The sequence below is a fragment of the Acinetobacter sp. 797_lipA genome (genome assembly GCF_058243025.1).
Genome location: NZ_JBZAYQ010000001.1, coordinates 3,053,822 through 3,515,194, shown reverse-complemented (window position 1 = coordinate 3,515,194; position 461,373 = coordinate 3,053,822). Strand labels below are relative to the sequence as shown.

Below are 461,373 nucleotides of genomic sequence, written 5' to 3'. Positions count from 1 at the left end.
CGAAGTGCTGAGTTGTTAAGTATATTGAGTCCAGCTTCTAGCACTGACGAGGTGTTAGAAAGATCATTAAGAGATTATGAAGAACAACTTGTGTGGATTTTTACTGATTGATCGATCGAAAATATTTCATTGATTGAATGGTAAAAATTACTCGAAGTTTATTTGAGAAATATTTGTCAGAAAATTGATGAGCCAAGATTTGTAGCCATAAGCTACTAATGATTTTTAACTGAAGAGTTTGATCATGGCTCAGATTGAACGCTGGCGGCAGGCTTAACACATGCAAGTCGAGCGGGGTGATGTAGCTTGCTACATTACCTAGCGGCGGACGGGTGAGTAATGCTTAGGAATCTGCCTATTAGTGGGGGACAACATTCCGAAAGGAATGCTAATACCGCATACGCCCTACGGGGGAAAGCAGGGGATCTTCGGACCTTGCGCTAATAGATGAGCCTAAGTCAGATTAGCTAGTTGGTGGGGTAAAGGCCTACCAAGGCGACGATCTGTAGCGGGTCTGAGAGGATGATCCGCCACACTGGGACTGAGACACGGCCCAGACTCCTACGGGAGGCAGCAGTGGGGAATATTGGACAATGGGCGCAAGCCTGATCCAGCCATGCCGCGTGTGTGAAGAAGGCCTTTTGGTTGTAAAGCACTTTAAGCGAGGAGGAGGCTACTTGGATTAATACTCTAGGATAGTGGACGTTACTCGCAGAATAAGCACCGGCTAACTCTGTGCCAGCAGCCGCGGTAATACAGAGGGTGCGAGCGTTAATCGGATTTACTGGGCGTAAAGCGTGCGTAGGCGGCTTTTTAAGTCGGATGTGAAATCCCTGAGCTTAACTTAGGAATTGCATTCGATACTGGGAAGCTAGAGTATGGGAGAGGATGGTAGAATTCCAGGTGTAGCGGTGAAATGCGTAGAGATCTGGAGGAATACCGATGGCGAAGGCAGCCATCTGGCCTAATACTGACGCTGAGGTACGAAAGCATGGGGAGCAAACAGGATTAGATACCCTGGTAGTCCATGCCGTAAACGATGTCTACTAGCCGTTGGGGCCTTTGAGGCTTTAGTGGCGCAGCTAACGCGATAAGTAGACCGCCTGGGGAGTACGGTCGCAAGACTAAAACTCAAATGAATTGACGGGGGCCCGCACAAGCGGTGGAGCATGTGGTTTAATTCGATGCAACGCGAAGAACCTTACCTGGTCTTGACATAGTAAGAACTTTCCAGAGATGGATTGGTGCCTTCGGGAACTTACATACAGGTGCTGCATGGCTGTCGTCAGCTCGTGTCGTGAGATGTTGGGTTAAGTCCCGCAACGAGCGCAACCCTTTTCCTTATTTGCCAGCGGGTTAAGCCGGGAACTTTAAGGATACTGCCAGTGACAAACTGGAGGAAGGCGGGGACGACGTCAAGTCATCATGGCCCTTACGACCAGGGCTACACACGTGCTACAATGGTCGGTACAAAGGGTTGCTACCTAGCGATAGGATGCTAATCTCAAAAAGCCGATCGTAGTCCGGATTGGAGTCTGCAACTCGACTCCATGAAGTCGGAATCGCTAGTAATCGCGGATCAGAATGCCGCGGTGAATACGTTCCCGGGCCTTGTACACACCGCCCGTCACACCATGGGAATTTGTTGCACCAGAAGTAGGTAGTCTAACCGCAAGGAGGACGCTTACCACGGTGTGGCCGATGACTGGGGTGAAGTCGTAACAAGGTAGCCGTAGGGGAACCTGCGGCTGGATCACCTCCTTAACGAAAGATTGACGATTGGTAAGAATCCACAACAAGTTGTTCTTCATGACGATGTATCTGAGGGTCTGTAGCTCAGTTGGTTAGAGCACACGCTTGATAAGCGTGGGGTCACAAGTTCAAGTCTTGTCAGACCCACCAAATCTGACTAACAAGCATTGTTAAATGCTGAATACAGAAAAACAGAGACATTGACTTATTGATAAGCTGGGGACTTAGCTTAGTTGGTAGAGCGCCTGCTTTGCACGCAGGAGGTCAGGAGTTCGACTCTCCTAGTCTCCACCAAATTTCAAGACCATAAAAGCGAAGCTTTTCCTTGAAATTTAAGCAAGAAGCTATGCTTCGCGCAGATAGGTTGGATTACAGAAATTAGTAAGTAGATAACTTATTAACTTCTGTGATTTATCACAGTTTCCTGACCTGACGAAGGCTGGAAAAATCATTAACAGAATATATTTGAGTTGAAATAATTTGTTCATACTCGTTTTTAAGATCGACATTAACAGTGATTTATTACTGATTGATGAAGATTGAAGAAATGAGTTACTAGCGAAATTAACTGAATCAAGCGTTTTGGTATGTGAATTGAATTGAAGCTGTACAGTGTTTAAGTACACAGAACAACAAACTGTAAGGAAGTGATGAGAAATCATCATAGACTGTCTTAATCCTACTTGTAGGGATTAACGACTGTTTGGGGTTGTATAGTCAAGTAATTAAGTGCATGTGGTGGATGCCTTGGCAGTCAGAGGCGATGAAAGACGTAATAGCCTGCGATAAGCTCCGGGGAGGCGGCAAATATCCTGTGATCCGGAGATTTCTGAATGGGGAAACCCACCTGTCATAAGGCAGGTATCGTATGATGAATACATAGTCATACGAGGCGAACGAGGGGAAGTGAAACATCTCAGTACCCTTAGGAAAAGAAATCAATTGAGATTCCCTCAGTAGCGGCGAGCGAACGGGGAAAAGCCCATTAAGTCATATAAGTTCTAGTGGAATGCTCTGGGAAGTGCAACCATAGTGGGTGATAGTCCTGTACACGAAAGGGCTTATATGATGATGTCGAGTAGGGCGGGGCACGTGAAACCTTGTCTGAATATGGGGGGACCATCCTCCAAGGCTAAATACTCCTGACTGACCGATAGTGAACCAGTACCGTGAGGGAAAGGCGAAAAGAACCCCTGTGAGGGGAGTGAAATAGATCCTGAAACCGCATGCATACAAGCAGTGGGAGCCGACTTGTTCGGTGACTGCGTACCTTTTGTATAATGGGTCAGCGACTTACATTCAGTAGCAAGGTTAACCGCATAGGGGAGCCGTAGAGAAATCGAGTCTTAATAGGGCGTTTAGTTGCTGGGTGTAGACCCGAAACCGGGTGATCTATCCATGAGCAGGTTGAAGGTTGGGTAACACTAACTGGAGGACCGAACCCACTGTCGTTGAAAAGCCAGGGGATGACTTGTGGATAGGGGTGAAAGGCTAATCAAACTCGGTGATAGCTGGTTCTCCCCGAAAGCTATTTAGGTAGCGCCTCGGACGAATACCATTGGGGGTAGAGCACTGTTTCGGCTAGGGGGTCATCCCGACTTACCAAACCGATGCAAACTCCGAATACCAATGAGTACTATCCGGGAGACAGACTGCGGGTGCTAACGTCCGTAGTCAAGAGGAAAACAATCCAGACCGCCAGCTAAGGCCCCAAAATTATAGTTAAGTGGGAAACGATGTGGGAAGGCATAGACAGCTAGGAGGTTGGCTTAGAAGCAGCCACCCTTTAAAGAAAGCGTAATAGCTCACTAGTCGAGTCGGCCTGCGCGGAAGATGTAACGGGGCTAAAACTATATGCCGAAGCTGCGGATTTGCAATTTATTGCAAGTGGTAGGGGAGCGTTCTGTAAGCCGATGAAGGTGTATTGAGAAGTATGCTGGAGGTATCAGAAGTGCGAATGCTGACGTGAGTAACGACAATGCGAGTGAAAAACTCGCACGCTGAAAGACCAAGGGTTCCAGTCCAACGTTAATCGGGGCTGGGTGAGTCGACCCCTAAGGCGAGGCCGAGAGGCGTAGTCGATGGGAAATTGGTTAATATTCCAATACTTCTATGTAATGCGATGAGAGGACGGAGAAGGTTAAGTCAGCCTGGCGTTGGTTGTCCAGGTGGAAGGTTGTAGGCATGTATCTTAGGCAAATCCGGGGTACTCTATGCTGAGAACTGATAGCAAGCTGTACTTGTACAGTGAAGTGGCTGATACCATGCTTCCAGGAAAAGTCTCTAAGCTTCAGTTACATAGGAATCGTACCCGAAACCGACACAGGTGGTCAGGTCGAGTAGACCAAAGCGCTTGAGAGAACTCTGCTGAAGGAACTAGGCAAAATGGTACCGTAACTTCGGGAGAAGGTACGCTGCCGACGGTGATAGGATTTACTCCTTGAGCTATTGGCAGCCACAGAAACCAGGCCCCTGCAACTGTTTATTAAAAACATAGCACTCTGCAAACACGAAAGTGGACGTATAGGGTGTGATGCCTGCCCGGTGCTGGAAGGTTAATTGATGGGGTTAGCGTAAGCGAAGCTCTTGATCGAAGCCCCAGTAAACGGCGGCCGTAACTATAACGGTCCTAAGGTAGCGAAATTCCTTGTCGGGTAAGTTCCGACCTGCACGAATGGCATAATGATGGGGGCGCTGTCTCCAGCAGAGACTCAGTGAAATCGAATTCGCCGTGAAGATGCGGTGTACCCGCGGCTAGACGGAAAGACCCCGTGAACCTTTACTGCAGCTTGACATTGAACTTTGATCTTACTTGTGTAGGATAGGTGGGAGGCTTTGAAACCGAGACGCTAGTTTCGGTGGAGCCAATCTTGAAATACCACCCTGGTAATATTGAGGTTCTAACTCTGTCCCGTTATCCGGGACGAGGACCATGTCTGGTGGGTAGTTTGACTGGGGCGGTCTCCTCCTAAAGAGTAACGGAGGAGTACGAAGGTGCGCTCAGCGTGGTCGGAAATCACGCGTAGAGTATAAAGGCAAAAGCGCGCTTAACTGCGAGACCCACAAGTCGAGCAGGTACGAAAGTAGGTCTTAGTGATCCGGTGGTTCTGTATGGAAGGGCCATCGCTCAACGGATAAAAGGTACTCTGGGGATAACAGGCTGATACCGCCCAAGAGTTCATATCGACGGCGGTGTTTGGCACCTCGATGTCGGCTCATCTCATCCTGGGGCTGAAGCAGGTCCCAAGGGTATGGCTGTTCGCCATTTAAAGAGGTACGCGAGCTGGGTTTAGAACGTCGTGAGACAGTTCGGTCCCTATCTACCGTGGGCGTTGGAAATTTGAGAGGATCTGCTCCTAGTACGAGAGGACCAGAGTGGACGAACCTCTGGTGTACCGGTTGTGACGCCAGTCGCATCGCCGGGTAGCTATGTTCGGAAGGGATAACCGCTGAAAGCATCTAAGCGGGAAGCCTACCTCAAGATAAGATTTCCCTAGGACTTTATGTCCTCTAAAGAGCCGTTGAAGACTACGACGTTGATAGGTTGGATGTGGAAGCATAGTGATATGTGAAGCTGACCAATACTAATTGCTCGTGAGGCTTGACTATACAACACCCAAACAGTTGGTGTTGTGGTTCAAATCACTGCAAACAACTTGATTTAGTTATAAAGCTAGATAAAATATCCAACTCAAATATACCTGTTAATAACTCATTTGATGAAAGTTAGGCACGAAGAGCACTGCTCTGAGGTTAGACCCAACGAATAGTCATAAACAGTTGTGCTGGCGACAATAGCAAGAGTGAACCACCTGATCCCTTCCCGAACTCAGAAGTGAAACCTCTTAGCGCTGATGGTAGTGTGGAGTTATCCATGTGAGAGTAAGTCATCGCCAGCTCATTAATTCAAAATCCCCCTAACTCAAATGAGGTAGGGGGATTTTTTTATGCTGAAAACTAAAAATTAGGGAAATAAGAAGATTGGCTAAAACATAGCCTTTAAAATTTAATAGGTTAAGTTTCTCACTTGAATTTGATGATTTTTTCTTCACTAAAAGAAATTTTAACCAAGTATTTGTATATATTTTGAGTAATTGAACAGCTATTTCATTTCTTTTCGTTGGAAAAGAATGGCTATAGTTAACTCGTGATCATGCAAAATATGCCAAAACAGGTTTTTATTTAGATTTTAATGTGCTCAATAAAAAGAAACCCCGACATCCTGTCGAGGTTTCTTTGTATTTCAGTGCTTAGATACAACTCCTGTCATATCTCACATCCTGATGCTCAAACTGATTATTGTTGTTTTAAGTTTGGGAAACGTCCTGTCTCCTGATGTATTTAATATATGCTGTAAGCTGGGCAGAGTAAAACTTGAAGTGCGACATAAACCACCTAATTAATTTAAAGGGTTTATGGAGTATATAAAATTGTCATACCATCATCTTAACTTTGAAGATCGTACTGCATTAATGCTTGAGTCAAGAAAAGAAGGCTTTTCAGCCAGAAAATTTGCTGAACTTATTAAAAGACATCCTAGTACGATCTATCGTGAGCTTAAAAGAAATAGCATCAATGACGTTTATCAAGCTCGATATGCTTCTGATAACACTTTTGCTAGACGTAGACGTGGTCACAGAAAACTCAAAATCGATTCAATCCTCTGGAAATTTATTGTTGAAGCGATCCGTTGTTTATGGTCTCCTCAGCAAATAGCAAAGCGTTTAAAGACATTTCCTGATTTGGATCAAACAATGAATGTAAGCCATACAACGATTTATTCAACGATACGCGCATTACCCAAGGGTGAGTTGAAAAAAGACTTATTATCCTGTCTGCGTCATGAAAATAAAAAGCGAAAAGCTAACGGTGAACCTAAAAAAGATTCTATATTACAGGATATTAAAACTATTCATGAGCGCCCAGCCGAAGTTCAAGAAAGAAAAATACCGGGTCATTGGGAAGCTGATTTAATTAAAGGTAAAGACAATAAAAGTTCGATAGCAACACTTATTGAACGAAATACACGGCTCTGTATCTTGGCAACATTACCTGATGCAAAGGCAGAATCAGTGCGCAAGGCTTTAACTGAAGCTCTGAAATATTTACCTGCAGAACTGCGTAAAACGTTGACCTATGACCGTGGACGCGAGATGGCAGAACATAAAATACTTGAAGAAGATTTAGGCATAGATGTATATTTCTGTGACCCACATTCACCCTGGCAAAAAGGCACATGCGAAAATATGAATGGTTTAATTAGGCAATATTTACCTAAAGGGATTGATTTAAATCAGGCAGATCAGCATTATTTAAATCAAGTTGCCATGTCACTGAATACTCGTCCTAGAAAAGCGTTAGATTGGCTTACACCATTAGAGAAATTTGCTCAGCTTGTTGATTATCATAAGACTTTTCAAACTGTCGCACCTCATGTTTGAATTCGCCCTGTTTTAAGGCTAGTGGTCACTTTCCTCAGTTTTTGTAAGCTTTGGCTTACATAGATTCATCTTGTTACCAAAGCGGATAACCTTGTACTTATGATTTCTCTACAATGAATGGTGATCGTGCATTTAATGGGGAAGGCAATGCTGAGAAAAAAAGCTTTTTGTTTGTTGATGACAGTGAGTGCATTTTTTGGATTAATGGCATGTCATGGACAAAGACCAGCGGAGTCAGCAGCACAGGAACAACAGGCCAGTTCTGCTTCTTTAGGCACATCTATGCACCTCAAACGTATTGCTGAATTTAATGAGCCATGGGCATTAGCGGTATTGCCTGATGGGCGATTATTAATTACTGAAAGATCAGGACAGTTGATTTTATTTAATCCTACAGATCAGACAAAGACTCTCATTAGGAATATACCTAAAGTGGCTTATGGTGGCCAGGGTGGATTGGGCGATATTGTTTTACATCCTGAGTTTGCACAAAACCATCAAATTTATCTTAGCTATGCAGAAGCAGGGCAAGGAGGTTATGGTGCGGTTGTGATTCGTGCTAATTTGAATTTAGATCAGGCACAGCCACAATTAGACAACCTTAAAACGATATGGAAGCAAGTACCTAAGGTGCGTGGACAAGGACATTATGCACATCGGATATTATTGGATGGCGCAGGAAAATTATGGATTAGTTCAGGAGAACGGCAAAAGTTTGATCCTGCACAAGATTTGACATCGAACCTTGGAAAAATGATTCGTTTGAATGATGATGGTTCTGTTGCTTCAGATAATCCATTTCAGACGCAGGGGGATATCGCAAAACAAATATGGAGTTTGGGGCATCATAATCCTTTGGGAATGGCTTTGGATGCCAAAAAACAACTTTGGGTGGTGGAGATGGGCCCCAAAGGTGGGGATGAGCTTAATTTAATTCAAAAGGCTAAAAACTATGGTTATCCAATTGTTTCGAATGGTGATCATTATAGTGGTTTGAATATCCCTGACCACGCCACGCGGCCTGAGTTTGAAGCGCCAAAATTAGACTGGACACCCGTAATTTCTCCATCGAGTTTGATTTTTTATACGGGACAGATGTTTCCAGAGTGGCAGGATAAAACCATCATTGGTGGGCTTTCATCTAAAGCATTAATTATTGTAGACACCACAGCACAGCCAGTAAAAGAAATCCAACGGATAGATATGAAAGAACGTATCCGTGGTTTACAACAAGCGAAAGATGGCAGTATTTGGGTGATTGAGGATGGGAAACATGCTGATTTAATTCAGTTGCTTTCACATTAATCACTCAAACAGAGTGTTGCTAAGAAAGACAGTCTTAAAGCGCAGCATGTCGATCAGCATTGAAGACATTGGCTTGGATCTGCATCAGTTTTCGTTGTCCTTGTTTACCATTCATCCGCCAATGGGCAATTTTAATATTATCGATCAAGGCGACATCCCCTTTTTGCCACTGGAGCAAGAGTGCATCGTGATATAAGGCTTCAAAGAAGTGTTGTTTTTCCTGATCGGTCCATTCAATTTTTTCACCTTCATGGGTGAAAAGTTCCCATGACAGTTGCATGCAATTAGCCGTGGGGTCTAGTTGAAGCTTTCCTCGCTGCTTAAAGCTTTTTTGTGCAGCTTGGTGGGCAAAAGAATTGGTATTGTTTGCAAAAGCCCACGGCTGGATCATCAACTTTTGAGTGTTCGGGTGTATGACAACGAAAGGTGAGCGTTTTAAAGTAAGTTTGGTTTCTTTATTTGGTTGTTTGTTGAAACGAAAAGGTCTTTTGTTTAATAGCAAGCGATCAAATAGATTGAGTTTACGTGTTGAAATATAAGAAAAATGATTCCATGCGCCTAAGTATTTTTGTTGTACGCTGACTGGAAAATGGGACCAAATTTTTTCGAGGTTATTAAACCCGGTTTCGAGCACATGGTTCGCAGGTTCTTGGCAAAACAAGGCAATATAACGTGAGCGAGTCGAATGTAGGCCACCTTCGACATGTGGACCTTGAATTGAGTTTTCAACAGAGCCTAATTGTACCGTATTGCAGTTGAGGTAAGGTCTATCATCACCTGCACGATTCTCGCTATATTTACGAATGAGAGAGGCGAACCAACCTAATTTTTTTGGCGTAAATGTATGCCAAGGTTCAAGCTGAAAATGCTGTTCGATGAGCTCATGAAATTCATAGTGACGTTGTAATTTAAAGCCGCGAAATAATAAGATGCCGTACTGATGCAACTCTTGCATAAGTTCTGTGCGATGGACTCTAACGTAAGCGGTTAGAGCATCTACATCTGTATATTCGGGATCAGCGACATAAATTTTGCAATAATCATTTAAAAGTGTGGTGTTTAGTTGCATGTGAATGGTCTCTATTGTTGTTTTTTTAATTTATTGTATTGGACTGAAGTCTTTTGGCTGAAGCAGCAGATGTTCAGTAGGCGAGAGTATAAAGTGTAGTTCGAGCAGCAGATGTAATATTTCGTTGTGCAGAAAAACATACTGACAAATGGTGAAAGTCTTAATATTTGATGGATCTATTTTATGGATTAGCGCTTAAATATGTACGATGGATGGAAGTGATGTTTTTTAAATTTCCTATTTTTTATATATTTGTTTTATATCATTATTTTATAAAATTTAAGTTGGGATAGTCATCCTGACAGACCAATTTGATTTGTATTCACGAGTTTCTTCTAAAGTATTGAAGCATATAAGAGGTTCGTTAATATCTGATCGTGATTTGGGCTTTTAGAGAAATATTGAGCTAAAAATCAATACAATTAAAAAGCCCCCGACATCCTGTCGAGGGCTTTTTAAATTCTTTCAAGCGGTATAACTCCTGTCCTACCGATCAGCATCCTGCTGTGTATGTTGTTATTTTTGTTTTTCATCTGAGACATCCTGTCTCTGTATGGTTTAACTATAGCGTCGATGTTTATTATTGAAAAGCCGACAAATACTCAAGTTACTGTAAGCAATGGCGTACAGAAGAATTTCATGCTTATGCGCTGACATATTTAATGAGTTTATCAATTGCTGCTTTTAGATTCTTCTCATCAAAAGGATTTGGTTCAAAATCTTCGGTTTTATTGCGTGAAAAAATATCTCGAATTTCAATCACCGCATTGGTATCGACCAGACCGAGCTGAGTACCGACTTGGCGAATTTGGTCGATGGAACGTGAGCCATTGGTACCACCATAACTGATATAGGCAGCAGGTTTCCCTTGCCATTCTTTGCCTAAGTAATCCAAGGCATTTTTAAGCGCAGGGCTATAACCATGATTGTATTCGGGGCTAATGAAAATAAAGGCATCGCCTTGGGCAATGTGGTCGGCCCATGCTTGTTGTTTGGGTTGATCATAAATCCCTGTCATTGGGGGATTTGCACCTGAAAAAATCGGTAAATCCCACTCTTTTAAGTCGACCAATTCGAGTTGGACCGTACTGAGTCCAAGTTGTTCAAAGCCTTTTTGCACCCATCGCGCAACTTTAATGGCTGTCCGACCTTCGCGCACACTGCCTATAATGACCTGAATTTTCATGAAAAATCCTTGGGAAAATAAATGTGATTACGCTACGGTAGTATGAAAATTAGGCTTTGCATAGATTGAATATGTATCTGATAGACAAATGTTTAAGGCATTAAAAAAGCCCCCGAAGGGGCTTTGGCTGACACACAGATGGTCGATCTGTGGCTTTACATAATTTTGATGCCTTGCTGGCCGGCAGGCGTTACTTTGAAGATTTCAACTTCAAAGGTAATATCTTTACCTGCCAATGGGTGGTTAAAGTCGACTTCGGTGATGTCATCACCCACAGTTTTAACCACACCATAAAGACTTTGTTTAGCTTTGTCCTCAAATTCAATCATGTGCCCTTCAATAGGACGCTGTTCAAATTTGACTGTATCAAACTGTTGTACGTTTTCAGGATTCCACGGGCCAAAAGCATCTTCTGGTGGTAGGCTTACAGTACGACGGTCGCCAGCACGTAAACCGAACAGTGCTTTTTCAAAACCAGGGAGTAAGCTACCATCACCCATTACAAGGCTCACAGGTTCTTCACGGCTACGTGTGTTATCAATTTCTACGCCATTTTCAATGCAAACAGAAAAATGTAACTCTACTTTTGAACCTTCGCTTACGCGAGTTTCTTCATTGGGATTAATAAAATCAGTCATTATTTACTTCGGCACGTTGGATACGGTTTTTTTCGAGAAAAAAGGTATCGATCAACAAAAGGATCGTTCCTAGCGTAATCGCACTATCTGCAATATTAAACGCAGGGAAGTGGCTGTTTTGATAGTACACATGAATAAAATCAACCACGTAGCCTAATGTTACACGGTCAATTAAATTCCCTATAGCACCACCTAAAATTAGAGCAATCGCGATGGGCAGCACTTTCACGGTTTTGGGCATACGCATCAGCCAAAACAGAAAAATGACAGACACAATACCTGCAAGAGAGGTAAAGAAATAGCGTTGCCAGCCGCCCGCATCGGACAAGAAACTAAAGGCTGCGCCATAGTTATGCAATAAAGTCCAATTTAAAAAGGGCAGGACTGGTACTGGATCTGCATAATTCAGATGGGTACTGGCAATCCATTTGGTCCATTGATCTAAGACAATCGCTAGAATCGCCAAACCTACCCACACTAAATTGTGCGGATAGAATTGGAATAAGCCCTTTTTATGTTGTGGGTTAGGCATACTTTCTCTCTTCGCCTTGGCCTGTAGGAAGGTTGATAATACAACGACCACATAGACCTGGATGTGTAACATGTGTATTCACATCTGGCAGAACATGCCAGCAGCGTACACATTTTTCACCATCAGCCGCCGAGACTTGAACATTCAGACCTGCCAGATCAGAGGCTTCACCTTGAGTTGCATCGAATGCATTGACCAAGACTTGTGAAGTGATCATAACAAAACGAAGTTCATCATCTAAACGATCCAGTACGTCTTTGAGTTCTGCATCTGCCCACAGTTCAACTTTGGCAGAGAGATTTGAACCCACAATTTTCGCAGTACGCGCAGTTTCGATGAACTTGTTCACTGCAGACTTCACTGCAATCAGGGTTTGCCAATCGGCTTCAGACAACAAGTTTGCTTTTGAAGCCACAGGAATGTCATACCATTCCGCAGTGAACACATATTTCTCAGTTTGTTCTGGAATGAGTGGCCATGCTTCTTGAGCGGTAAAGCTTAAGATTGGTGACATCCAACGTACAAAGGCTTGCACCAAATGATACAGCGCAGTTTGAGCTGAATGGCGCGCTTGTGAATCGGCTTTGGTGGTGTATTGACGGTCTTTGATGATGTCGAGGTAGAAACCACCCAAGTCGTTGATACAGAAGTTGGTCAGCGCATTGGTCACGATATGGAAGTTCATATCTTCATAGGCTTGCTGAATAGTTTTCTGTACGTCCGCTGCACGTTGCAAGATGTATTGATCCAATGCGATCAATTGATCTACAGGCAGTGCATCCGTCGATGGTTTGAAACCATTTAAGTTTGCCAATAAGAAACGCAAGGTATTACGAATACGGCGGTAGCCATCTGATGCACGGTTAAAGATTTCTTTACCAGCAGTCATTTCATAGCGGTAATCGGCTGATGCAATCCAGAAACGTAAGCCATCTGCACCCATATCTTTAATGATGTCTTGTGGGGTGATGATGTTGCCCAAAGATTTTGACATCTTACGGCCTTTTTCATCCACCACGAAGCCATGGGTCAGTAAACCTTTGTACGGCGCACGTTCATTGATCGCAATCGAGGTGAGCAATGAAGACTGGAACCAACCACGGTGTTGGTCTGAACCTTCAAGGTATAAATCAGCAGGATCGGTGAGTTCTTCGCGTTCACGCAACACGGCATAGTGCGTTGTGCCTGAGTCGAACCACACGTCTAAAGTGTCACGCACACAGTTGTACTGTTCCGCTTCATCCCCGATAAAGTCTTTCGCTTCACGGTTATACCAAGCGTCAATCCCTTCTTGTTCGATCAATTTCGCGACTTCTTCGATCAACTCGGCTGTGCGCGGATGGAGTTCGTTGGTGTCTTTATGCACGAAGAATGGGATTGGCACACCCCACGTACGTTGACGTGAGATACACCAGTCTGGACGACCTTCGATCATGGCTTGAATACGGTTTTTACCCCAATCCGGCACAAAGCTAATCTCGTTTTCGATCGCATTTAAAGCGTTTTGACGCAGACCTTGTGCATCCATGCTGATAAACCACTGTGGGGTCGCACGGAAGATAATCGGTGTTTTATGGCGCCAGCAGTGTGGGTAGCTATGTTTGATCGGTTGATGCGCCCATAAGCGACCAACTGCATCCAAAGCTTCAATGATTTTTGGATTGGCTTTGTAGATGTGCTCGCCTGCAAAAATCGGTGAAGTTGGTAAATACACACCATTACCACCCACTGGGTTTTCAACTTTTAAGTTGTACTGTAAGCCAACTTTATAGTCGTCTACACCATGGCCAGGTGCCGTATGTACAGCCCCTGTACCGCTGGTTGCAATGACATGTTCACCTAAAATCACAGGCACTTGGCGATCGGTCAGTAACGGGTGTTGTAATAATAGGTTTTCGATTACTGAGCCGTTAAAATCAGCGAGAACTACAGGTTTTTCAAGCTTATAACGCTCAATTGCTGATTCAACCAAGTCTTTAGCTAAAATAAAGTTTTGCACGCCACGGTCGGTGCTGACTTGAACAAGTTGATATTCAATTTCAGCATGGACGGCAACCGCTTGGTTTGCAGGCAAAGTCCAAGGCGTGGTGGTCCAAATTACGATATCTGTTGCAGCGTCTACGTTGAGATTTAAACGTGCGCTTAAGTCTTTTAAGTCGACAACCGTAAAGCCAACGTCAATCGCGTCAGATTTTTTATCTTCATATTCCACTTCGGCTTCAGCCAAAGCTGAACCACAGTCTAAACACCAATTCACAGGTTTAAGACCTGGTTCGATATGGCCTGCTTTTGCAATCGCGCCAACAGAACGCACAATGTCCGCTTCCTGCTTAAAGTTCATGGTCAGGTAAGGGTTGTCCCAGTCACCAAACACACCCATACGCACAAAGTCTTTCTTTTGTAGTTCAACTTGGGTGTAAGCATATTCACGGCAGGCTTTACGGAAAGTAGAAGCATCCACCTTCACGCCCACTTTACCGACTTTCTCTTCTACTTTCAGTTCAATCGGAAGGCCGTGACAGTCCCAACCTGGTACATAAGGGGCATCGAAACCATCAAGAATACGACTTTTAATAATGATATCTTTTAAAACTTTATTGACCGCATGACCCAAGTGAATTTGGCCATTTGCATAAGGAGGGCCGTCATGCAGGACATATTTTTTCTTGCCAATACGCGACGCACGAATCTGCTGATAAATGTTGTCGGCATACCACTCTTCTAACCATTTTGCTTCACGCACCGCGAGGTTTGCTTTCATGGCAAATTCGGTACCTGGGAGGTTGAGTGTGGCTTTATAATCCACTGCATTTTCAGTAGTTTGCTTATCGCTCATGCAAGATGTCTTCCAATTTAATCAGCGGCTCGGCTGACGCGTTTTACATAAAATTGATTGGTATTTAAAAGGGAAATGTGGGGGTGTTTTGGCGGAACTCAAGCAGTTTCACCACATCATCATCAATTCCCGCTTTTAGTGCTTCCAGCGAAGGGTAGTTCTTTTCACCATGTAAATAGTTTAAGAAAGTGACCCGCATTAACAAGCCATACAGATTAGCAGAAACATCAGGGAAATGTACTTCTAATCGCCATTCTGGCTGTGCTTGTTGAATGGCTGGACGTGTTCCGACATGACCTGCACCAAAAAGCGCTGAATGGTCATATCCTGCAACCCCTAATCGATTAGGGTGGTCTGCTTTCACTTTGTCGCGTAAAGACGTGGTTTCACACATCACATCTACGCCATAAATGCCGTTTAAACAGGGTTTATGTCGGTTTAAACGTACATTAATGGTTGGAAAATCAAGGGTTCGGCCAATTTGGTCGCCATATTGTACGCGACCCGTAATGCTATAAGGGCGCCCTAATAACTGAGCAGCCAGCGCCAAGTCCCCTGCGGCCAGTGTTTGGCGAATCCGAGTTGAACTGACGCGTTCACCTTCTGAGAGGATGGTTTCTAGATTGTGGACTTGAAAACCATACTTTTCGAGAAATTCGCTGTTGCCTTGGCGGTTTTTACCAAAGTGAAAGTCATCGCCTAAAACCAAACTTTGGGCATTGAGTTTTTCTTTTAAAATATCGGCAAATTGTTCTGCACTTAAACTACGGAAGCTGTTGTCAAATTTCGCGACCGCAATATAGTCCACACCCAGCTCAGTTAAATATTCGACTTTCTCACGCAATGATGAAATACGTGGTGGAGCATCATAACCTTTAAAGAATTCAAGTGGTTGAGGCTCAAAAATCATTACTACTGTTTTTAGATTTTGTTGTTTTGCAACGGCTTTGAGCTGATGAATCATGGCTTGATGACCCAAATGTACCCCGTCAAAATTACCGATGGTGACAGCGGTTTTTTCTAATTGGGTATTTGAAGGCAAAGCATTTAGACGGAGCAGCTTCATGGGCAAATCAAGTGCTTGGAATTAAGAACGGCTTATATATTGCCATATTCTTGGGCATTCGTCTTGTGGTTGTTTTTTGACAACGCAAAATTTAGTGCAAAGTATATTTATATCAATTTTATTGATTTTTTTAATATAAATTAATCAATTTTTCTTATTTATAAATTTGATTAGTATAAATGTAGATTTTAAATGAGGCCGAACTCATGCAAAAACCATTTACACAACTTGGACAGCGCCACAATATCATTCGTCAGTTCACCCCCAACTGGTTCACTGTCAGTATGGGAACAGGTGTTGTGGCGTTAATTATATCAGAGTTTCCGATGATAAAGGCACTCACATGGCAACTCGGCACGGGGCTGTGGTATTTCAATATTTTATTGTTCGTACTTTTTAGTGTGCTATATGGCTTACGTTGGGCATTTTATCCGCACGAAGCCAAACAGATTTTTCAACATCCAAGCATGAGCCTATTTTTAGGTACGATTCCGATGGCGCTGGCCACCATCCTCAATGGCTTTTTAAAGTATGGTCAGCCTATTTATGGCGATACAGCTGTACAGATTGCACAAACGCTCTGGTATGCCGATGTGGTCTTGGCGCTCTTGGTGGCGTGGGCAGTTCCTTTTGCCATGTATCGACATCAGGAGCATGCTTTACAGCAGATGACCGCGGTGTGGTTATTGCCGATCGTGGCCTGTGAAGTTGCAGCCAGCAGTGGTGGTCTATTACTGGGGCATTTGGCAGCTGATACTCACGCCGTTGCGATTTTATTGGGTAGTTATGTGTTGTGGGGTGTTTCAGTATTACCCGCCTTTGCAATTTTAACGATTTTAATGTTGCGTTTAGTTTTACATAAATTGCCTGAAAAAGAGTTGGCGGTCAGCAGTTGGTTGGCTTTGGGGCCGATAGGCACTGCTGCTTTGGCATTATTGGTTTTGGGGCATCAGGCACCGATGCTGATGGCGAGTTTGGGCTTAGCACAACTGGGTCAGTTATTTCAGCAGGCGGGAATTTTGGCCAGTTTAATTCTGCTGGGTTTTGGGCTGTGGTGGTTGGGGATTGCGGTACTGACGACTTTGCACCATGCCAAACAGGATTTGCCGTTTAATTTGGGCTGGTGGGGACTGACTTTCCCATTGGGCGTATATACACTGGCAATCTTAACCTTAGCCCAGCAACTCAATTTGGTCTTCCTGTATGCCGTTGGCTATGCTTTTGCAGCCATACTGATGTTGTTATGGAGTTTGGTTGCAACCAAGACGGCACACGGTTTTTATCAAGGGGATTTGTTCTTTTCGCCGTGCTTAAAAACCTATTTAGAACAGCAGTATAAATGAGGTCTACAATCCTTTCAGTTTTAAGCGCCATCTGATCTTATGTCGGTTGTTTGAGTAGAGACCAGAGGCGCTTTTCTTTCGGATGGATTTGTTTTCTAATGGCACGCATGAAGTCTGTTAATTGAGTATTTTATGTCAGATGTTGCACTAATCATGGCTTTGCCGAATGAGTCTAAAGGATTATTTGAGCAAGCAGGGATTGAAGTTCACTACAGTGGTATTGGTAAAGTCAACGCGGCCTATAAAGCATTTGAAGTGATTCAAAAAACAGGCTGTAAAACCCTGATTAATTTAGGTACAGCAGGCAGTACGTATTTTGATAAGCATGAATTGGTTGAAGTCTCTCAATTTGTACAACGCGACATGGATGTCTCGCCACTCGGTTTTGCTGTCGGTTTTACCCCATTTGACACCATGCATCCTGCGGAAATTCATTTAGAACCTTTTTTCCAACACCTCCGCACCGGCATCTGTGGAACAGGGGATAGCTTTGAAACGGGTGAACCCAAAGTACCGTGTCATTTGGTTGATATGGAAGGATATGCGCTGGCAAAGGTCTGTAAAAAACAGGGTGTCCGTCTGATTTCGGTCAAATATATTTCAGATGGTGCCAACGACACCGCGCATTTGGACTGGGAAGACAATTTGTTATTGGGAGCTCAGAAATTATTAGCATTATTTGAAAGTATCTGAGGCTTTGATTCTGTCTTTTTCAATTCGGCGACCATAGAGTGCTATGGTCGTATGCCAAAATTACTCAGCTTTGAATAATGCAGACGGTGTTCGCGGGATCACGCCATACAGCATCATATGCACGGTATGTTGAATGACTCGTTGTTGCATACTGCGGTTACGTAGGGTTTTACCTGTCACCATTTCCATTTGCGTGGCAAAGTCAGCATAGTTTTGTGTTAAGGCCCAAATGTTGAGGATTAACAGCTCAGGGTCTATTTCAGTTGAAATTTTACCTTGCTCTTGCCAATTGCTAATGACTTTGGCTTTACGTTTGACCAACTTCTTTAAAGGCCCTTTGAGGATTTCCAAAATATGCGGAGCCCCTTGGATCACTTCTAACGCAAACAAGCGAGATGCTTTCGGTTGAGTCCGAGAAACCTCAATCTTTTGCAATAAGTAGTTGGTGATCGCTTCTTCCGGCTCTAAGTCAGCTTCTAACATCTGTAGTGGGGCTAACCATTTTTGTAGAACCGTCGTTAAAACTTCAACGTACAAAGCTTCTTTATTTTCATAGTAATAGAAAATATTCGATTTGTGCATTTCAGCAATCTGTGCGATTTCATCTAAGCTTGCTCCATTAAATCCATAGAGCGAGAAGACATCTAGTGCAGCATTCAGCAGCTGGTGGCGTTTTTGAGTACTCTTTTTCTGTTCCATTCTGTAATTTAAAAAACAATAAAAAGGGGGAAGGACAAATTGTACGGCAAATCATCAGATTTGTGCATAAAGTGGAAATTTAATTTTTTGAATAATGATCATTTATTCTGTAGATTGGCTCTTAAATTGCGATAAATTCTAAAAGTTGTCCAATAAAATATAATTATATAAAAACTATTTTGTCTAAACTATATGAAATGATTCAATGTGAAGTGGTATGTTTTGATAAAAATAACGTGAAATTTATTACATTATTAAAATAAAGTCTGCTTAAGTTATATGATGGTCTTGTTTTTTTTACTGAAATTCAGCATAAAAAATCCTTAGCACCTCAAGCTAAGGATTTTTTAGTCTACTTATGTGGCTAAAACGGCATTTAACACCTGCTGTTCAAGGGTATTGAACTGCATATCTTTGACGCGAGGGCGGGGTAGATCGACTTGAAACTCTTTGGCAATATGGCCACGGTCTAGCAAAATAATCCGATCTGCCAGTTGAACAGCCTCACTAACATCATGGGTGACTAAAATGGCGGTAAAGCCCTGTTCCGTCCATAATTTTTCAATCAAATTCTGCATATCTAAGCGGGTTAAGGCATCGAGTGCTCCCAAAGGTTCATCGAGCAATAAAATCCGTGGTTTATGCGATAAAGCCCGTGCTAAAGCGGTCCGTTGACGCTGTCCCCCAGAGAGCTGCGAAGGCCAAAGTCCCGCTTTTTCTTTGAGTCCGACTTTTTCAAGCAGACCCGAGGCAGTGGCATGTTGTTGTTTCGGCAAACCTAGTTGTACGTTTTGTTCAATGGAGCGCCATGGTAACAGTCGTGGATCTTGGAACATGACCCGTATATCGTCTGCTGTAATCCCTTCGCGGAGGTGTCGTGCGGACTTAAACTTAATTTCGCCGTAGCTTTGTTGTTCTAAGTTGGCAATCAGGCGCAGGAGGGTACTTTTACCACAACCACTGCGTCCGACAATGGCTAAAAACTCACCCGGCTGAATATGCAGATCTAAGTCTGCAAGGACTTTAACTGAACCATAAAACTTATGCAGTTGTTCGATAATAATTTCGGCCCCAAGCACCGCTTGAGGGTTAATGTCTTGATTGTGATTTGGCGGCGACGGAATATTGGCATGGCGACCAAGGCTTAAATCAGTCATCTCAGACTCCTTATTTTTGGTATCCTGCATGCCAGCGCAGCAGGTATTTTTCTAATGTGACGGCCAGTACATCAGCCAATTTTCCAAGTAGGGCATACAGTAAAATCCCTACCAAAACGATGTCAGTCTGTAAAAATTCACGTGCATTCATAGTCATATAACCGATGCCGGCTTGGGCTGAAATGGTTTCGGCAACGATCAGCAGGACCCATACCAAACCCAGTGAAAAGCGTAGTCCGACTAAAATAGAAGGCATCGCACCCGGTAAAATAATTTCTTTATACAGTTGCCAACGGGTCAAACCATAGCTTTTCCCCATTTCAATCAGTTGTGGATCTACCGAACGTATGCCGTGATAGGTGTTGATGTAAATAGGGAAAAAGACCCCAACTGCAACCAAGAACAGCTTGGCGGTTTCATCAATCCCGAACCATAAGATCACCAACGGAATAAGCGCCAGTGCGGGAATATTTCGGATCATCTGTAGGGTGGTGTCAAGTAGGGTTGACGCCGTTTTCGATGAACCATTTAACAAACCCAGGAAGAGCCCTAACCCTCCACCCACCAATAGGCCGAGTAAGGCACGGCCTGCACTGACTTGCACATGCTTCCAAAGCTCTCCACTCAGCAGCAAGTTCCAGAAGGCAGTAACCACCGCCGTTGGTGCAGGTAAAATCCGACTTTCTAAAAGTCCTGTGCTGGAGGCAATTTGCCAAAGCACAATCAAGCCGATAGGAAAGAGCCAAGGCAGCAATAGCTGCCCCAACTGAGTTCCACGTGAAACCTTTTCCTGCTGGAGGGTTTGCACTGAAACGATTTTGGACATTAGGCAGGCTCCTGAATCAATTTGGTTTTTTTGTTTTCATCGGGTGTGTAGTTGTTTGCCACAATCTCACCAAAGGGGCCTGTTAAATTTGGCTGTGCTAACTTTGCTTGAGTTTCAAGCGGTAGGAGTGGGAACACCAACTCGGCAAAACGAATCGACTCTTCAAGATGTGGATAGCCTGAGAAAATAAAGGTGTTGATGCCCAAGTCGGCATATTCTTGAATACGGGCTGCAACCGTTTCAGGGTCACCGACCAATGCCGTACCTGCACCCCCACGAACCAGACCTACGCCTGCCCAAAGGTTTGGGGACACTTCAAGTTTGCTGCGGTCACCATTGTGTAGTTCAGCCATGCGACGTTGACCGACCGAGTCCATGCTCTTAAATTTAGCCTGTGCTGCAGCAATGGTGGCATCATCGACATATTGGATGAGCTCTTCCGCCGCTTGCCATGCTTGTTCATTGGTTTCACGCACAATCACATGCAGACGAATACCATAGTTGAGCGTACGACCTTTGGCTTCAGCTTTGGCACGGACAGTGTCAATTTTGTCTTTAACTGCAACAGGGGGTTCGCCCCATGTTAGATACGTGTCAACCTGATCAGTGGCTAACTCGATGGCATCATCCGATGAGCCGCCAAACCAAAGTGGAGGGTAGGGTTGTTGCACAGGCGGATACAGCAGTTTGGCATCATCTACGTTTAGACGTTCGCCATGAAAGCTAAAGCTTTCACCTGTATGGGAGCGGGTTAAAATCTCACGCCAAATTTTGACGTATTCATTGGCAGTTTTATAGCGAGTCGAGTGGTCTTCATAAACGCCATCGCCTTGCAGTTCTTTTTCATCGCCACCTGTCACCAAGTTCAATAAAACCCGACCATTGGAGAGACGGTCAAAGGTGGCTGCCATCCGTGCAGCCAGTGCCGGAGTGGTCACGCCTGGACGCAGTGCAACTAGGAATTTTAATTTTTTTGTGGCATCAATCAGACTGGCTGCGGTCAACCATGGATCTTCACATGAACGACCCGTTGGAATCAGTACGCCTTCATAACCCAAATGATCCACAGCAACCGCAATTTGCTTCATATAAGCATGGTCCACTTGACGAGCACCTTTGCTGGTACCTAAGTAGCGACTGTCACCGTGAGTTGGGATAAACCAGAAAATTTTCATTTTAAAAAATCCTTAGATAGAGTCGTTTAAGGTTTGCTCGGTGCAACCCAAACGGTACTTTGAACTTGAATGTGTTTCGGAATGAGCTGCACCTTTTGGAACAAGTCCGCAATTTGTTGTTGTGCTTGTACCACTTCAGGCGTCAGGGTTTGAATTGGTGAAGGTTTCAGACGTTTGTCGATGACCCGTTGGGCAATAGAGGGCTGTAAACCCGTACTTTGGGTATAGACCGAAAGTGCTTGCGATTGGTTTTTTAGCACCCATTGATCGGCCTGATTCAGCCCGTGAATGAACTGAGCGGTGGCCTCAGGATAGGTCTGAATGAACTTGGGGTTGCCAATATAAAAAGAATAGGTTTGCGGAAATGCTGTGCCATCAATCAAGACTTTGGCATGTGCATCTTGCTCTGCTGCACTGAGGTAGGGTTCCCAAATGGCCCATGCATCGATGGATTGTTTATCAAACGCGGCACGTGCATCCGCAGGGGGCAGCCAAATCGGTTGAATGTCCTGCCAACTGAGTCCTGCTTTTTGTAAGACTTTCGCCAGTAACTCATGTGCGCTTGAACCGCGTTGAACCGCAATCCGCTTGCCTTTTAGGTCTTGAATTGAATCAATGGTACTATTTTTAGCAATCAACAGCGCTTGAGCATTGGCTGGAACTTGCTCATAGCCGACATAGCTTAGCTCTTTGTCAGCAGCTTGAGCAAAGATCGGTGGGGTATTGCCCACAGAGCCAAAATCAACTGCACCGACGGCCAAGGCTTCTAACATTTGTGGGCCAGCGGGGAACTCTTTCCATTCAATTTTTGCTTGAGGAAATTGCTGCTCAAATAATTTTTGCTCACGTGCGACCAACAGGTTCAAAGACGACTTTTGATAGCCAATCGACAGGGTTTTAACTGGATCTGCTGCCTGCTTTTCAGAAGTATTTGTTGCTGCCGTGTCTTGCTTTTGGCATGCCCCGAGTCCAAGACTCAAGGTGACGATGCCAATACTGGAAACTGTTTTAAGTGTTTTCATGATGATCTCTATATTTTTATTTAATAATGGCAGCGTCAATATTCAGCTTGTTCGGAATGAGTTTTTGTTGATAGAAAGCATCTGCAACGTACTGCTGTTTTTTTGCGACTTCGGCTGAAATGGGTTGAACGCCAAAGCCCATACGGCCAATCGAGCTTTGTAAAATGTCTAAAGACAAGCCTGTCGGTTTTTCTAACAATTGGGCTGCCTGTTGTTGATTTTGTTCGACCCACTGTGTGGTGGTGTTGAGTTCATTGACGACCGTTTTTAAAACTTCTGGATGGGTTTCGGCAAACTTACGATCGGCCAAATAGAACTGATGATTACTGACTAAGTTTTCTCCGGTAGCAATCACACGTGCTGAGATTTGGTGTTCAGCGGCAGCAAAGAAGGGATCCCAAATGACCCAAGCATCAACTGCACCACGTTCAAATGCGGCACGTGCATCCGATGGCGGAAGATACACCGCTTCAATATCAGAAAGTTTCAGGTTATTTGCTTCTAACAGTTTGAGTAGCAGGTAATGCACATTTGAACCTTTGTTGAGTGCAATCCGTTTGCCTTTTAAATCTTGGATGCTTTGAATCTTTGAGTCTTTTTGTACGATCAGTGCTTCTGCTTTAGGTGCAGCAGGTTGGTTGGCAATGTAAACCAAGTTCGAATTTGCAGCTTGTGCGAAAATTGGAGGTGCTTCCCCCGCTTCCCCAAAGACTACACTGCCGACATTTAAACCTTCGAGGAGCTGTGGACCTGCAGGAAACTCGACCCATTTGACTTGGACATTTTGTGCTTTAAGCGCCGTTTCTAAAGTGCCACGCTCTTTGACGATGGGCAAAATGCCATATTTTTGAAAGCCAATATTGAGTGTGACGGTCTCAGCTTCTTTTTTCCCACATCCAGATAACATCATGGCACTCACGACTGCTGCAGAAAGAACGCTTGTTTTGATCCAGAACTGTGCTCGAGAAGTGCTCATGTGTTTCATAACTCCAAATAAATAAGGTGAGTGAGTTGGTGAACACATACGCTAATGGGCATTTCTTTTCAGAAAAAATAAGAAATCGGGCTTTAGACATGAAAAAAAAAGATAAAAACAAAAGTGCAAAACTTATGCAAAAAACAGCAATATAAAAAACATAAAATATAAAATTTATTGAGGTTAACTTATTGATATTTATTGTTTAAAAGGTATTTTTATTATTTGGAATAAGCTTAGTGTTTCACGCAATATAGCTTTGAGCGATTTTTGCGGTGTTTTCTAGATAAAGATATGAGAAATAAAGATATCCATAATCCTGCAAAAGCCACTTAAAGTGGCTTTTTAAAGACGAGCGAGTTGCGCTGATAGTTGTATAAGGCTTGGCGTGCATTGGGAAGTTCATCGACATTGGCCGTTTCAAAGCCATGTTCTAAGAACCAATGTGCAGTACGTGTGGTCAGTACAAACAACTGTTGAATGCCCATACTGCGGGCTTTACCTTCGAGATAATGCAAAATTTGGCTGCCGCGATTTGATTTGCGATAGCTAGGATCGACTGCGACACAGGCAATTTCGGCACTGCGGATTTCACCCTCTGCCGCTGGCAGTGGGTAGAGCGCAGCACAGGCCAAGATCATGCCATCACGTTCAATTACCGCAAATTGCCCAATTTCGTTTTCGAGACGTTCACGTGAGCGATAAACCAAAATGCCTTCTTCTTCAAGTGGGCGTAATAGGTTAATCAGCCCGCCGACATCTTGAATGTTGGCCATACGGACTTCTTCATAATGGGCATCGGTAATCATGGTACCCGAACCATCACGCGTGAAGAGCTCCTCAACCAAGGCACCATCATAAGCATAGGAAATCAGATGGACGCGATGTACGCCGTGCGTCGAGGCTTTTTTGGCACCGCGTAAATGTACCGCAATGTCTGGATTCGAATCTTGGTATTTCTCAATTTGTGCATCGAGCTTGTGTGGCGAAATTTCGCGTTGCAACTGACCATGTTCATTGAGCAGACCATGCTGTCTGCCCAAGAAAATCAGTTTGTCCGCTTTAAGATGAATCGCCGTGCGGGTCGCTACTTCTTCTGCCAGTAGGTTGAACACTTCGCCTGTGGTGGAATAGCCAGTTGGCCCGAGCAGCACAATATTGTGATTATCCAAATGGCGTTGAATGGCGTCGGTATCGACCGTACGGACTTCGCCGGTTAACTGAAAATCAACCCCATCGCGAATACCATAGGGCTTGGCTGTGACAAAATTCCCTGAAACTACATCAATGCGTGCGCCGTACATCGGTGAGTTGGCCAGTCCCATCGACAGTAAGGCTTCAATTTGCAAACGAATTGAGCCTACCGCATTCATCACGCAACTTAGTGATTCTCGCGTGGTCACGCGGCGATGTTGATGAAATGGCGTTTGTATCTGGCTTTGTTTTAAGTTGTGGTTGATTTGCGGTCGTGCTCCATGCACCAAGATCAGACGAATACCGAGTGAATGCAGTAAGGCAATATCGTGAATAATATGTTGAAAGTTATCATGCTGAACGGCTTCACCATCGAACATAATCACAAAGGTTTTATTACGGTGAGCATTGATATAAGGCGCAGAATGTCGAAACCAATGCACATACTGCAAAGTTGTACTGTGATGTGTTTCGATCGAATTCGTTTGCATGCCTGTCTCAAAATGAACTACTTAGCATGATTTTAATCAAAAAATGCAGAAGAGGAAGTGTTAAATAGAAAAACACCTGAAGCAATGTTCAGGTGTTCGATCGGTTTTGCGACACCAGCCAGAATTAACCGATAATACGTAGGATACGGTTATTGCGTTCATTGACTAAAACATAGTCACCATTGACCTTATACCATTGTTGGTAGCGTCCAGTGTTGGGTAGGCGACGTGCTTCGCGGTCACTGACATGGTAACGCGATGAGTCATAGCCTCGTGGCAAGGTTTGACCTGAGCGCCAGTCACGGCTTGGGTTAACACGTTTGTTTTGGTAGCGATTGTCATTGTCCCAACGACGGTCATCGCGATGATCCCAGCGCGAGTCATGAGCATGCGCGCGGTCATAGTATTGTGGTGCTGCCATTGCAGATGTGGCCATGAGCGCGCCTAAAGAGAGTGTGATTGCAGTCAGAATTTTTTTCATTGCTTTCGTCCAGTATGAGTCTTGTTTCGATCATTCAAAATTAGCGAATAACTCTAGAGAAAGCGTGAGGGCTATTTAGGTGAATTGTGAAATGTATGAAGAGACTGAGGAGATGGTTGTTTTTCTGCAATGCTTGCAAACAAAAGCTTTGGCACATAAAAAACCTGAAACAACGCCTTCCATGCTGTGCCTGACTGTGGTCTCTTAAGAGGAGTATGCAGTCGTACTAAAGCGGGTGAAAGGGTGTTGATTCAGGTCTCAAGAATAATGTCGAGTAGTTATACAAAATGAAGCGCAGATTAAAGCCCCATAATGCGCAGAATATTGTTGCTGTCTGCGTCGACTAAGATGTAGTCATTGTTGATTTTGTACCACTGCTGGTTTCTGTTTGGCTTTGGAAGATTATGGTCTTTATATTCGACTTTATAGCCGTTACCACGGTAATGCTGTGGCATGACATAACCTTGTTGCCATTTATGCTGTTGTAAACGTTTGACACCGCGCTCTTCGCGCATACGTCGACGATCTTGCTGATCGTCATTACCTGAATCGCGAAAGTCACGTCCGCGTGGCTCATTGCCATAGCGTGGATGATCGTGGTCAAACTGAGGGGCAGCAGTACTGAGACTGCTTGCCATCAAAGCACTGAAAGAGATTGCCAATACTGTCAAAATCTTTTTCATGTTGAATCCTCATTAAGGTAATTTCATTCTTTCCTATAATGTACGAAAAAAATGCAGAGAAACTGTGAAGATGAATTGGGTATTTATTAACAAATGCAGAGATATTAAGAAGATTATGCCCAATTCTAAGCCTGAATTAAATCATCAATTGCGCCAAAGGCCAAAGCAAACAGTCGGTATCTTCTGATTTTTGACTCATTTTGAGGGCTCAGATCTCCCTTTGTCAAAGAACGCATATAGTCAAACTACTTTATTGTCCATACAAGATTATAAAAAAACTATAAATAATTCATAGGCTTATTTGTAGTAATTTTATAGTGATTTAACTATAGTGCATTATTTAATTCCACTGCTGCGTTAGATGTTGTAATGAACGGATTGAATGAACCACTGCTTCAGCTTGTTTGGCATCCTCCAAAGCACAAATCAGGCTTTCGGGTAGTTGTAAATTATGGATATGACGAATGGTGTCATGTTTACGTTGCAAATCAGCCATGCTGCATCCTTATTTTCAATTCTTGATCAATCAGAATGATAAATAGGAAACATTGATCTTAAAAACCGAATATTTTTATTAAAATAATTTAAAAATACGATTTAAAATATCCAACTAGCCAAGCTGAGTTTTCAACTTGGCTGATTCGGCTTAACTAACTGTGCGAAATTCTCCATCTATAATCTGTGATTTAGATTGTGATGGATAGCACGACTTTTCGTTATTCAGGTCTTTCTTGATTTTTTATATATTCCCGAATTACATCAATTGTAGCCCCGCCTGTTGTAAGTAGACAGTATGCTCTCGTCCAAAGTACAGGCTTCCAATAATACGGTTTTAGTTCTTCCTCAAATTCTTTGCGTATCAGTCGGCTTGACACTGTTTTTAGATTGTTAATGAATTTGCTTGGCATGATATTCGGGTGCATTTCTAGTAGTAAATGAATGTGGTCAGCTTCACCATTAAACTCAAGCAAGTCAATTTCCCAATCGGCACAGTTCTTTTTTACGATTTCTTCAAGCCGATTGAGCATTTCATTTGAAAGGCATTTCTTGCGATATTTTGTCACTAACACTAAATGATATGTGAGCTTATAAACACAGTGATAATGTGATTTCATTATATTTACACTAAGTAATTAATTTGTTAAATTATAACCATGAAACAACCTTTTTTGAAAGCGTATAAATATCGCATCTATCCAAATTCTCAACAGAAAGTGCAGTTTGAAAAGCACTTCGGATGCACTCGCTTTATTTTCAATTGGGCTTTAGCTCTTCAAACCAAAGTTCATTCAGAAACTCAAAAATTATTATCAAAAAAGGATATTCAAGACCAATTGGTTGCAATGAAGAAGCAACCTGAATTTGAATGGTTGAATGAAGTAAACAGTCAATCACTTCTTAGTGGATTACTTCACCTGCATACTGCTTATAACAATTTTTTTCAGCGATTGAAGAAAGGCAAGATTGAATTCAGGAAAATTAAAGGCTACAAGCCAAAACCTGATGAAAAACGCCCATTGAGTCATATTGTTGGCTATCCACGGTTCAAATCCAAGAAAGTACCTCAACGGTCTTATCAATGCCCTCAGCACGCAACGGTGAGCTTTGAGCATGGTTTACTACATGTACCTAAAATTAAAGGGATAAAAACTGTATTTAGTCGGACATTTGATGGGAAAATTAAAACTGTCACCATTAGCAAAACAGCAACAGGTAAGTATTATGCTTCTATCTTAGTTGAGTCTGAGTTAGAGCTTGTTGCACCAACAACAGTTCAACCCGATCAAACTATTGGAATTGATATGGGTTTGAATCACATGCTCATTCAATCTAATGGTGATAAAGTTGAAAATCCAAGACACTTACGGCAGGCTCAAAAACGCTTAGCCATACAACAAAAGATATTTGCCCGAAAACAGAAAGAATCTAAGAATTATCAGCGTCAAAAGTTAAGTGTTGCATTCATCCATGAAAAAGTGCGTTTGCAACGCTTAGACCTACATCATAAACTAACGCATCACTTGATCTGTGAAAACCAAGCGACCACGTATGCAGTAGAAGATTTAGGAATTAAAAACATGGTAAGGAATCGAAAATTAGCGAAGTCTATTTCAGATGTAGCTTGGGGTCAATTTCTTACGATATTGCAATACAAGGCAAAATGGTTTGGCAAGAATATTCTACAAATTGGAAGATTTGTTCCAAGTTCAAAAACTTGTTCTTGCTGTGGCTATAAGATGGAAAAGTTACCGCTAAGAGTCAGATTGTTTGAATGTCCAAATTGCAATTTGGTTGAAGATCGTGATGTGAATGCGAGTATAAATATCCGTAATTTCGCTTTAGCTGATGCACTAGGGCTTCGTGCTGTGTAAAGAGTTCCTATGCCACAATACTAGTCAGCGCAAGTGTGGCATCGAAAGGTGTAATCAATTTGATTGCATAGGTCGCACAAATTCCCCCACCATAACTCTTAGTTTGGTGGTGGGAGTATGTCAATAGGCGTAGTTGAGGTCGGTATAATCAGTCAATGATTTCTGTACATGCGCTTGGATAAATTCACGTACATCGGCTGCAGTCATCGGTTCACCATTTTTGCTGATGGCATGCTCAATGTCGGGCTGACCGTCAATTTTGATGCGATAAACAAAGCTTTTCTTTGCTTTATATTGTTCATCATTCTTAGCAATGACCGTGACGTAGTGATAGCTATGTTCAAAGTTCAAGTCGGTATGGGCAAAAACAAACTGGTCGAAAAGTTTAAGTGTGGCGCCATTTTCCAGGGCTTGAAGTTCCTCCACAATACTGGCTTCAAACTTCATTCCATATTTTTCTGAAATCGGCTGTTGGTCAATCAACAGGCTAACCATACCATCTTCAGTGGGTTGTACAGTGATGTTGCTCAAGTCCGTCATGGCATATGCTTCAAAAATGGAGTTGGACATCAGTATCCGCAAAAATTGAAAAAAGACAACCTTTTCTGAACTTGAGATCATGTTGCAGATGACTAAGCTTCAGTTTGACGCATAAAAAAAGGAAGCCGAAGCTTCCTCTTAAGTGACACATTTTAGTCTTGTGCATCAATACTTTGACCATTCATATGCAAACTGTCATCGCCCATCAAGTAAAGATAGGCAGGCATGATATTTTCAGGCGTTGGCAATGTTTTTGGATCTTCATTGGGATAGGCTTTTGCACGCATTGCAGTGCGGGTCGCCCCTGGATTGATACAGTTAAAGCGGATATTCGGTGAGGTATTTTCTTTGGCAAACAGTTGGCTGACCGCTTCAATCGCGATCTTAGACACCGAATATGCGCCCCAACGTTCACGCGTTTCACGTCCGACACCTGAGCTGGCAAAAACTACGGAGGCATGCTCAGATTTTTTCAGAAGTGGCATTAGCTCTTGAGTCATAACGAATGGCGCACGCAAGTTGACGGCCATGACATCATCCCAGACATCGACAGGATAATTTTCCAGTTCGGTGCGCTCACCCAAAATGCCCGCATTATGCAAAATGCCATCTAAGCGCCCAAATTGGCGCTCTAAAGTGTCAACCAATAATTCATAATCACGAGGAGAGGCGCTCGACAGCTGCAAGGGTAAAATTGCAGGTTGCGGCGCACCTAAGCCTTCAATTTCATCATAAATGACTTCGAGCTTATTTAAGGTACGCCCATGCAACACCACAGTTGCGCCGTGTAGGGCATAACTTAATGCAGCAGCACGACCAATACCATCGCCCGCACCTGTAATTAAGATGATGCGATCTTTGAGCAGATCGGGGCGAGGTTGATATTCTGAATATTTCATCATTACCTCCTCGTTATTTTGATTTTTTAATTGTGATCAAGTCAGTGAATTGGACGGTGTAGTTTGACTCACGAGAGACTGAATAACATCGTCCAATTCAGCCACAGTCTTCACTATACAATCTGCTTGCCACGCTGTTAAGTCATCTTTGTGCGCGAATGGTAAATAACCATAAGCCGCCAAAATGGTATACATCTGCGCATTACGACCCGCATCGATGTCACGTGGATGATCGCCAACATAGATACAGTCTTCAGGCGCAATCGCGATGTGCTTGGCTGCCAAATACATTGGTTCAGGATCAGGCTTGGTTTTGCTGACATCCTCTGGGCAGACCAAAACAGCGCAGCGTTTTGTCAAATCCAGCGCGTCTAATAATGCTTCACTGAGCCAACGTGGTTTATTGGTGACAATGCCCCATGGAATTTCTTGGTTTTCAAGTTTTTCAAGTAGCGGATACATGCCAGTAAATAGGTCGGTATCTACCGCAATATCCGCCCCATAGGTGTCTAAAAAACGCTGACGATGTGCCAGAAAAATTGGGTCTTCGACTTCCAGTTCTGGATAAACCAATTTCACCATAGCCCGTGCGCCTTCAGAGACTTGGCTACGGATCAGGTCTGCATCGACCACAGCGACGCCTTTTTCACGGCACATGTCTTGAATAATGCGAATAAAGTCGGCGGCAGTGTCGATCAGTGTGCCGTCAAGGTCGAATAAGACGGCTTTCATGCAGCACCTTCTTTTACGGTATAGACCATGTAATTGACATCGACATTTGGCGCTAACCAATAGCGTTTGGTCAATGGATTGTAATGTAAACCCGTCATGTCTTTCAGTTTGAGCCCTGCGCCGCGAATATCATGTGCCAGTTCTGAGGGCTTAATGAATTTTTGATAATCGTGGGTGCCTTTGGCTAACATGCGCAGTACATATTCAGCGCCAATAATAGCAAACAGGTAGGCTTTGGGATTACGGTTAATGGTGGAGAAGAATACATGACCACCTGGTTTCACCAGTTTATGGCAGGCTTCAATGATTGAGGCTGGATTGGGTACGTGTTCCAACATTTCCATGCAGGTCACGACATCGTATTGTCCTGCTTGTTCTTCTGCGAGCTGCTCCACTGGAATTTGGCGATATTCAATATGCTCAACACCTTCTTGTTCTGCATGTAAACGTGCCACATTCAGCGGAGCTTCGCCCATATCAATGCCGAGCACATCTGCACCACGACGTGCCATACTTTCAGCTAAAATTCCGCCACCACAGCCGACATCAAGAACTTTTTTCCCATTGAGTCCACCTGCATGTTCATCAATCCAGTTTAAGCGTAGTGGGTTGATCATATGTAAAGGGCGGAACTCCGAGTGCTGATCCCACCATATGGCAGCAAATGCTTCAAATTTGGCAATTTCTTGTGGATCAACATTCAGTTGCGACATCGTCGGCACCTCAATTTAAGTCATGATATTTAAAACGTTCAATAGGGCTTAGTGTAGCGTTTATTCTAGAAAAAGCGATAAAAGCCTGAAAAAAGTTCACAGAATGAAAACGAATTTGGCATATTTGATTTATAGTATTTGCATAAACTTATCATAATGATTTTGAGGACAATAAGTTCAATGAAAAAACTCCTTTTGAGTGGCTTAGCAACCGCTGTTTTCGCTATTTCCGGTAGCGCATTGGCTGCAAATTTTGTGGCAGGTCAGGACTATATCGTCGTACCAACACCTGTACAGGTGGAAGTGCCAGGAAAAATTGAAGTCCGCGAATTCTTTTGGTATGGCTGTGGTCACTGTTTTAAACTTGAACCGCATATGCAGACTTGGTTGAAAAAACTACCGAAAGATGTGCGTTTCGTGCGTACGCCAGCAGCCATGAATCCAGTGTGGGAGCAAGCGGCGCGAGCTTATTATGTGTCTGAGGCCTTGGGTGTACGTAAAAAGACCCACTTGACTTTATTCCATGCCATTCATGATCAAAATCAACCGATTCTAGAGCAACCTGCTTTAGCCAAGTTCTATACTCAGTTTGGTATTCCAGAAGCGAAATTTAACAGTACTTATAAATCATTTGCCATTACTTCAAAAATTGCCCAAGCACAAGATTTGGCCAAGCGTTATCAACTCAGTGGCGTACCCGCTGTGACGGTGAATGGTAAATATATTGTGCAAGGTGAAGATGCTAAAGTGACTCAAGTCGTGGATTACTTGATTGAAAAAGAACGTGCTGCAAAATAAGCTGAATCTGTTTTAAGTCCTTATTCAGTTAAAAAAGCCTGCTGATGCAGGCTTTCTTATGGGTTAACGATGTTTATTGCGCGGCTGATGCAGGCTGCAATAAATCCTCATAAAGCAGCTCAATTTTTCTTAAGGTTTTTAAGCGCCATAGTTGATGACGAGCTTCGGCTTCATGTCCATTAAAGGCCAAGAGTTTGGCAAATTTGATCAAATCATAGGGAATCGGGTAGTTCAGCACCATTTCCTCATAGTCACGAATTTGCTCAGGGCTGACTTTGCTGTATGGATTTAACTGAATCCATTCAATGCGGCGTTTAAACTCCGACAGCAGTAAAATGTGATCTTGATTGGTGAACTTTTCAGGGGTGTGTTCATAACGAGAAGCTTGATTCAGCTTTGGTACCATCAACTCATAGTCACGAATAATCAGTGCGACCAAGACCACACAGACAGTAAATGTGATCGGCATGGCAAAGCTCGGTAAAGTCCACGTTTTCACTTTTTGCTGAGATTGAATAATGCCTAGAATTAACCCGAGTGGTAGCAAGAAATAGGCATAGAACAATGGAAATTCGAGCATACCGTGAATCAGTAAAGCACCGACCATCAGAAGGCCAATCACAGATTCGAGCGATGTCGCATGCTTTTGCAGTTGATAGCCCCAATAGCTGAGATAGGCAAAAAATGGAATCGCAATCACTAATCCATTCCACAACATAAAGTCGAGAATGAAGTTGTGCGCACTTTTCACCCAAACGGGGCCTTGGAACTGATCACTGATTAGGGTGTAAGCCACACTGGTTTGATGCCAACCATAGCCAAACCAAGGTCGCTCAGCAATGGCATGGAGCATCTGTTGCCAAATGGCAAGACGCGACATATCGCCCGTTGCTCGCGCAACCGCATCACGGGTTTGGGTCACTTCGACATTAGACAGCTGAGCCAACAGGTGATTGAGCTGTGGAATAAACGCAGTAAATGCAATGAACAACGCAAACCATGCGAGGGCACTATACCACTTCAGTTGAACCGCACCCTTGTACTGTTGATAGAGTAAATAGAGTAGTACACAAATGCTTGCGACCCATGATGTACGGGACTGGCTCAGTGCCACTGCAAATAACATCAATGCGGCACTGACGCATAGCAGAATCGAGTTGAGTTTTTTCTTTTCAAATAGGTAAAGTGTGCCGAGTAAGGACAGAATCAGAAAGCTCGCCATATTGTTCGGCTGAGCAAAGTTGGCATAAGGACGATCGCCTTTTAAAGCGGTCATGCCAAGAATGTACTGTTCAATATTGAGCCATTGGCAAGTGGCGATGAGCGCTGTTACCAGACCGACCGACCAAAATACACTACACAGACCACTAAATAATTGCTCACGTTCCAAGGGTTTTTGGCTCAGGTTAAAACCTAAAACCATACTCAGCCAGAATGCAAAGATATATAAGCCACACATCAGCGCTTTGCTGAAAAAGAACAGCTCGCCAAAACCGTACTGAATGAAGGGCACGAGGCTCAACAGCAATAGCGGCAGACTCACTTTCGGGAGCAAGAGTTTTTCTTTTAAAAATACGGCAGAGAGTGCAAATAAAGATAAAAATGCAAACAATTCACCTGTATAGGTGACCCAAGGGCGATAATGAATGGGCAATAGCCATGCCAAGGCAATACAGACACTCGCCGCTAAAAAAAGAAAAAAACGCATAGGAGCTACAGATGAAAAAACTGGCTCTATGATAGTGAAAAAGCATCCAAGTTTGAGTAAAGCGCATTAAAAATTTTGTAATACACCAAAATTGCGTCTGCGAACGGCTTAATGCAAAGTCGGATTGGCGTGTTTGGTTTGAGCAGATGGTCGTTGCCAATTGGAGATTCCACGGAACATGAGTTGAATCTGCACGATGGTTTGTAGTTTAAATGCAGCCTGCTGCTGTTGGAGTTTCTCGAGAGCTACATCTCGACTCAAACCAATCCAGCGCATGGCCCAGTTAAAGGAGGCATCCATTAAAATATTGGCCAATACTTTGAGGTCTTCGCTGTCATGAATATGTTGCATGCTTTCAATACGGGTTAATTCATGGGCGAAGTCATCGATTAAAAAGGCAATTTCTCGCTCAACGGCAGCACGGATCAAGGTTGAACCACCCCAACGTTCTCCAATCAAGAAAATCCACTGTTCAGGATGTTGCTCTACAGCATGAAAAAATAGATCTAAACTGTGCTCAATCGTAGCATGTGGACCATAAACATAGCTTTGCCCCAATTGGGTTAACATGCTTTTGATGTGGAGCGCTGCTTGATCGACCAGTTCAAGTCCTAACTCATCCAAATCATTAAAGTGGCGATAAAAAGCGGTCGGTACTAAACCCACTTGGCGAGTGACTTCACGGAGACTAATGCGAGCAAAGGAACGTCCGGAGGTGCTGAGTTGTAATGCAGCATTCAGCAAAGCTTGGCGGCTTTGTTGTTTACGTTCTTCCCGAATCGACATAGATGATTGCCTCAGCCTCTTTTAAGCTTCAGTTTAACAAAGAATATGGATGGGTAGGGAAACAGGCGATCAATTACAAATGCAATGCAGTCAGACAAATGCTTTGGATCTGCTTCTGCTATACTATGCGCCAACCTATTTAGTCAGATGAAGGGCGTATTATGCGTATCGACCAACGAACATTAGATCAATTACGTGATGTCACCATTACTCGTAACTACACACGTTATGCGGAAGGTTCGGTATTGGTTGAGTTTGGTCATACCAAAGTTCTTTGTACGGCAAGTATTGATAACTCCGTACCACGCTTTTTAAAAGGCAAGGGTCAGGGCTGGGTAACCGCTGAATATGGCATGTTGCCACGTTCGACGCATACCCGTAGTGACCGTGAGGCTGCGCGTGGTAAGCAAAGTGGTCGTACGCAAGAAATCCAACGTTTGATTGGCCGTAGTCTACGTGCCATGGTGGATTTAAAAAAACTCGGTGAAAACACCATCACCATCGACTGTGATGTGATTCAGGCAGATGGCGGTACACGTACTGCTGCGATCACTGGTGCTGCCGTGGCCCTGATTGATGCGATGAACACATTGCTTGAGAAAAAGAAAATTAAGCAAGATCCATTAAAAGGCTTAGTGGCTGCAATTTCAGTCGGTATTTTCCAAGATGAAGTACTTTTAGACTTGTGCTATGAAGAAGACTCAAACTGCCAAACGGATTTAAACGTGGTGATGACCCAAGCTGGTGAATTTATTGAAATTCAAGGCACGGCAGAAGATAAACCATTTACCCGTGTACAGTGCAATGCCATGTTAGAAATGGCAGAAAAGGGCATTCAAGAATTGGTGAAAAAACAACAGCAAGCACTGGGCTGGTAAGTTTTAACCCAATAAAAAACGCACTTGAGAGTGCGTTTTTTATTGTGTGTCGTTTGAATGCGAAATATTGGAATTAAGCATTAAAACGCATAGAAAGGTCAACTGCTTTGACATCTTTGGTCAATACACCCATCGAAATATAATCCACGCCTGTGCTTGCGACTTCGCGCAAGTTGGCAATGGTGATATTCCCTGACGCTTCCAATTTACACCGTCCTGCAACATGCTTGACCGCATCAATCATTTGTTGCTGGCTAAAGTTGTCTAACATCACGATTTCCGCTTGGGCTTCCAATGCTTGGTCTAATTCCGCCCAGGTTTCAACTTCGACTTCGACAGGTTTGCCTGGGGCAATTTGATGCGCTTTGGCAATAGCTTGAGCAATGCCGCCTGCCGCCATGATGTGATTTTCTTTAATTAAAAAAGCATCGAATAAACCTAAACGATGGTTTTGACCGCCGCCGACCGCGACAGCATATTTTTGGGCAATACGCAGACCCGGCAGGGTTTTACGGGTATCCAGCAACTTGGTGTTTAAGCCATCCAGTTGTTTGACATATTCCGCCGTTTTGGTTGCTACAGCAGATAGTGTTTGTACAAAGTTGAGTGCAGGGCGTTCAATCGTAAGTAAGCTGCGTGCTGAACCCGCCAGTTTGAAAATGGTGTCATTGGCAAGAACCAGATCGCCATCGTTTTTTAGCCAGGTGATTTGTACACTTGGATCAAAAGCTGCAATTAATGCATTGACCCAAGGTTGACCTGCAAGAATCATGTCTTCACGGCTAATAATGGTCGCAGTCGCTTGTTCATCTTCAGGTGTCAAAAGTGCCGTAATGTCACCATCACCGATGTCTTCTTGTAATGCCTGTTGAATATTCAGTTGAATAGATTGTTCAAGCAGTTGCTGCGATATGCTCATCCGATTGTCCGTATCTTTATAGAAGCCATGAAAATTGTGCAATATATTAGCATTTTTCCTGAAAAAGGCGTGAAAATTTCAGAATCAAACGCTGATCAATTTGAGAAATGACGGGGAAAGATTTAGCATGAGAGACATTAAAAAGATTGCCCAAAGGGCGCAATGGGTTTGAGGAATAAAAATATGCAGGTCATTCCGTCGTTTCAAGTGCACGCAGGGCAACTGCTAGGAGCGAGACAAATTCCATCGCCTAATTTTAATGCACGTCCTGCTGATACTGAGATTCAACTGATTGTCATCCATAATATCAGTTTGCCTCCCTCACAGATTGGTGGCGGTTATATTGAACAATTTTTTCAAAATCAATTGGATTGGTCAGTACATCCGTATTTTCAAACCATTCAAGGCATGCAAGTTTCAGCGCATTTACTGATTTTAAGAAGTGGTGAAGTCTTACAATTTGTCAATTTTAACGACCGTGCATGGCATGCAGGGCGTTCAAGCTATTTGGCCAAGAAAGAGTGTAATGATTATTCGATTGGCATTGAGCTTGAGGGCAGTGATGACTTGCCTTTTGAAGATGCCCAATATGAAACATTGGTACACGTGACGGCTTGTTTACAACAGGCCTATCCTCAAATTCAACAGCATTTGGCAGGACATTCCGATATTGCGCCAGGACGTAAGACCGACCCAGGCACATTTTTTGATTGGTTAGACTATCGAAATCGTTTGCAGCAGTTAAAAAGTCAATGAATTGAGAGTCAACAACAACATTAAACAATCAAATATTCGCTGAAGTTTCATTACAATAGCGGCAAATGAAAAACTAGGTGGATACGATGGCGCTGTGGCGGTCAACCGTAATTGTAAGTGCAATGACCATGCTTTCTCGGGTCTTGGGTTTGGTACGAGACATTGTCTTACTGAATGTCTTTGGTGCGGGGAAAGATTTCGATACCTTTGTGGTGGCCTTTCGTATCCCGAACTTCTTCCGTCGGCTATTTGCTGAAGGAGCATTCTCACAGGCGTTTATTCCAGTCCTGACCGAATATAAAACTGGGCGTACCCATGCGGAAGTTCAAATTCTGATTAGCCGAGTCTTTGGTTGTTTGATGACCGTTATGACGGCTTTAACCTTCCTCGCTATGGTCGCCGCTCCAGCGGTGCTTTACATCTATGCACCAGGCTTCCATGCCGATCCAGAGAAGTTCGACCTCGCGGTTTCAATGTTCCGCCTCACCATTCCTTATTTATTGTTTATGTCGTTGACGGCATTTGCCAGCAGTATTTTAAATAGTTATGGTTCCTTTGCTTCGCCCGCCTTTTCACCAGTATTGCTGAATGTTGCGATGATTGCGGGGGCATGGTGGCTGACGCCGTATATGGCAGAACCGATTATGGCACTCGGTTGGGCGGTGATTGCTGCGGGTGTATTGCAACTGGCGATCCAAATTCCTGAACTTTGGCATAAAAAGTTACTGATTCCGCCGAAAGTTGATTTTAAACATGAAGGGGTGGATCGCATCATGAAATTGATGCTGCCTGCGCTATTTGGTGTTTCTGTCACGCAAATCAACTTACTCCTGAACACCATTTGGGCTTCGTTTATGCAAGACGGTTCAGTGTCATGGTTGTACAGTGCGGAACGTATGACTGAATTACCTTTGGGCTTGATTGGGGTAGCGATTGGTACGGTGATTTTACCCGCATTGTCGACCCGTCATGCAGAGCAGGATATGTCGAAGTTTCGTGGCATGATGGATTGGGCTGCGAAGGTCATTGTTTTGGTGGGGGTGCCAGCGAGTATCGCGTTGTTTATGTTATCGACCCCCATTATTCAGGCCCTGTTCCAACGCGGTCAATTCACCATTGAAGATACGCAAATGACGGCTTTGGCGCTGCAATGTATGAGTGCTGGGGTGATTTCATTTATGTTGATTAAAGTCTTTGCACCTGGATTTTATGCGCAGCAAGACACCAAAACACCAGTTCGTGTCGGTTTAATGGCCGTTGCCGCAAATGCGATTTTAAACGTGGTGTTTATTGGCTTCTTTAAATTGATTGACTGGCAGGCAGAGCATATGGCTTTGGCTTTAGCTTCTTCGGGCTCTGCTCTGGTGAATGCGGGGATGTTGTATTTCTATCTACACAAGCGCGATATTTTCCGTTTTGGTGCACACTGGAAAAAACTGTTTATCCAGTTTGGTATTTCTAACGCCGTGATGATTGCGGCATTGTGGTATGCATTGACTTGGTATAATGGTGATGTTTCACAATGGATCCGTGTTGCAGAAGTGCTCGGATTGTGTGTGGTGGGTGTCGTGGCTTATGCGGTTGGTTTGCTCTTTACTGGGTTTAGACCACGCCATCTCAAACATGAAGCATAAAACAAAGCAGTACTTTATTTGGTGGTGTATCAAAAAGTATGCTAAAAAAAAGCAGGTTGAATTTTGATAAAATAGAGAAATGCAAATAACTCTAGAAATCAAATGTCCAACCTGCCTCAGTGACAGTATAAAGAAAAATGGCATCAAAGTAGATGGGAAACAAAACTACCAATGCAAAGACTGCAAACGTCAGTTTATTGGTGACCATGCTCTGAGCTATCTAGGATGTAATTCTGGCATTACTCGTAAAATATTACAGTTAATGGTCAGAGGCAGCGGTATACGAGATATCGCTGAAGTTGAGCGCATTAGTATCGGTAAAGTCTTACGGACTTTAACTGAATCGGCCTATCAAATTCAGCCTAAACAAAGTCATTATGAATCTCTCGAAGTAGATGAATTCTGGACTTTTGTTGGAAATAAAAATAATAAACAATGGCTTATTTACGCCTACCATCGAGAAACAGGTGAGATTGTTGCTTATGTTTGGGGTAAGAGAGATTTAGCCACAGTCCAAAGGTTGAAGACAAAGCTTAAACAATTAGGTATTCACTACACCCGAATTGCAAGTGATCATTGGGACAGTTTCATCACTGCTTTTAAAAACTGCAAGCAAAGTATTGGTAAGTTGTTTACTGTAGGAATTGAAGGTAATAATTGCAAAATAAGGCATCGAATAAGGCGTGGTTTTAGAAGAAGTTGCAATTTCTCCAAAAAGCTTGAAAACCATTTTAAAGCCTTCGACTTAACCTTCTTTTACATCAATAATGGCTTCATTTAATGTCAGCATACTTTTTAAAACACCACCCTTTATTTTATACTGCAAGCGAAGCGCGTAGCTTAAAAAAGCATGGCTTGATTTAAGAATAGATTGAAATTAATAAAAAGCCTGATCACGAAGATCAGGCTTTTTATTTTGTATATAGTGTCCCGTCCTGAAATAAGTTTACACCTTAAGAGACTTATTTTATGGAACATGCACGAGAACAACGAGTTAAACGTACACAAGGTGATTATAGCTTTGCCTTTAAAATGATGGTGGTACATGAAGTAGAAAAAGGGCAAATTACTTATAAACAAGCTCAGGCAAAATATGGTATTCAAGGAAGATCAACTGTGCTTGTATGGTTACGCAAGCACGGACAACAGGACTGGACTTCGAATATGCCGACTTCTTCTAAACGCCAATTAACACCCCAACAACGAATCCGCCAATTAGAAAAGCAGTTAGCCGCAGAAAAGCTCAAAACTGAATTTATACAGGATGTGATTTATCACATTGATAAAGAATGTGGGACTGATCTTGGAAAAAAGTATACCGAGCACGTTTCAAAGATTGGCAAAGCCAAAGAGGACTAAGCGTTTCACGTTATTGTCAGTGGTTGGGAATCACCCGACAAGCTTATTATCAAGCAGAAAAACGTGCTCAAATGACTGCACAAGCAACTGAACAAATACTTGAGTTGGTTATGGAATATCGTTGTCTCATGCCAAGTATCGGAACACGTAAGTTGTATTGGCTTATTAAAGGCAAATTGTTGCAGCGTGGTTTAAAGTGTGGACGGGATCAGTTATTTAAAATATTGAAAGAGCATAATTTATTGATTCGCCCCAAGCGTCGCTATACAAAAACTACGGATAGCAAGCATTGGATGAAGAAGCATCCAAATTTATTAAAGGATTATTCAGCAGTGCAAGCCAACGAAGTCTTTGTCAGTGATATTACCTATGTTGAGAGTGCTGAAGGCGTACATTATTTATCCTTAGTGACAGATGCTTATACCCGCCAGATTAAAGGTTATAAGTTATCGAATGATATGCGTGCGGAGAATGTTGTGCAGGCTCTACATATGGCGATGCAGCATGTGACGGATCGAGCGACAAGGATGATTCATCATTCGGACAGAGGCTCACAGTATTGCTCTGAGCTATATCAATCGGCATTACGCCATTATGGGATATGTCCTTCCATGACAGATGGATACCTTGCGAAACAGTGTTTCTCATATCAAAATGCATTAGCAGAGCGGATTAATGGAATATTAAAGCAGGAGTTTTTAACTACACGATGTCAAACCATGAAGGAGTTAGATCACTTAATTGCGGAATCTATCATGATTTATAATTGCTATAGACCACATTTAAGTTTAAATATGAACACCCCGAATCAGACGTATGAGCAAACTAAAACCGAGCTAATTGCTTAACTCGGTTTGAAGTGGAATACTGTCAATCTATTTCAGGACAAGACATAGCATTACCTTTGCATTGCTACCTTATTTTGGCAACACTTCAATCAGTTCCACATCAAAAATCAAGGTGCTATTCGGTTCAATCACATCACCTGAACCAATTTGGCCATAGCCCAGTTTAGCGGGAATAAAGAAGCGATATTTTGCGCCTTCTTTCATTAGCTGTAAGCCTTCAGTCCAACCTTGAATCACTTGGCTGACTTGAAACTCCGCAGGCTGTTGACGTGCAATCGAGCTGTCAAAAACAGTTTGATCAATCAGACGCCCTTCATAGTGAACTTTGACTTTGCTGTTGGCCTTAGGTGACTTGCCTTGGCCTTGTTGTAAAACCATATACTGCAAGCCTGAAGCCGTAGTTTTTACATCTGCTTTTTTCGCATTTTCAGCTAAAAAGGCTGCACCAATTTTGGCATTTTTATCTGCCAGTTGTTTCACTTCTAATAACTGTTTTGCCTCGGCTTGGCGTTTATATTGGGTCAATACACGCGCCATGTCTTCATCACTTAATGACGCAGCTTGGCCTTTAGATGCTTCACGTAACCCTTGCACAAAAGCATCGAGATCGAGATCTTGAATTGATTCGGCATTGCTACGACCCATGAGATAGCCAAAGCTATAACCGACTTGTTGGTTGATGCTGCTTTTATTGTTAATCGGCGCTGCAAAAACAGGTGTAGAAAGTAACAAGCCGCAGAGTAATGTTGTTTGAATTTTCATATCGTATTCTCAATAAAAAGAGGAGAGCAAAAGCTCTCCTTTGATTGACTGGTCTTATTTTACTTTGATCAGTTCAACATCAAAAATAAGCGTGCTGTTGGCTGGGATCATGCCAGGTACACCTTGTGGGCCGTAACCTAAGTTCGAAGGAATGTAGAGTGTCGCTTTCCCACCTTCTTTCATGAGTTGTAGACCTTCCGTCCACCCTGGAATCACTTGGTTTAAAGGGAACTCAATCGGTTCGCCACGTTCAAGTGAACTATCAAAGACTTTACCATCGACCAGTTGGCCTTTGTAATGCACGGTCACGACAGAGCTGGCAGTGGGTTGCTTGCCTGTGCCTTCTTGCGTAATTTTGTACTGTAAGCCTGACGCTGTGGTTTTCACCCCAGGTTTTTTCGCATTTTCAGTTAAGAAGCTGTCACTGGTTGTTTGTGCTTGCTTCGCATCATTGGCCTGTTTTTGCTGCATTTCTTGTTGGAACTGCTCATAGGCTTGTTTTAATTCTTCTTCGCTATAGGCGGGTTGGCTACGGGCATGACCTGCACGGACACCGGTTACAAAACTGTTAATATCGAGTTCTGGTGGAGTTTGATGAGCAACCTCATAACCCAGTGCATAGCTAATTTTTTCTACGGCAGATGCATTTTTTGAAACTTGGGCTTCGGCTGAAGCTGGGTGTTGAGATGCATAATAAACGGGAACAAGTGCAGCACCGCCTAGAATAACAGCTACAGCAATGGGTAAGGCTTTACTCATGTGAAATTTTTCCTAATTCTATTACATTCAAAAAGTTTTTTAGCATCTTAGCAGACTTCATGAATGACGTGTTTTGTACCACCAGTACATTTTCAAATTAATATATGCCGAAGCCCTTAAAAAAACTATAAGGATTTGAATATATAAACGTTTGTCATACAAAATAAAAAGCCAGAAATCAAGTTCTGGCTTTTTATCGGTTAGAGGATGTATTTAGTCTGATTCTTTATTGGCTTTATAGGCATAAGCATAGTTATAGCCATAGCCATAGCCTGCACTTGAACGTTGAATGTCGTTTAGAATGAATCCATTCACTTTCACACCGGCTTGTTCGAAGCGATTCAGGGTCAATTCCAACTCTTTCATTTGTGTTTTCGCATAACGGGCAATTACTAAGTTAACACCTGTGTATTGAGAAATAATGATGCCATCCGTCACGGCTAAGACAGGCGGAGTATCAATAATCACATGATCAAACTTATCCGACAGCTGTTCTAATAACGTTTTAAATTGCGCAGAGCTTAAAAGTTCAGAGGGGTTCGCTGGACTCTTACCACGAGAAATAATGCTCAAGCCTGGCACTTCGGTCGTACGAATCACGGCATCGAGTGTTTGTTCACTGTTCAAGAACTCTGTTAAGCCTGGTTGTACGTCATAGTTAAAGTATTTATGTAAATAACCACGACGTAAATCAGCATCGATGATTAATACGCGTTTATCGCTTTGCGCCAAAATTGTGGCTAAATTTGTTGAAATAAAGGATTTCCCAACTTCTGGCGCAGGCCCTGAAATCGTAATCAGATTATTTCGAGCAGAGCTTAGAGCGAAATGAATGGCTGTACGCATACTTCTTAAGCTTTCGATGGCAATATCATCACTATTCTTCACAGCCAAAATAGGAATATTCTTTTTCTTTTTCAGAATCTTGATACGGCTTTCCTGTACGGGAGAGCGAGGAACCGTTGCATACACTGGCAGATCCAATTCATTTTCAATTTGAGTGGAATCTTTAATACCAGAGCGCAACATATTACGCAGTAAGGCCAACAATGTACCCAGAAAACCACCCAAGAAAACGGACAAAATCAGAATTAGTAATTTCTTTGGTTTAATTGGCTCAACCGGTTCTACCGCAGTATCGACAATACGCACATTGCCAATTTCACCTGCTTTGGCAATCCGCAGTTGTTGGTAAGAGTTAAGCAAGCCTGTATACAGCTGTTGTTTGACTTCTACTTCACGGAACAGTTGTAAATATTGGCGTTGTAATTCTGGCAAGCGTTTGAGCGTGCCATCTAACTCTGCAATGCGTTTGTTAATCGCACCCAATTGAGCATTCATTTGCTGCATCACAGGGTGTTCGTTGGTGTACTTGGCCGCAGCTTCAGCCACTTGTTGCTCTAACTGCGATTTTTGGGTTTCCAAAGTAATACTTTGGGTTAAATATAACTCAGATTCTTTGGTCACATCGACTGTATTAAATTGTTGGCGGAATTTGTTAAATTCGCGTTCCGCAACATCCAGTTGTTGTTTTAGTTCAGGTAGTTGCTCATCCAAGAACTTTAAGGTCTGTGCACTTTCAGCCGAACGGCGTTCAATATTTTGTTGGCTATAGGCTGCTAAAATTGAATTGAGTACTTGGGTAATATGTTCTTTATCTTGACCCTGATAATTTAATCCAAGGACACCGGTCATTTTCCCTTTTTCAGCAACCGAAAAATTCTCTAAAATATTATCAACTGCAGCAGGTAAAGATTGCTTTTGAATTAGGTAGTAATCTTTTAACTTGTCGCGGGTAAAAATCGAAATATCCCACGATCCATCAGTGGTGCGTAATGAATTCGCTTGATTGAGCTTCGCAGTCAGAATTTTTTCTTCAGTTTCGGTATCTATCAGTGTAATGAGATTATCTTCAAAGCTTAAACTGAGGTCTTTATCACGATATACGTTAGGCACATTAAATTGACGGACTTCAAAACTTTTTTCATTGTCTTTAAAAGTTACTGATTTATTTTTATATTCAGTCACATAGTCATGTGGAGAAAATAGGCGATCAATAAATGAATTCTCTGTACCCGAAACTTTAAGATCAAGATGCAAATTTTGAATCACAGTACCTAGAACTAAGCGTGATTTTAAAATTTCAATTTCTGCTTGAGCCGGTTGCTTTTGATCAATCATGCTTGATAGATCACCCAAGAGTGCTGCTGAAGTTCCTTTACTTTCCTCAACCTGTACCAGTGCATTTACTGCGTAGGTATCAGCTGTAGTTCTTAAATAAAGTAGGGCGCAGACGAGACTTAAAATTACACATAAAGCAATTAACTTCCATTGTGCAATCAGAGAGAAAAATAATTCTTTTAAATCAATTGTATCTTCTGTATTGGTATTTTGGCTCATAATCGTACATCAAAAGTTAAATATGTTTAGTCCAATCCGCAACGCAAGACTGGATCAATTGTGAAGTTTGGTCAAAAAAGGCCTGATCATGCTGGTATGGATCGGGAACATTTTTACCCTGCCAATGCCCAAGGCGAAATGTTTTTCCTTTGGCAAAGGGCCAAGTCTGTTCAATATGCTTTTGTTGATTTGAACTCATGACCAAAATTAAATCTGATTTTTTGATCAGTTCAGCATTTAATTTTTGGGCAATATGTCCACTCATATCGATGCCAATTTTTTGCATACAGTATTGAGCTTTTTCATCTGCTGCATGCCCAATCATACCTGAGATTCCAGCTGAATAAATATTCAGGTCGGGATGATCTTTTTTTAGGAGATACTCCGCCATAGGGCTTCGGCAAATATTACCTACACAGACCACCAAAATATTTTTAAATAACATTATTGGCCCAATCTGTCCAAGTTATAGATGATATTTGAGAAAGGAATAACTTGATTGATTACACGCTGCCAGCGTGCTAAACCGGATGCATCTACATAGACAATATCATTGCTGCGCATTTTAAATTGATTGGCTAAGCCAAAATCGCCAATACTAGTTAAATCTAAATGATAGATTTCGGTCATCGGGCTGTTCATATCACTACGAACAACATAAATTTTACCACGGCTGGCTGAAAGCGAGTTGATCCCTAAACTTTCACCAAGTACATCACTTAAGCTCATCCCTTGTTCACGCATTGGTAAAGACTGGTTCTTGCCAGATTCTCCCATGACATAAATTTTTTGATTTTCGCGTGAATTGACATAAATCGTATCATTCGGTTGAATGAGTAGATTATGTAAAGAATAGCCAGCCTTTTCTAGTTCAATACTATTCAGTACATAACTTTGACCATTTCTGACCAAGGTTAAAGAGGCATTGTCACCAAATTGGCTATTTACTCCGCCCGCCATACCTAAAGCGGTATACACACTGGTAGGTTGGTCAGTAAGATTGAATTGGCCGCCTTTCATCACGTTACCTTGCACAGAATAACGTTGACCTTGGTAGGAAAGTACACGAACGATCACATCGGGTGTTTTTAAGTAACGCGAGAGTTGACTGCGCAATTCCTGATTGACTTGAGTGAGTGATTTACCTGCTGCTTTATAGCGACCAATAATCGGAAATTGAATATAACCGCTTTGATCAATTTGATAGCCATTCGACTTGATGGCTTCTTCATTATTAATCGTATTGGTCGGTGGGGTGATTTCAGGATAAGCCCATAAGTAAATGGATAAAATATCACCAGAACTTAAACGATAATTTTTTTGCTGCTGATTAAAAAGGTGAGCATAATTTTGTTGATTAATTTGAGCGGGTTGAACAGCTAATAAATTTTCTTGAGTTAGTTTAATGACATTGACTGTCGAGCCTAAATCAGTCTGAAATGTACCTTCTTTAGGAAGGTCATAGGTTTGTAAGCCTGAAGTAATGGCACAACCCGTCATACTTAGACTCAAAGCTAACATACAGCTATAACGATAGTAACTCACTCGAATACAAATCCTATTTATAAAATTTTTGAATCATTAAAATGCGGGTTTAAATACCCAAATTACTCATTTTAGGATGTTAAGTTTATACTATTCACCTTGTAGAATATAGCTTTACATTTGTTTTAAATCGTAAGTTTAATCAAGACTCGCATGTATGAATATCTTTTTAAAGATCTTGTTATTAGTTGAATTTTTTTAAATGAGTAATGTTGGTTTTATAGGTGGGATTGTTTAATCCTATAAATATTTTTGATTAAAATTACAGTCCTTATAGGACATCATTACACAATCGAAATTTGATTTTCTGATATAATTTAACACTATTTACAACATAACGATGATTGATAATTCATCGATGACATGGGCTTCAGTATGTTACAACTCTCCGAATTAAAAATTGCCATAATCGGATTAGGTTATGTCGGTTTACCGCTAGCTGTTGAGTTTGGAAAAAAAGTTCCCGTTGTGGGTTTTGATATTCATCAAAAGCGTATTGATGAGCTACAGAGCGGACAAGATCATACTTTAGAAGTTTCACCAGAAGAATTAAAGCAAGCAACGCATTTAAGCTACACCACGAACTTAGAGCAGTTAGCAGACTGTAATTTCTTTATTGTGACAGTGCCAACCCCGATCGATGAATTTAAGCAACCCGACCTGACTCCTTTGATTAAAGCATCCGAAAGTATCGCTAAAGTATTGAAAAAAGGCGATGTGGTTGTCTATGAATCAACGGTTTATCCTGGTGCAACTGAAGAAGTATGTATTCCAGTTTTAGAAAAAAATTCAGGATTAAAATTCAATCAGGATTTTTATGCAGGTTATAGCCCAGAGCGTATTAACCCGGGCGATAAACTGCACCGCGTTACCAATATTTTAAAAATCACTTCGGGTTCAACACCTGAAGTCGCTGATTATGTGGATCAAGTCTATAACCTAATTATTGAAGCAGGCACGCATAAAGCCGCGAGTATTAAAGTGGCAGAAGCCGCGAAAGTGATTGAAAACACACAGCGCGATGTGAATATTGCCTTAATTAATGAATTGGCGCTTATTTTTAATAAAATGGGCATCGATACAGAAGCAGTCTTGCAAGCTGCAGGTACGAAGTGGAATTTTTTGCCGTTCCGTCCGGGTTTAGTCGGTGGTCACTGTATTGGTGTCGATCCGTACTATTTAACGCATAAAGCCCAAGCAATTGGCTACAACCCAGAAATTATTTTGGCAGGCCGTCGTTTAAATGATGGTATGGGCGCTTATGTAGTGACTCAACTGGTTAAAGCCATGTTGAAAAAACGCATTCAAGTTGAAGATGCCAAAGTACTGATTTTAGGCTTAAGCTTCAAAGAAAACTGCCCAGATATTCGTAATACCCGCATTATTGATATCGTCAATGAACTCAAGGAATATCATACTCAAATTGATGTTTATGACCCTTGGGTCGATGCATCTGAGGCTGAGCATGAATATGGTATTCGCCCAATTTCAAACTTAGAAAATGGCAAATATGATGCCGTTATTTTGGCCGTTGCACATCATCAATTTAAAGATATGGGTGTACAAGCTATTCGTGCTTTAGGTAAATCTGAGCATGTGTTATATGACTTGAAATATGTGTTATCTCAAGCCGAATCTGACCTTCGTCTATAAGAGGACATACCATTATGAATCAATATCAACAGGTATGTGACAACCTCAAAACTGCACCCAAAACTTGGTTGGTGACAGGTGTGGCGGGTTTTATCGGCTCAAACCTTTTAGAAACCTTACTCAATCTCAATCAAGCTGTGGTGGGTTTAGATAACTTTGCCACAGGGCATCAGCATAATTTGGATGAAGTGCAAAGCTTAGTCTCTGCTGAGCAGTGGGCGAATTTCCGTTTTATTGAAGGCGATATTCGCCAGTTTGCAGACTGCCAAAAAGCCTGTGTAGGCGTAGATTATGTCTTACATGAAGCAGCGCTCGGTTCTGTACCGCGTTCAATTGCTGACCCCATCACCACCAATGAAACCAATATCAGTGGTTTCTTAAATATGCTCACTGCGGCACGTGATGCAGGTGTTGCTAGTTTTACTTATGCGGCCAGCAGTTCAACCTATGGTGACCATCCTGCATTGCCAAAAGTGGAAGAAAATATTGGTAATCCGCTTTCACCTTATGCAGTAACCAAGTATGTCAATGAACTCTATGCTGATGTATTTGCGCGTAGCTATGGATTTAAAGCAATTGGTCTACGTTATTTTAACGTGTTTGGTCAACGCCAAGATCCAAACGGTGCTTATGCGGCAGTGATTCCGAAATGGACAGCATCGATGATCAATGGTGAAGATGTCTTCATCAATGGTGACGGTGAAACCAGTCGCGATTTCTGTTTTATCGACAATACCGTTCAAGCCAATATCTTGGCAGCGACCGCATCAGATGAAGCAAAAAATCAGGTCTATAATGTTGCATTAGGTGACCGTACTACGCTGAATGAGTTATATCGTGCCATTCAAGTGGCGCTTGCGACCAATAACGTTCAATTTGACCGTGATCCTGTCTATCGTGAGTTTCGTGCAGGTGATGTACGTCATTCACAAGCCAGCATTGCTAAAATTGAGCAACATTTGGGTTATGCGCCCGAGTTTAAAATTGCCGAAGGCATTCAATTGGCCATGCGTTGGTACGTCAATAACTTAAAATGATCTTGAACCGATGATTGCGAAACTCTTCGCAAAATATCAGTCCATTGGACTGATTACCTTAAGTTTACTGGCAGGTGCGATAATGACATTTATCGCACTTCCTGTTTTAACACGCCTGTATTCTGTTGCAGACTTTGGTGCGTATGGGATTGCTTTAGCCATCGTTAGTGTTTTATCGACGGTTGCCAATTTACGTCTTGATCAAGCCTTATTGGTCGCGGACGAACAAGATAAAAAAAGTCTGATGTTTGAAGGGGCGGTGTTCTCAACAGCAATCGCTGTGATGAGTGGCATCGTCATCAGCTTGATTTTAAATGTTAAAATGGCATGTGCTGTAGCAACCGGCGTGCTTGCCAATACCTTGCTTCAGAGTGTTTATAACTATCAATTTGCTGCGCATAAGGAATATTTTTGTGCGGGCTTAAATATTTTTAGAAGTGCGATCGTCGTTGCGGTGCAATTGAGTTTGCCACTGTTCATGCAGATCAGTTTGGTCAATAGCTACAATGTCAGCTCGATTCTGATGATTGTGGCGATGTTGCTCTACCTACTGAAGTATCAGCTCTATCAAGTCAGTTGGCAGGCATTTAAAAATTATCAAGATTTTATCTATGCCAATACGCCACATGCCTTGCTGAATAGTTTTTCGCATAATTTGCCTTACTATGTGGTGTCGCATTTTGTGGGTGTGCAGGCGATGGGTTTTTATGCCATTGTCGAGCGGACTTTACGTGTTCCGATCAATTTGATTTCACAAACCTTACGTCAGTTTTTTATCCGTAAGTTTAAAACCACAGATTCAAGCAAAAATGCATTAAAGGCAAGCGTGCTTTTAAGCTTGGTGTCGCTGCCTCTTTTTGCAATTTTCTTTATCTTGCCTGAGTCGGTATATCTTTGGATTTTCGGTTCTGAATGGGTTGGGATATCAACTTATTTCCAAATTTTAGCGTTGGGCTATTGGGCGGTTTTCTGTAATCCGCCAAGTTCGGCCTATTTAATTGCCAAGCGCAATAGCCAAGTCTTATTTAAACTGCAAATCGTTGAACTCATGATTAAGTTCGCATTATTTGCAGGCTTCTATGCAGTCTTTGCTGATAAAGTGTATATGTTACTTGCGGTACCTGTAGCATTAATTTTCTATAACTTTGCCATTTTGTATGTGGTGTGGAGAAACAAAAACTGATGTTTTTTAAAATCTTAAAATACATGAATTGGTTTGCTTCACAGTGCCGTAAAGTGATGTACAACATGGCATTTGGCACACAATTTCGTTACTTCGGCAAAGCGTGTACCCTAGAGATTAATGGCCAAGTTAAGATCGGCAAGAATGTCTATATTGGCGATCATGTCAGTTTAATTGTCGAGCAAGGTGCGTTTTTAGAAATTGCAGATAACAGTTTTATTGGTGAAAGCTGTTATATCAAATGCTTTGGTGGCAAGGTGTCGATTGGTCAAGATGTCAGCATTAATTCTAAGTCTTTTATTAATGGTTGTGGTGGTGTAAGTATTGGTGACAATACCCGTATTGGTACGCAAAGTATTTTGATTGCCAGTAATCATAAATTTGGTGAGCCTGATCTGTTAGTGAAAGATGCAATTACCAAGCAGGGCGTGAGTTTAGGGCAAAATATTTGGCTTGGTGCACGAGTTACGGTACTTGATGGTGTAACTATTGCCGATGATAGTGTGATTGGCGCCTGTAGTTTAGTGTCTAAACCTTTGCCAGAATCAGGGGTATATGTCGGTATTCCAGCCAAAAAAATCAAATCGGTGTAAAGCGCTATTCGTATCGTAAAGCACGTTTTCAGCGTAAAATATTCAGCTTAATTTTCTCCCTTTTGATTTCTGATCCTGACATAGGTTATGCGTATGGCATTTATGGTTTCTGCTTTTCGACAGCTGTTTGATCTTGCTTATTTTATGGCAAAGGGCAGTGTGGCTTATGCACGTAAAAAAGGTGTGAAAGTCGGTGAAAACTGCCGAATCTATATTAAAAGTTGGGGCTCAGAACCGTTTTTAGTCTCAATTGGTGATCATGTCACGGTGACTTCAGGGGTGAAATTTATTACTCATGATGGCAGTACCTGTTTAGTCAAAGATGAGCAAGGGAAACGCTATCAACGCTTTGCGCCAATTCAGGTTGGTTCGCGTGTGTTTATTGGGGTCAATAGCATTATTATGCCGGGCGTGAGCATTGGCTCCAATGTGGTGATTGGTGCAGGTTCGGTGGTGACCAAAGATATTCCTGATCATAGTGTGGCGATTGGTGTGCCTGCCAAAGTGGTATCCAGTTTTGCTGATTATCAAGCCAAAATTCAAAGTAGCTGTGCCAGTGATACTGACTTAGCTGGTATTACGGATTATCGCGAGCGCGTGGAACGTGCTATGTCGATTCAAGCCTCAAAAAGCTCGCATTAATATTCTCCCATTTCATAAAGTTTAGGTCTGCATATGTTGAATAAAGTCATGTTCTTTTTGCCAAGCTTGGGCGGTGGCGGTGCAGAACGTACAGTCATTCAACTGGCGAATAGTTTGGCCGAACAAGGGCTTAAGATTCATTTGGGTGTATGTGACCTAAATGATGATAAAGCCAAGCTGTTACCCGAAGTAGGTTCTAAAATTGAATTGGTCAATTTTAATTGTGGTCGGGTAATAAATAGCATCACGCCCTTAAAAATAAAAATGAAAGCTGAGCAATATGATTGCTTAGTGTCAACACAAACTCATACCAATATTGTGGCGGGTATTGCGAAAAAACTCGCAGGTGTTGCAACACGTTTGATCTTCCGTGAAGTATCGACACCGTCAAAAAATATGAAGTTGCAAGGCATTGCTAAATTTGTGCTGAAAACTTTGGTGAATTGGACCTACCCCATGGCACAGCAAGTGGTCTGTGTTTCTAAAGGGGTAGAAGCTGATTTTCGTGAATATTATGGCTATAAAAATAATAATTTGAGTACCATTTATAACCCTGTATTGGACGGTGCCTATTTTGAAAAACTCAAAGCGCCAGTCACACATCGCTTTTTTAATAATGACCATAAAGTGATTTTGGCAGTGGGGCGTCTCACTGAAGCAAAGAACTTTGGTTTTCTGATTCGTTCCTTTAAAGCCTTGCATAATCAGCATCCTGAAACCCGATTATTGATTTTAGGTGAGGGTGAACTGCGTACTGAGTTTGAGGCTCTAGTAGCCGAGTTGGGTTTAAACGATGTGGTGGATTTACCGGGCTTTGATGCTAATCCATACGCTTATTTTAAATATGCATCGCTGTTTGTTTTAAGTTCCAATTGGGAGGGTTTGCCTGGAGTACTCATTCAGGCGTTGGCTTCAAAAGTAAAAGTGGTCAGTACCAACTGCCCAAGCGGCCCGGTGGAAATTCTAGAAAACTCCAAGTTCGGTTTATTGGTCGAATGCAATGATCAGGCAGGGTTAACTCAAGCAATGCGGCAGGCGATTTTTGCAGATTATGTGCAATATCAAGAAGCTGATTTTGAAGCGCATATTCAGCAGTTTCATAAGCAAACCGTACTTAAGCAGTATTTGCGTATGATGGAGTCTGCAGCATGAGCAAACCGTTGATGGTGCATGTGATTACCAACTTTGCAGGCGTGGGCGGTGCAGAGATGATGCTGGCACGTTTGATTCAATACACTGAACACCAATACGAACATGTGATCATTGCTTTAATGAAAACATCAGAGGTGTATCAAAGTACTTTAGATCGTTGTCAGGCGCATTATGGACTGGATTGGAATGGCATAAACACATTGGGTACGGTAAGCAAGCTGCGTACATTGCTTAAAAAACTACAGCCTGCAACGGTGCAATGCTGGATGTACCATGCCAATGCGTTGACCAGTCTTAGTATCATTGGTTTAGCCCAAAAACCGAATGTGGTATGGGGCATTCATCATTCGCTTGCTTCTCCCAAAGATGAATCGATCAGTACCAAGATTGCCTTGGGCTTAAGCAAAATACTGTCCCAACAAGCCAGTGCCATTATTTATTGTGCGCATTCGTCTATGCAGCAGCATCAGGCCTTTAGCTTTAAAAATGGCAATAGTCAAGTGATTGCCAATGGCGTGTTTTTAGATAAATTTCAGCCCAATCCTCAATTGCATGAACCAACCGTGATTGGTTTTGCAGGGCGCTATCACATAGCCAAAGGCTATCCCTATTTGTTTGAAACTATGGGCTTGCTGAAAGATAAAAACATCATCTTTAAAATTGCTGGTAACGGTGCGAGTATAGACAATCCTGAAGTCAAAGCCTTATTTCATCAGTATCAACTAGATGCTCAAAAGGTACATTTGCTTGACCAAATCTCGGACATGCCTGCCTTTTATCAATCCATTGATGCATTCCTCATGACTTCGATTACCGAAGGTTTTCCGAATGTATTGGTCGAAGCAATGGCATCAGGTTTGCCATGTATCAGTACCGATGTTGGCGATGCCAAATATATTGTGCAGGATTTAGGAAGCATTGTGCCACCACGCAATGCGAAAGCTTTGGCAGATGCGATTTTGGCATATGTACAAAAGACAAAAGCAGAAAAACAAAGCTTAAAACTAGCGACGCGTGAACGGGTAGAGCAGAATTTCAGTATTGAAACTGTCAGCCGTCAATATAAGCGGGTGTGGAGCCAACAGGCATGAAGTTTTTAATGATCAGCAGTTTTTTGCCATCTGTACTCAATTTTCGTGGCAAGTTATTAGAAGCGATTTCTGCGCAAGGCTATGAAATTCACATCATGGCGCCTGAATTTGCATCATTTCCCGAAGAACAGCAAAAACTGCAAGCCCTGGGCTATCATCTGCATGAGATTCCCATGCAGCGTACCGGCACCAATCCACTGGCTGATTTAAAACTGTTAAAACATATCTATCGGCAAATTCGTCAAATTCAGCCTGACTACGTGCTGTCCTATACCATTAAACCGGTCATTTACGGTACCTTAGCGGCTTGGCTTGCGAAAGTACCGCATCGTTTTGCCTTAATTACAGGTTTGGGCTATGCCTTTCAAAATGTGGAATCTGGCAAGCGTAGTTTTTTTCAAAAGCTGGTGCATGGCTTATATGCGCAAGCGCTCAAACGTAGCGACAAAGTCTTTTTCCAAAACCCTGATGATTTAAAGCTTTTCCAAGACATGCATTTGCTTGATGCCAATAAACCAACTGTGGTGGTGAATGGCTCAGGGGTGAATGTGCAAGACTTTGATGTCATGCCTTTACCGAAAGATGATTCAGGTGTGGTCAAAGCCTCATTCTTGCTCATTGCACGGCTTTTGGGGGATAAAGGTGTGCGTGAATATGCTGAATCGGCACGTATTATCAAAGCACAGTTTCCTAAGGCGGAATTTCATTTGGTCGGTTGGATTGATGATAATCCTTCGGCCATTTCACAAGCTGAACTTGACAGGTGGATTGCCGATGGTCGCCTCAAATATTGGGGCAAGCTCAGTGATGTGCGTCCTGCAATTGCGGAAAGTTCCGTGTATGTGTTGCCATCTTATCGTGAAGGCACGCCACGTACCATATTAGAAGCTATGGCGATGGGGCGTGCTGTGATTACCACCGATGCGCCGGGCTGTCGTGAAACCGTTACCAATGGTGTAAATGGCTATTTGGTTGCGGTGAAATCAGTCAATGATTTGGTGCAAAGCATGCAGTATTTTATTGAAGATCCAAAACTGACTGAGTATATGGGAAAGCGTTCGCGGGAAATTGCGCTGAATAAATATGATGTGCATCAAGTGAATAAGCACATGATGGCTGAAATGGATATCCATTAAAGGCGATTTACCCAATTTTAGAGACGATCCAGATGACCTTAAAATATATAAAAAGTGATTTATACCGTTATACCGGCAATGTCAGTTTTAAAACTTTTTTGAAAACTTATTTTTTCAATCGCGGTTTTAATTTTTCATTTTGGTTACGTTTAGCCAGCGCTCAAAGCAAGTGGGCAAAACTGGCCTATCCTATTTATTATTATAAAAAAAAGCAGTACGGCATTGATATTAATACCACGACTCAAATTGGCTACGGCTTGTTTATTGGGCATGGCGGGCCGTTGGTCGTTAATCCGACAACCGTGATTGGCAATAATGTGAATTTATCGCAATTTACCACCATTGGTGCAAATGGCGGCCGTCAAGCCGCAGAAATTGGTGACAATGTTTATATTGGGCCCAATGTCTGCATCATTGAGCATGTCAAAATTGGTAATAATGCCACTATAGGTGCAGGAAGCGTTGTGACAAAAGATATTCCTGAAAATGCAACTGCGGTAGGAAACTACGCGAAAGTGATCAGCATGAATAATCCGGGTCATGCAGTTAATCGTCGTTGGACAGATTTCTAAAAGGCTATATGGTTTGACAGCTTTTAGAATGGGGAATACTTGAGTCCCTTTGACCGTTGAAATATTTTACAAATTTGATGGTAGCGAACAGGGTATAATCATTGCTAGAAATGAATATTGACTCCGCCATTTTTATCTAACCTCAAGAGTGAACCATGTTAAAGCGCTTATTGGATATTGTGATTGCATCATCTGCACTGGTGCTGCTGTCTCCTGTATATGCTTTTGTGGCATATAAGGTGCGAAAAAATTTGGGTTCACCCGTGTTGTTCCGTCAGGTGCGTCCGGGGCTCAATGGCAAACCTTTTGAAATGATCAAATTCCGCAGTATGAAAGATGCGGTCGATGCACAAGGTCATTCATTGCCAGACAGTGAGCGTTTAACGCCCTTTGGTCAAATGCTGCGCTCCAGCAGTTTGGATGAAATGCCAGAACTGTGGAACGTGATTAAAGGTGAGATGAGCATTGTCGGGCCACGTCCTCTGCTAATGGAATATTTGCCGTTATATAATAGTGAACAAGCCAAACGTCATAACGTGCGTCCAGGCATCACAGGGTATGCGCAAGTGAATGGTCGTAATGCCATTTCATGGGAAAAGAAATTTGAGCTAGACACATGGTATGTCGAAAACCGTTCATTATGGCTAGATTTTAAAATCATGCTGAAAACGGTACAAAAAGTATTGTCTAAAGATGATATTAGTGCCGAAGGTGAAGCTACCATGAGTAAATTTACGGGTACTTTGGAGCCTAAAGATGACTAAGCTCTATGCCATTTATGGCGCTTCAGGCTGCGGGCGCAGTTTAATGCCTGTTGCACGCCAGCAATTAGCACGTGAAAGCGATGCTTCAGAAATCGTATTTATTGATGATGCCTTGGAATCGGTTGCAGAAGTAAACGGTCATCGTGCCATGAATTACCTCGCATTTTTAAATGAAACGGCTTCTGAAAAATACGTACAAATTGCCATTGCCAATAGTCATGTACGACAAAAGATCGCTCAGCGTTTAGAGATGGATGGCATTCACCTTTGGTCGATCATCGCGGACAATGTCGTTCTAATGGATCAGCTTGAGCTCGATGAAGGCTCTGCTTTAAGTCCATTTGTCACCATTGGCTCAAATGTCAGAATCGGTAAGTGTTTTCAAGCCAATTTATACAGTTATGTTGAACATGATTGTGTGATTGGGGATTTCGTTACTTTCGCGCCAGGCGTAAAATGCAACGGCAATATTCATATACACGCGCATGCCTATATTGGCGCGGGTGCGATGATTAAGCAGGGCACACCTGATCAGCCTTTAGTAATTGGTGCAGGTGCTATTGTTGGTATGGGTGCTGTCGTGACTAAAAGTGTGCCTGCAGGCGCAACAGTGGTGGGAAATCCTGCCCGTATTGTGACGAAAAAATAGATGTTTAAACTCGATTTTGAGACTAGGAAAAACTCATGTTAAACAGTGCATTTGAACCTTGGCCAAGCTTTACTCAAGCAGAAGCCGATGCGGTATCAAAAGTCCTTTTATCCAATAAGGTGAATTATTGGACCGGTCAAGAATGCCGTGAATTTGAAAAGGAATTTGCACAGTTTGCAGGAACCAAGCATGCAGTTGCTGTTGCCAATGGTACAGTCGCACTGGATGTAGCATTAAAAGCCTTAGGTATTGGCGTAGGTGATGATGTAATTGTCACTTCACGCACGTTTTTAGCCTCAGCAAGCTCGATTGTCACTGCCGGAGCTAATCCAGTTTTTGCCGATGTAGAGCTAGATTCACAGAATATCTCACGCCGTACCATTGAAGCAGTGATTACGCCGAATACCAAAGCGATTATTTGTGTGCATTTGGCAGGTTGGATGTGTGATATGGATCCGATCATGCAATTGGCTGAGGAAAAAGGCATTTTTGTGATTGAAGATTGTGCTCAAGCACATGGTGCAATGTACAAAGGCAAATCAGCTGGTTCAATCGGTCATATAGGCGCATGGTCTTTCTGCCAAGACAAAATCATGACCACGGGCGGTGAAGGCGGCATGGTCACTACCAATGACGAAAGTTTGTGGAAAAAAATGTGGTCGTATAAAGATCACGGCAAAAACTTTGATAGCGTGTATAACAAGCAACATCCGCCGGGATTCCGCTGGCTGCATGACTCATTTGGCACCAACTGGCGCATGATGGAAATGCAGGCGGTGATTGGCCGTTTACAGCTCAAACAAATGCCAGAATGGACTGCAAAACGTAATGCCAATATGGCGCGTATCCAAGTGGCGTTTGAAAATAGTCCGTATTTTACTGTAGCAAAACCATCTGTTGAATATGTGCATGCAGCCTATAAATGCTATGTGCAAGTGAATACTTCAGCCTTGCCTGAAGATTGGTCGCGTGATCGAATCATGGCAGAAATCAATGCATTGAATGTGCCTTGTTTTAGCGGCTCGTGTTCAGAAGTGTATTTAGAAAAAGCATTTGATGGTACACCTTGGCGCCCTGCGCAGTCTTTACCGCACGCTAAACAGCTCGGTGCAACAAGCTTAATGTTCCTTGTACACCCAACATTGTCTGAGCACAGCTTGCAGAAAACCGTGGATGCGATCCAAGCGGTGATCGCAAAAATCTAAATCTGAAAAGCGCGTATAATATGCGCTCTCATTCGCTTTATTGACCCCATTTGAGCATCTTGTGAAAGACATTATCCGTTCTATAGCATCATTACCGCGTCGCCAAAAACAAATCGTTTTGGTGCTGATGGATATCTGTGTTTTACCGTTAATGATGTGGCTGGCATATGCCATACGTTTGGCACGTCCTAATGTTCAGGTCATGCAAGGACTGGATGCTTGGTATATTTATGTCGGTATGTTTGGCATTGCTATTTTTGCATTGCTCGGTATTTACCGTGCAATTGTGCGTTCATTTAATGAAGACTATTTACTGCGGATTTTAATCGGAACATTTATTCAAATCGTGGCCTTATACACGATTAAAAAACTGAATGTCGCTTTTATTCCCATGAGTATTCCGCTCATGTATGGCTTTATGCTGTTTTCATACATGTGGTGGAGCCGTGCTGTCATTCGCTACGCTACCCTTAAAACTTTTGCCAAAAAGCAAAGCCGTAAACGTGTGGCAATTTATGGCGCAGGGCTGGCAGGACAACAAATTGCAGCAGCTTTAAACCGCTCAGATGATTATTTGCCCGTGTGTTTTATTGACGATAAGCGCTCCTTACAAGGTCAGTCACTGAGTGGTTTAAAAATTTATTCACCCAAAAAAGCGCAAGCAAAATTTGGAAAATTTGGCATTGAAGAAGTATTACTTGCCATGCCTTCCGTTGGTCGTGCACGGAAAAAAGAGATTATTGAGTCTTTTGATACGGCAGATGTCAAAATTATGGAACTGCCAGGGGTAACCCAACTGGTGGATGGTCAAGTCCAAGTTTCAGATATTCGTGAAGTGGATATTATCGACCTATTGGGCCGTGATCCTGTACCGCCAAAACCTGAACTGTTAGAAAAAAATATTAAAAATAAAGTGGTCATGGTGACAGGGGCGGGCGGTTCGATTGGTTCTGAGTTATGCCGTCAGATTGTGAAGCATCAGCCGAAAATGCTCGTGTTGTTTGAAATGTCTGAATTTGCTTTGTATTCAATCGACCGTAAATTGCAGGCTTCTGATATACAAATTATTCCAGTGCTGGGTTCTGTCACCAATCAGCAAAAATTAGAACGTATTATTCAAGAGTACAAAGTGCAAACGGTTTATCACGCCGCAGCCTATAAACATGTGCCACTTGTTGAAGCAAACCCATTTGAAGGTATTTATAATACGTCCATTGGCACACAGCGTAGTGTAGATGCAGCGGTGAATCAAAATGTTGAAACTTTTGTTTTAATTTCAACAGATAAAGCGGTGCGTCCAACCAATGTCATGGGTGCGTCTAAACGTATGGCAGAATTGTATTGTCAGGGTCTAGCGTCGACGAATCCAAAAACTCAAATTAGTATTGTGCGTTTTGGCAATGTACTTGGTTCGTCAGGTTCTGTCGTCCCTTTGTTTAAAAAGCAGATTGCTAAAGGCGGGCCTGTTACAGTAACGCACCCAGAAGTTACGCGTTATTTTATGACCATTCCTGAAGCTGCGCAGTTGGTGATTCAGGCTGGTGCGATGGGGACAGGGGGCGATATATTTTTATTAGATATGGGCGAGCCAGTTAAAATAGTAGATTTAGCTAAACAAATGATTCGTTTGAGTGGTTTTCGAGCTATAGATGAAAATGGTATAGGTGATATTGAGGTACAATTTACAGGTTTACGTCCGGGCGAAAAACTCTATGAAGAATTGTTGATTGATGCGGATAATGTGGAAAAAACGGAGCATGAGCGGATATTAAAGTCTTATGAGAAATTCTATTCCTCATCTGAAATAAAAAATGTATTTAATTGGTTAATTATTAGTTGCAATTCAAATGCTTTAGATGATTTGTATACTATTATTGTCCACTATGTTGACGGTTATAGAAAAAAGTAAAGTTTAATTTCTGCTTTAGGTGGTGTTTCAAAAAGTATGCTGATTATATTTTAACCACAATTGAAATCTCATAAAGCATTAAAAATATAGTGAATTTAATTTACTTATTTTCAATTTCTCTATTGACAGAATTAACTAGCATATTTTTTGAAACACCACCCTGCTTTATATAAAAGTTAGGTCTTCGAATTTCACAATTTGGGTAAATTGTACAAGATTAGGATTAAGATTTATGATTAATATGTTAAGTTTAATTGGCCGTACAACTGAACTTTTTATCAGTGATATTAATGCTTGTGATGAAAAGTTGTTTGATATTGTGTCTAACTCTAAATTTTTAGTTCTTGGTGGCGCAGGATCTATTGGGCAAGCTGTAGTAAAAGAAATTTTTAAAAGAAATCCATTAAAATTACATGTTGTTGATATTTCTGAAAATAATTTAACTGAGGTTGTGCGAGATATTCGTAGCTCATTTGGTTACATTGATGGTGACTTTCAAACTTTTGCATTAGACATTGGCTCTGATGAGTATGACGCATTTATTCAAAATGACGGAAAATTTGACTACGTATTAAATTTATCTGCGTTAAAGCATGTTCGTAGTGAAAAAGATCCTTATACTTTAATGCGAATGATTCATGTCAATATTTTAAATACTGAAAAAACAATTCAACAGTCTATAGAAAAAGGCGTAAAAAAATACTTCTGTGTCTCTACTGATAAGGCCGCGAATCCCGTCAATATGATGGGTGGCTCAAAACGGATTATGGAAATGTTTTTAATGCGTCAAAGTCAATATATTGATATTTCGACAGCACGATTTGCGAACGTGGCATTTTCGGATGGTTCATTACTGCATGGCTTTAATCAACGTATTCAAAAACAACAACCAATTGCTGCTCCAAACGATATTCGCCGTTATTTTGTGACTCCTAAAGAATCGGGTGAACTTTGTTTAATGTCATGTTTATTGGGTGAAAACAGAGATATTTTCTTCCCAAAATTAAGTGAACATTTACATCTCATTACTTTTGCTGATATCGCGGTGAAATATTTAAAGCATTTGGGTTATGAACCACATCTTTGTAATTCTGAAGATGAAGCGCGAGAATTAGTTAAGACTTTGCCAAAACAAGGTAAATGGCCATGTTTATTTGCTGGCAGCACGACAACTGGCGAAAAAGATTTTGAAGAATTTTTCACAGACCATGAAGTTCTGGATATGCAATGCTTTAACAATTTAGGCGTAATTAAAAATGCACTAAATATTGAAGAAGATAAATTACAGACTTTCGAAAACAAAATCAGTGCAATGCTAGAAGCCAAACAATGGAACAAAGAAGAAATAGTCGATTTATTTAACTATATGATGCCTAACTTTGGTCATAAAGAAACTGGTCTATATTTAGATGGGAAAATGTAGTGGAAATTGCAAAATTTAATCAATTTGTACGTGATATTTATAAAACGGATCAATTCATTCCACTGCATGAGCCCCGTTTTATTGGAAATGAAAAACAGTACGTATTAGACACGATAGAAAGTACATTTGTATCCAGTGTGGGAGCATTTGTTACTGAGTTTGAAGAAAAAATGCAAAATTTCACAGGAGCTAAGCGTGCTGTAGCTACGGTGAATGGCACTGCGGCGCTTCATGTTGCATTGCTGATGGCAGGCGTTAAGCGAGATGATCTTGTGGTAACACAAGCATTAACCTTTGTCGCAACATGCAATGCACTTTCTTACATTGGTGCAGAACCTTTATTTGTTGATGTTTCCTTAAAAACGATGGGCTTATGTCCGACTGCATTAGTACAATATTTAGAAGAACATGCCTATATTAATGATTTAGGTGAGTGCCGTCATAAATCAACAAATCAGAGAATTTCAGCAGTTGTACCAATGCATACATTTGGTCATCCTGTAGAGTTGGATGAGTTAATGGTTGTATGTCAAAAATGGCATTTAACATTGGTGGAAGATGCTGCGGAGAGTTTAGGGTCATATTATAAAGGTCAGCATACAGGGACTTTAGGCCCAATTTCAGCATTAAGTTTTAATGGTAATAAAATTATCACTACGGGTGGTGGTGGAATGGTTTTATGTCAAGATGAAAAACTTGGTATCAAAACAAAACATATTACGACAACTGCAAAAATTCCTCATCCCTATGAGTTTTACCATGATGAGAACGGATTTAACTATCGTATGCCAAATTTAAATGCTGCGTTAGGTTGTGCTCAAATGGAAAACTTAAATGATTTTCTTGATAAAAAAAGAAGCCTTGCTCAGCACTATTTAGAGTTTTTTAAAGACTCAGATACTCAATTTTTTGTAGAACCTCAAGACTGTCATTCAAACTATTGGTTAAATGCGATTATTTGTGAAAATAAAGCGCATCGAGATCAGGTATTGCACGGTACTAATGAAAGTAAAGTAATGACTCGTCCAATTTGGACATTAATGACCAAATTACCTATGTACAAGAATGCGTTACAAGATCATTTAACACATTCAAATTGGTTAGAAGAGCGCGTTGTCAATATTCCAAGCTCTGTTCCTTTGGAGTTTTGAGATGAAAAAAATAGCCGTATTTACAGGAACCCGAGCAGAATATGGGTTGCTGTATTGGTTAATGAAAGATATACAAAGTGATCCAGATCTCGAGCTACAGATTTTAGCCACGGCAATGCATTATTCTCCTGAGCATGGAGAAACGTGGAAAACCATTGTTAATGATGGTTTTGAAATTACAGAATCGGTGGAAATGTTACTATCTTCTGACACCCCAAGTGCTGTTGTGAAGTCTATGGGAGTAGGATTACTCGGTTTTGCGGATGCATTGCGCCGTATGCAACCCGATTTGCTGGTGGTTTTGGGGGATCGTTTTGAGGCATTAGCCGTGACGCAAGCTGCCTTGATTATGCAAATTCCTGTTGCACATTTGCATGGTGGTGAAATCACAGAAGGCGCTTATGACGAATCAATCCGTCACGCAATTACAAAAATGGCAACAATTCATTTTGCCGCTGCTGAGCCATATCAAAAACGAATTATTCAACTCGGTGAGCAGCCTGCAAAGGTATTTAATGTTGGTGCAGTTGGGCTTGATCATATTCAGCGCACGCAATTTAGAACCTTAGATGAATTAAATCAAATCTATGATTTTGATTTTACCCAACCTTATATTTTGATCACCTACCATCCTGAAACTAATTTAAATGATGAAGATGTAACACCATTGTTTAATGCTTTAAGGGCTCAAGAGAATCTCAACTTTGTTTTTAGTTACCCAAATGCGGATAACGGAAATACAGAAATTGTAAAAGCGATGTTGGCATTAAAAGTAGAAATGCCCGACCGTGTGCTTTTAGTTAAAAGTTTTGGTATTCAGAACTATTTGAGTGTATTGAAATATTCACTTGCAATGGTTGGAAATTCTTCTAGCGGTTTATCTGAAGCACCTGCATTACAAGTAGTTACGATTAATATTGGCGACCGTCAAAAAGGGCGGTTACGTTGTAAATCAATTATTGATGTAAAACTTGATCAAATTGAGATTCAGAATGCGTTAAAGCAGGCGCAGGAATTTCCAAAATCTGAACTGGAGCAAGTTCAACCTCCATTGGGTTACGGAAATACTTCTCAAAAAATTTTAGAAGTAATTAAGACAATAGATTTTAAGAAAAAGGCGCCATTTTATGATCTTTGATGAAAATGAAATTTATGTGATTGCTGAAATTGGTGTGAATCACAATGGTTCTGTAGAACTAGCAAAAGAACTCATTTTAAAAGCAAAAGAATGTGGAGCTAATGCGGTTAAGTTTCAGACTTTCAAAGCAGATAGTTTACTCTCAGATCAAACGGAAATGGCTGCTTACCAAAAAGAAAATACGGGTTCGGCACAAAGTCAGCTTGAACTTGTGAAAAGCCTTGAGTTGACGTATGAGCAAACAAAAGAGATTCAGGACTTTTGTTATGCAGAAAAGATTACGTTTATTTCAACCCCTTTTGATTCTGAAAGCTTAAGATTTCTGGTTGATGACCTTGATGTGCCATTTTTAAAAGTTTCATCAGCAGATATTTCTAACTTACCATTTTTATATGAATTGGCATGTACTGGAAAACATGTAATTCTATCGACAGGTACAGCAAGTTTAGGAGATATTGAACAAGCCTTGTCTGTTTTTGCATTTGTGATTGATAAAGGTACTCAGGTTAGACCATTACAACAATTATTTAGAGAGTCATATTCAAAATTTGCTGTTCGTAAAAAGTTAAAAGAACAGGTATCAATTTTGCACTGTGTGACGCAGTATCCAGCCCTATTTGAGCAAACCAATTTACGTTCTATTGAAACAATTAAAAATGTTTTTGGATTAACGACGGGCTATTCTGATCATACTTTAGATGAATATGCAGCAGTCATTGGCTTGAGTTTAGGTGCTCGAATTTTTGAAAAGCATATAACGCTTGATAAAAATATGGCTGGGCCAGATCATGCAGCGTCTATGGAAGCAGATGAATTTAAGAGCTATGTTGAGATCTTGCATAAAACCCATGCAGCTCTTGGTGATGGCATAAAATTTATGCTAGAGCAAGAAAGTGATAATTATTATTTAGTGCGACGTAGTATTGTGGCGAGTAAAGAGATTGCCGAAGGTGAACTGCTTACAGAAGAAAATATTACAACCAAACGTGCTGGTAAGGTTGTCTTAGAACCAAATAAATATTGGGATGTTTTGGGGACTTATGCAACCAAAGCATTTAAAAAGAATGATTTTATTGAACTATAAATGAAAAAACTGGCGATTTTTGGAACTAGCGGCTTTGCAAAGGAGCTATTAGATTTAGCTCTTGATCAAGGTTATACCGATATTTGCTTTTTAGAAAAGGAGGTAGAGGAAAACCAAACTTTGTTAGGTTTTCCTGTGTTTTTGGAATCTAAAATTGTTGGTGTGGCCAATATTGACTTTGCTATAGGTATTGCAGCTCCGAAAATCCGTCAAAAAATTTATGAACTTTATCCTCAGTTGAATTTTCCAAATTTAATTCATTCTCAGGCCACATTGGGTTTTGGAATTCGTGAACAACTACATCATTCTAAAGGCGTGATCATTGCTGCAGGTGCAAGGGTTACCAATTCTTGTGGTTTTGGAGATTTTGTAGTGGTGAGTTTTAATTGCACTATTGGGCATGACTGTAAATTAGATAGCTTCGTGTCAATTATGCCGGGCGTAAATTTGTCTGGTTGTATCCATGTGGGTACTGGCGTATACATTGGCACAAATGCTGCAATTTTGCCAGGTAAGGGGCCTCTAGAATTAAAGAAGTTGGGTGAGTACTCAATAATTGGTGCTAGTGCTGTAGTGTTAAACAATACTTTAGTGCATACAACATATATAGGTGCACCAGCGAAGGAATTAAAACGTAATGATTGATGTAAAAAAAATAGTTCTGAACAAGAAAGACACAATATTAAAGGCATTAGAGTTGTTAGACCTATATGCATTAAGAATCGTGTTAGTGGTAGATGAAGATAATCATTTACTTGGCAGTATAACGGATGGTGACATCCGTCGTGGCTTGCTTAAAGGGCAAGACGTACATGCTTCTGTTGAAACGATTATGCATATAACCCCTTATTCAATTGAGGAGGGTGAGTTAACCAATCGGCAGATTTTTGAAATAATGCGAGAAAATCGCTATTTGGCTTTACCTGTTTTAAAAGCAGGTCAATTAGTTAATATTATTACTTTAGAAGACCTAATTAGTCGTAAAAGAAAAGAAAACCCTGTATTTATTATGGCAGGCGGTTTTGGTACCAGATTACGACCATTGACTGATAAATGCCCGAAACCTATGTTACCCGTTGGTGGAAAGCCGCTGTTAGAAACCATCGTATTAAGTTTAAAAGAACAAGGATTTTATAAGTTTTATATTTCAACCCATTATTTGCCTGAAATTATTCGCGAGCATTTCGGCAGTGGCGAAAAATTTGATGTTCAAATTCAATATGTACATGAAAATGACCCATTGGGTACGGGTGGAGCATTAAGCTTATTACCGAAAGAAGAAATTAAGCTACCTTTTGTGGTCATTAATGGTGATGTACTTACCAATATGAACTTTGGCAAACTTTTAGATTTTCATGAGAAAAATCAATCTATAGCAACAATGTGTGTGCGTGAGTTTCAGTACCAAATACCCTACGGCGTGGTTAATTCAGAAGATAATGTCATACAAAGCATGACAGAAAAACCAAGTTATTTCTTTGATATAAATACTGGCATATATGTGATTTCTCCTGAGTTACTTGCACAAGTGAATGCTGAATTTATAGGAATGCCGACAATATTAGAACAGCAAATTGCTTTACAGCAAAAAGTCACGAGTTATCCATTACATGAATATTGGTTGGATATCGGGCATATGGAAGATTATAATCGTGCGCAACGCGATATTATAAATTTAGATTTTGGTAAATTCTGATGTTAGGGCAATACCACGTAACGGTTCTTATTCCTGCACGAGGGGGCAGTAAGCGATTACCCCGTAAAAATGCAAAATTACTATGTGGGAAACCTTTAATTTCTTGGTCAATTGATGTTGCTCGTACTTCAAAATATGTAGATCATGTTGTGGTATCGACAGATGATTTAGAAATTAAGCACATTGCTGAGCAATATGGTGCCGATGTTCCATTTCTAAGACCTGATGATTTGTCGAATGATTACGCATCTAGTTTTGACGTCATAAAGCATGCGATAAAACAACTGAACATTGAAGAAAAGAACCATCTTATTGTATTACTCCAACCAACTTCTCCGCTACGTTTGGTAGATGAGTTAGATCATGCATTAGAGTTTTTTGTGGCAAAGAGTGCAAAAGGGGTCGTTTCTATTTCTGAGGCAGAGCATAGTCCAATGTGGTCAAATACCTTGCCAGAAAACGCTAGTCTATCGGAATTTATTCGACCTGAAGTACAAGGTAAAAGAAGTCAGGACCTACCTACATGTTATCGTTTAAATGGATCAATTTATATTTATGAAGTTTTATCCTTATTAGACAAGAATAAAATCTTTTATGATTCAGATGTATATGGCTTTCAAACAGATAAAGAAACAGCCGTAGATATAGATACAGCTCTCGATTTCTTAATTGCAGAAACAATCATGCTGCATAGGTCAAATGAATGAAGGTTTTAAAAGACAGTTTCATTTATTTGATTGGGGAGCTTTTTGCGAAAAGCCTCCCTTTTCTCATGTTGCCTTATTTAACCCGAAAATTGGGACCTGAAGGCTTTGGTGAGTTATCTTATTATCTTACTTGGTTGGCTTTATTTGGAATTTTTATTGGGCTCAGTCAGGAAGGAGCTGTCACTCGCTATTTTTACTTTTATGGAAAAAAAGCGTTAAATACAGTTGTAACGGCGGGTTATTTATATAATGTTGTTATTTCAACGATATTACTTCTAGGTTGTTGGTTTTTCCAAGCTGAGATAATGGCATATATTGTTTTGGCAACAATGTTTCAGTCCTTTGTAAGTGTGCAATTGGCATTAAGACAATGCCAGAAGCAACCATTCAAATATATTACGATTCAAATTATTCTTTCTCTAACGAATGTTGTATTTACAGTAGCTGCGTTAGAATATTTTACTCAAGATTTAGTCGCATATCGAATTTTAGCGATTATTGTATCAAATTTAACCACATTTGTAATAGCGAGTTTGGTTCTGGGTGATTTGTTTAGAGATAATTATCGCTTTACATGGCCAAGGCTTCGTTTAGGTCTACTTTATATCTTTTCGTTTGGATTGCCACTCATTCTTCATCAGTCTAGTTTTTTTATTAAAGGTCAACTAGATAGAATCTTTATTTATCAGCAATATTCAAAAGTAGAGTTAGGTATCTATTCAGCAGGGGTACAGATTGCGGCTATTTTGCCTATACTATTTCTAGCACTTAATAAGGCTCTTGTACCTTATTACTATCAGTGGCTTAAAAATAATTCATTAACCATAGAAAAGATAAAAAAATATACATTGTATAGTTTGCCTTTAAGTATACTACCCTCAGTAGTAGGTTGGCTGTTGCCTGAGCAAGTGTATCTTTGGTTTTTAGGGCAAAGTTATGTTGGTTCAAAATACTATATTGTAATATATCTGTTTGGTTTTGGTATGAGCTTACCTTATCTAATATTAGTAAATTACTTTTTCTACCATGGTAAAAATTTGATGATTTCGAAAATTACAATGTCTTCATCAATAATATATTTAATTTTTTTATATTACTTTTCCTCTATATCAATGGATTTAATTCCTTACGCACTAGTTCTTAGTAATATTGTTTTAGTTTTTGTATTTTGGAAGAGTCTGAAAGTATATGAGTAAAAAGAACCTTTTCGTATGTTTAACGCCTTTTCAAATTTATTTTTCAATGAAGATTATCGAAAATAAGAATATTGAAAATGCTCTAATTCTTTTAATAGATTTATCGAATAGCCCAAAGAATTATTATTATTTAGAGCGTGCAAGATTGGAATGTAAGTGTGAAGTTTTAATTTATAAAGAAGTTAATACTAAAAAGATTTTAAAATTATTTTGTTTTTTAAAGTTTATACTATTAAATTTTTTGTTCAAAAAATTTAATAGTATTTATATGGCAAGTTTACATGATAAATATATCCATATTTTGATGAAATTTATTTCATTCGATCGAATAATTGGTTTCGATGATGGAGTCGCTAATCTTAATAAAAATGGAGCATATTTTAATGATGAATATATAAAGACAAGAATTGTTAATAATATGGATAAACATTACACTGTTTTTTCAGGTATAGATAATATTGTTGGGAAAGAAAAATTAGAAGTTTTAAGTCTTTTTGATGGAAATTCGGATGTAACTTACATTAAAAAGAGTGTAAAAATTTTTGTTGGACAGCCAATTGATGAATTATTTAAAGAGAAAGATAAGGACTATCTTTTTAATGTTCTCAAGTCATTGGGGATCGATTTTTATTTTAAACATCCTAGGGAGAAATATGTTATTAATGGAGTTGATTATATAGACTCTAATGAGATATTCGAATCATACTTAGAAAAATTTATAATAGATAATCCAAATACAGAAGTTTTAATTTATACTTTTATAAGTACAGTAGTATTTAATGTGTCCAATTTTTCGAATGTTAAGTTGTTTTCTTTATATGACGACGAATTATATGGAAAATATAAGAGTTTGTATGAGATAGTTGAAAGTTTTAATATAGAAATGAAGAGTTTAAATGGAATTTTCTAGTGTGAGGATTGTTGATATTGAAACCTGCTTGTTGGAGTATAAGTATGAGTAGAGAGATATTCCTAAAAATAGGGTTATTTTGTGCTTATATTGCTGTGATATTTTATTATGTCAATGGCTCAGCAATAAGTCAGGCTTTATTTTTCTTAAGTAATTTTATAATTATACTTTCATCTCTTAATGCTGGCTTTAAAAAAGAGGAAATTTTCCTTGCTGTACTAGTTATTTTGTTATTTATTTTCTCAAGTTTTTTTTCTAGATCTTATCCATATTATTATTCTAGTGCTGTACTTTTATATGGTGTATGCTCATTTATAATAGCATCTGGTTTTTTTAGGTTAAAAAATAAATCAGAGTTCAGCCTCCTATTTTATTGTGTTTATTTGTTTTTTTTATGGGTTAATTTTTATAAACTTGGCTTTTTTAATCCAGAAGGGTACGATACGATATTTAATAACTCAAGTAGAAATATTGTAAGTGCATTTTTGCTATTGGTAACAATGTTTGTTGGTGCTAGTTACTATATAGAAGAAAAGAAACAACCAATTCTTATTTATATTCTTACATTAGTATCTAGTGTTATTCTCTTTGGTAGATCAGGTATTGCAATTTCATTCCTTCTCTTCTGTTATGCTTTTTATGATAACTATGGGAAAAAGATATATTGGCTTTTGATTTTTCTTCCTTTATTTATTTTTTTATATTTCAAATATTCTGGAGTAGTTGAATATTATTTAATGGAAGAGACAAGTTTTAAGTATGGCCTAGAAAGTCCAAGAAAAAGTATGTTAAATGAATATATGAGTGGAATTTTGTATTCACCTCAAGATCTTTTTTTGGGGCGCAGATATGCAGATTGTTGTGCAACTGTTGTACAATATGGAGATAATCCACATAATTCATTTATAGTTGGGCATGCTAGATATGGTATTATTCATACTATATTTTTTATATTATTATTTTTATCTACATTATTTTATATAAAAAAGAAGCCTGTCTTAATATTTTTTATAGCACTGATATTTGGGCGATATTTTTTTGATCAGTTAGGTTTGTTTTCACCATTGGATTTTGTATTAGTATATATATTTCTATTGATTTTTAAGGAAAAGAGAATAGTTTAAAATGAATAAGATAGCTTTTCTCATATTGATACATAAGCCAATTGATCATCTTTACTCATATGCAAAATATTATAAGGATGTGAATTTTTATATTCATGTCGATGCGAAAGCCAATCTTGATGAGATTAAGAAAGGTTTGGTTGGTGCCAATAATATATACTTTGTAGAAAATAGAATATCTGTAAATTGGGGCGGATTTAGTATGGTGCAAGCTACACTAAATTTAATGAATTACGCATTGCAACATGATGTTGATAATGATTTTTTTCATTTAATTAGTGGTGATGATGTTATATTGAGTGATAAATTGTATTGGGAGGATAATACAATTTATATGGACTTTCGTTCCGCCGAAGAAAATAGATATAGAGTGAGATTTAATAGTGTTTTTGCTGATACCTTATATCAACGAAGAGCATTTAGTAAGTTGCTAACACAAGCAATTAAATTTTTTGATAAACTTATTGGTACACAAAAAAAATATTATATAGGTAGCCAATGGTTTTCAATTAGAAGAGAGCAATTATGTGTAATGTTAAATTCAATTACACAAAGTGATATTAAATTTTTTACAAGAAAACTATGTCCGGATGAACATTTTTTTCAATATTTAATTAAAAAAAATAATCTTATTAAAAATTTATCAAAAGATAATAGACGATTTCTAATTTTTGATAAAAGTTTTCAAAATGGGTCTAGTCCAATATTCTTGTCTTTAGAACAGCTTTTAAAATCACAAAAAGAAGGGTTATGGTTTGCTAGAAAAGTTGATCAAGAAACTATGAAAAATTTTTATAATTTTCGGAGTTCTGTCGAAATATGAAAAAAATTATATTTGTTGTTCATAGTTTTGATGAAAGCTATCGTGGTGGTGTTCTGAAAGCAACATCTGATGTCGCGAATAGTTTAGTAAAGTATGGTTATAATGTGGGGATTTTGAGTCTTGGGGCGATATCTATACCAGCTTTCAATTTAGATGAAAAATTAACTTTAGAGTCTTTGAATGTAAATAAATATAGTACACAATTTTATTCTGGCATAAAAAAGTCTTTATGGTTTTTTAAATTATATAATATTTTGGCTAATTATATTAGGAGAAATAAAAACACTATTTTTGTTCTTACCTCTCCTCCATTAAATATGCTTTTTTCTTTATTAAAAATTAATTTTAAAAAGACTGTAATGGTAGGCTGTGATCATACTAGCTCGGGTTATAAGTCAAGTGGTTTTTTGGGTCGAGTAAAATGGGGTTTATATAAGCAAATAGATTGCTTTATTGCACTGACAGAAAGCGACAATTTATTTTATAAAAATAATGGTATTAAATCAGTGTATATACCAAATTTTATTAGTTTTAATAGTATTAATCAATCTCAAGGTAATAAAAAATCTTTTTTAATATTCGTTGGTCGGTTTTCTTGTGAAAAGAGACCATTATTAGCATTAGAAATATTTAAGAATTCTGGGTTAATAGAAAAAGGTATAAAGCTCAGAATGTTTGGGGATGGTGATTTATATTTACCAATTCAGTATTATATTGCTAAGAATGGATTAAGTGAAAGTGTTGAAGTTATTAGAAACTGCTCTGATGCTGATTTAATATATAAGGATGCATATGCTCTTATTATGACTTCTTTACTTGAAGGGTTCGGAATGGTTTTGATAGAGGCAATCTCTCGAAATATACCTTGTATTTCCTTTGATGTTCCAAGTGGACCAAGTACTATCATAAAGCATGGAGTGAATGGATTTTTGGTTCAAGAAGGTAATATTGAGGGAATGATTCAGAGTATTATTGAAATTGAAAATAGTGATTTTGATAATATTAAACATACAATCAGTAGTTTTGATGAGAATATAGTTATATCAAAGTGGCTAAAATTGTTGAATTCATTAGGGTGTAAGGATATTAATTTATGAATTTTTCAGCCCTTTTATCCTTATATAATAAGGAGCAACTTGACTTTTTGAACCAATGCTTTGAAAGTATTTGGGACTCACAGACGACTAAACCAACTGAAATTGTATTAGTTTTAGATGGTCCCATCGGTGAGGAACTGACTGCTTGTGTACAAAAGTGGCAGTCAAAAATTGGTAGTCCACTGAAGGTGGTACCTTTACCTCAAAATGTGGGTCTTGGAAAAGCCTTAAATGAAGGTTTAAAACAATGTAGTTATAATTGGGTTTTTCGTATGGATACAGATGATATTTGTACATCTGATCGATTTGAAAAGCAGATTAAATTTATAGAACAGAATCCAAATGTAGTCTTGTTCGGTGGTCAGATTTTAGAGTTTGATCAAAATATTTCAGATGCAGATGTACTTAAAGCTGTACCTACAACTTATGAACAAATAAAGAAATTTGCACAAAATCGCTGTCCATTCAATCATATGACAGTTGCGTATAAACGTGATGTGATTTTAAGCTTGGGAGGGTATCAACATCATTTGTTTATGGAAGACTACAACTTATGGCTACGTGTAATTGGCAACAATTATCAAGTTGCTAACTTATCCGATGTAATTCTTTATGCGCGGGTTGGTAATGGTATGCATGCACGCCGCAAAGGTTTCAAATATATTAAAAGTGAAAAACAGTTACTAGATTTAAAAAAACAACTAAAAATACAGTCACCGTTTTATGCTACTATCTACTTCATTGTACGGTCTACATTTAGACTTATGCCAGCGAATCTGCTAGGTAAAATTTATAATACGTTTCTACGTAAGAAAGTTGAAAAAACAGAGTAAGATAGCAATGAAAAGACTGGTTGATATCGTTATATCATTAATTGCACTAACATTATTGTCTCCAATTTTCCTCATTGTTAGTTATAAAGTACGAAAAAATTTGGGGTCACCAATCTTTTTTTGCCAAGAACGTCCTGGTAAAAATGGCAAACTTTTTAAAATGATTAAGTTCCGGTCGATGAAAGATGCAGTGGATAAAGAAGGCAATCCATTACCAGATGAACAGCGTATTACCCCCTTTGGACAGAAGCTAAGATCGACTAGTTTAGATGAAATGCCACAACTCATAAACGTCTTAAAAGGGGATATGAGTATTGTTGGACCACGTCCTATGCTTAAAGACTTTGTAGCATTATATTCACCAGAACAAGCTCGTCGTCTGGAAGTTAAACCCGGTATGACTGGCTTAGCTCAGGTAAGTGGCCGAAATGAACTTGATTATGAAGAACGTTTTAAATGCGATGTATGGTATGTAGATAACCATAATACTTTGGTTGACTTTAAAATCATGTTGAAAACAGTCGCTGTGATGACCAAACGAGAAGGTATTAATGCACCGGGTCATGTTGGCCCTTCATTGTTTGAAGGTAACGAACCTAAGAAAGTTAAAGATAAAGTAAATTCATAAAATTTAGATAGTGAATAATGTGTGATGATTAAAAAAGCCATTCTCCCAGTTGCAGGTTTAGGTACACGGTTTCTACCTGCGAGCAAGTCTATTCCCAAAGAAATGGTCACAGTGGTTGACCGACCAGCGATTGAATATGTTGTAAAAGAAGCAGTTGCTGCTGGCATTGAACAGATTATTCTTGTTACCCATTCTTCAAAAGCTTCGATTGAAAACTACTTTGATCGTAACTTTGAGCTAGAAACCACTCTAGAACATAAAAAGAAATTTGATTTACTCAAAGAAATCACTGAAATTTTACCGCCACATGTGAGTGTAATCAGTGTGCGTCAACCACAGCCACTTGGTTTAGGTCATGCTGTACTGTGTGCAAAAGCTGTAGTAGGTGATGATGATTTTGCTGTGCTATTACCAGATGTTCTTGTAAAAGATTCATCAGAAACCAATGATTTGAGTTTAATGATCCAACGTTTTGATGCAAGTCATGCATCCCAGATTATGGTGGAAGCTGTACCAGATCACATGGTAGATCAATACGGTATTGTCGATGTTGCCTCTATACCTGCCGAAGGACATAGCATTCAAATGCAAGGTATTGTCGAGAAACCTGCCGTCGGCACTGCGCCATCAAATTTATCGGTAGTGGGTCGCTATATTTTACCTGCCAAAATTATGCAATTACTTGAGAACACGCCTAAAGGGGCAGGTAATGAGATTCAGTTGACCGATGCAATTGCAGCTTTGCAAGCGACCGATACGGTGGAAGCCTATCGGATGAAAGGTCAAACTTTTGATTGCGGCAGTAAATTGGGCTATCTCAAAGCAGTTTTACATTATGGCGTAGACCATCCAAAATTAGGTGAGGAATTTAAAGCGCTGATCAAAGAACTAAAACTATAAAAAGAGATTGATATGAAGGTTGCAGTATTTGGACAAACACTTTTTTCAGGTGTATTTGCTGCTTTACTGGCAGAATGCGGTCATCACGTTTTTTGGTATGAACCACTGAAAACGTATGAAAGCGAACAAATATATATGCAAGATGAAGCTGTAAAAAATCTACTCAACAAACAACAAAGTAGTTTTTTAAAATACTGCGACTTTAATGATATTCCATTAGATGCAGATGCCTATTTCTTCAGTTTTAACCCAGCTGAAGAAAGGCAATGTATTGAAATTCTTGAAAACATCAAACAACGTGCCATTATTCACCCTAAACTGATGATCAATGCGTCTACTTTAGGACTGCATGGGACAGAAAAGTTTGTAAAAATTTTGCATGAAGATGAGTGGGTCTACTTACCCGACATGATTCAGGAAGGAAACGCTTTACAAAGTTTTGCCCAAGCCAAACAGCTGATTGTTGGGTCTGCATCAGATGCTGCTCAAATTAAAATTAAGGAACTCTTACGTCCTTTATTTCCACGTCAGCAGCAATATTTATTTATGCCCATTTTAGATGCTGAATTTACCAAATTGAGTATCTCCGGCATGTTGGCGACACGAATTAGTTATATCAATGACTTGGCAGTGGTTGCTGAGAAATTAGGCATTGATATTGAATCAGTTCGTCAGGGGATGGCTGCAGATAACCGTATTGGAGGATCTTATCTCTATCCGGGGGCAGGTTTTGGTGGAGAAAACTTTTCACATGATATTCAGACTTTAACGCATACGGTGTCAGGTGTGGGTGCAAATAGCCAACTCCTTGCACAAGTTTGGGAAATTAATGAGCAACAAAAAGAAGTTTTATTCCGTAAATTATGGAATTATTATCATGGTGATTTAAAAGGGAAAACTGTTGCGATATGGGGCGCTGCGTTTAAAGAAAAAACGTCCAGTACGCGACAATCTCCTATTCATGCCATGTTGGCAGCACTATGGGCTCAAGGTGTAAAAGTTAGATTACACGACCCTCAAGCCTTGGATGAAATTAAAAAAATATATGGTGAGCGACCTGATCTTATATATTGCACAGAGCAATATGAGGCAGTGAAAGATGCGCATGCTTTGTGTTTATTGACTGCATGGAAACAATATTGGAGCCCTAGTTATACCGAATTGCTTAAAACCATGCAGCACCCACTTATCTTGGATGGGCGCAATATTTATGATCCAGCGTATGTGAAGTCTCAAGGTTTTGCATATATGGGGGTAGGACGCTAATGGCTATTAAAACTCAACCCTATACGGTCGAACATGTAGATTCAGTTGTAGGCGGACTTCATGGTTTAAAAGCTGAATTTGAAAATAGGCATTTAACAGAACTCTTTGCTGAGGACCCTCAGCGATTCGAAAAATTCTCTGTGACTTTAGAGCCGGTGGTTTTTGATTTTAGTAAACATAGAGTCAATCAGCCCGTTGTCAAAAATCTAGTCCAGTGGGCACAGACACAAGATTTAACATCGTGGATAAAGCGTTTATTTTCTACTGAAGAAATTAACTATACCGAACAGCGTGCAGCCATGCATTGGGCACTACGGTTACCTAAAGATGATCAGTCTCATCCTGAATTAGCAAAACAAGTGCATATACAACTTGAGCGTATGTATGCTTTGGTAGAAAAAATTCATGCGGGTCAGTGCCGCGGTGCAACTGGCGAAGTCATTCAAGATGTGGTGAATATTGGTGTTGGAGGGTCAGATTTAGGACCACTGATGGTGAGTCATGCCTTATCTGATTTCAAAAAATCCACATATAAGCCACTCAATGTACATTTTGTTTCGACCATTGATGGTAGTCAGCTTTCAGATTTATTGCATCAACTTCGCCCCGAAACCACGCTGTTTATTATTTCTTCAAAATCGTTCGGGACCATTGATACATTATCTAATGCGCAAACAGTGCGTTTATGGCTTGAAAAAGCACTTGGGCAAGAATCACAAATTTTAAAGCATCATTTTATTGGTGTATCTACCAAAGCAGATAAAATGACCGAATGGGGTATTGCAGCCGAAAACCAATTTTTACTCTGGGATTGGGTCGGCGGTCGCTATTCACTTTGGTCATGTATTGGTTTCCCGATTGCACTGACGATCGGAGTTGATGGCTTTAAACAACTGTTAGCTGGCGCATATGCAGTAGACCAGCATTTTCAGACGGCACCTTTTGAAAAAAATATTCCTGTATTAATGGGCTTATTGGGTGCGTGGAATAATAATTTCCTTGATATTCAGACCCATGCGGTACTGCCTTATGATGGCCGTTTGAAATATTTCGCCTCTTATTTGCAGCAGTTGGAAATGGAATCCAATGGTAAGTCGATTCAGCGTAATGGTCGAAAAGTGGACTGGGATACTTGCCCGATTATATGGGGGGAAGTGGGACCAAATGCACAGCATGCTTTTTACCAATTGCTGCATCAAGGCAGTCAAGCAGTGAGTTGTGATTTCATTGCGCCAGTGCAGCGCTATCAGGCCCAACAATTTACCTATGTCGATAATGCAGAGGCGCTGGTGGAACAGCATCATTTGGCCCTATCAAATTGTTTGGCTCAATCGCGCTTACTGGCATTTGGTAATCAAGCTTTAAATCAACAAGAAGTACAAGATTTGCCGGAATATAAACAATATGAAGGTAATCAACCAAGTTCAACCATTTTATTGCAAGAGTTAAATCCATATAGTTTGGGCATGTTGATCGCAATGTATGAACATAAAGTTTTTGTACAGTCGGTGCTTTGGAATATTAACCCGTTTGATCAATGGGGTGTAGAAAAAGGCAAAGAAATTGCCAATCAGCTACTTCCAATATTAAATGGTGATCGAAAGGATATTTCGGATTTAGATGGATCAACGCAAGGCTTACTACACATATTATTAGGAAAAAACAATGGCTAAAATTTTAGTAACAGGTGGTGCTGGTTATATTGGTTCACATACTTGTATTCAACTTTTGAGCGCAGGGCATGAGGTTGTTGTACTGGATAATTTGTCCAACAGTTCTGTCGAATCTTTAGCACGTGTTCAAGCGTTGGCAGCTAAAAAATTAGATTTTGTTGAAGGTGATATTCTCGATCAGCAAATTTTAGATCAAATTTTTCAGCATCATTCTATTGATGCAGTGATTCACTTTGCAGGCTTAAAAGCTGTGGGTGAAAGCCAAAAAGAGCCACTAAAATATTTTGAAAATAATATCTCGGGTTCTATTAGCTTAGTTAAAGCGATGGAGCGTGCTCAAGTCTTTAAGTTGGTCTTTAGTTCATCGGCAACAGTTTATGATGAAGCCAATATTTCACCCTTGAATGAAACCATGCCTACAGGTATGCCAAGTAATAACTATGGCTATACCAAACTGATTGTCGAGCAATTGCTTGAGAAATTGGCATTAGCAGATGAGCGTTGGTCAATCGCATTGCTGCGTTATTTTAACCCGGTAGGCGCACATCAAAGTGGTCAAATGGGTGAAGACCCACAAGGGATACCCAATAATTTGATGCCTTATGTCACACAGGTGGCAGTCGGCCGTCGTGATAAGTTGTCAATTTTTGGCAATGATTATGACACGGTAGATGGTACAGGTGTGCGTGATTATATTCATGTGGTTGATTTGGCCAATGCACATTTATGCGCATTGAATCATCGTTTAAAAACGCAAGGATGCCGCGCTTGGAATATTGGAACAGGTCAGGGTTCATCTGTTTTGCAAGTGGTGAAGACTTTTGAACGGGTGAATCAGATGCCCGTTGCCTATAACATTGAACCCCGTCGTGCAGGGGATGTTGCAATTTCGTTTGCAGATAATGCGCGCGCAATTGCTGAGTTGGGTTGGCAACCCAAATACAGTTTAGAAGATATGTTGGCAGATAGTTGGAACTGGCAAAAGCATAATCCAAATGGATACAACTAAGATTTAAATTTAGTGTGTAAATTCATTAAAGACAGTATGGCAAATTTTGTATTCGCCATACTTCTAACTATTTTACTTAAGTATTGAATCATGTATTGATTGTGCAAAAATAATAATAGATCTTATCTTTTATTTGAAAAAAATCGTTATCATATGTGAAAGATAAATTGATTGAAATAATATATGAAATATCAAACCCTTAGATTTCTATCACTTGCGATTTTTTCTTCTCTAACTCTGCCGGTTTACGCTCAAGGGATCATTTTGAATAATAATGATCTACGTACAGATCTAAATTGGCTAAACCAACAAGGTGTGATCCAAATTAGCACTTCGACTTGGCCATTGAGTGGTGAAGAAATTCAGCGTGCATTATCTACTGCCAAAATTGAAAATAATGCTCAGCAGAAAGTTATCAATTCGGTTATGGCAAATTTAGAAGCAGAAAATACCTCTACTAAGTTGGCTTTATTTGCTGAAACAGATCCACAAAATATCCCGCAAAAATTTGCAGATGAGCAAAAATCGCAATATCAAGCGGCGCTTGAATTGAATGCAGGTGGAGCTCAATGGGATGCACGACTTAGTGTAAATGCCGAAAAAGATCCAATTATTGATAACGGTCATGATGTCAATGTAGAAGGTTCGTATATTGCGGGTAAATTATGGAATCAATGGTTGATTGCTGGTCAAATCCCTACCTATTGGGGTCCTGGACATGAGGGTAGCTTAATCCGTGGTGATGCAAGCCGTCCAGTGTATGGATTGACCATGCAGCGTGCTGAACAACAAGCATTTGAAACAAAGTGGCTGTCATGGATTGGTCCTTGGCAATATCAAGCCTTTGCAGGTCAATTAGATGATTACCATGCAATTCCAGATGCCAAATTATTAGGATTTCGTTTAACTGCACAGCCATTGCCGTACTTGGAGCTTGGTGCTTCTCGAATTCTTCAATGGGGAGGTGAAGGGCGCTCAGAAAGTTTTGACACATTATGGAATGCAATTAAAGGTAATGACAACTTTGATGATGGCGATCTGGATAAGTCTAATCAAATTGCGGGTTTTGATGCACGCCTTAATTTAAACCACTGGGGTGGTGTGCCGATTAGCCTTTATGGGCAATATGTCGGTGAAGATGAAGCTGGGCTTCTTCCTTCAAAAAAAATGTATTTAGCAGGTATCGATTATTCTTCACAATTGAATAATTTACCTTTGCAGGTATATGCGGAATGGGCTGATACTCGAACCAATGGCGACGTACAAGGTATTTCCTATAATCACTATATTTATCAAGATGGTTATTACCAACACGGCTTCCCTTTGGGGCATGCCATGGGCGGGGATGGTCAAATGCTAAGTCTGGGTGGAGACATTCGCTTTGATATTATGAATCGCTTAAATGGGCGAGTAATGGTGGCAAAAGTTAATCAATCAAACTCGATAAATAATCATGCATTTACTCAAAAAGATGAAATTAAAGCTTTAGATCTTACTTGGACACATTACTTAAAACCAAATGCGCCATTGAAACTGAATGGATGGGTGAGTGATTCTGATGTCTATGGTCAAGATGCGGGAGTGTCTATCGGAGTCGAAATTCCATTGGATCGCTCACTATTTTAATCAGTCGTCAGCTTAGATAGAATTTCTTTCTAGTTGAGCTAAAAAACAAACCATTCAACTTATTAAATAAGTTGAATGGTTTTTTTATAGTAAGCGTCCGCTGAACCCCACTTTTTCTAACTCATTAATACCGCGATAGTGTCCACTAAATTTAAGTGGACACCTATTTATGGATTTAAAGACAGTTATAGACAGTACAGCAACGCTAAAAAAGCCCCGTCGAACCTTCACGGCTGAATTTAAACATCAACTTATTCAGCAATGCCAGCAGCCAGATACATCGGTGGCTAAGGTAGCAATGCAACATCAGGTCAATGCGAATCTGTTGCATAAATGGATTCGTCAGTCCAGATCAATGCCCTCTGCATTAACACCCCCCTCCATTCCACAGACTGACTTTCTTCCGGTCATTCTTCACCCGACTCCAGTCAAACAAGAAGCGCCTCCGCCATCTGTGCCGGAGAAGAAAGCTGTCGCTCATATCAGAATTCCACTGCATCAGAAACAATGTTCCGCAAGAGATCAGGTGATCGAAATCGAATGGCCAGTGGAGTCTGCAACTGAATTACTGTTACTCATCCAAGGTTTGACTCAATGATCCATATAAATGAAATCTGGCTCTCTACCCAGCCGATGGATATGCGTGCGGGTATGGATACTGCCATGGCTCAGGTGGTGAGAGCCTTTGGTTACATCAAACCGCATTGCGCTTACCTGTTCTGTAATAAACGTGGCCATCGCATGAAAGTGCTGGTGCATGATGGATTGGGCATCTGGCTGTGTGCCCGGCGGCTGGAACAGGGGAAATTTCACTGGGCGCAGGTTCATCAGGGTGAAACCGTAGCCCTCAGTCCGGAACAGTTACAGGCATTGATCCAGGGTTTGCCCTGGCAGCGCATTGGACGACAGCAGGTGGTGACTATGCTCTAAACCAAGCTCGTGCATTCTGCTATTCTCCAAACGTTCTATTTCCTCTGCATCATGACCTCAGGCATACTGCGGTCATGAATACGCTGCCTGATTTAAGCCAACTGACCTATGAGCAACTGCTGGAATTTACCAGACAGTTGGCGATTCAGCATCAGTCTCTAGCGCAATCAAATCAACAATTAGATACCAAGATTCAACATCTAGAAGTATCAAATCAACAATTAGATGCCAAAGTTCAACATCTTGAAGTAACCAACCAACATCTTTCCATTCTCACGCAAAAATACGAGCATGAGCTCGCACTATTTAAACAGCACAAATTCGGCAGTAAAAACGAACATCTAACAGCAAAACAAATCCATCTGTGGGATGAAGCGGTTGAAGAAGATATCGCAGCAGTCGATTTGGAACTGGAACGGCTGAATGCAGATAAAATCGATGCAGCGACACAGAAAGCTCTCGTCAACAAACCTAAACGTCGACCGCTCCCAGATCATCTACTCACTCTCCGTATTGAGCATGAACCTGCATCAACCCAATGTGCTTGTGGATGCCAACTGCGTCGTATCGGTGAAGATGTCAGTGAAAAACTGAATTTTAGACCGGCACAGTTCTATAAGGAACAGCATGTACGTGGTAAATGGGTCTGTGATCAGTGCGACACCCTGACTCAGCAAGCGATGCCTGCTTATGTGATTGATAAAGGCATTGCCAGTCCTGAACTGCTTAGCCATGTGCTGGTGTCCAAGTATGCCGATCATTTACCGCTGTACCGTCAACGTCAAATCTTTCTACGCGCAGGTATTGATCTGTCCAGATCCACATTATCTGACTGGATTGGTCGCTGCGGGGTGGAACTTGAACCCTTGACGGATGTCTTAAAACAGGTGGTGCTGCAGCAGCGGGTGATCCATGCAGATGAAACGCCGGTCACCACCATGCAGCTTGGTGATGATGAAAAAAAACCGAAAAAAGGTTATGTCTGGGCCTATGCCACGACACAGTACAATCCGGTTCAGGCGGTGATCTATGACTTTCAGCCGAGCCGTTCAGGTCAGCATGCTGAAGCCTTCCTGAAAGGCTGGCAGGGTCATTTGGTCTGTGATGATTATAGTGGTTATAAAGCCCGCTTTAGATCAGGCGATGTCATTGAGGTGGGCTGCATGGCACATGCACGTCGTAAATTCCATGAACTGCATGTGACCGGGAAAAGTCAGATCGCTGAACAGGCATTAGTGCTGATTCAGAAACTGTATGCCATAGAAGCAGAACTCAGGAAAAAGACGGATGGTACAACGCAACAACGCTGCGAATACCGGCAACAGCATAGTCAACCGGTGATGCAACAACTGTATGAATGGTTAAACCAACATTATCTGACGGTGCCATCGAGTTCTCCAACCGCCAAGGCAATCAATTACAGTCTGAAGCGTTGGCAAGCCTTAAGCCGCTATCTGGATGATGGCAATCTGCCCATTGACAATAATTGGGCTGAGAACTCAATGCGCCCCTGGGCCTTGGGACGAAAGAACTGGCTGTTTGCTGGCTCGCTGCGCAGCGGCCAACGAGCTGCCAATATCATGACTTTAATCCAGTCAGCAAAACTGAATGGCTTGGATCCGTATGCCTATTTAAGTAATGTGCTGAAAAGGTTGCCGACACATAAAGTGAGCCAAATAGAAGAATTGCTGCCGCACCGCTGGAAACCCGACCAAAATTAAAAAATAGCTATGGGGTTCAGCGCACGCTTACTTTTTATATTAAAAAAATAATTAAGCTTGAATCAGCCGTGTTAATTCATCCACATAGTCTTGCATTGGTTTTGGATTTTCATCTTTTCGACTCTCAATATTTAAGCGCAATAATGGCTCTGTATTCGATGCTCGAACATTAAAGCGCCAAGCACCAAAATCTAAACTTACGCCATCTGTGTGGTCAATACTTGGATTTTGATTTGAGAAGTGATCAAAAATCTTTTGAATCGTGGCTTGAGTATCTGCAACTTTAAAATTGATCTCACCCGAGCAAGGGAACTTTTCAATCATGCCTTCAACCAGTGAAGACAGGGTTTGTTGGGTTTCTGAGAGCACAGAAATTGCCAATAACCATGGAATCATACCGCTATCACAGTAAGCAAAATCACGGAAATAATGATGTGCACTCATCTCGCCTCCATACACGGCATTATGCTCACGCATTTTTTCTTTGATGTATGAATGTCCTGATTTTGATTGAATAGCTTCACCTTGGTACTGTTCAATGACATCAAAGGTGTTCCAAACAAGACGAGGGTCATGCACAATTTTCTCACCAGATTGTTTCAGTAAGAATGCTTGCGCCAATAGACCGACAATGTAATAACCTTCAATAAATTGGCCTTTTTCATCAAATAAGAAGCAGCGGTCAAAGTCACCATCCCAAGCGATACCCATATCTGCATGATGTTCAATCACCGCATTACGGGTACTGTCACGGTTTTCAACTAAAATCGGGTTGGGAATACCATTAGGGAAAGTACCATCAGCATCATTATGAATTTTAATCAATTCTACTGGAAGGTTAAGTTGTTTGAACTTTGCTTCAATGGCATCAACCACATGACCAGCAGCGCCATTGCCCGCATTCATGACTAATTTGAGTGGGCGAATTTTTGCAGGATCAATATACGACATTAAATGATCAATATATTCAGGCAGAATATTGTATTTTTCAGTTTTGCTTTTAGTGATAACTTCATTAAAGTTGCCTGATTCAGCCAATAAACGAATTTCTTTTAGCCCTGAATCAGCTCCAATCGGACGTGCATTTTCGCGGACCAATTTCATGCCGTTATAGTCCATCGGGTTGTGGCTTGCCGTGATTTCGATCCCACCTTGAACATCTAGATGAAAGGCACCGAAATAGACTTCTTCAGTCCCCGTCATACCTAAATCTAAAACATCAACACCCGCATCATTCAGACCTTTGATGGTGGCTTGTTTTAAATCTTCACTGCTGAGACGGATGTCGCAGCCCACCACAATTTTTTTTGGTTGATAAATTTGCCCATAGGCACGACCGATTTTATAAGCAATCTCTTCATTGAGTTCTGTACCGAGTTTGCCGCGGATGTCATAGGCTTTAAAACAAGTAAGTTGTGTCATTTAAATTCTCGAAATAATTCCTGCGAAGTAAGGAAAGTATGATTATAGAAGGAAAATAGTTCCTATATGCCAAGTTACTGGTTAACTTTTATATCTTCTTTAAAAATAGATGTTTAACTGTATATAGTGCTCTTTCATCTAATTTTTAAAGTTTGGTACTTCAGCATGCTATTTTATATATTAGCTCTTCATGAAATTTATATCGATTTTACCTTTGCCAAGATCCGCTCCGCCCAGTCAGTGTAATAATTTACATCTTCTATTTCTTCCTTTTTGGAAGGATGATTAATTGTAGTTATTGCAGTAATACCTCTCACTTCAGATAGAAACTTTTTAGGCCAACTGAGTGATTGAGACAGTATTGAATTATTTAATATTTCCAAATCTATCTCAATTAATCGTTGAGTTTCTTTTTCATATGGGAGTAATAAGGTAGAGATATTTTTTTTACCATCTGAAGTATCAATTTCACACAAATAAAATTGATGGTTATTTTCTATATTAAAAATTTTATAGACATAAAAGTAGCGTAATTGATTGTTTGCAAACTTATGGCCTCTGAAACGTTTATATATTTTAAAAGGTGAGTTCTTGATTTCTTTGGTTTTATATCCCTTTTCTTCAATTTGCTCCAATAGTTTAATCAAGTCTTTATAAGTGACTCGCTCTAGTTGAATTTCTGATTCTGTTGTAAATCCAGACACTGTACCCTCTATATCTCCTTCTCCACCAGCAAATCCTTCTTCTTGATTTTGATCTTTATCCATTTGCTTTCGTCTTTTACGTACTACAGTTTTAGCAGGAGGTTTCTCTAAAGAAATTTTTAATTCTTCAATTGTATAAATTTCTCCAGGTAGGTTTCTTAGCTTGGCCAGTAGTTTATCGATATCTGCCTCAGCATTTTTATTCAATTTCTCTTTAGGTTGACTCGCTGGTTTTGGTTTGTTTGAACCTTGCCCTTGAGCATTTTTGACCTGTTGTATGATTCTTTTTGAAGTGAAATGAAATTGAATAGGGCGGTTGATAGCTGTATCAAGATTTTTGAAAGATGTAATGCGCTCAATTCTGTAAATACCTGTTTCTTTATCATAAATTCCATCTACTGTTAGATCAATATTTTTAAGATCAGGCACTTCCATGTCAAAATTAAAACTTTTAGCGCCTTTTTGATCAATAATTGTTTTCTGATAAATACTAAGGAAGGCTTTATTTAAATCAGGCTGTAATAAAATTAAAGCGAGCTTCTTCAAAAAATGAGGATCAGAGACATCTGCGTTCATAATTTTTTTGTTTTTTGCTATATTAATATGAATAGCCTTTTCATCATTTCTATCCACTAAAACATCGGTTGAATAATTTTCTGCAAAAAGTGCCGCCCGAATTAAATAAGGATGAGAGAAAAATAAATCGCGGGCCAAGATAAGCTTAGGTATTTGAATAGTAATATTTTTCTTTAAAACTGTTGAGTAGTAATTAAATTCAAAACATATCCGGCCTTCATGTATTTTTTGATCCTCACCCTCCGGTAAAATAATAGTTCTAAATGTTGTGAAATTTACATGTTCAAGTGTGTGAGTGAATAATTTTGTAGGAGAGGCATCAATTTGGGTTCTATAGCGGTATAGAAGAACACTCTCAATCGGTAATTTAAGTTGAATAGGACGGTTAATAATAGGGTTAAACAAATGAGTATCAATATCAAACCGAGTTTGACCGCGTCGACTAATTTTTGTCGCAGTATAGTAAATCATCTCTTTTGGTAAAAAGTCGGTTGAACAATCACTCATTTTTTATTTCTTCCCAAATATTATTAAAAAATCGACGTGCTTCTGGCGTTAATCGCTGCTCACTTAATCCTGATACACGTAAAAAAACACTCGGTGGATAGTATTTATTCTCAGTTTGTTGACGAATATATGTTCGTGTCAGACGACGTATTTGATAACAATCCACCGACTCAGCGTAGCGCTCCAAAAATGCTTTGGTCAACGGCAGAAAATGCCAGTTTTTTTCAATTAGGCTGACATGCCCAAGTTGTTTAATTAAAAACTTTTTGGTCCATTGTGGGGAGTCTAAGTCTTCTAATAATTCATCACGTATTTTAATCAATTGTTTCATAAACTGACGATCCCGAATACTCCAATCGACACGTGGTTTGGGTAGAGAGAGTGGTGTCATGATAGCGGTTTGATTGATTTGTAACAGCCAATCTTTATGATTGCGATATAAACGTGCGTACAGTGCACCATCATGTTTACGAGCTAGTTTGACTGACATATCCTGAATCAATTGTATCCATTTCAGTTGATCATCTGACAGGACTTGGTAAGTCTTGTGTTTTACAGTGACAGGAATGGCTTGTTCCTCTATACCTACTGTCGCTAGATCCAAATACTGTTGGTATGTATAAATAGGACTTTGTTCGGGAACAAGTGCCTTTAATACGATGAGATGCTCAAGATAAGAAAATGCTTTACGATGTTTTCTACAGATATTCTTGAGCCAGCAGTTCTCAGAGCTCAGATCACCTAATTGATAATATTGAAGAAAACTTTCGCCCCAATAATCGACAACAAGCTGACGGACTTTTTCGTAATTGATATTTTTTCGATTTAATAGTAAATCTCTATCTTTTAAGAGAAGGAAATAAGTATCTGATAAAGTAGAAAAATCTTGTACACTAATGGATGTTGAATGAGCGAGTAGCTCTTCGATCAGTCCTGCAAGCTCGATATGATGATTTACGTCTTGAAGATTAAACACAAGCTGTGAAGAGTCTTTCAGTGCATTCAAATGAGCAAAATAGAATTTTCGGTCTATCCCATTACAAGACATAGAACTCACAGAAAGAGATTGCTGATGCCTTGTACAATATTCGTATCCAGTAATCTGCCAGCTGCATTTCCAATAAACTTCACCATATTGCTGCATCTGTTCTTGCCAGCAATGAGGGCAGAACCGGAAAAAACTCACAGCTTTGATCCGCGATGCATTTTTTCCTAATTTGGTATGCAGGGATTGATACTGCTCACCTCGCAATGCCTGCACAGCATAACGCATTACTGTATCAGGTTGAAATGGTTGGTAAATTGGTAACAGGGTGTGTTGGTTGATTAAAATAAGCGCATCATAGTGATCTGGTAAGTAACTGGCCACCCTGTCTAGATGAGAAGGTAAATCGTAAGTTGGTGTCAAGTTCCTATTATTGAATAATTCTTCAGTGAGATATTTTGGACTCAGAATCTCATTGTGAACAGCATAACGAGCAATCACACTGTAAATCAATTCATTTGGATATGGTGCTGGAAAATTTGAAATCATGATACCTTACCCTCCATTTTTCTGCTTAATGCAAAATGGGACGGGTAGGATCAAACAAATAGTGAGATGATTTTAATAGCTCATAAACATCTACTTCCTTTTCTTGTGCTTGACTGAAAAAGTTTCGTAAGTCATTGGCTTCAGTGCTCTTCCATTCTTCTGCTTTCATGACTTTGCGTGATGTTCTTGGTTTTCTTACCGAAGTTGTGGTCTGAGGCTGGTCCAATTTATCTTTTGCTACAGAGCTGTCTAATACTTCCAGAATATGTTGGAGTAGTACCTGTAAGTTCTCGTTTGGATATTTTTTTAATGCAGAAGTGACATGCAGATCAATTGTAGCAGCGGGGTGACCTAAGGCCGTTAGCATACCTATCAGTGTGGAATAATGTGGTCCTAGATCTTTACGCTGTATTTCCGTTTTTAATGCAGCTTTGAAACGGTGTTGTTCAACATATTCCTCAATTTGAACTTGAGGGATCGTTAAGTCAGAATATCGTGCAATACGTGTGGGGTTGCCTGAGCGGAGTGCATCCAAAATATCGTGGACTGGCTGTAATTGTTCTTCGTAGACTTTTTTAAAAAGTTCAGATGTAATTTTTTCCAGACCAATGGTGATCGCATGAATCTGCACCAAGCAGAACAGTTTAACCACTAAATCTGGAATGCCCTGCGTATAATAATACCAAGTGTTTCTTAATTCATCGGTCAGTTCAGCTGGTTGTTGAACCCATTGATATTGCCACAGCTTGTTGGTGAAAGCATACCATTCAGAAATGATCATTTGATCAGGGGTGCTAGGATCGGGAGTGGGTGCTTCATTGCGCATAGGTTCCCAGATTAAAGAGCCTAATCCTGCACTGCGTCTAGCTGATCTTAAATCTTCTTGCAGAATTTCATTGGCTTTGGGTGTCCCAATCATCACAATTGGAATGGATGCCACATTCACAAGGGTGACAAAGAAATTAAGAATGATTTCAGCCCCGCCAGATTTTTTTGTATTCAAATGCTGGATTTCATCAATGATTAAAAGTCCAATAGAATAATTATTTGCGATAATTTTCATCTGCTGCAGCATAGCATTCACATTTAAGCGACTTCTGGTGAAACGATGCTCGAAGTTTGTATCTCCTAATGCTAAATCTACTGCTCTAAAAAAGTTTGAGCATAAGTTTTTTAAAGAGCTGTCATGCGGACAATCAATTTTAAGGTAAACAATTTGTTTTAATCCCAGCTCTCTATGTTCAATCACTTGCGGGTAATAACGCAAAATTTTGTTCATTGTCGTTGTTTTACCGCTTCCCGAACATCCTATAATTGACATGCTAGTTGCAGTCGACTCTGGAGGTGCATAGCGGTAAGAGCTTTCATTTGATGGTTCTAGTTGCTGAAAAGCAGCGTGTAAATGTCGATGTCTATCCCCATTAGTGATGTTTCTGCTCACGTAACCTTGCCGGATCATGATAGAAATTTTTTGTTCAAGGGATAGATGTTTAGTCAGTGGTTGAAAAAAATCATGAGGCAACTGAGCAATCAGATGGATTCTTTCTGGTTGGGGTAAGAAACGCTGTTCTGGAATAAATTTCAGTTTCCCTCGTAGGTGTTTAATGACCGATTTTGTGTCAAGGATAGGCGGTAATTGAGTAATGAGAGGATTATCCCCATAGATATCTTCTATCGATGTGTTGACCGCGAGTTCATTATTATTCATTCTTCATCGTCCTCTTCAAATAATTGTCTCATTAAGTCTGGTTGACTGGTCAAATCCAGATTGCTGCTGTGAGATGGGGGTGTTGGAGTATTGTCTTGGTTGGAATGGATAGTCCGGATAGAATTGACGGACCTATTTTGGAGATGTTCCTCACGTTCCACCTGAATTGCTTCTTGTTTGTTCTGACGAATATCCCGAGTACGTTGTGCTTTAGAAAGTTGGTGAACTCCTGCTTGAGCCTGCCGGCTCTGTGCTGTGTGGATGATTTTGTCAGTAAAATCCTGTAATTCACTGATGGCTACAGACTTTAGTTGTGAATGCTGTTTTTCAACAGTTTTGATTGCTTTTTGAATTTGTTCAGCTTCCCACCAGGTCAGATGCTGATATTGACGTGAGGCATCACTTAAGTACGCTTCCCAGTATTCCAACTTATTTTCATCAAAGAAAACATAAATGGTATTTACTGAGTATGGGTCAAAACCAATCCGCAACTTTTTCGGGCGGGATTTGGTCGTGTTACGAATAAACCAGCCTTGTTGATGCATTTCCAGACATTGATAGAGTAAGCCTTTGACTTTAAGTCCCTTGTCACTTAAGGAGGCGTCGGTCCTAGGTAACAAGCCAACATATAGTGATTTGTTATCCACTTGTCTTAACATCCCAGTACGGTGCTGTAGACCCCACTGCCAGAGCTTAAGGGGGATAGAAGGCAGGTTAGTCGGCATATCGGCACTACGATCATATTTCGTCAAAATATCAAAATTATTGCGTAACAAGACGCAGCTTAATATGATTTTTCTGAACTCTTCTAAAGTTAGACAAGCTTCTAGTCGATAATCATGTCCGCCTTTCTTTTTTTCCTTGAATCCAGAAACAACACCAATATTCTCGTAGGATTTAAAGCGTGACTGAATGATTCCAAAAGCCCTCTCCACAATACCTTTGGCATCGCTTCGATACGGTGGCGCATTTTCAATACGAACAGAAAAGTTTTTTTCAAGAAGTTCAATTTGATAGCCAATTAGTTCACCACGGTCTGCAAGTATGGCACTAGGTAAACCATAAATCGGCCAGTCCTCTGGTTGTATTTGTAAGCCGTAACTCTGACAGAATGTCACTTTATCTTGGATTGCGACACTGAGGCATTGTATGGCTGTGTTAAATGAGCTGTTTTCCATACCAACATAAAGCCCAGTAATCATCCGGCTAAATACATCGATAGCAAGATAGACGGTAGGTCTGCCAATAATCTGTGATGGATCTCGTGATGATACAAGGTAAATATCAGCAACCGTTGAATCTATCTCATAACGTGCGCCAGGGCCATTTGCTTGCTTGGTTGCTGTTGAAGTTAGAGGTTTGTGATCTTTCAGGGTTTTCTGATTCGTCAGAATTTCCTTGGAATTGTTCTTATTTCTATATCGCGTATTATAAAAATAATAGAATTGAGCATAGGTTGGAATATCTGAGGTTTGCACTTGATGAAAGTGCTTAGAAAATACACTTTTAAACCGAAGATAAGTTTCGTTAATGGATTGTTTTTTGACAGGAACTAAATACTCTTCGATGGCTTTCTTAAAATATAATTCAACCTGTTCAGTGACATTCTTACCTCCATTCGATTCATAGATGCGTGGTCTGCCAATTTTTTTATCACCTATAGCTCTTTTTTGACCTTTTCCACCTGAGTTTTCATAGTCCGGTACCAAAGCATTTATAGTTTGACCACGCTGCCAGTAGCGTCTTAGGAGTCGTAGAATTTTATTAATTGATACTTCTTTCTCTAGATGTAGAGTTTTAATTTTTGCAGTCCTGATTTTTGTATTGATAAGAACTTGTTCATCATTAATTAAATCTTGAATAATTAAAAAGTTTTCACCTCTTTTTTTGAGTTGAATAGAATCTTCACTCAAGTTTAATCGTTTTAAGTATTCATAAGGATCTTGCGCTGGTATCAGGCTTTGATCATCTGAGAGAGTTTGAAGTTCCTTAGACAAAATGAGTTCAGGAAAAGCATTTTTATTATCAATCGCAATCCATACCGTATACTGCGGTAAGAATTTGAGTATTCGGTATTGTGTTGAATTCAAGATGTAAACTGAATTAATTAGTTGCATGGACTGTATTCTCATTCTGGAGCAAATTACTTGCATGAATATCAGAGAGTTTAAGCTCCAAGTACGAAATTTCTAGATTAAATTGAAGTATTCGCAGTGCAAATAATTTTCTAAACAATGCGAGCGTCGCTCCGATACCCATTTTTTGAGTTTGGTCAGAATGCTTACAAAATTGGATTAATGAGCTTTGAGGGTACTGGCTAATTTCTTCCATAAAATAAACTGCTTGATCAATCATGTGATTTGTTATTTCAAGGTCATTTTTTTCTACATACAGCCATTTAATGTTCTCTAGTACCGTAGCAGGAATGTCTTTTTCAGTGATCAGTTTGAACGGCGTATTGTGCTCTTCTTCCCAGTAACGACGTTTAATTTCTAATGACTCAATAACATGAGCTTTATTCAGATCCTTGCTGTAAAGAGTGTCAAGGGCTATAGAAAACTTACCAAAATCAACTAAAAAATCTGAAGATAGGGTAAAAGGTATATAGTCAACCGATACTTTTTTCATTCGGAAACGAGAACAGATGGAGTTAAGATCATAGATATCCAAAGGATAATGTTCGCGAATATCTGTAACGTTCTGATTCCAGTCAAGCAGTAAAAAGGTAGATAGCTCTAGATCAGAAAATAAGTGATGAAGACGTTTACTGACACGGCCTTGTACTCTGTGAGAGCGACCAATTGAACTGAAGTTTTGAACAGTTTTACAAGGTTTATAATCGCGTCCATGGCCCTGGCCATACCCTTCTGTTACTAGTTCTTCATAGTTTTTTATAATTTTTGCCATACAGAAGACCTGTGGATTTTGGTGGATAATTAATCATATCTGAATGGGGGTAATTTTGTATTTGGCAAAAACATACAAACTTAAATATATTTATATACAAACAAAATTTTATAATTTTTTATTTAATTATTCTTTTAATTCATTAACTTAATAATTAATCTGGTATTTTAGTACTCAATTAATGAGTTTAAAAAACGTTAATGATAGGCAAAAGTATTCAAATTACATCTTAGTAAACATCGTTGCATATTCTTATGTAAACCAACTGCATATTCATACTCAAACCCGACCATTCATTCTGGTTCATAGTAAAATGTTTATTTTCTATTCCAAATATTTTAGAACAAAATATGTAAATTTGGATCTTAAAGTACTATCTTAATCCGCTAAAATTTGTACATCATTATGATGTACAAATTGGTGGAAAATATGGCTAACTTAGCAACAGAACGAATCAATGTTCGTTCAACCGTAGATGCAAAGATTGTAATTGAGCAAGCTGCGAATTTATTGGGTCTTAGTGTGAGTTCCTTTATGATCCAATCCTCATTTGAACGAGCAAAAGAATTACTTAAATCTAATCACGAGTTAAAAGTAAATAATGCTGATCGTGATATGTTAATGAATTTGCTTGAAAATCCGCGCCCTGCAAATGATGAGATGAAAAATTTAATGAGTTTATTGGATGAAAATTGAGGTTTTACAAGCCCATCATCAGAAAAAATCATTTAATTGTGGGCAAGATGATTTAAATAAGTTCATAAAACAATACGCATCCCAACATCAGAAATCAGGAACAAGTAAAACCTATGTTGCTATTGATGATGATGCACAGGTGAGGGGGTTTTATTGTCTATCAAGTACCTCTATAGGATTTGATGGGGTTGATGCTGTTCTCACTAAACGATTACCTCGTTATCCCTTACCTTGTGTGGTTGTGGAGCGCTTTGCCGTTGATCAAGCTGCACAGGGGCAAGGAGTTGGAAAAGTACTTTTAGCACATGCTCTTAAACAAGTTTCAAAAGTTGCTCAAATTATTGGTGTTAATTTTGTTGTAATACATGCTAAGGATCAAAAAGCTATGAAGTTTTTATCAGCGGTTTGGCTTTATCTCATTAACATCAAATCCATTAACATTAATATATCCAGTGAATGAAATACCTCATTTTAAATAAGGTGGGCTGCTAGCTAGTAACAAGAATAGCTAATAGACTTATTCAGAGTTTGCACATAGTTCCTTATCCCTTATTTTGCTTTATGACCAAATACTGCGTCTAATTATGGTTATTTAATTAAGTTTGTTTTATTTTTTATCTTAAGTTGTTGATATATATTATTCGTTGTTTTTTTTGTTTTAAAATTAAGTTTGTATTAATATTTACTATCTTTAATTTTAGATGAAATTAAGTTTGTATAAGATTCTTCCGCTTTAAAATGCGAATTCTTGCGCAGAAAGGCGAAGCATACTTTAAATAAAATGAAATGTTTTCAAGGTGAGGTCAAAAAGGAATGCTTTTTGAATCTAGGGTGGGATTTTTACATATTTATATTATTGAATATATTGGTAATAATTTTATATTTCTGGTGTGATGCTAATTTGAGTTTAATTATATTAAAAACCCTGTAGACTTGGTGAAGAATCACTGGGTCTACAGGGTAGGGTTTTGTTTGTTCATTTCATTAATGTACAAACTAAAATAATTAAATCTAAACTTAATTATTTGATACAAACTTAATTATACGAGCACAAAATTCCCAGCCTTTATTTAAATAATTATTCTACAGTAACCGATTTAGCGAGGTTTCGAGGTTGGTCGACATCCGTACCACGAAGAACCGCAACATGATAAGACAACAGTTGTACAGGCACGCTATAAACAATTGGAGCCAATATTGGGCTAATGCTTGGTACATAAACTACATGCTGACGATCTTTGGCTTTAATGCCGCTATTTTCATCGGCAAAGACAAAGAGTTCACCACCACGGGCTTGAACCTCTTCCATATTCGATTTGAGTTTATCGAGCATGTCATCTTTCGGTGCGAGAATGACCACAGGCATGTCATTGTCGACTAAAGCGAGCGGACCATGTTTAAGTTCACCTGCGGCATAGCCTTCAGCATGGATATATGAAATCTCTTTGAGTTTCAATGCCCCTTCGAGTGCGATCGGGAAATTCGTGCCACGACCTAAGAATAAGCAGTGCTGCTTCTCTACGAAAAGTTCAGATAAACGTAAAATTTCAGGGTCATTACGTAAGGTATCTAAAATCACTTTAGGGGTATGCCAAAGTTCAGCCGTAATCTCAGCCACATGCTGTACAGAAATGCTCTTCTTAACTGTACCGATTTTGAGGACCAATAACATGAGTGCTGCAAGCTGCGTGGTAAACGCCTTGGTTGATGCTACACCAATCTCAGGACCCGCCAGTGTAAGCAAACTATGATTGGTCTCACGTACCATAGACGATGTTGCGACATTACAAATAGTCATGGTGGTGATGTCAGCACCTTTTGCTGCAGCACGCTTTTGGGTATCACGCAGTGCGGCTAAAGTATCAGCGGTTTCACCAGACTGTGAAATGCAAACATAAAGCGTGTGATTGACAATGACAGGGCTGCGATAGCGGAATTCGCTCGCAATTTCTACTTGGCACGGTAGATCAATCAGTTGTTCAAACCAATATTTGGCAATCATCCCCGCATGGTAGCTGGTCCCACAGGCAATGATTTGGATTTGCTGAATTTTTTGGAAATCAGCAACTGCATTGGCAAGAAAGTCTTCACGCAGTGCATTGCCATCTAGGGCTTGAGAAATGGTTTGTTGAATTGCTTCAGGTTGCTCATAAATTTCTTTGAGCATGTAGTGCTTATATTCACCTTTAGATGCATTGCTGACGGCAGCATCTAATTCTTTGATTGGGCGCTCGACCCGTTGACCAGCGACAAAAACTTCAATGCTATTGCGGGTTAAACGAGCAATATCACCTTCTTCAAGGTAAATAAAACGATTGGTAATAGGCAGTAAAGCCAATTGATCTGAACTTATAAAGTTTTCGCCAATACCGACTCCAATGACCAAAGGTGAACCTTCACGCACGGTAATCAGTTCATTGGGATGGTCGGTATGTACGATACCTAGTGCATAAGCCCCCTTAAGTTGAGGCACGACTTGTTGCACAGCTTCCAGCAAGCTTGGAGTTGACTTTAAAGCATCCTTCACTAAGTGAGCGACCACTTCGGTATCGGTCTGTGAGGTAAATACATAGCCTAAAGCTTCAAGATCATCTTTAAGTTCTTGATAGTTTTCAATAATACCGTTATGGACTACAGCAACATCGCCTGAAATGTGCGGATGGGCATTATCTTCAGTGGGTTTGCCATGGGTTGCCCAACGTGTATGTGCAATACCTAGAGAACCGAGAATACCCGATTGATTAACGGCTTCTTCTAGATTGGATACTTTACCGACACGTCTTTCGCGTAAAACTTGGCCTTGATTGACCAGCGCTAAACCCGCAGAGTCATAGCCACGATATTCAAGACGCTTTAAACCTTCAATTAAAATATTGGTAATACTACGTTCTGCAACGCCACCGACAATACCGCACATAATTTAATCCTCTTATTTCTTCATCTTTTGTGGACGTTGATAGTTTTCTTTTTCAACTTGCTTAGAGCGTTCTACCGCTAAGCTATTCTCTGCAACATCACGGGTAATGGTTGAACCTGCGCCGATGGTTGCCCCATTGCCAATCGTGACAGGTGCAACCAATGAGCTGTTGGAACCAATAAATGCAGCATCACCAATGATGGTTTTAAATTTATTTGCACCATCATAATTACAGGTAATAGTCCCAGCACCAATGTTCGAGCCTGCACCAATTTCAGCATCACCTAAATAGGTAAAGTGGTTGGCTTTTGAACCGAAGCCAACGCTGGTGTTTTTGACTTCAACGAAGTTACCAATATGCACTTCAGCAGCCAGTTTTGCACCTGGTCGTAAACGAGCAAAAGGACCAATCTGCGCATCTTCGCCGACCATAGCATTATCAAAGATGCTATACGGCTGAACTTTTGTACCTGCTGCGATCTTGGTGTTTTTGATGATACAGCCTGCACCAATTTCTACATGGTCGCCGAATTCACATTCGCCTTCAATAATCACATTGATGTCGATGCGTACGTCTTGCCCAACGGTTAAATTTCCACGAAGGTCAAAGCGACTAGGATCAATTAAATGCACACCTTGCTGCATGAGCTTTTTGGCTTGATCGGTTTGGAATTGGCGTTCTAATGCGGCGAGCTGAATACGATCATTCACTCCTTCAACTTCGAAGGCTTGTTCAGGCTCCACCGATGCGACTTGCATCCCATCAGCTAAGGCCATTGCTACAATATCAGTCAGGTAATATTCACCTTGCGCATTGTTATTGCTGAGTTTAGGTAACCATTCGTGCAATTTGGCATTACTGACACAGTAAATACCGGTATTAATTTCTTTAATCTGATGCTGCTCTGTGGTTGCATCTTTATGTTCAACAATCGCCTGAATCTGACCATTCTCACGCACTATACGCCCATAACCTGTTGCATCGGCTAAAGTTAAAGTCACTAGACCAATGCCTGTCTCGGCAGTTGCATTGAGTAATTTTTGTAGCGTGTTTTGAGAGATGCAAGGTACATCGCCTGATAAAATCAGTGAGCTGCCTTCCTGTGGAAGGACAGGGAGTGTCATTTGCACCGCATGGCCAGTTCCGAGTTGCTCTGCTTGTTCCACCCATTCAATCTTTTCATGAGTAAACGTTTCTTGAACTCGTGCTCCGCCGTGCCCATAAATTGTAATAATATTGGCTGCATTTAATTTTTTTGCAGTGTCGATGACATGACCAAGTAAAGGACGTCCTGCAAGTGGTTGTAGTACTTTGGGTAAAGAAGAACGCATACGTGTTCCTTTACCTGCAGCAAGAATAATAACAGTCGTTGACATGTTGTAATCCTAAAAATGGCCTAAGCCACAGTGAAATAAAAATAAATCCAAATACAAAGTGCAGCCCATAGTCCTGCAATTAGGTCGTCGAGCATAATGCCAAAACCACCTTCGACTTTTTGGTCAATGACACGAATCGGCCACGGTTTCCACACATCAAAAATACGAAATAAAATAAAACCTAGCAGCAGCCAGAGCCAATTCATTTGCCCTAAATACAGGACAGGCAAAAAGGTGATGGACTGACCAGCAAACTCATCCCATACAATACGCCCATCATCATGTACGCCCATCACTTTGGCAGTATGCCCACAGATATAAATGCCAATCAGAGACATGAGGATGATGGCAATAATGGTGTTCGATAAGCCAATTGCAAGCCAAATCGGGACGAACAGCAGTGCGAATGCAGAACCAAACGTTCCTGGTGCTTTGGGTGCTAGCCCTGAGCCAAACCCTACACCACAGAATACGATGAAACGGTCATACAAAGACATCTGACGAAAGAGGATAGGGGGCTTATGCAAAGTGTTGATATCCATTAAATTGCAAGGAATGGTCTAAGCCATTTTGTTGAAAACGCAGACCACTTTCGGCATCAATTTTTCCAATGACACTGATGCTGCTATGGTTTTGTTGTTGCAAAAGTTTTTCATAATTCTGCGGACTTATTGTAAAGCATAATTCATAGTCATCGCCACCCGCCAAAGCATATTGCCATTGTTGTTCTCGTGTTAAATCTTGTAGCGTGGTATTGATGGGCAATTGATCAAGCTGTAGGGTCGCGCCCACATGGGATGCTTTTAAAATATGACCGAGATCTTGTGCTAAGCCATCCGACACATCAATCATACTGTGCGCTAAGCCTTTGAGTGCTTGCCCCAGTTCGCAGCGTGGGGTAGGGTAGTCCAAACGGTGTTGGAGAGGGTGGCCTAAGTGCTGCAGGGCAAAAGCAGCATCGCCGACAGTACCACTGACACAAATCAAATCACCCACTTGAGCGGCAGAACGGGTGACGGCTTGACCGATATCGACCCAGCCCAGTGCAGTCACGGAAATGGTGAGATGTGGGCTTTGGGTGGTGTCTCCACCAATTAAACTCACTCCAAATTGATCACAGCAATCATATAAACCCTGACTAAAGCCTTTGAGCCAGTCATGATCAATTTGGGGTAAGCTCAAGGCCAATAAAATACTCTGAGGTTTCGCGCCCATTGCGGCGATATCAGATAAATTGACTGCGACAGATTTCCAGCCAATCGCATGTGGGCTGGTATCAAGCGGGAAGTGACGTCCAGCAACCAAGGTATCGGCACAAATGACCAATTGTTGCTGCGGTGGTGGGGTGAGCAAGGCTGAGTCGTCACCGACGCCTAAATCGACAGAATGAGGACTCTGACGATTAAAATAGCTATCAATGATCGAAAACTCAGCCATACAACAAATCTACTACTGTGAGTTCGCTTGTTGCTTTTCTGCTGCACGTAAAGTTGTTGCTAAACGATCTAATACACCATTGATGTATTTATGGCTGTCGGCACCGCCAAAATGTTTAGCAAGCTCGATCGCTTCGTCTAAAACCACGCGATATGGGACTTCAAGGTGTTCCTTGAGTTCATATGCGCCTAAACGAAGGGTTGCTAGTTCCACGCCGTCAAGCGCAGAAACTTCGCGATCAAGCACAGGGATTAAGAGCGCATCCAATGCTTCATGATTGGCAACCACTTGGGTTAACAATTCATGATAATAGCTCAGATCCACTTTGTGCATGGCATTTTCCACACGCGTACGTGCTTCGATCTCATGGACTGGATTGTGGCTCATTTGCCATTCGTAAATTCCTTGTACAGCAAAGCGACGTGCTTTACGTTTTGCTGCATAAGTTGCTTGCAATGTTTGCGACATAGCGTTAAATAGCCTTTAACAAGTTAACCATTTCAATTGCAGTAAGAGCAGCTTCGCCGCCTTTATTACCTGCTTTTGTACCCGAGCGTTCAATCGCTTGTTCAATACTATCCGTAGTCAATACACCATTAATCACTGGAAGACCAGATTCTAGGCCAACCACGCCTAAACCTTTGGCACATTCACCTGCAACAAAGTCGAAGTGCGGTGTGCTACCACGAATCACAGCACCCAGTGCAATGATGGCATCGAAGCGTTCAGACGCCACTAATTTTTTAGCCACGACAGGAAGTTCCCACGCGCCTGGTGCATGAACAACAGTGATATTATCCTCTGATACACCATGACGTTTCAATGTATCAATTGCACCTTCTAATAGATGTTCGACAACAAAACTATTAAAACGACCCACTAAAATCGCATAACGGCCTTCGCTAGCGAGATGTAACATACCTTCAATACGGCGAATTGCCATAGCAACCTCGATGATTTTTTAAGTTGTTTGATGTGCGGTGATATATTCCACCACTTCTAAATTAAACCCAGAGAGTGCATTAAAGCGTAAAGGTGAGCTCAAAAGCTTCATCTTTTCTACGCCTAAATCACGTAAAATTTGGGCGCCAACCCCAATGGTTTGGTACTGCTGAGATAAAGCAGCATTGGATTTGGTTGGTTTTGGTGCTGTAAGGCTGTCTAGGGCTGGGCCTAAGTCTTGTAAATGACGCTGCCCAATCCAGACTAAAACACCACGATCGCTGCTTGCGATTTCTTGCAGGGCTTTGTCGAGATTCCATGCTGGCTCACCGTCTTTTTTGTTGAGCTTGAGCAGGTCGCGAACAGGGTTGAAACCATGGACACGAACGGTGGTTACCCCTTCTTTCGGTTCACCTTTCACCAAAGCCAAGTGAATATCTGGATTACCTAATTCGCGGTAACGATATAAGTCAAACGTGCCATATTCGGTATCAATGCTTTGCTGATCAATCCGTTCAACTGTTTGCTCGTTGGTCATACGATAGTGAATCAGATCCGCGATAGTGCCAATTTTTAAACCATGCTTTTCAGCAAAAATTTCAAGATCGGCACGGCGCGCCATCGTGCCATCTTCATTGATGATTTCACAGATGACCGATGCAGGCTCTAGACCCGCTAGGCGAGATAAATCACAACCTGCTTCGGTATGACCTGCGCGGTGTAGAACTCCACCAGGCTGCGCCATCAATGGGAAAATATGTCCTGGTTGAACGATATCTGATGGTTTTGCATGTGCCGCTACTGCCGTTTGAATAGTATGCGCACGTTCTGCAGGTGAAATCCCTGTAGAAATACCTTCTGCCGCTTCAATGGAGAGCGTGAAGTTGGTGCCATGTTGTGCGCCATTGGCATCGACCATCAATGGAAGATTCAATTGTTTACAGCGATCACGGCTGAGCGTTAAGCACACCAAACCACGTGCGTGGGTGATCATAAAGTTGATGTCTTCTGCGCGAACATGGGTCGCTGCGATAACTAAATCACCTTCATTTTCACGATCTTCGTCATCCATCAGGATGACCATTTTACCTGCACGGATATCTGCAACTAGCTCTTCAACGGTATTGAGCGGCATCAACCTTCACCTTCATCGTTGTCGCCATGGACGACATATCATTTGTTTTCATTGGCACATAGTTTAAGCTTTTTTCAGGCTTTTGCCTATGTGCGAATCATTTCCTTGAGTCGTCCATTGTTATACACAGTCAGTCCCAGCTTGAAAAGATGCCTTTATTTTAAAAAGCTGAAATGTGCCTAGTCTTTAAGCAATTGAAAAGCATAAAAAAGAATAATTTTATCGAAAATAGATCAATCGGCTTAGTGAATAGGTAGTCGAGAAAAATGTTGCGCTATTGGCGGCGTGTGGTTGAGCGTTAGAGTACCTTCTTTTTTTGAAATTGACCATCAGGTTCATTTTGAGCAGGGTGCTGCAACTGATGAATCAGATCGGGGTGGATATTTGTGCTCACTCATCAGGTAGAGGACGAGTCAAAAAAATATTGAATATGTCATAACGAATAACCTGATGACTCATCATCTATTTTTGATTTGTACTATAATTCTTCTTTTTTAATCCTCTGGATTATTTCTCCTGTGATGTCCTTACTTGCTCAATATTTTGCACAGCAACAATTTTGCGTATTGGTTGAATACTTAAGCGCACACCAAGCCCAGTGGTCTGTCAAAACTGAATTTGTAGGCTTTCCTGCGGCTATGACTCTGGCTGATCGAGTGCATGCGGATGACGATGAAGCGCCTTTGCAAGTCGCCAAACAGTATCCGCAAGAGATTGAGAAAGTCATTCACTTTTCGGGGAAGGCACGTGATATACAAGACTTTGAGCAGTTTTTGCAAGATGCAAAAACACAGGGTCAAAAGAACTTGTTGCTCTTAACGGGTGATAAATTAAAACAGCACCGCCATAGCCACGACCTAGAACCGCGGACACGTTATTTGGAGTCTGTGAATGCTGTCATGGAAGCCAAACGCCAAGGCAGTTTTCATATTGGTGTCGCGTTTAATCCGTTTAAATATGCTGAAGCGGAAAAAGAGGCGCAATATTTAAAACTGCATAAAAAAATGAAAGCAGGGGCCGATTATGTGATTACCCAATTGGGCTATGACATGACTGCTTTACAAGATGCACATGCATTTTTAGCGCGGCATCAGTATGCGCTGAAAATTTTAGCTTGCGTCATGCCACTGACCTTGGCACGGGCCAAGTTTATGCTGAAACATAAAGTGGCTGGCATTGTGATCACCCCGCATATGTTGCAGGTGTTGCAACAGGAAAAAGAACAGGGTTTAAGTGATCGCGTTTATGTGCGCTGCGCATTACAGATTCTAATGTGTCGACATTTGGGTTTTGCGGGGGTGCATTTATCGGCTTGCCATCAGCCTGAAGAACAAAGCTTACTGGAAAGCTATATTGAAGAATATCGGCACTTGAGTTTTGCTGAGTGTGAACGACTTTGGAATTCGCTTTGGCAGGTGCAAACCGGTACAGAGTTTCATCCGAAGCTGACTTATTATTCACGGCGTGCGACCTCAAGTCAGATTATTAAATACCAACATCTGCATCTGATGCATGATGCTTTATTTGAATCTAAATTGGCCAAAGGAATGGGGCGGTTTATTTTTAATTTTAATGTTTGGGATCGCTCGCGTGCCAAACAAGCGTTACTGAAAACAGAACATTTGAGTAAGCATGCGGTGGTGGGCTGTGAAAGTTGCGGTCAATGCCGTTTAGGCGAGACTCTGTATATTTGCCCAGAAACTTGCCCCAAAGGCTTGGCCAATGGGCCCTGTGGTGGAACCAGCTTAGACCGTTGTGAATTTGGTGATCGTGAATGCATTCATTCAGTCAAAGCACGCTTAGCCAAAGCCGTTGGACAAACCAAGATATTAAAAGAAAAGCTGATTCCGACCGTGTCGATTGCGGTGCGTGGAACCAGCTCTTGGAAAAATTGGTATGTGGAGGCTGCGGGCTAAAATCAGCTGTCCTGATCCATGGCATTGGAATAGAACTTTTGTCCGAGTTTGATCCGTTCGCGGCCTTGGCTCATGCGCCAGCGGTTGCTATCCCGCAGTGAATACACGCAGCCACAGTACTCTTGTTGATAAAATTCTTCACGTTTGCTGATGTCCAGCATGCGTACCGCACCGCCATGCTTGCGCCAGTTATAGTCCCAGTAGTGAATGCCTGCATAATGTGAAGCAGAACGGTGGCCGCACTCATTGATCTGTTGCATATTCTTCCAACGGGAAATACCGAGAGAGCTGCTGATTAGGCTAAAGCCATGTTCTGCTGCATATAATGCTGTACGTTCAAAACGCATATCAAAACACATGGTGCAACGAATGCCTTTCTCTGGTTCATTTTCCATACCTTTGGCACGTGCAAACCAGTTGTCTGTGTCGTAATCACAGTCAATAAATGGAATATGATGTTTTTCTGCAAAGCGAATATTTTCTTCTTTGCGAATCAGATATTCCTTTACAGGGTGAATGTTGGGGTTATAGAAAAAGATGGAAAAATCGATACCTGATTCAATCAGGGTTTCCATGACTTCACCTGAGCAAGGTGCACAGCAGGAATGCAAGAGCAGTTTGTCATGACCTGTGGGGAGGCTAAGTTTCTGACGTTCGAGCTTCGACATATTGAATGATTTTTATCTATTTAAACCTGACAGTTTAAAACGTCTAACGAGCGGATTAGCGGCGATTGGATGAAGAATTCTCAGGATGAGCTGATGAATTTTCATGATTAAAATCGACTTTGGCCGATGATTAAGACCTGTATTGAGCGCTGAAGATGAGTAGAGAGAGAACATTTGAGAGGCCCAAACTTGCATAATGGAGCGAGATTCGTCATCATTTACACAAAGGGTGTTTAACAGTTGTGTTAGATAGGTATTCGTTGAAGGCGGGCCACTTCAACAGCAAGAAAGAGAGTATCTAGCTGTGCTTCATTTTTTTACTACGCCTTCCAATAAGGAATTGGAGTGTCGTCATAACTTTCAGTATGAGACCGATATGCGTTTGATCCAACGCTGTAAATTCCTTGAAGATCAAGATGAGAAAAAAGCCATTCAACATCTTTTAAAAGAACGGGGTTATACCAAAGCTGAAATTTTAAAGCTCACCATTGATAGTTAAATCTAAGATTTAAAAAAAGCTTCCTAGTCGGAAGCTTTTTTGTTTTTACATGTTCTATTTGGCATCGCACCAGTTTGAGAGACAAGTGACTTTGACTCGATGTTTACAAAATGCTTCACGTGGAACATAAAAAAGCCCGAAGACTAGGATTATGAGAAGTTTACTCGCCAGTGCTTTATGTTTTTTAAGCGCTTTAACCTGCTCAATTTGGATAGAAGATCAGAATCATCAGTTCTCAATATTTGAGCTGAATTTAACTCAGGTACAAGAGCATGCTGCTTACTGTTAAATGATTTCACTATATCAAAGTCGATAGATCACGAGCGTTCGATGCATAGCCACGAGTTAAATAGGACGGTTGGTGGGCTGGATTCGGTCTTTGTATCTCTTAAAAACTGAAGGAATCACGCTTTAACCTAGGCATGACCAAGAGATAGCTTTGAAAGGCACCTACAGTTATAAAACAAAGCCTTACTTCCATTGGTACTGATGCATGGATCATGAAGATTATGAATTTGAATGTTTAAATTTTTCACTCTCTGTAAATGGGGCAAGTATTTTCGTTGCAGGTCATAGATATTAAAATGAAATAAACTAATTAAGTCTAAATTAAAGTGAGAAAAAATAATTCAATGTGGCTTTTATCGGTTAAGCTATACCGTATTCATCCAGATTAAAAATTGGGCCGCGCCAGATGTTAGAACTCCGCCATTTAAAAACCTTAACCGCTTTAAGAGAGCATGGCTCATTGGTGGCTGCTGCAGGAGACCTATGCTTAACGCCTTCAGCTTTGTCGCACCAGTTGCGTGAGTTAGACCAGTGGTTTGGGGTTGAAGTGGTGAACCGTCGTAGCCGTCCCGTTAGCTTTTCTAATGTGGGACAGCGTTTATTAAAACTGGCTGATGAAGTATTGCCGCAGGTACAAATTGCACAAAGCGACATCACCCGTATTGTGCATGGTCAAACTGGACGTATTACTTTTTCCTCAGAGTGTCATAGCTGTTTCGATTGGTTAATGCCGTTGTTAAATCAATATCGCCAACAGTATCCCGATGTTGATCTGGACTTCGCTTCAGGTTTTGAGGCCAATCCGCATGAGTTATTGCAGACAGGTGAATTTGATTTATTGATTACGGCCGACCCGATTGCATTAAAAGGGGTAGAGTATTTCCCGATTTTTGAGTATGAATCGCGTTTGGTTTTATCCAATACCCATCCTTTGGTTCGTGCCAAAGATATTACCGTGCAAGAACTTGCAGAAGAAACCTTGGTGACCTATCCAGTGGATAAGCACCGTTTAGATATTATGTCGCGTCTCTTTATTCCGGCCAATATCCTGCCGAAACAGATCCGCACCACCGACCTCACCCAAATGCTGATTCAGCTGGTAGCCAGTGGGCGTGGCATAGGGGCATTACCCGATTGGGTGGTGAACGAATATGAACAGAAGGGTTGGGTGACTTCGCGGCGTTTGGACTGCGTAGCGCCTGAAGGTTTACGTCGGACTCTCTATGCAGGCTATCGTACTGAGGAAAAAGAGAAGGATTATTTCGAAGGCTTTTTAAAACAACTGGATAAATTTGCCAAGAAAAGAACGCAATATTATATCTAGTTGCTCTTGTTTTAAGGAGGGGGGCAGTGTTGCTGCATCCTCCTTTTTTGAACCTATCAGCGCTTGTTATTTTTTGTGAAAAATGTGGCTCAGTGCTATAATTGCGCGCCTGATAATTTATCAACTTTTAAACACTGATCATGATGATGCAACTCCACGTATCCCGCTTGAATATGAGCTTGGTTGATCAAGAATTATCAGCTATAGAGCGCATTCCTGCGATGCAACGCCGACGCTTATCGCGTTTGGCAAAGCTGGCTTTGAATAGCGCAATGCAGACTTTAGCCACCCAGCATGCCGATTATATTGTTTGGGTGTCGCAATATGGCGATGAAGCAAAAACCCTGAATATTTTGGCAGATGTGTTAAGCGAGCAAACCCCTTCACCGACTCAATTTTCAACGTCGGTGCATAATGCTATTTCAGGTTTATATTCTATTTTATGTCAGGATGCGACACCTGCGACCAGTTTGGCGGGTTCGTGGAATGATGGACTGATTGAAGCCTATGCGTGGCTAAAAACAAGGCCAGAAGCTCGTCAGGTTTTGCTGGTGTATTATGATGAAGCCTTGCCAGACATTTATGCCGAGCATCAGCCATTTGCTGCTTTTGCGATGGCAGCGATGATTTCATTAGCGCCTGCCAACTTGATGTTGACGCCAAAGCATACGGATGCAACGCCAGCCTATCAGCAGGCTTTAGCATTTAATACGTTTTGGACTAATCCTGAGCAAACTGAATCAGAAGCGTGGACGAAATGCTGAAATTAAATCGGATCAAGCAACAAGCCAACTATGTTTGGCGCGTTGGGGCGACAGGATTTAGCTTTGCCAGCTTTGGCTTGGGCGGTGTGGCGATTGGTGGTTTGGTTGCGCCGCTGGTCAAGCTGAGCTCAGCAGACCTTGAGCTTCGCAAGCAGCGCACTCAAAAGGTGATTAAGCACAGTTTTAAAGGTTTCACCGAAATGATGGTGAAACTGGGCATTATGACCTATACGGTTGAAGGTTTAGAGAAATTACAAAACAGTCAACAAGAGTTGGTCATTGCCAATCATCCGACACTGATTGACGTGGTGGTTTTAATTGGTTTAATGGAACAAGCAAACTGCGTGGTCAAGCAGGCGCTGTGGTCAAATCCATTTACCAAAGGCCCTGTACAAAGCGCAGGCTATATTTTAAATGCAGGTTCCGAACAATTTATTCAGGACTGCGTACACAAATTACAGCAGGATCATGCGGCGTCCTTGTTGATCTTTCCTGAAGGGACGCGGACAGCAAAAGGTGAGCAACTGAATGATTTTCAGCGTGGTGCGGCCAATATTGCTTTGCGTGCTGGTGTGCCGATTCGCCCTGTGCTGATTAGCTGCACGCCATCGACCCTGACTAAAAATGAAAAGTGGTATCACATTCCAGAACAGCCTTTTCATATCCATGTGAAAGTGTTGGATGCGATCCGAGTGGAAGACGTATTGGATGATGTAGCGGTCAATCCCAAAAATGTGCGTCAATTAAATCAACAATTACAGTGGTTTTTTAACCAAGAGTTATCCCTAAATGAGCAATCTTGCTGATGAATTAAAGCAAATGATTATTGATGTCCTCGCCCTTGAAGACATCCATATTGAAGATATTGATACAGACGCGCCTTTGTTTGGTGAAGGTCTGGGTTTGGACTCGATTGATGCTTTAGAACTGGGTTTGGCATTGAAAAAGCGCTATGGCATTCATCTAAATGCAGAGTCCGCAGAAACCAAAGAACATTTTAAATCAATTCAAAGCTTAGTGGCTTTGGTTGAAGCACAGAAAACAGCATAAGAGGTTGCTATGCTTGCACAAGAAACCGTGTTAGAAAAATTACGTGAGTGGATGGAAGAGCTGTTTGAAATTGCACCTGAAGATGTGCAGTTAGAATCAAACCTAGCTTCAGACCTCGATGTCGACAGTATTGATGCCATTGATTTGGTCGTAAAAATTAAAGAGCTGACAGGTAAACAAGTTAATCCTGAAACCCCAACCTTGGCAAGGTCACCGAGATTTATGCCATTAAATGATGTTAACTATAAGTATATGATTTAATTGATTGTGTGTGGTTTTTAGTGGGGTGAAATTTTTAGCAATTTAGATCATTTAAGGGTATTTTGGTCACTTCATATTGGAAATTTTAGTCTATAAAAGTCACCTGTATTTTGGTGCGAATTTTCATGAGAAACAACAACTTTATATAATTTAATATAATGATTGTTGATCCTCATGAAAATTTTTTATATTCAATTCAATAAATGAATATTATGCTCAATCCTATTTTGGATCATCTGGAGAGTCTCTGTTTGAATTTGTCCAGGTAATAGATTATGAGCGATATTGCTGAATCGGATTGCAACCTTACAAATCGAGCCAATAATTTCATCGACTTCTTGGACACAAAGTTCCGCTTCCTGAGTACCAAGTTTTACAAGAGCTTGTCGAGGAATATCCAGTGCCTCACCCATGATATCCATTTGATGATATCCACCTGGCCCTTCACAGAAAGTAACATCATAGGCAGGGGAGAGTTTCCATTGCCCATTTTGGGACATCAGAAATGAAAAGTTTTTGCAATGATCATCTCGATTATTGAAGACTACATTGAAAACAGCTCGCTTGAATGCAATTGCTTTTTCGCGAACATCATTGGTGCAAAAGTGTGCAGCGCGAAGAAAATTACTGTAGTCTAAACTCCCCGGTGATTTAAAATCAGCTCCGGTGAAGGCAGCTAAACTTTGCATAGGGACACGCATACCATCATGGCGGTCAAATCTTTTTGATGCAAATGCGGTTAATCCATTCGGAAGAGTAAAATATTGAGTGTCAGGGGTGTCAATATCACAATGACGTAAACATTCTGCATAAACAGCTTCAATTGCACAAACTTCAGGATGCTCTTGCTGAGCTGGAAATTTGATCAGCCAGGCTTCATGTTGATATGAGCTAACTGTTGAGAATTCGTTGGTGACAGGATCACGATAGACGAGCGCTTTTGGCCTTGCACCTTGTGGAGATCCACCCATAATTAATAAGTGCTGTAAAAATTCTGCACCTTCTCCTTTGAGAACTTCCTGAACTTCTTGAGCGAGTTTAATCAGTGGAATATTTTCAGTTAATGCTAACTCAGGTGCTGAAGGTTCAAAGGATAATGCCCCCATTGCATGTGTATTAATATACGTGAGTCTTTCTAATGGCCCAATCCGTGCTGGATTGAGTCCATTTTTTTTAAATAAGCGATCCATAAGAAGCATGCCCCAACCATCGGGCAAGGCATCATATATAGGACCTGGCAATCCCATTTGATGTGTAGGAAAGTTCGTTCTTAATGAGTCACCTTTTAATGGAAGTAGGTAAGAGGAAAGTTCTAAACCTTTACTGATCGCTTCTGCACTGTATTCAAAGGCAATTAATGGCCGACCTGTGATTGCGGTTGAGGAGACCAGTGTACCCCAAAGCCAATATTCACCCCATCCATTGTAGTAAACATTAAGTTTTTTGAGCATGGACTTATTTCCTTTTGATACGTTGGCGAGCCGTATTGCTCTCATAGCGGAGAATGTCATTTACACTGTTTAAATGAGGTTTGAAGAGTTCCTCTAATTCTTTTAATCGGCCCAATACCATGGCAACGCGTACTAAATTTTCAAATGAAACATTTCGACCAGCTTCCAGATTAGATACTGTATTCACGCTAATACCAGCACGTGTAGCGACGTCTGCCTGAGTCATTTCCAGATAAAGTCGTTCTTTGCGAAGCCTTTCACATAATAAAGTAACAATCTCTTCAGGTTTTTTGAAGTTTAAATCCATAATATTGGGTCTTATATGTATATATGTATATTAAACCACAAAATAATGGATTTATATAAATAAACCATTTGATGTAAGGAAGGTGCTTAATTGGCCTGATTAGATTTAATTAGACTAAAGAAGTCTAATTAGACATTTACGAGTCTAACAACTTGCTTTAAGTTCAATTAGTTTCGCGTGATGTAGCGAGAAACCTGGATTTGCTATCAGTTCAATGTGGAATATCTGACACAAGTGGTCTGGAGCAATGAGGTCGATGGGCAGCGCTTTGCCTTGCCTGTTACCTTAATTCAGTACCGATTCACAATTTATTCATCATATTCTGAAAATATTTCTTCAATTTCATCCTACTGCGGCAATTTATACTTTTTTATTCACTTCGAATTGTAAACCAATACTGCAAATTCTTGTTTAAATGATCATTAAATTTTGTGCTAACTTGGACAGACATTATTTGGCTAGTGGGACAAACAGTTATTACTCTTTAAGATGATTAATTTTACCACTCATGGTTGGAAGTCTATATTAAATCATTACAGGAATGACTGGTAAACCACGAATAAGAATGCGTGGTAAACTTATCCAATAATTTGCATTAAAGATGAGAAACGATCATTAGATACATCAGTAGTTTGAATACCCCAAGTGCTTTTGCATCTTTATACTTGAAAGAGAACTTGATTCGCTCTTCCTCCTCATTCAGGCTAAAATTTTCTGCCCGTAATGTTAAATCCTGTAATGTCTTTTTGAGCTCTATCTTGCTCTGCTGAGAGAGTTCTAGATGAAGATATTTCTTGGGAAATAAGCTATGAATAAAAGAAAGAAGTTTCTTCAGTTGCCGTTTTTCATTCAGTTCAAAAATTAACTGGGCTGAATTGGGCTGAACTTTTTCAAGATAAATTGAGTAGATCGTATGAAGCTGTTTTTTGTATTTACTTTGTACATTTGCATAACGCTCCTGAACATGTTGAATGACCTTTTTTTCCTCCTGATTGGTTGGCAACATGGTGACCAATGCATTCGGAGTTTTCCTTAAAAAATCTGTGGTAAATAACCTCGATGATTTTTTTTGGTTTACACAGGAGGTTTTCAAATGCTGGGCTCTAGCACGTAATTTTTGCGCGATTTGCAAAGGAATGGCTTTAGGTAACATAAGGTCTTGTTCTTTTTCTACTGCAAGAATGTGATGCAATAATTCAAAAGTCATCTCTGAGTCATGAGCTCCTAGCATCAGTGAATCAGGCGATTTCTGTTGTTCTGGTTGATATTGATGATCATGTTGCCTGTAACGGTCTTTAGTGAGTTGATCAAATAAAAACTGTTTGATCGCCCGTTGCTGAACAGGATATTTAATAGCATCATCATGTTTCAGAATATTAAAATAGGCTTCTTTAGGAAGCGGGCTGTGCATTTGATTCAGCTGGTAGCTAATTGCTAGATGCATTAAATGCAGATAGCTTGAACAAGTGGTTTCAGGCGTTAGGTGCCCGGCAAAATGAGAAAGTGCATACCAGGTTTGCTGAGTATTTCTGTTTCGCAACAATGCATAACGGATACGTAATTGCTCATGTGGGCTATAGTCAGTAAATGCATCTGCAAGTGTTGAGTTTTTTAAAATCAGGTAAAGATGATTAAATGCAGAATGGCGCAGACTATGGTAAGTAAAATTGTGTTCTCCAAAAACTGGCTGGATCAATTGTTTCAATAGGGAATTCACTTCATTTTCATGAGTTTCTTCTAAGGACTGTTTTAAAAATAGCGGTTGTGCAACTGATTTTCCTTGTTCTTTTAGCAGACGTTTTCTATTCTGACTATATGTTTTAAATGCATGTAATTCGTCGGCTTTAAGTAGATGATGCAGGGGAATCTTGCGGTAAGCTGAGTAGCTTTTTTGATTTTTATTGCGATTGTTGCGAATGGTGAGTATCACAGCATCTTCACTAATAAATAGATCACGTACGAAGATATTCAATGTTTCATTGATCCGTAGTCCGACTCTGAACCCCAGAATAAAAATCAGTTTAAATATATTTTTATCCTGAATCGAAATATCTTGAGTATTTTCGAGCTGCTCTAGCATGTGGTAAAAAATATGGGGCGAGATCAATGCGGTTCTGCAGATTTTTACTTGGATTAAACTATCCAGATCCACAGTGGGCGCGTTAAAAAATAATGTCTGTTTGTGATGAAACTCCTGTAGACGTTTTTGTAAAGTCTCTCTAGTTGTTTCTTTCTTTAATAAAAGCATTTCTCCATACATATCTTCAAAATCGGCATTTGAAAATGATGAAATGTCTTTGTCTTGCGTTGCCATCAGCCAATCGATGGCAAACTGTGAAAACATGGTATTTAGAGAGCTTTGCTTAATAGGTTGAAAATCTGCACGTATAAGCTTGCGCTCAAATCGTTTCTGTTGTTGGATAATTTGATTTAAGCAGTTTAATTGAGTCTCTGTTAATTTGGAACGTAGGATGGTCCACAGCAACAAACGCTCTAAGGCAGGAGACAGTTCTCTGGAATATAACCCTATGAGTTGATCTTTATAGTTTTTTGCACGAATGGCTTGACGTATTTCTACAAGAGTTTCTGCTATATCTGATGCGATATTGACTCTAGAGTGGTTCTGATGGTTTTCACAAGTATTCTCAACTTTAATGTTATTGGTGTGCTTTTGTTCAAACTGAACAAAATAAGCTTCTAATTGTTTTTCGAGAGGACTGGAACTGTAAATTTCATTTTTTAGGATACAAATGGACATTTGATCCAGTCCGCTGTTTTTCAGGAACTGTGTATAGTAAAAACCGTATTTTAACAGGTCTTTACAACGTACCTTTTCCTCAGGGAAGCATTCAATAATACAAGCGTTAATCAGATGTTCTGCATCTTCAATATCCGAAAATAAATCAAACTTTTGATGTTTAAGTCTGTAGATCCAGCATTTCACAATGTCGTGTAGCACAAACGTTTTTGTATAGCTGACTGAAAAATCAGGGTCATTTATACGCTGATTACCGAAATTCCGGTTCGGGATTTCGAGTGTTACCATATGATTTAGGTTTAAAAAACTTCGAAATTTCTTTGTTTTTAAAATGATTTTTAAAAAAAATTGCAATTCGGCATGGTTATAAATGCCATTAAATAATATTGAACTGATCAAACAAAAGCCAAGAGATTGGGTGGGACTGAAGTCATTTCGTTTTGTCCAGTAAGCAATCATATTTTGGGCAAATTGAGTAACTTTTTTACCATGTTTTAAGGTTTCAATATTTTGTAGTGGCAGAGACCTTTCGTACCTTACGGGAGCGGCAGGCACTGGATAGTACTGATTCGATGAAAGATTAAAGCGCTTGATATATTTAGCAAATTCTATACGGGCCATCTGATAGCTACGGATGTTTGACTTACAGTGTTCTAAAAGCTGATTATCAACTTGACGACAAATTTCCGAATAGTTCTCAGGCGTCAGCTCTATACATTTCTCACTAAACAAGTTCAGAAGAAATGCTTTGTTTTTTCTATGCTTTTTTATTCTTTTGAGGGAGTGTGGGTGTTTACTCATTCAATCAGGAACCCGTTAAATGTAGACATACTTTTAAGCTTTAAGAGTCCGACCAGCTTGTCTTGCGCTGCTCGAATGTGATCGTAATCGGTTGCCTGAAAACCCGAATAGCGGTCAAAAAGTTCCTGCATGGGCCCATCGTGACCAAAGATGCCATTCAGCATATCTTCATCGCAGTGCTGTGCAAAAAAATAGCGAGCGAAATGGCGAGTCCAATTGCGCTGCAAAACTATATTTGGACTGTTCTTTTCAATATCAGCAAGCTCTAAATTTCGGATATATCCTTCAGTCTTGGGATATACAAGAAAGGGGCATTGACCATCAAAGATTTCTTGAATTAATGCTGTTTTTACTTGGTTAGCACAAGCCTTCATAAGGTGCTGAAATTGTTTTAAATAATTCAGATAAGACTGTATTTCATCACGAAGAAAATTATTAAATGGTAGGTAGCGTCCAATGGTACCCGAATAACGTTGTTCTTTATCTGCAACAGCCACCAAACAGTTGTCGAGATCAAGATAATCGAGATTCGGGGGAAAGGCTTCATTTGGTCGGGCAGATGTCATAATCATGCAAACGTACCATAGCCAAATTGAATAATATTTCAGTGTTTTGAAAGGGTTAGGGTTTCCCCGAACTTGCTTGTCAAGCTGTTTAAAAAAGGATTTAACCAGAGGCAGGTCTGGCGTTTGCTGACTACCGAAAGTAACAGGGGATTCAAAGTCTTCGATATAACTAGTGTCGAGCTGCTTGCAAACCAGATAAAGTGTTTGGCTATAAATATCGAGGATATCAACAATTTTCATTGAATAGTAATGGCTTGGGGTGTAGCTATTAACGTTTTCTCCACTAAGTAATTTACTTTCCAATTCATATCCGAGTTCATTCAACGTGATATCGCTGATTAAACGAGGAAGGTTTCGAGCTGTTAAATGAAAAGTAAGGCCGTCACTGATTCTACGTAAGTATTCTTGTACATCTGAAGTAATATCAGCTTTATCCCACTTTTTTAGTTGAAAAATCTGATCAAAATAAACTTTGGGTAAGGGGATGGTAAAAGAATTTCCTTTATTCAGCATATATTTTTTTAATAAAGCATCTTTAAATTTAGAGTTATCAAAACTTTGCCGAAAATAGAAGTTTTCAGGGCTAAAAGTAATTTCTTTTCTTTTTGAACTCAGACGGAAATTTTTCCGAAATACTAATAGCTCTTTATAATGTGTCAAACTGAGTACTGAAAATAAAAGTAAGGCATGAATTGGAGAGGTTTTTGCCTGTTCAAACAAAATTCGCATAATATGCTGTGCGGTAGGCAAATCCAAGACACGAGGATTTGACTTGCTCATTAACTGATTCTTGTTTTGATGCAGAACTTTGTTCTTAAGATTATTGACCTGAGCTGTAATAGAGTATTGCTCAAGAGGATTAAATTCAAAATTATGATCTTCAACTTTTTCTATAGTTTTATCTTCGCGTGGTTGTTTAGCTGTACCTTGTTCAAAATGAGTCTGATACGTTTGTTCATCATCGAGAGATATTCTTGATATCTTTTGAACATCAGTTTGAGGAGCTTCTTTGGCACCTGAACTGCTTTGGCGATTTCGTTTTAAACGTTCAGACTGAGTAAAGACATATTGATAGATGACACGTAGATTTGCCAGCTGGCCAATTTGTTTTTCATCTAAATTTGGTGTGGAGCGGTTAAGTAACTCTCTATTCTTAGTTTCTTCTTGGTTTAGAAATTCAAGCAGATCCTTTAATTCTATAGGAAGAGGAGCTAAGAAATTGTAAAGCCAATAGTATTCTTGCTTTGTACTAGCTAAACGAAAACGTCTACAGAGGTTAGCTACAGTGGCTGCATGTTCTTTGCTATCAAGCAATTCAATACATTGAGTATTAAAAATGGCCCATTTCAGGGCATTAGCTTGATATGCTGAAGGCGTATTAATGACTGCAATAAGATAATGAACGAGAGGATATTCACTGATTGATTGTTCTACAAGTTTTTGATTTATAATATTGTTAAGTTCAATAATTTTAGTAGGTTTAATGAACTCATTGAGTTTGATTGAATTTTGAAAACTTTCTAGCTTTGCTTCTGCTAGTGTTTGATAGAATTCTCGAAACGGCTCAAGCTTTAATTCTTGAGTATCTTCTAAGTAACTATATCCGTTCATGATGATATTCCAGCCAGAATTTTTTCTAATGAAAGTGGACCAGCATAATTTGAAATAGGACTTACTGGACTTTTGGATTTAGACAGCCCTGATAATTCTCGTAGATGATTGATAGTTAGAACTTCCTGACCGAAAACTTCCTGAAGATGTGCGGCTAAGTATTGTTCATTTAGCCAATGTGCGATGATATCTAAGCCATGAATTGAGTGATGTAATCCGGAACATAGTAATGCCTTTACTTCGCTTAAAGCCATGATGGTGAATTCGTAGGAATTATTTTTTTCATAAGCTCTAAACGTAAATTCAGTTTTATACTTATTGTAAAAATAAGCATAGATCCAGCTGAAATGACTACTAAAAAAATAGTGATCAGCTTTGTCTGTTGTCAGAAGAGGAATTTCGATATTCTGTTTAAAAGTTAAATTCAAGTGATAGTTTTGCTGTTTCTCATTAAGCTGAAAAAATAGAGCAATCCAGATTTGGTAGGCATGCATACATTTTGGATAACACATTAATTGTAAGTTTTTTGAAGATACACGATGACTTTTAATAGCTTTTTTTTTATAGACATATGCTGATGTCTCCCCATATTTATGCCAAGTGGCTGAAAAATAAGCTATAATATTCACGTATTTTTTATAGGAGAGTCAATGGTCGCGCACCCTATATTGTGTTGTTAAATTGTAAATTTCACTATATATAGTGTTTTTAATCTTTTTAGCGGTAATTAAAACCCTATTGAATTATGTTTTTAGTAAATATTTAGAATATTTAAGTTGGATTTACAAGGAATTGCATATAGAGATCAAAGAACTGAAACAGGTAGAAGTCATTACTGAACCGTACCGGGTTTGTCGGAGACTTTTTTATTTAAGTTAGGCCACCTGACCTAACGGGTTAATCTTATCATAGTACATTGCTTCAAACTCAAAAGGCGATACATAACCCAGTGCACTGTGTACACGCTTTTTATTGAACCAATCTACCCAGTTTAGTGTCGCAAGTTGTACATCTGCTAAACCTTGCCAATCTGCTTTTAGATATTCAATCACCTCTGTTTTGTATAAGCCATTCACCGTTTCAGCCAAAGCATTATCGTATGAATCACCAGTCGTACCGACTGATGCTCGTAAATTTGCTGCTTCTAAACGATTGGTATAGCGAATGGAAAGATATTGCACACCTCTGTCGGAATGATGAATCACATTCTTTGGCATGCCTCGATCGTGCAATGCTTGCTCAAGTGCATCGAGTACCATATCTGTATTCATCCGTGTAGATACTTTCCATCCAACAATTGCTCGTGAGAACACATCAATAATAAAGGCGGTATAGACCCAGCCTGAATTTGTTTGAATATAGGTAAAGTCACTGACCTGAGATACCGTCTTGGTAGTCAATCAGGTTTTGAGATTATTCGACCACTAAATAATCTCTTTGATAGGCAGTCTGATGTTTTAAAACGCCATAACACAGATGTATAAGCTTGCGCATTGCAGCACCTAAAGCACACATTTTATTTTTACCCTGGCTTAATAATCGTTGATATAAAGCTTCAATGTGTGGATTATATTTAATCGCTGTTAATGCCGACATATACAATACTGAGCGTATTTTACTGTCACCTGCTTTTGATAAGTGACTTTGCTTGTTGACTGAACTGCCAGACAACTGATGTACTGGAACCAAACCTACATATGCAGCAGCTTGACTTGCTTTTTCAAACTTGTGCGAATGAAATAACCCCAACAGTAATAAGCCTGATCGTTCACCGATTGAAGGAATAGTTTGCAGTAATTTCAAATCCTGTTTCAATGTTGGATCTTGATCTATGTGATTATTTATTAACTTATCAATATGTTCAAGTTGCTGATTTAAATACTCAATATTCTCTTCAAGTAATTTAATCACAACAACGGAGGTATGAGTGGACTGCGCCTTTTCAAGTCGATTCTTTTCCTGCAATAGACTACCTAGATAGACATCTCGTCTACCTAGTAAAGCTTTTAATAATCTGACATTTTCAGGTTCAGGCTGCCATATGATTAACTTTGCGGTGTAACCATAACGTGAAAGAGCTTCACTATCAGCTTTATCCGTTTTATTTAGCATGGACATGCCTTTGGCAAAGGCTCTTACTCGTGAAGGATTAGCCACACAAACCTTTACACCTGCATCATATAGATAATATCCCAAATTCTCGTGATAAACCGAAGTCGCTTCCATGATTGCTGTCACTTGATCAGGTTCAATTTTAAGAGTGATGAGCCATTTGAGCAGACTGCCAAAGCCACTTTCTGTATTAGTAAATATTTTATTTTTTCTTTTTCCAGTCAAACCTTGAGGGAAAATGCAACAATCTATTTTGGTTTTACTGACATCAATACCTAGCATAATCATGGTGATATTCCTTGAGTTTAAGCTATGATTTTTATCCCATTAACCATCATCTTACCTTGTGAATACAGCATCAAAGTGCTTAGTTGCCGTTCAGAGTTGTATGAGGGATAAGGGCAAATTGTAGGTTTTATCTCAGGTTCAAATTTAAGATTTTAGCAGCACTCCAAACTCTACAATTTGCGTATAGTGGTAGCTAATCACTATATCAATCAAGATACAAGAAGCATTGCTTCGCAAGGGTCAGGATGATCAGCACTAAAATTGCGTTTCACCAAGTCATCTGCTCGTTTTTGATCCTCTCGGCTACGGGTAGTTTGTTTATTCTTACCACGCCAAACACCTTGTATACCTAGTTTTTGCATCAATCGAGCAACTGTACAGCGAGCAATAACATAGCCTTCACGTTTCAATTTTTGCCAGACTTTACGTACACCATACCGACCTGAACTTTCTTTCCAAATTCGTTGAATTTGTTCAGCATGATGCTCATCATGTAGATCTCGTTTCGCTCGATGTTCTGGATTGTCAGCGAGATCTAAAGTTCGGTAATAGGTTGAAGCTGCGATCGGTAAAATCCTACAAATCGCATCAACACCATATAAGTCTTTATTGTTATGGATGAAATCCACCATTATTTGTGTGGGCGGTCGAGCTCCGCCTGGGCGAAAAAAGCGGCTGCTTTACGTAGAATTTCATTGGCACGCTTTAATTCTTTAATTTCACGTTCCATTTGCTTCATTTTTTCTTGATCAGATATCTGTTGTACTTTAATAGGATTTTGCTGATCTAAATGCTTTTGATGCCAGGCACGAAGTGTTTCAGGAGTACAACCAATCTTAGGCGCAATTGCTGTGATTGCAGCCCAAGTAGAAGGATAATCTTTTTCAGATTCAATCAATAATTGAACCGCTCTTTCTCTGATTTCAGGGGTATATTTTAATTTTGTCATCGGGATAGTCTCTCAGAATATTGACTCTCCGACAAACCCGGTACGGTTCAGCCTGGTCAATATCACGATTTAGTAGAAACCAAACCTTTAATTGAAGATGTTGATTTTCAAGCATTACTGGCTGATAAAGCATTTGATGCAGATTGGCTCATCAAAGAACTCAATGAACGTAAAGTGAAAGTGGTGATCCCACCCAAATCTAATCGAAAAGTAATGAGAGCCTTTGATACGACTATGTATAAATGGCGTCATCTCATTGAAAACTATTTCTGTAAGTTAAAAGAATTTAAACGTATAGCGATGTGTAGTTGTAAAACAGATATGAGTTTTGAAGCCATGATTCAATTTTGCGCGAGTTTAATTAACTCTCTGTAATTCTCAACAGACCCTAATAGAGAGCCTGTAAATAAATTTCAGTAGTTTTATCATTTATTAGGGATGATGGAATTCAACTTTATTTTTTGTCAGGCTTCTTTAGCGAATTCATTTAAAGGCTATTTATTCACTTTTCATAATAAAAGTGCTCAGATAGATATCCTATCGCTCGTATTGTGAAGAAATTATCTTATAAGATTTGACTTCAAAAATTACATATCGCGCTCTAAAGTCAAGTCTTTAAAATGAGCACTGTGCAATATAAAAATCATTCAAATGCACTAAAAAACAGTTTGTGAGAGAGGAATAGTAGATGAATACACGATCTACCATTATGGATACCAATAGCTTCCGTGCCGAGCATGCGAGTGCACTAGATTCTGAAACCCGAAAACTGACCGATCGACGTAGCCAAAATTTAGGTGAATCTTACCGCTTGTTTTATCGAAACCCAGTGCATCTTGTAAAAGGGCAAGGACAATACCTTTGGGATGCTGCAGGCAATCAATACTTGGATGCTTATAACAATGTCGCTAGTATAGGACATTGCCATCCTGCGGTCATCAATGCTGTCAATGAACAAATGCAAATGTTGAATACACATACTCGTTATTTACATGAGCGCATTTTAGATTATACCGACGAGCTTTTAGCGACCACACCGACTGAAATTAACAAAGCCATGTATATGTGTACGGGTTCTGAGGCGAATGATTTGGCTATTCGTATTGCCCGTGAATACAGTGGTGGTACGGGCATTATTGTGTCTCAAGAAGCCTATCATGGTACTAGTGATCTTACTTCGGGCTGTTCGCCTGCGCTTGGTACAGGACAGACCTTAGCTGCTACAACTCGTTTGGTGTCAGCACCTGATCAATATCGTTTTGAGGGTGAAGATTTAGGTGACTGGTTCGCCGCGCAAATTCAAGCACAAATTGATGATATGAATGCCAATGGCATCAAGTTTGCGGGCTTCTTAGCCGATTCCATTTTTTCATCAGATGGGGTAATGCCAAATCCTATTGGTTTCCTGAAAAAAGCAGTGGATGTGGTGCATGCCAATGGTGGTATTTTCATTGCTGATGAAGTACAGCCGGGTTTTGCTCGTACAGGCGATTCTTTCTGGGGTTTTGGGCGTCATGGTGTGGTGCCCGACATCATTACCACAGGCAAGCCGATGGGCAATGGTATTCCAGTATCAGGTTTACTCGCGAAAGATCATGTGTTGTCTGCCTTTAGTCAAAAAATCCCTTATTTCAATACCTTTGGGGGGAATCCTGTGGCGATGGCAGCGGCGCAGGCCGTGCTGAAAACTATTCAAGAAGAAGAGTTACAAGCCCATAGTCAGCGCCTTGGTGGTCTGCTTTTGACAGAATTGCGTAAGCTGATGGAAAAGTATGACTGTGTTGGTGATGTGCGTGGTGCTGGTTTATTTATTGGTTTCGAATTGGTACAAGATCGTTTCACCAAAATGCCTGATAAAGCTCTGGCATTGGATTTGATTGAAGAATTGCGTAATACGCATCGTGTACTGACCTCTGTTGCGGGACCATATGGCAATGTCTTGAAGTTACGTCCACCATTGGTGTTCCAAGAAAAGGATATTGATTGGTTGGTTGGGGCGTTGGATCAAGCCTTAAGTAAACTGCAAAAATAAACTTAAATGTCATACATATTTAACCCCGCTCATTGAGCGGGGTTTCTTTTTTATTGATGTCTTACCGCTTAATGTCGTAATTGGCGCGGCGTACAGCCAAACCAACGCTTGAATGCACGGGAAAAGGCACTGACTTCGGAATAGCCTAATAAAAATGCTACTTCAGAAATCGGTAAATTCTTCTGTTGAATATAGTGTTTGGCCAGTTCATAACGAACTTGATCAATTAGTTGAGTAAAGGTGATGTCGTGTGATTTTAAGCGCCGTGATAAGGTACATGGACTCATATGTAAATCTAGTGCAACTTTTTCCAAATTAGGTTCACCATGAATCAAATCTTGCTGAATGTGCGCACGGACTTGATTGGTTAAACTTTGTGACTGCGATTGCGTATTCAGAATTTTTAAAGTGTCGAGCATCATGGTGAGCAGCAACGGGTCTGACTGTGGCATTGCGGTTTTAAGGTCTGATTTGGCAATCAAAATTGAATTGAATGGCTGATCAAAAAACACTGATGCATTAAACAGTTTACTGTGTTCTTGCCAAAACTCGGGACGTGGGTGTTCAAAATGAATTTCGCGTGGTGAATAGTGTGTGCCCAAGACTTCACGAATTACATTCATAAACATGCCCACTGTGAGTTCGGCATCTTGTCGTCGCGATAAAATTGCACCATGCTGGACTTGGTAGTCGAAACGGTAGGCATCATTGACTTCAACCATACGGCATAAAGTATCTTTTTGATGCAGATTAAAATGCGAGGTCATGTTCTTTAATGCATCTTCCAGCGATGCTGAACATAAACCAATATAGCCAATCAGTCCTAAGGCTTTGGGATGAAATTGCTGCCCATAATGCAGTCCGAAATTATCGCAATGTGATAGTTTTGCGGATTGTTCCAAGACTTCGCAATAATTGGTGAGTTGCAAACTGAGGGTCGGGCTGAGCAATAATTCAGGATTAATACCACTGATCCCAAAAATGCGATCGACATCGGCACCTTTATGCAGAATAAAGTCACTCAGGCCTGTCGCGGCAGCTGATAAAATGCCTTGATTGCTGATGTCTTGAGCGTTGATGGATAGAGGATTAAATTGAATCATGCATAGCCTCTTTTAATACAGAACCGATATTGTTCTAAATTAAGCAAGAGCTATGCCATTCAATGTTTTTACGGTTTGATACTGCCTACAGGTATTTTTTTATATACCTGCTGGAATCTGGTTGTTAAGATATTTTTTGCAAAGTCGCACAGTTTCATCCGACCATTGCGCTCCCAAACTTTTGGCCATGTCGGTATAGGCATGTGAACCGAACCAAGCCATCAATTGGATTCTACGTTGCATAATAAAGGTGGGAATCAACGCATACTCTTCTCCACTCACATGCCCAATTTTTTCATAACCATTCAACCATTGTTCGACCCACTTGGGTGCAGCAGTATAGTGTTCATTAAAACTAATTGCTGCCGCTAAGTCATGCATAAACCAGCCCATGCCGCAGTCGTCAAAGTCAATCACACCAACCTTTTTTTCATTCAACAACAGATTGGTCAGTCTGAGATCAGCATGGATCAGCCCATAGCGATCTTTGGACTTCCCAAATTGATTTAGCTCGGTGGCAACACGGCAAATTGCCTCATCAATCACGGCATGATCTACCGATTTTAACTGTGGGGCATGACGCCAGTCACCCCAATGTCCATCGGCAAAAACCATACTTTCATGATCCCAAACAATACGTTGGAAGTCGGCGGGCATCTCCCATGTTTTACTGTGCAGGTGCAGTTGTGCTGTGATTTCACCCAACTGCTTAAAATCACATGGATCGACATTATCTGCTGTAGGCATCACACCTTTTACCCAATGAAACAGCACTGCATGCCTTGAAATATCTGGGCTGAGTGCCAATGTTTGGACTTTATCTCCATGACAGTCGGCAATGGCAATCGGCACCGCGATGCCATGCGCATTTAACGCATCTAACCATGCTAGTTCACTTTCGATTTGTTGTTTGGAATGATAATTGGGACGATGAATGCGTAGTGCATATTGTTGTTGAGCGGTTTTCACAACAAAGGTGGCATTTTCAGATTGGCAGAGTAATTTGATCTCGCCTTGATAGCATGCTGGATAGGTTTGCATGGCTTTTTTTGCCAATTCGTAGAGTTGTTGAATGCTTAAATATTCATTTTGTTGGACGCTCATGTTGTACTCCTTTTCATGCTGATCTTGGGTGCGGAGTCCCAGACTTTGAGCTGATCTTATAAAAGAAAAAAAAGAGCAACTTGACTTCAAGCGACTATGCTCATGATTTATTGTCAAGTTTAAAGCCGATATTTCACCGATATTAAAGTGGTCGAATTTGGTAAAAAGGTGATCGAGCATCATGAAAAATGAAATGACAATGACGGAGAGTGTCGCGGATAACACCGAATATTTTGCCCAGCGCCAACTGAAAAAGGGTGCCGTCGGTTGGTTGCTGTTGGTGGGGTTAGGGGTGTCTTATGTGATTTCGGGTGACTTCGCAGGTTGGAATTTTGGTATTGCGCAAGGTGGTTGGGGCGGATTATTTGTTGCTACGATTGTAGTGGCATTTATGTATCTATGCATGAGCTTGTCGATGTCAGAAATGTCGACCATGCTGCCAACAGCAGGCGGGGGCTATAGTTTTGCGCGAGTGGCGTTTGGGCAATTTGGTGGTTATCTTACAGGGACTGCAATTCTGATTGAATATGCAGTCGCACCTGCCGCAATTGCTGTTTTTATTGGCAATTATTGTGAAGCTTTATTTGGCATAGGTGGCTGGCCGATTTATCTGTTTTGCTATGTGTTTTTCATGGCAATTCATTTAAAAGGTGCAGGTGAGGCTCTGAAAATAATGTTTGGCATTACCGCAATTGCTTGTGTGGCGCTGTTGGTGTTTATAATGGCAATGGTTCCACACTTTAATGCTGCCAATTTATTTAATATTGCAGTAATGTCAAATACTGCGGGGGCGAGTTCATTTTTGCCTCTCGGTTACATGGGCATTTGGGCTGCTGTCCCGTTTGCAATCTGGTTTTTCCTTGCAGTTGAAGGCGTGCCTTTGGCTGCTGAAGAAGCCAAAGATCCAGTCAAATCTTTACCACGTGGTTTAATTGGTTCAATGTTGATTCTGGCTGCATTTGCCCTGCTGATTTTGTTTTTAAGTGCTGGTGCGATGGGTGCAGAGCAAGTGAAAAACTCAGGAGCACCATTGGTTGATGCATTAATTGCAGTCTATGGACAGCATTCATGGATTGCCAGTTTTGTGAATTTTGTGGGATTAGCAGGTTTAGTAGCAAGCTTCTTCTCGATTATTTATGCTTATTCGCGTCAAGTGTTTGCCCTATCGCGTGCGGGTTATTTACCGAAAATATTATCGCTCACCAATAATAAACAAGCGCCGAAATGGGCGATTGTGATTCCTGGGGTAATTGGCTTTGTATTGTCATTAACGGGTGAAGGAGATTTGCTGATTTTGATTGCGGTGTTTGGTGCCACCATTTCTTATGTGTTGATGATGATGTCGCATATTAAATTGCGTTTTTCCCGTCCAGATTTAGCACGACCATATAAAACACCCGGCGGCATCGTTACTTCAAGTATAGCATTGGTTTTGGCCTGTGCTGCAGTGGTGGCTGGTTTAATGGTTAATCCAAAAGTATGGTGTTTGGCAGCGCTAATTTATGGTTTATTCATTCTGTATTATCTGCTGTATAGCAGACATCATCTGGTGGAAGGCACGCCTGAACAAGAGTTTGCATCTATTGAAATCAGAGATGAATAGTTGAGTGAAATTTACCTAATTTTTAAGAATATCAATCCCATTTTTAATGGGCTTGATATTCTTAAATGCTCATTAAATTATTTAGTGGTGTTTTAAAAAGTATGCTGACTGAACCGTACCGGGTTTGTCGGAGCCCAAACTTTCTGAGATGAGACGCATTGCTTCTCAAGACGTAGCGAAGCGTAGTGATCCGATGAAAAAAGTAAAATATACCCCCTGAAATCAGATAGAGCGGTTCAATTAGAACTAAACCCAACTATCGCAACACTGAGCTCTGGAGAATCTCGTCGTTTCTTAATTGCGTCGTAATGATGATTATCAAGATAAAATCAAAATATACAGATTTTTGTGTAAATCCTGAGTAGAATTCGACTTTTATTTTTTCTCCAGTAAAAAAGGCATGGCTTCTCACTATGCTGCTTTGCAAGGACGTTTTATGCTCGCGCTAGATATACAACATGTTCGAATGAAACAACACGCCACTGATAAGGCACAAGCGTTGCAATGTCTAGTCGATATCTTAGTCGAAGACCAATTGGTTACCCCTGATTATATTTATGGCTTGACCGCGCGCGAACAACAAAGTGCAACATATTTAGGGCAAGGAATTGCCATTCCGCATGGGACGCCTCAGTCTCGCCAATGTATTTTAAAAACTGGTATTCGTCTGGCGCACTTTCCTGAAGGAGTTGTTTGGGACGGTGAAAATAAAATTTATTTAGCAGTAGTGATTGCTGCGAAATCAGATGAGCATTTGCAAGTCTTACAAATTTTGACGCGGGCTTTAATTAATGATGTCGCTGATCAAGTGAAACAGGCTCAATCCGCAGAGCAAATTATTGCATTATTACAAGCCCAACCCGCATCTTTGGCATTGCATGAAAATTTAATCGCCACCCAAGTTCCCGCACTTGATGTAGAAGATTTAATTTGGCAGGCAACACAGCTGCTGAAAAAGCAAAAAATGGTGGAGTGTGGTTTTCTGTCGGGTTTAAACCTAAACAGCATGATTCATTTAGGGGAGGGGGTCTGGTCGATCACTTCTAACCAGCATGTTTTGAGCCCAGCTGTAAGTTTGGTAAAAGCGGAACAGGTTTTAAGCCATCAGCAGGAAATGCTCAAGACTTTGGTGTGTATTGCCAGTAATGAGCAACTGGATATGCAACGGTTTCAACGGTTAATGGATATTTTGTTTGATACTGAACAAGTTCTTACCCTCAACCAAGAGCAAGATAGTCACCAGTTGGCGCAGTTAATTGGTGCTGAACTGATTCCTGATTGGCCATCTCGTCGTATTGTCTTAGCTAATGCTCATGGTCTACATGCGCGTCCTGCGACATACTTGGTCAATATGACCAAGAAATTTGCAGGGGATATTCTCATTGCTGTAGATGATGGGGCATACGTTTCGGCAAAAAGTTTAACCAAATTATTAGCCATGGGATGCCGTCGTGGTCAAACTCTGACTTTTATTGCACAACCTGATACCGATGCTGTAGCAGGCTTAGAACAGATTATTGATGCAGTTCAACAGGGCTTAGGAGAAGATGTTGAACCTGTTGATCTTGTATCTCATCAGCACAGCAGTAGTGACCCAGTCGTAAATACTTTGGAATTAATGCCTTTTGAATCACATGGCGATACGGGTAGCTGCGGTATTGCGGCATCAACTGGCCTTGCTTTTGGTCCTGCTCATGTGGTGAAGCCACGTGAATTTAGTTATGAACGTCGCGGACAGAGTTTTAAAGCTGAGAATGAAAAGCTTGAAATTGCGCTTCATCAGGTGAAAAATAGCTTACGTCAATTCATTGCACATACTGAATCTACTGCCATTAAGCAGATATTCATGGCACATTTGGAAATGCTGGATGATCCAGACCTCCTCCAAAGTGTACAACGCGGTTTAAAGCAAGGGTTGTCTGCTGCTGCAGCTTGGCATGATCATATTGAAGTGTCTGCTACCGCACAGGCTGCACTTAGCGATCGTTTACTGGCAGAGCGTGCGGCTGATTTAAGGGATATTGGTGAGCGTGTTTTGGCTGCTTTGTGTGGTGTGGCCGATGTCACAGAACCCGAGCAACCTTATATCTTAATTATGCATGATGTTGGTCCGAGTGATGTAGCGCGTCTGAATAAAGATCGTGTTGCAGGCATTTTGACCGCGGTTGGTGGAGCGAGTGCCCATAGTGCTATTGTGGCACGTGCTCTGGCTATTCCAGCAGTCGTAGGTGCGGGTGTAGCTGTTTTAAATATTGAGAACCATGCCACAGTGCTAATTAATGGGGATAGTGGTGAGTATGTGGTCTCACCCGAGCAAAATCAGATTGATCATGCCATTGCAGAGCGCCAATGCCAGCGTGAGTTGCGAGAACAAGCGGAACAGCATTGTTTAGAACCTGCCATCACACTGGATCAACATCAAGTTGAAATCGCAGCCAATATTGGCAAAGTGGGCGCTACGATACAGGCTGTGGCCGATGGGGCAGAAGCAATTGGTTTGCTACGCACAGAATTGGTCTTTATGTCACACAGCAGTGCGCCTGATGAGGCTACACAGGAAGCCGATTATCGGGTGGTGTTAGATGCTTTGGCGGGTCGTCCATTAGTGGTACGTACACTTGATGTGGGCGGGGACAAACCTTTGCCGTATTTGCCTATTGAAAAGGAAGAAAATCCATTCTTGGGCTTACGTGGTATTCGTCTGACTTTACGTAAGCCAGAGTTGTTACGTCAGCAATTGGTTGCTTTACTTAAAGCAGCGGATAATCGCCCATTAAGAATTATGTTTCCTATGATTGGGCGGGTTGAAGAATGGCGAGCAGCAAAAGCAATTTTGGATGAGGTTCGCATACAGCATCCATGTGAAAACTTACAAGTCGGTATTATGATTGAGGTTCCTGCGGCAGCATTGTTGGCTCCAATTCTTGCTCAAGAAGTTGATTTTTTTAGTATTGGAACCAATGACTTGACTCAATATACTCTGGCGATTGACCGTGGTCATCCACTGTTGTCTGCCGAAGCTGATGGCTTACATCCGAGTATTTTGTTATTGATTGATCAAACTGTTCGGGCAGCACATCAGCATGGTAAATGGGTGGGCATTTGTGGTGAATTGGCTGCTGATCCAAAAGCTGTGCCTGTATTGATGGGCTTGGGTGTGGATGAGTTGAGTATGTCGAGTACCAGTATTCCATTGGTGAAGGCGCAAATTCGTGGTTTGAACTATATAAATTGCCAACAGGTCGCACAGCAAGCCTTAAGTTGTGACAGTGCGACTGCCGTACGTGCATTGGTGGAGTAATTACCGAATGGCTAAGATATTAAGCATTACTCTGAATCCTGCAATTGACCTCACCGTGCAATTGGATCAACTAAAAGTTGGCGAGGTAAATCGTCAGTTAACGGCCCAAAGCCATGCAGCAGGTAAAGGCTTAAACGTGGCTCAGGTCCTTAAGGATTTGGGTCATGAACTGATTGTGAGTGGCTTTTTGGGGCAAGAAAACCGTCAAATTTTTGACCATCATATCCAGCAAGAGCAATTTGATAACCAATTTATTTTTGTTGCAGGTGAAACACGACAAAACATTAAAGTTGCAGAAGCTTCTGGTCAGATGACTGACATCAATGGCAAGGGCTTTTTTGTAGATACCTCAGCAAAACAACAACTATGTGAACGTCTATCTCAACTGATTTTAGAGGTTGATGTGATTGTGATTGCTGGCAGTTTGCCACAAGGTTTTTCTGCAGAAGAGCTTTCGACACTGATTCTATGGTTACAGTCTGCGGGTAAAAAAGTCGCAGTAGATACCAGTGGTGTTGCCTTGAAAGCAGCAATTGCTGCCCATCCTTGGTTGATTAAGCCTAATACAGATGAGTTGACAGAAACCTACCATTTGCCAGCAGAAACGTTTGCAGAACAGCAGCATCTTTTTGCCAGTTTAAATAGTCAGATCGAACATATTGTGGTCTCGATGGGTGAAAACGGGGTGAACTGGCTTCACCGCACGCAAACCCTGCATGCTACTGCACCGAAGGTCACCGTCCAAAGTACGGTGGGTGCGGGAGATTCCTTGCTGGCAGGTATGATTCATGGCTTGTTGAGTTCAACTTCCCCAGAAGAAACATTGAAAACAGCAACCGCAATTGCGAGCAATGCTGTGACCCAAATTGGGTTTGCCCTTCCAGACTTTGCTGTTATTGAAGATTTGAAATCGCAAATCTCAGTTCAATCATTGAGTTAATACGATGCAAGAGATTAAACATATTTTATTTGTGCCACATAGTCCCGAGCAGCCGATTAATGCAGTGATTTTGGCCAAAAAACTGTCTAAAGCAGCAACAGCACTTGGTATTTCCAATCATGTGGCGACATCAGTCGAGCATCTCGATTTATCAAATGTTATTGATACTGTTGTTTTTGTTGGACAGAAGTCGGCAGATGCGGATCAACTGCGTGACAAGGTTGTGAAAGTCATTGGTTTGAATAACGCACAACACGATGCGATCATGCTTTTGCAACAAGTTCTTGAGCATTCAGATGCTTTAGATGAAACTATTGCAGCCAATGTAGGGGTTACACGGTTTGTCGCCATTACAGCATGTCCAACTGGCGTTGCGCATACGTTTATGGCGGCCGAAGCCTTACAACAAGGTGCAGTAAAGCACGGTTATCAGATTGATGTTGAAACCCAAGGATCGGTTGGGGCTAAAAATATTTTATCGGCAGAAAGTATTGCCAAAGCAGATGTGGTGATCTTAGCAACGGATATTGAGGTCAATACAGATCGCTTTGTAGGCAAACGTGTATATCGCTGCAGTACAGGATTTGCCCTTAAGCAAACGGATAAGACTTTTGCAAATGCAATTGCTGAGGCTAAAGTGCTTGAAACGGGTAAGCAAACAGCCACTAAGACAGAAAATGAAAACAAAGAAAAAACTGGAATTTATAAACACCTTTTAACAGGGGTGTCTTTCATGCTGCCGATGGTGGTGGCGGGCGGTTTGATTATTGCCATCTCGTTTATGTTTGGCCTCAATCCTGTTGAAGGAAGCTTTGCCGCATCCTTAAAGCAAATAGGTGCTGCAGCATTTACTCTTATGGTACCTATGCTGGCAGGTTATATTGCTTATTCTATTGCGGATCGTCCGGGTTTAACTCCAGGTTTGATTGGCGGTTTACTTGCAACACAATTAGAGGCAGGCTTTCTCGGTGGATTAGTTGCAGGTTTTATTGCAGGTTATATTGCGTTATTTTTATCGAAACAGCTTAAACTCCCAAGTAGCCTAGAAGCATTAAAACCAATTTTGATTATTCCACTATTGGCCAGTTTAGCTGTTGGTTTAATCATGATTTATGTGGTTGGACAGCCTGTTGCACAATTGTTTGAATTACTCACACACTTCCTTGCCAATATGGGGACGACCAATGCCATGATCATGGGGGTTATCCTTGGGAGTATGATGTGTATTGATGTTGGGGGACCAATAAATAAAGCGGCTTATGCCTTTACGGTGGGCTTACTTACGTCACAAACATACGGACCGATGGCGATTACCATGGCTGCGGGTATGGTACCACCGTTGGGTATGGCAATTGCAACTTTTCTGGCAAAGCATAAATTTGCCAAACCTGAGCAAGATGCAGGGAAGGCTGCTGTAGTTCTGGGCCTATGTTTCATTTCGGAAGGGGCTATTCCGTTTGCTGCTAAAGACCCGATTCGAGTGCTTCCATGCGCGATCGCAGGTGGTGCTGTAACTGGGGCTTTGGTTGCATTATTTAAATGTGAACTAGTCACTCCTCATGGCGGTGTAATGGTACTGATCATTCCGAATGCGATGAATTATCCATTAAAATATTTATTGGCGATTGCGATTGGAAGTGTGGTGACTGGTGTAGCTTATGCCGTGATAAAACAACGGTTAGAATAAGCCCTTCATAGGAGCTTTGTGAAAGCTATTTAGTGCAATAAATGAATATTATGCTCAATCCTATTTTGGATCAGTTGGAGTCTCTGCTTGAATTTGTCCAGGTAATAGGTCATGAGCGATATTGCTGAATCGGATTGCAACCTTACAAATCGAGCCAATAATTTCATCGACTTCTTGGACGCAAAGTTCCGCTTCCTGAGTACCAAGTTTCACAAGAGCTTGTCGAGGAATATCCAATGCCTCACCCATGATATCCATTTGATGTGCAGGAAAGTTCTAAACCTTTACTGATCGCTTCTGCACTGTATTCAAAGGCGATTAATGGCCGACCTGTGATTGCGGTTGAGGAGACCAATGTACCCCAAAGCCAATATTCACCCCATCCATTGTAGTAAACATTAAGTTTTTGAGCATGGATTTATTTCCTTTTAATACATTGGCGAGCAATACTGTTCTGAAATGACAGCTTTGTCCGTTATAATTGTATAAACATTTTGGTGTCTGGTAATTATGTCCTCATTGATCAATTTTCTATCTCGCTTTAGTACTGCAACTCTTCAGCGCAGTCTGAGCTATGCTAAACACATTGATAGGGAAACAATTGAGTTCTTTGAGGAAAATGAAGATGTCACGATGTATGCTCAAATTGAAGGGACAGATTATTACGATACCGCGATTACCTATAATCTTAAAAAAGACCGTTTAATTGATGACGACTGCACTTGTCCGGTTGGATATAACTGTAAACATGCTGCTGCTTTAGCGCGGTTATTCTTTCAGGAATATCGCCAGGAATTTCAGCAGCGTTATGCTGACTCTCAATCCCCGCAGGGAATCGCAAAACGCCTACGGGGGGATGATCAGGCACAGCGCTGGTTGAATGATTTTAAACGGTATTTACAACAGACTGAACCAGAGCAATCTGTCAAAACAAACAATTATTTAATTTACCTGCTAGATCAGTCTGTCAGCTTAAAGAAATTGACAGTTGATGTTCAGAAGGCCAGACGCAATAAAAACGGCTCAATTGCGGGGGAAAGTTATTATACCCAATATGAAAATATCACCAGAAAGCATCTGACTTTACCTGAACAAAAACGACAATTATTTAACCAGATTTATTATTATGCCAAAATAAACAGTGACGAACGATTTTATCAAAGCAATCTTGATATCTCCGGAATTTTATTGGAGCATTTCAAATCTTTTATTCAAAGTGGCGATGTGTACTGGCAAAAAAAGAGCCATACTGCACTTCAATGGTCAGAACAAGGCTATCACATCGAACTGATCTGGCAACAAGGTGTAAACAAACAGACAGAGCATTTAAACATTGAATTGGTCAATGGTGATATTCGACTCGATTTGAAATCAAATCCACATATTCAGATTCTCGCGAGTCATCCACCATGTTATGTGGATATTCAACAGAACACGGTGGGCCAGTTATATGGTGAATATACGGCAAATCTTCTGTACCATTTTTTACAGATGCCTGATCTTCCATCTATGCTCTTGCCAGAGTTTGAGAAACTGACTCATCAATATTCAGACGTGAAAAATCTGCCTCAGCCCGAGTCTATTCAGCATATTGATGTCCTTGAGGGTAGTCCCCAGCCAATTTTACGCTTCGGTGTTTTAGATAAATTTGATTGGAAATGGGAAGAGTCTGTTTGTGCTGAAATTGAATTCTCCTATGCAGGCGGAAGAATAAAAGCAGGTACATCAGGCGACAGTTTTATTGGTGAGCAGCATGACAAAATGGTACGACAGCTTCGGGACTTAGTTCAGGAACAACAGTCAATCCAACGTTTACAGCTATTGGTCGAATCACTGAAGTGGGTGAAAGATCTTAGTTATGACCATCAATTAAAACTGAATAAACAACGTCTTGATTCTATGGTTTTTGCTTTCTATGGAGATTGGATCAAACAGCTGATGCCCATCAATCAAATTGAGTTGATGGGCTGGCAGATAGAGCATCTGAATAACAGCCCCTTTAATCTGCAATATGTTGAAAATTTAAATATTTCTATCACTGAATCTGAAGGTCAGCAGGACTGGTTCAATATCGGGGCGACGGTTCAAGACAGTGCAGGCAATTCTTATAATTTGCTTGATGCGCTCGTAGCTTTGGTGCGAGTAAATCCTGATTTACTTGATCCGCGGACTTTTATTCATCTGCATGACAGTCAAATTTTCACCGTGAAAACTGCAGTTGATCAACCTGATTTGGCTCTATCCGCTAGGGATATTAAGCCGGTATTGTTGCATCTGCAGAGCATTTTACAGCAAGAAGAGCGCAGTATTGATCGCTATGATGCGAGTCAATTATTAGAATTGCAGCATAATCTTGGGATGACATGGCAGGTCAGTGATCGCCTGCAGCAATTTGTACAGAAATTCAAACAAGGCTACCAGCAACAACTGCCGACACCACAAGGTTTTCAGGGGGAGTTGCGTCCATACCAGCAGCAGGGCTTAGGCTGGTTACAGTTTTTAAGGGAAACCCAGCATGGCGGGATTCTGGCAGATGATATGGGCTTGGGGAAAACAGCACAAACTTTAGCCCATTTACTCATGGAAAAGCAGGCTGGATATTTGCAGGACAGTCCCGCCTTAATTGTTGCACCCACATCGCTGATGCATAACTGGTTCAAAGAAGCGGAGAAATTTACCCCTGAGCTCAAGGTATTGCTGCTACAGGGGCCCGACCGCCATCAGAATTTTGAGCAGATTCCGCACTATGATATTGTGTTAACCACCTATCCGCTTCTAGCGAGAGATGAAGAACAATTAAAGCAATATGAATATCATCAACTCATTTTGGATGAGGCGCAGAATATCAAAAATCCGCGTGCCAAAGCTGCACAGGTAGTACGGCAATTAAAAGCGCGACATCGTCTATGTCTAACCGGTACACCTATGGAAAATCATTTGGGTGAGCTGTGGGCACTATTTTATTTCCTGATGCCAGGATTTTTATATTCACAAGAAATTTTTAATAAAAAGTACCGTCATCCGATTGAAAAACGCGGTGATCAGCAGTTAAGGCAAAAGTTGGTCAACCGGATTAAGCCCTTCATTTTACGTCGCTTGAAAACTGACGTAGCCAAAGAGTTGCCAGAAAAAACCACGATTGAAGTCAATATTGATATGAATGACCAGCAATCCAAGTTATATGAGGCTGTTCGTGCCACGATGCAGGCAAGCATTCAGAAAATTGTGGCAGAAAAAGGCTTTAAACGTAGTCAAATTCAAATTTTAGATGCCTTACTGAAGCTACGTCAGGTGTGCTGCCATCCTAGCTTACTAAAGCTGGATTCAGTGAAAATTGGGCAGGCAAACTCTGCCAAACTTGAACAGTTGATGGATATGGTTGTTCCAATGGTGGAAGAGGGACGAAAAATTCTTATTTTCTCTCAGTTTACCTCAATGTTGGAACTGATTGAACAACAGCTCCATCACGCAGAAATTGGCTATGTGAAGCTGACTGGAAAGACCAAAAAGCGAGATGAGGTCATTACAGCATTTCAGTCTGGACAAGTGCCGGTATTTTTAATCAGTCTGAAAGCAGGAGGGGTCGGTCTGAATCTAACTGCCGCAGATACGGTCATTCACTATGATCCATGGTGGAACCCTGCTGCTGAAGATCAAGCTTCAGATCGTGCATGGCGGATTGGACAGGACAAGCCGGTATTTGTCTATAAGCTGATTACCAATAAAAGCATAGAAGAAAAAATTCTTGCCTTACAGCAAAATAAAGCAGAACTGGCACACTCTATTCTAAGTACAGATCATGAAGGCGAAGCGAAACTGACGGAAAATGACGTGATGAACTTGTTTGAGAAATTTTAGTTTGGTTTCAGATTACCCTAATCATCTGTAAGTATCTGAAAGTCTGGATGCAATTTTTTCCAATGTTCTCTTAATTTTTCTTTATGAACAGAAATCATAGGTAAGTCTAGTAATAGCACTGGCCATACTGACCGTGCTTTGTTCATGATCGCGTGAAGTTGTTTTTCAATAACACGCCATGGAACACCGACTTTTTCAGCCCATTGTTCGAAGTGTTTCATCTCAGCTAAATACCAATCTTTATTTTTGGCAAGATTCAATGCGAAATGACGCTCATTTTCAATATATACACTAGTCATCAATATATCGTATGCGGGAGATAATCTTGGTGTTCTTTTGTCCTGATAAATCATACTCCAGTTTTTTAAGTGTGCATCTCCATTGGCGAGCAAAATGTTGACAAGTAAGCGGCTGGCAAATTGCTGAATATCAAGAATTTTGTTATCTGAAAATTGATAAATGATCTTTCCTATCTGCTCATAATTTGTGGTGCTGTATTTCTGCTGTGGATATGCACCGAAGATCTGAGCAAAGTCTTCGATGTGAATAAGCTCTGTAGTATCAGCAGTACTCTGTCTATCAAATCTTTTGATTGCAAAAGCATATTGCTCTTGGGGTAAATTTAATGGTGGAAGGTTTTGTAAGAGTGCCATATCCACCAAGCGAATCTCAGGGACATCTATTCCGACCATTTTGGCAAGGCTCATCATAGAATATTCATTTAGCGGAACAAAAGCATGTCTGGAAGAAGGAGTTTTGACAATCCAGTCCCCGAGTAGAGACGATTCCGTTGCCTGGACTAGTGTAAAACGCCCATCTTTGGCTTTCATGGAAAACTTCATTTGGACGCCGGCCAAGGAAAACTTATTATCTGTTCGAATCTCTTGCTTTAAGATCTGATCTGGATTAGAGATCTGCAGTTTGAATTTTATTTCATCTGGAATTTCTTCTGGATCTAATGGAGTCGCAATGAGTGCACCAGGTAAATCATGACCTAAAGCTGCCAATAACTGAAATTCATTGTCTATATGTACTTTGAGGCTTTGTGCAATCAGTTCGCGTAATGCACCTTCTGGTAGCAAGTTTGATAGCAAGGGATGTAAACGCTGATGTGTAACATAGGTCTTTTCTAAAATCTTATCCACTTGAGGATACAAGGGGGAAGTCAGCAGGCTCAAGGTCGGGCGTTGCTGATCAGAGCGGAAAGAATCTGTAAAAACCAGAATATTTTTTCCGCTCTGAAATCCTGCCAAGTATCCAACGATACCGTGATGTAATGTTAATTTCAGGACGGCAACAGTATTCATGGTTGCTCTCCTCCGAGAAGACCCTTCCATGGGTTAGTCATTAAGTCATCCTGATCTTCAATAGTGACTTTAATTTCATCATTCAATAATTGTCTGATCAAATGAACCTTATCATCAGGGATGAGCATCAGTTGAGCATTTAATCCTGCCGCTATAATTTCTAAGGTCTCTAATCGAGGGTTGCCCTGACTTTCCAGTTTTTGGTACTGCTGTCTTGAAATGCCTGTACGCGATTGCATATCAACTTGCTTTAAGCCCAATTGGGTTCGTCTTTTTTTGATTTGCTGAAGTAAAGACTTATTCATTGTAGATACATTTATTGCTTTTAGATCCTGTAAGAAACATATTAGTTTCTTTTTTTTTGAAAAGCAATTTATGACTTTATCATTTCGATCTGTAAAAGCCCTAGTTACGTAGTGATCTGAAATCACTCTGAAAATACAGTTAAAATACGCGGTTCAATTTACCTTAATCTCCTTACGTAATTGGCAGCCAGATCTGAACTGTTGGCAACTCTCTGGCAAAATTTCCTGACAGCCCTGCATTTAACTGCCTAGCGCAATCTGATAATAAATAATAACAAACCCGCCGTGCAGTTAGCATACAGTAAGTAAAGGAATGGTTGACTGTGATCATAAAAATAGCATATCAAGCCGGAGGGAAACTAGACGGCTAAGTATAGTAACATCAATAGTTTTAATACTTTAGAAACATTAACCGTCGGTTCAGAACACTATCAGATTTTCAACCTGTCTAAATTGCAAGTGCAGTTAGGTGACCTGTCCCGACTACCAAAAACTTTAAAAGTTTTGCTGGAAAATTTACTACGTTTTGAAGATCAGCTCATGGTGAAAACCGAGCATATTCATGCCTTGGCAGGGTGGCTTAACGATCGAACTTCAGAACAGGAAATCCAGTATCGTGCGGCACGGGTCCTGATGCAGGATTGAACCGTACCGGGTTTGTCGGAGACTTTTTTATTTAAGTTAGGCCACCTGACCTAACGGGTTAATCTTATAATCGTACATTGCTTCAAGCTCAAAAGACGATACATAACTCAGCGCATCAAGCACCATATCTGTATTCTTACCACGCCATACACCTTGTATTTCAAGATTTTGCATCAATCGAGCAACTGTACAGCGCGCAATAACATAACTTCTCGTTGCAGTTGTTGCCAGACTTTACGAACGCCATACCGCCCCGAACTTTCTTTCCAAATTCGTTTGATTTGCTCAGCATGATGAAAATCATGTAGATCTCGTTTTGCTCGATGTTCCCTTGCGAAACTATGCTTCTCATCGCAGGAAAGTTGGTCTCCGACAAACCCGGTACGGTTCAAGCTATTTAGTGCAATAAATTGATATTATGCTCAATCCTATTTTGGATCATTTGGATAGTCTCTGCTTGAATTTGTCCAGGTAATAGATCATGAGCGATATTGCTGAATCGGATTGCAACCTTACAAATCGAACTAATAGTTTCATCGACTTCTTGGGCAGAAAGTTCAGCTTCCTGAGTACCAAGTTTTACAAGAGCTTGTCGAGGAATATCCAGTGCCTCACCCATGATATCCATTTGATGATATCCACCTGGCCCTTCACAGAAAGTAACATCATAGGCAGGGGAGAGTTTCCATTGCCCATTTTGGGACATCAGAAATGAAAAGTTTTTGCAATGATCATCTCGATTATTGAAGACTACATTGAAAACAGCTCGCTTGAATGCAATTGCTTTTTCGCGAACATCATTGGTGCAAAAGTGTGCAGCGCGAAGAAAGTTACTGTAGTCTAAACTCCCTGGTGATTTAAAATCAGCTCCGGTGAAGGCCGCTAAACTTTGCATAGGGATACGCATGCCATCGTGGCGGTCAAATCTCTTTGATGCAAATGCGGTTAATCCATTCGGAAGAGTAAAATATTGAGTGTCAGGGGTATCAATATGACAATGACGCAAACATTCTGCATAAACAGCTTCAATTGCACAAACTTCAGGATGCTCTTGCTGAGCGGGAAATTTGATCAGCCAAGCTTCATGTTGATGTGAGCTAACTGTTGAGAATTCGTTGGTGACAGGATCACGATAGATGAGCGCTTTTGGCCTTGCACCTTGTGGAGATCCACCCATAATTAATAAATGCTGTAAAAATTCTGCACCTTCTCCTTTGAGAACTTCCTGAACTTCTTGAGCGAGTTTAATCAGTGGGATATTTTCAGTTAATGCTAACTCAGTTGCTGAAGGTTCAAAGGATAATGCTCCCATCGCATGTGTATTAATATACGTGAGTCTTTCTAATGGCCCAATCCGTGCAGGATTAAATCCATTTTTTTTAAATAAGCGATCCATAAGAAGCATGCCCCAACCATCGGGCAAGGCATCATATATAGGACCTGGCAATCCCATTTGATGTGCAGGAAAGTTCGTTCTTAATGGGTCACCTTTTAACGGAAGTAGGTAAGAGGAAAGTTCTAAACCTTTACTGATCGCTTCTGCACTGTATTCAAAGGCGATTAATGGCCGACCTGTGATTGCGGTTGAGGAGACCAGTGTACCCCAAAGCCAATATTCACCCCATCCATTGTAGTAAACATTAAGTTTTTTGAGCATGGACTTATTTCCTTTTGATACGTTGGCGAGCCGTATTGCTCTCATAGCGGAGAATGTCATTTACACTGTTTAAATGAGGTTTAAAGAGTTCCTCTAATTCTTTTAATCGGCCTAATACCATGGCAACACGTACTAAATTTTCAAATGAAACATTTCTACCAGCTTCCAGATTAGATACTGTATTCACACTAACACCAGCACGTGTAGCGACGTCTGCCTGAGTCATTTCCAGATAAAGTCGTTCTTTGCGAAGCCTTTCACATAATGAAGTAACAACCTCTTCAGGTTTTTTGAATTTTAAATCCATAATACTGGGTCTTATATCTATATATATCTATTAAAACACAAAATAATGGAGTTATTAACTGTGCTCGTTGATCGGTAATGAGGTGCTTTATGGGCTGATTAGATCCTATTAGATTAAAGAAGTCTAATTAGATATTTAAAATCTAAAAGAATCTAATACATAAGCGTCCGCTGAACCCCATAGCTATTTTTTAATTCGGTTCAGGTTTCCAGCGGTGTGTTAGTAATTCTTCTATTTGGGTCACTTTTTGTGTCGGCAACCTTTTCAGCACATCACTTAAATAGGCATACGGATCAAGCCCATTCAGCTTTGCTGACTGTATTATTGACGGAATTAGGTCAGACATATAGATCTTGAAAAGAAGAGGGGATTCTTATACCTCGCATTTGAATTATTGGAGAGGACTATCACTTTCAAATTTTTCTGTAATACTTTGCTTATCTTAAAGTTTAGTCTGAAGGCCTTCCACCAATTGTAAAACAGAGGCCAATCCCTGAGGGTTCTGAATCTGTTCTATTGGAATACCACTCAACAATTTATTAGGTGACATTCATAAAATGTTGCATCCATTTAGCCTCTCCACCTGTTAGAGCATCTAATGATATCGCAATACGAATTAAAATAATTGCGAGTTCTCCCTGACTTGAATCGGGATCTAACTCAAGCGAATTTAAAGTTTCCACTGAATCTAAATTGAGAACGATAGCAAGCTGGTCCTGTGTCAAACTAAGTTGTTTTGCAGCTGATAAAACAGATTTAGCCAATACCTTTTTTTGTTTTGCAATTTTTTCTAATGTTTTACGCATAACTGATCTCTGTTTCAGAGGTTACTGATACATAGAATTTATACTATTTTCTTATTGTTTTTTAGACATCCAATTTTTGCTAAAGATATATTAAATGTGGCTTTAGATAAGGAAGCAACGGTTAAATTATTTAACCGCATGTATTGATTTTTAGACCTTCAACTTGCAGTTTAAGAGATCGAGGTCTGCCAATACAAGCTAGATGTAAGCAAAATTTAAATGCAGCAAGAGCATGACCATCTTTTACTGAGTAGAGTTGTAGACGAGGAAATTCCTCTTGAGTCGTAGGATGATCTGTTGTGCTCGATTTAGCCAGCTTTACTAATAAAGGTTGTTTCTTTTTATCTAACAATTGTACCAAGTCTTGTCCAAGTAAATGCCAAAATTGATGGGGAAATAAAGCCTTAACTTGGGAGTAAAAATGTTCGAGTTGATCGATATCCTTCCAGCGATAATGGATACCGGTATGTGAAGCAGTCACTCGATTTAAAAATACATTCAGGACGTATGCAATTTGTGTTGGTTTTTTACGAGCTATTTTCTGTAGATGTTCAAAAAAATAAGTCACTGCATGAAGCTCTTCAGCGCTATCAAGCATTGCTGGTTTTAAGTGGGTTGAGCTATCAATACTAAATAAACGGGGATTCCCTTTTTTTGATTTAATGTTTGCTAAATTTAGGGCATTTTCATACCAATAATTGACGAGTTCTTCTGGCAAGTACATACGTTGAGCTGTACTTTTAGGATCGTTAGTAGTCTCCAATATATTGAGCGTTTCATAGAAGCGTTGAAGTGAAATTTTAGAATCTTCTGTTCCAACAAAGAAAGCAAAAAAATCATGGGATTGATCTATTTGTAACGACAGTTCATCTAAAATGTCAGTAGCATTACTTTGAAGCCATTTTGTTTGATCGTTCAATAATATAGTTGCTAGAGCGGCCTGGTTTTTTTCAAAATTAAAGTCTTTTTCATCATTTGTTATTTGCAAATTTTTAAACGTTACATTGTGGCCCATAATTTTTTTAGCCAATTCATTAGGCATATCTGGATGATGTTTTAGTAGTTTTTGACCAGCTATGAGATAACTTAAATGAATATAGCTTTTGAATGTTTCAACTGGCTCTATATGTCCTAAGAGATGTGCAATAACAAACCAATGGTTTTGTCCATGTTGATTTTGAAGTAGCTCGGCTCGAATTTTTTGATATTCGTTTTCGCTATAGTCAGTTAGCTTTTGCACAAGTGGTGCATATTCAGAGTTCAGTAAAAGCGATAAATGATTCGCTGTAGTGTGACGAAAAGAGTGAAAGGAGTAATGATGCCCTTTAAAGACCTGATTTAATATCAGTTTTAGGGGTGCGGTGACAGTGTGTTTATTCAGTTTTTTATTTTCATTCAAGTTGCTGAATAAATATAAAATTTTCTTATTTTCTAAGCGTTTTTCAACAACAAAATCGCTAAAGAATTGGTACTCATCATCTTTTAGCAAAGCGTATGCAGGCACAATCCGTTCCGCACTATCCGTTTTGAGCAGATGTTGATTCCCTTGTTTTTTTGAACCATAAGGTTGAACCCAGATAGAAAATTGATTTAAACCCTCGATATCTTTTACACGTAACCCGAGTATTTCGTTAATACGCATACCAGTACGGTAAGCCAAAATATAAATGATTTTTAATAATTTATAGTGATGGTCTGAGATGGATTGGTTATGTAAGAGCTGATTTAACTTCTTTAATATGACCTGGAAGGCTGTGTGACCTATGATGCGTGCCCGTGGTCGACTTTGCGATGCAATAAATTCAAGTTCGAAATCTTCTGCTTGAAAAACAATTTGTTGAAAGGTATGAAAGCGTTTCAACATGTGGATTGTTTGGTCTTTAGATTTTTTAAACTCAGGTTGATCTACTTCATCAGCAAGTCGTGTATTGCTAATGATTTGTTGATAGATTTTGTTCAGCAGATCATTAATGTCATCGTCGGCATCGATGTATTGTAAGGCATGAGTTAAAAACGGTTCTGCGATCCGGGTGTAATATGTATAGATTGAACTATCTGCGAGTTTTTGATTGTCTTGAAATGCCTTCGTGTACTGAGTTGTATCAAAATCAAAGGTGGCTGATAATTTTTTTATTTGCTCTGAACTTGGTCGATAGAGACTGATGAGCCACAAAATAATACGTTTAGAAAACTCATTAAACTGCTCTTGGTGACGCAGGCAAAAATCAATAATGAGTTTAGCAGTGCCTTGGTCCGTTGATGTGCGCATAATTTTCAGCAAGTTTTTATGAATAAATATCACATTTTCTACTGCTTCAGACGTATTGAGATCTGGTAGGGCTTTGGCTGTAGAAGAGACATTTCGTTCGATTTCAGCACTTAATTGAGTTTTAAATTTTGGGAATGCAAAGTTTTCAAACTCATGTTCTGATAAACCACACGTGAGAGTGTTTTCTAACAAACATTGTGAAAGGGCAGGATCAACATCTGCGTTCTGCAGTTGTAGCCAATTAAAATTGGCGTAGTCACGTAAAAACTTAAAAGTCTTGTTGGTGTATGGATGTTTTATTTTTTGAAAAATGAGGTGCAGATACGCATTCACGTCTAGACTGATGTCACGAATTTGTCTTGTATTGAAGTGAATGAGCCAGAGTCGTGTGAGTTGATCTGGGATAAAATTACGTGATTTTCGAATTGTTTTTTCATCAACAAATAGATCGCCATAGCTTGGAGAAAGTGGCTCTAAAAAGATGATATTAAAATCGAAAATTTTTTGGATTTTTTCAGGGTTTTTTAAATGTTCGAGCAAAGCATTTAATGAAGCTATTTGATTTAATCCACCGTATAACATTGAGCAAAGCAGAATATTCCCAATAATTTCATCATCAGAAAAAGCGGAACTATCTTGAGCAAGAATCCAGTAATCCCACAGTTTTTCGAGGATGATGTCAATTTCATGACCGGCTTGGATCCAATCTAGGGTGAAAATTGGTTCATCGCGTTTCATCTCAAAGGTGAGATAAGGTAGTGGGAGGTCTAGGTTATTACTTTTATTGAGGTCTTCGATATATGTTCGGAAGAATTCATGAGCATATTTTTTCCAGGCAAGATTCGGTGCTTTACGTTTAATAAACTCATAAATTGCAGGATAAGCTTGAATTAAGTCTTCATTTGAGAATTTTTGCTCATCAAAGTACTGTCGGAGCTCTTGTTCTGCATCAGCTCGTAGGTTCTTTTCTAATTCATTACGTTGAAGTTGACGTCTATCTTCAGCATAGCGTTTTTTTGGGATTTTTTTATTGAATGATGACATGAACTTCAATCCCGCTAATTTTAAATTGATCTTTCATTTGCTCTAAAACATTCGCAATTTTAGAAAATTGAGATAGTGATAAACTGGAAAAAGGATGGGCTGCTTCTTGTTGCATGAGCTCATGTCCAAAGAGAGCTAAAATCTCAGGTTCGGTAATTTTATGAGTCAAAAATGCACGAGCTGTATGGCGATGCCAATTTGCATGATCAAGTCCTAATTCTGGATGAAATTTTTTTACTGAAGATGGGCTTAACGGTATCCAGTCATTATTCTGAATGATTCCCAAGAGTGGGAGCTTACTCATTTTGATTTGTTGTATGACATCACTTAAAGCTGGTTGACTCATCATGATTAGAGTCGAAAAATATTCTAAAAATTTAAGGAATTTTTTTATCTCTTCAACTAAAAATGAACAAAGTGGGATTAGACGTCCGAATCCATTGCGGCCGCCTACTTCTTTGTCAGAAACCATCAAAATTTGGCGTTTTAAATTAAAGTTTTTAAGAAATCCAGGGAATTCAGCAACGGGGCGTGCTGCTGTAAAAAGAAGGAGGATATGCCACATCCATATGTTGTAGTGGTTGTATATAGCAATCAGATCGTCTTCAGCTTGTGAAAAAATATTAAACTTCAATACAGCAAAAATCTCTGTAATGACCTGTGGTTTTGGAGCTTTACGACTACCAAAATGAGTTATTGAATCAGGGAGCGAAGGTACACAACTTTCATATGTGCTTGCTACATCTGCACAAAGTGATTTTAGAATATCAATATATTGTGCATGTAATCGTGGAATATTCTGATGACAATAAGAAACAGATGATGACTGATTGGCATCAATCCCTGTGATTAAATCTGCGAGTTGTTTATTCCCTGTTTTTGCAAGAACCGTATGATGCAGTAGAGAACTCACCTTTACGACAGACAGTTTTGGAATCAATAATTCTTGTCTTAATTTGCGTAAATATTGCTGTATATCATCGAAACTAACCGAATCCATTTTGCGCAGATCCTCAATGAATAGATTCGGGATTGGAATGTCTAAATAGATCGTCTGATTGAGCAAGTTGTCTGAATACTCAAAATTGCGGTTCTCAAATACATTAAAGTGACTGTTTAAGAAGACCTGATCATTTTTATAGATCAATTTTTGGCGGTTATTTAACTTTTTAGCTCGCTTGCTTTGTATATATAGCCACTCATTCACACTATTACCGGTCAAAAATGCGAGCATTAGGATCAAAGCACTTTTATTTTGATGTTCAGAGTAGTCCACATGAAGTCTTTTCAGGAGATGGTTCACGCTAGATGGATTCGGAAAAAAACTACTCGACGTGAGTAAATGTTCTTTGCGTTGAATATGTTTTGCAACAAGCGGTAGAATATAATTTTGACTTGTTTCTGAATGTGCTGCGAGTGGTGTGACGTCAGTTGGATTGACAACAATTTGCCGATGAAGCGGCTCATCAATTAACGTTTCTATACTCAGTGCCTTAGGCGAGGCCCCTTTTTTTATTTCGATACTTTCTTCAATGAATTGTTCTTCATCAAGAAACTGATATTGAAGCTGTGTATCGATACTGGCACGTGCAATCTTCGCTTTGTTTTTTAAAACATAGTTAAAAGTAATGCGAATATCATTGAGTAGATTGCGATCAAACTCAGGCAATTCATCCGTATCTAATGTGATCAGATGTTGAATAAATTGCTCTAAGCTCTGTGTTGGATCTTGAAGATAGGTACTCCAGAGACGTTGATACTCTTGTGTATTTTGATATTTTTTTTCAGTATCTAAATTTTTATTTGCAGTCCTAAAGCGCTGGAATAAGCGCTTTACGGTATTGAAGTGTTCTGTGTGTGCTTGTTTAAAAAGCTCTGGTTTAAGCTCAGGAAGAGCAATTAAATAAATTGCCGCTTTTAAAACTAGAATATTCCAATTTTTTGCATGCGTGTGTGATGCAGGTAATTGCGCAATTGAATTGATGTATGACGTAATGGATAAATCACTAATCTTAACTTTTTTCGTGAAAGAGATTACCGGAGGTGTCGGCAGCTGCGAATCAAACTTTATATCGATATCAAAGTAATCGAGATTGAGACCAACCAGAAAATTGTCAGTCTGTTGAGAAGACAATAGTTCAATCACAAAGTTGATATGTTGTGCACGTTCAAATTGCTCATCACCGAACAATTTTTCAATTGTTCTTTTAATTGAAATCATTGGTAAATCAAAATGTTCGTTTAGATCATTAGACATTTAAGATCTCCAAATTTTTTCTGCACTCAGATCGCTATTTGAGTGATCTAAGAGATCTTTTACACATCTGCTGTGTAATGATAATTCATTAAAAATCTGTGTACGTTCTTGCTTGATCTTTTTCATCCGCTGATTGAGTTGGTTTCGAGAGCATGAAAGCAAGTGTGCAAGTAACTCTAGGCTCATTTGATGGTGTGGCTTCAAAGATGATTCTTTGTTAAGAGTTAATAGTGTTTGACGTGAAAGATGTGTGTTAATTAAATGCAATGTTTTTCGTGGATTTAACGAACGAATATCAAATTTTGTAGATTTGATGAATTGAATAAATTCACGACTGCATAACTCCATCAGAAATGCTAACTCATCCTCTGAAAAAGATTGTTGATGATGAATAATTAAAGTGACTTCATTAATATCTTGCTTTAAATAGCTAAGATATAAGTTAATATTATTGAAAATGGAGTAGCCATCAAATTCTGAAGTTTTCCACACATGGAGTTCTTTTATGCGATTAGAAATATCTAAATCTGCAGTGAGATTTTTAAACATATTTAAGTAGCATAAGTTGAAACCATACGCTTGTGGATGAATGGTGATTCTCCTTTTTTTGAAATTTTTTAGAGTACTTATCTGTGTTGCTGGAAACTTCAAAAGTAGTTCAGATGTCAGATCCATGTGTGCTATTGAATAAAAATAATACAGCAATACTTACGTATATTTAGAGTTTTTGAATATGGCAGGAGGTATCATTTTTTCCTTGTTTTTAAAGTTTATTTATTATTGAAAGTTTCAAATTTTCCTCCTCGATTAGATACTCACTATTAGTTAGCTATATTTGTGAGTTGGCAAAAAATATCATGTTTCTATTATGATGTTCACATAGCAGATTACAATGAATACAGTAGGGATGAGTATAGTTGATTATTACAATAACAATGCTCAAATTTGATCTTTTTTAATGGTAATTAAAACCAAACAGGAGTCAATTTTTGATAAGTATGTAGACAAATTTAACATGATTGATATCGGGAGCCGTATATGGAAATTAAACAATAGAAACAGGTAGAAGTCGTTACAGATGTTGTATGTGATATATGCAACCAATCAACGAAACTGGAGTTTGGCACTTTATCGGCGCATTGGGGCTATGGTTCCAAGCATGACGGGGAAAGATATGAATTGCAGTTATGTGAGAAATGTTTCTTTTATGCCTTAGCGACATTAAGAAAAGAGCGAGCAGATGAGTTTATGTTTGATGAAAACTTTGACCCTTCAACCCTAGATGGGTTTGGGTTGAAGTGAACCTATCATCGCGACAGGTTCTAAGAATCCAGAAAATACTGACTCAGATCCAAGCCAGCAGCTTCATTTTTAATGGCGAGTAAGGGATTCAGGAAAAATATTGTTCTTTGCTTCAAGGTCACTGAGCTCTGAAAAGGCCTGAATACCGCCTGCGGCTTTAATTCCATCTAAAGCGACAGATAGAGCTTCCTGATCTGACGGGAATGTTTCATCCCATACCGTAGAAGTACCATTTTGGTTTACCACTTCCAGTGTCCAGTCACTATCAGGTAATCGATAAATTAGAACTTCAATTTGTTCATTATCCTCTTGTAAAATTTGAGACAAGGGAGAATCGATTAAATCATTTTCATCATAATCCAGAGTACTGTCATGATCAGACATCAGCGGCAGCCTTTATTGTATTTAACATCCGTCCATAGTAATGAGTGAATTTAATTTTGCCTAGCGGAATAAATGTTATGGGTACAAAGGTCGGCTAATTCTAAAAAATAATAGCCCCGACAATAAAACAAAATAATCCAAAAATTACCCAAATCCAGACATTCGATTTGGGTTGCTCAGTATGTGATCTATAGAACGATTGCTGTTCCTGAGTAGGATTTTTTGGTTGCCAACTCTCTTCTTATAGGGCTGGTGCTTGGAATAGGATAGGCCTGTGCCTGGAATACCAACGCTGGTTCGGGCGCCTTTTTTACCAATATTTAAAGAAGCACCAGGCTTGCCAATGCTTGCACTGCTGATGCCTTTATGCGTCAGATTGATTTTTAATCCAGGTAATATTTTAATACTCTTGCGAAATCTGAAGCCCATATTTTTTCCATTTACAAGAACCAGTTTGGTTTCTATCTCAGTTGTCGGGATACAGTGAAATAAAAGTTTGATTCATTCATAGGACTGATCATTTGACTTAGCTAGTGAAATATCAGTATGTTCTTTAACATAAGATATTGGCTTTTAGACAATGAATCAAACATCAAATTATTACAATCAACATGCTCAAGCATTTTTTGAAAATACCTATCAGGTTGAGATGGAAAGTCTTTACACACCATTTCTAAGATATTTGCCGGAACAGGCATTGATCCTGGATTTGGGCTGTGGCTCGGGGCGGGACACTTTGGCATTTAAGAAAAAAGGCTATCAAGTTGAGGCAATTGATTATTCTATCGAGCTGGTTGAAAAGGCGAGAGAGCTGACAGGCATCGAGGTACGTCAGCAAAGTTTTTATGAGCTGAATGAAGTAGCTAAGTATGATGGGATTTGGGCCTGTGCTTCTCTTTTACACTGTGAAAGAGATCGCCTGACTGAAGTGTTGGGGCGCTTATTTAAAGCATTAAAGCCAAATGGTGTGTGTTACATGTCTTTTAAATATGGCGATTCAGACCGTGAGAAAGAAGGGCGCAGCTTTACTGACTTGAATGAGCAGCAAGCTTACGACTTACTCAAACAAATAGATCAGGCTTTACTGTTACAGCAATGGATTACTGTAGATAAACGTCCAGACAGTACAGAAGAGTGGTTAAATATCCTGATTAGAAAAATGCAGGCTTAGACGTGTTGTTTAGTACAGCTGAAATACCAACACATCATGAACAGCTAAAATTCTTAAAGCACATTCAGCAGATTTTACAGTCAGGGACGTTTACTTCGACCTATAAGTTTGCCTTGCTGATAAGCATCACACGTCTAGCGATTGAACAGGGTCAAGATACTGGTGCTGCGTTGCATTTGGAATATCAGGATATCGCTGAAAAATTTATTGACCTGTACTGGAAACAGTCACTACCGTTTCAGTTTAACCAATATGAACCTTTTTTCCTTAAACAATCCACTGGACAGCAAGCAAAAATCATCAGTGAAATCCAAAAGGCACAGCAACAATTCAAGACCTTGGCCGCACTGAGAACAGATGTACTTTACTGGAACAGGCTAAAGCGAACAGTGGCAACAACGGTAAAGCAAATGCCGGTAGTATATTTGCAGAATCTGAATGGTCAAACGGTAGAATTTCTCTATTGCCTTGAAGACTCCAAACAGTCCCTCAAGCTTTTACCCAAAGTGATGTATTGTTTGAGGCAGTTTAGTGAAATTGTTGAAGAGCTTTGCCAGAAGCGCTGGATTGATTTTGTCCGGTTGAATAAGCATAACCTGGTAGTATTAGATGGATTACCTGACCTGGATGAATTCATGTTTGCACCAAGTCGCAATCAACTAGGGCGGGTCGCGGACTACTTAATAGATTTACAGCAATACCAGTGTTTTTACTGTGGAAAAAGTCTCAAAAATTCAAAATATGCCGTGGATCATTTTATTCCATGGTCATTATATCCTGCCGATACCGGACATAATTTTGTCCTGGCGGATGAAAAGTGCAACTCACAAAAAAGTAATTATTTGGCGTCAGAACAATTTCTGCAACAGTGGCAGGAGCGGAACTATCTACATGATCAATCTATTGTTCGGGAAATTTCTCAATTAGGTTTTTTAACCGATCTACAACGTTCGCATCGGGTTGCCGACTGGGCGTATAAGCAGGCGATCGAAAATGAATACTTAGTTTGGTTGGGTGGTAAAGATAAACAGATATACCACAGTAATTTATAAGGCCTAACTTAAATAAAAAGTCTTCGACAAACCCGGTACGGTTCATCATATAATAAATATTAGTTCTGATTTGTACTAGATAAAAAAACAGCCTATAAGGCTGTTTTTATAAGTTTTTTACTGGATACTGACAACGGTATCTCTCGAGTGTATACGCCATTCTTCAATCTTGCTATCACCATATTGATTTGAGTCCCATCGAACCATTCCGATTGATTTTCTGCCAGACTTCTCTTCACAAAGACTAACGAAACTAGGCTTTAGTTTTTCTACTTCTGCTACCGCATTCGCATGAGTAGAAGGAACTGAACGCGAGATAATATTACTTATACAGTTTACTTGACCTGTATCAGTTGAGATATTCATAAGTCCAATAGCTAGTCTTAACTTTAGTGGTGCTGAAGCATCTGGAGCAGCTATAGTTGATGTAGCTGCCAAGCTCAGTCCAAGTAGTGTAAGAGCGGTTTTTCCTATCATGAGAGTATTCACTTTAAGCGTAGTAGAACATTATAGGTAAAATAGCATTTTAAAAGTTACAAGACTATGAACCGTACCGGGTTTGTCGGAGACTTTTTTATTTAAGTTAAGCCACCTGACCTAACGGGTTAATCTTATCATAGTACATTGCTTCAAACTCAAAAGGCGACACATAACCCAGTGCACTGTGTACACGCTTTTTATTGAACCAATCTACCCAGTTTAGTGTCGCAAGTTGTACATCTGCTAAACCTTGCCAATCTGCTTTTAAATATTCAATCACCTCTGTTTTGTATAAGCCATTCACCGTTTCAGCCAAAGCATTATCGTATGAATCACCAGTTGTACCGACTGATGCTCGTAAATTTGCAGCTTCTAAACGATTGGTATAGCGAATAGAAAGATATTGCACACCCACCCCTGTCGGAATGATGAATCACATTCTTTGGCATGCCTCGATCGTGCAATGCTTGCTCAAGTGCATCGAGCACCATATCTGTATTCCTCCGTGTAGATACTTTCCATCCAACAATTGCTCGTGAGAACACATCAATAATAAAGGCGGTATAGACCCAGCCTGAATGAGTTTGAATATACGTAAAGTCACTGACCCATAATTGGTCAGGTCGATCAGCACTAAAATTACGTTTCACTAAATCATCTGCTCGTTTTTGATCATCTCGGTTGCGGGTAGTTTGTTTGTTCTTACCACGCCAAACACCTTGTATATCTAGCTTCTGCATCAATCGAGCAACTGTACAACGTGCAATAACATAGCCTTCACGTTTCAATTTTTGCCAAACTTTACGTACACCATATCGACCTGAACTTTCCTTCCAAATTCGTTTAATTTGTTCAGCATGATGCTCATCATGTAGATCTCGTTTCGCTCGATGTTCTGGATTGTCAGCGAGATCTAAAGTTCGGTAATAGGTTGAAGCTGCGATCGGTAAAATCCTACAAATCGCATCAACACCATATAAGTCTTTATTGTTATGGATGAAATCCACCATTATTTGTGTGGGCGGTCGAGCTCCGCCTGGGCGAAAAAAGCGGCTGCTTTACGTAGAATTTCATTGGCACGCTTTAATTCTTTAATTTCACGTTCCATTTGCTTCATTTTTTCTTGATCAGATATCTGTTGTACTTTAATAGGATTTTGCTGATCTAAATGCTTTTGATGCCAGGCACGAAGTGTTTCAGGTGTACAACCAATCTTAGGCGCAATTGCTGTGATTGCAGCCCAAGTAGAAGGATAATCTTTTTCAGATTCAATTAGTAGATCTCTTGCGAAAGTCATTATTGCAAGTTTATCCGGTTTACGAGTGCAGCAATTAAGTTAATGCGTAAGCCGAATCTTTTCCGTCTATTTCGATAGCGTTCACTTAATATTCTAAATGTTTTCAATTGACTATTAATGTGTTCGATCACAACTCGTATTTTTCCAACCATTTTATTGTACTTTTTCTCAACATCAAATAAAGGTAAATTCTTCTTTTTCTTTATTGGCATCAATAATTTAAAGCCATCTTGCTCTAATCCGTAGTACCCTAGATCAGTCATAACATATTCACAATGTTTGAATTTCTTAACCGTTTTTCTTGCCAATTTAATGTCATGCTGACTGCCATTCGATATATCTAGCCCTATGATTTGTTTGCTGTTCGGATGATAGATCACTTGTACTTTTAGCGTATATTTCTTCTTTTTACCACTGTAGAATTTACTCTGATTTTTTTTTCGGACGTTCTATTGAACATTCTGTCGCATCAATAATTACCCAGTTAAAGTGTTCGTCTGCCGTGGTAATGCTTCGTTTTGGCAGAGTAAAACGTCTTGATTTCATCAATGCATCTTCAACCTTTTTAATGGTTCGATTCACATTACTTTCAGCGATATGGTAATTTGCCGCTAATTCCAGTTGAGTGCTGTAGTTCCGTAAGTAATTGAGAGTTAATAACAACTGATCCTCTATATCTAAAGTATGAGGACGACCTGATTTCTTTTTGAGTGATTCTGCTTTTTCTAAAACCTCTACCATTTCAGTAAAAACATGTCGAGGTACGCCAACCAAGCGTTTGAATTCAGAATCTGAAAAACGATTTAATTTCTGATATCTCATGAAATTTATATTGAGGTGGTTTTTACTTTCGCAAGAGATCTAGTAATTGAACCGCTCTTTCTCTAATTTCGGGGGTATAGGTTGGTTTTTTCATCGGAATAGTCTCTCAGAATATTGAGTCTCCGACAAACCCGGTACGGTTCACTTCAAAATTCTTGCTGAGCGTTATCGAAATAGAGGTAAAAGGCTTGGTTTGAGATTCAATTTAATCGCTGGAATCTACAACTTGGAGCTGAGTAAAAAATGATTTATGAAAGACATCTATTAATATTGTATATTAATTAACTAATCTAGGATGGTTTTTTGTCTGCGCTAAATAAATTTGGTCATGTAAAGCATAAATAATTGATATGGCTAAACTTTCAAATTGAGGTAAAGTTATAAATGAATACATCGGTAAAAATAATCTCTGTGGATGGTGATGTTTGGCGTTTTTCAAAGACAAATAAAAAAATAATTCTAAAAAAGGGGGCAAAGCTTCAGGTGAAAGATGTATTGCATCTTTCAGAAGAAAGTAGTGTCGTGTTGCAGCTTTCAAATGGCCGAGTTGTTGAAATTCATGGTAAAGATTTAATCAATAATGACGGCAATTTTAGCCTCAATTCTTTGCTAGGTGAACCAAACTCGGATCTAGATAAAATTGTAAATTTTGCAAAATCATTTCAGCAAATGAATGATACAGAACAACAAAATGATGTTGTTCGTTTGGATGATGGTCGAGTATTTAAAAAAGAAGGTAAAGATTATGTTGAAATTGCGGGAGAGTCCTTTGATGGCGATCCTGATGTAACTCAAGGTGGTCATCGTTTTGTTCAACTTACTCGTGTGGGCGAAACATCTGTCGCCGACGGTATAAAACCGTTAATGCTGAATCGAGTGTTAGATAATATTCCGCCTTTAGGAATTGAGTACCCAATATTATCTTCAGTTATCAAACCATTTGAGCATGGTTTGGGTGGTGGTAGTTGGACACCTTTGTCTCCATTTGCACCTACACCAAACACGCCACCTGTCGCAAGCGATGACACGTACAACACCGCATTCAACACGCCAGTGGCACTCAACCCATTGGCAAATGACAGCGATGCAGATGGCAACCCATTGACCATCACCGCGATCAATGGTGTGACCTTGACCCCGGGCACCGCCCAACAAATCAACACCCCGAACGGTGTGGTGAACATTGATGCCCAAGGCACCATTACCTTCACCCCGAACAATGGCTTTACTGGACAAGAAAGCTTCAACTACAGCATCAGCGATGGCCAAGGTGGCAGCTCAACAGCAACAGAAACCATCAACGTTGCAGCAGCACCAAACACACCACCTGTTGCAAGCGATGACACGTACAACACCGCATACAACACGCCAGTAACCTTAACTCCATTGGCGAATGACAGCGATGCAGACGGTGGCACCCTGACCATCACCGCGATCAATGGCGTAACCTTGACCCCAGGCACCGCCCAACAAATCAACACCCCGAACGGTGTGGTAAACATTGATGCCCAAGGCACCATTACCTTCACACCGAACGCAGGCTTTAGCGGTCAAGAGACCTTTAACTACAGCATCAGCGATGGCCAAGGTGGCAGCTCAACAGCGACTGGAACCATCAACGTTTCAGCAGCACCAAACACACCACCTGTTGCAAGCGATGACACGTACAACACCGCATTCAACACGCCAGTGACCTTAAACCCATTGGCAAATGATACCGATGCAGATGGCAACCCATTGACCATCACCGCGATCAATGGCGTGACCTTGACCCCGGGCACCGCACAACAAATCAACACCCCGAACGGTGTGGTAAACATTGATGCCCAAGGCACCATTACCTTCACCCCGAACACAGGCTTTAGCGGTCAAGAAAGCTTTAACTACAGCATCAGCGATGGCCAAGGTGGTACGTCGACGGCGAATCAGATCATCAGTATTGCGCCAGTGGCGAATGACGACACAGCGACGGTGGACGAAGGTGACACCGTGGTGATTGCGGTCAAAGGCAACGATACGGATGCCGAAGACGGTACGCCAGCAGGTGTGGTGACCATCGTGGGCGCACCAGCCAACGGTACCGTGACGGTGAATGCCAATGGCACCGTGAGCTATGTACATGATGGTTCAGAAACCACCTCGGACAGCTTCACCTATACCGTGACCGACAGCAATGGAGTCGTGTCCAATACAGCGACCGTGAATATCACCGTCAATCCAGTCAATGACCCACCAGTGGCGACTAATGACACAGCGACGGTGGACGAAGGTAATACGGTGGTGATTGCGGTCAAAGGCAACGATACGGATGCCGAAGACGGTACGCCAGCAGGTGTGGTGACCATCGTGGGCGCACCAGCCAACGGTACCGTGACGGTGAATGCCAATGGCACCGTGAGCTATGTACATGATGGTTCAGAAACCACCTCGGACAGCTTCACCTATACCGTGACCGACAGCAATGGAGTCGTGTCCAATACAGCGACCGTGAATATCACCGTCAATCCAGTCAATGACCCACCAGTGGCGACTAATGACACTGCGACGGTGGACGAAGGTAATACGGTGGTGATTGCGGTCAAAGGCAACGATACGGATGCCGAAGACGGTACGCCAGCAGGTGTGGTGACCATCGTGGGCGCACCAGCCAACGGTACCGTGACGGTGAATGCCAATGGCACCGTGAGCTATGTACATGATGGTTCAGAAACCACCTCGGACAGCTTCACCTATACCGTGACCGACAGCAATGGAGTCGTGTCCAATACAGCGACCGTGAATATCACCGTCAATCCAGTCAATGACCCACCAGTGGCGACTAATGACACTGCGACGGTGGACGAAGGTAATACGGTGGTGATTGCGGTCAAAGGCAACGATACGGATGCCGAAGACGGTACGCCAGCAGGTGTGGTGACCATCGTGGGCGCACCAGCCAACGGTACCGTGACGGTGAATGCCAATGGCACCGTGAGCTATGTACATGATGGTTCAGAAACCACCTCGGACAGCTTCACCTATACCGTGACCGACAGCAATGGAGTCGTGTCCAATACAGCGACCGTGAATATCACCGTCAATCCAGTCAATGACCCACCAGTGGCGACTAATGACACTGCGACGGTGGACGAAGGTAATACGGTGGTGATTGCGGTCAAAGGCAACGATACGGATGCCGAAGACGGTACGCCAGCAGGTGTGGTGACCATCGTGGGCGCACCAGCCAACGGTACCGTGACGGTGAATGCCAATGGCACCGTGAGCTATGTACATGATGGTTCAGAAACCACCTCGGACAGCTTCACCTATACCGTGACCGACAGCAATGGAGTCGTGTCCAATACAGCGACCGTGAATATCACCGTCAATCCAGTCAATGACCCACCAGTGGCGACTAATGACACTGCGACGGTGGACGAAGGTAATACGGTGGTGATTGCGGTCAAAGGCAACGATACGGATGCCGAAGACGGTACGCCAGCAGGTGTGGTGACCATCGTGGGCGCACCAGCCAACGGTACCGTGACGGTGAATGCCAATGGCACCGTGAGCTATGTACATGATGGTTCAGAAACCACCTCGGACAGCTTCACCTATACCGTGACCGACAGCAATGGAGTCGTGTCCAATACAGCGACCGTGAATATCACCGTCAATCCAGTCAATGACCCACCAGTGGCGACTAATGACACAGCGACGGTGGACGAAGGTAATACGGTGGTGATTGCGGTCAAAGGCAACGATACGGATGCCGAAGACGGTACGCCAGCAGGTGTGGTGACCATCGTGGGCGCACCAGCCAACGGTACCGTGACGGTGAATGCCAATGGCACCGTGAGCTATGTACATGATGGTTCAGAAACCACCTCGGACAGCTTCACCTATACCGTGACCGACAGCAATGGAGTCGTGTCCAATACAGCGACCGTGAATATCACCGTCAATCCAGTCAATGACCCACCAGTGGCGACTAATGACACTGCGACGGTGGACGAAGGTAATACGGTGGTGATTGCGGTCAAAGGCAACGATACGGATGCCGAAGACGGTACGCCAGCAGGTGTGGTGACCATCGTGGGCGCACCAGCCAACGGTACCGTGACGGTGAATGCCAATGGCACCGTGAGCTATGTACATGATGGTTCAGAAACCACCTCGGACAGCTTCACCTATACCGTGACCGACAGCAATGGAGTCGTGTCCAATACAGCGACCGTGAATATCACCGTCAATCCAGTCAATGACCCACCAGTGGCGACTAATGACACAGCGACGGTGGACGAAGGTAATACGGTGGTGATTGCGGTCAAAGGCAACGATACGGATGCCGAAGACGGTACGCCAGCAGGTGTGGTGACCATCGTGGGCGCACCAGCCAACGGTACCGTGACGGTGAATGCCAATGGCACCGTGAGCTATGTACATGATGGTTCAGAAACCACCTCGGACAGCTTCACCTATACCGTGACCGACAGCAATGGAGTCGTGTCCAATACAGCGACCGTGAATATCACCGTCAATCCAGTCAATGACCCACCAGTGGCGACTAATGACACAGCGACGGTGGACGAAGGTAATACGGTGGTGATTGCGGTCAAAGGCAACGATACGGATGCCGAAGACGGTACGCCAGCAGGTGTGGTGACCATCGTGGGCGCACCAGCCAATGGTACCGTGACGGTGAATGCCAATGGCACCGTGAGCTATGTACATGATGGTTCAGAAACCACCTCGGACAGCTTCACCTATACCGTGACCGACAGCAATGGAGTCGTGTCCAATACAGCGACCGTGAATATCACCGTCAATCCAGTCAATGACCCACCAGTGGCGACTAATGACACAGCGACGGTGGACGAAGGTAATACGGTGGTGATTGCGGTCAAAGGCAACGATACGGATGCCGAAGACGGTACGCCAGCAGGTGTGGTGACCATCGTGGGCGCACCAGCCAATGGTACCGTGACGGTGAATGCCAATGGCACCGTGAGCTATGTACATGATGGTTCAGAAACCACCTCGGACAGCTTCACCTATACCGTGACCGACAGCAATGGAGTCGTGTCCAATACAGCGACCGTGAATATCACCGTCAATCCAGTCAATGACCCACCAGTGGCGACTAATGACACTGCGACGGTGGACGAAGGTAATACGGTGGTGATTGCGGTCAAAGGCAACGATACGGATGCCGAAGACGGTACGCCAGCAGGTGTGGTGACCATCGTGGGCGCACCAGCCAATGGTACCGTGACGGTGAATGCCAATGGCACCGTGAGCTATGTACATGATGGTTCAGAAACCACCTCGGACAGCTTCACCTATACCGTGACCGACAGCAATGGAGTCGTGTCCAATACAGCGACCGTGAATATCACCGTCAATCCAGTCAATGACCCACCAGTGGCGACTAATGACACTGCGACGGTGGACGAAGGTAATACGGTGGTGATTGCGGTCAAAGGCAACGATACGGATGCCGAAGACGGTACGCCAGCAGGTGTGGTGACCATCGTGGGCGCACCAGCCAACGGTACCGTGACGGTGAATGCCAATGGCACCGTGAGCTATGTACATGATGGTTCAGAAACCACCTCGGACAGCTTCACCTATACCGTGACCGACAGCAATGGAGTCGTGTCCAATACAGCGACCGTGAATATCACCGTCAATCCAGTCAATGACCCACCAGTGGCGACTAATGACACAGCGACGGTGGACGAAGGTAATACGGTGGTGATTGCGGTCAAAGGCAACGATACGGATGCCGAAGACGGTACGCCAGCAGGTGTGGTGACCATCGTGGGCGCACCAGCCAACGGTACCGTGACGGTGAATGCCAATGGCACCGTGAGCTATGTACATGATGGTTCAGAAACCACCTCGGACAGCTTCACCTATACCGTGACCGACAGCAATGGAGTCGTGTCCAATACAGCGACCGTGAATATCACCGTCAATCCAGTCAATGACCCACCAGTGGCGACTAATGACACAGCGACGGTGGACGAAGGTAATACGGTGGTGATTGCGGTCAAAGGCAACGATACGGATGCCGAAGACGGTACGCCAGCAGGTGTGGTGACCATCGTGGGCGCACCAGCCAACGGTACCGTGACGGTGAATGCCAATGGCACCGTGAGCTATGTACATGATGGTTCAGAAACCACCTCGGACAGCTTCACCTATACCGTGACCGACAGCAATGGAGTCGTGTCCAATACAGCGACCGTGAATATCACCGTCAATCCAGTCAATGACCCACCAGTGGCGACTAATGACACTGCGACGGTGGACGAAGGTAATACGGTGGTGATTGCGGTCAAAGGCAACGATACGGATGCCGAAGACGGTACGCCAGCAGGTGTGGTGACCATCGTGGGCGCACCAGCCAACGGTACCGTGACGGTGAATGCCAATGGCACCGTGAGCTATGTACATGATGGTTCAGAAACCACCTCGGACAGCTTCACCTATACCGTGACCGACAGCAATGGAGTCGTGTCCAATACAGCGACCGTGAATATCACCGTCAATCCAGTCAATGACCCACCAGTGGCGACTAATGACACTGCGACGGTGGACGAAGGTAATACGGTGGTGATTGCGGTCAAAGGCAACGATACGGATGCCGAAGACGGTACGCCAGCAGGTGTGGTGACCATCGTGGGCGCACCAGCCAACGGTACCGTGACGGTGAATGCCAATGGCACCGTGAGCTATGTACATGATGGTTCAGAAACCACCTCGGACAGCTTCACCTATACCGTGACCGACAGCAATGGAGTCGTGTCCAATACAGCGACCGTGAATATCACCGTCAATCCAGTCAATGACCCACCAGTGGCGACTAATGACACTGCGACGGTGGACGAAGGTAATACGGTGGTGATTGCGGTCAAAGGCAACGATACGGATGCCGAAGACGGTACGCCAGCAGGTGTGGTGACCATCGTGGGCGCACCAGCCAACGGTACCGTGACGGTGAATGCCAATGGCACCGTGAGCTATGTACATGATGGTTCAGAAACCACCTCGGACAGCTTCACCTATACCGTGACCGACAGCAATGGAGTCGTGTCCAATACAGCGACCGTGAATATCACCGTCAATCCAGTCAATGACCCACCAGTGGCGACTAATGACACTGCGACGGTGGACGAAGGTAATACGGTGGTGATTGCGGTCAAAGGCAACGATACGGATGCCGAAGACGGTACGCCAGCAGGTGTGGTGACCATCGTGGGCGCACCAGCCAACGGTACCGTGACGGTGAATGCCAATGGCACCGTGAGCTATGTACATGATGGTTCAGAAACCACCTCGGACAGCTTCACCTATACCGTGACCGACAGCAATGGAGTCGTGTCCAATACAGCGACCGTGAATATCACCGTCAATCCAGTCAATGACCCACCAGTGGCGACTAATGACACTGCGACGGTGGACGAAGGTAATACGGTGGTGATTGCGGTCAAAGGCAACGATACGGATGCCGAAGACGGTACGCCAGCAGGTGTGGTGACCATCGTGGGCGCACCAGCCAACGGTACCGTGACGGTGAATGCCAATGGCACCGTGAGCTATGTACATGATGGTTCAGAAACCACCTCGGACAGCTTCACCTATACCGTGACCGACAGCAATGGAGTCGTGTCCAATACAGCGACCGTGAATATCACCGTCAATCCAGTCAATGACCCACCAGTGGCGACTAATGACACTGCGACGGTGGACGAAGGTAATACGGTGGTGATTGCGGTCAAAGGCAACGATACGGATGCCGAAGACGGTACGCCAGCAGGTGTGGTGACCATCGTGGGCGCACCAGCCAACGGTACCGTGACGGTGAATGCCAATGGCACCGTGAGCTATGTACATGATGGTTCAGAAACCACCTCGGACAGCTTCACCTATACCGTGACCGACAGCAATGGAGTCGTGTCCAATACAGCGACCGTGAATATCACCGTCAATCCAGTCAATGACCCACCAGTGGCGACTAATGACACTGCGACGGTGGACGAAGGTAATACGGTGGTGATTGCGGTCAAAGGCAACGATACGGATGCCGAAGACGGTACGCCAGCAGGTGTGGTGACCATCGTGGGCGCACCAGCCAACGGTACCGTGACGGTGAATGCCAATGGCACCGTGAGCTATGTACATGATGGTTCAGAAACCACCTCGGACAGCTTCACCTATACCGTGACCGACAGCAATGGAGTCGTGTCCAATACAGCGACCGTGAATATCACCGTCAATCCAGTCAATGACCCACCAGTGGCGACTAATGACACAGCGACGGTGGACGAAGGTAATACGGTGGTGATTGCGGTCAAAGGCAACGATACGGATGCCGAAGACGGTACGCCAGCAGGTGTGGTGACCATCGTGGGCGCACCAGCCAACGGTACCGTGACGGTGAATGCCAATGGCACCGTGAGCTATGTACATGATGGTTCAGAAACCACCTCGGACAGCTTCACCTATACCGTGACCGACAGCAATGGAGTCGTGTCCAATACAGCGACCGTGAATATCACCGTCAATCCAGTCAATGACCCACCAGTGGCGACTAATGACACTGCGACGGTGGACGAAGGTAATACGGTGGTGATTGCGGTCAAAGGCAACGATACGGATGCCGAAGACGGTACGCCAGCAGGTGTGGTGACCATCGTGGGCGCACCAGCCAACGGTACCGTGACGGTGAATGCCAATGGCACCGTGAGCTATGTACATGATGGTTCAGAAACCACCTCGGACAGCTTCACCTATACCGTGACCGACAGCAATGGAGTCGTGTCCAATACAGCGACCGTGAATATCACCGTCAATCCAGTCAATGACCCACCAGTGGCGACTAATGACACTGCGACGGTGGACGAAGGTAATACGGTGGTGATTGCGGTCAAAGGCAACGATACGGATGCCGAAGACGGTACGCCAGCAGGTGTGGTGACCATCGTGGGCGCACCAGCCAACGGTACCGTGACGGTGAATGCCAATGGCACCGTGAGCTATGTACATGATGGTTCAGAAACCACCTCGGACAGCTTCACCTATACCGTGACCGACAGCAATGGAGTCGTGTCCAATACAGCGACCGTGAATATCACCGTCAATCCAGTCAATGACCCACCAGTGGCGACTAATGACACTGCGACGGTGGACGAAGGTAATACGGTGGTGATTGCGGTCAAAGGCAACGATACGGATGCCGAAGACGGTACGCCAGCAGGTGTGGTGACCATCGTGGGCGCACCAGCCAACGGTACCGTGACGGTGAATGCCAATGGCACCGTGAGCTATGTACATGATGGTTCAGAAACCACCTCGGACAGCTTCACCTATACCGTGACCGACAGCAATGGAGTCGTGTCCAATACAGCGACCGTGAATATCACCGTCAATCCAGTCAATGACCCACCAGTGGCGACTAATGACACTGCGACGGTGGACGAAGGTAATACGGTGGTGATTGCGGTCAAAGGCAACGATACGGATGCCGAAGACGGTACGCCAGCAGGTGTGGTGACCATCGTGGGCGCACCAGCCAACGGTACCGTGACGGTGAATGCCAATGGCACCGTGAGCTATGTACATGATGGTTCAGAAACCACCTCGGACAGCTTCACCTATACCGTGACCGACAGCAATGGAGTCGTGTCCAATACAGCGACCGTGAATATCACCGTCAATCCAGTCAATGACCCACCAGTGGCGACTAATGACACTGCGACGGTGGACGAAGGTAATACGGTGGTGATTGCGGTCAAAGGCAACGATACGGATGCCGAAGACGGTACGCCAGCAGGTGTGGTGACCATCGTGGGCGCACCAGCCAATGGTACCGTGACGGTGAATGCCAATGGCACCGTGAGCTATGTACATGATGGTTCAGAAACCACCTCGGACAGCTTCACCTATACCGTGACCGACAGCAATGGAGTCGTGTCCAATACAGCGACCGTGAATATCACCGTCAATCCAGTCAATGACCCACCAGTGGCGACTAATGACACTGCGACGGTGGACGAAGGTAATACGGTGGTGATTGCGGTCAAAGGCAACGATACGGATGCCGAAGACGGTACGCCAGCAGGTGTGGTGACCATCGTGGGCGCACCAGCCAACGGTACCGTGACGGTGAATGCCAATGGCACCGTGAGCTATGTACATGATGGTTCAGAAACCACCTCGGACAGCTTCACCTATACCGTGACCGACAGCAATGGAGTCGTGTCCAATACAGCGACCGTGAATATCACCGTCAATCCAGTCAATGACCCACCAGTGGCGACTAATGACACTGCGACGGTGGACGAAGGTAATACGGTGGTGATTGCGGTCAAAGGCAACGATACGGATGCCGAAGACGGTACGCCAGCAGGTGTGGTGACCATCGTGGGCGCACCAGCCAACGGTACCGTGACGGTGAATGCCAATGGCACCGTGAGCTATGTACATGATGGTTCAGAAACCACCTCGGACAGCTTCACCTATACCGTGACCGACAGCAATGGAGTCGTGTCCAATACAGCGACCGTGAATATCACCGTCAATCCAGTCAATGACCCACCAGTGGCGACTAATGACACTGCGACGGTGGACGAAGGTAATACGGTGGTGATTGCGGTCAAAGGCAACGATACGGATGCCGAAGACGGTACGCCAGCAGGTGTGGTGACCATCGTGGGCGCACCAGCCAACGGTACCGTGACGGTGAATGCCAATGGCACCGTGAGCTATGTACATGATGGTTCAGAAACCACCTCGGACAGCTTCACCTATACCGTGACCGACAGCAATGGAGTCGTGTCCAATACAGCGACCGTGAATATCACCGTCAATCCAGTCAATGACCCACCAGTGGCGACTAATGACACTGCGACGGTGGACGAAGGTAATACGGTGGTGATTGCGGTCAAAGGCAACGATACGGATGCCGAAGACGGTACGCCAGCAGGTGTGGTGACCATCGTGGGCGCACCAGCCAACGGTACCGTGACGGTGAATGCCAATGGCACCGTGAGCTATGTACATGATGGTTCAGAAACCACCTCGGACAGCTTCACCTATACCGTGACCGACAGCAATGGAGTCGTGTCCAATACAGCGACCGTGAATATCACCGTCAATCCAGTCAATGACCCACCAGTGGCGACTAATGACACTGCGACGGTGGACGAAGGTAATACGGTGGTGATTGCGGTCAAAGGCAACGATACGGATGCCGAAGACGGTACGCCAGCAGGTGTGGTGACCATCGTGGGCGCACCAGCCAACGGTACCGTGACGGTGAATGCCAATGGCACCGTGAGCTATGTACATGATGGTTCAGAAACCACCTCGGACAGCTTCACCTATACCGTGACCGACAGCAATGGAGTCGTGTCCAATACAGCGACCGTGAATATCACCGTCAATCCAGTCAATGACCCACCAGTGGCGACTAATGACACAGCGACGGTGGACGAAGGTAATACGGTGGTGATTGCGGTCAAAGGCAACGATACGGATGCCGAAGACGGTACGCCAGCAGGTGTGGTGACCATCGTGGGCGCACCAGCCAACGGTACCGTGACGGTGAATGCCAATGGCACCGTGAGCTATGTACATGATGGTTCAGAAACCACCTCGGACAGCTTCACCTATACCGTGACCGACAGCAATGGAGTCGTGTCCAATACAGCGACCGTGAATATCACCGTCAATCCAGTCAATGACCCACCAGTGGCGACTAATGACACTGCGACGGTGGACGAAGGTAATACGGTGGTGATTGCGGTCAAAGGCAACGATACGGATGCCGAAGACGGTACGCCAGCAGGTGTGGTGACCATCGTGGGCGCACCAGCCAACGGTACCGTGACGGTGAATGCCAATGGCACCGTGAGCTATGTACATGATGGTTCAGAAACCACCTCGGACAGCTTCACCTATACCGTGACCGACAGCAATGGAGTCGTGTCCAATACAGCGACCGTGAATATCACCGTCAATCCAGTCAATGACCCACCAGTGGCGACTAATGACACAGCGACGGTGGACGAAGGTAATACGGTGGTGATTGCGGTCAAAGGCAACGATACGGATGCCGAAGACGGTACGCCAGCAGGTGTGGTGACCATCGTGGGCGCACCAGCCAACGGTACCGTGACGGTGAATGCCAATGGCACCGTGAGCTATGTACATGATGGTTCAGAAACCACCTCGGACAGCTTCACCTATACCGTGACCGACAGCAATGGAGTCGTGTCCAATACAGCGACCGTGAATATCACCGTCAATCCAGTCAATGACCCACCAGTGGCGACTAATGACACTGCGACGGTGGACGAAGGTAATACGGTGGTGATTGCGGTCAAAGGCAACGATACGGATGCCGAAGACGGTACGCCAGCAGGTGTGGTGACCATCGTGGGCGCACCAGCCAACGGTACCGTGACGGTGAATGCCAATGGCACCGTGAGCTATGTACATGATGGTTCAGAAACCACCTCGGACAGCTTCACCTATACCGTGACCGACAGCAATGGAGTCGTGTCCAATACAGCGACCGTGAATATCACCGTCAATCCAGTCAATGACCCACCAGTGGCGACTAATGACACAGCGACGGTGGACGAAGGTAATACGGTGGTGATTGCGGTCAAAGGCAACGATACGGATGCCGAAGACGGTACGCCAGCAGGTGTGGTGACCATCGTGGGCGCACCAGCCAACGGTACCGTGACGGTGAATGCCAATGGCACCGTGAGCTATGTACATGATGGTTCAGAAACCACCTCGGACAGCTTCACCTATACCGTGACCGACAGCAATGGAGTCGTGTCCAATACAGCGACCGTGAATATCACCGTCAATCCAGTCAATGACCCACCAGTGGCGACTAATGACACTGCGACGGTGGACGAAGGTAATACGGTGGTGATTGCGGTCAAAGGCAACGATACGGATGCCGAAGACGGTACGCCAGCAGGTGTGGTGACCATCGTGGGCGCACCAGCCAACGGTACCGTGACGGTGAATGCCAATGGCACCGTGAGCTATGTACATGATGGTTCAGAAACCACCTCGGACAGCTTCACCTATACCGTGACCGACAGCAATGGAGTCGTGTCCAATACAGCGACCGTGAATATCACCGTCAATCCAGTCAATGACCCACCAGTGGCGACTAATGACACTGCGACGGTGGACGAAGGTAATACGGTGGTGATTGCGGTCAAAGGCAACGATACGGATGCCGAAGACGGTACGCCAGCAGGTGTGGTGACCATCGTGGGCGCACCAGCCAACGGTACCGTGACGGTGAATGCCAATGGCACCGTGAGCTATGTACATGATGGTTCAGAAACCACCTCGGACAGCTTCACCTATACCGTGACCGACAGCAATGGAGTCGTGTCCAATACAGCGACCGTGAATATCACCGTCAATCCAGTCAATGACCCACCAGTGGCGACTAATGACACAGCGACGGTGGACGAAGGTAATACGGTGGTGATTGCGGTCAAAGGCAACGATACGGATGCCGAAGACGGTACGCCAGCAGGTGTGGTGACCATCGTGGGCGCACCAGCCAATGGTACCGTGACGGTGAATGCCAATGGCACCGTGAGCTATGTACATGATGGTTCAGAAACCACCTCGGACAGCTTCACCTATACCGTGACCGACAGCAATGGAGTCGTGTCCAATACAGCGACCGTGAATATCACCGTCAATCCAGTCAATGACCCACCAGTGGCGACTAATGACACAGCGACGGTGGACGAAGGTAATACGGTGGTGATTGCGGTCAAAGGCAACGATACGGATGCCGAAGACGGTACGCCAGCAGGTGTGGTGACCATCGTGGGCGCACCAGCCAATGGTACCGTGACGGTGAATGCCAATGGCACCGTGAGCTATGTACATGATGGTTCAGAAACCACCTCGGACAGCTTCACCTATACCGTGACCGACAGCAATGGAGTCGTGTCCAATACAGCGACCGTGAATATCACCGTCAATCCAGTCAATGACCCACCAGTGGCGACTAATGACACTGCGACGGTGGACGAAGGTAATACGGTGGTGATTGCGGTCAAAGGCAACGATACGGATGCCGAAGACGGTACGCCAGCAGGTGTGGTGACCATCGTGGGCGCACCAGCCAATGGTACCGTGACGGTGAATGCCAATGGCACCGTGAGCTATGTACATGATGGTTCAGAAACCACCTCGGACAGCTTCACCTATACCGTGACCGACAGCAATGGAGTCGTGTCCAATACAGCGACCGTGAATATCACCGTCAATCCAGTCAATGACCCACCAGTGGCGACTAATGACACAGCGACGGTGGACGAAGGTAATACGGTGGTGATTGCGGTCAAAGGCAACGATACGGATGCCGAAGACGGTACGCCAGCAGGTGTGGTGACCATCGTGGGCGCACCAGCCAATGGTACCGTGACGGTGAATGCCAATGGCACCGTGAGCTATGTACATGATGGTTCAGAAACCACCTCGGACAGCTTCACCTATACCGTGACCGACAGCAATGGAGTCGTGTCCAATACAGCGACCGTGAATATCACCGTCAATCCAGTCAATGACCCACCAGTGGCGACTAATGACACTGCGACGGTGGACGAAGGTAATACGGTGGTGATTGCGGTCAAAGGCAACGATACGGATGCCGAAGACGGTACGCCAGCAGGTGTGGTGACCATCGTGGGCGCACCAGCCAACGGTACCGTGACGGTGAATGCCAATGGCACCGTGAGCTATGTACATGATGGTTCAGAAACCACCTCGGACAGCTTCACCTATACCGTGACCGACAGCAATGGAGTCGTGTCCAATACAGCGACCGTGAATATCACCGTCAATCCAGTCAATGACCCACCAGTGGCGACTAATGACACAGCGACGGTGGACGAAGGTAATACGGTGGTGATTGCGGTCAAAGGCAACGATACGGATGCCGAAGACGGTACGCCAGCAGGTGTGGTGACCATCGTGGGCGCACCAGCCAACGGTACCGTGACGGTGAATGCCAATGGCACCGTGAGCTATGTACATGATGGTTCAGAAACCACCTCGGACAGCTTCACCTATACCGTGACCGACAGCAATGGAGTCGTGTCCAATACAGCGACCGTGAATATCACCGTCAATCCAGTCAATGACCCACCAGTGGCGACTAATGACACTGCGACGGTGGACGAAGGTAATACGGTGGTGATTGCGGTCAAAGGCAACGATACGGATGCCGAAGACGGTACGCCAGCAGGTGTGGTGACCATCGTGGGCGCACCAGCCAACGGTACCGTGACGGTGAATGCCAATGGCACCGTGAGCTATGTACATGATGGTTCAGAAACCACCTCGGACAGCTTCACCTATACCGTGACCGACAGCAATGGAGTCGTGTCCAATACAGCGACCGTGAATATCACCGTCAATCCAGTCAATGACCCACCAGTGGCAATTGCTGATAGCCGTACAGTCATTGAAGGTTCAACGACTTCTCTTGTAACTGTGTTGGTTAATGATACAGATGTTGATAGTGCTACTTTAACTGTTGCTCAGTTTGCAACTAATGCCACTGGTGCAGGTGCACAAACAGCAAATGGCAGCAATACCATTACGACTGTTTTAGGTGGTACAGTGACCATGAATAGTAATGGCACATTTAGCTATGTTGCCCCAATACGTAATCATGGTAACAACGGTGTAACGGATACTGATGGTGCGGATGTAGATAGTTTTTACTACAAGGCATCAGATGGTACGCTGGAATCTGGCTGGACGCAGGTCAATATTACGATTCAGGATACTGCACCGACTGCCCAGAATGATTCGGCAAGCGTTGCGATAGGTGATACAGTTACAGGTAATGTGATTACAGGTACATTAAATGGTATTGTCAATCCTTCGAGTGCAGATACGACAAGTCAGGATGCACCAAATAGAATTACCAATGTGAATTTTGGTGGAACGAACTATACGGTAGCACAATCAGGCATTACCACCATTACTACAGATGACGGTAGGCTGGAAATCCAGAGTAATGGTGAATACACCTATACTTCAGGGTATAGAAATGTATATGTCGATAGAAATGGTTCTGATACCGCACCAACACTTACTGAATGGAAAGACTATGCAACGACTGGTGTAAAAAATGTCTATGGTTTTGATGGCTCTTCACCATTCACAGGTAATAACCTGAATCTATCTGCTTTGAATTTGAATTCGACAGCAGAAAGTTATGTTCGTCACAGAGATAATAATCCTGGTAATAACAACGATGGTTTAGGCGTTGAAAGTTCAACTGGTACTAGCAATAACAACCGTGTCGAAAATAATGAATATATCGTTTTTGATTTAGGTGCGTTGTCGAAGAATGCTGTAGTGACTTTAACTGATGTTTCAGATACAACGGAAGCTGGTCGTATTAGATGGTATGCCTTTGATGCCAGTGGTACTCGTGTGGGTACAGGTACAGTTTCGGGTACGCCATCCAGTAATGTACTGGAGTTCAGCTTGCCAACGGATATCAATTATCAATATATTGCTTTTACTTCGACTAATAATAATGCCCATTTCCGTGTCAATGGTCTGCGTGCAGAGGCTGCGGTTACAGGGAATGCAACTGATGAGTTTACTTATACTCTATCAGATAGTGATGGTAGTCTGGCAACTGCAAAACTGACCATTGACACCATAGGGTTAAATGTATTACCTGATGCCGCGGCAGTACGTGAATCACATCTGCCAAATGGTACGTTCCAGGGCACCAAGACGCAATATACGACGACAGGTAATCTGTTTACCAACGATACTGTGACCAACACAACACAGATTGATGACATCAACTTTAGTAGTGGTGCAAGTGGTACACCAAACAAAGTTATTTCGGGCACTACGATTACCATTAGTGATGCTGATGGCACATTGGTGGTCAATAAGCTGACAGGTGCTTATACCTATACCCTGAGTGCGGCAACAACTCAAGGTATCGATGATATCAAGGTATTTAGCTATATTGCCAAAGATCAAGTAACAGGTCAGACCAGTGCTGCGACAAATTTAACCATCAATGTTATAGATGATGCACCCGTTGCAACGAACATTAATCAAACCTTGAGTATGGCAGCAACACCGCAGACCTATAATCTGACCATTATCCTCGATGTATCGGGTAGTATGGCGTGGGATGAAAATGGTAGAGACTCAGCGAATGCTGGTTTTGATCCGAATACTATTCGTTTGATGCTGGCTAAACAGGCGATTGCACAATTAATTGACAAAGTTGATACTCTGGGCAATGTCAATGTCAAGATGATTAATTTTAGTAGCGCGAACTCGGAAGAGGTTTCACAGTGGTATGTGGATTCTGCGACGGGTGCCATTAACTTTGTCAATACGCAGCAGGCCGATGGTGGCACTTCTTATCTTTCAGCGATTAATAAGACCATGACTGATTGGGGTACACCACCAGCAGCAGATAAACACTTTGTGTATTTTATTACCGATGGTGCTCCTGATACTAATCAGGGGATTGATGCAACTACTGGCACAAACTGGCGTAATTTCCTGAATACCAACAATATTGATGCAATGTATGCAGTAAGAATCGGTGGTAGTGATACCAGTGCCATTGATCCATTGATACGTACGGGTACGAATGATGAGGCAGTTGCAATCTCCAGTCCGACAGAATTGATTAATACACTACTCAGCAGCGTTGATGATGGTATTGTTCTGGGGAATGTGTCCATTCTTTCAGGTAGTGGTAGTACTGGCGGGATGATACTGGGTGCAGATGGTGGACATCTGGAAAGTGTTACTGTAGATGGTGTGGTTTATACCGTTGCTGGTGGGAACACTCAAGTCATTCATACCGAAAAAGGTGGTGCATTAACGGTTGATTTCACCACAGGTGAATATCGCTATGAAATTATTGTCAATAAGACTATTCAGGGTGAAATGGAAAGCTTCCAGATTGGTGCAGTGGATGGCGATGGTGATGCTATTTCGATGAATTTAAACATCACCTTGAACTATCAGGCACAGGTTGATGCTAATCGGGATACGATTATTACCAATGTACAAAATGGTACAGCGATATCTATCTCTGATGCTGCATTAATGCACAATGATCTGGTGAGTAATAATACGTTCTTGTCTAGCAGTAGCAATGCCGTGAATGGTACGGTATCGGGTACAAATACGATTACCTTTACTCCAAATGTAACAGGTATTCCAGCACAGACAATTCGAGTGATTAAAGAAAGTGCATACAACAATGGCACTGTCTGGGCCAATAATGATGCTTCAAGCGCGCCAAAAAATGACATTAAAGAACTCGCTGTGGACTTTAGTGACCGTAGCCTGTTTGGTACGACGGGAACGGCAGCAACCATTACTGCTTATCAGACAGGTGAAAACATCTCGGGCTGGGCTGTCGATAGTGGTATTAATGGTTACACTCAGGTCTTTAATGGTACGTTCTATTCGAGTGCAGATCGTGATTTGGTAAAAGTGTATCTTTATGCAGGTGAACGTATCTATATTGATGTAGATGGTACGACTGGATCGAATACCAATGTTTCAGGTACGACTACACGAGCTGTACTGGATGCCAGTGGTACTGCAACGAGCTTTAGTCAGACTACGGATGGCTGGTTTACTGCCACGACTACTGGTGAGTATTATGTGCAACTCTCCAACACAAATTCTTCTTCAACTAGCTATAACCTTGCTCTGACCATTGATAATGGTACTTCGACTGCTGGTGGCGGGACATCTGCTGCACCTAAAGGGGCAATTGGACCATCTTCAGGTGGCTTTGACTATACTTTGAATGAGCTTGGTGTTCTAACCAATGCAAAAGCCGATATTTATCATGTCGCTGGTACTACACTCAATGGTACAGAGCGTGATGATATTCTGCTTGGTGGCGCGACTAATGATACATTGTACGGTGGTAAAGGCAATGATGTACTCATTGGTGGTTCAGGTCAGGATACGCTATATGGTGGCAATGGTAATGATCGTTTGGAAGGTGGGATCGGCAACGATATACTGTATGGCGATGCAGGGAATGACATCCTGATCGGTGGGATAGGTAATGATATCCTCAACGGTGGATTGGGTGCTGATACCTTTGTTTGGGGTGCAACTGATAATGTGAACCAGACTGATACCATCAATGACTTTAGCAAAGCTCAGGGTGACAAGATTAATGCCAAAGCCTTATTAGTACAACTTGGTTGGGATCAGGATGTGGGTAAATTAAGTGATTATGTCAGCCTGACCACAGGTAGTAGTACTATCAAGATCCATAATATAGAGAATAGCGTGAATGTGAATATTGTGGTCACAGGCCAGTCATTTACAGAGAATGACATCATCGACATGATCAACAAAACCAACTTCCAGACTTAAACCTAGCGTAGAGGGCGGAGTCACTTCGCCCTCTATCCCAAATTTATTTATTAATATGATGGCAACATCGTTAAACATTTAAGAAACCTTAAAACAAGGGGAAACCTGTGAAAGTATTAGCATTAACAAAAATCGCAAGCATGATTGCTGGGGCAAGTGTAGCAATGACTGTATCAGCAGCAGATTTAACATCTGTAACTAAAACTGCGATTGAAAATAACCCAGAAGTTCAGGTGCAATGGTCAAACTTTCTTGAAGCCACTGCGAATCAAAAACAGGCGCGAGCAGGTTATTTACCATCAATTGATTTAAATGCAGCTTATGGTAAAGGTAACCGTGAATTCGATGGCGATCGTGGTTGGTTCAATCAAGGTCAGGCAGAAATTGCATTAACGCAAGTGTTGTTCGATGGTTTTCGTATTAAAAGCAAAGTTGAGCAAGGCGATTATGCAGCGCTAAAACGCTATTATGAGTTAAATGCTGGTGTGGAACAAAAAGCCTTTGAAGCAGCGCAAGCTTATTTGGATGTTCAACGTTACCGTGATCTGGTTAAATTGGCAGAAACCAACTTTAATAACCATCAACGTGTTTATAACCAAATTCAGCAAAAGACCAAGCAGGGTGTGGGCAATGGTGCGGATTTAGCACAAATATCAGGTCGTTTATCTTTGGCACAAACCAATTTAATGACGGAACAAGCGAATTTAAATGATGTATCAGCACGTTTTGCGCGAATTGTAGGTGTTGAGCCAAGTAGTAATCTTGCACCCGTTACAATCAATGTGGCTCTTCCGAATAGCACACAAGAAGTCGTTACTGCTGCGTACAACAATAACAACAGTTTAAAAGCTGCGTTAAGTGAAATGCAATATGCACGTGCAAGTGCGCAAGAATTCAAAGCCAATATGTACCCGAAACTGTCGTTTGTGGCGCGTACAGGTTTATATCAAAACCGTAATAGTTTTGATGAACGCACCAATCCCGATAACGATAAATACGGGCAAGATAGCGCAGTTGAGTTAAGACTCAACTACAATCTATTTAATGGTTTTGCTGATAGAGCAGCCATGAATGCTGCCAATGCACGTGTTTTACAATCCGATGATTTGAAAAACAAAGCATGTGTCGATATTCGCCAAACTTCAGCCGTGGCTTATAACAATGTCAATAACTATAGCAGCCAGTTGCAATGGTTACAGCGTCATCGTGATGAATCTGCTTCAGTTGTGAAAGCGTATAATGATCAGTTTGATATTGGTCGTCGTACTTTGCTTGATGTACTTGATTCAGAAAATGAAGCCTTTCAGGCCAATCGTGCTTATGTCAGTGCGCAATATGATTTGAAAATTGCACAATTCCAAACACTTTATAGCACAGGACAATTGTTACCTGCGCTAGGTATTCAACGTGATAATTTACCTGCTGTATCAGAAGTGAGTCAGCGTGAAATTAATGCAGCGAATATGTGTTCTGCGAACGTGCAAGCACAAGTTGCTGAATAATGAAAGTATGAAATGAAAAATAGGGTGCAACGTGTGCCCTATTTTTGTTCGTAAAATATACATTTTATATAAGAGAAGTTTTTGTTATTGATTCGTTGGAAGCAATACATTAATTAGACCTCTTTCATAACCCCTTTGTTTTCCCCCTTGAGAATTGGGATGAGGAATATATTCCGCAAGTGGGGTTTAAAAACTTATGAGAGAGGTCTATTAATAGCAAGTTTTAGTTCAAAAAATCAAAATGCATTTTGACCCATGGTGAATAAGTGACAACACAAATATTTGACCCTTTAGCGTTATGCCTGATTCGGGTGGCTAAAGATTATGAGGTAAGTATTACCCAAGAAGGGCTACTTTCTGGCTTGCCTTTGCCCAATGGTTTACTAATTCCGAGCTTTGTTTCGCGTGCTGCAGATCGTGTGAGTTTAAGCAGTAATATAGTGCAGCAAGGTTTAGCACAGTTAAATCACTTTGTGTTTCCTGCAATTTTATTGTTAAAAAATAATACTGCGTGTGTGTTGTATCGAATTGATCATGAGCAGCAACTAGCAACCGTTTATTTTCCAGAATTGGCCGATACCGTTAAACAAATTCCAATTGCAGAATTGCAAGAGCAGTATGTCGGTTCAGTGATTTATCTCCAACAACGTCAGTTTATTGTCGATAACAAACTGAAAATGGAAAAAAATCAGCAACACTGGTTTTGGCGTGTAATTCGTGAACACCGTTCAATTTATAAAGATATTTTGCTCGGTGCATTATTCATCAATATTTTCGCCTTATGTTCTCCATTTTTTGTCATGAACGTATATGACCGAGTTGTACCAAATCATGCATTGGATACGTTATGGGTTTTGGCACTCGGCATCATGATTATTATTACCGCCGATTTTGTTTTAAAGTTAGGACGCAGTTATTTTGTCGATTTAGCTGCGACGCGTGCAGACAATAAACTATCTGCTTATATCATGGAAAAAGTGCTTGGTCGTCGCATGGAGCAGAATAATATGTCGGTTGGTATGACGGCATCAAATATTCAATCCTATGAATCGATTCGTTCATTTACCAGTTCATTGACTGTTGTTTCCTTAGTCGATCTGCCGTTTTTTGTATTGTTCCTTGCGGTCATTTGTATCATTTCATGGGTGTTTGTGATTCCGCTGCTCATTGCAGCATTTATCATTTTATTGCACGCGTTGTCAGTGCATGTCAACTTGAAAAAATTATCTGATGCGATGGCAGAAGCTTCACAACAACGTCAAGCCTTGTTAATTGAAACTTTAAACAATGAAGAAACCATTAAGAGTTTTAATGCTAACGGTCGTATGCAAGCTTTGTGGGAAAAAGCCACCCGTTTTACCGTGCATTATTCTGCAAAGTTACGTTTTTTGGGTGGAACGGTTGGAAACTTTGCGTCATGGGTTCAACAAACAGTTGGCGTCGTCATTATCATCATCGGGGTTTACTTGATTGTTGATGGTAAGTTAACGCAAGGCGCACTCATTGCATGTTATATGATTTCGACACGTGCGTTAGCACCGATTGCACAGGTTGCGGGCTTACTTACTCAATATTATCAAGCGTCAAGCGCATTAAATTTATTGAACCAAACAGTTGAAGCTGAACAAGAACGAGAAAATCTGAAAGGTTGGGTCAGTCATACTCATCTAATTGGCAATATTGAATTTAAAAATGTCAGTTTGCGCTATCCGAATGAGTCACGTTCAGCTTTGGAAGATATTACGCTTTCCATTCGTGCAGGTGAAAAAGTCGCGATATTGGGTAAAGTCGGTTCTGGTAAAAGTTCGATTGAGAAAATATTGTTGTCGCTTTATCGACCTACAGAGGGTGCGGTATTTATTGATCAAACCAATATTGCTCAGATTGATCCTGCGGAATTACGTAACCAAATTGGTTATATTCCACAAGACACTGACTTATTGAATGGTACGGTGTTGTCGAATATTGTGTTGGGCAATCCGCATGTGAGCCGAACCGTACTAGAACAAAGTTTGGTGATTTCAGGTTTAGGACAAATTCTTAAAGCACATGAAGATGGTTTGTCTTTGCAAGTGGGTGAGCGAGGGCACAAGTTGTCGGGCGGGCAACGTCAAGCAATCGCAGTCGCACGTGCAATTGCTCAAAATGCGAAAATTTTGATTTTTGATGAGCCGACCAGTGCGATGGACACACCATTGGAAAATCATGTGATTCATCATTTAAAACAATACATGACAGCCCAACACACATTGATCTTGGTCACGCATAAACCTGCTTTATTGGCTTTGGTCGATCGAATTATCATTCTTGAAGATGGCAAGATCATTGCAAATGGCGAGAAAGAAACGGTCTTGAAAGCGATGTTTCCTCAACAAGAAAAAGCTGCAGGAGTAATGTCGTGAGCGAAGAACAAAAAAAGACCCATCGCGAGAAGCTGTTTCAAGGCGTAGGCAAAAGCATAGAAAACTCTGAAAAGGTGATGAATCCTATTTTCGGGCGTTTGCGTTTGTTTAAACAATATCAGCCTGCCGATGCAAATGATTGGCAGCGACAGGTTAAGGAAGTCACACAATCACAAAAACCACTCAAGACACGAATGACCCTTTATATTATTGCGGTGACTTTTGTCTGCCTGTTGCTTTGGGCAGGTTTTGCCAAAGTCGATGAAATTACTCGTGGTGAAGGCAAAGTTATTCCATCTCAACAGATGCAAGTGATTCAATCGGTTGATGGTGGCGTGGTTGAAAAGGTGTATGTGCAGGAAGGTGAGCACGTCAAAAAAGGCGATCTATTGATTCGTATTGACCCGACACGGTTCACCTCAAATTTGAATGAAGTTAATGCCAAGATTTTTGCCTTGCAAACCAAAGTTAGACGTTTAAGTGCACAATTAAATGGCTCGGGCTATACCTCAGGCAGTGTCCCAGCCGGTGTTTCACCTGATGCAGCGGCAATGATTATGGCGCAAGAAAGCCAATATTATGCAGAAAGTCTGCGTGAACTGAGTCAAAGAACGATGACCAATCAAGGCACGGTTTCGACCCGTCAACAGGAATCGCAACGGGCGCAAGCTGCGCTCGGACAAGCTGAAAGAGCCTATCAACTTGCAGTGCGTGAACTCAATACCACACGACCTTTGTTAAAGACTGGTGCGGTGTCGGAAATGGATATTTTGCGTTTAGAGCGTGATGTCTCCAATGCCGATGGTGAGCGTAAGCAGGCAGCAGCAAACTTACGTGGTTCGCAAGCCTCAATCGGCGAAGCGCAATCAAGAACCTCTGAAGCTGCGGTCAGTTTGAAAAACCAATGGCGCAATGAATTAGCAGAAGCGCAAGCGCAGTTGGTGAGTTTAAAAGAAAGTATTTCAGGCGTGGCAGATCGAGTAAAAACCACAGATATTCGTTCACCGACCAATGGTATCGTGCAGAAAATTTTCTTTAATACCATCGGTGGGGTGGTGAAACCGAGTGATCAAGTCGCGGAAATCGTACCTTTAGATGGTCAATTGATCGTTGAGGCAAAAGTATCGCCGAAAGATATTGCCTTTGTACGACCAGACTTGCCTGCGGTAATTAAATTTACCGCCTATGATTTTTCGATTTATGGCGGAATGGATGCGAAGGTGAAACACATTAGCCCAGACACATTTACCGATGAAAAAGGCAATATGTTTTATATCGTCCGTGCAGTGACAGACAAACCAACTTTCGGTAAAGGATTGTCTGTGATTCCAGGGATGACGGTTCAATTGGATATTATGACAGGTAAGAAAACAATTCTTTCTTATTTACTTAAACCAATTTTAAAAGCGAAAAACAATGCCTTAACCGAGCGTTAAGTCGAATAAACGTCATCAATCTACTAAAAATCCTTCTTTTAAAAAGAGGGATTTTTAATTTATAAAGCAGATTTTATAAGTGTTAATTTCAGTTTTTACCCGATCAAATAAAGATCTTGTACTCGGTTTTAGTTTTTCCCGCTACCAAAGTGTTGCACCCAGTATGTTCGATGGGTTGTAGGATTTCGGCTACATGCGATCGCATAATCTTTAAATTGCGGTTTCATTAAGTTATCGCAATGTCCTGGGCTTAATGCCAGCCAATTTTCAAGAACTTGTTTAAGGTTGGTTTGACCTGTTGCTAGATTTTCACCCCCACCGCCTTTATACCCTGTTTTTTTAATACGGAATCTAAGATTTTCACCTCCACGCCCGACATGACTTAAAATCTGACGTTGTGAAATATCCTGTGCATGCGCAGTTGAGCTCATCTGTAATTGATTATTCCATTTTAATGAATGAGTTGCCGAGTAGGCAATTTTTCCACATTGTTGGGAGTGATTTCGAATTTCATTAATGGCATTTAAAACTGCTTGCTGAAACTGTGGATTTTGAATGTCATCACAAGAGATTTTGTCAAAAGAGGCTAAAGTCTGTTGAGGATTTTTTTGAGTGGGTATCGTTGTTGATTTTGCAATGGTTTTATTTGATTGATGCTGCAAAGGCTGTTGTGGTTGTGAATTTGAACATCCATGTAGTAAAAAGTATAGACTGCATATAAAAGAATGATAAGCAATATTTTTCATAGTGCACCTCTAGCAAATTTTTTTATTCATCAGATGTATTAGTTCAGACTTGATCGGACATAACTCTTGAAAAAGATAAAGTTACCCATTTTGATAAAGGTGTCGAAATCTTAATCAAACAAAGGTAACTTTCTTATGTTGCATACTAACAATCAAATCATTAAACACAAAGTAGGTCTGCTCAATTTAGCTGAAGTGCTTCAGAATGTATCTAGAGCGTGTAAAGTGATGGGTGTCTCTAGAGATACTTTTCATCGCTATCAGGAGCTAGTACAGTCTGGTGACATGGATGCATTGATCAATAAATCCCGTCGAGTACCTAATCTAAAAAATCGTGTAGATGATGCTACAGAACTAGCAGTCATTGATTTCGCAACTCAGTATCCAGCTTATGGGCAGCATCGTACTAGTAACGAATTACGCAAGAAGGGTGTATTTGTTTCAGGTAGCGGTGTTCGCTCTATTTGGTTACGTTATGATTTAGAGAACTTTAAGAAGCGTTTGAAAGCACTCGCAGCTAAAGTGGTAATCCCCCCTAAAAATAATAGGATCTAAAAGTAGAATTTTCTCTTAAGATACGAGCAGGAGATTCTGCATGAAAACATCTAAATTTACTGACAGTCAGATCATGTCCATCTTGAAACAGGCAGAATCTGGCACACCTGTAGCGACCCTTTGCCGTGAACACGGCATGAGTAATGCTACCTTTTATAAATGGCGTGCCAAATATGGTGGTATGGATACATCATTAATGGCTCGACTGAAAGAGCTAGAAGCCGAAAATACCAGACTTAAAAAGATGTATGCGGAAGGGCGATTAAAGGCCGAAATCATCCAGGAAGCGATGGCAATGAGCAGCACTGCTGCGCAAGGGTAAAGCCATCTTGCCGGCGTAAGATGGCACAACAGGCAGTTGCCCAGCATGCCATTAGTATTCGTTTGGCTTGTAAAGCATTTGGCATTAGTGAAACCTGCTACCGCTATCAAGCCAAACTCAGCGATGACAATGCACTCATTGCTGAACAGCTCATTGAACTCACTGAGGAAAATTCCGATTGGGGCTTTGGTTTGTGCTTCTCGTATTTACGGCATGTTGAGAGTTGCTGCTGGAATCACAAGCGGGTTTACCGCATTTACTGTGAGTTGGCACTGAATCTGCGTATTAAACCGAGAAGAAGACTAAAACGGCATGCGCCTGAACCATTGAAAGAACCAATCCGAGAAAATCAGGTTTGGTCATTAGATTTTATGCATGATCAGCTTTCCGATGGTCGCAAGTTTCGATTATTGAATGTGATTGATGATTACCGCCGCGAAGGCCTAGCCATTGAAGCAGGGTTCTCATTGCCCACAATCAGGGTTATTCGTACGTTGAATCAATTGCTGGAGTGGAGAGAAAAACCGTTAGTGATCCGATGCGATAATGGTCCCGAATTTATCAGTCACGAATTTGTGCGCTGGGCTACTGAGCACGGTATTCGTATTGAATATATTCAACCGGGTAAGCCACAGCAGAATGCGTATATTGAACGCTATAATCGGACCATACGTTATAGTTGGCTGAGCAAGCATTTATTTGATACTTTGGATGAAGTACAAGATTATGCAACAAACTGGTTGTGGCATTACAACCATGAAAGACCACATCAAGCTAACAAAGGAAAGCCACCTCTAATGGCTGCTTAACCTCTACTTTTAACTTCGGTTATTTATGGGAGGATTACCGTATCAGTCGAAATTTGTAGGTGATCGGTTACGCACCTTAGAGCTATCGGGTGATGAAGACGCTAGGTTTATTAAAGATACTGTTTTTGCTAAGAAAATATCGACTTATTCAGATTATTTAGACCATAAAGATGAAAAACCTAAGTATCCGAGGAATCTTCCTGGAAATTGGACGTATTCCGAGATTGAGCTGTTTGTTAGTGCCCAATTATTGGCAACTATGAAAAGTGGGAAAAGTATACGCCTAGCGAAATCTTGGCTTTGTGGGAAGAGACAAGAGGAATTGAGCTTGAGAACGCAAGCGCTTGATTGCTAAATTTTGATTTTTCAAATAGCGAGGTAAATTTTTTCATTCCAAGAAAATTACAGTTAACCCCTTATGGAGGACTTTAGCTAAGTTATTAGCATCCCAATTAGTCAATCGGATACAACCATGCGATGCTGTTTTAGAAATTAAGGCGGGATTTGGCGTGCCATGAATCCCAAAAGAAGGTCGAGATAAACCAATCCAAATATTTCCTACAGGGTTGTTGGGTCCTGGGGGGAGGCTTAAGGGCTTAAGATTTTTGCCTTGAATAAAATTCTTAGGGTTATAACTATAATGTGGATTGAACACGATACTGCCGATGGCATGCGTGCCAGTGGGTGAGGGATTATCTTCGCTCCCGATCGTTGCAGGAAAAGATGCAATGATCTTATTTTGTCGATTAAGCAAATATAATTGTTTAGAACCTTTGTGTGCAATAATGCTTTGCACATTATTTGGCAAAACATTTATTACATTTGCGACAATAATCTTTTCACCGACTTTATTAAAATTTGCGCCTGAATTAATTTTTTTTAAAAACAATTCATCCATATGGAATTTTTCACCGAGCATTTCGGTCACACGGGTGTAATACAAGCCCTTCATTTTTGACTGTTCGGCATAATCCACAGGGATCGATTGAGCATAAGGACCTTTCAAGTCTTGTGTGGTAATGGTGTACTCAATAAACGTCGGTTGAGTCGTAACTTCATTTAAAAGCCGCCAAGTATTTGCATCTAACACTCCGTCACCACTTAAACCCTTCATAATCTGAAAAGCTGAAATGGCTTTCACAGTATTTAGGCCCAATATGCCATCAATTGCACCTGAGGATGAGTAATGGCGACTCAACAGCACTTGTAACTTTGCGTAAACAGGAAGATAGCCTTTTTCAAGATTGTCCGACCACTCCGCTTTATTTAGATTATCTAAAGACCATGTGTCGGCTTGGTTTAACAGTGCTAAATTGTTTAGATTGTTGGTGGTAGGAGGAAGTGATTTTTGTGGTTCAGCTGCAAGAGTATAAGTCGAAAAAATATACATACTACTCAGGCAAATAACTAAAAAGCGACTCAACATAACGACTAACCCCCAAACTAATTTTATTGATCAAAATAACTGCACTCATATTTTAAATAAAGTTGATAATTTAAAAATGTATATAAAATGCGGCTTTGTAACAATTTTAACTCTGTACACGACAAATTTCATAGGGCCCTTGTCCTATCAGGCTTTTTCTTTCTTAAAATTGCTAGCACTTTCTTAAATTCTTCTTTTTTCCCAAAACCAATCAAACGTAGAATAGCCATTTGAACATGGTCCAAACCGTAGCGAAATAAACTTACTGAAAGTCGTCCATGCTTCTTTATTTTTATCGCTTTTTTTCGATCATGTTGCCATTCACCTGTTAAATAGCACCAACAGAAACCGATAGCTAGCACTGCTATCAATTTCTTGACTCGTCTAGGGTCTGTTAAACGAGTATTTTCAAGATTGAATCCACGTCCTTTGAGACAACTAAATAAGGTTTCGATTTCCCAGCGTAATGCATAATCACGAATAGCTGAAGCATTCAACATAGGAGAAACAACAAGTAAAAGTTCTCCATCTTCTAATCGTAGCGCACTAATATACAGTTTCACTCGACCAACCCAAATACGTCGTTTACGACATTCAGTTTGACCAACTTGAAGATGACGAAATAAATCACTAGGTGGTGTTTCAAAAAGTATGCTGGCGTTAAACAAATCCATTATTAAGGTAAAAGAAAGTCAAATCAAAGGCTTTAAAATGATTTTCGAGCTTTTTAGAAAAGTTGCAACTTCTCCTAAATCCACGCCTGATTCGATGACGAATTCTACAGTTGTTACCTTCAATACCGACGGTAAAAAACTTACCGATCACTTGCTTGCAACATTGAAATGCTGTAATAAAACTATCCCAATGATCACTCGCAATTCGAGCATATTGAACCCCAAGCTTTTTAAGTCTAGCTTTAAGACGTTGAACCGTTGCTAAATCCCGCTTACCCCAAACATAAGCAACAATTTCTCCAGATTCTCGATGGTAGGCATAAATAAGCCATTGTTTATTTTTCTTATTCCCTACAAAAGTCCAAAGTTCATCGACTTCAAGACATTCGTAGTGGCTTTGTTTAGGCTGAATCTGATAGATCGATTCACTTAAGGTTCGTAATACCTTGCCAATGCTGATACGCTCGACTTCAGCAATATCTCTTACACCGCTTCCTCTGATCATTAAATGTAATATCTTGCCGGTAATACCTGAGTTACACCCTTGATAGCTTAATGCATGAGCACCAATAAACTGACGTTTGCAATCTTTGCATTGATGGTTTTGTTTCCCATCTACTTTGATGCCATTTCTCTTTATATTGTTACTTAGACAGGTAGGACATTTGATTTGTAGCGTTATTTTCATACCTCTATTTTATCAAAAGCCATATTGTTTTTTTCAGCATACTTTTTGAAACACCACCAAATAAGAACGGGTGTTTAGCTTCAAATAAGAATATCTGTCCATTTAATAAGAATATGCAATTAATGCAATTTTGAAAAATCTAATTATAAAAGCCAATTATTTCAGCGAGATAATTGGCTTAAGTAAAGAGTCGTATTATTTGGTTATCCGCTGATCATCCCAATAACACGGTACTACAATCAAATTGTTTTCATGTAATCGTGACCATAATCGGATACCTAAATCTCGCTGCATATTTTGGACTGTGAAATTGGAAATCAGAAGGGTAGATTTCATGTTGTCATAACGACTATACAAAACCTTATGTACCATCTCCAGGCGTTTTTCATGCCGGTCATGCAGGCCATATTCATCAATCACTAATAAATCAAAACTGGAGAAATGGTCGATAACTTCTTTCTCAGAGCGTGAAGCATCTGACCAGGTGTCCATCATTTTTTGAGCAATTTCTGCACTGGTATAGTAACGCGCAGATTTTGTACTGTTATGCAGAATGTTGCGAATAATTGATGCACTCAGATGGGTTTTACCTGTACCCGGTGTACCAATCATCAACATATTTGGGTTGTGGTCAGAAATAATCTGCTGTGCAAAGGCCTGACATAGTTTGATGGTATTGTCTTGTGCAGGGCATGCAACTACATAATTCTTGAAGCCCCGATCCAGGTAGCGTTTATTGAGCCCTGAATTTTTAATTTTCTGTTTTAGCAATCGCTGTTGCAGTTCATTCTCATAGGCTGCATGTGATTGATGGACGGTTTCTTTGGCACACAATTTACAGAGCCTGTGACCTGCAATTTCTATCATGGGTATATGATGGGCAGGGCAAAGTGTTTCCGTTGTTTCTGCGCGAAACTGGAGTGTTTTAAGGATGGTATTCATGGCTGATCTCCTAAATCCATTTTGAATTTTCTAAAAAACTCTCATTTTTTTCTTCAAAATTTGAAGATGAAGATGAAGATGAAGATGAAGATGAAGATGAAGATGAAGATGAAGATGAAGATGAAGATGAAGATGAAGGGCATGATTCAAGTATAACTTGAGTAATACTCGAGCTCTTCTCAGGACCTGCTTGAGCATTTACTTTTTGTTGCTTAGTTGATGCTTGAGCATTACTTGCGGATTTCCCCCAACGTGCTTGAGCTGCATTTTTAGCTTTATCAGATTTCATTTGCTGATTTTGCAATGCCTGGCTTTTTAAACTGGTTAAAAAATTTGAATGAATCTGCTCAGATTCGACTTCAAACAATTCAAGGGCCAACAGCGTATTCAATAAAGTTTTAGCTTTGGTATGTTGCGATAATTTTGTGATGCTACATACAGTCGCTAGGTCATGAGGAATGGCACCATTTTTCCAGAAATCCATCATTAACAGAAGTGTTGCACCGATTTGTTCTACAGTCATTCGTGCGAATTTTGCCTGTAAGTCGCCAATATAAAGTGGCATCCAAATTGAAATATCTTTATGCATGGGTTTACCTTTTTATGGGTATAAGGGGCTAAGGTCATCAATTTGATGACCTTGTATATTTATTAGATCAGGGAGCTAGATTTATTAACCGGATACGGGCTTGTTGAGCTAAATCATCGTAATGGGCTTGTCCATCATCTAGCATTCGCTGTAGCCAAAGTCTCAAAGCCTGATGGTCATCGAAACATTTGTTAACTTTCAGCAAAAAGGCCAGATTGTGCAGTTTGGGAATGTGTAGCTCATAGATTAATTCACGAGCGACCATATCTGCTTCTGGGCTGACGACCACACCACCAAAGAAAGCCTTACTATTCATGTGCAAGCTCCTCTGTATTGAGTTTTTCTAGCATGGCTTCAAAAGCACTGCCATCGCGACGTGTAACATTGGGGATGTAACGGCTATAGACCCGAAACAGCATTTCAGTGGTTGAATGTCCCAGCTGGCGTGCGATCCACTCCGGGTTCTCGCCTGCCGACAGCCAGAGTGTTGCTGCTGTATGGCGTGTTTGATAAGCACGACGGGGCTTTAGCCCTAAAAAGCGTAACAGGGGATGCCAGACACGCTTGCTTACCAAGCGATAATCGAGAGGCCCACCATCACGATTACAGAAGACAAAACTGGATTTACCATTATTTAAGCTTTTCTGTTGTAGAAAGGCCTGATAAACCCGATCACTCATTTGTATGGTACGGTCAGAACCATAAGTTTTGGTTCCACCAAGTTCCCCATTTACTAACGCTTCTCTGATATGGATTTCACGGCGTGGTAAGTCAATGTTCTTCCATTGAAGGCCATCAATTTCACTAGTACGCATGCCCGTAAAAAAGCGGATGGTGTAATAAGGTTTGAAGTCATCACGTACCGTGGTGATAATTTTATGTACATCCTCCAGAGAAAAAGGTGTGACTTCAATCTTACTTTCTTTCAGATTGTTAATATTTTTATAAGGCGACTCAAACTCGTATCGTTCAGCCGCATCATTCAGTATCATACGTAAAGGCGTCATGATTTGATTAATCCTAGATGCTTTCAGACTTGTTTGATTTTTTCCGTGTGTCACTTTGGCGAGAGAGGCGCGGAAGTTCAGCAAGTCTGACTTCTTAATTTTTGTTAAAACAAGATTACCAAAAGCAGGTAACAAGTAATTTTTAATGACAATCGCTACTTTTTGTTGATAAGAACCTCTCCATTCAATTTGTTTCTGTTTAAACCACAAAGCTGTAAAATCTTTGAAAAGTGGCACTTGTGTTTGTACTGCAATTTGTTGACTACGTTTTTCTTTGAAGTCATCAATTTTTTTACTTTTAGGAAAATATTTTTCATATTCAAAAGTACCTAAAGTGATTTCCGCTTCCAGTTGTTCTAGACGCTTCTTTAGTACTCTTCGGTTGTATGCGTTATCTTCAAGGCTCGTTGTTTCTCTGCATCGAATACCCATATAACGGAAGTCAGCAATGAGCCTTCCATTTCGTTCGCGGATGCTAGCCATATTCATAGTTCCTCTATAGTCAATTATTGAAGAGCATCCATGCTTAAACCTGTAAATTTCAGCATTTCCTTTTCGATACGCTCCCAGACAAAGAGAATCTTGCGTCCACCAAAAGGACGAATATAGTGAACACCTTCAATGAAGACGCTATCTTTAAGTTGATTGCGAATAGTACGAGCGTCGTACTGAATTTTTTCAGCCAGCTGTTGGGCTGTAAGATAGGTATATGACATAATAAAAGCCTCTGATTTTTTACTAGTTAAATAGGAAAAATTATCCTTAAAACGTAAATTATCATATTTCTATGTCTTTGCAAGTACTTTTTACTATCTAACTAGGAAATTTTATGATTATTTCAAACTTGGCAGTTTTGTTGGCAGAAAGAAAGCTAAAAGTTGCTGATCTGGTTAGAAGCACTGGAATTAATAAATCTACTTTACATAAACTTTATAATGATGAGTCTGTAAGAATTGATTTTGAGACAATTGATAAGATTTGCACAGCACTAGAGGTAGAGGTTGGAGATTTATTGATTTTTAAAAAAAATATTAATAATCAGTCCAGTGAAGAGTAGTTTGGTCACCGATGGTCACTTTGAAATCTTGATTGGTCACAAAGTAGATATGAAATTTGAACGATCGTTAAAATTTATCTAGATAATTTGAATTGATTTATTTAAAACTTAGATGAATATCTAAAAATGAGCTTTTATAGGTAAAAATTTTGGTCACCGATGGTCACTTTAGAAAAGTGATTGGTCACAAACTTAAGAAATAAGTTCAAATTTGGGGGGGGAAATTCGATTTTTTAGGCCTCTATTTTAAATCTAAACAGTCTAAAATTGTATGTAAGTGAGTAGCGTTTGAGGTCATTTAAGGTGATTTATATACGGTGTGGCACATAATGGTCACATTTTGGGCACTGAATATAGAGCTGGGCAGTAAAATTTATAAGTAGGCTTTAGTAAATAATTCTAATTAGATGAATAAATATCAATTAAATCAACAATAAAAAGCCCCAATCTTTCGATCAGGGCTTTTTAAATCTGGAGCGGGAAACGAGACTCGAACTCGCGACCCCAACCTTGGCAAGGTTGTGCTCTACCAACTGAGCTATTCCCGCGTATTGAGCAGTTTTTATAAAAACTTACACTAAAAAATGGAGCGGGAAACGAGACTCGAACTCGCGACCCCAACCTTGGCAAGGTTGTGCTCTACCAACTGAGCTATTCCCGCGTATTGAGCAGTTTTTGCTAAAACTTACACTGAAAAAAAATTGGAGCGGGAAACGAGACTCGAACTCGCGACCCCAACCTTGGCAAGGTTGTGCTCTACCAACTGAGCTATTCCCGCATAGCGCTGTATGATACAGCAAGCAAGTTCAGGGTCAATAGCTTTATGAAAAAGCTGAGTTTAATTGCATAAAATAAAGCCAGTTTTAGACGATGCCTTGAGGTTTTTTTAACTTTTACTCGCGAAAAGTTGTACCTCATGCTGTCTGAAAGGGTTTTACACATTCAACATCCTGAAGGAACAGGTATACTCTGAACGAATCATCATTTTTTGGAGACAGGTATGAGCTTGGAGCAGCAACTGATTGAACGCTTACAACAGCTTTCCCCATCGCATTTAGAAGTCGTGAATGAATCTTCTGGTCATGGCGGCTATTTTCCGGGTAAAGAATCACATTTTAAAGTGATCGTGGTGAGTGATATTTTTGCGGGATTACGTTTAGTTCAGCGCCATCAAAAAATTTATGCGGTAGCAGGAGACTTACTCAGTCCAGGTAAAATTCATGCTTTGGCTATTCATGCCTTTCTACCTGAAGAATGGCAAGGACAAGACACTTCTAGTCCAAATTGTGCACATGCCCCGAAAAGCTAAGCAGAGATTCAGTCATGGAAACACAATTATTGATTAAGATCGTGCATATGAGTGCGGTCAGCTTGGCATGTGTCGTGATTTTGGCGCGTGCCATGACGCTATTTAAAGGCATCCAAGGCAATCAGCCTAATCCAGCGGGTCGAACGGCATTTGTTGCTCTTCAGCATTTAAGTATGCTGGTGCTTGTACTGACTGGCATTGCCCTTTTGGTCATGAAAAACTTTGATGTGCAAACATGGTTTTATGCCAAAGTGGTTTTATTTTTAGTGATGTTGTCCTCTTTGTCGAAAGCGTATAAAAAAGAAGACAGCATTTTACTTACACAGCGCCGAGCGGGCTTATTCTTGGCGGTGGTTGCGATGATATCCATTTTAGGTTTAGTCATGATTAAACCAAACTTTGGCTAATTGTTAGACATAATCATCGGCACAGCGATTGTTCTGCGCTACACTGCTATCTATAGCGGAAAAATAACAAGAGGGAGGGGATTTCATGCATACACGTGTGGTATTTAATCAAAAAGGTGGTGTCGGTAAATCCAGTATTGCAGTGAATTTGGCAGCAATTAGTGCACATCAAGGCTTAAAAACCTTACTGATTGATCTCGATCCGCAAGCGAATTCGAGTCAGTATGTGCTGGGCGATGACGCAACGTACTCGGCAGACAAACCAGCTTTAGAACCCAATATTGAAAACTATTTTGAAGAAGTGCTTGGAACGACTCAAAATAAAAGTTTATTGGGCAGTGCCATTGGTTCGATCCTCAAAGGACGAGCTAAAGGCTTAGAAAGTTATGTGCACCAATCCCCTTTTAAAAATTTGGATGTGATTCCAGCCAGCCCAAGCCTCGGGGCATTGGCATATGCTTTAGAGTCAAAACATAAAATTTATAAACTGCGTGATGCGTTACAACAACTTGCTGGAAAATATGATCGTGTCTATATCGATACACCGCCAGCTTTTAACTTCTTTACTTTGTCGGCACTGATCGCAGCCAATAAAGTCCTGATTCCGTTTGATTGTGATGTCTTTTCTAAACGTGCATTGCAAACTTTGATCGAAAATGTACTCGAAACTCAAGACGATCATAATGATCATTTGGAAATTGAAGGCATTGTGGTGAATCAGTTCCAAGCGCAAGCCAAACTTCCGCGTGAAGTGGTGCAACAGCTGAAGGATGAAGGTCTTCCTGTATTAGAGAGTATGTTGCCTCCATCAGTGCTGATGAAAGAATCGCACCACAAAAATTTACCCTTAATTCATTTGGCACACGATCATAAATTGACGCAGGCCTATCAATCATTGTTCAATGAGATTGAGAATAATAAATTGCGAGATTCAGCATGAAAAAGATCACAATTGCTTTTTTAATGGGCTATACGCTGTTATTGAGCGCCTGTGCCACAACGGTTAAACCGACTTATGTCTCTCCTACACAGTATCAAGCTTTGAACTGCCAACAGTTACAAGCAGAATATAATCGGATTCAGCAACATTTAGATGAAGGTGTACCTACTGCGAAACGCACGGGTGTTGGCATAGGTCTAGGTCTGGGTGGTGGATGGAGTCATGGTGGCGGTTGGGGCTTTGGTCCAAGCGTTTCAGTGAATATGGGACAATCATCGAATACCAAAAAAACTGAAATTTCACGACTTTTGGGTCAGCAAGAGGCAATTGTACAAGCTGCAAAATTTAAAGGTTGTGCGATTACCGTGCAAAATAAGACGAATTAATGTCGCATTTATTCATCCTGCTGAAGGGTTTGATCTTTCAGCAGTCATTAAAATCTTAGCAAAATGTTTCGAAAATAATTTCCATAAAACAATGAATTATCGTTTTAACACGCACTTTTTTACCTCATGGGTTCTGTGTTTTTTCCGCTTTGACTTGAGGAAGCCACTCTTTTTCGGCTAAATTGCGCATCTTTAATGCTGTTGTTGGATGTCTATGATTGAGAGTTGGCTGTTTGTATTGGCAATGATTGCTGTCTTGATGATTCCGGGACCGACCAATGCTTTACTCGCAAGCTCTGCACATCAGCAAGGTCTGGCGAAGACCAGCTTACTTGTACCCGCAGAACTGTTTGGGTATTTCTATGCCATCAATTTATGGGCACTCCTGATTCATCTCAGTACACCGACTTGGCCTTATTTGATTGATCTTTTACATGCACTCAGTGCAGTTTATGTATTTTGGTTGGCTTTTCATTTGTGGAAAAGCTCGCACTTAGAAAAACATAATCAACGTTTTACCTCGATTCGACCTAAACAATTATTTTTTTCTACTTTGAAAAATCCGAAAGCGGTCTTATTTGCTGCAGGTATTTTTCCCTATGAAGCTTGGGATAATCCCACCAATTTCTTTTTGGTGTTTGCGGTGTTTAGTCTGGTGTTATTGCCAACGGCACTGTTCTGGATGTCTTTTGGCCGTGCCATTTTATCGGGTGAGTCCAAACAAATAAAAGCCGATCTCTTATATAAAGGATCGGCCATGTTGTTGTTGGTGTGTATGTTTCCCGTGATTCTACGTTTTTTTGCTTAAGCTTCAGTGGTTGATTTTTTCTTTAATTTGGCACGAATAAAACCAATGATTCCCGGCAAGATGCTAATAATAATAATGCCGAAAATCAGATGCGTGAAATTGTCTTTGACCACAGGCACATTACCAAAAATATAGCCTAAAGTAATGAATGAACCAATCCAGCAGAATGCGCCAATTAGGTTATAAGATAGGAAAAATTTGTAATCCATTTTTCCTGCACCTGCTACAAAAGGTGCAAAAGTCCGCGCAAAAGGAATAAAACGTGCAAAAATAATGGTTTTACCACCATGTTTTTCAAAGAATTTTTGTGTATTAATCAGATGTTGTTTATTGATGAAACGGGATTCGATTTCAAAAACGCGCGGTCCAATATAACGACCAATGTGATAATTCAGCGTATCGCCCAGTACGGCCGCGATAAAAAGTAAAACACCAAGAGTCCACGGATTCATTGCACCTGTGGATGCTGCTAAGGCACCTGCGGCAAACAATAAACTGTCGCCGGGTAGGAATGGCATGACCACCAAACCTGTTTCCACAAAGATGATGAGAAACAAAATTGCATAAATCCAAACCCCATAGTTGGTGATAAACTCAAGCAGATGGTCATCGACATGTAATATAAAATCAATCAGTTCCATGGGGCACAAATAAGCAAAAGAGTGCGGAAATCCTAGCAGTCTCGTTATCAGAAGTCAGTATTAAAACGTAAATAAATTTAGCTATTGGTGTTCTTATTTTGAAACGATGCGTGATGAAAATGGATATTTATTCTAAAAATAGAGAACATTAAGATAGCTACAACTTCAAATAAAACGTATTTAAAGGTGTAAAAATATTTAATCCAAATGTTGTGGCCAAAAATATTGTCAATCAACCCAATACCGATGTAGTTTTAGCTTTAATTCCCCGTGTACTGATGGCTTATATTTTCCTTGTTGCAGGCTAGGGAGAAATTTCAGCTTATAGCGTAACTTTAGGGTATATGGAGTCGATGAGGACTTGGGGCGCTATTACCTTTAACCATTTTAGTTGAGTTTGGTGGTGGCTTAGCGCTGTTATTTGGTTTTCAAGCCCGCTTTGCTGTGTTTGGCTTAGACCTATTTAGTGTTATTACGGCGTTTATTTTTCACGATGGCGCACAAGCCAGCATTAATTTTATGAAAAATTTTGCCATGCAGGTGGTCTATTTTTTCTAATGCTGCATGGTGCAGGAAAAATGAGTCTAGATCATTTGATTGAAAAATAATTCAAAATAAAAAAGTACGGTGTGGACGTTATTTTTTTTGATCAAGATCAATAAAACATGAGGAAAATAAGATGAAAAAATCTTTTTAAAATAGGGTTATGTATTACAAGTTTAAGTCTTGCCGCTGGCGCATGGGCCAAAGATGATCATATCATTTTACAAGAAGCAGCAAAGAATCATGTCTCTGTGTCAGCCATTGCAAAGCTCAAAGATGAAACGGCGGTCACTTTAAAAGGGACACTGCTGAAACATCTCAATGAAGACCACTACGAGTTCAGCGATGGTACAGGGGTTATTTTGTTGGATATTGATGACGATTTATGGAAAGCATCCAATATTAAAGCAGGCGATAAAGTGCAGGTTGTGGGCGAGGTGGATACACATCGTTATAAACCGACCGATATTGAAGTCGTTAAAATAGAAAAAGTTTTGAAATAAACATCAGGCATGCGAAAGCGTGCTTTTTGATATAAAAACCATTGGGTTTTAAGCGTTGTATAAAGCTTGTCCGAATTATGTGCGTTATGCGCGGAAAAATGCTAGAATACGGCGCTTATATTCGTTTGCCTTTCATAGTTGTTTGTCATGACTACCAATACTCAAATTACTGAAGATCGTATCCTTATTTTGGATTTCGGTTCTCAATATAGCCAGCTTATTGCACGCCGCGTACGTGAAGCTGGTGTATATTCTGAAATGTATGCCTATGACATGTCTGAAGAAGACATTCGTGCATTTAATCCAAACGGTATCATCTTGTCAGGTGGTCCTGAGAGCGTACACGAAGAAGGCAGCCCACGTGCGCCAGAAGTTGTGTTCAACTTAGGTGTACCAGTTTTGGGTATTTGCTATGGCTTACAAACCATGTCTGCACAGCTTGGCGGTAAAGTTGAGCCGGGTACAGTACATGAATTCGGTTATGCCGAAGTAAACATCCAAGTTCGTGACAAGTTGATTGGTGATCTTGAAGACACCAAAGACCAACTTAAAGTCTGGATGAGCCATGGTGACAAAGTGACAGCGATTCCTGAAGGTTTCCAAATCACTGCAAGCACACCAAGCTGTCCAGTGGCGATGGTTTCTGATGAAACTCGTCGTTTCTACGGTATTCAGTTCCACCCAGAAGTAACGCACACTGCAAAAGGTGCAGAGTTATTATCTAACTTTGTACACAGCATTTGTGGCTGCCGTAGCCTGTGGAACTCTGAAAACATCATCGACCTACGCGTTGAACAATTACGTCAACAAATTGGCGATCAAAAAGTTCTTTTAGGTCTGTCTGGTGGAGTTGATTCATCAGTGGTTGCTGCGCTTTTACACCGTGCGATTGGCGATCAATTGACTTGTGTATTCGTTGATAATGGTCTGCTTCGTTTGAACGAAGGCGAACAAGTGATGGACATGTTTGCGAAAAACATGGGTATCCGTGTGATTCGTGCCGATGCTGAAGAGCGTTTCTTGACTGCACTTGCGGGTGAAGTTGATCCTGAGAAAAAACGTAAAATCATTGGTCGTGAGTTCATCGAAGTTTTTGCTGAAGAAGCGCGTAAGCTTGATGGCGTAAACTTCCTTGCTCAAGGGACGATTTACCCAGACGTGATCGAATCTGCGGCAACTAAAAATGGTAAAGCGCATGTGATTAAATCACACCATAATGTGGGCGGTTTACCAGATGACTTGGCTTTTGAATTGGTTGAGCCAATCCGTGATTTATTTAAAGATGAAGTGCGTCGTTTAGGTACAACTTTAGGTTTACCGTTTGAAATGCTATATCGTCATCCATTCCCAGGTCCAGGTTTGGGCGTGCGTATTTTGGGTGAAGTGAAGAAAGAATATGCAGACATTTTACGTCTTGCAGATGATATCTTTATGCAAGAGCTTCGTGCAAGTGGTTGGTATGATAAAACTGCGCAAGCATTTGCTGTATTCCAACCGGTGAAATCTGTTGGTGTCGTCGGTGATGGTCGTCGTTATGCATGGGTGATTGCACTTCGTGCTGTTGAAACGGTTGACTTTATGACAGCGCGTTTCGCACATCTTCCTTATGATTTGGTTGATAAAATTTCGACACGCATCATGAACGAAATTAAAGATGTTTCTCGTGTCGTTTATGACGTGTCGTCTAAGCCACCAGCAACGATTGAATGGGAGTAAAACTGGGCTTTCATGAAGCAACGCTTCATGCCAGTTTTACGCCAAAGGCTACGTCTGCGGCAGAAAGGCTTTCAAGAAGCGAAGCTTCTTGCCTAAATTACGCCAAGAGCTATGCTCGCGGCAGTGAATGAGAAATTACTCTTTGAAAAGGACGCTTAGGCGTCCTTTTTTATATAACGAGGTAGGGAGAGAGGGATGAATTTTTATCATTGGTTAATACAGAATAAGAATCTTTCAAAGGCTACAGCTTTAAAATATGATTTAGTTATAAAAAATAGAATTAATGAGTGGTTACCTAGTTATGAGTTACCTCAAAACAGCATTGAGTTTGAAGCATTAAAGCAGACAATTTTTACTTTAGATATCTATCAAGATAGAAACCGAGTGGGGAATAATATGTATTCTTCTGCATTGAAGCATTATGGTGACTTTTTAAAAGAAATTGATGTTAATGATGAGTCAATATTTACGGAAAAACAAATATTTACAACAGATGCTGAGCGTTTAGTTAAAGTCAGACTGATTCAAAATAAGTTCAGGAAAAAGCTTTTTGATTTTTATCCCTATTGTGCAGTCACAGGCTTTAGTCATAGTAGATTGTTAATTGCATCCCATATTAAGCCTTGGGCAAAGTGTGATGGAAATGAAAAAGTAGATGTTTATAATGGATTCTTATTGTCTCCAAATTTTGACCGTCTATTTGATCAAGGATTTATTACTTTTCTTGACACGGGGATAGTTCAGATTTCGAAAAAGCTCAATAAGATTGATAAAGAGTTCTTTTCTATTCCAACACATTTAAAATTGCACTTGGATGTAAAACACCTGCCTTATCTACACTATCATCAGAATGAAATTTATATGGGGTAGGCATGAAAATTGAGAAATCTGTATATTTCATTTATCAAAAGGGCTTACACAATAATATTTTTCTTATTTTCAGGTGGTCGTAATCTTTAAAAAATAAAGATGTAACAACATTTTTACATCCACTCATTGTCTTGTAGTTAGGTTTTGAAAACACAAGATATTGTCCCAAGTTTAAGAATCAGCATTCTATTTTTGGGGATGTGCAGTAGGGAATCCACTTGTTATGATCTAGAACATATGGATCTGTAATGAGTAAGCACATGACGAATAATAACTATACTGAACTTTCACATTCGGATGACTGTGAAAAATACGTAAATCAATTCATTCAAGAGTTTCCACTGAGAAGTGCTGAAATCGGCCAAGGGACGGTCATCAAACGCGCGCTGCCAAGTCGCCATAAACGAATGATTGGTGCATGGTGTTTCTTAGATCACGCAGGCCCTGTAACCTTTCCTCAAGGCGACGGTTTAGATGTTGGCCCACATCCACATATCGGTTTGCAAACCTTTACATGGATGATTGAAGGCACCATGATGCATACCGATAGTTTGGGTAGCAAACAGCTGATTCGTCCAAAACAGGTCAATTTAATGACCGCAGGACACGGGATTTCCCATACGGAAGTCGCACCAGATACAGAAACCAAAATGCATGCAGCACAATTGTGGATTGCATTGCCTGATGCACAAATTGCTGTTGAACCACGTTTCGATCACTATCCAGAACTGCCAGTGGTGGAAAAAGATGGGGTGGCGTTTACCATTTTGGTTGGAGAGTTTTTAAATACCACCTCACCTGTGAGTGTTTATACCGAGCTGTTAGGAGTGGACTTAAGCGCAGCAGAAAGCACCAAAACCCGTTTAACACTCAATCCAAACTTTGAATATGGCTTTATGGCTTTAGAAGGAACGGCCACGGTCAATGGTCACGAACTGACGGAAGACAATATGGTGGTGCTCGAGCAGGGTGTAAGCGCGATTGAAATTGAAATTCATGCGGGTAGTCGCTTGTTACTGTTAGGTGGTGAGCCGTTTGAAAGTCCAATTCTACTGTGGTGGAATTTTGTTGGTCGTACTCAAGAAGAATTGAAAATTGCGCGTGATCAGTGGATTACACAAGATGAACGTTTTGGTTCCATTCCTGACTATGAAGGTCCGCGTTTGGAAGCTCCGGCATTTCCAGACCAAATGCGTGCTTCAAAATAAAAGGAATACTGCGCAAGTCGTTCAACAACAGAATAGGTGGAAAGTTTAAATACTTGAAATCTATTCAAAATAATATCAATGAAAAATAGGATAATAAAAAAATGGGAATCATTGCGAATGCGGAAGTCAAAACATGCGTCGAAGCATGGTCTGGTCAAGTAAGCAGTGGGCGACACAAATTTATTACTGATAAACCAGCGTCTTTTGGCGGTCAGGACAATGGTCCAGCACCTTATGATTTTATTTGTACAGGTTTGATTTCATGCACCATGATTACCCTAAGGATGTATGCACAGCACAAAGGTATTGAGTGGGGGGCTTTCAGTGTCGAAGCAGATTTTAATGCCAATAAAGAAGGCCGAGAATGGATCAGCCGTCGTTTGTCGTTTGAGCAAACATTGACAGAAGAAGCGCGCCAAAAAATCTTAGATATCTGTCAAAAAACACCAGTCACTAAAACTTTATTACGTTCCATCGAGATTGAAACCTCAATTGTTTAACTCGCTTGACGGTTTTTTATAGGCGGTAAAGGATTTTGTGCGACTGGATATTCATGTGTATCGACAGGTGCAAACTCCAAATTTTAGCGTAAAGTGAGTGCTAGATTTCAATTAAAACAAAAGGTAAAACAATGATCACCCTGCACCATTTGGAACATTCACGCTCTTTACGCATTTTATGGGCTTTGGAAGAGTTAGGGCTGGAGTATGAGATGAAGTTTTATAAACGCCTACCGACCTATGCTGCACCACCTGAGTTAAAAAACATTCATCCCTTAGGCAAAGCCCCTGTTTTGACCGATGGTGATTTGGTCATAGCAGAATCTGCGGTGATTTTAGAATACTTGCAAGCCACCTACGATACAGAACACAAGTTTAAACCGAAAAATCCAAAGGATTTAATGCAATACAACTACTGGATGCATTATGCCGAAGGCTCGTTGATGCCATATTTGGTTATGACCTTGGTGATGAGTCATGTACCGAAGCATGTTCCATTTCTAATTAAACCGCTTGCCAATAAAATTTGTGATGGGGTGAAAGGCAGCTTTATTAATCCACGCTTGAAAGAACACAGTGCATATTTGGAAGATTATTTGTCTCAACATGACTATTTTGCAGGTGATTTTTCCTTTGCTGATATTCAAATGAGCTTTCCTGTGGTGGCGATGCAAGAGCGGGTAAAAGCCCATAACCCTCAAATGGTGGCTTATGCACAGCGTATTCAGCAGCGTCCAGCATTTAAAAAAGCCAAAGAGCTCAGTGGGTTCTAATGGGTGGTGATGGTTTGAACTTGATTTTCTTACTCGGTGCGTCGGGCAATACCGTATTTTGGCAACCTGTAATACAGTGTCTTCCTCAGGACTATTCAACCATGGTCGTCGCTTATCCGAGCTTTGGTGGTTATCCTGATGATGTGGATGTACAGAGTTTTGAAGGCTTACAAGCCTATGTGTTGAATCAAATCCAACAGCCTTCTGTGGTTATTGCGCAATCCATGGGCGGCATTTTTGCAGTACAAGCTGCTCTAAAAAAACCTGAGCAGGTGCAGGCTTTGGTACTTGTGGCAACCTCAGGCGGGATTGATTTAAGTTCTTTTCAGGTGGCGGATTGGAGAGAGGATTATCAACAGAGCTTTACGGTTCCTGGTTGGTTTGTTCAGCATCAGTCTGATTTGACAGACAGTCTGGAGCGTATCCAGTGTCCAGTTTTGTTGATTTGGGGCGATGCAGATCCGATTAGTCCTGTTGCGGTGGGGCAGTTCTTACACCGTCAAATCCCACATGCAGAATTGCACATCGTGTCACGGGGTCAACATGATTTGGCTTATGTGCATGCGGAGCATGTTGCACAATTGATTCAAAATTTTCTCGTCAAACTCAGAGTATAAAAAAGGATGCCGAGGCATCCTTTTTTGTTTTAGCGTTTGACCACAATCGAATCAATCCCGCTATGTTGTAGGGTTTGCTGTGCAATCACTGCAGCTTCTTGCGAGTCGTATGGCCCTGAAATCACGCGATACCATGTTTGACCGCCTTCAACGGTTTTGACAACATCGGCAGAGAGACCATTTAAGATAATTTCTGCACGACGTGCATCGGCACTGTCAGGATCAGGGTAACTGCGCACTTGCAAAATAAAGCTTGGTGCTTGTGGTGCTGGTGCTGTTTCGGTTAAACCCGGTTCAGTAGGGGGGCTTTCTTCGGCAGCAGGTGCTTCCACAATCACGACGGTGCTTGGATTATCTTTGGTTTCAGGAATGGCTTGATCAGGAATTGGCGTCACTTGCTGCTGTGGCAGTAAGTCGTAGAAACGGTAGTCTTTATTGGTTTCTTCTTGATAATGTTCCGACGTGATTTGACCTTTCGGCTTCACTGGTGCCCAAGGTTTCCACAGTAACAGTGCTACAGCAAAACAGAGCACGATTAAAATGACCACAAGTGTACCGAGCCAAGCTGGAATCAGTGGCTTTTTGGGTTTGTTCGGTCTTTCAGATACACCGCGCTGCGTTTTTCCAAACACGTGGAAACCTCTTTTCTTCTAATCAATATGAGGGACTGGCCCATTCTTTTCTTTATTTTAGTACTTGGCCTCAAGGAATTAAAAGAGGCGTCATCGTAAAATAAAGAATCGCTTTGCAAAATTCAAGTTTCACAAAGCGAGCAATACATCAGGGTTGATATGGCTACTTCGGGATAGCCCTTCGTCTTGCGACGATGTGTAAAGCGTTGCTTTGCTATTTACATCGTTACCTCAAGCATAGCTTTCGGTCTTGCAGCCATGTGTGAAGCTTTACTTCACTTATTACATAGTTACTTCGGGCAAAGCCCTTAATCTTGCGACAATGTGCAAAGCGTTGCTTTGCTATTTACATCGTCTCAGGTGCAGACACACCTAGTAACTCTAAACCATTACGCAAAACTTGTTGTACGTTTATTGAAAGTAATAAACGGGCTTGCGAAAGGGCAATATTCTGTTCGTCGATAATTCTTGTATTATCCAAGTTATACCAACCATGGAATAACGCTGCGAGTTCTTTCAAATAGTTACCCACTTGGTGTGGTTCATAGCTATTTGCGGCACGAAGCACAATTTCTGGATAGGCTGCAAGTTTGGCAAGAATTTCAGTTTCAGCGTCAAGAGTTAATAAGGTCGCATCGTAATCAGCTGCTTTGCTACGATTAAAACTAATACCTTTTTCAGGTGCTTTCACATCGACCATACGATTGACACGTGCATGCGCATATTGGATGTAGTACACCGCATTGTCTTTGCTTTGTGAAACTGCAAGGTCTAAGTCAAAGTCAATGTGTTGTTCAGACTTACGCATCACGTAGTAGAAACGCGCAGCATCATTGCCCACTTCTTTACGCAGGTCACGTAAAGTCACGAACTGACCAGAACGAGATGACATTTGTACCATCTCACCACCACGCCATAGGCTGACGAACTGAACCAATAGAACGGTGAGTTTTTTCGAGTCATACCCCAAGGCATCAATCGCGGCTTTGACCCGTGAAATATAGCCATGGTGGTCTGAGCCCCAGATATCAATGATATCGGTATAGCCACGTTGTAATTTGTTCAGGTGATAAGCAATGTCAGAAGCAAAGTAAGTGGTTTGTCCATTACGACGCTTCACAACACGGTCTTTTTCATCGCCAAATTCAGTCGATTTGAACCAAATATTGCCGTCTTTTTCGTATAAGAAACCACGTTGTTCTAAAGTTTCTAAAGCTTCATCAATTTTGTCTGTCAATGAGGCTTCGCTGAACCATTGGTTAAAGGTTACGCCAAACTCGCCCAAGTCATCTTTGATGTCATCTAAGATCGCATTCAGCGCTGCTTGGTGAAATACGCGGTAAGCTTCACCGATTAAGCTTTGTGAATTATGAATCAAACCATCAATGTGCTTTTCTTTGTCGCCTGAAAGGACAACTTTATTGCCTTCAGCATCGAGTTCTTCTGCATATTGCACATCTTCAGGGACATCTTTATACACGTCTGCTACAGGGCGAACGTAAGCATCGCCATCAGCATCGATAATACTTTGCGCGATTTCTTTAACATAATCGCCTTGATAGGCATTTTTAGGGAAAACCAGTTCTTGGCCTGTTAATTCGAGGTAGCGTAAATAGGTAGATGTTGCAAGGATGTCCATTTGACGACCTGCATCATTCACATAATATTCACGGTCTACTGTTGCACCTGTTGCCTCAAGCAAGGTTGCAACGGTCATCCCATAGGCTGCGCCACGACCATGACCAACGTGCAAGCTAGACGTTGGGTTGGCAGAAACGAATTCTACTTGGATTTTCTTCGCAGCATTGGCTTGAGTGCGACCAAATTGTTTGCCTTGCGCTTGAATTTGATCAAGTACAGCAAAACGTTGGTCAGCATTTAAAAAGAAGTTAATAAAGCCAGGACCTGCGATTTCTGCTTTGCTGATGTCCGCCACTTCAGGCAGTGCAGCAAGAATTTTTTCGGCTAAATCACGTGGCTTCATACCCGCAGCTTTAGAGGCAATCATCGCGATATTGGACGCGAAATCCCCGTGGCTTCGGTCTTTGGTACGCGTCAAAGTACTGCTGTTGTTCCAGTCTGCTGGAAGGATACCTTCAGCTTGAAGGTTTTGTACTGCGTGCTCGAGAGCTGCTTGGATTGCCGTGTTCATATTCAGTCGAAAATTTAATGTCGCAGAAAAACGCTAAATATAGCAAATTTCCGCGTCTTTAGGTGAATCCATTTTCATAGAATAAAAAATGTTCAAAAACTGCTAACGATTGCGCTGCAATAAACATGAAAAGCGCAGTATGATGAAAACTAAAACGCATATTTTTAAGGATAAAACGTGTCTGAACAGCGGCCGATGATTATTGGCAATATTCCCAAGTTACCAGCAAAATATGCCATGTTTATTTTGCCGTTTTTTATCTCATTTTTTATGAGTGGCATTATCTCGATGATCAATCTTTGGCGCAATTTGGGTTGGGTGGACAATTTCCTACAGGTTTGGCTGTCCGCATGGATGATGTCTTGGGTGGTGGCCTATCCTGTAGTGCTCATTGTACTGCCGATTGTGCGCCGTTTGACCGGTGTATTTGTCGATATGTCACATTTGAACCCACCCAAATAACCTCCATTTTAGCTATTTTCACGGCATGAGACAGGTTTGCTTAGGAGTTCCGCATTTTGGTTTTGAAAACGATACAGTTTGCTTGCATGAAAGAGCTTAATCACTTGGGCACTGGCAAGCTGTTGTTGAAAACGACTTAGGGTTTGGCGTTGAAATGGATCAAAGGGATTGCCATAGTTTTTGTTGTCGAGTAAAAACTGAATCTGTCCTGCTTCTTTATCATAGCCGTATAAGATACGTTTGCCTTGTGCATCTTGAAGCTCAAACGTAGGGGGATGACTGCTGATTTTACAATTCAGACGTAGCGAGAGCACAAAGCCTTCGGTCGATTTGTTTTGTAGCTGATAAATCCCTTGTTTTTCATTCTCCAAATAGACCCATTGGTTCAAGGGTAAATTTGCACTGAGTTGCTCATATTGCTCGATGGTGGCTTTACTGATATCGACAATGCCTTTGGGATCGATTTCAGGCAGTTTTTCGTTATGACCAAATAGTCCTGTAATTTTATCACTCACTGTCGTTTGCGCCGTAGAAATGGATTGGCATGCTGTCATTTGTGTGAGGCAAAGACACGTAAGACTCAACAACAACATCAGTTTTTTGATGATCATTTTTAATATAAAGAAGAAATAAAAGCGCTAGCTTAGCTTGAGCTTTATTCAAGTTCAAATTTTATCCATGCGCTATTTGACCGAAAAGACTGCCGTAAACGTCATTTTTACGTTGAGTCATTTTGATTTTTATTTTCAGACTAAATCGCTTTGATAATTACATCACGTTTATAAATATCAAAAGACGAGCAAATGGCGCTAAGCTAGTAGCCGAATTAGATGCATAGATTCTCCCCATAGGTTCATCTAAATCTATGTATAACGAGATAGGTAATGACGACAGAATATTTAAAGACAAAACAACCCTTATACATCCCTTATGCGGGCAATACCTTACTTGAGTTGCCGCTGTTAAATAAAGGATCGGCGTTTACGGAAGAAGAGCGCACTCGCTTCAACTTGCATGGTTTAATTCCACATGTTGAAGAAAGCATTGAAGAACAAAGTCAGCGTTCTTATCAACAGTACTGTGCTTTTAATGATGCGATCAATAAGCACATTTACTTGCGTAACATTCAAGACACCAACGAAACCTTGTTCTATCACCTCATTGAAAACCATTTAAGTGAGATGATGCCGATCATCTATACTCCAACGGTGGGTGAGGCTTGTCAGCGTTTCTCGGATATTTATCGTCGCCATCGTGGTACATTTATTTCCTATCCAGACCGTGCGCATATTGATGACATCTTGCATAACATCAACAAGAAAAATGTCAAAGTTATTGTGATTACCGACGGCGAGCGTATTTTAGGCTTGGGTGACCAAGGCATTGGTGGTATGGGTATTCCGATTGGAAAATTGTCGCTCTATACCGCGTGTGGTGGTATTAGCCCAGCTTATACTTTACCAATTACCCTCGATGTCGGGACCAATAATCAGCAGTTACTGAATGACCCAATTTATATGGGTTGGAATCAACCGCGTATCAGTGGTGATGAGTACTATGCTTTTGTTGATGAAGTGATTGCTGCGATCAAGCGTCGTTGGCCGAAAGCCTTAATTCAATTTGAAGATTTTGCGCAAAATAATGCAATGCCGTTATTGAATAAGTACCGTGATGAAATCTGTTGTTTTAATGATGATATTCAAGGTACTGCAGCCGTTTCTGTGGGTAGTTTGATTGCTGCATCACGTGCGGCAGGTAAACAGCTCAAAGATCAAACCGTTGCCTTCTTAGGTGCGGGTTCAGCAGGCTGTGGGATTGCTGAGCAAATTGTTGCGCAGATGAAAGTTGAAGGTTTAACTGATGCCGAAGCGCGTGCACGCGTGTATATGGTCGATCGTTTTGGTTTAATCACTGAAAATCAGCCGAATCTACTCGATTTCCAACGTAAATTGGCGCAAAAGCCAGACGTAATAGCGGAATGGGGCAATGCTGAAGAGGTGATTTCACTGCTCGATGTCGTGAAGAATGCCAAACCTACCGTATTGATTGGCGTATCGGGTCAGCCGGGCTTATTCACTGAAGAAGTGATTCGTACTTTGGCTTCGAACTGTGATCGTCCGATTGTATTGCCACTCTCTAATCCCACTTCGCGTGTCGAAGCCGTGCCAGCAGATATTATTCACTGGACGGACGGCAAGGCTTTGATAGCGACAGGCAGTCCTTTTGCTCCTGTCAACTATCAAGGCAAAATTTATAATATTTCGCAGTGCAACAACTCGTATATCTTCCCAGGCATTGGGCTGGGCGTGATTGCGGCCAATGCAACCCGTGTGACTGACTCCATGTTAATTGCATCGAGTAATGCTTTGGCAGATTGTTCCCCGATGTTGACCAACCCTACAGCAGATTTATTGCCTGAGATTGATGAAATTCAGAAAGTCTCTAAGCTGATAGCCTTTAAAGTGGCCAAAGCAGCAATGGATGCAGGTGTAGCCCCGATTATTAGTGATGAGCAATTGCAACACGCGATTGAGAAAAACTTCTGGAAGCCAGAGTATCGTCACTATAAACGTGTTGCCTTCTAAAGCTGAAAATGAGATTGAACAAAAAGGAGCGTAATGCTCCTTTTTGTTTTTTGAGAGCTGCGTCTTCATTAACATTATTTTACTAGATTAAAAAAAAGACATTTTGTACACTCCGCGCACAAGTATAAAAACCAATAACTTAACAATGATCATGTTCAATTCTATTTATAAAATGCTGGAATCCTTTGGATTCGGCTCACAAAAACGTGCTTTGCATATTCATTTTTCCAATTCGGCTTTGAACACACAGGTGTTTATTCAGCGCATTGAGGGTGAACATCGCATTAATCAGGGCCTAAAAGCTGAAATCCTATGTTTATCGACCAATGCTTATCTGCCTTTAAAACAGTTTATTGGTGGGCGTGTCGCGGTTGATCAGGTCACGGATGTGGGGCAGCTTTCTCGTCTGACGGGGGTGATTACCAGTGCCAGTCAGGGGCAAAGTGATGGTGCGCTAACTGTTTATAAACTTACCGTTGAAGATGCAACAGCACTGTGGCATAAGCGCAGAAACAGTCGCGTGTTTATGAGTAAAAGTGTTCGTGAAATTACTGAAACTCTGTTTAGCGAGTGGCAAAGTCACAGTACATTATTTGCAGCCAGCTTAAGCCTGAACTTAGAGGGTTTGAGTCGTGATTATGATGTACGCCCCTTTGTCATGCAGTCTAATGAAACCGACGCTGAGTTTCTCACTCGACTATGGCGGAGTGAAGGTATTAATTGGTTGATCGATGAACAAGCTCCGATGGTGCTCAGTTCATCTGAACCGATTCAGGCACAGCAACTTCGTTTGATGGATGATAATCAAGCTTTTACAGCGCTGGACCGCCGAAAGATTCGTTTCCACCGCAGCCATGCCACCGAGCCCTTTGATAGCATCACCAGTTTTATTGCTGAACGTCACTTACAGTCCACCACGGTACAGACGCAACGTTGGCAAGCGCAACATTTAACTCAAGATCAGAGTCAGGCTGTATTGAGTGCACATCAGCACAGTGATCAACAAGACAATGAAAGTTTGGGTCTGGAACAAGTCTGGTGTGTCAGTCCGGCATGGACGGGTGATCTACAGGGTGAGGATCAGGCCACACCTGCTAATAGCAGTCAACTAGATCGTCTCAACCAACAACTGAACCAATATCACGAGCTTCAGGCCAAATATTTCACAGCAAAAAGTAGCGTTCGAGATGCACAAGTGGGTTATTGGTTTGAAATGGTGGATCATCCTGAAATAGACCAGCATGTGTCCATAGAGCGTGAATTTCTCATTTTAGGCAAAGTCTTTTATAACCAAAATAATTTACCCAAAGAGTTGCTACAGCAAATCAATTTATTACTAAAAGGAAGTCGCTGGCAAGCTCTGAGTGAGGAACGACAAGCCAATGAACTCTTTGTCGTACGCCGTGAGGTCAAAATTGTTCCTGAATATCAAGCGTGGATACACCGTCCAATAGCCTATCCTTTACGGGCCAAAGTCGTCGGGCCTGAAGGGGAAGAAATTTATGTGGATGCATGGGGGCGGATTAAAGTTCGCTTCATGTTTACGCGTAGTGATGACCATGCTCATGATGGTGGTGCGGGTGCAAATGACAATGACACGGACTCGGCTTGGGTCGATGTGTTGACCCCATGGGCGGGTGAAGGATATGGCGCACGTTTTCATCCGCGTGTCGGAGAAATTGTGGTCATCGACTTCTTTGAGGGGGATGTCGATCGACCTTTTGTAGTAGGACGTATTCATGAAGCGGATCGCCATCAAACCATGTTTGATGTGAAAGGGACATTACCTGCGACAAAAAAACTCAGTGGGATTCGTTCACAAGAGGTCGCAGGGCAAGGCTTTAATCAACTGCGTTTTGATGATACGACTGGACAAATTAGTGTGCAGCTCCACAGCAGTCATGGAGCGAGTCAACTCAATCTCGGTAACCTGAGTCATCCAAAAGAAACTGAAAATAGTGACGGGCGTGGTGAGGGGTTTGAGTTAAGAACGGATCAATGGGGGGCCATGCGTGCAGGCAAAGGCCTCTTGATTAGTACCTATGCACAGGATCAGGCGGTTGCGGATCATTTGGCTGCATCCGAAGCCCAGTCCATCTTGCAGCAAGGTCATGACAGTATGTACATGCTGAGTACTTTGGCTGTTAAACAACAGACTGATGCACTGAATGTGATCAATCGTCTGCCTAAATTGATTCAGTCTGTAGAGTTAAAAGGGGCCAATCAAGCACTCCAAGCAACTGTTGGTTTATTTAAAACAGCAGTTAGTCAGGATCCGATTTCGGCATTAAAAACGTGCGGTGGCTTTATTGAGGATATTCAAAAATTTGGTCAAGACACAGACAATTTGATCAATGAATTTAAAGATTATTTTCGGGATGCAGAGGCTTCAATAGGCAATTTAAAAGCCTTTATCGATAACCTCGAAGAACATGGTACAGATGCTTTGAAAAGTCAGTTGCAAGGCGTTAAAGAAAAATTGAACGCAGATCCATTCGCCGCTTTAAAAGATGTTGGTAAAGTGATTGCGAATGTTGATATGAGAGACTTTGACCTGACCAGTGCTTGCGGAAGCTTTAATAAAGGCAGCAAATTGGATGTTAATCCCATGCAGGCATTGGGCTCCATGCAAGGTTTTATGGAGACATATGCTCAAGAGGCAGAGCAAACGCAGGATACTCAGAATCAAGCTCAAGCGAAGATCTTTCGTCAGGCTTTAATGCTGCTGGCTTCCCCCAATGGTATTGCTTTAACGACGCCTGAAGATATTGTTTTACAAGCTTCTCAAGACATTGCTGAAAGCGCACAGGGGTCCATTAACTTAAGTGCCCAGAAGAATATTATTGCGCATGCGCAGGATAAAGTGAGCTTATTTGCTGCACAAAAAGGGCTAAAAGCATTTGCAGCAAAAGGAAAAGTCGAATTACAGGCACAAGATGATGCGATAGAGGCGATTGCGCGTAAGGTGATTAAGCTAATTTCAACAGAAGATAAAATAGAAATAACCAGTCCGAAAGAAATTGTACTGACTGCTGGTGGTTCACAGCTCAAAATTAATGGGGATGGGATTTTTACGACAACAGGTGGAAAGTTTGAAAGTAAGGCGGGTCAGCATAGTTTTGTGGGTGGTGCAAAAGTATCTTATGAGGTTCCTGAATTACCAAGCAGTGGTCCATTTACTAAATTATTCCATTTTGTGTCACTAGAAGGTGAGAAAATGGAAAATGCAATGATACAAATTTATGAAAAAATAAATGAGAACTATGTTTTTAAATTAGATTCGAAAATTGATAAATCTATTTTTAGACTAGAAAATGATGAAAAAAATATTGAGTATAAAGCATTGGTTGGGTTCGATGATTGGGTTTCATGGTTTGATGATGAAGAAGAGGAATTACAAGAAGAAATAGATTTAGGTGAGCATCACAATCCATATGATAAAGAGTCTGGAAATCAGTATGAGTAATGTACATATCGTAAAAAAAGGGGATACGCTTTGGGGTATCTCAAACAAATATAATATTAGTCTTAATGAGTTAGTTGAAATAAATGGTTTATATGGTAAAAAGAAAAATTTATTAAAGATTGGGCAAAAGATATATTTGAAAAAAAATAATAAGTATCAACTAAAAAGTAAACATGTATTCATTACCAAAACCCTTTGAAATCTGCCCAACCCAACGCTCTATTTGATCTGCCTTCATTACCTTAAAATCCCGCCAGTTATACTTCATCTGCTTCCAAACCATCTCAATTCTATTCAGCTCAGGACTATACGCAGGTAGAAAATACAAAGTCGTTGAATATTCTTGTACAAGAAGCTTGCGCCAATCTACCATCTGTTTGCTGCGATGAATCGAGGCATTGTCAACAATCAACACCAAAGGAACTTGATAGCTGCGTTTCACCTGTGCTGCTACACCCATCAAATAGGCATAAAACCAGCGACTGTTAACGGACTCCTGTAGGCAACTGGTGATCAGATGACCCGTTGACAGGAGACAACCCATCACATTAACTCGCTTTAGTCTTACAGCATCAACCGCATGAACATCGCCTATCTTTGTCCATGCATAACGGTTATCTGGCGTAGCCGAAAATCCTGTTTCGTCGACATAGCCCAATACAATTTCACCACGTGCCGCTTGCTCACGTAATGCTTCAATTTGCTGTTGCGCTTGTCCAAATGCGGTCGGGTCTCTTTTTTTTCAAGCTGTGGCGGGTGCGTTTGAAGACCATGCCTGAATCTCGCAAAAACTTGCGAATAGTTTCAACAGACACGGACACACCGTGTTTTTCATGCAGTTTGACTCGGATTTGTTCTGCATTGAGTGGGCTTGTGTTGACCCACTCTAAGATTTGAGCCTGATAGTTTGATGTCAGTGTATTGGGACGGCCTGAGCGATGACCTTCTTGAATCGATTCAAACTGATGTAGCTCCCAATGTCGGCGTTGTAGCCTTATGGTTTCTGGGATACGCTCTTGTAACGCAGCAACTTCGGCAACAGTTTTACCTTCGGAAAGCCAGAGAATAGTTTGGGCACGTTGTCTTTCACGCCAATGTGCTGCATGCTTGGTCAGGAGAATTAGTTGTGCACGCTGTTCTAAGCTGAGTGGGACGGTAACAATCCGTGGCATGTGCAAACATCGTTTAACCAAAAATGTCTTTTCGCATGTTTAGTTATTTTTGTCAACTTAGTAGAAAAATTGATACATTTTTAACAATAAAAGTTTATGATCTAAAGTGGGAATCAATTCCTCAAGCTAAGCTATTACTAGAGTATGATGGTCAGTGTCATTTAATGACTAGCGATGATAATGGGTTAATTAAAGATATTCAAATTGAAGATGCTTTGAAAGGTATAAAAATAAGTTTATATACATTAAAAAATATATTTGAACTTATAGCTCATCATAAAACATTGCCGATGGGGAAAAAAATATTAAAACTAAGTTCTCGTGCAATGATATTAAAAGGTAATACTTATCAAGTTGAGGGTGTAGCTAGAACAAATACACAAGCAATTGAAAAAGAATTGAAAGTTAATGGTAAGAAAGCGCAGAATACATCTGGGACATCTGGGACATCTGGGACATCTGGGACATCTGGGACATCTGGGACATCTGGGACATCTGGGACATCTGGGACATCTGGGACATCTGGGACATCTGGGACATCTGGGACATCTGGGACATCTGGGACATCTGGGACATCTGGGACATCTGGGACATCTGGGACATCTGGGACATCTGGGACATCTGGGACATCTGGGACATCTGGGACATCTGGGACATCTGGGACATCTGAAACAAGAGTGGAAGGTGGATTACCTGCTGTCACAGTAGCTGCAGTATATTCTGAAGAAAATTTATATTTACATCCAGATAATGAAAAATATCGAAGAATAATTATTAACGCAGCAAAAAAATATAATTTAGCGCCACAAGCCTTAGCTGCAAAAATTAACGCAGAAGCTGGTACAAAAAGAGGAAGTCAAGAATGGAATGCTCAAGCACGTGCTTCAACATCATCTGCAGTAGGATTAACTCAGTTTTTAAGTGGCACTTGGTATGAGATATGTACGCGTTCTACTTATAGTGACACATTACTTCAAAAACATGTTATTAAGAAAAAATTAATCTCTAATTTTCAAGAGAATATGGCTCTTAAGTTAATTTCGGTAAAAGATAAAGAAAAATTAAAAGCTCTTGGAACGGACCCTACTTTTTCGGTGGATTCAGCAGCGGCATATGCTAGGGCAAATATTGATATAGTTACAAACATATATAGAAAGGTCGATAGTTTAGAACCTAGTGATCTCGCAAAAGTTGGATATGTAGCTCATCATGATGGTCCAACAGGGTTTGGCAAAATAATTGAAGCAACAAACGACTCTTCATGGTCAAAACTACAAGGGCAAGTGTGTTCCAAAGATAGTCCTAATTGCAGTACATTACAAAATTATAAGGAAAGATTTAGTAATGGGAGGGATGCATATCGATGGTGGTTATGTACTGAATATACAGATGCAAAAATTAATGTAAATCGATTTACCCTTAGCCCTGCTGATGGGAAAAAATTTAAGAATGCTCGAACAATGGAGGAAATTATTGTTTTTCTAGGTGGTAAAGCTTTAGTTCGGCCAAGTAAAGAATTCGAGAAAAAGAAAGGAGCTAATGATACCCAAGCAACAGAAAATATTAGTATTATTATTACATCCATTGTAAATAATAAGGTTGAACCCAGTATTCAGTATTTCGTAAAATCTAAATATGGGTTAAAACCACATTTGACAAATGAAAATGGTCATGAAGTTATTAAAATTAAAAAAGGAGATAAGCTTGAAATCATTTTCGATAATCAAGTTTTAACTTCAATCACTTCGATAAAAGATAAAGAAGAATTTAGGATTAATTTTCCAATTACTCAAGAAAAAAATATACAGAAGAAAACACAAGAAGTGAGTACAAACAACGAACAGAAGCTCAATTTTGATGGTTGGAGAAATCCACTTAATGGTACTTGTCAAGTGAGGCGGTTTGGTTATAAATCATTACCCTTAAAGGCAAATGCTGCAACTTATAATCAAAGTAATTTACAGCAGGCAACTAAGGTTGCATCAGGGTTTAATCGAACAACTTATAGATCTAGTGGAATGCATCAAGGTCTTGATCTTGAGGCTGATAATGGTGCCAATGTTTATCCAGTTTGTGTTGGTACCATTGCAAAAGTAATTCCATCATATCCAGGTTATGGAAAAACGATTATTTTAGAATGTGACGTAAATGATTTGCCAGTTTCAAAAAAAGCTTTAGCAAAAAACATAGACACAATTTACTTTGTTTATGCACATTTAAATTCTATAAATGTAACAGAGGGAGCTATTATAACCACTCTAGATACTATTCTTGGGAAAACAGGTAATACTGGTAATGCCGGAAGTATGACAAGAATTGAGGATGGTGCACATTTGCATTTTGAGGTCAGAACAGAGATAACGAAATCAATGGGGAAATCTGGAATGACGTATAGACAAGACCCATTTCCTTGGTTAGATAATTGTAAGACCACTGAAAATGGTGTTAAATTAAATAGGTAAATAGATCATGAAATATAAATTATGCTTGATAGGTATGTTGGCTTTTTCAACAATTGCTAATGCAGAATTTAATATAGAAAATAACATAAATCAACCTAATTATATAAAATTAGGGTATAGGAATGTTTTAAATTCTGGGTTTATATATACTGATAATGATGAAAATTTTAAATTAAAGAAAAATACAGTTAATGTTCCATATGAAGATATTTCAATTTTATTGAAACCTCTATTAAGAAATGACAATAGAATAAAAGGAAATGATTATTATTTTTTAAATTATGAGACTTTTATTCAGCTAGATGGAATAGAGTATAAGTTACCTTTTATTATTTCAGATGTAAGTGCTATTGGCTCTAGTGTGCTGTTTAATGATAGTAATATGGTTATTTTCTCAATTGAGAGCTATGCAAGTCCAGTTTCAAATAATAATTCAAAAAAATTTAAAAGTGATGTATATATTTTAAATAAAAAAAATTTAGGCTTATATTCACCTTTTTTCTTGTCTTTAAATTCTAAATTAAAAAATTTTAATGAGGTTTCTATGGATTTTAGTAAGTTGGGGTCTGTGAAATATAATAAAAACAAAAAGACATATCAGATTCTATATGAGCTTCAAAAAGCTTCAGAAGACTTTAGCTCGACCGGAAGAGTAGTCTATGAAAAATCTCCTATTGAGTACTCATTTATCTTAATACCTGATCAAAAAGAACCTTTTTCGATAAAAAACTTTGTGGAAAAGAAGAAAGGAACTAACAAGATTATTTCAAAAGATGATGGTGGTGGCATGTATTCTTATTTTTTAAAGGGTAATTGATTCCAATGAAGATGTAATATTTTATATTTTGTATTGGTTTCACTAGGATCTGGCTTTGTTGCACAAAGATTTAAAAGATAACACTCTGCTCATTTGAACAGAATTCAAGTGACAACTTGGGTATGAGGACGACCTAATTCTGTAAATTTGTTCAATACGGCTATGCGTGCATGAATCTCATTCACCTGACTAGAAAAACTCCTTGCTGTTAATTTATCACCTAATAGTTTGATGCAATGCATCTTGGTTTCAACTAAACTTCGACGATGATAACCAGACCATTTTTTCCAAAGCGTTCTTCCTAAACGTTTAACTGTTTTCAGTAACTCATTCCGCTCTAAAGATCTCAATTTCTGATCTTTCCATGGTTTTGCATTTTTTCTTGGCGGAATGAGCGCATGTGCATCTCGATCTAGAATGACTTGTCTGCAGTGCTTCGTGTCATAAGCACCATCGGTATAGACCGAATCAATTCGTTCATCTAAGGGAATTTGAGCAAGTAAATCACCGAGTACTTGCGAATCGCTCACATTATTTGTAGTAAGCTGTACTGCACGTATTTGCAAGGTTTCAGCATCGATGCCAATATGAAGCTTACGCCATTGGCGACGATATTCAGGTCCATGTTTCTTACGTTTCCACTCACCTTCACCTAGAAACTTTAAGCCAGTTGAGTCGACGAGTAGATGTAGCCCATCACTACTTTTTTGATAGCTAATCGCAATATCAATATGTTTTTGTCTTCGACAAAGCGTACTGTAATCTGGTGCGGTCCAATTTAATCCACAAAGTTTAATCAGACTTTGAACAAAACCTGTGACCATGCGTAAAGAGAGTCTAAATAAAGATTTGATCATTAAACAGCATTGGATGGCTGTATCTGAATAAGTTTGATTTCGACCATGTTTACCTTTGGGTTGAGCGTACCATTGCGTCTTGGGATCAAACCAAATTGAGAGATTTCCTCGATTTATTAATGCACTGTTATAAGAAGACCAATTGGTTGTACGATAGATTTTAGGTGTGGGCTTATTCATTTGAGAATTATATTGTGGAATAAGCCTTTAGAGATAGGTTTGTGCAACAAAGCCGTAAGGGGGATGAAAGTCATTTGGATTTTAACTTATTAAAGTTGAGAGGATGGTAAGTGAAGGGGCAAGTGATTCATCGCAAGATTTAGTCTATACTTCTATTGATAAAAATCAGAAAAATAATGTTCTATTGTTTGATGTTATAAATGGTGAAATACAAGTAATTAATTTAGAACGAAAAGCGTTTAATATATCTGATTGTGACGAGTATTCATCTGATACCAATGCAGAGAAAATTCTTGTTTTATGGATTTAACCAAGCTGATTTCTGTCAGCTTGGTTTGGTTTTTCACCCTTCCAACACTGCTTCCAGCAATTCTTCGCTCGGCGCAAAATAGTAAGCACCATCCACAGGAGCCACAAAATGAAGCATACGATCATGGATTCCATCACCACTGGTGCCGAACATACGCAGTAACATCGCATCTATAATGCTTAAGTCTTTCGTATAGGCAATAAAAAATAAACCTTGCTCACCTTTACCATCGCCATAAGGAAGCGAGTGACGTAGGATTTCCATTTCCTCGCCTTCATCATCTTCAACCACGACACGGGCAACGTGAGAATTTTCAGGTTTAACGTCATCATCTAGTTCAATACTTTCAAGCTTTGTTCGGCCAAAGACTTGCTCTTGAGCATCAACTTTTAATTTTTTCCACTTTTCCAAATCATGACAATAGCGCTGTGCAAAGATAAAAGAGCCATCTGCGAATACTCCTGCATCTTCACTTAATAATGTCGTTGCAGCACGATCATCGGGGAACTGTGGGTTTTCAGTACCATCAATAAAACCAGTCAAATCTCGACCATCAAAATTGCGGAAACAGACTCGTTCATCTAGAACATCAACTTTATCTTGGATACCTTCAAAGAACGATTGACTAAGGGCAAAACAAATATCGGTACGTTGGGCCGCTATATGAATTAAAACATCCGCAGGTGAAACAGGCATATTGAAAGAGCCATAAATGGGCTCTAGCTGTTTAAACCCTGCAGGCGCTGTAGGATGAAGTTGTGCCCAAAGTTCAGGGCCAAAAGCAACAGCCGTTTTAATTTGCGCATGTGGATGTTGGGTAATAAGGCGATCACGAGTTGAAAATAAATCTTCTAATTTTTCTTTAAGTTCATCAATACTTAAATCTTTTAAACGTAAAACAATAAAACGGGCATGATCTGAAGGTAATGGTAGAATTACAGATTGGGCGGTCATTCATGGCTCCTAAAAAAATTGTTATTTCCATTGGCTGTACTTATTGTGCCTTATGCCGTTTCAGCTTCATAGCCTTAAGTGATAAATTCATTAATGAATAATAACCCCTAAAAGCATGAAAGATCATATAATCTAAAGGTCATTTTTTTCTCAATACCACTATGTCATTTCAAATTTGGCTGGGCTTTGTACTCGCATGTTGGATCATTAGTATTTCTCCAGGGGCAGGGGCCATTGCGTCAATGTCGAGTGGCCTTAACTACGGCTTTCGGCATGGCTATTGGAATGCGCTGGGTTTACAACTCGCCTTGTTGGTGCAAATCGGTATTGTGGCGGCTGGGGTAGGGGTGCTCTTTGCCACAACGCCTTGGGCATTTTGGGCCGTGAAGTGGTTTGGTGTGGCTTATTTATTGTATTTGGCTTATTTACAATGGATGGCACCCATTCAATCGATTGAAATTCAACAAGAACAACAGAATAAATCACGTTCCAAATTGGTGATGTATGGCTTTTTGATCAATATGAGCAATCCCAAAGCAATCGTCTTTTTATTGGCAGTTTTACCGCAATTTTTGGATTTGTCTAAACCGCAGTGGAGTCAATATGCGGTGATGGCCGTCACGATGGTCACGATTGATTTGATTGTGATGGCAGGATATACGGGGTTGGCAGCGAAAGTTTTAAAACTCTTAACATCACCGCGACAGCAAAAATATCTCAATCGTACTTTCGCAGTGTTATTTAGTTGTGCGGCGGGATTGCTTAGTTTGGTTCATCAGTAAGTTTAGTCCGCGTCAATTCTGCTAAAAACTGTTGTTCGGTAACCACATGTATACCGTGTTGACGAAATAGGGCGGCAGTGATTCCTTCCCCTGCAATTTTTTGCCCAGTAAATGAGCCATCATAGATGCCATCACTGCCACAGGACGGACTATTGGCTTTGAGCACAGCATGGGTGACGTGATTGGCTTGCGCCAATACTAAAGCTTTGTAAGCACCTTGAATAAAGACATCACTAAGCTGATGACCATCTGAGGAAAAAACCTGTGCGTGGCCTAATAAAACATCAGCACCAGACCCGTGGCGAATTTCTGCTGCCGGACGCGGGGTTGGAAGTCCTGCACTGACTTCAGGGCATAAGCTGACATAATTTTTATCGAGCAAGGCTTGAACTAACTGAGAGACTAAGCAGTCTTTGCCGTCATAACGGACTTTTTGTCCGAGTAGACATGCGCTGATAAAATAACGTTGATGGCTCATTTAGTTATGTCAGTTTTTTAGACTTCTGCGCGATAAAAATCAACGCAAACAGAATCGACATGGTTAAAACAATGCTGAGCCCTGTAGAGGTATTTAGTCCTGCACTGGACCACAAACCAACCGTTACCCCAATTTGCGCAATCACAAAGGCCCAAATCACCATTTGTTTTGGAGAGTGGGCAAGCAGTCGAGCGGTGAGTGCTGGAATGACAAGCAAGGCACCCATCAGTAAAGAACCCACTGCACGAAGCGCTAAAATGGTAAATAAAGCCAGTAGCAACATAAAAATCAAACGTTGCCATTTCGCACTGACACCTTCACTGACGGCCATATCAGGATCGATCGCGATTTGAATTTGAGCTTGCCAACTTTTATAAAGCACTGCCAATGCAACAACAATAACTGTGGCAAAAACGGGCAGGTCTGCCCATGTGATCGTGAGCAAATCACCAAATAAATAGCTGAGTAGCTCAGGTCTTAAGCTTGGAATATGTTGAATAAACATCAGACCCGAGCAGAGCAAGGTCGCAGAACAGAGTGCGAGTAATGCGTCATTCGGTAACCGTGGATCATGCAAAACCCAAAGGATCGCCACCAACAAGCCCGCAATAAAAGCCACACCCATCCACAGGGGCAACGCCATTGCTCCTGCAATCGCGACACCCAGTAACGTGCCATGTGCCATGGTGTCGGCAAAGAAAGACATGCGGCGCCATAGCATCAAACAGCCTAATGGCGCAGTTAAAAAGACCAGAAGCGTGCCCATAATCCATGCAGGCAACAGCAGTTGTAACCATTCCATCATGACTTAAGCTTCCGGTTCAGGGTGAATGTGTGGGCGAGCGTCATGCTGACAAGGCGTTGCACTATCACCATGTGCGCAGTGATCATGATGATGTTGATAGAACACGCGGTTGGTACCAAAAATGGCTTGATACTCAGGGTGTTGTTGCACACTTTCAGGCAGGCCACTACAACAAATGTGTTTATTCAAACACACCACACGATGAGTTCCTTGCATGACCCACTGCAAATCATGTGAAACCATGAGCACAGCACAACCATATTTTGCGGGTAAACTGCGCACATAGTCGTACAGCTCAGCTTCAGACTGAATGTCTAAGCCTTGCATGGGTTCATCGAGAACCAAAATATCGGGTTGACGTAACAGCGCACGTGCCAGTAAAACGCGTTGTCGTTCCCCACCTGAAAGCTGCTGTACTTTGGAGTTTTCAAGTTTGCTGATCCCCGTATCGTGGATAATTTCTTGCTTGATTACAGGATCGCATTTTTCCAAAGCCAATAGATCTTTCACCCTAAGCGGTAGGCTATGTGAGGGATTAAACTTTTGTGGCACATAAGAAAACTTGAGTGGCTTTGTTGTTTTAATGTCGCCAGCATTAGGGTGCACAATACCCAATAGCACTTTAATGAGCGTGGATTTCCCTGCACCATTTGGGCCAATCAGGGTCACAATTTCCCGTTCATGTAAGACAAAATCGACATGCTTTAAAATGTCGCGTTCATCGATACGAACATTAATTTGGGAGAGTTCGACCAGAACAGGATCGAGGCTTACTTGTGGCGACACTGCTGACAAATTCCTGAAATTTCGATAATGCTATGTTGTGCCGTAAAACCATCGGCTGCGGAAAGTGCATCGAGTTGTTGTAATAATCCTTGTGCAGAGGCCTCTGTCACTGATTTGCAATCAGTGCAAATGAGAAAGGCGGCTTGATGGCCTTCACGGGGATGGCAACACGGAATATAGGCATTAATCGAGGTGAGTCGGTGAATGAGGCCTTTTTCTAATAAAAAGTCTAAGGTGCGGTACACCGTCGGTGGGGCAGCAGGGCGGTCGGCATTGCTTTTAATTTTAGCCAACAAGTCATACGCACCCATCGGGCCTGTCGCATTCAGGATCAATGCCAAGACATCTTTTCTTAAGGGGGTTAGGCGCGCACCAGTTGCTGCGCATAAGACTTCTGCTTCAGCCAAACGCGTCTCAACGTTGTGATGACCATGCACATCATGTAAAGCATGGTGGTGTTCGTGAGAACAAGCGCTCATAACAAACCTCAAGTGCAAAATTTATAAAAGAAAAACGACATTAAATCTTAACATGAAGCGCAGAGAGTTTCGATTAGGCATAGGTATTTTTGTCGATTTGTTATATTATAACACTAATTGTATTTCTAGTGATTGCTCCCCATGTCCCGTTTCTTGGCTTTTTTTGCGTTTGCGCTGTTTAGTGGTGTTGCTTGGACGCAAGACTTGGTTGTTTCTACACAGCCGATTTACTTGATTGCACAGGAAGTGACAAAAGGCATTGAAAAACCAACCTTATTGTTGGCCGATCAATCTGGACATGATGTGAGTTTGACCCCAATGCATCGTAAAATCATTCAGGATGCAGGCTTGGTTATTTGGTTGGGACGAGCACATGAAGCACCGCTGGATAAACTCCTGACCCCCAATGATAAAGCAGTTTCTATTTTAGATTCAGGCATTATCAATGCCTTACCACTACGAAATACCCGTGGTGATGCCTTAAAAAATACCATCGATACCCATGTTTGGCTTGACCCAAACAATGCGGTACGTATCGGTTTCTTTATTGCAGGCCTGCGTTCACAGCAGATGCCTGAGTATAAGGAGCGCTACTGGAACAATGCCAAAATCTTTGCTCAGAAAATGTTGCAAGCCTCAGCTATATATAGTCAAAGTACCCAAGCTCGCCCATATTGGTCTTTTCATGATGCCTATCAATACATTGAGCGACCTTTAAACTTACGCTTTGCAGGCGCTTTGACAGATGACCCACATATTGCCCCTACGGTTGCGCAAATCAAATACTTAAATGACAGCCGCCCTTATTCAAAGATGTGCCTTTTGGCCGAAGTGCATGCCAGTCAAGCACAATATCAAAAGTTGAACCCATTGGTTTTCCAAGCTGTTGATGAAAGCATGACTGGGGCAGGGGATTTTGTCAGCGCGTGGAAGCAATTGGCCGATCATGTGCATAAATGTGTGCTAAACACCCGAAAGTGACGCATAAATTAAACAATAATTGATTAGTTTAAAAGCAATTTAAACATAGAAAAAAACTCGACTTAGGTCGGGAAAAGATTGCATGTTCAGGGGTGTAACCCTATAATGCCTGCGATTAAAAATAATCATCAGCTAAACTTGTCAAGCATGATTGTTGTGAGTGAATAAATAATGAGCCGAACTAGTCGCATGATTGACCGACGATTAGCGAAAGCTTTAGTCCTCTTGCAAGCATGTATGATTCCTGTTTCAGCCTTGATCGGTTGGGTCTTGAAAGATTCAACTGCAGCCCTGAGTGCAGCATTAGGTGCACTCGTGTGTTGGCTTGCGACTTGCTATTTTTCATGGCAATCGTTTCGAGCAGCAGGAGCTCGCGCCTCTAAACAAGTTCTTGCGAACATGTATAACGGCATGATGGGTAAGTTTGCAATTGTGATTATTGGTTTCATTTTAATTTTCAGCAATGTCAAACCGTTGTCAGCGGTGGCGTTGTTTTGTGGTTTTATGCTCGTTCAAACCATGACGTGGGTTGCTCCATTTTGGGTGTCGCGTCAACAAAAACGAGTTTAATAAGCACTACAAAAAATTGAAAAGTTTTTTAGGAGATGAACGAGATATCAAGCAGCACGCGATGTTCGTTCTCTCTATTTGTATTTGACATTGACCAGGTGTGATTTATGGCTGCTGAAGAACATGCCCTTACTTCGACCGAGTATATCAAGCATCACTTGACGAATATGACTTATGGCAAAATGCCAGACGGTTCATGGAAGTTGGCTGAGACTGCTGAAGAAGCTCAACAGATGGGGTTCACTGCTATTCACTTGGATTCAATGGGTTGGTCTATCACTCTTGGTGTGATTTTCTGTTTGTTGTTCTGGTGTGTAGCGAAAGCTGCAAACTCTGGTGTTCCAACCAAGTTCCAGTCTGCAATTGAAATGATCATTGAGTTTGTGGACTCAAGTGTTCGCGACACTTTCCATGGCAAATCACGCTTAATTGCGCCACTTGCATTGACCATTTTCGTGTGGATTTTCCTCATGAACGCAATGGACTTAATCCCAGTTGACTTTATTCCGTATACAGCTCAACTGATTGGTGCAAGTGTATTTGGTATGGATCCTCATCACGTCTACTTCAAGGTTGTACCTTCTACAGATCCAAACATTACCCTAGGTATGTCTTTATCTGTATTTGTACTGATCTTGTTCTACAGTATTCGCGAAAAGGGGATTGGTGGTTTCGTTGGCGAATTAGCACTTAACCCATTTAACCCAAGTAACCCAGTTGCAAAAGCGTTATTGATTCCAGTGAACTTAATTCTTGAATTAGTAACATTCCTTGCACGTCCAGTTTCATTGGCTCTGCGACTTTTCGGTAACATGTATGCAGGTGAGTTAATCTTCATCCTTATCGCATTATTACCGTTCTGGATCCAATGGGCGTTGTCTGTGCCTTGGGCGATCTTCCACATTCTTGTTATCACGCTACAAGCATTCATCTTTATGATGCTGACTATCGTATACTTGAGCATGGCAAGCGAAAAGCATTAATGGTAATGCCCAACTATCACTGGATGGTTGGGCGCACAATTTTTTAATTTAATTTGGTATAAACCTAACCTCTGAGGAATTATCATGGAACTCACTTTAGGTCTAGTTGCAATTGCATCTGCTATCTTGATCGCTTTTGGTGCTTTAGGTACTGCGATTGGTTTTGGTCTTTTAGGCGGTCGCTTTCTTGAAGCTGTTGCACGTCAACCAGAATTGGCTCCACAACTTCAAACTCGTATGTTCTTAATCGCGGGTCTTCTTGATGCTGTGCCTATGATCGGTGTTGGTATTGGCTTGTTCTTCATCTTTGCTAATCCATTTGTAGGTTAATCGGCTTAATTCCTAAATTAAACTATTGAGGAATAGCAATGAATATCAACCTCACATTGATTGGCCAAGCGATTGCATTTGCGATGTTTGTCGCATTCTGCATGAAATTTGTATGGCCACCACTAATCAATGCGATTAGTGAGCGTCAGCGTAAAATCGCTGATGGCTTAAACGCTGCTGAAAAAGCAAAAGCTGATCTTGCGGATGCGCAAGCTCAAGTGAAAGCTGAATTAGATGCAGCGAAAGCGCAAGCGGCTCAATTGATCGAACAAGCGAACCGTCGCGGTGCACAATTGGTAGAAGAAGCTCGTACTCAAGCGTCAGCTGAAGGTGAGCGTATTCGTCAACAAGCAAAAGAAGCTGTTGATACAGAAATCAATTCTGCTCGTGAAGAATTACGTCAACAAGTTGCTGATCTTGCAGTAACAGGTGCTGAGAAAATTCTTAGCCAAAAAGTTGATGCTGAAGCTCACAATGCCATGCTGACTCAGCTGGCTGCTAAACTTTAAGAGAGGCGGATTATGGCTGAACTCTTGACGTTGGCACGCCCGTACGCTAAAGCAGCATTTGCTTACGCTTCTGAGCAAAATGCAACTGACTCTTGGTCATCTGCATTGAACTTGCTCAGTGCTGCGGTGCAAGACGAAGCATTTTCAGCTTTCTTAACTCGCCCTGAGCTTACTCCTGCTGAGCAGGTAAGTCTTTTTGCAAAAGTATTAGGCGAAGACCAAACTGCAGCAGTGTCAAACTTTTTGACATTGCTTGCTGAAAACAACCGTTTGGCGCTTCTTCCTGAAATTTCTGCTGAATACGAGCAGCTCAAATCACAGAATAACAATACTGTGGATGTAGTGATTGAATCTGCATTCCCATTGACTTCTGTACAAGAACAATTACTTGCACATGCTTTAGAGAAAAAATTCGAAGCTGCGGTAAATGTTTCTGTAGAAGTTAAACCAGAGCTTATTGCTGGTGTTGTTATTCGTGCAGGCGACCAAGTGATAGATGATTCTGCGCTTAACAAGCTAGAAAAAATGCGGACTCGTCTTCTTGCTTAATTGCATATGAAGACTGAACTTTAAAAAGATTGAGGTATAGCGCAATGCAACAACTGAATCCATCCGAGATCAGTGCGCTCATTAAACAGCGTATCGGCGATCTGGACACCAGCGCGACCGCTAAAAACGAAGGGACCATTGTTATGGTTTCCGACGGTATTGTGCGTATTCACGGCCTTGCTGATGCAATGTACGGTGAAATGATCGAATTCGACGGCGGCTTATACGGTATGGCACTGAACCTAGAACAGGATTCAGTGGGCGTCGTTGTTTTAGGTAACTACTTAAGCCTTCAAGAAGGTCAAAAAGCGCGTTGCACAGGTCGTGTATTAGAAGTTCCGGTTGGTCCAGAACTTTTAGGCCGTGTCGTAGATGCTTTGGGTAACCCAATTGATGGTAAAGGCCCAATTGATGCAAAATTAACTGATGCTGTTGAAAAAGTAGCACCAGGCGTAATTTGGCGTCAATCAGTGGATCAACCTGTACAAACTGGTTATAAATCAGTAGATACAATGATCCCTGTAGGCCGTGGTCAGCGTGAGTTGATCATTGGTGACCGTCAAACTGGTAAAACAGCGATGGCGATCGATGCGATCATCGCTCAGAAAAACTCTGGCATTAAATGTGTATACGTAGCTATTGGTCAAAAACAATCGACTATTGCTAACGTTGTGCGCAAGCTAGAAGAAACTGGTGCTATGGCGTATACCACTGTTGTAGCAGCAGCTGCAGCCGATCCAGCAGCAATGTTGTACTTGGCTCCATACTCTGGTTGTACAATGGGTGAATACTTCCGTGACCGCGGTGAAGATGCACTAATCATTTATGATGATTTGTCTAAGCAAGCTGTTGCTTACCGTCAAATTTCATTGTTATTACGTCGTCCACCAGGTCGTGAAGCGTATCCAGGTGACGTATTCTATCTTCACTCTCGTCTTCTTGAGCGTGCTTCGCGCGTTTCTGCTGACTACGTTGAGAAATTCACGAATGGTGAAGTTAAAGGCCAAACTGGTTCATTAACTGCATTACCAATCATTGAAACTCAAGCGGGTGACGTATCTGCATTCGTACCAACGAACGTAATTTCGATCACTGACGGTCAGATCTTCCTTGAAACATCATTATTCAACGCAGGTATTCGTCCTGCTGTGAACGCGGGTATCTCTGTATCTCGTGTTGGTGGTTCAGCGCAGACTAAGATCATCAAAAAATTGTCTGGTGGTATCCGTACTGCTTTGGCGCAATACCGTGAATTGGCAGCGTTTGCTCAGTTCGCTTCTGACCTTGATGAAGCAACTCGTAAGCAACTTGAACATGGTCAACGTGTAACTGAATTAATGAAGCAAAAACAATATGCTCCATATTCAATTGCTGACCAAGCTGTTTCAATTTATGCATCTAACGAAGGCTACATGGCTGACGTTGAAGTGAAGAAAATCGTAGACTTTGATGCTGCGTTAATCTCTTACTTCCGTTCAGAAAATGCTGCGTTAATGCAAAACATCGATGAAACTGGTGATTACAACAAAGACATCGAAGCTGCAATCAAAGCAGGTATTGAAAGCTTTAAAGCGACTCAAACTTACTAATTTCAACTTCAGTTGGATTTAGTTTTGGTTTGGTTCACGGATCAACCTTCGAGGGCTCGAAAGGGCCTTCGAATACTAGGTTAAGCGTATGGCAAATTTAAAAGAAATTCGCGCCAAAGTAGCTAGTATCAAAAGCACGCAGAAAATTACTCGCGCGATGCAGATGGTAGCAGCTTCTAAGATGCGTCGTGCGCAAGAGCGCATGGCTCAAGGCCGTCCGTATGCCGAAAATATGCACCGTGTAATTGCTCACTTGGTTCAAGCGAATCCTGAATACAAACACCGTTATATGGTTGAACGCCCTGTGAAGCGCGTTGGCTATATCATTGTGTCTTCAGATCGTGGCCTTGCTGGTGGTTTGAACATTAACTTGTTCAAAAAAGTGGTTAAACACGTACAACAGCAACAAGAGCAGTCAATTGAAGTTCAATTTGCTTTAATTGGTCAAAAAGCGGTTTCGTTTTTTAAAAACTACGGCGGTAAAGTGCTGGGTGCTACGACAAATGTCGGTGATACACCAAGCCTTGAACAGTTATCTGGTTCTGTACAGGTGATGTTAGACGCATTTGATAAAGGCGAGTTAGATCGTATTTATCTTGTGTCAAACGGCTTTGTCAATGCCATGACTCAAAATCAAAAAATCGAACAACTTGTTCCTTTAGCAACTGCTGAAGAAAACAAGACCCTTAACCGTCAATACGGTTGGGACTATCTCTATGAGCCTGAAGCTGAAGAGCTTTTAAATGGCTTATTGGTTCGTTATATCGAGTCTGTGGTATATCAAGGCGTGATCGAAAACATCGCGTGTGAGCAGTCAGCTCGTATGGTTGCAATGAAAGCTGCAACGGACAACGCAGGTGATTTGATCAAGAGCCTACAACTTATTTATAACAAGCTGCGTCAAGCCGCGATTACTCAGGAAATTTCTGAGATCGTTGGTGGTGCCGCTGCCGTTTAACATTATTTTGAATTGAGGAGACAGCAATGAGTAGCGGTCGTATCATTCAGATCATCGGCGCGGTTATCGACGTCGAGTTTGAACGTAACAGCGTTCCTAAGATCTATGACGCTCTCCACGTTGATGGCACTGAAACTACATTAGAAGTTCAGCAACAACTTGGTGATGGCGTAGTTCGTACTATTGCAATGGGTTCTACTGAAGGCCTTAAGCGTGGTTTGAACGTAACGAATACTAACGCACCAATCTCTGTACCAGTGGGTACAGCGACTTTGGGTCGTATCATGGACGTTCTTGGTCGCCCTATCGACGAAGCTGGTCCAGTTGCGACTGAAGCGCGTTTGCCGATTCACCGTCAAGCACCTTCTTATGCTGAACAAGCAGCTTCTACTGACCTTTTAGAAACTGGTATTAAAGTCATCGACTTACTATGCCCGTTTGCTAAAGGTGGTAAAGTTGGTCTGTTCGGTGGTGCTGGTGTTGGTAAAACTGTAAACATGATGGAGTTGATCAACAACATCGCTAAAGCGCACTCAGGTTTATCTGTGTTCGCTGGTGTTGGTGAGCGTACTCGTGAAGGTAACGACTTCTATCACGAGATGAAAGACTCAAACGTTCTAGACAAAGTAGCAATGGTCTACGGTCAGATGAACGAGCCACCGGGTAACCGTTTACGCGTAGCGTTGACTGGTTTGACCATGGCTGAGTACTTCCGTGACGAGAAAGACGAAAACGGCAAAGGCCGTGACGTACTATTGTTCGTAGATAACATCTACCGTTATACACTAGCAGGTACTGAAGTATCAGCACTTCTAGGTCGTATGCCATCTGCAGTAGGTTACCAACCGACACTTGCAGAAGAGATGGGTGTTCTTCAAGAACGTATTACATCGACTAAGTCTGGTTCGATTACGTCAATCCAAGCGGTATACGTACCTGCCGATGACTTAACAGATCCATCGCCTGCAACTACGTTTGCTCACTTAGATGCAACTGTAGTATTGAGCCGTGACATCGCATCTTCTGGTATTTACCCAGCGATCGATCCACTTGACTCAACTTCACGTCAGTTAGATCCACTCGTAGTGGGTGCTGAGCATTACGAGATCGCTCGTTCAGTTCAAAACGTTCTTCAACGTTATAAAGAATTGAAAGACATCATCGCGATTCTTGGTATGGACGAACTTGCAGAAGAAGATAAGTTGACTGTTTACCGTGCGCGTAAAATCCAACGTTTCTTCTCTCAACCGTTCCACGTAGCTGAAGTGTTTACTGGTGCTCCTGGTAAACTTGTACCGCTTAAAGAAACGATTCGTGGCTTTAAAGGTCTTTTAGCTGGTGAATATGACCACATTCCAGAACAAGCGTTCTATATGGTTGGTGGTATTGACGAAGTAATTGCTAAAGCTGAGAAACTTTAATTAGTTACCTAATTTAGGAGATTCTCATGTCGACTATGCAGTGTGATGTTGTAAGTGTTCAAGAGTCTTTGTACTCTGGCACTGTAACGATGCTAATTGCTAAAGGTGCTGGTGGTGAATTAGGTATTATGCCTGGTCACGCGCCACTAGTAACTTTACTCAAGCCGGGTACAATCCGTGTTCTGCTTGAAAACGGTACAGAAGAGTTAATCTATGTATCTGGTGGTGTTTTAGAAGTTCAACCGCATGTTGTTACGGTTCTTGCAGATACTGCAGTCCGTGCAGAAAACTTAGATGAAGCAGCAATTCTTGAAGCGCGTAAACACGCTGAACAATTGCTTGCAAATCAAAAGAGCGACTTGGACTCGGCTGCTGCTTTGGCTGCTCTTGCAGAAACTGCTGCTCAGTTGGAAACCATCCGCAAAATCAAAAACCGCGCTCAATAAGAGACGGTTTGAGATTAAAAAAAGCCACCGAAAGGTGGCTTTTTTTATGCCCAATTTTCTTGGAAATTTGCACCTTCTGAATTGGGTTTAATTGTTGGTGTTTTAATATTAATGGTTAAGGGAATAGGGAAGTCATTACCAATAATGACGGCTTCACCTGGTTGTAGGCTTGGAAGGAAGTCGGATGCAGCTTTATCAATTTCACCACAAGCACGCTCTACAATTTCTCGGTCTCGATCATTAGTTAATCTATGAACGATTAATGTACCAAGTTGGCTGAGAACTCCTTCGGTGATATCACGGGGCCTTTGAGTTGCTAAACAAATATTTAATCCAAATTTACGACCTTCTTTAGCAATAAGTTCAAAAGCATCTAATTTTGCTAATGTATCTTCATTACCAATAGTCTTTCCAATAAAGGGCAGAGTAAAACTTGAAGTGCGACATAAACCACCTAATTAATTTAAAGGGTTTATGGAGTATATAAAATTGTCATACCATCATCTTAACTTTGAAGATCGTACTGCATTAATGCTTGAGTCAAGAAAAGAAGGCTTTTCAGCCAGAAAATTTGCTGAACTTATTAAAAGACATCCTAGTACGATCTATCGTGAGCTTAAAAGAAATAGCATCAATGACGTTTATCAAGCTCGATATGCTTCTGATAACACTTTTGCTAGACGTAGACGTGGTCACAGAAAACTCAAAATCGATTCAATCCTCTGGAAATTTATTGTTGAAGCGATCCGTTGTTTATGGTCTCCTCAGCAAATAGCAAAGCGTTTAAAGACATTTCCTGATTTGGATCAAACAATGAATGTAAGCCATACAACGATTTATTCAACGATACGCGCATTACCCAAGGGTGAGTTGAAAAAAGACTTATTATCCTGTCTGCGTCATGAAAATAAAAAGCGAAAAGCTAACGGTGAACCTAAAAAAGATTCTATATTACAGGATATTAAAACTATTCATGAGCGCCCAGCCGAAGTTCAAGAAAGAAAAATACCGGGTCATTGGGAAGCTGATTTAATTAAAGGTAAAGACAATAAAAGTTCGATAGCAACACTTATTGAACGAAATACACGGCTCTGTATCTTGGCAACATTACCTGATGCAAAGGCAGAATCAGTGCGCAAGGCTTTAACTGAAGCTCTGAAATATTTACCTGCAGAACTGCGTAAAACGTTGACCTATGACCGTGGACGCGAGATGGCAGAACATAAAATACTTGAAGAAGATTTAGGCATAGATGTATATTTCTGTGACCCACATTCACCCTGGCAAAAAGGCACATGCGAAAATATGAATGGTTTAATTAGGCAATATTTACCTAAAGGGATTGATTTAAATCAGGCAGATCAGCATTATTTAAATCAAGTTGCCATGTCACTGAATACTCGTCCTAGAAAAGCGTTAGATTGGCTTACACCATTAGAGAAATTTGCTCAGCTTGTTGATTATCATAAGACTTTTCAAACTGTCGCACCTCATGTTTGAATTCGCCAAGTTATGTGCTTCATCTAAGAAGATAACAATAGGCTTATTAATAAATGCTAATTGACGAGCTTTATTTAATAAAAATCTCCCGATAACATTAGAAATAACTTCTCTTGCTTTGAATTCAAATCCAATTGCACTCATATCGATGCGAAATAACTTTTTAGAAGGATCAGTATAAAAATTTTCTAATTCATTGGCCAAAGAAGGTAGTGAACTTTCTTGGAAAACAAATTTAAAAGTATGAGAATTTATGATGCCATTAATACGAGTGAGTAAAGAAAGGCAGTGATTAAAATTAAAATCATCAGCTTGGTAATGAGTTCCTCTTAAAATCACATATTCTTCTTTAATTTGTTGGCATAATTTATTGGGGTTGAACGGGGAATCAGGCAGTTCTAGAAGATAGCGGTCTTTAATGGTTCTAATAGCTATTTTGTAATTTTCTTCAGGTTGTCCAATTTTTATAAATACACCGTTGTGAATCATTTCAGCACATAAAGCCTCTTTTTGAAGTAAATCAACTAGTCTCAGACTCCTAATAGCTTCTCTAAATTTTGGGCCTTGTGATTTACCAGCAGGTTCAAATAAAGCAATAAAATCTGTTTCTTCAAAACAATATGGTGGTATCGAAATGGCCTTTGAGCTTAAAGCTTGATTAATAGGTGAGGCTAAATGGACATTTGTAACGGATGAGTCTGAGAAGTCCCTATATTCTCCTGTTGGATCAAGAAGGATAATTTTGGAATTATGTTTTAAGCACTCCTCTAAAACACGAGCTGTTGTATAACTTTTTCCTCCACCAGTTGCACCAAGAATTCCTAAATGCCGACCAAATAGTTTTTCAGGTGTAATAGAGATACCACAGCTTTGATCGAGATCAATTGCACCAATTTCTAAAACAATTTTAGCTTCATCTTTTTGCATTTTTTCAGGAATTGAAGCAATAAATTCATGTGGTGCTGAATAAATTAAGTCATTGATACTTGGGTAGTAGTCTACACCTGCGGATACTCTTAGAGTATCCATTTGAATAGTTCCTAAAAGCTGAATTTTTCCTACGATTTCTAAATTTGATTTAGCTAAATCGTCTTTTTTTATTTCTACTATACGACCTAATACTAAATTAACCTGACTTTCAATGATTACAAATTCACCAACTTCACCTTTTCCATAGCGATTCCCTCTGAAATAGGTCGGTTCATGTTGATTATTTATATATTCAAAATGCACACTATTTGCATTGATAGAATTAACTTTACCAAATAAAAGTTCAGGGTTAATGGTGCTCTTAGTCATGAGTAGCTCCAAATGCTGAACGTAAGCTTTCATACAAGTTTTCTGCTGGTGATAAGGCAGTTAGGTCTGGAATTAACTCTGATAATTTTCCAAAGTCACAATTTATAAATATTATTTCGTCATTTTTTCTGGTGTCTGCTACATGTTTAAACTTATCCCAATAAGGAGATGGATTTGATGAAGTTTTTTCAAAATCAGCTTTTAGACTTGGGGTAGAAATAATTACTTTTAAATGTGGATTCGAATAAATTGCAGACAAAATTGGTTCTGATAGATGATCATCATTAAAACCAAATCCAGCGATAAGAAGACATGTATTTGGTTCCCGTAAACCTTGTGTAAATCTAGAAATGAGTTCTAAGTGCGGTTGGACATAAGATTGTTGATATTTTCCCTTTGCAGGAAAAATCATGCAACTATTTTGAGCAGTCACATCATTTCCTTGTTGAATAGAAAATATGTTTTCTCTTTTCCAATTTACAGAGCCATGCAATTTATAAAGCTGAAATACACCCTCAAGATAGTGGATATTATTAGAGTTTATATTTTGACTGCGTTTAACGATATCTAAGTCAAAAAACTTAGGATCATAAATTCTTGGAAATGAGAAAGAAAAGCCATCAATAACAGTAATACCTAGTTTGCTAGCAGCGTCTTCAAAACAGGTATCATAGTTTGTAGTGAATAATTTGATGCGTGGATCTTTAGATTTTCTTTTGGATAATTTTCTAATAAATTCCTTATGGTTAACCAATTGTACTTGATCATCTGTTATAAAATTACAGGCTTTTAATATAATGTCTTTACACTTAAGTATGAAATCTTTGGTTTTAATACTCTTATGCTCAGGGGAAATTTGAAGATGGGCTTCACAATGAGAAAGGCACAATTCTATATTTTTATATTCTTCGTCAGATAGGCGTAGGTCGTATCCATTTTCTATAAAAGTAGCTTTAGACAGTGCTTCCATTTCATTAGTAGTACATAATTCCCATAAATTCCACATTGAAGGTCCTTTGACTATGGGACCTAAGGAAGTGCCGCTGCCAGCTAATACCATAATATTAGGCATTTGAATCGCTGCTTTCAGTTTTTGAGAAAGACTTTCTGAAGTTTTATTTTGAAGTTCAATTTTCTTTTTTTCAGCTTCGATCTCATCAACTTTTGTGGGAACTGGTGGTGGGGGTGGAGGAAGCTCACCTTTTTCTAGAATAATTTTATCATCAGAAAATTTGTTCCAAACCTGAGTTGCAGAGTCATAAAACTCAAAAATAGCTGTTTTCATGAAATTATGTGATTTAATCGTAATTAAACCACATATTATTTGGATAAATATTAATCTACAAGTCACACGTCATTTTTAATCTCGCTAGATATTAGTATTCTCTAAAGTTGCATATCTTTTATTCAACAGAAGTTATATTTTAAACGCTTCTCTGTAAGCGAAGATGAATATGAACCTGATTGCACATGAATCCCACTTTTGGGAACTTTACCAAGATTTTGAGCATTATTATCTGAGTATTGCAGTCGATATGAGTTCAGTGGTGTCGTGTTGGGACTTGGTGTTGACTTCAGAAGAAATATTACAATATGAACATCGGGGTCGCGCGAGTATTCAGGAGCTGACCAAAGCCATGATTGAAGCAGCTTATAAGGGTGATTTTTCAATGATGGAAGCACGTTTAGCCAAGCCATATGAGCGTCACGCTATGCAAAAGGCCTTTAAAGATTGGTTAGCGCAGAGCAAAACTCAGGAATAGTCTTAATTTTGATGAGGTATGAGCTTAAAGCATTGTTTTAAATTTATTTCAAAAAGCTTTGACGCAATTGGCTGAACATCATGCGGCTAACGGTATCGTGCTGCGTCTCGATCAGCTTTTTGATTTGCTCAACTTGAGGCTTATCTTCAGGAATCACAATCTCTGAATCGATTTCGATATCCGAATTGGGCATGGTATTGGATGGTTGCTTAAGTAAATTTGAAGATGGGTGTTCGGCATGCCAAAGCTGTGTTTCGAGTGACATGATGTACTTATATTCATCAGTATTCGGGTTAAACCTCTTATAAAGCCTTAAGTCTTGCATCGCATCTTGACGGCTTCGATCAGGCATATCTGTTTCGACTTCCAACCATTCAGAGATAACCGGATGAATTTCATGTTGCATCAGTTGGTAATAAAGCCAATCACTGAGCAGGCTATGATCGATGTCAGACAGATATGGGCTGTTGTGTTGCAGCAATTGTTGTAAGTGTTCGAGAACCAAAACTTCTTGCTTTTGTAAGGCATAGCGCGCTTCAGCATCAAATTGTTGGTATTCTTCGGCTGGAATTTCAGTGAAATGTTGTTGTTCAACGAAGGCATCTACAATATGCGTTTGAAATAAGGTATTCCATTGCTCTAGCGCATGAATTTCGAGCTGTTGTAGCTCTTTAAACGCTTTGCTTTGATAGCGGCTGAGCTGCAGGCGCTGAATATTTTGCTGGTTGAACTCAATTTTTTGTTTGATGTATTCAGCATAAGCACCTTGTTGTTTGGGGCTGACAGGGCTTACAACATCGACCAAAAGTAACTGCTGTTGTTGTTTGTATTTGAGCCAGTCCTGAATACGTTGAACCTCTTTATGCTCTTTAGAAAAAAACTGGGTTAAGTGTGGCGTGGTTTTTTCAGGCATTAAAAAGTGCATCCCGCCAAAGACGATGATTGCTAAACAGGCGATCACAAGAATGACTTTTTTCATTATAAAAATGTTTTTCTGTGTTTCTTATTTGTACATGGTAGCCTAAAAATGAGAAATAGTTAATGTTTTTTCATTAAAGCTTCAAATCTGTATGGGTGAAATTGAAAATTCACCTTGCCCAAGAATACGAACTTTATACAGTGCATCAAAGCCTTCAGCGTAGTGTGGAGGTTCAAATTTTTGAGCGGTGGCTCTGATTCCGACTTCAGGAATGCAGGCTTTGCCTTCACGTAAGTGGTTGCGTTCCAGTGCACCTTTAAGCTCAGTCTCAAAGAAATAGCCAACAATTTCAAAGCCTGCGGCCTGAGCACTGGCAATATAACGCGCACGATCGGCTGGCGTAGGGTTGGTATTATCAATCACCATTTTGGTTTTTGAGGCCAGTCCTGCTTCAAAAATGATTTTTTCACGATGCCGTGTTTTCAGCATATCAAGGTTGATGCGCAAATGGCTATGTGCCAAATTCAGCAGATAATAGCTCGATTTTCCCGAAGCTTGGATGCCCATAAAAATAATCAGCTGCATGTGTGAAATCGTGCCTCAATCAAAGTAGGAGAAAACGTAGGAGAAAACGGTTGTAGTCATTTTCTCCTACTCTATTGCTGAAAGCACCAATATTTACATGTTTTAAGATTGGTTTGTGTTTGAGCTATCATTCTCAGCTTGTTGCGGAATCATCATTGAAGCCAGTTTCAACATTTCAGATTGGATCGTGCCCATTTGCTGTTGTATCTTTTTAAAGTCGACTTGGCTAAAATCCACTTGTCCATTTAAAAAAGGCGAAGCTAAAACTTGTTGGTTAGCAGACAGTAATTTTTCACGGATATCATTGATTTCTTGGGTTTTAAGATTCAGGCCATTCAAGGCATTATTGAAACCTGTAAGCTGTTGTTGTAAAGCTGTCGCGGCTTCTTGCAACTGTTGCTGATCGTGCTGTTCAATTGCGGTCTGCAAGTCATTTTGGGTTTCTTGCAGCTGAGTGACATATTCGCCTGCTTTTAATTGCATATCTGCAACATCACGCACGATATAGAGCATGTTGCCACTTTTCAGTTCAGCTTTTTCAGGGCTTTGTGTATTCGCTGATTGGTGTTGCTCAGATGACTCAGTCTGGATGTCTTGCTGATTCGGCTCTGTTGCTTGCTCACAGCCAATGAGTAGGATGCCTGAACTAAACAGTGCAAAAGGAAGAACTAAGTTTTGTAAAAGCTTTTTCATCATCAAATCAATATTGGGCTATGTGTTTTTTAATATAAGGGCAAAATGTGTAGATAAAATGCTGGGTTTCAAAGTCATAACAAAACTTTTTAAAACAAAAAAAGAGTGCCTGAGCACTCTTCATTTACAGCAGTTTAACCAGCAATGATTTTAATAATGGAATGATTGCGAATGTCTGTCAGTACATAGTCGCCATTCACTTTAATCCACTGTTGGTTTTTACCGGGTTTGCTGAGTTTTTTGTATTTTTGGTGATCTACTTTATAGGCATTGCTATGGTAAGCGCTTGGGAGTTTTTGACCTGCTTTCCAGTCTTGAGATGGACGGTTGGCTTTTTTGACAGTGGCATGGGTTGGTTGTTGATGTCCATTTGAAGTCTGCTTTTGCGCATGTCCATGTGACTGAGCTGCTTGATGTTGCTGATGTTGTTCTTGTGGTGCTGCTAGTGCAGGAAGGGCAATCAATGCGGTTGAGATAGATAAAACGGCTGCTTTTATAAATGTATTCATGAGCTTCACTTTGGGTTGTCTTGAGCGGATAGATGCATCATAGAGTGAAGTGTTTGATTGATCGTGAATGAAGTGTTGTAAAATTATCAAAATAAAGAAGAAATCATGAAGATCGAACCGATTCGAGTGTCATTACTCATTTAAAAAAATAAAAATATAAGCAGCCGTTAAATTCGACTGCTTATAAACAGCTTCAGGCTTATTTGGCCAATTCGGCATTGATGGCATCGAGAATACGCGGATCATTGGCTGTAATGTCCGGTGCAAAACGCGCAACCACTTCGCCATTTTTATTGATTAAGAATTTCTCGAAGTTCCACAGCACTTCAGGTAGTTCATTCGGTGTTAAACCATAGTCCACCAAGTCTTTCCACCAAGGGCCTTCACCAATGCGTTCAGGCACCGATTGGGTGAGCGTTTCATATAACGGATGCTTATCATCCCCAGCAACCGAGATTTTTGAAAAAAGCGGGAAATCCACTTGATAGTTTAAAGAGCAGAATTCTTGAATTTCAGCATCTGAACCCGGTTCTTGTGCCAAGAAATTGTTGGCAGGAAAACCTAGAATCTCTAAACCCTGTGATTTTTTGTCTTGATAGAGTTTTTCTAAGCCTTCGTACTGCGGTGTGAGGCCACATTTAGATGCCACATTCACCACCAAGAGAACTTTACCTTGGTATTGGTTTAAGTTGATGTCTTCGCCCTGAATGGATTTGACTGGAATATTATAAATCGAAGTGCTCATTTGCGTGTCCTTATACGATGTGCATTTTATTGTGTTGGAAGCGTTCGACAAAGTCACGCCCATTTGTGGATTGATCGCAACAAAAAAGCAAGCCAAGGCTTGCTTTAAAGGGTAGGGAGGTCATTAAGACGCTGGAGCCGCTTTGACTTTCGCTTCCAAAGCCGTTACGTCAGCAATGATCGATTTCTGCAATTCAGTGGCTTTGTTTTGAAGTTCGGTGATTTTCGCGCTATCTGGCGTTGTTTTTGTACTTTCTTTGGTGAGCTCGACACCCAGATCATTGGCGTCCTGCATTTTTTCACGTAAGGCATCTACTTCAGCACTTTTTAAGGTTAAGGCATCTAATTCATCATTAAATTGCTTCACATAGGTTTCTGTTTTTTCAACCATATTTTTAATTTGAGCGGGATCCTTTTTCTCTAAGGTTGCACTCACTTCTTTTTGAAATGCGGCGGCTTCTTGAGCTTTGGCATTCGATAGCGTTTGTACGGCTAACAAATCGGCTTGAATATCGGCAATATTGTTATTGCTATGATTAGCAACGATAGTGGTTGCTTCGGTTGAGGTCGCTTCAGATGCAGACGTCGTTTGTTCAATGGCTGGCTCAGTTCCTTTTTTTTCGCACGCAGCCAAAGTAAGTGTGGCCATACAAACTGTGGTTAAAAGTAACTTTTTCATAACGACATCCTTCTATCGGGAAATATGTTTTTGTAGGCCAAAGTCTATAAGAGCAATGACCAATCAATTAAAAAATACGTTCGCTAGAACAGCATCAATACGATGCAGAGATCGTTGACATTGTTCTATGGTGTTTTTGTAGAGTGAAGCTGCTGAAATGCATCAATTTGTTGAAATGTATAGTTTTATATTATCTTAATAATATGTTTTTTATGAATTTTATATTTTAAGATAAATGTATCAATTATGTGTGATACCCAAATGATATTCGAATAAATCATAAAAATGTTTTACCATTCATTTAAATTTTGCAAACAAAAGCTAAACGGGAAAAAGAATGAGTACCACAACACAACGTATGTATTGGGCTTTGAGTCTCCCTATCATTGCCGTACTCATTTGGTCGATCAATATTGTCGTTACACGTTATGTAGCTGATTTCATTTCGCCAGTCAGTATTAGTTTTTATCGGTGGTTCTTTGCCTTCATTCTGTTAACACCTTTTGTCGTGCGACCTTTATGTCGGCAGTGGGCATTAATTCGAGTGCATTTGGGTCAGTTGGCAGTGCTAAGTGCATTTGGTCTGGTGTTGTATCAGGGCTTAGCCTACACCGCAGCGCACTATACGACTGCGACCAATATGGGATTGATTAATGCCTTTATTCCGATCTTCACCATTTTTGTTTCACTGCTGATTTTAAAAGATATTCCAAATCGTTTTGCGATGATTGGTAGTATTTTATCTTTTGCAGGTTTGGTTTATATCATTGGGCAGGGCAATCTTGCAGGGCTAGTTCAATCGGGCGGGCATTTGGGAGATGTCCTGATGGTGGTTGCGGTATTCTTCTATGCCTTTTATGGGGTATTTTTGAAAAAGTGGCAATTGCAAATTCCCTTGATGTTGAGCCTCTATGTGCAGATCTTTTTTGCACTGCTTTACCATTTACCTTTTATTGCCTATTTCGGTCTCGATTCAATCAATAGTCAAAATGCGGCAAGTGTTATGTATGCCAGCATTTTCCCTTCTTTGGTTGCGCCTTTACTGTGGATGTTGGCCATTACCCATTTAGGGCCGAATCGAACCAGTATTTTCATGAACTTGATGCCAGTCTTTACCGCAGTGATTGCCTATGTCTGGTTGAAAGAGGCGTGGACGGTTTATCATACGGTCGGTGGTGTGGTCATTATCTGTGGCATTTTACTGGCACAGCGTAAAACAGCTTTAAAAACGGCACCTTTAGTAAACTCGATGGATTAATTTTGGTTGAAAATCGATCATTTAAATTATTTTTTTAATAGAATAATTCATTAATAAGTTAATTTATTAATGCTATTTTAGATGATTAATGTATTTAATGTATGTAAAAGCTGATTAAAAATAGGTAGATAATTTGAATTATAATTTAATTATCTCAATTAATCAGCGTTTTAACGCTGTTTTTAATATAAAAAATCTATTTGTTTAGAAAAGTAATTTGTTACATAATACGTCCACTGCAAACTTAGGCGAATGTCAAAACGGACATTAAGTGTTTGCTCATCAGTTTTCAGACCCTCTGGATGTGATTACACATCCTTTTTCATGCTCAGCCATCCCTATATGGCTGAGCTTTTTTTTTTCTATTTTTCAGTAAAAATCCTGAGAAATAGCACGCTTTTAGGCACGAACCACTGCTCCAGTTTCGGCATCGAGTATGCGACTCGGTTCTTGGCTCAAGCCTAGGTCACCATTTAGATAATTCACTTGTTGCGCAAAGTATTGGTTGGCATCTTGTAATGAGCGGGCAGGTGATAATCCAGCAGGGTTGGCACTGGTTGAGACTATGAAGCCTTGAAAGGCATTGCAAAGCGCCACACAAATCGGATGTGTGGTTACCCGTACAGCAACTTTAGGGTGATTGCCTTTAATCCATGTTGGAATATGTTCATTTGCAGGTAACAACCACGTGGTTGCGCGTTCTGATGGACTGCGATCGCTCCAGCTGTCGATCACTTGTTGACGGATGTGGGGATCTAAATGTTCTAAAAGCGGTTCAACTTGAGCAATTTGCCCAGCCAGTAATATTACCCCTTTTTCAATCGGGCGTTGCTTAATCTGCAAAATATCTAGAAAAGCCTGTTCGTTATACGGATCACAGCCTAAACCCCATACTGCTTCTGTTGGATATGCTAAAACTTGACCTTGTTTTAAACATTGCGCCGCTTCAGTCACAGAGGTGGTAATCATTACACTTTGTACCTTTTATTGATTTATAAAGGGTTATTGTGAACCTTATTGGCTGGAACGGCAACGCAGATAATTGCCAGCCTGTTGTTGTGCAAGCCCCAAAATTTCCAGTTCCATTAACTGGCTAGTGAGTGTGGCAATATCGGTGTTAAGTTTGAAATTAAGTTGATCCATATTTTGTCCCACCCAATCCAGTTGATTATAAAGTTCGAGTAAATTAGATGGGATCTCAATACTAGCGCTTGGGGTGGTTTCTTGTGACTGGGATTGGCTATGCCATTGAGTGGGGAGTGCCAAGTCTTCAATGATTTGTTCAGGATGATCGACTAAAATCGCCCCTTCTCGGATTAGTTGATGACAACCTTGATGGTGTTCACTGTAAATATGACCGGGAATCGCAAAAATGGTTTTCCCTTGTTCAGCAGCAGATTTGGCTGTACCAAGAGAGCCACTTTTGAGTGCGGCTTCTGCAACCACAACCCCTAAACTCAATGCACTGACGATGCGGTTGCGCCGTGGAAAATTATGCTGTAAAGGCGGTGTATGTGGTAAAAATTCAGTAATGATACAGCCATTATTTTCTAATATTTGCGTACGCAGTGTTTGATGTTGGGAGGGGTAAGTGAGATCTAAGCCCGTGCCCATCACCGCAATAGTGCGTTGATGTTTTAAGCCGCCCTGATGTGCCGCTGCATCAATGCCTTCAGCTAAACCACTGCAAATATAAAAGCCTTTTTCGGCGAGGTAATAAGCAAAGTCATAAGCCACTTGTTTGCCGTGCGGACTGGGTTTTCGACTACCGACGATAGCAACTTGAGGTTGGAGTAAACTTTGTGGATTGCCCTGACCAAATAAAATCGGTGGTCGGTCAGCATAGGGCAGCAGCTGCGAGGGATAATGACTTTCACTATCAAGCAAAATAAAATCACAACTGGATTGGACGTCATGCAATAAAGTTTGTAATTTGGTTTGTCCAGCAGGTGTTTGGATTTCTGCGACACGTTGTAGATGGCTTTTGTGTAAGCCGAGATTTGGCCAGATCCGAAGATTGGAGGCAGCAACAGCTTTTGTGCTTGTGCCAAAATGCTGCTGTAGTTTTTGAAAGCTCGATAAAGAATGCTGAACTAAATACCACAGGGTGATTGTTGCAATCTGTTCATGTGATAAAGAGTTCAGCATATATACACCTTAAAGCAACGGATTATTCATCCACGACAGAGGGAGAAAGTTTCGCGCCCAAGTTCATTGGTAGTTCGCTGTCGAGCACATAAGCATAGCTGACACGGTCAAAGGTTTTAAATACCATGATGTTGCCGATACGCTCCGTTGGAAGGGTCAGTTTTTCATTGGTTTTCGGATCACGAATTTCTTGACCCTTTTGACTAACCGAGAACACATAACCCGATTGAACGCCATCCACTGTGCCACGATCAATGGTTACAACTGAATGCTTCGCAGCTAGACCAATCGAACCTTGAACACGAATCACTTGTCCACCCCCAGTCACATCTTGTGCATGTGTTGGGTAGAACAAGGTTGGAAGCATGGCGTCGTATTCAGGCAGTACGCGATAACCACGACGTACTTCAGAATTATACGAATCTGTGATTTCTAAAGTGGACATGTCATTTTCACCACGAATGGCAATGGCTGAGCCAACCTGAGTCAATTCTAGACCTAGATTTTGTTTTTTACCCTCTGCATCCGTCACAATGTACGGTTCGCCTTCACGGTAAATCGCGTAGCGTTGACCGACTTCAATGCCTTGGCCACGTGCATAAACGGTTTGACCTTTACCTGCAATCACACGCTCATCGGCAGCACCAACAATATAAGGTGTACCTTCCAAAGATTCCTCGGAAAGAATGGTACTGTGTTCAAGCCAGTTTTTAATGTATTCCAGTGGAATGACAGGAATGGCATTGTTTAAAGACTCAACGCGTGCTTGAGGTTTAAGTTTAGTGCCGCCTGTATAACGACGAATAATCCCTTCACAGCCATCACCTTCATCTTTACCAATAATTGGACGGCCTTCATGAGTACACATCAGTAAACGGTCACCTGGGAAAATCCAATGCGGATTTTTGACGTGTCTATTGCTGGCCCAAATTTCAGGCCAACGCACAGGATTGTTTAGGAAACGTTTAGAAATATCCCACAGGGTATCGCCTTTTTTCACCACATAAACATTCGGTGCATTGGCTTTTAAAGCAGGTGGATTGTAATTTCGTGTAGGCGCCGCTTGAGCTGTTGAAATGACGCCTGCGCCAACACTTACGCAAACCGCAAGTGCTAACATGTGTTGCTTAAACCCCAAGGCACTAAAAGATGGCATGCCCATAAAAACCTTTTTCATTATCATAATTCCTAAAATTATGTATGTAGTTGCGTTATAATAACGATATTACACACATTTTTTTGATCAAGCATTCCCTTCATTTGGTTTTTTGATCAATGGCATAATTGAGGACGCAGTATGGCCTTATTACCTATTTTAAGTTTTCCTGATCCCCGTCTTCGTACCATTGCAGAACCCGTCGAAGAAGTTACTGATGAAATTCGTCAGCTGGCTGCAGATATGTTTGAAACCATGTATGAAGCGCCAGGCATTGGACTTGCCGCGACACAAGTTGATCGTCATATTCAGTTGATTGTCATGGACTTATCTGAACATAAAGATCAACCTTTGGTATTCATTAACCCCAAAGTTACCCCATTGACTGAAGAAACGCAGCCCTATGAAGAAGGCTGCCTATCAGTTCCCCAAATATACGACAAAGTTGAGCGCCCGTCACGCGTAAAGATCGAAGCAATTAACCTTGAAGGTCAAGCATTTGAGATCGAAGCTGACGAACTTCTCGCTGTTTGCATTCAACATGAAATGGATCACTTAAATGGCAAATTGTTCGTCGACTATTTGTCACCACTGAAGCGTCAACGCGCACGTGAAAAAGTAGAAAAATTGACTCGTCAGCGCCAAAAAGACAAAGTAGCTGTGAAACGCGGTTAAGTTTTTTTGCTTAAAAATCATCTTTAAAGTGAGCCCAATTTCAATTGGGCTTTGTTATACTGGCCGCGTTCTCAATTCGGATGGAATGGATTGTTTTTTAGAGCTGCGTTGCTACTGTCTTGTGTAGCTGTGTTTTTACAGATTGCTGTTTTTTTACAGCCTTTACTACCGACGCAATATCAAATTGCGCCGGTCTGTGAAACCATTTCGCGTGCGCTTTTACTCAAACCAGTTGAACATCTCAGTTCTCATGCTGAAAAGCATTCAACACATCAGCATGAACTCAGTTCACAACATGCCGAACACAATCATCATGATGCAAGTCATCAATGCCAATACTGTACGGTATATGGCAATCTCGTGCTGCCGCCTGATTTAGAGTTAAAAGCGGTACTTGACCGTATTCAAGTCCGTTTAATTGCATTCCAAAAAGCCTTTGCGCATGTTTGGTTTGCACTGCAACAACTCTTTTTACTACCTCAAGGGCGAGCACCGCCACTGTTTGTATAAACCTAGACATATATTTTTCGGGTCTTAACGGACTCTAGCCTAGTTGTATTTATAGATTCAGTGAGAATAAAAATGGCTCAGCCTACATTCTTTTTACAGCCTCTTGCGGCTGCGATTTCCCTTGCTTGTTTTTCAAGCGTCGTATTTGCCGCTGAAGCAGACAGTGCACACATTTTAGCACCTATCGTGGTGACGGCTCAGCAGGGCAATGATGCCCATGGTCTGATTGTACATGCTGACCCTAAACAACCCACTCAGCCAATTCCTGCGGTTGATGGTGCAGCCTACCTACAAAGTATTGTGGGTTTTAACCAAATCAAAAATGGCGGGGCGAATGGTGATGTCACCTTCCGTGGTATGTTTGGCTCACGTATTAAAATCCTCACAGATGGTACGGAAAATTTAGGCGCATGCCCAAGCCGTATGGATAATCCTGCTTCTTATGTTTCTCCTGAAAGCTACGACAAAATCACAGTCGTAAAAGGGCCACAAACTGTTCAGTATGCGCATACTGGTTCAGCCGCAACCGTTATTTTTGAACGTGAGCCGGAGCAGCTCACTTCGGCGAAACCTTATCGTGGGCAAGCCAGTGTCATGCTTGGTTCTTACGGTCGTTTGGATCAGAATGTTGAAGCCGCTGTTGGTGATGAAACGAAATATGCACGTTTAAATGCCAATCGTTCGATTGCAGATAGTTATCAAGATGGAGCTGGTCACACGGTTCCGTCCGATTGGGAAAAGTGGAATGCAGATCTCGCGCTGGGCTGGACTCCAAATGAGGACACATGGGTAGAGCTGAAAGGTGGGAAGAGTGATGGTGAGGCTGTTTATGCTGGACGTAGCATGGATGGTTCTAAGTTTGCTCGTGAAAGTCTAGGTTTACATGTTGAAAAGAAAAACATTAGTGAGGTGATCAAGAAAGTCGAAGCGCAAGTGGACTATAGCTATAACGATCATGTCATGGATAATTTTCGTTTAAGAACGCCACCGACAACGACCATGACGATGCATGGTATGCAGATGACTGTGCCGAATAAGATGGAAATGGAAGTAACGCGCCGTACTTTGAATGCACGCGCTGCAATGACTTCTGAATGGGACAAAGTCAGCCTGATGACAGGAATAGACTCGCAGAGCAATAAACATGGCGGCAATATGATTATGTATGCTATGCCGAGTATGAATTCTCCCTTTAAAACCAATATGGAATTTGAGTCTTATGGGGCTTTCGGTGAGCTGAGTTATGCATTCAATGATCAGCATAAACTGGTGACAGGTGCACGCGTCGATCAAGCGAAGATCGATAACTTAGCCACTGATACAGAACGTAAAGAAACCCTGCCAAGTGGTTTTGTTCGAATTGAAAGTGAACTTGCGGAACATGTTAAAACTTACGCAGGTTTGGGTTATGTAGAGCGTGTGCCTGATTATTGGGAATTGTTTAGTACCAAATACCATCAAAGTACAGGTACGACCTTTGCTGATTTAGAGAATGAAAAAACCGCGCAGTTTGATGCAGGTTATCAATATGAACAGGGTGCATTTAAATCATGGGCTTCAGTTTATGCAGGTTTGATTCAAGACTATATATTGGTGGCATATACTCCGACAGGTTCAATGGGGCGGTTGGAAGCCAAAAGCCGAAATGTCGATGCAACCATTGCAGGTGCTGAAGCAGGTGTGGCTTACCAGTTGACGGATCAAATTCAAGCGGACATCAGTGCCATGTATGCGTGGGGTGAAAATATAACGGATCACACCGCTTTACCGCAAATTGCACCATTAGAAGGGCGTTTCAATCTACGCTATGTGCAAGAGAAATATAATCTCGGTTTGTTATGGCGTGTGGTGGCAGCACAAGATCGTACCAGCTATCGAGAAGGCAATATCATTGGATACGATTTAGAAGACAGTAAAGGTTTTGGAACTTTGTCTTTAAATGGGACTTATAATATCCAAAAAGATCTAGACCTTTCAGTCGGAATAGATAATGTGCTGAATAAAAACTATGCCGAGCATTTGAATAAACTTGGAAGTTCAGGTTTTGATTATGCTGCAACCGAACAATTCAATAATATTGGACGTAATTATTGGGCGCGTATCAGTATGAAGTTCTAAACATGTTGAGATGATCGGAAACAGCCATTCTAGAAATAGAATGGCTGTTTTGGTTTTAAGGTAGAAATTGAGTGAGAAAACAGCATTGTGAGCGGATATTCACCATAAAAAGTAGAAAGAAAAAGCGATTTAAATAAAATATTTAAATATTATTTCGATATATTTTTATTTAAATTAATTAAAACAATGTATTGAGTTTAATTTGTGCGAATGTGATGGGCGGTTTAAGGCGCTAGCTAGGAAGTAGATAAATTTATTAAAAATATTTTTCATAAATAACAGTAACTTATATTTTTATGAGTTTGAAAAATAAACATGCAGAAATATTTATTGAGAAAAGGTGTTGCAAGGGGTTAGAAATACTGTAGAATGCACATCCATCGGTGGTGATATTGATTAAAACTTGTTGAGAAACAAGGATTTAGCCCAAGCGGTAGAATCTGGAAGTCTTGAATAAGTTTAAAAATAATTAACAAAACCAGTTGACTTTCTCTGGAAAGAGAGTAGTATAGCCGACCTAGCTTGCTGATGACGAATCAGCAAGAAGATCATTAAGAGATTATGAAGAACAACTTGTGTGGATTTTTACTGATTGATCGATCGAAAATATTTCATTGATTGATGGTAAAAATTACTCGAAGTTTATTTGAGAAATATTTGTCAGAAAATTGATGAGCCAAGATTTGTAGCCATAAGCTACTAATGATTTTTAACTGAAGAGTTTGATCATGGCTCAGATTGAACGCTGGCGGCAGGCTTAACACATGCAAGTCGAGCGGGGTGATGTAGCTTGCTACATTACCTAGCGGCGGACGGGTGAGTAATGCTTAGGAATCTGCCTATTAGTGGGGGACAACATTCCGAAAGGAATGCTAATACCGCATACGCCCTACGGGGGAAAGCAGGGGATCTTCGGACCTTGCGCTAATAGATGAGCCTAAGTCAGATTAGCTAGTTGGTGGGGTAAAGGCCTACCAAGGCGACGATCTGTAGCGGGTCTGAGAGGATGATCCGCCACACTGGGACTGAGACACGGCCCAGACTCCTACGGGAGGCAGCAGTGGGGAATATTGGACAATGGGCGAAAGCCTGATCCAGCCATGCCGCGTGTGTGAAGAAGGCCTTTTGGTTGTAAAGCACTTTAAGCGAGGAGGAGGCTACTTAGATTAATACTCTAGGATAGTGGACGTTACTCGCAGAATAAGCACCGGCTAACTCTGTGCCAGCAGCCGCGGTAATACAGAGGGTGCGAGCGTTAATCGGATTTACTGGGCGTAAAGCGTGCGTAGGCGGCTTTTTAAGTCGGATGTGAAATCCCTGAGCTTAACTTAGGAATTGCATTCGATACTGGGAAGCTAGAGTATGGGAGAGGATGGTAGAATTCCAGGTGTAGCGGTGAAATGCGTAGAGATCTGGAGGAATACCGATGGCGAAGGCAGCCATCTGGCCTAATACTGACGCTGAGGTACGAAAGCATGGGGAGCAAACAGGATTAGATACCCTGGTAGTCCATGCCGTAAACGATGTCTACTAGCCGTTGGGGCCTTTGAGGCTTTAGTGGCGCAGCTAACGCGATAAGTAGACCGCCTGGGGAGTACGGTCGCAAGACTAAAACTCAAATGAATTGACGGGGGCCCGCACAAGCGGTGGAGCATGTGGTTTAATTCGATGCAACGCGAAGAACCTTACCTGGTCTTGACATAGTAAGAACTTTCCAGAGATGGATTGGTGCCTTCGGGAACTTACATACAGGTGCTGCATGGCTGTCGTCAGCTCGTGTCGTGAGATGTTGGGTTAAGTCCCGCAACGAGCGCAACCCTTTTCCTTATTTGCCAGCGGGTTAAGCCGGGAACTTTAAGGATACTGCCAGTGACAAACTGGAGGAAGGCGGGGACGACGTCAAGTCATCATGGCCCTTACGACCAGGGCTACACACGTGCTACAATGGTCGGTACAAAGGGTTGCTACCTAGCGATAGGATGCTAATCTCAAAAAGCCGATCGTAGTCCGGATTGGAGTCTGCAACTCGACTCCATGAAGTCGGAATCGCTAGTAATCGCGGATCAGAATGCCGCGGTGAATACGTTCCCGGGCCTTGTACACACCGCCCGTCACACCATGGGAATTTGTTGCACCAGAAGTAGGTAGTCTAACCGCAAGGAGGACGCTTACCACGGTGTGGCCGATGACTGGGGTGAAGTCGTAACAAGGTAGCCGTAGGGGAACCTGCGGCTGGATCACCTCCTTAACGAAAGATTGACGATTGGTAAGAATCCACAACAAGTTGTTCTTCATGACGATGTATCTGAGGGTCTGTAGCTCAGTTGGTTAGAGCACACGCTTGATAAGCGTGGGGTCACAAGTTCAAGTCTTGTCAGACCCACCAAATCTGACTAACAAGCATTGTTAAATGCTGAATACAGAAACAGAAACATTGACTTATTGATAAGCTGGGGACTTAGCTTAGTTGGTAGAGCGCCTGCTTTGCACGCAGGAGGTCAGGAGTTCGACTCTCCTAGTCTCCACCAAATTTCAAGACAAGAAAACTTAAAGCACTGCTTTAAGGCTTTTCCTTGAAATTTAAGCAAGAAGCTATGCTTCGCGCAGATAGGTTGGATTATAGAATTTAGTAAGTTGAAGCTTATTAACTTCTGTGATTTATCACAGTTTCCTGACCTGACGAAGGCTGGAAAAATCATTAACAGAATATATTTGAGTTGAAATAATTTGTTCATACTCGTTTTTAAGATCGACATTAACAGTGATTTATTACTGATTGATGAAGATTGAAGAAATGAGTTACTAGCGAAATTAACTGAATCAAGCGTTTTGGTATGTGAATTGAATTGAAGCTGTACAGTGTTTAAGTACACAGAACAACAAACTGTAAGGAAGTGATGAGAAATCATCATAGACTGTCTTAATCCTACTTGTAGGGATTAACGACTGTTTGGGGTTGTATAGTCAAGTAATTAAGTGCATGTGGTGGATGCCTTGGCAGTCAGAGGCGATGAAAGACGTAATAGCCTGCGATAAGCTCCGGGGAGGCGGCAAATATCCTGTGATCCGGAGATTTCTGAATGGGGAAACCCACCTGTCATAAGGCAGGTATCGTATGATGAATACATAGTCATACGAGGCGAACGAGGGGAAGTGAAACATCTCAGTACCCTTAGGAAAAGAAATCAATTGAGATTCCCTCAGTAGCGGCGAGCGAACGGGGAAAAGCCCATTAAGTCATATAAGTTCTAGTGGAATGCTCTGGGAAGTGCAACCATAGTGGGTGATAGTCCTGTACACGAAAGGGCTTATATGATGATGTCGAGTAGGGCGGGGCACGTGAAACCTTGTCTGAATATGGGGGGACCATCCTCCAAGGCTAAATACTCCTGACTGACCGATAGTGAACCAGTACCGTGAGGGAAAGGCGAAAAGAACCCCTGTGAGGGGAGTGAAATAGATCCTGAAACCGCATGCATACAAGCAGTGGGAGCCGACTTGTTCGGTGACTGCGTACCTTTTGTATAATGGGTCAGCGACTTACATTCAGTAGCGAGGTTAACCGCATAGGGGAGCCGTAGAGAAATCGAGTCTTAATAGGGCGTTTAGTTGCTGGGTGTAGACCCGAAACCGGGTGATCTATCCATGAGCAGGTTGAAGGTTGGGTAACACTAACTGGAGGACCGAACCCACTGTCGTTGAAAAGCCAGGGGATGACTTGTGGATAGGGGTGAAAGGCTAATCAAACTCGGTGATAGCTGGTTCTCCCCGAAAGCTATTTAGGTAGCGCCTCGGACGAATACCATTGGGGGTAGAGCACTGTTTCGGCTAGGGGGTCATCCCGACTTACCAAACCGATGCAAACTCCGAATACCAATGAGTACTATCCGGGAGACAGACTGCGGGTGCTAACGTCCGTAGTCAAGAGGAAAACAATCCAGACCGCCAGCTAAGGCCCCAAAATTATAGTTAAGTGGGAAACGATGTGGGAAGGCATAGACAGCTAGGAGGTTGGCTTAGAAGCAGCCACCCTTTAAAGAAAGCGTAATAGCTCACTAGTCGAGTCGGCCTGCGCGGAAGATGTAACGGGGCTAAAACTATATGCCGAAGCTGCGGATTTGCAATTTATTGCAAGTGGTAGGGGAGCGTTCTGTAAGCCGATGAAGGTGTATTGAGAAGTATGCTGGAGGTATCAGAAGTGCGAATGCTGACGTGAGTAACGACAATGCGAGTGAAAAACTCGCACGCTGAAAGACCAAGGGTTCCAGTCCAACGTTAATCGGGGCTGGGTGAGTCGACCCCTAAGGCGAGGCCGAGAGGCGTAGTCGATGGGAAATTGGTTAATATTCCAATACTTCTATGTAATGCGATGAGAGGACGGAGAAGGTTAAGTCAGCCTGGCGTTGGTTGTCCAGGTGGAAGGTTGTAGGCATGTATCTTAGGCAAATCCGGGGTACTCTATGCTGAGAACTGATAGCAAGCTGTACTTGTACAGTGAAGTGGCTGATACCATGCTTCCAGGAAAAGTCTCTAAGCTTCAGTTACATAGGAATCGTACCCGAAACCGACACAGGTGGTCAGGTCGAGTAGACCAAAGCGCTTGAGAGAACTCTGCTGAAGGAACTAGGCAAAATGGTACCGTAACTTCGGGAGAAGGTACGCTGCCGACGGTGATAGGATTTACTCCTTGAGCTATTGGCAGCCACAGAAACCAGGCCCCTGCAACTGTTTATTAAAAACATAGCACTCTGCAAACACGAAAGTGGACGTATAGGGTGTGATGCCTGCCCGGTGCTGGAAGGTTAATTGATGGGGTTAGCGTAAGCGAAGCTCTTGATCGAAGCCCCAGTAAACGGCGGCCGTAACTATAACGGTCCTAAGGTAGCGAAATTCCTTGTCGGGTAAGTTCCGACCTGCACGAATGGCATAATGATGGGGGCGCTGTCTCCAGCAGAGACTCAGTGAAATCGAATTCGCCGTGAAGATGCGGTGTACCCGCGGCTAGACGGAAAGACCCCGTGAACCTTTACTGCAGCTTGACATTGAACTTTGATCTTACTTGTGTAGGATAGGTGGGAGGCTTTGAAACCGAGACGCTAGTTTCGGTGGAGCCAATCTTGAAATACCACCCTGGTAATATTGAGGTTCTAACTCTGTCCCGTTATCCGGGACGAGGACCATGTCTGGTGGGTAGTTTGACTGGGGCGGTCTCCTCCTAAAGAGTAACGGAGGAGTACGAAGGTGCGCTCAGCGTGGTCGGAAATCACGCGTAGAGTATAAAGGCAAAAGCGCGCTTAACTGCGAGACCCACAAGTCGAGCAGGTACGAAAGTAGGTCTTAGTGATCCGGTGGTTCTGTATGGAAGGGCCATCGCTCAACGGATAAAAGGTACTCTGGGGATAACAGGCTGATACCGCCCAAGAGTTCATATCGACGGCGGTGTTTGGCACCTCGATGTCGGCTCATCTCATCCTGGGGCTGAAGCAGGTCCCAAGGGTATGGCTGTTCGCCATTTAAAGAGGTACGCGAGCTGGGTTTAGAACGTCGTGAGACAGTTCGGTCCCTATCTACCGTGGGCGTTGGAAATTTGAGAGGATCTGCTCCTAGTACGAGAGGACCAGAGTGGACGAACCTCTGGTGTACCGGTTGTGACGCCAGTCGCATCGCCGGGTAGCTATGTTCGGAAGGGATAACCGCTGAAAGCATCTAAGCGGGAAGCCTACCTCAAGATAAGATTTCCCTAGGACTTTATGTCCTCTAAAGAGCCGTTGAAGACTACGACGTTGATAGGTTGGATGTGGAAGCATAGTGATATGTGAAGCTGACCAATACTAATTGCTCGTGAGGCTTGACTATACAACACCCAAACAGTTGGTGTTGTGGTTCAAATCACTGCAAACAACTTGATTTAGTTATAAAGCTAGATAAAATATCCAACTCAAATATACCTGTTAATAACTCATTTGATGAAAGTTAGGCACGAAGAGCACTGCTCTGAGGTTAGACCCAACGAATAGTCATAAACAGTTGTGCTGGCGACAATAGCAAGAGTGAACCACCTGATCCCTTCCCGAACTCAGAAGTGAAACCTCTTAGCGCTGATGGTAGTGTGGAGTTATCCATGTGAGAGTAAGTCATCGCCAGCTCATTAATTCTAAATCCCCCTAACTCAAATGAGATAGGGGGATTTTTTTATGTGTGAAATAATAAAAAATGAACGAATCAATCGTCTAATTGAGTTTTAGGACAGGTTTCTACATACTGATTTACTTATTTATCGATCATGACATTTAATCTACCCAACATTTTTGTTTTAAAATTTTTAAAAAATTGGATAGTCGATCAAATGCTCATAGTTTGTTAGCAATATCTTTAAATGGAATAATGAGTATGTCTAATAAAATTCAATATCAACTGAAAAAACTTCCTTTAATCTCATGTGCGTTGTTGAGCTGTTTGGCTTTTGGGCAAGTACATGCTGTATCTAATGATCAGGTCAAACATCTGGTTGAGTCAGAAAAAAAGAATTATTTAAATACTCTAGAGGCTTTAGTCAATATTGAGTCGGGGAGTAAAGATCTTGTCGGCGTGAATAAGATCGCTAAATATGTCGCCGAACAATTAAAAACGACAGGTGCTGAGGTCAGTATTGTAGAAGCTAAAGATATATATCGTATGGATGATACGCCCCAACAGACTGGTCCAATGGTAAAAGCTGTTTTAAAGGGTAAAGGCAGCAGTAAAATTATGCTAATTGCTCATATGGATACGGTGTATTTAACTGGAATGTTGAAAGACCAACCTTTTAAAATGGAAGGAGATAAAGTTTTTGGTCTTGGAATTTTAGATGATAAACAGGGAGTTGCTGCGATTATTCATATGCTTGATCTTTTGAAAAAGTTGAATTATCAAGATTATGGTGCGATCACAGTCTTACTTAACTCCGATGAGGAGATCAGTTCGCCAGGCTCACGCAAACTGATTACTGAAACTGCACAAGATCAAGATGTGGTTTTGTCATTTGAGGGTGGTGGCAAAGACGGCAGTTTACGTTTAGCCACCAGTGGGATTGGTGCAGCATATTTAGAGGTTCACGGGAAATCTGCACATGCAGGTGTTAAGCCTGAAGCAGGCATAAATGCACTGACAGAATTGTCACATCAAATCTTACGGTTACAAGATTTATCGAACCCTAAAACAGGATTGAAATTAAACTGGACTGTGGCGAGTGCAGGTAAAGTGCGTAACGTGATTCCAGACCTTGCAACTGCACAAGCAGATGTTCGTGCCTTACAAGTTAAAGATTTTCAGCAAGTGGAACGTGTATTACAGGAAAGGATTAAACGTAAAAAGTTAGCTGATAGTGAAGTTAAGTTAAAGTTTGAAATGCGTCGCCCACCTTTAATGGCAAATCCACAGGCAAAAAAATTGGCTGAACAAGCACAGCTTATTTACAAAAATGATTTTAACTTACCAATGAAGATCTTAGCTGAAGCAACAGGTGGTGGTACAGATGCCGCATTTGCTGGCTTAAATTCGAAAGCAGCGATTTTAGAAGGCATGGGCTTATCTGGTGATGGTGCACATTCGAATAATGCTGAATATATTTTAGTTGAAAGTATTGTGCCGCGTTTATATTTAGCGACAAAGTTGATTATGGATTTATCGACTGCTCAAAAATAATAAAGTTGGTATGAAAGAACTGAACTGATTTGAGTTTTTACATGATGAAAGATGGTGTTTATTTTTAGCAGCATTTTTCATTAATCTAAATATCAGAATCTTATAAGGAAATGATGATATCTTAAATAAAAACTATATAAAGTGAGGGATATTCTGAGAGATCGGTATAGCTATAGTTGATGTTACTTTTTTTATTCTTTGCTGCGTTATTCAGCGGAATCTGTTGGGTCTCGATGTATTGCTTGCTGTCCCAAGTGATTGGACTTTGGTCTTTATTCTTTAAGGAATGAAGGGGCAGCTTTTGTCTCTTCACTGTCGAATTGTTTCTTTTTAAATAAAAACTTCGAAATTACGTTTGCATAAAAAAATAAATGATAACGTGCTGTATATGATGCTTTTTTAACCAAGCAAGCTGAATGTAATTCATGGTAAAATGATCGGCTTTCATCTTTGATCTTTATTTGAGATCTTTCATCTGCCAGCCGAGAATTGCTAGCCATGTCTACTGCTTATACTATGCAGACCGCGCCTAAAGCGTTGTTTGATTACGACAAATATTGGGCGTCATGTTTTGAACCTGCGCCATTTTTGCCGATGTCGCGCGAGGAAATGGACCAACTCGGTTGGGATAGTTGTGACTTTATTTTGGTCTGTGGTGATGCGTATATCGACCATCCATCATTTTGTTCGGGCATTATTGGCCGTACGTTAGAAGCACAAGGTTTCCGTGTCGGGATTATTGCACAACCTGATTGGACTAATGTTGAAGCATTTCGAGTTTTGGGTAAGCCAAATATTGCTTGGGGTGTGACTGCTGGGAACATGGATTCGATGATCAACCGTTATACGGCTGATCGTAAAATTCGTTCTGATGATGCCTATTCACCAGATAATTTACCCAATAAACGTCCAGACCGTGCAGCAACCGTATATTGCCAACGTGTACGCGAAGCATTTCCAGATGTACCTGTATTGTTAGGTGGAATTGAAGCATCTTTACGTCGTATTGCACATTATGACTATTGGTCAGACAAAGTTCGTCGTTCAGTGTTGATGGACTCAAAAGCCGATCTTTTGATGTATGGTAATGGTGAGCGTTCAATTACTGAAGTGATGCATCGCTTAGCCAAAGGCGAAAAGATTCACGAAATTACAGATGTTCGTGGCACGGCATTTATCGTGAATAAATTAAACCGGCCATCTAAAGCTAAATTTGTTGAAATCGCATCGAATGATGTGGATGCCATTGGCCGTGTTGATCCGATCATCAATCCTTATGTGATGACTGAAGATTTAGATGGCTGTGAAATTGAAAAAGATAAGGGCAATTCTTTAACCCAATACCAAAATTTCCAAAAAGAAATTGTGACGAATCAAATTGTTCGTGAAGGGGATAAACTCGATCCTGATACACAAATTGTGCAATTACAGCCGTCTTCAAAGGCAATTAAACATAAATTACCGCCGCGTGAGCTGGCTGTGATTCGTTTGCCTGCATTTGAAGCAGTGGCAGATGATCCCGTTTTATATGCACATGCCAACCGTATTTTGCACCTTGAAACCAATCCGGGAAATGCACGTGCTTTGGTACAAAAGCATGGCGAGCGTGATGTTTGGTTAAATGCTCCACCGATTCCGTTAACGACGGAAGAAATGGACTATGTGTTTGATTTACCTTATGCACGTCTACCGCATCCTGTCTATGCTGATGCGCGTTTCCCTGCATTTGATATGATCAAATTTTCTGTCAACATTATGCGTGGCTGTTTTGGGGGTTGTACCTTCTGTTCGATTACAGAACATGAAGGACGCATCATTCAAAACCGTTCAGAAGAATCAATTTTACGTGAAGTTGAAAAGATTCGCGATACTGCACCAGGTTTTACCGGCATCATTTCTGATTTGGGTGGGCCTACAGCAAACATGTATCGTTTGCATTGTAAAGACCCTGAAATTGAAAAGAACTGTCGTAAACCATCGTGTGTTTATCCGGGTGTTTGTCAAAACCTACATACTGATCATGCACCTTTAACGCAGCTATATCGTAAAGCACGTGCCATTAAAGGCATCAAAAAGATTCTGATTGGTTCGGGTCTGCGTTATGACTTAGCGGTGTTAAACCCTGAATATGTTAAAGAATTGGTGCAGCATCATGTCGGTGGTTATTTAAAAATTGCGCCTGAACATACCGAAAAAGGTCCATTGTCTAAGATGATGAAACCGGGCATCGGGACCTATGATCGTTTCAAGCAAATGTTTGATCGTTTCAGTAAGGAAGCAGGTAAAGAACAGTATCTGATTCCGTACTTTATTGCAGCGCATCCGGGTACGACTGAATATGACATGATGAATTTGGCGATTTGGCTGAAGAAAAATGGTTTCCGTGCCGATCAGGTACAAACTTTTTATCCATCACCAATGGCCACAGCGACCACCATGTATCACACAGGTAAAAACCCACTAGCAAAAGTGGCACGTTATACTGAAGATGTGGATATTGTGAAAGGTGAGAAGCGTCGTCGTCTGCATAAAGCCTTCTTACGTTATCATGATCCAAACAACTGGCCTTTACTCCGCGATGCTTTAAAAGAGATGGGCCGCCAAGACTTGATTGGTAACTCGAAACAGCATTTGATTCCAACCTATCAACCGCAAGGGACAGAAGGTCAGTATCAGTCTGCTCGGAAGAAAAACTCAACCGTGGATGGTGATTCGCAAAAACGTAATGGTGATAGCCGTAACCAACAAGCGAAAAATCAATCGCATCCATCAAATACCAAGAAGCGTCCTGAACGTGGTCAGATTTTAACGCAGCATACAGGTTTGCCGCCGCGTGAAACAGGTGACGCCAAGAAGCCATTTGGACATTCAAAGTCAAAACCAAAGTCTAAGTCACGTGCTTAATGGCAATTGAATATAAAAAAGGATGCTACGGCATCCTTTTTTAGGATCGATCTTTTTTATTGCGTTAGAAAAATAGCTCAAAGATTGGCTTTTCTGCCATCCGTCTGGAAAATTGGGTCAATCCGAAGAATCATATTGCACGTGAATGAATCACTCTATTACAGTGTAGATAGGCTAAAGAGCCAAAATTTCATTCAGATTAAAACAAAACGTGTTACAACGAATGACATTGCAAAAAATTGTTTAGTTTTATCAGCGTTTGTTTGATTTTAGCTTTAGTTTTTTATTGCGTGGTTTGGATAAATGGTCAGTAGGTTATACTGATCGAATAAAAATGGTTGTGATACCGAAAATTATAATAAAGATCAAAAGGATGAAAATATGACAACTTATATGGTAATTGGTAGCGTGTTGTTGATACTGGTCATGATTTTAGCGAGTAAAGCGTTGATCCCTAAGACCAAGCAGCAAGATAGTGCATTAAGACAACGTGCTATTTTTAGTATGCATGAGCAACTGACTTATACTCGTTTGAAAGAAATTTTACCGCATCATACTGTTCTGGCACATGTGTCTTATGATGCCTTACTGACTACAAAATTTTCGCGTACGCGAAATAAATACCGCAATTTGGTGGCTGATTTTGTCATTGTGGATAGTGCACAACAAGTTTTGGCAGTGGTTGCTTTAGAAGATCCGCTTTCACTGAAACGTCCACAAAAGGCACAGTTTCAGGATGCGATCCTCGATATGGCTGGCTATAAAGTGATTCGTTATGAAGAAGTGCCTGACTATCATCAGTTACGTGAAGATTTTTATGGCGATCTCTATGCCTCATCGCGTTTGACTAAAGATAAGCATGCGACCAAAAAATATGATTACTATAATGCAGCACAAACTCGAAAATTACGTCTGATCGGCTAACTGAATCTCAGCATCCATCATAAAAAACATGAAAACTCATGTTTTTATGATGAGTGTATTTTTTATGTAGGTTTCACTGCAACAACGGTTAACTCTACCAATACTCGTGGATCATAAAGTTTAGCTTCAACACAGGTACGGGGTAAGGCATCAATGTCTGCAACCCAAGCATCCCAAACTTCATTGAACGCTGCATAGTCATTTTCAATGTCTTTTAAATAAATCGTCACCGATAAAATATGACTTTTATCTGTGCCTGCATCGGCAAGAAATTGGTCGATCATGTCCAATGTTTGTTGCGTCTGCCCTTTAATGTCTAAATCGAAGTCAGAAGCCAATTGCCCTGCTAAATGGATGAGGTTTCCAGCAATCGCAATTTCAGAAAAGCGATTTGACACATGAAAACGTTGTACAGCCATAATATTTCTCTAACATGATTCATTATCTAAAGTTTACGTGATCGAGAATATTCTGCAAACCTAGTTTATTATCATCAGTTAAGTTTGTGCTGATCTTGCCAGTGGATCAATACGAATCAAAGACTTATTTTGGAAGATCAATACGCAATTGTATTCGGGACAGACAATAAGGTTACCTAGGTTTAAGAAATGAATTTGAGCCATTCTGAGCCGATTTAAACAATATGCAATCGAACTTTGCAAAGGACAGTATTGTTGGAGCTGTATCTCTTTTTGAATATAGGTCGCAATATAGATAGTTTGGGTTTGCATGATCAATCTCGATATTCGATTGTTATTTCATTGTTTTCGTTCAATTACGGATGGCATGTCGACATCCGCAAAAGCCTAAGTTTTAAACCACTTATCTAGTTAAAATTAGAACTATTCTGAATTAGAAGGGGTATAAGGTTTAAGTGTTGGTGTAGGTTTATTCCCAATGCTGTACCAATCAATATGACGCGTAATAAACATGACGACTGCGAGGATAATGAACGAGATCACTGAGCCTATTAAGAAGGTCTTACCTGAAGATTGCAGTAACATATACATGATGCTGTATAAGGTCATTAAGATGATGCTAAACAAAGCAGCAGCTTTAAATCCTTTCATCACAAAGTATAGGTACCATGTCATTAAGCCGATACAGGCCAATGCTGCTACGATATATGCCCATGCAAAAGCATAATATTCACTGATCGAAAGAAGTAGAACAAAGAAGATGCCTTGCGCCATTGCCACCAATGAGTATTGAATAGGGTGGATTCTCAAGCCTTTAAGCACTTCGAATAAGAAGAAGCAACCAAAGGTGATGATGATAATCACAATACCGTATTTAATCGCACGATCAGTTTGAGTATAAACATTCACCGACTCTAAAAACTCAGTCGATAAGCCAATTTTTTCATGCCCAGCTATTTCATACTCAGTAGAATTTGCAGTTTGAACGTAGTTGCCTTGAGCGAATTGGCGAGTACATTCATTGCTTTCACAATACATGAATTTATTTAGGTTTTGATGACCTAAAGCTATATTTTTCCATTGCGCATTGAATTGTTGTTGAGTGCTGGTTTTTGCATAAGGGAGGTTTTGACCATCGTATTTGATATCTGCCCAATTGCCTTTAGCTTGATAGCTCACACTACGACTGGTTGGAATAAGCGTAAACCTATTTAAACCTGTCAAATTTGCCGTTAAATCAAAGTGAAAGCCATTTTGAATCGCATTGATCAATTCAGGATATTTCTTTGCTGAAATATTCATAAAATCAAAACCTGAGCCATCACTGCCTTGCGAGCTCACTTCAAAAGCATAGTTTTTATTGAGTATTTTAAGTGTAGGTTGCTGATCTAAACCACGTGGGTCATGTACAGGGAAAATAATTTCAGCACGATCCCAAAGATAGGTTTTATTTTCTAATAGAGGTTTTTGGAAGATTCCTTTCGCTGTTAAATTGGCTTGATAACTAATTGCGCGATAAATCGTGCGTTTGTAAGTATCATCTGAAACATTAAAGTTTGATGTCCATTGAGTACTGTCAGCACCGATATACATCCAGTTTTCTTCTGTACATGCATAGGATTTCTTCTGTTCATCCAAACAGGTTTTCTGCTCTTGATACGGAACTTGTATGTAGGGCGAAATAATGGTTTGTGGGCTAATATGATTTTGTGAGATTTCTTTGAGGAATGCTTGTTGGTAGTCTTGGCGTTCTGACACAAGGCTGGTAATGAAAAATAAGCCGATCCAGAAAATAGCGACCAGTATAACAATCGCAATGATTTTAAGGCTAAGGAAATGAGAGCGCATAATGATTCCTGATGATTTGTTTTTTTCAGGATTGAGTATGTGAAAGTGAGATGGTTTTTGTTTGAATTGGCCTTGATCTTTATGTGAAGTTTAGGTGAAGCTTTACGAATTTATTTGAGTCGTTCCTAGTAGCATTTTATTAAGAAATTTATAGAACTTCGTTAAGGTAAAACAATACTGACCAATACGCCTTGCTGATGCGGTTGAATAATAGCAATGTTATTTTCCTGAATATTTTGAATTTGAATTTGCCCATGATGTTGTTCAATCACTTGTTTGACAATGCTTAAACCAATACCTGAACTGCGTTGTTGGGTAATAGGACGGGGTAATGAAAAATAAGTATCAAAGACTTGTGAGAGGGCGTATTCAGGTATCCATTCACCTTCATTAAAAATCTGTAATTGAATGCTTTGGTGAGCTTGACGATGCAATTGAATCAGGATTTTCGAAGATTCTGCCGAGAAATCTAGAGCATTATCCAAAATATTGGCAATGGTTTGTTGTAACCAAAAACGATCTGCATGAATCATACAGTTCGCTTCGATATCCAATAAACATTGAATTTTTTTACTTTGTAATTGGCTTGCTTGTTGATCTAAAACCTGTTGTATCAGCTTAGATAAGTTAAAATTTTGAAGTTCGATTTGATGTTTGGATTTTTCTAAACGTGTAAGCAATAACATGCGATCAATCAAAAGTTTTAAACGTTGGCTCTGTGCATGAATGTGCTGTGCAAATTGTTGTTGATCATTTAAAGGCAAATCTTCTTTGAGTAACTCTGCACTGGCTTGAATCGCCGTGAGTGGGCTTTTTAATTCATGGGTTAAAGTATTGACATAATGTTCTACATAGGCACGATCTTCGAGTTTTTCACGCATATTTTCAACAGCTTGAGCCACTTGATTCAGTTCTTTGGCTGAACGGAAATAAGGCGTTTGATTCACTGGAGCAAGCGCTTGAGCGTATTTTCGAACACGGTCAATACTGTGTTTAAGCCAATAAGCGACCAAACTGGCAAGGAAAAGACTGAGTAGGGTAATCCATGCAGCTTGGCGCAGTAATTGATCTTCTGCACGTTGAATATAAGGTTGTACAGAGCTATTCGGTTTACCAATACTCACCACACCAATCAATTTTTGTTGCTGATTTTGAGCAGTTTGATAATAAATGGGCGCAGCGATAAACATGGTACTGCTATTCGGATCCCCCTCATAACTGCGGGTTGAACGTACGCCGTATTTACCTTGCAGTGTTAGATAAACATCATTCCAACGTGAATAATCCTGTCCAGTGGCGATACCTTGTGAATCATAGATCACGGTGCCTTTTGCATCTGTAATATAGATTTGTTGGTTAATTTCTTTTTTATTGTGCTGCCAAATATTGGCATTGAGTTTACGATTCAGTGCCTTTTGAATTTTTTCATCAAATTGTGCGGTACCGACTTTATTTTCATAGACATCTTCTGCCACTAACATGGCGATAATATTGGCATTTTCAGCGAGTGTGTCTTCAACCACTTGGCGAACATTGGGCTTCACTTGTTGGTTAAAGGTGTAGGACATAAACCACAACCCAAGCAAGATAATTAAGCCAAAGAAAAACCAAATACGGATAAAAATCGACATGGTGCTATCACATCCGTTTTAGACTATAACCAAAACCACGATGTGTTGTGATTGGGTCATGTTCAGCTGAAATGTGTTTGAGCTTTTGTCTTAAACTTTTGATATGGGTATCGACAGTACGTTCTAAGCTGTGTTCAGGATGCTCCCAAATATGATCCATCAATTGTTGACGGCTAAAAACTTGTTCAGGATGATCGATTAACAATTTTAATAAGCGGTATTCATAACGAGTGAGTTGTAAGGCACTGCCTTGATAATGAATTTGCAGTGATTCATCAATACATTGCCATGTTTTCGCAATTATTGTTTGTGTCTCAATCGTGCTTTGAGCAGGTTGTAATTGGCTTTGTATGTCCATTCTGCGCCAAATGGCTTTAATACGAGACACGATTTCACGCGAGCTAAAAGGCTTGGTACAGTAATCATCTGCACCAATTTCCAGTCCTACGATTCGGTCAATTTCATCATCTCGTGCAGTTAAAAATAGTAGTGGGGTATGGTTAAACTGACGAATTTTTTTACAGACATCAAAACCGTTTATATCGGGTAAACCTACATCTAAGATAATAAAATCAAAAGTTTGCTGTTGAACAAAGGCAATGGCTTGAGAGCCAGTATTTGCCCAAGTCACTTGCCATTCTTCACGTTCGAGTGCATAGCGTAAGGGCATGAGAATTGCGGCATCATCTTCAACACAGAGAATCTGTTTTTTATTATTCATTGGTCTTTGAATATTGTTAAATCATTTTGAGTGTACTGAATTTCTTTTTTTTAGACGAATGAATTTTAAGTGAAATTGAAATGAACTTTGTAATGATGTGAGAAGTATTGAATGTGTTTTGAGGCAGGTATTTTACCCATGATAAATATCAGAGATGTCCTGTAATCTTCGGATTTGATCGTCACACCAATCACAGGACGTATGCTAAAAGTAAAGGTAAGTTTTAGCATCTCAGCGGTTACATGGATAAATGCAGCGCGTCATTAGATTACTCTAAAAACACAGTTTGTGAATGCTAAATTGCATTATTTTTGTTCTTTTGATTAAAAAGTGACTGATTGAGCATTCAGTTCGACCATAAAGAGAGCTGGGGTGGAGGCTCTTGAGTCGAAAGTGCATAGACCCCAACACCGATCAGACGAAATTGTTGATCCGGTGTGATTTGCATTTCTTTGAGTAAGATATCTAAGGTCATTTGCAGTTCAGTTTGATGCTTTAATGGCGTTTTGAAGCTTTTACTGTGCTGTAGGGTTTGAAAGTTTTTCAGTTTCATTTTGACGGTGACACCGCGGGCATACAGTTGCTTTTTCTCTAAGCTTTGCCAGACTTGCGCAATCAACTTGGGCCAAAATGGGAGACATTGTTCAATGGTTAAGTCATCATCAAAAGTGGTTTCTTTTGAAATTTGCTGACGTTCTCGTTCCGCTTGTACAGGACGCTCATCAATCCCTTGTGCATATAGATAGAGCTGTTTGCCATATTTGCCAAAATGATGAATCAGGATATTTTCATCCACATGCTGTAAATCACCTAAAGTTTCAAGTTTGAGCGCATGTAATTTTTCTTGCATGACTTTACCCACTCCGGGGATTTTTTTAAGCGGCAAGTGCTGAATAAACTGCTGAACTTGTGAGGGTTTAATCACGCAGATACCATTGGGTTTATTCCAGTCCGAAGCAACTTTGGCTAGAAACTTATTCGGTGCAACACCCGCAGAGGCGGTCAGTCCTGTACTCTGAAAAATATCAGCACGGATGCGTTCAGCAACTTCTGTGGCGCTGGCCAGTTGTTGTAAATTTTCCGTCACATCTAAATAAGCTTCATCTAAGGAAAGCGGTTCAATGAGTGTGGTATAACGCTGAAAAATTGTATGAATTTGCTCTGAGACCGCACGATATTTAGAGAAATTAGGTTCAATCACTACCACTTGAGGACAGCGTTTTTTGGCTTGAGTCATCGACATGGCCGAGCGGAGTCCGTAGTTACGTGCAGGGTAGGATGCGGCAGCAATGACGGCACGAGGATGGTGTGAAGAAATCACCACAGGTAAATGCTTTAAGTCGGGACGATCAAGTAACTCCACCGAGGCATAGAAGGCATCCATGTCGATGTGAATGATTTTTCGCATGCTGAATTTTAATATTGAAACCTAAACCAGTATTGCACTATTCAGATCGATTGCGTAGTCCTGTATGTGGCATAAGCGACATAGTTTGACTTGGTATTTTTGTATTTGAACTTCAATGCTGAGCTTGGAACTGCTTACTTGATTGGTAAGTTTTGTGGCAGTTGATAAAGTCCTTGGCGCTCTAAAAAGCTGATCCAATCTTGTTCTGAACCCTGAAATACATTGAGATCCACCAAAGTTGGTATGCCTTTAATTTGACCTTGGCTGGTGTGTTGCCAAAAGGTCCATTTCGGATTGCCTTTGAGCTCAGGCTTGCCCTGATATTCACGAATCCAAAGGGGAGTTTTTTTAAATTCATTGACCAAAACAATATTATAAAATGCTTTAGAGGTATAAAAAATGGGTTGCAAACCATAGTGTTGATACAGTTGGTCGTGCATGACCTGAATTTCTTTGAGTAGCTGTTCTCTGGTGTAGGTGTTGATACAGGTGCTGTCATATTCCAAATCAATCACAGGCGGTAAACTATCGGTTTTCTTCGGTACAGTTTCGATAAAGTTCTGGGCCTGAATCTGGCCATCACGGCATAAGCGATAAAAATGATAAGCCCCGACCAAAAAGCCTTGTTCACGAGCTTTGAGCCAATTGTCCTGAAATTTACGGTCTTTGAAATCTCCTCCTTCGGTGGCTTTTAAATAAACGAATTTAAACTCTTGGGGAGAAATGGATTGCCATTGGATGTCGCCCTGATGATGAGATACATCAAAGCCTTTTATCGGATACTCTTGGGCAGATGCGATATTGTTCTGCAAGAAAAAATAGGTGATCCCCAGTCCGATACATAGCATCACTACACAGGCAAGTATGTAATAGGGGTATGAGGTTTTTGACGGCGTGGAAACGTTCTTTCTTGCGGACATGCTTTTGCAGGTATTGGTTTTTAGCTCATCATCATAGCTCGAATTTGCGGAACTGACCATGATGATTATGGTCAGTGAATGGCAGCACTTTGTATCTGTTATTCATCCACGATATCTTTAGGGATGTGCCAGAAAATGGCTGCGGTAATCAGGTTAATACAGCCCAAAACAATTAAGGTATTATGGAATGCCATGACGATATGATCTGTGCCCAAATATGCCGTAAAGACATTGACTAAAGTACCTGCCAGAGCCACGCCAATACTCATCGACACCATCATGATCATCGACAAGAAACTATTGCCACTGCTGGCATCTTGTTGCGGTAAATCTTTCAGCGTGAGGGTATTCATAGACACAAATTGCAGGGAGTTCAGCATACCAAAAACAAAGAAATGCAGCGCGCGCAGCCAAGTTGGGGTGTCTGCGGTATTGAGGGCAAAACTGGCGATACATGCACCGACCAACAAGGTGTTAACCAAAAGCACATGGCGATACCCGAAGCGCTGAATCAAGTGACGAATGATGGGTTTAGATGCCAGTGAACCCAGTACGGTCGGAATCATCAAAAGCCCTGTCACAAAAGGTTCAAAACCGAAAGCCACTTGCAACATGAGTGGCATCAAAAAGGGCATAGCATTGCCACCGAGGCGAGCAAAGAAGTTACCTAAAATACCCACGGCATAAATGCGGTTACGAAATAGTTTACTGCGAAATAGCGCATTTTGATGCGTATGTGCATGATAGGCATACCAAAGCGCAGCTACTAAGCTCAGTACAATCAGCCCAATACTCCACCATAAAGTCAGGTGTGGGCTGGCAAAATTTTCAATCCCTAGAGATAGTCCTGCCATGGTGATCACCAGCAGGATAAAACCCCAAAAGTCAAAACGCGGCACGTTTTGTTCGGTGACATTCGGCATGGCTTTAAAGCTAATCAGGACCCCTAACAGCCCCATGGGGAGGTTAATCAGGAAAATCCAATGCCATGTACTGACTTCGACCAACCAGCCCCCGAGTGTTGGACCGATCAGTGGGCCAATCAGTCCCGCGAGACTCATCAAACTCATGGCCGATAAGAACTGCGTCCGCGGAATGACCTTGAGCATAGCTAAACGGCCAACAGGGAGCAATAATGCACCACCTATGCCTTGCAATACGCGATAGAACAATAACTCATTTAAGCTTTCAGAAAAGCCACAGCCCAGTGAGGCAAGAGTAAAAATGATAATGGCACTGAAATAGGTATTGCGCACCCCAAAACGGTCGGCGAGCCAACCACTCAAGGGGATACAGGCAGCAACGGCAAGCACATAGGCCACCACCACGCTATGCATTTGCAGCGGGTCTTCATTCAAACTGGCTGCCATAGCCGGTAGAGCGGTATTCACAATGGTGGTATCTAAGCCTTGCATAAAAAAGCCAATCGAAACCAGAAGTACCAAAAGACGGTACTCAGGAGCGAGTGCTTGATGGGTCGGCGTTTGGTTCATAGATACAACAAAGTGAAATTTTTAAACAGTTTAGCTTAATTTAAGTTGGACTGTTGTTGCGAATGTGCATTTATCACATGCCATCAAATTGACATCTCTACGTCATGTGTTTGCAACGCGTACGTCATACATTGGTTAAATTTAAACCGATATTTAGATCATGATGAATAAAACATATAGTGCTGTCTTTTTAGCATGCATGGGGTTGGGCTTAGCGGGGTGTAATGACAGTGATGATGCGCAAACCATCACATCACCGCCTGTGGTAGAGGAAGCCACGCCGAATAGTATTGAACTGGTTCATCTTGCAAGTTATGAGTCGGGGATATTTGGACAGAGTGCAGCTGAAATCCCTGCCTATGATGCTGCGAGTAAGCGTCTGTTCGTGGTGAATGCACAAAAGGGCATGGTCGATGTTTTAGATTTCTCCCAACCAGCGCAGCCCACATATATCCAATCTTTGGATGCCAAAACTTATTTAGCCAATTCCGAAGTGAATAGTGTCGCGGTTCATAATGGCATCGTCGCGCTTGCGGTTCAGGCTGAGGATAAAACCCAAACCGGTATTGTGGCTTTCTTTAAAGTACAGGATCTCTCTTTTATCAGCCAAGTCAACGTGGGGGCTTTGCCAGATATGTTGACCTTCACGCCTGATGGTCGAAAAGTACTGGTAGCGAATGAAGCGGAACCGAATGAAGGGTATCAAGTCGATCCCGAAGGTTCGGTCAGCATTATTGATATTTCAGATATTCAAAAACCAACAGCAACCATTGCGGGCTTCCACGCATGGAATGACCGTAAACAAGACTTATTAGATGTAGGCATTCGTATTTTTGGCCCAGACATCAGTCAATACCCAAATGTAGCGACAGCAGGTATTCAAACGACCACAGTTGCACAAGACCTAGAGCCTGAGTACATCGCAGTCAGTCCTGATGGCAAGAAAGCATGGGTCAGTTTGCAGGAAAACAATGCCATTGGGGTTTTAGACCTAGAAAAAAATCAATTTGTTGATCTTTTCCCGATGGGCTACAAGGACCATAGTTTGCCTGAAAATGCCTTGGATGGAAGTGACCGTGACTGTGCTATTGGCCAAGACTCTTTGGGACGTAGTATTACAGAATGTGCAAAAGATGCAGGCATGATTAATATTAGTTCTTGGCCAGGGCTATATGGCATGTATATGCCCGATGCTATTGCACAATATCAAGCCAACGGCAAAACCTATTTGGTCACGGCCAATGAGGGGGATGCCCGTGAATGGCTAACGGATGAAGCCAAATACTTTGAAGGCGGGGACTTAAATGCTGGTTATGCAGAAGAGATACGCATCAAACATTTATTTAAAAAAGCAGGTTTTGATGCCAAAGGTGATTATGCCGCACATTTACGTCAGCTTGCACCGGGCGTAAAAGGGGCAAAATTAAACCCTGAGGTGTTTAAGCCTTGTCAAACGGCTGACGCAACAAAAGGCTGCGCGGATAATTTAATTAAAGATTCACAAATTGGACGTTTGACCATTAGTTGGACGCAAGGTTATCAAAAAGATCCACTAACAGGTCTACCGAAGCTAGATGAAAATGGTCGTCTGACTTATGACAAATTATACACCTATGGTGGTCGTTCGGTGAGTATTGTCGACCCTGAAACCAAGCAGATTGTATGGGACTCGGGGAGTGAGTTTGAGCGAAAAATTGCGGAGTTATTTCCACATCAATTTAATAGCAATCATGAAGCATTTAAATTTGATGACCGTAGTGATAATAAAGGCCCTGAACCTGAAGGCATGACATTGGGTAAAATTGGTGCAAAGACCTTTGCTTTTATTGGACTTGAGCGTGCCAGTGGCATCATGGTGTATGACATTAGCAACCCGAATCAGGCTAAATTTGTTCAGTATCTGAACCATCGCAATACCAATGAAACAGAAGTCACGAAGCAAGGTGACTTAGGTCCAGAAGGTTTGATTTTCATCGCGGCGAAGAATTCACCCAATGGTCGCCCGCTGTTGGTGGTGGGAAATGAAGTCAGTGGTAGTACAGCGGTTTATGAAGTCAAACTCAATTAAAAAAACTAAGTTTTGACTTTGAAAAAAGAGCACTACGGTGTTCTTTTTTATGGCGCTACAAAAAATATATGACAAGGATGTCATGAAAATGAAATAAAACCGTCATAATCTTTGGCAAACGTCCAAGGGCACTGTCTTGGAATAAATTATTCAAAAGGTTGGTTTTATGACAATCGAAATTTTGATGGTGATAGGCTTCTGTTTAGCCGCTTATTCTATCGTCGGAAATGATGTGCCACAGACATTAGGTACGTTTATTTCATCCAATGCACACCGTCCATGGTGGGTGCTTTGGCTCTTTATCAGCAGCATTTTGGTTGTGGTGTTGATTTATGGTTGGTATGCATCCGGTGTGGGTGATGCATCATATGGCCGTTTAGAAACGATCCCTTTTCCTGAGGGTGGAGTCACGTGGCTTTATATTGTGCCACCGATTTTACTGTTATTTTTAACCAAATACGGAATTCCCGTCAGTACCACTTTCTTGGTTTTAACCATTTTCTCGCCTGCAAGTTTAGGCTCGATGATGGTGAAATCGATGATGGGCTATGCGGTGGCCTTTGTGGTTGCGATTATTGTCTATCGTTTTGTGATGCGCCAAGTGGCGAAGTATTTTGCGAAAACCCGTAATCAAGAACCGTCGCATATTTGGATCGGGTTACAGTGGGTTTCTACAGCTTTTTTGTGGAGCCAGTGGCTGATTCAAGATTTGGCCAACATTTTTGTCTATGTGCCACGCCAAGTCCCGTTCTCATTTTTACTGTTTGCCATCACGGTCTTTGTGGTGTTGTTGGCGGTGATTTTGTACCAACGCGGTGGTGCGATTCAGAAGATTGTTGACACCAAAACAGGTGTTACCGATATTCGCGCAGCGACTATTATTGACTTTATGTATGCCATTATTTTGTTGATCTTTAAAGAATGGAGCAATATTCCAATGAGTACCACATGGGTATTTTTAGGTTTGCTTGCAGGTCGTGAGTTTGCGATGTCGATGATTTTCAATGAAGTCAATAAACATCGCACTTCGCGTAACGTCAGTAAAGATGCAATGAAATTGATGTTTGGTTTAGCCATGTCGGTGATTTTGGCGACCACACTGCCGTGGTTCTACAACTTTGTCACCCATTATGGGCAATAACCGCACATGTTAAAAAAGCGAGCGCTAGGCTCGCTTTTTTATGGCATTAAGAATAGGATTTAAATGGCAAAACGCGCTGGACTGCCGAGGTTGGCAATCGCTGAATAAATCTGTTCAGCGTGGTTACATACAATCAGTTTTGCGCGGTGTTGTGGCGGGAGGAAACCTTCTTGGACTGCATGATCCAATTGTGTAATGAGTGCGTCGTAGAAACCATTGACGTTATAGATCATCATCGGCTTTTGATGTTGGTTCAGTTGTCCCCATGTTGCTACTTCTAAAATCTCTTCAAAAGTACCTAACCCACCCGGCAGTGCGACAAAGGCGCTTGCGCGTTCTGCCATTAAGGCTTTGCGCTCATGCATGGTTTGCACAACATGTAATTCGGTCAGTTGGTGATGCGCAATTTCATAATCCAGCATAAATTCAGGAATTACACCGACTGCCTCACCGCCGTGTGCAATCATGGCATCGGCCACTTGTCCCATGAGACCAATACTGGCACCGCCATAAACCAGCCCGAAACCCTGTTTGGCTAAACCTTGTGCCAGTGCAATCGCTTTTTCTTGATAAATCGGTTTATTGCCTGAACGAGAACCGCAGTACAGTGCGATCAAGGGCTGAGTGGTTTGAACATTTACTTCAGTGTTGAGAGAGGATATTTTTAATTCACTATTCATGGCGTATGTTTTTACCTTTTGCTTTATCTACTTTTTCTCTCTTAGTTTAAGCAAGAAATGTGACGGCAAGCTGTATTTAATCTAACAATCGGGTAATAATTTGTTAAATCTTTTAAAACAGTGCGCTTTTGAAAAAAAGATGAATTTCATGTAGATCTTGCCTATACTTATTTCCTGTTTTACAACACAAGAACGAACATGGGTAGTGGTAGTTGTCGCTCAAGACATCTTCAGTTTTCCGAAAAAAAATTACAGCCATTGGTGCTGAATCTTCCTTTTCATCCGCTTAAGTTGTGTTATGCACCATATATTTCCCCTCGACAGGAGCAGATCACATGATATTTGAATGGATGTCTGATCCTTCTGCATGGGTGGGGTTACTCACTCTAGTGGTGCTGGAAATCGTGCTGGGGATTGATAACTTGGTTTTTATTGCGATTTTGGCGGAGAAACTTCCACCAGAACAACGTAATACGGCTCGAGTAGTTGGTTTGATCCTTGCACTCTTAATGCGTTTGGTGCTGTTGGCCTCAATTGCTTGGGTGGTGACACTGACCGAGCCGCTGTTCCATATCTTCGATCATCCTTTCTCAGGACGGGATTTGATTCTTCTGTTTGGTGGGGTGTTCTTACTGTTTAAAGGCACCATGGAACTGCATGAACGTATTGACGCCAAAGTGGTTCAGAAAGAAGAAAGTCCAGCCAATGCTGTGTTTTGGATGGTGATCGTTCAGATTGTAGTTTTGGATGCTGTGTTTTCCTTAGACTCGGTGATTACCGCAGTCGGTATGGTTAAGCATCTGTCTGTGATGATGATTGCGGTGATTATCGCCGTGGGCATTATGTTGTGGGCATCCAAGGCCTTGATGGAATTTGTCAACAAACATCCGACCGTGGTGATTTTGTGTCTCGGCTTCTTGATGATGATTGGTTTCTCATTGATTGTAGAAGGCTTTGGTTTCCATATTCCAAAAGGTTACTTATATGCCGCGATTGGTTTCTCGGTGATTGTTGAATTCATCAACCAAACCATGCGCCGTAATCAAGAAAAAATGGTCACCACCACAGATCTTCGCTATAAAACTGCATCTGCGGTGCTGCGAATGTTGGGCGGTAAAAGTAGTGATCATGCCTCTGAGCCTGAAGATGTACTGGCAACTCGCGCCTATGCGGATGAAGTGTTTGATCCTGAAAATGGGGTTTATCATAGTGTCTTGGTGCAAGGGGTGCTGGGTTTGTCCGAGCGTCCTGTGAAGTCCGTGATGACACCACGTCCAGAGTTGGAGTGGATTGATTTAGAGGATGAAGAAGCCTCAATCAAGTCACAACTACTCAGTATTACGCATTCACGTTTAATTGTGGCACGGGGCGAGTTAGACAACATCGCAGGTGTGGTGCTGACCCATAAAGTTTTGAATGAATATATTGAAACGGGTGTACTCGATTTTGATAAACATTTACGTGAACCTGTGATTGTGCATGAAAATGCGCAAGTCCTGATGGTGATGGAGCAATTGCGTCAAGCACCGTTGCAAATGGCTTTGGTCTTGAACGAATACGGCTCGATTGAAGGGATTGCCACGCCGATTGATGTATTAGAGGCGATTGCAGGGGAGTTCCCCGATGAAGATGCTGAAGATAATGTGGCTGAAAGTTTAGAAGATGGTAGCCTGATGCTCGATGGCTCAACCGATATTCGCCATGTGTCGTTATTGTTGGATCGTGATTTGGTCGACGAGTCCGATCAGTACTCAACCTTGTCAGGCTATATCCTCTTTCATTTAGGCCGTTTACCCGAAAATGGCTCTAGCCTTGAAGCAGATGGTTGTATTTTTGAAGTGGTGACAATGGATGGGCACAAAATTGAAAAAGTGCATGTGATTCCAAAGTCGGATCTGCATAAGGAATCATCTTAAAATCCGTCCTCAAACTGGGGTGAACTGGTTAAAATAGCTCGCAATGTCGAGCTATTTTTTTATGGAAAAATCATGAGTAATGTTGAGTGTCCGTGTGGGCAGGGTGAATATGAAAAGTGCTGTCAGCCTTTGCACTTGGGACAAAGCCGTGCGCAGAGCGCTACTCAACTTATGTGCTCACGTTATAGTGCTTTTGCCAAACAGCAAATTGATTACATTGTACAAACCACAGCGTTGGGGCAGCAACAGGCTCTAGATGTTGCAGCAATTTCTGAGTGGAGTCGAAGCAACCAATGGTTAAAGTTAGACATCGTACAGGCCAAGGAAAAACTCGATAAAAACCATGCCATGGTAGAGTTCAAGGCCTATTATCATGATGGCACATCGCCACAGATACATCATGAAATTTCACATTTTGTGAAACATGCCGAGGCGTGGTATTTTTTAGACCCAACCACTGAAATGCAAATCACCATGAAACAAGCGTGTGTCTGCGGTTCAGGGAAAAAATTTAAACAATGTTGTGCACAATTTTTATAATTTTAAGCAAATTTGGCTTAGAATAGCGCGCATCAATTAGCCTATATGGAATCCAGGCGATGTTACTCACTATTATTTATATTATAGCGATCACAGCAGAGGCAATGACAGGTGCACTGTCGGCGGGTCGGCGTAGTATGGATTGGTTTGGTGTGGTGATTATTGCCTGTGTCACAGCACTGGGCGGCGGTTCTGTTCGTGATGTGTTATTGGGACATTATCCGCTGACTTGGGTCAAACATCCTGAATATCTGATGCTGACGTGTTTTGCCGCTTTTATGACGATTTTGATTGCCAAATGGATGCGTCATTTACGCAACATTTTCTTGGTGCTCGATGCTCTGGGCCTGATCGGTTTTACCATCATCGGCTGTCAAATTGCCTTAGAAATGGGACATGGTTTTGTGGTGTCTGCGGTTGCTGGAGTTCTGACAGGGGTCTCAGGCGGTATCTTGCGTGATATTTTGTGTAATGACGTCCCTTTGGTGTTTCGCCGTGAGCTGTATGCCAGTATTTCTTTTGTCGCGGTGATTTTCTATTGGGGCTGCATTCAGCTCGGTTTATCACTTGAGCTGACCGTGATTTCGACTTTGATCTTTGGTTTTAGTTTACGTTTAATCGCGATTTACTTCGGCTTAGAAATGCCAAAATTCATTTATCAAGACGATGATGAGCAATCTGCTTCCTCGAAAGATGCGAGCTAAAATAGCAGTGATTTGACTGCCTTATTTGTATAAAAAAAGCACATAATGATAAAGCCTGTTGAGAAAGCAGCCTGCTATCTTTTCCCGCTTTAGAGGCCGAGCTATGGATTTAGTTTCTCGCATACAACGCTTACCGATCGGTAAATTTCACTACACCTTGTTGTGGGTGATTGGCTTGGGCTGGATGTTCGATGCCATGGACACGGGGCTGATTTCTTTTATTTTGGCAAAAATGGCTGAAGACTGGCACATGAGCCCAACCGAGAAAGGTTGGGTGGTTTCCATTGGCTTTGTCGGAATGGCGATTGGTGCAGTGTGTTCAGGTGGTCTGGCCGATCGTATTGGGCGTAAAACAGTTTTTGCCGCGACCCTAGTGATTTATAGTTTAGCGACGGCAGCCTGTGCCTTTGCTCCCAACTTAACATGGTTGTTGGTGTTTCGTTTTATTGTGGGTTTAGGCTTAGGTGGACAGTTGCCAGTAGCGGTGACCTTGGTCAGTGAATACATTCCTGCGCAGGTGCGTGGGCGTTTTATCGTGCTGCTAGAAAGTTTTTGGGGCTTAGGTTGGCTTTGCGCTGCATTGGTGGCGTATTTTGTGATTCCAAAATTTGACTGGCATATGGCCTTCTTAATCGGTGGAATTCCTGCACTGTACGCCATTGTGATTTGGTTCAAAGTGCCTGAGTCAATTCCTTATCTCATTAACCGAGGTCGTATTGTGGAAGCGCATGCTTTGGTGCAGCAGATTGAACGTCAATGCGGTGTGGACGTGATCGAGCATATCGTTGTTAAACCGGTGGCAGAGAAAAAGACCGTGTCTTTTACCCAGCTCTGGTCGGGGGCATTTGCGCGTAGAACCTTGATGTTATGGTTGATTTGGTTTGGTATTGTCTACTCGTATTATGGCATTTTTACATGGTTACCGAGTTTGCTGGTGAAGCAGGGGTATAGCATTGTTCAGTCTTTTGAATATGTCTTGGTGATGATTTTGGCACAGCTGCCAGGCTATGTGGCCGCAGCATGGCTGGTCGAAAAGCTGGGACGTAAAGCAACCTTGGCTGGTTTTATTGGCATGTGTGCAGTTTCCGCGTATTTCTTTGGTCAAGCTGACACTGTGAGCATGATCATGTTCTGGGGTTGTTTGATGTCATTCTTTAACCTCGGTGCATGGGGCGTCTTGTATACCTATACCCCAGAGCAATATCCAACCAATATCCGGGCTTTTGGTTCGGGTTGGGCATCAGCCATTGGTCGTATGGGCGGCATTGTCGCACCGATGGTGGTGACACATATGATGGTACAGAGTAATGGATTTAGTGCGATTTTCATGATGTTTACCGCAGTGTTGCTTGCGGTTGCAGCGGTAATTTTGATTTTGGGTGAAGAGACCAAAGGCAAAACATTGGAAGAAATTGGACTGTAATTTAGTCCGCGCTGAAGATTGAGAGTCAGATGTGCTGAGACTCTCAGTCTTCAATACACTTCAACATAAAATCTAGATGATAGATTTGAAAATAACCGATAACAAGATCCAACTCAGCAATAAAAAATTCAATCTGCTCGGCCAAAATGTGGCTTCTCAACGTTGCATTTTGATAAAAGTTAGCCCCGTGTATGATGAGGCTATTTAAAATAGCTGCGACTTGATTGATGTGATCTACCCAATTGGTTGTGTCGCATTTTGGGCGCGGATGCCCCGATTTTTTTGTCGATCGTATCGATCAAGTTGAGTGGGCTGAAGTTGCTTCATTATTTTCATTGACGAGCAGAGATGAACACAGGAACTGAACTTCAAAATAATTAGTTGCTCATTTTAAAAAAAATGGATAATTTTACGACACTAGGAACATCTAAAGACGCAATTTGTCGTAGTGGTGTACGCTTTCACTTGTATAGGCAGAGCCTGCGACATAGCATAAGAACTTAAACAAAAAACGATTAATTAGGATGACAGGTTGTTATGACGAACCTTGCGCATCAAGCGACAGAAAACCGTTCCGTAGCAGAATTTACTGAACAAGCATATCTCAACTACGCCATGTACGTGATCATGGATCGTGCCTTACCGCATATCAGCGATGGTTTAAAACCTGTACAACGCCGTATTGTGTATGCCATGAGTGAATTGGGGCTGAAACACAGCGGTAAACCCAAAAAATCTGCGCGTACCGTCGGCGATGTGCTCGGTAAGTATCACCCGCATGGTGATTCGGCCTGCTATGAAGCGATGGTGCTGATGGCGCAGCCTTTTAGTTATCGTTATCCGTTTATTGAAGGTCAAGGTAACTGGGGTTCTCCCGATGATCCGAAATCGTTCGCGGCAATGCGTTATACCGAAGCCAAATTATCTCAGTATAGTGAAGTGCTTTTGTCTGAACTGGGACAGGGGACTTGTGACTGGCAGGATAACTTTGATGGTTCGATGAAAGAGCCCGTGACTTTACCTGCACGTATTCCGAATATATTGTTAAATGGCACCACAGGCATTGCAGTTGGTATGGCTACGGACATTCCGCCACACAACCTGCGTGAAGTCGTGAAAGGCACTATTGCCTTAATTCGTAATCCAAATTTAAGCGATGAAAAAGTTGCAGAATATATTCCTGCACCCGATTTGCCGACCAAAGCAGAAATTATTACGCCACCTGAAGAGCTGTTAAAAATACAAAGCACAGGTCGGGGCAGTTACCGTATGCGTTCGGTGTATCGCATCGAAAAAAATGAAATCGTGATCACAGACTTGCCTTATCAAGTCTCAGGCTCGAAAGTTATTTCACAAATTGCGGATCAGATGCAGGCGAAAAAACTGCCTTTGGTGAGCGATGTACGAGATGAATCGGATCATCAAAACCCAACCCGTTTGGTGATTGTACTGCGCTCAAATCGGATTGATGCTGAAGCGGTGATGAGTCACCTTTTTGCCACCACCGATCTTGAGTCGAGTTATCGGGTCAATATGAACATGATTGGTGCGGATGGCCGTCCACAAGTGAAATCGATTCGTCGTATTTTGCTGGAGTGGATTGAAATTCGAAAGGAAACTGTTACCCGTCGTCTGCAATATCACCTGAATAAAATTGAAAAACGTTTACATATTTTGGGCGGTTTGATTATTGCCTATTTAAATATTGATGAAGTGATTCGTATTATTCGTGAAGAAGAACAGCCCAAAGCGGAGTTGATGTCACGTTTTAATATTGATGATATTCAGGCCGAAGCCATTTTAGAACTCAAGTTGCGTCATTTGGCCCGACTTGAAGAAATGGAAATGCGCCGTGAGCAAGAAGAGTTAGAGGCCAAAGCTGCACTGATTCGTGAACAGTTGGCTAATCCAGAGTCTTTAAAAGCTTTGATCATCAATGAACTCAAAGATGATGCGAAAAAATATGGCGATGACCGTCGTTCACCAATCGTGCATCGAGCAGAAGCGACGGCGATGAGTGAGCAAGATTTCATGCCTGCTGATCCTGTGACCGTGGTCTTGTCTGAAGCGGGGTGGATTCGCTCAGCCAAAGGTCATGAAGTTGATGCCGAAAACCTGAACTTCCGTGCAGGCGATCAATACCTCAGTCATGCACAAGGTAAATCGAATCAGCGCGTGTATGTATTGGATGAGTCAGGACGTAGTTATGCCCTAGCCATTAATAGCCTACCGTCCGCGCGTGGGCTGGGAGAACCGTTGAGTTCAAAATTGTCCCCAGCCAGTGGCGTTGGTTTTAAACAAGTCTTCATTGCTGATGATGAAGCCGAAGTCGTGGCGCTGAGCAGTAAAGGATATGGTTTTAAAACACAGGCAAAACAGTTAGATACCAATGCAAAAGCAGGGAAAGCCTTCCTGACTTTACCTGAAAAAGCCACAGTTATGCCGTTAACCAGTGTTGATCAAGCTACCCATTTGGCGTTACTGACCTCAACGGGTCGTTTGTTGATTTTAGAGTTGTCAGAGTTGCCTATTTTGAATAAAGGTAAAGGTAATAAATTGATACAACTTGAAGAGAAAGATCAAATTGTATTCATGACAAGATTAACGCTAGATGAAATACTGCAAGTCGTTGCAGGACAGCAGCAATTAAAATTGAAGGGTGATGACTTGCAAAAATACATAGGCAAAAGAGCATCAAAAGGGCAGTTATTACCACGTGGTTATCAAAAAGCAAATAAACTGTTAGTTCAGAGATAAAACTAGCATCCATTGATCAAAATACGTTATATATGGTATGTATGCGGGAAATGGATGCAGTATTAAGCAACAGAAGTTAAATAAAGAGCGCTTAATATTGAGAACAATAGTTGAAATTTAAGGATTACTGATAGGAGAATCGGGCGATATGGAAAAAATTTGGTTCGCAGAATACCAAAAAATGGGGATTCCAGAGACTGTAGAATTGCCACCAGAAAACACGTCATTAGTAGATGTTTTTGAACGAAATTTCCAAAAATTTGGCTCTCGTGATGCTTTTATCTTTATGGATAAAGTACTCACTTTTAGTGAGTTAGAAGAAGCAAGCCGTAAATTTGCAACGTATTTACAAAGTTTGGGTCTAGCAAAAGGCTCACGTGTCGCTGTGATGATGCCGAACGTTCTTCAGTATCCTATCGTTGCTTTGGGTGTATTCCGTGCAGGTTTAGTACTGGTTAACGTCAATCCACTGTATACCGCGCGTGAACTTGAACATCAGTTAAATGACTCGGGTTCAGAAGTTTTAGTGATCATCGAAAACTTTGCCTCTGTTTATCAAGCGATTAATGGTAAAACCCCAGTTAAACATGTTGTGATTGCCTCTGTAGGTGACATGTTGGGTGCATTAAAAGGCACACTGGTGAACTTTGTATTACGTTCAGTGCGTAAGCAAATTCCAGCATGGAATATTCCTGGCCATATTCGCTTTAATGCGGCAATGTCGAAAGTTAGTGCGAGTAACTATAAGCGCCCGAACTTAACGTTAAGTGACACAGCAGTGCTTCAGTACACTGGCGGCACTACAGGGGTATCAAAAGGTGCAGAACTGACGCATCGCAACCTTGTGGCGAACATGTTGCAGTGTGACGGTATTTTCCAAAGTAAATTTGGTGCACAAGATGGTCAACCTGATGACCGCATTTTCTGTGCCTTACCGCTATATCATATTTTTGCGTTCATGGTGTGTGCGATGTACGGCATGTACAAAGGCCAAGCCAACGTTTTGATTCCAAACCCGCGTGATTTACCTGCGGTGATGAAAGAATTACGTAAATATCAACCGTCATTCTTCCCAGCAGTGAATACACTATTCAATGCTTTAGTGAACAATGAAGAGTTTAAGCAACTCGACCACAGCAAATTGAAAATGGCGATGGGCGGTGGTATGGCTGTGCTTCCTTCTACAGCAGAAGCGTGGAAGCGAATTACTGGAACCAACATCATTGAAGGTTACGGCCTATCTGAAACTTCACCTGTGGCAACGGCAAATCCGCCAGCGTCAGAAGAATTTAGCGGCACAATTGGTATTCCATTGCCATTAACTGAAGTTGCAATTTTGGATGATGACGGCAAGGAAGTTGCACTGGGTGAACAAGGTGAGATTTCAATCCGTGGCCCACAAGTAATGCGTGGCTATTGGAACCGTGCAGATGAAACAGCTAAAGTGATGACTGAAGATGGTTTCTTCCGTACGGGTGACATTGGTGTCATGGACCCTCGCGGCTATGTGAAAATTGTAGACCGTAAGAAAGACATGATTTTGGTGTCAGGATTTAACGTTTACCCTTCAGAAATTGAAGAAGTGGTTTCAAAGCATCCTAAAGTATTGGAAGTCGCTGCCATTGGTGTACCTGATGAAAAATCAGGTGAAGTACCAAAACTGTTTGTGGTGAAGAAAGATCCATCTTTAACTACAGAAGAAGTCTTGGCCTTTGCGAAAGAGAACTTAACGGGTTACAAACGTCCGCGTTATGTTGAATTCTTGGATGAGTTACCGAAATCAAACGTAGGTAAAATCCTACGTAAAGATTTACGTAAAACAGCTTAAGTTCAAATAAAAAAAGCGCCGTCAGGCGCTTTTTTTATGTTCACATTTAATTTTTCATTAACCAGCGGTCAATATAGGGACGGCCAATGCCCAAGATGCCAACAAAGGTCAGCATCGTCCCGCACTGACGACTAAAGGCTGGGAAAGCAAAACTACCAAAGCTCAGTATATTATCGATCAGGCAATAGACGGTCACCGCAAGCAACCAAGACCATAGGTTCTGACGTTTAATTCCCACCATCCAAAATGCAATGATCAGCATGACCAGTGTGCCAAGGGTCGAACCAATATTCATATTGGCACAAATGACCGCCAATAAAAAAGCCGTAACGGGAAGCACAATCTTTAAAACACGATCCACTTGGCGTTGATGTTGGCGCTGAATTTCGAGCACGTCGAACATTTCTTTTTGATCAGGGCTAGCCATGCAGGAGTCTCATCGGGAAATTATAAAAACACTATAATTTAACCAAATTTATCCTCGGAATGCCATGCTATGATAGCCGTCGAAATGATCTTGATGAGAAAAAACCAATGCAAAGCATTAGCGGGATTATTTATCTCATTTTAATTGCTTGTTTACTGCCTTACGTATTTACAATCATTGCTAAAAAAACAGCAGGATTTCGCGCCAAAGATAATCAACATCCGCGTGAATTTCTCGCCAAAACGACTGGTCTGGCTGCACGTGCCAATGCGGCACAGCAAAATAGTTTTGAGAGTTTACCGTTATTTATTGCCGCCATCTTAATGGCTGAATATATGGTGATTCCGCAAGTGGTCACTATGACCTTTGGTATTGCCTATCTTGTCTTTCGTGTGGTGTATGGCATTTGTTATTTGGCTAACTGGTCGACGCTTCGATCGATCGTTTGGCTGTTGTCACTGCTTTGCCCAATTTGTTTATTATTGTTGGTCATTCGACTGACAATGGGCTAAGTGCGAAACATACATATTTTCACCCAGTGGATGTATAATCGCAGAAATATTTTTTTCTCAAAAACCGTTATAATCGATGCGGTTTTTAAAAGATTTAACTTGTTAAAGAGTGATGTTATGAGCTACAGCAATATCCCTGCGGGTAAAGATGCACCGAACGATATCTACGTGATCATCGAAATTCCTGCAAATGCAGCACCAATCAAATATGAAATTGATAAAGATTCGGATGCGCTTTTTGTAGATCGTTTCATGGGTACAGCAATGTTCTACCCAGCGAACTATGGTTATGTACCAAACACCTTGTCTGAAGATGGTGACCCATTAGATGTACTTGTTGTAACGCCGCATCCAGTTGAACCAGGCTCAGTAATTCGTTGCCGTCCTGTGGGTAAATTGAACATGGAAGATGACGGTGGTATCGATGCGAAATTAATCGCAGTTCCACACGACAAGTTAACGCCAATTTATAAAGACGTGAAAGAATATACCGATCTTCCACCTTTACTGATTCAACAAGTTGAACACTTCTTCGCGCACTATAAAGACTTAGAGCCAGGGAAGTGGGTTAAATTAACAGGTTGGGAAGGTTCTGAAGTTGCTAAGCAAGAAGTGCTTAAAGCAATCGAAGCAGCAAAATAATTCTGTCTATGAAGCCTCGATTGAACTGTGTTTGATTGTAGGCTTCAATAAAAAAACCTGCACAATGTGCAGGTTTTTTATTAGATTAGCTTTTCCATAGAAATTAGAAGAATTTCACAGGAATGTCTAACCAAACACGCCATTCGTTGGTGTCACCAATGTATGCATTTGTTTGATATTCATCACTTGCACGGTAGTACGAATGACGTAAACGTAAGCTTGCATCTTTAGCAAAACCAGATTGAACTGTATATTTCACTTGGTTAAAGAATTCATGCTCTTGCGCATCATTCGTCATATCTTTGACTTTGATATCCCAACCGTATACAAATGCAGTTGTCCAGTTTAGACCTGGTAATATACCTAATTTACCAAAATCAAGACTGTACTGGATTTGGGCAGATTTTTCATCGTTACCAATAAAGTCAGAAAGGTATGAGTTTGGAAGGTATATACTTTGGAAGCCATCAGCATTTTGACCATAGTCATAACCAACATTACCACTGTTTTGTTGGTATGCAACCATGATGTTATGTGCGCCAGTATTATAAGCTGTAGAAAGAGCCCAAATATCATTCTTACGATCTGATAAGTTATCAGTGGTTTGTGAATAAGTATTTGCTGCTTCATCAAACTTAGTATGATAAGCACTTAAATCGTAAGTTAATGAACTGTCATTCGCTAAAGGCTGTTTAAAGTTCACATTTACATAATGACGTTCAAGAGCATTTTTGCTGTCTAAGCCATAATAAGATGCATTTAAATTGTCATCAAATTTGTACTTAGCTCCCCAAACAATTGCACGATCAAGACCATTGCCATTGACGTCAGCATCGGTTTTGATTTGATCAGACATTTGGTTCTTAGTAAATTTACCAGCAACAATTTCAAGATTCTTGATTTCGTGGCTAGTTAATAAAGTACCTGTAAAATATTCAGGAACCATACGTCCAGTATTACTTGCAAGAACAGGTAAATCGAGTACTTGAGTACCATAACGCACTTCAGTATTTGAAATACGCGCTTTGACGATACCGCCACCACGAGCCCAGTGGTCATAAGCATCAACATGGCCATTTGAATCTTTTGCACCATTGTTGTGCAATGGAATCATTTGGTTGCCAGCATGGTTATTTTCGCCTAATTTGAACGAACCATCACCAACTACGCCTAAACCAAACCCAACGATACCTTTGGTATAACCAGACTCAATTTTAACTATTGCGCTTTGAGCTGCTGAACTTGTATCAGCTACACCATTTTTCTTGTCACGACTTAAATAACCAGTACGAAATAACACTGATCCTTCAGCGTCCTCAACGAAACCTTTAGATTCACTTTGCTCACTCGCAAAAGCTGTTGATATAAGTGCAGTTTGTACTAAAACTGCTAATGCTAATTTTTTTGTGTTTTGCATTGGGGAGCGAACCTTATACAAATTGGATGGAAAGAGAACAGCAATTGTATAAGTAATCGCTGAAAAATTGTCATTTTTATTTAACATATTCAACTAAAGTAATGCATTTTTTTGTAAGCGATATGTTTGAAATATTTTAATTTTAGTTAAAATATTCAGTTTACTAAAATAAATCTTTATAAAACATCGAATTATTTTTCTCTTCTTAATTCTGTTTTTTGCTATGTATCGCAGAATATAATATATAGACTGTTAGGTCATTTTAGCTTATGAATCAAAGTGTTCAGTCATTTCTAGTCGTCTGGAATCGGTTCAGAATAACCCATACCCAGATTGGCAAATGATGAATTACACAGCAGTTGCCTAGATAAAATGGACCCATTGTTAAAAAATAGCTTTAAAATTTATAGGTATGGAATCAGTAAATGATTCATGTCTAAAGAGATTTTGAGAGCTTAAATGCATAAAAATTCACATAAAATTGCACTATTTTTAATTTTTTCCACTGGCAGTATGTTGGTCAACGCAAGTGAGCCACAGCAACAAAGTTCAGAAGGTGGACTCAGTGGAAGCCTTGCTGTGCTCAGTCAGTATATTTATCGTGGGGGTATTGAAAATGATCAGCCGACCCTACAAGCAGGGCTTGAATATGAACATGCATCTGGTCTATATGCTGGTTATTGGGCTTCAACACTGAATTATGATGCAGCGGATATCAGTAAAGATCACGGTGTTGAGCATGATTTTTATATGGGGTATGCAGGCACACTCAGCCCAGATTTAAGCTACCGCTCACATATTGTGACTTATTTATATAATGATGGCGGCTCGGTCTATAGTGAAGATCGCACAGAACGCCGAAGTACGACTGGAGCGGAGTTTGTAAATAGTCTGAGCTATAAAGACTTTGATGTAGGCGTCACGGTGGCTTTAGCCGATGTAAGCTATGCCAATGCAGGCGATACCTATTTAAGCCTTGCACATCATTATGCACTTCCACAAAACTTTCAACTCAATAGTTCAATTGGTGCATCGATTTATCGTCAGCATGATGATGCCATACTCACTACAGAGAAGAACTTTACTGTTAATGAAGTTCGCTTAGGCCTGAGTAGACCCTTTGCAGAGACAGGGATCGAGATGTCTGCGGATTATATTTATGGTGTACATAATCGTATGGGAGAGGATTTAGAGGACCATCTGGTGCTGGGTTTAACTTACAACTTCTAAATGTTACAAATATGAAGAGTGCATCCTGATCGGTTGGAGATGCACTTTTTTTATGCACTTAAAAACGTACGTTCCAAAGATGAGTCTCAAAATAGCGCATATTGTAAACAATTATGTTTGCTTGATCAGCTTGGCTTCAATTCACCGCGAAGATATTTTACGATCAAGTTGAGTGCGAGTTAATTTTTTTATATTTCATATAAATTGAATAAAAACAAATTCTTAATATGACTTTTTGAAAAACGGGTCTGGTTTTGAATTGAATGTGGCATAGCTATTGCTACTACCTACATGAGTTTATCGAAATAACCAAAAATACGTCGTAGCACGATGTGGGGGAATCCATAATGAAATTTGCATTTAAAGCTTTATCTCTTGCTGTACTAGGCGCAGCTTCAACGTTCACATTCGCTGAAGCGCCAGCTTCGGAACATACGGTATCTGGAAATATCAGCGTACTTTCAAGCTATAACTTACGTGGTATTACGAGTGCACCTGAAAATAAGGGTGCAACGCTTCAAGGTGGTTTAGATTATAACCATGCGTCTGGCTTCTATGCAGGTTGGTGGGGTTCTACACTAGATTATAGCGATTATGGTTTTGAAAATAATGGATCTGAATTCGAAAATGACTTTTATGCAGGTTATAACGGTTCTATTAATGATGACTTAGGTTATACCGTCGGTTTAACCTATTACTACTATTATGATGTTGGTAATTCAGATTCGAATGGTTTTGAAACAAACCTTGGTCTGACTTATAAAGATTTTGGTGTAACCGCACAGACACTTTTAGAAGATACCGCTTGGGGCAATGCAGGTGATACCTATTTAAAAGCTACTTATAGCTATGCTTTACCACAAGATTTCAGCTTGGATACAGCTTTAGGCTTATATGCTTATGAAAAATCAGGTGATATTGAAGGAACTACAGAAAGTTTTGGTTTTCGTCATTTTGACATCGGTTTAAGCAAGCCACTTGGTGACACAGGTGTAACTGCAAGCATGAATTATATCTTGGGTGGTTATGACCGTTTTGATGAAAAACAAAAGAATAAAGTCGTATTCGGACTCGGTTATAGCTTCTAATTCTCTTTAGATAAAAAGGCGACATTGTGTCGCCTTTTTTAATGACCTAAATCTGCTGCTGCCCGCGATAAGACAGGGCTTCCGAAAGATGCTGACTTTGAATATCTGGACTTTGATTCAAATCGGCAATGGTGCGTGCGACACGCAAGACCCGATGATAGCCACGTGCGGATAAATTCAGTTTTTGCTGAGCCATTTCAAGCATATTCTGAGCAGACTGATCTAATGCGGCATATTGCTCTAGCTGTTTTGGACTCAGACTCATATTCAAGGTATTTTGCCGTTGCATCTGAATTTCATAGGCTGCAATGACGCGCTCACGTACAGTTGCCGAGTCTTCTACGACTTGTGTGTCCTGCAATTCGGAAGCATGCAAGGGTGGTACATCAATATGTAAATCAATCCGATCTAGTAACGGCCCTGAAATACGGTTTTGGTAGCGCTTAATCGCCTCGGCTGAGCACTGGCAACGGCTATCTTGATTAAAAGCATAACCACAGGGACACGGATTCATTGCAGCAATCAGTTGGAAATTGGCTGGAAAGGTGATCTGCCGTGAAGCACGCGAAATCACAATCTCTTTGGCTTCAATCGGCTGTCTTAAAACCTCTAAAACCTTGCGGTCAAACTCTGGTAGTTCATCTAAAAACAGCACGCCTTTATGTGCCAAAGTAATTTCACCGGGTTTGGGTTGTGACCCGCCACCGACTAGGGCAACTGCAGAAGCTGTATGGTGCGGTGCACGAAATGGCCGCTGTCCAAAAGGATGTTGATGATTGGCCACCGAGTAAATACTCGCCACTTCCAAATTCTCTTGCGTGTTCAAGGGCGGTAAAATACTGGCTAAACGTGAAGCCAATAGGGTTTTCCCTGTCCCTGGCGGTCCTTTAAATAGCAAAGAATGACCACCTGCCGCCGCAATCTCTAAGGCACGTCTCGGACGTAGTTGACCTTTAACATCGGCCAAATCAAATTTGTAGTGCTGTGAGGCTTTTAGCGCCGTGGGTTGAAACTGTTGGATGAGATGGTTTTGCGACAGATGCTCACAGACTTGTTTTAAATGTTGCGCTGCAAACACTTGAAAGTTGGGCAGTTGAGAGGCTTCTTGCGCATTGGCCTCAGGTAAAATCAGTTGATGCCTAGCTTGCTGGCAGGCAATCGCAATACTTAAAGTACCTGAAATTGGTCGCAGTTGCCCATCAAGTGCCAACTCACCTATAAATTCAAAATTTTCAGTTCCTTGCTCAGGGAGCTGACCAGAGGCAATTAAAATACCCAGTGCAATAGGCAAATCCAACCGTGAACTGTCTTTGGGCAGGTCTGCGGGTGCAAGGTTGATGGTGAGACGTTTGGTCGGAAACTGAAAGCCACTATTGATAATGGCGGAGCGCACCCGATCTTTGCTTTCCCGAACGGCTGCTTCAGGAAGCCCCACAATGGTTAAAGAGGGTAGTCCTTGGCTCAGATGAACTTCAACTTCAACCGAAGGTGCGTGTAAACCGAGCAAAGCTCGAGTGTAAATTTTGGCAAAAGACATCTTTTGTTCCATTATAGTGCATTATTTTAATTCGTTATGCGTCTTTTGTTGCACCAAACAGGTGCTCATTTTTTGTTCTGGATGCGTAACTCTAAAGCTTCTACTTGTTTCAATAAATCATTTAAACGCAAATTGGCATTATTCAGTGCAGTACGTTGACGTTCAATTTCATCTTTGGAAACCAAATCCATCTTGGTGACTGCTTCATTCAGCAGTGCGCGTAAATTATGTTCTAAGTCTTGTTTAGGTTGTTCGACTTGTTCCAGTATGGCTTGTAATAAAGTTTCGATCATTTCTATATCCAACAGTTGGAGAAGTGACAGCAGTGTACCATTGCTGCTTCTGACTCTATAGCCTTTCAGATGAAATATGATTTCATCGATTGTAAAAAAATCATAAATCTTCGACTAAAAAACCTGAATTTTGAAGCTCAAAACGCATTTAAATGTATAGAATAGGGTATAAAGAAAACTCATGTCAGACTTTCTTTCCCCCCAACCTAAGAATTTTTGGCATGAAATTTGAACATAAAACCTTACTGGTGAAATAAGCCGAAGGAAAACAAACATGAAGCTCGTAACTGCAATTGTAAAACCGTTTAAATTGGATGATGTGCGTGAAGCACTGTCTGAAATTGGTGTTCAAGGGATCACGGTAACTGAAGTCAAAGGCTTTGGTCGTCAAAAAGGTCATACTGAACTTTATCGAGGCGCTGAATATGTTGTTGATTTCTTACCAAAAGTAAAAATCGAAATCGCGATCAGTGATGAAATGGTCGACGCGGTGATTGAGTCAATCACACGTGTGGCTAGTACAGGAAAAATTGGCGACGGTAAAATTTTCGTCACAAATTTAGAGCAAGTCATCCGTATCCGTACAGGTGAAACAGGTGCCGATGCCGTTTAATTTGGCATGAAGTTTGCTGAGTAACACATAACTCGCACAAATTAGGTTGGGGGATACGAATGAAAAAGATGCTATTCGCGCTGAGCTTATCTGGCGCACTTTTAGGTGGTTCTGTTGCTTGGGCTGAAGAAGCAGCAACAGCGCCAACTCCATCAGAACAAGTCACAGTGGTTGAAACAACGGATGTGGCTGCTCCAGCGGTACAAGCGGTTGAAGCCGTTGCTGCTCCAGTAGAAGCACCCGCACCTGCAGAAGAAGAACCAACATTAGATACAGGTGATACGGCGTGGATTTTAGTCTCCACAGCACTGGTTTTATTAATGACCATTCCAGGTTTAGCGTTATTCTACGGCGGTATGGTTCGTAAGAAAAATGTCTTAAGCACCATGGCACATAGCTTTGTTGCTGCGGCAGTGGTGAGTATTGCATGGGTCATCATTGGTTATACATTGGCCTTTGGTGAGGGCAATGCCTTTATCGGTGGCTTAGATAAGTTTATGCTGACTGGGATTACCACAGATGCACTCACAGGGACGATTCCTGAAGTTCTATTCGTTATTTTCCAAATGACCTTTGCCATCATTACGGTTGCCATTATTAGTGGTTCAATTGCAGAACGGATGAAATTCGGCGCATTTATCGCTTTCATCTCGATTTGGGTAGTCGTGGTTTATGCACCAATTACTCACTGGGTATGGGGCGGTGGCTGGTTAGCAAATGATGGTGCACTCGACTTTGCTGGCGGTACCGTTGTACACATCAACTCAGGTGTGGCAGGTTTGGTTGCTGCATATATGCTGGGCAAACGTATGGGCTTAGGCCGTGAATCAATGGCTCCACACAACTTGGCATTAACCGTTGTGGGTGCAAGCTTACTGTGGGTTGGTTGGTTTGGTTTCAACGGTGGTTCTGCATTGGGCGCAAACGGCTCAGCAGGTTATGCATTGCTCGTGACGCAAGTAGCAGCAGCAGCAGCGGCAATCTCTTGGTTAATTACTGAAAAAGTTGCACGTGGTAAAGGTTCAGTACTCGGTGCTGCATCTGGTGCGGTTGCTGGTCTGGTAGTGATTACACCAGCAGCAGGCTTTGTGACTGTCGGCGGTGCACTGGCGATGGGTTTAATCGGTGGTGTGGTGTGCTTCTGGGGTATCAGTGCATTGAAACGTGCCTTAAAAGCCGACGACTCTTTAGATGCGTTTGGTTTACATGGTGTGGGTGGTATTGTCGGTGCAATCTTAACGGCATTCTTTGCCAGCGATTTCATCATGGGCGACAAAGCGCCAAGTGATGTGATGCATCAACTTTGGGTTCAAGTTGAAGGGGTATTGGCAACGATCGCATACTCAGCAGTATTAACCTTCATTATCTTAAAAGTGATTGATCTAGTGATTGGAATTCGCGTTGAATCTGATGATGAACGTATGGGTCTAGACTTGAGTCAACATGGCGAACGTGTGGACTAATCAATAGAATAATAAATAAACAGTATAATCAATATATTGTGTGAAACAGCCCGAAAGGGCTGTTTTTTTTCTATATCTAGCGTAAAGCTCTACAAAACACCGAATTTTTGCTACACTCTAAAACCATTCAAATTTGTTCAATTTAACCACTATGCATTGTCCATTTTGCAACGCTGAAGACAGTAAAGTGATCGACTCACGTTTGGCCGCTGAAGGTTGTCAAATTCGTCGTCGTCGTGAATGTATTAGTTGTGGTGAACGATTCACAACCTTTGAAAGTTATGAAGTGGTCATGCCTCGTGTGATCAAGTCGGATGGAAAAAGTGAACCTTTTGATGAAGCAAAATTGCGTCGTTCCTTGATGCATGCTTTACAAAAACGTCCCGTGACGCAAGAGCAAATTGAAACTGTCTTGAGCGATATTCAGCTGCAAATCCGCCGTTTAGGTGAGCGTGATGTGAAATCACGCACCATTGGTGAAATTGTTATGCAATCTTTATTTTCGTTGGATCATGTTGCGTATGTACGTTTTGCATCGGTCTATCAAGACTTTCAGGATGTGGATGCCTTTCGCCACCAAATTGAACAAATGCAACAACGTGAACATTAAGCGAGTTGGCATCCATGTCTGAATTACAGTCTAGTGCTTTACACGCCGACCAAGCTTGGATGAAACAAGCGATTGCTTTAGCACTACAAGGTCAATACAGCACCAAGCCAAATCCAAATGTAGGCTGTGTCATTGTCAAAGATGGGCAGTTGCTAGGGACGGGTTATCACCCTAAAGCGGGTCAGCCCCATGCAGAAGTTTTTGCGATGCGCGAAGCGGGCGAACAGACCCAAGGCGCAACGGCTTATGTCACTTTAGAACCTTGTGCGCATTATGGGCGTACACCGCCGTGTGCCAAAGGTTTGGTCGAGGCAGGTGTGGCACGTGTTGTGATTGCCTGTCCAGACCCCAACCCCTTGGTGGCTGGTAAAGGGGTACAAATTTTAAAAGAAGCAGGCATTGAGGTCGATGTTGGTATTTGCCAAGCCGAAGCGCATCAGTTGAATGCGGGCTTTTTAAAAGCCATGGCTACAGGTATGCCTTATGTGCGTTTAAAAGTTGCTTCTAGTTTAGATGGTCGAACGGCGATGGCTTCGGGTGAGTCAAAATGGATTACAGGCTCAGACGCACGTTTAGATGTTCAGCATTTTCGTGCCATTTCTGGCGTCGTGATCACTGGGATTGAAACTATACTGGCCGATGATCCTCAGCTCAATGTCAGACAGCTTCAGCGTGTTACGGATCTGACAACAGTTGTACAACCAAAACGTCTGGTGTTAGACCGTCAAGGCCGATTGCCTCTGACGGCTCAAATTTTACAGCAGCCTGACACCGTGATGGTGATGGGGCCTTATCGTCAAGCATTGGCTGATTTAGGCGTGCTACAGTTTGCTGTACAGTCTTTAGATCAGTTATTAAAGCAGTTGGTTCAATCGCATCAAATTTACGATGTCATGGTTGAAGCAGGTGCAACGTTATCGACGGCTTTTTTACAAGAGAAGTTGGTCGATGAAATGATTAGTTATGTAGCACCGACCTTATTGGGTCAGTCTGCACGTGCAATGTTCAATGCTGAGTTTTCTCAGATGGCAGAGCAACTCCGCTTTAAGCTCATGGATGTCACACAATTGGGTGATGATGTGCGCTTAACGCTTATCCCTTCTCAAGAGTCATTATGAGTTCAGAGTCTACGGTTTATCATAAACGTCGTCACGCGGCACGTACCACCGATGAATATCTATTTCATCAACTTGTTCCTTATTTGGGGAATAAGCGCCGTCTGTTGCATCTGATTTTAGAGGCACTCGAGAGTACAGGGACTTTAAACCGTGCAGATGGTCGTGCGCCTATTTTTGCTGACTTCTTTGCAGGTTCGGGCGTGGTCTCGCGTTTGGCGCGTCAAAATGGTTATCGCGTGATTGCCAATGACTGGGAACCGTATAGCCATGCGTTGAACCATGCCATCTTGGCTTGTACCGAAGCGCCTGCATTTAAAGAGTTGGGTGGTTATCAAAAAGCCATTGATTATTTAAACCGCTTGCCTGAAGTTAAGGGCTGGGTGACACATAATTTGTGTCCGCGAAATGATGAGATCTATGATCCAAGCCGAGATCGTTTGTTCTTCAAACGTCGCAACGGCATGCGTATCGATGCGATTCGTCAGCAAATTGCCACATGGCAGGCACAAGGGGCAATCGATGATGTGGAGATGTCTGCTTTATTGGCACCGCTGCTGTATTCAGCCAGTTTTGTCAGCAATACTTCCGGCGTCTTTAAGAGCTTCCACCACGGCTGGGGGGGTAAAACCCAAACAGCGTTAGAACGGATTGAATCCTTGCTGTGGTTGACCCCAAGTCGCTTTAGTGAAGTGGGTGATAATAAGCAAAAGAACCCGATGGCTGAAATGTGGTGTGTCGATGCGCAGCATTTGGCAAACCAAATGAGTAGTTTTGAGGTCGATGTAGCCTATCTAGATCCACCCTATAACCAGCATGCTTACAGTAGTAATTATCATGTCTTAAATGCTTTAACCTTATGGGATCAGGTGGATTTGCCGACACCAGACACCAAAGGTTTTAAAAGCGGAATTGACCGTGCGTGGCGTAAAGAGCGTCCGAGTCCTTATAACTCGTCAAAGTATGCCAAAGAGGCATATGAAAAATTACTTTCTACCATCAATGCACGTTACATTCTGACCAGTTATTCAACCGATGGTAATATTGAAGCAGGGGACTTGCTCAAAGCCAATTTGGAGCGAGGTCGCGTGACTTTATTAACGCAGGATGTACCGCGTTATCGCGTGAGTAAACAGCGTCAGTCTGAGCGTGCGCGTGTGTTAGAGTTTATTGTGATCACCGATACCCATGCCAAGTCAGGTCCGCCAATTCGTCAGCTACTGGGGCAGTTGTACCATTATGCCGAATTGGGTGGAGTCGATACATCTGGGGTCACGACACAGTTGGCGCTGTGGTAAAAATATAGAGGTAGAAATAAGACATGTTTACAGGGATCATTGAAAGTCTAGGCACAGTTGAAAGCGTACAAAATGTCGGTGGCGATGTGCGGTTGCGCATTGGTACGGATCTTGATATGTCAGATGTACATTTGGGTGACTCGATTGCCACCAATGGCATTTGCCTCACAGTGATTGACTGGGGTGAGCACTGGTATGCTGCCGATGTCTCACGTGAAAGTTTGAACCGAACCACACTGACCCACTGGAAAGTTGGCCAACGTGTCAATGTGGAAAAGGCGATGTTGCCCACTACACGTTTTGGTGGACACATTGTGTCAGGTCATGTCGATGCTGTGGGTGAAATCACCGTTGTGCGTGAAGATGCACGCTCGCTTTATTTTGAAGTGACTGCGCCAGCCGAGATTGCACGTTACTTGGCAGAAAAAGGCTCGATCACGGTCGATGGGATCAGTTTAACCATTAATCATTTGCGTGGGCGTATTTTAAGCCTCAATTTAATTCCGCATACGGCTGAACGAACCAACATTGGAACGTGGAAGGCAGGCAGTCAAGTGAACCTTGAAGTGGATGTGTTAGCACGCTACATTGAACGTCTGATGATGGGTGACAAAGCTGCGGAAACTCCCCCACAATCTAAAATTAGTTTAGACTTTTTGGCACAAAATGGTTTCTTGAAATAGAAAAATCGTTTAGATTGCAGCAAGAATAGACAAAAGATGAGCTCCCTATTTGCCCAAAATGAGGGAGTTTTTCTTTTGAAATGAATAGGTAAGCAATTGAGTATGATGAAAGATAGTACGCAGTTCATTGCACGGATCGGTGACAATGATTGATTTTTTTCTCCATCTAGAACAATTATTGCCCGTACTGCTTGCAGAATACGGCCTTTGGATTTATGCGATTCTTTTTCTGATTATTTTTGCAGAAACCGGTTTCGTTTTTATGTTCTTTTTGCCGGGTGACAGTTTACTGATTGCCATTGGTACCCTATGTTCTAGCTCGGATTTAATCCATATCCACACCATGGGTATTTTGATGATGATTGCTGCGGTATTGGGTTATATCGTCAATTATTATACCGGTCAGAAGCTGGGCTTTAAATTTGCCCATCAGCATTCGCGTTGGCTGAAACCCGAATATATGATGAAGACCAATCAATATTTCTTAAAGCATGGTGGTAAAACCATTTTAGTGGCACGTTTTATTCCTTTTGTACGTTCTTTCGCGCCTTTTGCTGCGGGCGCAGGGCATATGAGCTTGGCGACTTTTATGTGGTACAACGTGACCGGTGGCCTGATTTGGATTGGTAGTTTGTTGGCGATTGGTTATGGTGTGGGCAATACCTTATCGTTTATGGTTGATGTGTTGGTTTGAGATCACAGACCACATCAGCCGAGCAAAACAAGGGTGCATAAAAAAACTCACCGAAGTGAGTTTAAGTGGAAGCCAAGGCCAGTTAGGCAGAGTTGGATACCACTTCATCAGAAAAGTCTGAATTTTTCAAAATATAGCTCTGTACACGACAAATTTCACAGAACCCTTATCCTATCAGGATTCTGCTTTCTTAAAATTGCCAAAATTTCCTTAAACTCTTCTTTTTTCCCAAAACCAATTAAACGCTGAATCGCCATTTGAACATAGTCTAAACCATAGCGAAATAAACTCATTGAGAGTCGTCCATGCTTCTTTATTTTTATCGCTTTTTTTTGATTATGTTGCCATTCACCCGTTAAGTAACACCAACAGAAGCTTATAGCTAACACCGCAATCAATTTTTTCACTCGTCTAGGGTCTGTCAAGCGCGTATTTTCAAGATTAAACCCGCGTCCTTTGAGACAACTGAATAAGGTTTCAATTTCCCAGCGTAATGCATAATCCTGAATAGCATTGGCATTAAACTGAGGAGAAACGACGAGTAAAAGCTCTCCATTTTCTAACTGTAGTGCACTTATATATAGTTTCACCCGACCAACCAAAATCCGTCGTTTACGACATTCAATTTGACCAACTTTAAGATGGCGAAATAAATCACTAATTTTATGATTCTTTCCTAAATGATTGGTGACAATGAAGTTTTTTTAACACGAATGCAGAAGTTGATGTCTTGTTCAATTAACCATGTAAACCACTGCTCACCGATAAACTCTCTGTCTGCGAACACATTCACAATACGGTCTTTACCAAAAATGGCTATAAAGCGTTGAATCAAAGCAATACGCTCTTTCGTATCTGAATTTCCACGTTTATTAAGCAATGTCCAAAGGATAGGTATCGCTATTCCACGATAAACGATTGCGAGCATCAGGATATTAATATTTCGTTTTCCCCATTTCCAATTGGTTCTATCTAAAGTCAGTTGCACTTGGTCGAATGAAAACATATTGAAAATCAACTGAGAAATTTGACGATAATCAAAATACTGACCTGCAAAGAAGCGCTGCATACGTCGATAAAATGATTGTGGTAAACACTTGATGGGCAAGGCTTTAGATGCAGAAGAAAGATTACATGTTTGCTTTAAAATAATCACAAGCATGATGAGCGCAAAGCACTTTAAATGTGACTTGTTCCATTTTAGAGATTTGTTTAAGATAAGATATAACTCATTGAGATGTGTCATAGTATTCGTCGTTAGAAAACAATTATTGTGACATTATTTCAATGAGTTATCTATTTTTGTCGTGTACAGAGAAAATATAGTCAATTTCTTCTTGAGCCGCGGCTTGCAGCTTACTGCGGTAGCTGGCGACGGACTCTTCAATTAAGGTTTCCGCTTCAAGCTCTAAACGTAAACGGACACTTTCTAACTCAGACAAAATTTGTGAGTCATCAATACCAAATTTACCTTTGGCATAGTCCAGAGCTTGTTCAGGCGTTTTCTCATAGCGTGCGGTGTAACTCGAAATTTCCTGATCGACACTTTGACGCATCACATTTAAAGCTTGGGTTTGCTCATTGAACTGACGGATTTCATCTTTTTTGAGGCTCTCCGCATAAGCTTCCTGTGCTGCGCGTTTGTCTGCCAGTGATTTTTCTAATGCTTGTTGTTTACGAATCCGCGCTTCTTCAATCAGCTGTGCTTTCAGATCAGCATACGCTTGTTCAATTCGTTGGGTCGAGACAGCTTGAGCACGTTGATCTTGTTCAATCCAACTGTGCAAACCTGTTTCAGGTTTGAGTACATCGCAGACGCGACTCAGGTCATCAATAAAGGCCTGACGAACAGCATCAGGTACATTTAACCAGCGCTGTTTAAAATCTGGACCAACATTCAATGCCACTACGCATCTCCTTATTTAGACGGGGAATCATTTAAAGCTTGAAGGTTCGAGCTTCAACTCCGAGACGTCTATATTGTTTAAATTTTTCACGACCTTGTTGTTTGGCCGATTCGTTATTTTCAATAATTTCTATAATGTGGCTAAATTTTTCGAACTGTTCAAGAGCTTGATCGTTAAAATTGAACACAATCCAGTCAGATTGCTCAGGCAGTTGGGCTGAGATACAAATACGCGCATCGATTTGATCAATGCCATGCGGAATAAAGCTCGTGTCATCAAAACTCCACAAACGTTCATCTAGTTGCTGTTGTAGTTCAGTGTCGCTTGCATACAACCAGATTCGCTCTGGCTGACGCAAGATTTTACGACATAAACGACAAGCACTTTCGACTTGTCGTTCAGGACTTTGTTCAAACAGATAAAAGCTAATATTAGCCATTAGACTGCGCACGATGAGCTAAGAATTGCATCAATAAGGGTACTGGGCGACCGGTTGCCCCTTTATTGGCACCCGAGTTCCATGCTGTACCTGCGATGTCCAAATGCGCCCAGCGGTAATCACGGGTGAAACGTTGCAAGAAGCACGCTGCAGTTACGGCACCAGCTTTAGGCCCGCCAATGTTGGCAATATCTGCAAATGGAGAGTCTAACTGTTCTTGATAGTCATCAATCACAGGCATGCGCCAGACGCGGTCAAAGCTATTTTGACCTGCTTCAGACAGTTCGGCCGCCAGTTTGTCATCTGGGGTAAACATACCCGTTAAGACTGAACCGAGTGCCACGACACAGGCACCTGTTAAGGTTGCAATATCAATGACCAGTTCAGGGTTAAAGCGTTTTACATAGGTCAATGTATCGCACAGCACCAAACGACCTTCTGCATCGGTATTTAAAATTTCAACGGTTTGACCGCTCATGGTGCTCACGATGTCACCCGGACGTGTAGCTTTGCCTGACGGCATATTTTCAGCTGCAGCAATCGTACCTACGACATGAATGGCTAAACGTGATTCACATAGAGCACGGAGTGTCCCTAGAACCGATGCTGCACCACACATGTCATATTTCATTTCATCCATACCAGCGCCCGGTTTCAATGAAATGCCACCTGTATCAAAGGTGATTCCTTTACCGACCAAGACCACTGGGGCTTCAGAACGTTCAGCTTGATACTCAAGGGTAATAATACGGCCTGGGCGGTCTGAACCTTTGCTCACCGCAAGGAAGGAATGCATGCCCAGATCAGCCATTTGCTGCTCATCAAGGACATTAACACGGAGTAGGTCAGGATATTGGGCTGCCAGTTCTAAGGCTTGCTCTGCCAAATATTCAGGGAAGCAGATATTGCCTGGACGGTTGCCTAAGTCACGAGCAAAGCTTTGACCAGATTGCACGGCTTCAATCAATTTAAGTTGCGCAGCATTCAGCGGCGACTCAGCAGCAATCAGGCTGATCTGTTCAAGCACGTTGTCTGCTTTTTTCGATTTGAATTCATCAAAAGCATATGCGGCTTGCGTCAAACTGAGGGCAAATAAATAATGGAGTTCAGCTGGAAGGGCTGAAAGGTCAAGGCTGATGTGTTTGAATTTTTTTTGTGAAGCTTTGATAATGGTTTGAGCAATTTTCACCAGCTTTGCTGCTTGTAATTCAGCTGCTTTCCCGACACCCACCAAGGCTGCATTGGGGCTTGTTGGAATTTGACCAATGAGGCTCAAGGTTTCATTGAACGCGGCTTTAAACTGAGTCGCTTCAATTAAGTTGTTTAAATCATTAATTTGATAAGCATTTGCAAGGTGTTGCGTGTTTTCAGAATCTACTAATATCAACAAAAATTGGCTAGACGTATTCTCTGTGAATGACGTATTAATAGAGAGTTTCATAAGTTTTATTTAAGCCTTATAAAGTTTGAAAATGATTAAACCACTGAAACATTAACATGAATAGAGTTGCAAAGTGCAACAAGAGTACAGGTTTTATATTTTCACTATTCGGGTAAACTAGCGCTAGTTTTTATTCACCTATTTTTGGAAGAATTAATTTGATTATTCGGCGTTATCTGGTCAAACAAGTGGTGTCGACATCCTTGGTTGTGATCGCCTTATTGACCTTGATCATGATGGGCGGTCGTTTGATCAAGTATTTTGGCGTAGCCGCGCAGGGTCGCTTAGATGCAGGTATTTTATTTAGCATTATTGGCTATCGTTTGCCTGAATTTTTAACGCTGATTCTTCCTCTAGGCTTTTTTATTGGGCTGATGCTGGTTTTTGGTCGTCTGTATGTCGATCATGAAATGGCAGTACTCAATGGTAGTGGCGTCAGTCGTAACCAATTGGGGCGACTGCTGATTCCTATGACCGTGGTGTTTCTTGCCGTTCAAGCCGTGCTGATGCTTTGGATGGCGCCGTGGGGTGTTCGTCAGTTTGAGCAGCTCACCACCAGTCAGGCGGTGCGTACTGGTTTTGATTTGGTTCGACCCAAAGAGTTTATTTCATCGGGGCCTTATACCATTTATGCGGGTGACTTATCCGAAGACCGTAAGAACCTCAAAGACATCTTCTTCTATCAACGCGCTGAAGCAGAAGGTAAGCCCGATGTCATGATTTTGGCCAAAGAAGCCACGCGGGTTGAAATTGAAAATGATCCTGCCAATGTGGTGGATTTGGTGCAAGGTCGCCGTTATGAAATTTATCCGGGACAGCCACGTTATAGCCAAGCCGAGTTTCAGTCTTATCGCCTACGTTTAGAAAATGATAAAGAAGCGAAGTTTGAAAGTGCTGATGTTGAAGCATTGTCCACCATGAAACTTTGGGATAATCGTAATGATCCTGTTGTGGCGAGTGAGTTGGGCTGGCGTATTTTTGTACCGTTTGCCATTGTAGTGGCGTTGCTCCTCGCTGTGGCGTTATCTGAAGTGAGTCCACGCCAAGGCCGTTACTTAAAGCTGTTCCCTGCATTGCTTATTTTTGCCAGTTTAATCGTGGCTTTGATGGCCATTAAAACCCGAGTCAGTAAAGAAGAAATGGGGATTTGGGCTTATCCATTGATCTTGGTGATCTATGCGATAGCAGCGGCTTTGTTTTCGCGTAAACAAAAGCTGGCCCCGAAAATTAAGAAAACATTACAACGAGCGGGGTCTTAATCATGTTCGCACGTCGTATAGTCGCAAAACATGTGACCAAAACCACCGCGATGGCGATGCTGGGTGCTACCGCTATTTTATCAGTCTTACAAATTTTGTTTACCTATTTGGGTGAGCTAGGCTCCCTTAAAGAAGGTTATGGTGCTTGGGATGCTTTACGTTATGTACTGTGGGGAGCACCGCAATATCTCTATGAGATTCTACCGATTGCCGCGTTAATTGGCTCGGTACTGGGCCTCGGCACTTTGGCTTCAAACAGTGAGCTGATTGTGATGCGCTCGGTGGGGGTGAGTCTCTGGCGGATTGTTGGTTGGGTGATTCGTTCGGCTTTAATTTTGGTGGTACTGTCATTCGCTTTAAGTGAATGGGTGATTCCATATACCAATGAGCAAGCCAAAGGTGTGAAAAGCCATCGAACAGCGGCTGAGCTCGGTGAAGTACGTGGTTACTGGACACGAGAAGGGCAGCGTTTTATTTATGTCGATTATGCCAACTCTCAAGGTCAGCTGAAAAATGTGCAAGTGGTCGACTTTGACAATAATGCTCGTTTAAAAGGCGTTTTAAATGCTGAGCAAGGTCAGTTTGTGCAAGATGGTCATTGGATCTTAGAAAATACGGCCCAAGTTGATTTACTACCGACAGGTAACGCCACGGCACAAAAGGCCGCTGAAACGCCTTTGGCATTGGCACTGCAGCCGAAATATGTACACATGGTGACGATTGACCCTGAAGACCTTTCACCAAGTCAATTGGTTAGTTTCATGAGCTATATGCATGAATACAGCCAAGTGCCTAAAACTTATCAGTTGGCTTTTTGGCAAAAAGTGGCGTCTCCATTTGCCTTAATTGCTTTGGTGTTGATTGCTTGTTCCTTTATTTTTGGCCCACTGCGCCAACAATCGATGGGCTTTCGTTTAGTCATTGCACTGTTTACAGGCTTAGGTTTCTTTTACCTGCAAGACTTCTTGGGTTATGCAAGTTTGGTGTATTCGCCTTCACCCGCATGGTTTGTTTTTGTGCCGATTTTACTGATGTTTGTCGCAGGTGGTTATTTATTACAACGTGCGCGATAACTGTACGATATTGAAGAAAACAATGCGGATGATGGTGTTAAACCATCATGCCTGCATAGAGTCTTGACCGAAAATTCGGTAAGATAGAGCGATGAATTTGTAGACAAAAAAAGAGTGCTTATTATGGCGGATGCAACTGCTGGCAAAATCCCTCACGTACTGGTCATTATGGATGGTGTGGGACACCGTGAAGCGATCGAAGACAATGCATTTTTAGCAGCGAATCGACCGAATTTAACAGCGATTGAAGCAAAGCATCCGCATAGCTTAATTTCAGGTTCTGGTGAAGATGTGGGTCTGCCAGATGGCCAAATGGGCAACTCTGAAGTGGGTCATATGAACTTGGGCGCAGGGCGTGTGCTCTATCAAGACTTTACCCGAATCACCAAAGACATTCGTACGGGTGCTTTTTTCGAGCATGAAGTTTTGGTTGATGCTGTTGAGAAAGCCAAAGCAGCGGGTGGTGCGTTGCACATCATGGGGCTATTGTCTGAAGGTGGGGTGCATTCACACGAAGACCACATTGTTGCGATGGCTGAACTTGCGTTAAAACGCGGTGCAACCGTGTATCTCCATGCCTTCTTAGATGGTCGTGATACCCCGCCACGTAGTGCACAGCCTTCTTTAGAAAAATTAGATGCATTGTTTGCTCAATATCCAAATCAAGGTCGTATTGTGAGTCTGATTGGTCGTTATTTTGCGATGGATCGAGATAACCGTTGGGACCGTGTGGAACAAGCCTATCGTTTACTTACAGAGTCTGAAGCAACACGTACTGCAGCTACAGCTGTTGAAGGTTTAGCATTGGCTTATGCCGCAGATGAATCTGATGAATTTGTCAAAGCAACACGCATTGGCGATACTGTGAAAGTTGAAGACGGTGACAGCATCGTCTTTATGAATTTCCGTGCGGATCGTGCGCGTGAAATTACCAAAGCGTTTGTTGAAAAAGATTTTGCAGGCTTTGCGCGTAAAGTCGTACCAAACCTATCTAAGTTTGTGATGTTGACACGCTACCAAGCCAGTATTGATGCACCTGTGGCGTATATGCCTGAAGCATTAAAAAACTCGATTGGTGAATATCTTTCAGACCTTGGTAAAACCCAATTACGTATTGCTGAAACTGAGAAATATGCACATGTGACATTCTTCTTCAGTGGTGGTCGTGAAGATGAATATCCAGGTGAAAAACGTATTTTGATTCCGTCACCGAATGTGGCTACTTATGACCTCAAGCCAGAAATGAGCGCCTATGAAGTGACCGATGAATTGGTGGCTGCGATTAACTCTGGTGAGTTTGATCTATTGGTGGTGAACTATGCCAACGGCGATATGGTGGGTCATACGGGCGTGTTTAATGCTGCAGTGAAAGCAGTGGAAGCTGTTGATTTATGCTTAGGCCGTGTCTATGAGGCGGTGATGGCACAAAAAGGCCATATGTTAATTACGGCTGACCATGGTAATGTTGAACAAATGCAGGATTATCACAGTGGTCAGGTGCATACTCAGCATACGACAGAATTGGTGCCTTTTATCTATGTCGGCCCAACCCAAGCAACCATTGCGGAGGGTGGTGTATTGGCCGATGTCGCGCCAACCTTGTTAAGCTTGATGCATCTTCCTGTTCCAGCAGACATGCAAGGTCGTAACTTAATTACATTAGACGTATAAATCAATTTGGGTGGGTAAATGGCAAAAGCATCGTGGACTTCAATAGGTGTAGTGATTGCTTTAGGTCTGAGTCTGATCCACCCGATGGGGGCTGTTGCAAAAACTGCGGCAGCACCCGCTTTTGATGATGAATTGGAACAAGGTTATGTTGAGGTTCCGATTGAATCAATTCAACAATTTGTGCAAATCTACGGTTTAGTCAAAGACAATTATGTGGCTGAACGTAGTGATGAAGCATTGTTTCAACAAGCGATTAAAGGTTTAGTCAGTGGCTTAGACCGTTATTCTCGCTATTTATCTCCTCAAGAATATAAACAACTGGTGCAATATACCGAAGGGGATTTGGCTTCAGTTGACTTCAGTTTAGAGTTTGATTCTCGCTTACAACAATGGCTGATTCGTGGATTAAAACCTGACTCAGATTCCAGCAAACTGGGCTTAAAAAATGGGATCTCCGTTTTTAAAGTGGATGATCAAGAGCTACGCAAGCTCAACCATGCTCAAGTCAATGAATTACTCAGTGGGGCAATTGGTAGTACCATCAGCCTACAGTTAAAAGCCAATTCAACGCCGATCAATTTAGTCCGAACCAAAAAGGTTGAAACCGATATTCAGGCGCAACTGTTGAATAACCAAGTTTTGGTGCTCAAGGTGCGGGTGTTTCAACAGGATACGGCCAATGAAATTCAGCAACTGATTGAAGAACATCAGTCTTCGCGTTTAAAAGCGGTCTTGATTGACCTCAGAAATAATCCCGGGGGGCTGTTGTCTGCTGCAGTTGAATCTGCTGATTTATTCTTAAATCAAGGGGTGATTGTTTCAACCCAAAGCCGTTCTGAAGGGGATCAACAGTTCCAAGCTTTACCAAGCCTAGAGTTTCAAAACTTAAAAGTGGGGATTCTGATTAATGATCGCTCTGCATCGGCCGCGGAGGTGTTTACCGCTGCGCTGAAGGAGCATGGACGGGCGTGGGTGATTGGTGAAAAAAGTTATGGTAAGGGCGTGGTACAGAAACTATTTCCGTTATCGAATGGTGCAGCTTTGCAAATGACGGTATCGCATTATTACACCCCAAGTGGTCGGATGATTGAAGGAGTAGGAATTGCGCCAAATCAGGTATATCCAATGCCACATGAACTCAAAGACGAAAGCTATGTTGAACATGTGGCAGAGATTCTAATTAACCGTCGTTAAGTCTTTAAACGGAATCGTCTTCGCCATCTAGCCCGAATTTCTTCAAGCGATAACGTAAAGAACGGAAAGACATGCCGAGCTTTTTAGCCGCCAGTGTTCGGTTCCAGTGGGTAAGATTGAGCGCATTCATCAAAATTTCTTTTTCAATTTTTTCTAAATACAGCTCTAAACCCTCTTCGGGCAATTTACGCGAAGGCATATGACTGAGTTGATCATTGCCAACAGTACCTTGTTGCGTGGCATTGGCATAGTTGGTCTGAGCAATTGGTCGCAGTGGGGCTGTTTGCAAGTGTGGTAAGTCGATACTGCTTTCATCACTTAAAGTGATGGCACGTTCCATCATATTGCGTAATTCACGCACATTGCCTGGATAATATTGGGCCAATAAAAATTCACGTGCACGTTCACTCAATGCTTTGACTGGGATGTCCCATTCTTGGCAGATTTTCTGAATGAAATGTTGTGCTAAAAGAATAATGTCATTGCCACGCTCACGTAGGGCTGGCAGCACAATGTCCATGACATGGATGCGGAAGTACAAATCCTGACGGAACTTGCCTTGTTGTACCAGTGCTTCTAGGTCTTGATGGCTGGCACTAATCACACGAAAATCGACATCAATTTCCGTGTCACTCCCAATTGGGCGAATGCGTTTTTCTTGTACCGCGCGCAGCAGTTTCACCTGCATAGTGAGCGGTAACTCGGCAATTTCATCTAAAAATAAACTGCCGCCATGTGCAGAGAGAATCAGCCCTTGTTTGTCTTGAGTGGCCCCTGTGAAGCTGCCTTTACGGTGTCCAAACAATTCACTTTCCATCAGTTCGGTCGGTATGGCACCGCAGTTAATGGCAATAAATGGCCCTTCATTGCGATTGCTCAGGCGATGTACCAGATTAGCCACCACTTCTTTGCCAGTGCCTGATTCACCCGTAATACAGACAGGGGCTTGCGAGCGTGCAATTTTCTTTAAGGTTATGCGTAGCTGTTGAATAGGAAGGGACTGACCAATCAGCAGACGATGTTCAAGCGTATCTTCTTGGATATGCAGCTGACTGATGGGCTGATTAAAGGCTTTTTGTAAAAGTTGCTCTAAATGTTTTTGGTTGATTGGTTTACTGACAAAATCAAAAGCACCAGCTTTAAGTGCTGCAATCGCAATATCCATATTGCCGTAAGCAGTCAGCACTGCAACAGGCAAATTAGGATAATTTTGAGCAATAAAATCGACCAAGCTCAGACCATTACCATCGGGTAAATTCAGATCGGTTAGACAGGCATCATATTGATGCGTTTTCAGGGCTTGAACCGCCTCTTGTAAGCGATAGGCAATATGTGTATCAATCCCCATCCGACTTAAAGACATTTGCATCAGTGTACATAAGTCTTGTTCGTCATCCACCAATAAAACAAGTGGTTTTTTTTCCACGTTTAACCCCAAAAATTACACGTCATTGTTTATACGGGGGCATTCAATCCGAAAGCATGCCCCTATTTTTTGTTCTACATAGTATAGCTTAGCTTGGTTGGCTTCGCAGAAACTATGGGATAAATATAATCCTAACCCAGTTCCATTGATTGAGGTACTAAAAAACGGTTGAAACAGGGCGGTTTGATCCTGAGTGGCGACCCCTTCACCAAAATCGCAGACCTCAATATGGACGAGGTTTTTGTAGCTATAGACACGAATTTGAATGTGCTCAGCTTCAGCTGCATTATGCCGAATGGCGTTTCGAATCAGGTTGATCAGCACTTGCCTCAGTTGTTGTTCATCAAACTGAATCTGAGCTTGATCGGAAATGCGGTAATCAATTTGATCTTTGACATCGGGCAAATCTTCAACGATAAAACGTTCTAAAAAAGCGGCGACATCAATCAAGGTCGGATAGGTTTCTTTACTGCGTGCCATGTTCAGTGTATCGCCAATAATTTTATCAATCCGTGAGGCTTGTTTGGCAATCATGTTATGCAACAGTTCTTGTTGTGGGTCGTTAAGTTGCATTAATTCATTGGCTTGCGTGATGGCTGCCAGTGGATTGCGGATTTCATGTGCAATGCTGGCAGAAAGTTGACCCAGTGCAGCCAGTTTGAGTTGTTGTACACGTTGATTAATTTTTTGTGCATCTTGCAGGACGAATAAGGTGAGTGTCTGATTCGGTACTTGTAGTTTTTGAATTTCGATCTGAATTTGAAAGCGACTCAGCTGGGATGTAAATTGGAATTTTTCTCCATTCTTCAGTTGGTCGAATTTGAGGAGTTCAAATAAATCAGGCTGTGCTTTGTACAAAGGATATTTATCGTGAGCATAAATCGGGGAGATACCCAATAATGCACAGGCTGCAGGATTACTCAGCACCATGTGGCAGTTTTCATCGAGAACCAAATAGCCGAGCTCGGTTTGCTCTAAAATATAACGGTTAATGTTTTGCAGTTGGTCCAGTTCTTGGGACTGATAGAAGTTTAAATTTTCAAGGACTTGAAAACGTCGTACTGCAATTTGTCCAGACCCATAAACCACAAAGAACAAAAAGGCGAGCACGGCACTGTTGCCAATGGTATTCAATGAACTAATTGAAAATAGCGTTCCAATAAAGTGTTGATAAACCAGTGTAATCACAGCAATCAAGGTAATGATGAGCGCTTTTTGTTTATCGACCAATACACAAGCGGCAAAGATCGTGATCACAAACAATAAGCTTAACTGTAAGTTTGGACCATCGGTGGCGAAAGTGAGTAAACTGAGACTAATGACATCGACAATAAACAACAAGGTGAGCTGAAGTGATATGCGCTTGCGCACATGCTTGAGGCTCAATAGCTGAAAGGCACTGATAAAAATAAAGCCAATCAGGACAGAACGATACAATACTGGATATTGATAATTTGAAAACAACTGCTCATAGGTCAGCAGATAAACCAGCAACAAACAACAGCCAATAAACAGTCGATAAGACGCATACCAAACACCTAGACGGTATTGATTTAACTGAATATTGGTTGAGTATTGCAGCATGCGGGTGTTAGTCAGCTTGCATCAGGGTTTGATTAAGCCATAACGAATAGCAAGGTGAGTCAGCTTCACATCACTGTCGATGTTGAGCTTTTCAAAAATTCGGTAACGGTAAGTATTGACCGTTTTTACGCTCACAAAAAGCTTGTCAGAAATTTCCTGTGCACTAATGCAATTCACGACCATCATCGCCACCTGCATTTCACGTTCAGACAGAGCATCAAAAGGCGAGGTTTGTGTATCCGATAGATAAGAACTGGCCAGTTGTTCAGCAATATCAGCGCTGAAATATTTGCCGCCTTGCATGACTTTATTAATGGCACGTACCATTTCGGTCACAGGTGCACCCTTTGTAATGTAGCCTTTGGCGCCAGCTTTGAGTAACAGGGAAGGATAAGGTTCTTCAGCTAGACCACTGACTGCCAGTACTTTGGTCTCGGGTGCGGTTTGCAGTAAGCGGCGTGTGGTTTCAACTCCACCAATACCTGGCATGTTGACATCTAACAGAACCACATTTGGGTGATGTTGACGGACGAGATTAATTGCTTCTTCACCAGATTCAGCTTGGCCAATAACTTGAACATCGGCATGGTCCTCGAGCATTCGACAAATCCCTGTACGTACTAACTCATGGTCATCTACCACTAAAACTGTGATCACCTAGCTCTTCCTCACTATAAAAACCATATTTTTTGTTACATAAAGCAAAATAAGCTTGCAATGAAACGACAAAATTAGCAATCCTATTCTTAGGCTTATTTGAAAAGATATGCACGCTGTCGACGGCAATGCTGTTCGCATTGTGTACAAATGTAAGGCATATTGGCGTGAATACGCAAATGTATCTTATGGGTTATGAAGTTGAGTGAAGAAAAGTGAAAAAATCAAATAAATTTTTAATGCATCTATTGGGATGGTCGATTGCAATGACGGTCAGTACCCATAGCTTTGCAGACTTGGTGATGAACCCGAGCTCGGGGCCTAGCCAAGCAAGCATGAGCTGGTCTGCTGCAGATGCAGAACAGCTTCTGAATGATGATCTCATGGAAGATCCTGAAGAGTACGCTCCTCAGGGTTCAACAAAAGTCACCACCAGTATTCGCAGTTCCAATGGTGTGGTGACGAACAACAGCACCTCAAAAACGGTACAAATTTTCGATACCTCTAAATATTCAAACCAACCCAGTGTCAATGCTCGTGCAGCATTGGTGATGGATGGCAATACAGGTGAAGTGCTGTACAGTAAAAACAGTAATACCGCGCTGCCAATTGCTTCGATTACTAAGCTGATGACGGCGGTGGTGATTTCAGATGCGCGTTTAAATATGTCTGAAAACATTACTTTACAGCAAGCGGACTTTTCCTGTTCGGGTTGTAAAAGTTCAAGCTCGTCACTGCGTGCAGGGGACAGTATGAACCGTGCAGAAGCATTGTTATTTGCATTAATGAAGTCAGAAAACCCAGCAGCATCAGCGCTTGCACGGACGTATCCGGGTGGTCGCTCAGCCTTTGTTTCGGCGATGAATGCCAAAGCAAAATCCTTGGGTATGACTTCAACCCATTATATGGAATCTACAGGTTTACATCCAGGTAATATCGCTTCAGCACGTGACTTGGGTATTTTAGTCAATGCCGCATCACAATATGGTCTGATTCGTCAGTTCTCAACCACAGCAAGCTATGATTTTAACTTGGGTTATCGTGTATTAAAATCAAATAATACCAATGCCTTAGTTCGTAACGGTGGCTGGAATATTAATATTTCAAAAACAGGTTTCATTAATGAAGCCGGTCGTTGTGTGGTGATGCATACCACTTTAAATAACCGTCCAGCAGTAGTGGTGTTATTGGGCGCGGACTCCTCTGCAGCACGTACCAATGATGCAACGCGCCTAATGAACTGGGCAAGCCAATTACCAAAACGTATTTAACCCGACTTTGTTTTTGTTCACTCAACAACAAAAATTGAGTCATAAAAAAGCCCTGCATATGCAGGGCTTTTTTTGTCTTCTCTCAATTACATGTTTGAAAGAATTGAATCGCGAACTTGTTCTAAAGTTGCATCGATTGACAGCATGACCGCATCAGAACACTGTTTGATCGCAGTATCAGGGTCTTTTAGACCATTACCTGTCACCGTACAGACAATCACAGAACCTTCCGCAATTTTACCTGCTTTGATGTCACGGATTGCACCGCCGATCGACGCTGCAGAAGCAGGTTCTACAAAGACACCTTCATACATTGAAAGCAAACGCTGTGCTTCTAGAATTTCAGCATCAGTTAGCTCATCGAACCAACCTTGAGAATCACGAACCACCGCTTTAGCATGGTTCCAGCTTTGTGGATTACCAATGCGGATAGCCGTTGCAACTGTTTCAGGGTTTTCAACTGGTGCACCACGTAAGAATGGCGCAGCACCTGCTGCTTGGTAACCAACCATGGTTGGTAAACCTTCAGGCTTTGGACCTGTGAACTGATCTGTTTCAGAGTCGTAAATCACTTGCTCAAATTGATCTGCAGGTTGGTTGGCAACGGCTTCGGTATAACCCATCCAGTGTGCAGTAATGTTCCCTGCGTTACCCACGGGTAAGCAGTGGTAATCTGGTGCACGGCCTAACTCATCTACGATTTCGTAAGCAATGGTTTTTTGACCCTGCAAACGGTATGGGTTGATTGAGTTTACGATGGTTACAGGGGCTTTGTCGGCAATTTCTTTGACCAGACGCATACCGTCATCGAAGTTACCGCGGATTTGCATGGTGATGGCACCATACATCATCGCCTGCGCCATTTTACCCATGGCAATTTTGCCTTCTGGGATTAACACAAACGCTTTGATGCCTGCGCGTGCTGCATAAGCCGCAGCCGCAGCTGAGGTATTACCTGTAGAGGCACAGATAATCGCTTTTGAGCCTTCTTCAACGGCTTTAGTAACCGCCATGGTCATACCACGGTCTTTAAATGAACCAGTCGGGTTTAAGCCCTCGTACTTCACATAAATTTCAACATTTTTGCCAATTAAACGTGGAATGTTCTCGAGTTTAATCAGTGGCGTATTACCTTCACCTAAAGAAATAGCGCGAGTAGTTGCAGACACTGGTAAACGGTCGCGATAACGGTCAACTAAACCAGTATAACGATTGGCATTCGACATGATGATGTTCCAATTGTGTGTAGAGCTTGGTGAGGAAGAGAAGAGCGTTCTTTTCCTCAACCCGATTAATTATCAAGCGATTCTAAACGAATTCGCACGATTTCGCCATGAATGACGGGTAAGGCTTGAATTTGAGCAAGTGCCTCGTCCATTTTTGATTCAACGACTGGATCAGTCAAAATCACGATTGGAATAAGGTCTTTTAAGCGTGGTTGTTGCATGATGGCATCGATACTGATGCCTGCACGACTGAGAATCGTGGTCACATCCGCCAAGACGCCAGTTTGATCTTCTGCATTAATCCGGATGTAATAACCGGTGGTCATTTCTTCACGGCTTAAAATTGGCACATTGGTCAGTGCTTCGAAGGCCAATTGTGGAATTGTTCCAGCGCCATCTTCGGTATAAGATATATCACGGACGATATCAATGACATCTGCAACGACCGCAGACGCCGTTGGACCTGCGCCTGCACCCGCACCGTAATACAAGGTTGGGCCGACAGCATGAGCTTGTACCAAGACGGCATTTTTAACACCGTTGACATTGGCAATCAGTTCTTCCGCAGGGATCAAGGTTGGGTGAACACGAAGTTCGATGCCATTCGCTGCGCGACGCGCAATCCCCAAGTGCTTAATACGGAAACCCAGCTCTTCAGCATACTTCACATCTTGTGCTGTGATTTTACTGATGCCTTCGGTATAGACTTTGTCAAACTGTAGCGGAATACCAAAAGCACACGATGCTAAAATCGTGAGTTTATGTGCAGCATCAATGCCTTCGACATCAAAAGTTGGATCAGCTTCGGCATAACCCAGTTCTTGTGCTTCTTTTAATACGTCGGCAAAGGCACGACCTTTTTCACGCATTTCAGTCAGAATAAAGTTGCCTGTACCATTGATGATACCCGCTAACCAATTAATCTTGTTTGCCGCTAGACCTTCGCGCATCACTTTAATGATGGGAATGCCCCCTGCAACCGCAGCTTCATAGGCGATTTGCACGGCATTGTCATCCGCCAGTTTGAACAGCTCATTACCATGTTCAGCAAGTAAAGCTTTGTTCGCGGTGACGACTTGTTTGCCATGCAAAATGGCTTCTTTAATCACTTCATATGCAGGATGGATGCCACCCATCACTTCAACCACAACATCGACATCAGGCTGACGCACAATGTCGAGTAAGTCAGCACTTTGCTTGACCTCATCGCCTAAATCTAAGTCTGGACGAGGGCGGCGTGTGCCGACATAGGTAATTTGAATTTCACGACCGGTGCGACGTTTAATCTCAGCAGCATTTTCTTTTAGTAGTTTAAGGGCACCACCACCCACAGTACCAAGACCGAGGATTGCCAGACGAACTGGTTTCACGTCACACTCCAATTTACTTATATATATTGAACCAAGCCTAGATCATAGCTAAAAAAACTGTGAGACTCTAGGAAAGAAATCATTTTATGTTCAACTATAAATATTAGTTAAATAACAAATAAAAATTAGTTATTTAAGGCGATTTAATAATTCACTTGGGGCCAAATAGCCACCGAGATATTCACCATCTTCATTGTAGATCGCAGGTGTCCCATTTACGCCCATGTTCAGACCCAACTGGTATTGATCTCGCACTGGGTTTTTACAGGTCGCCGGTGGAAGTTGAGCACCTGAAATCGCTTGATCAAAGGCAGCTTGACGGTCTGCGCTACACCACACACTTTCCATGGCTGGCATGAACTGTTCGCCACGCGGCCATGCAATGTAACGCACTTCAATGCCTTGAGCTGTGATTTCAGGGATGTGTTCGTGCAGTTTATGGCAGTAAGGGCAGCTGGCATCGGTAAAGACATAAACCACATGTTTGGTCTTGCCTTTGGCTTTATAAACCAGCAGATCTTCAGTTTTGAGTCCAGCTAGAAGTTTTTTGTTGGCTTCAGCTTGCAGGTTGTCGCTGACGTTGTGGAGGGTTTTATCGCCCAAGCGAATCACATCACCTTGGATAATATATTTACCATCTGCCGTGGTATAAACCGAGCTCATCCCTTCAAGATTGACCCAAAATAAGTTTGGCACTTCAGTGGTTTTGATATCGATGATTTTGGCATTGATATTGGCTGTTTTGAAATGCTTTTGAAGAGTGTCAATTAAACGTTGCTTTGCATTACGTTCAGTCAAAGTTGACGCTTCACCTGTGGCTGGCGCGCTTGCCGTTAAAGAGTCTTGTTTTTTTTCTTCGGTGTTATTTGAACATGCTGTAAATAGAACACTTGAAGCAATGGCACAGGCAATGAACAATGGTTTACGGGTAAATAACATAGATAACCCTTTTTCTTTTGACTTTATAAAAACAGAGCGCCAAGCATAGCAAAAAAAGTACAGGACTCGGTAATACTTCGTAGTCTTCGTGCTAAAAACAGCCTTAAGTTATGGATGATCAAGACCTTAAGCCCTAGGGTGATGGCTGGCATGCAGTTGTTGCATACGCACTTGTGCGACATGGGTATAAATTTGCGTCGTGGACAGATCACTATGTCCCAATAACATTTGTACCACACGCAAGTCGGCACCGTGATTGAGTAAATGCGTTGCAAAAGCATGTCGTAAGGTGTGTGGAGACAGTTCAGCCTGAATCCCTGCTTGTAAGGCATAGCGTTTAATGGCATACCAAAAGTTTTGCCGACTCATAATGCCGCCATGTTGAGTTAAAAATAGATAGTCAGTTGCAGATTTATATAATTGCGGACGGGACTCAATTAAGTATTTTTCGACCCATTCCACGGCTATTTGCCCTAAAGGCACCAGTCTCTCTTTATTGCCCTTACCCGTAATTCTTAAATAGCCTTGTTTTAAATTGATTAAGTCTAGGCGTAGGTTCAGTAGCTCAGATACACGTAAACCACAGGCATATAACACTTCAAACATGGCACGATCACGGAGTCCAAGAGCGGTTTCAATATCGGGGGCTTGAATTAAGGCATCCACGTCTTGCTCAGACAAGTCTTTAGGCAGTGCACGGCCAATTTTGGGTGTTTTATGCAGCGCGACAGGGTTGTCTGAACGCAGTTTTTGTTCCCGTAGAAACTTAAAAAAAGAACGCAGAGCAGACAGACAGCGCGCAATGGAGCGCGGGCTTTTACCTTGCTTTGTGAGGGTCAGCAGAACATCGGCGACATCGTCACTGCTCCATTCGGGCATGCTCACCAGACTACACTCGCTGCACTGCAATAAGTCAGAGAGATAAGCATTTCGGGTGTGCGGGCTGACGGTTTGTGCAATGAGATAATCTTTAAAGCCATGTAAAAAACTGAGCTGAGTTGGGATTTGAACAGGCGCAGGCACACGCGGTTTTTTATTTAACATAAAACTCTCAAGCACATCATCACGGAAAGACAAAAACAAGGAATAGGGGTTTTATTCAATGTAGTGTAATCATTCTCGCTTGTCGATGTGTTATAACAGATGCGAATCATTATCGAATCTGATTTGGTAATTATTCTCATTTGTTTGTATACTGTTCAAAATATTAAAGGGTTGGATGCGGTGCGTTTATCTGATTTAAAAGTCAAACAAACTGCCATCATTAACAAAGTGAATCATACTTTGGATGGCGAAGCTCAGACTGATTTGGTGGCTAGTCGTCTTGAAACATTAGGCTTTGTCGCAGGTACAAAAGTACAGGTGATTACCAAAGGTGTTTTTGGTGGCGATCCAATTTTAATCCAAGTGGGTTTTACACGTTTCGCCTTAAGAAAAGTTGAAGCTGAAAAAATTGAAATTCAAGTCGAAGGAGCACCTAGATGAGTGATGCCTTGCGTGTTGCCCTTGTAGGTAATCCAAACTGCGGTAAAACTTCGTTATTTAACCATCTCACTGGAACACGCCAAAAAGTAGGTAACTATGCGGGTGTAACGGTTGAGCGTAAAGTTGGTCAATTTACTCTTCCTTCTGGTCAAGCGGTTCGCGTTCTGGATTTGCCAGGGACGTATAGCTTAGATGCGACCAGCCCTGATGAAATGATTACCCGCGATGTGGTGATGGGGAAAATTGCAGACGAAGATCAGCAAGATGCTTTCTTATGTGTGGTTGATGCAACCAACCTCAAACTTCACCTTGGTTTAGTGATTGAACTGATTGCATTGGGCCGTCCAATGTTAATCGTTTTAAACATGATGGATGAAGCACGTCGCCGTGGCATGCAAATCAATACCCAAAAGCTTTCTGAGCGCTTGGGTGTGCCGATCGTTGAAACGGTTGCGGTGCGTAACTCGGGTATTGAAAGCCTGCTTAGCGCTTTAGAGCAGGGCAAATATGCCGTGCCTTATACCGAGCTGACGGGTTTAAAAGGCGACACTGCACATGAGAAAGTAGAAAATTTATTACATGACGCTGTGCAGTACGTCGATGAAGAAGACAAGCGAACTGATTTTCTAGATAAGATTTTCCTACATCCAGTTTTGGGTTTAGTTAGCCTTGCCGTCATGATGTTTATTGTCTTCCAAGCCGTTTTTGCTTGGGCTGCGCCGTTTATGGATGGGATTGAAACTTTCTTCGGTTGGCTCGGTGAAACTGCTGGTGGCGTGATTAGCCAACCTTTGCTTAATAGCTTGGTGGTGGACGGAGTTATTGCGGGTGCGGGTGGTGTGGTGGTGTTCTTACCGCAGATTTTAATTTTGTTCTTCTTTATCTTGGTGTTGGAAGAGTCGGGTTATTTACCGCGTGCCGCGTTTTTGCTGGATAAACTGATGTTTAAAGCAGGTCTTTCTGGGCGTGCCTTTATTCCATTGTTATCAAGCTTTGCCTGCGCAATTCCGGGCATCATGGCATCGCGTACCATTGGTGATCCGCGTGACCGTTTGACCACGATTTTTGTTGCACCGCTGATGACGTGTTCTGCACGTTTACCTGTATATGCCTTGTTAATTGCCGCTTTTATTCCTGAACAAACCGTTTGGGGCCTATTCAATCTGCAAGGTTTGGTGTTGTTTGCATTATATATGGCCGGGATTGCGAGTGCACTGTGTGTATCTTTCGTTCTGAAGTTCTTCCAGAAAGATAAGTCACAACATATGTTGATGATGGAGTTGCCAAGCTATCGTTTCCCTGACTTAAAGAATATTTGGATTGGTTTACTTGACCGTGCCAAGATCTTCTTGCGTCGCGTGGGTGGCATCATTTTCGCGTTGTCTATTTTGCTGTGGTTCTTATGTACCTTCCCGCAAGCTCCTGAAGGCGCGACTTTACCTGAAATTGATTATTCATTTGCCGGGATGCTAGGTCATTTACTGCAACCAATTTTTGCACCGCTGGGCTTCAACTGGCAGATTTGTATTGCCTTGATTCCAGCCATGGCTGCTCGTGAAGTAGTGGTGGCGGCTTTAGGTACGGTATATGCCTTATCCGCTGTTGATGAAGATGCCATGTCACAAGGTTTGGCTTCGCTCATCAGTAGTGGCGGTGAGCTCGGCTGGTCGGTAGCGACAGGTCTGTCTTTATTGGTGTGGTTTATTTATGCGCCGCATTGTTTGGCGACTTTGGCGACGGTCAAACGTGAAACAGGTTCATGGAAAACCGTGAGTTTTATGACCATTTACTTGTTTGGTTTGGCTTATTTAATGTCATTCCTGACCTATCAAATTGCAACGCACTATTTGGGCTAATCGGCGTAAATAGGCGAGGAGATTGAGATGATTGAAATTCTAATTGTTGCTGCTCTAGTGATCTGGAGTGCAGTGGTGGTATTTAAGAAAGTATTTCCTAAGACATCGGGTTCAGTTTTCATGTCTTTGTCTGCGCTGTGTGAGGCTCGCGGTTGGACCCGTTTAGCGATGTGGTTAAAGCCGTCAATGGCTGGCGGGTGTGGCGGAAACTGTGCCTGCCCAGCAACAGAAGACAGCAATGCGAAAAAGCCTGAAGTTCAAGCGGTGAAGTGGAAATAAAACGATTTTTGCTCACAAATAAAAAAGCCGTCCAAGAGGGACGGCTTTTTTACGCACTGACACAAAAAAAGTGCAGGAAAGTCAAAACAGAAAAAGCATTCAAAACAGCAAAGTGCTAACATTTCCGCAGATAAATCTCAGACCAAGCATGGGGCGAAAATGTTAATACAACGTGGTGGACTTAAGGTCGTTGCAGGGCTCGGCATTTCTGGTGTTGCAGCGGTCAATTTTTTACATAACCAAGGCTACCGCGTTGCAGTAACAGACTCTCGATCGACCCCGCCTGGTCATGACCAAATTCCAGCAGAGGTACAAACCCGTTTTGGTCAGTTTGATGCAGAACTGTTGTTGTCTGCTGAAGAAATCATTATTAGCCCTGGGCTCGATCCGAAATTACCTGAAATTCAAGCTGCGATTGCCAAAGGCATTCCCGTGGTGAGTGAAATTCAAATCCTACGCCGTGCAACAGATAAGCCAATTATGGCCATTACTGGGTCGAATGCAAAAAGTACCGTGACAACCTTGATTGGTCTGATGGCTGAACATGCAGGCGTGAAAGTCGCGGTAGGCGGGAACCTTGGTCGCCCAGCGTTGGATTTAACCAAAGATGAGCCAGATTTATACATTTTAGAACTATCCAGCTTTCAGTTAGAAACCACTTCAAATTTACAAGCTGAAGTTGCGGTGGTGCTGAATATGAGTGAAGACCATCTTGACCGTCATGGCGATATGATGGGCTATCACACCGCGAAGCATCGCATTTTCCAAGGTGTGAAAAAAGTCGTTCATAACCGTGATGACTCACTTACTCGTCCTTTGGTCCCTGATGCTACGCCAATGCAAAGCTTTGGTTTAAATGCGCCTGATATGAATCAGTACGGTGTATTAAGAGATGACGACGGTACGATCTGGTTGGCTCGTGGCCGCACACGTTTATTGAACAGTGCAGAGATGTATATTCAAGGCACACACAATGTGGCCAATGCTTTGGCCTGTTTGGCTTTGGGCGAGGCAATCAACTTACCACTAGAGTCTATGCTTGAAACTTTAAAAAGCTTTAAAGGCTTAGAGCATCGCTGTGAGTTTGTGAAAGACGTTGAGGGGGTTCGTTACTATAATGACTCTAAGGGCACCAATGTAGGCGCAACACTGGCTGCAATTGATGGTCTAGGTGCTGCGATTGAAGCCAAAGGCGGCAAAGTCGCGATCATTTTAGGTGGTCAAGGCAAAGGACAAGATTTTAGCGCTTTACGTGAGGCTTTGAGCAAATACGTGAAAGTGGCTGTGTTGATTGGTGAAGATGCGGCGTTGATTGAACAAGCCGTGGCAGGAACAACGACCTTGCTGCATGCTGAGACTTTAGAGCAGGCGGTTGCACTTTGCCAAGCCCATACCCAAGCCCATGATGTCGTGTTATTGTCACCCGCATGTGCAAGTTTTGATATGTTCAGTGGTTACCCACAGCGCGGACATCAGTTTGTCGCTTGTGTGCAAAAACTCCACTAAAAAATAATAAGGAAATTGAGATGGCTGAGTTTGCTCAGACAACGATCAATAAAATGAATCAGTTTTATAGCCGTTGGGCGCCGCGTGTACCCAGCGAAGTGACACCGCGTAATGTGTTGATCTTTTGCGTCGTTGCGTTGTTGTGTTTAGGTTCGATCATGGTCGCATCTGCGTCGATGCCTTATGCTGAACGCCTTCATGAGAATTCATTTCACTATGTCCTTCGTCACGGGATTTCAATCGCGGTGGCTGGTGTTTTGGCCTATGCGGTATACCGAGTTCCACTCAATGTTTGGTTCAACAACACCTTTCCGCTGTGGATTTTGACCATCTTACTGCTGGCCGCCGTATTGGTTGTCGGTACGGAGGTCAATGGTTCGACCCGCTGGATTCGTGTTGCGGGCTTTACGTTACAGGCTTCTGAGGTCGCCAAAGTGATGATGGCGATTTTCACAGCGGACTATGTGGTACGCCGTGCCGAAGAAGTAAGAAATAACATCAAAGGTTTGATCCGTCTCGGTATTATTATGCTGTTGACGGTGGGTTTGATTATTGCGGAGCCCGACTTGGGTGCAACCGTGGTGATTAGTTTGATGATGCTCGGTATCTTCTTCCTTGCTGGCGCGCCGTTGATTCAGTTTGGTATGGCTTTTGGTGCAATTTTTGCGGCCTTTGTCTTTTTGATTGTGTTTGAGCCTTACCGTTTTGAACGTCTAATGTCTTTCTCAAACCCTTGGGAAGATCCGCTAGGCACTGGTTACCAGCTTTCCAATGCCTTGATGGCCTTTGGGCGTGGTGAATGGTTTGGTGTAGGACTTGGCCACAGTGTACAGAAAATGGCCTACTTGCCTGAAGCGCATACCGACTTCATGTTGGCCATTTTAGGCGAAGAGTTTGGCTTTTTCGGGATCACTACGGTCTTAATTCTGTCCTTTACCATGTTGCTGTGCTGTATCAAAGTCGGTCATCGTGCCTTGAAAAATCAGTACTTGCGTGCGGGTTATTTGGCTTATGGGGTATCGATTATTTTCTTACTGCAAATTTTGGTAAACGCAGGTATGAATATGGGGATGCTGCCAACCAAAGGTTTGACGCTACCTTTCATTAGTTATGGCGGTTCATCACTGATTATGTGCGCAGTGATGATCAGTTTGATTTTGAAAATTGATGCAACAACACAAAGTGCCAATCCAACCAAAGAAGAATCCAGCTTCTAAGCGGGTTCTTCTTTCATCACGCTTTCCGCAGACGAAACGTATTTTCGTTATGCGGATAGCGTTTGAGTCCTTCCTAAATTGTGTTTCTCATCAGCGTATTTATCCATCATTCTTTCATGATGAATGTGACTGTAATAATCTAATTTTTTGAATTTGCTTCAATTGAAAAGTTGCGCGCTATACCTAGCATTGAGTTTCTGCTGTAATGGTTTTGCTATAAATAGATACCACGCAGGGTGGTACGGTGCGGAATCAGTGAAACATCCCATTGTGCAATGGCTTGTTGCAACATTCGTTCAGGGTGGCCTAGCTCGACAATTGGCTGATTTAGAGCATGTATCGCTTGAGCGAGTAGTGCAGGTGCTTGGTTAAGATCCAGTGCCTGTGCCATGTTTTGTTTAGACAACTTTTGCCCTTGATCATTCATGGCCAAAGGCAGGTGCATATAGCTAAGGCGCGGGTAATTTAGGAGCTGACCTAAATAAATTTGGCGCTCGGTATTATCCAATAGATCTGCACCACGAACCACATGGGTGATGCCTTGTAGGTAGTCATCTACCACTACCGCTAATTGATAGTTGATAATGCCATCGCGGCGTTTCAGTACAAAGTCACCGAGCTCATGTGCCAGTTGTGAGCAGTGTCTGCCTTGCAGAGCATCATCAAAACAAATCTCGACATCTTCCACTTTGACGCGAATGGCTTGTTGCTCAAAAGGCAGAGCAAGGTCACGGCAGGTGCCTGCATAAATGTGGTTAGAACCGAGCATTTTGCGGGTGCACTGACAAGCATAGACCAGTTTGAGTTGATGCAGTTGTTGAATCACGTCTTCATATAGGTCGAGACGATCTTTTTGGAAAATGATCTCCGCATCGGGCTGAAAGCCGAAAGCCTCGATACAATGCAAGATATGGCTTTCACTGCCGGGGTAAATACGCGGGATATCGGTATCTTCAATACGAACCAACCATGTGCCTTGATGTGCTTTAGCTTCGCAATAACTGGCAACGGCTGTGATGAGTGAACCAAAATGCAAAGGGCCGGTTGGCGATGGCGCAAACCGACCCACATAAGCCATCCTGTTGTCCCCCTCCTTATGTAAAGGAGGGGTTGGGGGAGGATTATTGAATAACATGATTAACCGTTATTTTGCTTCTCTTTGATTTCTGCCAGTGTTTTGCAGTCAATACATAAAGTCGCAGTTGGACGAGCCTCTAAACGGCGCAGACCAATTTCGATACCACAGGTTTCACAGAAACCATAGTCATCGTTTTTAATCGCTTCAATTGATTGTTCGATTTTGCGGATGAGTTTACGTTCACGGTCACGTGTACGTAGTTCAATTGCAAACTCTTCTTCTTGTGTCGCGCGGTCATTCACATCAGGCAAAGCGGTGTTTTCGTCTTGCATGGTGTTGAGTGTGCGGTCAACTTCTGACATCAACTCTGCTTTCCATGCCAACAAAATTTGGCGGAAGTGCTCAAGCTGACCTTCAGACATGTATTCTTCATTTTTTTTCGGCTGATAAGGTTCAATACCAAATAAGCTTGCAGTAGAACCACCGTCAGTCGCTTTAGGCTTAGTTTTGCGCACACGTTTTGTAGATTTTTCATCTACAACATCAGTTTGTTCGTCTAAGACAGTATTTTGGTTGTCATTCGCCATTTAGGGCAATCCTCATCATATACGTATCTTTAATACGCAAAAAATATGGTGATATGCAAGTGTTTTTATCCACCCTCGAGGAGATTCACCCTCGGGGGTCGTCATCATATAGACTTTTTAAGTATTTTGATAGTCTTTGATGTTTGGATTAAATTGATCACTTTTTCGTAAGAGCAACTAAGGTAATTGAAAACGATAAAAATGAAAAGTTAATAACCTGAAATTTCAACATTTATTTTTTGCTGTGCGTGTAAGACACGTTCTATGTGGGTTTCATGGCTGCCGTCTGCGTTTAATTGTAAAATACGATAACCCGGTGCTTGCTCATCTAAGGTAAAATGATCACTTAAAGGCTTAAATTGGACACTGGTAGATGGCGTCGAGTAAAACTGAATACCATGCCATTCACGCCATGATTCTTGATGGACATGTCCCGACAGCACAATTTTGACATTGTGGTATTTCGCAAGAACCGCAGTGAGGTCTTGGGTGTTCTTGAGTTTATGTTGATCAATCCATTTTGACTGCATTTCAAAAGGATGATGATGACAGGCAATCACAATGTGTTGCTGGGCAAATTCTTGTAGGATCTGTTCCAGTTGGTTCAATTGTGCTTCATCGACCCAGCCATCGATTTTACCTTTGACAGCACTATTGAGTAAAACTACGCTCCAAGGGCCAAAGTGAATCACATGAACTTTGTTTTGCTGCTGATGAAAAGGGAAGTGTTCGGCATTGTCATGATTGCCCGGAACCTGATAAAACGGCGTCTTTAAACTCTGCATAAAGTCTAAATAGCGTTGATAGGTTCGAGGCACAGGTACTTGTGCCAAGTCGCCCGTATGGACGAAGGCATCAATTTGTGGATGACGTTCCACAATGTGTTGCATCACATGATGAAAGCTTTGCTCTGGATTCATACGTACAAACTCCAGATGATCTTGATCCATCAAGTGCGTATCTGAAATTTGGATAATGGTCCAATTTTTCTCATTATTTAAAGTCATGCCTGACCCCTTAGACATTCCTTGTCGTTTTAATCTGTTGTTGTAGCCATTGCAAGGCCATTATGACAGGCGCATTTCTGAGCCGACCATTGGAAAGTAATGTATCGATCTGCGCATAATCAATCAGGTGTAATAAAATATTTTCACCTTCATCGGGCATACCAAATACACCACCTTGTTCGGGTAAATCGGCCGCAGCACTATACAGATGAAACAGTTCCGCACAGGCACCTGCAGAAGGGTAAAAGCTAAACAGATGCTGTAAGTGTTCAATCTGACAGCCTGATTCTTCTAATGCTTCACGGCGAATACAGCTTTCTGGTGATTCATCACCATCGAGTACTCCCGCAATAATCTCCAATTGCCAAGCTGAATCTTGATCATCCATAGCACCAATACGAAATTGTTCAATCAAGGCAAATTTTTTTTGTGCATCATCATAAATCAAGACACCCGCAGCTTCAGGACGCTGAATGAGCTCACGTGAAATCACAGCGGTGTACTCAGTTTGATTAAACAGGCGATGACGTAAATTTACTTTTTCTACTTGAACAAAACCCTGAAAAACAAAGGCCCTGTCTACAATTTGGACATCTTCACTGTGATATGTAGCTTGCTTAATTATGTTCATAAAGCGCAATCAGGATGAAATTTATCATTTCATCCTAACTGAGAATCGCATGATTACAAAAGGTTTTTTATCAACTTACACTTTTTGGTACAAGTTTTGTCCGGTTGCATGGAATTGTTTTTTCATGCTATCGAGACCGTTTTCAACCTCTTCTTGCTGAATTTTATTCAGTGTAGCGTTTTGCTGATTTTGTGCATAATCACGCACGTTTTGGGTGATTTTCATCGAGCAAAACTTGGGACCACACATTGAACAGAAGTGCGCAGATTTGTGCGCTTCCTTCGGCATGGTTTCATCATGCATGTTACGCGCCGTGTCTGGATCAAGGCTGAGATTAAACTGATCTTCCCAGCGGAATTCAAAACGTGCTTTAGATAGGGCATTATCACGGACTTGCGCACCCGGATGACCTTTGGCCAAATCTGCTGCATGTGCTGCAATTTTATAGGTGATGATGCCATCTTTGACGTCTTTCTTGTTCGGCAGGCCCAAGTGTTCTTTAGGGGTGACATAACACAGCATGGCAGTCCCATACCAACCAATCATCGCCGCACCAATCGCAGAAGTAATATGGTCATAACCTGGGGCAATATCGGTGGTCAATGGCCCTAAAGTGTAGAAGGGCGCTTCTTGGCAGACTTCAAGTTGTAGATCCATATTTTCTTTGATCATATGCATTGGGACATGCCCTGGACCTTCAATCATCACTTGCACATCATGTTTCCATGCACGATGGGTCAACTCACCTAAAGTGCGTAATTCAGAGAACTGTGCTTCGTCATTGGCATCTTGGATACACCCCGGACGTAGGCCATCGCCGAGGCTGAATGACACATCATAGGCTTTCATGATTTCGCAGATTTCATCGAAATGCGTATAGAGGAAGTTCTCTTGATGATGAGCCAAACACCACTGCGCCATGATCGAACCGCCACGAGACACGATACCAGTGAGACGATTCGCCGTCATTGGAACATAACGTAATAAGACACCCGCATGAATGGTGAAATAGTCTACGCCTTGCTCAGCTTGTTCGATCAGCGTGTCTTTGAAGATTTCCCATGTCAAGTCTTCCGCCACCCCATCGACTTTTTCTAAAGCTTGATAGATCGGTACAGTACCAATCGGAACAGGTGAGTTACGGATAATCCACTCACGGGTTTCATGGATGTTCTTCCCTGTGGAAAGGTCCATGATGGTGTCTGCACCCCAACGAGTTGCCCACGTCATTTTTGCGACTTCTTCATCGATTGAAGAGCCGAGAGCCGAGTTACCAATATTGGCATTGATTTTTACCAAGAAGTTTCGGCCAATGATCATGGGTTCGATTTCAGGGTGGTTAATATTGGCAGGAATGATGGCACGCCCTTCAGCCACTTCTTTACGTACAAACTCAGGCGTGATTTCCATCAAGTTATGCGCACCAAAGTTTTGCCCCGCGTGCTGACGTGCATCGACTCCTTCACGTTGACGCTGATTTTCACGAATAGCGATGTATTCCATTTCAGGAGTAATGATGCCTTGTTTGGCATAATGCATCTGCGTGACATTGTGGCCTGCTTTGGCACGACGTGGTTTTTGAATATGGGCAAAGCGGATATTAGCGGTACGAATATCCCGTAAACGCTCTTGGCCAAAGCTTGAACTGAGGCTGTCTAACATTTCGGTATCGTTGCGCTCTTCAATCCAGCTTTCACGGACATTCGGTAGACCTTTGTTCAGATCAATACTGACATTGGTATCGGTATACACGCCCGAGGTGTCATACACCATTACTGGTGGATTGTACTCACCGCCTAAGCCTGTTGGGGTTTCAGTCAGTTCAATCTCACGCATGGGGACTTGAATGTCTGGGCGAGAACCTTGGATATAGACTTTTTTAGAGGCAGGCAAGATACGGGTCAGATCTTTGGCATCTTGTTCATGTTGTGCTGAAATTTCAGCGGAAAGATTCGTTAACTGGTTCATTGCAATGATCCTTATGAATGACATCAACGAATCAAGCACGACCAAAAACGATAGCAATTGAAGCTATTTCTGTGTGTTGTTAATTTGATGATACAAATGCAACGGATGTATTTCTACTGGAAATAGTTCAATGAAAGGCGTTCAGTTTTTAGATGGCTTGATTCCTACGCAGGTCTTAACCTGATCAGGTTCAACGGTACTCAGCTTCAAAACTTTATTGAAAAGTCTTAGCTGATCTCAGCGAGCAATTACTCGCGCTCCGTCAAGCGATGCATCATCTTAACATGCAATGTTGTTAAAAACAGCGACCTTTTTATTCAAAGTGTGAAAGGATATATGTTCAACGTTCTAAGCAAATGGCATCGCTTAAGCAGTCTTTGCCTTGATCGGGTTGGACCATGCGCAATTGGATAAAATGCGCTAATTGTCTTTGTAAGAGTTGATCTGCACCTAGGCGCTGCGCATGAGCGGAAGCAGGCAAGATGATTTGCGCTGCTCTTTGTTCAGGGCTGAGCGCCACGAACTTTAAAAATAAACGCGCTTGATCCGTCACTATTGAATTTTTTAATGCGGCAAGGCGCTCAATTTCTTCCAAATAATTGCTTTGTACGGTATAGCCATCGTAAACGCGTTGAGTATCCAGTCCGATAAACAAGAGGGTGCAGTATAGATTTAATAGATGACGTGCATCTTGGTGGTAGCTACTTTTCGGATATTGCTGTAAATAGCTTTCCCAATACAACGCACGATCCGCAATTTCTTTGGCATCAATTTTGACCTGACTCCCAATCACGGCAGGGTATTGATTTTGTGTCGCCAGATGTTCAATAAACTCTTGCTCTGCGACGGGTAGATAAGGCGCAAAAATTTTGGCTAAATATTCAGGGCTACGGCGGTAATGCACTTGTCCTTCGCCTGCATCAAACAACTCGACATAAGACTGTCCTTGGTGTTTGATGAGGTATTGGTCGCGAATGGTGAGTTGCTCAAAAAGACTTTGTTGAATGGTCGGATGTTGCGCCATTTCTAGAGCATAACTTTCAAAAGCGCGCTGCTGTTGCGGCGTACGTTCGACCGATAAAAAGTCATGGTACATTTTATTGGATAAACCCAATAAATGCTTTTGTTGTGGAAAACCGAGTAAAGGCAAACACAGCTTAAGATCTTGATTGATTTGCTCTAAAGCAAAAGTCGTACGCTGCGCACCTATTTCTGACATGTTTTTGTCAATTTTTTGGCACAAGTCGGTTAAGTCTAAGGTTTGAGTTGAAGACGCTTCAATTTGTGCGGGCTCTTGAAAGCTGACAGGTTCAGGTTTTTGACAGGCAGCCAACAGCGCGCACATGAAAATCAGTACGTAAGGTTTAAGCGAAAATAAAGAAGAATGATTCACAGCGACTCGATCAAAAACTCAGTTCAGCGACTACACAGTAGAGAAACTCCTTTTCTCCGTACCTCATTTTATAGGGGGGATGGAATTTTTAATGTGTAGTATTGTGAATGATTTTGTTGAACCGGCTGTGACACTATTCAATATTTACTTCATAATGAACAAATTATTGGGTGCTATTGTAACCAGTGCAATAAAAAATATACGAAAATAATGACAACTCGTTTTAGTATATCGTTGCTCAGAACGAGGCCAGTGAGGTGAAAAGGTGGACCAAAAAAAATGAAGATTAAATGTGTCCTAGCCAGCTGTGTTTTGTTTTTCGCGCCGTGGAGTCATGCCTTGGATTTGGTCGACGCTTTACAACGCGCCAAAGTCAATGATCCCAACTGGCAAGCCAATTTACTCCAATATGAAGCAGATCAACTCAATTTAGGCATTGCTCAAGGCAACTTACTACCTACCATTAGTCTGTCTGGCAATGTGACTCGAAAAAATCAACCCATTGGGCAAGTGAGTTCGGTTCTTTCCATGCCCGATGCGACCACCACCAAACAAGTGGCGATTACGGCGCGCCAACCCCTTTTTCGTTGGGATGCGTGGGAAGGATTGAAACAAGTCAAGACCTCCCTCAGTTTAAGTGAAGTCAATTTACAGCTACAGCGACAGCAACACATTTTAGACGTGACGGAAGCCTATTTTAATGTACTGCGCCAACAAAGTTTAACCGCAGCTAATTTACAAGAAGAACAAGCCTTACTTGAACAACTGAATATGATGAATGCCAAACTCAGAGAAGGTTTAGTGGCAAAAAGTGATGTGAGTGAAGCCAATGCACAGTACCAAAGCGCACAGGCTAACCGCATTGCGACTCATGTACAACTGGTCTTGGCGCAGGAACAACTGGCGCAAATTATCGGGCCTTATCAAGAAAACTTGGCAGTACTGCGTGAAGACTTTCAGTTTCAAAAGCCTTATCCTGCAGAACTTTCGGCATGGACTAATTTAGCTCTCGCACAGAACCTAGGTATTCAGCAGGCACGTTTACAGCAGCGCTATGCTGAAGATCAAAAAAGGGTTGAACAAGCTGCGTTGTATCCGCAAATTGAAGCTGTGGGAAGCTATGGTTATAGTGAGCAGACGCCTGAGAATATTATGTCGGCCAAAGGCAACTTTGATCAGATTGGTATTGAGATGAATTGGAATGTCTATACGGGGGGACGAACCAAGAAGTCGATTCAAAAAGCTGCCGTCAACGTCAAAAAATCTGAAGCTGAATTGGATGCCGCCATCCGTAAAGCCAATACCGAGGTGAAAAAGTCTTATTTACAAGTGGAAACAGACCAAGCCAAGTTGCAAGCACGTAAAGCTGCCATGGAATCATCCAGCCTCGTCTCTCGTGCCTCACAAGCGCAGTATCAAGAGGGCTTAAAAACCATGGTCGATGTTTTACTGGCACAGCGCAATGCCTTTTCGGCCAAGCAAGATTATGTCAATGCTAAGTATGACTATCTGATCAATGTCTTGCATTTAAAGGCATCTGTGGGTAAGTTGACTGAACAAGATATTCAAGAAATGAATGCATGGTTGGTGGACAAAGCACGCTTATAAAAGGGTCTTGTCATCAAATCTTCACAATTGCTATGCTTTAATATCGCTCAATCTTTAGTCCCTCATGATGTTGCTGTGGAGTACGTCCTTTGCCAAATAGTCCTGTTTTAAACCATCACATTTCTTCGCAGTTCAATGAAGATTTGCAGGATGTGAACACCAAATTTATGACCATGGGTGGTTTGGTAGAGCAACAAGTGGCAAATGCAATTCATGCGCTACTCGACACCGATGCCAACTTAGCGGTCGATGTTCAGTTTAAAGATAATGCGGTGAATCAGCTCGAACGTGAAATTGATGAAGCCTTGACCTTGATTTTGGCGCGTCGTCATCCTGCTGCGATTGATTTGCGTATGGTAATTGCGATGTCGAAAGCCAATACCGACCTAGAGCGTATTGGTGATGAAGCGGCGAAAATTGCTCGTATTGCGCAAAGCTTATGTGAAGATGGCGAATCTCCTCGCGGTTATATGGAAACGCGTCATATTGGTAACCAAGTCCGTGTCATGATTCATGATGCCCTAGACGCTTTTGCACGCTTAGATGCAGAACAAGCGCTACGTGTGATGATGGCCGATGCTGATATTGACCGTGAATATCAATCTGCAACGCGTACTTTGATGACTTATATGATTGAAGACCCGCGTCATATTGCCCGTGTGATTAATGTGATGTGGGTATTGCGTTCATTAGAACGGATTGGCGATCATGCGCGTAATATCTCTGAGCAAGTGATTTACATGGTGAAAGGTTTAGATGTGCGTCATACCAGTTTTGAAGAAGTTGAAAAACATATCCAAAAATAAAAAGCATATCTTATTTTTGAAGCACAACTTCGGTTGTGCTTTTTAATGGTTTCTTCATTTTTGAATAAAAAAAATCTCAGACTTTGGGGGAAATCTGAGACTAAAATCGGGGATATTTATCGTTATAGATAAGAGGTTTCCCTCTATCCTTGAATGCAATTATAGGAAAGATGCTTTTCTGCGTCATGTAGGTTCTTGTAGTGTAATGTTGAGTTTTGCAATGGTTGTGTAGCGCTATGTTTACACTTAATTATTTAGATACAAATAGCTGCTTTATAACGTAACTGGGTCATCAATATGTCATCTATTTTGGGGGTCATCCCTGTGCTTGGATAGAACATTGTACGAATAAAAAGAAAAGCCCCGATGTTGGGGCTTTCAAATGTGCAACTACGTGCTTCGCTTACTTTAGATAATTTTCAGAGCAATACTCTATATTGGTCACGCCAAGCATAGCTTTTCCTCTTGCAGCGTGGCGGAGTAGTGCTCCGCTTTATCACGCCTCAGGCTTTAGGCCTTCAGCTTTTTCTAAGCTTTCATCATTGTTAAAGAACTTCTCACGTTGTTCTTCAAGAAACTTTTTCGCATCGGGTTCAAACACATTTAGGCGTTTTTCATTGATTAAAGTGGTTTGGTGCTTTAACCATTCTCCCCAAGCCTGCTTGGAGATGCTTTCAAAAAGTTCTTGGCCTTTTGCGCCAGGGAAAGGTGCGAAGTCTAAACCTTCCATTTTTGTTTGATATTTACGGCAAAAAACTTGTCGAGTCATATCTAGACGTCCTTATTGAGCATAAAGTTTTTCTAAACGCGCATGGGCACGTTCAATGGCAGCTTCGACTTGCGCAGGTGCAGTTCCACCAATGTGGTTACGTGCATTGACTGACGCTTCAAGGGTTAGTGCTTTTTCAAATACATCCGCTTGAATTAAGTCAGAGAACTGTTGAAGTTGTTCTAAAGTTAATTCAGAAAGATCTTTTGATTCTTGTACACCTAAAGCAACGGCTTTACCCACAATTTCATGTGCATCACGGAAAGCCACGCCATTTTTTACAAGGTAATCAGCCAAGTCAGTTGCCGTTGAGAAACCACGCAGCGCTGCTTCACGCATGATGTCAATGTTTGGAACCAACGCAGGAATCATGTCTGCAAAAGCCATGAGCGAGCCACGCACGGTATCAATCGCATCAAACAAAGGCTCTTTGTCTTCTTGGTTGTCTTTGTTATACGCTAACGGTTGACCTTTCATGAGTGTTAATAAGCTCATCAAATCGCCATAGACACGACCTGTTTTACCGCGTACTAACTCTGGAACATCTGGATTTTTCTTTTGTGGCATGATTGACGAGCCAGTGCAGAAACGGTCTGGAATGTTTACAAACTTAAACTGTGCAGACGTCCAAAGAATCAGTTCTTCTGACATACGTGATAAGTGCATCATGATCAGAGAAGCCGCAGCATTGAATTCAATACCGAAGTCGCGGTCAGATACTGCGTCGAGTGAGTTTTCAGAAACAGCTTCAAAACCCAGGAACTCTGCTGTAAATGCGCGGTCGATTGGGTAAGTAGTACCCGCAAGTGCTGCTGAACCCAAAGGCATGCGGTTAGTACGTTTACGGCAGTCAATGAGACGCTCAGAGTCACGCACTAACATTTCAAACCATGCCAACAGGTGGTGACCAAAAGTCACGGGCTGTGCCGTTTGTAAGTGGGTGAAGCCCGGCATAATGGTATGTGTGTTCTGAGCAGCAATACTCAAAATACCTTTTTGTAATTTTTTCAGTAATTCTAAAATGGCATCGATCTCATCGCGGACATAGAGGCGAATATCGGTTGCCACTTGGTCATTACGGCTACGACCTGTGTGGAGCTTTTTACCTGTGATGCCAATCCGTTGAGTCAAACGTGACTCAATGTTCATGTGCACATCTTCTAGGTCAATACGCCATTCGAACTGACCCGCTTCGATTTCAGCTTGAATGGTGTTTAAGCCATTGATGATGTCATCGCGTTCTTGTTCAGTCAGAACGCCAACTTTTGCAAGCATGGTCGCATGAGCAATAGAACCTGCAATATCTTGTTTATAAAAGCGTTGGTCAAATTGTACAGATGCTGTAAATTCAGCAACAAAGGCATCAGTAGCTTCAGAGAAACGACCGCCCCACATACCCGAAGTTTGGGCTTGTGACGGATTTGAGGAATTAGAAGATGTGGTCATGTCGGCTCAATAAGATAAAAAGCGGTAGAACTCGCATGAGTATAACAAATTCAAGACAACTTGCCGAAGTTCAAGATGCGCAAAGTTTAACTTCCAGTATGGCTAAGCCAAATATCTCTTATTTATTTAGCAAAATCGTGCAATGGCCACATTTGTTGGAATTATTTGTTGGGGGAAATTTGTTGGCCATGCTGTTGGCTTTGGCTGAGGCACAGTCTTGGTCAAACTTGGTGTTTGAGCATGTACTGGGCTATATGCTTTACATCAATTGGGTTTTACTGTCTTTTGCTGCGCTAATGCAATATGGACAAAAAAAGTTGCAAGATTTGAGTCTCGGTATGACTTTATTGTCAGGCTTTTTTCTATTACAGATCATTGTGTTGGTGACCACGCTCAGCCTTAATATACTGATCTTCTTTGGAGCTAATTTTAGTTTCAATGGTTTGACTTCAGCCATCTTATGGAATGATGTGGCTTTGCATTTGGGTTATGGCTTGTTGTTAGGCAGCTTTTGTTTTCGTTATTTGTACCTAAGAGAGCAATGGTTTAGGCAGCAAAACAGTGAGCTGAATGCACGGGTGCAGGCGATGCAAGCCCGTATCCACCCGCATTTTTTGTTTAATAGTTTAAACAATGTGATTAGCTTGATCGCGATTGATCCAGATAAAGCCGAACAGATGTTGCTCAATCTATCGCGTCTGTTTAGAGCCAGTTTCCAAGAGTTAAAACTGGTCAAGCTCAGTGATGAAATTGAGTTGTGTCAGCGTTATTTGGCGATTGAGCAAATTCGTTTGGGAGATCGTTTACAGGTTGAATGGAAAATCGAGCATGCCGAATTGTGTAAGCAGGTACAAATTCCACTCTTAACTTTACAACCTTTACTTGAAAATAGTATTTTTCATGGTGTTGAAAAATTTTTAACTAAGAGTACGATAAGTGTACTGATTGAAATATTGCAAAATCAAGTTAATATCGTTATAACCAACCCATTTACAAAGGAAACAATTCATAAACGACAAGGACATGGTATTGCTATTGAAAATGTGAAGCAGCGTCTAGAAGCATATTTTGGGCGAACTGTGAGCTTTCAAACCTATGCAGGGGAGGGAATGTATACCACTGTTGTGCAGTATCAATATAAATAAGCCGCAGTGAACCTATAAAAATAAACAAGGTGACTGTTGGGGAGGAGATAAATGGACATCCTAATTTGTGATGATGAGCCTTTAGCAATCGAACGTTTGTCTAGATTGGTGAGTCAGCTCGGACATCAAGTGGTGGCAACAGCCTCACATGGTCAACAAGCAATTGAATTAACTCAACAATATGAACCAGATGTGGTACTTTTAGATATTCAGATGCCAGAAATGGATGGATTGACCTGTGCGCATTATTTGCGCCAACTTGAACCGATGCCTGCTTTGGTGTTTTGTACAGCTTATGATGAACATGCACTTGATGCATTTAAGTCACATGCTGAAGGTTATTTATTAAAACCAGTGATGCAACAGGAATTGCAACAGGTGCTTGGTCATCTCACTAAATTAACCCAAGCTCAAATGAGCGAGATAAAACAAAAAGAAAATATGGATGAATTTAACGTAAAGCGACATCAAATCGCAGCGAAAACCTATCGTGGTGTGGAATTGGTTCCCATTGAAAATATTTACTATTTTTTGGCGGATCAAAAATATGTCACGGTACGCCACAAAAACGGCAGTGTCTTAATTGATGAAACCTTAAAAGACTTAGAGTATGAGTTTGGGGATGCCTTTATTCGTATCCACCGTAATGCCTTGGTTTCAGTTCACTTTTTAGAAGGGCTTGAAGTGGTCAACTCTGGGCAGTATCAAGTGCGTTGCCGTGAGTTAGATGAGCGTCTAGCGGTGAGTCGACGGCATTTACCGGGCTTGCGAGAGCGCTTACATAGGCTTTAGCATGCCAATTTAATGATTCTGCTGCTGATGAGACGGGACGCTTTAGGCTGAATACATTTCCAATGGGGGAAATTCAGTTTAAGATAGTTTCATTCTTATTGGCACATACTAAAATTTATGAAAACCCTGAAGATCGCTACTCGACAAAGCCCGCTTGCTCTTTGGCAAGCTGAACATATTCGTGCTCGTTTAGAAGCACTGCATGCGGGGCTCACAGTAGAATTGGTGACTTTTGTTACCCAAGGGGACAAAATTTTAGATACGCCATTGGCAAAAATTGGTGGAAAAGGTTTATTTGTCAAAGAGCTTGAAGCCGCTTTGTTGGATGGTCGTGCCGATTTGGCAGTGCATTCGATGAAAGATGTTCCAATGGCTTTGCCAGAGGGGTTATCGCTGGCCGTCATTTGTGAGCGTGAAGATCCTTTAGATGCCTTTGTGTCGAATAGTTATGCGAGTTTTGATGCATTGCCACAAGGAGCAAAGGTCGGCACCTCTAGTTTACGCCGTAAATGCCAAATTTTAAAACAACGACCCGACCTAGAGATTATCGATTTACGTGGCAACGTGGGAACGCGTTTATCTAAATTGGATGTAGGTCAGTACGATGCCATTATTTTGGCAAGTGCTGGATTAAAACGTTTGGGTTTGGCAGAGCGTATCCGTCATACCATTCGCCCAGAGTTGAGTTTACCTGCCGTGGGTCAGGGCGCTTTAGGGCTAGAGTGTCGTGCAAATGATCAAGCGGTATTGGATTTAATCCATCCTTTATTGCATGTAGAAACCGATACCTGTGTTCGCGCTGAACGTGCTTTCAATGCTTATCTTGAAGGTGGATGTCAGGTACCTATTGCAGGCTATGCCACTTTAGCAGACAACCGCATCCAGCTCGAAGGGCGTGTGGGGAGTGTCGATGGGCAAACGCTCCTCAAAGCACAAGTGACGGGTGATGCCGCTGAAGCCGAGCATTTGGGCGTTGTCCTTGCACAAGAGTTATTGGCTCAAGGTGCAGGTGATTTACTCAAAGCCTTTTATCACTAATATTTCTTAACGATGCTGTTTATTAATACGCGCCCTGTTGATCGCGCGGCAAGCCTCACGATGGCACTAGAGCAACAAGCTATTGAGGTCTATCCATTGCCGTTACTGGAGTTGTTGCCTAGAGCATGGGATCATGACCTGGCACGCTTGTATCAGCAGTTAGCGCACACCCAAGTGATTGTGGTGGTTAGCCCCAGTGCTGTGCAGTTTGGTATGGCACATTTGCTGCAAAGCGGTTTAATGGTGTCTGATTCACAGCATATTCAATGGATTGCAGTCGGACAAAAAACAGCGCAGGCGTTGGCTGAATATGGTTTGGACAGTGTAGTGCCTGAGGTGGAAACCTCTGAAGGGATGTTACAACTGCCTGTTTTGCAGAACATGGTCAGTGATGCGAGCATTGCATTTTGGCGAGGAGAAGGTGGGCGTCAGTTTATGATGGACACCTTAATGCAACACGGGCGTCTTATACTGAACTTTGTTTTGTATGAGCGTCGCTGTCCAAATGAAACGATGCAGCAACAGGCTAAATTGATTCAATGTTTATCAGAACATAATCACTACGTCGCACTGATCAGCAGTGAGGCCAGTTGGCTGAATTGGTTAGCTCTGCTGGACACAAATATTCAGCTCCTGCAAAAGGGACACTTTTTGGTGTTGGGTGAGCGTTTGGCTCAGATCTTGAAGCAGTATCAACAGCAAATGCATGTGTCGTTTAAAATGAGTGTACTGAAAGATTTAAAGACAGCCACGATTGTACAGTTGTTACAAAGTGAGCAAGGGAACGCATGAAGAAGATTCTTATCATTGTATTGATGGCTGCATTGGCGTGGATTGCGAAGCTAAGTTATGACGTGTGGGGACTGAGTACACAGCAAGCCACTTTGCTCAATGAAATGCACCAAATCGAACAGCGCAGCGCCAATTTGAACGATCAAGTCGTGGCTATGCAGCGTCAAAAAGAAACGTTGAAACAAAACCCAACAGCAGCGAATGCGACGATTAGCCAACCTGCCGAATTGGTGGTTGAAGGCATTGATCCAATTTTGTTTATTAAGCAACAGCTGGACTTGGTTGAGTTTGCCTTAAAGCAACAGCAGTATGTGGTGGCCACTGATAAGTTGGCTTTTTTAGATATGCAGCTGGAAAAATATAACTTGGCTGTGGCGTTGAAGCAAAGTTTGCATCAGGTCATAGCGCGAGATATGCAAACCATTCAGAAATTTGTGGCTGAGCGCAATGAGCAGCAAGCGCTGATTAACCGTCAGTTGCAACAAATTGATCAGGTCTTAAGTCGGGAAATACAACAACCTCAGTTAAACACCACACGCGATCCGTCCGAACCCTTTTGGAAGCAATGGTTGAGGCTCGAACCTGCGCAAGCACCTGCAACAGCATTAATGCAACGACAAATCGTGCTTAAAGAAGCTCAGTTACGTTTATTGTTGGCACGCCAAGCCTTAGCTGCAGGGCAATATACCGAATATCAAAAAGACTTAACCGAAGTGATGCTGTTGATCCAGCAACTTCCAGACCCTAAAGCCAAAGAGCTGCTGAAACAGCTGAATAAGCTGAAAACATTGGTGGTTGTCCCAACGCCTATTTTAAGTACACGTGCGTTGTTGGGGTAATGGAATGAAACAAATACTGATTGCTTATGGTTTGGTGAGTTTAATTGCAATTGCTGTGTTGAGTGTCTTGAGTTATGGGCATGGTGCGGGTTATGTCTATGTGTTTTGGCATGACTGGCAGTTACAAACCAATCTCTGGATCGTATTTATTGCGCTAGCACTGCTTAGTTTTAGCTTGCATTTGGTTTGGTTGGGGCTAAAACGCTATCTCAGTCGAGAAAAACGCAAAGCGGAAACTGTTTTTGATTTTAAAAGTTTGCATCCTTATGAACAACTGGCTGTGATTTGGTTGTTGGATGCAGGCCGAGATCAACAAGCCTTTATTCAAAATGCCTTCGCGCAGTCAGGCTTGCTCAAAAGTATTATCGATGCACGTTTATATTTGATGCAGGAGCAGTTCCCTGAAGCCTTAAGCGCCTTGAGCCAAAGCAATGCCATGGCCTTTGAGTTGGCTGAACTGCAACGTATTGAACTGTTTTTAGCACAAGAAGATGCAGAACAAGCTTTAACTCATCTTGAGTTTCTCAATCAACATGAACTGTCACCTTGGCTTAAAGACGTGCAAACCGCTTATGAAGCGTGTTTAAAAGAGCTATGGGGACGTTTTGCGATTCTGTTTCCATGGCTTTATTTACGCTCAACTCAATATGGTCATTTAGATCAAGATGTGAAAAAAGCATGGCTGAAGCGTTTGTTGATAAAATTTGATCAAGCCAATTATGAAAATTTAGAGGATTTAAAACAACGTTATTTGGATTTGTCTGATCAGATTTTCAGCCGCAGTTATGATGTTCAACTGCTGTGGCTTAAGTTATTAGCACGTATGCCAGACATGAGTGAACAGCACGAACACTTGTCGATTTATTTGCTCAATCAGCAGTTTAATTCGGAAGTATTTTATTTGTGGTTCCAGCAGCAACTTTTGAAACAGCAACCCGATTATGTGGATTTGCAGCAGCACATTGAAGCATGGGAAGCGAAGTATACGAGTGTGCCGGTTTTGAGTTTTGCCAAGTGGCATATTTATACTGCTTTAGGCATGCAAGAGCAGGCAGATGCGTTATTAAGTTTATATCCAGATAATGTATTAATGAACTATTTAAGAATCAAATCGACTTTAAATGGTGATGAAGATTTAATTAAACAGTTAAATTTAATTTTTGAAAATAATGCAAATTTTGTAGAAATGAAAATATAGGTGCATAATGCAGAGCGTTTTAGATTACCCATTGGTTTATACTCAACACGTGGCTTGGGGAGATATGGATGCCTTTGGTCATGTTAATAATGTAATGTATTATCGTTATGTTGAAAGTGCTCGTTTGGCTTATATTGAACATACGGGTATTTTATCTGCTGATGTGCTAACTGTTGTTGCATCAAATCAGTGCAAATATTTAAAACCAGTATTTTATCCAGACCAATTAAAAATTAGTGCACGTATTGAAGAACTCAGAAATAGTGCATTTCGTATGCACTATTTATTATGGAGTGAACAGCAACAAGCGTTAGTTGCGGAAGCGGAAGCGGTCATTGTTTGCGTCGATAAAACCAATATGCAGAAAACATTAATTCCTGAACTGGTGCGTCAAAAACTCAAAGAATTTGAGTTAACGGTCGGTCACCAAATATAAATATCTTTTTATTTATTTTAAAAGTCGCTAGACTATATAAATACTGTCTAAGTATTGTTGTTTAAGTCATGGATGAGTTGAGTCTTTGGTCTAATCAAAATATTATTAAATAGACTCAGTAAATAAAATGTTGGTTAATGGAGTTAATGTAATGCCAGATATTAGTAATTTATCCGTAGAAGAGTTAAAGCGTCTACAAATCGAAGCGGAAGCTTTAATTGCATCTAAAAAAGATCAAGCAATTGAAGATGCTTATACCCAAATTAACGCGATTGCGGAAAATGTAGGCTTAAGCATTGAACAAATTTTAGAGTTTGGCGCGACTAAGCGTAAAAAAGGCACACGTAAGTCGGTTGAACCGCGTTACCGTAACAAAGGCAATGCTGCTGAGACATGGACTGGCCGTGGTAAGCAACCACGTTGGTTAGTGGCTCAATTAGAAAAAGGTGCGAAGCTTGAAGATTTTCTAATCTAAGTCATCACCTTGTCACAGATGTGACATAAGCTCAAAAAACCAAGCATCATCTGCTTGGTTTTTTTTATAGTTAAAGTTTGGTGTTGTTGTAAAATTATGCATAATGTCTATCAAAGAAAGACAAGAAATGAAGCAAGGAAGAATAATTGAAAGTTCGTGGTGGGAGAATCACAAAACCTAAATACATCACGTGGTGGATGTTTGCAGTCGTTGCCTTTTTAATTTTTGTTTTGCTGCAAATTCCTGCGGCATGGCTCATTGCAAAATTTTATAAAAACAACCAAGTTTTACATAACGTCAGCGGTAATATTTGGCATGGACAGGCCGATTGGCAAACTGGAAAATTGCGTGGAACTGTGCTTTGGACCACCCGACCTTTAGATTTACTGCTTCTTCGTGCAGGGGCCAATCTCGAAATTTATAGTGCCAATACCAAGCTTGAAGGCGTTTTGGCCTATGGGTTTGGAAAAAAAATAATGGTGCGTGATTTAAACGGAAAAATTGCACCCGAAACGTTAAAGTCGTTGGCCAATTGGCAATGGCCAAGTAATGCGATTCAGTTACAAGAAATTGATTTTAATTATAAAAAAGAGCAAGGATTCGACCAAGTGGATGGGGGAATACAATGGGCAGGCGGCGAACTCATGTATATCTTTACGCAGCGCCCACAACAAATGCAGATTCCATCCTTAGCGGGTCGTTTGTCGCAGGAGCAAAATAAGCTGATGGTCGATTTACGCGATCAACGACAACAAAAACTGATGAACCTGACCATCGACCCAAGTCTGATGTTAGATGTGCAATTAACCCAACGTCTCATGTTGAATGTCCCGTCATATCAAGGCAAAGCAGGCCTAGATAGTTATGTGGTGAGTTCACGTCAGCCTTTGCTTAGTGGGGGCTTTTAATGGGTTTTGATCTGCAAAAATTACCAGAGCTGAATCTCAAACAATTTGAACGCGTAGCACCACTGTGCTTAATGCTTTTGATCTTGGCACTATGCTGGAAGTTGGCTGGCTTATTTTGGCTTTGGGTGGCGCCACCACAAGTTATGCAAATGCCACGTGTTGAATTGGGTTCACAGCAACCTCAAGTTCCGAATATTACCAATTTTGCGCTATTTGCAGAGCAAAGTAAGAATCCCGCAGATGATCAGCTCAATTTACAGCTACAAGGTGTGGTGGTTGGGCAACCCAGTCAGTTCTCATCTGCCGTGATTAAGGTAAATAATGTAGCAGAGCGCTATCGGGTGGGGGAAAACATCGAAGGCAGCGCTTATTATTTGTCAGAGGTGTATTGGGATCGCGCGATTCTCAAAAATAACAGTGGGCAAACCCGAGAATTGTTTTTTCAAGGGATTGATAATTTAGATCAGCAAATTGTGCCCCCAGCAACAGCACCCGTTGTAGCGCCTGCTGTGAGTCAAGAGCAGCAAGCATTAGGCCAAGCAGTACAGAACTTACAACAAGATCGTGAGCAATATTTAAAAGATTTGGGTGTAAATACCAATAACACAGGGCAAGGTTATCAAGTCACGGAGCAAACACCAGCTGCACTGCGAAGTCGTTTAGGCTTGCAGGCTGGGGATCAGATTATGTCTTTAAATGGTCAAACGATCGGACAGGGGCAAAACGACGCGCAGTTGTTAGAACGTGCGCGCCGTGAAGGACAAGTAAAAATAGAAGTGAAACGTGGTGATCGTATCATTACGGTACAACAGAATTTTCAGTGATCGAACATCACCAATATTAGTTAGGAATGACTTGGATTTATGGCTTTATTGAATCACCGCCCTGTTTGGGCACTGACAATCGCAGCGCCTTTGCTTGCCATGGTGAGTACAGCCAGCTATGCACAAACATGGAAAATTAATCTGCGCGATGCAGACTTAACTGCATTTATTAATGAAGTTGCCGATATTACGGGGAAAAACTTTGCAGTTGATCCACGGGTACGCGGCAATGTCACGGTGATTTCAAACAAAGCGTTGAATAAGCAAGAAGTCTACGACTTGTTCTTAGGGGTCTTGAATGTCAACGGTGTGGTCGCGATTCCTTCTGGACGGACCATTAAAATTGTGCCTGACAGTAATGTCAAAAGTTCTGGCATTCCCTATGATGTTCGTCACCGCGCCACAGGCGATCAGGTTGTGACGCGGGTGATTTGGCTGGAAAACACCAATGCCAATGACCTGATTCCTGCACTGCGTCCATTGATGCCGCAGTTTGCACATTTATCTGCGGTGAATGGCACCAATGCACTGATTGTGTCAGATCGTGCCAGTAACATTTATCAGCTTGAGACCATTATCCGTAATTTGGATGGGACGGGACAAAATGACATCGAAGCGGTGTTGTTGCAGTCGAGTCAGGCTGAAGAAATGATTGGATTACTAGAAAGTATGAGCGGAACAGGCTCGATCAAAGATTTAAAGGGTTCCAGAATACGAATCATTGCAGATAACCGGACCAATCGGATTATTCTAAAAGGAGATACCGCGACGCGTAAACGTATTCGCCAAATGATCGAGATGCTGGATGTGCCTGCTGCGGAGCGTTTGGGGGGCTTGAAAGTGTTCCGCTTAAAATATGCCAGCGCTAAAAGCTTATCCGAAATTTTACAAGGTTTGGTCTCAGGGCAGGCTGTTAATTCTAGCCAGTCTAACGACAGCAATAACAATAGCAATTCCAGCTATAACCAAAGTAATAGCGCGAGTGAAGGTTCATCTTCACAGATTTCCACCCCAAGTATTAACTTAAATAGCCAGTCCAATCGCAATCAGAACAACATCACCAGCTTTAACAGTAATGGGGTCAGTATTATTGCCGATAGTTCGCAAAATGCACTGGTGGTCAAAGCAGACCCTCAGTTGATGCGTGAAATCGAGTCGGCTATTCAGCAGTTGGATACCCGCCGTCAGCAAGTCCTGATTGAAGCGACTATTCTCGAGGTGGAAGGTAACGATGCCGACCAACTGGGCGTGCAATGGGCGATGGGTGATTTAAGTAGTGGTGTTGGGATTATTAATTTTGACAATATTGGTTCGAGTCTCAAAAGTATTGCTGCAAACTATTTAACGGGTGGCGGTGCGGGGGCTGCAAGTGCAATTGGCGCGGGTGGTTCGTTAATTCTTGGGGATTATAAAGAAGGCAGTGATGGCTCACGTCAGTTATATGGCGCGATGATCCAAGCGTTAAAAAGTAATACCAAGTCGAATTTGCTGTCTACACCATCGATTGTCACCATGGACAATGAAGAGGCCTATATTGTCGTGGGGGAAAATGTGCCCTTTGTAACAGGCTCAGTTTCTACCACTTCTTCAGGTACAGCTAACCCTTACACCACCATCGAGCGTAAAGATGTGGGGGTAACGCTTAAAGTGGTGCCGCATATTGGTGAAGGTGGAACCATCCGCTTAGAGATTGAACAAGAAGTCTCGGATGTCAAAGCCAATAAAGGTCAGGCGCAGGATTTGGTTACCAGTAAGCGTGCGATTAAAACCTCAGTCTTGGCTGAACATGGCAATACCATCGTTTTAGGCGGCTTGATTTCGGATAATACGTCTTATTCACGTCAATCGATTCCAGGTCTTGGTGCAATACCGGGATTGGGACGTTTGTTCCGCTCAGATGGTAAGTCAGATCAGAAACGCAATTTGCTGGTTTTCATTCATCCGACGATTGTGGGAGATGGGGAGTCTGCACGTCGTCTTTCTCAGCAGCGCTACAGTCAGCTTTATAGCTTGCAGTTGGCGATGGATAAAGATGGTAGCTTTGCCAAGTTGCCTGAAAATGTCGATGATGTCTTCCAACAGCGTTTGCCTGTGACACCAACCAAACCGACCTTGCCACAATCGTATCAACAGGTGCCAACCAGCCCAACCTCAACGCAGCCGATGGTTGAAACAACGCCTGTCGCCATTGAACCTGCGATTCGTAAACAGCCGGTTGCTAATGTTCCTAAAAATACCACCTCGCGTCAGCTATACCCAGCGGGTCATCCTCACATTGGCTTGAACCTAATGGAAAATGTTCAAGGTGCTCGTGTGGCACACATGGCACAGGTGGTATCGACAAGCTATTCCATCCCTGAGCGATATACTGAGAATGTCTCGATAGGTTCAGCCTAGCTGTCCTGCCATTCATCTATGGAGGTGAAATGGTAAAGAATATTCTCTGTGTTATCATAAATCAGCACATAGAGAGATAAGTCATGACTTGGAAAATACAAGCAATTACTGGCGAATTAACGGGTCAGGAAATTAGCATTGACCGTGATATGTTGGTCGGTCGTCATCAAACAGCGGATATTTTATTACAACAATCTGAAATTTCGCGTAAACATGCGGCTTTTTTACTGAAAGAACATGCTTTGTGGCTACAAGACTTGGGTTCTTCAAACGGCACGTATGTAAATGATGTGCAAATTGCGGCAGAAACACTGTTGAAGCAGGGTGATATCGTCCAGTTTGCAAGCTTAAAGTTTTCGGTCTTTGAGCCTGCTAAAGCGTTAGAAGATGTGGTGGAATCGGTAGAGGCTGTAACTTTGGGCGCAGCTGTGGTTGAAACACCGATTAGCCAGCCATCTGAAGCAGTAGCTGCTTCAGAAACGGCTCAAGCGGAAGTGAGTGCTGATGCGCCTGTTGTTGAGCCAGAACTGCCGAAAACGGCAGCACAGCATATGAGCGATCAGGGTATGCCTGAGCTAAAAGAACGCGATGGCAATGTGAGTTTAACGCGTGACGGGATGCCGCAAAATGTCGGTATTCCGAAACCCGCTCCTATTCCTGCAGGGGTGGATTTGACTGCGCCTAGCGTGCCTCAGGTTGAGAACAACGAGGCTCCAAAAGCACAGGTTGCGCAAGAGGCTGAAACTCAGAAAAATGCCTCGCTAGGGCTAATCTCGATTATTGTTTTGATTATTTTAGCGATTATTGCTTGGCTGATGTTCAAATAAAACGCAGAGCACACTACAATCAAGGCATGCTCAAGCATGCCTTGATTGTTTTTGGGCAGTAGATGATAAAAAAGGGTGAGGGTGAATGAATATTGCAAATGTGGCACAGCGAGAGGTTTTACTTTTCGATCTAGATGGAACCTTGGTGGATTCAGCAACAGATTTACATCGTGCCATGAATATGAGCCTGAATGCTTTGCAACTGCCTACTGTTGCTGAGGAGCAGGTGCGGGTCTGGGTTGGTAAGGGAACGGCGCTGTTTTGTCAAAGTACCTTGCAACATTTAACGGGTAAAGTCGATCCTGCTCAGCAACAACAATTGTTGGAGACGTTTTTAAAAATTTATAATGCCGACCCATGTGTGGAAACTCAGCCTTTCGATGGCATTGTTGAGTTTTTAGAATGGGGCTTGGCACAAAAGAAAACCATGATTTGCGTGACCAATAAACCTGAATTGCCTGCACGTGCTATTGTCGATCACTTAGGCATGACCCATTATTTTGCTGATGTCATCGGCGGCGATCGTTTCGAAGAGCGCAAACCTCATCCGCGCCAATTGTTACATTGTGTTGAGCAATATGCACAAAGCAAAGATCAGGTCTTAATGATTGGGGACTCATCCAATGATGTTGAGGCTGCACGCCGTGCGGGTATTGATTGTGTTGTGGTTAGCTATGGCTATAATCATGGTGAAAATATTTTAGACTGTCAGCCACAGCAAGTGGTGGATAATCTGTGTGAACTGATCAAGTAACTTTGTAAACGAAGGAATGAACATGAGTAAACATATGACTTTTCGATGGCGAAACTCCAAGCACTAATTTTAAAAACTGATCACGCCATATTGAAAAAATAGAGAACACTCATGACAACGCAAACTCAATTCGATCAACTCAAAACAGCGGGTTATAACCTGATTCCAGTCTATCGTCAGCGCTTAGCCGATACTGAGACACCATTGTCAGTTTTTGCGCGCCTAAAAGAGCATAAGCAAGCCTATTTGTTTGAATCCGTAGAAGGTGGGGAGAACTGGGCACGCTACTCGATTATTGGTTTAGGTGAATCTACCGTGTTCTCGTGCAACGCGGGTGAGCTGACCATTCAACAAACCGATGGCACTATAGAAAAGCAACCCTGTACAGATCCGTTTCAATTCATCCGAGATTTTCAGTCGCAATATAAAGTACCTACTCAAGCTGATTTACCTGCTCTGCCAAGCTTTACCGGTGGTTTGGTGGGCTACTTTGGTTATGATGCGGTACGTTATATTGAACCGCGTTTAAACAACGCGCCAGAAGCAGATCCAGTGGGTTTGCCTGATATTTGGATGATGCTGTCTAAAACAGTGATTGTGTTTGATAACTTAAAAGATACGCTATTCCTGATCGTGCATGCCGATGTGGTTGACGCGGATGCATATAGCCAAGCCCAGCAGCAACTGGATGCTTTGGAAGATTTGCTCGCAACGCCAATTAGTTTAAAAGCCACGCCGCATACTGCACCGCATTTTGAGTCACTCACGGGCAAAGCAAAATTTTTAGAATCGATTGCAACGGTGAAAGAGTACATCCGTGCAGGCGATGTGATGCAGGTGGTGCCAGGGCATCGTATGGTCTCTGACTTTGATGGTGAACCTTTACAAGTCTATCGCGCGCTACGTCATTTGAACCCATCGCCTTATTTGTTCTTGGTACAGGGGCAAACTTTGGAAAATAATCAGCCTTTTCATATTGTCGGTTCTTCCCCTGAAATTTTATCTCGCCTTGAAAATGGGATTGCAACCGTACGTCCGCTGGCAGGAACGCGTCCACGTGGTAAAACCAAAGAGGAGGATTTAGCGCTTGAACAAGACTTGCTGTCGGATGAAAAAGAGATTGCTGAACATTTAATGCTGATTGACTTGGGGCGAAATGATGTCGGTCGTGTCTCGAAAATTGGCAAAGTGCAAGTGACTGATCAAATGGTGATCGAACGTTATTCGCATGTCATGCATATTGTTTCCAATGTGCAAGGCGAAGTTCGTGATGATGTAGATGCCTTGGATGTTTTTAAAGCAACTTTCCCTGCAGGTACACTTTCAGGTGCGCCAAAAATCCGTGCGATGGAAATTATTGATCAAGTTGAGCCCGTAAAACGTGGAATTTTTGGTGGTGCTGTTGGTTATTTAGGCTGGCATGGCGAAATGGACATGTCGATTGCAATTCGTACCTGTGTGATTCGTGAAAATAAGGTCTATGTTCAGGCAGGAGCGGGGCTTGTTTATGACTCAAATCCTGAATCTGAGTGGAATGAAACCCAAATAAAAGCTCGCGCAGTGATCAAAGCGGTTGAATTATCGTCAAACGGATTGATTTTGTGAGTTTTTGACGTTTTTTTTGAAAAAAACACTTGCAAGGTTTTTGAGTTTTGCTAAACTGCACACCGTTCCGATACGAAACGTACGAAACACTAAGAAACGCCGGCATAGCTCAGTTGGTAGAGCAACTGACTTGTAATCAGTAGGTCCACAGTTCGAATCCGTGTGCCGGCACCATCTTAGAGAGTTGAGTGAGTTAAGTAAAGAGCGACACTGAAGTAAGTGTAAAATGGTGAGGTTCCCGAGCGGTCAAAGGGGGCGGACTGTAACTCCGCTACGAAAGTTTCGAAGGTTCGAATCCTTCCCTCACCACCAATTTTAAGACTTCAAGAAAGTGGTCTTTGTACCAACATCGTGCGGGAGTAGCTCAGTTGGTAGAGCGGTAGCCTTCCAAGCTACATGTCGCGAGTTCGACCCTCGTCTCCCGCTCCATTTGAAGTTTTATATTTGCTCTTATAGCTCAGTGGTAGAGCACTCCCTTGGTAAGGGAGAGGTCTCGAGTTCAAATCTCGATAAGAGCTCCAGATTACAGTTTAGTAGAATTTCTACAAATTTTTAAAGAAGCAGGCTTATTAGTCTGCTTTTCAAGTATTTGGTGTTTGATTTTTTAGGCGATGTGTCGATACTGAGTTGTTTATACCTGTGTTCGACGTAAACGAGGAAGATGAGCATGGCTAAGGCTAAGTTTGAACGTAATAAGCCACACGTTAACGTGGGCACAATTGGTCACGTTGACCATGGTAAAACAACTTTAACAGCTGCAATTGCAACTGTATGTGCGAAGAAATTCGGTGGCGAAGCGAAAGACTACGCTGCAATTGACTCTGCACCAGAAGAAAAAGCACGTGGTATTACAATTAATACTTCACACGTAGAATACGATTCTCCAACTCGTCACTACGCACACGTAGACTGCCCGGGCCACGCCGATTATGTTAAAAACATGATTACTGGTGCTGCTCAGATGGACGGCGCGATCCTTGTATGTGCTGCGACTGATGGTCCAATGCCACAGACTCGTGAACACATCCTTCTTTCTCGTCAGGTTGGTGTACCTTACATTCTTGTATTCCTTAACAAGTGTGACCTTGTTGATGATGAAGAACTTCTTGAATTAGTAGAAATGGAAGTTCGTGAACTTCTTTCTACTTATGACTTCCCAGGTGATGACACTCCAGTTATCCGTGGTTCAGCTCTTCTTGCACTTAACGGTGACGCTGGTCAGTATGGCGAAGAAGCAGTTGTTGCGCTTGTTGACGCGCTTGACACTTACATTCCAGAGCCAGTACGTGCAATCGACCAAGCATTCTTAATGCCAATCGAAGACGTATTCTCTATTTCTGGTCGTGGTACAGTAGTAACTGGCCGTGTAGAAACTGGTATTGTGAAAGTAGGTGAATCAGTTGAAATCGTTGGTATCCGTGATACTCAAGTAACTACAGTTACTGGCGTAGAAATGTTCCGTAAACTTCTAGACGAAGGCCGTGCGGGCGAGAACTGTGGTGTTCTTCTACGTGGTACTAAGCGTGAAGACGTACAACGTGGTCAAGTACTTGCTAAACCAGGTGCAATCAAGCCGCACACTAAATTCGATGCAGAAGTATACGTACTTTCTAAAGAAGAAGGTGGTCGTCACACTCCATTCCTTAACGGTTACCGTCCACAGTTCTACTTCCGTACAACTGACGTAACTGGCGCGATCAAATTACAAGATGGCGTTGAAATGGTTATGCCTGGTGACAACGTAGAAATGTCAGTAGAATTAATCCACCCAATCGCAATGGACCCAGGTCTACGTTTTGCGATCCGTGAAGGTGGCCGTACAGTTGGTGCTGGTGTAGTTGCTAAAGTAACTGCATAATTATAAAATAAAATTACAAATTGGGGTTTCGGCTCCAATTTGTTTTGCAGGTCAGTAGTTCAATTGGTAGAGCGTCGGTCTCCAAAACCGAATGTTGGGGGTTCGAGTCCCTCCTGGCCTGCCAACTTTTTTATAAAAGACGCTTGATGTCGGCAAAACTGGTCATATAATAAGTCGCGAAACCTACGACGAGTACAAAAATGTCGAATGAAAAATTACGCGACGCACAAAGCGACGCGGCAATCCCTCAAAGAAATAATTCTGCTGAAGTAGTTAAATCTGGTTCTCCCCTAGACGTCGTCTTATGGATTATCGCATTGATTTTATTAATTGGTGCGACCATGGTGAATCAGCACCTACCAGCGTATTGGGCACCAGCCAACGATATCTGGGTGCGCGTTGGGGTAATTTTGGCTTGTATCATCGTGGCATTCGGTTTATTATACGCCACCCATCAAGGCAAAGGCTTTGCTCGTTTGTTGAAAGACTCACGAATTGAGCTGCGTCGAGTGACTTGGCCAACGAAGCAAGAGACCATGACCACATCTTGGCAGGTGCTTGCGGTTGTAGTTGTTGCATCCATTTTATTATGGTGTTTTGACTACATTTTGGGCTGGTTAATGAAGTTTATTATCGGGTAAGAGAGCTATGAAACGTTGGTACATTATTCATGCCTATTCAGGTTATGAAAAACAAGTGATGCGTTCACTTAATGATCGAATCCAGCGTAGCGCTGTAGCCGATAGCTTTGGTGAAGTCCTTGTTCCTACCGAAGAAGTGGTAGAAATGAAGGATGGTAAGAAACGTAAATCTGAACGTAAGTTCTTTCCAGGCTATGTATTGGTCGAAATGGAAATGAATGATGAAACTTGGCACATTGTTAAAGAATGTCCAAAAGTTTTAGGTTTTATTGGTGGTACGGCTGAGAAACCGGCGCCAATTACCCAACGTGAAGCAGATGCGATTCTTGCTCGTGTACGCAATACTGGTGAAGCACCACGTCCGAAGACGATGTTTGAACCAGGCGAAGAATTACTCGTAATTGACGGTCCATTCACAGACTTTAAAGGTGTGGTGGAAGAAGTTCTATACGAAAAGTCACGTTTAACGTTGACCATTAATGTATTTAATCGACCAACTCAGGTTGAGCTGGAATTTCGCCAAGTCGAAAAATCAGTTTAATTCGAAGTGGTTGAAAAACGCCTGGCTTATTTATAAGTCAGGCATTGTTGTTGTAACGGTATCGTTACTTAGAAATTGGGGAGCCTTCATCGGCGTTTGTACCCAGAGGTAATTTGAAATGGCTAAGAAGATTGACGGCTATATCAAGCTGCAAGTTCCAGCTGGTAAAGCGAATCCATCTCCACCGATTGGTCCTGCATTGGGTCAACGAGGTGTTAACATCATGGCATTCTGTAAAGAATTCAATGCTGCGACACAAAAACTTGAAGTTGGTTTACCAATTCCAGTCGTGATCACTGTGTACAACGACAAGTCGTTCACATTCATCATGAAAACTCCTCCTGCATCTATTCTTCTTAAGAAAGCTGCTGGTATCCAAAAGGGTTCTGCTGTACCTAACAAAACTAAAGTTGGTAAGTTGACTCGTGCTCAATTGGAAGAAATCGCGACTACTAAAGAACCAGATTTAACTGGTGCTGATTTAGACGCACGTGTTCGTACCATCGCTGGTTCTGCACGTTCTATGGGCTTGGAAGTGGAGCTATAAGACATGGCAAAGTTAACTAAACGTCAAAAAGCCATTGCTGCTGCTATTGAAGCAAACAAAGTTTACACTTTAGAAGAAGCAGTAGCTGTTCTTGCTGGTCTTCCTGCTGCGAAATTCAAAGAATCTTTGGATGTTGCGGTAAACCTAGGTGTTGACCCTCGTAAATCTGACCAAGTTGTTCGTGGCGCGACTACACTTCCTGCAGGTACTGGTAAAACTGTACGTGTAGCTGTGTTTGCTCAAGGCGCTGCTGCTGAAGCTGCTAAAGCTGAAGGCGCGGACATCGTTGGTTTTGATGACCTTGCTGAAAGCATCCAAGCGGGTAACCTTGACTTTGACGTAGTGATTGCTGCTCCTGATGCAATGCGCGTTGTTGGTAAGTTGGGTACGATTCTTGGTCCGCGTGGCTTAATGCCAAACCCTAAAGTGGGTACTGTAACTCCTGACGTAGCTGGCGCAGTTAAAAATGCAAAAGCTGGTCAAGCACGTTACCGTGTAGACAAAGCGGGTATTATCCACGCTGCGATCGGTCAAGTAGATTTCTCTGCTGAAGCTGTTCGTCAAAACGTTGAAACTTTGATTGCAGACTTGAAAAAGTTAAAGCCTGCGACATCTAAAGGTGTATACATCAAAAAGATTACTTTGAGCTCAACTATGGGTCCTGGTCTTGTTGTTGATGTAAGCAACGTTTCTAACTAAGTTTTACTTAGACAGAATTTTAAAGCCCTGAGTAAAAATCAAAGCGCTGCTTTGATTTTTACGCAAGAAACGCTCTGTCGTATTTTGCAAACTTAGGCAAACTTTGAATTGGTAAATGTAGATTTATCAGCGTCAAAGACCTCAGGCGAGAGTAATTTCGATTGCTTTCTTAATTTCCCAGCCTGAGTAGACGCGGTGGTGTGATTTGTTCATCCTCCGCGTGTAAGTTCAGTGATGAACTTGCGAATTGGGAGTGTACTTCGCGTAAGTACATAAATCACCGTTAGGAGGTTTTACAATGGCTCTTCTTATCGAAGGCAAAAAACAGATCGTTGCTGAAGTAACTGAAGTTGCTTCTACTGCGTTTGCTGCTGTTGTTGCTGACTACCAAGGTTTAACTGTTGAGCAATTAACTGCTCTTCGTGTTGAAGCTCGTAAGTTAGGTGTTGCTACACGTGTTGTACGTAATACTTTGGCTAAACGCGCTCTTCAAGATACTCCATTCAATATCTTGAACGACAACCTTGTTGGCCCAACAATTTTAGCTTTCTCAACTTCTGCAGATGATATGGGTGCTGCGGCACGCTTATTCGAAGAATTTGCGAAAACTAACAAAGCATTTGAACTTAAAGCTGCTGCATTTGAAGGCAAACTTTATCAAGGCGAAGAAGTTAGCGTTATCGCGAATCTTCCAAACCAAGAGAAAGCGCTTACTATGCTTGCAAGCGTTCTTCAAGCTCCTATTTCGAAATTGGGTCGCTTACTTACAGCGCTTCAAGAGAAAAACGAGTCAGAAGCTGCATAAGCTCAAACTTAAACACACATCATTCAATACCCATTTGGAGTTACTCTCATGGCTTTAACAAACGAAGAAATCTTAAACGCAGTTGCTGAAAAAACTGTTCTTGAACTTGTTGAACTTATTTCTGCTTTCGAAGAAAAATTCAACGTATCTGCTGCTGCTGTAGCTGTAGCTGCAGGTCCTGCTGCTGCTGCTGCTGAAGAGCAATCAGAATTCAACGTTGAGTTGACTTCTTTCGGCGCGAACAAAGTAGCTGTGATTAAAGCAGTTCGTGAAATCACTGGTCTTGGCTTGAAAGAAGCTAAAGACATGGTTGAAGGTGCTCCTTCAGTTCTTAAAGAAGCAGTTTCTAAAGAAGAAGCTGAAGAACTTAAGAAAAAACTTGAAGAAACTGGTGCTACTATTACTATTAAGTAATGTTACCAGGGGGGGAATATTAATTTCACCCCAAAAATTGGCTGATGGCTCTTGGGTCATCAGCCTTTTTGCGTTACAATAATCGGCTCGATTTTTGTTTGCTTGGTGGAAAATCCATCAAATTAAAATAAAGAAAAGAATCAAACGCTTACCAATATTTTTCAAATTTAAAAATATTGGTAAGCGTTTCAATACCACTGAAAATTGCAGCATTTGTAAAAAGTGGTGGCCATATCGGCCTGCGTAATTCCTTCTGAGCCCGTTCTGCAGGCGGGCTCGGTTTACTTTCCGAGGACTCCAGATGGCATACTCATATACCGAAAAGAAACGGATCCGTAAGAATTTTGGTAAATTGCCTAGTGTTATGGATGCTCCGTACTTGCTCGCGATTCAAGTCGACTCGTACAGAACATTTTTACAAGATGGCAAATCACCAAAAAACCGCGAAGATATCGGTCTGCAAGCCGCGTTTCGTTCAGTTTTTCCTATAGAAAGTTATTCTGGCAATGCTGCTTTAGAATTTGTTGAGTATAGTCTTGGTAAGCCTGAGTTTGATGTACGCGAATGTATTCTTCGTGGCTCAACTTATGCAGCACCAATGCGCGTAAAAATTCGTTTGATCTTAAAAGATCGCGAAACTAAATCAATTAAAGACGTGCGCGAGCAAGAAGTCTACATGGGTGAAATGCCACTCATGACTGATAACGGTACATTCGTTATTAATGGTACTGAGCGTGTAATCGTATCTCAATTACACCGTTCACCGGGCGTATTCTTTGACCACGATAAAGGCAAAACCCACTCTAGTGGTAAAGTGCTTTATTCTGCGCGTATTATTCCTTACCGTGGTTCATGGTTAGACTTCGAATTTGACGCAAAAGACCTTGTATTTGTGCGTATTGACCGTCGTCGTAAATTACTCGCGACTGTGGTTCTTCGTGCTTTGGGTTATAACAATGCGCAAATCTTAGACTTGTTCTATGAAAAAGTGCCTGTATACCTAGACATGGGTAGCTACCAGATTGACCTTGTTCCAGAACGCTTACGTGGCGAAATGGCACAATTTGACATCGTAGATAATGATGGCAAAACCATTGTTGAGCAAGGCAAGCGTATCAACGCGCGTCATGTGCGTCAAATGGAAGCTGCTGGCCTAGAAAAACTTTCTGTGCCAGATGAGTACTTGTACGAGCGCATTACTGCAGAAGACATCCCACTTAAAGATGGTGATGTGATTGCAGCTAATACCTTGTTAAGCCATGAAGTGATGGTGAAATTGGCTGAAGGGGGTGTTAAACAATTTAACATTCTATTCACCAATGACATCGACCGTGGTTCATTCGTTGCAGATACTTTACGTGCAGACACCACGACAGGTCGTGAAGAAGCATTGGTAGAAATCTACAAAGTAATGCGTCCAGGCGAGCCACCAACGAAAGAAGCGGCTGAAAATTTATTCAATAACTTGTTCTTCTCTTCAGAACGTTATGACCTCTCTCCAGTGGGTCGTATGAAGTTCAACCGTCGTTTAGGTCGTCCTTACGAAGTGGGTACGGATCAGAAGTCTCGTGAAGTTGAAGGTATTTTGTCGAACGAAGATATCACTGATGTATTAAAAACATTGGTTGAAATCCGTAACGGTAAAGGTGAAGTCGACGATATCGATCACTTGGGTAACCGTCGCGTGCGTTCAGTAGGCGAAATGACTGAAAACCAATTCCGTGTTGGTCTAGTTCGTGTAGAACGTGCTGTTAAAGAACGTTTAAGCCAAGCTGAAACAGATAACTTGTCTCCGCAAGATTTGATCAATGCGAAACCAGTGGCTGCTGCAATCAAAGAATTCTTTGGTTCAAGCCAGTTATCTCAGTTCATGGACCAAAACAACCCATTGTCTGAGATTACGCACAAACGTCGTGTATCGGCGCTTGGTCCCGGTGGTTTGACACGTGAACGTGCGGGCTTTGAGGTACGTGACGTACACCAAACTCACTACGGTCGTGTATGTCCAATTGAAACGCCGGAAGGTCCAAACATTGGTTTGATCAACTCGCTTTCTGTTTATGCGAAATGTAACAATTTCGGTTTCTTAGAAACACCATACCGTAAAGTGCTTGATGGTCGTGTAACGGATGAAGTTGAGTATTTATCTGCAATTGAAGAAGTAGGTACTGTGATTGCACAGGCCGATTCTGGCGTAGATAAAGACGGTAACTTAACAGAAGAATTTGTTTCTGTACGTCACCAAGGTGATTTCGTACGTATGCCGCCTGAAAAAGTGACGCATATGGACGTTTCTGCACAGCAGGTTGTTTCTGTTGCTGCATCACTCATTCCATTCCTTGAACACGATGACGCCAACCGTGCATTGATGGGTTCAAACATGCAGCGTCAAGCTGTGCCTACATTGATTGCTGACAAACCGCTTGTAGGTACAGGCATGGAAGCAAATGTAGCGCATGACTCTGGTGTGTGTGTGATTGCGGATCGTGGTGGTCGTATCGAATTCGTCGATGCTTCACGTGTTGTGATTCGTGTCAATGAAGATGAAATGGTTGCAGGCGAGGCAGGTGTAGATATCTATAACCTGATCAAATATACACGTTCGAACCAAAACACTTGTATTAACCAAAAAGTTCTTGTGAAACTTGGTGATAAAGTGGGTCGTGGCGATGTATTGGCTGATGGTCCATCAACAGATGGTGGTGAGCTTGCACTCGGTCAAAACATGCGCGTTGCGTTCATGACGTGGAATGGTTACAACTATGAAGACTCGATCTTACTTTCAGAGCGCGTACTTCAAGAAGACCGTTTAACCTCGATTCACATTCAAGAATTATCATGTGTTGCACGTGATACGAAATTGGGTGCGGAAGAGATCACAGCGGATATCCCGAATGTGGGTGAAGCTGCACTGTCTAAGCTTGATGAATCAGGTATCGTATATATCGGTGCTGAAGTGACTGCTGGTGATATCCTTGTAGGTAAAGTAACGCCTAAAGGTGAAACGCAGTTAACACCAGAAGAAAAATTGCTTCGTGCAATCTTCGGTGAAAAAGCAGCTGACGTAAAAGACTCATCTTTACGTGTTCCATCAGGTACCAAAGGTACAGTGATTGACGTTCAAGTGTTTACACGTGACGGTCTTGAGAAAGACGAACGTGCGCAAGCAATTGAAAAAGCTCAGCTTGATTCATATCGTAAAGACTTGAAAGAAGAATACAAAATCTTCGAAGAAGCAGCACGTGAACGTATTGTTCGTTTGTTGACAGGTCAAGAGTCTAACGGTGGTGGTACAACCAAGTGTGGCGATAAGCTTTCTGTAGACGTATTGTCTGGTTTAGAGTTGGTTGATTTACTTGAAATCCAACCGACTGATGAAGCTATTGCAGAGCGTTTAACTCAAATTCAAGTGTTCTTGAAAGAGAAGAGCTTTGAAATTGATGAGAAGTTTGCAGAGAAAAAACGCAAACTTTCTACAGGTGATGAATTAACAACAGGTGTATTGAAAGTTGTTAAGGTTTACTTGGCTGTTAAACGTCGCATCCAACCGGGTGATAAGATGGCGGGTCGTCACGGTAACAAGGGTGTTGTTTCTAACATCTTGCCTGTTGAAGACATGCCGCACGATGCCAATGGTGTTCCAGTCGACATCGTATTGAACCCACTGGGTGTACCGTCACGTATGAACGTGGGTCAGATTCTAGAGACTCACTTAGGTATGGCAGCGAAAGGTCTTGGCGAAGAAATCGACAAGATGTTAAAAGCGCAACGTACTGTACTTGAGCTTCGTGGATTCTTAGACAAGATTTATAACAAAGTTGGTGGCGAGCAAGAAGATCTTGATAGCTTAACTGATGATGAAATTTTGGTGCTTTCGGGTAACTTGCGTGCGGGTGTTCCTCTTGCAACGCCAGTATTCGATGGTGCTGAAGAATCTCAAATTAAAGACTTGTTAGAGCTTGCGAACATTTCACGTACTGGTCAAACAGTATTGTATGATGGTCGTACAGGTGAACAGTTTGACCGTCCTGTAACTGTAGGTTACATGTACATGTTGAAACTGAACCACTTGGTAGACGACAAGATGCACGCACGTTCTACTGGTTCTTACTCATTAGTAACTCAACAGCCGCTTGGTGGTAAAGCACAATTCGGTGGTCAGCGTTTCGGTGAGATGGAAGTCTGGGCGCTTGAAGCATATGGCGCAGCTTACACGCTTCAAGAAATGCTTACTGTTAAGTCGGATGACGTTGAAGGTCGTACCCGTATCTATAAGAACATTGTAGATGGTAACCATTATATGGACCCAGGTATGCCTGAATCGTTCAACGTATTGACCAAAGAGATCCGTTCTTTAGGTATCAACATTGAACTGAAAAATGGTGACTAAGTTTCTCCATTGAATCTCCCCAACCTCTCCTGTTCAAAGAGAGGCTTCCTCGAAAGGGAAGCGGGGAGATTTCTCAGTTAAAAAACAATATTTGTGACCCAGTTGTGTAGTGAAAGTCTCCACAACACACGGAGAAAAAAATTGAAAGACTTGCTCGATATCATGCGCAAAAAGACGGATTCAGATGGTCATGCTCCAGTTGAGTTTGATCGCATCCGTATTGGTCTTGCGTCACCAGAAATGATTAAGTCATGGTCTCATGGTGAAGTTAAAAAGCCTGAAACCATTAACTATCGTACGTTCAAACCAGAACGTGATGGTTTATTCTGTGCCAAAATTTTTGGTCCAGTCAAAGATTACGAATGCTTGTGTGGTAAATACAAGCGTATGAAATACAAAGGCGTCATTTGTGAAAAATGTGGCGTTGAAGTAACAACTGCGAAAGTTCGTCGTGAGCGTATGGGTCACATCGAGCTGGCGTCTCCAGTTGCACATATTTGGTTCTTAAAATCACTTCCGAGCCGTATCGGTCTATTATTAGACATGACTTTACGTGATATCGAACGTGTATTGTATTTCGAATCTTACGTAGTAACTGACCCAGGTATGACTCCATTTGAGAAATACCAACTTCTTAATGATGAAGAATACTTCAACGCTTTAGAAGAACACGGTGATGAATTCACTGCGAAAATGGGTGCAGAAGCTGTTCAAGACTTGTTAAAAGACATCGATCTTGAAAACGAAATTTCACGTTTACGTGAAGAAATTCCAAACACAACGTCTGAGACGAAGCTTAAAAAAGCGTCTAAGCGTTTGAAGTTGATGGAAGCGTTTAAAGAGTCGAACAACAAGCCAGAATGGATGGTGATGAATGTACTTCCAGTACTTCCACCAGATCTTCGTCCGTTAGTACCACTTGAAGGTGGTCGTTTCGCGACTTCTGATTTGAACGACCTTTACCGTCGTGTGATCAACCGTAACAACCGTTTAAAGCGTCTTCTTGACCTTGCAGCGCCAGACATTATCGTACGTAACGAAAAACGTATGTTACAAGAGTCTGTAGATGCATTGTTAGACAACGGTCGTCGTGGTCGTGCAATCACGGGTTCGAACAAGCGTCCATTGAAATCTTTGGCTGACATGATCAAAGGTAAGCAAGGTCGTTTCCGTCAAAACTTACTTGGTAAGCGTGTTGACTATTCGGGTCGTTCGGTAATTACTGTAGGTCCTACTTTACGTCTGCACCAATGTGGTCTTCCGAAGAAAATGGCACTTGAATTATTCAAGCCATTCATTTTCGCGAAACTACAAGCATCTGGCCAAGCAACCACCATTAAAGCTGCGAAGAAAATGGTTGAGCGCGAAACTCCAGAAGTTTGGGACGTTCTTGCTCACGTGATTCGTCAACACCCAGTGATGTTGAACCGTGCGCCTACACTTCACCGTTTGGGTCTTCAAGCATTTGAACCGATCCTGATTGAAGGTAAAGCGATCCGTCTTCACCCACTCGTTTGTGCTGCGTTTAACGCCGACTTCGACGGTGACCAAATGGCGGTACACGTACCATTAACACTTGAAGCGCAGTTAGAAGCGCGTGCGTTAATGATGTCGACCAACAACATTTTGTCTCCAGCGAACGGTGAGCCAATCATCGTACCGTCTCAGGACGTTGTCTTAGGCTTGTATTACATCACTCGTGATGCGATCAATGCCAAAGGTGAAGGCATGGTGTTTGCAGATACTCACGAAGTTAACCGTGCACTTGCAACAGGTCAGGTAAATTTACACGCTCGCGTAAAAGCACGTGTACACCAGACTGTGATTGATGAAAATGGTAACCGTGAACAGCAAACCATTGTTGTGGATACCACACCAGGTCGCTGCTTACTTTGGGAAGTTGTGCCAGAAGGTATGGATTTCCAACAAATCAACGTTGAGATGACCAAGAAAAACATCTCTAAGTTGATTAACTCTTGCTACCGTAAATTAGGTCTTAAAGATACCGTGATCTTTGCGGACCAATTGATGTACTTGGGCTTCCGTCAAGCGACACGTTCAGGCGTATCGGTAGGTATGGAAGACATGGTGATTCCACCTGCGAAATACTCAATTATTGAAAAAGCGGAAGTTGAAGTTCGTGAAATTGAGCAACAGTTCGAACAAGGTTTCGTAACTGCGGGCGAACGTTACAACAAAGTTGTCGATATTTGGGCACGTACCAACGACCAAGTAGCGAAAGCGATGATGGACAACTTGTCTTTTACCACTGTTAAAAACAAACAGGGTGAAGATGAGAAGCAAAAATCATTCAACTCAATCTATATGATGTCTGACTCAGGTGCCCGTGGTTCGGCAGCTCAGATTCGTCAGTTAGCGGGTATGCGTGGTTTGATGGCGAAACCAGATGGTTCGATCATTGAAACTCCAATTAAAGCGAACTTCCGTGAAGGTTTGACCGTACTTCAGTACTTCATTTCAACACACGGTGCACGTAAAGGTTTGGCCGATACAGCACTGAAAACAGCAAACTCTGGTTACTTGACACGTCGTCTTGTAGACGTAGCGCAAGACTTGGTCATTACTGAGCCTGACTGTGGTACTTTGGGCGGTCTTGTAATGACACCGTTCATTCAAGGCGGTGACGTGATCGAGAACTTAGGTACTCGAGTACTGGGCCGTGTTGTTGCTGAAGATGTGAAGAAAGCAGGTTCTGACGACGTTATCCTGCCACGTAATACTTTGATTGATGAGAAACTTGCAAACTTCCTAGAAGAGCAAGGTGTCGATGAAGTTAAAGTACGTTCAGTGGTTGCGTGTGAATCAACATTCGGTGTATGTGCGAAATGTTATGGTCGTGACCTTGCACGTGGTCATCAGGTGAACCCTGGTGAGTCTGTGGGTGTTATGGCTGCGCAATCGATTGGTGAGCCGGGTACACAGTTAACAATGCGTACCTTCCACGTAGGTGGTGCTGCAAGCCGAACGTCTGCTGCAAACAGCGTACAAGTACGTAACAAAGGTACTGTACGTTTCCACAATGTGAAAACAGTACAACATGCCAAAGGACACTTGGTATCGACTTCTCGTTCAGGCGAAATCGGTATTGCGGATGATTTAGGTCGTGAGCGTGAGCGTTATAAACTGCCATATGGTGCGTCTATCTTGTTGAAAGATGGCGAAGCTGTAGAAGCTGGCGGTATCGTGGCGACTTGGGATCCGCACACACACCCACTTGTAACAGAAGTTGCAGGTAAAGTACGTTTCAGCCAAATCGCTGATGGCGTCACTGTTACCTCGAAAACTGATGATGCAACAGGTATGACGACGATTGAAATCTTACCTGTGACTGCACGTCCTGCGTCTGGTAAAGATTTACGTCCTGCGGTTGTTCTTGATACGACGGATGGTGGTGAGCAGTTCTACTTCCTACCACAAAACACGATTCTTTCTGTCCGTGATGGTGAAACAATTGGTGTGGGTGACGTTATTGGTCGTGTACCTCAGGAAACTTCACGTACGCGTGACATTACCGGTGGTCTACCGCGTGTAGCTGACTTGTTCGAAGCACGTAAACCGAAAGAGCATGCAATTCTTGCTGAAATTTCAGGTGTTGTGAGCTTTGGTAAAGAGACTAAAGGTAAGAACCGTTTAGTAATTACTCCAGATGATGGTTCTGAGATTTACGAAGAACTGATTCCAAAATGGCGTACCATGAACGTGTTCGAAGGCGAACATGTGAACCGTGGTGAGACTGTTTCTGACGGTCCACAGAACCCACATGACATCTTACGCTTGAAAGGCGAAGTTGCGCTGACCAACTACATCGTGAACGAAGTTCAAGACGTATACCGTCTGCAAGGTGTAAAAATCAACGACAAGCACATTGAAGTGATCGTACGTCAAATGTTGCGTAAAGTTGATATCACTGATGGCGGTGATACAAGCTTCATCAAAGGCGAGCAAGTGGATTACATCCGCGTGATGCAAGAGAACCAAGCTGTTCTTGCGCAAAACAAGTTCCCAGCGAAGTTTGAACGTCAATTGATGGGTATTACCAAAGCGTCGCTTTCTACTGACTCGTTCATCTCTGCTGCATCGTTCCAGGAAACCACTCGTGTGTTGACTGAAGCGGCTGTAACAGGTAAAGAAGATGATTTACGTGGCTTGAAAGAGAACGTAGTTGTAGGTCGTTTGATTCCTGCAGGTACTGGTCTTGCGTATCATTTAGAGCGTCGTCGTCAAGAAGCTGAAGCTGCAGAGCATGAGCTTGTAAATGACTTCTCTGATGTGGATCAAGCATTAAGCCAAGCATTTAGCGATGAGTTTAACGGTCTGTAATTAGCCCTTTAAATGCATGAAAAAGCCACCTTCGGGTGGCTTTTTTTTTGTCCTTTTGTTACAGAAGCGGTTTTAAGCTTTTATAAATTTCACATTTTTCCTATAGTAAAAATATAAGTATACAAATCTCCTTACTTCATTAACGATTAAAAAATAGAGGTGATTACACATGAAATTGACATCAAAACTATTGGGCTTAAGCATCTTCGCATTTGTGAGCCAAACGATGGCAGCACCGATGCCAAATACCATCACCGTGGAGGATAAAGCGGTTGTACCGATTGTCAAAACACAGATTATTCGCAGTGTCGCGGGTCAAGAGCCTGTGCGAACGACCGAAGCGACTATTTTTGAAGTGAAAAATGGTGGTAAAGATATCGTGGCGCGTGAAGTGGTTCTCGAAGAAAATGCCAGCCAATTTTCAGATAAAAAAATGTCTGCACCGATTGTGCAAAAAGGTAGCGTGATTGTTCCGACATCCAAAGTTGAAGTGAAATCGACCTTGAGTCAAGGTGGTGTCGTCCTTGCAGAAGGTAAGCAAGTTGACGCACAAGGGGTTGAGTTTAAGAAAGGGCAGCAACCTGTACGTAAGGAGCTGACACTGGATCAAGTGAAAGACCCGAACAGTAAAGAAAGTGTGACGCGTGCGGTGTTCCAAGAAAATGGCACCACCACCAAAGATGTGGTTGTGGTGAAAGAGCCTGAATAAGCTTGAGTTGAATACAGTATGAGGTCCTCTAAGGAGGGCTTCTTGCTTACAAATTTTCAGCAATAGCACCTGTAACCGTAACATTTTACGGGTTTTAAGTTCATACTGATCTTTTATGCTGTAAGAAATAGCCAATAAGGACAAATCTCATGAAAAAGTATATGAGCATTATTGCAGTGGCATCTCTTTCGACGATGCTGTTGGCAGGTTGTGAAAATATGAGCGCTTCTGAGCAACGTATTGGGACAGCGGCTTTAGGCGGTGCAGTAGGTGGTGCTGCGGGGAATAGCCTCGGTGGCGGTGTTGGTGCAGCCGTTGGTGGTGGTGCTGGTGCGGCTGTGGGCAGTAAAGCCCAAGGTGGATCAAACCGTAATGCAACCTACAGTGGTGTTGGCGGTGCGATTGGTTCAGCAGTGGGTAAAAGCGTGTTTGGTGGTAATACTGGCGCTGCTATTGGTGGTGCCATCGGCGGTGGCGCAGGCGCAGCAATTGAAGAACGTAAATAATGTCTTAAGTTCAAATTTCCAAAAAAAGCACTTCATGGAAGTGCTTTTTTTATAGCTGTGCCGGTTTAGGTTTTTTACGACGGATATATAAAGTCTTTTCCACTTCTGCAATTCGAATGCCAGCTTCATCATAAATATTTAAGGTATAAATACGATGTACGGGGGCATAGTTGTCGGCCAGTTGTTTCACGGTCGCGATTTCTTGGGCATCGAGGTGAAAGTCTGCATAGACTGTACTGCGACCTGGGCTGAGAAATTGGATAGAGGCTGCTTTGTCCCAAACAATATATTTATTGCCTAAGTGGTGCATCAGCAGGGTCATATAAAAAGGGTCGACCATTGCATATAAACTCCCGCCAAAATGTACGCCCACAATATTTCGATTTTGTCGAGTGAGGGGCATTTTGACACGAATATGGTAGTGTTTAAGGTCAAACTTTTCAATTTGAATCCCTGCACCTTTAAAGGGGGCAAAATGATTGAGAAAGTATTTCGCGACAATTGGCTGTGTCACAAGTTTTTTTAAAATGCTCATTTCGGTCAATGGTATCTGATGAACTTCTATCCATACTAGAGAAGATGAGATCAATTGGCATTGATCGTTTTGCCACTAAAGTATAAAAAACAGTCAATAACAATAAGGAGCTGAATATGGAGCAGCAAAGTTACTGGGTACAAACTACAGATCAGCAAAGACTCTATGTGAAAACATGGGGCAATGCGAACAATCCTGTGCTGGTCTTGGTGCATGGCTATCCAGATAATCAAGAGGTCTGGGAGCCTGTGATTGGGCATCTGGTGCAAGATTATTATATTGTGACCTATGACGTTCGCGGTGCAGGGATGTCGAGTGTGCCGCGTCGTACACGGGCCTATGCCTTGCCTCAGCTATCGCTAGATTTGGAAAGTGTGGTGAATAGTGTGATCCCACAGCGTAGCTTTCATCTGGTTGCGCATGACTGGGGGTCGATTCAGTCATGGGAATCTGCGACTGAGCCAAAATTTAGAGAGCGTATGCTGTCATTTACCACCATTTCAGGCCCATGTTTAGACCATGCCGCATTTTGGATGCGTGAAAAGTTCACACAACACAAGCCTCAATTTTTTAAGCAGTTAACGAAGTCTTGGTACATTGCGGCCTTTCAGTTGCCTTTTTTAGCACCAACCGTATGGCAGTTTTTTAGTCCTGAGCATTGGGGCAAAGTTTTATCGCGTTTAGAAGGACGCTCAGACTTACCGCTGAATCATCACATTGCTGCCGATGGTAAACACGGAGTTGCGCTCTACCGAGCTAACTTTATTCCACGCCTGGCGAAACCTCGGGAACGCTTTGCAATTTGTCCCGTACAGGCGATTGTGTTGGAGCAAGATCAGTTTGTGAGCCCAGCTTTGATCGATGAAATGCCGAAGTGGGTCGAGGATTTTCAACGGGTGAATGTAAATGCCAACCACTGGGCAATCTTGAGCCAGCCTGAGGTAATTGCTAAAGAAATCAAAAGGTTTGTTCAAAACTGGCGTTGTGTTAAAGCCAGCTGAAATGATCTGTGAAAGAGAAAGGCGCTAGCGACCTGTAAGGGCAGAATTTTTTGGTTATTTTCTGATAAAATGCGCCTTTCTTCCAAGTCACTCTTTTCACTATGTTCGCAATTCTTGCCGCTATTGGGGTCATGTTTGGACTTTCATTAGCTCGTGTGCCTGTAGTATTTGCATTAATTATTGGTGCTGTCACAGGCGGTTTATTGGCTGGTTTAGGGCTACACGGTACCCTCGAAGCATTTAATAATGGGCTTGGGGGCGGCGCAAAAATTGCGTTGGCTTACGGGGTCTTAGGTGCATTTGCTTTGGCTTTGGCACGCTCAGGTTTACCTGACTTGTTGGCCTATAAGCTTATTAAAACATTGAAAGGTTCGAGCAATGAAAAGGCACAAAATCGGGTTAAATATCTGATTTTTATAACCGTCGCGTTAGCAGCCATTTGTTCACAAAACGTCATTCCTGTACATATTGCGTTTATTCCAGTCCTGATTCCTCCTTTATTAAGTGTGTTTAACCATCTTCAGTTAGACCGTCGACTAATTGCTTGTGTTCTAACCTTTGGCTTGGTTGCCACTTATATGCTGGTACCATTTGGATTTGGTGCGATTTTCCTGAATGACATCTTAGGTCAAAATATTAATACTTTCGGGCAACCCTACGGCTTTAAAATCAATTATGCCGATATCCCTTCAGCAATGGCCATTCCTGTTTTTGGCATGTTTATTGGTTTATTGGTTGCTGTATTCTTTAGTTACCGTAAGAAACGTGTATACGAAGAAGTACATGTGGAACCAGTGCAGCAAAGTATTTCTTCTGAACTTGATATCACGGGTGAGAAGTCTAAGCCTGAAATTTCAAAGTTTACGTTATCTATGGCTCTCATTGCGGTAGTTGCTACGCTTTGGGTACAAATTGCATCAGATTCCATGATTTTAGCTGGTCTGGTTGGTGTTGCGATTTTGAGCTGTGCAGGCATTTTTAAATGGAAAGAAGCAGATGATGTGATTATTAGCGGTATGCGAATGATGGCATTAGTTGGTTTCATTATGATTGCAGCACAAGGTTTTGCATCTGTTATTTCTGCGACCAATCAAGTGCCAGCATTGGTAGAAGCATCAGTGCAATGGATTGGTTCTAGCCAAGGACTCGCTGCATTTTGGATGCTATTGATTGGCTTACTGATTACTTTAGGAATCGGTTCTTCGTTCTCTACCATTCCAATTTTAGCAATTATTTATGTGCCTTTGTGTATCCAGTTTGGTTTCAGTCCAGCGTCAACCATTGCGATTATTGGTACGGCTGCGGCACTCGGTGATGCGGGTTCTCCAGCTTCTGACTCCACTTTGGGACCGACTTCGGGTTTGAATATGGATGGTCAGCATGATCACATGAAAGACAGTGTGATCCCGACCTTTATTCACTTTAATATTCCACTCATGATTTTCGGTTGGATTGCGGCCATGGTGTTGTAATTAAAAATCCAATGATTATAAAAAGGCGATTTTAAATCGCCTTTTTTATTATTTATTCAGATTAAAATAATCGGGTTTATAATGTTAATTCGGATTAAAAAGGTTGGAATTAAAATATATTTATTTTGATTCTTCGTTATTAATTTAAAACCAACAAAAACAGTATATTTAATATTTAAGTCAATTAAAAACAATTACTTAAAAATAGTATTTAAAATACATTATTATTATAATTGCATATTAATTACACTCTTGTTTATGATGAGTTAATGTTAATTTTTATATTAATTATTTTACAAACAGAGGTTGTTTGAAATGTTGAAGCAAATTGCTCTAATTACATTAATGGGTCTTTCTGCATCTGCTGCAATGGCAGGTCAATGGCAAATCAAAGTCGGTGGATCTGCAATTGCGCCAACGCAGGACACGAAAATTGCGAATGGTACATTAACGGTTGAAGCAGATAGCGAACTCGCGTTTACGCCATCGGTTGAATATTTCTTTAATGACAATATTTCTGCAGAGCTGCTATTGGCGACACCAATTAGCCATGACGTGACAGTAAATGGTAGCAATGCTGTAAAACTGAAGCATTTGCCGCCAACAGTGACTGCAAAATATAACTTTAAAAATTCAACAGGTTTCACGCCTTATATTGGTGTTGGTGCAACAGCATTTATTGCTTGGGATGAAGAAACTTCAGGTGTACTCTCAGGAACTAAAGTTAAAGTCAAAGATGACTACGGCTATGCTGCACAACTTGGTTTTAATTACCAACCTGCTGATGCGAAAAACTGGGGTGTGTTTGTCGATGTTCGTTATGCAGACTTAAACCCAAAAGTTGAAACTGTGGTTGAAAACTTCAAATTAGATATCGATCCAGTGATTTATACACTCGGTTATAGCTACAAATTTTAATAATCAAAAGTAGCTTTTTAAGAACCTCATCGATGATGGGGTTTTTTTATGCAAAGACTAAAGTTGAATAGTGGTCAACGTTGAAATAAATCACGATGATTCAGTATTAAAAGAAAATCATCTATAGAATGGATAGAAACAGAATAAGAGAGTGATAAAAATGAAATCTATGCTCGGGATCGGTTTAGTCTGTGGTTTGGCTTGGAGCATGCATGCTCAAGCAGCCAGTTTTAATTGTGATAAAGCGAAAACGACGACAGAACATGCGATTTGTGAGTATCGCCAAATCAATGACGCCGATGTGAAAATGGCCACCACTTATACCATTTTAAAACGCCTTGTTCCGATGGGGACGCGTGGCATGATTCAAGATGAGCAAGTGAAGTGGTTGAGTCTCCGTGACCGTTGTGGTGCTTCACAAAGTTGCCTTATGGATGTGTATAAAATGCGCCAGCAGCAGTTAGAGCTGAATTTAGATCGTATTTACCGTCAGGGCCCATTTTAAAAAAAAGCAAAAAAACTTGTGATTGCTATTGAAAAACGTATCGCTCACTCCAATTCATTAAGCATTCTCTATAAGACTTAATACATTAAGGAGCGATTGATGAGCGAGCAAAACGCACATAAACATAGTTTCCAAGCTGAAGTGGCTCAGCTATTACATTTAGTGACGCATTCACTGTATTCGAATCCTGACATTTTCCTACGTGAATTGATCTCAAATGCCTCCGATGCCTGCGATAAATTGCGTTTTGAAGGCATTAATCATCCTGAATATTATGAAAATGACCCAGACCTACATGTGCGCGTCAGCTTTGATGAAGCCAATCAAACACTGACCATTTCAGATAATGGGATTGGTTTAACTGAACAAGAAGCAATTGACCACTTAGGTACGATTGCTAAGTCTGGAACCAAGGACTTTATGTCTAAGCTCACAGGTGACCAGAAATCAGATGCACAACTGATTGGTCAGTTCGGTGTAGGTTTCTACTCGGGCTTTATTGTGGCTGACAAAATTACCGTAGAATCACGCCGTGCAGGTGTGGATGCTGATCAGGCTGTACGTTGGGTCAGTGCGGGCACGGGTGAGTTCGAAGTCGAGCAGATCCACAAAGACAGCCGTGGTACCGATATTATTCTACATTTGCGTGAAGATGCGTTGGACTATTTACAGTCGCATAAAGTGAAGCAAATTATCAATAAATACTCAGATCACATTAGTCTGCCGATTGAGATGCAAAAAGAAGTTTGGCAGCAAGAAGAAGCGGTCGAAGGTGAAGAACCAAAACCGGGTCAGTATGTGAAAACGGGTGAGTGGGAAGCCATTAACTCAGCCAGCGCCCTGTGGACACGTAATAAAAATGAAGTGACTGAAGAGCAGTATGTCGAGTTTTATAAGAATCTCAGCCATGACTTTGCAGCCCCACTGGCATGGGCGCATAACCGTGTTGAAGGCAGTACCGAATATACGCAGTTGTTGTATGTACCGAGTAAAGCTGCTGCGAATATCTTTACCCGTGAAGCCAAAGCCGGAATTAAGCTCTATGTAAAACGGGTCTTCATTATGGATGACGCGGATAACTTGATTCCAAACTATTTACGTTTTGTACAAGGGGTGGTCGATAGTGCCGATTTGCCACTGAATGTCAGTCGTGAGCTGTTACAAGAAAGCCGTGATGTGAAAACCATTCGTGAAGGGAATGCACGCCGTGTATTGACCATGCTGGATGCTTTAGCTAAATCGGAAGATGAAAAAGATCAAGAGAAGTTCACAACCTTCTACCGTGAATTTGGTTCAGTATTGAAAGAAGGTTTGGGCGAAGACTTGGGTAACCGTGAGCGTATTTTAAAACTTTTACGCTTCCCAACTTCAAACAATGATGCGGTGAGCACTTCTTTGCAGGACTATAAAGCGCGTATGCCTGAGGGGCAAAAAGCGATTTACTATGTGACTGCAGACAGTCTCAATGCTGCGAAGAACTCGCCACAACTTGAGCTGTTTAAGAAAAAAGGAATTGAAGTCTTACTCATGGCAGACCGTGTCGATGAATGGGCAATGGAATTTGTACATGAGTTTGATGGCACACCAATGCAAAACGTGGCCAAAGGTGCAGTCGACTTAGGTGATTTACAAGATGCCGAAGAGAAGAAAGCACTTGAGGCAGCCGCAGAGCAGTTTAAACCTGTGGTTGAAAAACTGTCTGACTCATTGAAAGCCAAGACCAAAGAAGTACGTGTGACCACACGTTTGGTGGATTCACCTGCATGCTTGGTGACAGGTGAGGGAGAGCTTTCTCCACAACTGATTCGTATGCTGCAACAAGCGGGTCAGGCCGTACCTGAAAGCAAGCCAATTTTGGAAATTAACCCAGAGCATCCATTGGTGAGAAAATTAGAAAATTCGGCACAGTTTGATGACTTGGCTAATGTAATTTTTGACCAAGCGGTGATTGCTGAAGGCGGCTTACCTGATGATCCTGCCGAATATATCAAACGGATTAACAGCTTATTGCTTCAATAAACCATTATATGTTTAAAGAAAGCCTATCGTTAAGATAGGCTTTTTTTTATGTCAATGAGTTGGATCAAGCACCTTAAAAACTGTCGAATGTATTGATTAACTCGGTGGAAAAGAAGTTGATGTGGATATCCGTGGATAAGTGAGAACTTATCCACAGTTCAGCTTAAATATCCACCATGCCATTAAAATAAAGCCTCAAAACGCACCAAGGCACTGACGTAATGGCTGCGGTCTTCACGGTGATCATTAAAATAATTTAAGTCACCTTGGATATAAAACCACTCCCTTAAGAACGGTTGACGCCACGAGACAAAAGGTCCCCAACGGTTCAAACGCAAGTCGTCGTTGTTGTAGAAACCACCAGTGTAAATGCCGTAATTAAAACGATTGCCATGAAAGAATTGGTGTTGTCTAAAGCTATAGTTATCCCAGAGCAGATCATCATCTTGATCGTCTGCATAGGTCAGGCTGAACTGATTGGATAAAAAGGCTTGATTGGGGCGTGCATGGGTTAGCTCTAGGTTAGTACGTAAATAATTTTCACTGTCGATACCATAACGATAAATCTGTTCAGCATAAGCGCGAAAATCATTGTCGAGTTTCCATTCTCTCGATAACTCGATCCGCGCATAAATATCATCCCCTGAACGTACCCCTAGGTCGAAATCGGTTTCAAAAGGCAGACGATCTGACAGTTGCGACCATCTTAAAGCCAGTGAGCTATTGGCATCACGGGTTTGGCGGCGGTCAAATGTTTTATCGTTATTCGCACTGGGTGGATTTTCATTGGTAATCGCGACATTGTTTTGTAGTTCGTTATCTAAAGAATCATCCCCAAACACGACACTGAGTTTATGTTCTAAGGTTGGAAGCTTAACCCGGCCCCGAATCCGCGGTTTTACATCGTATTCATCATGTTTATTCCAACGGTTATCGACCAAGACCCGTAAGGTGGCTGTGGCCGGTTTTTTAGGATCAGTTTCACCAAACCAATTGTCCATTTTGGCGGCTGTTCGGTCTGCCCAGTTTCGAACTTCTTTTTGCTGGCGGTCGACCCATGTGCGTTCTTCAGTGAGATCAGTCGTGGGCACAATCAGCTCGTCCGATTCTTCAGGTAGAACGGTTGGAAGTGAGTCAATCCACTGTGGAATTTGATATAAAAGTCCACTACCTTTGGGGGGCGATGCGATTTTGTCAATTTCAGCCACGTCGTGAGGTGGCACAAAATGTTGTGTGATGTTGGTATTGCTTTCCGCCCAAGCCACGTTGACGTATGTACCTAAACTTAGGCAGAAAAATAAAGAGATGGATCCCACATGTTGAGTTCTTAGCATGCTTTCGTACTTTATTGTTCTTCGATGTTTTAGTGTTGTAAATTTCACATAAGAACACAAGTAGAAAATACAAAACTCTACAACTCGCTGCCCAGTTGTTTTTGAATAGAATCAAATAATTGAAACACAGTGATAGGTTCAGGCAAAGTAGAAATCGTATTTTGAATCAGTTGCCAACTGATGCCGTGCTGTCGGTCTAAGACCAAGCACGGATACGCGATCTCGGTACGTGAGAGTTCAACCCGCTTCTGACCATGAATTACTCGAATTTTTTGTCGTTCTTTTAACACTAAAATGGGCGTATTTGCGTCAGCGGAGCTTTCTTCAAACTGGATGAATTTACGGCTATTGAGTAGATCGGCCAGAATAAATGGATGATAGTCTTCAATATGCCATACCAGTTTGGCCTGTTGGGTATACAGCTGAAAAATCGAAAATGCATCATGCATATGACTTTGTAGTTGGTCCCATACAATTTCGCGGATGGCTGCGACTTGATGCTGACAACTCTGGGCAAATTGTTGGCTCAGGCGAATGGCTTCCGTGGGACTGTCAGCACCGAATAGAGCCAAATACTTAATAAACTCTCCGTGCTGCTGGGTCTGTTCTGCCAAATAGATGGGATAGTCCAACCAGTGATCGAGTTGGTCGCTGTGGATCAGAAAATCGATATTTTGACCGATCTCGGTGTGCCCTGAAATGTCGAGGCCATAGAGCTTAGGATCTAAATTTGGTTGATGCAGCGTGCACAATTTCGCTTGATATTGCCCCAGATTAATCTGTGTGGGCAGTATGGGTTGCGCAGCAGTAGCTGATGCTTCTGAATTTTCTGTATGGCTATCCTGCAAAACAGGGCATGGTGCTGTCACCTCGCTTTCAAGTGGATCTTGCTGTTGAAATTCAGATGAAATGTCTGTATCTGGTTGTTCAGCCAAGATCGATCGCCTTTGGATAAAATCCTGAATGGCAAGCGTTGAAATAGACGCACTTGGCTTGAGGTCAAATCGAATGGGTGCAGCGGCCTCAATGATAAATTCTTCCTGAGGCGGACATAGCCCATCACTTAAAAGAGGCTGATTGCTGAGAATCAAATGATTTTCTGCTAATACTTCAGGTTGAAGATCTAAATCTTTTTGTACGATATCGACCTGATTTTCAGGTTCCTTATCTTGTTTGATACTTAGTTTAATAGGATTGATTGGGACGACATCTTCTACAGCGTCTTGTTTAAAAGACCTGAGTTTGGATTCTTCAATTTGAGTTGCATTTAGGTTGCTGCCGAATGTAGGTTGAATTTCCGTATTGAAATGAAGCGCTGCTTCAGCCTTAGATAAAAGCAGACTAGACTCAGGACTGACTTTGGGGAAGGAGGGCTCAGACTCTTGGGTTCGTTCAGCCGATGTATCATCTGTAGCAATGCTTAAAAGCTCAATACCCGTGAAAACAAAAGCATCGGTAACTACATTGTCCTGTGCATGCCCTATGTCAGTTTTTTTATGGGATATGGTTGTAACGGGCGGGATAAACTGGTCTCGTGCAACTTCTGCAACTTCTGCAACTTCTGCAACTTCTGCAACTTCTGCAACTTCTGCAACTTCTGCAACTTCTGCAACTTCTGCAACTTCTGCAACTTCTGCAACTTCTGCAACTTCTGCAACTTCTGCAACTTCTGCAACTTCTGCAACTTCTGCAACTTCTGCAACTTCTGCAACTTCTGCAACTTCTGCAACTTCTGCAACTTCTGCAACTTCTGCAACTTCTGCAACTTCTGCAACTTCTGCAACTTCTGTGGATGTTTCAGATGTCGCGAGAAAAGGTACGTTATCGGGTTGTTGAGCACTTTGTGCATGGCTCAAAAACCATTGGTAAGCATGCTCAAACTTTATGTGCCATGGGCTGCTATGCACTGTAGCTGGGGTGTTTTGAAAAACAATTTGCCAACCTAAACCTGATTTATATAAAAAACCCCATGCGAAAGCCGCCTGCTGTTTTAAGGCATCGGTTAAAGAAGATTCATATTGAAACAGTCCAATGTAGGCATGCTGGTAGGGGCTTTGCTTTATCCAGCGTTCAGCTGCAGCTTGAGGCTGAGTCAGCGCCTTATACGCTTCGAGTTGTTTTTGAAAAATGGGTTCATCACAGAGTGCAAAAATTTCACGAATACGTTTTTTCGAGCGCGCAATTTCAAAAAAAGACAGAGGTTGATGTTCCAAACCATCAATCAATTGATGCAGTTCTTTGATCAGCAGTGCTTTTTCGATTGCTTTCATGCGCTGAACTCTAAAGTTGTTTTTGTGCTTGTTCCAAGTAGCTTGCTAAAACCATATTGATGGCCAGTTCAAGTAATTTATATTCGGCAGAAGTCGGCTGCGTATACTGCTGTGCAAACGCAATCAATTGATCAAGGTCAATGGCTTGGGGTGTAATACGACCTTGGATGAGGGCTTGTAAATTTTGCATAGGCATGTGCTATTGAGTGCATTTAATTTATTGGTTTTGGAATTGGGTCTTCTTGTTTGATCATAATTAGAAAAGAGTAAATAGGCAAAAATTATTCTGCTCTCGATACGAGAAAAGGGTAGTGAAAAATGTAGATAATTTCGATTTCAGCACAGATTGAAGTAAATATTTTTGCCCTAAAGTGTTCATAGCTGAAATTTTTTGTCAGTTCTTTGCAACTTTGGGCAAAAAAATAGGCAATCGACATTGCCTATTTTTGACCAAGTCAGTGCAAATTACGCTTCTTGATGTGGTGCAGCCGCAGGAGCATCAGCCGTTGCCGTTTGAGTGTCTGCTGGTTTTTTTACAGGAAAATCTGGAACAAAAACAACTTGTGCAGAAACAGTTGCAGAAAGAGCCATTACAGCGACAGCCAAAGCATATTTAACAGCGTTCATGATATTTCCTCTGAAAAGGAGGTCTCACTAAGGAGACTGGGAGTTTTAAAAAGATAAATTTCGCATGAATAATATCAAAAAATGATCGATTTAAGCGCTGATTTAGACCAGTAAAAGATGAATGGTGAGTTCATTTATTGTTAAAAAACAACAAATTAGAATAAATACTCTAGGCTGGTATAGAGTTTTTACTCCAGCACTAAGCTGTTTAAATTTAAAGTGAAAATTTAGATTTTCAAGTTTGAAAGTAGGTCTTTTTTGTCTGAAATGAGACCTGAAAAAGGACGTGGAGTTACATGATTAGTTGTTTAAATATTCACCATTTTGAAGTCTTTAGGACTTACGCATTGACGGATTCAAAAAAGTATTAAAATACTTTATAAAGTATCTGTGATCAGACGAATTAAACATGCTTCTACAGCAACTTGTACATTACCCATTTATATGGGCTTTCTCATGACAGAACCGAACTCTATTAGCTGCACACAACTTGCCGAGACTTATAACATCTCGCATGATAGTGTAAATCGCTTTCTAGAACGTGAAGACTACACACCTCACGACCTATATCAAGAAGCAATTCAACATATTGATAATAATAAACTTATAGTCAGTATTGATGATACTGTTTTAGATAAACCCTATAGTCAACATATGGACTTGGTTAGCTATTTTTGGTCAGGCAAACACCACCGATCCGTCAAGGGTATTAATCTCATTACCTTGTATGCGACAGATCAGAATGGTCAAAATATTCCAATTAATTTCCGAATTTATGACAAATCTGAAAGTAAAACCAAGAATGATTACTTTATGGATATGTTAAGTGAAGTACTCAGTTGGGGTGCAAAGATTCAATTTATTACAGGTGATAGTTGGTATTCATCGACTGGAAATCTAAAAACCATAAGAAAATATGGTATTCGATTTATGTTTGGTATCGACTGTAACCGTAAGGTTTCCCCAGAAAAAGGACAATGGTTTCAACTGCGTTTATTGCCAAATTTCCATCAGGGTCAAGTGGTCTGGCTCAAAGATTTTGGCTTTGTACAATTATTTAAGACTCAGTTAAAAGAACAGCAGAGGTTTTATATTGTGCATCAAGATGAAGATGATTTATTGTCCTTTGAGGGTTTTCATGAATTACATTCAAGTCATTGGAAAATAGAGCAATATCACCGGGTGATTAAACAGGTTTGTCATATTGAAAAGTTTCAAGTAAGACGATCTAAACTGATTTTGAATCATATTTTTTCAGCCTTGATGGCCTACGTCGAGATACAAAAGAACCAGTTTGAGCGGATCTTTGAAAATGTATATCGTTGGCAGAAGAAATTATTTAGACCAGTTATCAAAAACTTCATTGATGACTTTATTCTCGATAAAAATCATCTGCTACCACAGAGAATCTATAAATAATAGTGCGTAAGTCCTAGTCTTTTGATTGTGCACACTGTGTAAGTTTTTGCTGTGGAATGTTTAAGTCATCTATTTTTGATTAAAAATTCACCTAAGATGAACAGGCAAAAACAACAATAGCTGAGGACAAACAGATGGCCATTGCAAAAGTGGTAGAAGTCAATTCAAGCAGTGCGAAAAGTTTTGAAGATGCGATTCAGACAGGGATCGCAAAAGTCACCGAGACGGTGAAGAATGTTCAAGGTGCTTGGATCAATGAACAAAAAGTGGTGATTAAGGACAACCAAATTGTAGAATATCGGGTCAATCTTAAAATTAGTTTTTTGGTCGATTAAACACAAGTCCATTTTTTTATAACCTATAAAAAATCCCCGCAGATCGGGGATTTTCTTATCTATGGATAGGGCTCAATTAAGCTCTGAACCCAGTATCCTTATGATTGTTTAGGTGTTTTACAAGACTCATCTGAACACTGTGCTGCATTATTTTCTTCTGTTGGCATTTGTGCTTTTTCAATGACTTGTAAAAAGACTTCACGTGGTTGTGCACCCGCTAAAGCCACACGCTGATCGAAAACAAAGAAAGGCACGCCTGTTACTTTCAGTTGTTCACGCGCCACTTCTTGGTCAAACTTCACGAAATCTGCGTATTCGTCAGAATCCAGCACATCATCTACTTCAACTGGATTTAAGCCAATACGAGAGGCCACATCTTCAATGGTTTCACGTTCACCAATCGGTAAGCCTTGCGTCATATAGCTAAAGAAAAAGGCTTCTTCAGCTTCATTGCCTAAACCATGGCTTTGAGCAAGGTGAATTATACGGTGTGCATTGAAACTGTTGCCTGAGTTGGCATTTTCCCAGTTAAACTCAATGCCTTCTTCCGCAGCCATTTTGGCAATATTACGTTGCATCTCTTCAACTTCAGCCACTGTGCGGCCATATTTTAGTGCGAGACGTTCTGAGTTCGAAATTTCTTGGCGTACTGGTGCATCTGGATCCAGTTCAAAACTGTGCCAGTGCACTTCCAATTCAACACCAGCCTGTTCAGCTGCCGCTTCTAAACGTTTTTTGCCAATATAACAAAAAGGACAAACAACATCTGACCAAATATCTACACGCATGGGATTTCTCAAAATAGTAAAAAGAGCAACTAAGGAAATGATGGGGATGAGTTATAAAATTTAAAGCAGGGCCATTAAAAAAAGCTGTTTCGCTATGGATTCAATCAGTTGAACCCTCTGGGCTTGACCGTTTATCTGACAACTACGCAGCATAAAGATCGAAAAATATACAATAGGGTGAAGGCGCTCAGTTTGAGCATGCCTTTTTATATCTCTTATCGTTTGGGATTGTTTTATGAAATTTTTAAATTCTCTTCCCGTTTTTTGTTACGCTCTTCTTTTTATGCCGACTTTGCTGCAAGCCAATGGTGAGATTGTGAGTCTACCGACTTTTAAAACTATGGCGGAATCAGAGCTACGTGCTGAAACGGGTGTGATTCCTTATCAACAGGATGAAAATATTCGTAAAGCCTTGCAGCACCGTATTGTTCAGTTGCAGGATGATGCACAGTCTTTTGTGGTCGATCCGACTATCACTCAAAACATCGATATTTTGCCCCCTGCGGTCACAGCAGATCTAAATTCTGTGCCACCTTTGTTACGTGAGCATGTCTTAAACATCGCCGCTGGTTTGCAGTCGTCTAATCCAACTGAAGGTTTGTATATCATGTTGCAGCCGTTTGGCATTGACCGTAATGCGACCAATGTACAAATTGCCCGTGAACAAATTTCGATTGGGCAGATTGATCGGAATTTTATGCAAGGGATTCAACAGAATAGTCAGCAACCGAGAATAGCTCCAGCGAAGTAATACTTCCTAATTCATTTATCGCCAGTACATTCCTCATCCACTTGGGGAGGGTACGGCCTTAGCATCCTCAAAGATCGATAACATGTTGAAATATTGATCATGTGCCTTTATTTGATATGATGAAAAGAAATGAAGAGGAAGCTGAACATGCGACGTATCGTGTTGATTTTAGTTCTTGCGACCAGTGCCGTTTTTGGTTGGATGTTTTATCAGTATTCTCAACAACAAAAAGAGCAGCAGCAGCTACAAAGCTATGAAACGGTGCTGTATGAAAAGACCGAACAAATTTACAAACAAGCTCAAGATTGGACCACACCAATTCAAGTCGATGTAAAAGACCCACGTCTGACAGGTGACTATCAAATTATGGCGGAGTTTGTGCTCAGTCATATGCTGCAGAATGCCGAAGCGCGTAATCAATATCTACGAGATTTAAAAGCCTTAAATTGGGATCAATTTTTAAATATTGACCGATTAAGCAAAGACAAAAAGAACAATTATTCTGAAACGGAGCAAATGCTGAAAGACGTACATGCCGTTGTCGATAGCTATGCACAGCAGGTTGAACAACGTCAAAAAGAGGCCATTGCTCAGGCCAAAGATTTAGCAATATCTGCGCGGTTCCGCCATCAACTGACTGACAGCATGAAAGCCAGTGAAAAAAGCCATGAAGCCACCCGCCTGTTTAGTCTTGAACAACAGAATTTAGCCAAGGCGGATCAAATTTTCTTGGTGCTAAAAAATAACCAATGGGAAAAGAAAAATAACACCTTTATGTTTTATGAAGATGCACCACTACAGCAGTTTAATGCGCTGTATAAAGAGATTTTGGCACTGAATAGCCAGATGCAGCAGGTCGAAAAACAGACCCAAAAAGAGGTAGAACAGAAGTTATAACACCGTACAAAGATGACAGTCTTGTAAGCGGACTGTCATCTGTTGTTCAAAATACGCTGCTAGAGTAAAAGCATCACAACGATGACGACTTTTCAGTGCAGGCAGGTGAGTCATGAGAACCATACACGTTTTTGATGATATTCAGCATGTGTATAGTGAGTTTGTAGAAAATAAAAACTATCCAAAATTAGAACGCTTAAGTAACTGGGGGAAGAATCGTTTTTTCTTCAACCAATATTTCAAAATGATTGAAGACTGGCACCACACCGAACAAATCGTGATTCAGTTTAACCAACAGTATTTCAGTCTAGATACGGGCAGCGCGCCTGACTTTATGGATAAAGAAAAGTATATGGCTTGGTTGATGGGCGAGCTCTTAATTTAAATCCTTCACACAACAGTACAGCGCCTGATTCGTTCTAGGCGCTGTGCTTTTATTGTCTTAATCAAAAATTTTATCGGCTGCTTGGAAGGGTAGGCTGACCACATCAATTGCGACGGCAAAAGGTAGCAGCACTAATTTTTCAAAAGGATTCATGCCCGACTTCGATTTATAACTTTCCTCTTGGTGGGTATAAATGCTCACCTGATAAGGCTTACTCAAAGCTTTTAAAGACGCTAAATTGTTCGCCGCAGGGTAAACCACACCTGCCAGTTTTATCTCGAAACAGAAACGCTGCGCAAACATGCGTTCATCGCTGGAACTTGAACATTCCTTCGCGCCATTTTCAATAAAAAATTCCAGATCTTTCTTGCTGATGTCTTCTTTGAGCTTCACATAAGACAGTGGCAGTGTTCCCGTAAAATGACCATCATTCTTTTCTGAATAGAAACTTAGTTCTCGGGTCACTTGAATATTTTTCGGGTCCAGTTTCCCAATCAAGCTGACAAATTGAGGACCACCTTGGGTCAATACATAACTTTTTTGTTGCCCTGCAATCACTAAACTATGCGCAGGTAAATTTGGCAGAGGCTGAGCGGGTTTGCCAAAAGCCACCACTTGGTCTTCGATCAGGGTGACTTTGTTGGTACGGGTATAGGTTTTATTGTCTTTGGTCATCAGGGTTTTGGTGGCACAGCCTGTGAATAATGTTCCCATGACGCCTAAGCAAATGATAGTTTTTAAAGGTGATGCAAACATCGATAGACTCCGAATCATTTGAAATATAGTTAAGCTGAATTTTTATTGTCTTTAAGCCTATCATTAAAATGTTCAAAAAGGCGTCAAAACTCAAAAGTTTAAAGTCATGAAAGCTCTATGAGCCGCTCAATGCAGTGGGGCGACGGATTTTATTTCTTATCCATCTGTAGTTTCTAGATACTGAATGAATGTTCATTTGAGTCTGAACTGGCTATGATCATACAAGTGTCCGATAAAAACGATGGACTAGCGAATACGTCATAACAAGGTGGGAAATCGGCTGATGCAAAACTTGATTTGTTATAAAGAGTTGCCTGTGTGGACTGCGCAGACCATTCCGCAAGGCTTTAAAAATCAACACAATACCAAAGCGGGTACGTGGGCCAAGTTACAGATTTATCAAGGTGAGCTGAGCTTTGCTTTTTTAGATGAAGCTGGTCAAGTGCAATCTGAACATCTGTTTACAGCTGAGCAACAGCCACCATTTATTCAGCCTCAAGCATGGCACAAGATTGTTTCGGCGAGTGATGACATAGAGTGTCAACTACAGTTTTACTGCACTCCGCAAGATTATTTTTATAAGAAATATCAGCTTTCACCTACCCACTCAGAAATTTTGGCGGCTACGCCGTATTTACACGGTGGTCAGGCTTTGGATGTCGGCTGTGGACAAGGGCGTAACAGTCTGTATTTAAATCGGCAGGGCTTTGAGGTGGATGCTTGGGATGTGAATCCGCAAAGTTTGCAAAAATTACAGCAAATAATAGATGCCGAAGGTATTCAAAAGATTCATCTGCAACAGCGTGATTTAAATGCTGACCCAAGCATTACAGGTACATACGACTTTATTTGCTGTACGGTGGTGATGATGTTCTTGCAAGCGCCAACGGTGAAACCATTGATTGCGCAGATGCAGCAAGCCACAAATGTAAATGGATTCAACTTGATCGTCTGTGCGATGGATACCGATGATATTCCTGCGCAGGCTGACTTTCCATTTGCGTTTAAAACAGGAGAGTTAAGTGCGTTATACGAGGGTTGGAACATCGTGAAATACAATGAAGATATCGGGGAGTTACATCGGGTAGAGGCAGATGGGAAACGGATTAAACAGCATTTCGCGACCTTGTTGGCGCAGAAAATTGAAGTATGAGCTTTTTAATTGTTTGAGTCGAATAGGTTTTGTATTCAACTCATTAATTAAATACTCGAAAGTCTTTGGTCACTTCCTTAAGTTAGATGGACTGTTCTTATATTCAGAAAAAGACAGTCTATTTAATGTGATGATGTGAGTAATTAAGGTTGATAAGTAATGTCTAAAGCTTTCAGAGGCAATTGAATAATGTCGATGGCAATTGTTAAAGGTAATAGCGGTATTGCAGACAATTTTTCACGACGAGACATTTTAATATAGCCACTTTGATTGTCGTAATACATGATACGTACTTTATAAGGATGACTTAAGGGCTTTAGATCCGTGGTATTCTCAATTTTGGGATAAATCGTACCTGAAATTTCTAAACTAAATAGATGATCTTGCTGCTCTGTCTTAGAGCAATCACATGGTGCAACACCATATTTTTTGAATAATGAACGTTCTTCTGGACTTAATATTCCATTGGGTGGTACATAAGAAAATTTAAAAGTGCCGCTAAATTTATTGCTGTTGAGCCCAGAAGAATAGAAATCAAGTTCACGATTGATATGGATATATTGCGGATTGAGTTGGCTAATGAGTTGAATAAAATCAGCACCGCCTTTATTGATGAGGTAACTGTATTTATTTCCTGCAACTACAATGCTATCAGTTGGCTCGTTTGGAAGTGCTTTAGACAGTTTGCCAAATGCAATCACATCGTCTTCAAGTAAGGTTACCCATTCGTATTTAGCCTCGTATTTTTGAAATAAGCTACGGGAGTGATGTCCAATTTCTTTATTAGCAATGCAACCTGTGAGGAAAAGTGATGTACATAGGTAGCCGATCGTCAAAAGGGAATAAAATGGTTTAATTTTCATTGTTATGTAAAAGACTGTTATATTTTAGGTCATACCATAAAGCAAAAACTTCTGAAACTCTAGGGTTTTAGTCCCCATTATTGAATTGATACGCTTCGTTAGGAATGGTCCTAAGACTGTATAAAGATCAAATTTTATGAGAAAAGGTCGAATAGGAGTAAGAGGTTTAATGAATGTTTTGGCTTTGTAAAATAGTAAATAAGATGTTTATTCAACTTATGATTCAGTTTTGAAACTTGAACTTTCTATCTGTTAGTTTATTTTAGTTAACCGCTTTAAGTTTAAGTAAATAGTATTTACTCTTTGCTTAATAAAAAAACCCCGCAATAAGCGGGGTTCTTTTTATCTTAGTGTTTAATTAAAAATTAAACACGTTCGATAATCGTTGCGATACCTTGGCCCAAACCGATACACATCGTCGCAAGACCAATTTGCGTATCTTGTTGTTCCATCACATTCAATAATGTGGTTGTGATACGTGCACCAGAACAACCCAATGGGTGACCCAATGCAATCGCACCACCATTTAAGTTAATGATGTCTTGCTTGTCATATACGCCTAAGCCTTTCATTACTGATAAGCCTTGAGCAGCAAATGCTTCATTTAACTCGATGGTTTGGATATCTGCCATCGTTAAGCCAGCACGTTTAAGTGCTTTTTGAGTTGCAGGTACAGGACCATAACCCATGATCGCAGCATCACAGCCTGCAACCGCCATAGAGCGAATTACAGCACGTGGCTTAAGACCTAAAGCTTGAGCACGTTCAGCAGACATCAGTAGCATTGCAGAAGCACCATCAGACAAAGCTGAAGAAGTCGCAGCTGTTACTGTACCGCCTTTCGGGTCAAATACAGGACGTAAACCTTTGAATGCTTCAAGGTTTGCATCTGGGCGAATTACTTCGTCGATGTCGCAAAGGATTTTGAAGCCATTGGCATCATGACCTTCAACACCTACGATTTCGTTTTTGAAACGACCTTCTTGCGTTGCAGCCCAAGCGCGGCGGTGAGACTCAACACCGAACGCATCTTGTTCTTCACGTGTAATGCCGTTCATACGACCTAACATTTCAGCCGTTAAGCCCATCATGTTAGACGCTTTTGCATAGTGCTTAGATGCTTCTGGGTTCAGGTCGATGCCGTGCATCATCCCAACGTGACCCATGTGCTCTACACCACCGATGATGAAGATATCACCTTGGTTGGTTGCAATCTGTGCAGCAGCGGTGTGTAGCGCTTGCATAGATGAACCACAAAGACGGTTAACCGTTTGACCTGCCACAGTTTTTGGAAGGTCCGCCAATAAACCAATGTTACGGCCAATGTTCATACCTTGTTCTAAAGTCTGGTTTACACAGCCCCAGATCAGGTCTTCAACTTCATTGGTGTCAAACTGGTTACGAGCAACTAAAGCACGAACCAATTCAGCCGATAAACTGTCAGCACGTACATTGCGGAACATACCGTTTTTGGTTTTACCCATTGCTGAACGTACGCCATCAACGATGACAACGTCACGTGGATTTAAAGTAGCCATTCACGTTGCTCCTTAACCGTAGAATTTTTTGTTGTTAGCAGCCATGTCACGCAACATTTGTGGCGCTTCATAAGCCTTACCTAAGTGTGCGTATTTGTCGCAAAGTGCAACGTATTCAGCAACACCTGTTTGGTCGATGTAACGGCATGGACCACCACGGAATGGAGGGAAACCTACACCCATAATCATTGCCATGTCTGCTTCAGAAGCAGTCGCTACGATGTTGTCTTCTAGGCAGCGAACAGTTTCGTTACAGAAAGCAAGCATCATACGGTCAATGATTTCTTGAGCATCAAACTCGCGTTTTTCCGCAGTTGCCACAGTAGCAACAAGCTCATACGCAGTTGGATCAACCACTTTGGCTTTTTTGCCTTTACGGTCAAGTTCGTATTTGTAGAAACCAACGTCGTTCTTTTGACCCAAACGTTTGTTTTCGTACATGATTTCGATTGAACCTTTGAAGTCTGGCTTCATGCGGTCAGGGAAACCTTCAGCCATGACTTCTGCACCGTGAACACCCGTGTCGATACCCACCACGTCGATTAGGTAAGCAGGACCCATAGGCCAGCCGAATTTTTCCATGACTTTGTCGACTTGTTGGAAGTCAGCGCCGTCTTTCAATAGAAGGTCAAATGCACCGAAGTAAGGGAACAATACGCGGTTTACAAGGAAACCAGGGCAGTCGTTTACTACGATTGGTGTTTTACCCATTTTCTGAGCAAGAACCACTGTGGTCGCAATCGCTTCAGCCGAAGTCTTCTCACCACGGATCACTTCTACCAATGGCATCATGTGTACTGGGTTAAAGAAGTGCATACCGACAAAGTTTTCAGGACGTTGTAGGTTTTCAGCCAAACGTGTGATTGAAATTGTTGAAGTATTTGAAGCAATGATCGTGTTGTCGCGAACATTCTTCTCAGTTTCAGCAAGTACAATGCCTTTTACTTTTGGATTTTCAGTTACTGCTTCAATCACGATGTCCACTTCTTTAAACTCGTCATAGCTTAAAGTTGGACGGATGCGCGCAAGAGTTTCACCCATTTGAGCAGGTTTCATCTTCTTACGTTCAACTTGTTTGGTCAGTAAGCCATTGGCTTCTTTCATACCCAAAGCAAGTTGAGGGTTACCAATGTCTTTCATGATGATTGGTGTGCCTTTGCTTGCCGCTTGGTAAGCAATACCACCACCCATGATACCCGCGCCTAATACAGCCGCTTGGTTGACAGGGTGTGCACCTTTTTCATATTTCTTCGAAGTTTTCTTCACCACTTGGTCATTGATGAATAGACCAATTAACGCATTTGCTTGTGGTGTAATGGCTGCTTTTGCAAAACCAGCCGCTTCAGCTTGCAGTGCTTCATTACGTGGAAGGCTTGCACCTGCTTGTAATGAGTCAAGAAGAAGTTTAGGCGCAGGGTATTGAGCAGGATTTGCTTTTGCAAGAACTGCACCTTTCGCCGAGTTGAACGCCATCATTTGTTCGATTGGGTTCAATTTAACAGGGTCAAGTTTTTCCTGACGTTTTGCTTTCCAGTCTACACGGCCAGCAAGGGCTTGTTTAACCAAGTCAATCGCAGCGTCTTGTAGTTTGTCTGCAGCAACAACCGCATCAACCGCACCGTCTTTCAGTGCCGCAGCAGGTTTTTTAGGATTAGCCATGGCCATCCATTCAACTGCATTGTCGATACCAATTAGACGGCTTAAACGAACCGTACCACCGAAACCAGGGAAGATGCCCAGTTTGATTTCAGGAAGACCGACTTGAGCCGCTTCTGACATCACACGATAGTCACACACGAGGCACATTTCAAAGCCGCCGCCCAATGCCATACCATTGATCGCTGCAACTTTAGGAATCTCTAAATCTTCAAATGCGTTGAAGATGTCGTGAACAGGCAATGCCCAATCCACAATCGCTTGTTCGCCTTGAGCGAAGTTTGCACCAAATTCAGTAATATCTGCGCCAACGATAAATGTAGATTTAGCCGAAGTAACGATTAAGCCTTTGATGTCACCGTTTGCTTTAACAGCGTCAATTGCAGCTTTAAAATCTTCAATCGTTGCACGGTTAAATTTGTTGACCGACTCACCTTGTAAGTCAAAGCGGAATTCTGCAATTCCGTCCGAAAGCATTTGGACGGTAATGGCATTGCCAGCGTGGATCATGCCTGATCTCCTTTATTTTGGAGGACTTCTAAGTTGATGTTGTGAAGCGAGTACGTCATTCCTACGTACATCTATGCTCCGCCAATCTTACGATAACTATATCGAAAAAGAACATAACAAGTTGTATCAAGCCGTGACGCAAGGGTCATCTATTTTTATTCAATTATTTCGTGTGCTTGCGTGATGTATTTTTGAATGATGCGGCCTAAATAGAGTGAAGTTTTTGTTTCATTTAAGATTTTTTATGGATGAGCGATCAAAAAACGATTAGACAACGCCCTTATGTTTCAAGTCAATCTTTGTGCCGATTTTGGCAATTTAGTCAATGCTACACTTGTAGGTAAACCCAAACAGAATGAAAACTTGTGATGAAAAGCTGGAAATAGGACGTACTTTGCAGCCTATGTTACAATTCGCAGTCTAGACCGAATATCGGTCTTTTTCTTTTATTTCGTTTTCTTTAGTTTCCAGGTTTTCATATGATTAAGTGGATCATTCTGGCGATTTTTATTCTTTCTGCACTTTATATTCAGCAACGTGGGAAGGTTCGTCACTCGTTTTATCGTCAATTTTTCGATCATTCAACGATTCTTGCACCGATTAACTACCTCATGTACATGTTTTCAAAGGTGCCGAATCAGCCGTATATCGACACCCAGCATTTTCAAGACTTAAGGGTGTTGGATGAAAACTGGGAAATGATTCGTGATGAAGCAAAAGCTTTATATGAGAAAGGCGGAATTAAAGCATCGAGCAGTTATGATGACTTAGGGTTTAATTCCTTTTTCAAAACAGGCTGGAAGCGTTTTTATCTGAAATGGTATGACTCTGCGCATCCGTCAGCTGCTGAACTTTGTCCAAAAACGACGGCGTTGCTGAAAACCTTGCCGACCATTAAAGCCGCGATGTTTACTGAACTGGCACCAGACAGCCGTTTGGTTCGTCACCGTGACCCCTATGCGGGTTCATTGCGTTATCACTTGGGGCTGATCACACCGAATGATGACCGCTGCTTTATTGATGTGGATGGTGAGCGCTATTCATGGCGTGATGGTGAAAGTGTGGTCTTTGATGAAACTTATATTCACTATGCTGAAAACACCACTGATCAAAACCGCATTATTTTCTTTGCTGATGTCGAGCGTCCATTAAAGACACGCTTTATGGAGCGTTTCAATCACTGGTTTGGTAAAAAAGTGATGACCGCTGCCAGTTCTCCAAATGAAGCAGGGGATCAAACGGGTGGGCTGAATAAAGTCTTTGGTTGTGTCTATCAAGTGCGGATCAAAGCCAAAGCTTTGAAGAAAACCAACCGTCAACTGTACTACTTCTTAAAGTGGTTCCTGATGCTTGGAATTTTCTTTTTGATCTTTGTTCGACCTTATGTGTTTTAAAGCACATTAAGCGCCCTGAGGGGCGTTTTTTATTTGGGCAGAAAAGGGGGAAGCCTATCTGCCCTTTTGATTTTTCTATTTATTTCAAGGCTCACAGTGGATTCGAACCACGTATGGCTTTATGCTTTATCCAGTTAAAACTAAAAACAACATGAGCGCGTATCTGTGTCATTTTTAAGATCGCAACTTATAACTTAGATAAAGCATGAGGTTTCAAGGTGCAAAAGTTTCGTTCGAAGATGGACTGGTGGTTTTTGGGGTTTATTATTGCGATGTCAGGCTTGTTGGCCCAATTGATTTTAACCACCTATGGCAAAGGCATTTTGATGCAAAATCTTTTGTTCGTTGTGGTCTATGCTTTGACTATCGGGTTGCTGTGGTGGCCACTGTGGAGCACCCGCTATGTGGTCGATCAGGAGCAACTGACAATTCGCAGTCTCTGTTTTAAATGGATCATTCCCTTAAGCGCGATACAGTCGGTTTCTGAAACAGATAATTCCATCAGTTCACCAGCCTTGTCCTTAGATCGTCTAAAGATTGAATACTTAAAAGAGGGCCAAACCAAAACCATTTTGGTGTCACCGAAAGATAAAGTAGCGTTTAAAGCTGCGTTAAAATTGTCATAAATACAGTCTTAGGTAAGTTGTATGCTTTACGGGCCTAAGCGAGTGAAAGCCTTGCTCAAATATGCCGTGAAGACTAAAGTAAAATAAACTTGAGTTCTGTTCATCCCACAAACCTCCACATGCAAAACGTCTACTTGCCGTTGAAGGATATGCTTATGAAGTCGTATCAATTGAGTCCGACACAAATTCAAACTTTAGTACCGCATATGGGAAGTTGTATCGCTTCAGATATGATTACGGTGCAAGGCCTAAAAGTGGCCTACATGTACCGTGAAGAAGCACAATCTAGTGAGGAAAGTGGTTGGGTTTTTTTATCGGGTGAAGAAGGAGATGACTATATTGAAGACCCTGAAAATTTAGGTTTTTATGAGGTCAATGTGATTGCCAATTATGATGCGGACATCATTGCTTACTTAAATGCGCCTGCGGGAAGTCACTTTGCCCGCAATGAACAAGGTGTGTTTGAACGGATCGATTTTGAAGCGATGGATCTGGAGTAAGTCTTCAACCTCAGCATCAATGTCTTTTGCCAGCAGACTGGTTTTGAAATGCACTTTCATGTGCTTGAAATGCGTCAGACCTGCCCAATCTAAAAGACAGATCAAAGGCTAAGCCTACGCAGAACAGTTGACGGCGAGCCGAGAAAACTAGGGAACCCTGTGAACGAAAACGCACGAGAACATATCGAAAAAATTTTAGCCAATATGACCACACTGCCGGGCGTTTATCGCATGCTCGGCAAAGATGGTGAACTGCTGTATGTGGGCAAAGCGAAAAATTTAAAAAATCGTGTTTCTAGTTATTTTGTCAAAACTATTGAGCACCCGAAGACCCAAGCTTTGGTGGCGCGTATTTATGATATCGAAACCTTAGTCGTTCGTTCCGAAACTGAAGCGCTGCTGCTTGAACAAAACCTGATTAAGCTGCACCGTCCACCCTATAACATCATGCTCAGGGACGATAAGTCCTATGTGTATATCTTTGTCTCTGCCGACAAACCTTATCCACGGATTGCATCGGGTCGAGGCAAAGGCAAACACCAAGTTGGGAAGTTCTTTGGGCCGTATCCGAGTGCTTATAATGCACGGGATACTTTGTTGGTTTTGCAAAAACTGTTTAATGTTCGCCAGTGTGAAAATAGCTATTTTTCACAGCGTAAGCGTCCTTGTTTGCAGTATCAAATCAAACGTTGTTCAGCGCCGTGTGTAGGACTCATTAGCCCTGAAGAGTATAAAAATGATGTCGATAACTCGATTCGTTTTTTACAAGGGGACACCAAAGAGCTGAATCAAGAACTGATTGCGAAAATGGAGCAAGCGGCCGAAGCCCTAGAGTTTGAAAAAGCGGTGTTTTACCGTGACCGTATGGCGCTGCTGCGGGATGTCCAGTCTCAACAAGCTATTTATAAGCTCAAAGGTGAGGCCGATATTTTAGCGATTGCCTATCAGGCAGGAGTGACCTGTGTGCAGATTATGCATGTGCGCAACGGGAAAATGCTCGGAGGTAAAAGCTACTTCCCAGATATGCTCGGAGATGATTTGGGGCAAATGCTGGCCGACTTCATAGCGAACTTTTATTTCCAAGTGGCAGATGAAGTACCCAGTGAGTTGATTGTAAATGTCGAATTGTCCGATCGAAAAGAACTGGAACAAGCGTTACAACAACAGTTTGAGAAGAAAGTACAGATTAAACATAGCGTACGAGAGACACGTGCAGAATGGTTAGAGCTGGCACAGATGAATGTGCAGCATGCGATCAAAGGGCAATTGGCTAATCACTTTGAGCTGAATGAGCGTTTCCATCAACTAGAACAAGTGGTGGGACATCCGATTGATCGGATCGAATGTTTTGACATCTCACATACCATGGGCGAAGAAACCGTGGCTTCGTGTGTGGTGTTCGACAGTGGCGGCATTCGTAAGCGCGATTATCGTCAGTTTTCAATTCAAGACATTACCGCGGGTGATGACTATGCCGCAATGCGCCAAGCGCTGACTCGTCGTTATAAAAAAGCCATGCTGCCTGATTTACTGCTGATTGATGGTGGTAAAGGGCAGTTGCATATGGCGATGGAAGTCATGCAAGAGTTGGGTTTAGAGGCCTTTATGATCGGAGTATCAAAAGGCGAAGGACGTAAACCAGGCCTTGAAACTCTACACTTTACCGATGGAACTAAAATTCAGTTGCCTGAAGATCATAAAGCATTGCATTTGATTCAACAGGTGCGTGATGAGGCACATCGCTTTGCGATTACTAAACATCGGGCTAAACGTGATAAAAAACGGGGTTCATCGATTTTGGAAGTAATTCCAGGTTTGGGGCCGAAACGCCGCCGTGATTTGTTGACGCACTTTGGTGGGATTCAAGGGGTGTTGAAAGCCTCCGAAAAAGACTTAACCGGAGTCCCCGGTTTGGGTGAAGTGATGGCCCGTACTATTTATAAAGTTTTGCATGAGTAGAACCGCATCTACTGCGATGGCAAAAGTGCTTATTGACCCATGGGTCATTGATCATTCACATTGGTTGAATTGTGTTGTAAAGATATAGACGGAATTTAAAACAAGGATGCTACATGTCGCTTCAACACAGTTATCAGGCTTTAGCAGAACAAGAATGGATTGATATTCCTACAGGCTGATTACAAGGACGCACGATTTATGGTGGACTGGTCGCAGGTTTAATGATGCAAAAAGCATTGTTGACTCTTGCCGATGACACGAAGCATTTACTCAGTTGTAGCGTGACTTTTGTTGGCCCAGTACAACAGGCCAAAGTTCGTTTAACCAGCGAGATTCTACGTCAAGGTAAGTCGGTTACGACCTTGGAAGTGCGTTTATGGCAAGATGATGCAGTTCAAAGCATTTTAGTGGCAAGTTTCGGGACACAGCGTGAATCGAGTATCCATGTTCATCAAGAACCTGTAGCACCAGCGTTTCCATCGGTTGATGGTCTGCCAACAGCGCCGCATCATCCGCTTGCACCTGAGTGTTTTAAGCAGCTGGATATGGTTTGGGTGACAGGACAGTATCCGTGTACAGCCAGCCCAAAGCCTGACTTTTCTGGCTGGTATCGCTTTAATCCAGACTTACATGAAAATCGAGACATGACCGTAGCCGATCTCATGGTGTCGATGGATATTTGGCCACCAGGGGTGCTACCGATGTTTAAAAGTATGGCACCTGCCAGTTCGCTAACATGGCATTTGACCTATGTGCATCCACTGAAAAATCAGTTACACGATTGGATGAAGTACCATGTTGAAACGCAATATGCTGCGGATGGATATTCCACCGAAGCCGCCTATTTGTGGGATGATCAGAATCGTTTAATTGCAATTTCACGGCAAACAGTTACCGTGTTTGCCTAGTGACACCTTTGGTCAATTCGTATAAAGTGGGCGCTATTAACGATGGATTAAACCTCAAAAAAGTGTGCATTTTCATCGTACATGAGGGAAACAACTGGCGGTGTTTATGACTACAGGTCGCATCCTGAATATTCCTAATATCTTGACCTTGGCGCGTATTGCCTTAATTCCGGTCTTTTTGTTGGTGGCCTATTGGCCCCCTGTAATGGGTATCGCTGAACAAGCGGTAAGTATGTCTCGTCATATTTTGTTGACGTCTATTTTTGTCGTTGCAGCGGTGACAGATTGGTTCGATGGTTATTTGGCGCGGACTTTAAATCAGACCTCTGCATTTGGGCGTTTCTTAGACCCTGTTGCGGATAAATTGATGGTGGCAGCAGCACTGATCGTGTTGGTGCAGTGGAAACCAGAAATTTCGATGGCATTTGCGGCGATTGTGATTATTTCCCGTGAAATTACTGTGTCAGCACTGCGTGAATGGATGGCAGAGTTAGGTGCGCGTACCAATGTAGCCGTGTCTACGGTTGGGAAATATAAAACCGCTTTTCAAATGATTGCGATTACCGTGTTCTTACTGAATTGGCAGCCGCTTGAAATGTTGGCTTATGCATTGTTGTATACCGCAGTAATTTTGACTTTGTGGTCGATGTTTATTTATCTCAAAGCAGCTTGGCCGTACTTAAAACAGCCTTAGTTTAGATGTCGAAAAGCTCCTGCGGGAGCTTTTTTGTACCTGAGATTCATTAGCTATGCGTTTCTTCCTCAGTATCATCTTCAAAAGTCTTGGCAATTTTTTCAATATTGAGGCTCTTGGCCATGGCATCGAAAATTTCCTTATAGACCCCATCCTGACGGTACAGCGCTTCATGTTCCCCATGTTCTGCAATACAACCTTCCTTCATGACATAGGTATAATCGGCATCGATAATTTGTGACAAACTATGCGAAATAATAATCACCGTTCGCCCTTGTTTGATCTCATCGAGGCTCTGTTTAATTTGCTCGCTAGCAATGGCATCGAGGCTGGCGGTTGGTTCATCGAGAAAAATAATTGGTGGATTTTTGAGGAACATGCGAGCCAGCGCAATGCGTTGTTGTTGCCCGCCTGAAAGCATCAGTGCATCGGATTGGTAAGCTGCGGGTAACTGCAAAATTTGTTCATGAATAGAGGCTTTTTCTGCGGCAGCATAGACATCTTCATCACTGGCATTGATTTTTCCATAGCGAATATTGTCTAAAATACTGCCTTGGAAAATGTGATTTTTCTGTAAGACGAGGCCAATGTGCTCGCGTAAATAGGCGGTGTCGATGTCTTGTAAATCAATTCCATCAAGCTCAATTTTTCCTGTATCTGGCTGATAAAATTTATCTAATAGGCTAATTAAAGTGGATTTTCCTGCACCGGATAAACCGACCAATGCTGTGATTTTGTTGGGTCGAATTTCCATGTTGACTTGTTTAAGCGCATGATGACCATTGGGGTAGAAAAAATCGACACTCTTTAGGCTGAATTTTCCCTGAATTTTGGGTTTGAGTGCACCACTTTGCTCGATTTCATCATCTGCTTCTAAAATTTTAAAAAAACTTTCCGCGTAAATCATCGCATCATTCACTTCATCATAAATACGGTGCAATGAACGAATTGGCGCAGAGACATTATTGAACAGCAAAATATGAAACATGATCATGCCAATGCTCATTTGTCCATCGAGTACAAAGTACGCCGTGAGGATGATAATCAGCACAATCCCGATTTGTTCAATAAAGGTCTTTAAGCCATCAAATAAAAAGCTGAGTTGGCGCGTTTGCATCTGATTATCGGTCAGTGCTTTTTGCAGTTTCAGTTGTTTGGTCGACTCAATAAACTCTCGATTAAAGGACTTAATCACGCTAATCGACTGGATAATACTGAGAATGCCTTGGCTCTTTTTTTCTCGGCCATCACGCAGGTTGCGTCGCCATCCCCCCAGTTTCTTAGCTTGTTGCAAGGTCAGCCAAAAGTAAATTGGGATAATACTGGTCGCCACCAAACCGACGTAGAAGTTGGCATAGTACATCAGCCCCAGTGCCACAATGGCACTGCTAAAAAGTGGCAAAATATCGATAAAAAAGATTTGTACCAGACGGGTCAGTGAACCAATGCCACGGTCAATTCGCGTTTGTAGCTTACCCGCTTGGTTTTGATCGGCATTAAAAAAAGCCAAACGGTAGTTGAGGAATTTTTCGATAATGCTTTGCGCCAAGTCTTGTGATACTAGAATGCGGAGCTTTTCCCCATAAAACTTTTGACCAAACTGAACTAAGGCACTGATGATTTCTTTACTGAGTAAAATCACAGAAATGGTGATCAAAATATGTAGGCCTTCGGTCAGTCCTTGGCCTTGTTCGACCAGACGGTTGATACTGTCGACAGCATATTGCAAAGTCAGGGCATTGACCTGAGCAGTGAAGGAACCAATCAGCGTCAGGATCAAGGTCGCAACTACCAATATCCGATAGGGGCGGACAAAGGGGCGAAGCTTTTGAAACAACTGCCAAAGGTTCATACATGCTTCTTTTTATTGTGAAAGTTCACATGAGTGTATGCATAAGGAAGCTAGGCGACAAGCTGTGTCTTTGTTTTGATTTGTGTCGTTCTAAATTCAGTTAAACTGTTTGCAGAGGAGGAAAAGTCATGACCTTAGATCTGTTTAGTCCTGAACCGCAAGCAAACTTGCTCCCATTCGATGGGCAGGTGCAGGACTTGGGCTTGATTTTAACGGCAGAGCAAAGTGCAAAATATTTGGATTATTTTTTAGCACATTTGGCATGGCAACCTGACGAGGTCGTACTGTATGGCAAACGTTATGTCACGGAACGAAAAGTGGTGTGGTATGGCGATGCCGAGTACCAATATCACTATTCGGGCAGTGCCAAGCAAGCACTGTTATGGAATCCAGCTTTGTTTCGTTTAAAACAACATATTGAGCAATTGGTGGGACATCCATTTAACTCGTGCCTAGCCAATTTATATGAAAATGGCAGCCAAGCTGTGGGCTGGCATAGTGATGACGAGCCTTCACTACGTTCGCCGCAGCAAGAAAATGTGGTGATTGCCTCACTCAGTTTTGGCGCAACTCGTAAGTTTTGCTTTAAGCACAAGTTTAAACAGGAAAAAGTCGAGCTGATGTTGCACAGCGGGCAATTGATCGTGATGCGTGGACAGACACAGCGCTACTGGAAACATGCTTTGATGAAATCTAGCAAAATCACTGAGCCGCGTCTGAATTTAACCTTTCGCTACTTCTATCCAGCGCCTCAAAGCTAAGTTGAGTTAAGCCTCAATATTATGCAATAGATGGCATTTCTGTTCGATTTGTAAGGCGCTATGTCTTAATATTTCGACCATTTTTTTCAGATCGACAAATTCAAACCGATTTTTTGAAGCCAATAAAGTCAGTGCCAACGGTGTATCTTTGGGCGAAAATTTGACTGGTACAGACAGACTGGCGAGGTTGGGATCAAACTCGCCATTGGAAAAATAATAGCCCTGTTTCTTAATGGCTTTCATTTTCTGTAAAAATTCATCTTGGCTTGCAGCAAAATTGACCTCGGCCAGTTGAGCCGAAAATTTTTGATAATATTCAATAATTTTAGCTTTGCTGAGCTGTGAAATGACCACTTTAGGCGATGAACCCAAATACACGGGACGTGGGCAACCGCGCCCATAAGAAAATAACTCAAGGTCTTTAAAGACTTCACCATATAGGTCAATACAGTGCTCTGCGTTGAGCTGGGTGAGGATACAGCAAAACTCCGTTCGTTCAACGATGTCTTGCATAAAAGGAATGCTGATTTGTAAGAGTGGGTCTGTGGTTCGAGAGATATAGTCCAAAACAGCAATTTGAGAGCCTAAAGTATAGTCACCGCTGGTTCCACTTAAGCGCTGTAAAAGTCCTGCAGATACCAATTCCTTTAAGTAACGATAACTGGTGGGTTGTGATAGTCCCAGTTCGGCACTGATGATATCGACATTGATAATCGGGCGTGACACAGAAAAGAGGTCTAAGACAGTGAGAATTTTACCGAAACTTGAAAGTGCCATAAGAACCTACTTAGTCAAAATAAATGCCATTTGAACGACAGTTACTATATAACAAAAACCCTAGACTCGACATGGCTTTCGTTCTGGGCGCATGGCTTTCGAGGACTTTTATCAGCATTTGCAACGCAATAAAAAGGATGAAATATGATCTTAAAAATATGTAAATTATCATATTAAGATATTTTTATTGACAAAAAAGCGTATATTTGGAAAAATTATCATCACAAATGTCTTTTAATGAATAATACTTTTGTTATTTGTTGAGCTATTTTCTTTCCTTTCAACATGGCGCTGTCTTTGACCATGTCTTTAAAAGACTTCATTGATTAAATTATTTTTTCATCCGTCTTCGCATGAGGTGAGGACGAAGTGATGCTGTTTGTCTGAGCAATGCTGTGTTGAAGAGTTGTTTAAATGTTGTCATTCAGCGCATTTAGAGATGAATCTATGTTCCTCACCAAACAGTTACTCGCATTCCGCCCAAATAAATTGGACTGGATTTTTGCGACGAAAACCTTTTTGGCAGGCATGCTTTCACTTTATGTCGCATTTTCTTTAGATTTGGCTTATCCCATTTGGGCGATTGGAACTGTCTTCGTCATCGCAAACCCATATGCGGGTATGACCTCCTCAAAAAGTCTTTATCGGGTGTTGGGAACATTGTTGGGAGCAATCGTTTCGATTGCAGCCACGCCAAACCTGATCAACGCTCCAGAATTGTTCACATTATTTTTAGCCACATGGGTCGGGTTTTGTCTATATTTTTCATTGTTGGATCGGACGCCGCGTAGCTATATTTTTATGTTGGCGGGTTATACCACGGTCATTATTTGCTACAACATTGTCTATAACATTGAAACCACTTCCATGTTTGATATGGCGATTGGTCGCTGTATTGAAATCACGGTGGGAGTACTGTGTAGTGCAGTGGTGAATGCTGTACTGTTTCCCATGCATATTGGTCCCGTAGTCAAAACCCGTATTTCACAGACTTTTCAAGACACCCGAGCGGTTTTTGATCAGATTCTGACAGATGATGTTAAGGCCATTAATTACAGCACTACACTTAGTCATATCACGCGGGATATTGCCGATATTCATGTGATGGCTGTGCATTTGAGCTATGAAAAATCGACCTTGCAGGGCATGACCAAACCGCTCCAAGAAATGCTGCATCAACTCAGTATGTTGGTGACAAACTTGGTGGCCATGGCCGAGCGAATTCAGCAGTTAGATCACATTGACTCACGCTACCGTCCAGCTTTAGAAAAGGCGCATGCACAGATTGTAAAATTTTTACAAAGTGATCAGGTCATTTTAGAGCAGGACTTAAACCAGCTACCTGAGCAGTTCGAGTCAAGTTTCCAAGCTGTATTTGACAGTGCCTTGCCACAGCAGCAAGTCATGTTGGCCAGTTTAAAAATGGATGTGCGTCATTTCACCCAAAATATACGTGCTATTAAGTTGATTTGGCAGCGTATCCAACAGGGGGATGACAGCTTACCCGCAATCGTGACCCCAATTAGTACAAACTATCCCAATTTACATCGAGATCATGGCGTAGCCGTGCGTGGCGGCATTTCAGCTTTTATTGTGGTGCTTGTGGCGACTGGCTTTTGGATTGTCAGTGGTTGGAAAGCGGGTTTTATGATGGCAGAGATGGCCGCTATTTGTGCCTGTATTCTGACCAGTATGGACAACCCCGTTCCTGCCTTAAAAATCTTTATCCGTGCCAGTCTGTATGCGGCGATTATTGTCTTTATTTATGCTTATGGCATCTTTCCGCACATCAGCGCTTTTTGGATGTTGGCTGTGGTGTTGGCCCCTTTTTGTATGTACTGTCTGATGCTGTTTTTACACCCACCACTCACAGGTTTGGCGCTACCTTTGATAATGGGTGTGGTCATGGGCTTAAACCTGCAAAACCGTTATCACCTTGACCAAGTGATGTTTTTTGATGCATCGATTGGGACGGTACTTGGCCCCATCATTTCTGTCTATGTGATTCACTTGGTGCGTGCGATGTCGCCGGACATTACCGCCAAGCGAATCTTGTCTTTACATTATAAAGCGATACGACAAGCGCTTTATTTACCTTATGGGGTGGAATTTAGAGTGCATTTGCGCAGTATGTTGGATCGGATAGGCGTACTGAATACCAAGTTGGTACAGTCCGATCGCTTGAAGCAAAAAATCAATTTGGCCCTGATTGAATCCAGTGCGGTGATTGATTTAACTCGGGTGCAAGAACTGATTGAAAAAATGCCTATGCAGGCCTCTATCACGCTGCATCTACAAGAACTACAAAGCCAAATGGATGCTTATTTTCACGCGAAAGAATTAGACCATAGCGACCTACAGGTCAGACAACACATTTTGGACAAAATTCAGATCATTCAGGCCGAGCTTATACAGCGGCAAGACCTAAGTATTGCTCGGCGTTTGCAAGTTTCACTGAATAATATTCAAAGCAGTCTCTGTCATGCGACATGGGACGAAATGTCTCAAGTCCGTTTGCTGGGAGCATAACGATGGGTGAACTTAATATCTATGGTGTGTATGTGCCAGTTTTGGTCATTCAGGCGGTATTGGCTTACATCGTATTGCGGTTACTCATGCGGGTGACCGATCCTTGGGTCGACCAAGGCTGGATTTTTTTACCCAGTATTTTTTATTTATGTCTCTACATTACTGTGCTTGGCGTAGTCCATTGGGGTTTTATCGTGAGCTTTGCCTAAGCGCACATCTGATTGAAATGAATGAGGTAAAAGAAATGGCATCCTTTGATTGGCGTAAACTGAGCCGTCCCATCACTTTAGTACTGATTGCGGGTATTGCGATCGCGGTGCTCGTGCATCTTTGGCATTATTATAATGCTGAACCGTGGACACGTGATGGGCGGGTTCGTGGCGATGTGATTCAAGTGTCTTCCGATGTATCAGGCTTAGTCACTGAAGTTTTAGTGCACGATAATCAAAGCGTCAAACAAGGGCAGGTGCTGTTTAAAATTGATGTGGCACGTCAGGCGCTTGATGTGGAACAAGCCAAATCAGACTTGGCTAAAGCCAAAGCCAGTTTGGCCGCCGCCGAAGCGGAGCTGTTTCAAAGCAAAGCCAATTTGACCAAATCACAAGCCAATAGTCACTTGGCCGATAAAAATGCAGAACGCTATGCCAATTTGATGGATGGTGCTATTTCAAAGCAAGAACAAGATCAGATGTTTGCCGTACGAGATCAATCACATGCCGAACATGAACAAATGCAAGCGGCGATTCAGCAGGCCAAAGCCAATATTGCGCAGCAACAGGCGTTAATCGATGTAGCCACCAGTAATTTACATTTGGCTGAATTAAACTTGAACCGTTCCGAAGTCCTAGCACCAGCCGATGGCACACTGTCTAATTTTGAGATGAAAGCAGGGAATTATGTCAAAGTGGGACAAGCGGTAGCGGCGCTATTAGATCGCTCGCAGCTTTATGTGGTCGGTTATTTTGAAGAAACCAAGTTAAATAAAATATATTTGGGTGCGCCCGCGACTGTACAGTTGATGGGGGACTCAAACATCCTAAAAGGACATGTGCAGGGGATTGCTTCAGGCATTGAAGATCGTGAACGAACTACAAGTACAGGTTTGTTGGCCAATGTAAATCCAACCTTTAGTTGGGTACGTTTAGCGCAGCGCGTTCCTGTGAAAATTGCACTGGATGATATTCCAAAAAATGAATTGGCCTTTGTCGCGGGGAGAACCGTAACGGTACATATTACCGAGTCACAGCACTAAATTGACCTCTGTTCATTTCAAAAAAAGCATCCGATGAGGATGCTTTTTTTGAACGCTATTTGATGTGTTGAGATCCGACTCCAGTCATAAAACCCATGTCATCTGTTTTAAGAAAGTCTTACTTAAGGTGTAAGACCTTCAGGATCGCGATACCAGCTTTCAATAAACAAGGTTGCGGCAAGGCTATCAGCAGAAAGTTTTTTACCTCGACCTTGCGCATGGTAATGGCTCAGCTCATCACGGGCTGCACGTGTACTTAAGCGTTCATCCACCATCCATGTTTCAATATTGGTTTGATGACGTAAACGACGTGCGAACTTACGTGCTCGAGCAGATAATTCCGACTCGCTATCATCCATATTGAGTGGTAAACCGACTAAAAATACATTGGGTTGATATTGCTTAATAATTTTATGCAGTTCATCCCAATTGGGGATGCCATCTTTCATTGGAAACAAAGCCAAAGGCGTTGCACTTTCAATCAGTGCTTGACCGACTGCCATGCCCATTTTTTGTGTACCAAAATCAAATGCCATAATCATTTGGGGCGTGTTTAAATCAGGCATGTCCAATCTCAGAAGACAACCAGGTTCGATCCAGCCCGAGCTTTTTATAGGCAGCATCCCAACGGTCGTCATAAGGAATATTAAAAATCAAATCCATATCAGCATCGCAGACTAACCAATCACCACGAGATAGCTCATTTTCCAATTGGTTTTTGGTCCAACTGGTATAGCCCAAAGCAATTTGATAGCGCCCCACGCCTTCGTTATGTGCAATCGCATCTAAAATATCTTTAGACGTGGTGATACAGATATTTTCGCCCACCGCAATGGAAGAGTGCCATGTCGGCTGACCCGTATGTAAGACAAAGCCAGCTTCTGGACGCAAAGGCCCACCTTGGAGAACATCGTGTGGTCGTACGTGATCAGCTTCAATTTCAAGATCATTGAGCAGTTCTTTGACTGAAAGTCCTGAAGGGCGGTTGATGATGATGCCTTGAGCACCTTCCTCATCGTGTCGGGCCAAATAAATCACGGTATGGGCAAAGACTTCATCTGCCATATCGGGTGGGGCAATGAGACAGCGATGCGTCAGATATTGTTTGCTCACCTAAAGGCTTCTCCTTGAAATTAAAATGCTTCTAGTCAAATGTTGTTATCTACCACGTTACTAGACTAATGCACTTTCTCCAAATCTTTTTTTGTGATCCAGTCCACATAAATTAGGCAGATTGAAACTTCAACTGACGTAATTGCTTGGCATGTTGCAGCGTGGTGTCATTGATTTCAACGCCACCTGTCATGCGTGCGAGCTCATCGATACGCTCATCTTCTTCTAAGTTTAAAATGGTACTGCTGGCAGGGTCGGTCTGACGTTTTTTCACCAACAAGTGCTGGTCAGACTGTGCAGCAACTTGAGCTTGGTGTGTAATACACAGAATTTGCACATGCGAACCCAAGTCGGCCAAGAGACGACCGACAATTTCCGCCGTGCCACCACTAATGCCGACATCAATTTCATCGAAGACTAAAACTTCTGCTTCAGTTTTTTCAGCATTCATCACTTGCATCACCAACGCGATACGTGACAACTCTCCGCCTGAAGCAACTTTGGCTAATGGTTGTGGTGGAATGCCTTTGTTGGCGGTGAACAGTAATTGGATAAAACTTAGGCCTTCACTAGAAACTTGCTCCATTGGTTCAAACTTAAACTCAAAGTGCGCTTCAGGCAGAGCCAATTGTTTGACCTGTTCGGTTAAATGTTTTGCCAAGGGTGCGGCTGCATCGCGACGAATTTGGTCGAGGTGCTGGGCTTTACTTAACAGGTCCTGATGCGAGACTTCAACTTGCTCAGCTAATGTTTCTGGGTCTTCTAATAAATGGAGTTGTGCCAGTTCAGATTGCCATTGTTCATGTTCTTGTTTTAAGTGTTCTGGCTGCGTGCGGTACTTACGGGCAAAACGGTGGAACATCTCAAGCTGGGTGTTCAACTCTTCCATACGTTCTGGGTCATAACTTTGACGGTCAATAAACTGACGGAGATTGGCTGTGGCATCGTCAAGCTCACTTTGTGCATTCAGCAAAGACGTATGAATCTCGGCCAATTGTTCACTGCGTCCTGCATGTGATTCTAAGCGGCGAATAATACTGGAAATTTCTTGATTAATATTTTGTTCAGCATCATCTAAGGCCGTAACAGCATAACTACAGTCCTGCATGATATTTTCATGATGCGACAAGCGATCGAACTCTTGTTCAATCTCTTTATAGTCGATTTGCACCACATCTTCGAGTTCCTCTAATTGTAAACTCAATGTATCCATACGCTGTTTACGCGTGGCTTGAGCATCCAATGCTGCTTGGTGCTGACGAATGTCTTTTTGCCATGTGCTATAGGCTTCACGCACAGCTTGCGCTTCTGGGTAGAAGTTATGATAGAGGTCTAACCAGCGTCTTGGATAAGGCGGCTCTAATAGCTGTTGTTGACTGTGTTGACTATACAGCTGTACCAGCAAACGCCCGATTTCTTTCAATTCAGTTAAGCTGCTCGGACGACCATTAATCCATGCTTTACTGCGGCCAGTGGCAAAAATAACCCGTCTTAGATGAATTTCTCCTGACTCATCATCTAACTCATGTGCCTTTAACCATGTGGCTTCAGGGCTGTGCTCTTGATAGCTGAAAATAGCCGTGACATCGGCTTTGTCTGAACCGAAACGGACATAGTTGGTGTCGGTCCGTTCTCCCAGACAGGCGGACAGTGCATCTAGCAATAATGATTTGCCCGCACCTGTTTCCCCAGTCAGGACATTAAAACCTTGATCGATATCAAGTGCTAAGTGATCGGCTAAAGCAAAATTAATTAAAGTTAAATGTGTCAGCATAAACGCATCCGAGCTGCGAAAAGTTTTAGTTTAAGATAGTGAAGTTTTATTCAGCCGACAAGACGGCAATGCTATTCGTTTTGTGCAAAGTCGGCTTATTTTAGCGTGAATCTGAAAGTCGACCTAGCAGATTTTTTTAATCCGACTGTTATAGCAAACACAGCACAAACATGTGGGTATGCGATGTATACAGAAAGAGCACGACTCAGCGAACGGATCGCATTGGCAAAAAACACGCCAAAATAGGCTAGAAAGTGAGGCAATTGTACGATGGTCGGACTTTAACAAAATATTGATTGAGGGGAATAAAACATCGATTGATTAGTTAATCGCACATCTTTAAACTAGCGAATCAATACGAATATAAATGCGCATTATCTGGAGTGTACGCATGTCAACTCAGTTCGACCATGTCTCTGTCATTAAAAAATCCAATGTTTATTTTGGCGGTTTATGCATCAGTCATACTGTGCAATTTGAAGATGGTACCAAAAAAACGTTAGGGGTCATTCTTCCGACAGAGCAAGCTTTGACGTTTGAAACACATGTGGCAGAGCGTATGGAAATTATTTCAGGCGAATGTCGTGTACAAATTGCAGACAGCGAAGAGAGTGAATTGTTCCGCGCAGGTCAGTCTTTTTATGTGCCTGGCAATAGTCGTTTTAAAATTGAAACCGACGAAGTGTTGGACTATGTGTGCCATTTAGAAGGCTAAGCTTTCAGCTGATACTCGCCAAGTAATTTCAAGCGAAATCGGTTAAACTATCCGTTGCACAGCAATCCTGTAAAGTCAGCTTTACAGGATTTTTATTTTTGGCACATCGTGTCGATGGTCATTTATCTTTTAGAGGTCCTACATGGCTAAACCTGAATATTTCTATGGCGTTCATTCGGTGGAGTCATTGTTGGAACTTGAACCTGAACGCGTACTGACGCTTTTTACCTTAAAAGGGCGTGATGACCAGCGTTTAAAACGCGTACTTGAGTTGGCTGAACCTTTTGGTATTAGCGTACAACAAACGGGTCGTGATCGATTAGAAAAAATGGCTGGCTTACCGTTCCACCAAGGGGTTGTGGCTGCGGTCCGTCCTAATCCAGTTTTCAATGAAAAAGATTTAGAAGCCTTACTGAAACAATCGCCAAATTGTTTATTGCTGGGTTTAGACCAAGTCACCGATCCGCATAACCTCGGCGCATGTATCCGTACCGCAGCTGCAATGGGCGTTGAGGCCGTGATTGTGCCTCGTGATCGTTCTGCAAGTTTGACCCCGACCGCGCGCAAAGTTGCGGCAGGTGGTGCTGAAAAAGTTAAATTTATCCAAGTGACCAATCTGGCTCGGACTTTAGCGCAAATTAAAGATGAGTTTAATGTGCGTGTGGTCGGTACCATGTTGGATGAAAAAGCCTTACCACTACAACAGTTCGATTTTACTGGAACGGCTGTATGTGTGGTGATGGGTGCTGAAGACACAGGTCTGCGTCCAATTACTCAGTCTCAATGCGATCAAACGGTTTATATTCCGATGGCGGGCAATCTACAAAGTTTGAATGTCAGTGTAGCAACGGGTATGGCTTTGTATGAAGCATGCCGTCAACGTAATGTCTAAGTTTTTTTAATTCCTGATTCAATGTAAGCACAATGATGACCCCTCAAAAACAAGGCTATGTATTTATTGCCATCACCATGTGTATTTGGGGGGGATTTACCTTAACGGCGCGGCTCAGTGCCAATTGGGGCATTGGTGCGTGGGATATTACCGCCTTACGTTTTCTCTTGGCGTTTTGCATCTTAATGCCAATCTTGATCTATAAAAAAGATACCGCCTTTTTGTGGAAGAAAGAGCCTTTTATTTTGGCGATGATTGGAGGGGTGTGCTACTGCATCACCGCTTATAGCGCTTTTCATTATGTGCCTGCGGCACATGCTGCAATCTTTCTCAATGGCTGTATTCCGCTTTGCACGGCTGTCGCAGCTTATCTTTTATTTCGACAACCATTTGATCGGCATACTTGGCTCAGCCTCAGTATTATGTTGCTGGCACTGGCGGCCATGAGTGGGCTGATGTATCAAGAAACAGGTATCGCCTTTAGTTTAGGTGATGGCTTGTTTTTCCTCAGTGCCGTGCTGTGGGGAACATTTACCGTTTTATTGAGACAATGGAAACTATCGGCATGGCACTCCATGGCAGGTGTTGCGATTTGGGCTGCGATTGTTTTTGTGCCGATTTATGTTTTATTCCTCCCCAAAACCATAGCGCATGTGCAACCTGTGCAATTGATTGCTCAGGTGGTATTTCATGGTGTGTTCGTAGTCATCGTGGCGACACTCACTTATGTGGAAGCCATTAAGCGTTTGGGGGCATTTAAAACAGGCAGTATTGTGACGTTGGCGCCTTTTATTGCTGCGATTATTGCGGTTCCTTTGCTCAATGAGCCTTTGAGTGTTGCGATTTTATGTGGTCTTCTGGGAATGGGGATCGGGGCCTTGCAGCCATGGCGTTGGATACGGCAGGACAGTCTGAAAGCCCAACTCGTACAACAAAAAAAGCAGTCATAATCGACTGCTTTTTTTAGACTTCTGAATGGGCCAAATACTTTAAATGCAAAGGTCTGAGTTGTGCGTATAAGTGTTCCAAGTGCCCATCATTTACCACAATATCATCGGCTAACGCTTGTTTTTGTTCACGGGACATTTGCGTTTTAATGATGGTTTGAATTTGCTCAATGGTTTGATGGTCGCGCTGTGAAGCGCGGAGAATTTGGATATCAGTTGAAGCATCGATCAAAAGCGTATGTTGCGTCAGTTCATGCTGATTAGTTTCAAAAAGTAGCGGTGAAACCAAAATTGCATAAGGGCTGGTCGCAGCTTGTAATTGTTGCATGATGGACTGACGAATTGCAGGGTGGGTGATCTTTTCCAATTGCTTACGGGCAGACGGGTCCTGAAAAATGTGTTCACGTAAAGCGCGTCGATTCAGTTCGCCATTGTCCAGTAAGGCCCACTCGCCGAAGCTGCTTCGAATTTGCTGAAGTGCGGGTTGCCCTACAGCAACAATCTCTCGAGCAACCACGTCAGCATCAACTACCTGTATGCCTTGTTGTTCAAACCAGTGGCTTGCAGCAGATTTTCCACTGCCAATCCCGCCTGTCAGACCTAAAATAAATGACATATTATTTTAATTGCCTAAGTATATTTTCATAATTTGCTCACCCCACAAAAAGGCAATCCATCCTGCGATGGCAATATACGGACCAAAAGCAAAAGGCTGATTTTCTTTGCGCACTTTGAGCAGGATGATGCCGATAATGGCACCTACAAAAGAGGAAAGTAGCACAATCAGCGGCAGTAGCAAAGGGCCCATCCATGCGCCTAAAGCTGCAAGTAGCTTAAAGTCACCATAACCCATACCTTCCTTGCCTGTGATGAGCTTAAACAGATAGTACACGATCCATAAGCATAAAAAGCCAATGATATAACCCCAAATGGCCGCTGTCGGTGTGGTGTAAATCGCATAACTATTGACCCCTAAACCCAGACCTGCAAGGGTGAGGGTATAGCGATCAGGTAAAAGTTGAGTGTCAAAATCAATAAAGGTTAAGGCGATTAAAATATAAGTGAGTACGAGACCAAACAACATTTGGATTGTTGGGCCAAAGACTGCAACCACGACCAATGCACAAATGGCGGTCAGGAGCTCAATCGCAGGGTAGCGAATGCTGATCGGGTTATGACAAGTGCCACACTTTCCTCGTAGCAGTAACCAGCTAATTACAGGGACATTTTGATACCAGCGTATGGCACTTTTGCATTTGGGGCAGGTCGAGGCAGGCTTACTCAATGTGAGCTTCGTTTCATCAATAATTGGCTGCTCAGGATGAAGCAGAAGTTGGCAATCGGTACGCCATTCTTGTTCCATCATTTTTGGAGTGCGATAGATCACCACATTCAGAAAACTACCGATGCACAAACTAAAAACTCCAACGGCGAAATACAGCGCCATTGGAGTATTGATAAGATAGGAAATTATTTCTTGCATTAAACCACAGAACCCATTTGGAAAATTGGTAGATACATGGCGATTACTAGGCCACCTACAAGTACACCCAAGACTGCCATGATTAGAGGCTCCATCATTGCCGTTAAGCCATCTACCGCATTATCGACTTCATTTTCATAGTGAGTGGCAACTTTATCCAGCATGGCATCGAGAGCACCAGATTCTTCACCAATCGCTACCATTTGTACTGCCATTGATGGAAATTTATTGGTGGCACGCATTGCGAATTGAAGTTGTTGTCCTGTTGCGACATCTTCACGGATCTTCATCACAGCTTCTTCATAGACCACATTGTTGGTTGCACCCGCGGTAGATTCGAGAGCATCAATTAAGGGTACACCCGCAGCAAAGGTGGTAGACAGGGTGCGGCTATAGCGCGCGATAATCGCTTTATAGACTAAATCACCAAAAATCGGGGCTTTCAGTGCAGCTTTATCCAACATGTCACGAAACTTTTTACTACGCTTTTTGGTTTCGAGTAAAGCGGTAATCACAACACCAACGACAATAATCAAAATGAACCAATATTTCTGCATCCATTCAGACATATTTACCACCATTTGGGTGAATGCAGGTAAGTCTGCACCAAAGGAACTAAAGAGTTCTTGGAAAACAGGGACGACTTTGACCATCAAAATAATAGTCACGATCACCGCAACCACAACGACGGTTGCTGGGTATTTCATGGCTTTTTTAATTTTTTGCTTTAACAATTCACTTTTTTCTTTATAGACCGCTACACGGTCCAGCATGGTCTCAAGCGCACCTGATTGTTCGCCTGATTCAACTAATGAACAGAATAAGTTGTCGAAATATTGCGGATATTTTTTGAGTGCTCCCGCAAAGGTATTACCGCCTTCAACTTCACCTTTAATGCCGAGGACAACTTCACGCATAGATGGGTTTTCTAAGCCTTCAGCCACAATTTCAAAGCCTTGAACCAGCGGTACACCCGCTTTCATCATGGTTGCGAGCTGTCGAGTGAAAATCGTGATGTCCAGTGTCGTCACTTTTTTCTTCATTATCCCTTCAAGAATATTCTTTTTCTTTTCTCGAATACTCTTGATGGTAATCCCTTGTTTGCGCAAAGTAACTTTGGCGAGGGCGAGATTACGTGCAGGCAATTCCCCTTTAATTTTTGCCCCTTTACGATCAATCCCTTCATAATTGAAGGTTGGCATCATCTGTGCTTTTTTGACAGCCATGCATTTATCCTTATTCTTTCAATATTTCAACTATTCGCTGGTTACACGATTCACTTCTTGTAAGGAAGTGACCCCCTGCATAACCTTGAGTAAACCTGAACGACGTAAATTGTTAAATCCTAATTTTGCAGATGCTTCAGCAATCTGTAAGGCATTGCCATCTTCCATAATAATTTTTGAAATTTCTGGCGTGACTTTCATAACTTCATAAATACCAACACGTCCTTTATAGCCTTCACGGCACTCAGCACACCCCACCGGTTGATAAACTTTGAAGTCTGGATCTTTGATATCTGTGGAAGTAAAGCCCATTTCGAGCAAGCTTTGTTCAGGAATATCGACAGCGGCTTTGCATTGGCTGCATAAGCGGCGTGCCAAACGCTGTGCAATCACCAAATTGACCGAGGTCGCAATGTTAAAAGATGGAACCCCCATATTACGTAAGCGGGTCAGGGTTTCAGGTGCACTATTGGTGTGGAGTGTCGACATGACCATGTGACCTGTCTGTGCGGCTTTAATCGCGATTTCAGCCGTTTCAAGGTCACGAATCTCACCCACCATTACAATATCAGGATCCTGACGTAAGAAGGACTTCAGCGCAGCAGAGAAGGTGAGGCCGACTTTATTGTTCACATTGACCTGATTAATGCCTTCTAAGTTAATTTCAACAGGGTCTTCCGCAGTTGAGATATTGGTGTCTTCTTTATTTAGAATATTCAAACCTGTATACAACGATACCGTTTTACCTGAACCTGTCGGGCCAGTAATTAACAACATGCCTTGCGGTTTGTCTAAAGCCTGCATAAATAGGTCTTTTTGGTTTGGTTCATAACCTAAAGCATCAATCCCCAGCATAGCACTGGATGGATCGAGAATACGTAGAACCAGCTTTTCACCAAATAAGGTTGGAAGTGAGTTGACACGAAAGTCGATGGCTTTACTTTTTGACAGCTTTAATTTAATGCGGCCATCTTGTGGCACGCGCTTTTCAGAGATGTCCATTTGTGACATGACTTTCAAACGTGAGGCAAGACGAGTCGCCAGTTGTAGTGGCGGACTGGCAATATGACGCAGAACCCCATCTACACGATAACGAACACGGTAAGATTTTTCATAAGGCTCAAAGTGTAAGTCTGAGGCGCCCATACGAATCGCATCGATCAGTAATTTATTGATATATTTGACGATCGGCGCTTCATCGCCTTGAGGTGAGTCATCTTCATCATTTGAGTCTTGATGTCCTTGTTCTAGGTCTAAATCAATGTCTTCATCAGAAAATTCAAAGCTATCGGCTTGCGCAAAATTTTGTTCGATCAGTTTTTCAAGCTGGGGATGTTCAACAATAATCGCTTCAATATTCATTTTAGAATTGAAGCGAATCGCGTCCATCGCATCCATGTTAGTTGGATTGCTGGTGGCGATATAGAGGATATTGCCACGACGGTATATTGGCAACACACGATGCTTGGTGATAAGTTTGTCTTCGACCAGATCCCGTAGAATTTGTACCGAATCATAGACACTTAAGTCAAAAACAGGCTCTCCAAACTCTAAAGAAATCGTTTCAGCGATCATTTGTGGGGAGAGTTTATGATTTTCAATTAGATAAGGAACGATGTCTTGCTGAGCTTTTTTTGCAGAGAGCATTGCCTGCTGCATATTTTCAGCAGTCATGCGTCCGTCTTCGACTAAGCGTCGAATGAAGCCTGTGAACTTAGGCAAACCATTTGATACTGACATTCCCCAGATCCTTAACTTCTCAATTGTTTATAATTGGTATCGTAAAATTATACTTTTGTTGCACAAAAATACCATATCTGAAAGTGTTGTCACCACCTTAATATCGCTTAAAAGCATGAACTGGTCGTGATAGCAGGCGGTTTTTTTACAAAAAGATGTCTTTATTTTCATTCGTATTATTTTGATTGCCGAAGAAATTCTAGAAGAAAACTATCTTTGAAAAATAAATACCGTGTAGAATGAGGCCGTTTTAATGAACTGTTTTGAATAGGGTGCTGTATGTCGGGTTCGACGATTAAGCCATGGGTTGTCGGCAATTGGAAGATGAACCCAATGCAGGCAGATGCCAAGCAATTGCTTCAAGAATTTAAACAGCTCTTGCAAGAGAATGAAATAGCAGAAGAAAAATGTAATATTGGGCTTGCGCCTGTGACGCTGGCTTTGACGTCAACGCAGGCTGAATTGGCGAATGCTACACGTTCAGTTTTTACTGTAGCGCAAGACGTATCGCGTTTTGGCAACATGGGTGCATATACCGGTGAAGTGAGCGCAGAGCTGCTTAAAGATAGTCAAATCGAATATGTTTTAATTGGTCACTCAGAACGTCGTGAATATTTTGCTGAAAGTGCAGCAATTTTAAATGCGAAAGCCCAAAATGCCTTAAATGCGGGTTTAAAAGTCATTTACTGTGTCGGTGAAAGCTTAGAACAGCGTGAATCGGGTCAGGCAGAAGTAGTGGTTTTACAACAAATTTGCGATTTAGCCAGTGTGGTAACGGCAGAGCAGTGGCCTCATATTGTGATTGCCTACGAGCCGATTTGGGCCATTGGTACAGGAAAAACTGCTTCACCAGAAGACGCGCAAACCATGCATGCTAAAATCCGTGAAGGCCTCACGCAAATTACCAGTCATGGCGCGAACATGGCCATTTTATATGGTGGTAGTGTAAAAGCTGAAAATGCAGTAGAGTTAGCGGCCTGTCCAGATATCAATGGTGCACTCGTCGGTGGGGCGTCTTTAAATGCAACGTCGTTTTATAAAATTGTCGAAGCATTTGCAAATACAAAATAATTAGGAGTTCAGCATGCAAACTTTTGTGCTGGTAGTACATATTATCTTAGCTGTGTTGATGATCGTGCTGATTTTGGTCCAGCATGGCAAAGGTGCAGATGCTGGTGCTTCGTTTGGTGGTGGCGGTGCTGCAACTGTATTTGGTGCATCAGGTTCAGGTAATTTCTTGACGCGATTGACTGCGGTTTTGACGGCCTTGTTTTTTATCACCAGTTTGTCACTTGCTGTGTTTGCCAAAAAGCAAACCACAGATGCCTATAGCTTAAAGTCAGTGCAAACGACAAGTTCTGCACCTGCACAATCGACTGAAACTTCACCAGCTGCACCTAAAACAAGCGAATAATTGGAATTAGTCCTTTCTTTTTTGTGGCGATGCTACTAGAATGCGTCACAGCTGCGGTGGTGGTGGAATTGGTAGACACGCTACCTTGAGGTGGTAGTGCTTTCGGGCGTGGGGGTTCAAGTCCCCCCTTCCGCACCAACTTATGAATCCAGAAGATTAAGTTGGTGTATGCAGCAAATTCTGTTGATGCGGGATGGAGCAGTCTGGTAGCTCGTCGGGCTCATAACCCGAAGGTCGTTGGTTCAAATCCAGCTCCCGCTACCAATCAATCTTATTTTAGAAGCAAACTAAAGTGAGTAACTTAAGTGATTAAGTTAAGAATGTTTTTGCGTTTTGATGCGGGATGGAGCAGTCTGGTAGCTCGTCGGGCTCATAACCCGAAGGTCGTTGGTTCAAATCCAGCTCCCGCTACCAATCTTATTTTAGATGCAAACTAAAATAAGCAGTTTAAGTGATTAAATTGAATAATTTTTGCGTTTTGTTGCGGGATGGAGCAGTCTGGTAGCTCGTCGGGCTCATAACCCGAAGGTCGTTGGTTCAAATCCAGCTCCCGCTACCAATTTGATTTAGGTGCAACTAAATCAGAGCAAGTACGAAGTATTTAGATTGAAAAATAGTTCATATTTGTATATAATTTTTGCACGTTGATGCGGGATGGAGCAGTCTGGTAGCTCGTCGGGCTCATAACCCGAAGGTCGTTGGTTCAAATCCAGCTCCCGCTACCAAGTTTCTAAAAAGAGGCTCACAACAAGGTGGGCCTTTTTGCACAGTGGATATTAATTTTCTGTGCAATAATTGGGGCGATTACGCCCTTTTTTATTGGCTATCGTGTAGTGTCGATGTGAGCCGGATACGGTGAAAGTCAAAGTGTCATGTTCCACTACTACTATAGTTTGTATTGGCTTGTAGTGGTCTGTTTCGGCCATTGAATCGCACAAAAATGACGAGAGTAAATGAAGCTATCAAATAAAACTCAAGCACTCCAAGACTTAATTGCTCCTGCAGTGCAAGCCTGTGGTGTTGATCTTTGGGGGATTGAATTCCTTCCTCAAGGAAAACGTTCTTTATTGCGCATTTATATCGACAAAGCTGTCGACGAGAATGCAGAACCCATCATCAATGAAGATGGTGAAGAAGAGCAGGGCCGTGGCATCGGCGTACAAGACTGTGTACGCGTGACCCAGCAAGTCGGCGCAATGATGGATGTCCATGATCCAATTTCAGGTGAATATGCACTTGAAGTGTCATCTCCGGGTTGGGATCGTCCATTTTTCCAACTTGAACAATTGCCTGCATATATTGGTCAACAGATCGCTTTCCGTTTGATCAGTGCGGTCGATAACCGTCGTAAATTCCAAGCTAAATTGGTTGCTGTAGATCTTGAAGCTGAAATGATTCAAGTCGAAGTGGAAAAGCAACAGGTGCTTGAAATCGATAGTAATAATATTGATAAAGCCAATTTGGTCTATCAAGATTAATTCATTTAATAAATAAGAATCTGAACGAATAGGTGGCTTATGGCACGTGAAATTCTTACCGTAGTTGAAACGGTTAGTAATGAAAAAGGTGTACCTCGTGAAGCGATTTTCGAAGCCTTAGAACAAGCGCTTGTTGCTGCGACTAAAAAGAAATTTTACGAAGGAACAAACTCTGAAGAAGCTCAGCTTCGTGTAGAGATTGATCGTAAAACGGGTGAATACAGCACTTTCCGTCAATGGGAAGTGGTTGCAGATGAAGATCATGAAATGCCAGCATGTCAAGATGCGATTTCAGATGTTGATCCTGCACAATGGTCGATTGGTGATATTCGTGAGCTTGAAGTACCTTCAATTGACTTCGGTCGTATTGCGGCGCAAATTGCAAAACAAGTCATTGTTCAAAAGATTCGCGAAGCTGAACGTGCGCTGATTGCAGATGCCTACGAGTCTAAAGTGGGTGAGTTGATCTACGGTGAAGTGAAAAAGCAAACCAAAGATGGCTTTATCATTGACTTAGGTGACAATGCTGAAGCGTATCTTGCACGTGAAGAAATGATTGCAAAAGAAATTTTGCGTCCGAAGCAACGTGTAAATGCGATTTTGTTTAATGTGAACCGTGAAGGCCGTGGTGCACAACTACAATTGTCACGTGCCAAGCCTGAAATGCTCATCGCTTTGATGAAGAAAGAAATTCCTGAAATTTCTGAGGAAATCATTGAGATTAAAGCGGCAGCGCGTCAACCTGGTGTTCGTGCTAAAATTGCTGTGAAAACCAATGATCATCGTATTGATCCAGTGGGTGCATGTATTGGTATGCGTGGTACACGTATCCAAGCAGTTCAGCAAGAATTGAACGGTGAGCGTATTGATGTTGTTGTATGGTCTGATGATCCTGCACAGTACATTGCAAGTGCTTTAGAGCCAGCAGATGTATCGGGTATTGTGATTGATGAAGAAGAACGTACAGCGGATATTATTTTCGCAACTAGCGATCAATTAGCGCGTGCGATTGGTTCACAAGGTCAAAACGTACGTTTAGCTTCTGAACTTACAGGCTACAAACTCAACATGATGCTTGAAGATGAGTATCATGCTCGTCAGCAAAATGAAGCACAACAATACTTAGACCTATTTGTATCGCGTCTAGATATTGAAGAAGATTTGGCAATGGCATTGGTTGAAATGGGCTTTACTTCTTTAGAAGAGATTGCTTATGTTCCAGCTGAAACATTTGACGAAATCGAGCTAGATGCTGAAGTTGTTGAATTACTTCAAAGTCGTGCCAAAGAAGTTGCATTGGCTGATGCATTACAGCAGCAAGAAAACATCCAAGATCCAAGCGCGGAACTCGTTGCAATGGAAGGGATGACGCAAGAGATTGCTTATGCACTTGCAGCACGTGGTGTCATCACAATTGATGACTTGGCTGACCAAGCGACTGACGATATTGCTGATATTGAAAGTCTGGGTACAGAGAAAGCAGGTCAACTTATTATGAAAGCGCGCGAATCATGGTTTAACTAGGAGATCTACATGACGGATAAGACGATACAAGAGTTAGCTCTCAGTGTGAACCGCCCTGTTGAGAAGCTCCTAGAGCAGGTTCGTGATGCTGGTTTACCACAGCGTAAATCGGACGATATAATCTCTACTGAACAACAAGATGCCCTCGTGCACCATTTGAAGAAAATTCATGGTCAAAACGATGGTCAGGCAGGAAAAATCACGTTGAAACGTAAAACGACCAGTACCGCTAAAGTAGCGAGTACTTCAGGTAAGGCAAAAACGATTAATGTAGAAGTTCGCAAGAAACATACATTTACCAAGCCAGATCCAGAACAAATTAAAGCGGAAGCTTTGGCAAAAGCGCAAGCTGAGCAACAAGCTCGTGCGAACGTTCAAGCTATGGTTGAACCTAAAGCTGAAACTCCAGCAGTAAATAAAGCGGCTGCAAACTTTGAAGCAATGCGTGCTGCTGCAAAGCAAGAAACGACGAAGCAAGAAGTTGCGAAAGCTGCGGTAGTTGTGAAGCGTAAATCAAACAATAAGCCTGTGGTTAAAGCACAAGTTAAAGTTGTTGAAACACCTGAACAGAAAAAAGCACGTGAAGCTCAAGCCGCTCAATTAAAAGCGACCGAAGAAGCAGCACGTCGTAAGGCAGCTGAAGAAGCGCAGCAACGTACACTTGAACAAATGCGTCAAATGGCATCTAAGTATTCAAATGAAGATGCAACTGCGACCATTCGTGTAGTGGATGATTCTCCACTTGCTGCGGGTCTGGTTGGTCAAGCATATGAAGACTCATTTGCGAAAGAAGACCGCGAAATCAAACGTGGTACCAATACGCCAGCTACACGTGCACCGAAGAAAGGTGGTCGTCGTGGTGAAGAGCAATCTTTCCGTGATAACTCGCATAAACGTGGTTTAAAAACAAGCTCTGCAAACAAGCATGGCTTTGAAAAACCGGTTAAAAAGCAAGTTTATGATGTTGAAATTGGTTCAACCATTGTTGTTGCTGACTTGGCTGCGAAAATGGCAGTTAAGGTACGTGAAGTAATTAAGTCACTCATGAAAATGGGTGAGCTTGTGACTCAGAACCAAGCGATTGATCAAGAAATTGCGGCATTAATCGTAGAAGAAATGGGCCATAACCCAGTTCTTGTATCAGATACGCAAGCTGAAGATAACTTACTTGAAGCAGCAGAAGAAGCACGTGGCGCTCAAACGACTCGTCCTCCTGTTGTGACCATCATGGGCCACGTTGACCATGGTAAGACATCGTTACTTGACCGCATTCGTCGTTCAAAAGTGGCAGCGGGTGAAGCGGGTGGTATCACTCAGCACATCGGTGCGTACCATGTTACGACGGATAAAGGCATTATCACATTCTTAGATACCCCGGGACACGCAGCATTTACTGCAATGCGTTCACGTGGTGCGAAATCGACAGACATCGTGGTATTGGTTGTTGCAGCGGATGATGGTGTAATGCCACAAACAGCTGAAGCGATTGATCACGCACGTGCTGCAGGTACGCCGATTATTGTTGCAATCAACAAGATGGATAAAGAATCTGCTGATCCAGATCGCGTATTGAATGAATTGACTGTGAAAGAAATCGTGCCTGAACAATGGGGCGGTGATGTTCCTGTTGCAATGGTTTCAGCACATACAGGTCAAGGTATTGATGAGCTTCTAGATATTATTTCAATTCAAGCTGAATTACTTGAGTTGAAAGCATCTGAAGAAGGTGCTGCTCAAGGTGTCGTGATTGAAGCACGTGTAGACAACAGCCGTGGTGCGGTAACGTCTATCCTTGTTCAAAACGGTACATTGAAAGTAGGTGACCTGGTTCTTGCAGGTGCATCTTATGGTCGCGTACGTGCGATGACAGATGAAAACGGTAAACGTATTCAATCTGCTGGTCCTTCAATTCCGGTTGAAATTTTAGGTCTACCTGAAGCGCCAATGGCGGGTGATGAAGTTCTTGTTGTGAATGACGAGAAGAAAGCACGTGAAGTTGCCGATGCGCGTATGGATCGTGAACGTCAAAAACGTCTTGAGCGTCAAAGCGCAATGCGTCTTGAAAATATCATGGCGTCTATGGGCAAGAAAGATGTGCCTATCGTCAATGTGGTGTTGAAAACTGATGTACGTGGTACATTGGAAGCATTACACGTTGCTCTTGCTGACCTTGCAACAGACGAAGTTAAAGTCCGTGTTATTGGCTCAGGTGTTGGTGCGATCACTGAATCTGACGTAACACTAGCTGAATCTTCTGAAGCGGTACTTCTTGGCTTTAACGTACGTGCGGATAACGCAGCTCGTCAAAAAGCGGATGCTGACGGCATCGATATTCGTTACTACTCAATCATCTATCAATTGATTGATGATGTGAAAGCAGCGATGAGCGGTAAGCTTGCGCCTGAACACCGTGAAACAATTCTGGGTGTGGCTGAAGTACGTGAAGTGTTCCACTCAAGTAAGTTTGGTGCAGCAGCAGGCTGTATGGTACTTGAGGGTATGTTACACCGTAATAAACCGATTCGTGTCCTTCGTGATGACGTGGTGGTGTTCCAAGGTGAGCTTGAGTCACTTCGTCGCTATAAAGAAGTGGTTGAAGAAGTTCGCGCAGGTATGGAATGTGGTCTTGCGGTTAAAGGTTATAAAGACATCAAAGAAAAAGACAAGATCGAAGTCTATGATGTTCAATTGATCAAACGGAGTCTTTAATGGCGGGTAGTCAACGTCTTAAGCGCATGGCGGATACAGTGCAACGTGAGTTGTCTGAACTGATTCGCCAAGAGTTGAAAGATCCACGCTTAGGTGGTCTCGTGACCATCTCTGCGGTGAAGGTTAGTCCAGACTTAGGTTATGCTGAAGTATATGTGACTGTGATGGGCCGTGAGCTTGGCGATGAGCAAAGTGAAGCAGCCAATAAAGAAACGCTAGATGTGCTGAACAAAGCATCTGGTTTCTTGCGTCACGAACTCGGCCGTCGTATTAAGACACGTATTACACCGCGTTTGCGTTTCCATTACGATAAAACCAATGCATATGGTAACTATATGTTTGGTCTGATTGCTGAAGCAGTAAAGGATTTACCCGCTGACGAAGCAAAAAAAGATGATGAATAATTCAGTCTAACTGAATCAAAAAGTCACCTTCGGGTGGCTTTTTTTATGCGGAGTAATGGCTGGAGCTAGATTAAGACTTGAAATGCGTTACACAGGATTATGATAGGTGAATAGAGGGTTGAGCTTTTAGGGATTATTTTGACCATCAAGTTGCTGTGGACTGGATTAATATGGGCAATGATTTACCACGGGGACACTTTGATCATTTTAATTTTTGAGTAGATTGAGTAGTTCATCTGTGTTGGTCAATGTACTGGATGTGACACCATCTATAATACGTTCGAATATTATCATCAGTACAATGTTCAAATTAGCGCAACAGCACCATGTCAATGCGGAAGCGCTAGAATGTATTTATTTTATTTCCTTAACACCACAAGCATTTAAAGACGATGTTCAGTGTCTTCATGCTTATTGCTAAAAGCTCTGCGGCGGGTACGTTGCCAAGGCAGTGGACGGTTGAGTGCTTCTGGAACGTCACCACTCAGCGAGCGTAAGCGCAAATGTAGCGCCGCTTGCGCCATCAAATTCGCCGATACGGGTGCGGTTAAGAAGGCAAACAGTGTTAATAACAGCTCAGCAAAACCAAAGCGTCCTTGGAATGCAGAATAGATCATTCCGGCGATCAAGAAGCTCCCTAAGCCTAAGGTGCTGGACTTGGTTGGGGCATGCAGGCGCATGAATAAATCGGGCAGACGCACCATTCCAATTCCTCCGACCAGCATGAAGAAAGTACCGATCATGAGAAAAATGGAGACTAAAATTTCCATCGTAAGTTGCATCGATCTTGCTCCTAGTCAATCACATGACCTGAGGTGAAGTAGCGTGCTAAAGCGGCTGTAGAGACAAAGCCGAGCATCGCAACCAAAAGAGCACCTTCAAATAATGAAGTGCTGGCCCAGTAAATGCCTAATATAATAATGAGGCAGATTGCATTTAAAAAGAGTGTATCGAGTGCTAAGAGTCGGTCTACAATCGATGGGCCGATGATTAAGCGAATTAAGCACAGCAACATTGAAATGGTGACAGCGATTAAACAAATCCCGAGGGCATAAGGCAAAATGGTCATGCTTTGTCTCCTGCTTCGACACCAAAAATTTGCATCAACGGTTTTTCATAACGCGCTTTGATATTTTCAATCTCGGCATTTTCATCATCGGTGCTGAGGGCGTGAACTAAAATGTCCCCACGATCTTGATCGATGCCTGCTGAAACAGTGCCTGGTGTGGTGGTAATAATCATCGCCAGTAAGGTGTTTACTTCCTCATGTTGTGTTTCCAGCGGAACGCGAAACCACTTGGGTTGTAGACGATCAATTGGGCCGAGGACCAATTTAGCCACTTGAATATTCGACACTACAATGTCGTATAACACCACAAAAAATAGTTTCAGCGCCGCTTTCCATTCAATATTTGGAGTATACGTAATGAATGGTCTGATCAGACGCGGGATAAAAATGGCCAGTAAAAATGCCATCACTAAGCTGGCTGCATCGACACTATGTGCCAACATCACCCAGCTCAGCGCAACAATCACCGAGACAAAAGGGTGGGGTAACCAACGTTCCAAAAACGACGTTTTTTTCATGTTTAAGGCTCCACCATCGGTTGTAGGCTTTCAGCATCGGGATTCACTTCAGCCTGCTGTTGCTGTTGCTGTTGCATTTGGCGTTTTTTGTATTCGGAAATATGTTCGCCTTCCAGTGTTTCTTCTGAAATTAAATATGGAATCAAATGTGCATTCGGATCTACTCGCTCGCCACCATATTTGGTTTCAGGTAAATTTTCACTGTCGAAAGGTTGTACGCTAATGGTTTGTCCATGCTCATCAGTTTTGAGCAAAGTCTGTTCATAGAGCGCATTATTTTGGATTTGCTCAGCCGTTTGGTAAGTGTACTTTTGAATCGGACCTGCAAACACCATATAAGCCATTAAACCTACCAACAAGAGATAAATGGTTTTGTCATTGCGCTTCGGTGCTTGTTCAGGCAAAGCTTGGTAAGCGGCATAAGCTGCTTCATCAGGATTATCTTCAGGTTTGGTTGCGCGCCAAAAAATCACGAAACCCACACGTGTAAACGCGATTATACTCAATAAACTCACCACTAAAACGGTCACAATAATCAGCAATTGATACGGTGAGTGTGCGGTGGCTTGAAGAATAAACACTTTGCCTAAGAAACCACTAAAGGGTGGTAAACCTGCCATCATCAAGGCAATGGTGAAATAGGTTAACGCCACCACTTTATGTTGTTTCATTTGCGGTGCAATTTTAAAGTGGTCTTTAAACTCACCACGTTGAGAGGTAATCCAACCACTTAAAATATAGAAAGCTGCCGCAATAATGGTACTGTGCACCAAATAATACAGTGCCGCTGCCCATGCCAAGGTATTGAACAGGGAAATGGCGATTAAAATCGTGCCCACAGAAGACAAAATCATAAAGCCAATGAAACGACGTAAGCGTTCCGCACCCATTGCACCAATCACACCATAGACTGAGGTAATTAAGCCAATCGGTAATAGAATGTATTGCAGGATTTCACGGCTAATTGCATCGTCAAATACGGTGCCATTAACACGTAAAATGGCATAAATACCGACTTTGGTCATGATGGTGAACAGGGCCGCCACAGGAGTGGTTGCGACCGCATAGGTTTTTGGTAGCCAAAAGCCGACAGGTAGCATAGCTGCCTTAATGCCAAAGACTGTAAACAACAACAGCCCACCAGCAACAGCAATACGATGTTGATCGCCTTCCAATAGAGGCATCAAACGTGCAACATCCGCCATATTGAGGCTGCCGACGCTGCCGTAAATCATACCAAGGCCAATCAGAAACAGAGCTGATGCCAACAGGTTAATGGTGACATAGTGAATGCCGAGTTGAAAACGCGCTTTGCCTTGACCATGCAGTAACAGGACATAGGAAGCCATCAACAAAATTTCAAAGAATACGAACAGGTTAAATAAGTCGCCTGTCAGGAAGGCACCGGTTAGCCCCATCAGTAGGAAATGGCACATGGCATGGAAATAACGGCCACGTTCATCCCATTCTTTGCTGGCAAACCACATCACTGGAACAGCTAAGCCGTAGGTTAAAACCAGCATCAGGGCAGACAGTTGATCGAGGACCAAAACAATACCAAATGGTGCTGCCCATTCACCAAGGTTATAAACACTGATTTGCCCTGAGCTGGCAAAGATCAGATAGTTGACCGCTGTAAATAAGCCCAACAGACCAGAGGTATAACTGATGCCTCGACGCCAAGGTTGTCGCCAGTCTTGTGCTAAAGAGCCTGATCCCGGATTACCCAGTAATACCAAAATAAAGGCAGTAATGGCAGGAATTAAAATACTAAAAATTGGGGTGTGTTCGGTCCAAAATTGGATGAAGTCATTCATTATGGCTCATCCTCACGTGGGTCAATTTGTGGTATTTCTTCTTTAGAGTCAACGTGGTCGGTTCCTGTTTCATAACGACTGCGTAAAGCCAGTTGTACAATAAATGCTGTGGTGGCAAAGCCAATCACAATCGCGGTTAACACCAAGGCTTGTGGCAAAGGGTCAGTGGCTTTGCTGGCTTCAGTGAGTACCGCGGGCGCATTAAGTTGAAGTCGTCCCATGGCAAATAAAAATAAATTGACGGCATAACCAATCATGGCCAAGCCAAGTACGACAGGGAAGGTACGGGCACGTAAAATCAGATAGATACCTGTGGCAGTCAACAGACCAATAGCGGAGGCAAGTAACAGTTCTAAACTAATCATATTAATCCCCCTTTGGTACTGGACCAGACATACTAGAGTGACGCGAGTCCCCGAGTACGGAAATAAGCAACATGGTCGCACCCACAACCGTGATATAGACCCCGACATCGAACAGTGCAGCTGTCGCTAGGTGCATTTCGCCTAAGATCGGTGGCGACACATAAAAGTGTGCACTGGTGAGGAATGGACGTCCCCAGAACCATGCGCCTAAGCCTGTTAATCCTGCAATGACCAGACCGGTTCCAATCCAGATTTCATACAAGCGACCTGACTTGGCTTTGAGCAGCTGTTCTGCATGATCTTGACCGAGTGCCATGTACTGAATAATCAAGGCCAAAGCGGTAATTAAACCCGCGATAAACCCGCCTCCAGGCAGATTGTGTCCACGCAGGAAGATATACAGACTGACCACCAAGGCAATCGGTAAAATCCAAGAGGCACTAATGCGAAGCATTAACGGAGAGGGGTTGAAACGGTAACTGAGACCTTGGGTTATAGTCGTGCCGTGAGTACGCATACCATCCATTAAGCACAGTGCACCAATGCCTGCGATACCAAGGACTGTAATTTCACCAAAGGTATCGAAACCACGGAAGTCGACCAAAATCACGTTGACTACGTTGGTTCCGCCGCCTAATGGAATCGACTGCTGCATGAAGAACCATGAAATGGAGTTGTGATCACGGGTCAAGATGAGCCATGTGATCCATGCAATGCCGAGCCCGCCGCCAATCGCAATGAGGGCATCTCGCCAACGACGTGAGACACTCGACTCATAGGGAGTGAGTTGCGGTAAAAGCGATAAACTCATCAATAACAGTACGGTGGTGACTACATCGACTGTGATTTGTGTCAAAGCCAAATCAGGCGCAGAGAAGCAGATAAAAACCATAGTTACGACTAAACCAATCGCACCGCTGATCAATACTGCTTTAATCCGTTCGTGGTGGAACCACAACATCATCCAGCACGAAGAGAATAACAGTAGCCACAGTACGATCGCTAAAGCAGGGGCATGGGTGAGTTCACGGCTACCTGTGGTCAGTCCTTGTCCTAAAAACGGAAGTGCGACTATGGCAATACTGAAGATCACAATCCAAAGAATATAGCTTTGTAATTTACCGTTTTCAGTCAATCGTTTAAATTTGCGCGAGTTGAGCAGGAGTGACTTAAGGAATAAGTCAAAGGCCACTCGACCTTGTAGACGACCTAAATATGGATCAAGATCAATTTCTCGAATTTTGCCCCCTTTAGCCAGACTGAAATAGAAAATCAGACCGCCGATCAAGGCAATAGCACTCATCAACAATGGCATGTTAAAACCATGCCATAGCGCAAGATGTGTGCCTTCAAAATTCATCACTTGGGTGCTGGCACGTGCTGTACTGTTGACGATGTTTTCAACCAATAGGGCAGGGAATAAGCCGACTAAAATACACAGAAACGCTAGTAAAGTGGCTGGTGCACGCATGCCAAACGGCGGCTCATGTGCATCCTTATTCGGAACTTGTTTGCCTACTGGGCCATCGAAGAAAACCCCATGCACCAAACGCACAGAGTAAGCCACTGCAAAAATCCCCGCCAGTGTCGCGACAATCGCCGAGCAGATGAGCACAGGACCAGACAGATTGCTAAGCAGTTCAGTAAAGAACATTTCTTTAGATAAGAAACCGTTGGTCAAGGGCACGCCAGCCATCGATGCTGCAGTGACCATCGTCAAAGTGGCCGTATAAGGTAACAGTTGCCATAACCCACTAAGCTTGCGTAAATCACGTGTGCCTGACTCATGATCGATAATACCTGCGATCATGAACAGCGCTGCTTTAAAGGTGGCATGGTTAATAATATGGAAAATAGCCGCAGCCACAGCCAATGGTGATCCGATCCCCAAGAGACACATGATCAAGCCGAGATGACTGATGGTTGAATAGGCCAATAAACCTTTCAGGTCTTCTTTAAATATGGCAAAAAACGCAGCCATACACAGGGTAAATAGGCCAATAAAGGTGACCAAATTGTGGAACAGTGCCGCACCCGCAAAAATGGGTAACAGTCGTGCCACCAAGAAAATGCCCGCTTTTACCATGGTTGCTGAGTGCAAATAAGCAGACACGGGGGTCGGAGCTGCCATCGCGTTGGGTAACCAAAAATGGAATGGAAATTGCGCACTTTTGGTAAAAGCACCGAGTAAAATCAGCAGCAACGTAGGAACAAATAAAGCATGACTTTGAATTTGTGCTGTCATCGTCAAGATTTGATCAATCTCGTAGGTACCTGTGATTTGGCCGAGCAAGATGAAACCACCTAGCATGGCTAATCCGCCCATACCCGTAATGGTCAATGCCATTCGTGAGCCACGTTGCGCCGCGTCGTAATTGCTCCAATAACCGACCAACAGAAAAGATGAGATACTGGTCAACTCCCAAAAAACGAGGAGTAAAATTAAATTATTGGAGAGAGAAATCCCGAGCATGGCTGCCATGAACAACATGAGCAGTAGATAGAGTTTATTGAGAGAATTTTTTGGGCCTAAATAAAAATAGGCATAAATATAAATGAGCGTCCCGATGCCACTAATGAGTAAGGCAAAGAGTAGGCCTAATGCGTCTAGACGGAAGCTGAAGTCAATTCCAAGCTGCGGCAACCATGACCACGACTGCGTAATGACAGCGCCATTAAACACCTCTCGTGCTTGGGTCAGTAATAAGCCTAAACTTGTCATACTGACCCCAACAGCTGCGAAGGCGGTTAGCCTGCGTGAGCTCTGCTTCAGTAATGAGACAAGGGTTGTGCCAAGTATTAACGGTAACAATATAATAATCGGTAGCACACTCGTTTCCATTGTCGTGAATAGGTCAAAACCTATTGGTGAATCTCATCTTTCAAGGATTACAGGACTGCAAAGAGCAGCCCAAGAGTCTCAATCTTGAAAGCCAATGTGAAATTTAAAAATAATGAAGTTGTGTTGCGCAACTCATGAAGCGTTATAGCAAAATCCGATTTCAGTTAGAAATTTGCAAGTAAAACCGATCATATAACATGACTAAAACAACATCAATCTTTTTTGCGCTGACGCAAAACATTATACGCGTGATGGTCGTTTCTTGGTGGATGACAGGCACTTTCTCAGTGCAAGAAATGTAAAAAAAGCGACCGTTGGTCGCCTGTTTTTGAGGGTTTAAATGGCTATGTTTATTAAGCAGGCTAAGTTAATGGATTTGCCGATGAAGCATCATCCTCAGCACTGAGTAAAGCAATCAAATGCTGTTGCTGTTCGAGAGAAAGCTGCTGTTGAATCTGTGTGAATAATTCAGCCACACTTAAATCTTGGGGTTCAGCCGCAATCGGTTCGATAGTTCCACTCGTTGCTTCGTGATTGGCAAGGTTTTGGTAAATTACATCGAACTGATGTTGCAGTGGTTCGAGTTGGATAGGACTTAATTGCTTATTTTCCAGTTTGAGGCATTGAAACTCGCTGGCTTGTTCCAGCAACTCACTTCGGTTGCCTGAGGTGATAATTTGTAGTCGAGGAAAAGCCTGATTTAAACGTTTTAAAATGACTTGCGCCATATTTTGATCCAATTGATGATCAATCGCGTCAATCAACAGTACGCCGTCACCTTCTAAACAGGGGAACAGGCTTTCAGGATTGAGTAGGCATAAACGTCGCACAATATCGCCAACGAGCGCCACCCAGTTGCGGATACTATTGGAAAGCTGTTGATAGAGCATGCTGTTGCCATGGTAGCGCACCATCAGTTGTAACTTGGGATGATATTGCAAATAAAGATCTTCTATTTCGGGCAGAACGGTTGCTAACGCTTGCTTAAGCGCTTGTAGGCTGGGCGACTGGATGTGTGCTTGAGCCTGAGCCAGTTTATAGCTTAATGGAATATCGGGTGGCATGCTTTTGGGCTGATGCAATATCGTTTGTAAAAACTGTGCAGTTTGCGCATTCTCAATATCGCTGATTTCACGGAACCACTCAAAGAAGCGTGCAAAGGTGGTATAGGGAATAGCTGAAATTTCATAGGCATGTGCATGTTGGAAAATCAGGGGATTGTTCTTGCTGAGAATATTCATCTCATTGACAAAACGTTCCGCAGGATAATACGCAATCAACGGTAAACCTTGCAGCGGATCTTGTAACGTTGCTTGCTGATATAGATTGACCAGTTGTTCGAGTTCTAATGTTTCAACTCGACTGATGCCAATGTCTTGTTGGTTTAAGGTCTTGTAGAGTTGCCATGTATAGGGTTCGGGCGCAGTATCGGCTGCCGTAGGTTTGAGAGCATACAGCTCAGCGGGCACAGCAACTTGAATATCAATTTTGGACTGAAGGCGGTTCAGCATAATATCGTGATCTAACATCACCACACCTGCAGAGCGTAAATCTTTATAACGGGCCGCAAACCAAGTCAGAGCCTGATAGCTAAAACGTAAGATCGAGGTCTTGCCTGAGGCTTGATCGCCTAAAATTAAAGTGACGGGTTTATCGTGATAAGAAAAATCGACTTTAAGGTCAGCAAAATGCAGGATGTGTTTCAGGTGAATCGATTGAATTTTCATAGAACACCCGCAGCGGTTGTGACTATTTTTACATTCGACTATCCAACAACTTTACCTAATGAGCTTGGCATTTGTTTTTTCAGCTGTTGCATCAGGTCGTAAATGTGATGGATATTTAAACTTACTTTAGCACGTGTACAGGCCACGTAAAGCAGTCTTAACTCTTCATCACTAATTTTATGGTCTTTGTCGTTGACCTTAAACTGATAATCATCTTCGATGTGAACGCGGTTCCACTCTAAGCCTTTGGCTTTGTGTGCGGTGGAAATAATATAATCCGCTTGTTCAATCGGCGTAATCTTCGCGAGGGCTTTTTTGAGTGGATCGGTGCCATGATCATCCACCAATTTTACTAAAGGCTTGATGTCACTGCCATCATTGGTTTCGCAGTATTCATGTACATCGTGCCAAGAATTAAACCAGGCCAGTTCAGGCACATCGGTGACGCGCTTGCCTTGTTTAAGCATTGCGGCGGCATCGACAAAGCGGTTCAGTTTGACATGGTCGGCTTGTAGGCTGACTTTGTCGCCATGGACCAATCCTGAGAGCAACAGTTCCATAGCGCGCGCATTGGTGCGACATAAAATCGCATCGCGCATTTTGGTATGAGGTTTGTTGACCACTTTAGAGTTGAGCAGAGGGTTGCCCATGAGAGGCACGGTTTCATTCAAGGCGCCTAAAATAGCATTGGCATGCAATGCAATCTCTTCACCAAAACGAAACGAGGTGGTAAGGCGTGACTCAGGCAAAGGCAGTTGTTGCATAGCATTGACTGCGCCGCGCCATGCATAAATCTGTTGGTGTGCATCTCCGACATAGATCACTTGTGTATTACGCTGCTTCAGTAAGATGCCCAACATCAGCGGATCGGCATCTTGTGCCTCATCAAACAACACATAGTCACTTGGGATATTCGGTTCAGACAACGCCCACAGTTTTAAATAAATATCATGACCAATCCCAGCCTGATGGTTGGGATCGATGGACTCTAACCAACGTCGTTCAATGGCAGGGTAGAGGTGCTTTTGTAGTGAATCGATATCATCGGGATGTAACCAGCTCGGTGCTTGTAAATGTCGCGGTGCTGGATACTGAGAACTGGTTGAACAGAAGTGACTCACAGCATTCGCCACAAGACTGGCCAAGCGTGATGGCATCAACACATATTTTTCATAACGTCCGCCCATCATCCGTCTTAAGGTGATGGGTTCAAGGCGGTATTCTTTGGCGATAAAACTCGGACTTAAACGAGGCAGACGAAGTTTGTCCGTCACTCCACGTGGAACACTGCGAAAAGCAAGCGAGTGGAAGGTTCGGCAGTCGACATTGCCATGAAACTTCGTTTGCGCTTCACTGGCAATGGCTTTGTTGAACGCTAAATACATGCCTCGTCTTTGCGGCATGGCATCGCTAATCATTTGCAGTGTGGTGGTTTTACCTGTGCCTGCATAAGCAATTACTTTAAACGATTTGCCCAGACGTGCGTTATCAATGGCAATGGCTTGCTCATAAGTCGCGCTCGGTTTGATGATATTCGACACAGGCAATAAACTTAGTGGCTGCGGTTGGCTTTTTCAAGCAAACCAGAAAGCCCTTGACGACGTGCCAATTCATTGAGAACCACTTGAGGGTCTAAGTCGAAATAGCCTAAAACCACAATCGTATGGAACCAAAGATCCGCCACTTCATAGATCAAGTCATTTTTATGGTCTTCGTTGGCTTCGGATTTAAAATCCTTAGCCGCGATAATGGTTTCAACCGCTTCTTCACCGACTTTTTCTAAAATTTTGTTGAGACCTTTGTGATACAGCTTCGCGACATAAGACGAGTCAGGATCCGCTGCTTTACGCTCAGCCATCATTTGACCGAGGTAGGACAAAACTTCAACTTGCTCAGACTGCGCCGTTGAGGCATTCATCGCCAATGTGTGTGGGTTGATTGATTTTTCACCATAAATCGCGCTCGGGTCTTTGAGCTGTGCATCCACAATTTCCCAGCCATTTGGCGTGAGTTTACGGTAGAAGCATGATTCACGCCCTGTGTGACAGGCAATTCCGCCGTGCTGTTCAATTTGCAGCACAATTACATCGGCATCGCAGTCGAGACGAATTTCATGTACGGTTTGAAAATGCCCAGATTCTTCGCCTTTGTGCCATAACTTGTTGCGTGAACGAGAGAAATATACGGCTTGGTTTTTCTCAGCCGTCAAAGCCAAAGCTTCACGGTTCATCCATGCAACCATCAAGACACGTCCCGTTTGGTGATGCTGTGCAATGGCAGGGACTAAACCTTGTTCGTTAAATTTTACTTCATCGAGCCATTGCAAATTGTTCATAAGATTTCACCAAGCGAATAAATATTGAGAGTGTTACGATGTTAACGTAGCGCGCTATAGTCTACGTGATTTAAACAGAATAGAGGAGAAACTTTCTACAGTTATCTCACAGCGGCTTAATTGATATATTTTAGAAATTCAACCATCAGTCACCCATCCAAAGCGGATGACGATGATTGTCATCGCATTTTACACAGAATGATTTTTTTGTTTTGCAATATCCCGATAGTTCATTTGACTGAACATGCCTAATTTTAAACCTGAAATCGTCACCGCCATTTCTTTACGGAAATAGGGAATTCGATACATCCAAGCAAAGCTTAAATCTCGTAAACCACCTGCCCACCATAGGTCAGATTGGTAAAGTGGTGTAAGTAAACGACTTAAAAATTGATAGAACGCCGTCGAACTTTGACGGTGTTGATGATAAGTTTGCCAGAGTTGAACATAATCAAGGGCTGCATTTTTTCTTGCGCTTTGAACCGCTTGTCCCAAAGCCCATGCATCTAAAAGGGCCATATTTGCACCTTGCCCCAGTTGTGGACTCATCGCATGTGCTGCATCACCCATGACACCGATACGACCCTCACCAAACTTAGACAGTACTACATCACGATAATTTGCAGTTAACCATTGTGATTTTTGTTCAGGCTGGGCAATGACTTGTTCTAACCAATCCGCAGCAGGTTTCCAACGCTTAGACACTTGGTTTAACCAGTCTGAGTGAGCTTGTGAGTTGTGTAGGAAGTTATTTAGCTGATGGCTGGGAAGACTCCAAAAAATACTCGACAGTCTTTGCTTGGGTTCATGTGGCACTGTACCTGTCGGTAAGATGCCCATCATCATTTTAGAGCGATCATGAAACTGATGTAAAATTTCTGTATCTAATTCAATACATTCGGGAACAATTGTCCATTTGGCTCCCCAAGGATAAGCTTGATCAACCTTTACCCATTCTTTCGGTCTTAAAAGACTGCGTGCGCCATTAGCAATGATCACCGCATCAAAAGCTTGATCAAATGATTCACCATCTTTTGTACCCAAAACACGCACTTGATAGGATGTTTCTTCTAATTTCTGAATGTCGGTATTCATTTGCCAAGTAATCAGTTCAGGATATTCGCGGCATTTATTTTCTAAAACATGACATAACGTTGCTCGATGAATCCCTACACCATAAAAATCAGGATGTGCTTGTTGATAATGGCTATTGACCAGTAAATTTCCATTTGGTAACTGACCTTTGAGCCCAGTGACTTTTGCACCCAGTCTTAAAACTTCATCTAAAAGGCCTAAATGCTCAAAAACAGCTAAACCAGAGGGCTGTAGTAACAGTCCTGCGCCGACAGGTTCGAGTTCTGAGGCTTTCTCTAAAATACTGACTTGAATATTTTGTCGAGCCAGTAAAATCGCAGTGGCTAATCCTGCGGTTCCAGCACCGATGATGGCGAAGTGGGGCGGGTGATTAGAAATCATAGATCGAATGATTTAACCATTGTCTAAAATGAATGCATAACGAATATCATCAGGTTTTTTTAATTGGTCGATGTTGATTTGAATGAAATCCTCTAAAGAGCTTGAAATCACATTTCGTTCCCAAGATTCATTTTGTAATTCAATAATTTGACCATATTGCCCTTGTTCACTAGGATCAAGATCAATCATTAAATAATCACCATTTCTCCCTTCTGCAAACGGAATTCAGTTGGGATTGGTATAGTCACTTATTTTTGTTCGAACATCATAATTTGGGTAATTCGAGTGATCGAGATTTTCTCCAGTATTGAGTTCAACATTATGTTGCCAATGCTTATAAATATCTTCAAAAGGCAGTAAATCGTAATTCCAGCCCTTCACAAAAAAAGTAAAGATAGCTGTAACCGGATTCCAATACACATTATGAACTTTATAAAAACTGGTTAAAACTTCAGGCATATGCATCTCATTTTGCATGTGGATTTCCTGAATGTCTTGACGCTGTATACCGTGCTTTAAATTATAGTAATTATTGTGTTGGGGAACGATACTATGAATTGCATTGAGCCAATTTGACCATAGGGTTTGAAAATGGGCATATTCTGGAGCTAAGGCTAAGGGTTCTGGTATTTCAGATTTAATATAGGCTGAGAAACTAATCCCATCGATTTGCTGGTTTTTTAAATCGCCATGAAACCATGCATAAACGTCATGTGCAACTAAGGCTTTGTTGCGGTCGCCTTCATAAATAGGAATACGTAACTCAGGATGTTTAAAAAAATAAGAGATTGCTTCATGTTGGCCATAATGGAATTGTCCCTTAAAGGCATGTTTTGGAGCGGCATCATTTTCTCGACGTTTAAATGAAACATCAATTGTATCAATAAGATCATCTTGTTTAGCATAGGCTGTGATACCAAGTTCATCCCAAACATAGATTGTATTGGTTTTGCAGTTTAAAACCCGATGCGTTGTATCCAGTACAGAAATCAATTTTTCTGTTGGAATGGGGAAGTTAAGGGGGTGTTGGTTTAATAAAAAAGTATTTTCATTTAAATTAATTGTTAGCATAGAAAAAATGTAATCTCGATTTTTCTTTATTTGGTCAGATTAAACAAGATTACATTCATGCGCAAATTTTGTTTATAAATCTTGCATGACCTGTGCAAAATGCTGTTTTTCCACCATTTCCAAGAACTCATCGCCTAAGCGCTGACTTTCAGAAATACATTGGTTCCACATTTGAATGCGCTGTTTTTGATCGAGCCCTTTGAGGGTGAAATCTTTACGATCGGGTAGGCGTCCTAAAGGTAAACTCCGTAAATAGTCTTGGGACGGAGACAGGAGTAGCGTGCGGGCTTGATTTTCAGGATTGGCGCGACGTTTAAACAGTTTATCAAACCAACCTGGCGTAATGCTGTCCGTAAAGTGCGGATAAAGCACAATGCCTTGACTTTCAAAAGGCAGATCGATGTGATAGTCAATCAGACCACCATCGCGATAACTGCCTTGCGGCGCATCTGGAATATCACGAATTGCGGCCATCACGCCTGGAATAGAGGCTGAGGCAGTCAACCAAGGCAGAACGTTTGCAGCGGTGAGGCTGTGATAATGAGTGAGGAAATCATCTTCTACTTTAAATTGTTTGCCATTGCTGGGCTGACTAATCACCCGTTGCATAAAGTGGCGGCTATGCTTTCGCGCAACAGCAGTTGTGCCGATGATACCTGCCACAGAAGCCAAGAGCGGGAGAACTTGGTCACTTTGGAAGATGTGTTGAGCCTTAATCGACAGTACCGCGAGGTGGTAATCGGGATGATTGACCAATTCCGCTTCTTTGTCTTGTACCAAGTCAAGCAGCATGCCCCGGCAAATATCACTGACTTCTTGGCGTTGCATTTTTTTATCAAAATAGAGGTTGGTATAGAGTTCACCTAAACGTTCGGTACCTGCTTTTGCACCGTGCGCTAAGATGCTGGCAAAGCGCCAACTGCCAATGGACGAACCAATCAAAGTCCGTCTTTGCGGTGCACGAGCAAAGAATTCACCAAAAATAGCTTGGTCTAAACCTTGAATCCCGATGCCTTTGGGCCCACCTGCGGCACCGGGTACAATATCGACCTGCTCAGCTTGTAAGCCTTCGCTTTGAATGAGTTGACGTGCTAATTTACCTGCACGAATGCTTAAAGCTGGAGGGTGTTTATGCAGGATTTGAGTCATCGTGATCATTCAAAATAGACAATATGTATTGTCATTTTAACTGGTGAGAGAATGAGCGCATTGGCAAAAGTGATCCAAGAATGACTTGGGAGTCACTTCCGACATAAAACTGTCTTGTCCTGAAATAGATTGACAGTATTCCACTTCAAACCGAGTTAAGCAATTAGCTCGGTTTTAGTTTGTTCATACATCTGATTCGGGGTGTTCATATTTAAACTTAAATGTGGTCTATAGTAATTATAAATCATGATAGATTCCGTAATTAAGTGATCTAACTCCTTCATGGTTTGACATCGTGTAGTTAAAAACTCCTGCTTTAATATTCCATTAATCCGCTCTGCTAATGCATTTTGATAACAGTCTCCTCCATCTGTCATGGAAGGACATATCCCATAATGGCGCAATGCCGATTGATATAGCTCAGAGCAATACTGAGAGCCTCTGTCTGAATGATGAATCATCCTAGTCGCTCGATCCGTCACATGCTGCATCGCCATATGTAGAGCCTGCATAACATTCTCCGCACGCATATCATTCGATAACTTATAACCTTTAATCTGACGGGTATAAGCATCTGTCACCAATGATAAATAATGTACGCCTTCAGCACTCTCAACATAAGTAATATCACTAACAAAGACTTCGTTGGCTTGCACTGCTGAATAATCCTTTAATAAATTTGGATGCTTCTTCATCCAATGCTTGCTATCCGTAGTTTTTGTATAGCGACGCTTGGGGTGAATCAATAAATTATTTTCTTTCAATATTTTAAATAACTGATCCCGTCCACACTTTAAACCACGCTGCAACAATTTGCCTTTAATAAGCCAATACAGCTTACGTGTTCCGATACTTGGCATGAGACATGCGATACTCCATAATCAACTCGAGTATTTGTTCGGTTATTTGTGCAGTCATTTGAGCACGTTTTTCTGCTTGATAATAAGCTTGTCGAGTGATTCCTAACCACTGACAATAACGTGAAACGCTTAGTCTTCTTTGGCTTTGCCAATCTTTGAAACGTGCTCGGTATACTTTTTTCCAAGATCAGTCCCACACTCTTTATCAATGTGATAAATCACATCCTGTATAAATTCAGTTTTGAGCTTTTCTGCGGCTAACTGTTTTTCTAATTGGCGGATTCGTTGTTGGGGTGTCAATTGACGTTTAGAAGAAGTCGGCATATTCGAAGTCCAATCTTGTTGTCCGTGCTTGCGTAACCATACCAGCACAGTTGATCTTCCTTGAATACCATATTTTGCCTGAGCTTGTTTATAAGTAATTTGCCCTTTTTCTACTTCATGTACCACCATCATTTTAAAGGCCAAGCTATAATCACGTTGTGTACGTTTAACTCGTTGTTCTCGTGCATGTTCCATAAAATAAGTCTCTTAAGGTGTAAACTTATTTCAGGACGGGACAAACCTAAACATAAAAAAGCCTGAGAGACTCAGGCTTTTAATACAGCAGAAAGCGTCTATTTAAACACGCGCCACACCGCCAGTAAGCTGGTGAGTACAATTAAAATCACTGAAATAAACCAAGGCGAGATAATCGCAATCGACAGCAAAATGGCCATGAGACTGCCAAAAATCCAACTGCGTTTTTGCTGATGCTCCATTTGTAGGCGCATACTTTGCAGTTCATTGAGCTGTTTAGCATGCCAAGCTGATTGGTTTTTGAGACCATTTAAGCTATCGACCAACAGCGTTGGGAAGTCTTGTGCCCCTAAAAGTAAATCTGGAATTTTTTGTCCCAGCTCTTTTAGGTTCTTTTGTAGATTCATTTGCGCTTTGATCCAATCGGTCAGGATTGGCTTTGCCAAACTCCAAATGTCCAGCTCTGGGTAAAGGTCTGTACCTAAACCCTCAACATGCACGAGGGTTTTAAGCAGCAGCATCAGCTGTGGTGGAATTTCTAAATGGAAGCGTCGTGCAATATCCATTACCTGAATCAAAATGCCCGCGAAGTCCAATTCATGCATGGGTTTGGACACCATTGGCCCGACCGTGCGACGCATTTCACGTGCTAGTGCGTCTTGGTCTGTACCCGGTGGAATCCAACCAGCTTGATGCACGATTTGAATCAATTGCATAAAGTCGCTGTTCATGACCGCAAGCAGCATACGTGCCACGGTCATTTGGTCATGCTTCGACAACTCACCCATAATGGCACAGTCCAGCGCAATATAGCGGGGTTGGCTTGGGTTTAGGGTTTCAACGAAGACATTGCCCGGATGCATGTCGGCATGGAAAAAGTTGTCACGGAAGACTTGGGTAAAGAAAATGGTTAAGCCTTTTTCCGCCAGATCTTTACGATCCATTCCCAGCTTTTCGAAGGTTTCAATGTCTGAAATGGGAACGCCGGTAATGCGTTCGGCCACCATCACGTCTTTGCTATCCATATAGACTTCAGGCACATACATCATGCTTGAGCCTGTAAAGTAATGACGCATACGACGGGTATTGTCGGCTTCTAAGGTCAAATCCAGTTCATTTAAAATGACTTGACGATAGTCCTGAATAATTTCAGATAAGTGCAGTGCACGCGCGGCTTCTAGGCGTTTTTCTAGAAAATCACCTAGCCATTCTAAAATTTCAAAGTCTTGTAAAATTTGACTACGAATAGCGGGACGGGTGACTTTCACCACCACTTCGCGACCATCATGTAAAGCGGCCGTATGTACTTGAGCAATCGAGGCTGCTGCCAAGGGTTGTTCGTCGAAGCGAGCAAACAGCGTGTTTACATCGGCTTTCAGTGAGTCTTGAATGCGCATTTTCGCCACATCAGAACCAAACGGTTTGACACGGTCTTGGAGTAAAACCAGTTGCTGTAGTACTTCAGGTGGAATTAGGTCACGACGAGTAGACAGCAACTGTCCCATTTTAATCGCCAGTGGTCCCATTTCCTCTAAAGCTTGTTTGAGCTTCAATGGGTTTTTACGTTCACGACTCGACCATGCCGCAGGGTGCATACGAATTACACCCAGCGCATGACGCACTTTTTCAGGCAATTCTTCCGCAGGAAACAACGTGTCGAGTCTATAGTGCGCGGCAATGCGCCAAAGTTCGAGTAAACGTGAAACGTGCGGAATCATATATGTAAATACCTAGTTTTGAGTTGAGTCTTGAGTGTCAATCTGTGCTTGAAGTTGTTGAATTTTGGCTTCGGCACGATCTAAATTTTGATTAAAAATGCGGGTATCTTGATGTAGATCATCCATTTGCCAACGCGGGGCAAATAGACCACTGTCTTCTTTCAAGGCATCTTCAGCAAAAAATAAATGACTTTGTAGGGTCTGTTTGATGTGCTTCGGTGCCAGTTGGATTTTGGCCAATTCATGCGCCAAACTTGGGCCAATCCATGGGCTTAAATGCGCAGCCAAGTCAGGCTCAGCGTGTTGCATAATCCGTTTAATATCTTGCAGAAGGTGATAATCGCCTTGTAGGGGGATATTGCCGACATCATCCGCCAGTAATAGCTTGAGCAGCTCAACCACATTGGCCACCATTAAAGTTGCGGTTGCTGGGGTGTGAGACTGAGCTTGATCAAACGGGCGTTGTTCAAAAATGGACGCTGTTTCACTATGCCCTGTAACGGTAGGTTCTAAGCGCACTTTGGCTTGGTCAAAGAACACATCTACAGACAGTTGCGGGGACGCGATCACCACACGTAACATCTTGCCTTGTAGTTCATTGAGCTGGATGCGAGTGATCGCATCCAAATTAATCACATGATGAATTAATCGTTCAACTGCACCGAGTGCCAGAATCGACCACATAATTTGCCCTTAAACGTTTAATTTTAAAGTTTAAAACCACGGTGTACAGCAACGATACCACCGGTTAAGTTGTGATAGTCGCAGTTTTGGAAGCCTGCATTTTCCATCATACCTTTCAATGTACGTTGGTCTGGGTGCATACGAATGGACTCGGCTAAATATTTATAGCTTTCTGAGTCATTGGCAATAATTTTACCCATGATCGGCAGTGCGGTGAACGAATATAGATCGTACAGTTTTGAAAAAGGCTCAAACACAGGTTTAGAGAACTCTAATACCAGTAGGCGACCACCTGGCTTAAGCACGCGGTACATCGCTGCAAGTGCTGCATCTTTATCGGTCACATTACGTAGACCAAATGAGATCGTGAGTAGGTCGAAGCTGTTGTCTTCAAACGGCTCGAGGGTTTCAGCATTGGCTAATACGAAGTCAACATTGGTACAGCCTGCATCAATTAAACGATCACGACCTACATTCAACATCGATTCATTAATGTCTGAAAGTACCACATGACCAGTAGGGCCGACTTCGCGGCTAAACACTTTAGCCAAGTCACCTGTCCCGCCAGCAATATCTAATACGCGTTGACCACGACGTACCCCTGACATGTTGATCGCAAAACGTTTCCATAGACGGTGAATACCAAAAGACATCAAGTCATTCATAATGTCGTATTTGCTGGCAACCGAGTGGAAAACTTCCGCTACTTTTTGCGCTTTATCTTCACTGCTCACCGTCTGGTAACCAAAGTGTGTGGTATTGCCGACGTTGCCTGTGTTAGCACCGCGAGGAAGATTGTATTTGGGTACAGAACCTGTCACTGGGGTATCAGTCAACTGTTGTTGTAATGATTTTTGTTGACCTTGCGCCGTACCTTGGGGTAATGGTTCAGTTAAAAATGGACTCACTTTGTCTGTGTTTTGTGCCGACTCTTGAGTAGCGGTAGGCGTTTGATTTTCATTCGACATGGGAGTCACTCCTAACATAGCAATAGGGTAAATGTTGCAGTGCATGCATGATGACAGATTCTAGGACGTTGTACAGTAACCATCATACAATTGTGCTGAATAATATACAGAAAAACAGCAGAGCAAAGCTGCTGCTGGCTTATTTTTATCAAGTCATTCGTTGAAATTTACTGAAAAGGATACAAATGCCCCGCATGGACTTTGTCAATAATTTGACGTTCCACCGCTGTAAAGTCTTTCACAAATTTCTCCGCCGACTTTAGCGGTTTCATGGCCAAAAAGCCATCCTGCATAAATTCATACATGACATTGAAGTTATATTTGTTGGCCGTCCCTTTACACATCTTAAAAGCGGCATAGACCATAAAAGAGCGCATGTATTTATCGAGGTTCTTACCTAATTGATCGAGTAAATATAGCTGTTTCAAGCGTTCTTCGCCTTGTTCTAGTTTTAAGTAGGCTTGGCGCATTAAATCATCGGTTAAGGCTTCATAGGGATGGTGATCTTTCAGCAATTGCATTGCCACTTGTTCATCCAGTCGCACCGCCAAAATCGCCAACTCAACCCCAGAGGTACCTGTTTTAATGGCATTTTCAGGAATTAATTTCTCTGCTTTGTGCGCATATTTGCTCAAGCGCGCAATTTGTCCTGCCAAAGCGTCAAAATCTGGGCCACCATATAAACGGTTGATAAAATACTCGGCCATCAAGAGGTTCTGTTTTTCTGCGAAAGCACGGTTATGCGTGCGTTGCATCCGTTGCTTTTGCCAGACTTGCACATCTTGTAAACGTTGGAAGAGCACCGAATCTTGATGATAATGCAATTGGTAATACTGTTCTAAAAGCTCATCGAGGGCGGCGAGTTTGGACATTTGCTGTCTCAGTTCTATTTAAAGATAGCTAAATCTTAGTGCGTGATGACGGAACTCGCTATGACAAAGTGACAAAAAAACTATTTATTTGTGGTCAGTTTGATGTAGAAGTAGTCAAAAGATACATATGAAAATCATCTAGACCATCATTTTTTAGGATCTAGTGATCTGATTAAATAGAAAAAAGGAGGGGGCAATGGATACAGAAACGATCGCCAGTACAGTGCTGAACGAAGAACAGCTTTCACTGGACTTAATTGAAGCGCAATATGCGTTGATGAATACCCGTGATCAGAGCAATGCAAAAAGTTTGGTGATTTTGGTCAGTGGAATTGAACTTGCGGGTAAAGGCGAAGCGGTAAAACAGCTGCGCGAATGGGTCGATCCGCGTTTTTTATATGTCAAAGCCGATCCACCGCATCTGTTTAATCTGAAGCAGCCTTTTTGGCAGCCCTATACTCGATTTGTACCTGCCGAAGGGCAAATTATGGTGTGGTTTGGTAACTGGTATGGGGACTTGTTGGCTACGGCCATGCATGCTTCAAAGCCTTTAGATGACACGTTGTTTGATGAATACATCAGCAATATGCGGGCCTTTGAGCAGGACTTAAAAAATAATAACGTAGATGTCTTAAAAGTCTGGTTCGATTTGTCGTGGAAGTCTTTGCAAAAGCGTCTGGATGACATGGAACCGAGCGAAGTGCATTGGCATAAATTGCATGGGCTAGACTGGCGTAATAAAAAACAATACGACACTTTGCAAAAACTACGTACGCGTTTCACCGACGACTGGCAAATCATTGATGGTGAAGATGAAGATTTGCGTAATCACAATTTTGCACAAGCGATTTTAACGGCGCTGCGTCACTGTCCAGAGCATGAAAAAAAGGCCGCATTAAAATGGCAGCAAGCGCCGATACCAGATATTCTGACTCAGTTTGAAGCCCCTCAAGCTGAGGATGCAAACTATAAAGCAGAGTTAAAAAAACTCACCAAACAAGTGGCCGATGCCATGCGCTGTGATGACCGTAAAGTGGTGATCGCTTTTGAAGGTATGGATGCTGCGGGTAAAGGGGGGGCGATTAAGCGTATTGTGAAAAAGCTCGACCCGCGAGAATATGAAATTCATACCATTGCAGCACCTGAAAAATATGAGTTACGCCGTCCTTATCTGTGGCGTTTTTGGAGCAAATTGCAGTCGGATGACATCACTATTTTTGATCGGACGTGGTATGGACGCGTTTTGGTAGAGAGGATAGAAGGCTTCGCAACCGAGGTAGAGTGGCAACGCGCTTATGCGGAAATCAATCGTTTTGAAAAAAACCTCAGCAACAGCCAAACCGTGCTGATTAAGTTTTGGCTGGCGATTGATAAAGATGAACAAGCAGCGCGGTTTAAAGCCCGCGAAAGTACTCCGCATAAACGTTTTAAAATTACCGAAGAAGATTGGCGCAATCGCGACAAATGGGATGACTATTTAAAGGCAGCCGCGGATATGTTTGCACATACCGATACAGGTTATGCGCCTTGGTATATTATTTCCACCAATGATAAACAACAGGCCCGAATTGAAGTCTTAAGGGCAATTTTAAAACAGCTCAAAGCGGATCGCGACACAGATTAAAAAGCATAAAAAACGGTCATTTGACCGTTTTTTATAGAGGTGGATTTAGTTCTTTAACTTAAGGGAATTTGGGTCACTGGCGCTGCAACAGGAACACCTTGTTCGGCGGCTTGTTTCAGTTGAATGCCTTTGGCGAGCTTATACGACTCTTCCACATGAGTTTCCGCAATTTTTTTCATCACGACATAACCCAAGCTAGCCGCAATCATCTGTCCACCAAGAGGAATGAATTTAGTGACTTGTTTGGTGATGTATTTGGCTGCCATGTTATTGAGGGATTTCTTCACGGCTGTACGTGCCACCACCAGTCCAGAGAACTCCACGCCACGTTTACGCAGTTCTGACCAATGTATTTGCTTGGTTTCTGGGTCGTAAACACTGACTTGCTCAGGGGTTAGGCCAAAGCGGGCGTTAATTTCGGGAATCAACTGCGACAATATGCCCACATCAATCACCACATCAAGGAAAGGGACTGGAATAACCGCTGCACCTGCGGAAAAATAGGCGCGCTTTTTGACTAAGTCCAAACATTCTTCGCGGATTTGTTCTAAATTTAAAGAGGGATCAATTTTTTCTGGAATATGCTCTAATTTCATTTTCTAAATCCTAAAATATCCTGATTCACATTGATTCTAGTTTTGCTTAAAGTGCGTATTTTAAAGCAAATTTTAAATAGAAATATGTCATCAAAGTGACATAGACAGAACTAGAAGTATAGTCAATAATCTGTGTACTTTTGTAGATTTTTCATAAGATGGTTATTTGAGAGGAAACATGGCGATACACGTAATACAAAGTCAGCGTATTGATGTTCTGTTGCAGGCCATGCAAAAAACCGTCTTTAAACCAGCCAAAAATGCCTTTCAAGTGTTGCAAGCACAGCACTTTATTGTACCTTCACCTGCGGTTGAGGCCTGGCTAACACAAAAGTTGGCGGAGCAGCAGGGCATCAGTGCCAACACGCAGTTTCATCATCGTATTCGTGGTTTTCAATGGGCGGCTTATCAGTGGGTTTTGGTCGATCAAAAAGACGAAGTCCGTAAAGCCAATATTCCGCGATTGATTATTAAATGGCGCGTCTTTCAAGCCTTAAAAGAATTTATACAAGCCGAGCTGAATCCTTTAGAGGTTGCTCATCCGTTGTATCCGATTATTCAGCGGATCTATGCCAGCGCTGACCGTTTGCAACAAGGCATTGATAAACAGCTGAAAAAGCAAAGCATGTTGTATTGGGTCGCGGAGCAGGTTTCGCGGTTGTTTAGTTTTTATATGGATTATCGTGGGCATTGCACCAAAGGTTGTCCACCGCAAAATTGCCGTTGCCAGACCAATTGGTTACAAGCGTGGGGCAAAAACCAGCCGCTCGATTTGGAGCAGATGTTTTTTAAAACCCAGCAAGAACTCAGTGCTTTTCAACTCAATCAAGCTTATGAATTGGAAGCGTGGCAGCGTTGGCTCTGGCAAGTGGTGTTCCATGCTGACTTTGAACAAATTCAGCGTATTGATACTGCATTTTGGGACTTACTCGATCAAGCCGAGACCCGCGACGCTGCGCTTAAAAAGTTGCCTGCGCAGTTGGTGGTGTTTACTGTTTTAGATTTACCGCCAAAGCAATTGGAGTTTTTGCATCGATTGGGGCAATACCTCGATATCTTTATTTTTCACTATAACCCATCACAAGAGTACTGGGCGGACAGTGTCGATCCCAATTGGAAAGCGCGTTATGACGCACGGGTAAAGCAGCGTTTTATTGAAAAAAATCCAAATGCCAATGATGCCGAGATTCAGCAGTTTTTTGATGAGTTTACCCTCAATTTTAATGCAGAAACCCGAGAGTCTCGCCATCCTTTACTGACCCGATTTGGTAAACAGGCACGCGACCATTTCTCTTTACTTTCCAATCTTTCTTCAGGTGAAGATGGCGTATGGGCCGATGTCTTTGTTGATGAATATCCAGAAACTTTACTTGGTAAAATTCAGTCTGATGTCCTGTATTTGGTAGAACCTACGCAGCATCAGTATGCTTTGGCTGAACAAGATGATTCGATACAGATCCATGTCTGTCACTCCAGCCTTAGACAGCTTGAAGTCCTCAAAGATCAACTGACGCATTGGTTGGCTCAGGGCACGGCTGATGCACCGCGACGTCCAAGCGATATTTTAGTGTTGACGCCCAGTTTGACTGAGCTAGAACCTTTTATTCGCAGTGTTTTTGCGCCTCCTCCGCATGAGCGTGAAGCTTTGCAAAAGGGTCATCAACTGAGTAAAGACAGTATTTATTTGCCAATTAAGCTGGCAGGCGTGACTCAACTCGATGCCTTAAATGCATGGCGTGCTGTGCTGGGACGGATGGTCTTGGTGCGGGGGCGTTTCAGTATTGAGGACTTTGCCGATTGGCTCAGTTTAAATGCAACGCAGCAATGTTATGGCTTAGACATGAATATGATTGAGCGGATGACGGAGCTGTTGATCAACGCAGGCTTTAAGCGTGGATTGGATGCCGAACATTTAAAACGCAGTTTGGCCGAAGGGGATGATGACTATCGTTATAGTCTGAAGTTTGCCTTAGATCGTTTGGCTTTAGGCGTCGCTGTACCAGAGCATGTGCTGTTTCATGATACCTTAAGCTATGCCCAAGTACAGTCGAGTGATTTTGAGCTAATTGGTGTTTTGATTGAAATTTATCAGGATTTTAAACACCGTTCCGAGTGGATGATCGCGCATGAAATTGGACAACGGACGACTGCGGAAACTTGGCTGAATCGTTTGATGGAAGATATTCGCGAGTTTGAAGCTGCGGGTGTTGAGTCTTTGATTGCGGTGTATAAGATGGTCAAAAAACAAGAACGTATGCTGACCTTGGCGAGTTTCTATGATGAACACGATCATCATGCACTGCGCAGTTTAAGTTTACCTTTGCCTTATGTATTAGAAGAAATCCAAAAGACCTTAGAAGCGCAACTGGATTATGCAGAACCGACAGGGCAGATCACATTTAGTCAAATTGGTCAGATTCGACCTGTGCCGTATAAGTTGATCGTGATGTTGGGCTTGGACAGTGGCAAGTTTCCCAACCGCAGTGCGCATTTGCCTTTTGACCTGATGGACTTGCTGAAGCCACAACTGGGGGATCGTTCCCGTTTGGAAGATGATCAAGGGGCTTTTCTAGATGCGTTGTTGTTGGCACAAGAGAACTTATGGTTATTTTATAATGGCTTTGATATCAACGATGGTGAAGTCCGTGATCCGTCTACGGTATTGCAAGAACTGATTCAGCATATGGACTTTATTGTTCAACCTGACACACAAAGCAAGAGTGTCAATGCAACGGTTGATCAGCATGGTGTGACTGTCTCTGCACAGTTGGCATCGCTGTATCATGTTCATCCTTTATTGCCTTTTGATCCGCGTGGTTTTGAGTCTGAGCACAGTATTCGTTTTCAAGACCAATGGTTTCAAGTTGCGAAACAATTGCAACATGCATCAGGACAACGCAGCAGTTGGGTCAACACGCCTTATCCAAAATTAGAGCAAGACATTCAGGTTCTTGACAGTCAGCAGTGGATTCAGGACATTACTTTCCCTGCAAGACTGTATCTCAAGACTTTAGGGGTGGAAAACTTAAAACCAGAAGAGATTCCTGCAACGCAAGAACCTTTACTCCTCGATGGGTTAGGACGTTATGCCATCCGTCATTTTTTACAACAACATGAGGCAGAAGCAGACGCCAACCTTCTGATGGATCAACTGCCGATTGGTAAAGTCCAAGATGGGGTCTGGCAAATGAGCGTGCTTGAGCAGCAGCGCTTGCTGACACGTTTACAACGCTATGCACGCGAGGCTACAGCCACGACCCAACAAGTCTGGAAGGTGAATGGACATTTGCAAATCAATGTCACCCTAGCCAAATACAGTGCTGAAAAATGGGTCAGTGTAGAAGCGTCTAGTGCCAGAGCAAAGCGCCGTGCCAAAGTTTGGTTAGAGTATTTATTATGGTTGGCTTATGTCAATTTGGGTGAGGGCGGACAGCAATATCAACGCATCGTGGTGTTTAGTGACCGAACCATTTTATGTACTGGTGTGAGTTCAAATCAGGCGCGTGAATGGCTCAAACCTTGGTTGAAAGCATGGGAGTATGCACAAACTCAGCCTTTGGTTTTACCTGCGGCCTTGTTACTGAAAATTGCAGAAAAAGATAAAACGCATGAATGGCAACTGAATGATCAGGAACAGATGGTGATTGCGGACATGGACGCCATTTATAAAGTGTGGGAAGAAGATGGTCGCTTTAGTGGTTTTTCAATGACTGAAAACGAAGCCAATAAAGCACACCGCGACTGGCAGTTTATTCTACAAGAGCAGGATGCCAAGGCATTACTTGCCCATGCCTGTGAGCAGTTTTCTTATGAACTATATCATCCGATTTTTTTGCATCAGCAAAGCCTTGAGGACTAAGTCATGACAGCGCAGTCTCAGGCCTCTACATCGAACATGTCTTATCAACCCATTGCCGATATGAGCTTTCAGGGCTTGCATTGGATTGAAGCTTCAGCAGGCACAGGCAAGACTTTTACTTTGTCCAGTTTGATGGTGCGTATTTTTCTTGGGGCCTATTTGCCGAATCAGGTCATTGCAACCACCTTCACCCGTGCAGCCGCTGCGGAGCTGAAAAGTCGCGTTCGGGCACGTTTGATTGAAACTTTACGTTATTTTGAAGGTTGTCAGAGTCTGACCGAGCGAGAAATACAGGCCAAAATAGCTGTTGAACAAGATCCGCTTTTTATCAAGGTGCTCACGGACTACGCACAGCGGGTCGGTTTTGCCCAAGAGCGTTTGAAGTTGGTGATTGACCAGTTAGATGAGTTATTTGTCGGGACACTGGACAGTTTTAGTCAAAAGTTACTGCGTGAGTTTTCTTTTGAAAGTGGCAAGATTGAGCGTGCAGATATCACCGATGATGCGCAGAGTTATACTCAGCAGCTCATTCATGATGTGTTACGCGAGTGGATTCAGGCACAGCCACAGCCTGTGGTGAATTATTTACTGTTAAAACAAAAATTAAAAACCGAACAGGCTTATGTGCCAATTGTTGAAAATAGTCTGAACTTTGCGTCGGCACAGTTTCAACAGGTAGAAAAACCTGTGCTTGATTTGACGCAATTTGAGCAGGCCATTGATCAATTTACCGCGCTGGATGTGGCGCAGATTGAAAGCTTGAAAGACTATTATGCACCCGAAGGGCAATACCATGCAGTGCTGGGGAAAAAGTGGCGTACCGATGCTTTGATGCAGCGTATTCTATGTCAGGATTTACCTGCTTTTTTGACCGCACTGAAAGAGCAACGAGCTTATGCTTTATTCGCGCCACATTTTGAAAAAACCTTAAAACATCTGACTGACCTTGCGACGAAAAAAGTCTTAAACAAATGTGCTGTAGATGTACTAGAACAGTTTGAGCAGCATCCTGTGTGGCGACAGGTCCGCAGTTTCTTAGACGCGTTGGCAGAGCTAGAGCTTAATTTGGATGTGTTGGATGCGTATTTGAAATATCACTTAAGTTCTGAGGTGAAAAAGCGATTACCACAAGTCTTGCAGCAAAAGAGTGAAACGACCTTTGCTCAGCAAATCCGTACCTTGTCAGAAGCCTTACAGGGCGAACAAGGCCGGCGCTTTGCCCAGTTTGTACAAGCACGCTATCCACTCATTTTAGTGGATGAGTTTCAAGACACCAACCAAGACCAAGATGATATGTTGGCGCGGATTTGGCGTGATGCACAGCGTTATCCTCAAGGCTGTATGATTATGGTCGGTGACCCAAAACAAGCTATTTATGGCTTTCGTGGCGGGGACATGCTGACCTATAACAAGGCACGTTTAGATGTTTTGGCAAAGCAAGGTCGGCAGTATAGTTTGAAATATAATCATCGCTCTGTGCAAAAGCTGGTACAGGTGGTGGATGCTTTATTTCAACGCCAACAGGACTTTGGTGAGCAGGTCTATTACCAGCCTGTAGAAGCAGGGACTCGACCACATCCCGCTTTGGTCGATGCACAGGGTGAAAACCATATACCGCTGCGCTGGCTATTACTTGAAGACAAAAAAAATGAAGCTCAACAAGTGGCATGGAAAATTCGTGATTTAATCAACCAAGGCATTCAACAGCAACTGTATGTGGCAGATGATCCGCTACAGTTTATAGGGGCAAATGATATCGCGGTGTTGTCGAAAAACCATGATGGCTTGGACAAAGTTCAGTTTGAACTAGAGCGTTTGGGAATTTTGGTCAACCGTCCGTCTAAACGCAGTGTGTTTGAAAGTCAGGTCGCGAAAGATGTCGGTGCGTTATTGACCGCAATGATGCATCCTTTTGATGAAGCCAAAGTTCGCCGTGCGCTTTTGAGCCGGCTGTTGGCGATTGATTTAAAACAGTTACTAGAACTGGAAAAGCAAGCCAACGGTTTAAGCCAGTTTATGGCGGATTTTGATGACATCCGCGACATGTGGATCAATAAAGGCTTTTTAAGTGCATGGCAGTACGCTTTAAATCTGTTTAAAGTCTGGAAAAACTTGGTGGCTTACCAAAGCCGAGACAACGAACGGACTGTGGTTAATCTTCGGCATTTGACTGAGTTGTTGAGCCAACATAGTGAGCAGTTCCAAGGCGCGCAGAAACTGTATCATTGGTATCTCAAACAGTTACATTTGCCTGCGGAACGTGAGTGGGAGTTGGAACGCAAACTCTCCAATGCCACAGGCGTACAGTTGATGACTATTCATCAGTCCAAAGGTCTAGAGTTTAAAATTGTGTTTTTGCTGGGTGCCGACAAAGACTTTAAGGAAATAAATAAAACCTTAAACTTTTCAACGCTAGAACAGATCAATCCGACGACAGGGCAGAGCGAGTTACAGCGTATCGTGGCAGTAAATGATGCCAATCTGTTAGACCCAGCCGCGATTGATCAACACAATGAGCGAGCCGAAGCAGAACAGCATCGCTTATGGTACGTCGCACTGACTCGCGCCAGCCACCGCGTGTATGCCTTGCTGCAAGATCAGGAATATAAATCAAATACGGCATTAGCATTTTGGCGTGGTCAAGCAGGTAATCTGTTTGAACATCCTGCCAGTGGTAATGAGGTGCTGCTGACTGAAAAGCCGATCCGTTTACAGCCAGCCCAGCAGCAAGAGATCATTCAACTGCAAGCCTTGGCCTTTCCTGAACAGCGTTTTTATCCACGTTCCAAAACCAGTTTTAGTGCGTTGGCACAGCATTTGAGTCGCAAAGAGGCAATGGATGCCTTAGCGGTTTTGAGCGAGAAAGTGGGTAGTGCGGATGACGAGATTAATCATCCTGTGCTTGAAGATGTGGAGCTGAGTCAGCCTTTGGCGTGGATTAAACGGCAGTTTCCAATGGGGACGACTGCGGGAACCTTCCTGCACGAAATTTTCGAGCACATTGACTTTCAGGACTCACGTGACTGGGGACTGGAAATTCATCGTCGTTTTAAAAATGATAGCCCCTTACTGTGGCAAGAGTTATTGGGCAAATATCAACACGAATTTGGGCAGGATGATGAAACTCAATTGGTGCTGTGGATGCAAGAATGGTTAGCAGATGTGCTAGAAACACCTTTACATGACAGTTTTCAGTTGAAGCAACTCAAAGCCGATGAACACTTGGCTGAGTTTCCTTTTTATTTGTCATTGTCCGATCATGTGCTCGCGATTAAACGCATACAGGCATTATTTCAAGAATACGGCATTGATCTACTCGACTTAAATGAAGCCAATTCTGCTCGTTATCTGACCGGTTCAATTGACTTGGTTTATTTTGATGGTCAGCGTTATCACATCGCCGATTATAAAAGTAACTTCTTAGGGGCGGATCAGCAGAGCTACAATCATGACGCAATCGAATTGAATATGTCACATGCCAGTTATTGGTTGCAGGCGGGCTTATATTTGGTGGCTTTGCATCGCTATTTAAAAGTGAATTTGCTGGACTATGACATTGAAGAACATCTGGGACAGGCGAGTTATCTTTATTTGAGAGGGATGAATGGACAGCTCAATCAGGGGGTTTTAAGTTGGCGTGCCAGCCCAGAGTTTATTTTAAGATTAGATGCCATCTTGGGTCATTTTGCTGAGGATACTTCTACTGAAAATCATGTAGGCAAAACTTCTGAATTAAGTGAAATTAGTCACTCATAAACAAATAATTAAGTTGTGGATAACTTTGAGGATAACCGTGTGGAAAATGTTCATAAAGCCAGTATTGATCAGGCTGCCATGGTAGACACATGGTTAACGCGTTGGAGTCAGTTTATTCAGCAGTCACCGCTGAGTCAAACAGGGCTCACCGAAGCACGTAGTCAAGTGATTCAACAGGTCCTTGAAGCAATGCTACGCGGTGAGAGTTGTATCTCGGTTGCAGCTGAAGCCGTCACAGTCTTAGATGATTTGGTCATGGATGAACAGCAGGCACAGCAACAAAAAGCGCCGTTTGTTTACGATCAGCAGCAACTATATCTGTATCGTTATTGGGCTTTAGAGCAGTCTTTGGCCGAGCAAGTAACACGGTTAAAACTGCAAAATTTAACGCAAGTGGATATTTCAGCTTATGCTCATTTACTAGAAGATCCACACCAAAAACAGGCTTTGGCTATGGTGGCCGAGCAGGCGCTCGCGATCATTACAGGTGGTCCGGGCACAGGGAAAACGTATACCTTGGCGCGTATTATTGCAGTGCTCAAACAAAGTCTGCCTGATATTCGTATTGCGATGGCTGCACCGACAGGTAAGGCGGCGCAGCGGATGAAAGAAGCCCTTCAGAACTCTTTTCAGGATGAAAAGTTACAAGACTTAGTTAGTCCAGATTTGAAAAACTTAAACCCTGTGACGCTACATCGCCTTTTGGGTCTTGGGAATACGCAGCAACCGCGTTTTCATAGCAGACAACCTTTACCTTATGATGTGATTGTCGTTGATGAAGCATCAATGCTGGATTTAAATTTGGCACAGATGCTCTTTGCTGCCATGCCGAATCAAGCCCGTTTAATTTTATTGGGAGATGCTGATCAATTGGCCTCGGTCGATGTTGGCTCTGTACTCGCCGATCTACAACAAGTTCCAGCTTTGGCTGAAAACAGAGTCAATTTGGTCAATAGCCGTCGTTTCAAATCAGATGCACGGATTGGAAAGTTGGCACAATTTATTCAGCAGCAATCTTGTTTTGACTTAATGATGCATCCTGCTGAAAAACAGAGAGTATTACACACTTTTCAACAGCAAGTGGTACATGCCATGACGTTGAAGGCGGTTGAGTTGGATCAGGTCAAGGTCGATTATTTACAACTCGAATTGTTGCCCGAGCAGGCTTTATCTGCAGAGCAGTTACAACATTATTATGATCTGCTGATGCTCGGCTTTCAGGGCTATGTCGAGGCTTTAAAGCAATATCAGCAAAATCCTAATGAGTCTCTCGTGCCCAAAGTGATTCAACATTTTGATGATTACCGTATTTTAGCCGCCATACGTCACGGCCATTTCGGCTTAAAACAGCTCAATCTGCAAATCGAGCAGCGCCTATTAGAACAGTCAAAACAAATTAAACAAGGCGAATGGTACTTGGGCCGTCCAGTGATGATGACCTATAACGACTATCAGTTGGGTTTGTCGAATGGCGATATTGGCCTGTGTTTACATCGTATACAACAAGGTAAATTGCAGTTTGAGGTGTATTTCCCCAGTCTGGATAAATGGGTAGCCGCGACACGATTACCCAAAAATATTGAAACGGCTTTTGCACTGACCATTCACAAATCTCAAGGCTCTGAGTTCACCCATACCGCGGTGGTATTAGATCGGCAGGCTGAAAAATTACTCAGTAAAGAGCTGATTTATACCGCAATTACGCGGGCGAAAAAAGTGGTCAGTTTACTGGTCGATGCTGATGCATTCGTACATGCTATGGTGACTCGAACCACCCGAGAAAGTGGTCTATCAAGAAAAATTAATCAACAAATTCAATTGTGAAGATTTAATAAACAAATAGGGGTTTTGTACGAAATGGCTTACAGGGATTCAGGAGATTTGCGCATAGAGCTTTGCTTGGGATTTTGAGAAGATGGCTTCACATAAAGAGCTCAACACGGAATGTTGAGTATAATCGCAAAAAGATAATAATAACGTCAGTAGACAGCGAACTTACAGTGAAGTAGGTGAAAGAGGAAACTTACAGCCGCTAAGCCTTGTAGTTTTGGGAGAGACTACAAGGCTTTTTTATATCTGATAAATTGGCAAAATGTGACAAAAAATAGCCAATCATTTATCGGAACACAAATACATTAATATATGAACGGTTGAGTAGATATTGGCGCAATATATTGTGGTTTGTAACTTTTAATTAATTTATTAAGTATTTGTTTTTTATTGACTTGAATGTAATTTATTGAATTTTAGAATGTGCTTTAGGTTCAATTGTGGAGAAATTGAGAGTTTGTGTAAGCAATCGCTTACATGGAGATGAGCAAAATGCGACTTTTCTCTTTAGCTCTGTGTGGCAAAATGTGTCACATAAGGACGTAAATAATTAAACATGGAATGTTTAATACAAGACGCGGAAAAGCGCATTATTATAATGATAACCAAAACAACAAGAACAAAAATAAAAGAACACTACAGCGCAAAAAAGCCCAAGTTTACTTGGGCTTTTTTTTATGCTCAGACTACATCTGTTTCGCTTCGATCCGTTGCAAATAATGAGCGACGTTAGTGCTTTAAGATTTTGGGACAATGCTTCGAGATTTGATAAAGCGTTTTCGCTAAAGCAGGTAAGTGGGTCCCGACGACAGATTTTCCTGTGGTTAATAGCGATACACTAATATCACGTTCTGGATCGGCCCAGCAGAGAATATTGGAAAACCCGAGATGTCCAAAGGCTTGCCCAGTCATGGGTCCAAATAACCCAATAGGATTACTCCCTAACATTGGGCCTAAGGCATAACGCATCGGGACTAATAATGTCCGATCTAAACTAACTCCTGACGTGGCCAAGGTCGAGCGAAATACCGTTTGGGCACTCATGATTTGTTTGCCTTGGTATTCGCCACCACTCAAGAGCATTTCAAAGAAACGTCCAGCTTGTTCCGCACTGGTATAAATGTTGCCTGCTGGGCAAATCGTGTCCATAAAACGCGCATCATTGGTCACATCGACCGCCAACTGTAAACCACCGCCCAGTACCCGATTAAGATAATGGTCTGTGCCTAAACGTGGATGTAGACCTGTGGCATAGTTTAAAGCGACATCCGCCCGATACTCAGGTTTTAGGCCATAGTTAAAGTAATCTAAGCCCATGGGTTTTTCGATATTTTCGGCAAGAAATTCACGGGCCGTTTGACCTGTTACCCGCTTGATAATTTCCCCTAAAATATAACCTGACGTCACGGCGTGATACGCCAGATGTGTGCCTGAGGCTGAAACGGGTTGTGCAGCATAAAGACGTTCTAAAATTTGATCTTGATTAAACAACAGTTCAGGCGTGACTTTATTGTCAATGCGAGGAATGCCACCACGATGAGCGAGTAAATGGAAAATGGTGGCACGACGTTTACCGTTTACGCCATATTCGGGAATATAGTGGCTAATCGGATCGAGTAAATTCAGATCACCGCGTTCATCCAACATATGAATCAGCATGGCTGTAACGATTTTAGAGGCGGAAAATAAGCAAACTGGGGTATCAGGTGTGCCAATTTTCGCATCTGCCGCTAAACCATCGGGTGAGTTGCCTTGCGCATAACCAATGCTGCGATTTAACAATATTTGTCCCTGACGACGTAAACAGAGGCTGATGAAAGGGTAGTTTCCTGTTTTATATAGGGACTCTACACTGGCCCAAATGCTTTGAATTTGTGCGTCATTCATGTCACCCAAGGTAGCGCAGACCTCATTCTTAGAACGAATCAGGTGGTTGAGGTCATGAGGGACATAACAGGTATTGGCAGATAAAATTTTCACAAATTTCTCTCTATTTTTCGTTTTTATTGGGTCTGAGTCTGATATTGAAAATCAGGATTGTCATGATTGTGCATGATTTGTGCAAAGCCGTCAGTTGCTGAATTGACTGCGAACATAAAACATTTTTGCAATATAGCGCTAGATCCCTTAAAATAATGCCTTGCTGTAGTGATGCACGGCAGTCAACTTGGTTTTGAAGAATCAATTTGATTTGTATCAAATGTAACTTATAAGCATCTCGGAGAAATCGAATGGCTTTAACAAACGCAGATCGCGCAGAGATCATTGCTAAATTTGCTCGCGCTGAAAACGACACTGGTTCACCAGAAGTTCAAGTAGCTCTTTTAACTGCTCAAATCAATGACTTACAAGGTCACTTCAAAGAGCACAAACACGACCACCATAGCCGTCGCGGTCTAATCCGTATGGTTAACCAACGTCGTAAACTACTTGACTACCTTAACGGTAAAGACCACGGTCGTTATGTAGCATTGATCGGTGCTTTAGGTTTACGTCGTTAATTCGATTTAAACTTTATTTTCGGGTGTATTGCATGCTTTGTGCTGTATTACTGAAAAAGAAAGTCTACCTTGCTTCTGTGAGGTAATGGGGAAGGGGCGAATGTTTCGCTCCTTCTTTGTGTCTTAAAATCATATTTTTAGTCTCTGGTGAGGTCGGCTTCTAAGCTTTGTCATTTATACAGTTGCCTGAAATGGCGATGTGAATGCCAAACCTTAGGGGTCTCCACTAGAATAAAAATCAGGAAAGAAAAATACATGTCTATGTTTAATATTATTCGTAAAGAATTCCAGTATGGTCAACACACAGTTGTTTTAGAAACAGGTCGTGTTGCTCGTCAAGCAAACACTGTTGTGATCACTATGGGTGGCGTAACCGTACTGGTTGCTATTGTTGCTCAACCAAAAGCGAAAGCAGGTCAAGACTTCTTCCCGTTGACTGTTAACTATCAAGAAAAACAATATGCTGCAGGTCGTATCCCCGGTGGTTATGGCAAGCGTGAAGGTCGTCAGACTGAATCTGAAACGTTAATTTCTCGCTTAATTGACCGTCCAATTCGTCCATTGTTCCCAGAAGGTTTCTATAACGAAATCCAAGTGACAGCGACTGTTATTTCTTCTGACAAAACCATGGAAGGTGATATTGCTGCAATGTTGGGTGCTTCAGCTGCAATGTCTATTGCTGGTGTTCCATTCCGTGGTCCAATCGCAGGCGCACGTGTTGGTTTAATCAACGGTGAATACATCCTTAACCCAACTTTAGAACAGCTTAAAGAATCTGATCTTGACCTTGTGGTTGCAGGTACTGAAGCTGCTGTATTGATGGTTGAATCTGAAGCGAAAGAACTTTCTGAAGACCAAATGTTAGGCGCTGTACTTTTCGGTCATGACGAAATGCAAATTGCAATTCAAGCAATTAAAGAGTTTGCTGCAGCTGCGGGCGCAGTTGAATCGACTTGGGTTGCGCCAGTTAAAAATGAAGAACTTCTTGGTAAATTGAAAGAAGCATTCGAAGCGAAAATCTCTGAAGCATACACAATTGCTGTTAAGCAAGACCGTTATGCAGCATTAGATGCGCTTCATGCTGAAGCTGTTGCTCAGTTTGTTCCTGAAGAAGATGAAGCTGGCATTGCTGCTGAAGTTGATGAATTATTCGAAGATTTGAAATACCGTACGGTACGTGACAACATCTTGTCTGGTAAACCACGTATTGATGGTCGTGACACGAAAACTGTTCGTGCCATTGATGTTCAAGTGGGCGTATTAGGCCGTGCACACGGTTCTGCATTATTCACACGTGGTGAAACTCAGGCGTTGGTAACCACGACTTTGGGTAATACACGCGATGCATTGATGGTTGATACCCTTGCTGGTACTAAAACTGACAACTTCATGTTGCACTACAACTTCCCTGCATACTCTGTCGGTGAAACAGGTCGTGAATCTGGTCCTAAACGTCGTGAAATCGGTCACGGTCGTTTGGCACGTCGTGGTGTTCAAGCAGTTCTTCCTGCGGCTGATCGCTTCCCGTACGTAATTCGTATCGTATCGGATATTACTGAATCAAACGGTTCATCTTCAATGGCTTCTGTATGTGGTGCTTCATTATCACTTATGGATGCAGGTGTTCCATTGAAAGCGCCAGTTGCAGGTATTGCAATGGGTCTAGTGAAAGAAGGCGAGCGTTTCGCAGTTCTTTCTGACATCTTAGGTGACGAAGATCACTTAGGTGACATGGACTTTAAAGTAGCCGGTTCTGCGAACGGTATTACTGCACTTCAAATGGATATCAAGATCGAAGGTATCACTGAAGAGATCATGGAAGCGGCATTGAACCAAGCGTATGCAGGCCGTATGCATATCTTGAATGAAATGAACCAAGTGATTTCACGTGCTCGCCCTGAAATTTCAATGCATGCACCGACATTCCAAGTGATCAACATCAACCCAGACAAGATCCGTGACGTGATTGGTAAAGGTGGTGCAACCATCCGTGCTATTACTGAAGAAACCAAAGCGGCAATTGATATTGAAGACAACGGTACTGTTCGTGTATTTGGTGAAACCAAAGCTGCTGCTGCTGCTGCGGTTGCAAAAATCCAAGCACTGACTGCTGAAATTGAACCAGGTACGATTTACGTCGGTAAAGTCATTCGTATCGTTGAATTTGGTGCGTTTGTAAACATCCTTCCGGGTACTGATGGCTTACTTCACATTTCACAAATCTCGAACGAGCGTATTGCAAACGTGGCAGATGTGTTGAAAGAAGGTCAAGAAATTAAGGTACAAGTTGCGGATGTAGACAACCGTGGTCGTATCAAATTGACAATGAAAGACATCGAACAAGTTTAATCTCTTGTCAATTCACATGGTATTTGCCATGTGAATTGAGTTGTCTTAAAAAGCCTTGAGCTTGGCCAATTTAAACTTTGGCTTGCTCAGGGCTTTTTTTATGGCATCATGCTGGCTAAGACAGACAATAATAAATGAGATATGCAAAGCTATTATTTCTATCAACATCCCATCGCACAGCATACCTATGTGCAGAAACAGTCGATTGCAGAGCAGGAAGCCGAGTTTATTTGGGTGGAGTGTAGCCGTGACGATGTGGTTAATCGGGCAGAACATTGGCAGCAGGACATTTATGCGGCAACGGGACTGTGGATGAATGAATATCATCTGCGCGATATTCTCAATTTAGAACACCCTTGTGCCTTTGACACTTTGGAAGATTATGACTTGCTGATCTTTCGTAAGCTGATCACACCTGATGATCAAATCAAGCTTGATACGCAAGCGGCTGAAAAACATGAACGGGTTTTTGGTCTGGCGACGACCCCGATTAGCTTTATGCTCACGCCGCAAGTTTTGATTACGGTTAGAGAGCAGGGTAATAAAGAAGTTGAAAGCTATATTCAGCGTATGGAAACGGTGTTGAGCCGTCCGATTGAAGAACATAATAAGCCACGAAAACTACCCGCAACGCCTTTAGATTTGACCTTGAGACTGCTCAATAACATGGTGGATGGTTATCTCGATTTACGTGTTCCGCTGACGCGTCGAGTGGAGTTTTGGCAGCAAGAGCTTTTACAAGGCCATCGCCGTTTTACCAAGTGGCATCAACTGTTACAAGAGAATATGGCTTTCCAACAAGTGGAAAATTTGTGCGAAGAACAAATCGAAACTTTGCAGGAATTACGCGATGAAATTGTCGATAATTATTCGCACTTGAAAGGGAAAAAACGTAGCGAAAAACAAGATATCATGTTGGTACGTGTCGATGATTTAACCAGTCATATTGAACGTATTCAAAAGCATACCATTCGCTTGAGAAATGCTGTGCAAGCAGCTATCGATTTGCATTTTTCTGCCATAGCCAATCAAACCAATGAAAATATGCGGATTTTAGCCATTATTACTGCGATTTTTGCACCACTGACCTTACTGACAGGGGTGTATGGTATGAACTTCGAGTTTATTCCGGGGCTGAAGTCCCCCACAGGGTTTTGGATCATGTTGGGTATCATGTTAATGACGACATTGATTCTGCTGTATTATTTTTATCGACGTCATTTGGTCGGGCGTGGCGAAAAAAGTGTCATTGATATGTTGGCACAACAGCATGCGGATCAACATATGAATTTGTTTTGGTTTATCGATTATGAGCCGATCAAGCAAACCGTGAAGGGTACTATTAAAGATTTAGAGAAAATCACCAAATTAAAATAATTCGGTGATTCTCCACATAGACCATTAAAGCAAATGGGCTCTAAGGTGTTTCTTTACATGCTGACGTTATCCTTGTTCAATTTATTATTCGGATATATGGGCGTCGCAGGGAGATTTAATTTAAGAAGTTTTTAACTGGGCTCCTTTTAAAATCCGATAAAGCTGATCTTTAATGAACAACTTTTTGCGTTTGAGGGGCTCAATCTCTCCACGATGAATCCTGACAGGGTCTTGTTCGAGTAAACAAATTTCCTGATCGAGAGCTTCATGGTCGTCAAACATTTTAGAAAAATGCGGATTGTCTTCTCTAAGCTGTTGAATCATGTCGCGGTATTCAGGAAACATGAGCTTAGTCTTTTTATTACAAACTTTGAGTTTCATGGTTGCCGTCTAATCCTCTTATTCAAAAATAAAAAAAAGAAAGAAAGGCATGCGCCAATCTTTCTTTATAGAACTAGTGTTGAGTTGTTTGAACTGGGTCAGTGAGATGTAAATGTTTTACTTCACGACGAAGTTTTTGAACTTCCTCAATCAAATCCAGCATCATTGCGACTGCAGTAAAGCTGGCATCAAAGTCACGTTGTAAGCGATAGGCTCGCCGTGCACGTGAGACATCATCACCAAAAAATTGGTGAATGCGGTTATCGGGTCGGTTCGGCAGAATGTCATATTCCAACAGCTGTAAAACCCATTCAGGACTTTGTCCGCAGGCTTCAGCAAAATGCTTTAAATCAAAGCTATGTTGTTCATCAACAATTTCAGCGTGTCGACATCCGTCTAAAATAATTTCACGATATTGAATAGTCGTCATAATTTTCTCCTTAAGACTGACGCGGCTTAAAGTGAGGGAAGGCTTCAGCAAAGGATTGGTAAGCTTGCTGTTCTTGCTCACTCTGCGCAGGAGGTTGAACAATGTTTAAAATTAAATATAAATGTCCTGCCGTTTTGGCTGGAATCCCCTGATCTTTTAAACGGAGTTGCTGCCCCGTTTTGGCATTTGTCGGAATTTGAATTTGTAATGTCCGACCATTGGGTAGGGCAGCGGTAATGCTTTGCCCCAAAGCGGCTTCCCAAGGACTGATATTCAGTTGGTGATAGACATCAACTCCTTCAACGCGTGTGGTCTCCGTATCTTTGTAATAAATTTCGATATACAGGTCGCCATTTTCACCACCCTGAATACCTGACTGTCCTTGACCACTTAAGCGAATTTGTTGCCCTTCTTTCATGCCTTTGGGAATTCTAACTTCCAGCGTTTTGCGCTGAATTTCCGCTTCACCATAGGCATTTAAAGTAGGAATTTGTAAGGTAATAGTTTGGGTGGTACCGAGGAATCCAACCTCAAGATCGACCTCTAAACGCGCATGTTGGTCTTCGCCTTTATGGCGTGTGCTATTTTGGCGTTGATATTGATAGTTTGATCCTCCAAAACCTGAACCAAAACGCCCAAATAAGTCTTCAAATCCTGAAAAATCATGTGCCTGTTGCCCACCTTGGGCATTCCGAAATGCATCTTCAAAACCGCCAAAGCCTGCATTGGGGTTGAATTGCTGTGAGTCTTGCGGATGATCGAGTTCAAAGTCATATTCAGCTTTTTTTGTTTCATCACTTAAGGTGTCGTAGGCGACATTTAATTCTTGCATCCGTGCCTCAGCATCAGGCTCCTTACTGACATCGGGATGATACTTACGTGCCAATTTTCGATAGGCTTTTTTAATTTGTTCGGCGGTCGCATCTCGCGTTAAACCGAGTATTTCATAATGGTTCTTCGGCATAAATAAGATTAAATAAATTGATTAAGTTTTAATCATTATTCAGCCTTTCAGCAGATTTCAACAGTAAAGATATGTTCCTTATTGTTTCAAAACATGACAAGAAAAAAGCCCCGATGAAAGGGGCTTTGATGGATGAGGGATACTTAATATTTGACCCATGTGATGTTGCGTCCACCGCCATTTTCGGTCGAGGTTCCTCGAATTCGTAAGTGCTTACCATTGTTGCTGAGTCGTGCATATGCGTCATAACGTAACCCTGTGAAAGGGTCGAGGAGCTGTCCATGGCTATAGGTCGAATCTTTGGCATTGTCTAACTGCAAATGGCTGAGCGTTGTCATGCCGACAATGGGCTGATTTTTATGGATACCATCACACTTGCTACAGTTTTCTATTTTTACCGCACCTGGAATTTCACGCGTACTTACGATGACTGCTTTATAGCTATTGTTTTTGTCTTTTTCAATCATGACATCACTGAGAGAGTATCCTGTTTTATCATCGATAGTTTTCCATTTGCCAACCAAGGGATCGGTGGCTGCAAAACTGGAGAAGGCGCATAAACTGCTGAGTACGAAAAGACCGCAAGAAAATTTCATGATGATAGAACCCCAATGGAAGAGAAAAATAAAGACATATAAAAATTATGGGTTTATTTATAACGAAATTTAAGCGGTGTGACCAGTGAAATATCTATGAATAAAAGTGATGAATCATTTGAATTATCTTATTTTTATGAGAACAAAGGCATAAAAAAAGAGCAATTTAGTTGCTCTTTTTTTATTGCACATGACGCGCTTAGCTTAAGTGTTCACCAAATAAACCCAAGGCTTCTTCTGCACTAAAGCTGTATTGTGTGTTACAGAACTGGCAGTCCATGGTAATTGGGTTTTGATGTTCTAGCGTTTCACGAACGGCTTCGGCGCCAATTTGTTCAAGCGCTTGAGCACAACGTTCTTTAGAACAGGTACAGCCAAATTTCAGTACTTCAACTTCAGGCAAGCGTACTTCTTCTTCGTTGTATAAACGGTAAAGAATTTCACTGGATTCTAAATCGGTTAACTCTTCGATTTTGAGCGTTTCAGTCAACATGGTCAGACGTGGCCATAAGTCTTGATCAACACGTTCTTGTTCCTCTTCACTGTTACGCGGTAACAACTGAATGAGTAAACCGCCAGCACGTTGGGCTGAACTGGCCAAGACAATACGTGTTGGAATTTGTGCAGACAGGTCATAGTACTGCATTAAACAACCTGCAAGATTTGGCTTGTCTAAAGCCACAATCCCTTGATAACGCTCACCAAATTCTGGCTCAATATTAATAAATAGTACAGGGCTAATGAGGGTGCTCAATACCGTACTGCTGCTGTCGGCAGCATTAAAGCGTGGATCTGCTTCATAATCCGCCAAGGCACGCACTTCGCCAAGGTGATTACATTCAGCCATGGCCCATTTGAAACTACCTGAAGCCTGAATTTGTAAACTAATACGGCCTTTAATTTTTAAAGTACTGGCAAGTAATGCCGTGGCACTGAGCATTTCACCTAACAGCACTTGGACTGCAGGTGCATAATCACGCTGCGCCAAGATGGTTTGTAGGGTTTCTTCTAGATGAACCACTTCACCACGAACAGGACTATCTTCAATATAAAAGCGTTGACGCAAATCAGACATAAATTTCTCCAATATCCTATCTTAATGGTGACGATATTGTAAAACACAAGTCATTTTACTTCATCCCGTGTGACATCTATTCGGTCATGTTGTAACTCACGTTGTAGGTCAACGCCGACAGGACTTTGACGGAGTTGCGTATCACTTTCAAATAAGTGTTCTAATTCGGCCAGAGCGTTACGATGTGTTTCATAAACTTTCTGTTCATCGTTATAAATACTTTGCTGCTGCGCGAGCAGTTTTTCATCATAATCGCGAAATAACTCAATGCTCTTATAGGCATCTTGTTCTGCAATTCCTAAATTACGCAGGGCAAAATAGGCCATTCCTAAAGACGATAAATAGGTTTCACGCCAAATATGTTCCACCCCCAAGTCACGCAGCAAATGCACATGATGTCGATCACGGGCACGGACCAGCAAGTTTAAGTCTGGATAATTGAGTCGAATATGCCGTGCCACATTCATGGAGTCTTCAATATCATCAATGGCTAATACAAACACTTTGGCATGTTCGATACCGGCTGCACGCAGGATATCGGGTTGAGTGGCATCACCATAGTAGAGTTTGCCGCCATAGTTGCGAACGAAATCGACCTTGTCGATATTGCTGTCAATCGCCGTGAAGGTTTGGTGCTGTAAGTGAACTAGTCGTGCCACAATTTGGCCGACACGGCCAAAGCCAGCAATGATCATCGGGTTATGCTGTTCAGGAATCTCATCATAGACAGGTGTAGTTTCTTTCTCGAATAGAGGCACCACCCACGAACTCATCAGCCAGTATAGAATAGGCGTCAGAATCATCGACAACGTCACGATCAAATTGATCGGCTCTAAAATGGCTTGCGTAATCACGTGTTCACTCATGGCAACATTGAGCACCACAAAAGCAAATTCACCGCCTTGTGCCAAACAGGTTGCCAGCATCAAACTATTACGCCATGAAAACTCGAAGTAGCGAGCGATGGCGGTTAAGGCCAGCAGTTTGACCAACATCAGCAATAACGCACCGCCAACAATCAGACTTGGGCTTTCCCACAGCAGCGAAATTTGCGTACTCATCCCGACGGTCATGAAAAATAGACCGAGAAGTAGACCTTTAAATGGTGCAATACTGGCTTCCAGTTCATGACGGAATTCAGAGTCAGCAAGTAACACCCCAGTTAAAAATGCGCCCAAAGTGGTACTGATGCCTAAGACATCCATCAGCGCGACTACGCCTAAGACAATAAACAAACCGACTGCGGTAATTAGTTCATGCGCGCCACTTTTGGCCACAAAGCGGAAAAAAGGGCGCATGAGATAGCGGCTAAATAAAAACAAGCCTGTAAAGGTGGCCACAATCGCTGCAAAGTAGGCCACACCATGATGGGTTGAGTTTGTTCCCGCAAGCAGGGGGATAATCGCAATCAGCGGAATCGCAGCGATATCTTGGAAGAGTAAAATAGAAAAAGACTGCTGACCAAAAGTGGTATTGAGCTGCTGTTTTTCACTTAAAAGCTGTAGCACAAAAGCGGTAGAAGAAAGGGCAAGGGCAAAACCAATCACAACACTGGCCGCAATCTGCTGTTGCAGGGCAAAAAAGACGATGCACGCCAGTAGCACGCCGCAGAGCGTTACTTGTAAACTGCCCATCACAAAAATGGATTTACGTATTTCCCATAAACGTTGTGGGCGAAGTTCGAGTCCAATAATGAACATCAAGAAAATCACGCCGTATTCAGCGAGTTTATGAATGTCTTCAGGGTCATGGACGACATTGAATACACTGGGACCGAGTAAGATACCCGTGAATAAATAGCCGAGTACCGTGGCAATCCCCAGCCGTTTGGCCAACGGAACGATCATCAGTGCCGCAGCCAAAAAGAGGGTAATTTGAAGCAGTAGAGACATTGCCCTGTCCTAAATTTTTTTCTTTATGTTAGAAGTTTAAGGGAGAACGCGACTCAGGTCTAAACCTTATTCACGTCAAGTCTTAACTTAACTCTTGTGGATCAATATCAAGGCTCAATTTCATACCATGCGGTTTGTTATGCCAGATATTTTGCCACCACTGACGAATGTAAAAATGCATACGCGCACGGTCTTTGGACAGTAGTACCATATGCGCTTGATAGCGTCCTGCTTTACGCTCCATCGGCGCAGGTATGGGCCCCCAAATATCAATACTGTTTTCGGAGGCTTGGCGCAATGCTTGCGCATGCTCTTGTAAAAAGCTTTGGTTCAGTTCTTGGTCTTTGGATTCACAGCGCAATAAAGCCGCATAGCGATAAGGTGGCATCCATGCAGCTTTACGCTCTTTCAACGTTTGCTTGGCAAAGCTGCGATAGCCCGATTTCAGCAGGGTATTCAGCAAAGGATGATCTGGACGTAGAGTTTGTAAATAGACTTCGCCTTTTTTCTCGCCGCGCCCAGCACGTCCCGCAACTTGGATGATGAGCTGTGCGGTACGTTCTGTGGCACGAAAGTCTACACTGAGTAAGCCCGAGTCGATGTCTAAAATCGCCACCAAAGTCACATAAGGAAAGTGATGTCCTTTGGCCAGCATTTGGGTGCCGAGCAAAATGATGGGTTCACTTTTCTGAATCTTGTTATAGATTTTTTGCCAGCTGCCGACCCGACTGGTCGAGTCACGATCAACCCGAATTACGTCAAAGTTGGGGAACAGTGCTTGTAGGTTTTCTTCAACTTTTGCGGTGCCTAAACCAATTGGTTTCAGTTCGCTATGCTGACATTGCGGGCAGTGTTCAGGCATGCGGTGGATGGTGCCGCAGTGGTGACAGTGCAAATGCTGGTAGGGCTGTCGATGCACGGTAAAATTGGCATCGCAGTGGGGGCACTTGGCCTGCCAGCCACAACTTTCACAAATCAACACAGGTGCATAGCCGCGACGGTTTAAGAAAATCAGCACCTGTTCTTTTTTGTCTAAGCGCTTTTGTACTTCATGAATCAGCTGTTGGCTGATGCCATTTTGTTTTTGTGCCACTTTCAGATCGATCACATGCATTTTCGGCATCACGGCCACACCGGCACGTTGGTCCAACTCCAAACGGGTCATTTTGCCTTGTTCAACCAATGCATAACTGTCGATACTTGGCGTTGCAGAACCGAGGATAATCGGACAGTTTTCTAAGTGTGCACGGTATAAAGCCACATCACGAGCATGGTAGCGAAAGCCTTCTTGTTGCTTGAAAGATAAGTCATGCTCTTCATCTAAGACAATCAAACCCAAATGCGGAAGGGGCGTATAGATGGCAGAACGTGTCCCAATCACAATCGAGGCTTTACCCGTTTGTGCGCTTTGCCAGGCTTGCAGGCGCTTAGAATCATTTAAACCTGAATGTAGTAGCGCAATATGACAGTGAAAACGTGACTGAAAACGACTCACTGTTTGTGGGGTGAGACCAATTTCAGGCACTAATACCAAGACTTGTTTGCCTTGTTTTAAAATCTCTTGCATGACTTGCAAATAGACTTCAGTTTTCCCACTACCGGTTAAACCATCCAGTAAGAAAGCATGGTAGCTATGACGAGCTTTGAGAATGTTTTGAATGGCTCGCTTTTGTTCATCATTGGGGGTGAGGGGCATTTGCGCCAGCGTCATAGCTTGTGGTTTAAAGTCTTGGGCTTCAAGTATGCACTGGGTGATTTTCTTTTTTTCTAAGGCTTTTAAGGTCGCAGTTTCAATGCCAGCCAAATTTAAAATGTTTTCAGAAGTTCCTGTGGGATGCAGCTTTAAAATTTTATAGGCATCTTGTTGTTTTTCAGAACGCTTCAATTTGTCTTCGGCATGATCATCAATCAGCTTCCACATTCGCGCCAGTAAATTATAGGGTTTACCTTGGCGTAAAAAGCTGGGTAAAGCAGTATGCATCACTTCCCCAATGGGAAATTGGTAATATTGCGCTGACCATGTCAATAAACTTAAAACTTTAGCATCTAGAATAGCGCTGTCATCGAGCAACTCAGTTATGGCTTTGAGTTTAAAGCCTAAATCGAGTGGTTTCTCATCAGTGAGTTTCTCAACAATGACACCGACCACATTTTGGCGACCAAATGAGACAGCCACACGTGCACCCACTTCAGCTTGGTGGTATTGTTCAGCCGTTAAACTATAGTCAAAACAGTCATATAGATAAACGGGAACAGCCACACGAATACGGTAGCTTGGTGTTGTGGAAAGTGTAGTTTCTGGCATAAAAAGCTCAAAATGTCCTGATGAAATTGTCGTTGTGCGATGAATGAGTTGTGTTAGAGTGATGACATAATTTATAACTTAGAATATGAATGATTTTGGTGCCGACATGCAACAGCGCCAAATGACTAATATGGACAATTAGAAAGCGTAAACATGCCAGCATATCAATTTACCGCACTCGATGCCGCAGGAAGGCAGCAAAAAGGCGTGCTTGAAGGGGATTCAGCGCGTCAAATTCGGCAACAACTTCGTGATAAAGCGCTGATCCCAGTCTCGGTTGATCCTGTTGAACAAAAAGATAAGCACAGCAGTAAAACATGGTTTCAAAAACAAATTACCGCCTATGATTTGGCTTTATTGACACGTCAACTTTCGGTACTTGTGGCGGCGGCCATTCCGTTGGAAGAAGCCATTCGTGCGGTTGGAAAGCAGTCAGAAAAAACACATGTACAAAATCTATTGATGTCAGTGCGTTCTAAAGTACTGGAAGGTCATTCATTGGCACAGGGTTTACAGCAATCTGGACGCTTTCCAGAGTTGTACATTGCCACGATTGCCGCTGGCGAACGTTCAGGACATTTAGACTTAATTTTAGATCAGTTGGCAGAATACACCGAAAATCGTTTTGCAATGCAAAAGAAAATCCAAGGCGCGATGATTTACCCGATTATTTTAATGCTGATGTCTTTTGCCATCGTGATGGGACTTATGACCTATGTGGTGCCTGACATTGTCAAAACCTTTGACCAAAGCAAAGATGCCTTGCCATGGATTACGGTTGCCTTGATGAAAGCCAGTGATTTTATTCGAGTGGCATGGCCATTTTTATTGGTGGGCAGTGTACTGGGCATCGGCTTATTACTACGATTTTTAAGAACTACAGCAGGGCATTATGCCTTTGATCGTTTAACGCTCAAATTGCCATTATTCGGTAAACTTTCACGTGGTATAAATGCCGCACGTTTTGCGAGTACCTTGTCGATTTTGACCCAGTCTGGTGTGCCCTTGGTGGATGCGTTAAAAATTGGCGCGGCGGTGAGTAATAACTGGGTGATTCGCGATGCGGTCAATCATGCCGCAGAAAAAGTGACTGAAGGCGGGAACCTTGCGACCCAGCTGGAGCGCAGTGGTTATTTCCCACCGATGATGGTACAAATGATTAAAAGTGGTGAAACGTCGGGTGAATTGGATCGGATGTTGGAGCGCGCATCGACCATGCAAGACCGAGAAGTGACAACGCTTATATCGACCTTGCTGGCTTTACTTGAACCACTGATGTTGGTTCTGATGGCAAGCATTGTCTTGGTGATTGTGATCGCCGTGATGCTGCCGATCGTCAACATGAACAATATGATTTAATTTTAAAAATATAAGATGGAAGAGAAAATTCACATGCAATCAAAAATCTATAGACGCCAAGCTTCAGGCTTTACCTTAATTGAAGTCATGGTGGTGATTGTTATTTTAGGTGTGTTGGCAGCCTTAATTGTACCCAATGTGATGGGACGCGGTGAAAAAGCCAAAGTTGATACCACTGTCATTACCCTCAAAGGTGTTGCTGCGGCATTGGATCAATATAAATTGGATAATGGTAAATATCCTTCGATGCAAGAGGGTGGACTCGACGCTTTGGTGAATAAGCCTGAGTCTGCAAAAAATTGGTTGCCCGGCGGTTATGTGAAAGGTGGATATCCGAAAGACAGTTGGGATAATGACATTCAATATGTTGCACCTGGGACCGATGGACGACCATTTGATTTATATTCTTTTGGAGCAGATGGACAGCAAGGTGGTGAAGAAACCGATGCTGATATTCAGTATCAACCTTAATTGAGAATTATTATATATTGGGTTTAATTGAATATATCATTACAGTGCATAGGTTATGTCAATGTGGACTGTAATGATAATACATCTTAATTTAAAATTAATATCTAAGATTATGATTTTAATATATTAAATATAATAAGCATCAGCTGAAATTTATAATAAGAATTATTCCCATATTTATTGATTACAAATAATGTAAATTATGGATAAAAATAGGCTTTTTATTTATTTAAATCCTTGCATAATGTTCTCAATGGCAACTGATTTGCCTGAGGAGAATAGAATGAAAGCATTAACCTTGTTGGATGAAATGAGCCAATTCCATTGGTCGATGCTCAAATCTGTTCTTTTGATTTTGAGTATGCTTCCTTTTGCTCAAGGTGTTTTAAGTGTCTGGCAGTCGACTGAAGGCAGCAGCCAAATTATGGTGGGTTTCTTTGCAATCAGTCTGTTCAGCACATGGGCGGTTTTGAGCTTTTGGTCTGCGTTAAAAGTAACCGTACTCACACTCGATCAAGTACAGATTACAGCATTAGAACAAAAAGTGGTCATGTTCTACCGTTATACCCCGATGCTCTTTTTAGCCGGTATGGTGTCCTATTTGGTCAGTCAAATTTAATACTGACATTCATAGTTGTGATAAAAAAACCGAGCACATACGCTCGGTTTTTATTGCGTCATGAAGAATGGCGGAAAGATAGGATCGCTTGTCTGTTTCGTCGTATATGATGCTAGTGTTCGCTCCCTATACTGTAGAAAATATAAATATAGAGTGAAGTATGGAACAGATCGATTGGGCAGATTTTTTAAAAGTCGAGCTCCGAGTCGGGCGAATTATTCAGGCCGAAGTCTTTGAGCAGGCACGTAAGCCCGCTTATATTTTACATGTCGACTTTGGCCATGAAATTGGCATTAAGAAATCGAGTGTGCAGATTACTGAGCGTTATCAACCTGAACTGTTATTGGGTAAATTGGTGGTGGCAGTGGTTAACTTTCCAAACAAACAAATTGGTCCCATCCAGTCTGAGTGCTTAGTGACAGGCTTTCATGATTCAGACGCAGGCGTGGTGCTGTGTGTGCCTGATACAGATGTTCCAGTAGGTACCAAGCTACTGTAGCTGAAAAAGAAAAACCCAAGCGGAGCTTGGGTTTTTCTTTGGAAAAGTATGATTTAACAATAGCAACTATCGACGAGACTTAAACGATACATCGACTTTACGTGGACGATAGATCCAGCCCAAGATCAGTAAAAAGATTGAGAAACCTAAAATTGGCCAGTCACTTAAACGGGTATACAGCGTTTGACCTTGCATAGCAGGCAGTTCGCCGCGAAGTACGGTTGCCACATCTTGCGGAGCACGTTTTACGATATGCCCTTGATGGTCAATAAACGCCGTCACGCCTGTATTGGTGGCACGGATAAACCAGCGTCCATTTTCTTTGGCACGCATTTGAACCATCTGTAAATGCTGTAAAGGGCCTGCGGTTCCTGTAAACCATGCATCGTTGGAAACTGTCACCAAGAAATCACTTTGGCTGGCATTACGACGCGTCAAGTTCGGATAAGCCACTTCATAGCAAATGGCCGCGCCTAAGTGCTGCTGATGAATAGAAAGCGGTTGTTGCTGTTGTTCGCCACGTGAAAAACCACTCATCGACGGATCATTCTGCATGGCAGGCAACACCCATTTCAGTAAACCGGATAGTGGAATATATTCACCAAAAGGCACTAAACGTTGCTTTTTATAGAGTCCTTCGGCTTCAGCACCATTGGCCATAATGCTGTTGTAGTACAGTGGTCGACCTGCCGCTTCAGAGCCTGAAATATCCCAGTATGGAATACCGGTGACCCACGCCGTGTTGGTTTTCTTGGCCTGTGCTGTCATTGCAGCTAAAAAGGGTTCGATATCACTTTGGAACATCGGAATAGAGGATTCAGGCCAAACAATGAGGTCTCGTCCCCATTCTGTTTTGGTTAAATCAGCATAGATTCCAAGTGTTTTTAGTTGATACTCAGTGAGCCATTTTAAGTCTTGTGGGATATTGCCTTGAATTAAAGAAACCGATAATGGCTGCGTATTTTTTGCGGAGACGAATTCAATTTTTGATGCGCCCCATGCACCAAGTACCAATAAGGCAGAAGGAATGACCCAAAAGACGCGGCGGTTTAAAACTTCGACCAGTGCGCAGGCCAACACCAAGACTACAAACGACACCCCGAAGATACCAAATAATGGCGCATAACCATCCAGTAAGCGTTCGGTAAAGGCATAGCCTGCAAACAGCCATGGGAAGCCTGTGAAGACCCAGGTTTTTGCCCATTCAAAAAGCACCCAAAGCGGAGCGAAGGTTAGTGGCGTTTCAGGGAAAAAGCGGCGGTAAATAAAGCTTTGAACTGCCGTGAATAAACCCATGACCAAGGCCATAATACCGATCATACCCACACTTAAGGCACTATTGGTATCGCCATAGACATGGATGGAAGTGTAGAGCCAAAAAGCCCCCACGAACCATAGGCCAAAACCATAGGCCCAACCAATGCCAAAGGCCTGTTTTGCACTGCGCCTGCGTAAAGTGGTATAGAGCAGTGCAGGTGATAAGATTGCCAACCACCAATAATGATAAGGGGCGAGTGCAAAACTAAAGACCGCCCCTGAAAATAAGGCAATTAAAAGTGGATAAATTAAAGGTAACTGTTTTTGTTGTGGATTGGGGGTTAACAGTTTGTCAAAGTAAGCTCTCATTTACGAACGGCTCGAATCAGATGAATAGAACGTGCATCTGCTTCTACAATGGTAAATTCCCAATTTTCAAGATCAATCACCTGACCTTGTAAATCACTCACTAAACCAATTTCTTGAAGCAATAAACCGCCCACAGTTTCAACCTCATCATCAGAAAAGTCTGCATCTAAAAGATTGTTAAAGTGTTCGATTGGTGTAAGTGCTTGAACCAGCCATGTATTTGCGGTCGTTGGGTCATTATCGGGAATAATATATTCCGCCTCTTCATCGATCTTGTCGTGTTCATCTTCAATTTCACCGACAATTTCTTCCAAAATATCTTCTAGCGTCACTAAACCTGAGGTCGTGCCATATTCATCAATCACCACCGCTATGTGCGTTTGGGTGTTTTTCAACATGCGAAGCACTTGGTCTGAGCGTGCGCTTTCAGGCACATATAAAGGTTGGCGCATCAGCGCACGTATATCCACTTTATTGTTTGGTTCAGTTAAGAAAGGCAATAAGTCTTTGGCTAATAAAATGCCAACGACATTGTCTGGTTGGTCTGATGAAAAGACAGGGAAACGTGAATGTGCCGACTCAACCAGAGTATGCAAAATGTCGAGTAACTCATCATCTTCTTGTAGGCTAATCATCGATGTACGCGGTGTCATGACCTCGCGGACTTTGGTTGCTGGAAGGTCTAATACGCCTTCTAACATCGCAACAGTATCGGGTTCTAAAAAACGACGTGAATCTTGAACTAACTTTAACAGTTCATCGCGAGTTTCTGGCGCGGTACCTAACCATTTGCGTAAGCCACGCATTCCCCACGACGGGCCTGATTCCTCGTGCATGATCTTTCCTAAAGACTCTTAATATCTAAAAAACTTAATTTTATCATACCGTAGAAAACACACTTGTCTATTGTAATTAAGCAAGGATTGCATGAATGATTAGATCAATACTTTTAAATATGAGGTTCATCTACCATCAAACTATGCAAACAGATATGCGAAATGGGCAGTTGTGTTAAAATTGGCAAGTTTTTAAATTTTTGAGTTTGTATATGTCTGATTTGGAAGTGAGCCCAAGCATCCAATTAAACACCCGTGGTTTACGCTGTCCAGAGCCTGTGATGATGTTGCATCAAGCTATTCGCAAGTCTAAATCGGGAGATGTAGTGGAGGTGTTTGCAACGGATAATTCAACTTCATGGGATATTCCGAAATTTTGTATGCATCTTGGGCATGAACTTTTGCTGCAAGAAGAGCGCTTAGACGAAAACGGCAATAAAGAATTTCATTATTTAGTTAAAAAAGGTTAGGACATTTGTCTTAGCCTTTTAAAATGTACTTGAGTAAAGAAAAAGAAATCAAGTTCATCCAAGGAAATCAGAATGAAAAGAATAAATGTGTTCTTATGGGCTCATATTTTTGCATTATTTTGTTCAATTTCTTGGGCAAAATCTTGTGAAGTTCCTGTAGGCACGATGAATGTGGCAGGTTTAAAAATTGGACAGCATATTCGTGAATTTCAACAGCATCATCCCACCGCAAAAACGGTTATTTTAGGGGGCGATAATTATCAGTTTGAATTTGCACAAGGTGTAGATGCACAAATTAAAAAAGCAGGTGTGAGCTGGGTTCAGCATATTCGTTACGATCCGCATTCTAAAATGATTATTTCATACAGTTTAAGTTTTCTAGATGGGCCGCTTGCGACGTATGAAACCGATTTAGATGTTTTTAAAAGTCGAGTATTAAAACGCTTTCAGGTGGCGCAAAACGGCTGGAAACAAGCTGAAAATAAATATGTCTATCAGTGTGACGATTATCGGATTGAAATTTATCAAGATCATGGGGTTGGGCATACTGCGATAGGGCCAACGGTGATGGTTTTTAGCAGAAAGTCAGATGCCTATTAATTAAAAAAATCCCTTCAATGCTGAAGGGATTTTTTTAATCTAAAAAGCGATTACTTGCTCGGAAATGTACTTCAGCGCAAGCCCGTTTTAACATTACATATTCGGTTATGAGACACGGTTAGCAAAGCAACCGCTTTGCCGTGTCGCAAGGAATTACATATTCGGGTAATTCGGACCACCACCACCTTCAGGAGTTACCCAAGTAATGTTCTGAGATGGATCTTTAATATCACACGTTTTACAGTGCACACAGTTAGCCGCGTTAATTTGGAAACGCTTCGAACCATCGTTCTCTTCCATAATTTCATAAACACCAGCAGGGCAGTAGCGCTGAGCTGGCTCGTCCCATTTTGGTAGGTTTACATTCACAGGAATAGAAGCATCAGTCAGTTTCAAGTGTGCTGGCTGATTTTCTTCATGTACCGTATTCGATACAAATACTGAAGATAAACGGTCAAAGGTCAACTTGCCATCTGGTTTTGGATAGTTCGGTTTCACTGTTGCTGCATCTACAGTTTTCAGTGTACTGAAGTCAGGCACTAAGTCATGCAGTGTAAACGGGACCTTAAATACATTTTGATCGATGAAGTTAAATGCACCACCACCGAACGTGCCAAATTTGTGCATTGCTGGGCCAAAGTTACGAGAACGATATAACTCTTCTTTTAACCAGCTGTTGTTGAACTTGTCTGTGTAAGCGGTTAACTCTTTTGCAAAGAAGTCTTCACCTTCAAGCACACGTGCAATGGCAAGGTCACCACCTTTTTCAACGCCTGCTTGAATCGCTTCGAATACCGCTTCGCCACACAACATGCCCGATTTCATGGCAGTGTGAGAGCCTTTAATTTTAGCGAAGTTTAGGAAGCCTGCATCATCACCAATTAAAGAACCACCTGGGAAGGTGAACTTCGGCAGAGAGTTGAAACCGCCTTTTACAACCGCACGTGCGCCATAAGAAATACGCTTACCACCTTCAAGATACTGTTTAATCAGTGGGTGCGTTTTCCAACGTTGCATTTCTGCAAATGGATACATGTGTGGGTTTTCGTAAGATAAATCCACGATCATACCCAACGTCACTTGGTTGTTTTCAGCGTGATATAACCACCAACCACCAGAAGAACCTGTTTCAGCTAGAGGCCAACCTGCACCGTGCATCACCAAACCTGGTTTGTGTTTTGCAGGGTCAATTTCCCATAGTTCTTTGATGCCGATACCATAGTGTTGAGGGTCTGCATCTTTATCTAGATCGAACTTGGCAATCAGGCGTTTACCTAAATGACCACGGCAGCCTTCCGCAAAAATCGTATATTTGGCATGTAGTTCATAGCCTGGTGTAAAGTTATGTGTTGGTTCACCATCTTTACCAATCCCCATATCACCGGTTTGGATACCTTTAACGGTACCATCGGCATGATAAAGAATTTCAGATGCAGCAAAACCTGGGAAAATAGACACTTCTAATTCTTCAGCTTTTTGACCTAACCAACGCACCACGTTACCAAGTGAAATCACATAGTTGCCATCATTATGCATGGTTTTAGGAACCATCCAATGCGGCGCTTCTTGTGACTTTTCAGCAGACATTAGGAAATACGTTTTATCTTCAGTTACTGGCACATTTAAAGGCGCGCCTTCTTCTTTCCAGTTTGGGAACAACTCATTGATCGCACGCGGTTCGAGCACAGCACCTGAAAGGATATGCGCACCAACTTCAGAGCCTTTTTCTACGACACAAACGGACAGATCATTAAGGTTGTTTTCAATTGCAAGTTGACGAATTTTAATCGCAGCAGAAAGGCCAGCAGGGCCTGCGCCAACGATGACTACGTCAAACTCCATCGATTCACGTTCGATGTGTTCCATGTAGGACTCCTCATATGGTTAAAGGTGGCAACCGTTTTGACTCAAAGAACGGTGCTGCCATGAGTGTTCTTAGTTCCCAGACACAAAATTTATCATCGTGTCTTTTATATTGTGAGCTAGTATAGGTTTAAACCGAGTTCTAGCCAATTGGCTGAATCATATTATTTTTCCGTCAGACAGGCATGAATTTTATGGATAAGCAGCACAACTCAGCAAATCCGACGAAAAAAGTAGCTATTGCTGATAATAAAAACTTAACCGATATTGCACAATACATAAAAGATGGACAGTCCGGTCACAAAAGGTCAATCCCCCCTTTAGATCAATGGCACCCAAAGCATTGTGGCGCAATGGATTTGAAGGTTTTAGCCAATGGAGAATGGTGGCACGAAGGTCAATTGATCAAACGGCCAGCCATGATTGAGTTGTTTGCAACGGTACTTTGGAAAGAAGAAGATAAGTTTTATCTCAAAACCCCGGTCGAGCAGATTGAAATCGAGGTTGAAGATGAGCCTTTATTTGTCAATCGGGTTGATCAAGTCGAAATTGTAGGAAAAATCTACCTACAACTGACCACGACCACACAGGATGTGGTGATCGTTGATGAAGACCATCCCATTTTTATGCGTGCCTTCCAAGGGGAGTTACGTCCTTATGTGCATGTTCGCTTTGGCATCAATGCACTGATTCAGCGTGCTGCTTTTTTTCATTTGGTGGAAATGGGTGAGCTAAGCGACGATGCGGAGGGTCAGGTCAAACTGTGCTTACAAAGTGGTGATTTGCTATTGCAATTAGGCACCTGAGGTTTAAGCTTGATTGATCTTTTAACTTTATACTGCAACGAGTTCTCATGAGTGCCATTCAGCCCTTATTTCCTCTGATCAACCCCATGCCAAAAGCGACAGCCGATGCGCCAATCGGGATATTTGATTCGGGAATAGGCGGCTTATCCATCGCTCAAGAAATTGCCAAGCATTTACCGCATGAGCGATTTATTTATTTTGCCGATACCGCACATGTGCCTTATGGGCCGCGCAATGATCAAAATATCCGAGAATTGACTGCACAAGCGATTGAGTGGCTTTACCGCAAAGGCTGTAAGGTTGCAGTTGTGGCCTGTAATACCGCTTCAGCCTTTAGTTTGGATTATTTACGCGAGCACTATGGCGATAACTTTCCGATTATCGGCCTTGTTCCGGCCCTAAAACCTGCGGTATTGCAAAGCAAATCCAAAACCGTAGCTGTTCTAGCGACCCCTGCGACCTTTCGCGGGCAGCTGATTAAAGATGTGGTTGAGAAGTTTGCACAGCCTTCGGGAGTCACGGTGATTCCAGTGACCTGCTTAGATTTAGTGCCTTTTGTTGAGAGCGGCGCGCAGATGAGTGCGGCATGTTTAGCCACGTTAAAAGATATTTTACAACCGGTTGTTGATCAGGGTGCAGATTACTTAGTTTTAGGCTGTACCCATTACCCTTTTTTGAAAATAGCGATACAATCTATTTTTGGTCAGAAACTGACATTAATTGACTCTGGACTGGCAGTTGCACGACAAACAGCCCGTATTTTAATCAAAAATGAGTTATTATTTGAACAAAATCATGATGGTGATGTTCGAATTGAATGTTATGTCAGTGGAAATAATGCAGAAAGTTTGAGACCTATCTTACAACTTTTGCTTGAACCAGAACTAAATTGGACTATTTCAAATATATCTGATTAATTTTTAAACAAATAAGTCGAGTATTTTGATATATAGTCAAAAATTGCAACTTAATATGCTTGAGTTAGTCGCAGTGTCTATCTAATGGAATTTGGGGGATGGGATGCTGCGAAGAATAATGAGGATAACCGATGCTCGATAAGCGTTATCAAGTGTTTATAACCACGTCTGGAAGCGAGATGCAACCAGAGCGGATCATTTTGGCCCAAACTTTAGTGGGCATGGGATTTTTTTCTTGGGGATTAGAACAACGGACACCACTTTCAACGGCTTTTGCACGCCGTCAGATCGATGACTGTGACTACGTCATATTGTTGCTGGGCAGCAAATATGGCGAACAGTCCGTGTCAGGGGTGGGATATATGCACCTTGAATACATTTATGCGGTCACCAAACAAAAGCCGATTATTGTATTTATGCATGATGATCCTGATGCCCGTGAGTTATGTTTACATGACGACAAAGCTGAGCTGCGTGAAAAATTCAAAGAGTTTAGAAAACTGCTGCAAAACGAAGTTGATCAGGTTTTCACTTATCGGACCATGCGTGACTTGGAAATGGCGGTTCGTTTGAATATGACGCAAATGCTAGAGCGCTATCCTGTGTCTGGTTGGGTACGTCCGCAGAATACCCAAGTGTTGCATGACGAAATAGATAAACTCAAAGCCAAACTGGTGCAATTGGAAACTGAAGCGGGTAAACGTGAAGTCGATCCATTTTTGTCTTTACCCAAAGTGGCTATGCATGAATTTTTTGCTTTTGATTATCGGATGCATGCCTATCAAGATGGCAACTTCAAAGAGCTGAAAATTCAAAAGCAGATGACTTGGGCGCAATTACTCTCGGTTTTGGGGACAACCTTTATTCACCCCACTCCTGAAGAGTATTTCTCCAAACGCATAAATGAGTATTTAAACGAAACTGGTTTGAATGATGCACGCTTAGAAATGCCTCGTGCCCATGCTGTTGCGCGCTCGCAAATTAATATTCGTGCTTTACACAGCATCAAAATGCAAATGCGTCAAAATGATTGGATTGTCCAGTCAGGTCGAGATGATCGTCAGCGCATGCTTTGGCAGTTGACCCCGAAGGCGACTAAACTTTTGGATAGTAATTTATTGGAAAAGGATCGGCCTTTTCAATTTCAATCTTCGTAGTTATCCATTTAGATAATGAACTGAAAACTGTTACAGTAGAGACATTCGAAAACGAGCCACGAGGGCTGAATGTCTACTGCAAAAAAAGCAAAAGTTACTGTTATTTTGGCAAATTTGGGAACGCCTGATGCACCGACAGCTTCAGCAGTGCGTCGCTTTTTGGATCAGTTTTTGTCCGACCAGCGGGTGATTGAAATTCCCAAACCGCTTTGGC

Annotated in this window: 381 protein-coding genes, 17 tRNA genes, 6 rRNA genes, 20 pseudogenes, 1 riboswitch and 2 other annotated features (1 of these 427 running past the window's edge); of the genes and pseudogenes, 237 read left to right on the top strand and 187 right to left on the bottom strand. The window is 42.2% G+C overall.

Annotated elements, in window-relative coordinates; translation table 11 throughout:
* Window positions 1-226: 226 nt before the first annotated feature.
* From AC4CU2_RS17260 to AC4CU2_RS17230, 7 genes are all read left to right on the top strand, one after another.
* Window positions 227-1,764 (top strand): 16S ribosomal RNA (locus tag AC4CU2_RS17260).
* Window positions 1,765-1,825: 61 nt separating this feature from the next.
* A tRNA-Ile gene (locus AC4CU2_RS17255) sits at window positions 1,826-1,902 on the top strand.
* Between the two features lie 68 nt (window positions 1,903-1,970).
* Window positions 1,971-2,046 (top strand) — tRNA-Ala (locus AC4CU2_RS17250).
* A gap of 421 nt (window positions 2,047-2,467) precedes the next feature.
* A 23S ribosomal RNA gene (locus AC4CU2_RS17245) occupies window positions 2,468-5,361 on the top strand.
* Between the two features lie 175 nt (window positions 5,362-5,536).
* Window positions 5,537-5,651 (top strand): 5S ribosomal RNA (gene rrf, locus AC4CU2_RS17240).
* The 16S, 23S and 5S rRNA genes sit together here with 2 tRNA genes alongside, the layout of an rRNA operon.
* Before the next feature lie 516 nt (window positions 5,652-6,167).
* Entirely contained in the window at window positions 6,168-7,193 is a 1,026-nt protein-coding gene (locus AC4CU2_RS17235) for an IS30-like element ISAba125 family transposase (RefSeq protein ID WP_010326927.1), read from the top strand.
* 147 nt (window positions 7,194-7,340) lie between these two features.
* Window positions 7,341-8,498: a PQQ-dependent sugar dehydrogenase gene (locus AC4CU2_RS17230; protein WP_490769179.1), complete on the top strand. Its 1,158-nt coding sequence runs from the start codon at window positions 7,341-7,343 to the stop codon at window positions 8,496-8,498.
* A 34-nt stretch (window positions 8,499-8,532) separates the two neighbouring features.
* Here AC4CU2_RS17230 and AC4CU2_RS17225 read toward each other — a convergent pair whose 3' ends face one another.
* From AC4CU2_RS17225 to ribF, 6 genes are all read right to left on the bottom strand, one after another.
* A complete protein-coding gene (locus tag AC4CU2_RS17225; protein ID WP_490769178.1) occupies window positions 8,533-9,567 on the bottom strand; it encodes a TauD/TfdA family dioxygenase in 1,035 nt (344 codons plus the stop codon).
* A 643-nt stretch (window positions 9,568-10,210) separates the two neighbouring features.
* Window positions 10,211-10,753: an NADPH-dependent FMN reductase gene (locus AC4CU2_RS17220; protein WP_078426653.1), complete on the bottom strand. Its 543-nt coding sequence runs from the start codon at window positions 10,751-10,753 to the stop codon at window positions 10,211-10,213.
* A gap of 155 nt (window positions 10,754-10,908) precedes the next feature.
* Window positions 10,909-11,391: an FKBP-type peptidyl-prolyl cis-trans isomerase gene (locus AC4CU2_RS17215; protein ID WP_004684162.1), complete on the bottom strand. Its 483-nt coding sequence runs from the start codon at window positions 11,389-11,391 to the stop codon at window positions 10,909-10,911.
* Window positions 11,384-11,923: a signal peptidase II gene (lspA, locus tag AC4CU2_RS17210; RefSeq protein ID WP_062031494.1), complete on the bottom strand. Its 540-nt coding sequence runs from the start codon at window positions 11,921-11,923 to the stop codon at window positions 11,384-11,386. The genes AC4CU2_RS17215 and lspA overlap by 8 nt, the downstream gene beginning before the upstream one ends.
* Entirely contained in the window at window positions 11,916-14,759 is a 2,844-nt protein-coding gene (ileS, locus tag AC4CU2_RS17205; protein ID WP_490769177.1) for an isoleucine--tRNA ligase, read from the bottom strand. The genes lspA and ileS overlap by 8 nt, the downstream gene beginning before the upstream one ends.
* 64 nt (window positions 14,760-14,823) lie before the next feature.
* Window positions 14,824-15,825: a bifunctional riboflavin kinase/FAD synthetase gene (gene ribF, locus AC4CU2_RS17200; protein ID WP_490769176.1), complete on the bottom strand. Its 1,002-nt coding sequence runs from the start codon at window positions 15,823-15,825 to the stop codon at window positions 14,824-14,826.
* 206 nt (window positions 15,826-16,031) lie between these two features.
* Between ribF and AC4CU2_RS17195 the strand changes: the two genes are divergently transcribed.
* Complete coding sequence (locus AC4CU2_RS17195; RefSeq protein WP_490769175.1) at window positions 16,032-17,168, top strand: TDT family transporter; 1,137 nt, start codon at window positions 16,032-16,034, stop codon at window positions 17,166-17,168.
* 132 nt (window positions 17,169-17,300) lie between these two features.
* On the top strand, window positions 17,301-17,861 hold the full coding sequence (locus AC4CU2_RS17190) for a phosphorylase family protein (protein ID WP_005401589.1): 561 nt from the start codon (window positions 17,301-17,303) through the stop codon (window positions 17,859-17,861).
* Window positions 17,862-17,921: 60 nt separating this feature from the next.
* Here AC4CU2_RS17190 and AC4CU2_RS17185 read toward each other — a convergent pair whose 3' ends face one another.
* The 11 genes from AC4CU2_RS17185 to tnpA (AC4CU2_RS17135) form a co-directional block, all read right to left on the bottom strand.
* Entirely contained in the window at window positions 17,922-18,560 is a 639-nt protein-coding gene (locus AC4CU2_RS17185; protein WP_058868590.1) for a TetR/AcrR family transcriptional regulator, read from the bottom strand.
* Between the two features lie 356 nt (window positions 18,561-18,916).
* The gene (locus AC4CU2_RS17180) at window positions 18,917-19,717 is read right to left on the bottom strand and encodes an ABC transporter ATP-binding protein (RefSeq protein ID WP_159126934.1); all 801 of its coding nucleotides are present in this window, start codon (window positions 19,715-19,717) and stop codon (window positions 18,917-18,919) included.
* Window positions 19,718-19,727: 10 nt separating this feature from the next.
* Window positions 19,728-20,543: an aliphatic sulfonate ABC transporter permease SsuC gene (ssuC, locus tag AC4CU2_RS17175; protein ID WP_178928700.1), complete on the bottom strand. Its 816-nt coding sequence runs from the start codon at window positions 20,541-20,543 to the stop codon at window positions 19,728-19,730.
* Entirely contained in the window at window positions 20,543-21,718 is a 1,176-nt protein-coding gene (gene ssuD, locus AC4CU2_RS17170) for an FMNH2-dependent alkanesulfonate monooxygenase (RefSeq protein ID WP_279746231.1), read from the bottom strand. Before ssuD ends, ssuC begins: the two co-directional genes overlap by 1 nt.
* A 26-nt stretch (window positions 21,719-21,744) precedes the next feature.
* Window positions 21,745-22,740: an aliphatic sulfonate ABC transporter substrate-binding protein gene (locus tag AC4CU2_RS17165; RefSeq protein ID WP_279746232.1), complete on the bottom strand. Its 996-nt coding sequence runs from the start codon at window positions 22,738-22,740 to the stop codon at window positions 21,745-21,747.
* A gap of 16 nt (window positions 22,741-22,756) precedes the next feature.
* Window positions 22,757-23,716: a sulfonate ABC transporter substrate-binding protein gene (locus tag AC4CU2_RS17160; RefSeq protein WP_279746233.1), complete on the bottom strand. Its 960-nt coding sequence runs from the start codon at window positions 23,714-23,716 to the stop codon at window positions 22,757-22,759.
* 332 nt (window positions 23,717-24,048) lie between these two features.
* A complete protein-coding gene (gene argA / locus AC4CU2_RS17155; RefSeq protein WP_490769174.1) occupies window positions 24,049-25,401 on the bottom strand; it encodes an amino-acid N-acetyltransferase in 1,353 nt (450 codons plus the stop codon).
* Between the two features lie 124 nt (window positions 25,402-25,525).
* Entirely contained in the window at window positions 25,526-25,882 is a 357-nt protein-coding gene (locus AC4CU2_RS17150; RefSeq protein WP_004684182.1) for an RcnB family protein, read from the bottom strand.
* A gap of 299 nt (window positions 25,883-26,181) precedes the next feature.
* Window positions 26,182-26,565 (bottom strand): RcnB family protein, encoded by a 384-nt coding sequence (locus AC4CU2_RS17145; protein WP_004684183.1) that lies wholly within the window; start codon window positions 26,563-26,565, stop codon window positions 26,182-26,184.
* A 340-nt stretch (window positions 26,566-26,905) separates the two neighbouring features.
* Window positions 26,906-27,061 (bottom strand): hypothetical protein, encoded by a 156-nt coding sequence (locus tag AC4CU2_RS17140; RefSeq protein ID WP_004684184.1) that lies wholly within the window; start codon window positions 27,059-27,061, stop codon window positions 26,906-26,908.
* A 220-nt stretch (window positions 27,062-27,281) separates the two neighbouring features.
* Entirely contained in the window at window positions 27,282-27,680 is a 399-nt protein-coding gene (gene tnpA / locus AC4CU2_RS17135; protein WP_004684186.1) for an IS200/IS605 family transposase, read from the bottom strand.
* A gap of 39 nt (window positions 27,681-27,719) precedes the next feature.
* Between tnpA (AC4CU2_RS17135) and AC4CU2_RS17130 the strand changes: the two genes are divergently transcribed.
* Entirely contained in the window at window positions 27,720-28,937 is a 1,218-nt protein-coding gene (locus AC4CU2_RS17130) for an RNA-guided endonuclease TnpB family protein (protein WP_279731493.1), read from the top strand.
* Window positions 28,938-29,057: 120 nt separating this feature from the next.
* Here the strand turns inward: AC4CU2_RS17130 and AC4CU2_RS17125 are convergent, their stop codons facing one another.
* The 4 genes from AC4CU2_RS17125 to ubiG form a co-directional block, all read right to left on the bottom strand.
* Window positions 29,058-29,477 (bottom strand): hypothetical protein, encoded by a 420-nt coding sequence (locus AC4CU2_RS17125; protein WP_026056511.1) that lies wholly within the window; start codon window positions 29,475-29,477, stop codon window positions 29,058-29,060.
* 152 nt (window positions 29,478-29,629) lie between these two features.
* Window positions 29,630-30,376 carry a YciK family oxidoreductase gene (locus AC4CU2_RS17120; protein ID WP_004684190.1) on the bottom strand — a complete coding sequence of 249 codons (747 nt, stop codon included), beginning with the start codon at window positions 30,374-30,376 and terminating at the stop codon, window positions 29,630-29,632.
* 36 nt (window positions 30,377-30,412) lie between these two features.
* Window positions 30,413-31,108 carry an HAD family hydrolase gene (locus tag AC4CU2_RS17115; RefSeq protein ID WP_490769173.1) on the bottom strand — a complete coding sequence of 232 codons (696 nt, stop codon included), beginning with the start codon at window positions 31,106-31,108 and terminating at the stop codon, window positions 30,413-30,415.
* Complete coding sequence (gene ubiG / locus AC4CU2_RS17110; protein WP_004684193.1) at window positions 31,105-31,821, bottom strand: bifunctional 2-polyprenyl-6-hydroxyphenol methylase/3-demethylubiquinol 3-O-methyltransferase UbiG; 717 nt, start codon at window positions 31,819-31,821, stop codon at window positions 31,105-31,107. The genes AC4CU2_RS17115 and ubiG overlap by 4 nt, the downstream gene beginning before the upstream one ends.
* A 180-nt stretch (window positions 31,822-32,001) precedes the next feature.
* On the opposite strand from ubiG, the gene AC4CU2_RS17105 reads away from it, so the two are divergent.
* Window positions 32,002-32,619 (top strand): thiol:disulfide interchange protein DsbA/DsbL, encoded by a 618-nt coding sequence (locus tag AC4CU2_RS17105; RefSeq protein WP_004684194.1) that lies wholly within the window; start codon window positions 32,002-32,004, stop codon window positions 32,617-32,619.
* 73 nt (window positions 32,620-32,692) lie between these two features.
* On the opposite strand, the gene AC4CU2_RS17100 is transcribed toward AC4CU2_RS17105, so the two are convergent.
* Entirely contained in the window at window positions 32,693-34,327 is a 1,635-nt protein-coding gene (locus AC4CU2_RS17100; RefSeq protein ID WP_490769172.1) for an O-antigen ligase family protein, read from the bottom strand.
* A gap of 108 nt (window positions 34,328-34,435) precedes the next feature.
* Entirely contained in the window at window positions 34,436-35,113 is a 678-nt protein-coding gene (locus tag AC4CU2_RS17095; protein ID WP_125274542.1) for a TetR family transcriptional regulator, read from the bottom strand.
* Between the two features lie 161 nt (window positions 35,114-35,274).
* Between AC4CU2_RS17095 and rph the strand changes: the two genes are divergently transcribed.
* Window positions 35,275-35,991 (top strand): ribonuclease PH, encoded by a 717-nt coding sequence (gene rph, locus AC4CU2_RS17090; protein ID WP_004684198.1) that lies wholly within the window; start codon window positions 35,275-35,277, stop codon window positions 35,989-35,991.
* Between the two features lie 73 nt (window positions 35,992-36,064).
* Here rph and nadC read toward each other — a convergent pair whose 3' ends face one another.
* Entirely contained in the window at window positions 36,065-36,910 is an 846-nt protein-coding gene (nadC, locus tag AC4CU2_RS17085; RefSeq protein WP_125274541.1) for a carboxylating nicotinate-nucleotide diphosphorylase, read from the bottom strand.
* A 183-nt stretch (window positions 36,911-37,093) separates the two neighbouring features.
* Between nadC and ampD the strand changes: the two genes are divergently transcribed.
* The 4 genes from ampD (at window position 37,094) to AC4CU2_RS17065 (ending at window position 41,507) form a co-directional block, all read left to right on the top strand.
* On the top strand, window positions 37,094-37,666 hold the full coding sequence (gene ampD, locus AC4CU2_RS17080) for a 1,6-anhydro-N-acetylmuramyl-L-alanine amidase AmpD (RefSeq protein ID WP_490769171.1): 573 nt from the start codon (window positions 37,094-37,096) through the stop codon (window positions 37,664-37,666).
* Window positions 37,667-37,743: 77 nt separating this feature from the next.
* Entirely contained in the window at window positions 37,744-39,300 is a 1,557-nt protein-coding gene (gene murJ, locus AC4CU2_RS17075; RefSeq protein WP_490769170.1) for a murein biosynthesis integral membrane protein MurJ, read from the top strand.
* A 79-nt stretch (window positions 39,301-39,379) separates the two neighbouring features.
* Entirely contained in the window at window positions 39,380-40,081 is a 702-nt protein-coding gene (locus tag AC4CU2_RS17070) for an IS1 family transposase (RefSeq protein ID WP_005005861.1), read from the top strand.
* Between the two features lie 188 nt (window positions 40,082-40,269).
* Window positions 40,270-41,507, top strand: a protein-coding gene (locus AC4CU2_RS17065; RefSeq protein ID WP_490769169.1) for an IS3 family transposase whose coding sequence is annotated in 2 segments (ribosomal slippage) — window positions 40,270-40,606 and window positions 40,606-41,507 — 1,239 coding nt in all. Because the reading frame shifts where the segments join, the coding sequence is not laid out codon by codon here.
* A 69-nt stretch (window positions 41,508-41,576) separates the two neighbouring features.
* On the opposite strand, the gene bamJ (AC4CU2_RS17060) is transcribed toward AC4CU2_RS17065, so the two are convergent.
* The 5 genes from bamJ (AC4CU2_RS17060) to AC4CU2_RS17040 form a co-directional block, all read right to left on the bottom strand.
* On the bottom strand, window positions 41,577-42,269 hold the full coding sequence (gene bamJ, locus AC4CU2_RS17060; RefSeq protein ID WP_005401609.1) for a BamJ family beta-barrel-assembly machinery protein: 693 nt from the start codon (window positions 42,267-42,269) through the stop codon (window positions 41,577-41,579).
* A gap of 54 nt (window positions 42,270-42,323) precedes the next feature.
* Complete coding sequence (gene bamJ, locus AC4CU2_RS17055) at window positions 42,324-43,028, bottom strand: BamJ family beta-barrel-assembly machinery protein (RefSeq protein WP_058952446.1); 705 nt, start codon at window positions 43,026-43,028, stop codon at window positions 42,324-42,326.
* A gap of 213 nt (window positions 43,029-43,241) precedes the next feature.
* A complete protein-coding gene (locus AC4CU2_RS17050) occupies window positions 43,242-45,428 on the bottom strand; it encodes a polysaccharide biosynthesis tyrosine autokinase (protein WP_490769168.1) in 2,187 nt (728 codons plus the stop codon).
* A 16-nt stretch (window positions 45,429-45,444) separates the two neighbouring features.
* Window positions 45,445-45,873, bottom strand: a complete 429-nt coding sequence (locus AC4CU2_RS17045) for a low molecular weight protein-tyrosine-phosphatase (RefSeq protein ID WP_180190482.1) — start codon at window positions 45,871-45,873, stop codon at window positions 45,445-45,447.
* Window positions 45,873-46,949: a polysaccharide biosynthesis/export family protein gene (locus AC4CU2_RS17040; RefSeq protein ID WP_490769254.1), complete on the bottom strand. Its 1,077-nt coding sequence runs from the start codon at window positions 46,947-46,949 to the stop codon at window positions 45,873-45,875. The genes AC4CU2_RS17045 and AC4CU2_RS17040 overlap by 1 nt, the downstream gene beginning before the upstream one ends.
* Window positions 46,950-47,348: 399 nt before the next feature.
* Here AC4CU2_RS17040 and tviB point away from each other — a divergent pair, with 399 nt between their 5' ends.
* The 35 genes from tviB to tnpC all read left to right on the top strand — a co-directional run bounded on the left by tviB (window position 47,349) and on the right by tnpC (window position 83,494).
* The gene (tviB, locus tag AC4CU2_RS17035; RefSeq protein ID WP_490769167.1) at window positions 47,349-48,626 is read left to right on the top strand and encodes a Vi polysaccharide biosynthesis UDP-N-acetylglucosamine C-6 dehydrogenase TviB; all 1,278 of its coding nucleotides are present in this window, start codon (window positions 47,349-47,351) and stop codon (window positions 48,624-48,626) included.
* A 14-nt stretch (window positions 48,627-48,640) separates the two neighbouring features.
* A complete protein-coding gene (locus AC4CU2_RS17030; RefSeq protein ID WP_168379446.1) occupies window positions 48,641-49,663 on the top strand; it encodes an NAD-dependent epimerase/dehydratase family protein in 1,023 nt (340 codons plus the stop codon).
* Window positions 49,664-49,673: 10 nt separating this feature from the next.
* Window positions 49,674-50,846, top strand: coding sequence for an oligosaccharide flippase family protein (locus AC4CU2_RS17025; RefSeq protein ID WP_490769166.1), 1,173 nt, complete (start codon window positions 49,674-49,676; stop codon window positions 50,844-50,846).
* A complete protein-coding gene (locus AC4CU2_RS17020) occupies window positions 50,846-51,439 on the top strand; it encodes an acyltransferase (protein ID WP_490769165.1) in 594 nt (197 codons plus the stop codon). Before AC4CU2_RS17025 ends, AC4CU2_RS17020 begins: the two co-directional genes overlap by 1 nt.
* Window positions 51,440-51,532: 93 nt before the next feature.
* A complete protein-coding gene (locus tag AC4CU2_RS17015; RefSeq protein ID WP_279679058.1) occupies window positions 51,533-52,081 on the top strand; it encodes an acyltransferase in 549 nt (182 codons plus the stop codon).
* 33 nt (window positions 52,082-52,114) lie between these two features.
* Entirely contained in the window at window positions 52,115-53,233 is a 1,119-nt protein-coding gene (locus AC4CU2_RS17010) for a glycosyltransferase (RefSeq protein WP_490769164.1), read from the top strand.
* Complete coding sequence (locus AC4CU2_RS17005) at window positions 53,230-54,324, top strand: glycosyltransferase (RefSeq protein ID WP_490769163.1); 1,095 nt, start codon at window positions 53,230-53,232, stop codon at window positions 54,322-54,324. Before AC4CU2_RS17010 ends, AC4CU2_RS17005 begins: the two co-directional genes overlap by 4 nt.
* Window positions 54,321-55,460 (top strand): glycosyltransferase family 4 protein, encoded by a 1,140-nt coding sequence (locus AC4CU2_RS17000; protein ID WP_490769162.1) that lies wholly within the window; start codon window positions 54,321-54,323, stop codon window positions 55,458-55,460. Before AC4CU2_RS17005 ends, AC4CU2_RS17000 begins: the two co-directional genes overlap by 4 nt.
* A 32-nt stretch (window positions 55,461-55,492) precedes the next feature.
* Window positions 55,493-56,032 (top strand): serine O-acetyltransferase, encoded by a 540-nt coding sequence (locus AC4CU2_RS16995; RefSeq protein ID WP_490769161.1) that lies wholly within the window; start codon window positions 55,493-55,495, stop codon window positions 56,030-56,032.
* A gap of 155 nt (window positions 56,033-56,187) precedes the next feature.
* A complete protein-coding gene (locus AC4CU2_RS16990) occupies window positions 56,188-56,796 on the top strand; it encodes a sugar transferase (protein WP_490769160.1) in 609 nt (202 codons plus the stop codon).
* On the top strand, window positions 56,789-57,445 hold the full coding sequence (locus tag AC4CU2_RS16985) for an acetyltransferase (RefSeq protein WP_490769159.1): 657 nt from the start codon (window positions 56,789-56,791) through the stop codon (window positions 57,443-57,445). The genes AC4CU2_RS16990 and AC4CU2_RS16985 overlap by 8 nt, the downstream gene beginning before the upstream one ends.
* A gap of 35 nt (window positions 57,446-57,480) precedes the next feature.
* Window positions 57,481-58,650 (top strand): DegT/DnrJ/EryC1/StrS family aminotransferase, encoded by a 1,170-nt coding sequence (locus AC4CU2_RS16980; RefSeq protein WP_490769158.1) that lies wholly within the window; start codon window positions 57,481-57,483, stop codon window positions 58,648-58,650.
* A gap of 61 nt (window positions 58,651-58,711) precedes the next feature.
* Window positions 58,712-60,559, top strand: coding sequence for a polysaccharide biosynthesis protein (locus tag AC4CU2_RS16975; RefSeq protein ID WP_490769157.1), 1,848 nt, complete (start codon window positions 58,712-58,714; stop codon window positions 60,557-60,559).
* A 232-nt stretch (window positions 60,560-60,791) separates the two neighbouring features.
* Window positions 60,792-61,982, top strand: a complete 1,191-nt coding sequence (locus AC4CU2_RS16970) for a UDP-N-acetylglucosamine 4,6-dehydratase (protein ID WP_490769156.1) — start codon at window positions 60,792-60,794, stop codon at window positions 61,980-61,982.
* Window positions 61,982-63,133 carry a LegC family aminotransferase gene (locus tag AC4CU2_RS16965; protein ID WP_490769155.1) on the top strand — a complete coding sequence of 384 codons (1,152 nt, stop codon included), beginning with the start codon at window positions 61,982-61,984 and terminating at the stop codon, window positions 63,131-63,133. Before AC4CU2_RS16970 ends, AC4CU2_RS16965 begins: the two co-directional genes overlap by 1 nt.
* Before the next feature lies 1 nt (window position 63,134).
* A complete protein-coding gene (neuC, locus tag AC4CU2_RS16960) occupies window positions 63,135-64,271 on the top strand; it encodes a UDP-N-acetylglucosamine 2-epimerase (RefSeq protein ID WP_490769154.1) in 1,137 nt (378 codons plus the stop codon).
* Entirely contained in the window at window positions 64,261-65,355 is a 1,095-nt protein-coding gene (locus tag AC4CU2_RS16955) for an N-acetylneuraminate synthase family protein (protein WP_490769152.1), read from the top strand. The genes neuC and AC4CU2_RS16955 overlap by 11 nt, the downstream gene beginning before the upstream one ends.
* Complete coding sequence (locus AC4CU2_RS16950) at window positions 65,356-66,000, top strand: PglD-related sugar-binding protein (protein WP_490769151.1); 645 nt, start codon at window positions 65,356-65,358, stop codon at window positions 65,998-66,000.
* Window positions 65,993-67,051 (top strand): nucleotidyltransferase family protein, encoded by a 1,059-nt coding sequence (locus tag AC4CU2_RS16945; protein WP_490769150.1) that lies wholly within the window; start codon window positions 65,993-65,995, stop codon window positions 67,049-67,051. Before AC4CU2_RS16950 ends, AC4CU2_RS16945 begins: the two co-directional genes overlap by 8 nt.
* Window positions 67,051-67,758 (top strand): acylneuraminate cytidylyltransferase family protein, encoded by a 708-nt coding sequence (locus AC4CU2_RS16940; protein WP_490769149.1) that lies wholly within the window; start codon window positions 67,051-67,053, stop codon window positions 67,756-67,758. The genes AC4CU2_RS16945 and AC4CU2_RS16940 overlap by 1 nt, the downstream gene beginning before the upstream one ends.
* Complete coding sequence (locus AC4CU2_RS16935; protein ID WP_490769148.1) at window positions 67,755-68,954, top strand: oligosaccharide flippase family protein; 1,200 nt, start codon at window positions 67,755-67,757, stop codon at window positions 68,952-68,954. The genes AC4CU2_RS16940 and AC4CU2_RS16935 overlap by 4 nt, the downstream gene beginning before the upstream one ends.
* Window positions 68,947-69,864, top strand: a complete 918-nt coding sequence (locus tag AC4CU2_RS16930; protein ID WP_490769147.1) for a glycosyltransferase family 52 — start codon at window positions 68,947-68,949, stop codon at window positions 69,862-69,864. Before AC4CU2_RS16935 ends, AC4CU2_RS16930 begins: the two co-directional genes overlap by 8 nt.
* A 44-nt stretch (window positions 69,865-69,908) precedes the next feature.
* Window positions 69,909-70,988, top strand: a complete 1,080-nt coding sequence (locus AC4CU2_RS16925) for a hypothetical protein (protein WP_490769146.1) — start codon at window positions 69,909-69,911, stop codon at window positions 70,986-70,988.
* A gap of 1 nt (window position 70,989) precedes the next feature.
* Entirely contained in the window at window positions 70,990-71,811 is an 822-nt protein-coding gene (locus AC4CU2_RS16920; RefSeq protein WP_490769145.1) for a beta-1,6-N-acetylglucosaminyltransferase, read from the top strand.
* The gene (locus AC4CU2_RS16915; protein ID WP_490769144.1) at window positions 71,808-72,908 is read left to right on the top strand and encodes a glycosyltransferase; all 1,101 of its coding nucleotides are present in this window, start codon (window positions 71,808-71,810) and stop codon (window positions 72,906-72,908) included. The genes AC4CU2_RS16920 and AC4CU2_RS16915 overlap by 4 nt, the downstream gene beginning before the upstream one ends.
* A complete protein-coding gene (locus AC4CU2_RS16910; RefSeq protein ID WP_490769143.1) occupies window positions 72,905-73,741 on the top strand; it encodes a glycosyltransferase in 837 nt (278 codons plus the stop codon). Before AC4CU2_RS16915 ends, AC4CU2_RS16910 begins: the two co-directional genes overlap by 4 nt.
* A 7-nt stretch (window positions 73,742-73,748) precedes the next feature.
* Window positions 73,749-74,369: a sugar transferase gene (locus AC4CU2_RS16905; RefSeq protein ID WP_490769142.1), complete on the top strand. Its 621-nt coding sequence runs from the start codon at window positions 73,749-73,751 to the stop codon at window positions 74,367-74,369.
* A gap of 24 nt (window positions 74,370-74,393) precedes the next feature.
* Window positions 74,394-75,269: a UTP--glucose-1-phosphate uridylyltransferase GalU gene (galU, locus tag AC4CU2_RS16900; RefSeq protein ID WP_490769253.1), complete on the top strand. Its 876-nt coding sequence runs from the start codon at window positions 74,394-74,396 to the stop codon at window positions 75,267-75,269.
* Window positions 75,270-75,281: 12 nt separating this feature from the next.
* Window positions 75,282-76,535, top strand: a complete 1,254-nt coding sequence (locus AC4CU2_RS16895; RefSeq protein WP_490769141.1) for a nucleotide sugar dehydrogenase — start codon at window positions 75,282-75,284, stop codon at window positions 76,533-76,535.
* Entirely contained in the window at window positions 76,535-78,208 is a 1,674-nt protein-coding gene (gene pgi, locus AC4CU2_RS16890; protein WP_490769140.1) for a glucose-6-phosphate isomerase, read from the top strand. Before AC4CU2_RS16895 ends, pgi begins: the two co-directional genes overlap by 1 nt.
* A complete protein-coding gene (gene galE, locus AC4CU2_RS16885) occupies window positions 78,201-79,217 on the top strand; it encodes a UDP-glucose 4-epimerase GalE (RefSeq protein WP_490769139.1) in 1,017 nt (338 codons plus the stop codon). The genes pgi and galE overlap by 8 nt, the downstream gene beginning before the upstream one ends.
* 183 nt (window positions 79,218-79,400) lie before the next feature.
* A complete protein-coding gene (locus AC4CU2_RS16880) occupies window positions 79,401-80,843 on the top strand; it encodes a capsule assembly Wzi family protein (protein WP_490769138.1) in 1,443 nt (480 codons plus the stop codon).
* 169 nt (window positions 80,844-81,012) lie between these two features.
* Complete coding sequence (tnpA, locus tag AC4CU2_RS16875) at window positions 81,013-81,441, top strand: IS66-like element accessory protein TnpA (protein WP_121775635.1); 429 nt, start codon at window positions 81,013-81,015, stop codon at window positions 81,439-81,441.
* A complete protein-coding gene (gene tnpB / locus AC4CU2_RS16870) occupies window positions 81,438-81,773 on the top strand; it encodes an IS66 family insertion sequence element accessory protein TnpB (protein WP_121775636.1) in 336 nt (111 codons plus the stop codon). The genes tnpA (AC4CU2_RS16875) and tnpB overlap by 4 nt, the downstream gene beginning before the upstream one ends.
* Before the next feature lie 74 nt (window positions 81,774-81,847).
* Complete coding sequence (gene tnpC / locus AC4CU2_RS16865; protein WP_121775637.1) at window positions 81,848-83,494, top strand: IS66 family transposase; 1,647 nt, start codon at window positions 81,848-81,850, stop codon at window positions 83,492-83,494.
* Between the two features lie 51 nt (window positions 83,495-83,545).
* Here tnpC and AC4CU2_RS16860 read toward each other — a convergent pair whose 3' ends face one another.
* The 6 genes from AC4CU2_RS16860 to AC4CU2_RS16835 form a co-directional block, all read right to left on the bottom strand.
* A complete protein-coding gene (locus AC4CU2_RS16860; protein WP_490769137.1) occupies window positions 83,546-84,916 on the bottom strand; it encodes a phosphohexomutase domain-containing protein in 1,371 nt (456 codons plus the stop codon).
* Between the two features lie 197 nt (window positions 84,917-85,113).
* Window positions 85,114-86,703 (bottom strand): Tn7-like element transposition protein TnsE, encoded by a 1,590-nt coding sequence (locus AC4CU2_RS16855; protein WP_490769136.1) that lies wholly within the window; start codon window positions 86,701-86,703, stop codon window positions 85,114-85,116.
* Complete coding sequence (locus tag AC4CU2_RS16850; RefSeq protein ID WP_490769135.1) at window positions 86,696-88,237, bottom strand: TnsD family Tn7-like transposition protein; 1,542 nt, start codon at window positions 88,235-88,237, stop codon at window positions 86,696-86,698. Before AC4CU2_RS16850 ends, AC4CU2_RS16855 begins: the two co-directional genes overlap by 8 nt.
* Before the next feature lie 25 nt (window positions 88,238-88,262).
* Window positions 88,263-89,945: an AAA family ATPase gene (locus AC4CU2_RS16845; protein WP_279661835.1), complete on the bottom strand. Its 1,683-nt coding sequence runs from the start codon at window positions 89,943-89,945 to the stop codon at window positions 88,263-88,265.
* The gene (locus AC4CU2_RS16840) at window positions 89,942-92,062 is read right to left on the bottom strand and encodes a TnsB C-terminal domain-containing protein (RefSeq protein ID WP_490769134.1); all 2,121 of its coding nucleotides are present in this window, start codon (window positions 92,060-92,062) and stop codon (window positions 89,942-89,944) included. Before AC4CU2_RS16840 ends, AC4CU2_RS16845 begins: the two co-directional genes overlap by 4 nt.
* Window positions 92,049-92,852, bottom strand: a complete 804-nt coding sequence (locus tag AC4CU2_RS16835) for a heteromeric transposase endonuclease subunit TnsA (protein ID WP_060513852.1) — start codon at window positions 92,850-92,852, stop codon at window positions 92,049-92,051. The genes AC4CU2_RS16840 and AC4CU2_RS16835 overlap by 14 nt, the downstream gene beginning before the upstream one ends.
* Window positions 92,853-93,281: 429 nt before the next feature.
* On the opposite strand from AC4CU2_RS16835, the gene AC4CU2_RS16830 reads away from it, so the two are divergent.
* Complete coding sequence (locus tag AC4CU2_RS16830) at window positions 93,282-93,548, top strand: type II toxin-antitoxin system TacA family antitoxin (protein WP_017396924.1); 267 nt, start codon at window positions 93,282-93,284, stop codon at window positions 93,546-93,548.
* Window positions 93,538-94,027, top strand: a pseudogene (locus tag AC4CU2_RS16825) (GNAT family N-acetyltransferase). Before AC4CU2_RS16830 ends, AC4CU2_RS16825 begins: the two are co-directional and overlap by 11 nt.
* Window positions 94,028-94,626: 599 nt before the next feature.
* Here AC4CU2_RS16825 and glmS read toward each other — a convergent pair.
* Genes glmS through ribBA form a run of 7 tightly spaced genes read right to left on the bottom strand, consistent with a single transcriptional unit; the run spans window position 94,627 to window position 101,356 of the window.
* Window positions 94,627-96,465 carry a glutamine--fructose-6-phosphate transaminase (isomerizing) gene (gene glmS, locus AC4CU2_RS16820; protein WP_490769133.1) on the bottom strand — a complete coding sequence of 613 codons (1,839 nt, stop codon included), beginning with the start codon at window positions 96,463-96,465 and terminating at the stop codon, window positions 94,627-94,629.
* A 12-nt stretch (window positions 96,466-96,477) separates the two neighbouring features.
* Complete coding sequence (glmU, locus tag AC4CU2_RS16815; protein WP_348960187.1) at window positions 96,478-97,842, bottom strand: bifunctional UDP-N-acetylglucosamine diphosphorylase/glucosamine-1-phosphate N-acetyltransferase GlmU; 1,365 nt, start codon at window positions 97,840-97,842, stop codon at window positions 96,478-96,480.
* 20 nt (window positions 97,843-97,862) lie between these two features.
* The gene (locus AC4CU2_RS16810; protein ID WP_234965109.1) at window positions 97,863-98,384 is read right to left on the bottom strand and encodes a phosphatidylglycerophosphatase A family protein; all 522 of its coding nucleotides are present in this window, start codon (window positions 98,382-98,384) and stop codon (window positions 97,863-97,865) included.
* Window positions 98,362-99,279 (bottom strand): thiamine-phosphate kinase, encoded by a 918-nt coding sequence (gene thiL, locus AC4CU2_RS16805; protein WP_490769132.1) that lies wholly within the window; start codon window positions 99,277-99,279, stop codon window positions 98,362-98,364. The genes AC4CU2_RS16810 and thiL overlap by 23 nt, the downstream gene beginning before the upstream one ends.
* A gap of 12 nt (window positions 99,280-99,291) precedes the next feature.
* Window positions 99,292-99,747 (bottom strand): transcription antitermination factor NusB, encoded by a 456-nt coding sequence (gene nusB / locus AC4CU2_RS16800; RefSeq protein ID WP_004684291.1) that lies wholly within the window; start codon window positions 99,745-99,747, stop codon window positions 99,292-99,294.
* A gap of 4 nt (window positions 99,748-99,751) precedes the next feature.
* On the bottom strand, window positions 99,752-100,222 hold the full coding sequence (gene ribH, locus AC4CU2_RS16795; protein ID WP_004684294.1) for a 6,7-dimethyl-8-ribityllumazine synthase: 471 nt from the start codon (window positions 100,220-100,222) through the stop codon (window positions 99,752-99,754).
* A gap of 18 nt (window positions 100,223-100,240) precedes the next feature.
* Window positions 100,241-101,356, bottom strand: coding sequence for a bifunctional 3,4-dihydroxy-2-butanone-4-phosphate synthase/GTP cyclohydrolase II (gene ribBA / locus AC4CU2_RS16790; RefSeq protein ID WP_004983924.1), 1,116 nt, complete (start codon window positions 101,354-101,356; stop codon window positions 100,241-100,243).
* A gap of 521 nt (window positions 101,357-101,877) precedes the next feature.
* On the opposite strand from ribBA, the gene AC4CU2_RS16785 reads away from it, so the two are divergent.
* Entirely contained in the window at window positions 101,878-103,272 is a 1,395-nt protein-coding gene (locus AC4CU2_RS16785) for a methylenetetrahydrofolate reductase C-terminal domain-containing protein (RefSeq protein WP_490769131.1), read from the top strand.
* 2 nt (window positions 103,273-103,274) lie between these two features.
* Here AC4CU2_RS16785 and AC4CU2_RS16780 read toward each other — a convergent pair whose 3' ends face one another.
* Window positions 103,275-103,940: an epoxyqueuosine reductase QueH gene (locus AC4CU2_RS16780; RefSeq protein WP_010325597.1), complete on the bottom strand. Its 666-nt coding sequence runs from the start codon at window positions 103,938-103,940 to the stop codon at window positions 103,275-103,277.
* Window positions 103,941-104,316: 376 nt separating this feature from the next.
* Between AC4CU2_RS16780 and AC4CU2_RS16775 the strand changes: the two genes are divergently transcribed.
* From AC4CU2_RS16775 to AC4CU2_RS16750, 6 genes and pseudogenes are all read left to right on the top strand, one after another.
* Window positions 104,317-104,439, top strand: coding sequence for a hypothetical protein (locus AC4CU2_RS16775; protein ID WP_265733404.1), 123 nt, complete (start codon window positions 104,317-104,319; stop codon window positions 104,437-104,439).
* 694 nt (window positions 104,440-105,133) lie between these two features.
* Window positions 105,134-106,051: a LysR family transcriptional regulator gene (locus AC4CU2_RS16770; protein WP_004684302.1), complete on the top strand. Its 918-nt coding sequence runs from the start codon at window positions 105,134-105,136 to the stop codon at window positions 106,049-106,051.
* Window positions 106,052-106,194: 143 nt separating this feature from the next.
* A complete protein-coding gene (locus tag AC4CU2_RS16765; protein WP_201707180.1) occupies window positions 106,195-106,815 on the top strand; it encodes a beta-ketoacyl synthase chain length factor in 621 nt (206 codons plus the stop codon).
* Window positions 106,809-107,621, top strand: coding sequence for a lysophospholipid acyltransferase family protein (locus AC4CU2_RS16760; protein ID WP_490769130.1), 813 nt, complete (start codon window positions 106,809-106,811; stop codon window positions 107,619-107,621). Before AC4CU2_RS16765 ends, AC4CU2_RS16760 begins: the two co-directional genes overlap by 7 nt.
* Window positions 107,605-107,865 (top strand): phosphopantetheine-binding protein, encoded by a 261-nt coding sequence (locus AC4CU2_RS16755; RefSeq protein ID WP_490769129.1) that lies wholly within the window; start codon window positions 107,605-107,607, stop codon window positions 107,863-107,865. Before AC4CU2_RS16760 ends, AC4CU2_RS16755 begins: the two co-directional genes overlap by 17 nt.
* A 9-nt stretch (window positions 107,866-107,874) precedes the next feature.
* Window positions 107,875-108,057, top strand: a pseudogene (locus AC4CU2_RS16750) (acyl carrier protein); the annotation flags it as partial.
* 260 nt (window positions 108,058-108,317) lie between these two features.
* Here the strand turns inward: AC4CU2_RS16750 and AC4CU2_RS16745 are convergent.
* The 8 genes and pseudogenes from AC4CU2_RS16745 to AC4CU2_RS16710 all read right to left on the bottom strand — a co-directional run.
* A complete protein-coding gene (locus AC4CU2_RS16745; protein WP_125274152.1) occupies window positions 108,318-109,577 on the bottom strand; it encodes a type II toxin-antitoxin system HipA family toxin in 1,260 nt (419 codons plus the stop codon).
* Between the two features lie 4 nt (window positions 109,578-109,581).
* The gene (locus AC4CU2_RS16740) at window positions 109,582-109,884 is read right to left on the bottom strand and encodes a helix-turn-helix transcriptional regulator (protein WP_044431308.1); all 303 of its coding nucleotides are present in this window, start codon (window positions 109,882-109,884) and stop codon (window positions 109,582-109,584) included.
* A gap of 595 nt (window positions 109,885-110,479) precedes the next feature.
* A complete protein-coding gene (locus AC4CU2_RS16735) occupies window positions 110,480-113,443 on the bottom strand; it encodes a tyrosine-type recombinase/integrase (RefSeq protein ID WP_096911474.1) in 2,964 nt (987 codons plus the stop codon).
* Window positions 113,440-115,620 (bottom strand): hypothetical protein, encoded by a 2,181-nt coding sequence (locus AC4CU2_RS16730; protein WP_096911473.1) that lies wholly within the window; start codon window positions 115,618-115,620, stop codon window positions 113,440-113,442. The genes AC4CU2_RS16735 and AC4CU2_RS16730 overlap by 4 nt, the downstream gene beginning before the upstream one ends.
* On the bottom strand, window positions 115,617-116,249 hold the full coding sequence (locus tag AC4CU2_RS16725) for a hypothetical protein (protein ID WP_227518639.1): 633 nt from the start codon (window positions 116,247-116,249) through the stop codon (window positions 115,617-115,619). The genes AC4CU2_RS16730 and AC4CU2_RS16725 overlap by 4 nt, the downstream gene beginning before the upstream one ends.
* Before the next feature lie 246 nt (window positions 116,250-116,495).
* Window positions 116,496-116,996, bottom strand: a pseudogene (locus tag AC4CU2_RS16720) (IS3-like element ISAba18 family transposase); the annotation flags it as partial.
* A 37-nt stretch (window positions 116,997-117,033) separates the two neighbouring features.
* Window positions 117,034-118,020 (bottom strand): IS110 family RNA-guided transposase, encoded by a 987-nt coding sequence (locus AC4CU2_RS16715; RefSeq protein WP_096911503.1) that lies wholly within the window; start codon window positions 118,018-118,020, stop codon window positions 117,034-117,036.
* A 239-nt stretch (window positions 118,021-118,259) separates the two neighbouring features.
* Window positions 118,260-118,969, bottom strand: a pseudogene (locus AC4CU2_RS16710) (IS3 family transposase); the annotation flags it as partial.
* Window positions 118,578-118,694 (bottom strand) — a sequence feature (AL1L pseudoknot). (Overlaps the previous pseudogene by 117 nt.)
* Before the next feature lie 45 nt (window positions 118,970-119,014).
* Between AC4CU2_RS16710 and AC4CU2_RS16705 the strand changes: the two are divergent.
* Window positions 119,015-119,344, top strand: a pseudogene (locus tag AC4CU2_RS16705) (transposase); the annotation flags it as partial.
* Between the two features lie 313 nt (window positions 119,345-119,657).
* Window positions 119,658-121,001, top strand: coding sequence for an aspartate aminotransferase family protein (locus AC4CU2_RS16700; protein ID WP_096911423.1), 1,344 nt, complete (start codon window positions 119,658-119,660; stop codon window positions 120,999-121,001).
* 68 nt (window positions 121,002-121,069) lie between these two features.
* On the opposite strand, the gene qhpR is transcribed toward AC4CU2_RS16700, so the two are convergent.
* Together qhpR and AC4CU2_RS16690 are read right to left on the bottom strand one after the other, a co-directional pair.
* Window positions 121,070-122,104: an AraC-like transcriptional regulator QhpR gene (gene qhpR / locus AC4CU2_RS16695; RefSeq protein ID WP_004681105.1), complete on the bottom strand. Its 1,035-nt coding sequence runs from the start codon at window positions 122,102-122,104 to the stop codon at window positions 121,070-121,072.
* A gap of 99 nt (window positions 122,105-122,203) precedes the next feature.
* On the bottom strand, window positions 122,204-123,208 hold the full coding sequence (locus AC4CU2_RS16690; protein WP_096911424.1) for a phosphotransferase enzyme family protein: 1,005 nt from the start codon (window positions 123,206-123,208) through the stop codon (window positions 122,204-122,206).
* Window positions 123,209-123,389: 181 nt separating this feature from the next.
* On the opposite strand from AC4CU2_RS16690, the gene eat reads away from it, so the two are divergent.
* The 4 genes from eat (at window position 123,390) to AC4CU2_RS16670 (ending at window position 130,739) form a co-directional block, all read left to right on the top strand.
* Window positions 123,390-124,811: an ethanolamine permease gene (eat, locus tag AC4CU2_RS16685; protein WP_168926857.1), complete on the top strand. Its 1,422-nt coding sequence runs from the start codon at window positions 123,390-123,392 to the stop codon at window positions 124,809-124,811.
* 436 nt (window positions 124,812-125,247) lie between these two features.
* On the top strand, window positions 125,248-128,112 hold the full coding sequence (ptsP, locus tag AC4CU2_RS16680) for a phosphoenolpyruvate--protein phosphotransferase (protein ID WP_096911428.1): 2,865 nt from the start codon (window positions 125,248-125,250) through the stop codon (window positions 128,110-128,112).
* A 7-nt stretch (window positions 128,113-128,119) separates the two neighbouring features.
* Window positions 128,120-129,052, top strand: coding sequence for a 1-phosphofructokinase (gene pfkB, locus AC4CU2_RS16675; RefSeq protein WP_096911426.1), 933 nt, complete (start codon window positions 128,120-128,122; stop codon window positions 129,050-129,052).
* Between the two features lie 4 nt (window positions 129,053-129,056).
* Entirely contained in the window at window positions 129,057-130,739 is a 1,683-nt protein-coding gene (locus AC4CU2_RS16670; RefSeq protein ID WP_096911427.1) for a fructose-specific PTS transporter subunit EIIC, read from the top strand.
* Between the two features lie 29 nt (window positions 130,740-130,768).
* Here AC4CU2_RS16670 and AC4CU2_RS16665 read toward each other — a convergent pair.
* Window positions 130,769-131,003, bottom strand: a pseudogene (locus AC4CU2_RS16665) (hypothetical protein); the annotation flags it as partial.
* Window positions 131,004-131,249: 246 nt separating this feature from the next.
* Here AC4CU2_RS16665 and AC4CU2_RS16660 point away from each other — a divergent pair.
* Entirely contained in the window at window positions 131,250-134,597 is a 3,348-nt protein-coding gene (locus tag AC4CU2_RS16660; RefSeq protein WP_096911308.1) for a DEAD/DEAH box helicase, read from the top strand.
* A 17-nt stretch (window positions 134,598-134,614) separates the two neighbouring features.
* On the opposite strand, the gene AC4CU2_RS16655 is transcribed toward AC4CU2_RS16660, so the two are convergent.
* Window positions 134,615-135,904, bottom strand: a complete 1,290-nt coding sequence (locus tag AC4CU2_RS16655; RefSeq protein ID WP_096911307.1) for a type II toxin-antitoxin system HipA family toxin — start codon at window positions 135,902-135,904, stop codon at window positions 134,615-134,617.
* Window positions 135,901-136,209 (bottom strand): helix-turn-helix transcriptional regulator, encoded by a 309-nt coding sequence (locus AC4CU2_RS16650; protein WP_005401656.1) that lies wholly within the window; start codon window positions 136,207-136,209, stop codon window positions 135,901-135,903. Before AC4CU2_RS16650 ends, AC4CU2_RS16655 begins: the two co-directional genes overlap by 4 nt.
* A 381-nt stretch (window positions 136,210-136,590) precedes the next feature.
* Between AC4CU2_RS16650 and AC4CU2_RS16645 the strand changes: the two are divergent.
* Window positions 136,591-136,851 (top strand): annotated as a pseudogene (locus AC4CU2_RS16645) (hypothetical protein); the annotation flags it as partial.
* Between the two features lie 135 nt (window positions 136,852-136,986).
* Here AC4CU2_RS16645 and AC4CU2_RS16640 read toward each other — a convergent pair.
* The 8 genes and pseudogenes from AC4CU2_RS16640 to AC4CU2_RS16605 form a co-directional block, all read right to left on the bottom strand.
* A pseudogene (locus AC4CU2_RS16640) lies at window positions 136,987-137,183 on the bottom strand (IS3 family transposase); the annotation flags it as partial.
* A 68-nt stretch (window positions 137,184-137,251) separates the two neighbouring features.
* Window positions 137,252-138,511, bottom strand: a complete 1,260-nt coding sequence (locus AC4CU2_RS16635) for a type II toxin-antitoxin system HipA family toxin (RefSeq protein ID WP_005401660.1) — start codon at window positions 138,509-138,511, stop codon at window positions 137,252-137,254.
* Window positions 138,512-138,515: 4 nt separating this feature from the next.
* On the bottom strand, window positions 138,516-138,818 hold the full coding sequence (locus AC4CU2_RS16630; RefSeq protein ID WP_004681114.1) for a helix-turn-helix transcriptional regulator: 303 nt from the start codon (window positions 138,816-138,818) through the stop codon (window positions 138,516-138,518).
* Between the two features lie 190 nt (window positions 138,819-139,008).
* A pseudogene (locus AC4CU2_RS16625) lies at window positions 139,009-139,152 on the bottom strand (transposase domain-containing protein); the annotation flags it as partial.
* Window positions 139,153-139,260: 108 nt separating this feature from the next.
* Window positions 139,261-139,624: pseudogene (locus tag AC4CU2_RS16620) on the bottom strand (MbcA/ParS/Xre antitoxin family protein).
* 130 nt (window positions 139,625-139,754) lie between these two features.
* On the bottom strand, window positions 139,755-142,937 hold the full coding sequence (locus AC4CU2_RS16615; RefSeq protein ID WP_490769128.1) for a site-specific integrase: 3,183 nt from the start codon (window positions 142,935-142,937) through the stop codon (window positions 139,755-139,757).
* Window positions 142,921-145,194, bottom strand: a complete 2,274-nt coding sequence (locus AC4CU2_RS16610; protein ID WP_490769127.1) for a hypothetical protein — start codon at window positions 145,192-145,194, stop codon at window positions 142,921-142,923. The genes AC4CU2_RS16615 and AC4CU2_RS16610 overlap by 17 nt, the downstream gene beginning before the upstream one ends.
* Complete coding sequence (locus AC4CU2_RS16605; protein ID WP_005401665.1) at window positions 145,195-145,869, bottom strand: hypothetical protein; 675 nt, start codon at window positions 145,867-145,869, stop codon at window positions 145,195-145,197.
* 417 nt (window positions 145,870-146,286) lie between these two features.
* Here AC4CU2_RS16605 and AC4CU2_RS16600 point away from each other — a divergent pair, with 417 nt between their 5' ends.
* Window positions 146,287-146,496: a hypothetical protein gene (locus AC4CU2_RS16600; RefSeq protein ID WP_306179411.1), complete on the top strand. Its 210-nt coding sequence runs from the start codon at window positions 146,287-146,289 to the stop codon at window positions 146,494-146,496.
* Window positions 146,497-146,565: 69 nt separating this feature from the next.
* Here the strand turns inward: AC4CU2_RS16600 and AC4CU2_RS16595 are convergent, their stop codons facing one another.
* Window positions 146,566-146,880, bottom strand: a complete 315-nt coding sequence (locus AC4CU2_RS16595; protein WP_005401667.1) for a hypothetical protein — start codon at window positions 146,878-146,880, stop codon at window positions 146,566-146,568.
* Window positions 146,881-146,980: 100 nt separating this feature from the next.
* A pseudogene (locus tag AC4CU2_RS16590) lies at window positions 146,981-147,309 on the bottom strand (DUF4236 domain-containing protein).
* Window positions 147,310-147,460: 151 nt separating this feature from the next.
* On the opposite strand from AC4CU2_RS16590, the gene AC4CU2_RS16585 reads away from it, so the two are divergent.
* On the top strand, window positions 147,461-148,051 hold the full coding sequence (locus AC4CU2_RS16585) for a class I SAM-dependent methyltransferase (RefSeq protein ID WP_005401669.1): 591 nt from the start codon (window positions 147,461-147,463) through the stop codon (window positions 148,049-148,051).
* Window positions 148,052-148,053: 2 nt separating this feature from the next.
* Complete coding sequence (locus tag AC4CU2_RS16580; RefSeq protein WP_005401670.1) at window positions 148,054-149,103, top strand: HNH endonuclease; 1,050 nt, start codon at window positions 148,054-148,056, stop codon at window positions 149,101-149,103.
* Window positions 149,104-149,220: 117 nt separating this feature from the next.
* Here AC4CU2_RS16580 and AC4CU2_RS16575 read toward each other — a convergent pair whose 3' ends face one another.
* The 3 genes and pseudogenes from AC4CU2_RS16575 to AC4CU2_RS16565 all read right to left on the bottom strand — a co-directional run bounded on the left by AC4CU2_RS16575 (window position 149,221) and on the right by AC4CU2_RS16565 (window position 151,702).
* Window positions 149,221-149,580 (bottom strand): hypothetical protein, encoded by a 360-nt coding sequence (locus tag AC4CU2_RS16575; protein ID WP_039890772.1) that lies wholly within the window; start codon window positions 149,578-149,580, stop codon window positions 149,221-149,223.
* A gap of 106 nt (window positions 149,581-149,686) precedes the next feature.
* Window positions 149,687-150,880, bottom strand: a pseudogene (locus tag AC4CU2_RS16570) (IS3 family transposase).
* Window positions 150,519-150,635: a sequence feature (AL1L pseudoknot), on the bottom strand. It overlaps the preceding pseudogene by 117 nt.
* Window positions 150,880-151,702 (bottom strand): IS5 family transposase gene (locus AC4CU2_RS16565; protein ID WP_094148576.1). Its coding sequence is split into 2 segments (ribosomal slippage): window positions 150,880-151,320 and window positions 151,322-151,702, totalling 822 coding nucleotides; the frame shifts between segments, so codons are not numbered across the junction. The pseudogene AC4CU2_RS16570 and the gene AC4CU2_RS16565 overlap by 1 nt, the downstream one beginning before the upstream one ends.
* Before the next feature lie 145 nt (window positions 151,703-151,847).
* Between AC4CU2_RS16565 and AC4CU2_RS16560 the strand changes: the two are divergent.
* The 5 genes and pseudogenes from AC4CU2_RS16560 to AC4CU2_RS16540 form a co-directional block, all read left to right on the top strand.
* A pseudogene (locus AC4CU2_RS16560) lies at window positions 151,848-151,949 on the top strand (IS5/IS1182 family transposase); the annotation flags it as partial.
* Window positions 151,950-152,185: 236 nt separating this feature from the next.
* On the top strand, window positions 152,186-171,157 hold the full coding sequence (locus AC4CU2_RS16555; protein ID WP_490769126.1) for a cadherin-like domain-containing protein: 18,972 nt from the start codon (window positions 152,186-152,188) through the stop codon (window positions 171,155-171,157).
* A 107-nt stretch (window positions 171,158-171,264) separates the two neighbouring features.
* On the top strand, window positions 171,265-172,659 hold the full coding sequence (locus AC4CU2_RS16550; RefSeq protein ID WP_005401928.1) for a TolC family outer membrane protein: 1,395 nt from the start codon (window positions 171,265-171,267) through the stop codon (window positions 172,657-172,659).
* 266 nt (window positions 172,660-172,925) lie between these two features.
* Entirely contained in the window at window positions 172,926-175,061 is a 2,136-nt protein-coding gene (locus AC4CU2_RS16545; RefSeq protein WP_005401927.1) for a type I secretion system permease/ATPase, read from the top strand.
* Window positions 175,058-176,497: an HlyD family type I secretion periplasmic adaptor subunit gene (locus AC4CU2_RS16540; RefSeq protein WP_005401926.1), complete on the top strand. Its 1,440-nt coding sequence runs from the start codon at window positions 175,058-175,060 to the stop codon at window positions 176,495-176,497. Before AC4CU2_RS16545 ends, AC4CU2_RS16540 begins: the two co-directional genes overlap by 4 nt.
* A 128-nt stretch (window positions 176,498-176,625) precedes the next feature.
* Here the strand turns inward: AC4CU2_RS16540 and AC4CU2_RS16535 are convergent, their stop codons facing one another.
* Window positions 176,626-177,243, bottom strand: coding sequence for a CAP domain-containing protein (locus AC4CU2_RS16535; protein WP_078390486.1), 618 nt, complete (start codon window positions 177,241-177,243; stop codon window positions 176,626-176,628).
* 135 nt (window positions 177,244-177,378) lie between these two features.
* Here AC4CU2_RS16535 and AC4CU2_RS16530 point away from each other — a divergent pair.
* From AC4CU2_RS16530 to AC4CU2_RS16520, 3 genes and pseudogenes are all read left to right on the top strand, one after another.
* A pseudogene (locus AC4CU2_RS16530) lies at window positions 177,379-177,768 on the top strand (helix-turn-helix domain-containing protein); the annotation flags it as partial.
* A gap of 70 nt (window positions 177,769-177,838) precedes the next feature.
* A pseudogene (locus AC4CU2_RS16525) lies at window positions 177,839-178,929 on the top strand (IS3 family transposase).
* 25 nt (window positions 178,930-178,954) lie between these two features.
* Complete coding sequence (locus AC4CU2_RS16520; RefSeq protein ID WP_050764505.1) at window positions 178,955-179,284, top strand: hypothetical protein; 330 nt, start codon at window positions 178,955-178,957, stop codon at window positions 179,282-179,284.
* A 33-nt stretch (window positions 179,285-179,317) separates the two neighbouring features.
* Here AC4CU2_RS16520 and AC4CU2_RS16515 read toward each other — a convergent pair whose 3' ends face one another.
* From AC4CU2_RS16515 to AC4CU2_RS16480, 8 genes and pseudogenes are all read right to left on the bottom strand, one after another.
* Complete coding sequence (locus AC4CU2_RS16515; protein ID WP_005401921.1) at window positions 179,318-180,355, bottom strand: L,D-transpeptidase family protein; 1,038 nt, start codon at window positions 180,353-180,355, stop codon at window positions 179,318-179,320.
* A 128-nt stretch (window positions 180,356-180,483) separates the two neighbouring features.
* Window positions 180,484-180,987: pseudogene (locus AC4CU2_RS16510) on the bottom strand (IS4-like element ISAba33 family transposase); the annotation flags it as partial.
* Window positions 180,988-181,015: 28 nt separating this feature from the next.
* Window positions 181,016-181,717 carry an IS1 family transposase gene (locus AC4CU2_RS16505; protein WP_005401920.1) on the bottom strand — a complete coding sequence of 234 codons (702 nt, stop codon included), beginning with the start codon at window positions 181,715-181,717 and terminating at the stop codon, window positions 181,016-181,018.
* 195 nt (window positions 181,718-181,912) lie between these two features.
* On the bottom strand, window positions 181,913-182,659 hold the full coding sequence (locus AC4CU2_RS16500; protein ID WP_005401919.1) for an ATP-binding protein: 747 nt from the start codon (window positions 182,657-182,659) through the stop codon (window positions 181,913-181,915).
* Window positions 182,660-182,669: 10 nt separating this feature from the next.
* Window positions 182,670-183,248, bottom strand: coding sequence for a DUF1376 domain-containing protein (locus tag AC4CU2_RS16495; RefSeq protein ID WP_490769125.1), 579 nt, complete (start codon window positions 183,246-183,248; stop codon window positions 182,670-182,672).
* 67 nt (window positions 183,249-183,315) lie between these two features.
* Complete coding sequence (locus AC4CU2_RS16490) at window positions 183,316-183,564, bottom strand: hypothetical protein (RefSeq protein ID WP_005401917.1); 249 nt, start codon at window positions 183,562-183,564, stop codon at window positions 183,316-183,318.
* Window positions 183,557-184,738: an Arm DNA-binding domain-containing protein gene (locus AC4CU2_RS16485; protein ID WP_039890980.1), complete on the bottom strand. Its 1,182-nt coding sequence runs from the start codon at window positions 184,736-184,738 to the stop codon at window positions 183,557-183,559. Before AC4CU2_RS16485 ends, AC4CU2_RS16490 begins: the two co-directional genes overlap by 8 nt.
* 23 nt (window positions 184,739-184,761) lie before the next feature.
* A complete protein-coding gene (locus tag AC4CU2_RS16480; RefSeq protein ID WP_005401915.1) occupies window positions 184,762-184,971 on the bottom strand; it encodes a hypothetical protein in 210 nt (69 codons plus the stop codon).
* Window positions 184,972-185,084: 113 nt separating this feature from the next.
* Here AC4CU2_RS16480 and AC4CU2_RS16475 point away from each other — a divergent pair, with 113 nt between their 5' ends.
* Entirely contained in the window at window positions 185,085-185,312 is a 228-nt protein-coding gene (locus AC4CU2_RS16475) for a helix-turn-helix domain-containing protein (RefSeq protein ID WP_005401914.1), read from the top strand.
* 472 nt (window positions 185,313-185,784) lie between these two features.
* On the opposite strand, the gene AC4CU2_RS16470 is transcribed toward AC4CU2_RS16475, so the two are convergent.
* The 3 genes from AC4CU2_RS16470 to AC4CU2_RS16460 all read right to left on the bottom strand — a co-directional run bounded on the left by AC4CU2_RS16470 (window position 185,785) and on the right by AC4CU2_RS16460 (window position 186,090).
* Window positions 185,785-185,860, bottom strand: a tRNA-Gly gene (locus AC4CU2_RS16470).
* A 37-nt stretch (window positions 185,861-185,897) separates the two neighbouring features.
* A tRNA-Gly gene (locus AC4CU2_RS16465) sits at window positions 185,898-185,973 on the bottom strand.
* Between the two features lie 41 nt (window positions 185,974-186,014).
* A tRNA-Gly gene (locus AC4CU2_RS16460) sits at window positions 186,015-186,090 on the bottom strand.
* Window positions 186,091-186,312: 222 nt separating this feature from the next.
* On the opposite strand from AC4CU2_RS16460, the gene AC4CU2_RS16455 reads away from it, so the two are divergent.
* The 5 genes from AC4CU2_RS16455 (at window position 186,313) to AC4CU2_RS16435 (ending at window position 189,162) form a co-directional block, all read left to right on the top strand.
* Window positions 186,313-186,621, top strand: coding sequence for a BolA family protein (locus tag AC4CU2_RS16455; RefSeq protein WP_005401913.1), 309 nt, complete (start codon window positions 186,313-186,315; stop codon window positions 186,619-186,621).
* Window positions 186,622-186,635: 14 nt separating this feature from the next.
* Complete coding sequence (locus AC4CU2_RS16450; RefSeq protein WP_419272413.1) at window positions 186,636-187,028, top strand: SirB2 family protein; 393 nt, start codon at window positions 186,636-186,638, stop codon at window positions 187,026-187,028.
* An 85-nt stretch (window positions 187,029-187,113) separates the two neighbouring features.
* A complete protein-coding gene (locus AC4CU2_RS16445; protein WP_004684373.1) occupies window positions 187,114-187,968 on the top strand; it encodes a ParA family protein in 855 nt (284 codons plus the stop codon).
* Window positions 187,965-188,354 carry a hypothetical protein gene (locus AC4CU2_RS16440; RefSeq protein ID WP_148826946.1) on the top strand — a complete coding sequence of 130 codons (390 nt, stop codon included), beginning with the start codon at window positions 187,965-187,967 and terminating at the stop codon, window positions 188,352-188,354. Before AC4CU2_RS16445 ends, AC4CU2_RS16440 begins: the two co-directional genes overlap by 4 nt.
* Before the next feature lie 214 nt (window positions 188,355-188,568).
* On the top strand, window positions 188,569-189,162 hold the full coding sequence (locus AC4CU2_RS16435; protein ID WP_062031706.1) for a LysE family translocator: 594 nt from the start codon (window positions 188,569-188,571) through the stop codon (window positions 189,160-189,162).
* Here AC4CU2_RS16435 and AC4CU2_RS16430 read toward each other — a convergent pair.
* Entirely contained in the window at window positions 189,159-189,803 is a 645-nt protein-coding gene (locus AC4CU2_RS16430; RefSeq protein ID WP_058952395.1) for a DedA family protein, read from the bottom strand. The two genes, AC4CU2_RS16435 and AC4CU2_RS16430, sit on opposite strands and share 4 nt — an antisense overlap.
* A 194-nt stretch (window positions 189,804-189,997) precedes the next feature.
* On the opposite strand from AC4CU2_RS16430, the pseudogene AC4CU2_RS16425 reads away from it, so the two are divergent.
* The 8 genes and pseudogenes from AC4CU2_RS16425 to AC4CU2_RS16390 all read left to right on the top strand — a co-directional run bounded on the left by AC4CU2_RS16425 (window position 189,998) and on the right by AC4CU2_RS16390 (window position 196,533).
* Window positions 189,998-190,411 (top strand): annotated as a pseudogene (locus AC4CU2_RS16425) (DoxX family protein).
* Between the two features lie 90 nt (window positions 190,412-190,501).
* Window positions 190,502-190,849, top strand: a complete 348-nt coding sequence (locus AC4CU2_RS16420) for a NirD/YgiW/YdeI family stress tolerance protein (RefSeq protein WP_490769251.1) — start codon at window positions 190,502-190,504, stop codon at window positions 190,847-190,849.
* 147 nt (window positions 190,850-190,996) lie between these two features.
* On the top strand, window positions 190,997-192,565 hold the full coding sequence (gene guaA, locus AC4CU2_RS16415; protein ID WP_004684379.1) for a glutamine-hydrolyzing GMP synthase: 1,569 nt from the start codon (window positions 190,997-190,999) through the stop codon (window positions 192,563-192,565).
* Between the two features lie 195 nt (window positions 192,566-192,760).
* Window positions 192,761-193,435, top strand: coding sequence for an HNH endonuclease (locus AC4CU2_RS16410; RefSeq protein WP_058952393.1), 675 nt, complete (start codon window positions 192,761-192,763; stop codon window positions 193,433-193,435).
* Window positions 193,436-193,695: 260 nt separating this feature from the next.
* Window positions 193,696-194,643, top strand: a complete 948-nt coding sequence (locus tag AC4CU2_RS16405; RefSeq protein WP_490769124.1) for a pirin family protein — start codon at window positions 193,696-193,698, stop codon at window positions 194,641-194,643.
* 101 nt (window positions 194,644-194,744) lie between these two features.
* Window positions 194,745-195,143 (top strand): OsmC family protein, encoded by a 399-nt coding sequence (locus AC4CU2_RS16400; protein WP_490769123.1) that lies wholly within the window; start codon window positions 194,745-194,747, stop codon window positions 195,141-195,143.
* 131 nt (window positions 195,144-195,274) lie between these two features.
* Window positions 195,275-195,916, top strand: a complete 642-nt coding sequence (locus AC4CU2_RS16395) for a glutathione S-transferase family protein (protein ID WP_490769122.1) — start codon at window positions 195,275-195,277, stop codon at window positions 195,914-195,916.
* A gap of 14 nt (window positions 195,917-195,930) precedes the next feature.
* Window positions 195,931-196,533 (top strand): alpha/beta fold hydrolase, encoded by a 603-nt coding sequence (locus AC4CU2_RS16390; RefSeq protein WP_490769250.1) that lies wholly within the window; start codon window positions 195,931-195,933, stop codon window positions 196,531-196,533.
* A gap of 29 nt (window positions 196,534-196,562) precedes the next feature.
* Here the strand turns inward: AC4CU2_RS16390 and AC4CU2_RS16385 are convergent, their stop codons facing one another.
* Window positions 196,563-197,165, bottom strand: a complete 603-nt coding sequence (locus AC4CU2_RS16385; protein WP_281964195.1) for an SPOR domain-containing protein — start codon at window positions 197,163-197,165, stop codon at window positions 196,563-196,565.
* Window positions 197,166-197,511: 346 nt separating this feature from the next.
* On the bottom strand, window positions 197,512-199,317 hold the full coding sequence (argS, locus tag AC4CU2_RS16380; RefSeq protein ID WP_490769121.1) for an arginine--tRNA ligase: 1,806 nt from the start codon (window positions 199,315-199,317) through the stop codon (window positions 197,512-197,514).
* A gap of 177 nt (window positions 199,318-199,494) precedes the next feature.
* On the opposite strand from argS, the gene AC4CU2_RS16375 reads away from it, so the two are divergent.
* The gene (locus AC4CU2_RS16375; RefSeq protein ID WP_004684392.1) at window positions 199,495-199,779 is read left to right on the top strand and encodes a DUF2798 domain-containing protein; all 285 of its coding nucleotides are present in this window, start codon (window positions 199,495-199,497) and stop codon (window positions 199,777-199,779) included.
* 8 nt (window positions 199,780-199,787) lie between these two features.
* Here AC4CU2_RS16375 and AC4CU2_RS16370 read toward each other — a convergent pair whose 3' ends face one another.
* On the bottom strand, window positions 199,788-200,390 hold the full coding sequence (locus AC4CU2_RS16370) for a YfjT/YkfB family phage-associated protein (protein WP_490769120.1): 603 nt from the start codon (window positions 200,388-200,390) through the stop codon (window positions 199,788-199,790).
* A 273-nt stretch (window positions 200,391-200,663) separates the two neighbouring features.
* Here AC4CU2_RS16370 and AC4CU2_RS16365 point away from each other — a divergent pair, with 273 nt between their 5' ends.
* Complete coding sequence (locus AC4CU2_RS16365) at window positions 200,664-202,364, top strand: NAD-dependent malic enzyme (RefSeq protein ID WP_010325632.1); 1,701 nt, start codon at window positions 200,664-200,666, stop codon at window positions 202,362-202,364.
* A 151-nt stretch (window positions 202,365-202,515) separates the two neighbouring features.
* The gene (locus AC4CU2_RS16360; RefSeq protein ID WP_490769119.1) at window positions 202,516-205,830 is read left to right on the top strand and encodes a type VI secretion system Vgr family protein; all 3,315 of its coding nucleotides are present in this window, start codon (window positions 202,516-202,518) and stop codon (window positions 205,828-205,830) included.
* A gap of 160 nt (window positions 205,831-205,990) precedes the next feature.
* On the opposite strand, the gene AC4CU2_RS16355 is transcribed toward AC4CU2_RS16360, so the two are convergent.
* Together AC4CU2_RS16355 and AC4CU2_RS16350 are read right to left on the bottom strand one after the other, a co-directional pair.
* Complete coding sequence (locus tag AC4CU2_RS16355) at window positions 205,991-206,530, bottom strand: IS630 family transposase (protein WP_126038012.1); 540 nt, start codon at window positions 206,528-206,530, stop codon at window positions 205,991-205,993.
* Complete coding sequence (locus tag AC4CU2_RS16350; protein WP_005262470.1) at window positions 206,526-207,002, bottom strand: helix-turn-helix domain-containing protein; 477 nt, start codon at window positions 207,000-207,002, stop codon at window positions 206,526-206,528. Before AC4CU2_RS16350 ends, AC4CU2_RS16355 begins: the two co-directional genes overlap by 5 nt.
* Before the next feature lie 35 nt (window positions 207,003-207,037).
* Here AC4CU2_RS16350 and AC4CU2_RS16345 point away from each other — a divergent pair, with 35 nt between their 5' ends.
* On the top strand, window positions 207,038-209,464 hold the full coding sequence (locus AC4CU2_RS16345; RefSeq protein ID WP_490769118.1) for a M23 family metallopeptidase: 2,427 nt from the start codon (window positions 207,038-207,040) through the stop codon (window positions 209,462-209,464).
* A gap of 7 nt (window positions 209,465-209,471) precedes the next feature.
* Window positions 209,472-210,281: a hypothetical protein gene (locus AC4CU2_RS16340; protein WP_490769117.1), complete on the top strand. Its 810-nt coding sequence runs from the start codon at window positions 209,472-209,474 to the stop codon at window positions 210,279-210,281.
* Between the two features lie 104 nt (window positions 210,282-210,385).
* Here the strand turns inward: AC4CU2_RS16340 and AC4CU2_RS16335 are convergent, their stop codons facing one another.
* Window positions 210,386-211,318 carry an IS5 family transposase gene (locus tag AC4CU2_RS16335; protein WP_279735722.1) on the bottom strand — a complete coding sequence of 311 codons (933 nt, stop codon included), beginning with the start codon at window positions 211,316-211,318 and terminating at the stop codon, window positions 210,386-210,388.
* A gap of 103 nt (window positions 211,319-211,421) precedes the next feature.
* On the opposite strand from AC4CU2_RS16335, the gene AC4CU2_RS16330 reads away from it, so the two are divergent.
* Entirely contained in the window at window positions 211,422-211,628 is a 207-nt protein-coding gene (locus tag AC4CU2_RS16330) for a hypothetical protein (protein WP_058952385.1), read from the top strand.
* A 33-nt stretch (window positions 211,629-211,661) separates the two neighbouring features.
* Here AC4CU2_RS16330 and AC4CU2_RS16325 read toward each other — a convergent pair whose 3' ends face one another.
* Window positions 211,662-212,582 carry a Dyp-type peroxidase gene (locus tag AC4CU2_RS16325; RefSeq protein ID WP_279737474.1) on the bottom strand — a complete coding sequence of 307 codons (921 nt, stop codon included), beginning with the start codon at window positions 212,580-212,582 and terminating at the stop codon, window positions 211,662-211,664.
* 161 nt (window positions 212,583-212,743) lie between these two features.
* On the opposite strand from AC4CU2_RS16325, the gene AC4CU2_RS16320 reads away from it, so the two are divergent.
* Entirely contained in the window at window positions 212,744-213,364 is a 621-nt protein-coding gene (locus AC4CU2_RS16320) for a LysE family transporter (RefSeq protein WP_062031744.1), read from the top strand.
* Here AC4CU2_RS16320 and AC4CU2_RS16315 read toward each other — a convergent pair.
* Genes AC4CU2_RS16315 through AC4CU2_RS16300 form a run of 4 tightly spaced genes read right to left on the bottom strand, consistent with a single transcriptional unit; the run spans window position 213,345 to window position 215,912 of the window.
* Window positions 213,345-213,842 carry a 2-thiouracil desulfurase family protein gene (locus AC4CU2_RS16315; RefSeq protein ID WP_490769116.1) on the bottom strand — a complete coding sequence of 166 codons (498 nt, stop codon included), beginning with the start codon at window positions 213,840-213,842 and terminating at the stop codon, window positions 213,345-213,347. The two genes, AC4CU2_RS16320 and AC4CU2_RS16315, sit on opposite strands and share 20 nt — an antisense overlap.
* A 4-nt stretch (window positions 213,843-213,846) precedes the next feature.
* Entirely contained in the window at window positions 213,847-214,647 is an 801-nt protein-coding gene (znuB, locus tag AC4CU2_RS16310) for a zinc ABC transporter permease subunit ZnuB (protein WP_490769115.1), read from the bottom strand.
* 3 nt (window positions 214,648-214,650) lie between these two features.
* Entirely contained in the window at window positions 214,651-215,433 is a 783-nt protein-coding gene (znuC, locus tag AC4CU2_RS16305) for a zinc ABC transporter ATP-binding protein ZnuC (RefSeq protein ID WP_490769114.1), read from the bottom strand.
* The gene (locus tag AC4CU2_RS16300; RefSeq protein ID WP_490769113.1) at window positions 215,418-215,912 is read right to left on the bottom strand and encodes a transcriptional repressor; all 495 of its coding nucleotides are present in this window, start codon (window positions 215,910-215,912) and stop codon (window positions 215,418-215,420) included. Before AC4CU2_RS16300 ends, znuC begins: the two co-directional genes overlap by 16 nt.
* Before the next feature lie 141 nt (window positions 215,913-216,053).
* Between AC4CU2_RS16300 and AC4CU2_RS16295 the strand changes: the two genes are divergently transcribed.
* From AC4CU2_RS16295 to AC4CU2_RS16250, 10 genes are all read left to right on the top strand, one after another.
* Window positions 216,054-216,893, top strand: a complete 840-nt coding sequence (locus AC4CU2_RS16295; RefSeq protein WP_490769112.1) for a metal ABC transporter solute-binding protein, Zn/Mn family — start codon at window positions 216,054-216,056, stop codon at window positions 216,891-216,893.
* A gap of 171 nt (window positions 216,894-217,064) precedes the next feature.
* The gene (locus tag AC4CU2_RS16290) at window positions 217,065-217,463 is read left to right on the top strand and encodes an ATP synthase subunit I (RefSeq protein WP_490769111.1); all 399 of its coding nucleotides are present in this window, start codon (window positions 217,065-217,067) and stop codon (window positions 217,461-217,463) included.
* 107 nt (window positions 217,464-217,570) lie between these two features.
* The gene (gene atpB / locus AC4CU2_RS16285) at window positions 217,571-218,446 is read left to right on the top strand and encodes a F0F1 ATP synthase subunit A (protein WP_004684418.1); all 876 of its coding nucleotides are present in this window, start codon (window positions 217,571-217,573) and stop codon (window positions 218,444-218,446) included.
* An 84-nt stretch (window positions 218,447-218,530) separates the two neighbouring features.
* Entirely contained in the window at window positions 218,531-218,776 is a 246-nt protein-coding gene (atpE, locus tag AC4CU2_RS16280) for a F0F1 ATP synthase subunit C (RefSeq protein ID WP_000424060.1), read from the top strand.
* Between the two features lie 38 nt (window positions 218,777-218,814).
* Window positions 218,815-219,285, top strand: coding sequence for a F0F1 ATP synthase subunit B (locus AC4CU2_RS16275; RefSeq protein ID WP_004684420.1), 471 nt, complete (start codon window positions 218,815-218,817; stop codon window positions 219,283-219,285).
* A 12-nt stretch (window positions 219,286-219,297) separates the two neighbouring features.
* Window positions 219,298-219,834 carry a F0F1 ATP synthase subunit delta gene (locus tag AC4CU2_RS16270; RefSeq protein WP_004984037.1) on the top strand — a complete coding sequence of 179 codons (537 nt, stop codon included), beginning with the start codon at window positions 219,298-219,300 and terminating at the stop codon, window positions 219,832-219,834.
* A gap of 44 nt (window positions 219,835-219,878) precedes the next feature.
* Entirely contained in the window at window positions 219,879-221,423 is a 1,545-nt protein-coding gene (gene atpA / locus AC4CU2_RS16265) for a F0F1 ATP synthase subunit alpha (RefSeq protein WP_004684423.1), read from the top strand.
* An 88-nt stretch (window positions 221,424-221,511) separates the two neighbouring features.
* The gene (atpG, locus tag AC4CU2_RS16260; protein ID WP_005401891.1) at window positions 221,512-222,381 is read left to right on the top strand and encodes a F0F1 ATP synthase subunit gamma; all 870 of its coding nucleotides are present in this window, start codon (window positions 221,512-221,514) and stop codon (window positions 222,379-222,381) included.
* Window positions 222,382-222,407: 26 nt separating this feature from the next.
* A complete protein-coding gene (atpD, locus tag AC4CU2_RS16255; protein WP_004684425.1) occupies window positions 222,408-223,802 on the top strand; it encodes a F0F1 ATP synthase subunit beta in 1,395 nt (464 codons plus the stop codon).
* A gap of 26 nt (window positions 223,803-223,828) precedes the next feature.
* Window positions 223,829-224,248: a F0F1 ATP synthase subunit epsilon gene (locus tag AC4CU2_RS16250; protein WP_058868679.1), complete on the top strand. Its 420-nt coding sequence runs from the start codon at window positions 223,829-223,831 to the stop codon at window positions 224,246-224,248.
* A 44-nt stretch (window positions 224,249-224,292) separates the two neighbouring features.
* Here the strand turns inward: AC4CU2_RS16250 and AC4CU2_RS16245 are convergent.
* Window positions 224,293-224,667: pseudogene (locus tag AC4CU2_RS16245) on the bottom strand (ATP-binding protein); the annotation flags it as partial.
* 55 nt (window positions 224,668-224,722) lie between these two features.
* On the opposite strand from AC4CU2_RS16245, the gene AC4CU2_RS16240 reads away from it, so the two are divergent.
* On the top strand, window positions 224,723-225,748 hold the full coding sequence (locus AC4CU2_RS16240) for an IS30-like element ISAba125 family transposase (RefSeq protein WP_010326927.1): 1,026 nt from the start codon (window positions 224,723-224,725) through the stop codon (window positions 225,746-225,748).
* Here the strand turns inward: AC4CU2_RS16240 and AC4CU2_RS16235 are convergent.
* Window positions 225,683-227,047: an ATP-binding protein gene (locus tag AC4CU2_RS16235; protein ID WP_490769110.1), complete on the bottom strand. Its 1,365-nt coding sequence runs from the start codon at window positions 227,045-227,047 to the stop codon at window positions 225,683-225,685. The two genes, AC4CU2_RS16240 and AC4CU2_RS16235, sit on opposite strands and share 66 nt — an antisense overlap.
* Entirely contained in the window at window positions 227,040-228,332 is a 1,293-nt protein-coding gene (locus AC4CU2_RS16230; protein ID WP_125274319.1) for an SIR2 family protein, read from the bottom strand. The genes AC4CU2_RS16235 and AC4CU2_RS16230 overlap by 8 nt, the downstream gene beginning before the upstream one ends.
* Before the next feature lie 169 nt (window positions 228,333-228,501).
* Between AC4CU2_RS16230 and AC4CU2_RS16225 the strand changes: the two genes are divergently transcribed.
* On the top strand, window positions 228,502-228,810 hold the full coding sequence (locus AC4CU2_RS16225) for a hypothetical protein (protein WP_125274318.1): 309 nt from the start codon (window positions 228,502-228,504) through the stop codon (window positions 228,808-228,810).
* 43 nt (window positions 228,811-228,853) lie between these two features.
* Here the strand turns inward: AC4CU2_RS16225 and AC4CU2_RS16220 are convergent, their stop codons facing one another.
* From AC4CU2_RS16220 to AC4CU2_RS16195, 6 genes are all read right to left on the bottom strand, one after another.
* Window positions 228,854-229,789 (bottom strand): hypothetical protein, encoded by a 936-nt coding sequence (locus AC4CU2_RS16220; protein ID WP_279732700.1) that lies wholly within the window; start codon window positions 229,787-229,789, stop codon window positions 228,854-228,856.
* An 81-nt stretch (window positions 229,790-229,870) separates the two neighbouring features.
* Window positions 229,871-230,314 (bottom strand): AAA family ATPase, encoded by a 444-nt coding sequence (locus AC4CU2_RS16215; protein WP_335999878.1) that lies wholly within the window; start codon window positions 230,312-230,314, stop codon window positions 229,871-229,873.
* 102 nt (window positions 230,315-230,416) lie between these two features.
* The gene (locus AC4CU2_RS16210; protein WP_101495484.1) at window positions 230,417-231,007 is read right to left on the bottom strand and encodes a PM1805 family lipoprotein; all 591 of its coding nucleotides are present in this window, start codon (window positions 231,005-231,007) and stop codon (window positions 230,417-230,419) included.
* Window positions 231,008-231,141: 134 nt separating this feature from the next.
* Entirely contained in the window at window positions 231,142-231,516 is a 375-nt protein-coding gene (locus AC4CU2_RS16205) for an RcnB family protein (protein ID WP_078389797.1), read from the bottom strand.
* A 199-nt stretch (window positions 231,517-231,715) separates the two neighbouring features.
* Window positions 231,716-232,261, bottom strand: a complete 546-nt coding sequence (locus AC4CU2_RS16200; RefSeq protein ID WP_242759923.1) for a glutathione peroxidase — start codon at window positions 232,259-232,261, stop codon at window positions 231,716-231,718.
* 123 nt (window positions 232,262-232,384) lie between these two features.
* On the bottom strand, window positions 232,385-232,939 hold the full coding sequence (locus AC4CU2_RS16195; RefSeq protein ID WP_419381194.1) for a PM1805 family lipoprotein: 555 nt from the start codon (window positions 232,937-232,939) through the stop codon (window positions 232,385-232,387).
* A 337-nt stretch (window positions 232,940-233,276) separates the two neighbouring features.
* Here AC4CU2_RS16195 and AC4CU2_RS16190 point away from each other — a divergent pair, with 337 nt between their 5' ends.
* A complete protein-coding gene (locus tag AC4CU2_RS16190; RefSeq protein ID WP_078426305.1) occupies window positions 233,277-234,197 on the top strand; it encodes a DMT family transporter in 921 nt (306 codons plus the stop codon).
* A 399-nt stretch (window positions 234,198-234,596) separates the two neighbouring features.
* Here the strand turns inward: AC4CU2_RS16190 and tsaC are convergent, their stop codons facing one another.
* From tsaC to AC4CU2_RS16175, 3 genes are read right to left on the bottom strand one after another with little or no spacing between them, the layout of a single operon-like run.
* Window positions 234,597-235,166: an L-threonylcarbamoyladenylate synthase type 1 TsaC gene (tsaC, locus tag AC4CU2_RS16185; RefSeq protein ID WP_004684448.1), complete on the bottom strand. Its 570-nt coding sequence runs from the start codon at window positions 235,164-235,166 to the stop codon at window positions 234,597-234,599.
* Window positions 235,167-235,211: 45 nt separating this feature from the next.
* Window positions 235,212-236,345: a DNA-processing protein DprA gene (gene dprA, locus AC4CU2_RS16180; protein ID WP_490769108.1), complete on the bottom strand. Its 1,134-nt coding sequence runs from the start codon at window positions 236,343-236,345 to the stop codon at window positions 235,212-235,214.
* A gap of 22 nt (window positions 236,346-236,367) precedes the next feature.
* Entirely contained in the window at window positions 236,368-237,522 is a 1,155-nt protein-coding gene (locus tag AC4CU2_RS16175) for a LysM peptidoglycan-binding domain-containing protein (RefSeq protein ID WP_490769107.1), read from the bottom strand.
* 120 nt (window positions 237,523-237,642) lie between these two features.
* Between AC4CU2_RS16175 and def the strand changes: the two genes are divergently transcribed.
* The 9 genes from def (at window position 237,643) to AC4CU2_RS16130 (ending at window position 248,487) form a co-directional block, all read left to right on the top strand.
* On the top strand, window positions 237,643-238,176 hold the full coding sequence (gene def, locus AC4CU2_RS16170) for a peptide deformylase (protein ID WP_004684452.1): 534 nt from the start codon (window positions 237,643-237,645) through the stop codon (window positions 238,174-238,176).
* Window positions 238,177-238,266: 90 nt separating this feature from the next.
* Window positions 238,267-238,686: a DUF2946 family protein gene (locus tag AC4CU2_RS16165; RefSeq protein ID WP_004684453.1), complete on the top strand. Its 420-nt coding sequence runs from the start codon at window positions 238,267-238,269 to the stop codon at window positions 238,684-238,686.
* A gap of 72 nt (window positions 238,687-238,758) precedes the next feature.
* Complete coding sequence (locus AC4CU2_RS16160; protein WP_490769106.1) at window positions 238,759-240,804, top strand: TonB-dependent copper receptor; 2,046 nt, start codon at window positions 238,759-238,761, stop codon at window positions 240,802-240,804.
* 710 nt (window positions 240,805-241,514) lie between these two features.
* Window positions 241,515-243,052, top strand: a 16S ribosomal RNA gene (locus AC4CU2_RS16155).
* 61 nt (window positions 243,053-243,113) lie between these two features.
* Window positions 243,114-243,190 (top strand) — tRNA-Ile (locus tag AC4CU2_RS16150).
* Window positions 243,191-243,256: 66 nt separating this feature from the next.
* Window positions 243,257-243,332: transfer RNA gene (locus AC4CU2_RS16145), tRNA-Ala, on the top strand.
* Window positions 243,333-243,766: 434 nt separating this feature from the next.
* Window positions 243,767-246,660: ribosomal RNA gene (locus AC4CU2_RS16140) — 23S ribosomal RNA — on the top strand.
* 175 nt (window positions 246,661-246,835) lie between these two features.
* Window positions 246,836-246,950, top strand: a 5S ribosomal RNA gene (gene rrf / locus AC4CU2_RS16135).
* 244 nt (window positions 246,951-247,194) lie between these two features.
* Window positions 247,195-248,487 (top strand): glutamate carboxypeptidase, encoded by a 1,293-nt coding sequence (locus tag AC4CU2_RS16130; RefSeq protein ID WP_490769105.1) that lies wholly within the window; start codon window positions 247,195-247,197, stop codon window positions 248,485-248,487.
* 272 nt (window positions 248,488-248,759) lie between these two features.
* Here AC4CU2_RS16130 and AC4CU2_RS16125 read toward each other — a convergent pair whose 3' ends face one another.
* The gene (locus AC4CU2_RS16125) at window positions 248,760-248,987 is read right to left on the bottom strand and encodes a hypothetical protein (RefSeq protein ID WP_227518530.1); all 228 of its coding nucleotides are present in this window, start codon (window positions 248,985-248,987) and stop codon (window positions 248,760-248,762) included.
* Here AC4CU2_RS16125 and AC4CU2_RS16120 point away from each other — a divergent pair.
* Window positions 248,986-251,391 carry a YgiQ family radical SAM protein gene (locus AC4CU2_RS16120; protein WP_490769104.1) on the top strand — a complete coding sequence of 802 codons (2,406 nt, stop codon included), beginning with the start codon at window positions 248,986-248,988 and terminating at the stop codon, window positions 251,389-251,391. The two genes, AC4CU2_RS16125 and AC4CU2_RS16120, sit on opposite strands and share 2 nt — an antisense overlap.
* 381 nt (window positions 251,392-251,772) lie before the next feature.
* A complete protein-coding gene (locus tag AC4CU2_RS16115) occupies window positions 251,773-252,315 on the top strand; it encodes a DUF2726 domain-containing protein (RefSeq protein WP_005401019.1) in 543 nt (180 codons plus the stop codon).
* A 62-nt stretch (window positions 252,316-252,377) separates the two neighbouring features.
* Here AC4CU2_RS16115 and AC4CU2_RS16110 read toward each other — a convergent pair whose 3' ends face one another.
* The 8 genes from AC4CU2_RS16110 to mdtD all read right to left on the bottom strand — a co-directional run bounded on the left by AC4CU2_RS16110 (window position 252,378) and on the right by mdtD (window position 260,755).
* Window positions 252,378-252,734, bottom strand: a complete 357-nt coding sequence (locus AC4CU2_RS16110) for a RidA family protein (RefSeq protein WP_114836651.1) — start codon at window positions 252,732-252,734, stop codon at window positions 252,378-252,380.
* Window positions 252,735-252,812: 78 nt separating this feature from the next.
* Window positions 252,813-253,046 carry a hypothetical protein gene (locus AC4CU2_RS16105; RefSeq protein WP_114836650.1) on the bottom strand — a complete coding sequence of 78 codons (234 nt, stop codon included), beginning with the start codon at window positions 253,044-253,046 and terminating at the stop codon, window positions 252,813-252,815.
* A 111-nt stretch (window positions 253,047-253,157) separates the two neighbouring features.
* On the bottom strand, window positions 253,158-254,582 hold the full coding sequence (gene creD / locus AC4CU2_RS16100) for a cell envelope integrity protein CreD (RefSeq protein WP_419282474.1): 1,425 nt from the start codon (window positions 254,580-254,582) through the stop codon (window positions 253,158-253,160).
* Between the two features lie 161 nt (window positions 254,583-254,743).
* Window positions 254,744-256,213, bottom strand: a complete 1,470-nt coding sequence (gene creC / locus AC4CU2_RS16095) for a two-component system sensor histidine kinase CreC (protein ID WP_114836648.1) — start codon at window positions 256,211-256,213, stop codon at window positions 254,744-254,746.
* Window positions 256,214-256,220: 7 nt separating this feature from the next.
* On the bottom strand, window positions 256,221-256,934 hold the full coding sequence (gene creB, locus AC4CU2_RS16090) for a two-component system response regulator CreB (protein ID WP_078425955.1): 714 nt from the start codon (window positions 256,932-256,934) through the stop codon (window positions 256,221-256,223).
* 346 nt (window positions 256,935-257,280) lie between these two features.
* Window positions 257,281-258,342 carry a DNA polymerase IV gene (dinB, locus tag AC4CU2_RS16085; protein WP_490769103.1) on the bottom strand — a complete coding sequence of 354 codons (1,062 nt, stop codon included), beginning with the start codon at window positions 258,340-258,342 and terminating at the stop codon, window positions 257,281-257,283.
* Window positions 258,343-258,476: 134 nt separating this feature from the next.
* Window positions 258,477-259,190, bottom strand: a complete 714-nt coding sequence (locus tag AC4CU2_RS16080) for a glycoside hydrolase family 25 protein (RefSeq protein ID WP_279740526.1) — start codon at window positions 259,188-259,190, stop codon at window positions 258,477-258,479.
* Window positions 259,191-259,360: 170 nt separating this feature from the next.
* Window positions 259,361-260,755 carry a multidrug transporter subunit MdtD gene (mdtD, locus tag AC4CU2_RS16075; RefSeq protein ID WP_490769102.1) on the bottom strand — a complete coding sequence of 465 codons (1,395 nt, stop codon included), beginning with the start codon at window positions 260,753-260,755 and terminating at the stop codon, window positions 259,361-259,363.
* Between the two features lie 163 nt (window positions 260,756-260,918).
* On the opposite strand from mdtD, the gene AC4CU2_RS16070 reads away from it, so the two are divergent.
* Together AC4CU2_RS16070 and AC4CU2_RS16065 are read left to right on the top strand one after the other, a co-directional pair.
* A complete protein-coding gene (locus tag AC4CU2_RS16070) occupies window positions 260,919-262,823 on the top strand; it encodes a choice-of-anchor I family protein (protein WP_490769249.1) in 1,905 nt (634 codons plus the stop codon).
* A 166-nt stretch (window positions 262,824-262,989) separates the two neighbouring features.
* Window positions 262,990-263,964, top strand: coding sequence for a hypothetical protein (locus tag AC4CU2_RS16065; RefSeq protein ID WP_490769101.1), 975 nt, complete (start codon window positions 262,990-262,992; stop codon window positions 263,962-263,964).
* A 59-nt stretch (window positions 263,965-264,023) separates the two neighbouring features.
* Here the strand turns inward: AC4CU2_RS16065 and AC4CU2_RS16060 are convergent, their stop codons facing one another.
* Entirely contained in the window at window positions 264,024-264,644 is a 621-nt protein-coding gene (locus tag AC4CU2_RS16060; RefSeq protein WP_490769099.1) for an LOG family protein, read from the bottom strand.
* Between the two features lie 335 nt (window positions 264,645-264,979).
* Here AC4CU2_RS16060 and AC4CU2_RS16055 point away from each other — a divergent pair, with 335 nt between their 5' ends.
* The 6 genes from AC4CU2_RS16055 (at window position 264,980) to AC4CU2_RS16030 (ending at window position 273,812) form a co-directional block, all read left to right on the top strand.
* Window positions 264,980-266,560, top strand: coding sequence for a TerC family protein (locus AC4CU2_RS16055; protein ID WP_004978531.1), 1,581 nt, complete (start codon window positions 264,980-264,982; stop codon window positions 266,558-266,560).
* Between the two features lie 72 nt (window positions 266,561-266,632).
* Window positions 266,633-267,100 carry a YchJ family protein gene (locus AC4CU2_RS16050; protein ID WP_287166738.1) on the top strand — a complete coding sequence of 156 codons (468 nt, stop codon included), beginning with the start codon at window positions 266,633-266,635 and terminating at the stop codon, window positions 267,098-267,100.
* A 59-nt stretch (window positions 267,101-267,159) separates the two neighbouring features.
* Window positions 267,160-267,804 carry a trimeric intracellular cation channel family protein gene (locus AC4CU2_RS16045; RefSeq protein WP_004692884.1) on the top strand — a complete coding sequence of 215 codons (645 nt, stop codon included), beginning with the start codon at window positions 267,160-267,162 and terminating at the stop codon, window positions 267,802-267,804.
* 103 nt (window positions 267,805-267,907) lie between these two features.
* The gene (gene niaP / locus AC4CU2_RS16040) at window positions 267,908-269,227 is read left to right on the top strand and encodes a niacin transporter NiaP (protein ID WP_004692883.1); all 1,320 of its coding nucleotides are present in this window, start codon (window positions 267,908-267,910) and stop codon (window positions 269,225-269,227) included.
* Between the two features lie 537 nt (window positions 269,228-269,764).
* Window positions 269,765-271,984, top strand: coding sequence for a DNA topoisomerase IV subunit A (gene parC / locus AC4CU2_RS16035; RefSeq protein WP_279691723.1), 2,220 nt, complete (start codon window positions 269,765-269,767; stop codon window positions 271,982-271,984).
* Between the two features lie 148 nt (window positions 271,985-272,132).
* The gene (locus tag AC4CU2_RS16030) at window positions 272,133-273,812 is read left to right on the top strand and encodes an AMP-binding protein (RefSeq protein ID WP_490769098.1); all 1,680 of its coding nucleotides are present in this window, start codon (window positions 272,133-272,135) and stop codon (window positions 273,810-273,812) included.
* A gap of 46 nt (window positions 273,813-273,858) precedes the next feature.
* Here the strand turns inward: AC4CU2_RS16030 and AC4CU2_RS16025 are convergent, their stop codons facing one another.
* Window positions 273,859-274,239 carry a hypothetical protein gene (locus tag AC4CU2_RS16025; RefSeq protein WP_062033321.1) on the bottom strand — a complete coding sequence of 127 codons (381 nt, stop codon included), beginning with the start codon at window positions 274,237-274,239 and terminating at the stop codon, window positions 273,859-273,861.
* Between the two features lie 107 nt (window positions 274,240-274,346).
* Here AC4CU2_RS16025 and AC4CU2_RS16020 point away from each other — a divergent pair, with 107 nt between their 5' ends.
* Window positions 274,347-274,751 (top strand): MAPEG family protein, encoded by a 405-nt coding sequence (locus tag AC4CU2_RS16020; RefSeq protein ID WP_005401007.1) that lies wholly within the window; start codon window positions 274,347-274,349, stop codon window positions 274,749-274,751.
* Between the two features lie 117 nt (window positions 274,752-274,868).
* Entirely contained in the window at window positions 274,869-275,393 is a 525-nt protein-coding gene (ppa, locus tag AC4CU2_RS16015; RefSeq protein ID WP_004692877.1) for an inorganic diphosphatase, read from the top strand.
* A gap of 103 nt (window positions 275,394-275,496) precedes the next feature.
* On the opposite strand, the gene AC4CU2_RS16010 is transcribed toward ppa, so the two are convergent.
* Window positions 275,497-276,810: an OprD family outer membrane porin gene (locus tag AC4CU2_RS16010; protein ID WP_005401006.1), complete on the bottom strand. Its 1,314-nt coding sequence runs from the start codon at window positions 276,808-276,810 to the stop codon at window positions 275,497-275,499.
* A gap of 459 nt (window positions 276,811-277,269) precedes the next feature.
* On the opposite strand from AC4CU2_RS16010, the gene AC4CU2_RS16005 reads away from it, so the two are divergent.
* Window positions 277,270-278,040 carry a TorF family putative porin gene (locus AC4CU2_RS16005; RefSeq protein ID WP_287166742.1) on the top strand — a complete coding sequence of 257 codons (771 nt, stop codon included), beginning with the start codon at window positions 277,270-277,272 and terminating at the stop codon, window positions 278,038-278,040.
* 347 nt (window positions 278,041-278,387) lie between these two features.
* Entirely contained in the window at window positions 278,388-279,128 is a 741-nt protein-coding gene (locus AC4CU2_RS16000; RefSeq protein ID WP_490769097.1) for a TorF family putative porin, read from the top strand.
* A 46-nt stretch (window positions 279,129-279,174) separates the two neighbouring features.
* Here AC4CU2_RS16000 and AC4CU2_RS15995 read toward each other — a convergent pair whose 3' ends face one another.
* Window positions 279,175-280,665: a YifB family Mg chelatase-like AAA ATPase gene (locus tag AC4CU2_RS15995; protein WP_490769096.1), complete on the bottom strand. Its 1,491-nt coding sequence runs from the start codon at window positions 280,663-280,665 to the stop codon at window positions 279,175-279,177.
* A 65-nt stretch (window positions 280,666-280,730) separates the two neighbouring features.
* Complete coding sequence (locus AC4CU2_RS15990) at window positions 280,731-280,958, bottom strand: accessory factor UbiK family protein (protein ID WP_004692854.1); 228 nt, start codon at window positions 280,956-280,958, stop codon at window positions 280,731-280,733.
* 274 nt (window positions 280,959-281,232) lie between these two features.
* Between AC4CU2_RS15990 and glnK the strand changes: the two genes are divergently transcribed.
* From glnK to AC4CU2_RS15955, 7 genes are all read left to right on the top strand, one after another.
* Window positions 281,233-281,571: a P-II family nitrogen regulator gene (gene glnK / locus AC4CU2_RS15985; RefSeq protein WP_004281042.1), complete on the top strand. Its 339-nt coding sequence runs from the start codon at window positions 281,233-281,235 to the stop codon at window positions 281,569-281,571.
* 59 nt (window positions 281,572-281,630) lie between these two features.
* Window positions 281,631-283,034: an ammonium transporter gene (locus AC4CU2_RS15980; RefSeq protein WP_010325684.1), complete on the top strand. Its 1,404-nt coding sequence runs from the start codon at window positions 281,631-281,633 to the stop codon at window positions 283,032-283,034.
* Window positions 283,035-283,185: 151 nt separating this feature from the next.
* Complete coding sequence (gene nrdR / locus AC4CU2_RS15975) at window positions 283,186-283,644, top strand: transcriptional regulator NrdR (RefSeq protein WP_004692852.1); 459 nt, start codon at window positions 283,186-283,188, stop codon at window positions 283,642-283,644.
* Between the two features lie 14 nt (window positions 283,645-283,658).
* Complete coding sequence (gene ribD / locus AC4CU2_RS15970; protein ID WP_287166743.1) at window positions 283,659-284,762, top strand: bifunctional diaminohydroxyphosphoribosylaminopyrimidine deaminase/5-amino-6-(5-phosphoribosylamino)uracil reductase RibD; 1,104 nt, start codon at window positions 283,659-283,661, stop codon at window positions 284,760-284,762.
* Window positions 284,759-286,057 carry a DNA adenine methylase gene (locus AC4CU2_RS15965; RefSeq protein ID WP_004692850.1) on the top strand — a complete coding sequence of 433 codons (1,299 nt, stop codon included), beginning with the start codon at window positions 284,759-284,761 and terminating at the stop codon, window positions 286,055-286,057. The genes ribD and AC4CU2_RS15965 overlap by 4 nt, the downstream gene beginning before the upstream one ends.
* A 23-nt stretch (window positions 286,058-286,080) precedes the next feature.
* On the top strand, window positions 286,081-286,740 hold the full coding sequence (locus AC4CU2_RS15960; protein WP_176536997.1) for a riboflavin synthase: 660 nt from the start codon (window positions 286,081-286,083) through the stop codon (window positions 286,738-286,740).
* A 145-nt stretch (window positions 286,741-286,885) separates the two neighbouring features.
* The gene (locus AC4CU2_RS15955) at window positions 286,886-287,434 is read left to right on the top strand and encodes a VTT domain-containing protein (RefSeq protein ID WP_490769095.1); all 549 of its coding nucleotides are present in this window, start codon (window positions 286,886-286,888) and stop codon (window positions 287,432-287,434) included.
* 155 nt (window positions 287,435-287,589) lie between these two features.
* Here the strand turns inward: AC4CU2_RS15955 and AC4CU2_RS15950 are convergent.
* The 4 genes from AC4CU2_RS15950 to AC4CU2_RS15935 all read right to left on the bottom strand — a co-directional run bounded on the left by AC4CU2_RS15950 (window position 287,590) and on the right by AC4CU2_RS15935 (window position 291,221).
* Window positions 287,590-288,680 (bottom strand): IS4-like element ISAba1 family transposase gene (locus AC4CU2_RS15950; protein WP_085940648.1). Its coding sequence is split into 2 segments (ribosomal slippage): window positions 287,590-288,140 and window positions 288,140-288,680, totalling 1,092 coding nucleotides; the frame shifts between segments, so codons are not numbered across the junction.
* A gap of 46 nt (window positions 288,681-288,726) precedes the next feature.
* Window positions 288,727-289,341, bottom strand: coding sequence for a cell division protein BlhA (gene blhA, locus AC4CU2_RS15945; protein ID WP_490769094.1), 615 nt, complete (start codon window positions 289,339-289,341; stop codon window positions 288,727-288,729).
* Between the two features lie 31 nt (window positions 289,342-289,372).
* Complete coding sequence (locus AC4CU2_RS15940; RefSeq protein WP_078425943.1) at window positions 289,373-289,780, bottom strand: DNA polymerase III subunit chi; 408 nt, start codon at window positions 289,778-289,780, stop codon at window positions 289,373-289,375.
* Window positions 289,773-291,221 carry a leucyl aminopeptidase gene (locus AC4CU2_RS15935; protein ID WP_287166744.1) on the bottom strand — a complete coding sequence of 483 codons (1,449 nt, stop codon included), beginning with the start codon at window positions 291,219-291,221 and terminating at the stop codon, window positions 289,773-289,775. Before AC4CU2_RS15935 ends, AC4CU2_RS15940 begins: the two co-directional genes overlap by 8 nt.
* Before the next feature lie 158 nt (window positions 291,222-291,379).
* Here AC4CU2_RS15935 and lptF point away from each other — a divergent pair, with 158 nt between their 5' ends.
* From lptF to AC4CU2_RS15915, 4 genes are all read left to right on the top strand, one after another.
* Window positions 291,380-292,480, top strand: a complete 1,101-nt coding sequence (lptF, locus tag AC4CU2_RS15930; protein ID WP_287166745.1) for an LPS export ABC transporter permease LptF — start codon at window positions 291,380-291,382, stop codon at window positions 292,478-292,480.
* 2 nt (window positions 292,481-292,482) lie between these two features.
* Window positions 292,483-293,553: an LPS export ABC transporter permease LptG gene (gene lptG, locus AC4CU2_RS15925; RefSeq protein ID WP_058868725.1), complete on the top strand. Its 1,071-nt coding sequence runs from the start codon at window positions 292,483-292,485 to the stop codon at window positions 293,551-293,553.
* A gap of 123 nt (window positions 293,554-293,676) precedes the next feature.
* Complete coding sequence (gene gpmI, locus AC4CU2_RS15920) at window positions 293,677-295,224, top strand: 2,3-bisphosphoglycerate-independent phosphoglycerate mutase (RefSeq protein ID WP_287166747.1); 1,548 nt, start codon at window positions 293,677-293,679, stop codon at window positions 295,222-295,224.
* A gap of 18 nt (window positions 295,225-295,242) precedes the next feature.
* Complete coding sequence (locus tag AC4CU2_RS15915; RefSeq protein ID WP_004692840.1) at window positions 295,243-296,418, top strand: S41 family peptidase; 1,176 nt, start codon at window positions 295,243-295,245, stop codon at window positions 296,416-296,418.
* 4 nt (window positions 296,419-296,422) lie between these two features.
* On the opposite strand, the gene AC4CU2_RS15910 is transcribed toward AC4CU2_RS15915, so the two are convergent.
* The 3 genes from AC4CU2_RS15910 to gacA all read right to left on the bottom strand — a co-directional run bounded on the left by AC4CU2_RS15910 (window position 296,423) and on the right by gacA (window position 300,085).
* The gene (locus AC4CU2_RS15910; protein ID WP_490769247.1) at window positions 296,423-297,787 is read right to left on the bottom strand and encodes a sigma-54-dependent transcriptional regulator; all 1,365 of its coding nucleotides are present in this window, start codon (window positions 297,785-297,787) and stop codon (window positions 296,423-296,425) included.
* A 72-nt stretch (window positions 297,788-297,859) separates the two neighbouring features.
* Window positions 297,860-299,428 (bottom strand): sensor histidine kinase, encoded by a 1,569-nt coding sequence (locus AC4CU2_RS15905; RefSeq protein WP_287166748.1) that lies wholly within the window; start codon window positions 299,426-299,428, stop codon window positions 297,860-297,862.
* A 21-nt stretch (window positions 299,429-299,449) separates the two neighbouring features.
* Entirely contained in the window at window positions 299,450-300,085 is a 636-nt protein-coding gene (gacA, locus tag AC4CU2_RS15900) for a response regulator transcription factor GacA (protein ID WP_004692836.1), read from the bottom strand.
* A 215-nt stretch (window positions 300,086-300,300) separates the two neighbouring features.
* Between gacA and AC4CU2_RS15895 the strand changes: the two genes are divergently transcribed.
* Window positions 300,301-301,356: a serine hydrolase family protein gene (locus AC4CU2_RS15895; protein ID WP_348958319.1), complete on the top strand. Its 1,056-nt coding sequence runs from the start codon at window positions 300,301-300,303 to the stop codon at window positions 301,354-301,356.
* Between the two features lie 86 nt (window positions 301,357-301,442).
* Here AC4CU2_RS15895 and thrC read toward each other — a convergent pair whose 3' ends face one another.
* The 4 genes from thrC to xerD all read right to left on the bottom strand — a co-directional run bounded on the left by thrC (window position 301,443) and on the right by xerD (window position 305,935).
* Window positions 301,443-302,582: a threonine synthase gene (gene thrC, locus AC4CU2_RS15890; RefSeq protein ID WP_348958318.1), complete on the bottom strand. Its 1,140-nt coding sequence runs from the start codon at window positions 302,580-302,582 to the stop codon at window positions 301,443-301,445.
* Window positions 302,583-302,647: 65 nt separating this feature from the next.
* Window positions 302,648-303,952: a homoserine dehydrogenase gene (locus AC4CU2_RS15885; RefSeq protein WP_010325700.1), complete on the bottom strand. Its 1,305-nt coding sequence runs from the start codon at window positions 303,950-303,952 to the stop codon at window positions 302,648-302,650.
* Between the two features lie 129 nt (window positions 303,953-304,081).
* Complete coding sequence (locus AC4CU2_RS15880; RefSeq protein ID WP_004692830.1) at window positions 304,082-304,891, bottom strand: DsbC family protein; 810 nt, start codon at window positions 304,889-304,891, stop codon at window positions 304,082-304,084.
* 126 nt (window positions 304,892-305,017) lie between these two features.
* Window positions 305,018-305,935, bottom strand: a complete 918-nt coding sequence (xerD, locus tag AC4CU2_RS15875; RefSeq protein ID WP_062033281.1) for a site-specific tyrosine recombinase XerD — start codon at window positions 305,933-305,935, stop codon at window positions 305,018-305,020.
* 180 nt (window positions 305,936-306,115) lie between these two features.
* On the opposite strand from xerD, the gene AC4CU2_RS15870 reads away from it, so the two are divergent.
* The 5 genes from AC4CU2_RS15870 (at window position 306,116) to ftsW (ending at window position 311,234) form a co-directional block, all read left to right on the top strand.
* Window positions 306,116-306,376: a FeoA family protein gene (locus AC4CU2_RS15870; protein WP_010325703.1), complete on the top strand. Its 261-nt coding sequence runs from the start codon at window positions 306,116-306,118 to the stop codon at window positions 306,374-306,376.
* Window positions 306,373-308,232 carry a ferrous iron transporter B gene (gene feoB, locus AC4CU2_RS15865; protein WP_348958317.1) on the top strand — a complete coding sequence of 620 codons (1,860 nt, stop codon included), beginning with the start codon at window positions 306,373-306,375 and terminating at the stop codon, window positions 308,230-308,232. Before AC4CU2_RS15870 ends, feoB begins: the two co-directional genes overlap by 4 nt.
* A gap of 27 nt (window positions 308,233-308,259) precedes the next feature.
* Window positions 308,260-308,511, top strand: coding sequence for a DUF6587 family protein (locus AC4CU2_RS15860; RefSeq protein ID WP_062033275.1), 252 nt, complete (start codon window positions 308,260-308,262; stop codon window positions 308,509-308,511).
* Window positions 308,512-308,670: 159 nt separating this feature from the next.
* A complete protein-coding gene (murD, locus tag AC4CU2_RS15855; RefSeq protein ID WP_490769092.1) occupies window positions 308,671-310,017 on the top strand; it encodes a UDP-N-acetylmuramoyl-L-alanine--D-glutamate ligase in 1,347 nt (448 codons plus the stop codon).
* A gap of 20 nt (window positions 310,018-310,037) precedes the next feature.
* Window positions 310,038-311,234, top strand: a complete 1,197-nt coding sequence (gene ftsW, locus AC4CU2_RS15850; RefSeq protein WP_004692818.1) for a putative lipid II flippase FtsW — start codon at window positions 310,038-310,040, stop codon at window positions 311,232-311,234.
* 214 nt (window positions 311,235-311,448) lie between these two features.
* Here the strand turns inward: ftsW and gluQRS are convergent, their stop codons facing one another.
* The 6 genes from gluQRS to AC4CU2_RS15820 all read right to left on the bottom strand — a co-directional run bounded on the left by gluQRS (window position 311,449) and on the right by AC4CU2_RS15820 (window position 317,898).
* The gene (gluQRS, locus tag AC4CU2_RS15845) at window positions 311,449-312,369 is read right to left on the bottom strand and encodes a tRNA glutamyl-Q(34) synthetase GluQRS (RefSeq protein WP_490769091.1); all 921 of its coding nucleotides are present in this window, start codon (window positions 312,367-312,369) and stop codon (window positions 311,449-311,451) included.
* A 2-nt stretch (window positions 312,370-312,371) separates the two neighbouring features.
* Complete coding sequence (dksA, locus tag AC4CU2_RS15840; protein ID WP_004692816.1) at window positions 312,372-312,899, bottom strand: RNA polymerase-binding protein DksA; 528 nt, start codon at window positions 312,897-312,899, stop codon at window positions 312,372-312,374.
* A gap of 209 nt (window positions 312,900-313,108) precedes the next feature.
* Window positions 313,109-313,906: a 3',5'-cyclic-AMP phosphodiesterase gene (gene cpdA, locus AC4CU2_RS15835; protein WP_490769090.1), complete on the bottom strand. Its 798-nt coding sequence runs from the start codon at window positions 313,904-313,906 to the stop codon at window positions 313,109-313,111.
* 10 nt (window positions 313,907-313,916) lie between these two features.
* Window positions 313,917-314,537 carry an NUDIX domain-containing protein gene (locus tag AC4CU2_RS15830; protein ID WP_490769089.1) on the bottom strand — a complete coding sequence of 207 codons (621 nt, stop codon included), beginning with the start codon at window positions 314,535-314,537 and terminating at the stop codon, window positions 313,917-313,919.
* A gap of 75 nt (window positions 314,538-314,612) precedes the next feature.
* Window positions 314,613-316,505, bottom strand: a complete 1,893-nt coding sequence (thiC, locus tag AC4CU2_RS15825; RefSeq protein WP_490769088.1) for a phosphomethylpyrimidine synthase ThiC — start codon at window positions 316,503-316,505, stop codon at window positions 314,613-314,615.
* A gap of 144 nt (window positions 316,506-316,649) precedes the next feature.
* A riboswitch (TPP riboswitch) is annotated at window positions 316,650-316,777 on the bottom strand.
* A gap of 68 nt (window positions 316,778-316,845) precedes the next feature.
* Window positions 316,846-317,898, bottom strand: coding sequence for a hypothetical protein (locus AC4CU2_RS15820; RefSeq protein ID WP_490769087.1), 1,053 nt, complete (start codon window positions 317,896-317,898; stop codon window positions 316,846-316,848).
* Between the two features lie 279 nt (window positions 317,899-318,177).
* Here AC4CU2_RS15820 and abuO point away from each other — a divergent pair, with 279 nt between their 5' ends.
* Both abuO and phoU read left to right on the top strand, forming a co-directional pair.
* Window positions 318,178-319,506, top strand: a complete 1,329-nt coding sequence (abuO, locus tag AC4CU2_RS15815) for a multidrug efflux outer membrane protein AbuO (RefSeq protein ID WP_125280612.1) — start codon at window positions 318,178-318,180, stop codon at window positions 319,504-319,506.
* Window positions 319,507-319,595: 89 nt separating this feature from the next.
* On the top strand, window positions 319,596-320,312 hold the full coding sequence (phoU, locus tag AC4CU2_RS15810) for a phosphate signaling complex protein PhoU (RefSeq protein WP_004692799.1): 717 nt from the start codon (window positions 319,596-319,598) through the stop codon (window positions 320,310-320,312).
* Window positions 320,313-320,808: 496 nt separating this feature from the next.
* Here the strand turns inward: phoU and AC4CU2_RS15805 are convergent, their stop codons facing one another.
* Together AC4CU2_RS15805 and argH are read right to left on the bottom strand one after the other, a co-directional pair.
* Window positions 320,809-321,081 (bottom strand): oxidative damage protection protein, encoded by a 273-nt coding sequence (locus tag AC4CU2_RS15805; RefSeq protein WP_178928101.1) that lies wholly within the window; start codon window positions 321,079-321,081, stop codon window positions 320,809-320,811.
* Between the two features lie 12 nt (window positions 321,082-321,093).
* The gene (gene argH, locus AC4CU2_RS15800; RefSeq protein ID WP_178928100.1) at window positions 321,094-322,527 is read right to left on the bottom strand and encodes an argininosuccinate lyase; all 1,434 of its coding nucleotides are present in this window, start codon (window positions 322,525-322,527) and stop codon (window positions 321,094-321,096) included.
* Between argH and AC4CU2_RS15795 the strand changes: the two genes are divergently transcribed.
* The 30 genes from AC4CU2_RS15795 to AC4CU2_RS15650 all read left to right on the top strand — a co-directional run bounded on the left by AC4CU2_RS15795 (window position 322,518) and on the right by AC4CU2_RS15650 (window position 352,008).
* Window positions 322,518-323,672 carry a sensor histidine kinase gene (locus AC4CU2_RS15795; RefSeq protein ID WP_490769086.1) on the top strand — a complete coding sequence of 385 codons (1,155 nt, stop codon included), beginning with the start codon at window positions 322,518-322,520 and terminating at the stop codon, window positions 323,670-323,672. The two genes, argH and AC4CU2_RS15795, sit on opposite strands and share 10 nt — an antisense overlap.
* 51 nt (window positions 323,673-323,723) lie before the next feature.
* The gene (locus AC4CU2_RS15790) at window positions 323,724-324,464 is read left to right on the top strand and encodes a LytR/AlgR family response regulator transcription factor (RefSeq protein ID WP_490769085.1); all 741 of its coding nucleotides are present in this window, start codon (window positions 323,724-323,726) and stop codon (window positions 324,462-324,464) included.
* Window positions 324,465-324,581: 117 nt separating this feature from the next.
* A complete protein-coding gene (gene hemC, locus AC4CU2_RS15785; RefSeq protein ID WP_490769084.1) occupies window positions 324,582-325,502 on the top strand; it encodes a hydroxymethylbilane synthase in 921 nt (306 codons plus the stop codon).
* Between the two features lie 12 nt (window positions 325,503-325,514).
* Complete coding sequence (locus tag AC4CU2_RS15780) at window positions 325,515-326,294, top strand: uroporphyrinogen-III synthase (RefSeq protein ID WP_490769083.1); 780 nt, start codon at window positions 325,515-325,517, stop codon at window positions 326,292-326,294.
* A complete protein-coding gene (locus AC4CU2_RS15775) occupies window positions 326,291-327,133 on the top strand; it encodes a hypothetical protein (RefSeq protein ID WP_004692789.1) in 843 nt (280 codons plus the stop codon). The genes AC4CU2_RS15780 and AC4CU2_RS15775 overlap by 4 nt, the downstream gene beginning before the upstream one ends.
* Before the next feature lie 4 nt (window positions 327,134-327,137).
* Window positions 327,138-328,331, top strand: a complete 1,194-nt coding sequence (locus AC4CU2_RS15770; protein ID WP_490769082.1) for a heme biosynthesis protein HemY — start codon at window positions 327,138-327,140, stop codon at window positions 328,329-328,331.
* Between the two features lie 7 nt (window positions 328,332-328,338).
* A complete protein-coding gene (locus tag AC4CU2_RS15765; RefSeq protein ID WP_159153593.1) occupies window positions 328,339-328,767 on the top strand; it encodes an acyl-CoA thioesterase in 429 nt (142 codons plus the stop codon).
* 151 nt (window positions 328,768-328,918) lie between these two features.
* Entirely contained in the window at window positions 328,919-329,242 is a 324-nt protein-coding gene (locus AC4CU2_RS15760) for an H-NS histone family protein (protein WP_004692786.1), read from the top strand.
* Between the two features lie 197 nt (window positions 329,243-329,439).
* Complete coding sequence (gene gspN, locus AC4CU2_RS15755; RefSeq protein ID WP_017397056.1) at window positions 329,440-330,150, top strand: type II secretion system protein N; 711 nt, start codon at window positions 329,440-329,442, stop codon at window positions 330,148-330,150.
* On the top strand, window positions 330,150-330,974 hold the full coding sequence (locus tag AC4CU2_RS15750) for a type II secretion system protein N (RefSeq protein WP_490769081.1): 825 nt from the start codon (window positions 330,150-330,152) through the stop codon (window positions 330,972-330,974). The genes gspN and AC4CU2_RS15750 overlap by 1 nt, the downstream gene beginning before the upstream one ends.
* A gap of 39 nt (window positions 330,975-331,013) precedes the next feature.
* Window positions 331,014-333,371, top strand: a complete 2,358-nt coding sequence (gene gspD, locus AC4CU2_RS15745) for a type II secretion system secretin GspD (RefSeq protein ID WP_490769080.1) — start codon at window positions 331,014-331,016, stop codon at window positions 333,369-333,371.
* Window positions 333,372-333,454: 83 nt separating this feature from the next.
* A complete protein-coding gene (locus AC4CU2_RS15740; protein WP_490769079.1) occupies window positions 333,455-334,198 on the top strand; it encodes an FHA domain-containing protein in 744 nt (247 codons plus the stop codon).
* A gap of 85 nt (window positions 334,199-334,283) precedes the next feature.
* Window positions 334,284-334,952: an HAD-IA family hydrolase gene (locus AC4CU2_RS15735; protein ID WP_490769078.1), complete on the top strand. Its 669-nt coding sequence runs from the start codon at window positions 334,284-334,286 to the stop codon at window positions 334,950-334,952.
* Window positions 334,953-335,063: 111 nt separating this feature from the next.
* The gene (gene trpE / locus AC4CU2_RS15730; protein WP_490769077.1) at window positions 335,064-336,557 is read left to right on the top strand and encodes an anthranilate synthase component I; all 1,494 of its coding nucleotides are present in this window, start codon (window positions 335,064-335,066) and stop codon (window positions 336,555-336,557) included.
* A gap of 98 nt (window positions 336,558-336,655) precedes the next feature.
* Window positions 336,656-336,731 (top strand) — tRNA-Thr (locus AC4CU2_RS15725).
* A 54-nt stretch (window positions 336,732-336,785) separates the two neighbouring features.
* Window positions 336,786-336,869, top strand: a tRNA-Tyr gene (locus AC4CU2_RS15720).
* Between the two features lie 41 nt (window positions 336,870-336,910).
* Window positions 336,911-336,986, top strand: a tRNA-Gly gene (locus AC4CU2_RS15715).
* A 17-nt stretch (window positions 336,987-337,003) separates the two neighbouring features.
* A tRNA-Thr gene (locus AC4CU2_RS15710) sits at window positions 337,004-337,078 on the top strand.
* 146 nt (window positions 337,079-337,224) lie between these two features.
* Complete coding sequence (gene tuf / locus AC4CU2_RS15705; RefSeq protein ID WP_004692776.1) at window positions 337,225-338,415, top strand: elongation factor Tu; 1,191 nt, start codon at window positions 337,225-337,227, stop codon at window positions 338,413-338,415.
* 48 nt (window positions 338,416-338,463) lie between these two features.
* A tRNA-Trp gene (locus AC4CU2_RS15700) sits at window positions 338,464-338,539 on the top strand.
* Between the two features lie 76 nt (window positions 338,540-338,615).
* Window positions 338,616-339,056: a preprotein translocase subunit SecE gene (gene secE / locus AC4CU2_RS15695; RefSeq protein ID WP_004692774.1), complete on the top strand. Its 441-nt coding sequence runs from the start codon at window positions 338,616-338,618 to the stop codon at window positions 339,054-339,056.
* 7 nt (window positions 339,057-339,063) lie between these two features.
* On the top strand, window positions 339,064-339,597 hold the full coding sequence (gene nusG, locus AC4CU2_RS15690; RefSeq protein WP_004692772.1) for a transcription termination/antitermination protein NusG: 534 nt from the start codon (window positions 339,064-339,066) through the stop codon (window positions 339,595-339,597).
* Between the two features lie 118 nt (window positions 339,598-339,715).
* Window positions 339,716-340,144, top strand: coding sequence for a 50S ribosomal protein L11 (gene rplK / locus AC4CU2_RS15685; RefSeq protein ID WP_004668262.1), 429 nt, complete (start codon window positions 339,716-339,718; stop codon window positions 340,142-340,144).
* 3 nt (window positions 340,145-340,147) lie between these two features.
* Window positions 340,148-340,843, top strand: a complete 696-nt coding sequence (gene rplA, locus AC4CU2_RS15680) for a 50S ribosomal protein L1 (RefSeq protein WP_004692770.1) — start codon at window positions 340,148-340,150, stop codon at window positions 340,841-340,843.
* Window positions 340,844-341,141: 298 nt separating this feature from the next.
* On the top strand, window positions 341,142-341,648 hold the full coding sequence (rplJ, locus tag AC4CU2_RS15675; protein WP_004692769.1) for a 50S ribosomal protein L10: 507 nt from the start codon (window positions 341,142-341,144) through the stop codon (window positions 341,646-341,648).
* A 48-nt stretch (window positions 341,649-341,696) separates the two neighbouring features.
* The gene (rplL, locus tag AC4CU2_RS15670) at window positions 341,697-342,062 is read left to right on the top strand and encodes a 50S ribosomal protein L7/L12 (RefSeq protein WP_004692767.1); all 366 of its coding nucleotides are present in this window, start codon (window positions 341,697-341,699) and stop codon (window positions 342,060-342,062) included.
* Between the two features lie 301 nt (window positions 342,063-342,363).
* A complete protein-coding gene (rpoB, locus tag AC4CU2_RS15665) occupies window positions 342,364-346,452 on the top strand; it encodes a DNA-directed RNA polymerase subunit beta (protein WP_490769076.1) in 4,089 nt (1,362 codons plus the stop codon).
* Window positions 346,453-346,593: 141 nt separating this feature from the next.
* Window positions 346,594-350,793: a DNA-directed RNA polymerase subunit beta' gene (gene rpoC / locus AC4CU2_RS15660; protein ID WP_010325734.1), complete on the top strand. Its 4,200-nt coding sequence runs from the start codon at window positions 346,594-346,596 to the stop codon at window positions 350,791-350,793.
* A gap of 169 nt (window positions 350,794-350,962) precedes the next feature.
* Window positions 350,963-351,502 carry a hypothetical protein gene (locus AC4CU2_RS15655; RefSeq protein ID WP_490769075.1) on the top strand — a complete coding sequence of 180 codons (540 nt, stop codon included), beginning with the start codon at window positions 350,963-350,965 and terminating at the stop codon, window positions 351,500-351,502.
* Between the two features lie 149 nt (window positions 351,503-351,651).
* Window positions 351,652-352,008, top strand: a complete 357-nt coding sequence (locus AC4CU2_RS15650) for a DNA transfer protein p32 (RefSeq protein ID WP_058868762.1) — start codon at window positions 351,652-351,654, stop codon at window positions 352,006-352,008.
* Between the two features lie 49 nt (window positions 352,009-352,057).
* Here AC4CU2_RS15650 and AC4CU2_RS15645 read toward each other — a convergent pair whose 3' ends face one another.
* A complete protein-coding gene (locus AC4CU2_RS15645; protein WP_004978660.1) occupies window positions 352,058-352,543 on the bottom strand; it encodes a DUF4442 domain-containing protein in 486 nt (161 codons plus the stop codon).
* Window positions 352,544-352,659: 116 nt separating this feature from the next.
* On the opposite strand from AC4CU2_RS15645, the gene AC4CU2_RS15640 reads away from it, so the two are divergent.
* The 5 genes from AC4CU2_RS15640 (at window position 352,660) to htpG (ending at window position 358,458) form a co-directional block, all read left to right on the top strand.
* Window positions 352,660-353,544, top strand: a complete 885-nt coding sequence (locus AC4CU2_RS15640) for an alpha/beta fold hydrolase (RefSeq protein WP_490769074.1) — start codon at window positions 352,660-352,662, stop codon at window positions 353,542-353,544.
* A gap of 101 nt (window positions 353,545-353,645) precedes the next feature.
* Window positions 353,646-355,016: a Na+/H+ antiporter family protein gene (locus tag AC4CU2_RS15635; RefSeq protein ID WP_490769073.1), complete on the top strand. Its 1,371-nt coding sequence runs from the start codon at window positions 353,646-353,648 to the stop codon at window positions 355,014-355,016.
* A 315-nt stretch (window positions 355,017-355,331) separates the two neighbouring features.
* The gene (locus AC4CU2_RS15630) at window positions 355,332-355,934 is read left to right on the top strand and encodes an OmpW/AlkL family protein (RefSeq protein ID WP_490769072.1); all 603 of its coding nucleotides are present in this window, start codon (window positions 355,332-355,334) and stop codon (window positions 355,932-355,934) included.
* 160 nt (window positions 355,935-356,094) lie between these two features.
* Complete coding sequence (locus AC4CU2_RS15625; RefSeq protein WP_490769071.1) at window positions 356,095-356,439, top strand: lysozyme inhibitor LprI family protein; 345 nt, start codon at window positions 356,095-356,097, stop codon at window positions 356,437-356,439.
* A gap of 99 nt (window positions 356,440-356,538) precedes the next feature.
* On the top strand, window positions 356,539-358,458 hold the full coding sequence (gene htpG / locus AC4CU2_RS15620; protein ID WP_490769070.1) for a molecular chaperone HtpG: 1,920 nt from the start codon (window positions 356,539-356,541) through the stop codon (window positions 358,456-358,458).
* Window positions 358,459-358,640: 182 nt separating this feature from the next.
* On the opposite strand, the gene AC4CU2_RS15615 is transcribed toward htpG, so the two are convergent.
* The 4 genes from AC4CU2_RS15615 to AC4CU2_RS15600 all read right to left on the bottom strand — a co-directional run bounded on the left by AC4CU2_RS15615 (window position 358,641) and on the right by AC4CU2_RS15600 (window position 362,689).
* The gene (locus AC4CU2_RS15615; protein ID WP_224467656.1) at window positions 358,641-359,792 is read right to left on the bottom strand and encodes a hypothetical protein; all 1,152 of its coding nucleotides are present in this window, start codon (window positions 359,790-359,792) and stop codon (window positions 358,641-358,643) included.
* A gap of 77 nt (window positions 359,793-359,869) precedes the next feature.
* Window positions 359,870-362,062: a hypothetical protein gene (locus AC4CU2_RS15610; protein ID WP_490769069.1), complete on the bottom strand. Its 2,193-nt coding sequence runs from the start codon at window positions 362,060-362,062 to the stop codon at window positions 359,870-359,872.
* A gap of 10 nt (window positions 362,063-362,072) precedes the next feature.
* Entirely contained in the window at window positions 362,073-362,252 is a 180-nt protein-coding gene (locus tag AC4CU2_RS15605; protein ID WP_017397192.1) for a hypothetical protein, read from the bottom strand.
* A 275-nt stretch (window positions 362,253-362,527) separates the two neighbouring features.
* A complete protein-coding gene (locus tag AC4CU2_RS15600; RefSeq protein ID WP_004692748.1) occupies window positions 362,528-362,689 on the bottom strand; it encodes a hypothetical protein in 162 nt (53 codons plus the stop codon).
* A gap of 390 nt (window positions 362,690-363,079) precedes the next feature.
* Here AC4CU2_RS15600 and AC4CU2_RS15595 point away from each other — a divergent pair, with 390 nt between their 5' ends.
* Entirely contained in the window at window positions 363,080-364,108 is a 1,029-nt protein-coding gene (locus AC4CU2_RS15595) for an IS701 family transposase (RefSeq protein ID WP_007116247.1), read from the top strand.
* Window positions 364,109-364,242: 134 nt separating this feature from the next.
* Window positions 364,243-364,443 carry a dodecin family protein gene (locus tag AC4CU2_RS15590; protein WP_004978694.1) on the top strand — a complete coding sequence of 67 codons (201 nt, stop codon included), beginning with the start codon at window positions 364,243-364,245 and terminating at the stop codon, window positions 364,441-364,443.
* Between the two features lie 98 nt (window positions 364,444-364,541).
* Here the strand turns inward: AC4CU2_RS15590 and AC4CU2_RS15585 are convergent, their stop codons facing one another.
* Window positions 364,542-365,231, bottom strand: a complete 690-nt coding sequence (locus AC4CU2_RS15585; protein ID WP_490769068.1) for a DsbA family oxidoreductase — start codon at window positions 365,229-365,231, stop codon at window positions 364,542-364,544.
* A gap of 235 nt (window positions 365,232-365,466) precedes the next feature.
* Between AC4CU2_RS15585 and AC4CU2_RS15580 the strand changes: the two genes are divergently transcribed.
* The 3 genes from AC4CU2_RS15580 (at window position 365,467) to AC4CU2_RS15570 (ending at window position 367,264) form a co-directional block, all read left to right on the top strand.
* Complete coding sequence (locus AC4CU2_RS15580) at window positions 365,467-365,982, top strand: hypothetical protein (RefSeq protein WP_004978700.1); 516 nt, start codon at window positions 365,467-365,469, stop codon at window positions 365,980-365,982.
* 147 nt (window positions 365,983-366,129) lie between these two features.
* Window positions 366,130-366,879 carry a hypothetical protein gene (locus AC4CU2_RS15575; RefSeq protein ID WP_490769067.1) on the top strand — a complete coding sequence of 250 codons (750 nt, stop codon included), beginning with the start codon at window positions 366,130-366,132 and terminating at the stop codon, window positions 366,877-366,879.
* A 112-nt stretch (window positions 366,880-366,991) separates the two neighbouring features.
* A complete protein-coding gene (locus tag AC4CU2_RS15570) occupies window positions 366,992-367,264 on the top strand; it encodes a hypothetical protein (protein ID WP_005400961.1) in 273 nt (90 codons plus the stop codon).
* A 57-nt stretch (window positions 367,265-367,321) separates the two neighbouring features.
* On the opposite strand, the gene AC4CU2_RS15565 is transcribed toward AC4CU2_RS15570, so the two are convergent.
* Window positions 367,322-368,020 carry a YidX family protein gene (locus AC4CU2_RS15565; RefSeq protein ID WP_219190263.1) on the bottom strand — a complete coding sequence of 233 codons (699 nt, stop codon included), beginning with the start codon at window positions 368,018-368,020 and terminating at the stop codon, window positions 367,322-367,324.
* Between the two features lie 283 nt (window positions 368,021-368,303).
* Here AC4CU2_RS15565 and tehB point away from each other — a divergent pair, with 283 nt between their 5' ends.
* The gene (gene tehB / locus AC4CU2_RS15560) at window positions 368,304-369,173 is read left to right on the top strand and encodes an SAM-dependent methyltransferase TehB (protein ID WP_490769066.1); all 870 of its coding nucleotides are present in this window, start codon (window positions 368,304-368,306) and stop codon (window positions 369,171-369,173) included.
* 143 nt (window positions 369,174-369,316) lie between these two features.
* Here the strand turns inward: tehB and AC4CU2_RS15555 are convergent, their stop codons facing one another.
* From AC4CU2_RS15555 to fadB, 3 genes are all read right to left on the bottom strand, one after another.
* Window positions 369,317-370,036: a YidX family protein gene (locus tag AC4CU2_RS15555; RefSeq protein WP_148826876.1), complete on the bottom strand. Its 720-nt coding sequence runs from the start codon at window positions 370,034-370,036 to the stop codon at window positions 369,317-369,319.
* 365 nt (window positions 370,037-370,401) lie between these two features.
* A complete protein-coding gene (gene fadA / locus AC4CU2_RS15550) occupies window positions 370,402-371,574 on the bottom strand; it encodes an acetyl-CoA C-acyltransferase FadA (protein WP_148826875.1) in 1,173 nt (390 codons plus the stop codon).
* A gap of 12 nt (window positions 371,575-371,586) precedes the next feature.
* Window positions 371,587-373,740, bottom strand: coding sequence for a fatty acid oxidation complex subunit alpha FadB (gene fadB / locus AC4CU2_RS15545; protein WP_004978714.1), 2,154 nt, complete (start codon window positions 373,738-373,740; stop codon window positions 371,587-371,589).
* A 479-nt stretch (window positions 373,741-374,219) separates the two neighbouring features.
* On the opposite strand from fadB, the gene lpxO reads away from it, so the two are divergent.
* The 6 genes and pseudogenes from lpxO to pgsA all read left to right on the top strand — a co-directional run bounded on the left by lpxO (window position 374,220) and on the right by pgsA (window position 379,821).
* Window positions 374,220-375,134: a lipid A hydroxylase LpxO gene (gene lpxO, locus AC4CU2_RS15540; RefSeq protein ID WP_078425762.1), complete on the top strand. Its 915-nt coding sequence runs from the start codon at window positions 374,220-374,222 to the stop codon at window positions 375,132-375,134.
* Window positions 375,135-375,352: 218 nt separating this feature from the next.
* A complete protein-coding gene (locus AC4CU2_RS15535) occupies window positions 375,353-375,760 on the top strand; it encodes a PH domain-containing protein (RefSeq protein ID WP_490769065.1) in 408 nt (135 codons plus the stop codon).
* A gap of 155 nt (window positions 375,761-375,915) precedes the next feature.
* On the top strand, window positions 375,916-376,260 hold the full coding sequence (locus AC4CU2_RS15530; protein ID WP_490769064.1) for a DUF2185 domain-containing protein: 345 nt from the start codon (window positions 375,916-375,918) through the stop codon (window positions 376,258-376,260).
* Window positions 376,261-376,419: 159 nt separating this feature from the next.
* Window positions 376,420-378,219, top strand: coding sequence for an excinuclease ABC subunit UvrC (gene uvrC, locus AC4CU2_RS15525; RefSeq protein WP_490769063.1), 1,800 nt, complete (start codon window positions 376,420-376,422; stop codon window positions 378,217-378,219).
* Window positions 378,220-378,332: 113 nt separating this feature from the next.
* Window positions 378,333-379,127, top strand: a pseudogene (locus AC4CU2_RS15520) (thioesterase family protein).
* A gap of 106 nt (window positions 379,128-379,233) precedes the next feature.
* Complete coding sequence (pgsA, locus tag AC4CU2_RS15515) at window positions 379,234-379,821, top strand: CDP-diacylglycerol--glycerol-3-phosphate 3-phosphatidyltransferase (RefSeq protein WP_004692729.1); 588 nt, start codon at window positions 379,234-379,236, stop codon at window positions 379,819-379,821.
* A gap of 49 nt (window positions 379,822-379,870) precedes the next feature.
* On the opposite strand, the gene AC4CU2_RS15510 is transcribed toward pgsA, so the two are convergent.
* Entirely contained in the window at window positions 379,871-381,673 is a 1,803-nt protein-coding gene (locus AC4CU2_RS15510; protein ID WP_490769062.1) for an ABC transporter ATP-binding protein, read from the bottom strand.
* A 128-nt stretch (window positions 381,674-381,801) separates the two neighbouring features.
* Here AC4CU2_RS15510 and AC4CU2_RS15505 point away from each other — a divergent pair, with 128 nt between their 5' ends.
* Window positions 381,802-382,434 carry an alpha-ketoglutarate-dependent dioxygenase AlkB family protein gene (locus AC4CU2_RS15505; protein ID WP_131229876.1) on the top strand — a complete coding sequence of 211 codons (633 nt, stop codon included), beginning with the start codon at window positions 381,802-381,804 and terminating at the stop codon, window positions 382,432-382,434.
* Window positions 382,435-382,440: 6 nt separating this feature from the next.
* On the opposite strand, the gene AC4CU2_RS15500 is transcribed toward AC4CU2_RS15505, so the two are convergent.
* A complete protein-coding gene (locus AC4CU2_RS15500) occupies window positions 382,441-383,211 on the bottom strand; it encodes an IclR family transcriptional regulator (RefSeq protein ID WP_004692725.1) in 771 nt (256 codons plus the stop codon).
* Window positions 383,212-383,658: 447 nt separating this feature from the next.
* Between AC4CU2_RS15500 and AC4CU2_RS15495 the strand changes: the two genes are divergently transcribed.
* From AC4CU2_RS15495 to AC4CU2_RS15485, 3 genes are read left to right on the top strand one after another with little or no spacing between them, the layout of a single operon-like run.
* Window positions 383,659-385,740, top strand: coding sequence for an FUSC family protein (locus AC4CU2_RS15495; protein ID WP_490769246.1), 2,082 nt, complete (start codon window positions 383,659-383,661; stop codon window positions 385,738-385,740).
* A 2-nt stretch (window positions 385,741-385,742) separates the two neighbouring features.
* Entirely contained in the window at window positions 385,743-385,949 is a 207-nt protein-coding gene (locus AC4CU2_RS15490) for a DUF1656 domain-containing protein (protein WP_125273382.1), read from the top strand.
* A gap of 35 nt (window positions 385,950-385,984) precedes the next feature.
* Window positions 385,985-386,992, top strand: a complete 1,008-nt coding sequence (locus AC4CU2_RS15485; protein WP_010325761.1) for an HlyD family secretion protein — start codon at window positions 385,985-385,987, stop codon at window positions 386,990-386,992.
* Window positions 386,993-387,114: 122 nt separating this feature from the next.
* On the opposite strand, the gene ruvX is transcribed toward AC4CU2_RS15485, so the two are convergent.
* The 3 genes from ruvX to recN all read right to left on the bottom strand — a co-directional run bounded on the left by ruvX (window position 387,115) and on the right by recN (window position 389,879).
* Window positions 387,115-387,558 (bottom strand): Holliday junction resolvase RuvX, encoded by a 444-nt coding sequence (gene ruvX, locus AC4CU2_RS15480; protein WP_062035179.1) that lies wholly within the window; start codon window positions 387,556-387,558, stop codon window positions 387,115-387,117.
* Entirely contained in the window at window positions 387,551-388,105 is a 555-nt protein-coding gene (locus AC4CU2_RS15475; protein ID WP_490769061.1) for a YqgE/AlgH family protein, read from the bottom strand. The genes ruvX and AC4CU2_RS15475 overlap by 8 nt, the downstream gene beginning before the upstream one ends.
* A gap of 112 nt (window positions 388,106-388,217) precedes the next feature.
* Complete coding sequence (gene recN / locus AC4CU2_RS15470; RefSeq protein ID WP_490769060.1) at window positions 388,218-389,879, bottom strand: DNA repair protein RecN; 1,662 nt, start codon at window positions 389,877-389,879, stop codon at window positions 388,218-388,220.
* Window positions 389,880-390,270: 391 nt separating this feature from the next.
* Here recN and ppnP point away from each other — a divergent pair, with 391 nt between their 5' ends.
* From ppnP to AC4CU2_RS15455, 3 genes are all read left to right on the top strand, one after another.
* Window positions 390,271-390,594 (top strand): pyrimidine/purine nucleoside phosphorylase, encoded by a 324-nt coding sequence (gene ppnP / locus AC4CU2_RS15465; protein ID WP_004692718.1) that lies wholly within the window; start codon window positions 390,271-390,273, stop codon window positions 390,592-390,594.
* A 142-nt stretch (window positions 390,595-390,736) separates the two neighbouring features.
* Window positions 390,737-391,486, top strand: a complete 750-nt coding sequence (rlmB, locus tag AC4CU2_RS15460) for a 23S rRNA (guanosine(2251)-2'-O)-methyltransferase RlmB (RefSeq protein WP_004692717.1) — start codon at window positions 390,737-390,739, stop codon at window positions 391,484-391,486.
* 32 nt (window positions 391,487-391,518) lie between these two features.
* The gene (locus AC4CU2_RS15455) at window positions 391,519-392,436 is read left to right on the top strand and encodes a DMT family transporter (protein WP_490769059.1); all 918 of its coding nucleotides are present in this window, start codon (window positions 391,519-391,521) and stop codon (window positions 392,434-392,436) included.
* A gap of 13 nt (window positions 392,437-392,449) precedes the next feature.
* On the opposite strand, the gene coaE is transcribed toward AC4CU2_RS15455, so the two are convergent.
* The 4 genes from coaE to pilB are packed head-to-tail and all read right to left on the bottom strand — an operon-like array spanning window position 392,450 to window position 396,882.
* Window positions 392,450-393,049 (bottom strand): dephospho-CoA kinase, encoded by a 600-nt coding sequence (coaE, locus tag AC4CU2_RS15450; RefSeq protein ID WP_178895931.1) that lies wholly within the window; start codon window positions 393,047-393,049, stop codon window positions 392,450-392,452.
* Window positions 393,050-393,055: 6 nt separating this feature from the next.
* Window positions 393,056-393,916, bottom strand: coding sequence for a prepilin peptidase (locus AC4CU2_RS15445; RefSeq protein ID WP_490769058.1), 861 nt, complete (start codon window positions 393,914-393,916; stop codon window positions 393,056-393,058).
* Window positions 393,916-395,142, bottom strand: a complete 1,227-nt coding sequence (locus AC4CU2_RS15440) for a type II secretion system F family protein (RefSeq protein ID WP_078425747.1) — start codon at window positions 395,140-395,142, stop codon at window positions 393,916-393,918. Before AC4CU2_RS15440 ends, AC4CU2_RS15445 begins: the two co-directional genes overlap by 1 nt.
* 30 nt (window positions 395,143-395,172) lie before the next feature.
* Window positions 395,173-396,882, bottom strand: coding sequence for a type IV-A pilus assembly ATPase PilB (pilB, locus tag AC4CU2_RS15435; RefSeq protein ID WP_490769057.1), 1,710 nt, complete (start codon window positions 396,880-396,882; stop codon window positions 395,173-395,175).
* A gap of 279 nt (window positions 396,883-397,161) precedes the next feature.
* Between pilB and tpiA the strand changes: the two genes are divergently transcribed.
* The 11 genes from tpiA (at window position 397,162) to AC4CU2_RS15380 (ending at window position 404,411) form a co-directional block, all read left to right on the top strand.
* On the top strand, window positions 397,162-397,953 hold the full coding sequence (gene tpiA, locus AC4CU2_RS15430; protein ID WP_010325769.1) for a triose-phosphate isomerase: 792 nt from the start codon (window positions 397,162-397,164) through the stop codon (window positions 397,951-397,953).
* Between the two features lie 13 nt (window positions 397,954-397,966).
* The gene (gene secG / locus AC4CU2_RS15425; RefSeq protein ID WP_004692710.1) at window positions 397,967-398,296 is read left to right on the top strand and encodes a preprotein translocase subunit SecG; all 330 of its coding nucleotides are present in this window, start codon (window positions 397,967-397,969) and stop codon (window positions 398,294-398,296) included.
* Between the two features lie 53 nt (window positions 398,297-398,349).
* Window positions 398,350-398,434 (top strand) — tRNA-Leu (locus AC4CU2_RS15420).
* 49 nt (window positions 398,435-398,483) lie between these two features.
* Window positions 398,484-398,560, top strand: a tRNA-Met gene (locus AC4CU2_RS15415).
* 73 nt (window positions 398,561-398,633) lie between these two features.
* Window positions 398,634-398,710, top strand: a tRNA-Met gene (locus AC4CU2_RS15410).
* A gap of 68 nt (window positions 398,711-398,778) precedes the next feature.
* Window positions 398,779-398,855, top strand: a tRNA-Met gene (locus AC4CU2_RS15405).
* 89 nt (window positions 398,856-398,944) lie between these two features.
* A tRNA-Met gene (locus tag AC4CU2_RS15400) sits at window positions 398,945-399,021 on the top strand.
* A gap of 228 nt (window positions 399,022-399,249) precedes the next feature.
* Window positions 399,250-399,774: a ribosome maturation factor RimP gene (rimP, locus tag AC4CU2_RS15395; RefSeq protein WP_004692708.1), complete on the top strand. Its 525-nt coding sequence runs from the start codon at window positions 399,250-399,252 to the stop codon at window positions 399,772-399,774.
* 39 nt (window positions 399,775-399,813) lie between these two features.
* The gene (gene nusA / locus AC4CU2_RS15390; RefSeq protein ID WP_005400937.1) at window positions 399,814-401,298 is read left to right on the top strand and encodes a transcription termination factor NusA; all 1,485 of its coding nucleotides are present in this window, start codon (window positions 399,814-399,816) and stop codon (window positions 401,296-401,298) included.
* Between the two features lie 9 nt (window positions 401,299-401,307).
* Window positions 401,308-404,007 carry a translation initiation factor IF-2 gene (infB, locus tag AC4CU2_RS15385; protein WP_176537053.1) on the top strand — a complete coding sequence of 900 codons (2,700 nt, stop codon included), beginning with the start codon at window positions 401,308-401,310 and terminating at the stop codon, window positions 404,005-404,007.
* Window positions 404,007-404,411 carry a ribosome-binding factor A gene (locus AC4CU2_RS15380; RefSeq protein ID WP_108675601.1) on the top strand — a complete coding sequence of 135 codons (405 nt, stop codon included), beginning with the start codon at window positions 404,007-404,009 and terminating at the stop codon, window positions 404,409-404,411. Before infB ends, AC4CU2_RS15380 begins: the two co-directional genes overlap by 1 nt.
* 383 nt (window positions 404,412-404,794) lie before the next feature.
* Here the strand turns inward: AC4CU2_RS15380 and AC4CU2_RS15375 are convergent, their stop codons facing one another.
* The 18 genes and pseudogenes from AC4CU2_RS15375 to AC4CU2_RS15290 all read right to left on the bottom strand — a co-directional run bounded on the left by AC4CU2_RS15375 (window position 404,795) and on the right by AC4CU2_RS15290 (window position 424,401).
* Window positions 404,795-405,193 (bottom strand): Na+/H+ antiporter subunit G, encoded by a 399-nt coding sequence (locus AC4CU2_RS15375; RefSeq protein ID WP_078388531.1) that lies wholly within the window; start codon window positions 405,191-405,193, stop codon window positions 404,795-404,797.
* Between the two features lie 11 nt (window positions 405,194-405,204).
* Window positions 405,205-405,480, bottom strand: coding sequence for a monovalent cation/H+ antiporter subunit F (locus tag AC4CU2_RS15370; RefSeq protein WP_004692700.1), 276 nt, complete (start codon window positions 405,478-405,480; stop codon window positions 405,205-405,207).
* A complete protein-coding gene (locus tag AC4CU2_RS15365) occupies window positions 405,477-405,998 on the bottom strand; it encodes a Na+/H+ antiporter subunit E (protein ID WP_004978767.1) in 522 nt (173 codons plus the stop codon). The genes AC4CU2_RS15370 and AC4CU2_RS15365 overlap by 4 nt, the downstream gene beginning before the upstream one ends.
* Before the next feature lie 2 nt (window positions 405,999-406,000).
* Window positions 406,001-407,815, bottom strand: coding sequence for a monovalent cation/H+ antiporter subunit D (locus tag AC4CU2_RS15360; RefSeq protein ID WP_490769055.1), 1,815 nt, complete (start codon window positions 407,813-407,815; stop codon window positions 406,001-406,003).
* Window positions 407,815-408,180: a Na+/H+ antiporter subunit C gene (locus AC4CU2_RS15355; RefSeq protein WP_004692695.1), complete on the bottom strand. Its 366-nt coding sequence runs from the start codon at window positions 408,178-408,180 to the stop codon at window positions 407,815-407,817. Before AC4CU2_RS15355 ends, AC4CU2_RS15360 begins: the two co-directional genes overlap by 1 nt.
* A gap of 1 nt (window position 408,181) precedes the next feature.
* Window positions 408,182-411,022: a monovalent cation/H+ antiporter subunit A gene (locus tag AC4CU2_RS15350; protein WP_490769054.1), complete on the bottom strand. Its 2,841-nt coding sequence runs from the start codon at window positions 411,020-411,022 to the stop codon at window positions 408,182-408,184.
* A 362-nt stretch (window positions 411,023-411,384) separates the two neighbouring features.
* Window positions 411,385-412,749 (bottom strand): ATP-binding protein, encoded by a 1,365-nt coding sequence (locus AC4CU2_RS15345; protein WP_490769053.1) that lies wholly within the window; start codon window positions 412,747-412,749, stop codon window positions 411,385-411,387.
* A gap of 38 nt (window positions 412,750-412,787) precedes the next feature.
* Window positions 412,788-414,290: an AAA family ATPase gene (locus AC4CU2_RS15340; RefSeq protein ID WP_490769052.1), complete on the bottom strand. Its 1,503-nt coding sequence runs from the start codon at window positions 414,288-414,290 to the stop codon at window positions 412,788-412,790.
* An 11-nt stretch (window positions 414,291-414,301) separates the two neighbouring features.
* Complete coding sequence (gene hisIE / locus AC4CU2_RS15335) at window positions 414,302-415,084, bottom strand: bifunctional phosphoribosyl-AMP cyclohydrolase/phosphoribosyl-ATP diphosphatase HisIE (RefSeq protein ID WP_279689893.1); 783 nt, start codon at window positions 415,082-415,084, stop codon at window positions 414,302-414,304.
* Between the two features lie 189 nt (window positions 415,085-415,273).
* Window positions 415,274-416,560, bottom strand: a complete 1,287-nt coding sequence (locus tag AC4CU2_RS15330; protein ID WP_279689891.1) for an FAD-dependent oxidoreductase — start codon at window positions 416,558-416,560, stop codon at window positions 415,274-415,276.
* 12 nt (window positions 416,561-416,572) lie between these two features.
* On the bottom strand, window positions 416,573-416,785 hold the full coding sequence (locus AC4CU2_RS15325) for an SMI1/KNR4 family protein (RefSeq protein WP_279689945.1): 213 nt from the start codon (window positions 416,783-416,785) through the stop codon (window positions 416,573-416,575).
* Window positions 416,786-417,631, bottom strand: a complete 846-nt coding sequence (locus tag AC4CU2_RS15320; protein ID WP_279689889.1) for a DUF7738 domain-containing protein — start codon at window positions 417,629-417,631, stop codon at window positions 416,786-416,788.
* A 72-nt stretch (window positions 417,632-417,703) separates the two neighbouring features.
* A complete protein-coding gene (locus tag AC4CU2_RS15315) occupies window positions 417,704-418,780 on the bottom strand; it encodes a patatin-like phospholipase family protein (RefSeq protein ID WP_279689887.1) in 1,077 nt (358 codons plus the stop codon).
* Window positions 418,781-418,935: 155 nt separating this feature from the next.
* Window positions 418,936-420,159: pseudogene (locus tag AC4CU2_RS15310) on the bottom strand (IS3 family transposase).
* 98 nt (window positions 420,160-420,257) lie between these two features.
* Complete coding sequence (locus tag AC4CU2_RS15305) at window positions 420,258-421,877, bottom strand: ABC1 kinase family protein (protein WP_279689885.1); 1,620 nt, start codon at window positions 421,875-421,877, stop codon at window positions 420,258-420,260.
* Between the two features lie 12 nt (window positions 421,878-421,889).
* Window positions 421,890-422,561: a ubiquinone biosynthesis accessory factor UbiJ gene (locus tag AC4CU2_RS15300; protein WP_279689883.1), complete on the bottom strand. Its 672-nt coding sequence runs from the start codon at window positions 422,559-422,561 to the stop codon at window positions 421,890-421,892.
* A gap of 23 nt (window positions 422,562-422,584) precedes the next feature.
* Window positions 422,585-423,529, bottom strand: coding sequence for a bifunctional demethylmenaquinone methyltransferase/2-methoxy-6-polyprenyl-1,4-benzoquinol methylase UbiE (gene ubiE / locus AC4CU2_RS15295; protein WP_039890287.1), 945 nt, complete (start codon window positions 423,527-423,529; stop codon window positions 422,585-422,587).
* A gap of 167 nt (window positions 423,530-423,696) precedes the next feature.
* Window positions 423,697-424,401, bottom strand: coding sequence for a DUF8198 family protein (locus AC4CU2_RS15290; protein WP_183174646.1), 705 nt, complete (start codon window positions 424,399-424,401; stop codon window positions 423,697-423,699).
* Window positions 424,402-424,597: 196 nt separating this feature from the next.
* Between AC4CU2_RS15290 and pap the strand changes: the two genes are divergently transcribed.
* On the top strand, window positions 424,598-426,025 hold the full coding sequence (pap, locus tag AC4CU2_RS15285; protein ID WP_490769051.1) for a polyphosphate:AMP phosphotransferase: 1,428 nt from the start codon (window positions 424,598-424,600) through the stop codon (window positions 426,023-426,025).
* 53 nt (window positions 426,026-426,078) lie between these two features.
* On the opposite strand, the gene AC4CU2_RS15280 is transcribed toward pap, so the two are convergent.
* Window positions 426,079-426,621 carry a hypothetical protein gene (locus AC4CU2_RS15280; RefSeq protein WP_004692676.1) on the bottom strand — a complete coding sequence of 181 codons (543 nt, stop codon included), beginning with the start codon at window positions 426,619-426,621 and terminating at the stop codon, window positions 426,079-426,081.
* 178 nt (window positions 426,622-426,799) lie between these two features.
* Between AC4CU2_RS15280 and AC4CU2_RS15275 the strand changes: the two genes are divergently transcribed.
* The 3 genes from AC4CU2_RS15275 (at window position 426,800) to recD (ending at window position 436,060) form a co-directional block, all read left to right on the top strand.
* Window positions 426,800-430,480, top strand: coding sequence for an exodeoxyribonuclease V subunit gamma (locus AC4CU2_RS15275; RefSeq protein ID WP_279689878.1), 3,681 nt, complete (start codon window positions 426,800-426,802; stop codon window positions 430,478-430,480).
* Window positions 430,481-430,483: 3 nt separating this feature from the next.
* Entirely contained in the window at window positions 430,484-434,236 is a 3,753-nt protein-coding gene (locus AC4CU2_RS15270; protein ID WP_279689876.1) for a UvrD-helicase domain-containing protein, read from the top strand.
* Window positions 434,237-434,314: 78 nt separating this feature from the next.
* Window positions 434,315-436,060, top strand: coding sequence for an exodeoxyribonuclease V subunit alpha (gene recD, locus AC4CU2_RS15265; RefSeq protein WP_424904324.1), 1,746 nt, complete (start codon window positions 434,315-434,317; stop codon window positions 436,058-436,060).
* Window positions 436,061-436,795: 735 nt separating this feature from the next.
* Here recD and AC4CU2_RS15260 read toward each other — a convergent pair.
* Complete coding sequence (locus tag AC4CU2_RS15260; protein WP_279689872.1) at window positions 436,796-438,046, bottom strand: serine hydrolase domain-containing protein; 1,251 nt, start codon at window positions 438,044-438,046, stop codon at window positions 436,796-436,798.
* Window positions 438,047-438,297: 251 nt separating this feature from the next.
* Here AC4CU2_RS15260 and rpsO point away from each other — a divergent pair, with 251 nt between their 5' ends.
* The 3 genes from rpsO (at window position 438,298) to AC4CU2_RS15245 (ending at window position 442,293) form a co-directional block, all read left to right on the top strand.
* Window positions 438,298-438,567, top strand: coding sequence for a 30S ribosomal protein S15 (gene rpsO / locus AC4CU2_RS15255; RefSeq protein ID WP_004637724.1), 270 nt, complete (start codon window positions 438,298-438,300; stop codon window positions 438,565-438,567).
* A gap of 261 nt (window positions 438,568-438,828) precedes the next feature.
* On the top strand, window positions 438,829-440,916 hold the full coding sequence (gene pnp / locus AC4CU2_RS15250; protein ID WP_279689943.1) for a polyribonucleotide nucleotidyltransferase: 2,088 nt from the start codon (window positions 438,829-438,831) through the stop codon (window positions 440,914-440,916).
* 141 nt (window positions 440,917-441,057) lie between these two features.
* Window positions 441,058-442,293: a magnesium transporter CorA family protein gene (locus tag AC4CU2_RS15245; RefSeq protein ID WP_279689864.1), complete on the top strand. Its 1,236-nt coding sequence runs from the start codon at window positions 441,058-441,060 to the stop codon at window positions 442,291-442,293.
* 120 nt (window positions 442,294-442,413) lie between these two features.
* Here the strand turns inward: AC4CU2_RS15245 and AC4CU2_RS15240 are convergent, their stop codons facing one another.
* The 7 genes from AC4CU2_RS15240 to AC4CU2_RS15210 form a co-directional block, all read right to left on the bottom strand.
* Window positions 442,414-442,674, bottom strand: a complete 261-nt coding sequence (locus AC4CU2_RS15240) for an HP1242/YdcH family protein (RefSeq protein WP_004692664.1) — start codon at window positions 442,672-442,674, stop codon at window positions 442,414-442,416.
* Between the two features lie 73 nt (window positions 442,675-442,747).
* Window positions 442,748-443,104 carry a chaperone modulator CbpM gene (locus AC4CU2_RS15235; protein WP_004978810.1) on the bottom strand — a complete coding sequence of 119 codons (357 nt, stop codon included), beginning with the start codon at window positions 443,102-443,104 and terminating at the stop codon, window positions 442,748-442,750.
* 10 nt (window positions 443,105-443,114) lie between these two features.
* Window positions 443,115-444,068: a DnaJ C-terminal domain-containing protein gene (locus AC4CU2_RS15230; RefSeq protein ID WP_279689862.1), complete on the bottom strand. Its 954-nt coding sequence runs from the start codon at window positions 444,066-444,068 to the stop codon at window positions 443,115-443,117.
* Window positions 444,069-444,211: 143 nt separating this feature from the next.
* Window positions 444,212-444,664 carry a DUF2147 domain-containing protein gene (locus tag AC4CU2_RS15225; protein ID WP_490769050.1) on the bottom strand — a complete coding sequence of 151 codons (453 nt, stop codon included), beginning with the start codon at window positions 444,662-444,664 and terminating at the stop codon, window positions 444,212-444,214.
* Window positions 444,665-444,863: 199 nt separating this feature from the next.
* Entirely contained in the window at window positions 444,864-445,739 is an 876-nt protein-coding gene (gene hslO, locus AC4CU2_RS15220; protein WP_004978815.1) for an Hsp33 family molecular chaperone HslO, read from the bottom strand.
* Window positions 445,740-445,789: 50 nt separating this feature from the next.
* Window positions 445,790-447,631 (bottom strand): monovalent cation:proton antiporter-2 (CPA2) family protein, encoded by a 1,842-nt coding sequence (locus AC4CU2_RS15215; protein WP_279689858.1) that lies wholly within the window; start codon window positions 447,629-447,631, stop codon window positions 445,790-445,792.
* 82 nt (window positions 447,632-447,713) lie between these two features.
* Window positions 447,714-449,936, bottom strand: coding sequence for a primosomal protein N' (locus AC4CU2_RS15210; protein WP_279689856.1), 2,223 nt, complete (start codon window positions 449,934-449,936; stop codon window positions 447,714-447,716).
* A gap of 153 nt (window positions 449,937-450,089) precedes the next feature.
* On the opposite strand from AC4CU2_RS15210, the gene gspF reads away from it, so the two are divergent.
* The 4 genes from gspF to AC4CU2_RS15190 all read left to right on the top strand — a co-directional run bounded on the left by gspF (window position 450,090) and on the right by AC4CU2_RS15190 (window position 452,884).
* A complete protein-coding gene (gspF, locus tag AC4CU2_RS15205; RefSeq protein ID WP_279689854.1) occupies window positions 450,090-451,295 on the top strand; it encodes a type II secretion system inner membrane protein GspF in 1,206 nt (401 codons plus the stop codon).
* A gap of 33 nt (window positions 451,296-451,328) precedes the next feature.
* On the top strand, window positions 451,329-451,766 hold the full coding sequence (gspG, locus tag AC4CU2_RS15200) for a type II secretion system major pseudopilin GspG (protein WP_010325797.1): 438 nt from the start codon (window positions 451,329-451,331) through the stop codon (window positions 451,764-451,766).
* A gap of 283 nt (window positions 451,767-452,049) precedes the next feature.
* Entirely contained in the window at window positions 452,050-452,385 is a 336-nt protein-coding gene (locus tag AC4CU2_RS15195; protein ID WP_279689852.1) for a hypothetical protein, read from the top strand.
* A gap of 160 nt (window positions 452,386-452,545) precedes the next feature.
* Window positions 452,546-452,884: a tRNA-binding protein gene (locus AC4CU2_RS15190; RefSeq protein WP_201953409.1), complete on the top strand. Its 339-nt coding sequence runs from the start codon at window positions 452,546-452,548 to the stop codon at window positions 452,882-452,884.
* Window positions 452,885-452,950: 66 nt separating this feature from the next.
* Here AC4CU2_RS15190 and lnt read toward each other — a convergent pair whose 3' ends face one another.
* Both lnt and AC4CU2_RS15180 read right to left on the bottom strand, forming a co-directional pair.
* On the bottom strand, window positions 452,951-454,510 hold the full coding sequence (gene lnt, locus AC4CU2_RS15185; protein WP_279689849.1) for an apolipoprotein N-acyltransferase: 1,560 nt from the start codon (window positions 454,508-454,510) through the stop codon (window positions 452,951-452,953).
* Window positions 454,507-455,346 (bottom strand): CorC family transporter, encoded by an 840-nt coding sequence (locus tag AC4CU2_RS15180; RefSeq protein ID WP_004978829.1) that lies wholly within the window; start codon window positions 455,344-455,346, stop codon window positions 454,507-454,509. The genes lnt and AC4CU2_RS15180 overlap by 4 nt, the downstream gene beginning before the upstream one ends.
* A 212-nt stretch (window positions 455,347-455,558) precedes the next feature.
* Between AC4CU2_RS15180 and tusA the strand changes: the two genes are divergently transcribed.
* Both tusA and AC4CU2_RS15170 read left to right on the top strand, forming a co-directional pair.
* Entirely contained in the window at window positions 455,559-455,816 is a 258-nt protein-coding gene (gene tusA, locus AC4CU2_RS15175; RefSeq protein WP_004692640.1) for a sulfurtransferase TusA, read from the top strand.
* Between the two features lie 72 nt (window positions 455,817-455,888).
* Window positions 455,889-456,416 (top strand): hypothetical protein, encoded by a 528-nt coding sequence (locus tag AC4CU2_RS15170; RefSeq protein ID WP_087011247.1) that lies wholly within the window; start codon window positions 455,889-455,891, stop codon window positions 456,414-456,416.
* A gap of 153 nt (window positions 456,417-456,569) precedes the next feature.
* On the opposite strand, the gene AC4CU2_RS15165 is transcribed toward AC4CU2_RS15170, so the two are convergent.
* Window positions 456,570-458,282: an electron transfer flavoprotein-ubiquinone oxidoreductase gene (locus AC4CU2_RS15165; protein ID WP_004692627.1), complete on the bottom strand. Its 1,713-nt coding sequence runs from the start codon at window positions 458,280-458,282 to the stop codon at window positions 456,570-456,572.
* Between the two features lie 191 nt (window positions 458,283-458,473).
* Between AC4CU2_RS15165 and AC4CU2_RS15160 the strand changes: the two genes are divergently transcribed.
* From AC4CU2_RS15160 to hemH, 4 genes are all read left to right on the top strand, one after another.
* Complete coding sequence (locus AC4CU2_RS15160; protein ID WP_279689845.1) at window positions 458,474-459,085, top strand: DUF1285 domain-containing protein; 612 nt, start codon at window positions 458,474-458,476, stop codon at window positions 459,083-459,085.
* 47 nt (window positions 459,086-459,132) lie between these two features.
* Entirely contained in the window at window positions 459,133-460,002 is an 870-nt protein-coding gene (murI, locus tag AC4CU2_RS15155) for a glutamate racemase (protein WP_178904596.1), read from the top strand.
* Between the two features lie 131 nt (window positions 460,003-460,133).
* Window positions 460,134-461,159 (top strand): DUF4062 domain-containing protein, encoded by a 1,026-nt coding sequence (locus AC4CU2_RS15150; RefSeq protein WP_005400906.1) that lies wholly within the window; start codon window positions 460,134-460,136, stop codon window positions 461,157-461,159.
* A 69-nt stretch (window positions 461,160-461,228) separates the two neighbouring features.
* On the top strand, window positions 461,229-461,373 hold the start of the coding sequence (gene hemH / locus AC4CU2_RS15145; RefSeq protein WP_279689842.1) for a ferrochelatase. Its footprint extends 878 nt past the window's final position; 145 of the gene's 1,023 nt are visible here — the first part of the coding sequence; the start codon lies at window positions 461,229-461,231; the stop codon falls past the right edge of the window.

Excerpts from the sequence above, each read along its gene's own strand:
- AC4CU2_RS16655 (WP_096911307.1), bottom strand. The coding sequence starts at position 135,904 with ATGAATACTGTTGCCGTCCTGAAATTAACATTACATCACGGTATCGTT.
- AC4CU2_RS16345 (WP_490769118.1), top strand. The coding sequence starts at position 207,038 with ATGTTTAGTTATTTTTGTCAACTTAGTAGAAAAATTGATACATTTTTA.
- AC4CU2_RS16605 (WP_005401665.1), bottom strand. The coding sequence starts at position 145,869 with ATGGATCTGACATCTGAACTACTTTTGAAGTTTCCAGCAACACAGATA.
- znuB (WP_490769115.1), bottom strand. The coding sequence starts at position 214,647 with ATGATGGAATGGTTACAACTGCTGTTGCCTGCATGGATTATGGGCACG.
- AC4CU2_RS16495 (WP_490769125.1), bottom strand. The coding sequence starts at position 183,248 with ATGCATAAAGATATTTCAATTTGGATGCCACTTTATATTGGCGACTTA.
- AC4CU2_RS16780 (WP_010325597.1), bottom strand. The coding sequence starts at position 103,940 with ATGTCGAAGCTCGAACGTCAGAAACTTAGCCTCCCCACAGGTCATGAC.
- AC4CU2_RS15585 (WP_490769068.1), bottom strand. The coding sequence starts at position 365,231 with ATGCGTGTAGATATTTGGTCAGATGTTGTTTGTCCTTTTTGTTATATT.
- AC4CU2_RS16240 (WP_010326927.1), top strand. The coding sequence starts at position 224,723 with ATGGAGTATATAAAATTGTCATACCATCATCTTAACTTTGAAGATCGT.
- AC4CU2_RS15190 (WP_201953409.1), top strand. The coding sequence starts at position 452,546 with ATGGAACAGATCGATTGGGCAGATTTTTTAAAAGTCGAGCTCCGAGTC.
- AC4CU2_RS16060 (WP_490769099.1), bottom strand. The coding sequence starts at position 264,644 with ATGAATAGTGAATTAAAAATATCCTCTCTCAACACTGAAGTAAATGTT.
- AC4CU2_RS15935 (WP_287166744.1), bottom strand. The coding sequence starts at position 291,221 with ATGAAACTCTCTATTAATACGTCATTCACAGAGAATACGTCTAGCCAA.
- AC4CU2_RS16005 (WP_287166742.1), top strand. The coding sequence starts at position 277,270 with ATGCATAAAAATTCACATAAAATTGCACTATTTTTAATTTTTTCCACT.
- rplK (WP_004668262.1), top strand. The coding sequence starts at position 339,716 with ATGGCTAAGAAGATTGACGGCTATATCAAGCTGCAAGTTCCAGCTGGT.
- AC4CU2_RS16935 (WP_490769148.1), top strand. The coding sequence starts at position 67,755 with ATGAAGGTTTTAAAAGACAGTTTCATTTATTTGATTGGGGAGCTTTTT.
- AC4CU2_RS16735 (WP_096911474.1), bottom strand. The coding sequence starts at position 113,443 with ATGAGTAAACACCCACACTCCCTCAAAAGAATAAAAAAGCATAGAAAA.
- AC4CU2_RS15830 (WP_490769089.1), bottom strand. The coding sequence starts at position 314,537 with ATGAACATAATTAAGCAAGCTACATATCACAGTGAAGATGTCCAAATT.
- AC4CU2_RS15275 (WP_279689878.1), top strand. The coding sequence starts at position 426,800 with ATGGCGATACACGTAATACAAAGTCAGCGTATTGATGTTCTGTTGCAG.
- ribF (WP_490769176.1), bottom strand. The coding sequence starts at position 15,825 with ATGAAGCTGCTCCGTCTAAATGCTTTGCCTTCAAATACCCAATTAGAA.
- AC4CU2_RS16740 (WP_044431308.1), bottom strand. The coding sequence starts at position 109,884 with ATGGATTTAAACTTCAAAAAACCTGAAGAGATTGTTACTTTATTATGT.
- AC4CU2_RS16850 (WP_490769135.1), bottom strand. The coding sequence starts at position 88,237 with ATGATTTCAAATTTTCCAGCACCATATCCAAATGAATTGATTTACAGT.
- AC4CU2_RS17020 (WP_490769165.1), top strand. The coding sequence starts at position 50,846 with ATGTTTTTTAAAATCTTAAAATACATGAATTGGTTTGCTTCACAGTGC.
- galE (WP_490769139.1), top strand. The coding sequence starts at position 78,201 with ATGGCTAAAATTTTAGTAACAGGTGGTGCTGGTTATATTGGTTCACAT.
- AC4CU2_RS17145 (WP_004684183.1), bottom strand. The coding sequence starts at position 26,565 with ATGAAAAAGATTTTGACAGTATTGGCAATCTCTTTCAGTGCTTTGATG.
- gluQRS (WP_490769091.1), bottom strand. The coding sequence starts at position 312,369 with ATGTTATTCAATAATCCTCCCCCAACCCCTCCTTTACATAAGGAGGGG.
- AC4CU2_RS15230 (WP_279689862.1), bottom strand. The coding sequence starts at position 444,068 with ATGCCGAAGAACCATTATGAAATACTCGGTTTAACGCGAGATGCGACC.
- AC4CU2_RS16220 (WP_279732700.1), bottom strand. The coding sequence starts at position 229,789 with ATGAAAAAAGTCATTCTTGTGATCGCCTGTTTAGCAATCATCGTCTTT.
- AC4CU2_RS16595 (WP_005401667.1), bottom strand. The coding sequence starts at position 146,880 with ATGTCTGATCATGACAGTACTCTGGATTATGATGAAAATGATTTAATC.
- rpoB (WP_490769076.1), top strand. The coding sequence starts at position 342,364 with ATGGCATACTCATATACCGAAAAGAAACGGATCCGTAAGAATTTTGGT.
- AC4CU2_RS16575 (WP_039890772.1), bottom strand. The coding sequence starts at position 149,580 with ATGATAGGAAAAACCGCTCTTACACTACTTGGACTGAGCTTGGCAGCT.
- AC4CU2_RS15625 (WP_490769071.1), top strand. The coding sequence starts at position 356,095 with ATGAAATCTATGCTCGGGATCGGTTTAGTCTGTGGTTTGGCTTGGAGC.
- AC4CU2_RS15315 (WP_279689887.1), bottom strand. The coding sequence starts at position 418,780 with ATGACTCAAATCCTGCATAAACACCCTCCAGCTTTAAGCATTCGTGCA.
- ssuD (WP_279746231.1), bottom strand. The coding sequence starts at position 21,718 with ATGAAAATTTTCTGGTTTATCCCAACTCACGGTGACAGTCGCTACTTA.
- AC4CU2_RS16830 (WP_017396924.1), top strand. The coding sequence starts at position 93,282 with ATGGCTAACTTAGCAACAGAACGAATCAATGTTCGTTCAACCGTAGAT.
- fadA (WP_148826875.1), bottom strand. The coding sequence starts at position 371,574 with ATGGCTACTTTAAATCCACGTGACGTTGTCATCGTTGATGGCGTACGT.
- AC4CU2_RS15765 (WP_159153593.1), top strand. The coding sequence starts at position 328,339 with ATGCAGAGCGTTTTAGATTACCCATTGGTTTATACTCAACACGTGGCT.
- tnpA (WP_121775635.1), top strand. The coding sequence starts at position 81,013 with ATGGATTTAAAGACAGTTATAGACAGTACAGCAACGCTAAAAAAGCCC.
- AC4CU2_RS16025 (WP_062033321.1), bottom strand. The coding sequence starts at position 274,239 with ATGGCTAGCCCTGATCAAAAAGAAATGTTCGACGTGCTCGAAATTCAG.
- atpG (WP_005401891.1), top strand. The coding sequence starts at position 221,512 with ATGGCAAATTTAAAAGAAATTCGCGCCAAAGTAGCTAGTATCAAAAGC.
- AC4CU2_RS16940 (WP_490769149.1), top strand. The coding sequence starts at position 67,051 with ATGTTAGGGCAATACCACGTAACGGTTCTTATTCCTGCACGAGGGGGC.
- ruvX (WP_062035179.1), bottom strand. The coding sequence starts at position 387,558 with ATGCCTGATTTAAACACGCCCCAAATGATTATGGCATTTGATTTTGGT.
- gpmI (WP_287166747.1), top strand. The coding sequence starts at position 293,677 with ATGGCGGATGCAACTGCTGGCAAAATCCCTCACGTACTGGTCATTATG.
- AC4CU2_RS15500 (WP_004692725.1), bottom strand. The coding sequence starts at position 383,211 with ATGGCACTTTCAAGTTTCGGTAAAATTCTCACTGTCTTAGACCTCTTT.
- cpdA (WP_490769090.1), bottom strand. The coding sequence starts at position 313,906 with ATGACTTTAAATAATGAGAAAAATTGGACCATTATCCAAATTTCAGAT.
- AC4CU2_RS16030 (WP_490769098.1), top strand. The coding sequence starts at position 272,133 with ATGGAAAAAATTTGGTTCGCAGAATACCAAAAAATGGGGATTCCAGAG.
- nusG (WP_004692772.1), top strand. The coding sequence starts at position 339,064 with ATGAAACGTTGGTACATTATTCATGCCTATTCAGGTTATGAAAAACAA.
- AC4CU2_RS16700 (WP_096911423.1), top strand. The coding sequence starts at position 119,658 with ATGAATACACGATCTACCATTATGGATACCAATAGCTTCCGTGCCGAG.
- AC4CU2_RS16955 (WP_490769152.1), top strand. The coding sequence starts at position 64,261 with ATGATCTTTGATGAAAATGAAATTTATGTGATTGCTGAAATTGGTGTG.
- AC4CU2_RS16320 (WP_062031744.1), top strand. The coding sequence starts at position 212,744 with ATGTCATTTCAAATTTGGCTGGGCTTTGTACTCGCATGTTGGATCATT.
- AC4CU2_RS15305 (WP_279689885.1), bottom strand. The coding sequence starts at position 421,877 with ATGATTCCGCACGTTTCACGTTTACTCGAACTTTGGCGCATTGCCGCG.
- AC4CU2_RS15630 (WP_490769072.1), top strand. The coding sequence starts at position 355,332 with ATGTTGAAGCAAATTGCTCTAATTACATTAATGGGTCTTTCTGCATCT.
- AC4CU2_RS16630 (WP_004681114.1), bottom strand. The coding sequence starts at position 138,818 with ATGGATTTAAAATTCAAAAAACCTGAAGAGGTTGTTACTTCATTATGT.
- creD (WP_419282474.1), bottom strand. The coding sequence starts at position 254,582 with ATGCGCTCTCATTTCCTTAGCCTTAAAATCATTGCGATTGTTATACTG.
- AC4CU2_RS15375 (WP_078388531.1), bottom strand. The coding sequence starts at position 405,193 with ATGCAACTTACGATGGAAATTTTAGTCTCCATTTTTCTCATGATCGGT.
- AC4CU2_RS16225 (WP_125274318.1), top strand. The coding sequence starts at position 228,502 with ATGAACCTGATTGCACATGAATCCCACTTTTGGGAACTTTACCAAGAT.
- AC4CU2_RS15565 (WP_219190263.1), bottom strand. The coding sequence starts at position 368,020 with ATGTTTGCATCACCTTTAAAAACTATCATTTGCTTAGGCGTCATGGGA.
- AC4CU2_RS16270 (WP_004984037.1), top strand. The coding sequence starts at position 219,298 with ATGGCTGAACTCTTGACGTTGGCACGCCCGTACGCTAAAGCAGCATTT.
- rpsO (WP_004637724.1), top strand. The coding sequence starts at position 438,298 with ATGGCTTTAACAAACGCAGATCGCGCAGAGATCATTGCTAAATTTGCT.
- AC4CU2_RS16475 (WP_005401914.1), top strand. The coding sequence starts at position 185,085 with ATGATTATTTCAAACTTGGCAGTTTTGTTGGCAGAAAGAAAGCTAAAA.
- AC4CU2_RS15790 (WP_490769085.1), top strand. The coding sequence starts at position 323,724 with ATGGACATCCTAATTTGTGATGATGAGCCTTTAGCAATCGAACGTTTG.
- AC4CU2_RS16535 (WP_078390486.1), bottom strand. The coding sequence starts at position 177,243 with ATGAAAAATATTGCTTATCATTCTTTTATATGCAGTCTATACTTTTTA.
- AC4CU2_RS16635 (WP_005401660.1), bottom strand. The coding sequence starts at position 138,511 with ATGCTCAAAAAACTTAATGTTTACTACAATGGATGGGGTGAATATTGG.
- AC4CU2_RS15610 (WP_490769069.1), bottom strand. The coding sequence starts at position 362,062 with ATGAAAGCAATCGAAAAAGCACTGCTGATCAAAGAACTGCATCAATTG.
- gspD (WP_490769080.1), top strand. The coding sequence starts at position 331,014 with ATGGCTTTATTGAATCACCGCCCTGTTTGGGCACTGACAATCGCAGCG.
- secG (WP_004692710.1), top strand. The coding sequence starts at position 397,967 with ATGCAAACTTTTGTGCTGGTAGTACATATTATCTTAGCTGTGTTGATG.
- lspA (WP_062031494.1), bottom strand. The coding sequence starts at position 11,923 with ATGCCTAACCCACAACATAAAAAGGGCTTATTCCAATTCTATCCGCAC.
- qhpR (WP_004681105.1), bottom strand. The coding sequence starts at position 122,104 with ATGATTCAATTTAATCCTCTATCCATCAACGCTCAAGACATCAGCAAT.
- AC4CU2_RS16860 (WP_490769137.1), bottom strand. The coding sequence starts at position 84,916 with ATGACACAACTTACTTGTTTTAAAGCCTATGACATCCGCGGCAAACTC.
- AC4CU2_RS17045 (WP_180190482.1), bottom strand. The coding sequence starts at position 45,873 with ATGTTATTTAAAAATATTTTGGTGGTCTGTGTAGGTAATATTTGCCGA.
- AC4CU2_RS16050 (WP_287166738.1), top strand. The coding sequence starts at position 266,633 with ATGAGTAATGTTGAGTGTCCGTGTGGGCAGGGTGAATATGAAAAGTGC.
- AC4CU2_RS16745 (WP_125274152.1), bottom strand. The coding sequence starts at position 109,577 with ATGCTCAAAAAACTTAATGTTTACTACAATGGATGGGGTGAATATTGG.
- nusA (WP_005400937.1), top strand. The coding sequence starts at position 399,814 with ATGGCACGTGAAATTCTTACCGTAGTTGAAACGGTTAGTAATGAAAAA.
- AC4CU2_RS16325 (WP_279737474.1), bottom strand. The coding sequence starts at position 212,582 with ATGACCGCCCAATCTGTAATTCTACCATTACCTTCAGATCATGCCCGT.
- AC4CU2_RS16395 (WP_490769122.1), top strand. The coding sequence starts at position 195,275 with ATGATCACCCTGCACCATTTGGAACATTCACGCTCTTTACGCATTTTA.
- AC4CU2_RS15915 (WP_004692840.1), top strand. The coding sequence starts at position 295,243 with ATGGCAAAAGCATCGTGGACTTCAATAGGTGTAGTGATTGCTTTAGGT.
- AC4CU2_RS16350 (WP_005262470.1), bottom strand. The coding sequence starts at position 207,002 with ATGCCACGGATTGTTACCGTCCCACTCAGCTTAGAACAGCGTGCACAA.
- def (WP_004684452.1), top strand. The coding sequence starts at position 237,643 with ATGGCCTTATTACCTATTTTAAGTTTTCCTGATCCCCGTCTTCGTACC.
- creB (WP_078425955.1), bottom strand. The coding sequence starts at position 256,934 with ATGAATAATAAAAAACAGATTCTCTGTGTTGAAGATGATGCCGCAATT.
- AC4CU2_RS15905 (WP_287166748.1), bottom strand. The coding sequence starts at position 299,428 with ATGCTGCAATACTCAACCAATATTCAGTTAAATCAATACCGTCTAGGT.
- AC4CU2_RS16450 (WP_419272413.1), top strand. The coding sequence starts at position 186,636 with ATGGAAACACAATTATTGATTAAGATCGTGCATATGAGTGCGGTCAGC.
- ribH (WP_004684294.1), bottom strand. The coding sequence starts at position 100,222 with ATGGCAATTCGCCGTATTGAAGGTATGTTACATCTCGCTAGCGAAGGC.
- AC4CU2_RS17040 (WP_490769254.1), bottom strand. The coding sequence starts at position 46,949 with ATGTTAGCTTTGAGTCTAAGTATGACGGGTTGTGCCATTACTTCAGGC.
- AC4CU2_RS15440 (WP_078425747.1), bottom strand. The coding sequence starts at position 395,142 with ATGGCTGTCAAAAAAGCACAGATGATGCCAACCTTCAATTATGAAGGG.
- AC4CU2_RS16340 (WP_490769117.1), top strand. The coding sequence starts at position 209,472 with ATGAAATATAAATTATGCTTGATAGGTATGTTGGCTTTTTCAACAATT.
- AC4CU2_RS17005 (WP_490769163.1), top strand. The coding sequence starts at position 53,230 with ATGAGCAAACCGTTGATGGTGCATGTGATTACCAACTTTGCAGGCGTG.
- AC4CU2_RS15510 (WP_490769062.1), bottom strand. The coding sequence starts at position 381,673 with ATGAACCTTTGGCAGTTGTTTCAAAAGCTTCGCCCCTTTGTCCGCCCC.
- AC4CU2_RS15990 (WP_004692854.1), bottom strand. The coding sequence starts at position 280,958 with ATGATCGAAACTTTATTACAAGCCATACTGGAACAAGTCGAACAACCT.
- argH (WP_178928100.1), bottom strand. The coding sequence starts at position 322,527 with ATGACCACATCTTCTAATTCCTCAAATCCGTCACAAGCCCAAACTTCG.
- AC4CU2_RS16765 (WP_201707180.1), top strand. The coding sequence starts at position 106,195 with ATGATGCAACTCCACGTATCCCGCTTGAATATGAGCTTGGTTGATCAA.
- dprA (WP_490769108.1), bottom strand. The coding sequence starts at position 236,345 with ATGCTGAACTCTTTATCACATGAACAGATTGCAACAATCACCCTGTGG.
- AC4CU2_RS16190 (WP_078426305.1), top strand. The coding sequence starts at position 233,277 with ATGAGTACCACAACACAACGTATGTATTGGGCTTTGAGTCTCCCTATC.
- AC4CU2_RS15150 (WP_005400906.1), top strand. The coding sequence starts at position 460,134 with ATGCTCGATAAGCGTTATCAAGTGTTTATAACCACGTCTGGAAGCGAG.
- ubiG (WP_004684193.1), bottom strand. The coding sequence starts at position 31,821 with ATGTCGCAACTGAATGTTGATCCACAAGAAATTGCCAAATTTGAAGCA.
- AC4CU2_RS15860 (WP_062033275.1), top strand. The coding sequence starts at position 308,260 with ATGATTGAAATTCTAATTGTTGCTGCTCTAGTGATCTGGAGTGCAGTG.
- AC4CU2_RS16985 (WP_490769159.1), top strand. The coding sequence starts at position 56,789 with ATGACTAAGCTCTATGCCATTTATGGCGCTTCAGGCTGCGGGCGCAGT.
- nusB (WP_004684291.1), bottom strand. The coding sequence starts at position 99,747 with ATGTCGCAAACATTGCAAGCAACTTATGCAGCAAAACGTAAAGCACGT.
- AC4CU2_RS16970 (WP_490769156.1), top strand. The coding sequence starts at position 60,792 with ATGATTAATATGTTAAGTTTAATTGGCCGTACAACTGAACTTTTTATC.
- tnpC (WP_121775637.1), top strand. The coding sequence starts at position 81,848 with ATGAATACGCTGCCTGATTTAAGCCAACTGACCTATGAGCAACTGCTG.
- AC4CU2_RS16120 (WP_490769104.1), top strand. The coding sequence starts at position 248,986 with ATGTCTACTGCTTATACTATGCAGACCGCGCCTAAAGCGTTGTTTGAT.
- ampD (WP_490769171.1), top strand. The coding sequence starts at position 37,094 with ATGCAGGTCATTCCGTCGTTTCAAGTGCACGCAGGGCAACTGCTAGGA.
- AC4CU2_RS15570 (WP_005400961.1), top strand. The coding sequence starts at position 366,992 with ATGAGAACCATACACGTTTTTGATGATATTCAGCATGTGTATAGTGAG.
- neuC (WP_490769154.1), top strand. The coding sequence starts at position 63,135 with ATGAAAAAAATAGCCGTATTTACAGGAACCCGAGCAGAATATGGGTTG.
- AC4CU2_RS15320 (WP_279689889.1), bottom strand. The coding sequence starts at position 417,631 with ATGCTAACAATTAATTTAAATGAAAATACTTTTTTATTAAACCAACAC.
- AC4CU2_RS16010 (WP_005401006.1), bottom strand. The coding sequence starts at position 276,810 with ATGCAAAACACAAAAAAATTAGCATTAGCAGTTTTAGTACAAACTGCA.
- ssuC (WP_178928700.1), bottom strand. The coding sequence starts at position 20,543 with ATGTCCAAAATCGTTTCAGTGCAAACCCTCCAGCAGGAAAAGGTTTCA.
- AC4CU2_RS15580 (WP_004978700.1), top strand. The coding sequence starts at position 365,467 with ATGAAATTTTTAAATTCTCTTCCCGTTTTTTGTTACGCTCTTCTTTTT.
- AC4CU2_RS17130 (WP_279731493.1), top strand. The coding sequence starts at position 27,720 with ATGAAACAACCTTTTTTGAAAGCGTATAAATATCGCATCTATCCAAAT.
- feoB (WP_348958317.1), top strand. The coding sequence starts at position 306,373 with ATGAGTGATGCCTTGCGTGTTGCCCTTGTAGGTAATCCAAACTGCGGT.
- dinB (WP_490769103.1), bottom strand. The coding sequence starts at position 258,342 with ATGCGAAAAATCATTCACATCGACATGGATGCCTTCTATGCCTCGGTG.
- lpxO (WP_078425762.1), top strand. The coding sequence starts at position 374,220 with ATGATTAAGTGGATCATTCTGGCGATTTTTATTCTTTCTGCACTTTAT.
- AC4CU2_RS16445 (WP_004684373.1), top strand. The coding sequence starts at position 187,114 with ATGCATACACGTGTGGTATTTAATCAAAAAGGTGGTGTCGGTAAATCC.
- AC4CU2_RS15355 (WP_004692695.1), bottom strand. The coding sequence starts at position 408,180 with ATGATTAGTTTAGAACTGTTACTTGCCTCCGCTATTGGTCTGTTGACT.
- pnp (WP_279689943.1), top strand. The coding sequence starts at position 438,829 with ATGTTTAATATTATTCGTAAAGAATTCCAGTATGGTCAACACACAGTT.
- AC4CU2_RS16505 (WP_005401920.1), bottom strand. The coding sequence starts at position 181,717 with ATGAAAATAACGCTACAAATCAAATGTCCTACCTGTCTAAGTAACAAT.
- AC4CU2_RS15795 (WP_490769086.1), top strand. The coding sequence starts at position 322,518 with ATGTGGTCATGTCGGCTCAATAAGATAAAAAGCGGTAGAACTCGCATG.
- AC4CU2_RS16515 (WP_005401921.1), bottom strand. The coding sequence starts at position 180,355 with ATGTTGAGTCGCTTTTTAGTTATTTGCCTGAGTAGTATGTATATTTTT.
- AC4CU2_RS16230 (WP_125274319.1), bottom strand. The coding sequence starts at position 228,332 with ATGAAAACAGCTATTTTTGAGTTTTATGACTCTGCAACTCAGGTTTGG.
- rplA (WP_004692770.1), top strand. The coding sequence starts at position 340,148 with ATGGCAAAGTTAACTAAACGTCAAAAAGCCATTGCTGCTGCTATTGAA.
- AC4CU2_RS16610 (WP_490769127.1), bottom strand. The coding sequence starts at position 145,194 with ATGTCTAATGATCTAAACGAACATTTTGATTTACCAATGATTTCAATT.
- AC4CU2_RS15380 (WP_108675601.1), top strand. The coding sequence starts at position 404,007 with ATGGCGGGTAGTCAACGTCTTAAGCGCATGGCGGATACAGTGCAACGT.
- AC4CU2_RS15575 (WP_490769067.1), top strand. The coding sequence starts at position 366,130 with ATGCGACGTATCGTGTTGATTTTAGTTCTTGCGACCAGTGCCGTTTTT.
- AC4CU2_RS15995 (WP_490769096.1), bottom strand. The coding sequence starts at position 280,665 with ATGTCTTTTGCCAAAATTTACACTCGAGCTTTGCTCGGTTTACACGCA.
- AC4CU2_RS16910 (WP_490769143.1), top strand. The coding sequence starts at position 72,905 with ATGAATTTTTCAGCCCTTTTATCCTTATATAATAAGGAGCAACTTGAC.
- AC4CU2_RS16730 (WP_096911473.1), bottom strand. The coding sequence starts at position 115,620 with ATGAACGGATATAGTTACTTAGAAGATACTCAAGAATTAAAGCTTGAG.
- htpG (WP_490769070.1), top strand. The coding sequence starts at position 356,539 with ATGAGCGAGCAAAACGCACATAAACATAGTTTCCAAGCTGAAGTGGCT.
- gspF (WP_279689854.1), top strand. The coding sequence starts at position 450,090 with ATGCCAGCATATCAATTTACCGCACTCGATGCCGCAGGAAGGCAGCAA.
- AC4CU2_RS17215 (WP_004684162.1), bottom strand. The coding sequence starts at position 11,391 with ATGACTGATTTTATTAATCCCAATGAAGAAACTCGCGTAAGCGAAGGT.
- AC4CU2_RS16315 (WP_490769116.1), bottom strand. The coding sequence starts at position 213,842 with ATGAGCCATCAACGTTATTTTATCAGCGCATGTCTACTCGGACAAAAA.
- AC4CU2_RS15170 (WP_087011247.1), top strand. The coding sequence starts at position 455,889 with ATGAAAAGAATAAATGTGTTCTTATGGGCTCATATTTTTGCATTATTT.
- xerD (WP_062033281.1), bottom strand. The coding sequence starts at position 305,935 with ATGTTAAATAAAAAACCGCGTGTGCCTGCGCCTGTTCAAATCCCAACT.
- AC4CU2_RS15300 (WP_279689883.1), bottom strand. The coding sequence starts at position 422,561 with ATGTGGTCGATTCTGGCACTCGGTGCAGTTGAACGATTAATTCATCAT.
- AC4CU2_RS16690 (WP_096911424.1), bottom strand. The coding sequence starts at position 123,208 with ATGAGCGTCCAACAAAATGAATATTTAAGCATTCAACAACTCTACGAA.
- AC4CU2_RS16480 (WP_005401915.1), bottom strand. The coding sequence starts at position 184,971 with ATGTCATATACCTATCTTACAGCCCAACAGCTGGCTGAAAAAATTCAG.
- pfkB (WP_096911426.1), top strand. The coding sequence starts at position 128,120 with ATGGCTAAGATATTAAGCATTACTCTGAATCCTGCAATTGACCTCACC.
- fadB (WP_004978714.1), bottom strand. The coding sequence starts at position 373,740 with ATGATCCACGCTGGCAATGCCATTACCGTCCAAATGCTTTCGGACGGA.
- AC4CU2_RS17125 (WP_026056511.1), bottom strand. The coding sequence starts at position 29,477 with ATGACGGACTTGAGCAACATCACTGTACAACCCACTGAAGATGGTATG.
- AC4CU2_RS16880 (WP_490769138.1), top strand. The coding sequence starts at position 79,401 with ATGAAATATCAAACCCTTAGATTTCTATCACTTGCGATTTTTTCTTCT.
- AC4CU2_RS15225 (WP_490769050.1), bottom strand. The coding sequence starts at position 444,664 with ATGAAATTTTCTTGCGGTCTTTTCGTACTCAGCAGTTTATGCGCCTTC.
- gspN (WP_017397056.1), top strand. The coding sequence starts at position 329,440 with ATGTTTGCAGTCGTTGCCTTTTTAATTTTTGTTTTGCTGCAAATTCCT.
- AC4CU2_RS16055 (WP_004978531.1), top strand. The coding sequence starts at position 264,980 with ATGATATTTGAATGGATGTCTGATCCTTCTGCATGGGTGGGGTTACTC.
- AC4CU2_RS17025 (WP_490769166.1), top strand. The coding sequence starts at position 49,674 with ATGATTGCGAAACTCTTCGCAAAATATCAGTCCATTGGACTGATTACC.
- AC4CU2_RS16405 (WP_490769124.1), top strand. The coding sequence starts at position 193,696 with ATGACGAATAATAACTATACTGAACTTTCACATTCGGATGACTGTGAA.
- AC4CU2_RS16920 (WP_490769145.1), top strand. The coding sequence starts at position 70,990 with ATGAATAAGATAGCTTTTCTCATATTGATACATAAGCCAATTGATCAT.
- AC4CU2_RS16365 (WP_010325632.1), top strand. The coding sequence starts at position 200,664 with ATGACGACAGAATATTTAAAGACAAAACAACCCTTATACATCCCTTAT.
- atpB (WP_004684418.1), top strand. The coding sequence starts at position 217,571 with ATGGCTGCTGAAGAACATGCCCTTACTTCGACCGAGTATATCAAGCAT.
- coaE (WP_178895931.1), bottom strand. The coding sequence starts at position 393,049 with ATGTCATTTATTTTAGGTCTGACAGGCGGGATTGGCAGTGGAAAATCT.
- ppa (WP_004692877.1), top strand. The coding sequence starts at position 274,869 with ATGAGCTACAGCAATATCCCTGCGGGTAAAGATGCACCGAACGATATC.
- AC4CU2_RS15940 (WP_078425943.1), bottom strand. The coding sequence starts at position 289,780 with ATGGCTAATATTAGCTTTTATCTGTTTGAACAAAGTCCTGAACGACAA.
- AC4CU2_RS16990 (WP_490769160.1), top strand. The coding sequence starts at position 56,188 with ATGTTAAAGCGCTTATTGGATATTGTGATTGCATCATCTGCACTGGTG.
- AC4CU2_RS15655 (WP_490769075.1), top strand. The coding sequence starts at position 350,963 with ATGAAATTGACATCAAAACTATTGGGCTTAAGCATCTTCGCATTTGTG.
- AC4CU2_RS16065 (WP_490769101.1), top strand. The coding sequence starts at position 262,990 with ATGACAATCGAAATTTTGATGGTGATAGGCTTCTGTTTAGCCGCTTAT.
- AC4CU2_RS16370 (WP_490769120.1), bottom strand. The coding sequence starts at position 200,390 with ATGATCATCAAAAAACTGATGTTGTTGTTGAGTCTTACGTGTCTTTGC.
- tviB (WP_490769167.1), top strand. The coding sequence starts at position 47,349 with ATGTTACAACTCTCCGAATTAAAAATTGCCATAATCGGATTAGGTTAT.
- AC4CU2_RS16200 (WP_242759923.1), bottom strand. The coding sequence starts at position 232,261 with ATGAGCACTTCGATTTATAATATTCCAGTCAAATCCATTCAGGGCGAA.
- atpD (WP_004684425.1), top strand. The coding sequence starts at position 222,408 with ATGAGTAGCGGTCGTATCATTCAGATCATCGGCGCGGTTATCGACGTC.
- AC4CU2_RS15360 (WP_490769055.1), bottom strand. The coding sequence starts at position 407,815 with ATGAATGACTTCATCCAATTTTGGACCGAACACACCCCAATTTTTAGT.
- ftsW (WP_004692818.1), top strand. The coding sequence starts at position 310,038 with ATGGCTGAGTTTGCTCAGACAACGATCAATAAAATGAATCAGTTTTAT.
- AC4CU2_RS16670 (WP_096911427.1), top strand. The coding sequence starts at position 129,057 with ATGCAAGAGATTAAACATATTTTATTTGTGCCACATAGTCCCGAGCAG.
- AC4CU2_RS16845 (WP_279661835.1), bottom strand. The coding sequence starts at position 89,945 with ATGAATAATAATGAACTCGCGGTCAACACATCGATAGAAGATATCTAT.
- AC4CU2_RS17190 (WP_005401589.1), top strand. The coding sequence starts at position 17,301 with ATGTCAGATGTTGCACTAATCATGGCTTTGCCGAATGAGTCTAAAGGA.
- AC4CU2_RS16430 (WP_058952395.1), bottom strand. The coding sequence starts at position 189,803 with ATGGAACTGATTGATTTTATATTACATGTCGATGACCATCTGCTTGAG.
- rplJ (WP_004692769.1), top strand. The coding sequence starts at position 341,142 with ATGGCTCTTCTTATCGAAGGCAAAAAACAGATCGTTGCTGAAGTAACT.
- thrC (WP_348958318.1), bottom strand. The coding sequence starts at position 302,582 with ATGTCGAATGCCAATCGTTATACTGGTTTAGTTGACCGTTATCGCGAC.
- AC4CU2_RS15530 (WP_490769064.1), top strand. The coding sequence starts at position 375,916 with ATGAAGTCGTATCAATTGAGTCCGACACAAATTCAAACTTTAGTACCG.
- pilB (WP_490769057.1), bottom strand. The coding sequence starts at position 396,882 with ATGTCAGTATCAAATGGTTTGCCTAAGTTCACAGGCTTCATTCGACGC.
- AC4CU2_RS16235 (WP_490769110.1), bottom strand. The coding sequence starts at position 227,047 with ATGACTAAGAGCACCATTAACCCTGAACTTTTATTTGGTAAAGTTAAT.
- AC4CU2_RS15195 (WP_279689852.1), top strand. The coding sequence starts at position 452,050 with ATGAAAGCATTAACCTTGTTGGATGAAATGAGCCAATTCCATTGGTCG.
- AC4CU2_RS16855 (WP_490769136.1), bottom strand. The coding sequence starts at position 86,703 with ATGAGTGATTGTTCAACCGACTTTTTACCAAAAGAGATGATTTACTAT.
- pgsA (WP_004692729.1), top strand. The coding sequence starts at position 379,234 with ATGACTACAGGTCGCATCCTGAATATTCCTAATATCTTGACCTTGGCG.
- AC4CU2_RS16105 (WP_114836650.1), bottom strand. The coding sequence starts at position 253,046 with ATGCAAACCCAAACTATCTATATTGCGACCTATATTCAAAAAGAGATA.
- hisIE (WP_279689893.1), bottom strand. The coding sequence starts at position 415,084 with ATGAACAATTTGCAATGGCTCGATGAAGTAAAATTTAACGAACAAGGT.
- AC4CU2_RS16290 (WP_490769111.1), top strand. The coding sequence starts at position 217,065 with ATGAGCCGAACTAGTCGCATGATTGACCGACGATTAGCGAAAGCTTTA.
- AC4CU2_RS17095 (WP_125274542.1), bottom strand. The coding sequence starts at position 35,113 with ATGTCGATTCGGGAAGAACGTAAACAACAAAGCCGCCAAGCTTTGCTG.
- AC4CU2_RS16905 (WP_490769142.1), top strand. The coding sequence starts at position 73,749 with ATGAAAAGACTGGTTGATATCGTTATATCATTAATTGCACTAACATTA.
- atpA (WP_004684423.1), top strand. The coding sequence starts at position 219,879 with ATGCAACAACTGAATCCATCCGAGATCAGTGCGCTCATTAAACAGCGT.
- AC4CU2_RS15215 (WP_279689858.1), bottom strand. The coding sequence starts at position 447,631 with ATGTCTCTACTGCTTCAAATTACCCTCTTTTTGGCTGCGGCACTGATG.
- AC4CU2_RS16195 (WP_419381194.1), bottom strand. The coding sequence starts at position 232,939 with ATGAAAAAGTTACTTTTAACCACAGTTTGTATGGCCACACTTACTTTG.
- AC4CU2_RS15270 (WP_279689876.1), top strand. The coding sequence starts at position 430,484 with ATGACAGCGCAGTCTCAGGCCTCTACATCGAACATGTCTTATCAACCC.
- AC4CU2_RS15740 (WP_490769079.1), top strand. The coding sequence starts at position 333,455 with ATGACTTGGAAAATACAAGCAATTACTGGCGAATTAACGGGTCAGGAA.
- AC4CU2_RS15965 (WP_004692850.1), top strand. The coding sequence starts at position 284,759 with ATGAGTTCAGAGTCTACGGTTTATCATAAACGTCGTCACGCGGCACGT.
- AC4CU2_RS17070 (WP_005005861.1), top strand. The coding sequence starts at position 39,380 with ATGCAAATAACTCTAGAAATCAAATGTCCAACCTGCCTCAGTGACAGT.
- AC4CU2_RS17230 (WP_490769179.1), top strand. The coding sequence starts at position 7,341 with ATGCTGAGAAAAAAAGCTTTTTGTTTGTTGATGACAGTGAGTGCATTT.
- AC4CU2_RS16810 (WP_234965109.1), bottom strand. The coding sequence starts at position 98,384 with ATGGATATCAACACTTTGCATAAGCCCCCTATCCTCTTTCGTCAGATG.
- glnK (WP_004281042.1), top strand. The coding sequence starts at position 281,233 with ATGAAGCTCGTAACTGCAATTGTAAAACCGTTTAAATTGGATGATGTG.
- AC4CU2_RS17165 (WP_279746232.1), bottom strand. The coding sequence starts at position 22,740 with ATGAAAACACTTAAAACAGTTTCCAGTATTGGCATCGTCACCTTGAGT.
- AC4CU2_RS16070 (WP_490769249.1), top strand. The coding sequence starts at position 260,919 with ATGAATAAAACATATAGTGCTGTCTTTTTAGCATGCATGGGGTTGGGC.
- AC4CU2_RS17220 (WP_078426653.1), bottom strand. The coding sequence starts at position 10,753 with ATGAAAATTCAGGTCATTATAGGCAGTGTGCGCGAAGGTCGGACAGCC.
- ppnP (WP_004692718.1), top strand. The coding sequence starts at position 390,271 with ATGTCAACTCAGTTCGACCATGTCTCTGTCATTAAAAAATCCAATGTT.
- AC4CU2_RS16440 (WP_148826946.1), top strand. The coding sequence starts at position 187,965 with ATGAAAAAGATCACAATTGCTTTTTTAATGGGCTATACGCTGTTATTG.
- AC4CU2_RS15505 (WP_131229876.1), top strand. The coding sequence starts at position 381,802 with ATGACCTTAGATCTGTTTAGTCCTGAACCGCAAGCAAACTTGCTCCCA.
- AC4CU2_RS15880 (WP_004692830.1), bottom strand. The coding sequence starts at position 304,891 with ATGTTATTTACCCGTAAACCATTGTTCATTGCCTGTGCCATTGCTTCA.
- AC4CU2_RS15240 (WP_004692664.1), bottom strand. The coding sequence starts at position 442,674 with ATGAAACTCAAAGTTTGTAATAAAAAGACTAAGCTCATGTTTCCTGAA.
- AC4CU2_RS15290 (WP_183174646.1), bottom strand. The coding sequence starts at position 424,401 with ATGTCCAAACTCGCCGCCCTCGATGAGCTTTTAGAACAGTATTACCAA.
- AC4CU2_RS16210 (WP_101495484.1), bottom strand. The coding sequence starts at position 231,007 with ATGAAAAAGCTTTTACAAAACTTAGTTCTTCCTTTTGCACTGTTTAGT.
- argS (WP_490769121.1), bottom strand. The coding sequence starts at position 199,317 with ATGAACACGGCAATCCAAGCAGCTCTCGAGCACGCAGTACAAAACCTT.
- tsaC (WP_004684448.1), bottom strand. The coding sequence starts at position 235,166 with ATGATTACCACCTCTGTGACTGAAGCGGCGCAATGTTTAAAACAAGGT.
- AC4CU2_RS16500 (WP_005401919.1), bottom strand. The coding sequence starts at position 182,659 with ATGAATACCATCCTTAAAACACTCCAGTTTCGCGCAGAAACAACGGAA.
- AC4CU2_RS17115 (WP_490769173.1), bottom strand. The coding sequence starts at position 31,108 with ATGAAAGCCGTCTTATTCGACCTTGACGGCACACTGATCGACACTGCC.
- AC4CU2_RS16945 (WP_490769150.1), top strand. The coding sequence starts at position 65,993 with ATGATTGATGTAAAAAAAATAGTTCTGAACAAGAAAGACACAATATTA.
- secE (WP_004692774.1), top strand. The coding sequence starts at position 338,616 with ATGTCGAATGAAAAATTACGCGACGCACAAAGCGACGCGGCAATCCCT.
- AC4CU2_RS16435 (WP_062031706.1), top strand. The coding sequence starts at position 188,569 with ATGATTGAGAGTTGGCTGTTTGTATTGGCAATGATTGCTGTCTTGATG.
- AC4CU2_RS16000 (WP_490769097.1), top strand. The coding sequence starts at position 278,388 with ATGAAATTTGCATTTAAAGCTTTATCTCTTGCTGTACTAGGCGCAGCT.
- thiC (WP_490769088.1), bottom strand. The coding sequence starts at position 316,505 with ATGAACCAGTTAACGAATCTTTCCGCTGAAATTTCAGCACAACATGAA.
- AC4CU2_RS17150 (WP_004684182.1), bottom strand. The coding sequence starts at position 25,882 with ATGAAAAAAATTCTGACTGCAATCACACTCTCTTTAGGCGCGCTCATG.
- tehB (WP_490769066.1), top strand. The coding sequence starts at position 368,304 with ATGCAAAACTTGATTTGTTATAAAGAGTTGCCTGTGTGGACTGCGCAG.
- AC4CU2_RS15770 (WP_490769082.1), top strand. The coding sequence starts at position 327,138 with ATGAAACAAATACTGATTGCTTATGGTTTGGTGAGTTTAATTGCAATT.
- AC4CU2_RS17185 (WP_058868590.1), bottom strand. The coding sequence starts at position 18,560 with ATGGAACAGAAAAAGAGTACTCAAAAACGCCACCAGCTGCTGAATGCT.
- AC4CU2_RS15750 (WP_490769081.1), top strand. The coding sequence starts at position 330,150 with ATGGGTTTTGATCTGCAAAAATTACCAGAGCTGAATCTCAAACAATTT.
- dksA (WP_004692816.1), bottom strand. The coding sequence starts at position 312,899 with ATGGCGAATGACAACCAAAATACTGTCTTAGACGAACAAACTGATGTT.
- AC4CU2_RS16520 (WP_050764505.1), top strand. The coding sequence starts at position 178,955 with ATGGGAGGATTACCGTATCAGTCGAAATTTGTAGGTGATCGGTTACGC.
- AC4CU2_RS16980 (WP_490769158.1), top strand. The coding sequence starts at position 57,481 with ATGTTAAACAGTGCATTTGAACCTTGGCCAAGCTTTACTCAAGCAGAA.
- AC4CU2_RS16760 (WP_490769130.1), top strand. The coding sequence starts at position 106,809 with ATGCTGAAATTAAATCGGATCAAGCAACAAGCCAACTATGTTTGGCGC.
- AC4CU2_RS16335 (WP_279735722.1), bottom strand. The coding sequence starts at position 211,318 with ATGAATAAGCCCACACCTAAAATCTATCGTACAACCAATTGGTCTTCT.
- argA (WP_490769174.1), bottom strand. The coding sequence starts at position 25,401 with ATGCAAACGAATTCGATCGAAACACATCACAGTACAACTTTGCAGTAT.
- AC4CU2_RS15445 (WP_490769058.1), bottom strand. The coding sequence starts at position 393,916 with ATGCAAGAAATAATTTCCTATCTTATCAATACTCCAATGGCGCTGTAT.
- AC4CU2_RS15350 (WP_490769054.1), bottom strand. The coding sequence starts at position 411,022 with ATGGAAACGAGTGTGCTACCGATTATTATATTGTTACCGTTAATACTT.
- nadC (WP_125274541.1), bottom strand. The coding sequence starts at position 36,910 with ATGAGCATATCGCAGCAACTGCTTGAACAATCTATTCAACTGAATATT.
- AC4CU2_RS15345 (WP_490769053.1), bottom strand. The coding sequence starts at position 412,749 with ATGAAAATTCAATCGATTCACCTGAAACACATCCTGCATTTTGCTGAC.
- ileS (WP_490769177.1), bottom strand. The coding sequence starts at position 14,759 with ATGAGCGATAAGCAAACTACTGAAAATGCAGTGGATTATAAAGCCACA.
- AC4CU2_RS15555 (WP_148826876.1), bottom strand. The coding sequence starts at position 370,036 with ATGAAAATTAAACCATTTTATTCCCTTTTGACGATCGGCTACCTATGT.
- tusA (WP_004692640.1), top strand. The coding sequence starts at position 455,559 with ATGTCTGATTTGGAAGTGAGCCCAAGCATCCAATTAAACACCCGTGGT.
- AC4CU2_RS16205 (WP_078389797.1), bottom strand. The coding sequence starts at position 231,516 with ATGAATACATTTATAAAAGCAGCCGTTTTATCTATCTCAACCGCATTG.
- AC4CU2_RS16125 (WP_227518530.1), bottom strand. The coding sequence starts at position 248,987 with ATGGCTAGCAATTCTCGGCTGGCAGATGAAAGATCTCAAATAAAGATC.
- AC4CU2_RS16455 (WP_005401913.1), top strand. The coding sequence starts at position 186,313 with ATGAGCTTGGAGCAGCAACTGATTGAACGCTTACAACAGCTTTCCCCA.
- AC4CU2_RS17105 (WP_004684194.1), top strand. The coding sequence starts at position 32,002 with ATGAAAAAACTCCTTTTGAGTGGCTTAGCAACCGCTGTTTTCGCTATT.
- AC4CU2_RS15650 (WP_058868762.1), top strand. The coding sequence starts at position 351,652 with ATGAAAAAGTATATGAGCATTATTGCAGTGGCATCTCTTTCGACGATG.
- parC (WP_279691723.1), top strand. The coding sequence starts at position 269,765 with ATGACGAACCTTGCGCATCAAGCGACAGAAAACCGTTCCGTAGCAGAA.
- AC4CU2_RS16130 (WP_490769105.1), top strand. The coding sequence starts at position 247,195 with ATGTCTAATAAAATTCAATATCAACTGAAAAAACTTCCTTTAATCTCA.
- AC4CU2_RS16715 (WP_096911503.1), bottom strand. The coding sequence starts at position 118,020 with ATGATTATGCTAGGTATTGATGTCAGTAAAACCAAAATAGATTGTTGC.
- niaP (WP_004692883.1), top strand. The coding sequence starts at position 267,908 with ATGGATTTAGTTTCTCGCATACAACGCTTACCGATCGGTAAATTTCAC.
- AC4CU2_RS15910 (WP_490769247.1), bottom strand. The coding sequence starts at position 297,787 with ATGCAAATGTCTTTAAGTCGGATGGGGATTGATACACATATTGCCTAT.
- AC4CU2_RS15485 (WP_010325761.1), top strand. The coding sequence starts at position 385,985 with ATGGCATCCTTTGATTGGCGTAAACTGAGCCGTCCCATCACTTTAGTA.
- AC4CU2_RS16080 (WP_279740526.1), bottom strand. The coding sequence starts at position 259,190 with ATGCTATGTATCGGACTGGGGATCACCTATTTTTTCTTGCAGAACAAT.
- bamJ (WP_005401609.1), bottom strand. The coding sequence starts at position 42,269 with ATGAAAATTCAAACAACATTACTCTGCGGCTTGTTACTTTCTACACCT.
- AC4CU2_RS15180 (WP_004978829.1), bottom strand. The coding sequence starts at position 455,346 with ATGCACGAGGAATCAGGCCCGTCGTGGGGAATGCGTGGCTTACGCAAA.
- AC4CU2_RS17160 (WP_279746233.1), bottom strand. The coding sequence starts at position 23,716 with ATGAGCACTTCTCGAGCACAGTTCTGGATCAAAACAAGCGTTCTTTCT.
- AC4CU2_RS15640 (WP_490769074.1), top strand. The coding sequence starts at position 352,660 with ATGGAGCAGCAAAGTTACTGGGTACAAACTACAGATCAGCAAAGACTC.
- gspG (WP_010325797.1), top strand. The coding sequence starts at position 451,329 with ATGCAATCAAAAATCTATAGACGCCAAGCTTCAGGCTTTACCTTAATT.
- AC4CU2_RS17030 (WP_168379446.1), top strand. The coding sequence starts at position 48,641 with ATGAATCAATATCAACAGGTATGTGACAACCTCAAAACTGCACCCAAA.
- AC4CU2_RS17050 (WP_490769168.1), bottom strand. The coding sequence starts at position 45,428 with ATGAGCCAAAATACCAATACAGAAGATACAATTGATTTAAAAGAATTA.
- AC4CU2_RS16045 (WP_004692884.1), top strand. The coding sequence starts at position 267,160 with ATGTTACTCACTATTATTTATATTATAGCGATCACAGCAGAGGCAATG.
- AC4CU2_RS16660 (WP_096911308.1), top strand. The coding sequence starts at position 131,250 with ATGTCCTCATTGATCAATTTTCTATCTCGCTTTAGTACTGCAACTCTT.
- glmU (WP_348960187.1), bottom strand. The coding sequence starts at position 97,842 with ATGTCAACGACTGTTATTATTCTTGCTGCAGGTAAAGGAACACGTATG.
- murD (WP_490769092.1), top strand. The coding sequence starts at position 308,671 with ATGTTAATACAACGTGGTGGACTTAAGGTCGTTGCAGGGCTCGGCATT.
- AC4CU2_RS15805 (WP_178928101.1), bottom strand. The coding sequence starts at position 321,081 with ATGACTCGACAAGTTTTTTGCCGTAAATATCAAACAAAAATGGAAGGT.
- pap (WP_490769051.1), top strand. The coding sequence starts at position 424,598 with ATGGATACAGAAACGATCGCCAGTACAGTGCTGAACGAAGAACAGCTT.
- AC4CU2_RS15160 (WP_279689845.1), top strand. The coding sequence starts at position 458,474 with ATGGATAAGCAGCACAACTCAGCAAATCCGACGAAAAAAGTAGCTATT.
- AC4CU2_RS15955 (WP_490769095.1), top strand. The coding sequence starts at position 286,886 with ATGATTGATTTTTTTCTCCATCTAGAACAATTATTGCCCGTACTGCTT.
- ribBA (WP_004983924.1), bottom strand. The coding sequence starts at position 101,356 with ATGCCGCTCAATACCGTTGAAGAGCTAGTTGCAGATATCCGTGCAGGT.
- AC4CU2_RS16400 (WP_490769123.1), top strand. The coding sequence starts at position 194,745 with ATGGGAATCATTGCGAATGCGGAAGTCAAAACATGCGTCGAAGCATGG.
- AC4CU2_RS16950 (WP_490769151.1), top strand. The coding sequence starts at position 65,356 with ATGAAAAAACTGGCGATTTTTGGAACTAGCGGCTTTGCAAAGGAGCTA.
- AC4CU2_RS15775 (WP_004692789.1), top strand. The coding sequence starts at position 326,291 with ATGAAGAAGATTCTTATCATTGTATTGATGGCTGCATTGGCGTGGATT.
- hemC (WP_490769084.1), top strand. The coding sequence starts at position 324,582 with ATGAAAACCCTGAAGATCGCTACTCGACAAAGCCCGCTTGCTCTTTGG.
- AC4CU2_RS15635 (WP_490769073.1), top strand. The coding sequence starts at position 353,646 with ATGTTCGCAATTCTTGCCGCTATTGGGGTCATGTTTGGACTTTCATTA.
- AC4CU2_RS15605 (WP_017397192.1), bottom strand. The coding sequence starts at position 362,252 with ATGCAAAATTTACAAGCCCTCATCCAAGGTCGTATTACACCCCAAGCC.
- nrdR (WP_004692852.1), top strand. The coding sequence starts at position 283,186 with ATGCATTGTCCATTTTGCAACGCTGAAGACAGTAAAGTGATCGACTCA.
- AC4CU2_RS15495 (WP_490769246.1), top strand. The coding sequence starts at position 383,659 with ATGTTCCTCACCAAACAGTTACTCGCATTCCGCCCAAATAAATTGGAC.
- AC4CU2_RS16330 (WP_058952385.1), top strand. The coding sequence starts at position 211,422 with ATGGTAAGTGAAGGGGCAAGTGATTCATCGCAAGATTTAGTCTATACT.
- lptG (WP_058868725.1), top strand. The coding sequence starts at position 292,483 with ATGTTCGCACGTCGTATAGTCGCAAAACATGTGACCAAAACCACCGCG.
- AC4CU2_RS16215 (WP_335999878.1), bottom strand. The coding sequence starts at position 230,314 with ATGCAGCTGATTATTTTTATGGGCATCCAAGCTTCGGGAAAATCGAGC.
- AC4CU2_RS16275 (WP_004684420.1), top strand. The coding sequence starts at position 218,815 with ATGAATATCAACCTCACATTGATTGGCCAAGCGATTGCATTTGCGATG.
- AC4CU2_RS16300 (WP_490769113.1), bottom strand. The coding sequence starts at position 215,912 with ATGAGCGCTTGTTCTCACGAACACCACCATGCTTTACATGATGTGCAT.
- rimP (WP_004692708.1), top strand. The coding sequence starts at position 399,250 with ATGAAGCTATCAAATAAAACTCAAGCACTCCAAGACTTAATTGCTCCT.
- trpE (WP_490769077.1), top strand. The coding sequence starts at position 335,064 with ATGACAACGCAAACTCAATTCGATCAACTCAAAACAGCGGGTTATAAC.
- AC4CU2_RS16020 (WP_005401007.1), top strand. The coding sequence starts at position 274,347 with ATGCAAAGCATTAGCGGGATTATTTATCTCATTTTAATTGCTTGTTTA.
- AC4CU2_RS16925 (WP_490769146.1), top strand. The coding sequence starts at position 69,909 with ATGAGTAGAGAGATATTCCTAAAAATAGGGTTATTTTGTGCTTATATT.
- AC4CU2_RS15760 (WP_004692786.1), top strand. The coding sequence starts at position 328,919 with ATGCCAGATATTAGTAATTTATCCGTAGAAGAGTTAAAGCGTCTACAA.
- tnpA (WP_004684186.1), bottom strand. The coding sequence starts at position 27,680 with ATGAAATCACATTATCACTGTGTTTATAAGCTCACATATCATTTAGTG.
- AC4CU2_RS16160 (WP_490769106.1), top strand. The coding sequence starts at position 238,759 with ATGGCTCAGCCTACATTCTTTTTACAGCCTCTTGCGGCTGCGATTTCC.
- AC4CU2_RS16410 (WP_058952393.1), top strand. The coding sequence starts at position 192,761 with ATGAATTTTTATCATTGGTTAATACAGAATAAGAATCTTTCAAAGGCT.
- AC4CU2_RS15235 (WP_004978810.1), bottom strand. The coding sequence starts at position 443,104 with ATGACGACTATTCAATATCGTGAAATTATTTTAGACGGATGTCGACAC.
- AC4CU2_RS16490 (WP_005401917.1), bottom strand. The coding sequence starts at position 183,564 with ATGAATAGTAAGGCTTTCTTTGGTGGTGTGGTCGTCAGCCCAGAAGCA.
- atpE (WP_000424060.1), top strand. The coding sequence starts at position 218,531 with ATGGAACTCACTTTAGGTCTAGTTGCAATTGCATCTGCTATCTTGATC.
- recD (WP_424904324.1), top strand. The coding sequence starts at position 434,315 with ATGGTAGACACATGGTTAACGCGTTGGAGTCAGTTTATTCAGCAGTCA.
- glmS (WP_490769133.1), bottom strand. The coding sequence starts at position 96,465 with ATGTGCGGTATTGTCGGTGGCGTTGCAGAACGTAGTATTACCAATATT.
- AC4CU2_RS15980 (WP_010325684.1), top strand. The coding sequence starts at position 281,631 with ATGAAAAAGATGCTATTCGCGCTGAGCTTATCTGGCGCACTTTTAGGT.
- AC4CU2_RS15280 (WP_004692676.1), bottom strand. The coding sequence starts at position 426,621 with ATGAAATTAGAGCATATTCCAGAAAAAATTGATCCCTCTTTAAATTTA.
- AC4CU2_RS15735 (WP_490769078.1), top strand. The coding sequence starts at position 334,284 with ATGAATATTGCAAATGTGGCACAGCGAGAGGTTTTACTTTTCGATCTA.
- hslO (WP_004978815.1), bottom strand. The coding sequence starts at position 445,739 with ATGTCTGATTTGCGTCAACGCTTTTATATTGAAGATAGTCCTGTTCGT.
- AC4CU2_RS17015 (WP_279679058.1), top strand. The coding sequence starts at position 51,533 with ATGGCATTTATGGTTTCTGCTTTTCGACAGCTGTTTGATCTTGCTTAT.
- guaA (WP_004684379.1), top strand. The coding sequence starts at position 190,997 with ATGACTACCAATACTCAAATTACTGAAGATCGTATCCTTATTTTGGAT.
- ribD (WP_287166743.1), top strand. The coding sequence starts at position 283,659 with ATGTCTGAATTACAGTCTAGTGCTTTACACGCCGACCAAGCTTGGATG.
- bamJ (WP_058952446.1), bottom strand. The coding sequence starts at position 43,028 with ATGAGTAAAGCCTTACCCATTGCTGTAGCTGTTATTCTAGGCGGTGCT.
- tnpB (WP_121775636.1), top strand. The coding sequence starts at position 81,438 with ATGATCCATATAAATGAAATCTGGCTCTCTACCCAGCCGATGGATATG.
- AC4CU2_RS16895 (WP_490769141.1), top strand. The coding sequence starts at position 75,282 with ATGAAGGTTGCAGTATTTGGACAAACACTTTTTTCAGGTGTATTTGCT.
- rplL (WP_004692767.1), top strand. The coding sequence starts at position 341,697 with ATGGCTTTAACAAACGAAGAAATCTTAAACGCAGTTGCTGAAAAAACT.
- AC4CU2_RS15370 (WP_004692700.1), bottom strand. The coding sequence starts at position 405,480 with ATGACCATTTTGCCTTATGCCCTCGGGATTTGTTTAATCGCTGTCACC.
- AC4CU2_RS16930 (WP_490769147.1), top strand. The coding sequence starts at position 68,947 with ATGAGTAAAAAGAACCTTTTCGTATGTTTAACGCCTTTTCAAATTTAT.
- AC4CU2_RS16650 (WP_005401656.1), bottom strand. The coding sequence starts at position 136,209 with ATGAATAAGTCTTTACTTCAGCAAATCAAAAAAAGACGAACCCAATTG.
- tuf (WP_004692776.1), top strand. The coding sequence starts at position 337,225 with ATGGCTAAGGCTAAGTTTGAACGTAATAAGCCACACGTTAACGTGGGC.
- AC4CU2_RS16485 (WP_039890980.1), bottom strand. The coding sequence starts at position 184,738 with ATGGCTAGCATCCGCGAACGAAATGGAAGGCTCATTGCTGACTTCCGT.
- AC4CU2_RS15615 (WP_224467656.1), bottom strand. The coding sequence starts at position 359,792 with ATGCTAAGAACTCAACATGTGGGATCCATCTCTTTATTTTTCTGCCTA.
- mdtD (WP_490769102.1), bottom strand. The coding sequence starts at position 260,755 with ATGAACCAAACGCCGACCCATCAAGCACTCGCTCCTGAGTACCGTCTT.
- AC4CU2_RS16995 (WP_490769161.1), top strand. The coding sequence starts at position 55,493 with ATGACCTTAAAATATATAAAAAGTGATTTATACCGTTATACCGGCAAT.
- AC4CU2_RS16615 (WP_490769128.1), bottom strand. The coding sequence starts at position 142,937 with ATGTCATCATTCAATAAAAAAATCCCAAAAAAACGCTATGCTGAAGAT.
- AC4CU2_RS15960 (WP_176536997.1), top strand. The coding sequence starts at position 286,081 with ATGTTTACAGGGATCATTGAAAGTCTAGGCACAGTTGAAAGCGTACAA.
- AC4CU2_RS15245 (WP_279689864.1), top strand. The coding sequence starts at position 441,058 with ATGCAAAGCTATTATTTCTATCAACATCCCATCGCACAGCATACCTAT.
- AC4CU2_RS16775 (WP_265733404.1), top strand. The coding sequence starts at position 104,317 with ATGCGTTTGATCCAACGCTGTAAATTCCTTGAAGATCAAGATGAGAAA.
- AC4CU2_RS17000 (WP_490769162.1), top strand. The coding sequence starts at position 54,321 with ATGAAGTTTTTAATGATCAGCAGTTTTTTGCCATCTGTACTCAATTTT.
- infB (WP_176537053.1), top strand. The coding sequence starts at position 401,308 with ATGACGGATAAGACGATACAAGAGTTAGCTCTCAGTGTGAACCGCCCT.
- AC4CU2_RS16840 (WP_490769134.1), bottom strand. The coding sequence starts at position 92,062 with ATGCAACTAATTAATTCAGTTTACATCTTGAATTCAACACAATACCGA.
- AC4CU2_RS17225 (WP_490769178.1), bottom strand. The coding sequence starts at position 9,567 with ATGCAACTAAACACCACACTTTTAAATGATTATTGCAAAATTTATGTC.
- ubiE (WP_039890287.1), bottom strand. The coding sequence starts at position 423,529 with ATGTCGAATGAAAATCAAACGCCTACCGCTACTCAAGAGTCGGCACAA.
- tpiA (WP_010325769.1), top strand. The coding sequence starts at position 397,162 with ATGTCGGGTTCGACGATTAAGCCATGGGTTGTCGGCAATTGGAAGATG.
- AC4CU2_RS16755 (WP_490769129.1), top strand. The coding sequence starts at position 107,605 with ATGAGCAATCTTGCTGATGAATTAAAGCAAATGATTATTGATGTCCTC.
- abuO (WP_125280612.1), top strand. The coding sequence starts at position 318,178 with ATGAAGATTAAATGTGTCCTAGCCAGCTGTGTTTTGTTTTTCGCGCCG.
- AC4CU2_RS17235 (WP_010326927.1), top strand. The coding sequence starts at position 6,168 with ATGGAGTATATAAAATTGTCATACCATCATCTTAACTTTGAAGATCGT.
- AC4CU2_RS16175 (WP_490769107.1), bottom strand. The coding sequence starts at position 237,522 with ATGAAAAAGGTTTTTATGGGCATGCCATCTTTTAGTGCCTTGGGGTTT.
- AC4CU2_RS17120 (WP_004684190.1), bottom strand. The coding sequence starts at position 30,376 with ATGAAATATTCAGAATATCAACCTCGCCCCGATCTGCTCAAAGATCGC.
- galU (WP_490769253.1), top strand. The coding sequence starts at position 74,394 with ATGATTAAAAAAGCCATTCTCCCAGTTGCAGGTTTAGGTACACGGTTT.
- AC4CU2_RS16360 (WP_490769119.1), top strand. The coding sequence starts at position 202,516 with ATGTTCAATTCTATTTATAAAATGCTGGAATCCTTTGGATTCGGCTCA.
- creC (WP_114836648.1), bottom strand. The coding sequence starts at position 256,213 with ATGTCGATTTTTATCCGTATTTGGTTTTTCTTTGGCTTAATTATCTTG.
- eat (WP_168926857.1), top strand. The coding sequence starts at position 123,390 with ATGAAAAATGAAATGACAATGACGGAGAGTGTCGCGGATAACACCGAA.
- AC4CU2_RS16835 (WP_060513852.1), bottom strand. The coding sequence starts at position 92,852 with ATGGCAAAAATTATAAAAAACTATGAAGAACTAGTAACAGAAGGGTAT.
- AC4CU2_RS16585 (WP_005401669.1), top strand. The coding sequence starts at position 147,461 with ATGAATCAAACATCAAATTATTACAATCAACATGCTCAAGCATTTTTT.
- AC4CU2_RS15490 (WP_125273382.1), top strand. The coding sequence starts at position 385,743 with ATGGGTGAACTTAATATCTATGGTGTGTATGTGCCAGTTTTGGTCATT.
- AC4CU2_RS16785 (WP_490769131.1), top strand. The coding sequence starts at position 101,878 with ATGTCCTTACTTGCTCAATATTTTGCACAGCAACAATTTTGCGTATTG.
- AC4CU2_RS15645 (WP_004978660.1), bottom strand. The coding sequence starts at position 352,543 with ATGAGCATTTTAAAAAAACTTGTGACACAGCCAATTGTCGCGAAATAC.
- murI (WP_178904596.1), top strand. The coding sequence starts at position 459,133 with ATGAGTGCCATTCAGCCCTTATTTCCTCTGATCAACCCCATGCCAAAA.
- rph (WP_004684198.1), top strand. The coding sequence starts at position 35,275 with ATGCGTATCGACCAACGAACATTAGATCAATTACGTGATGTCACCATT.
- AC4CU2_RS16250 (WP_058868679.1), top strand. The coding sequence starts at position 223,829 with ATGTCGACTATGCAGTGTGATGTTGTAAGTGTTCAAGAGTCTTTGTAC.
- AC4CU2_RS15455 (WP_490769059.1), top strand. The coding sequence starts at position 391,519 with ATGATGACCCCTCAAAAACAAGGCTATGTATTTATTGCCATCACCATG.
- AC4CU2_RS17100 (WP_490769172.1), bottom strand. The coding sequence starts at position 34,327 with ATGCGTTTTTTTCTTTTTTTAGCGGCGAGTGTCTGTATTGCCTTGGCA.
- AC4CU2_RS15165 (WP_004692627.1), bottom strand. The coding sequence starts at position 458,282 with ATGGAACACATCGAACGTGAATCGATGGAGTTTGACGTAGTCATCGTT.
- AC4CU2_RS16770 (WP_004684302.1), top strand. The coding sequence starts at position 105,134 with ATGTTAGAACTCCGCCATTTAAAAACCTTAACCGCTTTAAGAGAGCAT.
- AC4CU2_RS15210 (WP_279689856.1), bottom strand. The coding sequence starts at position 449,936 with ATGCCAGAAACTACACTTTCCACAACACCAAGCTACCGTATTCGTGTG.
- AC4CU2_RS17180 (WP_159126934.1), bottom strand. The coding sequence starts at position 19,717 with ATGACTGATTTAAGCCTTGGTCGCCATGCCAATATTCCGTCGCCGCCA.
- AC4CU2_RS16115 (WP_005401019.1), top strand. The coding sequence starts at position 251,773 with ATGACAACTTATATGGTAATTGGTAGCGTGTTGTTGATACTGGTCATG.
- AC4CU2_RS17140 (WP_004684184.1), bottom strand. The coding sequence starts at position 27,061 with ATGGCTGATTTGCAACGTAAACATGACACCATTCGTCATATCCATAAT.
- recN (WP_490769060.1), bottom strand. The coding sequence starts at position 389,879 with ATGCTGACACATTTAACTTTAATTAATTTTGCTTTAGCCGATCACTTA.
- AC4CU2_RS15780 (WP_490769083.1), top strand. The coding sequence starts at position 325,515 with ATGCTGTTTATTAATACGCGCCCTGTTGATCGCGCGGCAAGCCTCACG.
- AC4CU2_RS16915 (WP_490769144.1), top strand. The coding sequence starts at position 71,808 with ATGAAAAAAATTATATTTGTTGTTCATAGTTTTGATGAAAGCTATCGT.
- AC4CU2_RS15590 (WP_004978694.1), top strand. The coding sequence starts at position 364,243 with ATGGCCATTGCAAAAGTGGTAGAAGTCAATTCAAGCAGTGCGAAAAGT.
- ptsP (WP_096911428.1), top strand. The coding sequence starts at position 125,248 with ATGCTCGCGCTAGATATACAACATGTTCGAATGAAACAACACGCCACT.
- AC4CU2_RS15600 (WP_004692748.1), bottom strand. The coding sequence starts at position 362,689 with ATGAACGCTGTTAAATATGCTTTGGCTGTCGCTGTAATGGCTCTTTCT.
- pgi (WP_490769140.1), top strand. The coding sequence starts at position 76,535 with ATGGCTATTAAAACTCAACCCTATACGGTCGAACATGTAGATTCAGTT.
- AC4CU2_RS16110 (WP_114836651.1), bottom strand. The coding sequence starts at position 252,734 with ATGGCTGTACAACGTTTTCATGTGTCAAATCGCTTTTCTGAAATTGCG.
- lnt (WP_279689849.1), bottom strand. The coding sequence starts at position 454,510 with ATGAGAGCTTACTTTGACAAACTGTTAACCCCCAATCCACAACAAAAA.
- AC4CU2_RS15365 (WP_004978767.1), bottom strand. The coding sequence starts at position 405,998 with ATGAAAAAAACGTCGTTTTTGGAACGTTGGTTACCCCACCCTTTTGTC.
- AC4CU2_RS17195 (WP_490769175.1), top strand. The coding sequence starts at position 16,032 with ATGCAAAAACCATTTACACAACTTGGACAGCGCCACAATATCATTCGT.
- AC4CU2_RS15330 (WP_279689891.1), bottom strand. The coding sequence starts at position 416,560 with ATGATTTCTAATCACCCGCCCCACTTCGCCATCATCGGTGCTGGAACC.
- AC4CU2_RS17010 (WP_490769164.1), top strand. The coding sequence starts at position 52,115 with ATGTTGAATAAAGTCATGTTCTTTTTGCCAAGCTTGGGCGGTGGCGGT.
- rlmB (WP_004692717.1), top strand. The coding sequence starts at position 390,737 with ATGGCTAAACCTGAATATTTCTATGGCGTTCATTCGGTGGAGTCATTG.
- AC4CU2_RS16295 (WP_490769112.1), top strand. The coding sequence starts at position 216,054 with ATGTCCCGTTTCTTGGCTTTTTTTGCGTTTGCGCTGTTTAGTGGTGTT.
- thiL (WP_490769132.1), bottom strand. The coding sequence starts at position 99,279 with ATGGCTGAGTTTTCGATCATTGATAGCTATTTTAATCGTCAGAGTCCT.